459 protein-coding genes, 7 tRNA genes and 3 pseudogenes (1 of these 469 only partly in view) are annotated in these 448,166 nt (G+C 72.0%); 255 read left to right on the top strand and 214 right to left on the bottom strand.

Translation table 11 applies throughout. The annotated features are described in order from the left end of the window. Positions 1-177: 177 nt before the first annotated feature. The 3 genes from ACIP6W_RS06095 to ACIP6W_RS06085 all read right to left on the bottom strand — a co-directional run bounded on the left by ACIP6W_RS06095 (position 178) and on the right by ACIP6W_RS06085 (position 2,515). On the bottom strand, positions 178-798 hold the full coding sequence (locus ACIP6W_RS06095) for a hypothetical protein (RefSeq protein ID WP_251155595.1): 621 nt from the start codon (positions 796-798) through the stop codon (positions 178-180). A gap of 57 nt (positions 799-855) precedes the next feature. Then, on the bottom strand, positions 856-1,734 hold the full coding sequence (locus tag ACIP6W_RS06090) for an aminoglycoside phosphotransferase family protein (protein WP_251160688.1): 879 nt from the start codon (positions 1,732-1,734) through the stop codon (positions 856-858). Between the two features lie 115 nt (positions 1,735-1,849). Beyond that, a complete protein-coding gene (locus tag ACIP6W_RS06085; protein WP_251160689.1) occupies positions 1,850-2,515 on the bottom strand; it encodes a ScbR family autoregulator-binding transcription factor in 666 nt (221 codons plus the stop codon). A 79-nt stretch (positions 2,516-2,594) separates the two neighbouring features. On the opposite strand from ACIP6W_RS06085, the gene ACIP6W_RS06080 reads away from it, so the two are divergent. After that, positions 2,595-3,026: a hypothetical protein gene (locus ACIP6W_RS06080; RefSeq protein ID WP_251155597.1), complete on the top strand. Its 432-nt coding sequence runs from the start codon at positions 2,595-2,597 to the stop codon at positions 3,024-3,026. Positions 3,027-3,075: 49 nt separating this feature from the next. On the opposite strand, the gene ACIP6W_RS06075 is transcribed toward ACIP6W_RS06080, so the two are convergent. Further along, complete coding sequence (locus ACIP6W_RS06075; RefSeq protein ID WP_251160690.1) at positions 3,076-4,227, bottom strand: GAF domain-containing SpoIIE family protein phosphatase; 1,152 nt, start codon at positions 4,225-4,227, stop codon at positions 3,076-3,078. Then, positions 4,224-5,000, bottom strand: coding sequence for a ThuA domain-containing protein (locus ACIP6W_RS06070; protein WP_200884121.1), 777 nt, complete (start codon positions 4,998-5,000; stop codon positions 4,224-4,226). The genes ACIP6W_RS06075 and ACIP6W_RS06070 overlap by 4 nt, the downstream gene beginning before the upstream one ends. A 111-nt stretch (positions 5,001-5,111) precedes the next feature. Between ACIP6W_RS06070 and ACIP6W_RS06065 the strand changes: the two genes are divergently transcribed. After that, positions 5,112-5,564, top strand: coding sequence for a DUF3817 domain-containing protein (locus ACIP6W_RS06065; protein ID WP_251160692.1), 453 nt, complete (start codon positions 5,112-5,114; stop codon positions 5,562-5,564). Positions 5,565-5,756: 192 nt separating this feature from the next. On the opposite strand, the gene ACIP6W_RS06060 is transcribed toward ACIP6W_RS06065, so the two are convergent. Continuing rightward, positions 5,757-7,967, bottom strand: coding sequence for an NADP-dependent isocitrate dehydrogenase (locus tag ACIP6W_RS06060; protein WP_400428677.1), 2,211 nt, complete (start codon positions 7,965-7,967; stop codon positions 5,757-5,759). Positions 7,968-8,080: 113 nt separating this feature from the next. Beyond that, on the bottom strand, positions 8,081-8,569 hold the full coding sequence (locus ACIP6W_RS06055; protein WP_066657341.1) for a hypothetical protein: 489 nt from the start codon (positions 8,567-8,569) through the stop codon (positions 8,081-8,083). 162 nt (positions 8,570-8,731) lie between these two features. On the opposite strand from ACIP6W_RS06055, the gene ACIP6W_RS06050 reads away from it, so the two are divergent. The 3 genes from ACIP6W_RS06050 (at position 8,732) to ACIP6W_RS06040 (ending at position 12,378) form a co-directional block, all read left to right on the top strand. After that, a complete protein-coding gene (locus tag ACIP6W_RS06050) occupies positions 8,732-9,820 on the top strand; it encodes a M23 family metallopeptidase (RefSeq protein WP_285841412.1) in 1,089 nt (362 codons plus the stop codon). A gap of 223 nt (positions 9,821-10,043) precedes the next feature. Then, positions 10,044-11,360: a hemolysin family protein gene (locus ACIP6W_RS06045; RefSeq protein ID WP_209684833.1), complete on the top strand. Its 1,317-nt coding sequence runs from the start codon at positions 10,044-10,046 to the stop codon at positions 11,358-11,360. A 112-nt stretch (positions 11,361-11,472) separates the two neighbouring features. Beyond that, positions 11,473-12,378 (top strand): helix-turn-helix transcriptional regulator, encoded by a 906-nt coding sequence (locus ACIP6W_RS06040; protein WP_400340132.1) that lies wholly within the window; start codon positions 11,473-11,475, stop codon positions 12,376-12,378. Positions 12,379-12,417: 39 nt separating this feature from the next. Here the strand turns inward: ACIP6W_RS06040 and ACIP6W_RS06035 are convergent, their stop codons facing one another. After that, the gene (locus ACIP6W_RS06035) at positions 12,418-12,675 is read right to left on the bottom strand and encodes a hypothetical protein (RefSeq protein ID WP_311205619.1); all 258 of its coding nucleotides are present in this window, start codon (positions 12,673-12,675) and stop codon (positions 12,418-12,420) included. A gap of 47 nt (positions 12,676-12,722) precedes the next feature. Between ACIP6W_RS06035 and ACIP6W_RS06030 the strand changes: the two genes are divergently transcribed. The 4 genes and pseudogenes from ACIP6W_RS06030 (at position 12,723) to uraH (ending at position 15,041) form a co-directional block, all read left to right on the top strand. Then, entirely contained in the window at positions 12,723-13,361 is a 639-nt protein-coding gene (locus ACIP6W_RS06030; protein WP_209684936.1) for an SAM-dependent methyltransferase, read from the top strand. Between the two features lie 264 nt (positions 13,362-13,625). Next, on the top strand, positions 13,626-14,108 hold the full coding sequence (locus ACIP6W_RS06025; protein WP_209684830.1) for an FBP domain-containing protein: 483 nt from the start codon (positions 13,626-13,628) through the stop codon (positions 14,106-14,108). Between the two features lie 126 nt (positions 14,109-14,234). Continuing rightward, positions 14,235-14,702 (top strand): annotated as a pseudogene (uraD, locus tag ACIP6W_RS06020) (2-oxo-4-hydroxy-4-carboxy-5-ureidoimidazoline decarboxylase); the annotation flags it as partial. After that, on the top strand, positions 14,703-15,041 hold the full coding sequence (gene uraH, locus ACIP6W_RS06015) for a hydroxyisourate hydrolase (protein ID WP_066658847.1): 339 nt from the start codon (positions 14,703-14,705) through the stop codon (positions 15,039-15,041). A gap of 216 nt (positions 15,042-15,257) precedes the next feature. Here uraH and ACIP6W_RS06010 read toward each other — a convergent pair whose 3' ends face one another. Further along, complete coding sequence (locus tag ACIP6W_RS06010; RefSeq protein WP_400428674.1) at positions 15,258-16,661, bottom strand: nucleobase:cation symporter-2 family protein; 1,404 nt, start codon at positions 16,659-16,661, stop codon at positions 15,258-15,260. A gap of 197 nt (positions 16,662-16,858) precedes the next feature. Further along, on the bottom strand, positions 16,859-17,845 hold the full coding sequence (locus tag ACIP6W_RS06005; RefSeq protein ID WP_209684829.1) for an aldo/keto reductase: 987 nt from the start codon (positions 17,843-17,845) through the stop codon (positions 16,859-16,861). Positions 17,846-17,940: 95 nt separating this feature from the next. Between ACIP6W_RS06005 and ACIP6W_RS06000 the strand changes: the two genes are divergently transcribed. The 8 genes and pseudogenes from ACIP6W_RS06000 (at position 17,941) to ACIP6W_RS05965 (ending at position 25,543) form a co-directional block, all read left to right on the top strand. Then, positions 17,941-18,174 carry a hypothetical protein gene (locus ACIP6W_RS06000; protein ID WP_066657355.1) on the top strand — a complete coding sequence of 78 codons (234 nt, stop codon included), beginning with the start codon at positions 17,941-17,943 and terminating at the stop codon, positions 18,172-18,174. 119 nt (positions 18,175-18,293) lie between these two features. Continuing rightward, positions 18,294-18,842 carry an acyl-CoA thioesterase gene (locus ACIP6W_RS05995; protein ID WP_400340143.1) on the top strand — a complete coding sequence of 183 codons (549 nt, stop codon included), beginning with the start codon at positions 18,294-18,296 and terminating at the stop codon, positions 18,840-18,842. 42 nt (positions 18,843-18,884) lie between these two features. Next, on the top strand, positions 18,885-19,469 hold the full coding sequence (locus tag ACIP6W_RS05990; RefSeq protein ID WP_209684827.1) for a YdeI family protein: 585 nt from the start codon (positions 18,885-18,887) through the stop codon (positions 19,467-19,469). An 83-nt stretch (positions 19,470-19,552) separates the two neighbouring features. Beyond that, the gene (locus ACIP6W_RS05985; protein WP_251155606.1) at positions 19,553-20,434 is read left to right on the top strand and encodes an aldo/keto reductase; all 882 of its coding nucleotides are present in this window, start codon (positions 19,553-19,555) and stop codon (positions 20,432-20,434) included. A 155-nt stretch (positions 20,435-20,589) separates the two neighbouring features. After that, positions 20,590-21,171 (top strand): PadR family transcriptional regulator, encoded by a 582-nt coding sequence (locus ACIP6W_RS05980; RefSeq protein ID WP_400428671.1) that lies wholly within the window; start codon positions 20,590-20,592, stop codon positions 21,169-21,171. After that, positions 21,168-21,901: pseudogene (locus ACIP6W_RS05975) on the top strand (ABC transporter ATP-binding protein). The gene ACIP6W_RS05980 and the pseudogene ACIP6W_RS05975 overlap by 4 nt, the downstream one beginning before the upstream one ends. Further along, entirely contained in the window at positions 21,898-24,678 is a 2,781-nt protein-coding gene (locus tag ACIP6W_RS05970) for an FtsX-like permease family protein (RefSeq protein ID WP_400428669.1), read from the top strand. Before ACIP6W_RS05975 ends, ACIP6W_RS05970 begins: the two are co-directional and overlap by 4 nt. 100 nt (positions 24,679-24,778) lie before the next feature. Then, a complete protein-coding gene (locus ACIP6W_RS05965; protein ID WP_066657389.1) occupies positions 24,779-25,543 on the top strand; it encodes an SGNH/GDSL hydrolase family protein in 765 nt (254 codons plus the stop codon). 86 nt (positions 25,544-25,629) lie between these two features. On the opposite strand, the gene ACIP6W_RS05960 is transcribed toward ACIP6W_RS05965, so the two are convergent. Next, positions 25,630-26,295 carry an SDR family oxidoreductase gene (locus ACIP6W_RS05960; protein ID WP_066657394.1) on the bottom strand — a complete coding sequence of 222 codons (666 nt, stop codon included), beginning with the start codon at positions 26,293-26,295 and terminating at the stop codon, positions 25,630-25,632. Positions 26,296-26,426: 131 nt separating this feature from the next. Between ACIP6W_RS05960 and ACIP6W_RS05955 the strand changes: the two genes are divergently transcribed. From ACIP6W_RS05955 to ACIP6W_RS05940, 4 genes are all read left to right on the top strand, one after another. Beyond that, on the top strand, positions 26,427-27,578 hold the full coding sequence (locus ACIP6W_RS05955; protein WP_066657396.1) for a sorbosone dehydrogenase family protein: 1,152 nt from the start codon (positions 26,427-26,429) through the stop codon (positions 27,576-27,578). Positions 27,579-27,653: 75 nt separating this feature from the next. Then, positions 27,654-28,559, top strand: a complete 906-nt coding sequence (locus ACIP6W_RS05950; protein ID WP_066657399.1) for a helix-turn-helix transcriptional regulator — start codon at positions 27,654-27,656, stop codon at positions 28,557-28,559. Beyond that, the gene (locus ACIP6W_RS05945) at positions 28,556-28,783 is read left to right on the top strand and encodes a hypothetical protein (RefSeq protein WP_066657403.1); all 228 of its coding nucleotides are present in this window, start codon (positions 28,556-28,558) and stop codon (positions 28,781-28,783) included. Before ACIP6W_RS05950 ends, ACIP6W_RS05945 begins: the two co-directional genes overlap by 4 nt. A 23-nt stretch (positions 28,784-28,806) precedes the next feature. Then, entirely contained in the window at positions 28,807-29,988 is a 1,182-nt protein-coding gene (locus ACIP6W_RS05940; protein WP_400428665.1) for an MFS transporter, read from the top strand. A gap of 9 nt (positions 29,989-29,997) precedes the next feature. On the opposite strand, the gene ACIP6W_RS05935 is transcribed toward ACIP6W_RS05940, so the two are convergent. After that, positions 29,998-30,969, bottom strand: coding sequence for an NAD-dependent epimerase/dehydratase family protein (locus ACIP6W_RS05935; RefSeq protein WP_400428663.1), 972 nt, complete (start codon positions 30,967-30,969; stop codon positions 29,998-30,000). A 144-nt stretch (positions 30,970-31,113) separates the two neighbouring features. Further along, positions 31,114-31,599 (bottom strand): DUF4126 family protein, encoded by a 486-nt coding sequence (locus tag ACIP6W_RS05930; protein WP_400428661.1) that lies wholly within the window; start codon positions 31,597-31,599, stop codon positions 31,114-31,116. A gap of 98 nt (positions 31,600-31,697) precedes the next feature. On the opposite strand from ACIP6W_RS05930, the gene ACIP6W_RS05925 reads away from it, so the two are divergent. The 6 genes from ACIP6W_RS05925 (at position 31,698) to ACIP6W_RS05900 (ending at position 37,767) form a co-directional block, all read left to right on the top strand. Next, positions 31,698-32,339, top strand: a complete 642-nt coding sequence (locus tag ACIP6W_RS05925; RefSeq protein WP_400428659.1) for an SDR family oxidoreductase — start codon at positions 31,698-31,700, stop codon at positions 32,337-32,339. A gap of 154 nt (positions 32,340-32,493) precedes the next feature. Then, complete coding sequence (locus ACIP6W_RS05920) at positions 32,494-33,738, top strand: DUF2254 domain-containing protein (protein ID WP_209684821.1); 1,245 nt, start codon at positions 32,494-32,496, stop codon at positions 33,736-33,738. Positions 33,739-33,771: 33 nt separating this feature from the next. Further along, a complete protein-coding gene (locus tag ACIP6W_RS05915) occupies positions 33,772-35,619 on the top strand; it encodes a BCCT family transporter (protein ID WP_251155614.1) in 1,848 nt (615 codons plus the stop codon). A gap of 142 nt (positions 35,620-35,761) precedes the next feature. Continuing rightward, complete coding sequence (locus ACIP6W_RS05910) at positions 35,762-36,139, top strand: hypothetical protein (RefSeq protein WP_251155615.1); 378 nt, start codon at positions 35,762-35,764, stop codon at positions 36,137-36,139. 98 nt (positions 36,140-36,237) lie between these two features. Beyond that, positions 36,238-36,909 (top strand): hypothetical protein, encoded by a 672-nt coding sequence (locus ACIP6W_RS05905; RefSeq protein WP_400428657.1) that lies wholly within the window; start codon positions 36,238-36,240, stop codon positions 36,907-36,909. Positions 36,910-37,062: 153 nt separating this feature from the next. Then, positions 37,063-37,767, top strand: coding sequence for an alpha/beta fold hydrolase (locus ACIP6W_RS05900; protein ID WP_251155617.1), 705 nt, complete (start codon positions 37,063-37,065; stop codon positions 37,765-37,767). A 9-nt stretch (positions 37,768-37,776) separates the two neighbouring features. Here ACIP6W_RS05900 and ACIP6W_RS05895 read toward each other — a convergent pair whose 3' ends face one another. After that, positions 37,777-38,478 carry an SDR family oxidoreductase gene (locus ACIP6W_RS05895; RefSeq protein WP_209684819.1) on the bottom strand — a complete coding sequence of 234 codons (702 nt, stop codon included), beginning with the start codon at positions 38,476-38,478 and terminating at the stop codon, positions 37,777-37,779. A gap of 69 nt (positions 38,479-38,547) precedes the next feature. Between ACIP6W_RS05895 and ACIP6W_RS05890 the strand changes: the two genes are divergently transcribed. Together ACIP6W_RS05890 and ACIP6W_RS05885 are read left to right on the top strand one after the other, a co-directional pair. After that, entirely contained in the window at positions 38,548-38,958 is a 411-nt protein-coding gene (locus ACIP6W_RS05890) for a MerR family transcriptional regulator (protein WP_400428654.1), read from the top strand. Positions 38,959-38,999: 41 nt separating this feature from the next. Beyond that, the gene (locus ACIP6W_RS05885; protein WP_209684818.1) at positions 39,000-39,824 is read left to right on the top strand and encodes a DNA-formamidopyrimidine glycosylase family protein; all 825 of its coding nucleotides are present in this window, start codon (positions 39,000-39,002) and stop codon (positions 39,822-39,824) included. On the opposite strand, the gene ACIP6W_RS05880 is transcribed toward ACIP6W_RS05885, so the two are convergent. Continuing rightward, entirely contained in the window at positions 39,782-40,333 is a 552-nt protein-coding gene (locus ACIP6W_RS05880) for an AAA family ATPase (RefSeq protein ID WP_209684817.1), read from the bottom strand. The two genes, ACIP6W_RS05885 and ACIP6W_RS05880, sit on opposite strands and share 43 nt — an antisense overlap. A gap of 176 nt (positions 40,334-40,509) precedes the next feature. On the opposite strand from ACIP6W_RS05880, the gene ACIP6W_RS05875 reads away from it, so the two are divergent. After that, complete coding sequence (locus ACIP6W_RS05875) at positions 40,510-40,911, top strand: arsenate reductase ArsC (RefSeq protein WP_209684816.1); 402 nt, start codon at positions 40,510-40,512, stop codon at positions 40,909-40,911. 21 nt (positions 40,912-40,932) lie between these two features. On the opposite strand, the gene ACIP6W_RS05870 is transcribed toward ACIP6W_RS05875, so the two are convergent. The 11 genes from ACIP6W_RS05870 to ACIP6W_RS05820 all read right to left on the bottom strand — a co-directional run bounded on the left by ACIP6W_RS05870 (position 40,933) and on the right by ACIP6W_RS05820 (position 49,284). Continuing rightward, the gene (locus ACIP6W_RS05870) at positions 40,933-41,319 is read right to left on the bottom strand and encodes a DUF1304 domain-containing protein (protein ID WP_209684815.1); all 387 of its coding nucleotides are present in this window, start codon (positions 41,317-41,319) and stop codon (positions 40,933-40,935) included. A gap of 22 nt (positions 41,320-41,341) precedes the next feature. Continuing rightward, positions 41,342-41,599, bottom strand: coding sequence for a VanZ family protein (locus ACIP6W_RS05865; RefSeq protein WP_251155619.1), 258 nt, complete (start codon positions 41,597-41,599; stop codon positions 41,342-41,344). A gap of 27 nt (positions 41,600-41,626) precedes the next feature. After that, positions 41,627-42,343, bottom strand: coding sequence for a CoA pyrophosphatase (locus ACIP6W_RS05860; protein WP_374109593.1), 717 nt, complete (start codon positions 42,341-42,343; stop codon positions 41,627-41,629). Then, on the bottom strand, positions 42,340-43,080 hold the full coding sequence (locus ACIP6W_RS05855; RefSeq protein WP_400428650.1) for a copper resistance protein CopC: 741 nt from the start codon (positions 43,078-43,080) through the stop codon (positions 42,340-42,342). The genes ACIP6W_RS05860 and ACIP6W_RS05855 overlap by 4 nt, the downstream gene beginning before the upstream one ends. 79 nt (positions 43,081-43,159) lie before the next feature. Further along, complete coding sequence (locus tag ACIP6W_RS05850; protein WP_066657448.1) at positions 43,160-43,597, bottom strand: ester cyclase; 438 nt, start codon at positions 43,595-43,597, stop codon at positions 43,160-43,162. A 165-nt stretch (positions 43,598-43,762) separates the two neighbouring features. Then, on the bottom strand, positions 43,763-44,548 hold the full coding sequence (locus ACIP6W_RS05845; RefSeq protein WP_251155621.1) for a DUF4097 family beta strand repeat-containing protein: 786 nt from the start codon (positions 44,546-44,548) through the stop codon (positions 43,763-43,765). Between the two features lie 57 nt (positions 44,549-44,605). Then, positions 44,606-45,268 (bottom strand): response regulator transcription factor, encoded by a 663-nt coding sequence (locus ACIP6W_RS05840; protein WP_209684806.1) that lies wholly within the window; start codon positions 45,266-45,268, stop codon positions 44,606-44,608. Further along, the gene (locus tag ACIP6W_RS05835; protein ID WP_251155622.1) at positions 45,256-46,464 is read right to left on the bottom strand and encodes a sensor histidine kinase; all 1,209 of its coding nucleotides are present in this window, start codon (positions 46,462-46,464) and stop codon (positions 45,256-45,258) included. Before ACIP6W_RS05835 ends, ACIP6W_RS05840 begins: the two co-directional genes overlap by 13 nt. Positions 46,465-46,606: 142 nt before the next feature. Further along, positions 46,607-47,458 carry a LamG domain-containing protein gene (locus ACIP6W_RS05830; protein ID WP_209684803.1) on the bottom strand — a complete coding sequence of 284 codons (852 nt, stop codon included), beginning with the start codon at positions 47,456-47,458 and terminating at the stop codon, positions 46,607-46,609. Further along, positions 47,455-48,336, bottom strand: coding sequence for a S26 family signal peptidase (locus tag ACIP6W_RS05825; RefSeq protein ID WP_209684801.1), 882 nt, complete (start codon positions 48,334-48,336; stop codon positions 47,455-47,457). The genes ACIP6W_RS05830 and ACIP6W_RS05825 overlap by 4 nt, the downstream gene beginning before the upstream one ends. Positions 48,337-48,630: 294 nt before the next feature. Continuing rightward, complete coding sequence (locus tag ACIP6W_RS05820) at positions 48,631-49,284, bottom strand: hypothetical protein (protein ID WP_209684798.1); 654 nt, start codon at positions 49,282-49,284, stop codon at positions 48,631-48,633. 164 nt (positions 49,285-49,448) lie between these two features. Here ACIP6W_RS05820 and ACIP6W_RS05815 point away from each other — a divergent pair, with 164 nt between their 5' ends. Continuing rightward, the gene (locus tag ACIP6W_RS05815) at positions 49,449-49,901 is read left to right on the top strand and encodes a MarR family winged helix-turn-helix transcriptional regulator (RefSeq protein WP_308301856.1); all 453 of its coding nucleotides are present in this window, start codon (positions 49,449-49,451) and stop codon (positions 49,899-49,901) included. Positions 49,902-49,976: 75 nt separating this feature from the next. Further along, positions 49,977-50,960 (top strand): TerC family protein, encoded by a 984-nt coding sequence (locus ACIP6W_RS05810; RefSeq protein WP_209684796.1) that lies wholly within the window; start codon positions 49,977-49,979, stop codon positions 50,958-50,960. 45 nt (positions 50,961-51,005) lie between these two features. Here the strand turns inward: ACIP6W_RS05810 and ACIP6W_RS05805 are convergent, their stop codons facing one another. Genes ACIP6W_RS05805 through ACIP6W_RS05790 form a run of 4 tightly spaced genes read right to left on the bottom strand, consistent with a single transcriptional unit; the run spans position 51,006 to position 55,573 of the window. Further along, entirely contained in the window at positions 51,006-52,106 is a 1,101-nt protein-coding gene (locus ACIP6W_RS05805; protein WP_209684795.1) for an AI-2E family transporter, read from the bottom strand. Next, entirely contained in the window at positions 52,103-53,227 is a 1,125-nt protein-coding gene (locus tag ACIP6W_RS05800) for a Brp/Blh family beta-carotene 15,15'-dioxygenase (protein ID WP_209684794.1), read from the bottom strand. Before ACIP6W_RS05800 ends, ACIP6W_RS05805 begins: the two co-directional genes overlap by 4 nt. Next, the gene (locus tag ACIP6W_RS05795) at positions 53,224-54,666 is read right to left on the bottom strand and encodes a lycopene cyclase family protein (RefSeq protein WP_400428646.1); all 1,443 of its coding nucleotides are present in this window, start codon (positions 54,664-54,666) and stop codon (positions 53,224-53,226) included. The genes ACIP6W_RS05800 and ACIP6W_RS05795 overlap by 4 nt, the downstream gene beginning before the upstream one ends. Beyond that, a complete protein-coding gene (locus ACIP6W_RS05790; protein WP_400428645.1) occupies positions 54,653-55,573 on the bottom strand; it encodes a bacteriorhodopsin in 921 nt (306 codons plus the stop codon). Before ACIP6W_RS05790 ends, ACIP6W_RS05795 begins: the two co-directional genes overlap by 14 nt. Positions 55,574-55,764: 191 nt before the next feature. Here ACIP6W_RS05790 and ACIP6W_RS05785 point away from each other — a divergent pair, with 191 nt between their 5' ends. Genes ACIP6W_RS05785 through ACIP6W_RS05775 form a run of 3 tightly spaced genes read left to right on the top strand, consistent with a single transcriptional unit; the run spans position 55,765 to position 57,485 of the window. Further along, on the top strand, positions 55,765-56,418 hold the full coding sequence (locus ACIP6W_RS05785) for a response regulator transcription factor (protein WP_209684791.1): 654 nt from the start codon (positions 55,765-55,767) through the stop codon (positions 56,416-56,418). A 9-nt stretch (positions 56,419-56,427) separates the two neighbouring features. Continuing rightward, on the top strand, positions 56,428-56,907 hold the full coding sequence (locus ACIP6W_RS05780; protein WP_209684790.1) for a MarR family transcriptional regulator: 480 nt from the start codon (positions 56,428-56,430) through the stop codon (positions 56,905-56,907). A gap of 23 nt (positions 56,908-56,930) precedes the next feature. Continuing rightward, on the top strand, positions 56,931-57,485 hold the full coding sequence (locus tag ACIP6W_RS05775; protein ID WP_209684789.1) for a GNAT family N-acetyltransferase: 555 nt from the start codon (positions 56,931-56,933) through the stop codon (positions 57,483-57,485). A gap of 74 nt (positions 57,486-57,559) precedes the next feature. Here the strand turns inward: ACIP6W_RS05775 and ACIP6W_RS05770 are convergent, their stop codons facing one another. Then, positions 57,560-57,916 carry a hypothetical protein gene (locus ACIP6W_RS05770; protein ID WP_066657492.1) on the bottom strand — a complete coding sequence of 119 codons (357 nt, stop codon included), beginning with the start codon at positions 57,914-57,916 and terminating at the stop codon, positions 57,560-57,562. 245 nt (positions 57,917-58,161) lie between these two features. On the opposite strand from ACIP6W_RS05770, the gene ACIP6W_RS05765 reads away from it, so the two are divergent. Then, positions 58,162-59,826 (top strand): putative Ig domain-containing protein, encoded by a 1,665-nt coding sequence (locus tag ACIP6W_RS05765; protein WP_400428642.1) that lies wholly within the window; start codon positions 58,162-58,164, stop codon positions 59,824-59,826. A gap of 114 nt (positions 59,827-59,940) precedes the next feature. Here ACIP6W_RS05765 and ACIP6W_RS05760 read toward each other — a convergent pair whose 3' ends face one another. Then, entirely contained in the window at positions 59,941-60,675 is a 735-nt protein-coding gene (locus ACIP6W_RS05760; protein WP_144411401.1) for an SDR family NAD(P)-dependent oxidoreductase, read from the bottom strand. Between the two features lie 77 nt (positions 60,676-60,752). Between ACIP6W_RS05760 and ACIP6W_RS05755 the strand changes: the two genes are divergently transcribed. Continuing rightward, complete coding sequence (locus ACIP6W_RS05755) at positions 60,753-61,331, top strand: TetR/AcrR family transcriptional regulator (protein WP_400428640.1); 579 nt, start codon at positions 60,753-60,755, stop codon at positions 61,329-61,331. 36 nt (positions 61,332-61,367) lie between these two features. Here the strand turns inward: ACIP6W_RS05755 and ACIP6W_RS05750 are convergent, their stop codons facing one another. Then, positions 61,368-61,751: a VOC family protein gene (locus tag ACIP6W_RS05750; protein WP_400428638.1), complete on the bottom strand. Its 384-nt coding sequence runs from the start codon at positions 61,749-61,751 to the stop codon at positions 61,368-61,370. 131 nt (positions 61,752-61,882) lie between these two features. After that, entirely contained in the window at positions 61,883-62,575 is a 693-nt protein-coding gene (locus tag ACIP6W_RS05745; protein WP_400428636.1) for a helix-turn-helix transcriptional regulator, read from the bottom strand. A 238-nt stretch (positions 62,576-62,813) separates the two neighbouring features. Here ACIP6W_RS05745 and ACIP6W_RS05740 point away from each other — a divergent pair, with 238 nt between their 5' ends. Next, positions 62,814-63,245 (top strand): hypothetical protein, encoded by a 432-nt coding sequence (locus ACIP6W_RS05740; RefSeq protein ID WP_144411402.1) that lies wholly within the window; start codon positions 62,814-62,816, stop codon positions 63,243-63,245. Positions 63,246-63,416: 171 nt separating this feature from the next. Further along, positions 63,417-63,653 carry a hypothetical protein gene (locus ACIP6W_RS05735; protein ID WP_066657508.1) on the top strand — a complete coding sequence of 79 codons (237 nt, stop codon included), beginning with the start codon at positions 63,417-63,419 and terminating at the stop codon, positions 63,651-63,653. 44 nt (positions 63,654-63,697) lie between these two features. Here the strand turns inward: ACIP6W_RS05735 and ACIP6W_RS05730 are convergent, their stop codons facing one another. Continuing rightward, positions 63,698-63,991: a hypothetical protein gene (locus ACIP6W_RS05730; protein WP_400428633.1), complete on the bottom strand. Its 294-nt coding sequence runs from the start codon at positions 63,989-63,991 to the stop codon at positions 63,698-63,700. Positions 63,992-64,098: 107 nt separating this feature from the next. Between ACIP6W_RS05730 and ACIP6W_RS05725 the strand changes: the two genes are divergently transcribed. Further along, complete coding sequence (locus ACIP6W_RS05725; protein WP_400428631.1) at positions 64,099-64,404, top strand: hypothetical protein; 306 nt, start codon at positions 64,099-64,101, stop codon at positions 64,402-64,404. A 181-nt stretch (positions 64,405-64,585) separates the two neighbouring features. Here ACIP6W_RS05725 and ACIP6W_RS05720 read toward each other — a convergent pair whose 3' ends face one another. Together ACIP6W_RS05720 and ACIP6W_RS05715 are read right to left on the bottom strand one after the other, a co-directional pair. Further along, entirely contained in the window at positions 64,586-64,759 is a 174-nt protein-coding gene (locus tag ACIP6W_RS05720; RefSeq protein ID WP_400428629.1) for a hypothetical protein, read from the bottom strand. A gap of 6 nt (positions 64,760-64,765) precedes the next feature. Next, complete coding sequence (locus ACIP6W_RS05715) at positions 64,766-65,752, bottom strand: hypothetical protein (protein WP_400428627.1); 987 nt, start codon at positions 65,750-65,752, stop codon at positions 64,766-64,768. 467 nt (positions 65,753-66,219) lie between these two features. Here ACIP6W_RS05715 and ACIP6W_RS05710 point away from each other — a divergent pair, with 467 nt between their 5' ends. The 3 genes from ACIP6W_RS05710 to ACIP6W_RS05700 all read left to right on the top strand — a co-directional run bounded on the left by ACIP6W_RS05710 (position 66,220) and on the right by ACIP6W_RS05700 (position 67,362). Next, positions 66,220-66,420, top strand: coding sequence for a hypothetical protein (locus ACIP6W_RS05710; RefSeq protein ID WP_144411404.1), 201 nt, complete (start codon positions 66,220-66,222; stop codon positions 66,418-66,420). Positions 66,421-66,554: 134 nt separating this feature from the next. Further along, entirely contained in the window at positions 66,555-66,770 is a 216-nt protein-coding gene (locus ACIP6W_RS05705) for a hypothetical protein (RefSeq protein ID WP_144411405.1), read from the top strand. An 85-nt stretch (positions 66,771-66,855) separates the two neighbouring features. Next, entirely contained in the window at positions 66,856-67,362 is a 507-nt protein-coding gene (locus ACIP6W_RS05700; RefSeq protein ID WP_144411406.1) for a hypothetical protein, read from the top strand. Between the two features lie 838 nt (positions 67,363-68,200). Here the strand turns inward: ACIP6W_RS05700 and ACIP6W_RS05695 are convergent. Continuing rightward, positions 68,201-68,842, bottom strand: a complete 642-nt coding sequence (locus ACIP6W_RS05695) for a GNAT family N-acetyltransferase (protein ID WP_326998615.1) — start codon at positions 68,840-68,842, stop codon at positions 68,201-68,203. Between the two features lie 65 nt (positions 68,843-68,907). On the opposite strand from ACIP6W_RS05695, the gene ACIP6W_RS05690 reads away from it, so the two are divergent. Then, positions 68,908-69,042, top strand: coding sequence for a hypothetical protein (locus ACIP6W_RS05690; RefSeq protein WP_268746761.1), 135 nt, complete (start codon positions 68,908-68,910; stop codon positions 69,040-69,042). Next, on the top strand, positions 69,012-69,305 hold the full coding sequence (locus tag ACIP6W_RS05685; protein WP_400428883.1) for a GNAT family N-acetyltransferase: 294 nt from the start codon (positions 69,012-69,014) through the stop codon (positions 69,303-69,305). The genes ACIP6W_RS05690 and ACIP6W_RS05685 overlap by 31 nt, the downstream gene beginning before the upstream one ends. 258 nt (positions 69,306-69,563) lie before the next feature. Here ACIP6W_RS05685 and dnaB read toward each other — a convergent pair whose 3' ends face one another. The 6 genes from dnaB to ACIP6W_RS05655 all read right to left on the bottom strand — a co-directional run bounded on the left by dnaB (position 69,564) and on the right by ACIP6W_RS05655 (position 74,789). After that, complete coding sequence (gene dnaB / locus ACIP6W_RS05680; RefSeq protein ID WP_066657525.1) at positions 69,564-70,928, bottom strand: replicative DNA helicase; 1,365 nt, start codon at positions 70,926-70,928, stop codon at positions 69,564-69,566. A gap of 525 nt (positions 70,929-71,453) precedes the next feature. Beyond that, on the bottom strand, positions 71,454-71,906 hold the full coding sequence (rplI, locus tag ACIP6W_RS05675) for a 50S ribosomal protein L9 (protein WP_058728351.1): 453 nt from the start codon (positions 71,904-71,906) through the stop codon (positions 71,454-71,456). Positions 71,907-71,920: 14 nt separating this feature from the next. Next, positions 71,921-72,178 carry a 30S ribosomal protein S18 gene (gene rpsR / locus ACIP6W_RS05670; protein ID WP_017887834.1) on the bottom strand — a complete coding sequence of 86 codons (258 nt, stop codon included), beginning with the start codon at positions 72,176-72,178 and terminating at the stop codon, positions 71,921-71,923. A 50-nt stretch (positions 72,179-72,228) separates the two neighbouring features. Then, positions 72,229-72,804 carry a single-stranded DNA-binding protein gene (locus tag ACIP6W_RS05665; protein ID WP_209684775.1) on the bottom strand — a complete coding sequence of 192 codons (576 nt, stop codon included), beginning with the start codon at positions 72,802-72,804 and terminating at the stop codon, positions 72,229-72,231. A gap of 3 nt (positions 72,805-72,807) precedes the next feature. Next, positions 72,808-73,179, bottom strand: coding sequence for a 30S ribosomal protein S6 (gene rpsF, locus ACIP6W_RS05660; protein ID WP_058728349.1), 372 nt, complete (start codon positions 73,177-73,179; stop codon positions 72,808-72,810). Positions 73,180-73,352: 173 nt separating this feature from the next. Further along, positions 73,353-74,789: a CCA tRNA nucleotidyltransferase gene (locus ACIP6W_RS05655; RefSeq protein WP_400428623.1), complete on the bottom strand. Its 1,437-nt coding sequence runs from the start codon at positions 74,787-74,789 to the stop codon at positions 73,353-73,355. Positions 74,790-74,912: 123 nt separating this feature from the next. On the opposite strand from ACIP6W_RS05655, the gene ACIP6W_RS05650 reads away from it, so the two are divergent. The 6 genes from ACIP6W_RS05650 (at position 74,913) to ACIP6W_RS05625 (ending at position 83,776) form a co-directional block, all read left to right on the top strand. Further along, positions 74,913-79,088 carry a DUF6049 family protein gene (locus ACIP6W_RS05650; protein ID WP_400428621.1) on the top strand — a complete coding sequence of 1,392 codons (4,176 nt, stop codon included), beginning with the start codon at positions 74,913-74,915 and terminating at the stop codon, positions 79,086-79,088. 149 nt (positions 79,089-79,237) lie between these two features. After that, the gene (gene trxB, locus ACIP6W_RS05645; protein WP_066657530.1) at positions 79,238-80,236 is read left to right on the top strand and encodes a thioredoxin-disulfide reductase; all 999 of its coding nucleotides are present in this window, start codon (positions 79,238-79,240) and stop codon (positions 80,234-80,236) included. Between the two features lie 63 nt (positions 80,237-80,299). Beyond that, on the top strand, positions 80,300-80,626 hold the full coding sequence (trxA, locus tag ACIP6W_RS05640; RefSeq protein WP_022832611.1) for a thioredoxin: 327 nt from the start codon (positions 80,300-80,302) through the stop codon (positions 80,624-80,626). 177 nt (positions 80,627-80,803) lie between these two features. Beyond that, on the top strand, positions 80,804-82,108 hold the full coding sequence (locus ACIP6W_RS05635) for a PLP-dependent aminotransferase family protein (protein ID WP_209684773.1): 1,305 nt from the start codon (positions 80,804-80,806) through the stop codon (positions 82,106-82,108). Positions 82,109-82,148: 40 nt separating this feature from the next. Then, entirely contained in the window at positions 82,149-83,111 is a 963-nt protein-coding gene (locus ACIP6W_RS05630; protein WP_066657533.1) for a D-alanine--D-alanine ligase, read from the top strand. Positions 83,112-83,218: 107 nt separating this feature from the next. After that, a complete protein-coding gene (locus ACIP6W_RS05625; RefSeq protein ID WP_400428619.1) occupies positions 83,219-83,776 on the top strand; it encodes a YdcF family protein in 558 nt (185 codons plus the stop codon). Positions 83,777-85,579: 1,803 nt separating this feature from the next. Here ACIP6W_RS05625 and ACIP6W_RS05620 read toward each other — a convergent pair. From ACIP6W_RS05620 to rpmH, 8 genes are all read right to left on the bottom strand, one after another. Beyond that, the gene (locus tag ACIP6W_RS05620; protein WP_251154398.1) at positions 85,580-86,557 is read right to left on the bottom strand and encodes a ParB/RepB/Spo0J family partition protein; all 978 of its coding nucleotides are present in this window, start codon (positions 86,555-86,557) and stop codon (positions 85,580-85,582) included. Further along, positions 86,557-87,450 carry a ParA family protein gene (locus ACIP6W_RS05615; protein WP_066657539.1) on the bottom strand — a complete coding sequence of 298 codons (894 nt, stop codon included), beginning with the start codon at positions 87,448-87,450 and terminating at the stop codon, positions 86,557-86,559. The genes ACIP6W_RS05620 and ACIP6W_RS05615 overlap by 1 nt, the downstream gene beginning before the upstream one ends. An 80-nt stretch (positions 87,451-87,530) precedes the next feature. Continuing rightward, the gene (gene rsmG, locus ACIP6W_RS05610) at positions 87,531-88,175 is read right to left on the bottom strand and encodes a 16S rRNA (guanine(527)-N(7))-methyltransferase RsmG (RefSeq protein ID WP_400428617.1); all 645 of its coding nucleotides are present in this window, start codon (positions 88,173-88,175) and stop codon (positions 87,531-87,533) included. Next, entirely contained in the window at positions 88,172-88,675 is a 504-nt protein-coding gene (locus ACIP6W_RS05605; protein WP_251154396.1) for a R3H domain-containing nucleic acid-binding protein, read from the bottom strand. Before ACIP6W_RS05605 ends, rsmG begins: the two co-directional genes overlap by 4 nt. Then, entirely contained in the window at positions 88,676-89,638 is a 963-nt protein-coding gene (gene yidC, locus ACIP6W_RS05600; RefSeq protein WP_066658860.1) for a membrane protein insertase YidC, read from the bottom strand. An 8-nt stretch (positions 89,639-89,646) separates the two neighbouring features. Next, positions 89,647-90,042, bottom strand: coding sequence for a membrane protein insertion efficiency factor YidD (gene yidD, locus ACIP6W_RS05595; RefSeq protein ID WP_081985178.1), 396 nt, complete (start codon positions 90,040-90,042; stop codon positions 89,647-89,649). Then, entirely contained in the window at positions 90,039-90,401 is a 363-nt protein-coding gene (rnpA, locus tag ACIP6W_RS05590; RefSeq protein WP_066657545.1) for a ribonuclease P protein component, read from the bottom strand. Before rnpA ends, yidD begins: the two co-directional genes overlap by 4 nt. Positions 90,402-90,462: 61 nt before the next feature. Beyond that, entirely contained in the window at positions 90,463-90,600 is a 138-nt protein-coding gene (gene rpmH, locus ACIP6W_RS05585) for a 50S ribosomal protein L34 (protein WP_043595303.1), read from the bottom strand. Between the two features lie 539 nt (positions 90,601-91,139). Between rpmH and dnaA the strand changes: the two genes are divergently transcribed. From dnaA to ACIP6W_RS05535, 10 genes are all read left to right on the top strand, one after another. Beyond that, positions 91,140-92,606 (top strand): chromosomal replication initiator protein DnaA, encoded by a 1,467-nt coding sequence (gene dnaA / locus ACIP6W_RS05580; protein ID WP_066651121.1) that lies wholly within the window; start codon positions 91,140-91,142, stop codon positions 92,604-92,606. Positions 92,607-93,176: 570 nt separating this feature from the next. Next, positions 93,177-94,322: a DNA polymerase III subunit beta gene (gene dnaN / locus ACIP6W_RS05575; RefSeq protein WP_066651122.1), complete on the top strand. Its 1,146-nt coding sequence runs from the start codon at positions 93,177-93,179 to the stop codon at positions 94,320-94,322. 69 nt (positions 94,323-94,391) lie between these two features. Next, positions 94,392-95,279, top strand: a complete 888-nt coding sequence (gene gnd, locus ACIP6W_RS05570; RefSeq protein WP_066651124.1) for a phosphogluconate dehydrogenase (NAD(+)-dependent, decarboxylating) — start codon at positions 94,392-94,394, stop codon at positions 95,277-95,279. A 33-nt stretch (positions 95,280-95,312) separates the two neighbouring features. Further along, positions 95,313-96,491, top strand: a complete 1,179-nt coding sequence (gene recF / locus ACIP6W_RS05565) for a DNA replication/repair protein RecF (RefSeq protein ID WP_400428614.1) — start codon at positions 95,313-95,315, stop codon at positions 96,489-96,491. Beyond that, complete coding sequence (locus ACIP6W_RS05560) at positions 96,491-96,991, top strand: DUF721 domain-containing protein (RefSeq protein WP_066651128.1); 501 nt, start codon at positions 96,491-96,493, stop codon at positions 96,989-96,991. The genes recF and ACIP6W_RS05560 overlap by 1 nt, the downstream gene beginning before the upstream one ends. Before the next feature lie 133 nt (positions 96,992-97,124). After that, complete coding sequence (gyrB, locus tag ACIP6W_RS05555; RefSeq protein ID WP_245172033.1) at positions 97,125-99,134, top strand: DNA topoisomerase (ATP-hydrolyzing) subunit B; 2,010 nt, start codon at positions 97,125-97,127, stop codon at positions 99,132-99,134. A gap of 131 nt (positions 99,135-99,265) precedes the next feature. Then, positions 99,266-101,929, top strand: coding sequence for a DNA gyrase subunit A (gene gyrA, locus ACIP6W_RS05550; protein ID WP_066651131.1), 2,664 nt, complete (start codon positions 99,266-99,268; stop codon positions 101,927-101,929). Beyond that, positions 101,922-102,329, top strand: coding sequence for a DUF3566 domain-containing protein (locus ACIP6W_RS05545; protein WP_066651132.1), 408 nt, complete (start codon positions 101,922-101,924; stop codon positions 102,327-102,329). The genes gyrA and ACIP6W_RS05545 overlap by 8 nt, the downstream gene beginning before the upstream one ends. 76 nt (positions 102,330-102,405) lie before the next feature. Further along, positions 102,406-102,482, top strand: a tRNA-Ile gene (locus ACIP6W_RS05540). 32 nt (positions 102,483-102,514) lie between these two features. After that, positions 102,515-102,587: transfer RNA gene (locus ACIP6W_RS05535), tRNA-Ala, on the top strand. Between the two features lie 751 nt (positions 102,588-103,338). Here ACIP6W_RS05535 and ACIP6W_RS05530 read toward each other — a convergent pair. Further along, positions 103,339-103,914: a hypothetical protein gene (locus tag ACIP6W_RS05530; RefSeq protein ID WP_066651134.1), complete on the bottom strand. Its 576-nt coding sequence runs from the start codon at positions 103,912-103,914 to the stop codon at positions 103,339-103,341. A gap of 116 nt (positions 103,915-104,030) precedes the next feature. Between ACIP6W_RS05530 and ACIP6W_RS05525 the strand changes: the two genes are divergently transcribed. Together ACIP6W_RS05525 and ACIP6W_RS05520 are read left to right on the top strand one after the other, a co-directional pair. Next, on the top strand, positions 104,031-104,570 hold the full coding sequence (locus ACIP6W_RS05525; RefSeq protein ID WP_066651135.1) for a peptidylprolyl isomerase: 540 nt from the start codon (positions 104,031-104,033) through the stop codon (positions 104,568-104,570). A gap of 5 nt (positions 104,571-104,575) precedes the next feature. Beyond that, positions 104,576-105,442 carry a rhomboid family intramembrane serine protease gene (locus ACIP6W_RS05520; protein WP_066651137.1) on the top strand — a complete coding sequence of 289 codons (867 nt, stop codon included), beginning with the start codon at positions 104,576-104,578 and terminating at the stop codon, positions 105,440-105,442. Positions 105,443-105,851: 409 nt separating this feature from the next. Here the strand turns inward: ACIP6W_RS05520 and ACIP6W_RS05515 are convergent, their stop codons facing one another. Continuing rightward, the gene (locus ACIP6W_RS05515; protein ID WP_022907010.1) at positions 105,852-106,106 is read right to left on the bottom strand and encodes a cell division protein CrgA; all 255 of its coding nucleotides are present in this window, start codon (positions 106,104-106,106) and stop codon (positions 105,852-105,854) included. Positions 106,107-106,188: 82 nt separating this feature from the next. Between ACIP6W_RS05515 and ACIP6W_RS05510 the strand changes: the two genes are divergently transcribed. Continuing rightward, positions 106,189-106,833 carry an aminodeoxychorismate/anthranilate synthase component II gene (locus tag ACIP6W_RS05510; protein ID WP_066651138.1) on the top strand — a complete coding sequence of 215 codons (645 nt, stop codon included), beginning with the start codon at positions 106,189-106,191 and terminating at the stop codon, positions 106,831-106,833. 124 nt (positions 106,834-106,957) lie between these two features. On the opposite strand, the gene pknB is transcribed toward ACIP6W_RS05510, so the two are convergent. The 7 genes from pknB to ACIP6W_RS05475 form a co-directional block, all read right to left on the bottom strand. Next, complete coding sequence (gene pknB, locus ACIP6W_RS05505; RefSeq protein ID WP_307810413.1) at positions 106,958-108,790, bottom strand: Stk1 family PASTA domain-containing Ser/Thr kinase; 1,833 nt, start codon at positions 108,788-108,790, stop codon at positions 106,958-106,960. Between the two features lie 121 nt (positions 108,791-108,911). Continuing rightward, positions 108,912-110,642, bottom strand: coding sequence for a protein kinase (locus ACIP6W_RS05500; RefSeq protein WP_400428610.1), 1,731 nt, complete (start codon positions 110,640-110,642; stop codon positions 108,912-108,914). Beyond that, a complete protein-coding gene (locus ACIP6W_RS05495) occupies positions 110,639-112,093 on the bottom strand; it encodes a penicillin-binding protein 2 (protein WP_066651145.1) in 1,455 nt (484 codons plus the stop codon). Before ACIP6W_RS05495 ends, ACIP6W_RS05500 begins: the two co-directional genes overlap by 4 nt. Then, complete coding sequence (locus ACIP6W_RS05490) at positions 112,090-113,538, bottom strand: FtsW/RodA/SpoVE family cell cycle protein (RefSeq protein WP_311205675.1); 1,449 nt, start codon at positions 113,536-113,538, stop codon at positions 112,090-112,092. Before ACIP6W_RS05490 ends, ACIP6W_RS05495 begins: the two co-directional genes overlap by 4 nt. Next, positions 113,535-114,920, bottom strand: coding sequence for a Stp1/IreP family PP2C-type Ser/Thr phosphatase (locus ACIP6W_RS05485; RefSeq protein ID WP_311205676.1), 1,386 nt, complete (start codon positions 114,918-114,920; stop codon positions 113,535-113,537). The genes ACIP6W_RS05490 and ACIP6W_RS05485 overlap by 4 nt, the downstream gene beginning before the upstream one ends. Before the next feature lie 7 nt (positions 114,921-114,927). Next, a complete protein-coding gene (locus ACIP6W_RS05480) occupies positions 114,928-115,497 on the bottom strand; it encodes an FHA domain-containing protein (RefSeq protein WP_066651161.1) in 570 nt (189 codons plus the stop codon). Continuing rightward, positions 115,494-116,174, bottom strand: a complete 681-nt coding sequence (locus ACIP6W_RS05475) for a DUF3662 and FHA domain-containing protein (protein ID WP_066651163.1) — start codon at positions 116,172-116,174, stop codon at positions 115,494-115,496. Before ACIP6W_RS05475 ends, ACIP6W_RS05480 begins: the two co-directional genes overlap by 4 nt. Before the next feature lie 110 nt (positions 116,175-116,284). On the opposite strand from ACIP6W_RS05475, the gene ACIP6W_RS05470 reads away from it, so the two are divergent. The 10 genes from ACIP6W_RS05470 to ACIP6W_RS05425 all read left to right on the top strand — a co-directional run bounded on the left by ACIP6W_RS05470 (position 116,285) and on the right by ACIP6W_RS05425 (position 125,712). Next, positions 116,285-116,371 (top strand) — tRNA-Leu (locus ACIP6W_RS05470). Between the two features lie 287 nt (positions 116,372-116,658). Next, positions 116,659-117,639 (top strand): matrixin family metalloprotease, encoded by a 981-nt coding sequence (locus ACIP6W_RS05465; protein WP_400428607.1) that lies wholly within the window; start codon positions 116,659-116,661, stop codon positions 117,637-117,639. 94 nt (positions 117,640-117,733) lie between these two features. Further along, positions 117,734-118,450 carry a GntR family transcriptional regulator gene (locus ACIP6W_RS05460; RefSeq protein WP_209684753.1) on the top strand — a complete coding sequence of 239 codons (717 nt, stop codon included), beginning with the start codon at positions 117,734-117,736 and terminating at the stop codon, positions 118,448-118,450. Between the two features lie 90 nt (positions 118,451-118,540). After that, positions 118,541-119,539 carry a sugar phosphate isomerase/epimerase family protein gene (locus ACIP6W_RS05455; RefSeq protein WP_400428605.1) on the top strand — a complete coding sequence of 333 codons (999 nt, stop codon included), beginning with the start codon at positions 118,541-118,543 and terminating at the stop codon, positions 119,537-119,539. After that, positions 119,536-120,489, top strand: a complete 954-nt coding sequence (locus ACIP6W_RS05450) for a 3-hydroxyacyl-CoA dehydrogenase family protein (protein WP_066651174.1) — start codon at positions 119,536-119,538, stop codon at positions 120,487-120,489. Before ACIP6W_RS05455 ends, ACIP6W_RS05450 begins: the two co-directional genes overlap by 4 nt. 11 nt (positions 120,490-120,500) lie before the next feature. Beyond that, a complete protein-coding gene (locus ACIP6W_RS05445; RefSeq protein ID WP_209684746.1) occupies positions 120,501-121,262 on the top strand; it encodes an SDR family NAD(P)-dependent oxidoreductase in 762 nt (253 codons plus the stop codon). Between the two features lie 73 nt (positions 121,263-121,335). Next, positions 121,336-122,724 carry an MFS transporter gene (locus ACIP6W_RS05440; RefSeq protein ID WP_311205679.1) on the top strand — a complete coding sequence of 463 codons (1,389 nt, stop codon included), beginning with the start codon at positions 121,336-121,338 and terminating at the stop codon, positions 122,722-122,724. Beyond that, positions 122,721-124,454, top strand: coding sequence for a dihydroxyacetone kinase family protein (locus ACIP6W_RS05435; RefSeq protein ID WP_400428603.1), 1,734 nt, complete (start codon positions 122,721-122,723; stop codon positions 124,452-124,454). Before ACIP6W_RS05440 ends, ACIP6W_RS05435 begins: the two co-directional genes overlap by 4 nt. Continuing rightward, entirely contained in the window at positions 124,451-124,954 is a 504-nt protein-coding gene (locus tag ACIP6W_RS05430; RefSeq protein WP_400428601.1) for a ribose-5-phosphate isomerase, read from the top strand. Before ACIP6W_RS05435 ends, ACIP6W_RS05430 begins: the two co-directional genes overlap by 4 nt. Then, entirely contained in the window at positions 124,951-125,712 is a 762-nt protein-coding gene (locus ACIP6W_RS05425; protein WP_400428599.1) for a triose-phosphate isomerase family protein, read from the top strand. The genes ACIP6W_RS05430 and ACIP6W_RS05425 overlap by 4 nt, the downstream gene beginning before the upstream one ends. A gap of 12 nt (positions 125,713-125,724) precedes the next feature. On the opposite strand, the gene ACIP6W_RS05420 is transcribed toward ACIP6W_RS05425, so the two are convergent. The 3 genes from ACIP6W_RS05420 to ACIP6W_RS05410 form a co-directional block, all read right to left on the bottom strand. Further along, positions 125,725-126,396 carry a response regulator transcription factor gene (locus ACIP6W_RS05420; RefSeq protein WP_066651190.1) on the bottom strand — a complete coding sequence of 224 codons (672 nt, stop codon included), beginning with the start codon at positions 126,394-126,396 and terminating at the stop codon, positions 125,725-125,727. Next, positions 126,393-127,736 carry a sensor histidine kinase gene (locus ACIP6W_RS05415; RefSeq protein ID WP_251161086.1) on the bottom strand — a complete coding sequence of 448 codons (1,344 nt, stop codon included), beginning with the start codon at positions 127,734-127,736 and terminating at the stop codon, positions 126,393-126,395. Before ACIP6W_RS05415 ends, ACIP6W_RS05420 begins: the two co-directional genes overlap by 4 nt. Positions 127,737-127,942: 206 nt before the next feature. Beyond that, positions 127,943-128,626: an SDR family oxidoreductase gene (locus ACIP6W_RS05410; protein WP_209684734.1), complete on the bottom strand. Its 684-nt coding sequence runs from the start codon at positions 128,624-128,626 to the stop codon at positions 127,943-127,945. Positions 128,627-128,873: 247 nt separating this feature from the next. Here ACIP6W_RS05410 and ACIP6W_RS05405 point away from each other — a divergent pair, with 247 nt between their 5' ends. From ACIP6W_RS05405 to ACIP6W_RS05385, 5 genes are all read left to right on the top strand, one after another. After that, the gene (locus ACIP6W_RS05405; protein ID WP_400428596.1) at positions 128,874-129,740 is read left to right on the top strand and encodes a ThiF family adenylyltransferase; all 867 of its coding nucleotides are present in this window, start codon (positions 128,874-128,876) and stop codon (positions 129,738-129,740) included. After that, on the top strand, positions 129,733-130,917 hold the full coding sequence (locus tag ACIP6W_RS05400) for a hypothetical protein (protein ID WP_251161088.1): 1,185 nt from the start codon (positions 129,733-129,735) through the stop codon (positions 130,915-130,917). Before ACIP6W_RS05405 ends, ACIP6W_RS05400 begins: the two co-directional genes overlap by 8 nt. Next, complete coding sequence (locus ACIP6W_RS05395) at positions 130,914-131,639, top strand: 2OG-Fe(II) oxygenase (protein WP_400428594.1); 726 nt, start codon at positions 130,914-130,916, stop codon at positions 131,637-131,639. Before ACIP6W_RS05400 ends, ACIP6W_RS05395 begins: the two co-directional genes overlap by 4 nt. After that, complete coding sequence (locus ACIP6W_RS05390; RefSeq protein ID WP_400428592.1) at positions 131,632-132,975, top strand: MFS transporter; 1,344 nt, start codon at positions 131,632-131,634, stop codon at positions 132,973-132,975. Before ACIP6W_RS05395 ends, ACIP6W_RS05390 begins: the two co-directional genes overlap by 8 nt. A gap of 159 nt (positions 132,976-133,134) precedes the next feature. Continuing rightward, on the top strand, positions 133,135-134,016 hold the full coding sequence (locus ACIP6W_RS05385; RefSeq protein ID WP_209684732.1) for a manganese catalase family protein: 882 nt from the start codon (positions 133,135-133,137) through the stop codon (positions 134,014-134,016). A gap of 105 nt (positions 134,017-134,121) precedes the next feature. On the opposite strand, the gene ACIP6W_RS05380 is transcribed toward ACIP6W_RS05385, so the two are convergent. The 3 genes from ACIP6W_RS05380 to ACIP6W_RS05370 all read right to left on the bottom strand — a co-directional run bounded on the left by ACIP6W_RS05380 (position 134,122) and on the right by ACIP6W_RS05370 (position 135,488). Continuing rightward, positions 134,122-134,436 (bottom strand): hypothetical protein, encoded by a 315-nt coding sequence (locus ACIP6W_RS05380; protein ID WP_400428590.1) that lies wholly within the window; start codon positions 134,434-134,436, stop codon positions 134,122-134,124. Between the two features lie 14 nt (positions 134,437-134,450). Continuing rightward, positions 134,451-134,894, bottom strand: coding sequence for an Hsp20/alpha crystallin family protein (locus tag ACIP6W_RS05375; RefSeq protein ID WP_111228184.1), 444 nt, complete (start codon positions 134,892-134,894; stop codon positions 134,451-134,453). A gap of 123 nt (positions 134,895-135,017) precedes the next feature. Further along, positions 135,018-135,488 carry a MarR family winged helix-turn-helix transcriptional regulator gene (locus tag ACIP6W_RS05370; RefSeq protein ID WP_081984511.1) on the bottom strand — a complete coding sequence of 157 codons (471 nt, stop codon included), beginning with the start codon at positions 135,486-135,488 and terminating at the stop codon, positions 135,018-135,020. Positions 135,489-135,550: 62 nt separating this feature from the next. On the opposite strand from ACIP6W_RS05370, the gene ACIP6W_RS05365 reads away from it, so the two are divergent. Both ACIP6W_RS05365 and ACIP6W_RS05360 read left to right on the top strand, forming a co-directional pair. Then, a complete protein-coding gene (locus ACIP6W_RS05365) occupies positions 135,551-136,078 on the top strand; it encodes a phenolic acid decarboxylase (RefSeq protein WP_209684726.1) in 528 nt (175 codons plus the stop codon). Continuing rightward, the gene (locus tag ACIP6W_RS05360; RefSeq protein WP_066651209.1) at positions 136,078-136,869 is read left to right on the top strand and encodes an alpha/beta hydrolase; all 792 of its coding nucleotides are present in this window, start codon (positions 136,078-136,080) and stop codon (positions 136,867-136,869) included. The genes ACIP6W_RS05365 and ACIP6W_RS05360 overlap by 1 nt, the downstream gene beginning before the upstream one ends. Positions 136,870-137,004: 135 nt before the next feature. On the opposite strand, the gene mgrA is transcribed toward ACIP6W_RS05360, so the two are convergent. Then, positions 137,005-138,048, bottom strand: a complete 1,044-nt coding sequence (mgrA, locus tag ACIP6W_RS05355; protein ID WP_066651210.1) for an L-glyceraldehyde 3-phosphate reductase — start codon at positions 138,046-138,048, stop codon at positions 137,005-137,007. 141 nt (positions 138,049-138,189) lie between these two features. On the opposite strand from mgrA, the gene ACIP6W_RS05350 reads away from it, so the two are divergent. Genes ACIP6W_RS05350 through ACIP6W_RS05340 form a run of 3 tightly spaced genes read left to right on the top strand, consistent with a single transcriptional unit; the run spans position 138,190 to position 139,643 of the window. Beyond that, a complete protein-coding gene (locus ACIP6W_RS05350; protein ID WP_066651213.1) occupies positions 138,190-138,372 on the top strand; it encodes a hypothetical protein in 183 nt (60 codons plus the stop codon). 47 nt (positions 138,373-138,419) lie between these two features. Next, positions 138,420-138,977, top strand: coding sequence for a MarR family winged helix-turn-helix transcriptional regulator (locus tag ACIP6W_RS05345; protein ID WP_066651217.1), 558 nt, complete (start codon positions 138,420-138,422; stop codon positions 138,975-138,977). A 48-nt stretch (positions 138,978-139,025) separates the two neighbouring features. Beyond that, positions 139,026-139,643 carry a TetR/AcrR family transcriptional regulator gene (locus tag ACIP6W_RS05340; protein WP_066651220.1) on the top strand — a complete coding sequence of 206 codons (618 nt, stop codon included), beginning with the start codon at positions 139,026-139,028 and terminating at the stop codon, positions 139,641-139,643. 102 nt (positions 139,644-139,745) lie between these two features. On the opposite strand, the gene ACIP6W_RS05335 is transcribed toward ACIP6W_RS05340, so the two are convergent. The 3 genes from ACIP6W_RS05335 to ACIP6W_RS05325 form a co-directional block, all read right to left on the bottom strand. Next, entirely contained in the window at positions 139,746-141,449 is a 1,704-nt protein-coding gene (locus ACIP6W_RS05335; protein ID WP_251154381.1) for a beta-N-acetylhexosaminidase, read from the bottom strand. A 43-nt stretch (positions 141,450-141,492) separates the two neighbouring features. Then, on the bottom strand, positions 141,493-142,815 hold the full coding sequence (locus ACIP6W_RS05330; protein WP_400428587.1) for a hypothetical protein: 1,323 nt from the start codon (positions 142,813-142,815) through the stop codon (positions 141,493-141,495). Between the two features lie 111 nt (positions 142,816-142,926). Then, entirely contained in the window at positions 142,927-143,832 is a 906-nt protein-coding gene (locus tag ACIP6W_RS05325) for an ROK family protein (RefSeq protein WP_251161094.1), read from the bottom strand. 216 nt (positions 143,833-144,048) lie between these two features. Here ACIP6W_RS05325 and ACIP6W_RS05320 point away from each other — a divergent pair, with 216 nt between their 5' ends. The 4 genes from ACIP6W_RS05320 to ACIP6W_RS05305 all read left to right on the top strand — a co-directional run bounded on the left by ACIP6W_RS05320 (position 144,049) and on the right by ACIP6W_RS05305 (position 148,546). Further along, positions 144,049-145,197 carry an ROK family transcriptional regulator gene (locus tag ACIP6W_RS05320; protein WP_251154378.1) on the top strand — a complete coding sequence of 383 codons (1,149 nt, stop codon included), beginning with the start codon at positions 144,049-144,051 and terminating at the stop codon, positions 145,195-145,197. Positions 145,198-145,231: 34 nt separating this feature from the next. Beyond that, a complete protein-coding gene (locus tag ACIP6W_RS05315; RefSeq protein ID WP_066651228.1) occupies positions 145,232-146,560 on the top strand; it encodes a sugar ABC transporter substrate-binding protein in 1,329 nt (442 codons plus the stop codon). Between the two features lie 79 nt (positions 146,561-146,639). Beyond that, complete coding sequence (locus ACIP6W_RS05310; protein ID WP_066651231.1) at positions 146,640-147,623, top strand: carbohydrate ABC transporter permease; 984 nt, start codon at positions 146,640-146,642, stop codon at positions 147,621-147,623. Next, positions 147,620-148,546 (top strand): carbohydrate ABC transporter permease, encoded by a 927-nt coding sequence (locus ACIP6W_RS05305; protein ID WP_400428584.1) that lies wholly within the window; start codon positions 147,620-147,622, stop codon positions 148,544-148,546. Before ACIP6W_RS05310 ends, ACIP6W_RS05305 begins: the two co-directional genes overlap by 4 nt. A gap of 55 nt (positions 148,547-148,601) precedes the next feature. Here ACIP6W_RS05305 and ACIP6W_RS05300 read toward each other — a convergent pair whose 3' ends face one another. Together ACIP6W_RS05300 and ACIP6W_RS05295 are read right to left on the bottom strand one after the other, a co-directional pair. Continuing rightward, positions 148,602-149,594, bottom strand: coding sequence for an alpha/beta hydrolase (locus ACIP6W_RS05300; RefSeq protein ID WP_400428582.1), 993 nt, complete (start codon positions 149,592-149,594; stop codon positions 148,602-148,604). Then, complete coding sequence (locus tag ACIP6W_RS05295; RefSeq protein WP_400428580.1) at positions 149,587-151,098, bottom strand: MFS transporter; 1,512 nt, start codon at positions 151,096-151,098, stop codon at positions 149,587-149,589. Before ACIP6W_RS05295 ends, ACIP6W_RS05300 begins: the two co-directional genes overlap by 8 nt. Positions 151,099-151,361: 263 nt before the next feature. Between ACIP6W_RS05295 and ACIP6W_RS05290 the strand changes: the two genes are divergently transcribed. Both ACIP6W_RS05290 and ACIP6W_RS05285 read left to right on the top strand, forming a co-directional pair. Then, positions 151,362-152,036: a hypothetical protein gene (locus ACIP6W_RS05290; protein WP_251161092.1), complete on the top strand. Its 675-nt coding sequence runs from the start codon at positions 151,362-151,364 to the stop codon at positions 152,034-152,036. 45 nt (positions 152,037-152,081) lie between these two features. Continuing rightward, positions 152,082-153,029: an SDR family NAD(P)-dependent oxidoreductase gene (locus tag ACIP6W_RS05285; RefSeq protein WP_400428578.1), complete on the top strand. Its 948-nt coding sequence runs from the start codon at positions 152,082-152,084 to the stop codon at positions 153,027-153,029. On the opposite strand, the gene ACIP6W_RS05280 is transcribed toward ACIP6W_RS05285, so the two are convergent. From ACIP6W_RS05280 to ACIP6W_RS05270, 3 genes are all read right to left on the bottom strand, one after another. Beyond that, positions 152,920-153,375 (bottom strand): hypothetical protein, encoded by a 456-nt coding sequence (locus ACIP6W_RS05280; protein ID WP_400428576.1) that lies wholly within the window; start codon positions 153,373-153,375, stop codon positions 152,920-152,922. The two genes, ACIP6W_RS05285 and ACIP6W_RS05280, sit on opposite strands and share 110 nt — an antisense overlap. 348 nt (positions 153,376-153,723) lie before the next feature. Further along, positions 153,724-154,839, bottom strand: coding sequence for a Gfo/Idh/MocA family protein (locus ACIP6W_RS05275; protein WP_251154371.1), 1,116 nt, complete (start codon positions 154,837-154,839; stop codon positions 153,724-153,726). Further along, a complete protein-coding gene (locus tag ACIP6W_RS05270) occupies positions 154,836-155,636 on the bottom strand; it encodes a sugar phosphate isomerase/epimerase (RefSeq protein ID WP_200884124.1) in 801 nt (266 codons plus the stop codon). The genes ACIP6W_RS05275 and ACIP6W_RS05270 overlap by 4 nt, the downstream gene beginning before the upstream one ends. Positions 155,637-155,875: 239 nt before the next feature. On the opposite strand from ACIP6W_RS05270, the gene ACIP6W_RS05265 reads away from it, so the two are divergent. Both ACIP6W_RS05265 and ACIP6W_RS05260 read left to right on the top strand, forming a co-directional pair. After that, entirely contained in the window at positions 155,876-157,171 is a 1,296-nt protein-coding gene (locus ACIP6W_RS05265; RefSeq protein WP_066651247.1) for an MFS transporter, read from the top strand. 110 nt (positions 157,172-157,281) lie between these two features. Beyond that, on the top strand, positions 157,282-158,604 hold the full coding sequence (locus ACIP6W_RS05260; RefSeq protein WP_400428573.1) for a carboxylesterase family protein: 1,323 nt from the start codon (positions 157,282-157,284) through the stop codon (positions 158,602-158,604). Positions 158,605-158,691: 87 nt separating this feature from the next. Here ACIP6W_RS05260 and ACIP6W_RS05255 read toward each other — a convergent pair whose 3' ends face one another. Beyond that, positions 158,692-159,936 carry an acyl-CoA dehydrogenase family protein gene (locus tag ACIP6W_RS05255; protein ID WP_066651251.1) on the bottom strand — a complete coding sequence of 415 codons (1,245 nt, stop codon included), beginning with the start codon at positions 159,934-159,936 and terminating at the stop codon, positions 158,692-158,694. A 37-nt stretch (positions 159,937-159,973) separates the two neighbouring features. Continuing rightward, entirely contained in the window at positions 159,974-160,612 is a 639-nt protein-coding gene (locus tag ACIP6W_RS05250; protein ID WP_400428571.1) for an AmiS/UreI family transporter, read from the bottom strand. Positions 160,613-160,773: 161 nt separating this feature from the next. On the opposite strand from ACIP6W_RS05250, the gene ACIP6W_RS05245 reads away from it, so the two are divergent. Continuing rightward, positions 160,774-161,358, top strand: a complete 585-nt coding sequence (locus ACIP6W_RS05245) for a TetR/AcrR family transcriptional regulator (RefSeq protein ID WP_066651253.1) — start codon at positions 160,774-160,776, stop codon at positions 161,356-161,358. 97 nt (positions 161,359-161,455) lie between these two features. Here ACIP6W_RS05245 and ACIP6W_RS05240 read toward each other — a convergent pair whose 3' ends face one another. Beyond that, a complete protein-coding gene (locus ACIP6W_RS05240) occupies positions 161,456-162,217 on the bottom strand; it encodes a DUF4184 family protein (RefSeq protein WP_158407715.1) in 762 nt (253 codons plus the stop codon). Between the two features lie 13 nt (positions 162,218-162,230). Beyond that, complete coding sequence (locus ACIP6W_RS05235) at positions 162,231-163,532, bottom strand: esterase family protein (RefSeq protein ID WP_066651262.1); 1,302 nt, start codon at positions 163,530-163,532, stop codon at positions 162,231-162,233. Between the two features lie 305 nt (positions 163,533-163,837). Between ACIP6W_RS05235 and ACIP6W_RS05230 the strand changes: the two genes are divergently transcribed. Continuing rightward, complete coding sequence (locus tag ACIP6W_RS05230) at positions 163,838-164,272, top strand: NUDIX hydrolase (RefSeq protein WP_066651264.1); 435 nt, start codon at positions 163,838-163,840, stop codon at positions 164,270-164,272. Then, entirely contained in the window at positions 164,269-164,619 is a 351-nt protein-coding gene (locus ACIP6W_RS05225) for a hypothetical protein (RefSeq protein WP_066651271.1), read from the top strand. Before ACIP6W_RS05230 ends, ACIP6W_RS05225 begins: the two co-directional genes overlap by 4 nt. Here ACIP6W_RS05225 and ACIP6W_RS05220 read toward each other — a convergent pair. Next, complete coding sequence (locus tag ACIP6W_RS05220; RefSeq protein WP_251154363.1) at positions 164,600-164,968, bottom strand: VOC family protein; 369 nt, start codon at positions 164,966-164,968, stop codon at positions 164,600-164,602. The two genes, ACIP6W_RS05225 and ACIP6W_RS05220, sit on opposite strands and share 20 nt — an antisense overlap. Positions 164,969-165,005: 37 nt before the next feature. Between ACIP6W_RS05220 and ACIP6W_RS05215 the strand changes: the two genes are divergently transcribed. Both ACIP6W_RS05215 and ACIP6W_RS05210 read left to right on the top strand, forming a co-directional pair. Then, positions 165,006-165,647 carry a nucleoside/nucleotide kinase family protein gene (locus ACIP6W_RS05215; protein ID WP_081984515.1) on the top strand — a complete coding sequence of 214 codons (642 nt, stop codon included), beginning with the start codon at positions 165,006-165,008 and terminating at the stop codon, positions 165,645-165,647. Positions 165,648-165,717: 70 nt separating this feature from the next. Then, positions 165,718-166,551, top strand: a complete 834-nt coding sequence (locus ACIP6W_RS05210) for an NmrA family NAD(P)-binding protein (protein WP_400428567.1) — start codon at positions 165,718-165,720, stop codon at positions 166,549-166,551. A 202-nt stretch (positions 166,552-166,753) separates the two neighbouring features. Here the strand turns inward: ACIP6W_RS05210 and ACIP6W_RS05205 are convergent, their stop codons facing one another. From ACIP6W_RS05205 to ACIP6W_RS05190, 4 genes are all read right to left on the bottom strand, one after another. Next, positions 166,754-168,001: a CynX/NimT family MFS transporter gene (locus ACIP6W_RS05205; RefSeq protein WP_251154360.1), complete on the bottom strand. Its 1,248-nt coding sequence runs from the start codon at positions 167,999-168,001 to the stop codon at positions 166,754-166,756. 10 nt (positions 168,002-168,011) lie between these two features. Then, the gene (locus ACIP6W_RS05200) at positions 168,012-168,680 is read right to left on the bottom strand and encodes an HAD hydrolase-like protein (protein ID WP_271825926.1); all 669 of its coding nucleotides are present in this window, start codon (positions 168,678-168,680) and stop codon (positions 168,012-168,014) included. A gap of 166 nt (positions 168,681-168,846) precedes the next feature. Further along, positions 168,847-169,542 carry an endonuclease NucS gene (nucS, locus tag ACIP6W_RS05195; protein WP_066651293.1) on the bottom strand — a complete coding sequence of 232 codons (696 nt, stop codon included), beginning with the start codon at positions 169,540-169,542 and terminating at the stop codon, positions 168,847-168,849. A 9-nt stretch (positions 169,543-169,551) separates the two neighbouring features. Continuing rightward, entirely contained in the window at positions 169,552-170,943 is a 1,392-nt protein-coding gene (locus ACIP6W_RS05190) for an MFS transporter (RefSeq protein WP_400428565.1), read from the bottom strand. A gap of 126 nt (positions 170,944-171,069) precedes the next feature. Here ACIP6W_RS05190 and ACIP6W_RS05185 point away from each other — a divergent pair, with 126 nt between their 5' ends. After that, positions 171,070-172,224: a substrate-binding domain-containing protein gene (locus ACIP6W_RS05185; protein WP_400428563.1), complete on the top strand. Its 1,155-nt coding sequence runs from the start codon at positions 171,070-171,072 to the stop codon at positions 172,222-172,224. 46 nt (positions 172,225-172,270) lie between these two features. Here the strand turns inward: ACIP6W_RS05185 and ACIP6W_RS05180 are convergent, their stop codons facing one another. Further along, the gene (locus ACIP6W_RS05180) at positions 172,271-172,639 is read right to left on the bottom strand and encodes a DUF4190 domain-containing protein (protein WP_400428561.1); all 369 of its coding nucleotides are present in this window, start codon (positions 172,637-172,639) and stop codon (positions 172,271-172,273) included. 150 nt (positions 172,640-172,789) lie between these two features. Between ACIP6W_RS05180 and ACIP6W_RS05175 the strand changes: the two genes are divergently transcribed. Beyond that, positions 172,790-173,869: an esterase family protein gene (locus ACIP6W_RS05175; RefSeq protein WP_209684684.1), complete on the top strand. Its 1,080-nt coding sequence runs from the start codon at positions 172,790-172,792 to the stop codon at positions 173,867-173,869. Between the two features lie 39 nt (positions 173,870-173,908). Here the strand turns inward: ACIP6W_RS05175 and ACIP6W_RS05170 are convergent, their stop codons facing one another. Genes ACIP6W_RS05170 through ACIP6W_RS05160 form a run of 3 tightly spaced genes read right to left on the bottom strand, consistent with a single transcriptional unit; the run spans position 173,909 to position 177,676 of the window. Beyond that, positions 173,909-175,057: an ATP-binding protein gene (locus tag ACIP6W_RS05170; RefSeq protein ID WP_081984522.1), complete on the bottom strand. Its 1,149-nt coding sequence runs from the start codon at positions 175,055-175,057 to the stop codon at positions 173,909-173,911. 43 nt (positions 175,058-175,100) lie between these two features. Then, positions 175,101-176,345: a lipopolysaccharide biosynthesis protein gene (locus ACIP6W_RS05165; protein WP_400428558.1), complete on the bottom strand. Its 1,245-nt coding sequence runs from the start codon at positions 176,343-176,345 to the stop codon at positions 175,101-175,103. Next, complete coding sequence (locus ACIP6W_RS05160) at positions 176,342-177,676, bottom strand: MATE family efflux transporter (RefSeq protein ID WP_251160062.1); 1,335 nt, start codon at positions 177,674-177,676, stop codon at positions 176,342-176,344. Before ACIP6W_RS05160 ends, ACIP6W_RS05165 begins: the two co-directional genes overlap by 4 nt. A 61-nt stretch (positions 177,677-177,737) precedes the next feature. On the opposite strand from ACIP6W_RS05160, the gene ACIP6W_RS05155 reads away from it, so the two are divergent. Further along, positions 177,738-178,400, top strand: a complete 663-nt coding sequence (locus tag ACIP6W_RS05155) for a GAP family protein (RefSeq protein ID WP_400428556.1) — start codon at positions 177,738-177,740, stop codon at positions 178,398-178,400. 103 nt (positions 178,401-178,503) lie between these two features. Here the strand turns inward: ACIP6W_RS05155 and ACIP6W_RS05150 are convergent, their stop codons facing one another. Continuing rightward, a complete protein-coding gene (locus ACIP6W_RS05150; protein WP_311205708.1) occupies positions 178,504-179,841 on the bottom strand; it encodes a solute carrier family 23 protein in 1,338 nt (445 codons plus the stop codon). Positions 179,842-179,897: 56 nt separating this feature from the next. Beyond that, the gene (locus tag ACIP6W_RS05145; protein WP_400428554.1) at positions 179,898-180,464 is read right to left on the bottom strand and encodes a hypothetical protein; all 567 of its coding nucleotides are present in this window, start codon (positions 180,462-180,464) and stop codon (positions 179,898-179,900) included. A 110-nt stretch (positions 180,465-180,574) separates the two neighbouring features. On the opposite strand from ACIP6W_RS05145, the gene ACIP6W_RS05140 reads away from it, so the two are divergent. Further along, the gene (locus ACIP6W_RS05140) at positions 180,575-182,539 is read left to right on the top strand and encodes a M13 family metallopeptidase (protein ID WP_209684674.1); all 1,965 of its coding nucleotides are present in this window, start codon (positions 180,575-180,577) and stop codon (positions 182,537-182,539) included. Next, entirely contained in the window at positions 182,539-183,558 is a 1,020-nt protein-coding gene (locus tag ACIP6W_RS05135; protein WP_081984526.1) for a serine hydrolase, read from the top strand. Before ACIP6W_RS05140 ends, ACIP6W_RS05135 begins: the two co-directional genes overlap by 1 nt. 76 nt (positions 183,559-183,634) lie before the next feature. Here the strand turns inward: ACIP6W_RS05135 and ACIP6W_RS05130 are convergent, their stop codons facing one another. Then, the gene (locus ACIP6W_RS05130; protein ID WP_209684670.1) at positions 183,635-184,309 is read right to left on the bottom strand and encodes a DUF4232 domain-containing protein; all 675 of its coding nucleotides are present in this window, start codon (positions 184,307-184,309) and stop codon (positions 183,635-183,637) included. A gap of 104 nt (positions 184,310-184,413) precedes the next feature. Here ACIP6W_RS05130 and ACIP6W_RS05125 point away from each other — a divergent pair, with 104 nt between their 5' ends. Continuing rightward, positions 184,414-184,692 (top strand): hypothetical protein, encoded by a 279-nt coding sequence (locus ACIP6W_RS05125; RefSeq protein WP_209684668.1) that lies wholly within the window; start codon positions 184,414-184,416, stop codon positions 184,690-184,692. Positions 184,693-184,743: 51 nt separating this feature from the next. Here ACIP6W_RS05125 and ACIP6W_RS05120 read toward each other — a convergent pair whose 3' ends face one another. Continuing rightward, entirely contained in the window at positions 184,744-185,148 is a 405-nt protein-coding gene (locus ACIP6W_RS05120; RefSeq protein ID WP_400428551.1) for an NUDIX domain-containing protein, read from the bottom strand. A 23-nt stretch (positions 185,149-185,171) separates the two neighbouring features. After that, entirely contained in the window at positions 185,172-186,494 is a 1,323-nt protein-coding gene (locus tag ACIP6W_RS05115) for a glutamyl-tRNA reductase (protein ID WP_400428549.1), read from the bottom strand. Between the two features lie 122 nt (positions 186,495-186,616). On the opposite strand from ACIP6W_RS05115, the gene hemE reads away from it, so the two are divergent. The 13 genes from hemE to ACIP6W_RS05050 all read left to right on the top strand — a co-directional run bounded on the left by hemE (position 186,617) and on the right by ACIP6W_RS05050 (position 198,549). Beyond that, complete coding sequence (gene hemE / locus ACIP6W_RS05110; RefSeq protein WP_251160058.1) at positions 186,617-187,747, top strand: uroporphyrinogen decarboxylase; 1,131 nt, start codon at positions 186,617-186,619, stop codon at positions 187,745-187,747. Continuing rightward, a complete protein-coding gene (locus ACIP6W_RS05105) occupies positions 187,744-189,072 on the top strand; it encodes a protoporphyrinogen/coproporphyrinogen oxidase (RefSeq protein WP_400428547.1) in 1,329 nt (442 codons plus the stop codon). The genes hemE and ACIP6W_RS05105 overlap by 4 nt, the downstream gene beginning before the upstream one ends. 98 nt (positions 189,073-189,170) lie before the next feature. Next, the gene (locus ACIP6W_RS05100; protein WP_066651317.1) at positions 189,171-189,425 is read left to right on the top strand and encodes a hypothetical protein; all 255 of its coding nucleotides are present in this window, start codon (positions 189,171-189,173) and stop codon (positions 189,423-189,425) included. Continuing rightward, complete coding sequence (locus ACIP6W_RS05095; RefSeq protein ID WP_066651323.1) at positions 189,422-189,856, top strand: phage holin family protein; 435 nt, start codon at positions 189,422-189,424, stop codon at positions 189,854-189,856. Before ACIP6W_RS05100 ends, ACIP6W_RS05095 begins: the two co-directional genes overlap by 4 nt. A gap of 34 nt (positions 189,857-189,890) precedes the next feature. Further along, positions 189,891-190,121, top strand: a complete 231-nt coding sequence (locus ACIP6W_RS05090; protein ID WP_400428545.1) for a DUF3618 domain-containing protein — start codon at positions 189,891-189,893, stop codon at positions 190,119-190,121. A 72-nt stretch (positions 190,122-190,193) separates the two neighbouring features. Beyond that, a complete protein-coding gene (hemQ, locus tag ACIP6W_RS05085; RefSeq protein ID WP_400428543.1) occupies positions 190,194-190,967 on the top strand; it encodes a hydrogen peroxide-dependent heme synthase in 774 nt (257 codons plus the stop codon). Next, complete coding sequence (locus ACIP6W_RS05080) at positions 190,964-192,196, top strand: ferrochelatase (RefSeq protein WP_400428541.1); 1,233 nt, start codon at positions 190,964-190,966, stop codon at positions 192,194-192,196. The genes hemQ and ACIP6W_RS05080 overlap by 4 nt, the downstream gene beginning before the upstream one ends. After that, on the top strand, positions 192,193-193,269 hold the full coding sequence (gene hemC, locus ACIP6W_RS05075; protein WP_400428539.1) for a hydroxymethylbilane synthase: 1,077 nt from the start codon (positions 192,193-192,195) through the stop codon (positions 193,267-193,269). Before ACIP6W_RS05080 ends, hemC begins: the two co-directional genes overlap by 4 nt. A 120-nt stretch (positions 193,270-193,389) precedes the next feature. After that, on the top strand, positions 193,390-194,160 hold the full coding sequence (locus ACIP6W_RS05070; protein WP_400428538.1) for a uroporphyrinogen-III synthase: 771 nt from the start codon (positions 193,390-193,392) through the stop codon (positions 194,158-194,160). Beyond that, on the top strand, positions 194,157-195,212 hold the full coding sequence (gene hemB / locus ACIP6W_RS05065) for a porphobilinogen synthase (protein WP_271825934.1): 1,056 nt from the start codon (positions 194,157-194,159) through the stop codon (positions 195,210-195,212). Before ACIP6W_RS05070 ends, hemB begins: the two co-directional genes overlap by 4 nt. Then, positions 195,209-196,573: a glutamate-1-semialdehyde 2,1-aminomutase gene (gene hemL / locus ACIP6W_RS05060; protein WP_400428536.1), complete on the top strand. Its 1,365-nt coding sequence runs from the start codon at positions 195,209-195,211 to the stop codon at positions 196,571-196,573. The genes hemB and hemL overlap by 4 nt, the downstream gene beginning before the upstream one ends. Before the next feature lie 141 nt (positions 196,574-196,714). Beyond that, a complete protein-coding gene (locus ACIP6W_RS05055; protein ID WP_251160054.1) occupies positions 196,715-197,893 on the top strand; it encodes a histidine kinase in 1,179 nt (392 codons plus the stop codon). After that, positions 197,890-198,549, top strand: coding sequence for a response regulator transcription factor (locus tag ACIP6W_RS05050; RefSeq protein WP_251154341.1), 660 nt, complete (start codon positions 197,890-197,892; stop codon positions 198,547-198,549). Before ACIP6W_RS05055 ends, ACIP6W_RS05050 begins: the two co-directional genes overlap by 4 nt. A 3-nt stretch (positions 198,550-198,552) precedes the next feature. Here the strand turns inward: ACIP6W_RS05050 and ACIP6W_RS05045 are convergent, their stop codons facing one another. The 6 genes from ACIP6W_RS05045 to ACIP6W_RS05020 all read right to left on the bottom strand — a co-directional run bounded on the left by ACIP6W_RS05045 (position 198,553) and on the right by ACIP6W_RS05020 (position 204,017). Further along, positions 198,553-199,443 carry a L,D-transpeptidase gene (locus ACIP6W_RS05045; RefSeq protein WP_400428533.1) on the bottom strand — a complete coding sequence of 297 codons (891 nt, stop codon included), beginning with the start codon at positions 199,441-199,443 and terminating at the stop codon, positions 198,553-198,555. 84 nt (positions 199,444-199,527) lie between these two features. Further along, positions 199,528-200,106, bottom strand: coding sequence for a hypothetical protein (locus ACIP6W_RS05040; RefSeq protein ID WP_066651342.1), 579 nt, complete (start codon positions 200,104-200,106; stop codon positions 199,528-199,530). 170 nt (positions 200,107-200,276) lie between these two features. After that, complete coding sequence (locus ACIP6W_RS05035) at positions 200,277-201,062, bottom strand: ABC transporter ATP-binding protein (RefSeq protein ID WP_400428531.1); 786 nt, start codon at positions 201,060-201,062, stop codon at positions 200,277-200,279. 40 nt (positions 201,063-201,102) lie between these two features. Next, positions 201,103-201,795: a GntR family transcriptional regulator gene (locus tag ACIP6W_RS05030; protein ID WP_400428530.1), complete on the bottom strand. Its 693-nt coding sequence runs from the start codon at positions 201,793-201,795 to the stop codon at positions 201,103-201,105. Positions 201,796-201,885: 90 nt separating this feature from the next. Further along, positions 201,886-202,863, bottom strand: a complete 978-nt coding sequence (locus ACIP6W_RS05025) for an acryloyl-CoA reductase (protein ID WP_209684646.1) — start codon at positions 202,861-202,863, stop codon at positions 201,886-201,888. A gap of 125 nt (positions 202,864-202,988) precedes the next feature. After that, entirely contained in the window at positions 202,989-204,017 is a 1,029-nt protein-coding gene (locus ACIP6W_RS05020; RefSeq protein WP_066651350.1) for a 6-phosphofructokinase, read from the bottom strand. Positions 204,018-204,211: 194 nt separating this feature from the next. Between ACIP6W_RS05020 and ACIP6W_RS05015 the strand changes: the two genes are divergently transcribed. The 4 genes from ACIP6W_RS05015 to ACIP6W_RS05000 all read left to right on the top strand — a co-directional run bounded on the left by ACIP6W_RS05015 (position 204,212) and on the right by ACIP6W_RS05000 (position 206,635). After that, positions 204,212-205,111: a DNA-3-methyladenine glycosylase 2 family protein gene (locus ACIP6W_RS05015; RefSeq protein ID WP_209684925.1), complete on the top strand. Its 900-nt coding sequence runs from the start codon at positions 204,212-204,214 to the stop codon at positions 205,109-205,111. A gap of 69 nt (positions 205,112-205,180) precedes the next feature. Continuing rightward, positions 205,181-205,783: a GNAT family N-acetyltransferase gene (locus tag ACIP6W_RS05010; RefSeq protein ID WP_400428528.1), complete on the top strand. Its 603-nt coding sequence runs from the start codon at positions 205,181-205,183 to the stop codon at positions 205,781-205,783. A 36-nt stretch (positions 205,784-205,819) separates the two neighbouring features. Further along, complete coding sequence (locus ACIP6W_RS05005; protein ID WP_058750533.1) at positions 205,820-206,008, top strand: hypothetical protein; 189 nt, start codon at positions 205,820-205,822, stop codon at positions 206,006-206,008. Between the two features lie 102 nt (positions 206,009-206,110). Further along, positions 206,111-206,635 (top strand): GNAT family N-acetyltransferase, encoded by a 525-nt coding sequence (locus ACIP6W_RS05000; RefSeq protein ID WP_400428526.1) that lies wholly within the window; start codon positions 206,111-206,113, stop codon positions 206,633-206,635. 23 nt (positions 206,636-206,658) lie between these two features. On the opposite strand, the gene ACIP6W_RS04995 is transcribed toward ACIP6W_RS05000, so the two are convergent. Together ACIP6W_RS04995 and ACIP6W_RS04990 are read right to left on the bottom strand one after the other, a co-directional pair. After that, positions 206,659-207,516, bottom strand: coding sequence for an NAD-dependent epimerase/dehydratase family protein (locus tag ACIP6W_RS04995; protein WP_400428524.1), 858 nt, complete (start codon positions 207,514-207,516; stop codon positions 206,659-206,661). A gap of 62 nt (positions 207,517-207,578) precedes the next feature. Next, on the bottom strand, positions 207,579-207,764 hold the full coding sequence (locus ACIP6W_RS04990; protein ID WP_400428523.1) for a hypothetical protein: 186 nt from the start codon (positions 207,762-207,764) through the stop codon (positions 207,579-207,581). A gap of 304 nt (positions 207,765-208,068) precedes the next feature. Here ACIP6W_RS04990 and ACIP6W_RS04985 point away from each other — a divergent pair, with 304 nt between their 5' ends. The 5 genes from ACIP6W_RS04985 (at position 208,069) to ACIP6W_RS04965 (ending at position 211,699) form a co-directional block, all read left to right on the top strand. Then, positions 208,069-208,755, top strand: coding sequence for a hypothetical protein (locus tag ACIP6W_RS04985; protein WP_400428521.1), 687 nt, complete (start codon positions 208,069-208,071; stop codon positions 208,753-208,755). 119 nt (positions 208,756-208,874) lie between these two features. Beyond that, the gene (locus tag ACIP6W_RS04980) at positions 208,875-209,573 is read left to right on the top strand and encodes a YceI family protein (protein ID WP_400428519.1); all 699 of its coding nucleotides are present in this window, start codon (positions 208,875-208,877) and stop codon (positions 209,571-209,573) included. Then, positions 209,570-210,085 carry a sigma-70 family RNA polymerase sigma factor gene (locus ACIP6W_RS04975; RefSeq protein WP_400428517.1) on the top strand — a complete coding sequence of 172 codons (516 nt, stop codon included), beginning with the start codon at positions 209,570-209,572 and terminating at the stop codon, positions 210,083-210,085. Before ACIP6W_RS04980 ends, ACIP6W_RS04975 begins: the two co-directional genes overlap by 4 nt. Next, complete coding sequence (locus tag ACIP6W_RS04970; RefSeq protein WP_400428515.1) at positions 210,082-210,816, top strand: anti-sigma factor family protein; 735 nt, start codon at positions 210,082-210,084, stop codon at positions 210,814-210,816. Before ACIP6W_RS04975 ends, ACIP6W_RS04970 begins: the two co-directional genes overlap by 4 nt. A gap of 7 nt (positions 210,817-210,823) precedes the next feature. Further along, positions 210,824-211,699, top strand: a complete 876-nt coding sequence (locus tag ACIP6W_RS04965; RefSeq protein WP_400428513.1) for a serine hydrolase domain-containing protein — start codon at positions 210,824-210,826, stop codon at positions 211,697-211,699. Positions 211,700-211,723: 24 nt separating this feature from the next. Here the strand turns inward: ACIP6W_RS04965 and ACIP6W_RS04960 are convergent, their stop codons facing one another. Further along, a complete protein-coding gene (locus ACIP6W_RS04960; protein ID WP_158407717.1) occupies positions 211,724-212,188 on the bottom strand; it encodes a MarR family winged helix-turn-helix transcriptional regulator in 465 nt (154 codons plus the stop codon). A gap of 118 nt (positions 212,189-212,306) precedes the next feature. On the opposite strand from ACIP6W_RS04960, the gene ACIP6W_RS04955 reads away from it, so the two are divergent. Then, positions 212,307-215,885: a proline dehydrogenase family protein gene (locus ACIP6W_RS04955; protein ID WP_400428511.1), complete on the top strand. Its 3,579-nt coding sequence runs from the start codon at positions 212,307-212,309 to the stop codon at positions 215,883-215,885. A gap of 35 nt (positions 215,886-215,920) precedes the next feature. Next, positions 215,921-216,133 (top strand): hypothetical protein, encoded by a 213-nt coding sequence (locus ACIP6W_RS04950; RefSeq protein ID WP_066651373.1) that lies wholly within the window; start codon positions 215,921-215,923, stop codon positions 216,131-216,133. A gap of 10 nt (positions 216,134-216,143) precedes the next feature. On the opposite strand, the gene ACIP6W_RS04945 is transcribed toward ACIP6W_RS04950, so the two are convergent. Further along, positions 216,144-216,509, bottom strand: coding sequence for a hypothetical protein (locus ACIP6W_RS04945; RefSeq protein WP_400428509.1), 366 nt, complete (start codon positions 216,507-216,509; stop codon positions 216,144-216,146). After that, positions 216,506-217,501 carry an SDR family oxidoreductase gene (locus tag ACIP6W_RS04940; protein ID WP_209684630.1) on the bottom strand — a complete coding sequence of 332 codons (996 nt, stop codon included), beginning with the start codon at positions 217,499-217,501 and terminating at the stop codon, positions 216,506-216,508. Before ACIP6W_RS04940 ends, ACIP6W_RS04945 begins: the two co-directional genes overlap by 4 nt. Before the next feature lie 84 nt (positions 217,502-217,585). Between ACIP6W_RS04940 and ACIP6W_RS04935 the strand changes: the two genes are divergently transcribed. Then, a complete protein-coding gene (locus tag ACIP6W_RS04935) occupies positions 217,586-218,209 on the top strand; it encodes a hypothetical protein (protein ID WP_251154329.1) in 624 nt (207 codons plus the stop codon). Positions 218,210-218,257: 48 nt separating this feature from the next. On the opposite strand, the gene ACIP6W_RS04930 is transcribed toward ACIP6W_RS04935, so the two are convergent. The 6 genes from ACIP6W_RS04930 to ACIP6W_RS04905 form a co-directional block, all read right to left on the bottom strand. Further along, positions 218,258-219,529, bottom strand: a complete 1,272-nt coding sequence (locus tag ACIP6W_RS04930) for a phosphatidylserine decarboxylase family protein (protein WP_251160043.1) — start codon at positions 219,527-219,529, stop codon at positions 218,258-218,260. Positions 219,530-219,631: 102 nt separating this feature from the next. Further along, positions 219,632-221,353: a hypothetical protein gene (locus tag ACIP6W_RS04925; protein ID WP_400428506.1), complete on the bottom strand. Its 1,722-nt coding sequence runs from the start codon at positions 221,351-221,353 to the stop codon at positions 219,632-219,634. A gap of 84 nt (positions 221,354-221,437) precedes the next feature. After that, complete coding sequence (locus ACIP6W_RS04920) at positions 221,438-222,220, bottom strand: DUF2071 domain-containing protein (protein ID WP_251160041.1); 783 nt, start codon at positions 222,218-222,220, stop codon at positions 221,438-221,440. After that, positions 222,217-223,047, bottom strand: coding sequence for a nitroreductase family protein (locus ACIP6W_RS04915; RefSeq protein ID WP_066651387.1), 831 nt, complete (start codon positions 223,045-223,047; stop codon positions 222,217-222,219). Before ACIP6W_RS04915 ends, ACIP6W_RS04920 begins: the two co-directional genes overlap by 4 nt. A 27-nt stretch (positions 223,048-223,074) precedes the next feature. Further along, a complete protein-coding gene (locus ACIP6W_RS04910) occupies positions 223,075-223,446 on the bottom strand; it encodes a hypothetical protein (RefSeq protein ID WP_251154325.1) in 372 nt (123 codons plus the stop codon). A gap of 111 nt (positions 223,447-223,557) precedes the next feature. Next, the gene (locus ACIP6W_RS04905) at positions 223,558-223,995 is read right to left on the bottom strand and encodes an Lrp/AsnC family transcriptional regulator (protein WP_058729711.1); all 438 of its coding nucleotides are present in this window, start codon (positions 223,993-223,995) and stop codon (positions 223,558-223,560) included. 235 nt (positions 223,996-224,230) lie between these two features. Here ACIP6W_RS04905 and ddaH point away from each other — a divergent pair, with 235 nt between their 5' ends. Beyond that, a complete protein-coding gene (gene ddaH, locus ACIP6W_RS04900; protein ID WP_209684620.1) occupies positions 224,231-225,118 on the top strand; it encodes a dimethylargininase in 888 nt (295 codons plus the stop codon). Positions 225,119-225,120: 2 nt separating this feature from the next. Then, positions 225,121-226,392, top strand: a complete 1,272-nt coding sequence (gene rocD / locus ACIP6W_RS04895; RefSeq protein WP_271827067.1) for an ornithine--oxo-acid transaminase — start codon at positions 225,121-225,123, stop codon at positions 226,390-226,392. 290 nt (positions 226,393-226,682) lie between these two features. Here the strand turns inward: rocD and ACIP6W_RS04890 are convergent, their stop codons facing one another. Continuing rightward, positions 226,683-227,678 carry an SDR family oxidoreductase gene (locus tag ACIP6W_RS04890; protein WP_251160039.1) on the bottom strand — a complete coding sequence of 332 codons (996 nt, stop codon included), beginning with the start codon at positions 227,676-227,678 and terminating at the stop codon, positions 226,683-226,685. Between the two features lie 58 nt (positions 227,679-227,736). Next, a complete protein-coding gene (locus tag ACIP6W_RS04885) occupies positions 227,737-227,889 on the bottom strand; it encodes a hypothetical protein (RefSeq protein WP_251160038.1) in 153 nt (50 codons plus the stop codon). A 518-nt stretch (positions 227,890-228,407) separates the two neighbouring features. Here ACIP6W_RS04885 and ACIP6W_RS04880 point away from each other — a divergent pair. Then, the gene (locus ACIP6W_RS04880) at positions 228,408-229,418 is read left to right on the top strand and encodes an aldo/keto reductase family protein (RefSeq protein WP_251160037.1); all 1,011 of its coding nucleotides are present in this window, start codon (positions 228,408-228,410) and stop codon (positions 229,416-229,418) included. A 218-nt stretch (positions 229,419-229,636) separates the two neighbouring features. On the opposite strand, the gene ACIP6W_RS04875 is transcribed toward ACIP6W_RS04880, so the two are convergent. From ACIP6W_RS04875 to ACIP6W_RS04865, 3 genes are all read right to left on the bottom strand, one after another. Further along, positions 229,637-229,709 (bottom strand) — tRNA-Phe (locus ACIP6W_RS04875). Position 229,710: 1 nt separating this feature from the next. Further along, positions 229,711-229,787: transfer RNA gene (locus tag ACIP6W_RS04870), tRNA-Asp, on the bottom strand. A 50-nt stretch (positions 229,788-229,837) separates the two neighbouring features. Next, positions 229,838-229,910, bottom strand: a tRNA-Glu gene (locus tag ACIP6W_RS04865). A 255-nt stretch (positions 229,911-230,165) separates the two neighbouring features. On the opposite strand from ACIP6W_RS04865, the gene ACIP6W_RS04860 reads away from it, so the two are divergent. Then, positions 230,166-231,449 (top strand): M23 family metallopeptidase, encoded by a 1,284-nt coding sequence (locus ACIP6W_RS04860; protein ID WP_066651398.1) that lies wholly within the window; start codon positions 230,166-230,168, stop codon positions 231,447-231,449. A 33-nt stretch (positions 231,450-231,482) separates the two neighbouring features. Then, positions 231,483-232,928, top strand: a complete 1,446-nt coding sequence (locus tag ACIP6W_RS04855; RefSeq protein ID WP_400428502.1) for an NlpC/P60 family protein — start codon at positions 231,483-231,485, stop codon at positions 232,926-232,928. A 153-nt stretch (positions 232,929-233,081) separates the two neighbouring features. Here ACIP6W_RS04855 and ACIP6W_RS04850 read toward each other — a convergent pair whose 3' ends face one another. Next, entirely contained in the window at positions 233,082-233,573 is a 492-nt protein-coding gene (locus tag ACIP6W_RS04850) for an inorganic diphosphatase (protein ID WP_066651400.1), read from the bottom strand. A 51-nt stretch (positions 233,574-233,624) separates the two neighbouring features. Here ACIP6W_RS04850 and tilS point away from each other — a divergent pair, with 51 nt between their 5' ends. The 15 genes from tilS to ACIP6W_RS04775 all read left to right on the top strand — a co-directional run bounded on the left by tilS (position 233,625) and on the right by ACIP6W_RS04775 (position 246,574). Next, the gene (gene tilS, locus ACIP6W_RS04845) at positions 233,625-234,644 is read left to right on the top strand and encodes a tRNA lysidine(34) synthetase TilS (RefSeq protein ID WP_066651402.1); all 1,020 of its coding nucleotides are present in this window, start codon (positions 233,625-233,627) and stop codon (positions 234,642-234,644) included. 9 nt (positions 234,645-234,653) lie between these two features. Next, positions 234,654-235,205 (top strand): hypoxanthine phosphoribosyltransferase, encoded by a 552-nt coding sequence (gene hpt / locus ACIP6W_RS04840; RefSeq protein WP_031272831.1) that lies wholly within the window; start codon positions 234,654-234,656, stop codon positions 235,203-235,205. Between the two features lie 165 nt (positions 235,206-235,370). Then, positions 235,371-237,359 (top strand): ATP-dependent zinc metalloprotease FtsH, encoded by a 1,989-nt coding sequence (ftsH, locus tag ACIP6W_RS04835; RefSeq protein WP_066651404.1) that lies wholly within the window; start codon positions 235,371-235,373, stop codon positions 237,357-237,359. Positions 237,360-237,365: 6 nt separating this feature from the next. Next, the gene (gene folP, locus ACIP6W_RS04830; protein WP_235426409.1) at positions 237,366-238,370 is read left to right on the top strand and encodes a dihydropteroate synthase; all 1,005 of its coding nucleotides are present in this window, start codon (positions 237,366-237,368) and stop codon (positions 238,368-238,370) included. Next, positions 238,367-238,756, top strand: coding sequence for a dihydroneopterin aldolase (gene folB, locus ACIP6W_RS04825; RefSeq protein ID WP_066651406.1), 390 nt, complete (start codon positions 238,367-238,369; stop codon positions 238,754-238,756). Before folP ends, folB begins: the two co-directional genes overlap by 4 nt. Then, complete coding sequence (gene folK, locus ACIP6W_RS04820) at positions 238,753-239,286, top strand: 2-amino-4-hydroxy-6-hydroxymethyldihydropteridine diphosphokinase (RefSeq protein ID WP_235426411.1); 534 nt, start codon at positions 238,753-238,755, stop codon at positions 239,284-239,286. Before folB ends, folK begins: the two co-directional genes overlap by 4 nt. Further along, on the top strand, positions 239,283-239,771 hold the full coding sequence (locus ACIP6W_RS04815; RefSeq protein WP_066651410.1) for a DUF3180 domain-containing protein: 489 nt from the start codon (positions 239,283-239,285) through the stop codon (positions 239,769-239,771). The genes folK and ACIP6W_RS04815 overlap by 4 nt, the downstream gene beginning before the upstream one ends. 22 nt (positions 239,772-239,793) lie before the next feature. After that, entirely contained in the window at positions 239,794-240,315 is a 522-nt protein-coding gene (locus ACIP6W_RS04810; RefSeq protein ID WP_066651411.1) for a PH domain-containing protein, read from the top strand. Positions 240,316-240,324: 9 nt separating this feature from the next. Then, the gene (locus tag ACIP6W_RS04805) at positions 240,325-242,088 is read left to right on the top strand and encodes a PH domain-containing protein (protein ID WP_081984531.1); all 1,764 of its coding nucleotides are present in this window, start codon (positions 240,325-240,327) and stop codon (positions 242,086-242,088) included. Further along, positions 242,085-242,777 carry a Rossmann-like and DUF2520 domain-containing protein gene (locus ACIP6W_RS04800; RefSeq protein WP_235426412.1) on the top strand — a complete coding sequence of 231 codons (693 nt, stop codon included), beginning with the start codon at positions 242,085-242,087 and terminating at the stop codon, positions 242,775-242,777. Before ACIP6W_RS04805 ends, ACIP6W_RS04800 begins: the two co-directional genes overlap by 4 nt. Positions 242,778-242,897: 120 nt before the next feature. After that, a complete protein-coding gene (gene lysS, locus ACIP6W_RS04795; protein ID WP_400428498.1) occupies positions 242,898-244,433 on the top strand; it encodes a lysine--tRNA ligase in 1,536 nt (511 codons plus the stop codon). A gap of 113 nt (positions 244,434-244,546) precedes the next feature. Beyond that, positions 244,547-244,750 (top strand): hypothetical protein, encoded by a 204-nt coding sequence (locus tag ACIP6W_RS04790; protein ID WP_066651415.1) that lies wholly within the window; start codon positions 244,547-244,549, stop codon positions 244,748-244,750. A gap of 54 nt (positions 244,751-244,804) precedes the next feature. Next, positions 244,805-244,948, top strand: a complete 144-nt coding sequence (locus tag ACIP6W_RS04785; protein ID WP_271826630.1) for a hypothetical protein — start codon at positions 244,805-244,807, stop codon at positions 244,946-244,948. A gap of 74 nt (positions 244,949-245,022) precedes the next feature. Next, a complete protein-coding gene (locus tag ACIP6W_RS04780; protein WP_268746767.1) occupies positions 245,023-245,154 on the top strand; it encodes a hypothetical protein in 132 nt (43 codons plus the stop codon). A gap of 346 nt (positions 245,155-245,500) precedes the next feature. Next, a complete protein-coding gene (locus ACIP6W_RS04775) occupies positions 245,501-246,574 on the top strand; it encodes a sigma-70 family RNA polymerase sigma factor (protein WP_209684601.1) in 1,074 nt (357 codons plus the stop codon). A 161-nt stretch (positions 246,575-246,735) separates the two neighbouring features. On the opposite strand, the gene ACIP6W_RS04770 is transcribed toward ACIP6W_RS04775, so the two are convergent. Further along, entirely contained in the window at positions 246,736-247,668 is a 933-nt protein-coding gene (locus ACIP6W_RS04770; protein WP_066651419.1) for an NAD(+)/NADH kinase, read from the bottom strand. A gap of 167 nt (positions 247,669-247,835) precedes the next feature. On the opposite strand from ACIP6W_RS04770, the gene ACIP6W_RS04765 reads away from it, so the two are divergent. Further along, positions 247,836-250,352 (top strand): ATP-dependent Clp protease ATP-binding subunit, encoded by a 2,517-nt coding sequence (locus tag ACIP6W_RS04765; protein WP_066651428.1) that lies wholly within the window; start codon positions 247,836-247,838, stop codon positions 250,350-250,352. Positions 250,353-250,666: 314 nt separating this feature from the next. On the opposite strand, the gene ACIP6W_RS04760 is transcribed toward ACIP6W_RS04765, so the two are convergent. Both ACIP6W_RS04760 and ACIP6W_RS04755 read right to left on the bottom strand, forming a co-directional pair. Then, positions 250,667-251,485, bottom strand: coding sequence for a hypothetical protein (locus ACIP6W_RS04760; RefSeq protein WP_400428495.1), 819 nt, complete (start codon positions 251,483-251,485; stop codon positions 250,667-250,669). 97 nt (positions 251,486-251,582) lie between these two features. Next, a complete protein-coding gene (locus tag ACIP6W_RS04755; RefSeq protein ID WP_400428493.1) occupies positions 251,583-252,035 on the bottom strand; it encodes an SRPBCC family protein in 453 nt (150 codons plus the stop codon). Between the two features lie 110 nt (positions 252,036-252,145). Between ACIP6W_RS04755 and ACIP6W_RS04750 the strand changes: the two genes are divergently transcribed. Beyond that, positions 252,146-252,688 (top strand): amino-acid N-acetyltransferase, encoded by a 543-nt coding sequence (locus ACIP6W_RS04750; protein ID WP_209684599.1) that lies wholly within the window; start codon positions 252,146-252,148, stop codon positions 252,686-252,688. Between the two features lie 139 nt (positions 252,689-252,827). Beyond that, a complete protein-coding gene (locus ACIP6W_RS04745; protein ID WP_209684598.1) occupies positions 252,828-253,520 on the top strand; it encodes a hypothetical protein in 693 nt (230 codons plus the stop codon). Positions 253,521-253,633: 113 nt separating this feature from the next. Here ACIP6W_RS04745 and ACIP6W_RS04740 read toward each other — a convergent pair whose 3' ends face one another. After that, on the bottom strand, positions 253,634-254,365 hold the full coding sequence (locus ACIP6W_RS04740) for a DUF3800 domain-containing protein (RefSeq protein ID WP_066651435.1): 732 nt from the start codon (positions 254,363-254,365) through the stop codon (positions 253,634-253,636). 158 nt (positions 254,366-254,523) lie between these two features. Between ACIP6W_RS04740 and ACIP6W_RS04735 the strand changes: the two genes are divergently transcribed. Then, positions 254,524-254,673: a hypothetical protein gene (locus tag ACIP6W_RS04735; protein ID WP_158407719.1), complete on the top strand. Its 150-nt coding sequence runs from the start codon at positions 254,524-254,526 to the stop codon at positions 254,671-254,673. Positions 254,674-255,006: 333 nt separating this feature from the next. On the opposite strand, the gene ACIP6W_RS04730 is transcribed toward ACIP6W_RS04735, so the two are convergent. Beyond that, positions 255,007-255,213: a cold-shock protein gene (locus ACIP6W_RS04730; RefSeq protein WP_022904520.1), complete on the bottom strand. Its 207-nt coding sequence runs from the start codon at positions 255,211-255,213 to the stop codon at positions 255,007-255,009. Between the two features lie 343 nt (positions 255,214-255,556). On the opposite strand from ACIP6W_RS04730, the gene ACIP6W_RS04725 reads away from it, so the two are divergent. After that, entirely contained in the window at positions 255,557-255,940 is a 384-nt protein-coding gene (locus ACIP6W_RS04725; RefSeq protein WP_066651438.1) for an SseB family protein, read from the top strand. A gap of 151 nt (positions 255,941-256,091) precedes the next feature. Here ACIP6W_RS04725 and radA read toward each other — a convergent pair whose 3' ends face one another. Together radA and ACIP6W_RS04715 are read right to left on the bottom strand one after the other, a co-directional pair. Continuing rightward, positions 256,092-257,453, bottom strand: a complete 1,362-nt coding sequence (gene radA, locus ACIP6W_RS04720) for a DNA repair protein RadA (RefSeq protein ID WP_066651439.1) — start codon at positions 257,451-257,453, stop codon at positions 256,092-256,094. Between the two features lie 9 nt (positions 257,454-257,462). After that, entirely contained in the window at positions 257,463-258,518 is a 1,056-nt protein-coding gene (locus tag ACIP6W_RS04715; protein ID WP_144411191.1) for an SGNH/GDSL hydrolase family protein, read from the bottom strand. A 140-nt stretch (positions 258,519-258,658) separates the two neighbouring features. Here ACIP6W_RS04715 and ACIP6W_RS04710 point away from each other — a divergent pair. From ACIP6W_RS04710 to ACIP6W_RS04700, 3 genes are all read left to right on the top strand, one after another. Next, positions 258,659-258,748 (top strand) — tRNA-Ser (locus ACIP6W_RS04710). A 624-nt stretch (positions 258,749-259,372) separates the two neighbouring features. Continuing rightward, positions 259,373-259,894, top strand: a complete 522-nt coding sequence (locus ACIP6W_RS04705; protein ID WP_066651486.1) for a hypothetical protein — start codon at positions 259,373-259,375, stop codon at positions 259,892-259,894. Positions 259,895-259,914: 20 nt separating this feature from the next. Further along, on the top strand, positions 259,915-260,301 hold the full coding sequence (locus ACIP6W_RS04700; protein WP_144411198.1) for a hypothetical protein: 387 nt from the start codon (positions 259,915-259,917) through the stop codon (positions 260,299-260,301). Between the two features lie 38 nt (positions 260,302-260,339). Here ACIP6W_RS04700 and ACIP6W_RS04695 read toward each other — a convergent pair whose 3' ends face one another. The 3 genes from ACIP6W_RS04695 to ACIP6W_RS04685 all read right to left on the bottom strand — a co-directional run bounded on the left by ACIP6W_RS04695 (position 260,340) and on the right by ACIP6W_RS04685 (position 262,693). Then, positions 260,340-260,528: a hypothetical protein gene (locus ACIP6W_RS04695; RefSeq protein ID WP_066651491.1), complete on the bottom strand. Its 189-nt coding sequence runs from the start codon at positions 260,526-260,528 to the stop codon at positions 260,340-260,342. A 329-nt stretch (positions 260,529-260,857) separates the two neighbouring features. After that, positions 260,858-261,187 carry a hypothetical protein gene (locus ACIP6W_RS04690; protein ID WP_066651492.1) on the bottom strand — a complete coding sequence of 110 codons (330 nt, stop codon included), beginning with the start codon at positions 261,185-261,187 and terminating at the stop codon, positions 260,858-260,860. Between the two features lie 993 nt (positions 261,188-262,180). Beyond that, on the bottom strand, positions 262,181-262,693 hold the full coding sequence (locus ACIP6W_RS04685) for a MarR family winged helix-turn-helix transcriptional regulator (protein ID WP_066651500.1): 513 nt from the start codon (positions 262,691-262,693) through the stop codon (positions 262,181-262,183). A 105-nt stretch (positions 262,694-262,798) separates the two neighbouring features. Here ACIP6W_RS04685 and ACIP6W_RS04680 point away from each other — a divergent pair, with 105 nt between their 5' ends. Further along, positions 262,799-263,728: an NADP-dependent oxidoreductase gene (locus ACIP6W_RS04680; RefSeq protein WP_400428881.1), complete on the top strand. Its 930-nt coding sequence runs from the start codon at positions 262,799-262,801 to the stop codon at positions 263,726-263,728. Positions 263,729-263,749: 21 nt separating this feature from the next. On the opposite strand, the gene ACIP6W_RS04675 is transcribed toward ACIP6W_RS04680, so the two are convergent. From ACIP6W_RS04675 to ACIP6W_RS04660, 4 genes are read right to left on the bottom strand one after another with little or no spacing between them, the layout of a single operon-like run. After that, positions 263,750-265,255, bottom strand: coding sequence for a glycoside hydrolase family 36 protein (locus ACIP6W_RS04675; protein WP_400428488.1), 1,506 nt, complete (start codon positions 265,253-265,255; stop codon positions 263,750-263,752). 58 nt (positions 265,256-265,313) lie between these two features. After that, positions 265,314-266,297, bottom strand: a complete 984-nt coding sequence (locus ACIP6W_RS04670) for an N-acetylglucosamine kinase (protein WP_066651504.1) — start codon at positions 266,295-266,297, stop codon at positions 265,314-265,316. After that, entirely contained in the window at positions 266,294-267,427 is a 1,134-nt protein-coding gene (locus ACIP6W_RS04665; RefSeq protein ID WP_209684547.1) for an SIS domain-containing protein, read from the bottom strand. Before ACIP6W_RS04665 ends, ACIP6W_RS04670 begins: the two co-directional genes overlap by 4 nt. Further along, positions 267,424-268,755, bottom strand: a complete 1,332-nt coding sequence (locus ACIP6W_RS04660) for a D-tagatose-bisphosphate aldolase, class II, non-catalytic subunit (RefSeq protein WP_326497265.1) — start codon at positions 268,753-268,755, stop codon at positions 267,424-267,426. The genes ACIP6W_RS04665 and ACIP6W_RS04660 overlap by 4 nt, the downstream gene beginning before the upstream one ends. Positions 268,756-268,913: 158 nt before the next feature. Here ACIP6W_RS04660 and ACIP6W_RS04655 point away from each other — a divergent pair, with 158 nt between their 5' ends. The 5 genes from ACIP6W_RS04655 (at position 268,914) to ACIP6W_RS04635 (ending at position 274,509) form a co-directional block, all read left to right on the top strand. Then, positions 268,914-269,702: a DeoR/GlpR family DNA-binding transcription regulator gene (locus ACIP6W_RS04655; RefSeq protein ID WP_066651508.1), complete on the top strand. Its 789-nt coding sequence runs from the start codon at positions 268,914-268,916 to the stop codon at positions 269,700-269,702. Between the two features lie 234 nt (positions 269,703-269,936). Further along, on the top strand, positions 269,937-271,253 hold the full coding sequence (gene melA, locus ACIP6W_RS04650) for an alpha-galactosidase (protein WP_066651509.1): 1,317 nt from the start codon (positions 269,937-269,939) through the stop codon (positions 271,251-271,253). A gap of 41 nt (positions 271,254-271,294) precedes the next feature. Continuing rightward, entirely contained in the window at positions 271,295-272,650 is a 1,356-nt protein-coding gene (locus ACIP6W_RS04645; protein ID WP_400428485.1) for an ABC transporter substrate-binding protein, read from the top strand. Between the two features lie 9 nt (positions 272,651-272,659). Then, the gene (locus tag ACIP6W_RS04640) at positions 272,660-273,610 is read left to right on the top strand and encodes a carbohydrate ABC transporter permease (protein ID WP_251154272.1); all 951 of its coding nucleotides are present in this window, start codon (positions 272,660-272,662) and stop codon (positions 273,608-273,610) included. Continuing rightward, a complete protein-coding gene (locus ACIP6W_RS04635; protein WP_081984540.1) occupies positions 273,607-274,509 on the top strand; it encodes a carbohydrate ABC transporter permease in 903 nt (300 codons plus the stop codon). Before ACIP6W_RS04640 ends, ACIP6W_RS04635 begins: the two co-directional genes overlap by 4 nt. Positions 274,510-274,837: 328 nt before the next feature. Here ACIP6W_RS04635 and ACIP6W_RS04630 read toward each other — a convergent pair whose 3' ends face one another. From ACIP6W_RS04630 to ACIP6W_RS04610, 5 genes are all read right to left on the bottom strand, one after another. After that, a complete protein-coding gene (locus ACIP6W_RS04630) occupies positions 274,838-275,746 on the bottom strand; it encodes a carbohydrate ABC transporter permease (RefSeq protein WP_245172021.1) in 909 nt (302 codons plus the stop codon). Next, positions 275,743-276,702 carry a carbohydrate ABC transporter permease gene (locus ACIP6W_RS04625; protein ID WP_245172020.1) on the bottom strand — a complete coding sequence of 320 codons (960 nt, stop codon included), beginning with the start codon at positions 276,700-276,702 and terminating at the stop codon, positions 275,743-275,745. The genes ACIP6W_RS04630 and ACIP6W_RS04625 overlap by 4 nt, the downstream gene beginning before the upstream one ends. Before the next feature lie 109 nt (positions 276,703-276,811). Beyond that, positions 276,812-278,125 (bottom strand): sugar ABC transporter substrate-binding protein, encoded by a 1,314-nt coding sequence (locus ACIP6W_RS04620; RefSeq protein ID WP_209684545.1) that lies wholly within the window; start codon positions 278,123-278,125, stop codon positions 276,812-276,814. After that, complete coding sequence (locus tag ACIP6W_RS04615) at positions 278,122-279,360, bottom strand: Gfo/Idh/MocA family protein (protein WP_271826654.1); 1,239 nt, start codon at positions 279,358-279,360, stop codon at positions 278,122-278,124. Before ACIP6W_RS04615 ends, ACIP6W_RS04620 begins: the two co-directional genes overlap by 4 nt. 233 nt (positions 279,361-279,593) lie before the next feature. Continuing rightward, the gene (locus tag ACIP6W_RS04610; protein ID WP_400428482.1) at positions 279,594-280,382 is read right to left on the bottom strand and encodes a DeoR/GlpR family DNA-binding transcription regulator; all 789 of its coding nucleotides are present in this window, start codon (positions 280,380-280,382) and stop codon (positions 279,594-279,596) included. 131 nt (positions 280,383-280,513) lie between these two features. On the opposite strand from ACIP6W_RS04610, the gene ACIP6W_RS04605 reads away from it, so the two are divergent. Together ACIP6W_RS04605 and ACIP6W_RS04600 are read left to right on the top strand one after the other, a co-directional pair. Continuing rightward, positions 280,514-281,581 (top strand): ROK family protein, encoded by a 1,068-nt coding sequence (locus ACIP6W_RS04605; protein ID WP_400428480.1) that lies wholly within the window; start codon positions 280,514-280,516, stop codon positions 281,579-281,581. Next, complete coding sequence (locus ACIP6W_RS04600) at positions 281,578-282,693, top strand: N-acetylglucosamine-6-phosphate deacetylase (protein WP_400428478.1); 1,116 nt, start codon at positions 281,578-281,580, stop codon at positions 282,691-282,693. The genes ACIP6W_RS04605 and ACIP6W_RS04600 overlap by 4 nt, the downstream gene beginning before the upstream one ends. A gap of 96 nt (positions 282,694-282,789) precedes the next feature. Here ACIP6W_RS04600 and ACIP6W_RS04595 read toward each other — a convergent pair whose 3' ends face one another. Together ACIP6W_RS04595 and ACIP6W_RS04590 are read right to left on the bottom strand one after the other, a co-directional pair. After that, positions 282,790-283,833 (bottom strand): hypothetical protein, encoded by a 1,044-nt coding sequence (locus tag ACIP6W_RS04595; protein ID WP_400428476.1) that lies wholly within the window; start codon positions 283,831-283,833, stop codon positions 282,790-282,792. Positions 283,834-283,915: 82 nt separating this feature from the next. After that, positions 283,916-284,335, bottom strand: a complete 420-nt coding sequence (locus tag ACIP6W_RS04590) for a BLUF domain-containing protein (protein ID WP_066651524.1) — start codon at positions 284,333-284,335, stop codon at positions 283,916-283,918. A gap of 129 nt (positions 284,336-284,464) precedes the next feature. Between ACIP6W_RS04590 and ACIP6W_RS04585 the strand changes: the two genes are divergently transcribed. Next, entirely contained in the window at positions 284,465-285,370 is a 906-nt protein-coding gene (locus ACIP6W_RS04585) for a carbohydrate kinase (protein ID WP_400340375.1), read from the top strand. Between the two features lie 323 nt (positions 285,371-285,693). Here ACIP6W_RS04585 and ACIP6W_RS04580 read toward each other — a convergent pair whose 3' ends face one another. The 7 genes from ACIP6W_RS04580 to ACIP6W_RS04550 form a co-directional block, all read right to left on the bottom strand. Then, positions 285,694-286,617, bottom strand: a complete 924-nt coding sequence (locus ACIP6W_RS04580) for a PfkB family carbohydrate kinase (RefSeq protein ID WP_209684538.1) — start codon at positions 286,615-286,617, stop codon at positions 285,694-285,696. Next, the gene (locus tag ACIP6W_RS04575; RefSeq protein ID WP_251154264.1) at positions 286,614-288,098 is read right to left on the bottom strand and encodes a cytosine permease; all 1,485 of its coding nucleotides are present in this window, start codon (positions 288,096-288,098) and stop codon (positions 286,614-286,616) included. The genes ACIP6W_RS04580 and ACIP6W_RS04575 overlap by 4 nt, the downstream gene beginning before the upstream one ends. A gap of 163 nt (positions 288,099-288,261) precedes the next feature. After that, complete coding sequence (locus ACIP6W_RS04570) at positions 288,262-289,278, bottom strand: ADP-ribosylglycohydrolase family protein (RefSeq protein WP_400428474.1); 1,017 nt, start codon at positions 289,276-289,278, stop codon at positions 288,262-288,264. Next, on the bottom strand, positions 289,275-289,985 hold the full coding sequence (locus ACIP6W_RS04565) for a GntR family transcriptional regulator (RefSeq protein ID WP_400428472.1): 711 nt from the start codon (positions 289,983-289,985) through the stop codon (positions 289,275-289,277). Before ACIP6W_RS04565 ends, ACIP6W_RS04570 begins: the two co-directional genes overlap by 4 nt. 117 nt (positions 289,986-290,102) lie before the next feature. Next, positions 290,103-292,121, bottom strand: a complete 2,019-nt coding sequence (gene glgX / locus ACIP6W_RS04560) for a glycogen debranching protein GlgX (RefSeq protein ID WP_326497196.1) — start codon at positions 292,119-292,121, stop codon at positions 290,103-290,105. Positions 292,122-292,265: 144 nt separating this feature from the next. Continuing rightward, on the bottom strand, positions 292,266-292,787 hold the full coding sequence (gene msrA, locus ACIP6W_RS04555; RefSeq protein ID WP_400428470.1) for a peptide-methionine (S)-S-oxide reductase MsrA: 522 nt from the start codon (positions 292,785-292,787) through the stop codon (positions 292,266-292,268). Between the two features lie 154 nt (positions 292,788-292,941). Next, positions 292,942-293,724 carry an SDR family NAD(P)-dependent oxidoreductase gene (locus tag ACIP6W_RS04550; RefSeq protein ID WP_400428468.1) on the bottom strand — a complete coding sequence of 261 codons (783 nt, stop codon included), beginning with the start codon at positions 293,722-293,724 and terminating at the stop codon, positions 292,942-292,944. A gap of 86 nt (positions 293,725-293,810) precedes the next feature. Here ACIP6W_RS04550 and ACIP6W_RS04545 point away from each other — a divergent pair, with 86 nt between their 5' ends. Further along, a complete protein-coding gene (locus ACIP6W_RS04545; RefSeq protein ID WP_400340902.1) occupies positions 293,811-294,665 on the top strand; it encodes a helix-turn-helix transcriptional regulator in 855 nt (284 codons plus the stop codon). 120 nt (positions 294,666-294,785) lie between these two features. After that, positions 294,786-295,046 (top strand): hypothetical protein, encoded by a 261-nt coding sequence (locus ACIP6W_RS04540; RefSeq protein WP_066651540.1) that lies wholly within the window; start codon positions 294,786-294,788, stop codon positions 295,044-295,046. A gap of 35 nt (positions 295,047-295,081) precedes the next feature. On the opposite strand, the gene ACIP6W_RS04535 is transcribed toward ACIP6W_RS04540, so the two are convergent. Beyond that, positions 295,082-295,690: a TetR/AcrR family transcriptional regulator gene (locus ACIP6W_RS04535; RefSeq protein ID WP_066651542.1), complete on the bottom strand. Its 609-nt coding sequence runs from the start codon at positions 295,688-295,690 to the stop codon at positions 295,082-295,084. A gap of 78 nt (positions 295,691-295,768) precedes the next feature. Between ACIP6W_RS04535 and ACIP6W_RS04530 the strand changes: the two genes are divergently transcribed. After that, complete coding sequence (locus ACIP6W_RS04530; RefSeq protein WP_400428466.1) at positions 295,769-296,383, top strand: GNAT family N-acetyltransferase; 615 nt, start codon at positions 295,769-295,771, stop codon at positions 296,381-296,383. Between the two features lie 79 nt (positions 296,384-296,462). On the opposite strand, the gene ACIP6W_RS04525 is transcribed toward ACIP6W_RS04530, so the two are convergent. From ACIP6W_RS04525 to aztB, 4 genes are read right to left on the bottom strand one after another with little or no spacing between them, the layout of a single operon-like run. After that, on the bottom strand, positions 296,463-297,647 hold the full coding sequence (locus ACIP6W_RS04525) for a hypothetical protein (RefSeq protein ID WP_245172018.1): 1,185 nt from the start codon (positions 297,645-297,647) through the stop codon (positions 296,463-296,465). Between the two features lie 26 nt (positions 297,648-297,673). Next, a complete protein-coding gene (locus ACIP6W_RS04520) occupies positions 297,674-298,579 on the bottom strand; it encodes a metal ABC transporter solute-binding protein, Zn/Mn family (RefSeq protein WP_400428464.1) in 906 nt (301 codons plus the stop codon). Next, positions 298,576-299,772 carry an ABC transporter gene (locus ACIP6W_RS04515; RefSeq protein WP_400428462.1) on the bottom strand — a complete coding sequence of 399 codons (1,197 nt, stop codon included), beginning with the start codon at positions 299,770-299,772 and terminating at the stop codon, positions 298,576-298,578. The genes ACIP6W_RS04520 and ACIP6W_RS04515 overlap by 4 nt, the downstream gene beginning before the upstream one ends. Continuing rightward, on the bottom strand, positions 299,769-300,632 hold the full coding sequence (gene aztB, locus ACIP6W_RS04510; protein ID WP_400428460.1) for a zinc ABC transporter permease AztB: 864 nt from the start codon (positions 300,630-300,632) through the stop codon (positions 299,769-299,771). Before aztB ends, ACIP6W_RS04515 begins: the two co-directional genes overlap by 4 nt. Positions 300,633-300,682: 50 nt before the next feature. On the opposite strand from aztB, the gene ACIP6W_RS04505 reads away from it, so the two are divergent. After that, positions 300,683-301,309 carry a metal ABC transporter ATP-binding protein gene (locus ACIP6W_RS04505; RefSeq protein ID WP_209684508.1) on the top strand — a complete coding sequence of 209 codons (627 nt, stop codon included), beginning with the start codon at positions 300,683-300,685 and terminating at the stop codon, positions 301,307-301,309. Between the two features lie 20 nt (positions 301,310-301,329). Here the strand turns inward: ACIP6W_RS04505 and ACIP6W_RS04500 are convergent, their stop codons facing one another. Both ACIP6W_RS04500 and ACIP6W_RS04495 read right to left on the bottom strand, forming a co-directional pair. Continuing rightward, on the bottom strand, positions 301,330-302,064 hold the full coding sequence (locus ACIP6W_RS04500) for a copper homeostasis protein CutC (RefSeq protein ID WP_066651553.1): 735 nt from the start codon (positions 302,062-302,064) through the stop codon (positions 301,330-301,332). Further along, complete coding sequence (locus tag ACIP6W_RS04495) at positions 302,064-303,602, bottom strand: M81 family metallopeptidase (RefSeq protein WP_066651555.1); 1,539 nt, start codon at positions 303,600-303,602, stop codon at positions 302,064-302,066. The genes ACIP6W_RS04500 and ACIP6W_RS04495 overlap by 1 nt, the downstream gene beginning before the upstream one ends. Positions 303,603-303,736: 134 nt before the next feature. Between ACIP6W_RS04495 and ACIP6W_RS04490 the strand changes: the two genes are divergently transcribed. Then, on the top strand, positions 303,737-304,468 hold the full coding sequence (locus tag ACIP6W_RS04490) for a trypsin-like serine protease (RefSeq protein WP_251154252.1): 732 nt from the start codon (positions 303,737-303,739) through the stop codon (positions 304,466-304,468). 90 nt (positions 304,469-304,558) lie between these two features. Here ACIP6W_RS04490 and ACIP6W_RS04485 read toward each other — a convergent pair whose 3' ends face one another. After that, positions 304,559-305,377, bottom strand: coding sequence for an SDR family oxidoreductase (locus ACIP6W_RS04485; protein ID WP_251160003.1), 819 nt, complete (start codon positions 305,375-305,377; stop codon positions 304,559-304,561). Positions 305,378-305,559: 182 nt separating this feature from the next. Here ACIP6W_RS04485 and ACIP6W_RS04480 point away from each other — a divergent pair, with 182 nt between their 5' ends. Continuing rightward, entirely contained in the window at positions 305,560-306,288 is a 729-nt protein-coding gene (locus ACIP6W_RS04480; RefSeq protein WP_251160002.1) for an NYN domain-containing protein, read from the top strand. Between the two features lie 160 nt (positions 306,289-306,448). Further along, positions 306,449-307,336 carry an SDR family oxidoreductase gene (locus ACIP6W_RS04475; protein ID WP_209684395.1) on the top strand — a complete coding sequence of 296 codons (888 nt, stop codon included), beginning with the start codon at positions 306,449-306,451 and terminating at the stop codon, positions 307,334-307,336. 69 nt (positions 307,337-307,405) lie between these two features. Here the strand turns inward: ACIP6W_RS04475 and ACIP6W_RS04470 are convergent, their stop codons facing one another. Then, a complete protein-coding gene (locus ACIP6W_RS04470; protein ID WP_400428457.1) occupies positions 307,406-307,762 on the bottom strand; it encodes a VOC family protein in 357 nt (118 codons plus the stop codon). A 126-nt stretch (positions 307,763-307,888) separates the two neighbouring features. Between ACIP6W_RS04470 and ACIP6W_RS04465 the strand changes: the two genes are divergently transcribed. Next, on the top strand, positions 307,889-308,197 hold the full coding sequence (locus tag ACIP6W_RS04465; protein WP_081984546.1) for a Dabb family protein: 309 nt from the start codon (positions 307,889-307,891) through the stop codon (positions 308,195-308,197). Positions 308,198-308,312: 115 nt separating this feature from the next. Here the strand turns inward: ACIP6W_RS04465 and ACIP6W_RS04460 are convergent, their stop codons facing one another. After that, positions 308,313-309,065, bottom strand: a complete 753-nt coding sequence (locus ACIP6W_RS04460) for a DUF3800 domain-containing protein (protein ID WP_251160000.1) — start codon at positions 309,063-309,065, stop codon at positions 308,313-308,315. Positions 309,066-309,209: 144 nt separating this feature from the next. Between ACIP6W_RS04460 and ACIP6W_RS04455 the strand changes: the two genes are divergently transcribed. Further along, positions 309,210-309,935, top strand: a complete 726-nt coding sequence (locus ACIP6W_RS04455; RefSeq protein ID WP_251159999.1) for a phosphatase PAP2 family protein — start codon at positions 309,210-309,212, stop codon at positions 309,933-309,935. 128 nt (positions 309,936-310,063) lie between these two features. Here the strand turns inward: ACIP6W_RS04455 and ACIP6W_RS04450 are convergent, their stop codons facing one another. Continuing rightward, a complete protein-coding gene (locus ACIP6W_RS04450; protein ID WP_400428454.1) occupies positions 310,064-311,299 on the bottom strand; it encodes a multidrug effflux MFS transporter in 1,236 nt (411 codons plus the stop codon). A 46-nt stretch (positions 311,300-311,345) separates the two neighbouring features. Between ACIP6W_RS04450 and ACIP6W_RS04445 the strand changes: the two genes are divergently transcribed. The 3 genes from ACIP6W_RS04445 to ACIP6W_RS04435 all read left to right on the top strand — a co-directional run bounded on the left by ACIP6W_RS04445 (position 311,346) and on the right by ACIP6W_RS04435 (position 314,266). After that, positions 311,346-311,786, top strand: a complete 441-nt coding sequence (locus tag ACIP6W_RS04445) for a MarR family winged helix-turn-helix transcriptional regulator (protein WP_251159998.1) — start codon at positions 311,346-311,348, stop codon at positions 311,784-311,786. A gap of 221 nt (positions 311,787-312,007) precedes the next feature. Continuing rightward, the gene (locus ACIP6W_RS04440; RefSeq protein WP_251159997.1) at positions 312,008-313,246 is read left to right on the top strand and encodes an MFS transporter; all 1,239 of its coding nucleotides are present in this window, start codon (positions 312,008-312,010) and stop codon (positions 313,244-313,246) included. 48 nt (positions 313,247-313,294) lie between these two features. Then, positions 313,295-314,266, top strand: coding sequence for an NAD-dependent epimerase/dehydratase family protein (locus ACIP6W_RS04435; RefSeq protein WP_400428452.1), 972 nt, complete (start codon positions 313,295-313,297; stop codon positions 314,264-314,266). A gap of 1 nt (position 314,267) precedes the next feature. Here ACIP6W_RS04435 and ACIP6W_RS04430 read toward each other — a convergent pair whose 3' ends face one another. The 7 genes from ACIP6W_RS04430 to ACIP6W_RS04400 all read right to left on the bottom strand — a co-directional run bounded on the left by ACIP6W_RS04430 (position 314,268) and on the right by ACIP6W_RS04400 (position 321,471). Continuing rightward, on the bottom strand, positions 314,268-314,624 hold the full coding sequence (locus tag ACIP6W_RS04430; protein WP_081984549.1) for a monovalent cation/H(+) antiporter subunit G: 357 nt from the start codon (positions 314,622-314,624) through the stop codon (positions 314,268-314,270). After that, positions 314,621-314,962 carry a sodium:proton antiporter gene (locus ACIP6W_RS04425; protein WP_209684378.1) on the bottom strand — a complete coding sequence of 114 codons (342 nt, stop codon included), beginning with the start codon at positions 314,960-314,962 and terminating at the stop codon, positions 314,621-314,623. The genes ACIP6W_RS04430 and ACIP6W_RS04425 overlap by 4 nt, the downstream gene beginning before the upstream one ends. After that, positions 314,959-315,540 carry a Na+/H+ antiporter subunit E gene (locus ACIP6W_RS04420; RefSeq protein ID WP_066651579.1) on the bottom strand — a complete coding sequence of 194 codons (582 nt, stop codon included), beginning with the start codon at positions 315,538-315,540 and terminating at the stop codon, positions 314,959-314,961. Before ACIP6W_RS04420 ends, ACIP6W_RS04425 begins: the two co-directional genes overlap by 4 nt. After that, positions 315,533-317,236 carry a Na+/H+ antiporter subunit D gene (locus ACIP6W_RS04415; protein ID WP_251159995.1) on the bottom strand — a complete coding sequence of 568 codons (1,704 nt, stop codon included), beginning with the start codon at positions 317,234-317,236 and terminating at the stop codon, positions 315,533-315,535. Before ACIP6W_RS04415 ends, ACIP6W_RS04420 begins: the two co-directional genes overlap by 8 nt. Next, positions 317,233-317,658 carry a Na(+)/H(+) antiporter subunit C gene (locus ACIP6W_RS04410; RefSeq protein ID WP_209684376.1) on the bottom strand — a complete coding sequence of 142 codons (426 nt, stop codon included), beginning with the start codon at positions 317,656-317,658 and terminating at the stop codon, positions 317,233-317,235. The genes ACIP6W_RS04415 and ACIP6W_RS04410 overlap by 4 nt, the downstream gene beginning before the upstream one ends. Continuing rightward, positions 317,655-320,582, bottom strand: a complete 2,928-nt coding sequence (locus ACIP6W_RS04405) for a Na+/H+ antiporter subunit A (protein ID WP_066651585.1) — start codon at positions 320,580-320,582, stop codon at positions 317,655-317,657. Before ACIP6W_RS04405 ends, ACIP6W_RS04410 begins: the two co-directional genes overlap by 4 nt. A 133-nt stretch (positions 320,583-320,715) precedes the next feature. Further along, positions 320,716-321,471: an SDR family NAD(P)-dependent oxidoreductase gene (locus tag ACIP6W_RS04400; RefSeq protein ID WP_251159994.1), complete on the bottom strand. Its 756-nt coding sequence runs from the start codon at positions 321,469-321,471 to the stop codon at positions 320,716-320,718. Between the two features lie 71 nt (positions 321,472-321,542). On the opposite strand from ACIP6W_RS04400, the gene ACIP6W_RS04395 reads away from it, so the two are divergent. The 6 genes from ACIP6W_RS04395 to ACIP6W_RS04370 all read left to right on the top strand — a co-directional run bounded on the left by ACIP6W_RS04395 (position 321,543) and on the right by ACIP6W_RS04370 (position 326,720). Beyond that, positions 321,543-322,262: an SDR family oxidoreductase gene (locus tag ACIP6W_RS04395; protein WP_251159993.1), complete on the top strand. Its 720-nt coding sequence runs from the start codon at positions 321,543-321,545 to the stop codon at positions 322,260-322,262. Continuing rightward, positions 322,259-322,945 carry a FadR/GntR family transcriptional regulator gene (locus tag ACIP6W_RS04390; RefSeq protein WP_066651590.1) on the top strand — a complete coding sequence of 229 codons (687 nt, stop codon included), beginning with the start codon at positions 322,259-322,261 and terminating at the stop codon, positions 322,943-322,945. Before ACIP6W_RS04395 ends, ACIP6W_RS04390 begins: the two co-directional genes overlap by 4 nt. A 37-nt stretch (positions 322,946-322,982) precedes the next feature. Beyond that, entirely contained in the window at positions 322,983-323,603 is a 621-nt protein-coding gene (locus ACIP6W_RS04385) for a DedA family protein (RefSeq protein WP_209684368.1), read from the top strand. A gap of 37 nt (positions 323,604-323,640) precedes the next feature. After that, positions 323,641-324,516 carry an SMP-30/gluconolactonase/LRE family protein gene (locus tag ACIP6W_RS04380; RefSeq protein WP_209684366.1) on the top strand — a complete coding sequence of 292 codons (876 nt, stop codon included), beginning with the start codon at positions 323,641-323,643 and terminating at the stop codon, positions 324,514-324,516. Between the two features lie 7 nt (positions 324,517-324,523). Then, on the top strand, positions 324,524-325,675 hold the full coding sequence (gene rlmC / locus ACIP6W_RS04375) for a 23S rRNA (uracil(747)-C(5))-methyltransferase RlmC (RefSeq protein WP_400428447.1): 1,152 nt from the start codon (positions 324,524-324,526) through the stop codon (positions 325,673-325,675). A gap of 361 nt (positions 325,676-326,036) precedes the next feature. Beyond that, positions 326,037-326,720: a transglycosylase family protein gene (locus ACIP6W_RS04370; protein ID WP_066651599.1), complete on the top strand. Its 684-nt coding sequence runs from the start codon at positions 326,037-326,039 to the stop codon at positions 326,718-326,720. An 81-nt stretch (positions 326,721-326,801) separates the two neighbouring features. On the opposite strand, the gene ACIP6W_RS04365 is transcribed toward ACIP6W_RS04370, so the two are convergent. Both ACIP6W_RS04365 and ACIP6W_RS04360 read right to left on the bottom strand, forming a co-directional pair. Next, positions 326,802-327,836, bottom strand: a complete 1,035-nt coding sequence (locus ACIP6W_RS04365) for an LCP family protein (protein ID WP_400428445.1) — start codon at positions 327,834-327,836, stop codon at positions 326,802-326,804. Positions 327,837-327,903: 67 nt separating this feature from the next. Continuing rightward, positions 327,904-328,302, bottom strand: a complete 399-nt coding sequence (locus tag ACIP6W_RS04360; RefSeq protein ID WP_271826904.1) for a MarR family winged helix-turn-helix transcriptional regulator — start codon at positions 328,300-328,302, stop codon at positions 327,904-327,906. Positions 328,303-328,385: 83 nt separating this feature from the next. On the opposite strand from ACIP6W_RS04360, the gene ACIP6W_RS04355 reads away from it, so the two are divergent. From ACIP6W_RS04355 to ACIP6W_RS04340, 4 genes are all read left to right on the top strand, one after another. Further along, entirely contained in the window at positions 328,386-330,515 is a 2,130-nt protein-coding gene (locus tag ACIP6W_RS04355; protein ID WP_400428443.1) for an MMPL family transporter, read from the top strand. A gap of 12 nt (positions 330,516-330,527) precedes the next feature. Then, a complete protein-coding gene (locus tag ACIP6W_RS04350; RefSeq protein ID WP_066651607.1) occupies positions 330,528-331,178 on the top strand; it encodes a GntR family transcriptional regulator in 651 nt (216 codons plus the stop codon). 82 nt (positions 331,179-331,260) lie between these two features. Beyond that, positions 331,261-332,754, top strand: coding sequence for an LCP family protein (locus tag ACIP6W_RS04345; RefSeq protein ID WP_066651609.1), 1,494 nt, complete (start codon positions 331,261-331,263; stop codon positions 332,752-332,754). A 55-nt stretch (positions 332,755-332,809) separates the two neighbouring features. Then, positions 332,810-333,595 (top strand): endonuclease/exonuclease/phosphatase family protein, encoded by a 786-nt coding sequence (locus ACIP6W_RS04340; RefSeq protein ID WP_251159988.1) that lies wholly within the window; start codon positions 332,810-332,812, stop codon positions 333,593-333,595. 60 nt (positions 333,596-333,655) lie between these two features. On the opposite strand, the gene ACIP6W_RS04335 is transcribed toward ACIP6W_RS04340, so the two are convergent. Continuing rightward, the gene (locus ACIP6W_RS04335) at positions 333,656-334,483 is read right to left on the bottom strand and encodes a hypothetical protein (protein ID WP_400428440.1); all 828 of its coding nucleotides are present in this window, start codon (positions 334,481-334,483) and stop codon (positions 333,656-333,658) included. Positions 334,484-334,641: 158 nt separating this feature from the next. On the opposite strand from ACIP6W_RS04335, the gene ACIP6W_RS04330 reads away from it, so the two are divergent. Further along, a complete protein-coding gene (locus tag ACIP6W_RS04330; RefSeq protein ID WP_066651615.1) occupies positions 334,642-335,568 on the top strand; it encodes an SDR family oxidoreductase in 927 nt (308 codons plus the stop codon). A gap of 175 nt (positions 335,569-335,743) precedes the next feature. Here ACIP6W_RS04330 and ACIP6W_RS04325 read toward each other — a convergent pair whose 3' ends face one another. Beyond that, positions 335,744-336,061, bottom strand: a complete 318-nt coding sequence (locus tag ACIP6W_RS04325; RefSeq protein WP_400340395.1) for a hypothetical protein — start codon at positions 336,059-336,061, stop codon at positions 335,744-335,746. 152 nt (positions 336,062-336,213) lie between these two features. Here ACIP6W_RS04325 and ACIP6W_RS04320 point away from each other — a divergent pair, with 152 nt between their 5' ends. Beyond that, positions 336,214-336,891 (top strand): TetR/AcrR family transcriptional regulator, encoded by a 678-nt coding sequence (locus ACIP6W_RS04320; protein ID WP_066651619.1) that lies wholly within the window; start codon positions 336,214-336,216, stop codon positions 336,889-336,891. Between the two features lie 82 nt (positions 336,892-336,973). Further along, positions 336,974-337,168, top strand: coding sequence for a DUF2795 domain-containing protein (locus ACIP6W_RS04315; RefSeq protein WP_066651621.1), 195 nt, complete (start codon positions 336,974-336,976; stop codon positions 337,166-337,168). A 98-nt stretch (positions 337,169-337,266) separates the two neighbouring features. Here ACIP6W_RS04315 and ACIP6W_RS04310 read toward each other — a convergent pair whose 3' ends face one another. The 3 genes from ACIP6W_RS04310 to ACIP6W_RS04300 all read right to left on the bottom strand — a co-directional run bounded on the left by ACIP6W_RS04310 (position 337,267) and on the right by ACIP6W_RS04300 (position 339,983). After that, complete coding sequence (locus tag ACIP6W_RS04310) at positions 337,267-338,775, bottom strand: threonine/serine exporter ThrE family protein (RefSeq protein ID WP_400428438.1); 1,509 nt, start codon at positions 338,773-338,775, stop codon at positions 337,267-337,269. 64 nt (positions 338,776-338,839) lie between these two features. Then, positions 338,840-339,316: a hypothetical protein gene (locus tag ACIP6W_RS04305; RefSeq protein WP_400428436.1), complete on the bottom strand. Its 477-nt coding sequence runs from the start codon at positions 339,314-339,316 to the stop codon at positions 338,840-338,842. 226 nt (positions 339,317-339,542) lie between these two features. Continuing rightward, entirely contained in the window at positions 339,543-339,983 is a 441-nt protein-coding gene (locus ACIP6W_RS04300) for an OsmC family peroxiredoxin (protein WP_209684341.1), read from the bottom strand. A gap of 155 nt (positions 339,984-340,138) precedes the next feature. Between ACIP6W_RS04300 and ACIP6W_RS04295 the strand changes: the two genes are divergently transcribed. Continuing rightward, the gene (locus tag ACIP6W_RS04295) at positions 340,139-341,182 is read left to right on the top strand and encodes an NAD(P)-dependent alcohol dehydrogenase (protein ID WP_066651629.1); all 1,044 of its coding nucleotides are present in this window, start codon (positions 340,139-340,141) and stop codon (positions 341,180-341,182) included. A 176-nt stretch (positions 341,183-341,358) separates the two neighbouring features. On the opposite strand, the gene ACIP6W_RS04290 is transcribed toward ACIP6W_RS04295, so the two are convergent. Genes ACIP6W_RS04290 through ACIP6W_RS04265 form a run of 6 tightly spaced genes read right to left on the bottom strand, consistent with a single transcriptional unit; the run spans position 341,359 to position 349,120 of the window. Beyond that, on the bottom strand, positions 341,359-342,060 hold the full coding sequence (locus ACIP6W_RS04290; RefSeq protein WP_251154236.1) for a GntR family transcriptional regulator: 702 nt from the start codon (positions 342,058-342,060) through the stop codon (positions 341,359-341,361). Positions 342,061-342,106: 46 nt separating this feature from the next. Continuing rightward, entirely contained in the window at positions 342,107-343,765 is a 1,659-nt protein-coding gene (locus ACIP6W_RS04285; protein ID WP_209684337.1) for an ABC transporter ATP-binding protein, read from the bottom strand. Between the two features lie 10 nt (positions 343,766-343,775). Then, a complete protein-coding gene (locus ACIP6W_RS04280) occupies positions 343,776-345,671 on the bottom strand; it encodes a gamma-glutamyltransferase family protein (RefSeq protein ID WP_400428433.1) in 1,896 nt (631 codons plus the stop codon). 10 nt (positions 345,672-345,681) lie between these two features. Further along, on the bottom strand, positions 345,682-346,557 hold the full coding sequence (locus ACIP6W_RS04275) for an ABC transporter permease (protein ID WP_066651633.1): 876 nt from the start codon (positions 346,555-346,557) through the stop codon (positions 345,682-345,684). Beyond that, a complete protein-coding gene (locus ACIP6W_RS04270) occupies positions 346,554-347,507 on the bottom strand; it encodes an ABC transporter permease (protein ID WP_066651635.1) in 954 nt (317 codons plus the stop codon). Before ACIP6W_RS04270 ends, ACIP6W_RS04275 begins: the two co-directional genes overlap by 4 nt. After that, positions 347,504-349,120, bottom strand: a complete 1,617-nt coding sequence (locus ACIP6W_RS04265) for an ABC transporter substrate-binding protein (protein WP_400428431.1) — start codon at positions 349,118-349,120, stop codon at positions 347,504-347,506. The genes ACIP6W_RS04270 and ACIP6W_RS04265 overlap by 4 nt, the downstream gene beginning before the upstream one ends. A gap of 354 nt (positions 349,121-349,474) precedes the next feature. Here ACIP6W_RS04265 and ACIP6W_RS04260 point away from each other — a divergent pair, with 354 nt between their 5' ends. Together ACIP6W_RS04260 and ACIP6W_RS04255 are read left to right on the top strand one after the other, a co-directional pair. Beyond that, on the top strand, positions 349,475-350,632 hold the full coding sequence (locus ACIP6W_RS04260; protein ID WP_400428429.1) for a peptidoglycan DD-metalloendopeptidase family protein: 1,158 nt from the start codon (positions 349,475-349,477) through the stop codon (positions 350,630-350,632). A 31-nt stretch (positions 350,633-350,663) separates the two neighbouring features. After that, the gene (locus tag ACIP6W_RS04255; RefSeq protein WP_209684331.1) at positions 350,664-351,287 is read left to right on the top strand and encodes a DNA alkylation repair protein; all 624 of its coding nucleotides are present in this window, start codon (positions 350,664-350,666) and stop codon (positions 351,285-351,287) included. A 123-nt stretch (positions 351,288-351,410) separates the two neighbouring features. On the opposite strand, the gene ACIP6W_RS04250 is transcribed toward ACIP6W_RS04255, so the two are convergent. Next, positions 351,411-352,229 (bottom strand): polysaccharide deacetylase family protein, encoded by an 819-nt coding sequence (locus ACIP6W_RS04250; protein WP_400428427.1) that lies wholly within the window; start codon positions 352,227-352,229, stop codon positions 351,411-351,413. A 221-nt stretch (positions 352,230-352,450) separates the two neighbouring features. Here ACIP6W_RS04250 and ACIP6W_RS04245 point away from each other — a divergent pair, with 221 nt between their 5' ends. The 5 genes from ACIP6W_RS04245 to ACIP6W_RS04225 all read left to right on the top strand — a co-directional run bounded on the left by ACIP6W_RS04245 (position 352,451) and on the right by ACIP6W_RS04225 (position 356,390). Continuing rightward, on the top strand, positions 352,451-353,641 hold the full coding sequence (locus ACIP6W_RS04245; RefSeq protein ID WP_251154230.1) for a zinc-dependent alcohol dehydrogenase: 1,191 nt from the start codon (positions 352,451-352,453) through the stop codon (positions 353,639-353,641). Between the two features lie 28 nt (positions 353,642-353,669). After that, positions 353,670-354,728 (top strand): NAD-dependent epimerase/dehydratase family protein, encoded by a 1,059-nt coding sequence (locus tag ACIP6W_RS04240; RefSeq protein ID WP_209684328.1) that lies wholly within the window; start codon positions 353,670-353,672, stop codon positions 354,726-354,728. A 197-nt stretch (positions 354,729-354,925) separates the two neighbouring features. Beyond that, positions 354,926-355,273: a hypothetical protein gene (locus ACIP6W_RS04235; protein WP_400428425.1), complete on the top strand. Its 348-nt coding sequence runs from the start codon at positions 354,926-354,928 to the stop codon at positions 355,271-355,273. A gap of 9 nt (positions 355,274-355,282) precedes the next feature. Beyond that, on the top strand, positions 355,283-355,717 hold the full coding sequence (locus tag ACIP6W_RS04230) for a DUF6314 family protein (protein ID WP_400428423.1): 435 nt from the start codon (positions 355,283-355,285) through the stop codon (positions 355,715-355,717). 4 nt (positions 355,718-355,721) lie between these two features. Continuing rightward, positions 355,722-356,390 (top strand): pentapeptide repeat-containing protein, encoded by a 669-nt coding sequence (locus ACIP6W_RS04225; RefSeq protein WP_400428421.1) that lies wholly within the window; start codon positions 355,722-355,724, stop codon positions 356,388-356,390. Here the strand turns inward: ACIP6W_RS04225 and ACIP6W_RS04220 are convergent. After that, entirely contained in the window at positions 356,375-357,364 is a 990-nt protein-coding gene (locus tag ACIP6W_RS04220) for an NAD(P)/FAD-dependent oxidoreductase (RefSeq protein ID WP_400428419.1), read from the bottom strand. The two genes, ACIP6W_RS04225 and ACIP6W_RS04220, sit on opposite strands and share 16 nt — an antisense overlap. Positions 357,365-357,430: 66 nt before the next feature. On the opposite strand from ACIP6W_RS04220, the gene ACIP6W_RS04215 reads away from it, so the two are divergent. Further along, entirely contained in the window at positions 357,431-358,039 is a 609-nt protein-coding gene (locus ACIP6W_RS04215) for a helix-turn-helix domain-containing protein (protein WP_066651653.1), read from the top strand. Here ACIP6W_RS04215 and ACIP6W_RS04210 read toward each other — a convergent pair. Together ACIP6W_RS04210 and ACIP6W_RS04205 are read right to left on the bottom strand one after the other, a co-directional pair. Further along, a complete protein-coding gene (locus tag ACIP6W_RS04210; protein ID WP_400428417.1) occupies positions 358,022-358,726 on the bottom strand; it encodes a hypothetical protein in 705 nt (234 codons plus the stop codon). The two genes, ACIP6W_RS04215 and ACIP6W_RS04210, sit on opposite strands and share 18 nt — an antisense overlap. Positions 358,727-358,809: 83 nt before the next feature. Then, positions 358,810-359,574 (bottom strand): glycosyltransferase family 2 protein, encoded by a 765-nt coding sequence (locus ACIP6W_RS04205; RefSeq protein ID WP_400428415.1) that lies wholly within the window; start codon positions 359,572-359,574, stop codon positions 358,810-358,812. Between the two features lie 199 nt (positions 359,575-359,773). On the opposite strand from ACIP6W_RS04205, the gene ACIP6W_RS04200 reads away from it, so the two are divergent. From ACIP6W_RS04200 to ACIP6W_RS04160, 9 genes are all read left to right on the top strand, one after another. Further along, the gene (locus ACIP6W_RS04200) at positions 359,774-360,664 is read left to right on the top strand and encodes a hypothetical protein (protein ID WP_311205781.1); all 891 of its coding nucleotides are present in this window, start codon (positions 359,774-359,776) and stop codon (positions 360,662-360,664) included. After that, the gene (locus ACIP6W_RS04195; protein ID WP_066651661.1) at positions 360,661-361,104 is read left to right on the top strand and encodes a phage holin family protein; all 444 of its coding nucleotides are present in this window, start codon (positions 360,661-360,663) and stop codon (positions 361,102-361,104) included. Before ACIP6W_RS04200 ends, ACIP6W_RS04195 begins: the two co-directional genes overlap by 4 nt. Beyond that, on the top strand, positions 361,101-361,673 hold the full coding sequence (locus ACIP6W_RS04190; protein WP_400428412.1) for a DUF3618 domain-containing protein: 573 nt from the start codon (positions 361,101-361,103) through the stop codon (positions 361,671-361,673). Before ACIP6W_RS04195 ends, ACIP6W_RS04190 begins: the two co-directional genes overlap by 4 nt. 79 nt (positions 361,674-361,752) lie before the next feature. Continuing rightward, positions 361,753-362,178, top strand: a complete 426-nt coding sequence (locus ACIP6W_RS04185; RefSeq protein WP_209684316.1) for a MarR family winged helix-turn-helix transcriptional regulator — start codon at positions 361,753-361,755, stop codon at positions 362,176-362,178. A gap of 54 nt (positions 362,179-362,232) precedes the next feature. Beyond that, positions 362,233-362,874: an MBL fold metallo-hydrolase gene (locus ACIP6W_RS04180; protein WP_400428410.1), complete on the top strand. Its 642-nt coding sequence runs from the start codon at positions 362,233-362,235 to the stop codon at positions 362,872-362,874. A 48-nt stretch (positions 362,875-362,922) separates the two neighbouring features. After that, the gene (locus ACIP6W_RS04175) at positions 362,923-363,603 is read left to right on the top strand and encodes an HAD family hydrolase (protein WP_066651668.1); all 681 of its coding nucleotides are present in this window, start codon (positions 362,923-362,925) and stop codon (positions 363,601-363,603) included. A gap of 33 nt (positions 363,604-363,636) precedes the next feature. After that, positions 363,637-364,119, top strand: a complete 483-nt coding sequence (locus tag ACIP6W_RS04170) for a GNAT family N-acetyltransferase (protein ID WP_235426426.1) — start codon at positions 363,637-363,639, stop codon at positions 364,117-364,119. Positions 364,120-364,166: 47 nt separating this feature from the next. Continuing rightward, the gene (locus tag ACIP6W_RS04165) at positions 364,167-364,790 is read left to right on the top strand and encodes a TetR/AcrR family transcriptional regulator (protein ID WP_235426427.1); all 624 of its coding nucleotides are present in this window, start codon (positions 364,167-364,169) and stop codon (positions 364,788-364,790) included. Beyond that, positions 364,787-366,496: an MDR family MFS transporter gene (locus tag ACIP6W_RS04160; protein ID WP_400428408.1), complete on the top strand. Its 1,710-nt coding sequence runs from the start codon at positions 364,787-364,789 to the stop codon at positions 366,494-366,496. The genes ACIP6W_RS04165 and ACIP6W_RS04160 overlap by 4 nt, the downstream gene beginning before the upstream one ends. Before the next feature lie 357 nt (positions 366,497-366,853). On the opposite strand, the gene ACIP6W_RS04155 is transcribed toward ACIP6W_RS04160, so the two are convergent. Continuing rightward, a complete protein-coding gene (locus tag ACIP6W_RS04155) occupies positions 366,854-367,861 on the bottom strand; it encodes a LacI family DNA-binding transcriptional regulator (protein WP_326497040.1) in 1,008 nt (335 codons plus the stop codon). A 232-nt stretch (positions 367,862-368,093) separates the two neighbouring features. Here ACIP6W_RS04155 and ACIP6W_RS04150 point away from each other — a divergent pair, with 232 nt between their 5' ends. From ACIP6W_RS04150 to ACIP6W_RS04135, 4 genes are all read left to right on the top strand, one after another. Beyond that, the gene (locus tag ACIP6W_RS04150; RefSeq protein WP_066651673.1) at positions 368,094-369,122 is read left to right on the top strand and encodes a nucleoside hydrolase; all 1,029 of its coding nucleotides are present in this window, start codon (positions 368,094-368,096) and stop codon (positions 369,120-369,122) included. After that, positions 369,119-370,537, top strand: a complete 1,419-nt coding sequence (locus ACIP6W_RS04145) for an MFS transporter (RefSeq protein WP_400428879.1) — start codon at positions 369,119-369,121, stop codon at positions 370,535-370,537. Before ACIP6W_RS04150 ends, ACIP6W_RS04145 begins: the two co-directional genes overlap by 4 nt. Next, positions 370,534-371,391 (top strand): ribokinase, encoded by an 858-nt coding sequence (locus ACIP6W_RS04140; protein WP_271826985.1) that lies wholly within the window; start codon positions 370,534-370,536, stop codon positions 371,389-371,391. The genes ACIP6W_RS04145 and ACIP6W_RS04140 overlap by 4 nt, the downstream gene beginning before the upstream one ends. A gap of 137 nt (positions 371,392-371,528) precedes the next feature. Then, positions 371,529-372,464, top strand: coding sequence for a Ppx/GppA phosphatase family protein (locus tag ACIP6W_RS04135; protein WP_066651676.1), 936 nt, complete (start codon positions 371,529-371,531; stop codon positions 372,462-372,464). Between the two features lie 37 nt (positions 372,465-372,501). On the opposite strand, the gene ACIP6W_RS04130 is transcribed toward ACIP6W_RS04135, so the two are convergent. Then, complete coding sequence (locus ACIP6W_RS04130; RefSeq protein WP_066651677.1) at positions 372,502-373,116, bottom strand: antibiotic biosynthesis monooxygenase; 615 nt, start codon at positions 373,114-373,116, stop codon at positions 372,502-372,504. 71 nt (positions 373,117-373,187) lie between these two features. Here ACIP6W_RS04130 and ACIP6W_RS04125 point away from each other — a divergent pair, with 71 nt between their 5' ends. Next, positions 373,188-373,688, top strand: a complete 501-nt coding sequence (locus tag ACIP6W_RS04125; RefSeq protein ID WP_400428405.1) for a DUF6328 family protein — start codon at positions 373,188-373,190, stop codon at positions 373,686-373,688. Here ACIP6W_RS04125 and ACIP6W_RS04120 read toward each other — a convergent pair. After that, positions 373,685-374,770: a Ku protein gene (locus ACIP6W_RS04120; protein ID WP_400428403.1), complete on the bottom strand. Its 1,086-nt coding sequence runs from the start codon at positions 374,768-374,770 to the stop codon at positions 373,685-373,687. The two genes, ACIP6W_RS04125 and ACIP6W_RS04120, sit on opposite strands and share 4 nt — an antisense overlap. Before the next feature lie 92 nt (positions 374,771-374,862). On the opposite strand from ACIP6W_RS04120, the gene ACIP6W_RS04115 reads away from it, so the two are divergent. The 3 genes from ACIP6W_RS04115 to ACIP6W_RS04105 all read left to right on the top strand — a co-directional run bounded on the left by ACIP6W_RS04115 (position 374,863) and on the right by ACIP6W_RS04105 (position 378,926). Continuing rightward, complete coding sequence (locus tag ACIP6W_RS04115; RefSeq protein WP_066651688.1) at positions 374,863-375,417, top strand: hypothetical protein; 555 nt, start codon at positions 374,863-374,865, stop codon at positions 375,415-375,417. 99 nt (positions 375,418-375,516) lie between these two features. Beyond that, positions 375,517-376,407, top strand: a complete 891-nt coding sequence (locus ACIP6W_RS04110; protein ID WP_400428401.1) for an SDR family oxidoreductase — start codon at positions 375,517-375,519, stop codon at positions 376,405-376,407. Continuing rightward, positions 376,404-378,926 (top strand): ATP-dependent DNA ligase, encoded by a 2,523-nt coding sequence (locus ACIP6W_RS04105; protein WP_400428399.1) that lies wholly within the window; start codon positions 376,404-376,406, stop codon positions 378,924-378,926. Before ACIP6W_RS04110 ends, ACIP6W_RS04105 begins: the two co-directional genes overlap by 4 nt. A gap of 307 nt (positions 378,927-379,233) precedes the next feature. On the opposite strand, the gene ACIP6W_RS04100 is transcribed toward ACIP6W_RS04105, so the two are convergent. The 4 genes from ACIP6W_RS04100 to ACIP6W_RS04085 form a co-directional block, all read right to left on the bottom strand. Further along, positions 379,234-379,407, bottom strand: coding sequence for a hypothetical protein (locus tag ACIP6W_RS04100; RefSeq protein WP_158407720.1), 174 nt, complete (start codon positions 379,405-379,407; stop codon positions 379,234-379,236). A 10-nt stretch (positions 379,408-379,417) separates the two neighbouring features. After that, positions 379,418-380,383, bottom strand: coding sequence for a sugar phosphate isomerase/epimerase family protein (locus ACIP6W_RS04095; RefSeq protein WP_400428397.1), 966 nt, complete (start codon positions 380,381-380,383; stop codon positions 379,418-379,420). 178 nt (positions 380,384-380,561) lie between these two features. After that, positions 380,562-381,245, bottom strand: coding sequence for a fumarylacetoacetate hydrolase family protein (locus ACIP6W_RS04090; RefSeq protein ID WP_311205791.1), 684 nt, complete (start codon positions 381,243-381,245; stop codon positions 380,562-380,564). 376 nt (positions 381,246-381,621) lie between these two features. Next, positions 381,622-384,093, bottom strand: a complete 2,472-nt coding sequence (locus ACIP6W_RS04085) for a phosphoketolase (protein WP_400428395.1) — start codon at positions 384,091-384,093, stop codon at positions 381,622-381,624. A gap of 206 nt (positions 384,094-384,299) precedes the next feature. Between ACIP6W_RS04085 and ACIP6W_RS04080 the strand changes: the two genes are divergently transcribed. Next, positions 384,300-384,986 carry a hypothetical protein gene (locus tag ACIP6W_RS04080; RefSeq protein ID WP_066651700.1) on the top strand — a complete coding sequence of 229 codons (687 nt, stop codon included), beginning with the start codon at positions 384,300-384,302 and terminating at the stop codon, positions 384,984-384,986. 205 nt (positions 384,987-385,191) lie between these two features. Here ACIP6W_RS04080 and ACIP6W_RS04075 read toward each other — a convergent pair whose 3' ends face one another. Continuing rightward, the gene (locus tag ACIP6W_RS04075; protein WP_066651702.1) at positions 385,192-385,794 is read right to left on the bottom strand and encodes a DUF1992 domain-containing protein; all 603 of its coding nucleotides are present in this window, start codon (positions 385,792-385,794) and stop codon (positions 385,192-385,194) included. Between the two features lie 126 nt (positions 385,795-385,920). On the opposite strand from ACIP6W_RS04075, the gene ACIP6W_RS04070 reads away from it, so the two are divergent. After that, on the top strand, positions 385,921-386,982 hold the full coding sequence (locus ACIP6W_RS04070) for a sodium:calcium antiporter (protein ID WP_400428392.1): 1,062 nt from the start codon (positions 385,921-385,923) through the stop codon (positions 386,980-386,982). Positions 386,983-387,046: 64 nt separating this feature from the next. On the opposite strand, the gene ACIP6W_RS04065 is transcribed toward ACIP6W_RS04070, so the two are convergent. Beyond that, on the bottom strand, positions 387,047-388,864 hold the full coding sequence (locus ACIP6W_RS04065) for a glycoside hydrolase family 15 protein (protein WP_066651704.1): 1,818 nt from the start codon (positions 388,862-388,864) through the stop codon (positions 387,047-387,049). 507 nt (positions 388,865-389,371) lie between these two features. Between ACIP6W_RS04065 and ACIP6W_RS04060 the strand changes: the two are divergent. The 4 genes and pseudogenes from ACIP6W_RS04060 (at position 389,372) to ACIP6W_RS04045 (ending at position 393,758) form a co-directional block, all read left to right on the top strand. Next, positions 389,372-390,540: pseudogene (locus ACIP6W_RS04060) on the top strand (RtcB family protein). Positions 390,541-390,655: 115 nt separating this feature from the next. Further along, complete coding sequence (locus ACIP6W_RS04055) at positions 390,656-391,489, top strand: DUF1206 domain-containing protein (RefSeq protein ID WP_209684283.1); 834 nt, start codon at positions 390,656-390,658, stop codon at positions 391,487-391,489. Positions 391,490-391,743: 254 nt separating this feature from the next. Beyond that, positions 391,744-392,619 carry an SMP-30/gluconolactonase/LRE family protein gene (locus ACIP6W_RS04050; RefSeq protein WP_400428390.1) on the top strand — a complete coding sequence of 292 codons (876 nt, stop codon included), beginning with the start codon at positions 391,744-391,746 and terminating at the stop codon, positions 392,617-392,619. A gap of 41 nt (positions 392,620-392,660) precedes the next feature. Continuing rightward, entirely contained in the window at positions 392,661-393,758 is a 1,098-nt protein-coding gene (locus ACIP6W_RS04045) for an alpha/beta fold hydrolase (RefSeq protein ID WP_251154204.1), read from the top strand. Between the two features lie 95 nt (positions 393,759-393,853). Here the strand turns inward: ACIP6W_RS04045 and ACIP6W_RS04040 are convergent, their stop codons facing one another. From ACIP6W_RS04040 to ACIP6W_RS04020, 5 genes are all read right to left on the bottom strand, one after another. Further along, entirely contained in the window at positions 393,854-395,047 is a 1,194-nt protein-coding gene (locus ACIP6W_RS04040; RefSeq protein ID WP_251154203.1) for an NAD(P)/FAD-dependent oxidoreductase, read from the bottom strand. A 7-nt stretch (positions 395,048-395,054) separates the two neighbouring features. After that, on the bottom strand, positions 395,055-395,855 hold the full coding sequence (locus ACIP6W_RS04035) for an SDR family oxidoreductase (RefSeq protein ID WP_251154202.1): 801 nt from the start codon (positions 395,853-395,855) through the stop codon (positions 395,055-395,057). 10 nt (positions 395,856-395,865) lie between these two features. Next, positions 395,866-396,372 carry a Dps family protein gene (locus ACIP6W_RS04030; protein WP_126891959.1) on the bottom strand — a complete coding sequence of 169 codons (507 nt, stop codon included), beginning with the start codon at positions 396,370-396,372 and terminating at the stop codon, positions 395,866-395,868. A 121-nt stretch (positions 396,373-396,493) separates the two neighbouring features. Beyond that, positions 396,494-397,006 (bottom strand): MarR family winged helix-turn-helix transcriptional regulator, encoded by a 513-nt coding sequence (locus tag ACIP6W_RS04025; RefSeq protein ID WP_400428387.1) that lies wholly within the window; start codon positions 397,004-397,006, stop codon positions 396,494-396,496. A 156-nt stretch (positions 397,007-397,162) separates the two neighbouring features. Continuing rightward, complete coding sequence (locus tag ACIP6W_RS04020) at positions 397,163-397,720, bottom strand: NADPH-dependent FMN reductase (RefSeq protein ID WP_209684271.1); 558 nt, start codon at positions 397,718-397,720, stop codon at positions 397,163-397,165. Between the two features lie 123 nt (positions 397,721-397,843). Here ACIP6W_RS04020 and ACIP6W_RS04015 point away from each other — a divergent pair, with 123 nt between their 5' ends. From ACIP6W_RS04015 to ACIP6W_RS03990, 6 genes are all read left to right on the top strand, one after another. Beyond that, positions 397,844-399,487: a glycoside hydrolase family 13 protein gene (locus ACIP6W_RS04015; protein WP_066651729.1), complete on the top strand. Its 1,644-nt coding sequence runs from the start codon at positions 397,844-397,846 to the stop codon at positions 399,485-399,487. 118 nt (positions 399,488-399,605) lie between these two features. Beyond that, positions 399,606-401,573 carry a hypothetical protein gene (locus tag ACIP6W_RS04010; RefSeq protein ID WP_400428385.1) on the top strand — a complete coding sequence of 656 codons (1,968 nt, stop codon included), beginning with the start codon at positions 399,606-399,608 and terminating at the stop codon, positions 401,571-401,573. A gap of 138 nt (positions 401,574-401,711) precedes the next feature. Beyond that, positions 401,712-402,353: a DUF308 domain-containing protein gene (locus ACIP6W_RS04005; RefSeq protein WP_235426437.1), complete on the top strand. Its 642-nt coding sequence runs from the start codon at positions 401,712-401,714 to the stop codon at positions 402,351-402,353. Further along, positions 402,350-402,616: a hypothetical protein gene (locus tag ACIP6W_RS04000; RefSeq protein ID WP_066651735.1), complete on the top strand. Its 267-nt coding sequence runs from the start codon at positions 402,350-402,352 to the stop codon at positions 402,614-402,616. Before ACIP6W_RS04005 ends, ACIP6W_RS04000 begins: the two co-directional genes overlap by 4 nt. A gap of 110 nt (positions 402,617-402,726) precedes the next feature. After that, entirely contained in the window at positions 402,727-403,266 is a 540-nt protein-coding gene (locus tag ACIP6W_RS03995) for an RNA polymerase sigma factor (RefSeq protein ID WP_066651737.1), read from the top strand. A gap of 7 nt (positions 403,267-403,273) precedes the next feature. Next, positions 403,274-404,002 (top strand): hypothetical protein, encoded by a 729-nt coding sequence (locus ACIP6W_RS03990; protein WP_400428382.1) that lies wholly within the window; start codon positions 403,274-403,276, stop codon positions 404,000-404,002. A 77-nt stretch (positions 404,003-404,079) separates the two neighbouring features. On the opposite strand, the gene ACIP6W_RS03985 is transcribed toward ACIP6W_RS03990, so the two are convergent. Continuing rightward, positions 404,080-404,991: a LysR family transcriptional regulator gene (locus tag ACIP6W_RS03985; RefSeq protein ID WP_400428380.1), complete on the bottom strand. Its 912-nt coding sequence runs from the start codon at positions 404,989-404,991 to the stop codon at positions 404,080-404,082. Positions 404,992-405,039: 48 nt separating this feature from the next. On the opposite strand from ACIP6W_RS03985, the gene ACIP6W_RS03980 reads away from it, so the two are divergent. Beyond that, positions 405,040-406,308, top strand: coding sequence for an MFS transporter (locus tag ACIP6W_RS03980; RefSeq protein ID WP_311205800.1), 1,269 nt, complete (start codon positions 405,040-405,042; stop codon positions 406,306-406,308). Positions 406,309-406,374: 66 nt separating this feature from the next. Then, the gene (locus ACIP6W_RS03975; protein WP_271826754.1) at positions 406,375-406,986 is read left to right on the top strand and encodes a hypothetical protein; all 612 of its coding nucleotides are present in this window, start codon (positions 406,375-406,377) and stop codon (positions 406,984-406,986) included. Positions 406,987-407,048: 62 nt separating this feature from the next. Here ACIP6W_RS03975 and ACIP6W_RS03970 read toward each other — a convergent pair whose 3' ends face one another. Beyond that, positions 407,049-407,963, bottom strand: coding sequence for a cation diffusion facilitator family transporter (locus tag ACIP6W_RS03970; RefSeq protein ID WP_251154196.1), 915 nt, complete (start codon positions 407,961-407,963; stop codon positions 407,049-407,051). Between the two features lie 238 nt (positions 407,964-408,201). Between ACIP6W_RS03970 and ACIP6W_RS03965 the strand changes: the two genes are divergently transcribed. Next, positions 408,202-408,543, top strand: coding sequence for a DUF4166 domain-containing protein (locus ACIP6W_RS03965; RefSeq protein ID WP_400428378.1), 342 nt, complete (start codon positions 408,202-408,204; stop codon positions 408,541-408,543). Then, positions 408,540-409,532, top strand: a complete 993-nt coding sequence (locus tag ACIP6W_RS03960) for an epimerase (RefSeq protein WP_209684251.1) — start codon at positions 408,540-408,542, stop codon at positions 409,530-409,532. The genes ACIP6W_RS03965 and ACIP6W_RS03960 overlap by 4 nt, the downstream gene beginning before the upstream one ends. Here the strand turns inward: ACIP6W_RS03960 and ACIP6W_RS03955 are convergent. Next, positions 409,501-410,436 (bottom strand): EamA family transporter, encoded by a 936-nt coding sequence (locus tag ACIP6W_RS03955; RefSeq protein ID WP_066657639.1) that lies wholly within the window; start codon positions 410,434-410,436, stop codon positions 409,501-409,503. The two genes, ACIP6W_RS03960 and ACIP6W_RS03955, sit on opposite strands and share 32 nt — an antisense overlap. Positions 410,437-410,507: 71 nt before the next feature. Between ACIP6W_RS03955 and ACIP6W_RS03950 the strand changes: the two genes are divergently transcribed. Continuing rightward, positions 410,508-411,419, top strand: coding sequence for a LysR family transcriptional regulator (locus ACIP6W_RS03950; RefSeq protein ID WP_251159945.1), 912 nt, complete (start codon positions 410,508-410,510; stop codon positions 411,417-411,419). 146 nt (positions 411,420-411,565) lie between these two features. Here the strand turns inward: ACIP6W_RS03950 and purB are convergent, their stop codons facing one another. The 3 genes from purB to ACIP6W_RS03935 all read right to left on the bottom strand — a co-directional run bounded on the left by purB (position 411,566) and on the right by ACIP6W_RS03935 (position 413,975). Beyond that, positions 411,566-412,951: an adenylosuccinate lyase gene (gene purB / locus ACIP6W_RS03945; RefSeq protein ID WP_209684247.1), complete on the bottom strand. Its 1,386-nt coding sequence runs from the start codon at positions 412,949-412,951 to the stop codon at positions 411,566-411,568. Next, positions 412,948-413,460, bottom strand: coding sequence for a low molecular weight protein-tyrosine-phosphatase (locus tag ACIP6W_RS03940; protein ID WP_066657642.1), 513 nt, complete (start codon positions 413,458-413,460; stop codon positions 412,948-412,950). Before ACIP6W_RS03940 ends, purB begins: the two co-directional genes overlap by 4 nt. A 116-nt stretch (positions 413,461-413,576) precedes the next feature. Then, the gene (locus ACIP6W_RS03935) at positions 413,577-413,975 is read right to left on the bottom strand and encodes a phage holin family protein (protein ID WP_066651768.1); all 399 of its coding nucleotides are present in this window, start codon (positions 413,973-413,975) and stop codon (positions 413,577-413,579) included. A 50-nt stretch (positions 413,976-414,025) separates the two neighbouring features. On the opposite strand from ACIP6W_RS03935, the gene ACIP6W_RS03930 reads away from it, so the two are divergent. From ACIP6W_RS03930 to ACIP6W_RS03915, 4 genes are all read left to right on the top strand, one after another. After that, a complete protein-coding gene (locus tag ACIP6W_RS03930; RefSeq protein ID WP_400340459.1) occupies positions 414,026-415,105 on the top strand; it encodes a histidinol-phosphate transaminase in 1,080 nt (359 codons plus the stop codon). 23 nt (positions 415,106-415,128) lie between these two features. Beyond that, positions 415,129-416,262, top strand: a complete 1,134-nt coding sequence (locus ACIP6W_RS03925; RefSeq protein WP_400428376.1) for a thiamine pyrophosphate-dependent enzyme — start codon at positions 415,129-415,131, stop codon at positions 416,260-416,262. Between the two features lie 89 nt (positions 416,263-416,351). Beyond that, positions 416,352-417,311, top strand: a complete 960-nt coding sequence (locus ACIP6W_RS03920) for an alpha-ketoacid dehydrogenase subunit beta (RefSeq protein ID WP_066657646.1) — start codon at positions 416,352-416,354, stop codon at positions 417,309-417,311. Between the two features lie 32 nt (positions 417,312-417,343). Continuing rightward, positions 417,344-418,978, top strand: coding sequence for a dihydrolipoamide acetyltransferase family protein (locus ACIP6W_RS03915; RefSeq protein ID WP_400428374.1), 1,635 nt, complete (start codon positions 417,344-417,346; stop codon positions 418,976-418,978). A gap of 52 nt (positions 418,979-419,030) precedes the next feature. On the opposite strand, the gene ACIP6W_RS03910 is transcribed toward ACIP6W_RS03915, so the two are convergent. After that, positions 419,031-419,870, bottom strand: a complete 840-nt coding sequence (locus ACIP6W_RS03910) for a hypothetical protein (protein WP_066651774.1) — start codon at positions 419,868-419,870, stop codon at positions 419,031-419,033. Further along, entirely contained in the window at positions 419,867-420,919 is a 1,053-nt protein-coding gene (locus tag ACIP6W_RS03905) for a hypothetical protein (protein WP_066651776.1), read from the bottom strand. Before ACIP6W_RS03905 ends, ACIP6W_RS03910 begins: the two co-directional genes overlap by 4 nt. Positions 420,920-421,079: 160 nt before the next feature. Between ACIP6W_RS03905 and ACIP6W_RS03900 the strand changes: the two genes are divergently transcribed. Next, entirely contained in the window at positions 421,080-421,652 is a 573-nt protein-coding gene (locus ACIP6W_RS03900; protein ID WP_251154188.1) for a GNAT family N-acetyltransferase, read from the top strand. A 30-nt stretch (positions 421,653-421,682) separates the two neighbouring features. On the opposite strand, the gene ACIP6W_RS03895 is transcribed toward ACIP6W_RS03900, so the two are convergent. The 7 genes from ACIP6W_RS03895 to ACIP6W_RS03865 all read right to left on the bottom strand — a co-directional run bounded on the left by ACIP6W_RS03895 (position 421,683) and on the right by ACIP6W_RS03865 (position 430,151). Beyond that, positions 421,683-422,333: an ATP-binding cassette domain-containing protein gene (locus ACIP6W_RS03895; protein WP_251159941.1), complete on the bottom strand. Its 651-nt coding sequence runs from the start codon at positions 422,331-422,333 to the stop codon at positions 421,683-421,685. Further along, positions 422,330-424,354: a hypothetical protein gene (locus ACIP6W_RS03890; RefSeq protein ID WP_400428371.1), complete on the bottom strand. Its 2,025-nt coding sequence runs from the start codon at positions 424,352-424,354 to the stop codon at positions 422,330-422,332. Before ACIP6W_RS03890 ends, ACIP6W_RS03895 begins: the two co-directional genes overlap by 4 nt. Positions 424,355-424,378: 24 nt before the next feature. Next, positions 424,379-424,792, bottom strand: coding sequence for a lactococcin 972 family bacteriocin (locus ACIP6W_RS03885; protein ID WP_271826750.1), 414 nt, complete (start codon positions 424,790-424,792; stop codon positions 424,379-424,381). Positions 424,793-424,875: 83 nt separating this feature from the next. After that, positions 424,876-426,168 carry an esterase family protein gene (locus tag ACIP6W_RS03880; protein WP_251159938.1) on the bottom strand — a complete coding sequence of 431 codons (1,293 nt, stop codon included), beginning with the start codon at positions 426,166-426,168 and terminating at the stop codon, positions 424,876-424,878. Continuing rightward, positions 426,165-428,198: a DUF2156 domain-containing protein gene (locus tag ACIP6W_RS03875; protein ID WP_251159937.1), complete on the bottom strand. Its 2,034-nt coding sequence runs from the start codon at positions 428,196-428,198 to the stop codon at positions 426,165-426,167. Before ACIP6W_RS03875 ends, ACIP6W_RS03880 begins: the two co-directional genes overlap by 4 nt. Positions 428,199-428,326: 128 nt before the next feature. Beyond that, on the bottom strand, positions 428,327-429,532 hold the full coding sequence (locus ACIP6W_RS03870; protein ID WP_066651791.1) for a histidine kinase: 1,206 nt from the start codon (positions 429,530-429,532) through the stop codon (positions 428,327-428,329). After that, a complete protein-coding gene (locus ACIP6W_RS03865) occupies positions 429,525-430,151 on the bottom strand; it encodes a response regulator transcription factor (protein ID WP_200884149.1) in 627 nt (208 codons plus the stop codon). The genes ACIP6W_RS03870 and ACIP6W_RS03865 overlap by 8 nt, the downstream gene beginning before the upstream one ends. Positions 430,152-430,282: 131 nt before the next feature. Between ACIP6W_RS03865 and ACIP6W_RS03860 the strand changes: the two genes are divergently transcribed. Beyond that, positions 430,283-431,017 (top strand): GntR family transcriptional regulator, encoded by a 735-nt coding sequence (locus tag ACIP6W_RS03860; RefSeq protein ID WP_066651794.1) that lies wholly within the window; start codon positions 430,283-430,285, stop codon positions 431,015-431,017. Positions 431,018-431,138: 121 nt separating this feature from the next. On the opposite strand, the gene ACIP6W_RS03855 is transcribed toward ACIP6W_RS03860, so the two are convergent. Together ACIP6W_RS03855 and ACIP6W_RS03850 are read right to left on the bottom strand one after the other, a co-directional pair. Next, complete coding sequence (locus tag ACIP6W_RS03855) at positions 431,139-431,591, bottom strand: PTS glucose transporter subunit IIA (protein WP_066651796.1); 453 nt, start codon at positions 431,589-431,591, stop codon at positions 431,139-431,141. Then, on the bottom strand, positions 431,588-431,845 hold the full coding sequence (locus ACIP6W_RS03850; protein ID WP_268746776.1) for a PTS transporter subunit EIIB: 258 nt from the start codon (positions 431,843-431,845) through the stop codon (positions 431,588-431,590). Before ACIP6W_RS03850 ends, ACIP6W_RS03855 begins: the two co-directional genes overlap by 4 nt. A gap of 161 nt (positions 431,846-432,006) precedes the next feature. Between ACIP6W_RS03850 and ACIP6W_RS03845 the strand changes: the two genes are divergently transcribed. From ACIP6W_RS03845 to ACIP6W_RS03790, 12 genes are all read left to right on the top strand, one after another. Then, positions 432,007-433,272, top strand: a complete 1,266-nt coding sequence (locus tag ACIP6W_RS03845) for a PTS transporter subunit EIIC (RefSeq protein ID WP_400428368.1) — start codon at positions 432,007-432,009, stop codon at positions 433,270-433,272. Positions 433,273-433,385: 113 nt separating this feature from the next. Continuing rightward, on the top strand, positions 433,386-434,300 hold the full coding sequence (locus ACIP6W_RS03840; RefSeq protein WP_400428367.1) for a metal ABC transporter solute-binding protein, Zn/Mn family: 915 nt from the start codon (positions 433,386-433,388) through the stop codon (positions 434,298-434,300). 56 nt (positions 434,301-434,356) lie between these two features. Then, positions 434,357-435,187 (top strand): metal ABC transporter ATP-binding protein, encoded by an 831-nt coding sequence (locus ACIP6W_RS03835; RefSeq protein ID WP_400428365.1) that lies wholly within the window; start codon positions 434,357-434,359, stop codon positions 435,185-435,187. Next, complete coding sequence (locus ACIP6W_RS03830) at positions 435,187-436,131, top strand: metal ABC transporter permease (protein WP_066651805.1); 945 nt, start codon at positions 435,187-435,189, stop codon at positions 436,129-436,131. The genes ACIP6W_RS03835 and ACIP6W_RS03830 overlap by 1 nt, the downstream gene beginning before the upstream one ends. Next, positions 436,128-436,541 (top strand): Fur family transcriptional regulator, encoded by a 414-nt coding sequence (locus ACIP6W_RS03825; protein ID WP_081984565.1) that lies wholly within the window; start codon positions 436,128-436,130, stop codon positions 436,539-436,541. Before ACIP6W_RS03830 ends, ACIP6W_RS03825 begins: the two co-directional genes overlap by 4 nt. 10 nt (positions 436,542-436,551) lie before the next feature. After that, positions 436,552-437,247 (top strand): alpha/beta fold hydrolase, encoded by a 696-nt coding sequence (locus tag ACIP6W_RS03820; RefSeq protein WP_400428363.1) that lies wholly within the window; start codon positions 436,552-436,554, stop codon positions 437,245-437,247. Between the two features lie 487 nt (positions 437,248-437,734). Continuing rightward, on the top strand, positions 437,735-437,971 hold the full coding sequence (rpmB, locus tag ACIP6W_RS03815; RefSeq protein WP_022903747.1) for a 50S ribosomal protein L28: 237 nt from the start codon (positions 437,735-437,737) through the stop codon (positions 437,969-437,971). Then, a complete protein-coding gene (gene rpmG, locus ACIP6W_RS03810; RefSeq protein WP_022908193.1) occupies positions 437,971-438,141 on the top strand; it encodes a 50S ribosomal protein L33 in 171 nt (56 codons plus the stop codon). Before rpmB ends, rpmG begins: the two co-directional genes overlap by 1 nt. A gap of 2 nt (positions 438,142-438,143) precedes the next feature. Then, the gene (gene rpsN / locus ACIP6W_RS03805) at positions 438,144-438,449 is read left to right on the top strand and encodes a 30S ribosomal protein S14 (RefSeq protein ID WP_022903745.1); all 306 of its coding nucleotides are present in this window, start codon (positions 438,144-438,146) and stop codon (positions 438,447-438,449) included. A 291-nt stretch (positions 438,450-438,740) separates the two neighbouring features. Next, entirely contained in the window at positions 438,741-439,028 is a 288-nt protein-coding gene (locus ACIP6W_RS03800; protein WP_058727660.1) for an HU family DNA-binding protein, read from the top strand. Positions 439,029-439,205: 177 nt separating this feature from the next. Continuing rightward, on the top strand, positions 439,206-441,170 hold the full coding sequence (locus ACIP6W_RS03795) for a cytochrome c oxidase assembly protein (protein ID WP_400428361.1): 1,965 nt from the start codon (positions 439,206-439,208) through the stop codon (positions 441,168-441,170). After that, the gene (locus tag ACIP6W_RS03790; RefSeq protein ID WP_400428359.1) at positions 441,167-442,474 is read left to right on the top strand and encodes an ATP-dependent RecD-like DNA helicase; all 1,308 of its coding nucleotides are present in this window, start codon (positions 441,167-441,169) and stop codon (positions 442,472-442,474) included. The genes ACIP6W_RS03795 and ACIP6W_RS03790 overlap by 4 nt, the downstream gene beginning before the upstream one ends. A gap of 279 nt (positions 442,475-442,753) precedes the next feature. Here the strand turns inward: ACIP6W_RS03790 and ACIP6W_RS03785 are convergent, their stop codons facing one another. Next, positions 442,754-443,203, bottom strand: a complete 450-nt coding sequence (locus tag ACIP6W_RS03785; RefSeq protein WP_158407721.1) for a DUF4383 domain-containing protein — start codon at positions 443,201-443,203, stop codon at positions 442,754-442,756. 238 nt (positions 443,204-443,441) lie between these two features. Between ACIP6W_RS03785 and ACIP6W_RS03780 the strand changes: the two genes are divergently transcribed. Further along, the gene (locus ACIP6W_RS03780; RefSeq protein WP_066651815.1) at positions 443,442-444,338 is read left to right on the top strand and encodes a phosphatase PAP2 family protein; all 897 of its coding nucleotides are present in this window, start codon (positions 443,442-443,444) and stop codon (positions 444,336-444,338) included. Between the two features lie 244 nt (positions 444,339-444,582). Continuing rightward, a complete protein-coding gene (locus ACIP6W_RS03775) occupies positions 444,583-445,722 on the top strand; it encodes a CE1758 family FMN-dependent luciferase-like monooxygenase (protein WP_066651817.1) in 1,140 nt (379 codons plus the stop codon). A gap of 94 nt (positions 445,723-445,816) precedes the next feature. Here the strand turns inward: ACIP6W_RS03775 and ACIP6W_RS03770 are convergent, their stop codons facing one another. After that, positions 445,817-446,197 (bottom strand): multidrug efflux SMR transporter, encoded by a 381-nt coding sequence (locus ACIP6W_RS03770; RefSeq protein ID WP_066651819.1) that lies wholly within the window; start codon positions 446,195-446,197, stop codon positions 445,817-445,819. Position 446,198: 1 nt separating this feature from the next. Further along, on the bottom strand, positions 446,199-446,513 hold the full coding sequence (locus ACIP6W_RS03765; RefSeq protein ID WP_066651821.1) for a multidrug efflux SMR transporter: 315 nt from the start codon (positions 446,511-446,513) through the stop codon (positions 446,199-446,201). A 94-nt stretch (positions 446,514-446,607) separates the two neighbouring features. On the opposite strand from ACIP6W_RS03765, the gene ACIP6W_RS03760 reads away from it, so the two are divergent. Continuing rightward, the gene (locus tag ACIP6W_RS03760) at positions 446,608-447,186 is read left to right on the top strand and encodes a TetR/AcrR family transcriptional regulator (RefSeq protein ID WP_400428355.1); all 579 of its coding nucleotides are present in this window, start codon (positions 446,608-446,610) and stop codon (positions 447,184-447,186) included. A gap of 57 nt (positions 447,187-447,243) precedes the next feature. Continuing rightward, positions 447,244-448,166: the 5' portion of a permease gene (locus ACIP6W_RS03755; protein ID WP_066651825.1), read on the top strand. It continues 91 nt past the right edge of the window; 923 of the gene's 1,014 nt are visible here — the first part of the coding sequence; the start codon lies at positions 447,244-447,246; its stop codon lies beyond the right edge, outside the window.

Below are 448,166 nucleotides of genomic sequence, written 5' to 3'. Positions count from 1 at the left end.
AATTTCGCGCAGGAAGAAACCCCAGTTCAGCGGGCGAGGGAGCGGTGTCACCTGGGAGAACGGTAACGATGTCGAGCAGCGGTCGGCTACTGCGGGATCCTGCCCGCAGCGAGGACGACCCGCCGCACGGGGTACGACGGGTCGTCCGGTGGGACCCGGGACGGTCCGGCTCCCCGATCAGGCCGGCAGGGGGACGCGTCGGGCGGCGACCCGCTCGGCCTCGTGCACGGCGACCCGCTCCGCGGTGAGGAGCAGCGACGCGACCTCGGCAGCGCTCCGCCCGGGCCGGTCGTTCCAGGTGGTGAGGTCGCGGACCCGGGCCATCCGGACGTCCGGCGCCGGGCACCAGACCACCGGTCGCCCCTCGTCGGCGGCCAGGGCGTGCCACACCAGGTCGAGGGCCCGCTGCACCGGCTGCGAGTGCACGACCTGCGGGCCACCCGCCGCCGAGACGACGGCCCCCACCAGGCAGGCGGCGACGAGCGGTCGGCCCTGGGCGGCGAGCGCCGCAGCACTCGACGCCTTGCGCAGGCGTCCGTGCTCGTCGAGGTAGGCGAACCAGGAGTGTTGGATCCACCCCTGCTCGACGACGCCCCGTGCGCCGCTGAGCAGCCGTTGCAGGTCGTCGAGCTCGTGCAGGTGGGCGACCAGCCGTCGGTCGCGGGCTGCCGCGCGCCGGACGGCCAGGCGGTCGAGCAGACCGCGGAGACCGGTGCGACGGACGGCGTCGGGTCGGGCGGACGGGGCGGGAGAGGCGTCGGTGTCGACGTCGTGCGGGACGCGGAACTCGAGGGTCATCAGGCCCCTCCGATCTCCAGTGCACGGACAGGTGAGGGAACGGTAACCCCTGCGGGCTCAGCCGTCCAGCACCGCGTCGATCGCCCGGGCCGCGACCGTCCGGAACGCGTCGTCGTCCGTCACGGCGAGCGCCGACGCGATCGACACGGCCCACCCGCGCGCCCGGGTCCAGGTGGCGGGGTCCGCGTCGACGAGCGACGCGAACGTCCGCCCGCCGGCGTCGTCGAGCGTCAACCACCGGGTGGCGAGGTCGACCGCCGGGTCGCCCGCGGTCAGGTCACCGAAGTCGACCACGGCCGACAGGCGTCGGTCACCGAGCGGCGTCGGCTCGACGAGCAGGTTGAACGGGTGCAGGTCGCCGTGCACCCAGACGGGAGGCCCGACGTGCGTCGGCGCACCGGCAGCGGTCCGCCAGAGCGTGGCCAGCTCCACGGCGCGGGGCACGTCGTCCGTCGCCAGTCGCGTCGTCACGGCCCCGCTCCGCGTCGCGAGCGGGACGGCGCGGACCGGGTTCGCGGGGGCGTCCGCCGGTGCCGGCACGTGCAGGCGGGTCACGACGGCGGCGAGGTCCCGTGCCACCCGGACGCCCTGGGCCTGCTCACCCGCCGGTCGCCCGGGCAACCACGGCACGATGCTCCACGCCCAGGGGTAGCCGAGCGCGGGACGGCCGGTGCGGACGGGCTCCGGGACGGGTGCGGCGTCCCCCACCAGCGCAGCGATCGTCGGCAGCCACCGCTGCTCGTGCTCGACGAGGGTGGCGGCCGCGGCGCGGCGGGGCAGCCGCACGGCCAGGGCGTCACCGGCACGGACCACGACGTTGTCCCACCCGCTCGCCACGACCCGCAGGGGCAGGTCGGCGAGGTCCGGGTGCTGGTCACGGAGCAGTGCGACGACCAGCTCGACGTCGACGTGGAACTCGGCCGCCGGGGTGCCCATCGGGCCAGGGTACGACGTCGTCGTCATCCCCGCGAAGTGGGGCTGCTGCGGAAACGTACTCCTTGGTATCCTCCAAGAGAAGCGACGTGGGTGTCCCTGGGGGGACCCGCGTCGCTCAGACCTCCCCGGGGCACTCCGGCCGGATGATCGCCACGAGTCGAGGCACCTCGGCCCGGGTCCGTTCGGTCGCCATCGCCGACAGCAGCATCGTCCAGAGCTCCTGCAGCCGGTCGTACAGGTCCGCCCGGTCGTGCAGCATGTCCGACACCATCTGCACACCGGCGACGGCGGGGCTCACGACGTGCCCGACGAGCTCCGGGTCCCACGACGGGTCGACCTCGCCGACCTCGATCGCCCGACGGATGATGTCGGCCGTGTGGTCCACCCAGCGGCCGAACGGGTGCTCGCGCGGGATCTCCCGGGCGTTCGGGTCCGCGGCGAGCCGGAGCCCGGCACGGACCACGACCTCCCGCGTCATCTGCGTCGCCACGCCCTGCGACATCCACATCAGGGACTCCAGCGGCGATGCCGAACGCGTGGCGGCGACCTCCGCGTAGTGCCGGGAGATCTCGTCCTGCCGAGCGATCACCGCGCTGGCGATGTCGGCCTTCGACCGGAAGTGGAAGTACAGCGCCCCCTTGGTCATGCCGGCACGCTCGGCGACGCCGTCCATCGACGCCCCGAGGTAGCCGCGCTCGTCGAACTCGGCCGCCGCGGCCTCGATGAGGGCCGCGCGCGTCGCCACCGCCCGCTCCTGCCTGATCCGGCCGTCCTGCGCCATGTGCTCGATGGTAACCAGCCGGCCCTGCCCGGAGGAGGCCCTCAGGGGACCCCCCGAGCGCTGCCGTACCGTGACCGGCATGGACGGATGGCGGGACCCGCGGCGCTGGGTACGGGTGGGACGGTGGCTGCTGCTGCCGATCGCCGTGCTCGACTGGGTGGCCCTCACCCCGCAACCGGTCGTCGTCATCGCCTTCCTGCTCGCCGTGGCCGGCATGGCCGGCATGGCGGCAGCCCTCGTCGTGCGGATGCTGCACCGGTCCCGTGGCGCGATGGCGGGCCTCGGCGTGGTGCTGCTCCTCGGGGGACTCGTGGTCCTCGGGCTCGACCCCTTCCCCGGCACGGTGCCGTTCCTCGACCCGTGGTGGCCGGACGCGATCACGCAGCCGCAGGTCGTCGGCAGCGCCTACTGGAAGACCGCCGGCCTCGGGGTCGAGCTCGCCGGCTTCGCGCTCCTGGCCACGCTGCTCGTCGCGGCCGCCACCGGACGACCGGCGCCCCGCGGCCACTGACGCCGCAGCACGTCCACCCGGAGGGGCACCCGTCCCCGACTCCGCGCGGTCAGGTGCGGGTGAGCACCACGACGGCGACGTCCGCGCCGTCGCCACCGACGGGGACGAGCGATCGGACGTGCGCGACGAGGTCCTCGGGGTGCGCCACCGCCAGCGCTCCGAGCCCCTGCACGTCCCCGACACCGTCGAGCGCCAGCGCGCCGTCGGTCGCCAGCACCACGCGGTCCCCCGGCCCGAGGTCCAGCGCGCCGACCGTGCGCGGCACGGTGTCCGGCTGCAGGCCGATCGGCAGGTCCGACGACCGCAGCGCGGCCACCGTCCCGTCGGCCCGCACGAGCAGCGCCGGACCGTGCCCGGCGTCGACCCACTCGGTGTGACCCGTCGTCGGGTCGAGGCGCACGTGCAGGAGCGACCCGACGGCACCGCCGGCCGACAGGTCGGGGGCGAGCTGCGCCTCCAGGCCGGCGAGCGCGTCGTGCAGCGGCAGGTCCGTGCGGGCGACGACGGCGGCACGGACCGACGCCGCGAGGAGCGCCGAGGCCCGACCGCCCGCGGTGACCGTGCCGATCGTGGCCTGGACGGACCCGTCCGCGGCGGTGCGCCAGTCGACCAGGTCGCCCCCGTCCTCGTCCGGCTCGAGGAACCCGTCGACCGCGGCTCCCCCGGTCGTGACCGGGTCGGGCACGAGCCCGGTGAGGACACGTCGTACCCGGCCCCGCTCGATCGAGTGGCCGAGCTCGCGCTCCGCCCACCGGGCGAGGTCCCCGAGGAGCGCGAGGTCCTCGTCGGAGAACACCCGCGGCTGCGCGTCCATCACACACAGCGTCCCGACCCGCGTGCCGTCGGACATCGTCAGCGGTGCGCCGGCGTAGAACCGGACCCCGTACTCGGTCACGGCGGGCGTGTCGGCGAAGCGGAGGTCGAGGAGCGTGTCCGGGACGACCATCGGCTCGGGGGTGAGCACCGTCGTCGCGCAGAACTGCCCGGTCGCCGGCACGCTCGTGCCCTGCTGGAACCCGAACGTCGACTGCGTGGTGACGAGGTCGTGGTGGACGAGGTTGAGGAAGGTCAGCGGGACGCCGAACGCCTCGTGCGTCATGCGGGTGATGCGGTCGAAGCGCTCCTCGGGCCCTGATCCGAGTACCTCGAGCGCCTCGATCACCGCAGTGCGGCGGGCCGCACCGTCGAGATGGTTGGTCACCCCTCCTGTGTACCCGCACCACCGGCGAGGAACCAGTCCCGCGGGTGGGGGTCAGCCGTCAGCTCGCGTCGCTCGGACACCGGGGCCGCCCAGGCCGCCGCGTTCGCGAGCACCCGCTGGATGTCCGGGTGGTGGTAGACGGGGTACTCCTGGTCGCCCGGCGAGAAGTAGAAGACCCGGCCGAGACCCCGGCGGTAGGCGACACCGGAGCGGAAGACCTCGCCGCCGGCGAAGGTCGACAGGAAGACCTCCTCGTCGGGGCGCGGGATGTCGAAGTACTCGCCGTACATCTCCTGGCGGTCGATGACGATCGGGTGCGGGACGCCGGCGGCGATCGGGTGCTCGGGTGCGATCGTCCAGACGAGCTCACGCTCACCGTCGTTCCGCCACTTCAGCGAGCACGTCGTGCCCATCAGGCGCGTGAACGGCTTCGAGTAGTGCCCCGAGTGCAGGACGACCAGGCCCATCCCGGCGTGCACGGCCTCGACCACGCGGGTGACGACCTCGTCCGACACGTCCTGGTGCGCGACGTGTCCCCACCAGAACAGCACGTCCGTCTCCGCCAGGCGCTCGGCGGTCAGACCGTGCTCGGGCTCCTGCAGCGTGGCGGTGCCCACCGATGCCTCGGGGTGGTGCTCCCGGAGCGCGGCGGCGATCACGGTGTGCATGCCGTCGGGGTAGTGCCCGAGCACGGTCGCGTCACCGCGGCTCTCGTGCACGTTCTCGTTCCAGACGACGATGTTCAGGGGACGGCTCTCGGTCGGCGCTGACATGCCCCCGACGCTACCCGCTCCCCTGGTCGAATCGATACGACCGGCGGTGTGTCGGGGGTGTCGGGGGGGGGTGTCGGGGGTTCTCCCGGACGGGTGCGCGACCATGTCGGCATGACCCCTCGCTCCCTGTTCCGTGCCGCCGCGGTGGCCGAACTCGTGACCTGGACACTGCTGATCGCCGGGATGGTGCTGAAGTACGGGCTGGACGCCGGCGACCTGGGCGTGCGCATCGGCGGGAGCATCCACGGGTTCGTGTTCCTGGCGTACCTCGTGGTGACGACGGTCGTCGCGGTGAACCAGCGCTGGTCGGTCGGGGCGCTCGTGCTCGGGTGGGCGAGCGCCGTCGTGCCGTACGCGACCGTGCCGTTCGAGGTCGCGGTCGCCCGGCGCGGCATGCTCGCGGGCCCCTGGCGACGGACCGCCGACGAGCGGTCCGGGGTCTGGGACCGCCTGCTCTTCTTCGTGGTGCGTCGGCCCGGGGTGTCGGTGGCGATCGGGGTCGTGGCGGTCGCGCTGGTGTTCTCGGCGCTGCTGGTCGTCGGTCCCCCGGTCCCCAAGGGCTGACGCGGCGCCGCCCTCGGCCGACCCGGTCGCACGACTTGCCGCCCGCGATCGTCCTGGTCGCACGACTTGCCGCTCACATCCGGCGGCGACGGCATGTCCTGCGACCAAGACAGGGTCTGAGCGCGACCGCGTGACGGACGGGAGGCGCGGTGCCAGCCGGCACCGCGCCTCCCGTCCGTCGTCGGTGCGCGCCTAGAGCGCGGCCAGCGCCTCGTTGAGGGTGGCCGACGGACGCATCACGGCGTTCGTCTTCGCCGCGTCCGGGCGGTAGTAGCCGCCGATGTCGGCCGGCTTGCCCTGGACCGCCACCAGCTCGTCGACGATCGTCTGCTCGTGCTCGTCGAGCTGCGCCGCCAGGCCCTGGAACGCCGCTGCGAGCTCGGTGTCCTCGGTCTGCCGGGCGAGCTCGTCGGCCCAGTACTTCGCCAGGTAGAAGTGGCTGCCGCGGTTGTCGATCGACCCGAGCTTGCGGCCGGGCGACTTGTCCTCGTCGAGGAACGTCCCCGTGGCACGGTCGAGCGTGTCCGCCAGCACCTTCGCCCGTGCGTTGCCCGTCACACCCGCGAGGTGCTCGAGCGACACCGCGAGCGCGAGGAACTCACCCAGGGAGTCCCAGCGCAGGTAGTCCTGCTCGACCAGCTGCTGCACGTGCTTCGGGGCCGAGCCGCCGGCACCGGTCTCGAACAGCCCGCCGCCGCCCAGGAGCGGGACGACGGAGAGCATCTTCGCCGAGGTGCCGAGCTCCATGATCGGGAACAGGTCGGTGAGGTAGTCGCGGAGCACGTTGCCCGTGACCGAGATGGTGTCCTCGCCGCGACGGATGCGCTCGAGCGAGAAGCGCATGGCGTCCTCGGGCGCCATGACCTCGATCTGCAGCCCGTCGGTGTCGTGCTCGCCGAGGTACTGCCGGACCAGCCCGATCAGGTTCGCGTCGTGCGCACGCGTCTCGTCCAGCCAGAACACGGCGGGCGACCCGGTGGCACGGGCGCGCGTGACGGCGAGCTTCACCCAGTCGCGGATCGCCACGTCCTTCGTCTGGCAGGCACGCCAGATGTCGCCCTGCTCGACCTCGTGCTCGATGACCGTCTCACCGGAGCTCGTGACGACGCGGACCTTCCCGTCATCGGGGAGCTCGAAGGTCTTGTCGTGCGAGCCGTACTCCTCGGCCTTCTGCGCCATGAGCCCGACGTTCGGCACGGAGCCCATGGTCGACGGGTCGAAGGCGCCGTTCGCGCGGCAGTCCTCGATGACGGCCTGGTAGATGCCGGCGTAGCTCGAGTCGGGGATGACCGCGAGGGTGTCGTGCTCCTCGCCGTCCGGGCCCCACATGTGGCCGGAGGTGCGGATCATCGCGGGCATCGAGGCGTCGACGATGACGTCGCTCGGCACGTGCAGGTTGGTGATGCCCTTGTCCGAGTCGACCATCGCGAGCTCGGGGCCGGCGTCGATCCCGTCGGCGAACGCCTGCGTGATCTCCGCGCCGTTCGGCACGCTGTCGAGCCCGGCGAGGATCGAGCCGAGGCCGTCGTTCGGGTTGAGTCCGGCGGCGGCGAGGTCGGCCCCGAAGCGCTCGAACACGCTCGGGAAGAACGCGCGGATGACGTGGCCGAAGATGATCGGGTCCGAGACCTTCATCATCGTGGCCTTGAGGTGCACCGAGAACAGGACGCCCTGGTCCTGCGCGGCACGGATCTGGTCCTGCAGGAACGCCTCGAGCGCGCGGACGTGCAGGACGGTGCCGTCGACGACCTCGCCCGCGAGGACGGGGATCGACTGCTTGAGCACGGTGGTGTCGCCGTCGGCGGCCACGAACTCGATCGTCAGGGTGTCGTCGGCGGGGGCGATCCACGACTGCTCGTTCGAGCGGAAGTCGTCCTTGCCCATCGTCACGACGTTGGTCCGCGACTCGTGGCTCCAGGCGCCCATGCGGTGCGGGTGCTTGCGGGCGTAGTTCTTCACCGACAGCGGCGCGCGGCGGTCGGAGTTGCCCTCGCGCAGGACCGGGTTGACGGCGCTGCCCTTGACGCGGTCGTAGCGGGCCCGGACGTCGCGCTCCTCGTCGGTGGTGGGCTCGTCGGGGTAGGCGGGCAGGTCGTAGCCCTGCGCCTGGAGTTCCTTGACCGCCGCCTTGAGCTGCGGGATCGACGCCGAGATGTTCGGCAGCTTGATGATGTTCGCCTCGGGCGTCCCCGCGAGCTCACCGAGCTCGGCCAGGGCGTCGTCCAGGCGCTGCTCGTCGGTGAGCCGCTCCGGGAACTGGGCGATGATCCGACCGGAGAGCGAGATGTCGCGGGTCTCGACGTCGACCCCCGCGGTGCGCGCGAACGCCTCGACGACCGGCAGGAACGAGTGGGTGGCGAGGAACGGTGCCTCGTCCGTGAGCGTGTAGATGATCTTGGCCATGCTGGCGGGTACTCCCTTGTTCGACCGTGCCGGACCTCGGTCCGTCCACGGTACTCGCGGCGCGGTTTCTCTCGACGTCAAGATACCCGGTCGGGCCCTGCCGTGGGGTCGGGTCAGATCGTGATCCGGAACACCCGCACCCCGGCGGCCCGCAGTCCGGCGGTCCCGAGGCGGGTCCGCATGCTCCGGAAGGGGCGCTTGAAGCCCGAGCGGGCCGAGGCCACGCCGATCTGGTGGAGCACCTCGGACGTCAGCGTCCGCTCGACCTTCGGGGCGAGCCGGGTCACCCCCGAGACCGTGATGACGATGCGCACGGCGTTCGGCGCGAGCAGCGGCGCGATGAGCTCCGCGGCCTCCTGCGCCCGGTGGAACGCGGGATCGTCGCCCGGTCGGCGGATGGCGATCACCGCGAGGTCGGCGTCGGCGTGCTCGTGGGGATCGGGGAGGTCGTCCACCCCGACGACCCGCATCCTGGCGGCGTCGACGCCCGCACGGACGGCCGACGCCCGGAGGACGGGGAGCAGCTCCTGGGTGCCGGCGAGCACGACCTCGGCGGTCGCGAGGTCGATGGGTTCGTGGCGTTCCCGCGGCGTTCGGGCCATGGCGCAGGTCCTTCCGGTCGCTGGTCTCGGACACTACCGACGCGACGTCCAGCGGGCACGCAACCGCGGTGACACGTCAGCGGACTGTCAGCCGTTCGGTAACGGGAAGATCACGATCGCCCCTGTACAAAGCGACAGACTCGTGCAGAATGGTCTGCGGCCATGACGACGACACACGACACCGACCAGCAGCAGCCGGAGACCCCGGTCGTGCACCTGTCCCGTCGCGCTGCCCTCGAGGCCGAGCGCGCAGCGGCCGGCAAGGCAGCGCGTCGCACCCGCGCTCCCCGCCCGTCCCGCTCGGACGCGGCCCCGGCGGTCGCGACCGTCTCCCCCGCACCAGCGCCCGGACGAGCACCCGAGTCGTCGGCCGCTCCGGCTCCGGCTCCGGCTCCGCACACCGTCCCGGTCGCTGCGCGGTCGGGACGTCGCACGACCGAGGCCCGGGCCACCACCGAGCACGTCGACGCGCGGATCACCCGGGTCGTCCGTCGACGGAGTGCCGCGCTGCCGGTCGCCGCGACGCCCGCGGCACGTGCAACGCGCCCGTCCCGCTCGCACCGCGCGAGCCGCATCACGCTGACCAGCGCCGCTGCCGCACTCGCGATGTTCGCCGCGTCCGCGATGCCCGCCCACGCCAGCGCCGGCACCTCGTCAGCGACGTCCACGCTCGCGCCGCAGGTCCGCACCCAGGACTACGCGGTCACCCAGGCGGTCACGGCGGCCGCCCTCGACCGCGACGACTTCACGGTCGGCGGCGGGCAGCAGGTCGTCGTCGCCGGTGACGGCGGCGCCGAGGGCGCGGTGTCGTACGGTGGCGAGGTCCGCTCGCCGTTCCCCGGCCCGGTGCGCATGAGCTCCGGGTTCGGGTACCGCTCCGCTCCGTGCGCCGCGTGCTCTTCGCTCCACCAGGGTCTCGACTTCAACCCGGGCATGGGCGCCCCGATCGGCGCCGTCGCCGCCGGCACCGTCCGCGTCTCGGGCACGTACTTCTCGTACGGCACGACGGTGATCATCGACCACGTGATCGAGGGCCGCCGGGTCTCGACCCTGTACGGGCACATGATCCCCGGGTCGTCGCCGCTGCGGGCCGGCGACACCGTCGAGGCCGGCCAGTTCATCGGCAGCGTCGGCTCCTCCGGCGTCTCGACGGGCGCACACCTCCACCTCGAGGTCCTGATGGACGGTGTCACGCCGATCGACCCCGAGGCCTGGCTCGAGGCCCGCATCGGCCGCTCGCTCACGATCTGACCCGAGCACGACCCGGCCCGAGCACGATCCGACCCGAGCTCGATCCGACCCGGGCGACCCGGCGGATCGTCGGGACCGCTGACGTCCCGGTCCGTGCACCCCGGACCCACAGCACTCGTGCAGCACCGGCGCGGCGGCGTCCCAGCATGGCTGTACAGGATCACAGCATGGACGATCACCACAGACCGCCCGCCCGTCGCCGACCCACGGTGGTGTCCCGCTGATGGACGCCGACACCTGGATCGCCTTCGGGCTCGTCATCCTCTTCGTGCTCGTCGGCGGTGTCTTCGCCGCGGCGGAGATCGCCCTCGTCTCGCTCCGCGAGTCACAGCTGCAGCAGCTCGAGCGACGTGGCTCCCGCGGAGCCCGGGTCGCCGCGCTCGGGCGTGACCCGAACCGCTTCCTGTCCGCCGTGCAGATCGGCGTGACCGTCGCCGGGTTCTTCTCGGCCGCGTACGGTGCGTCGTCGATCGCGCCGGACGTCGCGCCGCTGCTGTCCGGCCTCGGACTCGACCAGGGGGCGGCCGAGGCCGTCGCCCTCGTCCTGATGACCCTGGTCATCGCCTACCTGTCGCTCGTGTTCGGCGAGCTCGTGCCGAAGCGCCTCGCCCTGCAGCGCGCCGAGGGCTTCTCGATGGCCGTCGCGCCGACGCTCGACCGGTTCGCGACCGCGATGCGCCCGGTGATCTGGGTGCTGTCGAAGACCACGAACGGCGTGGTCCGGCTGCTCGGTGGCGACCCGGACGCCCGCAGCGAGTCGATGAGCACGGAGGAGCTCCGCGGTCTGGTCGAGGACCACGACGCCATCGACGCGCAGGGCCGTCGCATCGCCCGCAGCGCCCTCGACGCCGGTGACCGGATCCTCCGCGAGTCGATGCGCCCCTGGTACGACGTCTCGACCATCGACGCCTCGCTCAGCATCGCGGACGCGACCGACCACGCCATCGAGGTCGGCCACACCCGGTACCTGGTCACCGAGGGCTCGCGGGACGACGTCGCGGGCTTCGTGCACCTCCGCGACCTGCTCCGCCCGACCGACCCGACGGCACCCGTCTCGACGCTCGTGCGCCCCGTGCTCGCGCTGCCGGAGACGAAGTCGCTGTCGAGTGCCATCGCGGACATGCGCACCGAGGGACACCAGATCGCGCTCGTGGTGGACGAGTACGGCGGCAGTGCGGGCATGGTCACGCTCGAGGCGCTGCTCGAGGACCTCGTCGGCCGCATCAGGGACGAGTACGACCCGCCGGCCGCCGAGTCCGACGGGATCGACGGTGCGACCGTGCTCGAGGACCTCGCGGCCGACGGCGGTCCGCTGCTGCCGGACGGCGACTACGAGACCGTCGGCGGGCTCGTGCAGGTGCACCTCGACCGCGTGCCCGAGGTCGGTGACGTGGTCGAGACCGGCGAGCACCGCCTCGAGGTCACCGAGATGGACGGGCACCGGGTGGCGCGTGTGCGCGTGACTCCCCGAGCGGCGGACGCCGCCACGGCGGCGCCGGCGGCCACCGAGCCGGTGCACGCGGTCCCGCCCGTCTCCTAGCCGGGCCACCACCGGACGGGAGGCGCGGTGCCGACCCGCACCGCGCCTCCCGTCCGTCACGGGTACCGCCGGTGCCTGTCGTCGCGACGGTGCCGCCACGTACGCTCGTGCCATGGGTATCGACGTGCGCAACGAGATCCGTGACTTCCTGTCCTCGCGGCGGGCGCGGCTCACCCCCGACGAGGTCGGCATGCCGTCGTTCGGCGGCGGCGTCCGCCGGGTGCCCGGCCTGCGTCGGCACGAGGTCGCGATGCTCGCCGGAGTGAGCGTCGACTACTACACGCGGCTCGAGCGCGGCTCGCTCAAGGGCGTCTCGGACAGCGTGCTCGAGGGACTCGCGGGCGCGCTGCAGCTCGACGAGGACGAACGGACGCACCTGTTCGACCTCGCCCGTCTGGCCAACGCCGGCGTCAAGGTGATGCACCGGAACGTGCCGACGCGTGTCCGGCCGGGCGTGCAGCGCCTGCTCGACGCGATCACCGGCGCGCCCGCGTGGGTGCGGAACGAGCGCGGCGACGTCGTCGCGACGAACGAACTCGGCCGGGCCCTGTACGCGCCGATGTTCGCGGGCCCCGGGCGCCCCGTGAACACCGCACGGTTCACGTTCCTCGACCCGGCCGCGCGCGAGTTCTTCCCCGACTGGTCGGCCACCGCGCGCGAGGCCGTCGCCGTCCTCCGCGCCGCGGCCGTCGCGAACCCCTGCGAGCCCGGTCTCGTGACGCTCGTCGGCGAGCTCTCCACACGGAGCGAGGAGTTCCGCGGCTGGTGGGCTGCCCACGACGTCCGGGTGCACCGACGGGGCGGCAAGCGCATCGCGCACCCCGTCGTCGGGGAGCTGCAGCTGGACTTCGAGGCGCTCGAGCTCGTCGCCGACCCGGGCCTGACGATGTTCACCTACTCGGCGGAGCCGGGCAGCGAGTCCGAGCGGTCGCTCGCGCTGCTCGGGACCTGGGCCGCGACGGAGCGGTCCGAGCGGCTCGCCGCCGTGCGTGCGGGCGAGGCCGAGCTGGACGACTGACGGGCCGACCGGACGACCGCCGTGGTCAGCGGTCGGTCGTCACGGAGCGGACGGTCCTGCGGGTCCCTCGGGGCGAGGGGCGCCGTCGGTGCCGTCGGTGCCGTCGTCGCTCCCGAGCGTGTCGACGAGCGAGTCCACGCGGAGCCGGTCGATGCGCAGTTCCTTCTCGGTCGCGGTCAACCGCAGCACGCGGATCGCGGCGAACACGAGCACGATGAGTGCGACGACGAGCACGAGCAACAGCAGCACGACCGCCAGGTAGACGATGCTGACGACGGCGAATCCCCCGGAGACCATGCGACGACGCTAGCAGGGAGCGTTCGTAGGGTGGGGCCGTGACGAGGATGCCGGTGGACGAGGACACAGCGGCGCTCCTGCGACGACACCGCCGCCCGGAGCCGACGTTCGTCCGTGCGGTCGCGGGGTCCCTGGCCGATGCCCGCACCGTGCGCGAGGAACGGCCTGGTCCGGTCTCGTACGTGCCCGCGGACCGGCGGGTCGTCTCCGACGGGGACGCCGACGCGGTGCTGCTCACCTTCCCGAGCGTGGACACCGTCGCCGGGCTCGCACGGCCCGAGGACGGCCGGGTCGTCGTCCTCGCGCGCGACCCGGACCGGCTCCGCACCGGTTGGCTCGCCGAGTACGCGTCCGCGGTGGTCGCCGCCGAGGCGGACACGCTGCCGACGGTCGACCGGCTGGCGACGCTCGTCGGACCGTCCGTCGAGGTCGTGCGCCTCCCGGTGCCGTTCACCTGCGTGGACGGCTTCGGCGAGGGCTACTACGCGCGACCCGAACGGCTCCTCGACGCCGAGGTCCGCGCCGCCGACCCGGCGTGGAGCCTGGTCGACGACCTCACCGCTCGCCGATCGGTCGCCGCCCTGCGGAGCGCGCTCGCGTCGGGCGAGTGGGACAGCCGGTACGGGGCACTCCGCCGGCGGCCCGCGCTCGACGGGTCGGTCGTCCTGCTGCGGCCCGCTCCGTGACTCCCTGACCGGGTCGACGACGACTCCCCGACCGGAGCGACGACGACTCCCCGACCGGGTCGACGACGCGACACGCCCGGCTTGACACGCCGTCGTAGGCTGGGACCGTGAGTCAGCAGGAGGTGGTCGGCGCGCAGAGCGCCGGCATCAGGGCGTGACGCCCCCGGCTGTGCCGTCCGGCACGGCCGCGTCCGTCGAACCCTGACCACACCTCCGCCCGTGCGGCGCGCACCCGCGCCCGGGCCCGTCGAGAGCGACCACACCGTGCTGCCCATCAGCGAGAAGACCATCCGTTCGTCCTTCGTCAACGCCTCCCGCAAGGAGGTCACCGACCTGACCCTGCCGACCGACCTCGAGACGCTGGACTGGGAGTCGCTCGACTTCCTCGGCTGGCGCGACCCGAAGACCGCGCGCCGCGCCTACGCCGTCGTCCCGACGCTCGAGGGCGACCTCGTCGGCATCCTGTTCCGGCAGGCCGAGGCGTCGCCGCGTGCACGGGCGCAGTGCTCGTGGTGCCAGGACGTCAAGCTGCCCAACGACGTCGTCTTCTACGCCGCCAAGCGCTCGGGGAAGGCCGGTCGGAACGGCAACACCGTCGGTACCCTCGTCTGCCAGGACTTCCAGTGCTCCCGCAACGTCCGACGCCCGGTGCCCCCGGCGTACGAGGGCTACGACGTCGAGGCCGCCCGGGTCCGCCGGATCGAGGACCTGCAGCTCCGGATCGCGTCCTTCGCCGCCGACCTCTGAGCCCGCCGAAGCCGCGGGACGCAATCTTGGCGGATGCTCGCAGCGCTGTACCGCTGCGAGCCTCCGCCGACGTTGCGTGCCGCGGAGGAGCCCCGGGAAACGCCGGCGTAACGCGCGGTCCCTAGGGTGTGGCGGGTGGACCTCCGCGACTTCGACTCCGCCCCCGCCGACGACGCCCGACGGACCGCCCTGCACTGGGCAGCGGTGCCGGCGTGGGCGGACGCCCTGGTGGCCGCTCGACCGTTCCGCACCGTGCCGGCCCTGGTCGCAGCGGCCACCGAGGCGGCGGCGCAGTGGACCGCGGCGGACCTCGACACCGCCCTCGCCGAGCACCCCCGCATCGGCGAGCGCACCACCGAGGCGTCGTCGGCCCGCGAGCAGGGCGCGATGGCGACGGCGGCGGACGACGTCGCAGCGGCCATCGCCCGCGGGAACGCCGCGTACGAGGACCGGTTCGGCCGGGTGTTCCTCGTGCGTGCCGCCGGGCGGACGCCGGAGGAACTCCTCGCCGAGCTCGAGCGGCGCCTCGCGGGGGAGCCGGACGCCGAGGTGACCGAGGCCACCGCTGCCCTGGCCGACATCGCCGTGCACCGGATCCGAGCGACCTTCGGCGTCCCGCACCTGACCACGCACGTGCTCGACGCCCGCACCGGCACCCCGGCCGTCGGTGTCGCGCTGACACTGCGCACCCCCGAGGGCGAGGTCCTGGCCACGGGGGAGACGGACGCGGACGGGCGCGCGGGGCTCGGGCCGGACGTGCTGCCCCGTGGGGACCTGGAGCTGCGGTTCGACACCGGCGCCCACCACCGCGTCGCCGGGGTCCCGACGTTCCACCCGTACGTCGTCGTCGCGTTCACGGTGACCGGGACCGACCACCTGCACGTGCCGCTGCTGCTCAGCCCCTTCGCCCACAGCACCTACCGCGGCAGCTGACCACGCGGTCGCCCGGCGCCCGGCGCCGAGTCTCGCCCAGGCGGACACGTTCGTGGTCCCACGACCGCGAACGTGTCCGCGGAGCCGAGTCTCGCGGGAGCCGCGGCGGCGCGGCGCGGCGGCGGCGCGCCCGGCGCGGCGGCGGCGCGCCCGGCGCGGCGGCGGCGCGCCCGGCGCGGCGCGCCCGGCCCGGCGCGGCCCGGCGCGCGCGCCGCGTCAGGACCGGCCGTCGCCGACCGTCGCGACCGGCGCCGTCGAGCGCACCGCGTCGTACGACCCCACGGCGGGGTCGGCGCCGTAGCGCTCCCGCAGCCCGCGCGACCCGAGCAGCAGGTTGAGCAGGATCGCGGCGATCGCTCCGGCCGAGATGCCCGAGTCGAACACGAGCGTGAACCACGTCGGGAACGCCCCGTAGATCTCCGGCGCGACGGTCGGCAGCAGCGCGATCGCGAGCGGCAGCGCCACGACGAGCACGTTCCGGTTGTCGAACCGCACCTCGGAGAGCGTCCGGATGCCGCTCGCCGCCACCATGCCGAACAGGGCGACCCCGGCACCGCCGAGCACCGCGTGCGGCACCGCCTCGACGACCGCTGCGACCTTCGGCACGAGCCCGAGCACGACGAGCATGCCGCCGGCGGCCGTCGCAACGTACCGCGAGCGCACCCCGGTCAGGGCCACCAGCCCGACGTTCTGCGCGAACGCCGTGTACGGGAACGTGTTGCAGACCCCGCCGAGCACGGTACCGAGGCCGTCGGCCCGCAGTCCGTCGGCCAGCGTGCGACGCGACACCGGACGGTCGACGACCTCGCCGACGGCCACCATGTCCCCCGTGGTCTCGGTCATGATGACGAGCCCGACGACGAGCATCGACACGATCGACGCGAGGTCGAACGTCGGCAGCCCGAAGTGGAACGGCGTGACGACGGCGAACCAGGCGGCGTCGCCGATCCCCGAACCGTCGACCATGCCGGGGACGAACAGCGCCGCGACGGTGCCGAGGACGAGCCCGAACAGCACCGAGACCCGCGCGAGCCCGCGCGGAGCGAAGCGCTCGACGAGCACGACGGCCAGCAGCACGCCGGCCGCGAAGGCCACGTCGAGCGGATCGGCAGCACCGTCCTCCCCACCGTCGGTGATCCACCCGGCGGCGACGCTCGTGAGCGAGACGCCGATGATCAGGATCACGGTGCCGGTGACGATCGGCGGGAACAGCCGCACGAGCTGCGAGAACCACGGCGCCACGAGCACCATGAACACCCCGCAGGCGATCGTCGCCCCGTAGACCGCGGTGATGCCGTGCGCACTGCCGATCGCGATCATCGGACCGACTGCGGCGAAGGTCACGCCCTGCACGAGCGGCAGGCGGACCCCGAAGCGCCAGAAGCCGACGGACTGCACGATCGTCGCCAGCCCGGCGACGAACAGGTCGGCGCTGATCAGGAAGGCCAGGTCGGCCCGGTCGAACCCGAGCGCCCCACCGACGATGAGCGGGACGGCGACCGCCCCGGCGTACATCGCCAGGACGTGCTGCAGGCCCAGCGGCAGGAGCCGACCGAGCGGCGGGACCGTGTCCACCCCGTCCGGTCCGGTGGTCGTGCGTGGTGGTGTCGTGCTGGTCATGGTGCCCCCGTCGCGGTGCCGGTCACGTGTCACCTCGACGCTAGGGAGCCCCTGTTTCCGCCCCGTGACGAGCACGGGTCGCGCGCATCACGCACCGCGGCCCCGGAACGCGCGTTCCGGAGCGACCGCCGACACCGTGACGGACGGGAGGCGCGGTGTCGGCCGACACCGCGCCTCCCGTCCGTCTCCTGGTCGCGTCAGCGACCGATGGACGACATGTCGGGGTACCGGTCACCGGTCGGCACGGGCAGCGCCGACAGGCGCGCGAGCTGGTCGGCGGAGAGCGTCACGTCGGCGGCGCCCACGTTCTCCTCGAGCCGCGAGACCCGCTTGGTGCCGGGGATCGGCACGACGTCGTCGCCCTGCGCGAGCAGCCAGGCGAGCGCCACCTGCCCGGGCTTCGCGCCGACCTCGTCGGCGATCGCCGTGACGGCGTCGACGATCCGCATGTTCTCGGCGAACGCCTGCTCCGCGAAGCGGGGGTTCTGGCGGCGGAAGTCGTCCTCGTCCAGGTCGGACGGCTTGGTGATCGCGCCGGTCAGGAAGCCGCGGCCGAGGGGCGAGTACGGCACCAGGCCGATGCCGAGCTCGCGGAGGGTGTCGAGCACGTCGCCCTCCGGGTCGCGCGTCCACAGCGAGTACTCGCTCTGGAGCGCGGTGATCGGGTGCACGGCGTGCGCCCTGCGGATCGTGGCGGCGCTCGCCTCGGAGAGCCCGATGTGGCGGATCTTGCCCTCCTGCACGAAGCCGGCGAGCTGTCCGACCACGTCCTCGATCGGGACGGCCGGGTCGACGCGGTGCTGGTAGTAGAGGTCGATGTGGTCGGTGCCGAGGCGGCGGAGCGAGCCCTCGAGCGCCTCGCGGACGGACTCGGGTGCGCTGGAGATGCCGCGCTGCTGCGTGGGGGTCTGCTCGCCGGCCTCGTGCCGGTAGAGGCCGAACTTGGTGGCGATCACGACCTGGTCGCGGCGGTCGCCGAGGGCACGACGGAGGAGCTCCTCGTTCGTGTACGGGCCGTAGGCCTCGGCGGTGTCGAAGAGCGTGACGCCGAGGTCGATCGCGCGGTGGATCGTGCGGATCGACTCGTCGTCGTCAGTGCCGGCGCCCGTGTAGAAGGCGCTCATGCCCATGGTGCCGAGGCCGACGGAGCCGACCTCGAGGTCTGCGAGCTTGCGTGTCTGCATGGGTGCAGGTCTACTCCTGCCGGCACCTCGTCAGGGAGGTACCGGCACGGCTACGCTGAGGGCACGGACAGTGTCCGCGACGGAAGGGGAACGTCATGACCGTGGTCTGGATCGTCATCGGCCTCGTGGTGGTCGTCGCCGCCCTGCTCGTCGTGCTCGAGGTGCAGAACGCCCGGCGTCGGAAGGCCCTGGCGCACCTGGAGCCCGTCGACCCGCGCGTCGGGGAGCGCGCGATGTCCGAGGCATCCGGGGAGCACGCGATCATCGAAGGCGTGGCGAAGTCGGCACACCCGGGGATCAGCGGCGCCGGGGGCGGCCCGCTCGGCTGAACCGCCCCGACCAGGCGGTTGCAGGTTCCGCTGCACGGTGTTGCACTCGACACCGGACGCGCTCGTGCGGTTCCTCCAACGGGATCGGACGCTCAGCCCGGCACTGGTGTGATCGACCCGTGAACCTGTACCTCCGGCTCTTCCTCCTCGGCCTGCGCCTCCGGCTGGCCGCCCTGCGACCGGGGCGGCGCCCCTCGCTGTGGGACGAGGCCCGCACGCCCTTCCGCGTGCTGCCGACGGACCTGGACACGCTGCGGCACGTGAACAACGGCCGGTACCTGACGCTGATGGACCTCGGCCGCTACGACCTGCTGTACGGGTCCGGCTTCTGGCAGGAGTCCGCCCGCCGCGGCTGGTACGCCGTCGTCGCTGCGCAGACGATCACGTACAAGCGCTCCCTGACGCTCGGGGAACGCTTCACCCTGCACACCCGGGTGCTCGGCGTCGACGAGCGCGCCGTGTACATGGAGCAGACCTTCGTCCGGCAGGGCGCGGTCGTCGCTCGGGCGGTCGTCCAGGCACGGTTCCTGCGGCGCGAGGGCGGCCAGGTGACGCCCGACGACGTGGTGGCCGCGGCGGGCGGCGCGGCGCGGGACCTCACGCTGCCCGGCTGGGTGCACGAGTGGGCCGACGCCGTGCGGATCAGCAGCGGCGGCGGCGTTCGCTGACCGGTCCGCCCGCGGCCGCGGTGCCCGTCCTACGATGACGGCGTGGACGACGACGACCTGGTGCTCCCCGACGCAGCCGCCTGGCGTGCCTGGCTCGACGAGCACGAGGACGATCCCGACGGCGTCTGGCTGGTGCTCGCCAAGAAGGGCACGACGGAGCCGACGTCGCTGACGTACGACCAGGCGCTCGACGAGGCCCTGTGCTCGGGGTGGATCGACGGGCAGAAGCGCGGCCGGGACACGGCGACCTTCCGGCAGCGCTTCACCCCGCGCCGCCGGGCGTCGCTCTGGTCCCAGCGCAACATCGGGCTCGTCGCGGCACTCGAGGACGCCGGCCGCATGCGCCCACGCGGTCGCGCCGAGGTCGACCGCGCGAAGGGCGACGGACGGTGGGACCGCGCCTACGCCGGAGCGGCGACCGCCACCGTGCCCGACGACCTGCGGGCCGCGCTCGACGCCGCACCCGCTGCGGCCGCGCTGTTCGCCGAGCTCGACGCGACGAACCGGTACGCCGTGCTGCACCGGGTCGTCACGGCACCGAGCGTCTCCGCACGAGCGAACCGGATCGCGAAGCTCGTCGCCGGGCTCGCGACCGGCGAGACGCCGCACCCACGCCCGGGTCGCTGACCAGGGCGCCCGCGCTGCCCGTCGCACGCGCCAGGGGGACACCGATCCAGCAACGGGTCACTCCACGGGCGTAGACCGGGGTCATGACCACTGGTACCGACACCACGAACCGTCCTGCCGCCGCCTCGGGCACGTTCCGCATCGGCGGTGACCTCGAGGTCCACCGCCTGGGCTACGGCACCATGCAGCTCACCGGCCCGGGCGTCTGGGGGCCGCCGAAGGACCACGACGAGGCCGTCCGTGTCCTCAAGCGCGCGGTCGACCTCGGCGTCGACTTCTTCGACACGGCCGACTCCTACGGCCCGTACGTCGCCGAGGAGCTGCTCCGTGAAGCCCTGCACCCCTACGGCGACGACATCGTCATCGCGACCAAGGCCGGCCTGACCCGCACCGGCCCGAACGAGTGGCCGCCGGTCGGCCGCCCGGAGTACCTCCGCCAGGAGGCCGAGATGAGCCTCCGCCGCCTCGGCCTCGAGCGCATCGACCTGTTCCAGCTGCACCGCATCGACCCGAAGGTCCCGCTCGAGGACCAGATCGGCGAGCTGAAGAAGCTGCAGGACGAGGGCAAGATCCGCCACATCGGCCTGTCCGAGGTCTCCGTCGACGACGTGAAGGCCGCGCAGGAGCACGCCGAGATCGTCACCGTCCAGAACCTCTACAACCTGCAGAAGCGCGACGCCGAGGAGCTCCTCGACTGGTCCGAGGAGCAGGGCATCGGCTTCATCCCGTGGTTCCCGCTCGCGACCGGTGGACTGACCGGCGAGGACTCGCCGCTCACCGAGATCGCGCAGCGCAAGGGCGCCACGCCGGCACAACTCGCGCTCGCGTGGCTGCTGAAGCGCTCGCCCGTGATGCTGCCGATCCCGGGCACCTCGAGCGTCGACCACCTCGAGGACAACATGCAGGGCGCGACGATCGAGCTCACGGACGAGGAGTTCGCGGAGCTGTCGAAGCTGGGGGAGTGACCCCACCAGGCACCGGACGGGAGGCCCGTGGCGACACCGCCACGGGCCTCCCGTCACGTCTCGTGACCACTTCGTGACCCGTCTGGGCTTGTCGGGGGCTACCCGGTATGTGCATACTCGGTATGTCCGAGAGGGACCGAGGCGGGGGAGTCACGATGAGCGTCAAGATGGGCGTACTCGCGCTGCTGGTGGGAGGACCCGGGTACGGGTACCAGCTCCGGGGGGAGTTCGAGCACCGCACCGGGGGGAGCTGGCCGCTCAACATCGGCCAGGTCTACACGACGCTCGACCGTCTCGAACGGGACGGACTCGTGGCCCGCGGCGACGCCGACGACGACGGACACGTCGTCTACACGGCGACCGACGCGGGCCGCGAGGAGGTCGCACGCTGGTTCAGCGAGCCGGTGCCCGCGAAGCGCGGTCGCGACGAGCTCGCGATCAAGTTCGCGCTCGCCGTCACGGTCCCCGGCATCGACGTCCCTCGACTGGTGCAGGTGCAGCGCGCCTCGGCGATGCGTGCACTGCAGGACCTGACGCGGCTGAAGCGCTCCGCCGACCCGTCGGAGGACCTGGCGTGGTCCCTCGTCCTCGAGTCGATGGTCTTCCAGGCCGAGGCCGAGGTCCGGTGGCTCGACCACGTGGAGAGCTCCGTCGCGCGGTACATGCCGCCGGCGGCACATGTACCGAAGGCACCGGTCGATTCCCTCGCCGACACGGCACACGAGGGCGTCCGATGAGCGCCGCCGACTCCGAGGCGCTCCTCGCCCTCGATGCCGTCAGCGTCCAGTACGGCTCCGGTGAGCGGTCCGTAACCGCACTGGCGGGTGTCGACCTGACGATCCGACGAGGAGAGATGGTCGCGGTGATGGGGACCTCCGGGTCCGGCAAGTCGACCCTCCTCGCGTGTGCGGAACGCTGCTGCCGCCCACCAGCGGCGAGGTGCGCATCGGCGGCGAGTGGGTCTCCGACCGCCCGGCGCGGGAGCTCGCGGCGCTGCGTCGACGTCTCGTGGGGTTCGTGTTCCAGGACTTCAACCTCATCCCGTCCCTCACGGCGGTCGAGAACGTCGCCCTCCCGCTGGAGCTCGACGGGTGGAAGGCGAGCAAGGCCCGCCGCGCGGCCGAACTCGCGCTCGAGAACGTCGAACTCGGTGACCGGGCTGACGCCTTCCCCGACGACCTGTCCGGCGGGCAGCAGCAACGCGTCGCCATCGCCCGTGGCGTCGTCGGTGACCGGCGACTGGTGCTGGCGGACGAGCCGACCGGTGCGCTCGACTCGCAGACCGGCGAGGTGGTGCTCCGGATGCTCCGTCGGCACGTCGACAACGGAGCGGGCGCCCTGCTCGTGACGCACGACGCACGGCACGCCGCCTGGGCGGACCGGGTCGTCTTCCTGCGCGACGGACGGGTCGTCGACGAGACGGTCTACGCCGGCGTCGAGTCGCTCGTCGGCCGAGCGGCCTCGTGAGGCTCTGGCCGGCGCTCCGACTCGGTCGCCGCCTGGCCTTCGCGAAGATCGGCCGCGCGGTGCTGATCGTGTCGCTCATCGGCATCCCCACCGCGGGGTTCGCGGCGGCGGCCGTGGTCATCCAGTCCACACTGCCCACCGTGCAGGAGCAACTCCGGTACGACCTCGGCCACGCAGCCGCCCAGATGCGCCTGTCCGGCCCGGACCTGCCCGGGATGCGGCAGGATCCCCTGCAGTGGCAGCTGACCGACTCCGCGCCGGACAGCCCGGTGACGAGGGCGGACGAGAACTCCCCCTGGGCCGACCTGCTCGACCACGTGCCGGCGGGAGCCGAGGCGATCCCGGTCCGGACCACGCAGGTCGTCGTCGCCGGCCCGGGGGTGCCCGTCGCCGTCTCCGCGGACGAGGGAGCGACGTGGTCGCCCGACCTCGACGGACACTGGCACGTGCTGTCCGGCCGTGCACCGACCTCCCCCGACCAGGCGATGGTGACCCCCGCGACGCTCGAGCGCCTCCACCTGTCCGTCGGCGACACACTGACGGTGACCGATCCGGTCCGCGAGCGGTTCACCGTCACGGGCACCATGCGCGACGCCGCCTCAGGCCCGGGTGCCCAGGGGGTGTTCCTGCCGCCCGGGTCCCTGCCGGCCGAGCTCCCGTACTCCGTGCAGCGGGGTGGGTCGGACACGACCGTGTTCCTGCCCGAGGTCGCCCCGACGTGGTCGGAGATCCGCGCGCTCAACGCGCACGGGATCGTCGTCGAGTCCCGTCCGGTCGTGCTCGACCCGCCGGCGGACCGACTCGAGGGCGTCCCGACCGAGACGACCGTGAACGCGTACCTCGGTGCCCTGGCGCTGGTCGGGGTGTTCGCCGCCTTCGAGGTCGCACTGCTCGCCGGTGCCGCGTTCCTGGTCGGCACCCGGGCGGACACCCGCACGTACGCGATCGTCACGAGCCTCGGCGGTGAGCGCGGCTTCGTGCGGGCGGTCGTCGCCGGCTCCGGGCTGGTGCTCGGTCTCGTCGGCGCCGTGCTCGGGACGGCCCTGGGCACCGGGATCGGTGTGCTGGCGTTCCACCTGCTCGACGACGGCAACGTCGGGACCTGGCCGGGGCTGCACGTGCCGGCACTCGCCCTCATCACGATCGCGGCGGTCGCCGTCGTCGCCGGGCTCGTGGCGGCCCTGGTCGCGGCACGTGCAGCGACCAGGATCGACGTCCTCGCGGCCCTCCGCGGGTCCCTGCGCCCCGCTGCACCCCGTCCCCGAGCGGAACGGCGGCGGCGGACCTGGGTCCCCGTGCTGGTCGTCAGCGGGACGGCGATGACACTGGCGTGCGGCGTCGGCGTGCTCCTGCTCAACGACCGACCCGTGCAGCAGGACCGGTGGGCCGTGCTCGCCGGCGTCGGGGTCGCGCTCGGGCCGTGCCTGGTGCAGCTCGGTGTGGCCCTCGCGTCGCCGTGGGTCCTGGCCGGCGTCGCACGGCTCTCGGCGCGCCTCGGTCTGTCCGCCCGGATCGCCGCGCGGGACGCTCGACGCAACCCGGTCCGCACGGTCCCGGTGCTCGCGAGCGTGATGAGCGTCGTGTTCGTCGCCTCGGTCGTGATCACGTGGAGCGCCTCGGAGCACGCCCGCTTCGTCCGGGGGTACGAGTACACGACCGCCGTCGGGGTCGCGACCGCGAACGTCTCGCTGACCGACCGCGACGGGTACAGCGACGGGTACGACGCCGCGGTCACCGACCGGGCCGCGCGCGTGCTCTCCGGAGCGTTGGACGGCGTCCGGCTGCACGTGCTCGCCGTGAACCGCGAGGACGCCGGCAAGGAGCCGACCACGATCACCACGCCGCACGACTTCGTGCAGCGGGACTGCCAGACGTACGACACGACCGGTTGCGCGGGCTTCCTGCAGAGCGTCGGGAGCGGCGAGCCGCACATCGCGGCGGGGACGGTCGACGACTACGCCCTGCTCACCGGGCACCGTCCGTCCGCCGAGGTCCGACGGGCGCTCGAGGACGGCGAGGCCGTGTCGCTCTGGCCCGAGTACGTCCGCGACGGAGCGGTCCGCATCGACACCTTCCGGAACCGCACGATCGACGACACCGCGCAGCTCGAGGACACCCGCCCCGATGCCTCGACGACGATCCCGGCCGTCGTCGACGTGCAGACGCCACGGATCAAGGTCGGGGTCTTCATGACCCGGGACACGGCAGCGGCCCACGGGGTCCCGCTGGTCGACGGCCTGCTCGCCATGCACCTGCCGCAGGACCTGACCCCGTCGCAGTACGACGCGCTGTCGTCCGCGTGGCAGAGCGGTGGCGGCGCTGACCGGGAACGGTGGGGTGGTCCGGGCTTCGCCTACGAGCGCGGTCCGGTCGACGACCAGGCCGCCGTGCAGGCCCTCGTCCTCGCACTGGCCGCCGCCGTCACGATCGGCGCCACCGCCGTCGCGGTCGGGCTCGCCCGCTCCGACGGACGCCGGGACGACGAGGTGCTCGACGCGATCGGGGCGGAACCGGTGCTGCGGCGCCGGGTGTCGGCGTGGCAGGCGGCGATCCTCACCACTGTCGGCGCGGTCGTCGGCACGCTGCTGGGGTTGCTGCCGATCCGGGCGCTCACCCTGCGGTTCGACGGCGGCCCGACGGGGACCACGCACCTGCCGTTCGTGGCGGACTGGCCGGTGCTGGCGCTGCTCGCCCTCGGCCTCCCGCTCGTCGTGACGGCGGGCACCTGGGCGACCGCCGGACGCAGCTCCCGCCCGGTGGTGCGCCGTGCCCCGTGAGCCCGAACCTGGGAACGGCCGCGAGGACCCTCAGCGACGCTGCGCGTTCCCCAGGTCTGGGGCCTGGTCCCGGCGGGCGATCCGGAGGATACCTGTACCCGTGACCCGCACCACCCGTCTCGCCGTCGTCGCGAGCATCGTCTCCGCAGCCTGCCTCGTCGGGGCCGGCGTCTTCGTCGTCGCCGCACCCCACACGGCGAGCGCCGAGGACCGCCCCGTCGCCGCAGCAGCCGACACCCGCGTCGAACGCGGCACCACGGACCTCGCTCGTCCGAGCACGCCGGACCAGGTGGTCTCCGGAGCGCTCAGCACCCCGGCGCTGCCGGACGCCGTGCCGTTCGCGTACGCCGGCGACTCGATCACCGCCCGACCCGACTCGTGGCTGCACCAGCTGGAGTCCGACGACCGGCTGCGCGCCGTCGGCGGCTACGCGCACAGCGGGTACCGTGCCGACCAGGTCCTCGCGGAGATCGGTCCGGTCCCGCAGGCGCGCGTGCTCGTGGTCGAGGTCGGCACGAACGACGTCAACCAGGCCGTCCCGCTCGACCGGACGATCGCCGGTGTGGACGCGATCGTCCGCAAGGTCGGTGCGGCGCGGGTCCTCGTCGTCGCCGGTCCGCCGTCCGACTGGACGTGGAGCCGGTGGGGTGCCGACCGTCGCTCGGGTCAGATCGTCCTGACCGATGCGCTGCACGCTGATGCCGACGCCCACGGGTGGGCGTTCGTCGACCCGTTCCGCTCGCTCCGGGCGGCCGACGGGGCCTACGTGGCGGGGACGACGCCGGACGGCATCCACCCGACGGCCGAGGCGAACCGTTCGGTCGCCGCGGCGATGGCCGACGCGATCGAGCGCACCGCGCGCTGACGCTGCCGGCTCGGGCGTAACGAAGCACCGTGCGACGGACGGGAGGCCCGTGGCGATCCCGCCACGAGCCCGGCGTCCGTCGTCGCTCACTCCGGCAGCGGCTCGGCGTGGGTCCGGAAGTCCCCGCGCTCGGTGTGGATGCTCCAGAGCCGCTCGGCGACCGCAGCCGACGAGTGGTCGTCCTGTCCGTCGTCGATGCCGAACGGGATGATCAGCTGACCGACGTGCACGTGCTCGTCGGCCACCGCGTCGTGGAGGAGCTGCGCGTAGGCGCTCTCGCCCGCGAACGCGACCGACGTGCCCGTCACCCGGGCGCCGGGTCGGACCGCGCTGCCGCCGTTGACGAAGAGGATCGTGCCCGTCCCGATCGCCCGCATGCCCGGGAGCACCTGGCGCACGGCGTTCACCGAGCCGTAGACCGAGAACTCGATCGGGCCGACCAGGTCCTCGGCGGTGGTCTCGAGCACCGGGCGCATGTACTCCTTCGCGGGCAGCGGGCTGTACTGCAGCACCTCGATCGGGCCGAGCTGTTCGGTGGCGGCCTCGAGCGCGGCGCGGAGCGAGTCCCCGTCGCGGACGTTCGCGGCGAAGCCCTGCGCGCGGTACCCCGACGACCGGAGCTCGGCGGCGAGCGCGTCGAGCCGGTCCTGGTTGCGGGAGATCAGGGCGACGTCGAAGCCCTCGCGGCCGAAGCGGTCCGCGACGGCGAGCCCGAGGCCCTTGCCGGCGCCGACGATGGCGATGGTGGTCATGCGGTGGTCCTTCCGTGGGTGTGGCGCCGACGGTAGGCCGCCCCGCGCAGCGGTGAGGGGTTCCGCCGGGAACCCCCAGCCGTTTCCCGACGGGGCCGTGTGGACTCGGGGCACGACCCGGGAGGATCACCGTGGACACCACCCGCACACGCCGCAGCCGCCGCACCTGGTCCGCCCTCGGGTTGGCCGCCGTGGCAGCCCTCGGCCTGGCCGCCTGTTCGGACGACCGCGCGACGACCGGTCCGGGCGACCCCGCCGGGCAGGGCAGCACCGCGAGCCCGCCCGCCGACCTCGCTGCCGGCCAGCTGGCGCCGGACGGCCGGACCACGGACGTCGTCTCGGGCCTCGAGGCGCCGTGGTCGGTGGTCCCCGTCGGCGACGACGGCGACGCGTTCGTCAGCGAGCGGGACTCGGCGCGCGTGCTCGAACTCCGGGCGGACGGGTCGACGCGGGAGGTCGGGACCGTCGACGGGGTCCGGCACGGCGGCGAGGGCGGACTCCTCGGCCTCGCCCTGCACGACGGAGACCTGTTCGTCTACTCGACCGCCGACGACGGCAACCGGATCCAGCGGTACGACCTGACCGGGGACACCGGCTCGTACCGGCTCGGTGCGGCGACGACGGTGATCGACGGGCTGCCCGCGAACACCTTCCACGACGGCGGGCGCATCGCGTTCGGCCCCGACGACATGCTCTACGCGAGCGTCGGCGACGCGGGGCAGCGGTCCGAGGCGCAGGACCGCGGCTCCCTGGCGGGCAAGATCCTGCGGCTGACCCCGGACGGCCAGGTACCCGACGACAACCCGTTCGACGGTTCGCCCGTGTGGTCGCTCGGGCACCGGAACGTGCAGGGCATGGGTTGGGCCGAGGACGGCACGATGTTCGCCGCGGAGTTCGGGGAGGACCGCTGGGACGAGCTCAACGTCATCGAGCCAGGGGGGAACCACGGGTGGCCCGAGGTCGAGGGCACCGGCGGCGAGGACCGCGGGTTCGTCGACCCGGTGCAGCAGTGGTCGACGGACGAGGCCTCGCCGAGCGGGCTGACCGTGATCGGCGAGACCGTGTTCGTCGCGAACCTCAAGGGGGAGTCCGTCCGCGCCGTCCCGGTCTCCGACCCGTCGAGCTCGACGGTGTACTTCCAGGGCGAGCACGGGCGCATCCGCACGGTGCTGCCCGGCCCCGACGACACCCTCTGGTTCGTGACGAACAACACCGACGGCCGCGGCGACCCACGCGACGGCGACGACCGGATCCTGTCCGTGCCGCTCACCAACGTGCGCTGACGGGAGACACCGTGCGCTGACGGGGGTTCCGGCAGCACCTCGTTGCGGATCCCGCACGGCCGTACCGTGGGGCGCATGGATCACCGTGACGAAGCCCGCGACTTCCTGTCCAGCCGTCGCGCACGCATCAGCCCGGAGCAGGTCGGCCTCCTGACTTCCGGCACCCGTCGGCGCGTCCCCGGACTGCGGCGCGAGGAGGTCTCCCGCCTGGCCGGCGTGAGCATCGACTACTACACGCGGCTGGAGCGCGGGAACCTGCAGGGCGTCTCCGACAGCGTGCTGGACGCCGTCGCCACGGCGCTGCAGCTCGACGCCGCCGAGCACGAGCACCTGCGCGACCTCGCCCGGCACCAGAACACCAGCCCCCGCCGGGCGGCCCGGTCCGTCCCGGTCGCCGCCGTGCGCCCGGAGCTGCAGTACCTGCTCGACGTCGTGACCGAGGCGCCCGCCATGATCGTGAACAACCGGCAGGACATCGTCGCCGCGAACACGCTGGGGTGGGCGTTGCACGCCGAGATCGTCACGGGCGACCGACCGATGAACTTCGCGCGGTACATCTTCCTCGACTCCAGGGCGCGCGACTTCTACCGTGACTGGGACCGCGCGGCGCACACGAACGTCGCGATCCTCCGGCGCGAGGCCGGTCGGGCCCCCGGAGACCGGGAGCTCGCGGCGCTCATCGGTGAGCTGGCGATGCGCAGCGAGGACTTCCGGGAACTCTGGGCGTCCCACGACGTGCGGCGGCACTACGCCGGCGTGAAGTCCTTCGACCACGGCGTGGTCGGACCGATCGAGCTGCACTTCCAGTCGTTGGAACTCACCGAGGACCCCGGCCTGTCGCTGACGATCTACCCAACGACCCCGGGCAGCGCGACCGCCGACGCGCTGCGGGTACTCGCGTCGTGGGCCGCAACGGAGCGGATCGCCGAGCGTGCCACAGGTCCGACGACGGCCGACGCGACGGGACAGGAGCTCGCGTGACCGACACCTCCGCCGTCGCCACACCACTGTCCGGGCGACCGGGGCCGTGGGCACGCCTGCGCTTCCGGTGGCAGGCCGAGCAGGAGGTCCACGAGCTCACCCGCGACCGGGAACACGAGCGACGGGTCCTCGCCGAGGCGGCCGTCCGCCTGCAGCCCGGCCCGTGGGCCGTCGGCCTGCTCCTCCGCCGTGATGCGGACACCGACCAGGGCACGTCCCGGTGAGCAGAGAGCAGGCTCCGGCGACCATGACCCGCGGCCGCACGCTGCTCTTCGCCGTCGCGGGCGGTGCGGCGGTGGGCAACCTGTACTGGGCGCAACCGCTGCTCGACGACATCGCCGCCGACCTCGGCACCTCGCCCGCGTCCGCGGGGTTCCTCGTCACGCTGACGCAGGTCGGCTACGCCCTCGGGATCCTGCTGCTCGTGCCGCTCGGCGACGTGGTCGACCGTCGTCGGCTGGTGCCGGGCGTGCTCGCAGCCTCCGCCGTGGCCCTGCTCGCGGCCGCACTCGCCCCGGGGTTCAGCGCCCTGCTCGTCGCACTCGCGCTGGTCGGCGCCACGACGGTCGCCGGACAGCTCCTCATCCCGCTCGCGGGCGACCTGGCCGACCCGGCGTCACGTGGTCGGGTGGTCGGGACGATCGCGTCCGGCGTGCTCACCGGCATCCTGCTGTCCCGGACCGTCAGCGGCGTGATCGCAGAGGTCGCCGGGTGGCGGAGCGTGTACGTCCTGGCCGCGGTGGTCGCGGTCGTGCTGGCGTTCCTGCTCGCGCGGGCGGTCCCGCGCCTGCCACGGCGCGAGCGGGTGCGGTACCCGCAGCTCATCGCGTCGGTGGTCGGAGTCGTCCGGGCACACCTGGCGGTCCGCGTGACGCTGGTCGTCAGCGCGTCGGTGTTCGCCGTGTTCACGATGTTCTGGACGGCGCTGACGTTCCTGCTCAGCAGCGCACCCTTCGGGTACTCGACCACCGCGATCGGCGCCGTCGGTCTGGTCGGGCTCGCCGGGGCGGTGGCGGCGCAGCGCGTCGGGCGGCTGCACGACCGCGGCTGGTCGGTCCCGGTCACCGGTGCCGCGCTCGTGCTGGTGCTCGTCTCGCTGGTGGTCGCGGGGCTGGGGGCGCGGTCGATCGTGGTCGTGCTCGTCGCGGTGCTGCTGCTCGACGTCGGGGTGCAGGCCACGAACGTGCTGAACCAGACACGGCTGTTCCCGATCGACCCCGCGGCTCGCAGCCGGTTGAACACGGCGTTCGTCACCGGGAACTTCGCCGGCGGCGCGGTCGGGTCGGCGATCGCCGGCGTGCTCTGGAACGCCGGCGGGTGGACCGCCGTGACGGTCGGCGCTGCCGTGCTGGTCGGCTTCGCGACGACGGTCTGGGCGGTGCACCGACGCGGGGCACTCGCGCTCCCGGGGCGCACCGCGTCGAGCTGACGGTCGGGATCAGGGCCGGAACGACTCCGGCACGTCGAGGTCGCCGTGCTCCGCCTGCCACCGCAGCGCATCGCGCACCGTCGCCGACGCCGTGTACGCCGGTGCGTACCCGAGGACCCGCCGCGGCTTCTCGGTGCTGAACACCTGGCTGCGGGACAGGTGCTCCCAGCTCGCGTCGGCGTGCTCCGGAGCCGTGGTCTGCCGGAACCGGTCCCAGTCGACGGACTCGAGCCGTGCCTCCCGGCCGGCCCACGACGCGACCAGGTGGGCGTACCCGCGCACCGTGAGCGCCGTCGGGGCGGTCGCGAAGAAGTCCTGCCCGGCGGCGGCGTCCCGCTGCTCGACCGCGAGCTGGAACAGCTGCGCGACGTCGTCGGCGTGCACGTGGGCCATCGACTCCGCGCCGAGGCCCGGGACCTCGACGACCTCGCCCGCGGCGAGCCGTTCGACCACCGTGGGGTCGAGGTTGCCGAGCGGACCGATCGGCATCCAGCCCGGACCGCTGATGTGCCCGGGGTGGATCGACGTCGTGACGACCCCGCCGTCGGCGGTCTCCTGCAGGAGCATCCGGGCGATGGCGTCCTTCTGCGTGCCGTACTCGCCGAAGGGCGGCGTGGCGGTCTCCTCGGTGATCGGCAGGACGTGCGAGACGCCGGCGCGCCAGATCGACCCGCAGTGGACCAGGTGGGTCCGGCTGCCGCGGAGCGCCCGGACGAGCTGCTCGGCCGACCCGAGCGTGAAGCAGACGAGGTCGACCACGGCGTCGGCGCCGAGAGCGGCGATCCGGTCGCCGAACGTGCCGTCCCGGTCCTCCTGCTCGCGGTCGGCGGTGATCCGCTCGACCTGCTCCCACTCGGGAGCCTCCGCGTACGGGCTGCTGGTGCCGCGCGTCACGACCCTGACGTGGTGCCCGGCGCGCACGAGGCGGGGGACCAGGAAGGTGCCGATGTGGCCGGTGGCTCCGATGACGACGATGTCCATGCGGGCCACGCTAGGCGCGCGTCCCCGTGTGCGGCAGGCCCTGCCGGTGCTCCCCGGCGGGCGGGACGGCGACGGACCGGACGCCGGACGGACGGGAGGCACGTGGCGGGTCCGCCAGGTGCCTCCCGTCCGGTGTCGGTCCGGTCAGGACCAGCTGACCACCTTGACGGAGCCGGCGATGACCGCCGCGTCCTCGGCGAGCGCGCCGACCGGGTCGGGCAGGCCGGAGCTGCTGAGGAGCTTGCGGGCGGCCCACCCGGCGAAGCTGCCGACGATCGCGCCGACGCCACCGAGGATCGCGCCCTCGAGTCGGAGGTCGCGCCGACCGGTCGTCCCGAGCGCCGCACCCGCGAACGCACCGGCACCGATGCGGCCGACCAGGCCGAGCGGCGAGATGCGGGCGGGGGCCTTCGGGGACTTGTCGCCGACGAGCTCGCCGATGGCGGACGCGACGAGCAGGCCGCGGCCGAGCGGCGAGCTGAAGGCCTTCCACTGCTGCCAGTCGCCCTTGACGGCCTTGTTGTCGTGGTTCAGCGCGAGGACGGCCAGCGGGGTGCTGCTCCGTCCACCGCTGAGGAACCCGAGTGCCAGGGTGCGGACCAGGGTGTGCTGCTCGTCGTGCTTGCTCATCGGTTCTCCCGTCGTGTCGCACCGGACGGTACTCGCCGGGCGCTGGGGGACGGACCCGCTCCCGCCGCTTCCGAGCCGCACCGCGTACCGTCCGGGCCATGAGCAACGTCATCCTGTTCGGCGGCCACGGCAAGGTCGCACTCCTCGCCACCCGGATCCTCACCGAGCGCGGACACCGCGTGACCTCCGTGATCCGCGACCCCGACCAGCAGGACGAGGTGCGCGCCCACGGCGGCGAGCCCCGGGTCGCCGACGTGCAGGAGCAGTCGCTCACCGACTTCGCCGACCTGGTCCGCGGGCACGACGCCGTCGTCTGGTCGGCCGGTGCCGGCGGCGGTTCCGCGGACCGCACCTGGGCGATCGACCGCGACGCCGCCGTCCTGTCAATGCAGGGCGCCGCGCAGGCCGGGGTCGACCGCTACGTGATGGTCTCGTGGTCCGGGTCGAAGCTCGACCACGGGATCCCCCAGGACCAGGACTTCTTCGCGTACGCGCAGTCCAAGATGATCGCCGACGCCGTGCTCCGGGACTCCGGGCTGCAGTGGACGGTCGTCGCGCCGAGCACCCTGACCGACGACGAGCCGACCGGCTCGGTCGACTGGGACGGCTCGGCGTCGCAGGTCCCGCGCGGTGACGTGGCCCACGTGGTCGCGGACGTGCTCGAGGACCCGTCGACGGCCGGTCGGACCATCCGCTTCAACGGCGGCGACACGGCGATCGCCGACTTCCTCCGGGGCTGACCGCGTGGCGGACGCCCCCCGGTCGCTCACGCTGGAGATCGGGGACCACGAGCTGGTGATCCGGCTCGTGCGGCGCGTCCACCTCCGACGGATCGGGGGCCCCGTCACCGAAACGTCGCGAGACTTCTGACCACCGGGACGAACGGACCAGTCCATGCACGCTCTCCTCGTCCGCATCCGGGAGTCCTTCTGGTTCCTGCCGGCCGTGCTCGGTGTGGTGGCGATCGTCGCCGCGCAGCTGCTCGTCACCCTCGACCGCGAGGTCCTCGACGGGCGGGTCCCCGCGGTGCCGTTCCTCGACGCGCTGAGCGCCGGGGGCGGTCGGTCGATCCTGACGACGATCGGCACGGCGATGCTCACGGTCGCCGGGACGTCGTTCTCGATCACGATCTCGGTCCTCGCCACCACGTCCTCGACGTACGGCCCGCGGCTCGTGCGGAACTTCACGGCCGACCGGGCGAACCAGCTCGTGCTCGCGGCGTTCACGTCGACGTTCCTCTACGCGATGGTCGTGCTGCGGACGGTGCACACCGACGTCGACGACGGCGACCCGTTCGTCCCCGTCGTCGCGATCCACGTCGCGGTCCTGCTCGCCGTGCTCGACGTGGGCGTGCTCGTCTTCTTCATCCACCACATCGCGTCGAGCACGCAGATCACGTCGCTGCAGCGGCAGGTGCAGACCGACCTGCGTGCAGCGGTCGACGAGGCCTACCGGGACGGCGACGACGATCGACGGACGATCGCCCCCGTCGTCGTGCCCGAGGACGGGTGGTCCGCGGTCCGGGCTGCGGCCGACGGCTACGTGCAGTCGGTGGAGTGGCGCGCCCTGACGGCCTGGGCGGGCCGCAACGACCGTCTGGTCGACGTCGTCGCGACCCCGGGCCGGTACGTGATCCAGGGCGACGTCGTCGTCCGGGTCCGCGCGGACGGGGGCAGCAGGCCGACGGTCGACGCCGCCACCGCTCGGACGCTGCGCGCCGCGGTGGTCCTCGGCACCGCCAGGACGCCCGTGCAGGACGTCGAGTTCGCCCTGCAGCAGCTGGTCGAGATCGCCGTCCGCGGGCTCGCTTCCGGCTCGAACGACCCGTACACCGCGGTCAGCGCCCTGGACATGGCGACGCCGGTCCTGGTGCCGCTCTGGCGGGACCGGGCGGCCGTCACGGCGCTGCTCGGCCCGGAGGGAGCGCCGCGCGTCCTGCAGCACTGGCCGGCACCGGAGGACCTCGTGGCGGGCCTCTTCGCGACCGTCGGCCACTACGGCGCCGGGCAGCCGCTCGTCGAGCGTGCCGCCGACCGGCTGGCCGGTCGGCTCGAGCAGCAGGCGTCCCAGCGGCGGCGCGGACTCGTCGCGACGATGCGTGCGCGGACCGTCGACCCCGGCCAGGACAGCCCCGCCTGAACGGTTCCACAGCACATCAGGCACCATGGACGGATGGCCACCACCAGACCACCCGCAACCGCATCCGATCAACTCCGGCCCGGTGAGCCGGTCCGCACCACCCCCCAGCTCGCTCGTTGGGTCTTCTGGCCGGCCGCCGTGATCGTGCTCGGCTTCGTCGCCTGGACCCTCATCGCGCCGTCGTCCGCCGAGGCCGTGTTCACCGCACTGCAGAGCGGGATCGTCCGCAACTTCAGCTGGTACTACGTGCTCATCGCGGCGTTCTTCGTCGGGTTCTCCCTGTTCGTCGGCTTCTCGAGGTACGGCGACATCAAGCTCGGCAAGGACCAGGACGAACCCGAGTTCTCCACCGGCTCGTGGTTCGCCCTGCTCTTCGCTGCGGGCATGGGCATCGGCCTCGTCTTCTACGGTGTCTCCGAGCCGCTCAGTCACTTCGCCTCGCCCCGGCCCGGTGTCACGGGCACCGAGAACCAGCTCGCCCAGCAGGCGATGACCCAGACCTTCCTGCACTGGGGCCTGCACGCCTGGGCCATCTACGTCGTCCTCGGCCTCGCCCTGGCGTACGCGATCCACCGCAGGGGCCGCCCGGTCTCGATCCGCTGGGCACTCGAACCGCTGCTCGGCAACCGCGTCCGCGGCGGGTGGGGCAACCTCATCGACGTGATCGCCCTGATCGGCACGCTGTTCGGTGTCGCGACCTCGCTCGGCCTCGGTGTCATCCAGATCGGTGCCGGCCTCGAGAGCGCGGGCCTCGCCGAGAGCAGCACCGTCAGCCAGATCGCGATCATCGCGGTCATCACCGCCGTGACGATCGTCTCCCTGGTCACCGGTGTGACCAAGGGCATGAAGATCCTCTCGAACTTCAACCTCATCCTCGCGGCGGCACTGCTGCTCTTCATCCTGATCGTCGGCCCCACGCAGTTCCTGCTCCGCGACTTCGTCCAGTCGATCGGCGCCTACCTGCAGAACGTGGTCGGCCTGTCCTTCAACGTCACCGCGCAGCAGGGCGCCGCGGGCGAGGAGTGGCAGGGCGCCTGGACCACGTTCTACTGGGGCTGGTGGATGTCGTGGGCCCCCTTCGTGGGCATCTTCATCGCCCGGATCTCGCGCGGTCGCACCGTCCGTGAGTTCGTCTTCGGCGTGCTGCTCGTGCCGACCGCCCTCACCTTCCTCTGGTTCGCCGTCCTCGGCGGTGCCGCGATCCACCAGGAGACCGACGGTGCCGGCGGCCTCGTCGGCGCGGACGGCTCCGTCGACGTCGAGGGATCGCTCTTCACGCTGCTCGCCGACCTGCCCGCGGGCGTCGTGCTGACGTTCGGCGCGATCCTGCTCATCGGTGTGTTCTTCGTGACGTCCTCGGACTCGGGGTCGCTCGTCATGGCGATGATCGCCTCGGGCGGTGACATCGAGCCGAAGAACTGGCTCCGCGTCTTCTTCGCGGTCGTCGCCGCCCTGCTCGCCGTCGCGCTGCTGCTGACCGGCGGGCTGAACGCGTTGAAGACCGCGGCGATCACCACGGCACTCCCGTTCAGCGTCGTGCTGCTCATGGTCTGCTGGTCCACCGTGATCGCCTTCAACCGGGAACGCCGGGCGTACGACAAGGCGGAGCGCGAGGTCCTGCTCGAGCACGTCGGCGCGTACTACGGTCTCGAGGTCGACGCACCGGAGCAGCGGCAGTCCGGTCGCCCCTGGGACCTGGTGCGCCGGATCCGCGGCGGCCGTGGGCGTTCCGCGTCGGCCGTCGGCGAGGTCAGCACCTCGCCGGACGCCTTCCCGGTGCACACGCAGACCGTCTCGCCGGACCCCGGCATCGACGCGACCCTCGACCCGGCGCCGGCGGACACGTCCGCCGACCGCCCGGAGGAGCGCCCCGGCTCCTGACGCGACCCGGTGACGGACGGGAGGCGCGGTGCCGGCTGGCACCGCGCCTCCCGTCCGTCCGTGCGCCGTACGCCGCACGGCCCGGGCAGCTCGTCGCACTGTCTGCTGGTGGCACGGGGGACCGGGGTGTAAAACTGGGGGCATGACAGTTGCAGCAGGGATGCACCACGCGCGGTCGACGCGGCTCGACCTGCGGGAACTCGTGCAGGAACTGAACGCGGCTCTCGGCCCGACACTCGTAGCTGCCGCCACCGGGAGCAAGGACCGCAAGCTCCCGCTGAAGTGGGCCAAGTCCGACGGTCCTCGCCCGGGGAACGACTTCGAGCGGCGACTCCGGCTGCTCTCTCGCACGTGGAACGCGATCGCGGAGCACGAGGGTGCGCACGTCGCCCGCGCTTGGTTCATCGGCGCCAATCCGTTCCTCGAGGAGCGCACTCCACTGACCGCCGTCCGTGAGGACGACGCTGCGCAGCTCGGGCGAGCAGTGCAGTCGTTCATGGAGGGCACCGCGGACACGTGACGAGCCGAGGGCCACGCACCTGCACGACGACGGGGCTCCGACTCCTTCCTGCTCGGAGCGACACCGGGTACCGCATCGCGAAGAGCAACTACCCGCCGGTGTCCGCACCGACTCGAGGTCGGCACGGCGACCACGCTGCAACGGAACGCTCGAGCTGGGGTCGCTACGACGCCGCCGGTACGGAGACCTACTACACGGCCGAACTCCGCACCGGTGCATTCGCCGAGGTGCTCGCGGCGTTCAAGATCCCCCTCGGGACGGGCAGCGCGCTCGAGGTGGATGCTGCTGCTGTCGGGCTGACCCTCGAGGAGTTCCTCGCCGATGTCGCCGCCGACTGGGACGAACGGTCGTTCATGCAGACCGGAACCCTCCCACGATCGTGGCGCGATGACCGGACGGTCCTCTCGCTGGAGCACCCGAGCACCGGTTGGTTCGTCGACGTCGAGCACCCCGACACCCTGAGCGCCGTCGAACCCAGTCTCCGGTCGCACCTGCTCGTCGGCGGTTGGGCGTCGTTCACCACAGCCACCCTCCGATCGGACGACCGATCGGTGACCACCGCCGTCGCCGACCTCGTGCACGACGCCGTGCTCGACGATCAGACCCGTCCGCTCGGCATCCACTTCGGGAGCAAGCACGGCGAATCCTGGTGCCGGGCGACCTGGCTCGACAGGACTCGGGAACTGTCCGTGGTGTCCAGCCAGGCCATCGGACTCGGCGACCCCGACTTCCGTACGGCGACGCACCGATTCGGCCTTCGAGCCTTCTGACGTCAGGAGTTCCCCGGAGACCGTCCCGGTCCGGCGGCGACCAGGTGACGGACGGGAGGCGCGGTGCCGGCTGGCACCGCGCCTCCCGTCCGTCTGCGGTCGCCCTCGGCGAACACGGCGGACATGTCCGCGGGCGCTGCCTAGGTTCAGGGCATGACCGGTGCACCCGTCCTCGTCTTCGTCCACGGCGCCCTCGTGAGCGACGGCGCCTGGTGGTGGCGCCCCACCGCTGACCTGCTCCGCGAACGGACCGGCGTCCCCAGCACGGCCGTCGCCCTGCCGTCGTGCGGGGAGACGGACGCCGCCGGGGGTGACCTGCAGGCCGACGCCGCCGCACTCCGTGCCGTGCTCGACCAGCACGACGACGTCGTGCTGGTCGGGCACTCGTACGGCGGCACGGTGATCGCCGAGGCCGGCTCCCACCCCTCGATCCGCCACCTGGTGCTCGTGTCGAGCTACACACCGCCGGTCGGAGCGTCGCAGGGATCGATCATGTCCGAGGAGCCGGACCCGGTGACGGTGCGGGTCGAGGACGGCCGGGTCGCACTCGACGGGTACGACCCGGCGTCCTTCGGCGCCCGCTTCCTGCAGGACGCCGACGAGGCGACCCAGCGCGCGGCCTTCGACCGGACGACGAGCCAGGCCGCCGAGGCGTTCGGCTCCCCGACCACACGGCGCGGGTGGGCCGACGTCGACTCCACTGCGCTGGTCTGCCTCGACGACCGCAGCACCACGGCGGCCCTGCAGCGCGATCACGCATCCAGGGCGACGCGTGCCGTCGAGCTGCCGACAGGCCACCACCCGTTCGTCACTCGTCCGGACCTGGTGGTCGACGTGCTGGAACCGCTCCTGACCTGAGCGGTCCTGTCAGCCCAGCTGCGCCGCGAGCACGTCCGGCGTCTGCTGGAGCGACGCCTTGACCATCGCGCTCCACTCGTCGACGACGACCTCCGCGAGCCCCTGCTCGACCCCGTCGAGCGACGCGCGTGCGACGTCGGCCGGGTCGGTCATGTGGCCGTCGTACCCGGCCATCATGTCGGTGTCGGCCGCGCCGAGGTGCAGCCCCTGGACCGTGATCCCGGCGTCGCGCAGCTCGAGCCGGACCGCGTTCGTCATGTTCCACTCCGCGGCCTTCGCCACCCCGTAGGCACCTGACCCCGGGTACGCGAACCAGGAGAGCGCGGAGAGCACGTTGACCACCGCGCCACCACCGTTGCGCTCGATGACCGGTGCGAAGGCCCGCAGCATCGACAGGGTGCCCCAGAGGTGGGTGTCGAGCAGCCGGTGCGCGTCGGCGAGGTCGTCGCGCAGGAGCGAGCCGGTCCCGGCGATCCCGGCGTTGTTGACGAGCAGCGTGACGTCCTGCGCGGCGGCAGCCGCAGCGGCGACCGACGTCTCGTCGGTGATGTCGAGCGGCAGCACCTCGACGCCGTCGATGTCGACGAGCTCGGGGCGGCGAGCGGTCGCGTAGACCTTCGACGCGCCGCGCTCGAGCAGCTGGGTGACGAAGCGGCGGCCGATGCCCCGGTTCGACCCGGTGACGAGTGCGACGGATCCGGCGATGTCCATGGTGTCCTCCTGCCTGGCGGGTCCTTCCCGCTGCGGCTCGGCTACGGTAGGACCTCACATCGGTGTCAGGTGCAAGTGTGGATCGGAGACGACGTGCGGATCGGTGACCTCGCTGCGGCGACGGGTGCGAGCGTGCGCTCGCTGCGGTACTACGAGGAGCAGGGGTTGCTCAGCGCGGAGCGGACCGCGGGTGGCCAGCGGTCCTACGCGGCGGCGTCCGTCGAACGGGTGCAGCTCGTGCAGCAGCTCTTCGCCGCCGGACCCCCGAGCCGGACCATCGTGCAGCTGCTGCCGTGCGTCGACGCGGGGGTGGCGACGCCGGAGTCCTTCGCGCTGCTGGTCGCCGAGCGCGACCGGATCACCGCACAGCTCGCGGAGCTCGAGGCCGCCCGCGACCGGCTCGACGAGGTCATCGCGATCACCGAGCACCCGACGCCCGAGCACTGCCCGGCGCTCCGGGAGCACGCCGCCGCGGCCTGAGGGACGCCGACGCTGTCGGTGGCCCCGCCTAGCGTGAGGGCATGCCCGAGGGTGACTCCGTCCACCGCTTGGCAGCTCGACTCCGTGCCGTCGACGGGGCCCTGGTCGCCCGCGGCGAGCTCCGCGGCGGCGCCGACGCCGGCACCCCGCTCGGCGGCCGGCGCATCGTCGCCCACGCCACGCACGGCAAGCACCTGCTCACCCGGTTCGACGACGGCACGACGCTCCACACCCACATGCGGATGACCGGTTCGTGGACCACGACGGGTGCGGGGAAGCGGCTGCCGGTCCGCGCCGCGCAGGACGCCCGGGTGCGCATGGCCCTCGACGACGGACGGACGGTGTGGGGGATCGCGCTGCCCGTGGTCGAGCTGCTCCCCACCCGCGACGAGCACCTGGCGGTCGGGTACCTCGGCCCGGACCTGCTCCACGACGACTTCGACCGCGACGAGGCCGTCCGACGCTGCACGGCCGACCCGGACCTGCCCGTGCGCACGGTCCTGCTCGACCAGCGGCGCGTGGCCGGGCTCGGCAACCTCTGGGCGAACGAGCTCGGCTTCGTCCGCGGGCTGCACCCGGACCGGCCGATCGGCACGGTCGACGTCGGGACCCTGCTCGACACCGCGCAGCGGATGCTCCGCCACTCGGCGACGACACCGGACGCCCACCAGGTGACGACGGGGGTGCTCCGTCGTGGGGAGCGCCACTGGGTCGTCGGGCGGGCCGGTCGGCCGTGCCTGCGCTGCGGCACGCGGGTGCGCGCCCGCGACGACGTCGAGGTGGTCGGCTCCGCGCCCCGACGCGTCTGGTGGTGTCCCCGCTGTCAGCCCGCGGCGATCGGGCTCGCCGGGACCGCCGCGGGCTGACCGTCAGCGATGCCCCGGGCGACCTGCTCGGGCGTGCGTCCGACGGTCGACACGACCTCGGCGGCGTCGTGCAGCCAGCCGTCCGCCGCCTCGGCGTACGGGGCGAGGCGGCTCATCCGGAAGGTCGAGTAGCCGACGACGGCGTCGTCCTCGATCCGTCGGCGCAGGGTGTCCTGGTCGGCGTGCAGGACGACGTGCCGCACCGGGATCCCGTGCTGCGCGAACCCGTCGGCGATCTCCCGCCAGTAGGCCTCGACCAGCACGGTCTGCGGCATGACGAGGGTGCCGCCGACCTGGTCGAGCACCCGCCGCGCGGTCTCGACGACGAGGGGGCGCCACGGGGCCCAGTGCTGGAAGTCCCCGTGGTCGGGCAGCGCCGGTCGGACGTCCATCAGGACCTCGCCGATCTTCTCCGGGTCGAGCACGTGGGCGTCGGGCAGCATCGGCTGCAGCAGGCGGGCCGTCGTCGTCTTGCCGGCCCCGTGGGTGCCGTTGATCCACACGATCACCCCGCGGACGCTACCGCACCGACCCGCTCGGGTGGGTCACGATCTGGACGCGCCACGGGACGGACGGGAGGCACGGTGCCGGCCCGCCACGGGCCTCCCGTCCGCCGCCGGGCCCGTCCGTTCACCTCGGTGCGGCAGGATGACCCCACCCCGTCCCGACGACCCCCGGAGTCACCGTGCCCGACCAGAAGCCCGCCGTCCTGTTCGTCTGCGTCCACAACGCCGGCCGCTCGCAGATGGCAGCCGGGTGGCTCCGGCACCTCGGCGGCGACCGTGTCGACGTCTTCTCCGCCGGGTCGGAGCCCGCCGACCGCATCAACGCCGTCGCGGTGCAGGCGATGGCCGAGGAGGGCATCGACATCGCGGGGGAGCAGCCCGCCGTCCTGACCACCGACGCGGTGCGCCAGGCGGACGTCGTCGTGACGATGGGCTGTGGGGACGCGTGCCCGGTCTTCCCGGGCAAGCGCTACGAGGACTGGGCGCTCACCGACCCGGCCGGCCTGCCGATCGACCAGGTGCGCCCGGTGCGCGACGACGTCCGCCGCCGGGTCGAGGCCCTGCTCGCCGAGCTGCTCTGAACCAGCGCCGCGACCGCTCGGTCAGACCAGCGCGGCGATCCCGAGCAGGAGCAGCGCGAGGAGCGGCAGCGCGCCCTGCGTGGTGGCGGCACGGCGCTTCGTCGCGTCGCTCGTGAACAGCACCAGCGCGGCGGCCAGCATGCTCCCGGTGCCGGCGACGACGAGCGTCAGGCCGACGGCGGTGCCGCCCGACGCGACGACGACGATGCCGACCAGGACGAGCACGGCGAGGAACAGGTTGTAGAAGCCCTGGTTGAACGCGAGCGAGCGTGTGGCGGCGGCCTCCTGCTCGGAGGTGCCGAAGGTGTTCCGCGCACGCGGGGTGGTCCAGAGGACGGACTCGAGCACGAAGATCCAGACGTGCAGGAGCGCGGCGAGGGCGGCGAGCACCAGGGCGACGACGGTCATGCCCAGACCCTACGACGTCCGGTCAGCGACGTCGCGTGGCCCGGCGTCGCACGAGCCCGAGCGCCGCTGCCGCGAGCAGGCCGCCGATCACCGCGCCGATGCCGTTCGTGACCAGGTCGCTCGTGTCGCAGGCCCGGCCGATGCCGAGCACGAACGCCTGCACCGCCTCGATGCCGGCGGACAGGCCGATGCCGGCAGCCGCCGTCAGCAGTGGCCGGCTGGTGCGCAGCCCGGCCAGGAACACCACCGGGACGAGGACGCCGGAGGCGAGCCACGGCACCTCGACGAGCAGGGTGGAGAGCAGGGGTCAGGTCCTTCGGTGCGCAGGGAGCGGGAGCTCGTGCGCCGCGTCCCAGGGCTCCGTCCAGCCGAGCCGGTCGAAGAGCGCGTCGAGCAGCATCGCCGTGAACCCCCAGAGCGTGTGCACGCCGTGGTCCGACCGTACCGTGAAGGCCGGCCCCCGCCACTCCCGGCCGCCGCGGCGGAGGACGGTCACCCCGCGGTTCGCCGGGTCGAGCAGGTCGGCCACGGGCGTCCGGAAGACGGCGGCGGACTCCCGTTCGTCGACGACCCGCACGGGCGTCGGTTCGCGCCACCACCCGAGCACGGGCCGCACCAGGTGGTTCGAGTGCGCGAGCGGTACGGCGGGCAGTGCGCCGAGGACCTCGACACCGGACGGGTCGAGCCCGGTCTCCTCGCGGGCCTCCCGCAGAGCCGCAGCGGGCGCGTCGACGTCGTCCGGGTCGATGCGCCCGCCGGGGAACGCGATCTCGCCCGGGTGCGAGCGGAGGGTCGAGGCGCGGGCGAGCAGCAGGACGTCGAGGTCACGGTGCACGGCGTCGGCGACGGCGGGGCGCGTGCTCGGGGTGCGGTCGAGCACTCCGAAGAGCATGAGCACGGCCGCCGCCCGGGGGTCCGGCGTGCTCGGCATCGCGGGCACGAGCGGGACGGCGTCGGGACCGGCGACGGCGGCGAGCGCCGCGCGGGCAGCGTCGGCCGGCGGGACCTGCGCCGCCCGGGTCACCGCCGTGTGCCGTCCTCGTCCGTGCCGTGCCCGACCGTGCCGTGCTCGCCCGAGTCGTGCCCGGCGGTGTCGTCCTCGACGTCCGGTCCCGCGGCGGGGACACCGTTCCGACGGGCCAGCAGGGCGCGGACGCCGACGACGCCGGCGAACACGACGACGACCAGCGCGACGATCAGCAGCAGGATCGTGTGGTGTCGGTGGTCGACCGGGGCGGCGGCCGCCTGGGTCGCCGACACCTCGTCGGAGGTGCCGGACGCGGCGTCCGCCGTCGCCGTCGCGGTCGGCGCTGCGGAGGACGCAGCAGCGGTCGGGGTCGGCGTCTCCGCGATGCCCGAGGTCGTCGAGGAGTCGAGCGCTGCCGGGCCGCTCGACGCGAACCGGTACTCGCCGGAGATCGGGTGCCCGTCGACGGAGACGCTCCGCCACCGCACCGAGTACGACCCCGCTTCGGAGATGTCGAGGTCCTTGCCGATGGTGTTGCCCTCGACCGTGACCTCGCCGGACGTGTGCTCGGCGTCCTGGGCGTCGGTGACGCTGATCACGATGCCGGTCTGCAGGCCGTTGAGCGGCGGCTCGGAGAGGGTCAGGGTGATGCGGTCCAGGTCACCCGCGACCGTCGCGTCGGCCACCGGGTCGGACGCGACCAGCACGTCGTGGGCCGATGCCGGCCCGGCGACGAACAGGACGGGCGCGAGCGCTGCGACGAGGACGGTGGCGAGGAGGGGTCGGAGACGCACGGGTGCCTTTCGACGAGGGCGGACCCGGCTGGTACCGGACGCCCCGAGCGTACCCGGGGCGTCCGGCAGAGCGGCCCGGTCAGCCCTTGCTGACGAACTGCACGTCGGACGAGCCGAGCTGCAGCTGCTCCTCGATGCCCTGCTGGTCCGTCGAGCCCCAGCGCTCCGCGATCCTGCCGTCGACGAACTTCGACACCTGGATGCCACGGACGGTGAACGAGCGTCCGGTCGGCTCGTGCCCCTGGAACGGACCCGTGTGCGTGCCGTGGATCGTGAACACCGCGGTGACGAAGTCGTCGGTGACGATCAGCGGGTCGGCCTCGAGCGTGACGTCGGGGAACGCCGTCGTGAACTCCGTCCAGAAGTCGACGATGCCGGCGAGTCCGGGCGCCTGCCCGGGTGCGGGGTCGTGGTCGACGACGTCCTCGTGCCAGGCCTCGTGCATGCGACCCCAGTCGCGGGCCTCGAGGATCCCGCCGAGCTTCTCCTGCGTGGCGGCGTTCGCGTCCTTGGTCATGTGGGTTCCTCCCGTGGTCGGACGGTGAGGGTCATGGCTACGCCGGAGACCCCGGAACGACCCGAGTGTCCGAGGGACACGCTGTCCGATCGGCGAACGACGGTGGCGACGGACGGGAGGAACGTGGCGACCCCGCCACGCTCCTCCCGTCCGTCCGCCGACCGGTCAGCGGTCGGTCCCGCGCTGGATCTCGACGTCGCCCGCCACCGCCGTGAACCGGTACTGCTGCGCGGCACCGGGATCGGTACCGAGCTCGTTGTCGACGTCGCCGACGGTGGCCTCGGCGGTGATCCGGTAGTCGCCGTCCGGCAGGCTGACCACCTGGTCGCCCGACGTCGTCTCGACCGTGATGCTCCGCGGCGCCGCAGCGAGGGTGAGCTGCACGTCGCCCGAGGTCGCCTCGACGGCGAGGGCGTCCGCCCGCCCGTCGAGCGTGACGTCACCGGCGGTGCTCGTCAGTGCGACGTCACCCCAGCTGCCAGCGAGCAGCACGTCGCCGGCGGTGGCGTCGACCTCGACCGGGACGTCCGCGGCGTCCTCAGGCACCCGCACGGTCAGGTGGGCGCCCTGTCGGACCCCGACGGAGAGGTCGACGATGCTCCACGCCGGACCGGACACCGTGAGGTCGAGCACCCCGTCGCGGACCGCGTGCCGTTCACGGAGTCGGGTGTCACCGGCGACGAAGACGACCTCCGTGCGGTCCACGTCGACCCGCTCGACGCGGACGTCGGTGGCTCCGGTCTCGATCCGGATGCGGTCGAAGGACTCGTCGACGGCACTCGTCCGTGAGTGGTCCTGCCGGTCGCTGGCGGCGACGGACTGCACCACGACGACGGCGAGCAGTGCGACGAGCAGCACGGAGCCGACCACGAGCAGGACGGTCCGCAGGGTGCGGGGACGTCGGGGAGCCGGCGGGGGCGTGGAGCTGGTGGGCGGGGCGATGGTCGTCACGGGGATCTCGTTCCTTCGGGTGCTGGTGCGGGGTGGGCGGGCGGGGCGGGTGCGCGGTCAGCGTCCCCGGCCGGCGGCCTCGGACAGGTAGCGGAGCACGGCGAGCACGCGGCGGTTGCCGGTGCCCTCGGCCGGGACGCCGAGCTTCGTGAACACGGCGGAGACGTGCTTCTCGACCGAGCTCTCGGTGATGTGCATCGCAGCGGCGACCGCGCTGTTCGACCGACCCTCGGCCATGAGCTGCAAGACCTGGAGCTCCCGCGGGGACAGGGTGTCGATGCCGTCCGTGCGGCGCGAGCGGGCGAGGATCTGCGCGACCACCTCGGGGTCGAACACGGTGCCACCCGAACCGACCCGCGCGACGTCACCGAGGAACTCGTCGACCTCGACCACGCGGTCCTTGAGCAGGTACCCGAGTCCTGCGGTGTCGCTCGTGATGAGGTCGGCCGCGTAGCGCTCCTCGACGTACTGGGAGAGCACGAGCACCGCGACCCCGGGGTGCTGCGCGCGGATGAGGACCGCGGCGCGCACCCCCTCGTCGGTGGAGGTCGGGGGCATCCGCACGTCGACGATCGCCAGGTCGGGGCGGTCGGCGGCGACGGCGTCGAGGAGGGCGGGAGCGGTGTCGACGGCCGCCGTCACCTCGTGCCCGGCGTCGGTCAGCAGGCGGACGAGTCCGGCCCGCAGGAGGACGGCGTCCTCGGCGATCACGATGCGCACGGGAGCTCCACGGTCACTCGGGTCGGGCCGCCGACGGGGCTCTCGGTCAGCAGGGTGCCGCCGGCGGCGCGGACGCGGTCGCGCATCCCGCTCAGTCCGCCGCCGGGGTGACCGTCGGTGCCGGCGCCACCGACCCCGTCGTCCCACACGACGGTCCGGACACCGCCGGGCACCTGGTCGACGGTGACGGCGCACCGCGTGGCACCGGAGTGCTTCGCGACGTTCGTCAACGCCTCGGCGACGGCGAAGTAGAGGACCGCCTCGACCTCGGGCCGCGGTCGACCGGTGAGCACCACGTCGACGGTCGTCGGGACGGCGTTGCGTGCGGCCACGGCGGACAGCGCGGCGTCGAGCCCCCGGTCGGTGAGGATCGCCGGGTGGATGCCTCGGGCGAGCTGTCGGAGCTCGGTGATCGAGTCCTTCGCGTCGCGGTGCGCCTGGTCGAGGAGCTCCCGGGTGGCCGCGGGGTCGCTGTCGAAGCGCGACCGGGCCATGCCGAGGGTCATCGCGAGCGCCACGAGCCGGGGCTGGACGCCGTCGTGCAGGTCGCGCTCGATGCGGAGTCGTTCGGTGGTCGCGGCGTCGACCGCACCCTGCCGGGCGTCGGCGAGGGCGTGGATGCGGTCCTGCAGCGCCGCGGTCCGGCTGGAGCCGAGGAGCAGCGGTGCGAGCGCCCGGTCGAGACTGCCGGCGCCCCACACGTAGAGCACGGTCACCACGAGGAGCACCACGCTCGCCGTGACACCACCGGCCGTGCCACCGGGGAGCAGTCCCGGCAGGGGACCGGATCGAGCCGTCGTCACGATGAACGGAGCGAGCGTCACGAGCGAGAGGAACCCCCACCCGAGGACGGTGGACACCAGGTGGTGCGCCAGCGCCCGCCAGGTCACCGGGTCGGCGAGGTCGACGAACGCCTGCACCACGGGACGCCAGAGCCCGGTCGTGCGGGTCGTCCGGCGGATCGGCCGTGGGATCTCGACGTCGCGGAGGGCCGCGGCGCGGCGGCGCTCGAGCTCGGCGGCCCACCGGGCCGTCAGGGTCGTGGCCACCAGCAGGAGCACCCCGACCCCGGCGGCGGGGATGCTGCCGATCGAGGTGGCGAGGAACGTGACGAGGAGGACGGTCCAGACGAGGCCGAGGAACGCGTCGAGGAGGAGGTCCACGGCGGAGCTCCAGAGGGCGATCGCTTTCTGCACGGCTTCACAGTAGGGGCGGACGCGAGCACCGCTCGACGGTGGTGACCGCACGATCGGGTGGGGGTTTCCCCCACCCGCCCACGGACGGACGGGAGGCGCGCGGCGACCCCGTCACGCGCCTCCCGTCCGCCGTGTCGGTGGGTCAGCGACCGGCGGCGTTGTGGTTCGCGACCTGCGTCGCGGACAGCTCCGTCGAGTAGACCGCGGCGTACCGCATCGACCCGGTGAAGTACTCCCTGGACGGCGCCCCCGGCCACCCGCTGATGGTGTCGTACCCGATGCGGAAGTACCCGGTGTAGTTCTCCGGGGCCTTGAACGCGGTGTTCGACGCGACGAGGGTGCCGTCCAGGTACAGGCGCATCCCGTTCGTCGGCGACATCGTCGACACGACGTGGTGCCACGCACCGTCGGTGACGGCCTTCGGGGACGTGATCACCTGCGTGGTGCCGTTGTACGAGCCGAACACGAGCTGCCCCGAGGTGTTGACGTAGATCTGCCGGTCGTGCTGCCCCGAGGTGGCGACCTGGTTGCTGCCGAAGCCGATGAGCAGTCCACCGGCCACCGTGGTGCGGAACCAGACCTCCTCGCTGAAGGTCGTCGGGTTCGCGTAGGCCCGCGGCGTCGAGACGAAGCTCGTCGACCCGTTCAGCGTGTACGCCGGACCACCGTCGCGGGAGCACGCTGCCGGGTTCGCGGTCGTGGTCATCGACCCCTGGTAGGTGCCGGCGTTGCCCTTGCCCGACGAGTCCGCCGCGGTCTTCGCGCCGGCAGCCTCGTCGAGGTCGTAGGCGAACAGCGCGCCGGAGGCGTCGGCCAGCGCTGCGGCACCGCAGGTGAAGTACGGCGCGGTCGCCGCGGTGTTGCCGGTGTTCGCGACGGTCGCGCTGTACGCGGACCGCGTCGGAGCGAACTGGTTGAGCAGCACGACCACGGCGAGGGCGACGACGAGCAGTGCGGCGACGACCCGGCCGTCGCGGAGGCGACCGGCCCTCACGAGGCACGCACCGGTTCGACACGGCCGACGGCCAGGCAGAGCACGAGCGGCACGAGGCACACCAGGACGAGCGCAGCCCAGCCGACCGGGTCGAGGTGGATGTTCGAGGTCAGCTGGTAGTGCCCGTTCGCCGTGAGCTCGTGGATGACGACGCGTCCGACCTGGCCGTCGACCAGGTGCACGGTGGTGCCGCCGTGGGCCTCGACGCGGACGGGGAACATCCCGGAGGAGACGATGGTCGCCTCGACCCCCTCGGGGCTCGAGGTGTTCGTGATCGTGGTCACGTTCACGAACGGCTTGAGGACGAAGGCTGCGTACGAGGTCGTGAGGGCACCACCGGCGATGCGCAGGCAGGTGCGGGTCACGCGGTCGGTGAAGGCGCTGGTGAGCGTCCAGATCAGCAGGGTGCCGACGAGCAGGATCGGTGCGGCGCGGAACAGCCAGCCGAGGTGGGGCACGAGGAGCACCGGTGCGCCGATGACGTCGTGCTGCGTGAGCGTCCACGGGTCGGTGGCACCGTTGATGTCCCCGCGGGTGTGCAGGCCCTGCGCGTCGATGCCGATGATGCGGTGCGTGTAGACGACGCCGGGGTTCGCATCGGTCGCGAACGAGACGACGTCGCCGACCGCGAGCGTGTCCACGTCGACCGGCATGTCGAGCACGAGGGTGCCGACCGGGGCGGCCACGCCCATCGAGGGCGTCTCGACGACGAACCAGCGACCACCGGCGGACAGGAACAGCACCGCGGCGGTCAGCAGCACGGCGGCGACCGCGGCGACCGTCCAGGCGAGGACGGTCTCGGAGCGGCTGACGGCACGGCCGCGCAGGACCGGACGGTCGAGCGTGCCGCTGAGCGGGATCGCTGCGGTCTGGCTCATCTGCTGCTCCGGTGGGGTCGGCCGCCCCGGAGGGACGGCGGGTGGTGCGGGTGCGGGGAGTGCGTGGGGAAGGGGGGCGGCGCTCGGGCGTGGGGGGACGTCCGAGCGCCGCCGGGGTGGACGCGTCCGACCGGACGGGGGGATGACGGTCGGACTGCGCCGGGGGTGACGTCACCCGGCCGGAAGGGGGGAGGCCGGTCGGGGGGCGTCGGTCTGTGGAGTTCGGTCTGGGAGCGGGGGGTACCGTGCCGGCGGGACGGGATCAGGGCGTCACGCCGGCTCGCTCCCTGCGGGTCAGGCGGTGAAGGTCCAGGTCATCGGGACGGACGCTGCGAGGCCCTGGTACGTGTTGCCGGCCGACGGGTCGAGGGTGACCGCGAAGTTGAACGGCACGGTGGCGCCGGCGGCGGGGGCCTGGGGCATCGTGAAGGACGAGGCCGGCGCACCCTTGAAGCTGGCGAGGGTGCCGCTGAAGACGGTGGTCGAGCCCGAGGTGATGACGAGGTTCATCTTCGCGCACAGGTCGGTCGCGGTGCCGTTCTGCGTGCCGTTGGCCGACTGCGTGCAGGTCGCACCCGGGGTCAGCGTGAAGGTCGCGGCGTTCGCGGTACCGGTGTTCTTGATCGAGATCGCGGTGTTGACGGTGTTGCCGGGCGTCATCGTCGTGCTGCCACCGAACTTGTTGATGGTGGAGCAGGTCGCCGCGTTCGTGGAGACCGAACCACCGTCGGTGCTGAGGCAGGTGACGGTCGCGCCGGCGTTCTGCTCCTGCATGACCAGCGTGCCGGTCGCGGCGGTGTTGCTCGAGTTGGTGATGCTCGCGGCGAACCCGGAGAGGGTGCCGGTGAGCGAGAGCGACAGCAGGACGGCGGCGAAGATGCCGGCGAGGAGTGCCACGGGGGCGAAACGGATCCGCTTCATCGCGGAGGTGCGGAGCTTGGTGGACACGGTGTACCTCATCGTTCGGTGGTGGTGCGGGCAGTCGGAGCAAGTGGTTCGGGCTCACTTGCTTCAATGATCAAGATAGTCAGTTGTTCACCAATTTGACCACTCGTATACTTACCCCAGAGCGGGGGACGCCCCGTGTCCCCCCTTCGACGGAAGCAGGTCCCGTGGCCCCCTCCACCGACGACGCCGACCTGATGGCGGCGTTCGCCGCGGTCGTCCGCGCGAACACGAGCCTGGTCGGCCAGCTCAGCGCGCAAGCCGGCATCCACGAGAACGCCCTGCGTGCGCTCGTGCTCGTCAGCGACACCGGGTACTCGACCCCCACCGAGGTGGCCGGCTACCTCGGGCTGACCTCGGGTGCGGTGACGAACATGATCGACCGCATGACGGCCGCCGGACTGATCGAGCGCGCACCCAACCCCGCGGACCGACGGGGGTCCCTGCTGCGCCTGCTCCCGGCTGGCGACGCCGTCGTCGAGGACTACCGCACGCGCTACGGCGCGATGCTGCGCGCCGTCGACGGCGCGCACGGCGGCGAGCTCCACGAGGTGCTGAACTCCCTGGCGACCAGCCTGTACGAGCAGGCGGCCGACGCGATCGGCGTCCGCGGGGACTGAACCGGGACGCGGCGGACGGAAGGGACGTCGCGGGCCCGCCGCGCGCCTCCCGTCCGCATGCCCCAGACTGGAACGATGCCCCAGCTCCCCGTCGTCTTCGAGGTCGGCTCCATCATCGCGCTCGTCGCGATCCTGCTCGTCGACCTGCTCATCGTCGCCCGCCGACCGCACGTCCCGAGCCTGCGCGAATCGGGCACGTGGGTCGGTGTCTACGTGGGGCTCGCGCTCGTCTTCGCGGTGCTCATGCTCGTCTTCGCCGGCGGGGACGCCGCGGGGCAGTTCGTCGCCGGCTGGCTGACCGAGTACAGCCTGAGCATCGACAACCTGTTCGTCTTCGTCATCATCATGGCGCGGTTCAGCGTGCCGAAGGCGATCCAGCAGGAGGTGCTGATGCTCGGCATCATCATCGCCCTGGTCCTGCGCGGGGTGTTCATCCTGGTCGGCGCGCAACTCATCGAGGACTTCACCTGGATCTTCTACCTGTTCGGCGCGTGGCTCATCTGGACCGCGATCCAGCAGCTCCGTGAGGACGACGACGAGGAGCAGCAGGACAGCGCCCTCGTCCGCCTGCTGCGCCGTCGGGTGCGCATCACGGACGAGTTCGACGGCATGAAGTTCCGCGTCTCCCAGGACGGGGCGAAGCACTTCACACCGCTGCTCATCGTGCTCATCGCGATCGGCACGACGGACCTGCTGTTCGCGCTCGACTCGATCCCCGCGATCTTCGGCATCACCGAGAGCGCGTTCATCGTCTTCACCGCGAACGTGTTCGCCCTGATGGGTCTGCGGCAGCTGTACTTCCTGCTCGGCGGGCTGCTCGAGCGCCTGGTCTACCTGAAGTACGGGATCGCGCTCATCCTGGCGTTCATCGGGGTGAAGCTCGTGCTGCACGCCCTGCACGAGAACGAGCTGCCGTTCCTCAACGGGGGCGAGGGGTTCTCGTGGGCACCGGAGATCCCGACCTGGGTGTCCCTCGTGGTGATCCTCGTCGCGATGGCGGGCGCGACGGGGGCGAGCCTCGTCCGGATGCGACGGGACGCGGTGGTCAGCGGGCGCTGACCGTCCGGGCCGCGGTGGTCGGCCGGCGCTGACCCTGCGGCCGCGTCAGGCGGCGGGCTCGGCGCTCTGCGGGATCGGCAGGGCGATCTCGACGTCGGGGTCGTCCTGCCGGGCCGCCCGGATCATCGAGTTCGCGGTCGCGGCGAGCGGTACGGCGAAGAACCCGCCGGCGATCCCGCCGATCGTCGTGCCGGCGATCACCGCGAGCAGCACCGCGAGCGGGTGCACGGCGACGACGGACCCGGTCAGGAACGGGTGCAGCACCTGGCCCTCGAGCTGCTGCACGAGCACGACGACCCCGAGCATGACCAGGGCGACCACCCAGCCCTTGAACAGCAGTGCCAGGAGCACCGCGACGGCCCCGGCGGCGAAGGCCCCGACGACCGGGATGAACGCCCCGACGAACACCACGACACCGATCGGCCCGGCGAGCGGCACCCCGAGCAGGAACGCGCCGAGTGCGATGCCGATCGCGTCCGTCGCCGCGATGACGACCTGCACGCGGATGAAGTGCGTCAGGGTCGTCCACCCCGCCTCGCCGGCGACGCCGATCCGGTGCTGCGCGGCCCGGGGGAAGAGCGAGACGACCCACTCCCACATCCTCCGTCCGCCGGTGAGCGCGAAGATCGTCACGAAGGTCACGATGAAGAGCCCTTCGCCGAGGTGCACGAGGGTGGCGCCCGCGACGACGACGCCCTGCTGCAGTTCGGCGGCGTGCTGCTCGACGAAGGTCCTGGCGTCCGTCGAGAGCGTGTCGAGGTCGACCGACGGCAGGCCGAACGGCGGGTGCCGCAGCAGGTCCTGCACGGTGCCGATGAGCGCCACCGTGCGGTCCTCGAGGCTCGGGAGCTGCTCGCTGACGCGCCAGACGACCAGGAAGACGAGCAGGGCGATCCCGACGACGAGCGACAGCAGCGCGAGGACGATCGCGAGCCACCCCGGGACACCGTGACGCTGCAGCAGGGCACTGAAGGGCACGAGCAGCGCGGCGACGACCAGCCCGATGAGCAGGGGCACCACGACGTTCGACAGGGTGAAGGCGATCCACCCGACCAGGCCGACGGCCGCCGCGATGACGAGGATGCGACCGGCGAACACCGCGCCCGTGCGCAGGCCGGACGGGCGGGGAGCGGGTGTGGTGGTCACGGGGTGTCCTTCGTTCGGGGTGCTGGTGCCGGGCGCTCGGTCGAGCGCTCGGCACGGGGGTGCGTCACGTGGTCCGGTGTGCGTCGGGACCAGGTGCGCTGCACGTGGTCCATCCACGTGACGACGACGGTGTGCGGGGTGGTGAGTGCCGCGATGAGCACCAGGTAGACGCCGAGGTCGGCTCGGCGGACCACGACGGCGAGTGCCACGAGCATCGCCACCGCGATCGCGGTGATCGGCCACGCCTGACGGGCGAAGCGGAGGAACGGCGCGAGCAGCCGCCCGCGGTGCAGCTGTCCCGCGCTCGTCGGCTCGGTCAGCTCGAGGCGCAGGATGTGCCGGACCGCGTGCCACAGCGTGAAGTAGAGGCCGACCGCGAGCACCGGCGGCACGACGGCGAAGAACGCGACGAGCACGAGGTCCTCGGAGACCTGCCGCCAGCGCGGTCCGCCGGCACGGGCGACGATCACGACGTGCAGCACGACGAGCGCGGCGACCAGGACGGCGCCGGCGAGCCGGACCGCGCCGGGCACCTCGAGCACGGCGCCGTCGAGCCCGCCGTCGACCACCGCCGCCGACTCGACGACCACGTGCGCGGCGGCACCCGGCTGCGCGACGAACGGCACGGTCATCGGCAGGGCTCCGCGCACCGCCACGGTCAGGGTGGACCCGAGCGCACCCGGCACGCCGTCGCCGAGCAGCCGGTCGACGAACAGGTCGCCCTGCCCCCAGTGGAACCAGGTGATCCCGACGAACACCGCGAAGCCGAGCAGCGGTGCGGTGGTCCAGAGCGCGACCGTCGCCGCGCCGACGACGAGGTAGAGCGCCACGACCGTGTCGACCGACCGCGCGGTGCTCGTCCCCGGACGCAGGCGCGCGGGGACCAGGTGGTCGAGGGCGCCGTGGGGGAGCCCGAAGACCAGCACGCTCACCGCGAAGGGCACGAGCTGCACCGCCACGGGGACGGCAGCGCCGCTGAGCGTCGTGACGGCGCAGGCGAGTGCGACGAGCGCGAGCACCGCGGTCACCGGCGCGAGCACGCGGTCGGCGACCCAGGTGCGGAGGGCGGGCGGCGCTACGAGCCCGCGGTCGGGCAGGACGCCCGCCGGCACCGCGGTCACGATCGGCCCCCGGACCGGGCGGCCGTGTCCCGGTCCGTCCGGGTCCGGGTCCGGGTCCGGGTCTGGGTCCGGGTCTGGGCGATCGTGTCCCGGTCCGTCCGGGTCCGGACGACCGCGTCACGGACGGTCCGCGCCAGTGCCGCCAGGAACGGGCGCTTCTGCAGCGCCAGGACGATGCGCAGCTCGTCGATCGGGCCCGACCGCTCCGACAGGAACCGGACGACGAGGGGACCGGGCAGCGCGAAGAGCCGCCGGAACGCCTCCGCTGCCTGCTCCGGCCGGTCCCGCAGGAACCGCAGGAACACCGCGTCGAGGAAGCGCGTCCGCCACCCGTCGACGAACGGCGGCACCGCGGTCCCGGCGGGGAGGTGCTGCGCGACGAGGGCGCTGTGCCGGTTGCTCCGGGCGAACCCGTAGCCGCTGCTCGGACGGGTCGTCCCCACGACGGCGGTCGCTGCCGACCACCGGGCGTCGGGCCGTGCCGGTGCGTCGGTCATCGGGATGCACCCGCGTTCCTCGTCGACCACGCGCCACTCGTCCGGACGGAGCCCCCACCGTCGCCCGACGTAGCCGGCGACGTGGCCCTCGTGGTCGAACGGGTCGGCGGCGTCCGGGGTGAAGACCGTGCTCTCGACGAGCGCCTCGGTGGGGGAGACCGGCAGGACGTAGACGAACCGGACGGGTCCGGCGGCGTCCTGTCCGGTGAAGTCCATGAGCGTCGCGGACGACGTGTCGAACACGGGTCGGTCGGCGGTGACCCAGTGTCCGACGAACCGCTGGTGCAGGAGCACGCGGCCTGCGCCGATGTGGTCCGGGCACCGGGGTCCACGGGCGTCGAGCACCTGCCGTGCGCGCACCGTCCCGAGTCGGGAGGTCACGACGCACCCGTCGTCGGTGCGCACGACCGTCGAGACGGGGGCACCGCCGACGACGCGGACGGTCCCGGCGGTGTCGTGGCCACCCGCGGCGATCCGTCGCTCGGCTGCCTCCCGACGATCGGCGGCCCGGACGAGCACGTAGGGGTGTGCGGGGTCGGTCCCGGTGCTCGTTCCGTGGTCCGTGCGGACCTCCCACCGGTCCCAGCTCGCCGACCGCGCCTCCGGCAGGGGATCGCTGCCGTCGTCCCACGAGCACCACGAGCGCGGGTCGGGCGTCGAGCGCCCCTCGAGCACGAGGACGGTCGGTGCGCCCGCGGAACCGGCCTCGGCACCAGCACCGACACCGACACCGGCACCGGCCCCGGCCCCGGCCCCGGTCTCGGCCTCGGCCTCGGCCTCGGCCTCGGCGAGCCGGATCGCGGTGGCCAGGCCGGAGCAGCCGGCCCCGACGATCGCGACGTCGACGGTGCCGGGCAGTGCCGGACGGACGGGGCCGGGGGCCGGAACGCCGTGCGCTCCGACCCCCTGGCTGGTCGCGACTGTCGAGTCAGCGACGAGCACGCTGCGCACCGGGGGCGGCGGTGGCGTGCTGCGAGTGGTGCGCCGTGGCGGTGTTCGGGAGCGTGCCGTCGGAGAGCTTCTCGGACGAGATCCAGAGCGCCTCGGGGAGGGTGTCGACGCCGGTGCGGACGTCCTCGGCGGAGCGGAGCTTGGCGATCTTGTGGATCATCGACCCGAAGCCGACCTTCGCGACGATGTCGGCTGCCGACAGGACGATCTGCATCCACGTGATGACCGCGCCCCCGTGCCCCCAGCCCTGCAGGCCGAAGATGATCGGGTACGCCATCCACGTGACGATGAGCAGGATCCCGGCGTTGCGGAGCGTCCCGGCGGCCTCGGTCCCCTTGAGGTCACGGCCGCCCTTGACGACGACGTAGATGACGAGGACGTACAGGACCACCATGAAGACGCCGGAGATGACGCCCCAGGTCCAGAGCGCGCCCGTGTTCGTGCCGGAGTCGATGACGACACCGCCGACGAAGCCGGTGCTGATCATCAGGAACGCGGCGGCGATGCCCACCGCACGCAGTCGACGGGCCGCGGCACCGGCGAGGGTGGCGACGGCGATGAGCTCGATCACCAGCAGCGGCACGGTGACGGTCCAGTCGAAGTAGCGCGGCGCCCAGGACAGGATCGCGTTCGCGTTCGGCACCCAGGACGCACCCTTGCGGTCGTAGCCGATCGCGAACTCGAGCACGAGCAGGACGTACGACAGGAACGCGATGCCGGTGATGCACAACCCCGCGTACACGCCGCTGCGGTACCGGCCGGTGACCTCGCTGACCGAGACCCACGACTTCACGAAGAACGCGAAGAGCGCGAGTCCCGCGACCGAGAGTGCGTAGACGATGAGCGTGTGCTCCGCGAGCGTCAGCGTCGCGTTCCACGGAGCGAGTGCATCCGACATGGGGGTCCTTCCGGGGGATCGAGGGCCGACGGGAGACCGCCGACCAGGAGAACTTGCTCCTGGGCAACCGTCGCGGTTCCCAGGCCCGGCTGCGGACGGGGTACAGCACCGTCCGTAGCGTGGTGATCCCGAACGAACCAGGGCACGATCGCGCCCGTCTCACCCCCAGGGGTGGTCCTGAGAGGATCCAGATGTCCGAGCGCATCCGCGTCGCACTCGTCAACGACTACGAACTCGTCCTCCGCGGCCTCGCCGACCTGCTCGCCCCGTTCTCGGACCGACTCGAGGTCGTGCAGCTCGACGCCCGTCACCGGGTGACCGTGGACGTCGACGTGGCGCTCTACGACACGTTCGCCCAGCCGCAGCCCGACGACGAGGACGTGACCCGGCTGGCCGCGAACCCCCGCATCCGGACCGTCGCCGTCTTCACGTGGAAGATGGACCAGGACCTCATCGACGCCGCCGTGTCCCGTGGCGCGACGGGCTACTTCGCGAAGAGCTCGACCGCCGAGCAGCTCGCCGGCGGGCTCCTCCGCGTCGCGGCGGGCGAGCGGGTGCTGGACGAGCCGCGACGTCGGGTGGCGAGCGGGCCGGGTGTCGACTGGCCCGGCCGCGAGCTCGGGATCTCGGACCGGCAGTCCGAGATCCTCGCCCTGATCACCCAGGGGAAACGCAACGACGAGATCGCCGAACTGACGCACCTCAGCCCGAACACGGTGAAGACCCACATCCGCACGCTCTACAGCAAGATCGGCGCCCGGACCAGGGTCGACGCGGTGCTGTGGGGGACCGACCACGGGTTCCGGCCCGACCACCGCAGCGTCGACCGGGCCACGTCGCCGTAGGCTGGCCCGGTGGGCGACGACGATGAGCAGCAGTCACGAACGGAGTCGTCCGTCGTGGACGCGTCGGTCGTCGGGCTCGGCATCGTGCTCCGCTCCCTCGCGCCCGCGCTCGAGCAGGTGACGCTGCAGCAGTACCGGATCCTCGTCCTCCTGGCCACCCGCGGGCCGCTGCGGGCCGGGGACCTGGCCGTCGAGCTCGGGCTGCTCCCGTCCGGCATCACGCGGATGGTCGACCGTCTGGTCCGCGACGGGTGGGTGACCCGGAGGACCTCCGGTCGCGAGGTCCTGGTCACCGCCGGTGAGGACGCCCTCGCGCTCGTCGAGCGCGTGCTCGCGCGTCGGGCCGTCGAGTTCCGGGCGGCGCTGCGCCGGATGACCCCCGAGGAGCGGTCCGCCGTGCGCACGGCGGCGGACGCGCTGGCGCGCACCGCGGTCGCGGACCCGGTGCTGGACGCACAGCTCCTGCTCGCGACCCCACCCGAACGGTGATCCCCGGGTCGTACCGTGGGGGCGTGACGATCACGCTGACCAGGACCGACCCGCAGGGCGCCGACCGGGAGGCCATGGTCACCTTCCACACGTCTGCCCGCTTCCCCTTCCACGTCCGTCCGCAGCCCACCCGCGTCGACCTGGAGCGCGCGATCGACCGCGGTGCGTTCCGCGACGACGAGCACGACTCGTGGTGGCTCGACGACGAGCGGCTCGGACGCGTCGGGCTGGTCGTCCTCGAGGACCTGCAGGACCCGGCACCACTGCTCGACCTGCGGCTCGCCCCGGCGATCCGTGGGCAGGGACTCGGGGTGCCGGCGCTCCGAGCGGTGACCGACCACGTGTTCCGCACCATGCCCGACGTGACGCGCTTCGAGGGGCAGACGCGCGAGGACAACACCGCGATGCGACGCGTGTTCCTGCGCGCCGGGTGGGTGCAGGAGGCGCACTACCGGGAGTCGTGGCCGGTCGAGGGCGGAGCACCGCTGGCGTCGGTGGCGTACGGCGTCCTCCGGCGGGACTGGGAGACGGGTCGGGTGACGACGTTCGCGTGGGACGCCGTCACGCTCGACGACTGACCGAGGAGTCGTCGCGATCAGCCCGACTCGTCGCGATCAGCCCGACTCGTCGCGATCAGCCCGACTCGTCACGATCAGGACGGCTCGTCGACCAGGGCGGTGAACCGACTGCCGACGCCGTACACGAGGTGCCGCGTCGTCCCGGCCGCGGGCGGCGGCACCTCGTCGTGGTCGTCGCACACGAGCAGCGTCCAGTCCGGCCACCACTTCTTCGGCCGCTCCTGCTCGGAGAACCCGCAGACGGCGCACTCCAGGTGCGTCCAGACCTTCTTCGTCCCCGTGCGGTTGCCCCGGGACTGCACCAGCCAGGCGGGCGGGTCCTGCTCGATGCGCTCGAGTTCGGCCTCGCCGATGTGCGACGGGATGCCGTGGCGAGCGGCCATCTCGAGGGGGATGTCGAGCCGGATCGCGGCGTCACGGCGGGAGAGCATCCGTCCAGGGTAGGTCGTCCCGAGGTGTGCGGATGCGCCGGTTCCCGCGTCGCCACCCGGCCACCCGAGTCATCCGCGCGGCGGATCTTGCCTGAGCCCCCGTTCAGCCCACGGTGGAACGACCGGTGCTGACCGGGACTTTCCCGTCTGCCCCTCGGGCGGGGGACCAGCCGCGCGCCCAGGATCCTCCTACTCTGCGCGAACCGACAGATTCCCGTTCTGTCACCTGACCCCTGGGGGAACCCGTGCGCCGTAGCACCTCCACCGCCCGACGCGCCTGCGCCGTCGGCACGACCATCGCCCTCGTCGGCCTCACGACCGGCCTCGGCATCATGACCGCGACGTCGGCCTCCGCCCTCGAGCCGACGACGAGCACCGCCGTCGCGGACGGCGGGACCACGTCGACGGTCGCCCCGAGCACCGACAGCCCGAGTACCGACACGCCGGGCACGGAGGCACCCGCGACGGGGACCCCGACCTCGGACGCCCCCGCCACCGAAGCACCGTCGACGGCTGCTCCCACGACCGACGCCCCCGCCACCGAGACACCCGCCACCGACGCGCCGACCCCGTCCGAGGGCGACGAGCCGACCGGCTCCTCCACGACGACCGCCGACCGCCCCGCGGCCGCCGGCACCGTGACGATCGACGGCGTCGCCGCGGTCGGGTCGAAGCTCACGGCCGAGCCCTCGGGCTTCACCGCCCCGGCGAACCTCAGCTACTCGTGGACCATCGACGGCACGTCCGTCAGCCAGGGCCAGAGCTACGTGGTGAAGCCCACCGACGCCGGCAAGGTCGTCATGGTCGCCGTCACGAACACGCAGGGCGGGATCGCCGTCGAGTCCGAGTCGGCCCAGACCGACCCGATCACGCAGGCCCCGGTCTTCGTCGACGAGGACGGCGAGCCGGTCACCGACGGCATCACGACCGAGGGCGACCTGACCCTCACCGCGACCGCGGGCGAGGCGTTCTCGTACACCTTCCGCGCGATCGGCTCACCGAAGCCCGTGCTGGCCCTCGACTACTACAACTCCGAGGACGGCGAGGACGCGGACGGCTGGACCCCGGCCGACCAGCTGCCCGAGGGGATCTCGTTCGACCCGGCGACCGGCGTGCTCAGCGGGACGACCGTCGATGCCTCGTACTGGGACTTCGCCGTCACCGCGACGAGCGGGACCGAGACCGTGACGCAGACCGTCGAGCTCGACGTGCAGGCCGCCGCACCGGTCGGGCTCGAGGCGACCGCGGTCGACCGCGCCGACTTCATCGACTACGCGAAGGCCGGCTTCCCGGTCGGCTGGTTCGACGACGAGGCGACGAAGAAGTCCGGCTCGCTCCGGTCCTGGATCATCAAGGCCGACGGGTCGGTCGTCACCGAGCACACCGACTGGGAGCAGACGCCCTTCGGCGGGTCGGAGTTCATCGACGAGGTCCCCGGCGGCACCCCGACCGTCCCGCAGGGCGGCACGCTGCTGCTGTCCGGCACCCTGGTCGACGAGTTCGGCAACGCGGTCGAGGACGAGGAGGACGACCTCGGCGTGACCACCATCGACGTCCGCTCGAACGTCGCGTCCGACGTCGTGGAACAGGACTCCCTGCTCGGTGACTCGGGCTTCGTCGGGGTCACCTTCCCGCACGCCTCGGTGCACCGCCTGACGGTCAGCGCGTCCGACTTCAGCACCGCGTTCGACGTGCAGGTGACGCCGACGCCGGTCGCGGCCGTCCCGGGCGGCACCACGACCCCCGCTGCGGTGCAGCACGGCACCGCGTCGGCGCCGAAGGGCCACGGCCGGCTCGCCTACACCGGCGCCGACGAGACCTCGCCGGTCGCATGGGCACTCGGGCTGCTCGTCGCCGGTGCCGGCCTGATCGGCGCACGCACGCTGCGTCGTCGACGCGCCCGTTCCTGACCCGGTCCCTCCCGTCCGTCAGGTGCCCACCTGACGGACGGGAGGTTCCTCCCGCGGCCCCGCCACGTCCCTCCCGGACGCAGCGGGGCCGTCGCGCGTCCGTGGACGGGTGGGTCAGACGGCGATGCGGCCGCCGTCGACGGGCAGGACCGCGCCGTGCACGAAGGACGCCGCGTCGGCCGCGAGGAACGCGATCGCCTCGGCGACCTCCTGCGCGGAGCCCGGGCGACCCGCCGGACCGGCCGCGGCCAACTGGTCGAGTGCCTCACCCATGGCCGCGGTGCCCTCGGTACGGGTCGGTCCGGGGCTGACCGCGTTCACGCGGACGCCGGAGGGACCGAACTCGGCCGCCCACGACTTCGTCAACAGGACCAGCGCCGCCTTGGTCGAGCCGTACAGGCCCATGCCGGCGGCGCCGAACTCGGCGACCATCGTGGTCACGTTGACGATCGCGCCCGTGCCACGCTCCGCCATGCCCGGCGCGAGCGCTGCGACGAGGAAGTACGGCGCCTTGACGTTGAGGTCGTAGACCTCGTCGAACCCCTCGGGCGTGGTGTCGGCGGTCGGGCCGAACGGGAAGATGCCCGCGCTGTTCACGAGCACGTCGACCCGACCGTCACCGATGCGCAGCGCCGCAGCGGCGAGGGCCCTGGCGCTCTCCGCGTCGCCGAGCTCGGCGCGCACGAAGTCTGCGGTACCGCCGGCCGCGCGGATGCCGCGGACGACCTCCTCGCCGCGCTCGGCGCTGCGGCCGGACACGACGACGTGCACGCCGCGCGAGGCGAGGAGCTCGGCGGTCGCGCGGCCGATGCCGCTGGTGGAACCGGTGATGAGGGCGGTGGTGCTCATGGGACAGTCCTAACTGAACAGATCTGTTTGGTTTGTGGTGCTGGTAACTGTACAGATCGGTGCAGTAAAGTCAAACCATGGCCGAGCCCACCAAGACACGCCGCCGTCCCGCGTACGAACGCGCCGTCGCGACCGCCGACCGGCTGTTCTACGAGCAGGGCATCCACGCCGTCGGGGTCGACCAGGTCGCGGCAGCAGCGGACATCTCGAAGGCGAGCCTCTACACGCACTTCCGCACGAAGGACGACCTCGTGCTCGGCTACCTGCGCGGCCGGAGCACCGCCTGGCAGGACCACGTCGCGACCGAGCTCCCGCAGCGCGGGGCGACACCGCACGAGCGGATCGTCGCCGTGTTCGCGCTGCTCGGCGAGTGGTTCGACGAGCCCGGTTACCGCGGGTGCCCGTTCATCAACGTCGAGGCCGAGTACGGCGCCGGACACCCCACGCACGAGGTGACGCTCGAACATCGCGACTGGGTGCGCGGACTGTTCAGCGGCCTCCTGGCAGAAGCCGGCTCCGCGGACGTCGACGGCACCGCGCTCCAGCTCTGCCTGCTCTACGACGGCGCCATGGCCAGTGCGCAGGCCGACCCGTCCCGACCGTGGGCCCGGGCGGCAGCGGCAGCCGCACGGGCACTGCTCGGACCGGCGCAGTAGCCGGTCCACCGGGAGGGGCGCGGCCCGACCTCGTGGTCACCGGGCGCGGTCGGGCACCGGCCTGCTGAACAGGTTGACGACGTTGCCGTCGGGGTCACGGACCAGCGCCGAGCGGTTGCCCCAGGGCATCGTGGTCGGCTCGAGGACGACGTCCTCCGGTCCGAGCCGGAGCCCCGCGAAGGCGCCGTCGACGTCGGCCACCGCGAACTCGATGAACACCGACCGGTTCGTGGCGGGCGTCAGGGCCCCGCCGAGCATCGCGACGGTGGCGGTACCGGCGATCGCGAGGGTCGCGCCGGGTCCGGTGAACTGCGCGAAGACGGGCGCGGGGCGTTCGGCGCGCTGGCCGGTGACCCGCTCGTAGAAGGCGACGAGGCGGTCGAGGTCGTCGGTGACGATGCGGATGGATGCGAACGACAAGGGTTCCTCCGGTGGTGCTGGTGCTGACGTGGTCGGCGCCCAGCCTCACCGGGGGTCGCGACACCGTCCTGTCGGTGTTCGCGGGATCCCGTCCGTGTCCGCGGGATCCCGTCGTGAGAGCGCGGACGCGGTCAGTCGACGACCGGGCGCAGTCGCCCGTACTCGACGCCCAGGTCCTCGGTCCGGAGCACGCGCCTCGGTGGTCGTTCGTCGGTGACCTCGATCGCCACCATCCGGTCGGCGCGGAACGCACGGACGCCGTCACGCAGTCGGCACCACGCCACCAGGTACCACTGCCCGTCCTTCTCGATCGATCCCAGCGGTTCGACGTCCCGGATCGAGACCGCGCCGTCCGCAGCTCGGTACCGCAGGCGCACCACCCGGTCCGCACCCAGCGCCTCCGCGAAGGCGACCTGCGTGACGGGGTCCTCGTCGGCCTCCAGGAAGTGCACCCGGGACGCAGCGGCACCGGCGCGAGCCGCGTCGCGGTCCGGCATGACCGCGAGCACCTTGCGTGCCGCGGTCCGGGCGGCCTGCCGGAACGGGCTGTTGCCGAGGGCGCCGAGGCCGATCAGCACCGCGAGGGCCTCGTCCGGCGTGAAGCCGGCGGGGCCGAGCGTGGCAGATGCGTCGATGACGTACCCGCCGGTGCGGCCGCGCTCGGCCCAGATCGGCAGACCCGACTGCTGCAACGCCGCCAGGTCCCGCTCGACGGTCCGCACGGACACCTCGAACCGCTCCGCGAGACGGCGTGCGCTCCGCGGCCGGGGTGCGGCGGCCCGGAGCTCCTCCACGATGCCGTAGAGGCGGTCGGTGCGGTTCACGGACCCATCATCCGGCAGGGCGGACCGGTCCGCGGACGTCGGGTCCCCGAGCGCCCTTCGGTGCGACGGTGCTCACACGTTCGCGAGCCGACCAGGCGGGAGTCGAGCCAGCACGCCCCCCGGGCAGCGCCCCCTGCGCGACGCAGCATCTCGATCCGGCGTTCGGAGCGGCGCGAGCGGATGCTTCTCGTTGACTCAGACGACCGTCAGGCCGTCAGACCGCTGTTACCTTCAGCCCATGAGTACCGGGCATGGCAATGCACCGCTTCGCTTGACTCCGGCGGTACGGATCGCAGCGGTGCTCGCCGCCGCGTACGGCTTCTCGCTCGTCGCGCTGGCAATCGTGCTCGCCACGGATCAGGCCCTCCATCGAGGAAACGTCGGCCACCTCCACAGCCTCGCTGCGTCTCGCGGGGTCGTGTACTTCATCGTTGCGTGTATCGCCGGCGCTGCTCTGCTGATGACGGGCAGCGTCCGAGCATGGCGCGGCGCGAGGGGGCTTCCAGCGCTCATCCCCCTCGGACTCATCGTTGCCATCGGTTGCATCGGCGAGCCGATCGACATCTTGACCGGTCAGAGCTTGAGCTCCGACATCACCGGTGTGGCGATCATCTGCGCCGCCGCCCTCCCGGCAGTACTCCTGATCCTGCCCCGAAAGGACACCGCGTAGCGATCGGCTGATGAAACGGCGGCCGTCTGGCCGTCAGCCGATGCCGAGCAGCGGTCTCGCTGACCGATCGGCTGTCGAGATGCGAGCCGTAGTTTTCATCGCCGACTGGTTTGATGAGCTGTGCGACGACAACGCGGAGAACCGGACACGCGCAAGCTAAACCTGGCACTCGTGCTGGCGCTCGTCGCCGGATTCTTCTGGCTCCTCGCGCTTGCGCTGCCGATCTACCTGCTCGCCCTCATCGGCAACCTCCCCGGGGAGGACCCCGAGCGCGCCGAGCGGTCCCTTGTCATCGCTTCCGGCGCTTCCTTGAGTTCCGTGCTCCTCGCAGTCCCGGCAACGATCGGCTCTTTCGTTGTGCGCCGCGCAGGAGTCCGCAGAACCAGCGCCGGAGCGGAATCGACCTGAGATCCGTGTCCGACAGCCGGTTCTTGACCGGACGGCTCTAGGGTCTACATCCCCTTGCGCTTATTGGTCTCCCAGTAGCCGAGCACCACGTCGTCTCCCTCCGGCAGCTCTCGTTCGACGAGCAGCAGCAGACGACGTCCTTGGCGTTCGTGGGAGCGCGCAGCCGCCTCAGTCGGCCAGCCAGTTTCGATGCCGTAGTTCTCGTTGAAGTCGCGAGCCCATTCGAGAATCTCGTGCTCAAGTCGGGGCGTGAAGGACGGCGTGCCAGCGTCGCAAGGACCGTCGTCGTGCAACAGCGGCCAGTCGCGGCTGTACTCATTCATCAGCCGGTAGCGCACACCAGCAGGATCGCACAGGTAGCGAGACCCTGTCCGAGCCCGATCTCCCGGAGGATGTCGTCGAGCTGCCGCTGCCGCCCTTCGACCAACTCTCCGACCAGGCCAGCATGGACGGTCTGAGCGACACGGACCTCGAGCAGTTCCGCATGCAGGCCGTGTCGCAGCCCGCCTCCGTCCTGCGCGATCCGGTCGTGTTGCACGATCAGGGAGGCACGCGTGTGCCGACCACGCTGGTGTGTTGTTCCTTCCCGAGCGCGCAGGTCCTCGAGCTTGCCCGCGCGGGGCATCCGATGTTCGCGCCGATCGCAAAGCTCGAGCGAGTCGACGTCGTCGATCTCCCGACCGGGCACTGGCCGATGTGGAGTCGTCCAGAAGAGCTGGGACGGCTGATCGCCCAGGAGTCCGCGCGGTAGTGGCGCCTTCGACGACGACGTCCGGAAGCTCAGCGGTTACCGGACGCTCGGCGATGAGAACCGATGCTTCACTTTGGTCTCCGCCCTGAGCGCGGGATCCAGATCGCGACTCCCGCGTGGGTCGACACCTCGACGAGCGACGACCGCCCCAGCATCGAAGGCTGCTGGGGCGGTCGTCGCCTCACCGCGGTCCTGGCCTCTGCCGCTTCCGTCGGGCGATCACGGCATCTCCAGCGATGAGGGCGAGTGCTGAGGCGGCTCCGATGATGGCGAGCAACCACCAGCCTATGTCGGTGAGGAAGCCGATCAAGCCGAGGACGACGATGGGAATCGGAATGTATTTCAGCAAGTTCATTGCACCTCAACTGCAGTTGCTTCGAGCGGTCTTCACGAAGGGTCGAGACTCGCCGCCGATCTTCGTCTGGTAGCAGGAGTTGCCCGCGTACTTCTTGTTCGAGTAGATCTTCGCGATGCTCGTGAAGACCTGCTTCACCGTCACTCCTCCAACGGCGGTGCAGAGGATCGCGGCCGCTTTCGCGGGTCCCGCCGGGAGTTTGGTCGCGCCCCCGCAGATGGCGGCAGCGCTGAGTCCCGTAACGGCTGCCACTGCCGTAGCGATCGCCTTCATCTCCGCTCCGGTCAGGTTGATGTACGCGCCGGGCCCGTAAGGAGTGCCGGTGATACCCGCAGTGATCTTCGGATCTGCGACCACTGGGTACGTGGTTCCTGCATTCCTGTGTTCGACCACCTGGACGAGGCGTCCGCTGTCCACCTCGTAGTGGGTCGGGACAGTGACACCAGCCGCGTCCTTTGCCCAGGGAGCGTCGATGATGCCTGCGACGGACGGCACGGTGTCGTCCGTCTCCGGGCTGTCGAAGAGCACGACTGAACCGTCCTCGTTCAGAACTGGGACGACCGAGTCCGGCAGTGCGTACGTGAAGCGCGACGGCGCGGCGTTGTCCTGCAAGACTGCCTGGACGCGCACTCCATCGCTGAGCGCCTGTGCTGCCACGTCAGTCGACGTCGCGGCGTTGGCGTAGACGACCGTACCGTCCGCCGCAGCTTGCCCGACCGCGTTCCGTGCAGCCCCCGGCAGGCCGAAGCGCAATGTGCCGTCCGCAGTTGCGAGCTCGATCGCACCGGCGGTGTCTTCTGGGAGCGTCGTCACCGACGAACCACCGTCCTGCACATCCAATTCAGGAGCAACGCGCGCGATGTCCTGAGCAACTGCGTCCGCGTCCGAGGTGCCGTCGGCGTGCGCCACTCCAGCGCCTGCCAGAACCAGTGCTCCAGCAGCAACGGTGGCCAAGAGTGCGTGTGTCCTCACCTGCATGTTCGATCCCCTCATCGTCCAGTGGGCAGTGCGCCGGTCGGAGCTTGACAGCTACGCGAGGGCCCGCGCATCCAGCCGAGGAGGGAGGCGCTCTGGCCAGACGGCCAGCACGTGACCCCAGGCGGACGTCTGAAGTGCACCTCAGCTGAACGTAAGGATCCGTGACCGGCTCGGTTCGACAAAGGCGGGCTCTCTGACCTCCTCGTGGATCTGAGGCTTCCAGCTGACCGTGATGGCGGGTCAGCTGGTCGGGGTGTGGGGGCGAGCAGCACTGGGGTGCGGCGCGTCAGCCGACGGCGTCGCATTGGGGAGTGTCGAGTTCAGGGCACCGAAAAGGACGCGGATTGCCCGCAGTTCGAGGCGATGGTCGGGTCGTACGAGGACGGGGACATGCCCTCCCCCTCCACAGAGTCCCGATAGCCGATCAACTACCGGACAGCTGAGATCAAGCCTCGCCGTCTGCTGCTCGCTACCTTCGATTCATGAGCAAGTCATCGTTCTGGCGTCGGGCGAGCATTGCTACCGCCTCCCTTGTGCTGGGCCTGGCGTGCCTACTGACGCCAGCGCGGACCGCGATCACGACACACGGCTTCCCGACGTGGGTCCTCGCCGTCGTTCTTCTGATTGGCGGCGCGGGCTTGTGGGTTGATGCGCTGATCGGCCGAGCTCGAGATCGCGATTGAGTCGAAGGGGTTGGAAATTTCCGGCTGCTCTTCTCAGTGCTCGTCAGCTGTGCTCTCGACGTCACATCGGCGTATCAGATGACAAGCCCCATCGGGCGTTACGGCTGCCTTTCTGCACGGTGCAAGATGGGGTCGTGAGCAAAGAACCCGAGAAGAAGCGAACGTGGTCGCGTGGCACCATGATTCTCGTCGGATCCTTGGTCGTCCTGTCCCAAGTGCTCACGATCACGTCCCGAATTCTTGACGGCGACAGCTTCTTCAGCCCGTGGGTCATCTTCAGCGCGGCCCTCGCCGTAATCGGTGCAATCTTCGCCGGGATCGCGCTCACCAGGACGAAGCGGTCTCGCTGACGCCTCTCGCGTCCGGTAGCCGATCGGCTATCGAGACGGCATGGTGGGCTGTTCCTCTGGTTTGGGCGCGGCCTAGGCTGAACGGATGTCTCGCGTCTCTGACAATTTCGGTTCTATGACGGTGACTGAGTCCGGCGGGACGCCCGGGCGTCGGACGTTGCTGTCTGTCTTGCCGTTGACGACGGCGTGGGCGGGGGCCGCAGCTGTTGTCGCCGTCCCGATCGCGGGCGTTGTCGTCGGTGCCGTTGTCGAGCGTTCGACCAGTGGTTTGTCGTTCATCCCGATCATGGTTCCGGTGCTCGTGGGAGCGGCGGCGGCCACATTCGTGTTCGGGCTCGCTGCTGGAGCGTTGGCGGGTCTACCGGATTGGTTCCTGCGTCGACGTCCACTCGGCACGGTCGGCGCCGTTGCGGCCGTCGTGATCCTGACTCTGGTCGTGGCGGGCGCATCGAGCGCCGCGTTTCTGGTGGCGCCCTACTTGATCCCATGGCCGGTACTGACGCAGGTGTGCGTCGTGGCAGCAACGACAGCGATCGCGACGCTGGTGGTCGTCGCCTTGCACCGCCGACGCGAACGTCAACGACACCAGTAGACGAGCGGCGTCGCTGCTGCCCCTATTCGGCGGAACGGTGTCCGGAGGACCATCGGCTAGCGAGACAAACCCTCAAGCGACTACTGGCCCGAACCAGAGCAACACGGGTCCCAGGGCAAGCAGGACCGCACTCGCGGCCATGACTGCCTCGCTGCGCTTAGCCCCTGCTTCCTTTCGGGACCGTGCCGCTAGCGCGAGGGCGGTCCAGGTTCCGCCCCACGGTCCTACGGCCAGTAAGAAGACAATCGGGTAGAGGAAGAGGGTGCCCTCGCTGCCGGTTAGGAGCACGGGGAGCCACATGATCGCCCAAAGGATCGCGAAGCCCGCCGCAGAGCAGATCAGCAGCGCCAGCGCTGTGCTGTAACGCCCGTTGGTCGGCGACTCAGGCTGAACAAGCGTCCACATAGCATGATGCTAGCCAGACTGTCGCTGCCGCGTCGGCTATCAGACGCAGGGGGACGGGGCACAGTAGTGCCATGTCTTGGCTCGCGGCGCAAATCTTCCAGCGGAACCAAGACCGTCGCGCGCGTCAGCATGCAGCTCACAGGCTGGCTGCACCCCCGGCGCTTCACCCGATTCTGGGAGTTGGAGGTCGGTCGATTCAACTCTCGATCGCCTCGGACGTCCCTCCCGACCCTGGCGCGTTTGAACTTGCAGCCGAGCACATACACACTCTCGTGATGCGGCAAGACACTGAACGTAGCGACCTCTTACAGGCGGCGCGGTGGCTTCGTGGTCTCTGGTCCCCCGAGGCCCCCGCGTCAGTCCTCGCTCGACTCGACGACGACCTCGAGGAGCTTGACCGCCGTCAGACGAAGGGGTATTAGTAGCCGATCGGCTACCGGGCAGGCGCGTCGGGTAATGACACGGTGAACTTGAAGCCCACGTGCGAGTCGATGAAACCGAGACGACGGTAGAAGCGGTGCGCATCGGTACGCGCAGCGTCGGAGGTCAGCTGCACCAGCGGAGTCCTGAGTTCGATCGCGGCCTGCGCGACAACCCATCGCATCAGACTCGTTCCGACGCCCGAAGACCGCTCTGTGCCGGCGACGCGGACTGCCTCGACCAGCAGCCGGGCACTGCCTCGTCGAGCCATTCCGGGGATGACCGTCAGCTGCAGCGTGCCGATGACGGCTGCGAGCTCGTCTTCCAGGACGAGCACATCATTGCTCGGGTCGCCGATGATGCGTTGCAAGGCTTCCGCATAGGCCGCCTCGTCCGCGGTGCTCCCCACGTCGCCACGCCCGGCGCTGATCGGATCGTCCGACAGGAGCCGGATGATCGGATGCAGGTCCGCGGCTGTGGCCCGTCGGAGCAGCAGCTCACGGTCGCGGGAGGGGATGGTGGCGGGGAGAGTCAATCCAGAGATCACACCGCATTGTCTCTGACGTACAAGAGTCAGGAAGCAGACCGCCACCGCAGTGAAGCGGACACGGATGAAGGATGCAGATGCGGTGCGGCGAGCAATCAACTGACGCACCTACAGCTCATCGTGACCGTCCCGATAGCCGATCGGCCACCGGACGCCGCTGGAACGATGAACGTGTGACGTTCCACACCATGACCGAGCATGACGTCGAACCCATTCGTGCTTTCCTGCGCGACGCCGACCTGACCCTTGCCGGTCTCGACGAGCCGACCGTTCACCTCTGGATCGAACAGGAGAAGCGGGGACAGTAATCGGTAGCACCGGCTTCGAGCTGAGCCGGGACGGCACCGACGCGCTGATCCGGAGCGTCGCCGTGGCACCCGACCGTCGTGCGGCCGGTGCCGGCTCGCGCCTCGCCATGTTCGCACTCGAACAAGCGGCACAGGCCGGGGCATCGTGCGCCTGGCTGTTCTCTCGACGATCGGGGCCGTTCTGGCAGAAGCTCGGCTTCACCAACGCCGACCGAGAACGCCTGGCGGCCGTGTTGCCCGAGACGCAACAGGTTTGCCTCTGACTCGGCGACACCGAACGCGGAGCCATCCAGCGCGGGCGAGGTCGGCGCGTCGCTGAGGCGTCTGCTAGCGCTGGCTGTCGGGAACTCTTGTCTCAGATGGGTGGACCGCGATCCTTCTCGGTGAAGGTGCGTCATGCGGACTCTTCGCGCGCGCTCCCCGGACCCGGGGTGGGCGACGGACCGGCGCCCCCGCGCCCACGGGAACGGCGACGAGTTGTGCGCGAAGGAAACGGGTCATGGGCGCGGCGACAGGTCGCCCTACTGCGGCATGTCGACGAACCGCGAGAACATCCCGTGGAACGCCACCGTGATGGTGTCCGTCGGGCCGTTGCGGTGCTTGGCCACGATGAGGTCCGCCTCACCCTGACGCGGGTTGTCCTTCTCGTACGCCGACTCACGGTGCAGCAGGATGACCATGTCGGCGTCCTGCTCGATGGAGCCCGACTCACGCAGGTCCGAGATCATGGGCTTCTTGTCGGCACGCTGCTCCGGACCACGGTTCAGCTGCGACAGCGCGATGACCGGCACGCCGAGCTCCTTCGCCATGAGCTTCAGCGCACGCGAGAACTCCGAGACCTCCTGCTGACGGCTCTCGACCTTCTTGCCCGAGGTCATCAGCTGCAGGTAGTCGATGACCACGAGCTTGAGGTTGTGCTGCTGCTTGAGCCGGCGGCACTTCGCCCGGATCTCCACCAGGGTCATGTTGGGGGAGTCGTCGATGAAGAACGGGGCGTCGTTGATGCGCCCGCGGGTCTGCGCGATGGTCGTCCAGTCACGGGAGTCGACGGTGCCCTTGCGCATGTTCTGCAGCGGCACGCTCGACTCGGCGGAGAGCAGGCGCATCGCGATCTCGGCGCGACCCATCTCGAGCGAGAAGAACGCGGCGGTCTGGTCGTGCTTGAGCGCTGCGGCGCGGCACAGGTCGAGGGCCAGGGTCGACTTGCCGAGCGCGGGTCGGGCGGCGACGATGATGAGCTGCCCGGGGTGGAAGCCGTTCGTCAGGGCGTCGAGGCCGCTGAACCCCGTCGGGACGCCGGTCATCTGCCCGTCGCGCCCCTTGGCGGCCTCGATCTCGTCGATCGCGGCGCCGATGGCGTCGGTGAGGGGCACGTAGTCCTCGGTCTGCACGCCGCCGGCGACGTTGTAGACCTCGGCCTGCGCGCTGTTCACGAGGTCGGTGACCTCACCCTCGGACGCGTAGCCCATCTGCACGATGCGGGTGCCCGCGTCGACCAGACGGCGGAGCACGGCCTTCTCGGCGACGATCGCTGCGTAGTACCCGGCGTTCGCCGCGGTCGGCACCATGCTCGTGACGCTGTGCAGGTACTCGGCGCCGCCGGCGCGGGAGAGCAGTCCGGTCTTGGTCAGCTCGTCGGTGACGGCGATCACGTCGGTGGGCTCACCGTGCGAGTACAGCGACAGGATCGCGTCGAAGATGACCTCGTGCTTCGGGATGTAGAAGTCCACCCCGCGCGCGGTCTCGATGACGTCGGCGACGGCGTCCTTCGACAGCAGCATGCCGCCGATGGTGGACTGCTCCGCGAGCAGGTCGTGCGGCGGCGTCCGCTCCGAACCCCGTTCGGACAGGTCCTGCGGGGACGGATCGAGATGCGCGATCGACACACGGACTCCCTCTTGTCGTGACGGTGCGGGCCTCGGCCCACACCGGCTTTCCTACCCCGGACGACCGACATCCCCAGCCCTCCGCCGAGTCGCTGGGCCAAGCTACGGGGACAGAGTTATCCCCAGCAAACGGCCCTGTGGATAACTCTGTGGAGAGGATGCGGAACACGCCGGACACGCATGTGCACAACTGTGGATGGACGTGTGGGCAAGTCGGCGTTCGAACACGTGTTCTTGCCCTGGACCTGGGCTTTTCCGTTCCACACCGTGTGTGGAGAACCGCGGTTCAAGTACACCTTGAAGGTTCCGATTCGGGGCGTTTCGACTGTGTAAAACGACTTGACAACAGGCCCTCCTGTGGGGAGCGTTCTCGGTTCGTTCCCAGCAAGCCCGGACGGGAGCGAGGGGTAACCGGCCAACGCAGCAACACCTGTCCCACAGCAACACCCGCGCGCGGCGAGCCGCGCGCACGACGAAGGGCGGGCCTCCCGGAGGAGACCCGCCCTTCGACGGTGGTGACGCTGCTTACTTCGCGGCGACGACCTGCAGGGAGATCACCGCGGTGATGTCCTCGCGCAGACGCACGGTGGCCTCGTGGTCACCGACGGTCTTGATGGTCGCGGGGACCTCGACCTTGCGCTTGTCCAGCGAACCGACGCCCTGCGCCTGGACCGCGTCGGCGACGTCCGCCGGGCGGACCGAGCCGAACAGGCGGCCGTCCTTGCCGGCCTTGACGGTCAGCTTGATGGTCGCGTTCTCGAGCTTCATCTTGAGGTCCTGGGCCTCTTCGATGGTGGCGAGCTCGCGAGCGGCACGGGCCGCACGGATCGACTCGACCTGCTTCTCGCCGCCCTTGGACCACGCGACGGCGAAGCCCTGGGGGATGAGGTAGTTGCGGGCGTAGCCGTTCTTGACGTCGACGACGTCACCGGCGGAACCGAGGCCGGAGACCTCGTGGGTGAGGATGAGCTTCGACATGGTGATCCTCCTGATCAGCGGCCGGAGCCGGCGTAGGGGAGGAGCGCCATCTCACGGGCGTTCTTCACGGCACGGGCGATGAGGCGCTGCTCCTGGACGGAGACGCCGGTGATGCGACGGGCGCGGATCTTGCCACGCTCCGAGATGAACTTGCGCAGGGTCGCGACGTCCTTGTAGTCGATGACGCCGACCTTGATCGACTTCGCGGGAGCGGCGTTCTTGCCACCCTTGCCGCGAGGCTTCCGGCGGTCGCCGGTGCTCTTTCCAGCCATTGTTTGTCCTTAGAGAAGAAGAAGTTGTGTGTCCGTCAGACCGCTGAGGATCAGAACGGGGTCTCGTCGTCGTACGAGCCGCCGGGCTGGCTCCACACGTCGTTCGACTGTGCGTTGCCGCCCTGCTGGCCGCCCTGGGGCGACCACGGTGCGTCCGACTGACCGCCGCCGCTGTTGTTGTTCCAGCCGCCGCCGTTCCCGCCCTGGCCACCGCCGGAGGCGTTGCCGCCGCCGACCTGGCCACGACCGCCACCGGAGCCACCCGCAGCGCGGGTGATCTGGGCGGTCGCGTAGCGGAGCGACGGGCCGATCTCGTCGACCTCGAGCTCGATGCTCGTGCGCTGCTGGCCCTCACGGTCCTGGTAGGAGCGCTGACGGAGACGACCCTGCGCGATGACGCGCGAGCCCTTCGTCAGCGAGCCCGCCACGTGCTCGGCGAACTCGCGCCACACGCTCGCACGGAGGAACAGCGCGTCGCCGTCCTTCCACTCGTTCGCCTGACGGTCGAACGTGCGAGGGGTGGAGGCGATGGTGAAGTTCGCCACCGCGAGCCCGTTCTGCGTGTACCGCAGCTCCGGGTCTGCGGTGAGGTTGCCCACCACCGTGATGACGGTTTCGCCGGCCATGAGCTACTCGGCGCTCGCGGTCGCGTTCGCGGCCTTGCGGGCCGCGCGGGCCTCGTCGCGCTGCTTCTGCGCGGCGACCTGGGCGATCGCCTCTTCGGCGCGGAGGACCTTCGTGCGGAGCACGGCCTCGGAGAGACCGAGCTGACGGTCGAGCTCCTTGGCGGCCTCGGGCGTCGAGGTGAAGTCGACGACGGCGTAGATGCCCTCGGACTTCTTCGCGATCTCGTAGGCCAGGCGACGACGGCCCCAGACGTCCACGTTGTCGACGGTGCCACCGTCGTTGCGGATGACCGCGAGGAACTTGTCCAGGCTGGGAGCGACGGTGCGCTCGTCGATCTCGGGGTCGAGGATCGCCATCAGTTCGTACTGGTGCATGCGGAACCCACCTCCTTTGGTCTCGGCGGCTCCGGGCGGTTCCCGGAGCAGGAGGGTTGATGCATGTGTCCGGACGCGCAGGAGCGCGTGGACAACTCGAGTAGCTTAGCCCACGGCCTGGAGGCGCGCCACCGGTCGTGCAGAGCGGCCGGCGTCGTCAGGCGGTCGCGCCGTCAGGTGGTCGCGTCGCGCTCGGCCCACCAGGCGCGCAGGCGCTGCTCGGCCTCGTCGGTGCCGAGGGGACCCTCGTCCATGCGGACCTCGAGCAGGTGGCGGTACGCCTCGCCCACGGCACGCCCCGGCGGGATGTCGAGGATCCGCATGATGTCGTCGCCCGTCAGGTCCGGACGGATCGAGTCGAGTTCCTCCTGGTCGGCCAGCGCCGTGATGCGGTCCTCGAGGTCGTCGTACGCGAAGCCGAGCCGGTCGGCCTTGCGGCGGTTCCGCGTCGTGACGTCCGAGCGGGTGAGCTCGTGCAGGCGCTCGAGCAGCGGGCCGGCGTCCCGGACGTAGCGGCGGACGGCGGAGTCGGTCCAGGCACCCTCGGTGTAGCCGAAGAACCGCAGGTGCAGCTCGATCAGTCGGGAGACGGCGGCGATGGTGTCGTTGTCGAACCGCAGCGCCCGCAGTCGCTTCTTCGCGAGCTTCGCGCCGACCAGGTCGTGGTGGTGGAAGCTGACGGCACCGCCGGGCTCGAGCTTGCGGGTGGCCGGCTTGCCGATGTCGTGCAGCAGGGCCGCGAGCCGGAGCACGGTGTCGGGGGCCTCGCCCGGGTGCCGCTCGGCCTCGTACCCGATGGCCTGGGACAGCACCGTCAGCGAGTGCTCGTACACGTCCTTGTGGTGGTGGTGCTCGTCGATCTCCAGCCGCATCGCGGGGAGCTCGGGCAGGAAGCGCTCGGCGAGCCCGGTGTCCACGAGCAGGCGGATGCCGGGGACCGGCTCGGACGTGTTCAGCAGCTTCACGAGCTCGTCACGCACCCGCTCGGCCGACACGATGTCGATCGAGTCGGCGAGGTCCGTCATCGCGGCACGCACCTCGTCGGACACCGTGAAGCCCAGCTGCGCGGTGAATCGTGCGGCGCGCATCATGCGCAGGGGGTCGTCGCGGAACGAGACGGGCGCCGCCTGCGGGGTGTGCAGGCGCCCGGCGAGCAGGTCCTCGACCCCGCCGTGCACGTCGACGAGCTCACGCTGGGGGAGGCGGAGCGCCATGGCGTTCACCGTGAAGTCACGGCGGAGCAGGTCGTCCTCGATGGTGTCACCGAACGCCACCTCGGGCTTGCGGGTCTCGCCGTCGTACACGTCGCTGCGGTAGGTCGTGATCTCGACCTGCTCGCTGGCGACCCGGGCGGCGATGGTGCCGAACTGCCGACCGACGTCCCACGTCGCGCTCGCGATCGGCTCGACGATGCGCAGGACGTCGTCGGGGCGGGCGTCGGTCGTGAAGTCGAGGTCGGTGACGGCACGGCCGAGGAAGGCGTCGCGGACGGGGCCGCCGACCAGCGCCAGCTCGTGTCCGGCGTCGGCGAACGCCCGAGCGAGGACGGCGACGGGCTCGGTGGCTGCGAGTGCGTCGAGTCGTTCGACGGCCTGGGCAACGGACTGCATGACGGACCTCATCCTCCCAGATCGGTGCGCCGAGTTCTCCACACGGCCCGCGTGCACGGGATCGTCCCCGTCCGCCCCTCGTACACTCGTGCTCGGCCGGAACCGACCCTCGGGCCCTCCTGTATGCACATCCTCCGCTCCACGCTCGCCGCCGCTGCCACGGCCCTCGTCGCCGTCGGCCTCGTCGCCACGCCCGCAGGTCCGGACCCGGCGCACGCCGCCTCCGTCGACCGCACCACGACGCGCACCGCGGCTCCGGCCGCCGCCGACCAGGGGAAGACCACCGTGTCGATCGCCCCGGCCGACCGCGGGATCGTCCGACGGGACGAGGACCTCCAGGTCACGGTCACGGTGACCAACGACACGGACACGGACGTCCCCGCCGGGTCGGTCGAGCTCGACATCTTCCGCTCCGAGAGCACGCGCGACGTCCTCTCCGACTGGCTCTCCGACACCACCACGACCGGTTACCTCGGCGCCCCGATGGACTCGGCGGACGTCCCGGTCGTCCCGGCGCACCGCTCGGTGACCCAGACGGTGACCATCGTGCCGGGCAACGTCGCACTCGGCGGCTACTCGTCCTTCGGCGCCCGACGCATCGCGGCCGAGTACACCGCGGGCGACACCTTCGCCGTCGCCCGGTCCGCGATCACCTGGTACCCGGACTTCCAGCAGACCCCGGTCGGTGTCTCGGTCGCGATGCCGATCACCCTGCCGAGCACGGCCGACGGCGTGATCGGTGCCAACGACCTCGCGGCGGCGACCGCGGTGGACGGCACCCTCACCCAGCAGCTCGACGCCGCCGTGGACCACAACGTGGCCGTCGGTGTCGACCCGAGGATCATCGCCTCGATCCGGCTGCTCGGCGAGAACGCCCCGTCGAGTGCGCGCAACTGGCTCGACCGGCTCGAGGGGCTCCGGAACGAGACCTTCGCGCTGTCGTACGCCGACGCCGACGTCACCGGGCTGCGCCAGGCCGGCGCGGACGGGATCCCGGGCGTGATCTCGCTCGACCAGGCGGTCAAGGAGCAGAACTTCCCCGGTGCCAGCACGCCGACCCCGACCCCGACGGCCACCGGGACGCCGACGGCCTCGGCCAGCGCGGGTGCCCCCGTCGACGAGACCCCGGACGCGACACCGACCCCCTCGGACGACGTGACCGCCGGCACCCAGGACGGCGCAGGTCAGGACGGCTCGGGGCAGGACGACACCGACGGCACGACCACGACGCTGCCGACCACCGCCAGCCTGCTGGACTTCCCGTACGCACTCGACGACGTCGCGTGGCCGGTCGAGAACACCGTGGCCACCGACGACCTGCCCGCACTCGCGAAGGCCGGCACCGAGACGACGATCATCGCGAGCGGCAACACCTCCGCCGGCCCGGACACCACCGTCTCCGCCGCCGAGCGCATCGGCGACCAGAAGGTCCTCGTCGCCGACCAGGGCATGTCTGCCCTGCTGCGGGACGCCGCCGACGCCACCGACCAGCGCGCCTACGACGCGGCCGTGGCGGAGCTCACCGCGACCCTGGCGACGGCGGCGCGTGCCGGTACCGCGCAGAGCCCCGTGCTCCTGACCCTCGGCCGTAGCTGGCCGACCGAGACCGGTCGGCTGAGCGCCGTGCTCGACGCGCTCGAGGACACCCCGTGGGTGTCGCCCTCGGACCTGTCGACCGCGGCGAAGGCGACCGCCGGCTCGCTCACCCTGGCGCCGGCCGACGACGGCGACGCCCGCCTCGACCGCCTGCGGACCCTGGTGGACAGCGAGCGCGAGCTCGTCGCCTTCGCATCGGCCGTCGACGACCCCGCGACCGTCACCGCCCCTGCGCGGCTCCAGCTGCTCGCCCTGGCGTCGAACGCCTGGCGGGACGAACCCGACGCCCTCACCACCGCCGTCGACCGGCAGGCCCGGTCCTGGACGCAGACCACCGACCAGGTGAGCATCCCCGACTCCAGCTCGCTGACGCTGCTCGGGGACCGATCGTCGCTGCCCGTGTCGGTCCGCAACCGGACGGACTACCCGGTCACCGTGCGCCTCAACGTCCAGCCGTCGAGCTCGGCGCTGCAGGTCGTGCGGAACGACATCGAGGTGAAGCTCCAGCCGCAGTCCTCCGCCCGCACGACCATCCCGGTCCGGTCGGTCGCGAACGGCACGGTCAACCTGACGATGTCCCTGACCACGCCGACCGGGGTCACCGTGTCGCAGCCCACCACGGTCGAGCTCAACGTGCAGGCGCAGTGGGAGACCGTGATCACCGCGGTGGCCGCGATCGGCCTCGTCGCGATCTTCGGCTTCGGGATCTTCCGCAGCATCCGGAAGCGCATCCGCCGCCGCAACGGCGAGCTCGACGACGAGGACGACGACGACCCGAACCGTCCGCTCGCGGTCCAGCCCGATGCCCCCGGCGCCCCTGCCCGATCGGGAGGCCCGTCCCACGTCGCACAGGCGGCGCCCGCCGCCGCCGTGGTCGGCACCACTGCCGCGTCCGGTCCCGCGCGCGTCGCACCGCAGCAGGCCGGTGCGCGCCCTGCGGACGCGACGGTGCGCGACGGCGGCGAGCCGCGCCTCCAGGCCGGCCGTCCGGACCAGGACGACACCCCGCCAGATCCCGAGGAGCCGACCATCAGCACGCAGCAGCAACCCGCCGTCGACGCGGAGCCCGCGGCCGAACGGAACCTCGGTCGGGCGAGCGCGATGCTCGCGGCGGGCACGATGCTCTCGCGGGTCCTCGGCTTCGGCAAGACGTTCGTGCTCGCCTACGCGATCGGTCAGGCGAAGTCTCCCGGCGCCGACGCGTTCGCGCTCGCGAACCAGCTGCCGAACAACATCTACGCGCTCATCGCCGGTGGTCTGCTCTCCGCGGTGCTCATCCCGCAGATCGTCCGGTCGATGCGGGAGAGCAGCGACGGCGGTACGGCCTACGTCAACAAGATCGTCACGCTCGGCGCGACGGTGTTCGTGGTGATCACCATCGTCGCGACGGTCCTCGCACCGTTCCTCGTGTTCGTCTACAGCCAGCAGGCGACCGGGGACGGCAAGGGCTTCACGCCGGCACAGACCGACCTGGCCGTGGCGTTCGCCTTCTGGTGCCTTCCGCAGATCCTCTTCTACGCGCTGTACTCGCTCCTCGGTGAGGTCCTCAACGCCAAGCAGGTCTTCGGCCCCTTCACGTGGGCACCGCTCATCAACAACGTCATCGCCATCGCCGGTCTCGTCGTCTTCATCGCGATGTTCGGCGGTCAGGACGTCAACTCCTCGGTCGACGGCTGGACACCGCTGAAGATCGCGGTGCTCGCGGGGAGTGCCTCGCTCGGCGTCTTCGCGCAGGCCGCGTTCCTGCCGTTCTTCTGGCGGCGCGCCGGCCTGTCGTTCCGCCCGGACTTCCGCTGGCGCGGTGTGGGCCTGAAGGCGACGGGCACGGCGGCCGGCTGGCTGTTCGCGATGATCCTCGTGACGCAGCTGGCGGGCATCGTGCAGTCGCGCGTCGCGTCGCTCGGTACGGGCGCCGCAGGCAACGCGGTGCTGCAGAACGCGTGGCTGCTGTTCATGCTGCCGCACTCGATCTTCGCGGTGTCGATCGCGACGGCGTACTTCACGCGGATGAGCCACGACGCCGGCCGCGGCGACCTCGACGCCGTCCGGCGCAACCTGTCGCTGTCCCTGCGGATCGTCGGACTGTTCACGGTGTTCGCGTCGGTGGCGCTGATCGTCGTCTCCGTGCCGTTCGGTCGCATGTTCGCCGGCACCTTCGAGCAGGCGCTCTCCATCGGCGCGGTGCTCCTCGCCTACATGCCCGGCCTGGTGCTGTTCAGCATGCTGTTCATCATCCAGCGCGTCTTCTGGGCGATGCACGACCACCGCACGCCGTTCCTCATGCAGTGCGTACAGTCGGTGCTGTTCGTCATCGGAGCCCTGGCCGTCGCGACGTTCCCGCAGAGCATCGTCGGCGTCTCCATCGCGGCGTGCACGACGCTCGCCGGCACGGCGCAGACGATCATCGCGCTCGTGCTCGTCCGTCGTCGCCTGAACGGCATCGAGGGCCCCGTGGTCACCCGCTCCCACGTGCAGTTCGTCATCGCGGCACTCATCGCCGGCGTCGCCGGGGCGGCCGTCGTCACCGCCCTCGGGACCTTCTCGCCCGACGGCTTCGCCATGTCCGACCGGACGGGCGCGCTCGTCACCATCGCGCTGACCGGAGCCGTCATGGCGCTCGTGTACTTCGGCGCCCTGGTCGTGTCGAAGAACGGCGAGATCGCGAACGCGGTCGCGCTGCTCCGCAAGCGGCTCGGACGCTGACCGCCGATCGTCCGCACACCGGCTGTCCGCACACCGGCTGTCCGATCATCGGCTGTTCGCTCACCGGCTGTCCGCTCACCGGTGGGCCGGAATGTCCCGCCGCTACCATGTGTTCACCCGGTCAGCACTCAACGGAAGGGCAGCGAGGCATGCGCCAGCTCATCATCATCGGTTCCGGTCCCGCCGGGTTCACCGCCGGCATCTACGCCGCGCGCGCGGAGCTCAAGCCCCTGATCGTCGCGTCCAGCGTCGAGACCGGCGGCGAGCTCACCAAGACCACCGAGGTCGAGAACTTCCCGGGCTTCCCCGAGGGGATCCAGGGCCCGGACCTCATGATCAAGATGCAGGAACAGGCCGAGAAGTTCGGCGCCGAGGTCCTGTACGACGACGCGGTCTCGGTCGACCTGACCGGTGAGGTCAAGAAGGTCACCGTCGGGTCCGGAGAGACGTACGAGGCCCTCGCGGTCATCTACGCGACCGGATCGGCGTACCGCCACCTCGGTCTCGCCGACGAAGAGCGTCTGTCCGGCCACGGCGTCAGCTGGTGCGCCACGTGCGACGGGTTCTTCTTCCGGCAGAAGAACATCGCCGTCGTCGGCGGCGGCGACTCCGCGATGGAAGAAGCCACGTTCCTCACCCGGTTCGCCGACAAGGTGACGGTCATCCACCGCAAGGACAGCCTGCGCGCGTCGAAGATCATGCAGGACCGTGCGATGAACGACCCGAAGATCGAGTTCGCGTGGAACAAGGAGGTCACCGGGATCACGGGTGACTCCTCGGTCGAGGGCGTCACCCTCCGCGACACCGTCACCGGGGAGGAGTCCTCGCTCCAGCTCGACGGCCTGTTCATCGCGATCGGCAACGACCCGCGGACGCACCTCATCCACGGGCAGATCGACCTCGCTCCCGAGGGCACGATCGCGGTCCAGGGTCGTTCGTCGAAGACCAACCTGCCCGGGGTCTTCGCCGCGGGTGACGTCATCGACCCGACCTACCGTCAGGCGATCACGGCAGCCGGTTCCGGTACCGTCGCCGCCCTCGACGCGGAGAAGTACCTCGCCGAACTCGACGACGCGCTGGTCGACCAGGCCGAGGGCGTCACGCCCGCGGGGCCGGCGATCATCGACGTCGAGGCCGCACGGGCCTGACCCAGACCGGAATACCGCAGCGGCCCAGCCGTTGCACCAACTGAACTTCTCGAAGGAGCACACATGTCCAACGCAAAGGCCGTCACCGACGCCACCTTCTCGGACGAGGTCCTCAAGTCCGACAAGACCATCCTCGTCGACTTCTGGGCCGAGTGGTGCGGCCCGTGTCGCGCCGTGTCCCCGATCCTCGACCAGATCGCCGCGGAACACGCCGACAAGATCGAGATCGTCAAGCTCAACGTCGACGACAACCCGCAGTCGGCCATGAACTACCAGATCACGTCGATCCCGGCGATGAAGGTGTTCAAGGGCGGCGAGGTCGTCAAGACCGTCATCGGCGCCAAGCCGAAGCCGGCGCTCGAGGCCGACCTCGCCGAGTTCCTGGCGTAGTCCGACCGACAGACCGCGAACGGCCCCGCTCTCCTCGGAGGGCGGGGCCGTCGCCGTTCCCGGATGCCGGCTGCGCGTGCGAGGGCCACAGCTTCAGGATCGGCCCCCGCCTCCCACCGCGGATCCGGCAACGCATGTCGTAGTGTGGCGGGAATGTCCCACTGAACGGAGCACACGATGACGAACGGCAACAGCCTCGACCCCTGGTACGACTCCTACGCCCAGCGCACCGCCGGGCTGAGCGCCTCCGAGGTCCGAGCCCTGTTCGCCGTGGCATCGCGGCCCGAGGTGGTCTCGCTCGCCGGCGGCATGCCGTACGTCTCGGCGCTCCCGCGGGAGCTCGTCACGGGGTCCATCGACCGCGTGATGACCGAGGACGCCGCGATGGCGCTGCAGTACGGCGGTGGGCAGGGCCTGCGCTCCCTCCGTGAGCACATCGTCGACGTGATGAGCCTCGAGGGCATCCGTGCCAGCGCCGAGGACGTCGTGGTCACCACCGGCTCGCAGCACGCGCTCGACCTCGTCACGCGGCTCTTCATCGATCCGGGCGACGTCGTGCTCGCCGAGTCGCCGTCGTACGTCGGCGCCATCGGGGTCTTCCGCTCGTACCAGGCGGAGACCGTCCACGTGACCACCGACGAGCACGGCCTGGTCCCCGAAGCGCTGCGCGAGGCGATCGCGAACCTGCGCACGCAGGGCAAGCGGATCAAGTTCCTCTACACGATCCCGAACTTCCACAACCCGGCGGGTGTCACGATGAGCCGTGAGCGCCGCATCGAGGTCCTCGACATCTGCCGCTCGAACGGCATCCTCGTGCTCGAGGACAACCCGTACGGACTGCTCTGGTTCGACGAGCCCGCTCCGCAGGCGATCCGGTCGATCGACGACGAGGGCGTCGTGTACCTCGGGTCCTTCTCGAAGACCCTGGCTCCCGGCTTCCGTGTCGGTTGGGCCCTCGCCCCGCACGCCATCCGCGAGAAGCTCGTGCTCGCCAACGAGTCGGCCGTCCTCGCGCCGAACTCCTTCGGTCAGTACGTCGTCAACGCCTACCTGGACGCCGCAGACTGGAAGGGGCAGGTCGACACCTTCCGGGGCCTCTACGCGGAGCGCAGGGACGCGATGATGGCCGCCCTGGGGGAGTTCCTGCCGGACCTCACCTGGACGAAGCCGAACGGTGGGTTCTTCGTCTGGCTGACGCTGCCCGACGCCCTCGACTCGAAGGGCATGCTGCCCCGTGCCGTGAAGGAACTCGTCGCGTACACACCGGGGACCGCCTTCTACGCCGACGGCCGTGGCGGCGGCAACATCCGCCTGTCCTTCTGCTACCCGACCCCCGATCAGATCCGGGTCGGCGTCAAGCGCCTGGCCACCGTCATCAACGACGAGCTCGAGCTCCTCGAGACCTTCGGACACACAACCCGTCCGAGCGCGGTGTCCGAGTCGCGCTCCACCGTCGTCGCGCCGCCGCCGAACGTGTCCTGATCAGCACTTCCATCGTTCGCTCTTCCCGGAGGACCCTCGCATGGCCGAGCTCACCCGTCGTCACGTCGTCGTCGTCGCGGGAGGGATCTCGCACGAACGAGACGTCTCCCTGCGGTCAGGGCGACGCGTCGCCGACTCACTGACCGGCTACGGCTGGACGGTCGACCTGCGCGATGCCGACGCGTCGCTCCTGCCCGCGCTGCGCGAGTCACGCCCGGACGTCGTCTGGCCGGCCCTGCACGGCGCGTCCGGCGAGGACGGCGCGCTGCGGGGCATCCTGGAGGCTCTGGACATCCCGTTCGTCGGCTCCCGTTCCACGTCAGCCCGGCTGGCATGGGACAAGCCCACCTCGTCCGCGCTCGTCGCGCGGGCCGGTGTGCGGACCCCTCGGTCGGTCACGTTGTCGCACGACGTCTTCCGCGAGCTCGGTGCCGTGGGCGTCCTCGACGCCATCGCCGCGGAACACCCGGTGCCGCTCGCCGTGAAGCCGGCACGAGGCGGGAGCGCACAGGGGGTCACGCTCGTCGAGGACGCACACGATCTCCCGCGTGCGATGGTCAGCGCGTACACCTACTGCGACGACGTCGTGGTGGAACAGCTCATCCGCGGCACCGAGGTCGCCGTCGGGATCATCGACACGGGTGACGGCCCGGTGGCGCTCTCGGCGGTCGAGATCGTCCCGAAGAGCGGGACGTACGGGTTCGAGGCGCGCTACAACGCGGGGGAGACGACCTTCTTCACGCCCGCCCGACTGTCGGGCGACTTCGCCTCCGCCGCCGCAGACGCAGCCGTGTCAGCGCACACGGCGCTCGGTCTCCGCCACATCTCGCGCGTCGACCTGATCATCGATGCGGCAGGGACGCCGTGGTTCCTCGAAGCCAACGTCCTCCCGGGTCTGACCGAGACCTCCCTCGTTCCGCAGGCTCTGAGTGCCTCCGGCTTCGACCTCGGTTGGACCTACGCGGAGCTCGCGGAACAGGCCATCCGGGACCACCGCAGCTGACCATGTCAGTACGACGCAGGGGCAGTGTTCCACGTGGAACACTGCCCCTTCTCGTTGTGGCCGTCCCGTTGGGCGCTGCCGCGATCGTCGGCGAGGTTGCTCATGCTGTGGCATCGGTGACCGCGCGGCGCGCGCTCGGCACGATTCCGACTCGCAGCGCAGGGAGGACCGCGGGTACCGGAGCGGTGACGGCCATCGTCGTCCTCGGTTTCGCGAATGCAGGCCCCGAACCGAACGCGGTGAACCGGTGGCGCGCCCGTATCGCGGTGCGCACGGCGCGGCGGTACGAAGCGGCGGGTGACACTGCCACCGTCGTGTGCTGCGGCGGAGCGGTGCGCGGTGCGTTCCCTGAGGCTGATCTACTCGAGGATGCGGTGCGCAGGCTCGAATGGACCGGTGCGATCAGGAAGGATCGCGACAGCGTCTCCACATGGGAGAACATCGCGAACGCGAGGCCGATGATCGCCGCCGCCGACCGCGTCGTCATCTGCTCGAACGGACTCCACGCCGCGAAGGGGCGAGCGTACCTCCGCCGCCAGGACCCGCACCTGGCGTCGAAACTGGCCCCAGCGCTGGACTATCGCGTCGGAGAGATGCTCTGGGCCAAGCCGGTCTTCGCCGCCGTCGGTATCTGGAAGCTCCTCCGGACGCGCCGTTCCACGTGAAACACTCCGACGAGTGGTCCCCGGATGCACTGTCGCCCGTCGTGGGACGGTTGACGAGGACGTCTCCGGGGAGGGCGCTGAACCACGTGATCCGGACGCGGTGAACAGAGCCGGCGTGCGTTCGTCATCTCCATCGGGAGAGGGGCGCGGAGGCCGATCATGCTCGCCAGCGCGGTAGAGGTACTGCATCGCCGGTTCCCAAGCGGAGATTGCGCCGATCAGTCCCTCGGCTGCTGACCGGGTGCGGACAGCTCTCGCACGACGGTCGTCGTCGAGGTGCACCGCGCCGCCGATTCTCCAACCTCGACCCTTCGTGCAGCCCCGAGCCTCGCATTGGTGCAGGAGCGGACTCAGGGCGCCTCGTGCACCACGGGCAAGCCGGTCGTGAATTGGTGCATCCGGCGCACAGGTGCCGCACATCGCTCCGGTCCTGGTCGACCCCGACGGTGGCCTACGGGCGTCGCAGGATGCATCGGGTTCGCGCTCGCACCGCCGAACGGCTCGGCTCGAGCCTCACCTGAGCCGATGCCGTCGGTCGCAGCGATCCTCGTCCTCCTCGATGAACCCCCGCCAGCCCAGAGACCGTATCCCGCGGCCCGGTTCACTTCGCGCGCGTCGCGGGCCGAGCGGGGGAGGGCGGCGCTGCAGAACGACCAGTGCGGACGAGTTCGAGTAGAGCGAGACCCTTCCGACCCTGATGCAGCGCAGCCACGGGATGCGGGCCATCCGCACGACACCCTTCGCAGGTCGCCTCCCGTGGATGGTGCGGGCATCTGCATCCTCATCCCGGACGTCCCGCTACCGTCACCAGGCGGCGAGGTAGGCATCACCTGGCGCCGTCGAGGTCGTCGCACCACCGCCGTCCGTCCGCGGCGCCCGACGGTACTGCCGACGGCCAGGGAGCCGTGCCGCCCGTAGCCGCAGACGGACCGCTCGGTGTCACACCTTCCGCACATCCGGGTTGGGCCGACCTACTCAGTTCGAAGTCCCCAGCGCCCGCTCGCTCGTGCCGCCAGCGTGAGGACGAACGATGCGCTGCCCGCTTACGGTGTGAGGTCGGGTCTCAGCACCAAGCCACGCGGCCGTCGTCCGCCCGAGGTCCGGCGCCGCACCCGTCCCGGGTTGTTCTGATCGAACGCCGTCACAAGCATCGTTGCGCCGTCGCCGTCGCCGTTGCCAGGGAGGCCGAGCACCAAGCCGTTTCTGTCGCGCACGACCGCTCGTTTGACGGGCGCACTGCCGGTACCGCGAACACGAGGATCGTGGTCGAGGTCGAGGTCGACGACCGACGCACTCGGAGGACAAGAGGGAGAGAGACCATGGAGCAGTGATGGTGCCAGCACGTCCGGTGGCCCGTCATCGCGTAGCGGCCATGCGATCCGCGTACTGCCGCAGGCTCACCCCAGCTGCACTCCGCGAGCCGTACGCCGGCACAGGCTCCGATCGGTAGCACCGGAAGAACTCGGTGGCGTACGCAGCCTTCTCCAGCTCGCAGGGACCACCGGCAGGCACGCACATCGCCACATCGTCGAGATGTGCGGGCCGCGAGCGCCCGAGCAGCCTCGCGAGACGAGACGGCTGACCCGAACAACCGGATTCAGACGTTTCACGTGGAACACTGCCTCAACGGCCTTGGCGTACGCGCGAGCGCAGCTGTCGCCCTCGGCGCCTCGTCAACGCCGCCGTACGCCCCGCAGGCGGCCGAACAGGTCCGACCGGGGACTGGATGACGGGGACGCACAGTACGCTCCGCACACGGCCACAGGGCGCCGTCCCTGCACCAACGACGGCCTCCGAGCGCGTCTAGCCAGCGATGTCGCTGATGCCCAGCTCGCCGAGGATGCGGTTGAGATCATCGCCGTTCGCGAAGTCGATCGTCACCGAGCTCTTGCGAGCACCAACCGCGATCTTCACGCGTGTGTTCAACCGATCACCGATGCGCTCGGCGAGGTCGTTGAAGTGCGCCTGTCGCTTCGTCGGCTCCGCCTTCGGCTTCACCGGCGTCTTGGCCGACAACTGCTGCGCGATCGCCTCTGCGGCCCGGACGGAGAGGTCCTCGTTGACGATCTTCTCGGCGAGGTACTCCATCGCCTCGGCGTCCGGTGCCGCGAGGACGGCACGTGCGTGTCCCGCGGACAGCACACCGGCAGCGACGCGGCGCTGGACGGGGGAGGGCAACCGGAGCAGACGGATCGTGTTCGTGATCTGCGGACGCGACCGGCCGATGCGCTGCGCGAGCTGCTCCTGCGTGATCCCGAAGTCCGCGAGCAGCTGCTGGTACGCCGACGCCTCTTCCAACGGATTGAGCTGTGCACGATGCAGGTTCTCGAGCAGCGCGTCCCGAAGCATCGCGTCATCAGGGGTGTCCTTGACGATCGCGGGGATGGTCGCGAGCCCGAGCTCCTTCGTGGCACGCAGACGACGCTCACCCATGATGAGCTCGTACTGCGCCTCGGTGCCTGATGCGCCGGCGATCGGACGGACGACGATGGGCTGGAGCACACCGATCTCGCGGATCGAGTGGACGAGCTCCTGGAGCTCCTCCTCGCGGAACTCCTTGCGCGGCTGCTGTCCGTTCGGCACGACGTCGAGCGGATTGAGGTTCGCCAGACGTGCGCCGGGAACGGCGACGAGGTCCTCAGCGGTCGCACCGGCGGAGGGTGCCGAGGCCGGGGAGCCGCCCGTCGGGAAGAACACGTCGACGGGCCGGTCCTGCTGGTCCGACGCCGTCGGGATCAGGGCGCCGATGCCTCGTCCGAGTCCAGTTCGCTTGGGTGCCATCAGTCCTGCGCTCCTCGTGCTGCGATCTCGGCGGCTGCCTCGAGGTACGAGAGCGAGCCCGACGAGTTGACGTCGTACGACACGACGCTCTGTCCGTAACTCGGTGCTTCGCTGACGCGCACCGACCGGGGGATCACGGCCTTCAGCACCTGCTCGCCGAAGTGCTCACGGACATCCGCTGCAACCTGGTTGGACAGGTTCGTGCGTCCGTCGAACATCGTGAGCAGGATCGTCGACACCCGGAGGTTCGGGTTGAGGTGCCGTTCGATCAGCTCGATGTTCCGCAGGAGTTGGCTGAGGCCCTCGAGCGCGTAGTACTCGGTCTGGATCGGGATCAGCACCTCCTGCGCGGCGACGAATGCGTTGATCGTCAGGAGGCCGAGCGAAGGCGGGCAGTCGATGAAGACGTAGTGGTACGGCTCCTCGAGCGACGACAGGTACTGGTCGAGCGCCGTGCGCAACCGCTGCTCGCGCGCCACGAGGGAGACGAGTTCGATCTCCGCGCCCGCCAGGTGGATGGTCGCCGGGACACACCAGAGCGTCTCGGACTCTGGCGATCGTTGAACAGCATCGGCGATCGGCGCCTCGTCCACGATCACGTCGTAGACGCTGGTCACTTCGGCCTGGTGCTCGACCCCGAGCGCGGTCGAAGCATTGCCCTGCGGATCGAGGTCGATCACCAGGACACGGGCACCACCGTGCGCGAGGGCAGCCGCGAGGTTCACCGTGGTGGTCGTCTTCCCGACGCCACCCTTCTGGTTCGACACGGTGAACACGCGAGTCTTCGCGGGGAGCGGGAACTGCTGCGTGGCGATCGCTCGCCGCCGCCGGTTGAGGTCAGCGATCTCGCGAGCCAGGGGCGTCGACGAGTCGTAGTCGGTCGATGAACTCAACGAAGACCTCTTCCCCGGGTCAGTGTTCCACGTGGAACGTCGGGCTCTCTGGTCCAGCACAGCCGGACCCAGCCGCGGCGTCAGTCAACTGTAGCCCGGAAGACTCGCGTGGTCTCCTCGACCACACCGTCTCCGAGCTCGAGCACCTCGACATCGGCCAGGCGCTTCCGGAGGATCACCTTCCGAGCCTTCTCGATCTCTTCGTCGACCCGCGCACCCTTCATCAGGATGAGCTGACCGCCCGACCGCACCAGCGGGACCGTGAGCGGGATGAGCTTCGACAGCGCACTCACCGCACGAGCCGTGACCTGGTCGACGACGACCGAGTCTGCGACGTCCTCGGCCCGCCCGCGGAGGACGGTGACGTTCCCCAGCCCGAGTCGCTCGGATTCGGCGTTCAGCCAGTCGCAGCGACGCTCCATCGGTTCGATGAGCGTGAAGGAGACGTCGGGACGGGCGATCGCGAGCACCAGGCCAGGCAGCCCTGCTCCGGAACCGACGTCCGCGACGCGACCTTCGACCTCCAGGAGCGGCGCGAGCAAGGCAGAGTTGAGGATGTGTCGCGTCCACAGGCGGGGGAGTTCGAGGGGGCCGATGAGGCCCAGTTCCTCGCCGCGACGAGCAAGCTCGGCCGTGAAGGACCGCGCGACCTCGATGCGGTCGCCGAACAGCTGCGCAGCGGCAGCCGGCTCCCGCTCGAGGACCGGCGTGACCTCGTCGGTCATCGCGTGACGACCGTGTGGCGGTCTCGTCCCTCGCCCTCGGACTCCGAGTGGAAGCCCTTCTCGGCAACCAGGTCGTGCACGAGCTTGCGCTCGTAGGACGACATCGGGGGGAGCGCCGCCGACGTCGAACCGCTCTCGATGCGCTCGACAGCGGTGTCGACCAGACGCTGGAGCTCCGTCGCTCGGGCGTCACGCGAGCCACCGACGTCCAGGATGAGGCGGCTGAACTCGCCGGTCTCGGCCTGCACGGCGATGCGGGTCAGCTCCTGCAGGGCCGACACCGTGTCCGGCTTCGAGAGCACCCGCAGCGCGCCGCCCTCGTCGCTCACGGACAGGTACACCCGTCCGCCACGCTCCTCGATCTCGATGTCCCCGTCGAGGTCGCAGATGTCGAGGAGTTCCTCGATGTAGTCCGCCGCGATGTCCGCTTCGTCGCGGACCTCGTCGGTCTCGGTCTCCGCCGCGGCGTCGACGGTGGGTGCGGTGTCCTGCTCGGTCACTTACTTCTTCCCGTTCTTCTTGGAGCGGTTCTTGCCGACGGGCTGCTGACGCTGCGTGGTCACGCGGACGGGCTCGACCTCGACCGCGGTGGAGCCAGCGCCGGCCTCGGCGAGCACCGGGGTGCCGCGACGCTGGGCCTTCTTGGCCAGGCGGGCCTCACGGGCGAGTGCGGCCTCGGAACCCGGGGTCGGCATGCTGCGGATGACGAAGTACTGCTGCGCCATCGTCCAGATGTTGGAGGCCAGCCAGTAGAACATGACGCCGAGGGGGAAGCTCAGACCCGAGATCACGAACACCAGCGGGAGGATGTACAGCATCATCTTCTGCTGGCGGTACATCGGCGACGCCTTGGTCTCCGGCGACATGTTCTTCGCCACGAGCTGCAGCTGGGTGACGAACTGCGATGCGGTCATCACGACGATCATGAAGCCCGCGATGACCCGGACCTCCCACCCGGAGGCGTTCGTGAAGGTCTCGTGCAGGGGAGCGCCGAACAGGGCCGCGTTGCCGAAGTCCTGCGCCAGGGTGTTCGTGAGCAGACCGATGCCGGTCTTGTTGATCTGCGCCTCGTGCAGCACCGAGTACAGCGAGAAGAAGATCGGCATCTGGATGAGCAGCGGCAGGCAGGAGCTCAGCGGGTTCGTCCCGGTCTCCTTGTAGAGGGCCATGGTCTCGCGGCTCATGGCCTCACGCGAGAACTGGTCCTTCTTGCCCTTGTACTTGTCCTGGATCTTCTTCAGCTGCGGCGCCACCTCGAGCATGCGTCGCTGCGACTTGATCTGCCGGACGAAGATCGGGATGAGCGCGGCCCGCACCACGAAGGTGAGGAAGATGATCGACAGCACCCAGGTGATGCCGGCCGACGGGTCCATGCCGATCGACTCGAAGATCCAGTGGAAGGCCACGAGGATCGCCGAGACCACCCACTTCAGTGGCCAGAGGATCGTTCCGATGAAGTCCATGAGGACGGTCACGCCTTTCGAGTGCGCTGGGGGAGCAGGACCGGACGACGGGCATCGCCGGACGGCTGGGGGTGCAGCTGGGACGGGGGGAGCACGAACCCGAACCGGGTCAGGCGGTAGGGACGGCGGCGGTCCCGCACGTCGTCGATCCCGCCTGCGGCCCACGGGTTGCACCGCGCGATCCGCCAGGCCCCCATCGCCGACCCGCGCACGACGCCGTACTGCTGGATGGCCTCGAGCGCGTACCGTGAGCACGACGGGTGGTAGCGGCAGACGTTCCCGTACAGGGGAGAGATGACCGCGCGGTAGGCGCGCAGCACGACGACGCACACGTTGCGCGGGAGCAACGCGACGACCCAGGCCAGTCGGTTCAACGCCAGCCGGGTCCACTGGATGCGGTTCATGCTGCCTTCTCCACCCCGCGCGCGAAGGAGCGCGAGACGTCTCCGAGCAGGCTAGGCCATCCGGCCTGCGCCGCGGCTGGCAAGGCCCTGATGACCACGTCGTGGCCGGTCGGCACCTCGGTCAGCAGATCGTGGGCGATCGCCTTGAACCGACGTCGCACCGTGTTGCGGGTGACGGCGTTGCCGACCGTCTTCGCGACGATGAACCCGAAGCGGGTCGGGTCGTCCGGACCGGGCTCGGCCCCGACGGGTCGACGGACCACGGATACGACGACGTGCGCCGTGGCGCTCCTGCGACCACGACGCACGACGGACCGGTAGTCCTCACCGCGGACGATGCGGTTGGCGCGAGCCAACACGATCGCTACCGGGTTCCGATTCGGGACCGGATCAGGCGCTGCCCCGAGGGGCGCAGCCCGATCAGGCGCTGAGCTCGGTGCGGCCCTTGCCGCGGCGCGCGGCCAGGATGGCGCGGCCGGCACGGGTGCGCATGCGGGCGCGGAAGCCGTGCTTCTTGGCGCGACGACGGTTGTTCGGCTGGAAGGTGCGCTTGCTCATGATGATCTCCACACGGCTGCGCTCGAGGACGGGCTCAGCGCGAGCCGACACGTATGTCTGGACAGCCGCTCGACGAGGCCGAACGACACGATGGGCGCGACCAGGTGGCCGCAGTCAACTGGTTAACGGTACGTGACAGCGGCGGTGAGGTCAAACGGCGACGACGGCCGCCCTCGTCCGAGGTGAGCGCACGATCATCATCCACATTGGGGAAAACGTGCGTTCGGTACGACTCGGTCGGACCCTTTACAGTGGTGTGATCGATCGGCCCGTTCCGCGGAGCGACGGGGGAGTCACCTCACCGTCCGCAGCCGGGCCACCGTGGACAGGACTGTGGACAACCCTGTGGATCACCGCCACGGCGTGACGGCGGTCCGGCCCGTGGATCGGCCGCGCCGGACACCACTCGCGGAGCGGCACCGACCCGGCGCGCCGGAGTCCCGCCGTTCCGGGCACCGAGCACCGAGCACCGAGCACCACGGCACGGGACCGGCGCCACGACACCAGCACACCGACACCAGACCAGGAGACCAGCGCGAATGACGATGCCGGCCGACCCCGTCGAGGACCTCTGGTCCTCCGTCCTGGGCCTCCTCTCCGAGGACGACCGCATCACCCCGCAGCTGCACGGCTTCCTCAACCTGGTCGAACCGAAGGGCGTGCTCGCCGGCACCCTCTACCTCGAGGTCCCCAACGACCTGACACGGGGCATGCTCGAGCAGCGGATCCGGGTCCCGATCACCGAGGCCGTGTCGCGGGTCGGTGACGACTCGGTCGCGAACTTCGCCATCACGGTGAACCCGGACATGGCGTCGGAACCGCGGGTCGAGGCGGTCGTCCCGAGCCACGTCCCCGAGTACGCCGAGCCGGTGCAGGCGCCGGTGGAGCAGAGCGCGGCACCCCGCCAGTACATCGAGGCACCGTTCGTCCCGAGCCAGATCGACTCCCCGGGCACCGGCGGTCGCCCCGAGTCGCGACTCAACCCGAAGTACAACTTCGACAACTTCGTCATCGGCTCGTCGAACCGCTTCGCCCACGCCGCCGCGGTCGCGGTCGCCGAAGCTCCGGCCAAGGCGTACAACCCGCTCTTCATCTACGGCGACTCCGGTCTCGGCAAGACGCACCTCCTCCACGCGATCGGCCACTACGCCGAGAGCCTCTACCCGGGCATCCGTGTCCGGTACGTGTCGAGCGAGGAGTTCACCAACGACTTCATCAACTCGATCGCGAACAACCGGTCGAACCAGTTCCAGCAGCGCTACCGCGACATCGACATCCTGCTGATCGACGACATCCAGTTCCTGCAGGGGAAGGACTCCACGCAGGAGGCCTTCTTCCACACGTTCAACACGCTGCACGACCACAACAAGCAGGTCGTGATCACGTCGGACGTCGCGCCGAAGCACCTGACCGGCTTCGAGGACCGGATGCGCTCGCGGTTCGAGTGGGGCCTCATCACGGACGTGCAGGCGCCGGACCTCGAGACGCGCATCGCGATCCTGCGCAAGAAGGCGCAGTCCGACCACCTGCAGGTCCCCGACGACATCCTCGAGTTCATGGCGTCGAAGGTCTCGAGCAACATCCGTGAGCTCGAGGGGACGCTCATCCGCGTCACGGCGTTCGCGAGCCTGAACCGGACGGCCGTCGACATGGCCCTGGTGCAGACGGTCCTCAAGGACCTGATCACCCTCGACGACGACAACGTGATCGCGCCGACGGACATCATCAACCACACCGCGGAGTACTTCAAGCTCTCGGTCGACGACCTGTACGGCTCGTCCCGGTCGCAGGCGATCGCGACCGCGCGGCAGATCGCCATGTACCTGTGCCGTGAGATGACGAGCCTGTCGCTGCCGAAGATCGGGCAGCTGTTCGGCAACCGCGACCACACCACGGTCATGTACGCGAACAAGAAGATCACCGAGCTGATGAAGGAACGACGGTCGATCTACAACCAGGTCACCGAGCTGACGAGCCGCATCAAGCAGGACCGCCGCTACCGCTGACGCGGACGCGAGCAGGACGCGGACGCGAGCAGGACGCGGACGCGACCAGCTGACGGACGGGAGGCACGGTGCGACACGGCACCGTGCCTCCCGTCCGTCGTCTCCCCTCGACCCGACATCCGTCGCACCGGTGTCCGACCGGGAGGCCCGCCCCACGGCCCCGGATCGGCCCGCCTCGGCGCGCATCCACCATCTGAGACGGTTCCATGCGCCGAGTTTCCCCCAGTGTGGAAAGCCTGTGGATAACTGTGGAGGACACGCGGTCCGGTTGTTCACAGTTCTGTACCCACCTGTGGAGACTGGGGATGGAAGCGGATAGATGAGATTTGTTCATCCAGACGCTGCCAACACGGGACTCACAACTCACACGTGTGTAGTTCCCTGTGGAGAAGCGGGATGCACAGAGTTATCCACACTGTGCACAGGCGTTAACACCATTGATCCTGGTTAACGATGAAGTTCCGCGGGCCAACCTTGTGGACGGCGGGATGACAAGAAATCCGGGCCCTGCTCCGCTGTGCCACAATGGGGCGGCCGGACAGTCCGCACCGATCGACAGGGGTCCCAGCTGTGAAGTTCGAGGTCAACCGGGACGTCTTCTCCGAAGCCGTCTCCTTCGCGGTGAAGCTCCTCCCACAGCGCACGACCCTCCCGATCCTGTCCGGAGTCCTCATCCACGCCGAGGGCGATCGGCTCACGCTGTCGTCGTTCGACTACGAGGTCTCGGCGCAGACCTCGATCACGGCGCAGATCGACGAACCGGGCACCGTGCTCGTCTCCGGCCGTCTGCTCAACGACATCTCGAGCCGACTGCCGAACGCCCCGGTGACCTTCACCACCGAGGACACGAAGATCTCCGTCACCTGCGGATCGGCGCACTTCACGCTGCTGTCCATGCCGGTCGAGGAGTACCCGACGCTGCCGGAGATCGGTGAGCAGACCGGGGTCGTCCCCGGCGACGCCTTCTCCGAGGCCGTGTCCCAGGTGGCCGTCGCCGCGAGCCGCGACGACGTCACCCCGGTCATCACCGGTGTGCAGCTCGAGGTCGGCGACAACGACCTGTCGCTCATCGCGACCGACCGCTACCGCGTCGCGGTCCGCACGATCGCGTGGGACTCCGGTCGTGTCGGATCCGACCCGCTGCACGCGCTCGTCCCCGCCCGCACCTTGCAGGAGGTCGGCCGCACGTTCGGGTCGGCGTCCACGGTGTCGGTCTCGATCAGCGGGTCGTCGGACCGCGAGCTCATCGCGTTCCACGCCGACGACAAGACCGTGACCTCGCTGCTCATCAAGGGCAACTACCCGCCGGTCCGCCGGCTCTTCCCCGAGACGGTGAACGACCACGCGGTGATCAACACCGCCGAACTCGTCGAGGCCGTCCGACGGGTCTCCCTCGTCCTGGAGCGCGAAGCGGCGCTCCGGTTCTCCTTCTCGGTCGACGGGCTCACGCTCGAGGCGATCGGATCCGAACAAGCGCAGGCGTCAGAGTCGATCAGTGCGTTGCTGACCGGGGAGGAAACGGTGGTCTCGCTGAAGCCCGCCTTCCTCCTGGACGGGTTGAACGCGGTGCACTCCGAGTTCGTCCGCATCTCCTTCACCAAGACGGAGAACCCCAACAAGCCGGGTCCGGTGCTCATCACCGGGCAGACCTCGCAAGAGGCCGCGGCGACGGACGGATACCGGTACCTGCTGCAGCCCAATCTCCTGCTGCGATAGCGCAACAGCCGTACCACTGCGCTGACGCGCCTCTGGCCACCAGCGCGACGACGAACAGAAGAGGAAATCATGCACATCGGTCTTGTCGGCCTCGGTCGCATGGGCAACAACATGCGTGCCCGTCTCCGCAACGCAGGCATCGAGGTCACCGGGTACGACGCGAACCCCGCCGTCTCCGACGTCGCGGACCTCGGCGCCCTGGCAGCCGCACTGCCCGAGGGCAAGAAGCTCGTGTGGGTCATGGTCCCGCACGGCAAGATCACCGACGACGTGATCACGGACCTCGCCGGCGTCCTGGGTGAGGGCGACCTCGTCATCGACGGTGGCAACTCGAAGTGGCTGGACGACACGATCCACGCCGAGCAGCTCGACGCCAAGGGCATCCGGTACATGGACGCCGGTGTCTCCGGCGGTGTCTGGGGCAAGGACAACGGCTACGGCCTGATGGTCGGTGGCGCCCCCGAGGACGTCGAGTTCGCCATGCCGGTCTTCGACGCACTCCGCCCCGAGGGCCCCCGCGAGGAGGGCTTCTCGCACGCCGGCCCCGTCGGCGCAGGTCACTACGCCAAGATGGTCCACAACGGCATCGAGTACGCGATCATGCAGGCGTACGGCGAGGGCTACGAGCTCCTCGAGGCCAAGGACATCATCAAGGACGTCCCCGCGGTCTTCGCCGGGTGGCAGCGCGGCACCGTCGTGCGCTCCTGGCTGCTCGACCTGATGGTCCTCGCGCTGAACGAGGACCCGAAGCTCGACGCCATCGAGGGTTACGTCGACGACTCCGGCGAGGGCCGTTGGACGGTGGAGGAGGCCATCGAGCACGCCGTGCCGATGCCGACCATCTCCGCGTCGATCTTCGCGCGCTTCGTCTCGCGTCAGGGCAGCGCGTCCCCGACGATGAAGGCCGTCGCGGCCCTGCGCAACCAGTTCGGCGGTCACGCCGTGAAGAAGGCGTAGTTCAGGTCACCACCTGAGCTCGTCCCGGCCCGCGTGCACGTCGACCACCTGCAACTCACCGACTTCCGGAACTACCGGGAGGCGGACGTCGACCTCGCACGCGGGCCGAACCTGTTCGTCGGGCGGAACGGACAGGGCAAGACCAACCTGGTCGAGGCGATCGGCTACCTGTCGACCCTCGGGTCGCACCGGGTCCCGACCGACGCAGCCCTCGTCCGCCAGGGCTGCGACGCGGCGATCGTGCGCGCTCGACTGGCGCACGAGGACCGCAGCATCCTGGCCGAGGTGCAGATCAACCGCACGGGGTCGAACCGCGCCCAGGTCAACCGGGCCGCGATCAAGCCCCGCGAACTGCCGCGGTACTGCACCAGCGTGCTCTTCGCTCCCGAGGACCTGGCCCTCGTCCGCGGTGAGCCCTCGGGCCGTCGGCGCATGCTGGACGAGCTGCTCGGCCAGATCGCACCCCGGATGCAGGGCGTGCTCGCCGACTACGACCGGACGCTCAAGCAGCGGAACACCCTGCTGAAGTCGGCACGGGCGACCGGTGCGCGGTCCGGGTCGCTCGTGACGCTGGACGTCTGGGACGACCGGCTCGTCGCGTTCGGTTCCGAGATCATCGCGGCCCGCGACCACCTCACCCGTCGGCTCGCGCCGTTCGTCACCGAGGCCTACGCCACGGTCGCCGGCGAACGGCACGAGGCGACCATCTCGGGTGTGCTCAGCGTGCGCGGCGGTGACCCCGAGGACGCTGCCGCGACCGACCCGGTGCTCGGGACGCCGGACAAACCGGTGTCCGTCGCCGCTGCGGCCGAGGCCTTCCGTGGTGCGCTCGAGCGTCGGCGTCGGGACGAACTCGACCGCGGACTGACCCTCGTCGGACCGCACCGCGACGACGTGCTCTTCCAGCTGAACGGGTTACCTGCGCGCGGATACGCCAGCCACGGCGAGTCGTGGTCGTTCGCCCTCGCGATCAAGCTCGCCGGCGCCGCGGTGCTCCGGGCGGAGTCGACGCTCGGCGACCCGATCATCATCCTCGACGACGTGTTCGCCGAGCTCGACGAGTCACGGCGTGAACGGTTGGCGGGGGCGGTCGCCGACTACGAGCAGGTGCTCATCACCGCCGCGGTGTTCGGGGACGTGCCCGACCAGCTCGCCGCCCACACCGTCCGGATCGAGGCGGGCACGATCGTGACGGACGAGGCTCGCGCCTGATGCCCAAGCCGTGGAAGCCCTCCGAGCCCTCGCGGGTGTACCGGCACCTGCGCGCCGTGTTCGGCGACCCGTCCCTCCGCACCGTCGACGCCCGACGTCGCCGGTCCCGCGAGCTCGACGCCGACACGGTCCCGTACGGCAAGGGTCGCGAACCCCGGGGGCTCGGCGACGTGGTCGGCGCGCTGGCCCAGGAACTCGGGTGGTCGGAGCCGTTGGCGCGCTCGGAGCTCTTCGTCGACTGGCCCGCCGTGGTGGGCGACGAACTCGCGAAGCACTCGCGCCCGATGACGATCGACGACGGCACGCTCGTCATCCGCTGCGACTCGACGGCGTGGGCGACGCAGCTCCGTCTGATGCGCGCGACCGTGACGACGACGATCGCCGAGCGGCACCCGGGAGCGGGCGTGCAGTCGATCCGGGTTTCCGGCCCGGACGTCCCCACCTGGAAACGTGGTCCCAGGACCGTCCAGGGGCGTGGTCCTCGCGACACCTACGGTTGACGCGACGAAATCGTCCTCGGGGATGAAGAACACCCGTCCAGCGGGCGGATGAGCCCCGTGGAGAGGGGCTCCTGCGGTAGACTGGCGAGTGCAGTGTGCGGGCGTTCCGCGCGCAGGCAGGAGCAATCCCGACATGGCATCAGAATCTGACGACGACCGGACGATCCCGCAGGACGAGACCGAGCAGGCTCCACCGACGGAACCATCGTACGGCGCAGACCAGATTCAGGTGCTGGAGGGGCTCGAGGCGGTCCGCAAGCGCCCGGGCATGTACATCGGCTCGACGGGTCCGCGCGGTCTCCACCACCTGGTGCAGGAGATCGTCGACAACTCCGTCGACGAAGCACTGGCCGGCTACTGCGACACGATCGACGTCACCATCCGCGAGGACGGCGGCGTCCGCGTGGTCGACAACGGCCGTGGCATCCCGGTCGACACCCACGCGGCCGAGGGCGTCTCGACGCTCCAGGTCGTCCTCACCGTCCTGCACGCCGGCGGCAAGTTCGGTGGCGGCGGGTACGCGGTGTCCGGTGGTCTGCACGGCGTGGGCTCCTCCGTCGTGAACGCCCTGAGCTCCGAGCTCGACGTGGAGGTCCGCCGCCAGGGCCACGTCTGGCGCCAGAGCTACACCGACGGCGTCCCGGTCGCCCCCGTCTCGAAGGACGAGGAGACCGACGTGACCGGCACCACGATCACGTTCTGGCCGAACGCCGACATCTTCGAGACCGTCGAGTTCGACTACGAGACGCTGCGCACGCGCTTCCAGCAGATGGCCTTCCTCAACAAGGGCCTCCGCATCAACCTCACCGACGAGCGCACCCCGGACGAGGGCGAGGAGTCGCGCCGTGACTCCTTCCGCTACGAGCGCGGGCTGCCCGACTACGTCGAGTACCTCAACGCGCAGAAGAAGGCCGACCTCGTCCACCCCGACGTCATCGCGATCGAGGCCGAGGACACCGAGCGCAAGATCGCGCTCGAGATCGCCATGCAGTGGAACACCTCCTACCAGGAGAGCGTCCACACCTTCGCGAACACGATCAACACGCACGAGGGCGGCACCCACGAAGAGGGCTTCCGTGCGGCCCTGACGAGCCTGGTCAACCGGTACGCCCGCGAGACCAAGATCATCAAGGAGAAGGACGACAACCTCACGGGTGACGACATCCGCGAAGGGCTGACCGCCGTCATCTCCGTGAAGCTCGGCGAGCCGCAGTTCGAGGGCCAGACGAAGACCAAGCTCGGCAACACCGAGGCGAAGTCGTTCGTGCAGCGCGTCGTCGGCACCGAGCTCACCCACTGGTTCGAGAGCAACCCGTCCCAGGCGCGCGACGTCGTGCGGAAGGCGATCCAGGCGTCGCAAGCCCGGCTCGCCGCCCGCAAGGCCCGCGAGACCACCCGGCGCAAGGGGCTGCTCGAGTCGGGCGGCATGCCCGGCAAGCTCAAGGACTGCCAGTCGAAGGACCCGACGCTGTCGGAGATCTTCATGGTCGAGGGTGACTCCGCCGGTGGTTCCGCCGTGCAGGGTCGCAACCCCATGACCCAGGCGATCCTGCCGCTGCGCGGCAAGATCCTCAACGTCGAGAAGGCCCGTCTCGACCGCGCCCTGGCCAACCAGGAGATCCAGTCGATGATCACGGCGTTCGGCGCCGGCATCGGCGAGGACTTCGACCCGGACAAGGCCCGGTACCACAAGATCGTGCTGATGGCCGATGCCGACGTGGACGGTCAGCACATCACGACGCTGCTGCTCACGCTGCTCTTCCGCTACATGCGTCCGCTCATCGAGCGCGGGTACGTGTACCTCGCACAGCCGCCGCTGTACCGCCTGAAGTGGTCGAACGCGGCACACGAGTACGTGTTCAGCGACCGGGAGCGCGACGCCCTGATGCAGGCGGGCATCGCCGCCGGCAAGCGCATCCCGAAGGACAACGGGATCCAGCGCTACAAGGGTCTGGGCGAGATGGACTACAAGGAGCTCTGGGACACCACGATGAACCCGGACACCCGCACGCTCCTGCAGGTCACGCTCGAGGACGCCGCCGCGGTCGACAGCGTCTTCGCGACGCTGATGGGTGAGGACGTCGAGTCGCGACGCCAGTTCATCCAGCAGAACGCCAAGGACGTCCGCTTCCTCGACATCTAGTACCGGCCTGGAGGCGCGGTGCCAGCCGCGTCGACCAGTCCCGACCCCCTGTGGTCGCGCCCGGCGCGACCGACGGAACCAGTGCCTCCCGGCCGACGACCGGAGGGCCACCAGAAAGGTGACCAAGCCACATGGCTGACGACAACGAGAACGGCGCCGACGAGCAGCCCGAGATCGTGCACGGCGAGGTAGGCGACATCGTGGTCTCCGGCGACCGCATCTCGCAGGTCGACCTGCAGCTCGAGATGCAGCGGTCGTACCTCGACTACGCGATGTCCGTCATCGTCGGACGTGCGCTGCCGGAGGTCCGTGACGGTCTGAAGCCGGTCCACCGCCGCGTCATCTACGCGATGTTCGACGGCGGCTACCGGCCGGACCGGGCGTTCTCGAAGTGCTCCCGCGTCGTCGGTGACGTCATGGGCCAGTTCCACCCGCACGGCGACAGCGCGATCTACGACGCGCTCGTCCGCCTCGTGCAGCCGTGGTCGCTCCGGTACCCGCTCGCGCTCGGCCAGGGCAACTTCGGGTCCCCGGGCAACGACGGCGCCGCGGCCCCGCGGTACACCGAGACCAAGATGGCACCGCTCGCCATGGAGATGGTCCGGGACATCGACGAGGACACCGTCGACTTCCAGGACAACTACGACGGCCGCACGCAGGAGCCGTCGATCCTGCCGGCGCGCTTCCCGAACCTGCTGGTCAACGGATCGGTGGGCATCGCGGTCGGCATGGCCACGAACATCCCCCCGCACAACCTGCGCGAGGTCGCCGAGGGCGCCCAGTGGGCGCTCGCACACCCGGACGCGACGCGTGAGGAGCTCCTCGGCGCGCTCATGCAGCGGATCAAGGGCCCGGACTTCCCGACCGGCGCGCAGATCCTCGGCACGAAGGGCATCCAGGACGCCTACCGCACCGGTCGTGGCTCGATCACGATGCGCGCGGTCGTCAACGTCGAGGAGATCCAGGGTCGCACGTGCCTGGTCGTCACCGAGCTGCCGTACCAGGTGAACCCGGACAACCTGGCGATCCGCATCGCCGAGGGCGTGAAGGACGGCAAGCTCGCCGGCATCGCGGACATCCGCGACGAGACCTCCGGCCGCACCGGTCAGCGCCTGGTCATCGTGCTGAAGCGCGACGCGGTGGCGAAGGTCGTGCTCAACAACCTGTACAAGCACACGCAGCTGCAGGAGAACTTCGGCGCGAACATGCTCGCCATCGTCGACGGGGTGCCGCGCACGCTGTCGCTCGACGGCTTCATCTCGGCGTGGGTCGACCACCAGATCGACGTCATCGTCCGCCGTACCCAGTACCGGCTCCGCGAGGCCGAGAAGCGCGCGCACATCCTGCGCGGCTACCTCGCGGCGCTCGACGCCCTCGACGAGGTCATCGCGCTCATCCGTCGGTCGCCCGACGTCGAGGAGGCGCGGACCGGCCTGATGGACCTGCTGTCCGTCGACGAGATCCAGGCACGCGCGATCCTCGAGCTGCAGCTCCGCCGCCTGGCCGCCCTCGAGCGCCAGAAGATCCACGACGAGGCCGAGGAACTCGAGCGCAAGATCGCCGACTTCCAGGACATCCTGGCGTCGGAGACCCGGCAGCGCACGATCATCGGCGACGAGCTCGCCGAGATCGTCGACCGCTTCGGGGACGACCGTCGCAGCGAGATCATGCTCGGCTACGACGGTGACATGTCCATCGAGGACCTCATCCCGGAAGAGGAGATGGTCGTCACCATCACCCGCGGCGGGTACGTCAAGCGCACGCGGAGCGACAACTACCGGTCGCAGCACCGCGGCGGTCGCGGCGTCAAGGGTGCGCAGCTCCGCGCGGACGACATCGTCGAGCACTTCTTCGTCACGACGACCCACCACTGGCTGCTCTTCCTCACCGACCAGGGTCGCGTGTACCGCGCCAAGGCGTACGAGCTGCAGGAGGCGAGCCGTGACGCCAAGGGGCAGCACGTCGCCAACCTGCTCGCCATGCAGCCCGACGAGCAGATCCAGCAGGTGCTCGACATCCGCGACTACGAGGCGGCGCAGTACCTCGTGCTCGCGACCGAGCAGGGTCTGGTCAAGAAGACCGCGCTGACCGAGTACGACACCAACCGCACCGGCGGCATCATCGCGATCAACCTCCGCGAGGGCGACAAGCTCCGCCAGGCGCTGCTCGTCGACGAGACCGACGACCTGCTGCTCGTGTCGAAGCACGGCATGTCGCTCCGCTTCACCGCGACCAACGACACCCTCCGTCCGATGGGCCGGTCGACCTCCGGCGTGAAGGGCATGTCCTTCCGCGGCGACGACGCACTGCTCGCCGCACGTGTGGTGTCGGACGACGGCTACGTGTGGGTGATGACCGAGGGCGGCTACGCCAAGCGCACCTCGGTCGACCAGTACCGGGTGCAGGGCCGCGGTGGTCTCGGCATCAAGGTGGCCAAGCTGGCCGCCGATCGGGGCGACCTCGTGGGGGCGCTCATCGTCGGCGAGGACGACGAGGTGCTCGTCGTGCTGCAATCGGGCAAGGTGGTAAGGTCTGCCGTGTCCGAGGTGCCCGCCAAGGGTCGCGACACGATGGGTGTGGTCTTCGCGAGGTTCGCGGAGAACGACCGGATCATCGCGGTGGCCCGGAACAGCGAGCGGAACCTGGATGACCAGGACGACGCCGACCCCGAGATCGAGCCTGCGGGCCCGGTGGAGACGGTGAGCCCTGACGAAGCGGCCCCCGAACCCGCCGACCCCGCCGACACCGAGCCTGTCGAGGACGAGGCCGGAGAGGACCAGTCGAACAATGAGTAGTGTCGCCGAGAAGCTCCAGAAGAAGGCGAAACGTCCCAGCGGTACCCGGCAGGTCCGCCTGCGTCTGGTGTACCTCGACTTCTGGTCGATGGTGAAGCTGAGCTTCCTCATCGCGCTCGCCGGTTCGATCGTGATCATCGTCGCGACCGCGCTGGTCTGGGTCATCCTCAACCAGACCGGCGTGTTCACCCAGATCGACGCCCTGCTCAAGGACGTCACCGGGCAGAACAGCTACTCGATCATGGACCAGTTCTCGCTCGGGCAGGTCCTCGGGTTCTCGGTCGTGGTGGGCATCCTCAACGTGGTCGTCGGCACCGTGCTCGGCGCGATCGTGAGCGTCCTCTACAACCTCAGTGTGCGGATCACGGGCGGCCTGCTCGTGGGCTTCACGAACAACTGACACACCCGGGCCGGACGGCAGTCGCCCCTCGATTTCGTTCTCCGAGATCGGTACGGTAGGCTTTCTTCTGGTCTGAGGGGCTATAGCTCAGGCGGTTAGAGCGCTTCGCTGATAACGAAGAGGTCCAAGGTTCAAGTCCTTGTAGCCCCACCACTTCCCACCGGGACCAGTACGCTGGTCCTCACGGGGCCTTAGCTCAGTTGGTAGAGCGCCTGCTTTGCAAGCAGGATGTCGGGAGTTCGATTCTCCCAGGCTCCACTCGAGAAGCCCCTGCTCGCGACTTCGTCGCTTCGCAGGGGCTTCGTTCTGTGCTGGCCAGCGCCTCCGGCGCGCCGCTCCGCGATGGTCGCCTTCTTCCGGGCGTTGCCGCTGCGGGATGGTCGTCTCGGTCGTCTCGGTCGTCTCGGTCGTCTTCGGGCGTGAGGTGCTGCCGCTGGCGGGTGGTCGTCTCGGTTGTCTTCGGGCGTGAGGTGCTGCCGGCGCGGGGTGGTCGCCTCGGTTGTCTTCGGGCGTGAGGTGCTGCCGCTGCGGGATGGTCGCCTCCGTTGTCTTCGGGCGAGAGGTGCTGCCGCTGCGGGCGTTCGCCCCGGCGCTGGCGCACGACATGCCGTCAGTGGTGCTTCGACGCGGCATGTCGTGGCACCTGTGCGAGCGACGGCGGCATGTTGCGCGACGGCGCATCAGCGGCTGACGGAATGAGGGCGTGCCTCCAGTCTGTGGCTGTGGCTGGGGCTGAGGCCGGGCCTGTGCCTGAGGCTGGGGCCGGTGCTGTGCCTGAGCCTGAGGCTGAGGCTGTCGAGCGGGCAGGACGTGCCGCGTGCGGGGCGTCGACAGGGTTCTTCTCGTCGATTCTCAGCGGTGAGCGGGCCGTATGTCGCCCGTTCGGGGCTCGGGGCTCGGGGCAGGTGGCACGGGGCCGGGGCCGGGGCAGGTTCTGCGGCGTGCGGGACGGCCGGGGACGACGAAGGGCCCCGGCGCGGTGCCGGGGCCCTTCGTACGAACCGGGAGGTCAGGCGGCGGGCTTCTCCGCCGTGTCGGCGTCGTCGGCGACCCACAGGTCGTCGTCGGCGCGGAGCGTCTGGTAGGCGGCGTACGCGGCACCGGCAACGGCGACCACACCGACGACGATGAGGGCGACCCCACCGAACCCGAGGCCCTTCTTCTGCTGCCCCGGCGTGTACTTCGCCGCGGCCTTCTTCGCCTTCTTGCCCTTCTTCTGGGCGTCCTTCACGATCTTCTTGACGCGCGGGTCCTTCGCGAGGTCCTTCACGCTCATCACCGAACCAGCGGTCGCCACGAGGCCGGGGACGACCTCGGTCTGGAAGCGGTGCGACGCGCTGTGCGCGGCCGAGGTCGCTGCGTGCACGCCCGTCGCGACGGCGGGACGGATCCCGTTGTCGATCGCGTTCTGCACGCGGGGGGCGATGTCCTTGCGGGCTGCGTCAGCAGCGTGCGAGCGGGCCTCGGCGAGGATCGCGTTCGCGTGCTCGAGGACCTTGCGCTGCTCGCCGAGGAGCGAGGCCGTCTTGCCCTTGAGCTTCTTGATCTGCTTCCGACGCTTGCGCGGGATCTCGATCGTCGTCATCTGGTACCTCCATCGGATCGGCGTGACCCCATCCTGCCACCGAGCACCCTGACAGGTCACGGATCGTCGGCTGTGTGATCCGTGTCACCGTCAGGAGTGCATGCGAGAATCGACACATGTCTCTGCACACCGCTGTCGCAACGATCCACACGAACAAGGGCGACATCCGCGTCAACCTGTTCGGCAACCACGCCCCGAAGACCGTCAAGAACTTCGTCGACCTCGCGACCGGCAAGCAGGAGTGGACGCACCCCGGCACGGGCAAGGTCTCGACCGACAAGCTCTACGACGGTGTCGTCTTCCACCGCATCATCAAGGACTTCATGATCCAGGGCGGCGACCCGCTCGGTCAGGGCATCGGCGGTCCGGGCTACCGCTTCGACGACGAGATCCACCCGGAGCTCACCTTCCAGGAGCCGTACATCTTCGCGATGGCGAACGCCGGCATCCAGGGCGGGCGCGGCACGAACGGCTCGCAGTTCTTCATCACGACCGTGGCGACCCCCTGGCTGCAGGGCAAGCACACCATCTTCGGTGAGGTCGCCGACGACGAGTCGCGCGCGGTCGTCGACGCGATCGAGGGCGTGCCGACCGACGGTCGCGACAAGCCCGTCGAGGACGTCGTCATCGAGAGCATCGACGTCGAGGACGTCTGAACCCGGTGACCGACCAGGCCCCGGGGCGGGACAACTACTGCTACCGGCACCCGGACCGGCAGAGCTTCATCCTGTGCCAGCGGTGCGGGCGGACGATCTGCACCGAGTGCCAGACGCCGGCGGCCGTCGGCGTGCACTGCCCGGAGTGCGTGCGTGAACAGCGCGCGCAGTTCCAGGCGAACCGTCGTGCCTCCGGGGCCCCGGGCGGCCTGACCGTCGCCCGTCGTCGGTTCGCGATGATGGACCAGAAGGCGACCACGGTGATCATCGCCGTGTCGGTCGTGATCTGGCTGCTGAACCTGCTGTCCGGCAACGTCGTCAACCAGTGGCTCAGCTACTGGACGCCGTTGGTCGGGACCCAGCCGTGGCGCCTCGTCACGGGGCTGTTCGTCCACTCGTCGATCTTCCACATCGGGTTCAACATGCTCGCGGTGTTCATCTTCGGGCGGATCCTCGAGAACCTCCTCGGCACGTGGCGTTTCGTCGCGCTGTACTTCCTGGCGGGCCTCGGCGGTGACCTCGCGGTGTCCCTGCTGACCCCCGGTACGCCGGTGGTCGGTGCCTCGGGTGCGATCTTCGGGCTGTTCGCGGCGTTCTTCGTGATCCAGCGCAGCCTCGGCTACAACGCCGTCCAGCTGCTCGTCATCATGGGGCTCAACCTCGTCGTCGGCTTCCTGCCCGGGACCAACATCTCGTGGCAGGCCCACGTCGGTGGCATCGTGCTCGGGTTCGTCACGGGCTTCGTCTTCTCGAAGACCCGGAACGTCCGGCAGCGTGGCCTGCAGGTCGGGCTCCTCGTCGCCGAAGCGGTCCTGCTCGTGGCCGGGATCGGCGCCGCGTACATCAGCATCGGTGGCTACGCGATCGGCTGACGAGTCCGCCGCCGCTCAGGACGCCCCGTCCCACCACAGTGTGGGGCGGGGCGTTCTGCCTCTCTGGAGGCCGCTTTCCACAGCCGTCCGGTGAGTTCTCCACAGTTGGGGACAACTCGGTGAGTTACACGGGTGTGATTATCCCCACTGTGGACGGGCCTGTGGACAACTCGGGGGCCATGGTGTGGATGGTCGTGTGGAAAGTGTGGACAACTGTGGAGAACGTGGTCCCGGGTGTGGACGGATGCGTCGGGGTGGTGTCGGGCTTGTGGACAGCGAGCAGGAACCCGGGCCGAGACGGGCCGGGACAGGACGGGCCGAGACGGGCCGGGAGGGGACGGGCCGGGGCGAACGACGACGCCCGCCGTACCGGGCGGTACGACGGGCGTCGGGAGATGCTGGGCGGCGGTCAGCGCCACCGCGTGGTCATGAGGAACCCGATGAACATGATCCCGAAGCCGATCAGGATGTTCCACGACCCGAGCGACGGTACGGGCAGCGTCGTGTTCGAGATGTAGAAGACGATGACCCAGGCCAGCCCGATGAGCATGAAGCCGAACATGACCGGCTTGAACCACACGGGGTTGGGCTGGTCGCCCGCCGTGTCGACCGAGTCGGCTCGGGTCCTCCGGGCGGGCTTGGTGCGGTCCTTGTCCTTGGCCATGGCCGGTATCCTACCGTGACCACGTCTGTGGGAAGACCCTCAGCAGCCCGCGCACATCCCCCACGAGTACGGTGATCCGACCATGACCAAGATCCTCGTCGTCGACAACTACGACAGCTTCGTCTACACGCTCAACGGCTACCTGCAGCAGCTCGGTGCGGACACCGACGTCGTCCGGAACGACGCGTTCCCCGAGGACGAGATCGCCGAGCGCATCGCCGACTACGACGGTGTGCTGCTCTCGCCCGGGCCGGGCACCCCCGCGGACGCCGGTGTCTCGATCCCCACCGTGCGTGCGGCCGTCGACGCCGAGACCCCGCTGCTCGGCGTGTGCCTCGGGCACCAGGCGATCGCTGAAGCCATGGGCGCCACGGTGACCCACGCCGAGGAACTCATGCACGGGAAGACCTCGCAGGTCGACCACGACGACAGCGTGCTCTTCGCCGGTGTCCCGCACCCGTTCACCGCCACGCGGTACCACTCGCTCGCGATCGTCGACGGGACGGTGCCCGACGAGCTCACCGTCACGGCGCGGACCGCAGGTGGGGTGATCATGGGCGTGCAGCATCGTGACCACCCGGTGTACGGCGTGCAGTTCCACCCGGAGTCCGTCCTCACCGAGGGCGGGTACCGGATGGTCGGCAACTGGCTCGAGACCACCGGTCTGACCGGTGCTGCCGAGCGGGCCGCAGCGCTCAACCCGCTGATCGCCGAACACCGGTCCTGACGCCGGAGCGGTACGACCGCCGACGCGTCCGGTGACCACCGGCGCAGGCGACGTCCGCGGGGATGCTGCCGCGTGCCTCCAGGCCGACGGACGGACGCCCGCCGCAGCCGACGTGACGGACGGACTACTGTCCGGCGCCGCCGCCCTGGACGGTCCCGCTGCCGCCGCCACCGTCGCTGCCGCTGTCGTCGCCACCCCGGTCGGGGACGGACGGCGCCTGCGACGGCCGCTGTGCCGAGGCTGCGCAGTACGTCAGCGTGATGGTGCTGCCCTGCGCGACGTCGCCCTGCGGCACGCTCTGCTGCACCACGGTGCTGCCCGTGCAGGTGTACGTCGGGGACGCCACGACCTTCAGCCCGAGGTTCGCGAGTGCCTCGTTGGCGGCGCTGATCGGCTGCTGCGTGACGTCCGGCATCTGCACCTTGCCGTTGGAGACCGTCAGGTTGACGACGGAACCCTTCGTCAGCTGCGTGCTGCTGCCCGGGTCGCTGCTCATCACGGTGCCCTCGGGCACGTCGCTCGAGTAGTCGCTGTTGATCGCTCCGACCGCGAACCCGGCGTCCTTCAGGGCCTGTTCCGCCGCGTCCTGCGTCTGGTTGGCGACGTCCGGGACGGCGACCTGCTCCGGTCCCAGGGAGACGACGACGCGGATGCTCTGCTTGCGGGCGACGTTCGTGCCCTCCCCGGGCTCGGTGCGGATGACCGTGTCCTTGGCGACGTCGTCGGAGTTCTCGCCGACCTCGACGGCGCTGAGGTCTCGCTTCTCGAGTTCGGTCCGCGCCGAGTCCCACGTGGCGCCGACGACGTTCGGTACGGACACCGACGACGACACCGGTGCCTTGCCGGGCTGCAGGTTCGCGACGAAGAACACCACGCCCGCGATGACGGCGGCGGTGAGGATGATGCCGAGCCAGATCCAGGCGACCGGAGGGCGGTTCTGCGTGCGCTGGGGTCGGTGGTCAGCGGCGTCGTCGTCGAGCTCGCGGAACGCCACGGCAGGGTTCGAGGTCGTGCGGGGGTTCACGCCGAAGAGCATCGTGGACGCGTCGTGTGCCGCGTTCTGCTGGAGCGTGCGCGTGGACACCGGGACCTTGCCGGCGGCGGCCTGCTGCAGGTCGGTCCGGAAGTCCGCGGCGGTCTGGAACCGACGGGTGCGGTCCTTCACCAGGGCGTGCAGCGTCACCGCGTCGAGCGCCGGGGACACCTCGGGCACGAGCGTGGAGGGCGCGACCGGCTGCTCGCTCACGTGCTGGTAGGCCACGGCCACCGGGGAGTCGCCGACGAAGGGCGGGCGGCCGGTGAGCAGCTCGAAGAGCAGCACGCCGGTCGAGTACAGGTCGGTCCGGGCGTCGACGGTCTCACCGCGGGCCTGCTCCGGCGAGAAGTACGAGGCCGTCCCGAGGATCGAGGTCGTCTGCGCGACCGTCGCGGACGTGTCGGTGATGGCACGGGCGATGCCGAAGTCCATCACCTTGACCTGGCCGCTGTGCGTCACCATGACGTTCGCGGGCTTGATGTCGCGGTGCACCACGCCGGCGCGGTGCGAGTACTCGAGGGCGGTGAGGATCCCCTCGGTGATGCGGACCGCCTCGGCCGGGTCGAGCGGGCCGTCGTCGAGCACGTCGGAGAGTGCGCGACCGTCGACGTGCTCCATGACGATGTAGGGCACCTGGACCTGGGCGCCGGAGGGCTCGGTGACCGTCTCCTCGCCCGCGTCGTAGACGCGCACGATCGTCGGGTGCGCCATGCGGGCCGCCGCCTGGGCCTCCTGCCGGAAGCGGATCCGGAAGGTCGGGTCCGTGGCGAGGCTCGGCTTGAGGAGCTTCACCGCCACCTTGCGACCGAGTCGCGTGTCGGTGCCCACGTGCACCGTCGCCATGCCCCCACGACCGATGACGTCACCGATCTCGTAGCGGTCGGCGAGGAGCGTGATCCCCGCGGTCACACCTTCTGGCACGTACTCCTCCGAATGTTCGTCCGGGCAAGTGTACGGCAGGGGTTCCTGCCCGAACGCTGACGACGGGGGCTGCCGACGAACCGTTACACAACGGTGTCGACAGCCCCCGTTCGGGTGACGATCAGTTGGCGTCCTGCGGGCCCGTCGGGGTCGGGGTCGGGGTGCCCGAGGGCGTCGGGTCCTCGGCCTGTTCCCACGTCGCCGTCGCGGCGTCCGAGGACTCGGAGGCAGCGAGCGAGCCGCACGTGACCGTGTAGGTGAAGGACACCTCGTCGTTCACGGCGTCCGCCTGGATGGTGACGGCCGTCGAGCTGGTGTCCCCGGAGGTGGCTCCCGAGGCGTCCTTGCCGCCCGTGACCGTCCACGTGTACTTCGACACGTCGTAGCCGTCGGGGCACGTCGCGCCCGACCAGCTGAAGGTGACCTGGCCGGACTCGGACACCGTCCCCGCGGTCGGGGTGTTCGGCTTGTTGGCCGTCGGCGGGGTCGTGTACTGGGTGAGCGTGACGAGGGTGCCCTCGACGACGCTGCCCGTCGGGGTGAGGTCTGCGACGGTGCCGGCCTGCTCTGCCGTCGGCGCGGGGCTGCCGTCCTGCACGGTGACCTCGAAGCCGCGGCCCTGGAGCTCGTTCCGGACCTCGTCGGCGCTGCGGCCGACGTAGTCGCTCTTGTTCAGGAACACCCGTGCCGTGGTCGGTGTCGGTGTCGGCGTCGACCTGGTCGGCGCGGCCGAGGCCGACGTCGGTGCGGGGTCCGGGTCGTCGGAGCCGCCGAGCGCGAAGGCCGCGATGACCCCACCGATGACGAGCACCGCGAGGACCCCGACGAGCCACCAGATCCAGGCGCGCTTCTTGGTCGGCTCCTCGTCCTCCGGCGCTGCCGGTGACCGCGGCGTGCCGGGAGGGCCGGCGACGGCTCCGGCCTGCGTGCCGATGAGCGCGGTCGCCGCGTCGCTGCCCGGACGCTGCGGCGGGTTGAACGCGACGGTGCCCGCGCCGCCGACTGCAGGCACGGCGACGGTCGCTGCGGCGACGTCCCCGCGCCGCAGCGCCTGGGACGCGCGGGCCAGGTTCGCCGCGGTCGCCGGACGGTCCGCCGGCTTCTTGGCGATGCAGGACAGCACGAGTGCCGAGACCGGCTCGGGCACGTCACCGGGCAGCGCGGGCGGCTGCTCGTTGATGTGCGCCATCGCGATCGCGACCTGGGACTCGCCGGTGAACGGACGACGCCCGGCCAGGCACTCGTACGCGACGATGCCCAGCGAGTAGATGTCGGTCGACGGCGATGCCGGGTGGCCGCTCGCCTGTTCCGGGGACAGGTACTGGACGGTGCCCATCACCTGGCCGGTCGCGGTGAGCGGGACCTGGTCGGCGATGCGCGCGATGCCGAAGTCGGTGATCTTCACACGGCCGTCGGGCGTGATGAGCAGGTTCCCGGGCTTGATGTCACGGTGCACCAGGCCGACGGCGTGGGCGGCCTGCAGGGCGTTCGCCGTCTGGGCGACGATGTCGAGCACCTTGTCGACCGGCAGCGTGTGCTCCCGCTCGATCATGGTGGACAGGGCCTCGCCCGGGACGAGCTCCATCACCAGGTAGGCGCTGCCGTCCTCCTCGCCGTAGTCGAAGACGTTGGCGATCCCCTCGTGGTTGACGAGGGCAGCGTGGCGCGCCTCTGCGCGGAAGCGCTCGAGGAAGCCCGGGTCGCCGAGGTACTCGTCCTTGAGGATCTTGAGTGCGACGGTCCGGCCGATGACGAGGTCGGTCGCCTGCCACACCTCACCCATGCCGCCGATCGCGACCCGCGAGGAGAGCTGGTACCGCCCACCGAAGGTGAGTCCGCTGGTGGGTCTCATTTGTTCAGCACCGCCTCCATGACCTTCTTCGCGACCGGGGCCGCGACCGTGTTGCCGACGCCGGACTGCCCGAGTCCGCCGCCGTTCCCGACGACGACCGCGACGGCCACCTCCGGGTTCTTCGCCGGGGCGAACCCCGTGAACCACAGCGTGTACGGATCACCCGTACCGCCTTCCGCCGTACCCGTCTTGCCGGCGACGTCGACTCCGTCGATCTTGGCATTGGTGCCGGTCCCGCCGCTCACGACGCTCTGCATCGCCTCGGTCAGGTCGGCGGCCTCGGAGCCGGACAGCGGGTCGCTGTACTGCTTCGGCGAGAACGACTCGACGGTCTTCAGGTCGCTCGTGGTGATCGAGTCGACGAGCGAGGGCTGCATGACCTTGCCGCCGTTCGCGATGCCGGCCGACACCATCGCCATCTGCAGCGGCGAGACGCGCACGCTGGCCTGCCCGAACGCGCTCAGCATGAGCTGGGCGGTCGAGTCGACGTCGGGGTACTGGCTCGCGGTGGCGCGCATCGGGACCTCGATCGCGTCACCGAAGCCGTACTCGTCCGCGACGGACTTGATCGTGTCGTACCCGAGCTTCTGGCCGAGCTCGGCGAACGGGATGTTGCACGAGAACTGGATCGCCGTCCGGAGCTTCACCGTGTCGCCGCCGCCGCAGGAGCCGCCCTCGGCGTTGTTGATGTACGAGCTGGTGCCCGGCAGCTGCAGGCGCGACGGGTTCGGGAACTCGGAGTCGAGCGAGTACTTGCCGTCCTTGAGCGCGGCGGAGGCCACGACGAGCTTGAAGACGGAGCCCGGCGTGTACAGGTCGCCGCCGATCGCCCGGTTCTGCAGCGGGGTCGGGGTCTGCTGCAGCAGGGCGTCGTACTGCTGCTTGACCTGCGCGGTGTCGTGCGAGGTCAGGGCGTTCGGGTCGTACGCCGGCTTCGACACCATCGCCAGGATCTTGCCCGTGCTGGGCTGGATCGCGACGACCGCACCGCTGTTCTCGCCGAGTGCGTCGTACGCGGCCTGCTGCACGTCCGGGTCGATGGTGAGGTTGACGTTGTCGCCCTGGACGTCCTGACCGGTGAGGATCGCGTTGAGGTTCTGGAAGAACGACGCGTCGGAGTTGCCGGAGAGCACGGCGTTCTCGGCGCTCTCGATGCCCGTGTTGCCCTGGCCGATCGTGAAGTAGCCGGTCACGGCGGAGTACAGCGCACCGTTCGTGTACTTGCGCTGGTACTGGTACTGGTCGTCCGAGGGGGTCGACTCGGCGATCGGGCTGCCGTCGACCAGGATCGCGCCGCGCTTGGTCGAGTAGCTGTCCAGGATCGTGCGGGAGTTCCGCGAGTCGGCACGCAGGGTGTCGGCGGCGAAGAACTGGATCGAGGTCGTCGACACGAAGAGCGCGACGAACATGAGCACGATGACGGTCGAGACGCCGCGGAGCTGTCGGTTCACCGGGTGCGCTCCTTCCTGGTCGTCGCACCGCGTCCGGAACGGCCACGGGCGGCGGGGACCGCGCCCTGCTGGACGCGCTGTTCTGCGGGGATCGAGTCGGTCAGTCGCAGCAGCATCGCCGCGATGATCCAGTTCGCGATGAGCGACGAGCCACCCGCGGCCATGAAGGGTGTGGTCAGACCGGTCACCGGGATGATCCGGGTGATGCCGCCGACGACGACGAAGACCTGCAGGGCGATGATGAAGCCGAAGCCGACACCGAGCAGCTTGCCGAAGTCGTCCTGCGCCATGAAGGCCACGCGGAGGCCCCGCGACGCCAGCACGATGAACAGGGCGAGGATCGCGAAGACACCGATCAGCCCGAGTTCCTCGCCGAGCGACGCGACGATGTAGTCCGCGTTGGCGACGGGCGTGATGTACGGACGGCCCTGACCGAGGCCGGTGCCGGTGATCCCGCCGTTCGCGAAGCCGAACAGGCCCTGGACGAGCTGGTAGCTGCCCTGGGTCTGTCGGTCGAAGATCGCCTGGTCGAACGGGTCGAGCCACTGCTCGAAGCGTCCACGGACGTAGACCAGGACCGACTGCGCGACGAGGGCACCGCCGACGAACAGCCCGAGCCCGATGACGACCCAGCCGAGCCGGGCGGTCGCGACGTAGATCATCACGAGGAACAGGCCGAAGTAGAGCAGCGCCGTGCCGAGGTCGCGCTGGAACACCAGGACGGCCATGGCCGACGCCCACATCACCAGGATCGGGCCGAGGTCACGAGCGCGCGGGAACGTCATGCCGGCGAACTTCTTGCCGACGATCGACAGCGAGTCCCGGGCGGTGACGAGGTACCCGGCGAAGAACAGCGCCATCGTGATCTTCGCGAGCTCGCCGGGCTGGAACGAGAACGGGCCGACGCGGATCCACACACGGGCGCCCCCGACGTTCTCCCCGATGCCGGGGAGCATCGGGAGGAGCAGCAGCGCGATCGTCGCGAACATGAAGATGTAGCGGTAGCGCTGCAGGAAGCGGTGGTTGCGGACCGCGACGACGGTGATCGTCGCCAGGACCATCGCGAGCATCGTCCAGACGATCTGCTTCACGCCGATCGCGTCCCAGCCGGTCAGGCCGTTGTGGACGTCGATGCGGTAGATCTCGGCGATGCCGATGCCGTTGAGCACCAGGGCGATGGGCAGCACGAACGGGTCCGCGTGCTTCGCGACGACGCGGAGCACCACGTGCATGACGAGCGCGAGGCCGAGGATCCCGCCGCCGACCCAGAGCACACCGGTGTCGAAGATCCGGCCCTTGGTGCCGAGCTGGACGAGCACCATCGCGCCGGCGCAGATGCCGCACGCGATGACGAGCAGCACGAGCTCGAGGTTCCGGGCGCGGGCCGGCTCGCGCAGCTTGATGGTGATCGCCTGCGTGAAGGACTGCGCGGTCGCGGCGCTCATCGGCCGTCCCCCGGGCTCTCGGACGGCGAGGCGCTGCCGGACGGCGAGGCGCTGTCCGACGGTGACCCCGTCCGGGTCGGGCTGGGCGACGGCGACGAGTCCGCATCGCCGCCCGTGCCGGCCTGGTCCTGGCCGGTCTCGGCGGCCTTCCGCAGCCGGTCCACGATGTCGCGCGCGTCGGAGAGCGAGGTCGCGTTGATCGTCGACCGCACGTTCTCGCGCGTGTAGTCCGGGAGCGACGTGACCGAGATGTCGGTGTCCTCGTAGACGTCCGACAGCGCGATCGGCCCGATCGACTGCTGCACGCCCTGGTAGATGGCGACCGTGCCGCGGTCGGTGCCGACGTAGTAGTGCGCCTGCGTGATCCGCCAGCCCAGGAACACCGCCCCCACGAGGGCCGCGACGGCGACGACGAGCGCGATCGACCAGGCCACGCGGCGCCGGATGCGGCGACGGCGGTCCTCGGCGATGAGTTCGGCGAAGTACTGGTCGGACTCGGGCTCGAAGTGGGAGTCCTCCGGCACGGCGCTCACCTTGAGCGGGTGGAGCAGGATCGTGGGGAGGCGGATCGGCTTGCGACCGGTCGACGCCTCGAAGGTCAGGGGTGCCGCGGCGGAACCGACCGTGGTGGCGGCGGCGTCGTCGTCCTCGGGTTCCGTGTCGGTGACGTCCATCACGACGACGGTCACGTTGTCCGGGGCACCGTGGTCGAGCGTCTCCTTGACCAGGCGCTGCGTCACCTGGTTCGCGTCCATGGTCGACGCGAGCGCGTGCCGGATCCGCTCCTCGGCCAGGTACGACGACAGACCGTCCGAGCAGAGCAGCCAGCGGTCGCCGGTCTGGATGTCCATGACGGCGGTGTCGACCTCGGGGGCGGCGTCGACGTCGCCGAGCACGCGCATGAGCACCGAGCGCCGGGGGTGGACGGCGGCTTCCTCCGGCGTGATGCGACCGCTGTCGACGAGGCGCTGCACGAAGGTGTGGTCGGAGGTGATCTGCTGCAGCTCGCCGTCGCGCAGGCGGTAGATGCGGGAGTCGCCGATGTGCGCGATGGCGATCTGCTCGCCGACCCGGATGAGTGCGGACACGGTGGTGCCCATGCCGGTGAGTTCCTGGTGCTCGAACACCGTCTCGGTGATGAGCTGGTTCGCGGCGATGAGCGCGGACTGCAGGGCGAACTCGGCATCGTGCGCGGACGGGAACTCGCGGTCGACCTCGCGGATGCGGCGGATGGCGATCGCGGACGCGACGTCGCCGCCGGCGTGGCCGCCCATGCCGTCCGCGACGGCGAAGAGGTGCGTGCCGGCGTAGCCGGAGTCCTGGTTGTTGGCGCGGATGCGCCCCACGTGGGACACAGCGGCGCTCAGCGTGCGAGCCGTCATGTCCCGGTTACCGCCGCAGCTCGAACGTCGTCGTCCCGATCGTGATCGGCGTCCGTTCCGCGATGGTCACGGGGCCGGTCACCTTCTGACCGTTGACGAACGTGCCGTTCGTGGACTCGAGGTCGGACAGGACCCAACCCTCGCCGCGGAGGTCGAGGCGGGCGTGGTTGGTCGACGTGTAGTCGTCGCGGATGACGACGTTCGACTCGCTGGAGCGTCCGATGGTGATCGGACCGCCGCCGAGGGGCATCTCCATGCCCTCGCGGGAGCCCTCGGTGATGACGAGGCGCGTCGCGACGCCGGTCGACGGTGCGGAGCCGGACTGCTGCTGTGTCGGGCCCGCGGGTTGGCCGATCAGCTCCGTGAACGCGCCGGGCGCTGCGGCTGCAGGCGCTGCGGCGGCGGGCACGGTCGGCGTCGTCGGTGCGGACGCTCCGGCCTTCGGGTCGGTCGGGATGGTGCGGACGCGTTGGCCGAACAGGTCGCTCCGCAGGGCGAAGACGATGACGAACACGAACAGCCACAGCACCGCGAGGAAGGCGAAGCGCAGGACGAGCAGGGTCAGGCCCGTGGTCATCGCGCACCTCCGTCGTTCTCCGGGATCACCCGGAACACCATACGGGTACGACCGATCTCGATGGTGGAGTCCGGCTCGACGATGGCCTGCTGGAAGCGTTCGCCGTTCAGCTTCGACCCGTTCGTGGACCCGAGGTCGTTGGCCTGCGCGTGCTTGCCGTCCCAGATGATCTCGACGTGCTTCCGACTCGTCCCGGTGTCGGCGACGGTGATGTCCGCGTCGGTGCCGCGCCCGATCACGGTGCGGCCGCGGTGCAGCCGGTGGCGCTGCGACCCGATGTCGAGCACGGCGACCCACGCCACGTCACGCTGCACCGTCGACGAGTCGACCTGCAGGATGCCGGTGGACAGCGTGCCGTCCTGCTGCAGCGTGATCGAGACCGGTCCGGAGAAGGAGTAGTTCTGGGCCACCGCGTGCTGCTGCACCATCTGCGACAGCTCGTCGATGAGCGGGCGCCCGATGTCGTTCATCCGCGTGTGGTCCGGCGGCGCGAGGCGCACCGTGAACTCGTTCGGGACGAGGATCCGCTCGCGGGAGACCACGGCGGCCTTCGTGTCGAGCTCCCGCCGCAGCGCGCTGGAGATCTCGACGGGCTGCACGCCGGAGCGGAAGGTCTTCGCGAAGGTGCCGTTGACGGCGCGCTCCAACCCTCGCTCGAAGCTGTCCAAGAGGCCCATGTGTCTCCGTGTTCGTCGGTCAGGGACCACTGCATGGTAGTGGGTGGCGCTCGTGCCCGTCTGTGCGTGGTCACGGGCACCCTCCGTCGCGTGCTAGTGTTGCCGGGCTGGCGCGAGTGGCGGAATTGGTAGACGCGCACGGTTCAGGTCCGTGTGCTGGAAACGGCGTGGGGGTTCAAGTCCCCCCTCGCGCACCAGGTGAGGAACGGCCCCCGGAGGAATCCGGGGGCCGTTCCGCGTTCCGGCGCCGACGCTCCCCACGACCGGCCTGGAGGCTCGTCCCACCTCCGTCCGTCGGCCGCAGCCGTGCACGGATCGGGTCCGCCTCGGCGCGCCGACCGGGTCGGCCCACCGACCCCGTGGTGACCGCCGGCCTGCCCGTTCTGGGGGTTGCCCCGCCGCTGCCGCTCTCCGCACACTGATCGGCGTCGTACCGGGTCGTGCCGGTGCGCCTGCTCCTGGAGGACCCATGCGGACGTCGTCCGTGACCGCTGCCGTGGTCGCACTCGGGACCGCGCTCGTCGCGGTCGTCACCACCAGCGTCGGGGTCGCCCCCGCGCACGCCGCGCCGTCGTGCCGCGGTGACCGGATCACGGTCGCCGAGCTGTCCGGTGGCTGCGTCGTCGCGTCCGGCTCGGTCGTGCTCCCCGACGGTCGCGTCTTCGCGGTGCCCGACGCCGGCACGACGGTGACGGCGCTGCCCGTGGCGACGACGACCGGTGGTGACCCCGGGGACGCCTCGGTGACGAACACCGGCGCGGCAGGCATCGCCGTGGCGATCGACGGCCGCTGGTCCGGCGCCCCTGCTGCCGTCCGGCGGGTGCTCGCACTGCGCGAGGGCCGCGTCGCCGCCGGGCACGACGCCGGTGCGGGTGCGGCCACGACCGGCACCGGATCGGCGGCCTCGAGCTGCACGGACCGGTCCTACACGCTCCTGGCGTACCGCTGGACGAGGGACGTCCGGTGGTGGTCGAACCCGACGGGAGCGAAGGCGGCGGACCGCGTGGCGATCCGCGCGGGTGCGACGGCGTGGAGCGGACGGCTCGGGACCTGCGGGCGCTCGATCACGTCGAGTGCCGCGAACACCTGGGTCAGCACGACGGCGAGGACCCCCGCGGTCTCGAGCACCGGGGGCTGCGGCGACCCCGACCGTCGGAGCGTCACCGGCTGGGGCTCCCTGCCCGCGGGCACGCTCGCGACCACGTGCGTGTGGTCGCAGGACGGCATCGCGGTCGAGGCGGACCAGCGCTACTCGACCCGGTACGCGTGGTCGTCGACGGCGACGTGCTCCGGGAACCGGTACGACCTGCGCGGCGTCGCGACGCACGAGTGGGGGCACGCGTACGGCCTCGGGCACACCGCAGCCTCGTCGGCCCTCGTCATGAAGCCCGCGGCCGCGCCGTGCGACGTCGCCCAGCGCAGCCTCGGGCTCGGGGACGCCCTGGGCATCGACGCCCGGTACTGACGATCGCCACCGGTGCCGGGCGCCGGCGCACACCGGCCACCGCCGCCGCGGGACGCGCAGGTCGCGGGACCCTGCACTCTCTAGGATCGACCGCATGACGAGCACGATGCCGGGCTTCGGCTCCGCGCGGATCACCCAGATCGGGTTGCGCGACCGCGTGTACGACCGGGTGCTCGAGGTGCTCATGGGGCACGACGTCGAGCCCGGGATGCGCCTGTCGATCGACGGTCTCGCCCGGACGCTCGGCGTCTCCCCGACCCCGGTGCGCGAGGCCCTCGTGCAGCTCGAGCGGACCGGCCTGGTCACGCGCGAGGCCAACAAGGGGTACCGCGTCGCGCCGCCGCTCGCCGGCGACCAGCTCGAGGCGCTGTTCGACGCGCGGCTCATCGTCGAGAGCGGGGCGGTCGAGCTCGCGGCACGCGGGGACGTGGCCGTGCTGCGGGAGCGGCTCGCTGCGGCGCTCGCCGAGCAGGAGGCCGTGGCCGCCGAGGTCGCCCGGGTCGGCGCCCGCCGTGCGTCCGAGGAGCTGATGGCCCGGTTCTTCCGCTCCGACTGGCGGTTCCACCAGCTCGTGTTCGACGCGACGAGGAACCCCTTCCTCGAGGAGATGTCCGCGATCATCACGACGCGGGTGCACCGCATGCGGCAGATCGTCGAGGGCGGGGACGACGACACCGAGCGGGCGGTCGCCGAGCACCGTGCGGTCCTCGATGCCCTCGCCGTGGACGCGCCCACGGCCGTGGCGGCGATGCGGCACCACATCGACGCGGTGCGGGTGCGCTCCCGGGCCGACGCGTCACACTCCGCCTGACGGAGCGGGGTTGCGCTCTGGCTCAGCGCGAGTATCTTTCCTATAGGAAAGAGGTTCAAGGACGAACCGCGTGATGCAAGGGAGCACTCCGTGAGCACACCGCAGGACTGGGTCGAGCAGGACTGGGACCCGGACAGCTGGACCGACCGGACGTGGCCGATCGCCGTCTGCCTGCACGGCTTCGACCGGGTCACCCGGGACGGCACCGCCTTCCACGACGCCCCCGTCGAGGTGTGGGACGACGTGTTCGCCCAGATCGCCGCAGCGGGCTTCTCGCTCGCCGAGCTGGCCGACAGCCACATCCGCCCCGCGGACCTCGAACGGTCCCGGCGCGACGAGCTCTTCGCGGTCGCGGCGGCCCACGGCGTGGGGATCCCGTCGGTGCACCTGCAGCGTCGGAGCGTGATCCAGCCCGGGCACGAGGAGGAGAACCTCGCCTACGCCCACCGCACGATCGACGCGGCGGCCGAGTGGGGCATGCAGGTGTTCTCGACCGGACTGCACCAGCCGTTCTCGGAGGCCCAGCAGCGCGCGCTCTGGTTCTGGACGGCTCCCGGGCCGGAGGACCCCGAGGACCCCGACGTGTGGGACGCGGCCGTCCGACGCCTCCGCGAACTCGGGGAGCACGCGGCGAGCGTCGGCCTGCCGATGGCCCTCGAACTGTACGAGGACACCTACCTCGGCACCGCGGACAGCGCGGTCCGGCTCGTCGAGGAGATCGGGCTCGACACCGTGGGTCTCAACGCCGACGTGGCGAACCTCGTCCGCCTGCACCGTCCGGTCGAGGACTGGCGGGAGCTCTTCGCGAAGACGATGCCCCACACGAACTACCTGCACGTGAAGAACTACACGCGCGACGAGGCGGGCGACGGCAGCTGGGCGACGAGTGCGCCGAGCACGATGGAGACCGGGCTCATCAACTACCGCCAGGTCCTCCGGGACGCGGTCGCCGACGGCTTCCGCGGGATCGTCATGACCGAGCAGTACGGCGGGGACAGCCTCGGCGTCTGCGCCACCAACCAGCAGTACATCCGGTCGGTGCTCGCCACGACGAGCATCGGCACGAAGCACGGAGGAGCAGTCCGATGAGCACCCTCGACATCGCCGTCGTCGGGTCCGGGTACATGGGCGGCGGGATCGCCCAGGTCCTCGCCCTCGCCGGTCACACCGTCCGCATCGCCGACGTCTCGGCCGAGATCGCGCAGCAGAACCTCGAGCGGCTGATCCGGGAGACGGGCCAGTTCGTCGCCGACGGCCTGTTCCCGGAGGACGCCGTCGCGCGGGTCACCGCGCACCTCAGCGCCGCCGAGTCGATCGAGGCCGCCGTCGCGGACGCCGACTTCATCGAGGAGGCGGTCCCCGAGAAGCTCGCGATCAAGCACGAGACCCTGCGTCGGATCAGCGCCGCCGCCCGACCCGACGCCGTCATCGGCTCGAACACGTCGACGATCCTCATCGAGAGCCTCGCCGAGGCCGTCACCGGTCCGGAGCGCTTCCTCGGCGTGCACTTCTCGAACCCGGCGCCGTTCATCCCCGGTGTCGAGCTCATCCCGCACCCCACCACCGGCGAGCACGCCGTCACCGTCGGCGAAGCAGTCGTCGCGGCGACCGGCAAGCAGTCCGCACGGGTGCAGGACTCGACCGGGTTCGTGCTGAACCGCCTGCAGTACGCCCTGTTCGAGGAAGCATCGAAGATCGCGGACGAGGGCATCGCCAGCCCCGACGACATCGACACGATCGTCCGGACGACCTTCGGGTTCCGCCTGCCCTTCTTCGGCCCGTTCGCGATCGCGGACATGGCGGGACTCGACGTCTACGCGTTCTGCTTCGAGTCGCTGCAGACCCGCTGGCCCGAGCGTTTCGCCACCCCGCCGACGCTGCAGCAGCACGTCGACGCCGGCGAGCTCGGCACGAAGACCGGATCGGGCTACCTCGACGTGCCCGCCGACCGCACGCCGGAGCTCGTCGCCTACCGGAACAGGGCCTACGTCGCCATGCAGGAGCTCCTCGACGAGCTCGGCCCGGCCCCGATCCACTGAAGGAGCACGCGATGCGCAACGAGCAGCAGACCGTCGTCCTCACCGGCGCGGCGTCCCCGCGCGGCATCGGCCGTGCGACCGCCCACCACCTGGCCGAGCAGGGCTGGAACGTGGGGATCGTCGACCTCGACCAGGCGGCGAGCGAGGCCGTCGCCGCCGAACTCCGCGAGCAGCACGGCGTGCAGGCCGTCGGCGCGGGCGCGGACGTCGCCGACGAGGCCGCCGTCCGGGCCGCCTTCGACACCATCGAGGCTGGGCTCCCGCCGATCGCGGCACTCGTGAACCTCGCGGGTGTCTCGTCGGCGCACGCCTACCTCGACCTGCCCGAGGGGGAGTGGCACCGGGTGCTGAGCATCAACCTCGACGGGGTGCACTTCGCCGGTCTCCGGGCAGCCGAGTCGATGGTGCGGAACGGGTACGGCCGCATCGTCAACCTGTCGTCGGTCTCCGCGCAGCGCGGCGGCGGGACGTTCAGCAAGACGCCGTACTCGGTCGCGAAGGCCGGCGTGATCGGCCTCACCCGCGGGATGGCCCGCGAGCTCGGGCAGCACGGCGTGACGGTGAACGCCATCGCGCCCGGCCCGATCGACACCGACATCATGGGCGGCACCCTCTCCGAGGAGCGCAAGGCCGAGATGGCTGCCGACGGTGTCCTGCCGCGCATCGGCACGCCGCGGGACGTCGCCGCCGCGGTCGCCTACCTCGTCAGCGCCGACGCCGGGTTCGTGACGGGTCAGACCCTGAACGTCGACGGCGGCCTCTACATGCACTGAACCCGACGGCACGCACCGGAGCCGACGGCTCCGACCACCAGAACGACCACTCATGATCGCGAAGGAGCGATTCGTGTCCGCAAGCAGCCCCGCCCTGGGGTCCACCCACGACCCGGCACTGAGGTCCGCGATCGCCAAGGCGACCAAGCACCTCATGCCGATGCTGGTCATCCTGTACTTCGTCGCCTTCCTCGACCGCACCAACGTCGGCTTCGCCGAGGAGGCCCTGAGCGTCGACCGGAACATCTCCGACGCGGCCTTCGCCCTCGGCGCCGGCATCTTCTTCATCGGCTACGCGATCTTCGAGATCCCGTCCAACCTGCTGCTCAAGCGCTTCGGGGCGCGCTTCTGGCTCGCCCGGATCGCCGTCACGTGGGGCATCGTCGCCGCACTGTTCTCGTTCACGACGAACGACACGATGTTCATCGTCCTGCGCTTCCTGCTCGGTGTGACCGAGGCGGGACTGTTCCCGGGCGTGATCATGTACCTGTCCGAGTGGTTCCCGAACAAGGTCCGCGTGCGGATGTTCGCGATCTTCTACCTCGCGCAGCCGTTCTCGCAGATGATCGGCGCACCGCTGTCCGGCGGGCTCATCAGCGTCGGTGACCAGGTCACCCCGTTCCACGGCTGGCAGGTCATGTTCTTCGGCGAGGGCATCCTCGCGGTGCTGGCCGGTGTCGCGGCGCTGTTCTTCCTGACGAACAGCCCGCAGCAGGCGAAGTGGCTGGAACCGGGGGAGAAGCAGTCGCTCACCGCGGCGATGGACCGTGAGGACACCGCCCGCAACGAGGACGGCCCGAAGGGCATCTGGAAGGCGATGGCGAGCGGCCGCGTCTGGTACTTCACGATCATCTACTTCTGCCTGCAGGTCGCCGTGTACGGCACGACGTTCTACCTGCCGCAGCAGGTGTCGTCGCTGCTCGGGCAGGACGTCGGCTGGCAGGTCGGCCTCGTCGCGGCGATCCCGTGGCTCGTCGGCCTGGTCGCCTGCTACCTCGTCGGGTCGAAGGCCGACACCGTGGGTCGTCGCCGCCGCTGGGGGACGATGTTCTACATCACGACCGGGCTGTCCATCCTCGGGTCGGCGTGGGCGGGTGCGAACGGCCAGCCGGTCCTCGGCATCCTGTTCATCACCCTCGCCGTCGCGAGCTTCCTGGCGGTCGGCCCGATCACCTGGGCCTACCCGACGGCGTTCCTCACCGGTGCGGCGGCGGCCGCGGGCATCGGCCTGATCAACTCGCTCGGCAACCTCGGTGGCTTCGTCGCCCCGATCATGCGCACCGCGATCAACGAGGCGGTCCCGACCGACAGCGGGGCCTTCGGCATCGTGTCGCTCGGTGTCCTGGCGTTCGTCGCCGCCGTGATGATCTCCTGCACCAGGTTCTTCCGGGGCGCGAAGGCCGACGAGCTGCTCGACACCTCGCACGTGGCCACCACCTCGACGAAGGGGACGACGCGATGACCCGGTTGTACAACGACCCGGCGGCCTTCGCCGACGAGGCCACCGACGGCTTCGTCGCGGCGAACGAGCGGTGGGTCCGCAGGGTGCACGGCGGTGTCGCCCGCGCGACCACCAGTCCGGACGGCACGGTCGCCGTCGTGATCGGCGGTGGTTCGGGCCACTACCCGGCGTTCGGCGGTCTCGTCGGGCACGGGCTGGCCGCCGGCGCGGCGATGGGGAACCTGTTCGCCAGCCCGTCCGCGCAGCAGGTCGCCGCGGTCTGCCGTGCCGCCGAGCACGGTGGCGGCGTGCTGCTCAGCTACGGCAACTACGCCGGCGACGTGCTGAACTTCGACGCCGCGGCCCGCACGCTCGAGGACGAGGGCATCCCCGTCCGCACGGTCCGGGTGACCGACGACGTCGTGTCCGCCCCGGCCGGTGCCGAGGCCGACCGGCGCGGGATCGCGGGCGACCTCTGCGTGTTCAAGGTCGCCGGGGCCGCGGCCGAGCAGGGACGCCCGCTCGACGACGTCACCGCCGTGGCGGCCCGCGCGAACGATCGGACACGGAGCTTCGGCGTCGCGTTCTCGGGCTGCTCGCTGCCCGGTGCCGAGGAGCCCCTGTTCGAGGTGCCCGAGGGACGGATGGCGATCGGCATGGGCATCCACGGCGAACGCGGCATCGACGAGACCGACGTGCCGAGCGCCGACGGTCTGGCGGCGCTGCTCGTCGAACGGCTGCTCGACGAGGTGCCCGCGGGCGTCACGGTCGAGGGCGCCCGGGTGGTCCCGGTGCTCAACGGGCTCGGCAGCGTGAAGTACGAGGAGCTCTTCGTCGTCTACGGCTCGGTGCAGCGACGGCTCCGGGACGCCGGTGTCGTGATCGTGGAGCCGGAGGTGGGCGAGCTCGTCACGAGCTTCGACATGGCCGGGGTCTCGCTGACGCTGTTCTGGCTCGACGACGAGCTCGAGGAGCTGTGGTCGGCACCCGCGGACACGCCCGCCTTCCGCAAGGGCGGGGCGGTCCCGCAGGAGCGGGTCGCCGACGACGTGGTCGCGGACGACGAGGAGGGCATCGTGATCGGTCCGGCGGGCGACGACTCGCGTGCCGCGGCCGGTCGCATCGCAGCGGGCATCAGCGCCGTGCGCGCGGTGCTCGACGACCACGCGGACGAACTGGGCCGCATCGACCAGGTCGCGGGGGACGGCGACCACGGCATCGGGATGCAGCGCGGGTCGCACGCGGCGGACACCGCCGCCGCGGACGCGCTCGCCCGGGGTGCGGGGGCGGGGACGCTCCTGCGGGTGGCGGGTGACGCCTGGTCCGACCGGGCAGGCGGGACGTCCGGTGCGATCTGGGGTGCCGCCCTGGAGGCGCTGGGTCGCGTCGTCGGGGACGACGCGCGTCCGACGTCGGCGACGGTCGCGGACGCGGTGCGGGCCGCCACCGAGGCGGTCCTGGCCTTCGGCGCGGTGCCCGGCGACAAGACGATGGTGGACGCCCTCGTCCCCTTCGACGAGGAACTGCGGCGCCGGCTCGAGGCCGGCGATGCCCTGGACACCGCGTGGCGGACGGCGGTGGACGCCGCCCGCCGGGCAGCGGACGCCAGCGCGGACCTGCTGCCGCGGAAGGGCCGCGTGCGGACGCACGCGGAACAGGCCGTCGGGACCCCCGACCCGGGCGCGGTGTCCTTCGCGCTCGTCGTCGAGACCCTGACGGCGACGATCGACGAGGAAGGAACGGGAGCATGACGCTACGACTGGTGGTGGGCTCGGACGACGCGGGCTTCGACTACAAGGAGGTCATCAAGCGGGACCTCGAGGCCGACGACCGCGTGGCCAGCGTGGTCGACGTGGGCGTGGACGCGGACGGCCACACGGCGTACCCGCACGTCGCCGTCGATGCCGCCCGGATGGTCGCGGACGGCGAGGCCGACCGGGCGATCCTGGTCTGCGGCACCGGGCTCGGCGTCGCGATCAGCGCGAACAAGGTGCCCGGCATCCGGGCCGTCACGGCGCACGACTCGTTCAGCGTCGAGCGTTCGGTGCTGTCGAACGACGCCCAGGTGCTCTGCATGGGCCAGCGGGTCGTCGGCATCGAGGTCGCCCGGCGCATGGCGAAGGAGTGGCTCGGGTACACGTTCGACCCGTCGAGCGCGAGCGCGGAGAAGGTCGCCGCGATCTGCGAGTACGACGGCTCCGCGCCGGTCGGCACCGACGCCCCTGGGGACGGGACGGACCCGGGCGCATGACGATCGTCGGGGTGTCGCTGAAGATGTACTTCTCGCACGCGCAGACGCTCTCGTGGGCGAGCGCGGTGGCGGACATCGCCCGGCGGCACCCCGCGGTCGCCGCCGGCGCGGTGGAGCTCTTCGTCGCGCCGACCTTCCCCGCGCTCGTCCCGGTGCGCGAGCTGCTCGCCGGGTCGGGCATCCGGCTCGCCGCGCAGGACCTGTCGGCGTCGGACGAGGGCGCGTCCACCGGCGAGGTGTCCGGCGCCGAGCTCCGCGAGATCGGCGTCGACCTCGTCGAGATCGGGCACGCCGAGCGGCGCTCCCGGTTCCACGAGACGGACGAGGTCGTCGCGCGCAAGGTGCACGCGGCCTTCCGGCACCACCTCGAACCGCTGGTGTGCGTCGGCGAAGCTGTCCGCGCCTCCCGTGCGGAGGCCGTGGCGGAGGTCACCGGGCAGCTCGACCGGGCGCTGGCGGTGGCCGCGGAGGCCGGGACGACCGGACGGGTCACCGTGGCGTACGAGCCCGTGTGGGCGATCGGCGCCGCCGAGCCGGCGCCGCACGAGCACGTCGTCGGGGTCCTCGAGGGGATCGAGCAGTCCCTGGCGGCCCGGCCGGCGTTCGTGGGGTCGCGGGTGGTCTACGGCGGCAGCGCCGGACCGGGGCTGCTCACCCGGGGACGCGGACGGATCGGCGGAGTGTTCCTCGGGCGCTTCGCGCACGAACCCGCGGCGGTCGGTGCGGTGCTCGACGAGGCGGCGGCCCTGGCCTCCTGACCGGGTCGCCGGTCACCCCTCCCGGGCGCCCGCCAGGCCGTGGTCGTGCGCGTAGACCACGAGCTGCACCCGGTCGCGGAGCTCGAGCTTGCCGAGGATGCTCGAGATCTGCGACTTGACGGTCGACTCGGTGACGAACTCCTTCGCCGCGATCTCGGCGTTCGAGAGCCCTCGGGACGCCCACCCGAAGACGATGCGCTCCCGGTCCGTCAGGGTCTGGAACGCCTCGGGCTGGGGAGCAGGGGCTCGGTCGACGTCGGCGCCGAACAGCTGCGACAGGTCGTTCGGGGCGATCACCGAGCTGCCCTCGTGCACGGCCCGCACCGCGGCGAACAGGAACGGCGGTGTCGTGTCCTTGAGCAGGAACCCGCTCGCACCGAGCCGGATCGCGGTGGCGGCAGCGGGGTCGAGGCCGAACGTCGTGAGCACCACGACGCGGGGGAGCGGCCCCGGGACGGCGCCGGAGAACAGCTGGCGCACCGTCTCGACGCCGTCCATCCCGGCCATGCGCATGTCGAGCAGGACGACGTCGGGCCGCAGCTCCCGGACGCGGTCGAGGGCCTCGGCGCCGTCCGAGGCCTCGCCCACCACCTGCATGTCGGGCTGCGCGTCGAGCACCACGCGCAGGCCCGCCCGGAAGAGCGCCTGGTCGTCGGTGAGCAGGATGCGGATCGGGTCGGTCATCGGGTCGTCCCCCCTCGGACGTCGAACGGGATGCGGGCGCGCGCGACGAACACGGCGTCCAGCACGGCGGCGTCGAACGACCCGCCGATCGTGGTCAGTCGGGTCTGCATGCCGGTCAGGCCCCGGCCGGAGCCACGGGTCGACGTGACCGTCGGCTGCTCGGCGGTCGCGGTCGGCTGTCCTGCGGTCGCGGTCGCGGTCGCGCGGACGGGGACGCCGCCGGTGGCCGCCGCGGCGAGTTCCTCGAGCCCGAGCCCGGGCCCGACCGGCAGCGCGTCCGACGGGACGGCGTTCTCCACCTCGAGCACGAGGTCGGCGGACCGCCAGGTCTCCCGGACCTCGACGGCACCGCCCGGTGCCCCGTGCCGGAGGGCGTTCGTGAGCATCTCCTGCAGGACCCGGCGGGCAGCCGTGCCGTGCACCGCGCCGAGCGGTCGGGCGACACCGCGCACGGCGTGCTCGACGTCCACCCCGGCGTCGCGGATGCCGCGGACGATCTCCTCGAAGGACGTCGGGTCGCTCGCGGTGTCCGACCCGTCGATGTGCCCGAGGACCTGTCGCACCTCGACCAGGGAGCTCCGGGCGGTGCTGGCGATGGTGGCGCTGACCTCGCGGATCCGCGCCTCGTCGTCGAGGAAGGGCACCGAGTCCGCCTGCGCGATGATGACCGCGAGCGAGTGGCCGACGACGTCGTGCACGTCGCGGGCGATGTCCGCACGGATGCGTTCCGCCTCGGCCTCGTCGACCGCGCGCGTGGCCACGGCCTCGGCACGGTTGGCCACCGCCTCCGCCCGGCTGGCGGCAGCCTCGGCGTCGGCGCGCCGGACGGCCTCGGCGTTCTGCGACCGGATCGCCCGACCGGCGAGACCAGCCGCCCAGAAGGAGAGCAGGACGAGTGCCGGGGCGGCCAGGACGAGGACGACCTGGTCACGCGGCCCGTTCAGCAGCAGTGCGTAGCGGTAACCGGTCGTGGAGAGGTACATCGACGCCGAAGCCCCGGCGACCACGGCGAGCAGACCGGCCAGCACGGCCTCGAACCGCGTCCCGACGACGGCGACGGTGCCGATGACGACGGCGATGGCGAGGTCGACCAACGACGGTCGCTCGCCGCCGGCCACCTGCACCGCGCCCAGAGCGACGGTCGCGGTCATCGCCGCGCTCGGCGAGAGGCGGCGGACGGCGATGGCGACGGTGGCGATCGCGACCGCGAGGGGGCTGGCGTGCTCGAGCTCGACGTCGATCGGGGCGGCGGACACCAGCGCGGCGAGGCCCGCCCAGAGGAGGTCGACGACGACCGACCGGGTCCGCATCGGCCGGAGGAACGTGCGCCGGTCCGTCACGGCTCGATCATCGCACGACGCGGGCTCACGGCACGGGGGACATCGCGACGAGGGCCACCGCGGTGACGACGATGATCGCCGCGCAGGTGGCGAGGGTGGCGATCACGTGCTTGGTCGAGCTCTCCATGCCACCGAGCCTGTCGGTCGACCAGGTCGTCGGGCATCGTGCGGAGGGACGAACGGGGTCGTCCTGCAGGACGAACCCGTCAGATCGTCAGTTGTCCCAGCACGCGGTGCCCGATCGACACCGACTCCCCGCTGACGACCGAGCGCGGGGACGACAGGAACGCGACGAGGTCGGCGATCTGCTGCGGGCTGGACTCGCCACCGGCCCCGGGCTGCACCGTCCTGGCGGGATCGTCCGTCACCGCACCGGGGTTCACCACGTTCACGGTGACCCCCGTGCCGACGGACTGGTCGGCCAGGTTCCCCGCGATGATGCTCGTCGCCGCGTTCCGGAGCGAGGTCGTGACGTTGCCGGACAGGTAGGCGTTCTGCCCGCTCACCACCACGACGCGGCCGAAGCCCGCCTCGCGCTGCACGGGCAGCACGGCGTTCGCGACCCGGAGGAAGCCCAGTGCCTTGCCGTCGATCGCCGCGGCGACCTGATCGGGGTCCGACGCACGCTCCGGGTCGAGGGTCCCGGCCGCCGGCGCGGCGGTGACGACGAGGACGTCGATGCGTCCGTGCTGGTCGAGGACGCGGGCGACCCCGGCGTCCACCGACTCCTGCGACGCGGTGTCCATCGCCACGGCGTCGTCCCCGTCGGCGTTCCGCGACGCGACGACGACCCGGGCGCCCTCGCGACGCAGGGTCTCGGCGACGACGGAGCCGATGTACCCCCGTCCGCCGACGACGAGGGCGACACGGCCGGTGAGTTCGAGGTCCATGCGCCACACGCCAGGCCGATCACCCGCGCTCGGACCGGGTTGCGTACTCAATGTGAAACACAATACGTTGGATCGACTTCAGCGGGAGGAGGTGACCATGAACGACGACAAGCAGCCGATTACCGACGACGTCTTCTACATCGAAGAGCTCGACAACGCAACGCACCTGATCACGGTCCGCACGTAGGACGATTCCGGTGCTGGGAGGGTCGTTTCGTCCTCCCAGCACCTTGAACCGAGAGAACTGATGAACTCGTACAAGGTCCGGCCTGGCTGGTCGATCATCCACACCCAGGCGGACGAACTCCGATTCGCTGGTGAGGCCCGGCAGTTCACCGTTCGTATGCCCGGCGGCGTCGAACTCCTGCTCGACGCGCTCCGGCTTGCCGAGGAGCCGTCTCATCGGGTTGAGCGTGTGATCCGCGAACTCGAACGACTCGGCGTTGTCATGCGATCGCCCGGTGACCGCGACATTGCTGGGCGATGTGCCCGGCAGCTCGAGTACTTTGACGCGTTCGGCGACGATTCCGCTGCGATCCAAGCGCGGCTCGAACGGGCCCGGTTGCTGCTCCTCGGCCTTGGTGGCACCGGATCCGAGTTCCTCAGGCACATGGTCGGGGTCGGGGTGCGGGACTACCTCCTCGTTGACCAGGACGCCGTCGAGGAGAGCAACTTCAACCGACAGAGCTTGTACACCTACAGTGATGTCGGATTGCCGAAGGTCGTCGCTGCGCAACGCTACGTCGAGAGCCGACTCACCCGAGCACGCTGCGACACGCTGCACACACGCGTGCGAGCAGACGACCAGCTCCGCCAGCTGATCCGCTCGTTCGACCCGACACTCCTGATCGTGGCGATCGATGACCCCGTGGACATCTCCAGAGACGTTGCGGCTGCGGCGGCCGGACTCGGAGTGCCCTTCCTCATCGCTGGGGTCGGAGTACGGCAGGGGCGGATCTACCCCGTCTCGCACGCGCCGGGGCCGGAGACGTCGTTCTGCGGAACGGATGCTTCCCTGGCCACGACCAATGCTGTGGTCGCTGCGCTTGCTGCCCATCGCGCGGTCGAGTTCCTGAGCGGCACGAATCTGCCCTTCGAGGTGCTCGATGCGTGAAACGCTCGATCTCGTTCTCGATCGTCGCCCTGACGGGGTCGGCCTGCAGGCGCGCGATTGGGCGGGTATGCAGGTGAGCAGGCTGTGGAGCGTGCCGCTCTTCGAATCGGTGACGCAGACCAACGAGTACCGCAACGTGGGCGCGTCGCTCATCACTCGACTCGACGCGCACGACTGGCGGATCGAGGTCGACATCGCGCGGGTCGGCTCCGCGGCACAGGTCCTCGAAGCCTGGCGCACCAGCGCGAGCATCCGCGGAGCTGCTGCCTTCCACTTCCTGACGTCAGTGCAGGCAGAAGGGGAGGGCACCATGCGGATCACGACTCGTGCACCCTACGCCGACATCCGGCCCTTCTTCGATGCCTACGACCTCTGGATCGGGCTCGGATCCGCGAGTGAGGCCGCGCGTGCTCGAGAACGATCGTCGGCGGCAGACCTGTACCCGATCACCTCGAACTCGGAGGTTCGTGTCACGGTGGACTCCGACGGTCGGAGCATGGTTCCGGATCGACGCTGGACCGCCTCGGGTCTGCCAGCGACCTCGGAGCTGAGCGCGCAGGTCTCCACCACCTTGCTGACGTTCGTGACCTTCGCGGAGGGCCCCCGAGGACATCTCGCAACGGTGGACCCCGGTCTCCTTCGAGGCCGACTCGCTCATCGACTCTCCTCCGCGCCAGGATGCGAACCCCTTCACGAACCAACCGTCGCCATCGATTCGACATGGCGGAGAGCAACTCTTCGTTTCGCGGATTTCTCGCCGAACCGGCACGTTGCTCGAGCAATCTGTGATGCCGCCGATGCCACGCTCGGCAAGCCGCGGCTGGCCAGCCGTGCAACGACCTACCGCGAGGATCCCCGTCCCAGATCCGAGCCCGGACTGTTCATGACGATCATCGTGCCGATGAACTCCGCAGGTACCGGATTGCAGCGAACGCTCGCGGCGAGTCCCTGGGCAGCGGTCGGTGACGAAGACCGACGCGCGCGCTTGCATGCCTTGCTCGACCGGGACGATCTCGGCAGGAACTCGGAACCGATCACGAGTCCGAGCGTCCTGGCCGAATGCTCGGGCATCGGTTCGGTAGGCAACTACATCGCTGGCCGATCCAACAACCACGGGTGGAAGCCCCCCGTCTCGAAGATGGGCATCCTGCCCCTTGATGAACTGGAGATCGCATGAGTACCCCGTCGTCTGACACATCTCGCGGACCTCGCCGGGAAGCGGGACTCGCAATCCGTGACGAGGCGATCGCCTTCCTCAGCAGCGACACGTTCGTTCGGAGTCTCGAGGAGGTGTTGCGAGGTGATTCTCTCGCCAGGACGGTCGCGCTCCGGTCGTCCTTTGACTGGCAGGCGGTCCTTCAAGACATGAGATCCGACCCGAAGTGGGCCGAGGAGCGGTGGCGATTGGACGCTGGCGGCGATGTCGAGATCGTGTCAGGCTCGCGATTCGACGCGCTTCCGGCTGCGGAGCGATTCTCATGGTCAGACTCACTCCGGAAACCCGCCCCGGATGCGTACGCGCTTCGAGGGTTGTTGTCCGCGCTGCACAGTGACACGGTCCTCCGTCGCTTCAGTCAGGCCGACGGGCGAAGGTTGCAGTACCGATCCGCTGACATCGCGCGGTATCGACCCGGTCACTACCTTCGGAGACACGACGACCTCTACGACGGACGCGTCTTCGGACTGGTGTTCTTCTTGCACGACCACTGGCCCGACGGGGCCGGAACCCACCTGGTGGCGGAGAAGCCGGACGGGCGATGCGCTGTCGTCGAGCCACGGCCCGGCACGGTCGCGATGATGCGTCTGGCGGGTGAGCACTTCCACCAGGTCGAGCCGAACACGTCAACGGACTGGACCCGGTACTCGATCGCGGTCCACTTCGGGGAAGAACGTGCGTGAACACCACCGACGTCTCCTCGCCACCCTGACGGCATCCGAGATCGGGGGTGCGCTCGGCTTACAGATCACGTACTTCCTCGTCCCCCTGACGGCCGTGCAACTCTTCGAAGCCGGGCCGCTCGCGATCGGAGCCCTGAACCTGGCTGATTCAGTCGCTGCTCTGGCTGTCGGGATCGTCCTCGGCCGGTGGATCGATCGAGCGGGCAGTGTGCGAGCCATGACCGCCGCGAATCTGCTGCGCTTCACGGTCCTGGCGCTGCTCGGTCTGAGCTTGAGCACGGCTCCGCAGATGTGGTTGCTCTACGTCGCCATGCTCTGCATCGGGGTCGCTTCGATCGCCCATGACGCGGGCCTCACCGCGGCCGTCCTGCACCTCGAGGTTCGGTCCGATCACGGTCTCAACCGCATCAATGCTGTGCTGCGCACTGCTTCCACCCTCTCCGAACTCGCTGGTCCAGGCGTCGGGGGACTACTCGTGACATCACTCGGATTCGCGACGGGCGCCGGTCTGGGCTCGCTCACCTTCGGAGTCGCGGCATTCGCGGGGGTGCTCTTCCTCCGGCGTCGATCGGACAGGGCTCGGGACGCCGTTCTGGAGGATCAGGCTCCGCCGCAGCCGCAGCCGCAGCCGCAGCCGCAGCCGCAGCCGCAGCCGCAGCCGCAGCCGCAGCCGCTCCCGAAGCGGACGAACGGTCCGATGAGCGGTGTGCGATTCATCTGGAGCGATGTCGTGTTGCGCAGGCTGTCTATGTCGTCACTGCAGTTCAACCTGTTCAGTGCCGTGTTCCAGGCGGTCTTCCTGATCTACTGCGTGCGTGAGCTCGAGTTCGACGCGGCCGCGATTGCCGTCGTTGCTGTCTCTGCTGGAGGGGGAGCTCTTCTCGGGGCGGTGGCTGCTGCGTCAGCCGCGGTGGCGGCATCTCCCAAGGCCTTCTACTGCTGCGCCTTGGCACTACCGGCCTTCTGTGTTGCCGCTCTGATCTTCGCGGATCGTGTCGAGGACGCCGCTGCACTCGTGATCGTGGCGGGTTCCCAGGCGCTGTTCTCGTTGTGCATGGTCGTCTGCATCGTGCTCTTCAACACCATCCGTCAGGTCAAGAGTCCGGGACACATGGCCGGGCAGATCGCTGCCGCTGAACGCGTTCTCGCGCTCATCGGCGAGATCCCAGGGGCTGTGCTCGGCGGCATCCTCGGTACGGTCTTCCTTCTTGCGCTCCCACTGGCCGTGGCCTCGGTCGGCATGCTCAGCGCTTGTCTCTGGGTCCTCGCGGTCCCCGACTGGTCGTCCAAAGCGTCTACCGACCGGACGGAGACGCAACGCCCCTCGGTGAACTGACCGGGACGTCGTCCGCGCGATCCGGCCAACGGACCCGCGCGATCCGTCCACCCCGAACGCCCGCCCAGTCATCCGAGCGGAGCGTCGGCCACGACGACGGACCCCGCCGCGCCGCCGTGCACCACGACGACGTGACGACCATCGAGACAGGAGAACGAGTTGTACTTCCACAAGCAGGAGCTCCAGTTCAAGGCCACCCCCGACAAGCCCGACGCGGTGTACGCGCGCAAGCTGCAGGAGGTGCTCGGGGGTCAGTACGGCGAGATCTCCGTCGCCCTGCAGTACCAGTTCCAGGCGTGGAACATGCACATCCCGGGCAAGTACCGCGACATGGTGTTCGGCATCGGGGCCGAGGAGATGGGCCACGTCGAGATGCTCGCGACGATGATCGCGCAGCTGCTCGAGAAGAGCCCGCTCGGCATCACCGAGGACGCGCTGCAGGACGACCCGACCGTGGCCGCGATCGTCGGCGGGACCGACGTGCAGCACGCCATCGTCGCGGGTGCAGGCGCCCGTCCGGTCGACAGCAACGGCAACCCCTGGCAGGGTTCCTACATCACCGCGTCGGGCAACCTGCTCGCGGACTTCACGGCCAACGAGAACGCCGAGATGCAGGGCCGTGTCCAGGCTGCCCGGCTCTACCACATGACCGACGACCACGGCGTGCGGGACCTGCTCTCGTTCCTCATCGCCCGCGACACCATGCACCAGAACATGTGGGCGACCGCCGCGGCCGAGCTCCGCGAGCAGGGCGTCGAGGGCTTCCCGGTGCCGAGCAACTTCCCGCAGTCGAAGGAGCACACCGAGTTCAGCTACCAGTACCTCAACTTCTCGGACGGCAAGGAGGCCGGCGACGGCCCCTGGGCGAGCGGCCCGTCGTTCGACGGCAAGGGCGAGTACTCCTACCACGACGGCCCCACGTCGTCGGTGCCGATGCCGCCGCCCACGCACCCGGACGTGCGGTTCTACGGCACGACGGAGCTGCCGAACGTCGTCGAGAAGACCGCGGGGCTCGTGCAGGACAAGCTCAACAAGGAGTGACGGTCCGCCGGTCGCGCGGCCTCACCACCCGACGCGGCCGGGAGACGGACGGGAGGCCCGGTGCCAGCCGGCACCGGGCCTCCCGTGCGTCACGTGGTCACGCCGTCACGACTCCACGCCCACCGTCGCCAGCGCGGCGGTGTCGTCGTCGCGCGGTGCGCGCGCTGGCTCGAAGATGCCGGACCAGAGGCGCGTCGCGCTCCAGAGTGCGATGAGCGCGACCGTGCCGGCAACCGCGGCGAGCCAGGGGAGGAGCGGGACCTGTGCCCACGCGCCGGGCGCGACCAGCCAGGTGAGGAAGTTCCCCGCCGTGCTGCCGGCCGCGCCGAGGAGCACGGCCACCCGACGGTCCAGGCTCGTCGCGACCAGCGCTCCCGTCACGACCGCGACGGCGAGGAAGGCGTTGATGATCGTCGTCACCGCACGCCCCCGGACTACTCGGCGGAACCGCTGCCGACCGCGAGCTGCTGCGCCCCGCCACCGGTGGTGACGTCGATCTTCCGGGGCTTCGCGGACTCCTTGACCGGGATCGTGACGCTCAGCACGCCGTTGTCGTAGGCGGCACTGATGCGCGCGGTGTCGAGGTGGTCGCCGAGCGTCAGCTGCCGGACGAACGTGCCCGGCTGGCGCTCGCGGGTCAGCCACTGCGAACCCTCGGGGGCACCGAGCGTGCGCTCGGCGCGGATGGTGAGCACCGAGCCGTCGACGTCCACGTCCACCGATCCGGGGTCGATGCCCGGCAGGTCGACGTCGAGGACGTAGTGGTCGCCGGTCCGGTACAGGTCCATCGGCATCGAGCGGGGAGCACCGGCGCCGGCACCGAGCAGGGAGCCGGCGAGTCGGTCGAGCTCGCGGAACGGGTCGAACTGCATCGTCATCGAGATCAACTCCTTCGTCCTTGTTGAGTCCCTTCGACTCAACTGCGTCATGTTCTAGCACTCTCCCCTCAGGAGTGCCAAGAGAACGCTCGGAGGGCGCTGGGAGCACCGGGTCGCCGACGATCAGTGGTCGCCGCGGTGCGCGATCTCGCGGTGGAGGTGCTCGAGTGCGGGGAGCGCTGCGGCCAGCGCGGCTCGGTCCTCGGGGGGCAGCCGGTCGAGCGCCTCGACGAGCACGGTGGTCGAGGCGTCGTCGTAGGCGGCGAGTCGTTCCTCGGCGAGGGGTGTCAGGCGGAGTTCGGTCCGGCGTCCGTCACCCGCTGCCAGTCGTCGCTCGAGGAGCCCGGCGGTCTCCATCGCCGACACGAGGTTGCTCACCGTCGAGCGAGCCAGTCCGAGCCGGCCGGCCAGGGCCGAGGGCGTGGTCGTGGTCCCCGTCAGGGCCCGCATCACCTCGACCTGGGCGTCGGGCAGGTCCGGCAGGTCGGCGACCTCGCGCGAGGTGCGGAGGAGGGCGCGTCGGAACGGGCCGATGCGGTCGCTCAGCCTGCGCGCGACCTGCGTCGTGCCGCCCGGTCCGTCCGTACCCTGCACACACGGCAACCTAGCAGCGAGGTCTGTTTGCAACAAAACCAGTTCGGGAGCAAACTCGATGCATGACCACGCAGACCTCCGTCGAGCACCCCGAACCGCCCCAGGACCTCACCGGCATCGTCGGCCACCGGTTCGTCTACACGTACGCCAACGGCTGGCAGTACGAGATGTACGTCAAGAACGCGACGACCATCGACTACCGCATCCACACCGGCCACGTCGGCGGTCGCTGGGTGAAGGACCAGACCGTCGACCTCGTCGCCCTCGCCCCCGGCGTCTACAAGGTGTCCTGGAACGAGCCGACCGGCACCAGCGTCGTCGTCAACGTCGTCCCGGAGCAGCGCGTCCTGCACGGCACGATCTTCTTCCCGCGCTGGATCGAGCTCGACGGGCAGAAGACCGTGCTGTTCCAGAACGACCACCTGGACGACATGCAGCGCTTCCGCGACGAGGGTCCGACCTACCCGATCTACGTCGTGCCGGAGTTCGCGCACATCACGCTGTTCGAGCACGTCGGCGCGGACGACGAGACCGTGATCGACACCGCTCCCGGTGACCTGCCGGCCGGCTGGGCGGACCGGACGAACTGATGTCCGTCGTGCCGCTGCGGGGCGCCGATCCCCGCACCACCCCGACCACGCTCGACCACCACGGTCGGACGGTCCGCGGATGGCAGTGGGAGCCGCAGGACGGTGCGGCCGCGGATGCGCCCGTCGTGCTGCTCGTGCACGGCTTCAGCGACAGTGCGCTCGGCGGGCACCAGCTCTTCGTGCAGACCGCACGACACCTGGTCGCCCGAGGCGCGGTCGTCCGCAGTCACGACCGACTCGGACAGGGCGCCAGTGACGGGGAGTTCGCGGACATCACCATCCGTGACGAGGTGGAGCAGGTCGTCACGATGATCCGCGCCGCCGACCGTGGGCAGGGCGTGCACGTCGTCGCGCACAGCCTGGGGGCCGTCGAGTCGGCGCTCGCCGCGGCGCAGGAGCCCTCGCTCGTCCGGACGCTCACGCTGTGGTCACCCGCCGGCGTCGTCGTGGACGACATCACGGAGCACGACGTGATCCAGGGGCAGCCGCTCGCCCCGGTGCGCGAGCACGGATGGTTCGACTTCGGCGGGATGCCCCTCGGTGGCGCGTTCATCGCCGACGTGCAGGACGACCTCGACGTGTACGGGCCGGTGTCGGGCTACGGCGGACCGGCCGACGTGGTGCACGGCAGCGAGGACGCGATCGTGCCGGTGTCGTACGGTCGCCGGTACGCCGACCTCCTGCCGGGTGCGCGACTCACGGTCGTCGACGGTGCGGACCACGGCTGGTCCTCGGTGCCCTTCCGCGAGCGGCTCCTGGCGCTGCTGGACGAGCGGCTCGGCCTGCGCTGACGCCACCGTCCCGCACGACGCAACGTCGGCGGCAGCTCGCAGCGGTACAGCGCTGCGAGCGACCGCCGACGTTGCGTTCCGCGATCTGCGCCAGGCCGGGCCGGGCCGGGCCGGGCGGACGGAGCCGGTCCGGGGTCAGCTCACCTGACCGGAACGGGCTCCCGACCACAGGTCGACGTCGAGCACGCCGACCGAGTGCTCGTCGATGCGGCGCAGCTCGTCGTCCGTGAAGGACAGGTTGCCGAGCGCCGCGACGTTCTGCTCGAGCTGCTCGACGCGCGACGCCCCGATGACGAGCGAGGTCACCCGCTCGTCGCGCAGTGCCCACGCGAGTGCGAGCTGCGCGAGGCTCTGCCCGCGGTCGGACGCGATGTCGTTCAACGCCCGCAGGTGTCCGACGACCTCGTCCGTCAGGGACCCGGCGTCGAGGGACTTCCCGGCGGCGGCGCGCGAGTCCTCCGGCACGCCGTCGAGGTACCGCCCGGTGAGCAGGCCCTGCGCGAGCGCGGTGAAGCCGATGACGCCGAAGCCCAGGTCGCCCGCGGCGTCGAGCAGGCCCTCGTCCTCGATCCAGCGGTTGAGCATCGAGTACGAGGGCTGGTGGATGAGGAGCGGCGTGCCCAGGTCGCGGAGGATCTCGGCGGCCTGTCGGGAGCGCTCCGCGTCGTAGGACGAGATCCCGACGTAGAGCGCCTTGCCCTGCTGGACCGCGGTGTGGAGTGCGCCCATGGTCTCCTCGAGCGGGGTCGAGGCGTCGAGGCGGTGCGAGTAGAAGACGTCGACGTAGTCCAGGCCCATCCGCTCGAGCGACTGGTCGAGCGAGGCGAGCACGTACTTCCGCGAGCCGCCGCCCTGCCCGTACGGCCCGGGCCACATGTCCCAGCCCGCCTTCGTCGAGATCACCATCTCGTCGCGGTAGGGACGGAAGTCCTCCCGCATGAGCCGGCCGAAGTTCACCTCGGCGGCGCCGTAGGGCGGGCCGTAGTTGTTCGCGAGGTCGTGGTGCGTGATGCCGAGGTCGAACGCCCGGCGGCTGATCGCCCGCTGCGTCTCGAAGGGCTTGTCGTCGCCGAAGTTGTGCCAGTAGCCCAGCGAGAGCAGTGGCAGGTCGAGGCCGGAGCGGCCGGTCCGGCGGTAGGGCATGGAGTCGTAGCGGTCGTCCGCGGCGATGTAGGACATGGGACCCATCCTGGCCCCGCCCTGTCGAGTGCCGCGCGAACCGTACAGAACGCGAAAGGTTCGTTGCACTGATCGTTCGCGTCGTGAAACAGTTCACTCGTCCGACCAGGACGGCAACGACGCAGGAAGGCGGGATCAGTCATGCACAGCACGTACTCCGGGATGCCGCGCACCACACGGATGTCCGCGACCCACACGCGGGTCGGCCTGACCGACCCCGCCGTGATCGACGCCTGGGTGTCCCGGCGCATCCAGGACCCGTCGCTCCTGTCGACGCGCAGCGAACCGTCGTACGCTGACTTCTTCACGGCGCCCACCGCGTAGCCACCCGCTCCGACCGGATCCGCCCGACAGAGAGACCCCACCAGCCGATGCCCCTGACCGTCGTCCGCCGTGAGCACGTCCACCTCTACGCCAGGGAGCCGCGGTCGAAGGCCGCGAAGGTCGCCGTCGACGCGCTCCTGCGTCTGCAGCACGTCGAGGAGCAGCAGCTCGAGCAGGCCCGCACCGAGAGCGGCCTGACGAAGAACGAGTTCCTGACGGTGCGGTACATGCTGCAGGCGCACCGGGACGGTCGGGCGATGGGCCCGAAGGACCTCGCCGTCATGCTCAACGTCTCGAACGCGTCGGTCACGAAGATCGTCGACGGGCTCGCGGCGAAGGGCGACATCGTCCGCGTGCCGCACCCCACCGACCGACGGGCGCAGGTGCTCGAGCCGACAGTGCAGGCCGCCGAGAAGATCGACTCGTCGTACGCCCGGTTCCACGAGGCCGTGGTCGGCGTGATGGACCACCTGTCGAGCGAGGACAACGAGGTGCTCGCGCGCTGCCTGTCGCAGATCACCGACGCCCTCGCCGTCGGGACCCCGACACCCGTCGACGAGTACACGGTCGACCCCGACGGCGCTGCGGAGCCGAACGACTCCTAGCGGCGACCGCAGGGTGGCGCGAAAACCTTCCAGCGGTAAGTTGGGGGGATGACGCACGAGGTCGACGACGACGGCGCGACCCCGCCCCGACGCGGTGGGTACCGCAAGGGCGCCGAACGCCGTGCGCAGATCCTCGACGAGATGATCCGCATGGTCGCGGCGCAGGGCGTCGACGCGTCGTCGCTCCGCTCGGTCGCCGACGCGCTCGGGATCACCCACGCGGCGCTCCGGCACTACTTCCCGAGCCGTGACGAACTGCTGCTCGCCGTCTACCGCGAGCACGAGGTGCGTGAGCAGGACGCCCCGGACCGCCTGCGGTCCGCGATCGGCGACATGCGGGAGAGCGCGTCGCGGAACCGCGCGGTCCCCGGGCTCGTGCAGCTCTACACGACGCTCGCGGCCGACGCCGTGCAGGAGGGGCACCCCGCCACGCGCGACTTCATGCGCGAGCGCTTCACGCGGCTCCGCGCCGACCTCGCCGAGCTGATCGCCGCGGACCAGGCCGCCGGACGGATCCGGGCCGACCTGGACCCGGTCGACCTGGCCAGCCTCGGCATCGCCGCGTCCGACGGCCTGCAGGTGCAGTGGCTGCTCGACCCGGAGGCGGTCGACGGCGAGCGGGTGCTCCGCCTGCTCGAGTCGATCATCCCCGCCGCGGACGACTGAGGCGGCTCCGCGCGGCCGGACCCGTCGCCGGTGCGCCACCAGCGACGGACGGGAGGCGCGTGGCGGTGCCGCCACGCGCCTCCCGTCCGTCGGTCGCCCCGTTCAGGACGCCGGCGCACCGTCCGCGATGTTCGCCGTGATCGCGTCGACGTACGCCGCGCGTTCCTCGCGGCTGTGGGGGCGACCCGGCACACCGGGCCGTTCCTCCCACGGGCGCGGGCCGGACTCGTGCCGGTACGCGACGCCGAGCGCGTCGAGCCGGGCGAGGTGGTGCGTCAACCGCTGCCGGAACTCCTCGACGTCGCGCGGGCGGGCGACGTCCGCCGACCAGAGCGCCTCGGACAGGGCGACCACGCGCGGGAACAGCTGGTAGTCGAGTCGGCCGACGGTGTCGACGTGCTCGGTCCACATGTTCGCCTGCCCGCCGATGACGTGTGCCCGCTCCGCCTCGGTGAGCTCCGCGGGCACCGGGTCGAAGGCGTACACGTCGTCGACGGTGAGCACGATCGACACCGGGATCGGCTCGTTCGGCAGGTCGCTCTGCCGGTAGTCGAGGTAGACCTGGTCGTCCGGTGTCGAGATGACGTCGTGCCCACGCCGTGCGGCGGTGATCGCTCCCTGCAACCCGCGCCACGAGACGACGGTCGCCGACGGGGACAGCGTGCCGCCCTCGAGGATCTCGTCCCACCCGAACGCCCGGCGTCCGTGCGACTCGAGGTGCGCCGCGAGCTGTCCGACGATCCAGGCCTGCAGCTGCTCCTCGTCCGCGAGGCCGAGCTCCCGGATGCGCTCCTGGGTGCGGGGATCGTCCTCCCACTGGTCCTTCGGGCACTCGTCGCCGCCGAGGCCGATGTACTCGGAGGGGAAGAGCGCGACGACCTCGTCGAGCACGTCCGTGAAGAACCGCACCGTGCTGTCCTCGGCGTTCATCACGTCGTGCGCGATGCCCCACTCGGTCCACACGTCGAGCTGCCGCTCCGGGTGCACGCCGAGCTCCGGGTACGCGGCCAGCGCGGCGCGGACGTGTCCGGGGGTCTCGATCTCCGGCACGACCGTGACGAACCGGTCGGCCGCGTAGGCCACGATCTCGCGGATGTCGTCCTGGGTGTAGGAGCCGCCGTGCGGGCGTCCGTCCTTCCCCGCGACCCGGAGCGTGCCGTCCGCGTCCGGCACGTGTGCGCCGACCTGCGACTCGGTGCGCCACGACCCGACCTCGGTGAGCCGCGGGTACTTCGTGATCTCGATGCGCCAACCCTGGTCCTCGGTCAGGTGGAAGTGCAGGCGGTTGAGCCGGTGCACGGCGAGCTGGTCGACGAGGCGCAGGACCTCGGCCTTCGTGCGGAAGTGCCGGGCGACGTCGAGCATCACGCCGCGCCAGGCGAAGGCCGGGGCGTCCTCGACGACCGTCACCGGGAGCGTCCACCCCTCGGTGCGCACCTGGCCGCGGCGGTACACGTCGGCGGGGAGCAGCTGGAGCAGTGCCTGGACGCCGTAGAAGACGCCGGCAGGGCCACCGCCGGTGACGACGACGCCCTCGGCGGTGACCTCCAGCCGGAAGGCCTCCGAGCGGTCACCGCCGGGGCCCTCCGGCAGGTCGCTCGGGTCGGCGGCGACCCGGAGGGCGACCAGGGGGACGTCGGTCGCGCCGGCGGCGCCGAACAGGGGGAGACGGGTGGAGGCGCGCAGGACCTGCTGCAGGTACTGCGCGACCGGCTCGGCCGCGGGGTCGGCGGTGACGCGGGTCCGCTCGTCGAGGGTGAACGAGCCGGCGCCGTCGACGCGGGAGCGGGGGCGGGGGATGAGCATGCGGTGCTGTCCTTCCGGGGTGGTCGGGGACGGATCGGGATGGTCAGAGGCGGAACGGGTTCGTGCGGGTGACGGCGAGCAGGTACCAGGCCGTCGCACCGGTGTGCAGGCTCGAGTGGTAGAGGTCGCCGAACCCGGTGTCGAGTCCGTCGGACGACGCCGAGACGATGCCCTTCCCGTCGCCGTTCGCCTGCGTGCGCTGCGCGAGCTGGACGCTGTCGAGGACCGAGGCGGACCGGGTGCGGTCCGTTCGCGTGCCCCGTGCCTCCAGGGCGAGCGCCAGCTGACCGGACCCCTCGAACCAGACCTTGCTGACGTCCGTGTCCGAGAAGGACGGGCCGGTGTACGGACCGTCGTGGGCGATGAGGTGGTCGAGCACCCAGGTGACCGATGCGGAGTACCGGCGATCGAGCGTGGCGAGGTACGCCCAGACCTGCACGTCCTCGGGGATCGGCGTGCGGTTGATCGTCGTGCCGTCCGGGTCGGTGCCGGTCCACAGGTGCCCGTCGGTCCGGTCCTGCATCGCGCGGACGAAGGACTCCGCCAGGGTCGCTCGTCGGGACCAGGTGCGGTCGCCGGTGAGCCGGGCGAGCTGGGTGAAGAACGCCGTCACGTCGATGTTGTGCTCGGTCGACTTGTAGGTGATCGGCTGGTCGTCGGCGTTCCGTCCGCCCGTGTACCCGGCGGGCTGTCGTACGTCGTCGCGGGCGTTCGTCTCGATCCAGGTGCCGAGCCGGAGCGCGCCGTCGAGGAACCGACGTTCCCGGGTGACCACGAACAGGCGGCAGAACGCCATGCCGACCCACGACTGGTTCCCCGTGTAGGCGGCGGGGGAACCGATGTCGATCGGACGCGGGGGCGTCGCGACGGGGAAGGTGTCGGGTTGGTACGAGGCCCGGGTCCGACCGTCGCCGATCGGGTCCGCAGCCTGCAGCGCCAGCAGGGTGTCCCCGAGCACCGTGGCCCGCTGGACGTCGCGGTGCCGGCCCCGGCCGAGCCAGGCCAGCACCATGAGGGCATCGTCGTAGGCGAACGACGACACGAACTCGGTGGGCAGCGACGCGAAGTACCCGCCGAAGTAGCTGCGGGGGAGGCGGAGCTCCGTGCCGGAGCCGTACTCGTCCATGCGGAGGTCGAGGTACTCGTAGGCGAGGTCGCGGGAACGGGCGCGCGACACCGGACCGGTCGGGGGTCGAGCACCCCCGCGCGGTACGGTCGGCGGCGTCGCGGCGGCGATGCCCGGGGCGCCGAGCGTGACCGCGGCGGACGCGACGGTCGCCGCGGCGCCGAGCACGATCCCTCGGCGCGTCAGCGTGCCGCTCGCTCGGGGGCTGTCGTGGTCGGAGGGACGGGATGTTCCGGTCATGGCGTGCTCACTTCCGCTGCGTCGGGACGCGATCGGTGGGTTCGAGGCTTCGGTGGTGCGGGCGGCCGGTCGACCGCGGTCAGGCGGTCGAGACGGCTGGCTCGACCGCGGTCAGGCGGTCGAGACGGCCGGCGCGGGCGCGAGGAACGCGGCCCCGAGTGCGGCGAGCGGACGGTCGACGGGGGCGATGTGGACCCTGGACGACAGGTCGAGCGAGGCGGCGAAGGGGGACGTGCGCGCGGCGCCGTCGAAGCCGGCGCGGACGCGGGCGAGCAGGCGTTCGCCGAGGGTGGCGAGCCCACCGCCGACGACGACCGACTCGACGTCGGCCGTGACGACGAGGATGCGCACGGCCGATGCGAGGCCCGAGACGAAGCGGTCGCGGACGGCGACGGCAGCGGGATCACCCGCGTCGGCCGAGTCGAACAGGGCCGTCGCTGCGGAGCTGCCGTGGCCCGGCCACGCGACTGCCAGGGCGGACCCCGATGCGAGGGTCTCGAGGCAGCCGCGCTGACCGCACACGCAGGGCTGCCCGTCCGGCACGACCGGGATGTGCCCGACCTCGCCGGCGTTGCCCCGTGCTCCGCGCCACAGGCGCCGGTCGACGACGAGTCCGGCGGCGAGTCCCGTCCCGATGTTCAGGTACGCGTGCGGCCCGTCGAGCTGCATCGCCTGCGCGGCACCGAGCGCGGCGACGTTCACGTCGTTCTCGACCTGGACCGCCGCGCCCGTCGCAGCGGCCACCAGCGGACCGAGTGCGACCTCCGAGAGCCCGAGGTTGACAGCGTGTCGCACCCAGCCGGTCTCGTGGTCGACCAGACCGGGGACACCGATGCCGATCGTGTCCGCGGTCGAGCGCGTCCGGACCTCGAGCGATCGGACGACGGCGAGCGTCTCGGCCACCACCGCGTCGGGCCCGAAGCCGGTCGGGACCCGGACCCGATCGACCACGTCGCCCGCCGGTGAGACGGCGACGGCGTCGATCTTCGTCCCGCCGATGTCGAGGCCGATCCTCATGGTGCTCCCGTCCTGGGGGTGCGCGGCCTCGTCAGCGAGGACGCGGCGTCAAGGCTGCGCATGCGGGTTAGTAAACACGCCTAACTCGACGCTGGCAAGAGCGTGTCGAGCAGTGTTTCCGCGAGATCACGGGGCTGTTACGGCTTCAGATCGGTGCTTGACATCGGATTAGGAACGGTCCTTTACTAAGGCAACCACTCGGAGGGAGGAACCCCATTGGCGAACGACACGGATGCTCCGGCACCCTTCGCGGCGCAGGTACGGCGTCAACGGAGCAAGGCCCTGCCGCAGCACAGCCGGGCGCTCAACCGCTCCCTGATCCTGCAGACGCTCTTCACCGACGGCGCGATGAGCCGAGCGGACCTCTCCCGGCACTCGGGGCTCACCCGGCCGACCGTCTCCGGTCTGGTCGCCGAACTCGAGGCCGATGCCCTCGTCACCGAACTCGGGCCCCGCGAGGACCTGCGCGTCGGGAAGCCCGCGACCCTGATCAACCTGAACGTCGACGCCTTCCACATCGTCGTCGTGGACCTCTCCGTCCCCGACCACTTCGTCGGGGCGGTCACGAACCTGCGTGGCGACGTCGTCGACAGCGCGAAGATCGAGGTCGACGGTGCCGTCGGGGACCAGGCCCTCAACCGCATCATCCGACTCGTCGAGCGCCTGGCGGCGACGACGTCGCGTCGCCTGCTCGGGATCGCCGTCGGGTGCCCCGGCGTCATCGACGAGACGGGCACGGTCCTCGACTCGGTCGCACTCGGGGGCGGCTTGCCCCTGCAGCGGCAGCTCGCCGAGCACTTCCGGCTCCCGGTGCACGTCCTCAACGACGCGAACGTCGCGGCGCTCGGCGTCCACGCCTTCGAGGTCGACCCGACCCGGGACGTGCTCGTCGTCGCGCTCGAGCACGGCGTGGGGACGGGGATGGTGCTCGGCGGACGACTCGTGCTCGGTGAGCGCTACGCGGCAGGTGAGATCGGCCACCTGACGATCGACGAGGACGGCGAGCCGTGCCCCTGCGGGCGCCGTGGGTGCCTCGAGGTGATCATCGGGGCCGACCACCTGGCTCGGCGGCTCGACGCTGCCCCCGTCGCCGACCGTGCCGGCCTCCTCCGGTCTGCGGGGGACACCCTCGGCCGGGTGCTCGCTCCGATCGTCAGTGCTGTGAACATCACCGAGATCGTCGTCACCGGGCCCGCCGACCTCGTCGAGGGTCCCCTCGTGCAAGCCGTGCACGACACCGTCTCGGCCCGCACGCTCGCGAGCGTGGGTGACGACCTCGCCGTGACGGCCACGTCCACCAACAGCGACCTGATCCTCCGGGGCGGGGCAGCGTTCCTGCTCGCCGCGGAGCTCGGGGTCAGCTGATCCGACACAGCAGAACGACCACCAAGGAGAAGCAATGCGTACGAAGAAGTTCGCGGCAGCAGCTGCCGTGGCCCTGACCGTCGCCCTCGGGGTGACCGCGTGCTCCAGCGCCGGCAACACCGGTGCTGGTGGCAGCGGTGGCACCAAGGAGATCGGGGACGTCAAGGGGGACGGCAAGACGCTGACCGTGTGGGCGATGACCGGGGACTACTCCGACAAGACCATCGCCGCGATCAACGACCAGTTCGAGAAGGAGACCGGCGCGAAGGTCAAGGTGCAGATCCAGCAGTGGGACGGCATCACGACCAAGGTCTCGACCGCGCTGGCCACGAACACGCCGCCGGACGTCCTCGACCTCGGCAACACGCAGGTCGCGAGCTACGCAGCGAACGGCGCGTTGCTGGACCTCACCCCGTACGAGTCGGACCTGGCACAGGGGCAGACCTGGCTCGACGGCCTGTCCGACCCGGCCACGGTGGAGGGCTCGCTCTACGGCGTCCCCGGTTTCGCCGGCGCCCGATCGGTCATCTACAACAAGCAGATGTGGAAGGACGCCGGCATCACGGAGGTCCCGACCACCTACGAGGAACTGACGGCCGACCTCGACAAGGTCAAGGCAGCGAACACCGCGAAGGACTTCTCCGCCTTCTACATGCCCGGTCAGTACTGGTACGCCGGGATGCAGTTCGTCTGGGACGCGGGCGGTGACATCGCGACCGAGGACGGCGGGACGTGGAAGGCCGGGTTCGGCGACGCGAAGGCGCAGCAGGGCCTCGAGGACTTCCGGGCGTTCGCGAACGCGTACTCGACGAAGGCCTCGGCCACCCTCAACACCGACAGCCCGGACATGAACCAGGTCTTCGCGGACGGCAAGACATCGGCCATCCTCAGCACCAGCGGCACGCTCGGGCTCATCGAGCAGGCGAACCCGGAGATGACGGCGGACACGATGGGCACCTTCCCGTTCCCGGGGAAGTCCGGGAAGACACAGCCGGTCATGCTCGGTGGATCGGACTGGGGCATCGCAGCGAAGTCCGGCAACACCGACCTGGCGCTCAAGTGGGTCGAGATCGCGTCGAGCCCGGACGTCCAGAGCAAGTACGTCTACGGCGACAACGGCTGGATCCCGAACAGCACCGAGGGCATCAAGGCCGCCGACTCCAGCCTGAGCGAGATCAACAAGGCCTTCTTCACCGCGGCGTTGAACTCGAAGGCGACCCCGGCCAACGCCCGGTGGGCCGACCTCGAGGGTGACCAGAGCATCAACACCCTCTTCTCGAGCATCGTCTCCGGTTCGAAGACGCCGGAGGAAGCCGCGGCGACCTTCGACAAGGCCGCCGACGACGTCCTGAACAAGCAGTAGGACGACCCACCAGGACGGTGCGGGCGCCGTCGTCACGCGACGGCTCCCGCACCGCCCGCCCCGACCGGAAAGGCCAGACGTGACCGTCTCAGCCACCCGCCCGAGCACGGAGCGCCGCAGCCGCCCCGACCGCTCGCCCGGGGATCGTCCCGGCGGCGCTCCGCAGCGCCGGGCAACCCGCTCGTTCGCCCCCCTCTGGCTCCTGACCCCAGCAGGGCTCGTGCTCGTCTTCGTGACGGTCGCCCCCATCGTCTTCCTGGTCTTCACGTCGTTCACCGACTACGACCAGCGCTCGCTCTTCACCGGTGCGTACGACGCCGTCGGGCTGGCGCAGTACGGGCAGATCCTCTCCGACCCGGCCTTCTGGGCATCGCTCGTCCGCACCGTGCTGTTCACGGCGGCGATGGTCCTCGGGAGCATCCTGATCGGCGCGGGCGTCTCGCACCTGATGACCCGGCTGGGCGTGGTGCTCCGCTACGCCGTCACGATCGTCCTGATCTGTGCGTGGGGCATGCCGAACGTGGCGTCCTCGCTCGTGTGGAACTGGCTCTTCCAGCCGGGCTACGGGGTCGTGAACTGGGCGCTCACGCAGCTCCGGGTCTTCGGTGACATGACCGACACCGACTGGGGCAACAGCGCCGGCCTGGCGTACACGTCCATCTGGATGCTCGTCGTCTGGCAGGCGGTGCCCTTCATCGCGCTCACCCTGTACGCCGCCGAGACGCAGATCCCGATCGAGGTGAAGGAGGCCGTCCGGCTCGACGGCGGCTCCGAGTGGACGGTGTACCGCGTCGTCACGATCGAGTACCTCCGACCGACCCTGCTCCTCGTCACGATGCTCTCGATCATCTGGGACTTCAACGTCTTCAACCAGATCTGGCTCGTCTCGCAGGGCGGTCCGGACGGTGCGACGTCCACCCTCGGTGTCTTCACCTACGTCACCGCATTCGTCGGGCACGACATCGGGACCGGCTCGGCGGTCGCCGTGATCGCGGCGCTGATCCTCATGGCGCTCAGTGCCCTCTACATCCGGAACCTCGTCCGATCGGGAGAAGAGCTGTGACCACCGCGATGCCGACGGGCGTCCCCGTCCGAGCCGACGTCCCCGCAGCCGTCCCCACCCCCGAGGGCGTCGCGGCGACGAGACGCATCCGCCGTCGCCGACGCCCCGTGCGCTGGATCAGCAGCTCCATCGCGATCGTGTTCTGCGTCGTCTGGATCTTCCCGGTCTACTGGATGATCAACACGGCTTTCAAGCCCCGCTCCGAGGCCCTGACCAGCACCCCGCTCTTCGCTCCGGCTCACCCCACGCTCGACAACTTCGTGACGGCCTTCACCCGAGCGGACTTCCTGGTCTACCTGGGCAACTCGACCATCGTCGTGGCAGGGGCCGTCGTGCTCTCGCTGGCCCTGGGCATCCTGGCGTCGGCGGCACTCTCGCGGTTCCGGTTCCGTGGCCGTCGCGCGATCCTCGTCACGATCCTGCTCGTCCAGATGCTGCCGGGGACCGCACTGCTCATCCCGCAGTTCCTCATCTTCAACCAGGTCGGCCTCACCGGTACCTACGCGGGGCTGATCCTGGCCTACGTGGCTGCGGTGCTGCCGTTCTCGATCTGGGTCATGCGCGGCTTCTTCCTCGCGATCCCGATGGAGGTCGAAGAGGCAGCGCGCATCGACGGTGCCAGTACGTGGCAGGTCCTGACGAAGGTGCTCTTCCCCCTGGTGATGCCGGGCATGATCGCGACGAGCGTCTTCGCGTTCATCGCCGCGTGGAACGACTACATCGTCGCGTACACGTTCATGCAGGACCAGGCGCACTACACGCTGCCCGTGTGGCTCGCGTCGTTCACCACCCAGACGACCGGCACCGACTTCACCGGTCAGATGGCCGCGTCCGTGCTGTTCTCGCTGCCGGTCGTGGTGTTCTTCATGATCATCCAGCGCAACCTGGTCTCGGGGATGTCGGCGGGAGCGGTGAAGGGCTGACTCGACGGACGGGAGGCACGGTGCGGGCCCGCACCGTGCCTCCCGTCCGTGCGCGTCAGGTGCGCGGCGCCGGGTCGGGTTCCCCGAGCAGCCGGGTCGTCCAGTCGGCGAGGGCCGCGACCGCCGACCGCGAGACCGCCGCTCCCGGCACCATGCTCGTGAAGCCGTGGAACGCACCCGGCCACACGTGCAGCTCGGCGTCGACCCCGGCGGCCCACAGCGCGCTCGCGAACGCCACGGTCTCGTCGCGGAAGACCTCGGCGCTGCCGCAGTCGACGTAGGTGCGGGGGAGTCCGGACAGGTCCTCGGCGCGCGCCGGTGCCGCGTACGGGGAGACGTCGTCGGTGCCCCGGCGCTCGCCGAGGTACGCGCCCCAGCTGAAGTGCATCGCCTGGCGGTCGGCCACGCCGACGCCGTCGATCTGCCGGGTCGACACGGAGGCATCGCGGTCGTCGAGCATCGGGGAGACCAGGACCTGCGCGAGGACCTCGGGGCCGCTGCGGTCCCGGGCAAGCAGGACGGTCCCCGCGGCGAGGCCCCCGCCGGCGCTCTGGCCGGCGACGACGATGCGCGCCGGGTCGATGCCGAGCTCGTCGGCGTGCTCCGCGACCCAGACGAGTCCGGCGTAGCAGTCCTCGACCGGGGTCGGGTCGGGGTGCTCCGGGGCGAGACGGTAGTCCGCGCTGACCAGCACGACGTCGTGGTCGAGCAGCCAGTCGTCGTACGATTCGAGGTTGCCGAGGTGGTGGCCCATCACCATGCCCCCGCCGTGGATCGTGTAGACGCCCGTGGTCGGACCGGTCCGGCCGGCGCGCTGGATGACCGCGAGGTCGATCGGGTCACCGCCGTGTCCGGGGACGGTGATGCGCCGCCGCTCGAGCCCGCGGGCGCGCAGGCGGTCGTCGAGCTCCTGCTCGGTGATCTCGAGCGCACGCATGCGGGGGAGGGCTGCGGCGTCGATCGTGAAGGGACCGCGGGCCTCGAGTGCGGTGAGGAAGACGCCGAGTTCGGGGTCGAAGGGCGGTCGGGGCGTGGTGGTCTCAGGCACGGGAGGACTCCTGGTGGTGGTCGGCGGAAGTGGACGAGGAAGAGGAAGAGGAAGAGGTCGGCATCGGCGGGGTCGGGGTCGGTTCCGGCGTGCCGACGGCGCGTCGCGCGCGGAGCACCCCGACGGCGACGAGCAGCGCCGCGATCACGGTGATCACGGCCCCGGCGACCTGCAGCGCACCGACGACGGCGGCAGCGTGCGCAGCCGTGGTCCGGGCGACGGTCACGCTGCCGGGGACGAGCGCGGCGAGCACCGTCCCGGTCGCAGCGATCCCCACCGCCGTGGCGAGTTCGCTCGCGGTGTCGACGAGTGCCGCCCCGATCGACGTGCGGTCCGTCGGGAGCCCGGACAGGACACTCGCGCCGGCGACCGCTCCGACGACACGCATCCCGGCCGCGACGAGCACGAGGGCGACCGCGACCGCCGGGTACCCGGTGCGCCCGGACAGGGTGAACACGGCGAGCCCGACGACGACGGCCGTCGCGCTCGTCCACGCGGCCCGATCGAGCCCGACCCGCCGGACGACGGGCCCGACGAAGCGGCCGCTCGCGAGGAGCACCACGACCTGGGGCAGGGTGCCGAGCGCGGCGAGGGCCGGCGGCCACCCCCACGCAGCCTGCAGCTGCAGGGTCACCGCGTAGGACAGCCCGGCGGTGGCGAGCCCGGCGGCGGCCTTGTACGCCAGCCCGCTCGCGACGAGGGGCCGCGCCACCAGAGTGAGGTCGAGCAGCGGGTGCGGGGCCGTCCGCTCCCGCACGACGAAGCCCGCGACGGCGGCGACAGTGGCGGTCGCCGCGGCCCAGGTCGGCCAGCCGGTGGTGGACACGGCGAGCGTCGGGGTCACCAGGACGCCGACGACGGCGGCCGTGCCGAGCACGGCGCCGACGAGGTCGAGCGGGTGCCGGTGCAGGTCCGCCGGCCGATCGGCCACGATCCCGGAGCGGATGCCGACGAGCGCGACGAGGGCGATCGGCACGTTCGCCACCAGGAGCACCTGCCACGGCGCCACCGCGAGCACGAACCCGCCGATCGTCGGGCCGACCGCCAGCCCGACGAGCCCGGCGGTCGACACCACGGTCAGCGCCCGGACGCGCAGGTCGTCGGCGGAGAAGAGCCGGAAGGTCAGGGCCATCGAGCCGGGCGTGGTCATCGCGGCGGCGAGGCCCGTGAGGACCCGGACGACGACGAGCTGCTCCACGCTGGTCACCAGGACGGTCGCGGCGCTCGCCGCGGCGAGCAGCACCAGCCCGACGAGCATCGTGCGGCGGCGGCCGAACCGGTCGGCGACCGCCCCGAACAGGAGCATGAGCCCGCCGAACGCGACCGAGTACGCGCTCGAGACCCACTGGAGCGAGGCAGTGGACGCGGCGAGGTCCCGACCGATCGTCGGCAGGGCGACGGTGAGGACCGAGTTGTCGAGCATCTCGAACAGGAACACGGCGGACAGCCCGGACAGGGCGATCCACGTGTCACGGAGACGGGCGGGTGGGGTGTGTGCAGACACGGGTGCACTCCTTCGATGAAGAAGTGGCGACTCCCGTGAGACGCGTGCACGCTCCCGGCCGGTGAGCGGCGCGGGATTTTTCCCTCTGCGAGGAACAGTAGCCGATCAGCGGCACGTGCAGAAGAGCGGCTGGGGACCTGCCGGGCGTGATGACTTCCGCGCCCTGCTACAAAAGCAGAACCCCGGCCGTCTGATCTGGCCGATGAGGGCCTACAGGGACGGTTCCGGGGTGTTGACATCGATCTTACGTCAGTGGGGGGATCTTGAGCAACGAGACGTGGGACTCCGTCGAGCACCACATCGGTCGCGAGCGGTTGCAGCACTACCTCGCCGCCGCGTCCGGCGACACGTCCGTCGCGAGAGCGTTGTACGACTGGAACGTCGAGGCATCGGCTGCGTTCTGGGGCTCCTTGGGGCACCTCGAAGTCGCCCTGCGCAACACTGTCGATGCGCGGATGACCGCTCGGCACGAGCGACTCGGGCGCGAAGGCCACTGGATCTTCGACGACCAGTACGAGTTCGGCCGGCGCGAGCCGCCGGCTGCGCACCAGTACCCCTACGTGGACGTCGTCAGGGCGAAGCGCCGCGTCATGAAGAACGGGAAGCCGGTGACGCCAGGGCAGTTGATCTCAGAGGTCTCGTTCGGGTTCTGGCACCAGATGGTCTCCCGGGCGCAGATGCGGTTCTGGCCCGACGTCGCAACGGGGTTCCCCGGCGCTCCCGATCGAGCGCAGACGACCGTTCGTGCACCGGTCAGCCGCCTCCGCGACCTCCGGAACCGCATCGGCCACCACCACCGCATCTGGAACCAGGACCTCCGAGGACGGTACGACGACGTCCTGTTGGTCACCGGGTACATCGATCCGGTGCTCAGTGCCTGGGTCGATGCTCGGTCAGCAGTCCCCGCGGTCCTGCGTCGTCGTCCCCAGCTCTCCTGACGCCGTCCGGGTCGATCCCGCCACCACCGGGTGTACGCAGGACCCATGAGCCGTCCCCGCAGCCCCTTCCGTGGCCTCCGCGCCCTCGTCACCGGCGCCAGCGGGGGGATCGGTGAGGCGCTCGCCCTCGGGCTCGCCGCAGCCGGCGCCGACGTCGTGCTGGTCGCCCGGTCCGAGGGCCGGCTCGACGCGCTCGCCGAGCGCATCCGCCGCGACCACGGCGTGACGGCGACGGTGCTCCCCGCGGACCTCGCCACGGCGGACGGCGTCGACGGGGTCATCGAACGTCTCGGGGGCACCCGGGTGGACATCCTCGTCGCGAACGCCGGCGTCGGCGACCACGGGCCGTTCGCCGCCGCGACGGACGAGCGGCTCCGGACCCAGGTCGACCTCAACTGCACCGCGGTCGTGCGGCTCGTGCACGCGTTCCTGCCCGGGATGCTCGAGCGCCGGCTCGGTGGTGTGATGACCGTCGCGTCGACCGCCGCGTTCCAGCCGACGCCGCAGATGGCCGTCTACGGCGCGACGAAGGCGTTCGTGCTGTCGTTCACCGAAGCGGTCTGGCAGGAGAACCGGGGGAGCGGGGTGCGGTTCCTCGCCCTCTGCCCCGGCCCCACCGCGACGGGCTTCTTCGACGAGGCCGCCCGGGGAGCGGGGTCGGCGGGCGTCATGGAACGCGGGCGGCAGTCGGCTGAGCAGGTCGCGGCCGTGGGGCTCCGGGCGTTCGCGCGGCAGGGCGGCCCGACGGTGGTGTCCGGCCTCGGCAACGCGGTGACGGCGAACGCCCACCGGTTCGTCCCGCGCGGACTGATGGCACGGATGTCGGCGCTCGTCACCGGCGGAGAGTGGTCGCCGAGGTCGGCCGCTCAGTGCAACGAGTCGCTCACCCGTAGCCCTCGTCGTACAGTCGCCACCCGTCCTCGGTGTGGCGGAAGCAGAACTGCCACCCCTCGAGGGTCCCGGGGTCGGCGCCGCTCGTGTTCGTCTCGGTGACGTCGACGGGGATGCACTCCTCGGCGACCCCGCTGCGCTCGTCGGCCGGGATCCGCTCGACGGCGCCGACGTTCCGGTGGGCGAGCAGGTCCGGGTGCTCGTCGAACCAGGACGACGGCTGCCGCTGCCCGCACCACGCCTGGTCGGGTGACGACGGCGCGTGCGCAGCCGTGAGGGCTTCGGTCACCGCGCAGTCGTGGGCCTCGGCGGCGCGGAGGTACACCCGCAGGACCTGCTCCGACGAGGCGCTCGCCGGAGGGAGGCGTCGCGCGGTCTCGGCAGCGTGCTCGAGGTGCACGCCGATGCCGACCCCGATGGCGACGACGGCCAGCGCGGCAGCGGACATGAGGACCGGCAGGACCCGTCGTCGTGGCGCTCGGTCGTGCGTCGTGTCCGTGGCGCCTCCTTCGACAGCGGTCGGATCCCCCTCGCTCGACCCTGACACTGCAGCGCTCCCGTCGGCATCCCCCTGCGGGACGAAGCCGACCGGCCGGTCGGCCGGTCGGCTCGTCCTGTCACCCACGAGCGGGCAGGACACGCCGCTCGTCGTCCGCCCGGGGGGCGGAGGACGTCGGTGTGCGGCTCCGGACGTGACGGATCTGGCCCGCTCGGTGGGCCGGACGCACCCACGACGCTGACGGACGGGAGGCGCGGTGCCAGCTGGCACCGCGCCTCCCGTCCGTCACGTGGCTGGCTAGGCGTTCGCGCCCTCCGCCAGCACCGCAGCAGCCGGGTCGAAGTCCTCCGGCAGCGGCTCCGGCTTCGTGATGCGCGAGGTGATCTCGACGGCCTGGCCGGAATCGGCGGCGTCCCGGATGCCGAGCATGACGTCGAGCGCGTGGGACGCGACGGCACCGGAGGCGCGCTCCGGGCGGCCCTCGGCGATCGCACGTGCCATCTCGACGACGCCCGTGCCGCGACCCCAGGTCGAGCCCTTGTGCTCGAGGGTCGTCGGTTCGTCCTTGCCGAGCGTCCACAGCGTGCTGTCGCCGTCGAAGACGTTCGGGTCCGGCAGCACGATCGTGCCCTCGGAACCGTTGATCTCGACGAAGCCGTTGCGGGGCAGGGCGTGCTGGAACGACAGGGTCGTCTGCGCGGACTGCCCGTCGGCGAACGAGATGAGCGCGGCGTGGTGCGTGGGCACCTCGACCGCGAACTCGGTGCCGGCACGGGGGCCGGAGCCGATCACGCGGGTCTCGCGGGACTTCGACGACACGGCCTGCACGCGCGAGGCCGAGCCGAACGCGTGGAGCAGGGTCGTCACGTAGTACGGGCCGATGTCGAACAGCGGACCGGCGCCCTCGGCGTAGAGGAACTCGGGGTCCGGGTGCCACTGGTCCGGGCCGGGCACGTGGAACATCGTCGTCGCGGTGAGCGGCGTGCCGATGTCACCGCGGGCGATGGCGCGGATCGCGGTCTGGATGCCGGCACCGAGCACGGTGTCGGGGGCGGTCGCGTACCGCACGCCGGCGGCCGACGCGGCGGCCAGGAGCGCCTGGGCGTCCTCGGCGGTGGTGGCGACCGGCTTCTCGCTCCAGGTGTGCTTGCCGGCGGCGATGATCTGCTGGCCGACCTTCGCGTGCTCGGCCGGGATCGTGATGTTGACGACGATCGAGATGTCGTCGCGGGCGAGGAGCTCCTCGACCGTGCCCGACGACGGCACGCCGTACTTCTCGGCCTGCGATGCCGCGCGCTCGAGGATGAGGTCGGCGACCATCAGGACCTCGACGTCGGCGAACTGCGTCAGGTTGGTCAGGTACTGGTCCGAGATGTTGCCGGCACCGATGATGCCGACTCCGACGCGGCTCACTTGTCGTTGCCCTTCAGCCACTCGAGCGACTCGGTGATGCCCTGGAAGACGTCGCCCGAGTACGCGTCGAACTCGACGACGCGGATGGCCTGCGGTGCGGCGGCGAGGATGCCCCGCACGTCGACGTCGCCCTGGCCGGCCGGGGTCTGGTTCTCGAAGGCGCGCTGCAGTGCCTCCGGCACGACGAGGGCGCTCTCGGACGAGGGCAGCGCGGTGAGGATGTCACCGTCGACCTTGCCGTCCTTGACGTGGATGGCGACGACGCGGTCGCCGAGCGACTGCAGGACGGCCGGGGCGTCGGCGCCGCCGACGGTCGCCCAGAAGGTGTCGACCTCGAGGACGGTCTCCGGCGAGAGCTGCGACACGAAGAGCTCGTAGACGGTCTTGCCGTCGACCTTGTTCGTGAACTCCCACTGGTGGTTGTGGTACCCGAACTTCAGGCCGCGTGCGGTGGCCTCGGCGGTGAGCTCGTTGACGCGCTCGGCGATCTTCGCGACGTCGTCAGCGGTCTGCCAGCGGTCGGTCGGGATGAACGGGTCGATGACGGTCTGGATGCCGAGGCGCTGGGCGGCGTCCCAGATAGGCGCGGTGTCCTCGGCGTCGATCACGGCGACGTGGCCGGACGGGGCCTTCAGGCCCGTGGCGGCGAAGGCCTTCTCGAGGTCGGCGGCGCGCTCGACGAACGCGTACGGCTCGACGTTCTCGTAGCCGATCTCGCGCACCCGGGCGATGGCCTTGTCGAGGTCTTCGGCGATGGCGTCGCGCAGCGAGTACAGCTGCACAGAGGTGGTGGGCATGGCAGAGGGCTCCTTCGGTCCTGTCAGGTTGTCGGGGCCCGTCGAGGATCGATGCTCCCCGGCGAGATCGAGACCGACGCTACCCCAAAAACCACCCGCTGTGTAGTTTTTGTCGCGCGTCGTCGGTTGCGCACTCGCGCGCCGTCTGGACGACACGTGTCGATCACGCCTCGGGCGATGTATGCTCGCCGACGGAAAACCTTGCAGTACAAGGTTTCCGATCGACTCAAGGAGGCGTCATGAGCACACCCGAACCCGGCAGCCCCGCACTGCTGGACCCGGAAGCGGGCATCACCCAGCCCGTCAGCACCGTCAAGGTGGGGATCGGCTACCAGGTCGCCCTGTTCCTCGGACAGTTCGGCCTGTTCGTGGCGCTCATGGCCCCGGTCTACGTCAGCATGCAGATCAAGGCACAGGCCCTGGTCGGCGACGACGCGGCGAACGTCATCGGCTCCGTGCTGCCGATCGGCGCGTTCGGTGCGCTCATCATGAACCCGCTGGCCGGCGCGCTGTCCGACCGGACCCGCACGCGCTGGGGCCGCCGACGCCCGTGGCTGCTCGGCGGTGTCGTCGTCTTCGCGATCGCGCTCGCCTGGATCGCCTACGCGCCCGACGTCCTCAACCTGACGCTCGGCTGGCTGCTCGCGCAGCTCGCCGCGAACGCCACGCTCGCCACCCTGCTCGCGAGCTTCGCCGACAACGTGCCGCAGCTCCAACGCGGCCGGGCGTCGAGCATCATCGCCCTGGCGCAGAACATCGCCGTGCTCGCCGGCACCTACCTGTCGGTGTTCTTCGTCGCGAACCTGCCGGTGCTGTTCATCGCTCCCGGCATCCTGGCGATCGTCCTGGTCGTCGTGTACGCCCTGGTCGCCCGTGACGACCTGCCCACCTACAAGCTCAAGCCGTTCACCTGGATCAACCTCATCTCGTCGTTCTGGACGAACCCGATCAAGAACCCCGACTTCGCGTTCGCGTGGTGGTCGCGCTTCCTGATCATCCTGGCGACGTTCATGTTCACGACGTACCGCCTGCTCTACATGCAGGAGCACCTCGGGATCGCGGACCTGAAGGAGGCCACCGAGGCCGTCGCGTTCGGCGTGCTCCTCTACACGCTCGCCCTGCTCGTCAGCGCGGCACTCTCCGGCTGGGCGTCGGACCGGATCGGCCGCCGCAAGGTCTTCGTCGGCGGATCGACGGCGCTGTTCGCGGTCGGCCTGGTGATCCTCGCCCACGCCGACACCGTGACGGGCTTCTACGTCGCCGAGGTCGTCATGGGCTTCGCCTACGGCATCTACTCGGCCATCGACACCGCGCTCGTCGTGGACGTGCTGCCGAACGCCGACCGTCCGGGCAAGGACCTCGGTGTGATCAACATCGCGAACGCGCTGCCGCAGTCGCTCGCACCCGCGATCTCGCTCTTCTTCCTCAAGATCGGCAGCAGCCACCCGGACAACTACGAGCTCATGTGCTGGGCCGCCGGCATCGTCGCCCTGCTCGGTGCGCTGGTGGTCATCCCGATCAAGCGGGTCCGCTGACGCCCGTCGCACTGACGGACTGAAGGCGCGGTGCCAGCTGGCACCGCGCCTCCGGTCCGTTCGTCTGGCGTCCGCCGTCCGTCCGCAGGTCGCGTCGTTACCGTGGGTCGGTGCGCTCCACCGAAACCCGTTCCTTCGACTCCCCGGCCGGCACGATCGAGGCGGTCGTCGACGGCGACGTGACCCGCGCCCTCGGGATCCCCTACGCGCAGGCCGAGCGCTTCGCGCCGCCGTCGCCGCAACCGCCGTTCAGCGGGCCGTTCCGCGCGGACACCCCGGCGCCCGTCCCACCGCAGCCGAGCGCGCAGTTCGTCGACCAGCTCCTGCCGTCGATGGACCACCTGCAGGTCGACGAGCACTGCCAGCGACTCAGCATCACGGTGCCCTCGGACGTCCGACCCGACGAGCGCCTGCCCGTGGTGGTCTGGGTGCACGGCGGGTCCTACGTGCTCGGCGGCGGTGACCTGCCGATCCACGACGCCCACGACCTGGTGACCGAGCAGCGCGTGGTCGTCGTCACGGTGACCTACCGGCTCGGGGTGCTCGGGTTCCTCGGTGACGGCGAGACGGTGCCGGCCAACCTCGGACTGCTCGACCTGGTCGAGGCGTTCCGGTGGGTGCAGCGGAACATCGCGGCGTTCGGCGGGGACCCCGACTCCGTCACCGCGTCCGGGCAGTCCGCCGGAGCCGACGCGATCGCGCACCTCATGATCAGCGAGGGCGCCCGCGGCCTGTTCCGCCGCGCGATCGTGCAGAGCGCGCCGCTCGGGCTCTCGCGCGGGCGGGCGCGGATGAACCGGGCGATGGTCCGGGCCGTCGGGTCGGTCGCGGCGGACACGTCGCTCGACGAGGTCCTCGAGCGGCAGGCCCTCGCGGCGAAGGCCGGTGGCCGGTACGGCCTGACCGGCGGCATGCCGTTCGGCACGCAGTACGGGTTCGCACCGTTGCCCGCCGAGCGCGACACCGACCGGGCCTGGCGGTCGGTCGCACCGGAGGTCGACGTGCTCATCGGGTCCGGCTCGGACGAGGCGGGCATGTACGTGCCGCTCGTCCCGGGGCTCCGGACGGCCGCGCGGTCCCGCCTGGTCCGACCCCTGCTGCGCTGGCTGCTCGTGCGGCCCCTGTCCGAGGTGATCTACGGCCGCGATGCGCGGCGCTTCGCCGATCGTCACCGGGCCGCCGGTGGACGGGCGACGGTCTACCGGTTGCTGCGGCACCCGTCCGTGGCGCCGGTCGGTGCGGTGCACATGAGCGACCTGCCGTTGCTGCTCGGCGGTCGGTCGGCGTGGGTGGGCAGTCGCTTCGTGCCGGAGCGGGACTGGCCGGAGGTCGAACGGCGCGGGCGGGCGTTCCGGGCGGTCTGGGCGGAGTTCGCGCGGACCGGACGGGTGACGGCGGCGGACGACGAGACGCTGGTGTTCGACCGGGGGTGACCTCCACCGGGCCCGTACCGGCTGCACCGCGAGGGGCCGGGCACTCGGCCCCGACCCCTGCGACGGTGTGCTGCGGTGTCGCGGTGCTCAGCCGCGACGCGTCGCCCCGATCGCCCAGACCCGGGGCGGTTCGACCCCGTTGACGGCGTGGTCGCCGACGATCCGGGCCTTGAACACCCACGGGTTGTGGCTCCCCGCGGTGCGGGCGTTCCGCCAGTGCCGGTCGAGGTTCTTCGTCGTGCTCACACCCGAGGCCGCGAGGGCGTCGAACAGGTGTGACGTCGCCGTGGTCGCGAGGGACGTGAGCGAGACCTGCGCCTGTGCGGTCGCGAGCTCGGCGCGGTCGTTGCGGCGCTCGTCCTCTGCCTCGTCGAGGGCAGCACCCTCGTACGCGGCCTGCAGCGCCTCGGCTGCCCGGTCGACGATCGCGGTCGCCGCGAATCCGGCCGCGGACACCTCGCCGACGACCTGCAGGATCTGCGGGTCCGCGGCGAAGGTGTCGGCGTTGCCGTGCGAGAACACCCGGTTGCGGTTCCTGACCTGCAGCGCGATCTCCCGCTCGGCGGCCAGGACGGAGCCGGCGAGCACGGTGAGGAGCACCGCCTGGTAGAACGCGGTCTGGTACTTGAACCGGTCGTCGAACAGCACGACCGCGTCGGCCTGCACGACGGCGTCGGTGAACGTGCTCGTCCCCGAGCCCGTGGTCCGCTGGCCGAAGCCGTCCCAGTCGTCCGAGTGGGCGACCCCCGGCTGGTGTGCGTCGACGATCGCGATGACCCGCTCGCCGGTGTCGGTGCGCTCCGCGTACGTGTCGATCCAGTCCGCGAAGATGCTGCCCGTCGAGTAGTACTTCTGCCCGCTGACGCGGAAGGTGCCGTCGTCCTGCGGCGTGACCTTCGTGACGACGTCGCCGACCTGCACGGCCCCGACCTCGGTCCAGGAGTTGCCGGCGATCTCGCCCCGACCGAAGCGTCCGAGCCAGGCATCGCGTTCGCCGGAGCGCCCGACGAGCCGGTCCTCCACGAGGGCGAAGTGCCCGCGCAGGGCCTGCGGGATGTTGCTGTCCGCGGCGGCGAGCTCGGTGAGCAGGCGGAAGAGCTGCGGGAGGGTCGCGCCCGCGCCACCGAACGCGACGGGGACGCGGACCGCGCCGAACCCGGCGGCTGCGAGTTCGCGGATCTCGTCGAAGGGGAGCCGATGGTCCTGCTCCCGCTCGGAGGCGCCGGCGGCGATGCGGTCGAAGATCGGCCGGAAGCGACCGGCAAGGGTCTCGTAGTCGACCGGTGCGGTGGTCTGGGCGGTGCCGAGCTGGTCGGCCGTGGTGTCGGTCATGGTGTCGTGCCTTCCGGGTTGCGTGTGCGGGTGCTGTTCAGGCGGTGGCCGTCGGTGTGACGACCTGGGGCTGGGCGGGGGTCGACGGTGCTCTGCGACCCCCGCGTCGGGAGAGCACGGCCGCGCCGACGAAGACGACGAGCGCGACCAGGGCGGCGCCGACGGTCCACGCGGCCCCGGCCGGCCACCGACCGGAGAGCCCGAGGAGCGCCGGCGCGGTCGTGGTGGTCTGGCTGGCGAGGACGAGGGCCCAGGCGGTGTACCGGCCGAGGTCACGACCCAGGGCGAGCAGGAGGAAGAAGAGCGTCCAGAGCCCGGCCCAGGTCGCCCACAGCACGGCGAGGACCGGGTCGACGGTGACGTTCGTGACCGCGAAGACGACGGCGATCGCGGCGACGAGGCCGCAGAACCAGCCGAGCCCCGTCGAGCCGAGCCCCGCGAGCGCGTCGATCCCCACGTACAGGTAGGTGAGGCCGAAGAGGAACGTCCCCGCGATCGAGAGCAGGACGGGCAGTGACCCGTCGGCCGTGACGGAGACGGCCGTGCACAGCACGAGCTGCAGCCCGCCGATCAGGACTTTGAACACACCGCTGTCACGGCCGGGGACCCGACCGAGCAGGGTGAGCCCGTTGATGAGCAGTGCCGCTCCGGAGAGCACCAAGCAGATGTACGCCATGGCGACGACCGTGGCAGCGAGGGGACCGCCGCGGAAGGGTTGTGTCGCACTGTGTCCGACGGTGACGATCCGTGAGGTCGAGCGCTCACTGCTGCTCCCGACGTCGCTCGCCCCCGGACGGGAGGTCGCGCGCACACCGCTCCGTGGGCAGGATCGACCACATGCCCGACGCCGACCTCCGCGCCCGCATCGTCTCCGGTGCTGCCGATGCCTTCCGTGACGGCGACTTCCACACGGTCGGCCCGGACGACGTCGCCCGGGCCGCCGACGTCACGGTGGCCGAGGTGCACCGCGTGTTCCCGTCGTGGGACCTGCTCGTCGTGGCCGTCGTCGACCGGTGGACCAAGGACGGCCGCGATGCGCTCCGCGGGGTCGCCGAGCAGGAGGGGGCCGTCGCGTACCTCCGAGCCCGGCTCGACCGCGGGCACCGGCACCCCGCGGTCGTGCGGGTCCGCGTCGCGCTGCTCAGCGCGACCTCGACCCCGGGCCACCCGGCGTCGGGGTGGTTCCGGCAGCAGTACACGATGCTCTTCGAGGACGTGACCCTCGCCCTCGTGCGGGACGTCGTCGCCGGTCGTGAGTCCCGCGGGGCTGCTCCGCGGCACGCCGCCGAGCAGCTCGTCGCGCTCTTCGAGGGGCTGCAGCTGCAGGCGATGCTCCGCGACGACGCCGACCTGCTCGCCGGGTGGGACCGGGCGGTCGCACGCATGCGGGCCGGCTGGGCCGCCGCCGCCGTCGCGGCCTGAGGGGAGCCGGCCGCGCGGGTACCGGACGTTCACGCAGCGCCCTGCCGGGGCCCGCGGGTACCCGGACGTTCGCGCAGCGCCCTGCCGGTGCCGGGTCCTAGGACCCGCGTGTCCCGTGCCCGCGGAGTCCACGGCCGACGAGCAGCACGACGGCACCCACGACCAGGGCGACCGCGACGAGTGCCGGCACCCGGAACGCCAGCGCGGTGACCACGCCACCGATCCCGCCGCCGGCGAGGAACGACCGCACCCCGACGGCCAGCGCCAGGACGACGACCACGGCCAGGGCTGCGACCGGGACGAACCGCTCGACGGGGCGCAGGGGCCCGACCGGCCGGACGTCGGCGCGTCGCCACCACACCGCGGCGACGACGAGCAGGGCGAGCAGCCCGAGCACGCTCGACAGGTCCTGCAGCAGGAAGGGCAGCGGGTACCCGCCGACGGCGCCGTCCCGCAGTGCGGGCCAGGCCCGGACCACGAAGCCGTGCTCGTGGGTGAAGCCGTCCCACACGACGTGCGTGACGCTGCCGAGCAGGCAGCCCACGACCACCGGCAGCACGTCGCCCGCACCGAGTGCCGGCCGGCGACCCCAGCCCCGCGGCAGACGCCGACGCAGCCCCGGGACGACCGGTGACCATGCCGGCCGCACGAGGAACCACCACGTGGCGAGCACCACGAGGGAGACGGCGAGGTCGATGGTCGGGACGCCCCACCACGAGTGCGCGTCCTCGTAGGGCGGCAGGAACGGCGCGAACAGCACCGTGTCCGGCGCCATCGAACCGATCGCGACGGCGGCGACCGGCACGGGCAGGCGACGTGCTGCCAGGGCGACGACCGCGTGGCTGACGGTGAAGGGCACGGTCACGTCCTCGTCATCGGGCCAGGTGCGTGCGGTGCACGAACCACTCGACGCCCTCGGCCAGGGCGACACCGGCGGTGTGCCAGTCGTGGCCACCGTCCTCGATGATGCGCTCCGTCACCGTGACGCCGGCTGCACGTGCGGCCGCCACGACCCGCGGGACGACCGGTCCGTACCGGCTGTCGTCCGCACCGGCCGCGACGAACGCGGCGGAGTCGCGGTACGGCGCCCGTTCGGCGAGCACTCGGAGCGGCTGCGCGGCCTCGTACGCCGCCCGGTCACCGCGGAAACCCCTCGAGACGGTGTCGTCGCGACCCTGCAGGACCGGCCCGATCTGTCCCGAGACGTCGATCCACGAACCGAACCGGTCGGGTCGGCCGGCCCCGAGCTGCAGGGCGCAGGTACCTCCCTGCGAGAAACCCGCGATGGCCCAGTCCGCCCCGCCGGCAGCGGCGTGCAGGTGCTCGCGCACCCAGGTCGGGACGTCGTGCGTCAGGTAGGTGGCGCTGTTCCCGAGCGGACCGTCGACGCACATCGGGTTGTTCGATGCCCGGGCGAGCTGGTCTGGCATCACGACGATCGGCGCGAGTCCGCGGTGCCGGTGGGCGATCGCGTCGAGCCGGGTCGCCATGCGGCCGGCCTCGACGATGTTCGCCGGAGCGGCGCCGGGTCCCTGCCCGGAGAGCATCACGACGACGGGCAGCTCCGGGGCGTGCTCGACGAGGGCGGCCGGGGGGAGCCAGACGATCGCGGGTCGGGCGTGGAAGTGCGACACGGTGCCCGGGATCCGCACCGAACCGTAGCGGCCGTGGGCCGGCATGTCGCGCGGGGGTCGCCAGCTCGCGGCGTCGACCGGGGCCGATCCCGGGGCCGGGTCGTCCGGCAGGCGGAGGGGCGGCACGTGCGACTGCCCCAGGGCGTCGGCGATCGTGGGGAAGAGCCCGGCGTCCCGGTTCACCGCCAGTCCGCCGGACACCAGGGCGAGGGGGACCAGCAGCGCGGCGACCACCCGGGTCAGCACCCGGCCCCGCCGTGCCCGGCCACCGCGGACGAGTCCGACGACCGCGACCCCGAGCAGTGCGCACACCACACCCGTCCAGACCCGGTCGACCCAGGTCGGCGGGACGCCGAGCACGTCGAGGACGTCGCCGAGGAACCAGGAGAGCAGGGTCCCGACCAGCGCTCCCGCGACGATCGCGACGGCTGCCCAGCGCCAGGAGCGGCGGACGGCGGTGAGGACGAGGACGGCGGCGACCAGGGTCAGGGCGTAGAGGGGCAGCAGCACGTGGGCGGACAGGAGCGGCAGGGTGGTCACGGGCGGGTCCGACGGTCGGGACGCTCTCGGACACCCGGCGGGTGACGGGACAGGAGCGGCGTGGTCCAGCGACGGTAGCGAGCCGAGGTGTCCGGACCGGCAGCGGGGAGCCCGTCCCCGGCGGTCTCCCGGCTGATCCTGAGCGATCCTGCACGGGGGGTGGCCGGCCGACGGTCCGGAGCTGTCCGAGCGGCCAGGCCCGGGTGGTCCGTCGACCGTGCGGAGGACCGCACCGTCCCCGCACCGGACGGTGGCGGGCGGCGCGTCTGGGTGTGCCCTCCAGGGGATCCTGGCAAGGTCGGCGGATGGAGTACACGGACTACGACACCCGGCTCGCCGCCTACGGCGTGATCACCGAGGGCGACCGTGTGCTCCTGGCCCGACTGCGGGTCCCCGAGGCCGGCACGTGGACGCTGCCGGGCGGCGGGGTCGAGTTCGACGAGACCGTCGAGCAGGCCGTCGTGCGCGAGGTCCTCGAGGAGACCGGGTACGAGGCGACGTGCGGTCCGCTCCTCGGCGTCCGGCACCACATCGTGCCGAAGGAGCGCCGGATGCACGACAACGGGCGGCCGATGAAGGCGGTGCAGGTCGTGTTCCGCGTGACCGTCACCGGCGGCGAGCTGCGCAGCGAGACGGACGGCTCGACCGACGAGGCCGCGTGGGTCCCGGTCGCCGAGCTGCCCCACCGACGGCACGGGCTGCTCGTGCCGATCGCCCTCGGCTGGGCTCGACGACCGTGAGCGGCGAGGCCACCGACCTGTCCGCCCGGCTCTGGGACGAGCGGGCGCTGCTCGGCGACCTGGTCACCGCTGCGGCCGACCCCGACCGCGTCCGCCGGCTCCTCGACCGGTTGCGCGAGCTGCGCCTGGAGCAGGACGTCCTCGTGCACGCCCTCGCCGAGCAGTGGGGCACCGGTCCCGACACCGCCACGCTCCGGTCGCTCGAGCGTGTCGCACCCCCGCCGTGGGACCTGCTCCTGCCCGAGCACCTGACAGCCCTGGCGAGCCTGACCGCCGAGGTCGCCGCGGTGCTGCCACCCGGCCCCGTGCGCGACGCGTGGGACCGGATCAGCCCTCGAGCACGCTGAGCACGTTGCCCGACGGGTCGGTGAACCACGCGATGAGCGGACCGCCGTGCCGGTTCACCCCGCGCTCGTCGGTCACGCCCTCGTAGCGCAGGAACGTGACGCCCTTCGACGACAGCTCGTCCACGGCGGCGTCGACGTCCGGCACCGGGAAGTTCAGCACCGTGAACGACGCCGGCTCGTGCGCGGGCCCCTTCGGGTAGACGAGCACCCCGGCGCCGGAGCCGACGTGCAGCACGAGCATGCCGTGGTCCTCGCTCACCGGCAGCCCGAGGACGCCCTCGTAGAACGCCCGCGCCCCGGGGACGTCATGCACCGAGAACCCGCTGAACGCCGTCGTCGCATCGACCATGCGGCCAGTGAACCACCGCTCCTGTCAGGATGGGACGGTGACCCCGACCGAGCTGTCCGTCGACGCCGCCGTCGAGCGGGCGGTGGCGCTCGCCGCGGGTCCCGGCCGCGCGGTGCTCGGCATCGCGGGGGCGCCCGGGGCGGGCAAGTCGACGCTGGCACGCCGGATCGTCGTCGCCGTCGACGCTGCGCACGGGCCCGGCACCGCGGTGCAGGTCCCGATGGACGGCTTCCACCTGGCGAACGCGGCACTCGACGCCCTCGGCCGGCACGACCGCAAGGGCGCGATCGACACCTTCGACGCGGCCGGCTACGTCGCCCTCGTCCGTCGTCTGGTCGTCGCGGACGACGACGTCGTCTGGGCGCCGGACTTCGACCGCCGCGTCGACGAGCCCGTCGCCGGCAGCATCGCCGTGCCGCGGAGCACCCGGCTCGTCGTCTCCGAGGGCAACTACCTGCTCGACACCGACGCGCCGTGGTCCGCGCTGCCCGACCTCTTCACCGAGACGTGGGCGTGCGTCGTGGACGATCGTGTCCGCGTCGACCGTCTGGTGGGCCGGCACGTGCGGCACGGACGCGACCACGAGGCGGCCCGGACCTGGGCGCTCGAGGTCGACGGCGTGAACGCGGCGAGGGTCGCGACCACGGTGACCCGTGCCTCCCGGACGGTCCGGACCTGACCGGAGCCGGACGACCAGGGCGACCCGACCCGAGCCACCCGACCAGCAGCACCGAAGGACAGGAGCGACCATGACCATCGCCATCACCGGAGCCACCGGCAACATCGGCGGGGCCGTCGCCCGCGCGCTCGCCCGGGCGGGCACGCCGATCCGCATGCTCGTCCGTGACGCGGCCCGGGCACCCGAGCTGCCGGGAGCGGAGGTCGCGGTCGCCTCGTACGCCGACGCGACCGCGTCCCGCGCCGCGCTCGAGGGCGTCGACATGCTGCTCATGGTCTCCGGCGCCGAGGCGCAGGACCGCCTCGACCAGCACCGCGCCTTCGTGGCAGCGGCCGCGGACGCGGGCGTCGCCCACGTCGTCTACACGTCGTTCGTGGGTGCGGCACCGGACGCCACCTTCACCCTCGGTCGCGACCACTGGGCGACCGAGCAGGCGATCGAGGAGACCTCGATGCGGCACACGTTCCTGCGGGACTCGTTCTACCTGGACTTCGTCGAGGACCTGGTCGGCGAGGACGGCGTGATCCGCGGACCGGCCGGTGTCGGCGCGATGGCCGCGGTCGCGCGGGCGGACGTCGCGCGGGTCGCGACCGAGGTGCTCCTGCACCCGTCGGACCACGCCGACCGGACGTACGAGCTCACCGGACCGGAGGCGATCACCCTCGCCCAGGCGGCCGCCACCGTGTCCGAGGTGCGCGGCCGCGCCGTGACGTACCAGCCGGAGACGGTGGCGGAGGCGTACGCCTCGCGTGCGCGTTGGAACCCGGAACCGTGGCAGGCGGACGCGTGGGTGAGCACCTACACGGCGATCGCCGAGGGTGCGCTGGCGCACGTCTCGACGGACGTCGAGCGGGTGACCGGCCGTCGGCCGCTGTCGCTGCGCGAGGTGCTGCAGGCGGACTGACCCGGCCGGGAGGCGCGGGGCGCGTCCGCCGTGTCGGCCGCGGGTACTGCTGCACGACGGGAGGCACGTCGCACCACGTCCTTCCGTGGTGCGACGTGCCGTCGGTTGTTCGCAAGCGCGTCGAACCACGTCCTCGAGTACGGGCCGATCGCCGCGCTTCGCCGCCGCGGCGCGCCGCGCCGCTGCGCCGCGCGCCGCCGCGTCAGCGCACGCGTCGGGCCGCGAGCGTCCCCGCGACGCCGAGCGTCAGCACCGCGACGAGCACGACGAGCAGCGGGGCCGTCCAGCTCCCGGTCGCGCCGTGCAGGGCCCCGGCGACGAGGGGTCCCGCCGAGCCGATCAGGTACCCGCCGCCCTGCACGAACGCGGACATCCGCCGGGCGTCGTCGTCGCTCGTGACGATCCGCACGACGATGATGAAGACGACCGTGATCCCGCCGCCCTGCGCCGCTCCGCCGAGCACCGACCAGAGCAGCCAGAGCTGCGGCGCGAACAGCAGCCCGAGGGGCATCGCGAGCCAGAGGAAGGCGACGAGGGCGATGATCGCGCGGGGCGCCCAGCGGGTCGCGAGCACCGGGACGCCGAGCGCGCCGACCACCGCCAGGATCTGGAACACGGACGAACTCGCGCCCGAGGACTCCGCCGAGAAGCCGATCTCGTCGTGCAGCAGCGTCGGGATCCACGCGGTCAGGGCGTAGTACGAGAACGCCTGCCCGCCGAAGGCCAGCGTCAGCCCCCACGTGATGAGCCGGCGCGCGGGTCGGACGGGCTCCGACGCTGCCGACACCGTGCGGATCGACCCGGTCTCGGTCAGGAGCTCGACCGGACCCGTCGCGACCACGGGCTCGACCCGGGCCGGCCGGAGCCACGCCGCGCGCGCCCCGACCGCGTACGTCCACGCGGCCCCGGCGACGACGGCGAACACCGCCCACACGGCGATGGCGACCGGCCACCCCCACGCGGCAGCGATCGGGGCGGTGCCGAGCGAGGTGATCATCGACCCGACGTTGAGCGCCGACGTGTACACGCCGGTCACCAGCCCGACGCGCTCGGGCGAGGTGTCCCGTCGGATGACCACCGGGATCACGACGTTGCCGATCGTGATGCCGATGCCGATGATCGCGGTGCCGACCAGGAGCGCCGCCGCCGACGGGGTCGACCGGACGACCGTGCCCGCGAGCACGATCACGAGCGCCAGTGACACCGCACGCTCCGGGTCGGCCTTCGCGATCACCCAGCTGGCGAACGGTGTCGCCAGCGAGAAGCACAGGACCGGGATCGTCGTCAGGAGCCCGGCGATCGTCGCGGTCAGCCCGAGGTCCACGCGCAGGTCGCCGATGACCGGCGCCGGGGCCACGATCGGCCCGCGCAGGTTGAGGGCGATGAGGACGATCGCCGCCGGCAGCAGCCAGGCCGCGCCGCGGAGTCCGCGACGGGCGACCGTGTTCACCGGTCCCTGCTCACGCCGCCGCGTCCGGCAGCAGGATCGGCAGCAGGTCGAGCGGGGTGGCGGCACGGGCGACGGTGCCCTCGGCCTCGGCGGGGGAGCCGTAGCCCCACTCGGCGAAGACGACCGGCACGCCGTGCACGTGGGCGCCCTCGACGTCGTGCAGCCGGTCGCCGACGAGCACCGGGCGGCTGACGTCGTGGCCGGCCGCCTCGAGTCGTCGCAGGGCCTCGGCGACGACGTCGGCCTTGGCGCTCCGGACCTCGTCGTCGCTCGCGCCGGTGACGAAGTCGAAGTACCCGGTCAGGCCGTAGTGGTCGAGGATCACCGTGGCCGGTGTCTCGGGCTTGCTCGTCGCGGTGGACAGCGGCAGTCCGGCCTCGTGCAGGGTGCGGAGCACGACGTCCATGCCCGTGAACATCGCCGAGTCGAGGGCCCCGTGCGACAGGTAGTGCTCGCGGTACACGGCGAGCGTCTGCTCCGCACCGGCGTCGTCCATGCCCATCGCCGTCCGGAAGGTGTCCATGATCGGCGGGCCGACGAACGACATCAGCGTCGCGTGGTCCGGCACGGGCACGCCGACCGTGCGGAAGGTGTGCGTCATGCTCTCGAGGATCCCCGGGGCGGAGTCGCTGATGGTCCCGTCGAGGTCGAACAGGATGGCGGAGTAGGGGCGCGTCATGTCCTGACCAGCCTAGTCGCGGCGGTGGGGCCGGCCACGGGGCGGGCCGGTGGGCGCGCAGGGCGGTGGGGCGAGCCTCCCGGCTCGGTGCCGGTCCTGCGACATCGCACGCGTCGATCGACGGGTGCGGTGTCGCAGAACGCGTGCCGAGCGCGCCACGCGACCGTCAGAACAGGCGGGTGTGCCCGCCCTCGATGCCGCGCATCGCGTCGTAGTCGAGCACGAGGACGCGGATGCCGCGGTCCTCGGCGAGCGTGCGTGCCTGCGGTGCGACCGTCTGCGCGGCCAGGACGCCCTGCACCGGCCGCAGGTGCGGGTCGCGGTTCATGAGCTCGAGGTACCGCGTGAGCTGCTCGACGGCGTCGATGTTGGCGTTGCGCTTCATCTCGACCGCGACGCTCGCCCCCGCGTCGTCGCGCGCCAGGATGTCGACCGGACCGATCGCCGTCATGTACTCACGTCGGACGAGCGTGTGCCCGTCGCCGAGGAGCTCGATCTGCTCGGCGAGCAGCTGCTGCAGGTGCGCCTCGACGCCGTCCTTCACCAGACCGGGGTCGACGCCGAGGTCGTGGCTCTCGTCCGCGACGACCTCGTACAGGCTGACGATGAGCTTGTCCTGCGTCTTCTTCTGCGTGACGGTCCAGACCTGGGTGATGCCGGCGCTCGCCTGCTCCTCGTCGGGCTCGGTCATCTCGATCGAGCACGGCGGGCTCATCCAGTTCAGCGGCTTGTAGCTGCCGCCGTCCGAGTGGACGAGCAGCGAGCCGTCCGCCTTGAGCATGAGCAGACGGGTCGCGAGCGGCAGGTGGGCCGACAGGCGTCCGGCGTAGTCGACGGAGCAGCGGGCGATGACGAGACGCACCCGGCGATCCTAACGGTCGGCGCGCGTCCCACCGGACGCGGCGGGGTCCGCCACCGTGTCGTCCGTCCCGTGGTGCGGGCGGTCGGTCTGGAGGCGCGGCTCGCCCCCGCCGGGCTGCGCGGCGTCCGGCTGCTGGTCGCGAGCCGCCCCGTGGTCACCGTCGTCGCGTCCGCGCCGCTTCCGCAGCGTCTCGGCCGCCGCGCCGGTCTCGCGCGCCGCTCCCGATGCCAGGCCGGCGGCGATGATGAACACGAACACCACGAGCAGCGCGCCGAGCAGGCCGATGTGCTCGCCGAGGAACCCGATCAGCGGCGGACCGGCGAGGAACGCCACGTAGCCGATCGTCGCCACGGCGCTGACCTTGAGCGCTGCCGAGCGGGGGTCGTCGGCGGCGGCGGACATGCCCATCGGGAAGCCGAGGCTCGCACCGAGGCCCCAGAGGACGACACCGACGATCGCGATCGGGATCACGTCCACGAAGATGAGCAGCCCGAGGCCGACCACGGCGACGGCGGCGCTCACGCGGAGCACGGGCACCCGGCCGAACCGGTCGATGAGCGGGCTGCCCGCGATGCGTCCGGCGGTCATCGCGGCGAGGAACACCGTGAGCACGGCGGAGCCGGCGGCGTTGTCGAGTCCGTGCCCGTCGATCATGGCGAGGGGCAGCCAGTCGTTGGCGGAGCCCTCGGCCAGCGCCATGCCGAGCACGATCACACCGATGAGCAGCGTCGACGGTTGTGCCCAGACCTGCCAGCGTGTGAGCTGCACCGGGGTCGGGCTGGTCGCGGTGGACTCGTGCTCCTCGTACCGGTGCTCGTCCCCGAAGCGCGACGCCGCCGCGAGCATGACCAGGCAGACCACGACGCCGAGCACCGCGAAGTGCAGCACGACGGGGACGTCGAGCGCCTCGGTCAGGGCGCCGAGCCCGGCACCGGCGAGCGTGCCGACGCTGAACGCAGCGTGGAAGAGCGGCATGATCGTGCGACCACCGGCCTTCTCGGCGGCGGCGCCGGAGACGTTCATCGACACGTCGACCAGGCCGTTGCCGAAGCCGAACGCGATGAGACCGATCCAGATCGCGGCGAAGCCCCAGCCGGCGGTGACGGCGACGCCCGCGAAGACGAGGCCGACCGCCAGGCAAGCCGAGGCCACCTGCACGCCCCGGCGGGCGCCGACCTTCGCGACGATGTGGCCGGCGAAGGTCAGGCCGCCGATCGAGCCGACCGCCATGCCGAGCACCAGCAGACCCATCTCGAAGGTGGTGGCACCGAGGGAGTCGCGCACGCTGGGGATGCGTCCGAGCCAGGTGGCGATGGCCAGACCGGACAGCGTGAAGGCCACGAAGACCGCGATGATCCAGGTGCGGGTCGTCGGGGCGGTTCGGGTGGACGTCGTCGTCATGCGGAGCTTCCGGTCTCGTGCTGGTCGTGTCGTGGGCCGCCGGCGAGGCCGTCCCTGGTCGGGTTCCTGCCTGCGGCTGTCCGGTCGAATCGATTCGACCGGTTCGTGTGACTACGCTAACGGGCGATGGACCACCCGGCAACAGCACCCGGCGCGTCCGGGGCGACGAACCCCCGCGACCACGCCGACGGTCCCGTGCGCCGAGGGCCGAGGCCGACCCTCGCCGCGGTCGCACGGGCAGCGGGGGTCGCACCGTCGACCGCCTCCCTCGCCTTCAGCGGTGCCGGCCCGGTGTCCGAGGACGCGAGGGCCCGGGTGCTCGCCGCCGCTGCCGACCTCGGCTACGGGGGCCCGGACCCGCGGGCGCGCTCGCTCCGCCGGGGGCGGTCCGGGGTGATCGGCGTCGTGATGGACGAGCGGCTGAGCGATGCGTTCCGCGACCCGGTCAACGTCCTGACGCTCGACGGCATCGCCGAGGTCGCGGGCGAGGCGGGCGCCTCCCTGCTCCTCGTGCGCAGCCCCCTCGACGACGAGCACGGCGCCGGGCCGATCGTCGACGCCCCGATGGACGCCGTCGTCCTGGTCGGGTGCAACGTGCGGATCGACCCTGCGGTCGCCGTGCTCCGCCGACGACAGATCCCCGTCGTCGCGATCGAGGCCGACGACATCGAGGGCGCGGTCCCCGTCCAGCTCGACAACCGCGAGGCCTCCGGTCGTGCCGCCGACTACCTGCGCGAGCTCGGCCACACCGCGGTCACCGTCGTCACCCTCCCGCTCGACGCCGAGCGCCGCCGCGGCCCCGTCGACGCAGCGCGCGAGGCGGAGGGGGTCGCCCACACCACCCTGGAGCGTCTCCGTGGTGTGCGCGGTGTCTACCCCGACGCCGTCGCGGTCGAGGCCGCCGCCAGCTCCGTCGAGGAGGGCCGGATCGCCGGACAGTCGCTGTTCACCGGCGACGGATCGGTCCCGAGCGCGGTGATCGCGCAGAGCGACCTGCTCGCCGTCGGGGTGGTCTCGGCAGCGCTCGACGCGGGACTCCGGGTGCCCGAGGACGTCAGCGTCGTCGGCTTCGACGGCATCACGGTCGACGACAGCCTGCTCCACCGCTCGCCGATCCGGCAGCTCACGACGCTGGTGCAGCCGTTCGAGCAGAAGGGTCGGGCCGCCGCACGCGCCGCGCTCGCGATGCTCGAGGGCGACGAGCCGCAGCCGGCGGCCTTCCGGTCGGAGCTGCGCGTCGGCGACACGACGGGGCCGGTGCGCCGGGCGGTCGGCGACTGAGCGCCCGGGTCCGCGACCCGCGCGCCTCCTGCCGGAGTGATGGGGGCTAGGCGCCCGAGGTGCCGCTGGTGGCGATGCCCGCTGCGCCGATGCCGATCACGAAGATGACGAGCAGCGCCCAGCCCACGACGAAGAGCCCGTTCAGGATCAGACCGGTGACCGCCATCCCGCGACCGGCAGGTTCCTTCCGGAGGCCGACGATGCCGAGGACGAACCCGACCAGCGGCACGAGGAAGGTGAACCCCAGGACGATCGACACCAGGCCGAGCACCATGCTGGCGATGCTCAGACCACGGGGCGGAGCGGGCTGGTAGCCGACCGTCACGTGCGTCGGCTGCCCGTACTGCGGCGCCGGCGCGTACTGCGGCTGGTGGTGGCCCTGGTTCCCCTGGCCCGGGTACTGGTCGTCACTCATCGGTTCCCCCTCGTCGAGTCCGCTGTCGCGTGCCCCAACGGTAGCGGATGGCGGGGCGCGGCCCCGGCTGGGTGCCGGTTGGGGGTTTCCTCAGCGCCGCAGGCCCCTGCCACCGACTGCTCACGAGGAGCGCTCCCTACGCTCCGTCACGTGCAGCCGATCGATCGTTCCCGGGACCTGGTGTGGCTCGTCGTGGTCCTGGTGGTCGCGTTCGTCTCGGTCGCGCTCACCGTCGTCGTCGTGCGATCGGTGGGGTCGTCCGACCAGGCGACTGCTGCTCCGGCACCGAGCGCGACGCTGATCGCGCCGCAGCGCACCCGCAGTGTGCCGACGAGTTCCCGCGGCATCCCCGCCACCGAGCGCCCGACGTCGCGCGAACCGTCGAGCGTCGACCTCGCGACGACGTGGACCCCGCCCGCCGACCTCCCGCAGCAGGGGCGCCTGCTGCACGTCGCCATCCCGGGCACCCGGTCGCACTTCGTCGCGCGGGACGCCCTGCTCTGGCTCCCACCGGCGGCACTGGTCGCCGATCCGCCACCACTCCCCGTCACCGTCCTCATGTCGGGGCAGTCACGGGGCGCGGGCCCCGACGACGTCGAGACCGGCGGGCACATCGCACACACCATGGATGCGATCGCCGGCCTGCACCGCGGCCTCGCGCCGATCGTCGTCGTGCCCGATCAGCTCGGTCCACGATCGGGCAACCCGATGTGCGTCGACGGGCCGCTCGGCAACAGCCGGACGTACCTCGAGCAGGACGTCCCCGCGTGGATCACGAGTCACCTGCGCGTGCAGACCGGTGCCACGGCGTGGACCGTCGGCGGGTTCTCGCAGGGCGGCACCTGCGCGATCCAGCTCGGGGCGGGCGATCCACAGCGCTTCGGCAACGTGATCGACGTCTCCGGTGAGCTCGGCCCGACCGAGCTGACCCGCGCCGAGACCCTGCACGGGTTCGGCGGCAGCGTCGCGGCCTGGCGTGCGGCGCAACCGATCGCGGTGATGGCCCAGCACGGCCCCTACACGGGTACGTCCGCGTTCTTCACCGCTGCGCAGCTGGACCGGCACTACGGTCCGGCGATGCCCGTGGTCGCCGCGCACGCTGCTGCGGCGGGCATGCACGTGACGCGGTGGGTCGTGCCGGGAGGCGGGCACGACTGGGCGATGGCACGCGCGGCCATCGCTGCCGGGATGGCGTGGCTGGAGCCGCACGTGGGACTCGCGGCGTCCTGACGGCTCGCTCGCCACTCGAGGGCTCCGGCCGCCGGTCCCTCAGGAGTACTCGGAACGGATGAAGGCGGCGAACCCGGGGATCGTGAACTGGAGCATCCCCCGGTCGGCTGGTTGCACGAGTCCCTTGTCGATGAGCCGCGCCCGCGGCGTGGAGAGCTGGTTCGTCCCGGTCCCCAGCGCCTCCGCGATCGACGCCCGCGAAGTCGGACCGTCGCCGAGCCGTGCCATCGCCGTCAGCAGACGCCGTTCCGAGGTCGAGCACGCCGACCACCTCGCCCGGAAGAGCGCCTCCAGGTCGGCCTGCATGGAACGGTGTCCGGTCTCGACCGAACCGACGTCGATCACCGCTCCCGGATCGGGCCGCCCTGCAGCCGCCCACGCGGAGTCGGCGATGAGCTGGACGGAGTACGGGTAGCCCTGCGCGATCGACAACGCGCGGTCGACGGCTTCCGGCGTCCACTGCACTCCGAGGAGGCGAGCCGGTCCGACCAGCGCGATCTCCTCGGCATCACGATGCAGGGGGCCGAGCGGTCGGTACGCGAGGCGTTCGCTGAAGGTGACGATCTCGGCGATGGTCTCCGGCGCGTTCGGCAGTCCAGCGGCGAAGACCGCGGCGGGGACGTCCGTGCCCTCCGCCTGGAGGTGTTGCCAGGCGTAGACCAGCGTGCGGAGGCCTGCCGCGTCCGCTGACTGGATCTCGTCGACGAAGATGACGAGCGGCCGCTCCGTCGTGGCGGCGCGGATGACGTCCTCGAGGCCGCGGGCGCCCGCACGAGCGCGCTCGTCGTCCGGAGCCGTCGAGCGGAAGGTCCCCGTCGCGGTGGCGATGCCCGGCACCCCGAGCGAGAGCCGGAGTGACTCGACCTTCTCGCGGAGAGCCCTGCCGTGCGGGGCGCCGGCAGCCCCGACGGTCCGCCGCAACTCGTCGAGGATCTGCTCGACGAGCCCTTGCGGTTCACCTGCCGTCACCCACACGGTGGCCGCGCCGCGCGCAGAAGCCCGGCGTTGGTACTCGCGGAGCAGTGATGTCTTCCCGAAGCCTCGCGCGGCGTGGTCCACCCGGATCCGACCCACCAGACGGTGGAGGTCGACCAGGACTGACAGGCGCTCGTCCAGATCGGCGAGTTGGAGGGCGCGCCCGGGAACGGCGCGGGCGATCTCACCCGGTGTGTAGGGGCTCGGCTGCATGGGCCTCCGATGATCTGTTATGAAAGACGTCTTTCATAACAATCTATCGCACTCCTCCCGCCCGCGGCCCGCGCAGCCCGAGCACCACCACGGCGACGAGGTTCACCGCGCTCCCGACCAGGAACCCCGTGCTGCCCCCGGCCACGCCCCACGTCGGAGCGAGCACCGCCATGAGCACCACCCCGACGACGAACCCGGCGACCGACGCCAGCGCCACCTGCCGCGACCGCCCGGACGCGAGCAGCAGCGCCGCGGGCACGAGCCCGACCGTGAACACCCACACGCCGACCATCAGGTACCGCAGGTCCGACACGGCCTCGGCCCCCTCGGCGGGGTAGATGAGCGGCAGGAACCACCCGGCGAGCCACGCCACGAGCCCGAACACCACGGCGGTCCCGCCGGTGAAGCCGCCGACGAGCAGGAGCACCCCGCGTGAGCGCAGCGACCCGCCGTCCGAGCGGTGGGCGAACGCCGGCACGAGGACCTGGCCCAGCGCCTGGCCGACCATCGACGCCGGGGTCGCCAGGGTGAACGCCGCCGCGTAGACACCGGCCTCGTGCGCCGAGACGGAGACCTGCGCCGAGATCATCGTCAGCTGCAGCAGCCCGTTCGAGGTCACGACCGCGAGCACGTTCCAGGCCGCGAAGGCGAGCACCCCTGCGGTCGGTTCCGGTGCGCCGAGAGCACGGTTCCCTCGCGGCCAGCAGGCGACGGCGAACACGGTGTACCCGACCGCCAGCGGCAGCAGTACGAGGGGCTCGAGCCGGGCGACGCACGCTGCGACGAGCAATCCGAGGGCGAGCAGGCTCGTGACCGTGTCCCACAGTGCGACGCGTGGCGCCCGGTCGTACCCGAGTTGCGCTCCGCGGGCGTAGCAGTACAGGCCGTACCCGACGACGACCCCGACCCCGCCGACGACCATGCCCGGGCTCGTTCCCCAGGCGAGCGCGACCGGCACGGTCACGGCGGCGAGCACGGCGCTCGACACCGCCATCGAGGCCCCGAGCAGCCGGTTCACCGCGGCGTCCGAGCGACGGCCGCGCAGTGCGATCGCCAGCACCCTCGACGCGGTGTTCCCCGCGGCGTTCGGCCAGAGCAGCGCGGTGAAGACCGACAGGGAGAGCAGGGCGGTGGTCTGCCCGAGGGTCTCGGTGCCGAACACCCGGCCGACGACGACGGTGACGAGCAGCTTCGCGAGCCCCTGCACGCCGATGCCGACGGTGGCGAGCAGCGCCGACGACGCGACGCGCCCGTGCCCGTCCGCGCGCCCGCCCGTGTGCCCGCTCACCGCGCCAGCGCCTGTTCGACCCAGCCCCGACGGTGCGCCCGCACCCCGAGGGTCACCGCCCGGACGCCGATGTAGCCGAGCGCGAAGGCCGCCCAGAGCCCGGCGAGCGTCCCGCCGACCCACCAGAGCAGCGGCAGGTACACGACCAGGTTCACGAGCCCGGCGACGGCGAGGTAGCGCGCGTCCCCGGCACCGATGAGCACGCCGTCGAGCACGAACACGTAGCCGGCGACGGGCATCCCGACGGCGATGAGGACGAGCACGAGCGGCAGGGCCGAGCGCACCGCTGCGGAGTCGGAGAAGACCGGTCCGAGCAGTCCGCTCACCGCGAGGGTCAGCACCCCGAGCAGTGCCCCGCCGACGATGCCGAGCAGCACGAGCCGGCGCGTGACCAGCCGCACCCGGTCGGGATCGCGCGCGCCGAGCCCGTGACCGACGAGCGCCTGCCCGGCGATCGCCAGGGCATCGAGTGCGAAGGCCAGGGTCGAGAACACCGTGAGACCGACCTGGGTCGTCGCCAGGCCGGTCGTGCCCAGGCCCGAGGCGGTCGCCACGGTCGCGAGCATCGCCACGCGCAACGACGCCGTGCGCAGGAACAGCCACGCCCCGGACCGGAGCGCCCGCACGACGCCGGACGCCCCCGGTCGCAGCGGTGCACCCGATGCCCGGGCCGCACGCACGGCGATCACGACGTACACGGCGGCCATCGCCCACTGCACGATCACGGTGCCGGCGGCAGACCCCTCGACGCCCCAGCCGGCGCCGTAGATGAGCACGGCGTTGAGCAGCCCGTTCGCCACGAAGCCGATCGTCGCCACGACGAGGGGTGTCCGCGTGTCCTGCAGGCCCCGCAGCAGTCCGGTCGACGCCGTCACGACCAGGATCCCGGGGAGCCCGATCAGCGACACCGTCAGGTACGCGGTCGCCGCGGTCGAGACCGCCGCCGAGGCGCCGAACAGCTCGACGAGCGGTCCGGCGAGCGGCCAGCCGACGAGTGCGAGCACGACACCGAGCCCGAGCGCGAGCCACATGCCGTCGATGCCGGCGTGCACCGCTCCGCGACGGTCGCCGCCGCCCAGCGCCCGGGCCACCGCGGGGGTCGTCGAGTACGCCAGGAAGACGAGCAGTCCGGTCACCGTCTGCAGCACGACGCTCGCGAGGCCCACGGCAGCCAGCGCCGTCGCCCCGAGGTGTCCGACGAGCGCCGTGTCGGTCAGCAGGAAGAGCGGCTCGACGACGAGCGCGCCGAGAGCCGGCAGCGCGAGCCGGACGATGTCCCGGTCGACCGACCGACGCTCGGTCGTCGCGGCGGGCGAGGTCGGTCGTGGCACCGGACCATCCTGCCGGAGTCGGAGCAGCACCGGTCCGTCCCGCCGTCGGTACGCTGCGCGCGTGGACCTCCTCGCGCTCGCGCCCGGCGCCGTCGGCATCGCCCTGAGCCCGCTGCCCGTCGCGTCCGTGGTCGTCCTGCTCGGGCACCGTCGCGGCTCCGCCCCCGCCGTCGCCTGCACCGCCGGGTGGACCGTGGCCGTCGCCGCGGCGCTCGTCCTGGCGGTCGCGGTGGGGGAGCGGCTCCCCGTGCAGACGGCCGGTGGCTCGTCCGTCCAGGCGATCGTCGCCGTGGTCGCCGGGGTGGTGCTCGCCGCGCTCGCGGTCTGGCAGTGGACGGTCCGCCGGCTGCCGGACGGCTCCCCGTCGAGCACCCGCTGGGCGGACGTGGTCGAGCGGGTCGGTCCGGTGCACGGCTTCGGGCTCGGGATGCTGCTGTTCTGCAACCCGAAGGCGGTCGTGCTCGCCCTGACCGCGGGGCTCGCGTTCGGGGACGCCGAGCCCGAGCTCGGCGAGGCACTGCTCGCCGGCGCGGCCTTCGTCGTGGTCGCCGCGTCGACGACGGTGCTGCCCGTGGTCCTCGTGCTCGCGGCCGGTCGTCGCGCTCGCCGTCCCCTCGCTGCGATGCGCGCGGGCATCGCCCGGTGGGGCTCTGTCGGACTGGTCGCGGTGCTCGCCGTCCTGGCGGTGGTCCAGCTCACCGTCGGCGTGGTCGGTCTCCGCTGACGCTGGCCGACAGGGCGGGTGCGCGCACGACCGGACCGCGGACGGAACGGACGGGAGGCCCGTGGCGGGGTCGCCACGGGCCTCCCGTCCGGTGGTCCCGGCGTCAGTCCGCGCGCGGCTCCGCCGGGGTCGCCCCGGTGGCGGCGCGCGCCTCGTCCGACGCGCGGGGCGTCGCCGGGTCCGTCCCGCGGGCCCGTCCGACCAGGTCCATCAGGTGGTAGACGACGATCGCGGCGACCGTGCCGACGATGATGCCGCCGAAGGTCGCGCCGCCGAACGAGAACGTGAAGTCGGCGATGCCCATGATCAGCGCGATGCCGGCGGTCAGCTGGTTCTTCGGCTTGGCGAAGTCGACGCGGTTCTCGACCCAGATGCGGATGCCGATGACGCCGATCAGTCCGTACAGGGCGGTGGTCGCACCGCCGAGCACCCCGGCCGGCACCGAGGAGATGACCATGCCGACCTTCGGCGACAGCCCCAGCAGGATCGCGACGATCGCGGCGACCCAGTACGCGGCCGTCGAGAAGACGCGGGTCGCGGCCATCACGCCGATGTTCTCGCCGTAGGTCGTGGTGGCGGAACCGCCGCCGGCACCGGCGAGCACGGTCGAGACGCCGTCGGCGAAGAGCGCGCGACCCGTCAGCGGGGTGAGGTCACGGCCGGTCAGCTGTCCGACGCCCTTGACGTGACCGACGTTCTCGGCGACCAGGGCGAGCACGACCGGCACGAAGCCGAGGTAGATCGCGAGCTGGCCCGGGTCGAAGGCCGGGGCGGTGAAGGTCGGCAGGCCGATCCACGGGGCCGCGCTGACCGTCGACAGGTCGACCTGGCCGGAGAGCAGGGCGGCGACGTAGCCGACGAGGACGCCGATGACGATGGACAGGCGACCGAGCAGTCCCTTGAACAGCACCGTGACCAGGATGATCGCCGCGAGGGTGATCAGCGCGACGACCGGGGCCTTCGCGAAGTTGTCGCGGGCGGCCGGCGCGAGGTTGAAGCCGATCAGGGCGACGATCGCTCCCGACACCACCGGGGGCATGAGGCGGTCGATCCACCCGGCCCCGGCGAGGTGCACGATCGCGCCGACCAGGGCGAGCAGCACGCCGACCACGATGATCCCGGACAGCGCGAGCGGGATGCCGCCGATCTTCGTCGCGGCGCCGATCGGGGCGAGGAAGGCGAACGACGAGCCGAGGTAGCTCGGTAGCCGGTTGCCGGTGATCAGCAGGAAGAGGATCGTGCCGACGCCGCTGAAGAGCAGGGTCGTCGAGGGCGGGAAGCCCGTGATGAGCGGCACGAGGAAGGTGGCACCGAACATCGCGACGACGTGCTGGACGCCGAGCCCGATGGTGCGACCCCAGGAGAGGCGCTCGTCCGGCGCCACGATGGTCGAGGAGGAGACGGTCGCGCCGTCACCGTGCAGCTTCCAGCCGAGTCCCATGGCAGCACCGTAGCGGCTGCGCGGCTCACGGTGCGGGCTCGCGGGTCCCGCTGGTGCTAGTGCCCGCCGGTGTCCCCGCCCCGCGACTCCTCGCGACGCCGGACGACGAGGGTCCCGATGCCCTGCACCACGAAGAACACGGCGGAGGCGGCGAGGAGGACCGCCACGGCGACCGCGCCGGCGGACAGCCCCCTCGCGACGAGCTGCACGACCGCGACCGTGAGGAAGACGCCACCCATCACGATGACGACGACGGGGTTCTGCGCGACGAGGAAGCGTCGTCCGCCGTTCGCGTCGGCGACCGCCCGGGAGCGGGCCTGCGCCACCGCGTCGGGAGACCGGCCGTCGCGACGATCAGCGGCTCGGCGACGTGCACGCACACCGAACCAGACGACGGCACCGATCACGACCGCAGCTCCGTACGCGATCGGGCTCGGAGCCTGGAGCAACCCCGACACGAACAGCACCACGATGCCCGTGACGATGCCGGCGACCGACGCGGTCGTCCAGGTGTCGGTGCGGCCGTCGACCCCGGTGACGTAGCCCGGGCGCTTCGCGTACGGGTCGTGCGGCTGCTGCTCGTCGTCGCGCGACGGTGCGTTCGCTTTCGGTCGGGATCCCACCGAGCAGAACGTACGCGCGCGTCCTGGGGCTCGCAGGAGCCGGCACGCGCGTCCTGACGTGACACTGCTGGCTCCGTCCCGACGCGGACCCGGTGGCTATCGTGGAGCGCATGACCGACGTCGCACGCACCTCAGGGATCCACACCGACGAGCTCGACCCGGCCGTCCGCCCGCAGGACGACCTCTACCGGCACGTGAACGGGACGTGGATCGCGCAGACGCCGATCCCCGACGACAAGGCGCGGTACGGCTCGTTCACCGTGCTCGCCGAGGACGCCGAGGTCGCCGTGCGCGAGATCGTCGAGCGCTCCCAGCAGGCCGCACCCGGCACCGAGGAGCGCAAGGTCGGTGACCTGTACACGTCCTTCACCGACGAGGAGCGGCTCGAGGCCCTCGGCACCGGACCGATCGACCCGCTGCTCGGCGAGATCGACGCCGTCGAGACCACCGACGACGTCATCGCGATGGTCGGACGCTTCGAGCGCCTGGGCCTGCCCGGCTTCGTCCAGCTCTTCGTCGACAACGACCCGGGTGACCCGGAGTCGTACGTCGTCTTCCTCGAGCAGTCCGGCCTGGGCCTGCCCGACGAGTCGTACTACCGCGAGGAGCGCTTCGCCGACATCCGGTCGAAGTACCGCGAGTTCGTCGCGTCGATGTTCCCGCTCGCGGGCTTCGCCGACGCCGGACGGAGCACCGAGGCCGTCATCGCGCTGGAGACGGCGCTCGCCGCGGCGCACTGGGACAACGTGACGACCCGCGACAGCCAGAAGACCTACAACAAGATGACCTGGGACGAGGTCGCCGCGCTCGCGAACGGCGCCGACCTGCACCTGTGGTGGCAGGCGATCGGTGCCCCGGCGGGCGCCTTCGAGACCGTGGTCGTGCGCGAGCCGTCGTTCATCACCGGCCTGGCCGAGCTCCTGCGCTCCCAGCCGCTCGACGCGTGGAAGGACTGGCTGCGCTGGCAGGTCATCCGCGGCTCCGCGGCGTACCTGACGAGCGCGATGTCCGCCACGAACTTCTCGTTCTACGGCACGGCGCTCACCGGTGCGCCGAAGCAGCGCGAGCGCTGGAAGCGCGGCGTCTCGCTGGTCGAGGGCGCGATGGGCGAGGCCGTCGGTCGCATCTACGTGCAGGAGCACTTCGACGAGACGTCCAAGGCCGAGATGGACGACCTCGTCGCCAACCTGGTCGAGGCGTACCGGCAGAGCATCACCGCGCTCGACTGGATGACCGACGAGACCCGCGCCCGTGCCCTCGACAAGCTCGACAAGTTCACGCCGAAGATCGGCTACCCGGTGACGTGGCGCGACTACTCGGCCCTGTCGGTCAGCCCCGACGACCTGATCGGCAACGTCCGGGCCGTCGCGAGCTTCGCGGTCGACCGCGAGCTGGGCAAGATCGGGAAGCCGATCGACCGCGACGAGTGGTTCATGACCCCGCAGACGATCAACGCGTACTACAACCCGGGGTTCAACGAGATCGTCTTCCCGGCGGCGATCCTGCAGTTCCCGTTCTTCGAGGCGTCGCGCGACGCCGCCGCGAACTACGGCGCGATCGGTGCCGTCATCGGGCACGAGATCGGACACGGCTTCGACGACCAGGGCTCGCAGTACGACGGGGACGGCCGACTGCAGAACTGGTGGACCGAGGCCGACCGCACGGCGTTCGAGGAGCGCACGAAGGCCCTCATCGCCCAGTACGACGCGCTCGTACCGACCGAGGTGCCGGACGGCCACGTCAACGGCGCGCTGACCATCGGCGAGAACATCGGTGACCTCGGCGGGCTGTCGATCGCGTGGAAGGCGTACCTGCTGTCCCTCGACGGCCAGGAGCCCCCGGTCGTGGACGGGCTGTCCGGCGCCGAGCGCTTCTTCCTCAGCTGGGCACAGGCCTGGCGGATGGCGATCCGTCCGGAGGAGGCAGCGCGTCTGCTGAGCATCGACCCGCACTCGCCGAACGAGTTCCGCTGCAACCAGATCGTGCGGAACATCGACGGCTTCTACGAGGCCTTCGGCGTCACCGAGTCGGACACGATGTACCTCGACCCGGCCGAGCGCGTCGCGATCTGGTGATGACCGAGCCGGACGCGGCTCCGTCGTCCGAGCCGAGCGCTGACCACAGCGGGACACCCAGCGCTGCGCCGGGCGAGACGCCGGGCGCCGACACCGGTGCCTCCCGCCGTCCCCGCCGCCGACACCAGGTCGGCGGCGGGAACGGCGCTCGTGCGCGCGGACGTCACCGTGGCGGGGCCGACGAGCGGTTCGGCGCGACGGTCGACGCCCTCGGTTCGATCGCCCGTGACGGTGCCGCCGTCAGCGCGTCGATCATCGACACGTCGACCGGCAAGGCCCTGCTCGCCGTCGACGACACCCTGGTGCAGCCGGTCGCGAGCCTCGGTCGCGTGCTCCTGCTCATCGAGGTCGCGGCGCAGCTCGAGGACGGCCGGCTGCACGGCGACCGGCTCCAGCGGATGGCACGGGACACCGCCACCGGCGCCGGGCTGTGGCAGTTCCTGCAGGAACCGACGATGCAGGTGCCGGACCTGGCGACCCTGGTCGGGGCGACGGCGGACGCGTGGGCGATGAACGCACTGCTGTCGACCGTCGGCATCGACGCGGTGCGGCAGCGGGCCGAGGCGCTCGGCATCGACCGCACGGCACTCATCGACCGCGTGCGGGACCGGCGCGGTCCCGACGACGCCCCCGACGCCTCCGTGGCGCCGGCAGGCGAGCTCGCCTGGCTGATGCGCGGCCTGGCCCTCGGCGAGGTCGTCGACGAGGCGGTGTCGAACCGGGTGCTCGGTTGGCTGAGCCTGGCGAGCGACACCACGCTCGTGGCGGGCTCGTTCGGCCTCGACCCCCTGGCGCACCGTGCGCTGGACCACGGGTTGCAGGCCGTGGTCGTCACCGGCTCGTCGACCGGCGTCCGCGCCGAGGCCGGCATCCTCCGGGGACCCGGCTCGTCGGTGAGCTACGCGGTCACGGTGACCTTCGACGACGCGACACTGCAGCGGCGGCTCGCGGTCGTCGAGGCCCTGCGCACGATGGGCACCGAGGTGCTCGAGGCCGTGCACACCCCCGCCCGCCGCTGACCAGCACGGACGAGCACGGACGGGCGGGCGCAGACGGGCGCCGGCGGGCGCGACGGGCGCCGGCGGGCGCGACGGCTCAGTCGGCCGCCTGCCCCTCGGGCACCAGGCCCTGCACGCTGAGCAGCCCCGCGTCGGTCGACCGGCACGCCGTGATGCCGGAGTCCCGCACGAACAGTGACTCGGTCGACCCGGGCGGGTACACGCGGAACCCGTCCGCGGACACCGGGTCGCACGTCGCCGTCGGGTAGTTCTCCGCCTGGGTGATCTTCAGCGGTGCGACGGCCACCGCGCCGGGCGCCAGCGTCACGGTCGGGTGCGCCGATGCCTCGTCACGGGTGGCCGGGGCGCCGATCTGCTCACCCGAGCCGCCGCCGACGAAGGAGACCCCGGGCCACCCCTGCAGCGTGCAGGTCGTGGAGCCGGTGTTGCGGAGCGCGAGGTGCACGTACGTGCTGCCGGCGGCCCCACCGCTGCCGGACTCGACGCTGCCCGACAGCGATCCGGTGGTGCACCGGCCACCGTCGCCGCCGGACCCGCCACCCGCCGAGCCGCCCGACGACGACGACGCCGCCGACGACGAGGACGGAGCCGACGTCGCGGTGGAGGGTGACGAGCCCCCGGCCGACGCGGTCACGGTCTCGGTGGCCGTCGGCGCCGTGTCCGTACCGCCCGACGAACAGCCGGTGAGCGCGAGGGCGAGTACCACCCCGGTGCTCGCGAGGACGATGGGTGTGCGGGTGCTGCGGTGCATGCCTCGACGCAACACCGGCCCCCACCCACGGGACTCGGTGAGCGTCCAGTCGTCACGGGCACACTCGCGTCACAGCCAGGAACACGAGCGACGGAGGTCGGAACATGGCAGGCAAGCACGAGCAGGCACGCGGCGAGGACGGTCGGGCGGACGGCGTCGACACCCGCGCCGGCGCCTTCACCGACAGCGAGATCCCGGGCGAGCAGCACGTCGAGTCGCACGAGCCCGCGGGAGAGTTCGTCTCCAGCGACATCCCCGGCGAGACGCGGCCCCAGGGCGCGGGCGGCGCGGACGAGGGTGAGTACGTCGAGTCGGACATCCCCGGCGAGGCCGAGCCCACGCCGGACGGCGAGGCCGGGCACTACGTCGACAAGGACGAGTGAGGCGCCGAGGGGCACCGGTCGGAGCTGACCGGATCCTCAGGCGTCAGGACCTCAGTCGACCAGATCGGCGGCGACCAGCCGGCGGAGCGTCTCGACGCCCGCCGGCGGGCACCGGTCCGCGTCCGACGAGGTGACCCACTCCACCTCGTCCACCTCTGCGGAGGCGACGGGCGAGGCGGCGTCGCCGGTGCCTCCCGGCCGGACCCGGAACAGGGCCATGGCGACCATCGTCCCCTCGCCCTGGCCGTGCGCGGCCTCGGTCACCGTGCCGAACGGCTTGAGGTCCGCCTCGGTCAGGTGCAGCCCGGTCTCCTCGCGCGCCTCGCGGATCGCGGCTTCGACGTCGGTCTCGTGCGGCTCCGCCTTGCCGCCGGGCAGGTAGAGCACGTCGCGTCCGCGGGCGCGCACCATCAGGACCTGCCGGTCACGGACCAGCAGCAGCGCGCTGACGCGCAACGTGCGGGGGACTGCCGGGAGGCTCAGCTCGCGTCCGCCTCGCCGGTGCGGTCCGTCGAGACGGGGCACTCGGGCGCGGTGCGCTCCGCGAGCGGCACGATCGGCGACGGCAGCTCCGCCTCGGGCTCCGGGTGCACGCCGAACAGGGCGTCGAGCGCCCCGACGAACTCCTCGCCGCGACCGGCGCGACCGAGCTCGCGCGCGCGCACCGAGGGGCGGTGCAGCAGGACCCCGACCAGGTGCCGGAGGGCCCGTTCGGTCTGCTCGAAGGACTCCGGGTCGCCGTCGCGACGCTTCGCGCGGTCGATCTCGTCGTCGAGGATGTCGAAGACGTGCTTGCGGAAGGCCACGAGCGCCGGCGTGGTCGACTGCTCGAGCGCCTGCGCACGGAAGCGCGACACGGCGTCGTCGACCATCTGACGCGCCTCGGACTCGGCGTTCAGCTCGGCGATCGGCGCGTGGATGCTGATCGTCTCGAGGTCGAGCAGCTCGACGCCCTCGACGTGGGCCGCGTCGGGGTCGACGTTGCGGGGCAGCCCGAGGTCGATGACGATGCGGCGCTGGCCGTCGGCGAGGTCGGCCGGTTCGACGACCGGGACCTCGCTCGAGGTGCAGGTGATGACGACGTCGCTCGTGCCGATCGCCTGGCGCAGGTCGGTCGCGGCGACCAGGTCGTGCTTCGCGGCGAACCAGGGCGCGCGGCCGGACGGCGAGAAGACCTGGATGTTCGCGGCACCGCGGTCGCGCAGCGCGGCGATGGTGGTGGCCGCGTAGCTGCCGGTGCCGACGAGCAGCACGCGGGTCCGGGCCCAGTCGGTGATCCGCGACGAGGCGAGCTCGAGCCCGAGACGGACGAGCGACCGGCCGGCGGCACCGATGCGGGTGCGGGTCTTGACGCCGCGGGAGGTGTGCGCTGCCTCCTGGAACAGGCGCTCGAGGTCGGACGTCGTGGTGCCGTTGGCGCGGGCGTCCTCGAGTGCCCGGCGGACCTGGCCGGAGATCTCGGTCTCGCCGACGACGACGGACTCGAGTCCGCTGGACACGGCGAACAGGTGCTGCACGACGTCCCCGCCGCCGAGCACGCTGACGGAGTCGAGGACCTCGGCGGGCACGAGGTCGCTGGCGGTGGCGACGGCGTCGACGGTGGCCGACACGGCGGAGTCACGATCGTCGCCCGCGATGTCGAGGTAGGCCTCGAAGCGGTTGCAGGTGGCGAGGACGACGGCTCCGTCGAGCACGTCGGAGTCCGTCACCAGACGGCTCGCGGCGGTCGGTGCGCCGATGCTCAGTCGCTCCAGGAGGTCGAAGCTGGCGTTGCGGTGCGACGCCGTGAGACAGATGAGCACGTCTTCCATCGTAACTCGCGCTCGGGCCACCGGCTGTTCGCCCTCCGCGTGCACAGCAGACTGTGCGGTGGCGCCCGTGTCCGGGGCGGGTCGTGCCCGGCCGCGGATGGGACAATCGGTGGGTGACCTCCGCCGCACCCGCCGCCCTGCCCGACAGCCACCCGCTCGTGACCGGCAGGACCTCGGGGTCGCCGCTCGTCCGGGCGCTCCGTGGGGACCGTCCGGAGACGCTGCCCGTGTGGTTCATGCGGCAGGCCGGCCGGTCGCTGCCGGAGTACCGGGAGCTGCGGGTCGGCACGGCGATGCTCGACGCCTGCCTCGACCCGGCGCTGGCGTCCGAGATCACCCTGCAGCCGGTCCGTCGGCACGGGGTCGATGCCGGCATCTTCTTCAGCGACATCGTCGTGCCGATCAAGCTCGCGGGGGTGGACGTCGAGATCGTCCCCGGTCGTGGCCCGGTGCTCGGGTCCCCGATCCGCACGGCGGCCGACGTGGACGCGCTCGCCCCGCTCGACCCGGGTGCCCTGGCGCCGATCACCGAGGCCGTGCAGCGCACCGTCGCCGAGCTCGGGGACACCCCGCTCATCGGCTTCGCGGGCGCACCGTTCACGCTCGCCGCCTACCTGGTCGAGGGCGGCCCCTCGAAGGACCACATCCGCGCGCGCACGCTCATGCACAGCGACCCGGAGACCTGGGCACGGCTGCTCGACTGGGCCGCCGGCGTCTCGGGCGCCTTCCTCCGTGCGCAGGTGACGGCCGGTGCCTCGGCCGCGCAGCTCTTCGACTCGTGGGTCGGCTCGCTCTCCCGCCGGGACTACGTCGCCTCGGTGGCCCCGCACTCGGCGACGGCGCTGTCGCACGTGGCGGACCTCGGTGTCCCGCGCATCCACTTCGGCGTCGGCAGCGGCGAGGTCCTGCACGAGATGACGACGCTCGGCGACCCGTCGGACGCCGTCGCGGTCGACGCCGTGGGTGTCGACTGGCGTGTCCCGCTCGACGATGCCGTCCGTCGCGTCGGCACCGGCGTCACCGTGCAGGGCAACATCGACCCCGCGATGCTCGCCGCCCCGTGGGAGGTGCTCGAGGCCCACGTGCGCGACGTCGTCCGCCGTGGCGGCGCTGCCCGTGCGCACGTGGTCAACCTGGGCCACGGTGTCCCGCCGGAGACCGACCCGACCGTGCTCACCCGCGTGGTCGAACTGGTCCACGGGCTGGGCGACGGCCGGGGCGACGGGACCGGAGCCGCGGCGTGACCGACGTCGTCGTGGTCGGCGGTGGGGTCGCCGGCCTGGTCGCCGCCCGTGACCTGGCCGAGGGCGGCGCGCACGTCGTGCTCGTCGAGGCCGGGGAGCGCCTGGGCGGGATGATCCGCCGGCACACCGTCGCCGGGCTCGACCTCGACATGGGCGCGGAGTCCTTCGCGACCCGCACCGACGCCGTCGAGCGGCTCGCGACCGAGCTCGGCCTCGGGAACGACGTCGTGTCGCCCGACCCCCGCGGTGCGTGGCTGATGACCCGCGACGGCCGGACGGCCCCGATCCCGCAGACCGGCTTCCTCGGGATCCCGGGCAGCCCGATGGCCGCCGACGTCCTCGCGGTGGTCGGCCAGGGCGGTGGCCTCCGCGCACAGATGGACTCGCTGCTGCCCTCGCCCGTCGGTGCCCGGGCACAGTCGCTCGGTGTCCTCGTGCGGAAGCGCATGGGGGAGCGCGTGCTCGACGACCTGGTCGTCCCGGTCGCGGGCGGCGTGTACTCCACGCACCCCGACCAGCTCGACCCCGACCGCGTGGCCCCGGGGCTCCGTGCGGCCCTGCAGCGTGAGGGCTCCCTCGCCCGCGCCGTGCTCGCCCTGCGCTCCCGATCCGCCGCGGGCTCGGCGGTGCAGGGCATCCGCGGTGGCATCGCCCGGCTCGTGGACGAGCTCGTGGCCGACCTCGAGACCCACCGCGTCGACGTCCGGACCGGCACCCGCGCCACCGCGGTCGAGCGCTTCGCCGTCGAGACCGTGGCAGCGGACGGCACCCGCGAGCGCCTGCCCGCACAGCACGTCCTCGCGTCGACGGCCGACCCGGGCCGGACCGCGGCGGCCGACCGCACCGGCATCGAGCTCGTCACCCTGGTCGTCGACCAGCCCGAGCTCGACGCCGGGCCGCGCGGGACCGGGATGCTCGTGCACCCGGAGGCCGTCGGGGTCGGGGCGAAGGCCCTGACGCACGCGACGGTGAAGTGGCCCTGGCTGGCCGAGGCGGCCGCGGGCCGCCACGTCCTGCGGCTCAGCTACGCGACCGCACCCGACGATCCGGTGACCGGTGACGACGGGGTGGGGACGAGCCTCCCGGTCGACCCCGAGGACACCGTCGGCGCGCGCGCCGTCCGGGACGCGACCGCGCTCCTGGGCGTCCCCGTGACCGCGGACCGTGTGCAGGGCGCCGCCCGCGTCCGCTGGTACGGGCCGGACCTGACCGCAGCCGGCTTGGCCGAGGGGGTCGTCGGCATCGGCGAGACCTCGTCCGGCCGCGGTCTGGCGGGCATCGTCGCCGCGGCCCGGGCGTCCGCTGCACGCATCCTGGAATCCTGAGCGGACCGAGGAGCACCCGAGGGCTACTGTGGACCAACGCCGGACGTATTCCGTTCGGCGCATGACCACCGCACACCCTCAACAACGGAGGATCGCACATGCGAGGCAAGCTCCTGTTCGTCGCCGGCGCCGCACTCGGGTACGTCCTGGGATCGCGAGCCGGACGGGCGCGGTACGAGCAGATCAAGACCGTCAGCGGCAAGATCTGGAACAACGGCAACGTCCAGAAGGGCGTGCACCAGGCCGAGGAGTTCATCCAGGACAAGGGCCCGGACGTCGCCGAGTTCGTCGGTGAGCAGACCAAGAAGGTCGTCCGCAAGGTCAGCCAGAAGAAGGACTCGACCACCTCATGACCGACACCCGCGACCGCAAGTCGCGATCGTTGTTCGGTCTGGTCGGGGACATCCCGAAGCTGGTCAAGAACCTCGTCAAGGGCGAGATCGACCTGCTGAAGGCCGAGATGATCGCCAAGGCGAAGGTGTTCGGCCTCGCCGCCGGGCTCCTCATCGGCGCGCTCGTCATCGTGCTGTACGCGATCGGCGTGCTGCTGACCGCTGCCGTCATGGGCCTCGCGACCGTGATGCCGGCGTGGCTCGCAGCCCTGCTGCTCGCCGTCGTCATGCTCATCGTGGCCGGCATCCTCGGCTTCGTCGGCTGGAAGCGCTTCAAGAAGGGCCTGCCCCTCACCCCGAAGCGCACGATCGACAGCGTCAAGGACGACATCAACGCCGTGAAGGGCATGGGCAACAAGCCCGGCCAGCACGACCGGATCACCCGCTCCTGAGCGGGACGACCGACACCCCCACCGGAGGACCCCTGTGACCGATCAGCACGACGACCTGGCGAACCGCGTCGCGGCGACCCGCACGCAGCTGTTCGAGACCCTCGACGCCATCGAGGACAAGCTCAACGTCCCGAAGCAGCTCGGCATCGCGGCGGCCAGGGTCAAGCAGGGGATCGACGAGAAGCCGGTGCCGTACCTGGCCGGCCTCGCAGCCGGTGTGGCGGTGGTCGGGAGTATCGTCGTAGCGGTGCTCCGACGGCGGTAGACCGCCTCTGATCGGTGGTCTCCCGGACGCGGCGCGCAGCCACGACCCAGGCAACCGACAAGACGAGGAACCATGAGCTCCGACGTGCACGCAGCCACGCACGAGAACGTCCCCGACAACGCCGCCGCGCCCGGCGGCAGCCCGGCGCACGAGACCGACCCGGCGAGCGGGATCGACCCGAACCTCCTCACGGCGTACGCGCTGTGGGCGGTGTTCCGGCGTCCGCTCGGGCCGATCCACCGCGTCGGTGACGACGCCGTCGCCGAGCTCGACGCCGCGGTCGCCCGCGCCGCCGACCAGGGCGTGACGATCCGCGGTTTCTACGACGTCTCCGGCTTCCGGGCCGACGCCGACGTCATGATCTGGCTGCACGGCGACGACGCACAGGCGATCCAGGCCGCGCTCCGCGACCTCCGTCGCACGGCGTTGTTCCAGGACGCCGAGCCGGTCTGGCACGCGATGGCCATGCACCGCGAGGCCGAGTTCAACAAGCGCCACACCCCGGCGTTCCTGCGCGGCAAGGACCCCGAGGCCTGGATCACGGTGTACCCGTTCGTCCGGTCCTTCGAGTGGTACCTGCTGCCGGAGGAGGAGCGCTCGAAGATGCTCCGCGACCACGGCATCGCCGGCGCGAAGTACCGCCGCGTGCTCACCAACACGATCGCGACCTTCGCCCTCAGCGACTACGAGTGGATCCTGCCGCTCGAGAGCCCCGAGCTGGTCGACCTCGTCGACCTCATGCGCGACCTGCGCTACACCGAGGCGCGCCTGCACGTGCGCGAGGAGGTCCCCTTCTTCACCGGTCGTCGGGTGACGACCGCCGAACTGCCGGAGGTGCTGTCGTGACCGACACCAGCCAGATCACCAACGGGAAGGTCCTCGCCGCGACCCCCGCCGCGGTGGACGGCCCCGAGCACGTCGAGGTCCCGACCGCGTACGACGCGATCCTGCTCGCCGGCTTCGGCGGCCCCGAGGGCCAGGACGACGTCATCCCCTTCCTCCGCAACGTCACCCGCGGCCGCGGGATCCCGGACGAGCGTCTGGAGGAGGTGGCGCACCACTACCGCCACTTCGGCGGCGTGAGTCCGATCAACGCGCAGAACCGCGCGCTCAAGGCGGCGCTCGAGGGCGAACTCGCGAAGCGCGGCATCGACATGCCCGTGCTCTGGGGCAACCGGAACTGGGCGCCCTACCTCGAGGAGGCCTTCACCGAGGCCGCCGACAAGGGCTACACCAAGCTCATCGCCATCGCGACGAGCGCCTACTCGTCGTTCTCGAGCTGCCGCCAGTACCGCGAGGACTACGCCCGCGTGCTCACCGAGACCGGCCTGATCGACACGATCCAGGTCGACAAGGTCCGCCAGTTCTTCGACCACCCGGGCTTCGTGCGCCCGTTCGTCGACGGCGTGCGCGACGGCATGGCCCGCGCGATCCGCGAGAACGAGGGCCTCGACGTCGCGACCGAGCTGCACATCCTCTTCTCGACGCACTCGATCCCGTCCACCGACGCGGCGAAGTCGGGCCCCGACTACCGGGGCTTCGACGAGCACGGCGCGTACGAGGCCCAGCACCTCGCCGTCGGCGAGGTCGTCCTCGAGCAGGCCTGGAACGAGCTGCTCGAGCAGCCGGAGTTCGCGCACCTGCAGGGCACGTCGAAGCCCGCGTGGAAGCTCGTCTACCAGTCGCGGTCGGGCCCCCCGACGCAGCCGTGGCTCGAGCCCGACATCAACGACTACATGAACGAGGAGCTGAAGGGCGGCCCGACCCGCGCGGTGCTCATCGTCCCGCTCGGCTTCGTGAGCGACCACATGGAGGTCATGTGGGACCTCGACGAAGAGGCCACCGAGACCGCGGGTGAGCTCGGCTTCTGGTCGCTCCGCACGCAGACGCCCGGCGTGGACCCGGCGTACGTCGCCGGCCTCGTCGACCTGGTGCTCGAGCGCGTCAACGGCACGCCGACGACCGAGCGTCCGCACCTGACCGACATCGGCCCCTGGTACGACGTGTGCCGTCCGGGCTGCTGCGAGAACGTGCGCGCCGGGTTCAAGCCGGCCGCGGCCGGGGTCGCCCCGTGACGGACGCCGACAGCGCGACGCCTTCCGACGGCCCGGCCCCGATCCGGCTCGGCACCCGTGGCAGCCGACTCGCGGTCGCGCAGTCGCAGGACGTCGCCGACCGTCTGGCCAGGGCGGCGGGGCGTCCGGTCGAGCTCGTCACGGTGACGAGCGAGGGCGACACGAACCGCGCCTCGCTGGCGAGCCTCGGCGGCACGGGCGTCTTCGCCAGCGCCCTGCGCGAGGCCCTGGTCGCGGGCGAGGTCGACGTGCTCGTCCACTCGCTGAAGGACCTGCCGACCGCTCCGTACGAGGGGCTCACGATCGCGTCGGTCCCGAAGCGCGCGGACGCCCGTGACGTCCTGGTCGCCCGGAACGGCGCAACGGTGGAGACCCTGCCCGAGGGCGCGAAGGTCGGCACGGGCTCACCCCGCCGCGTCGCGCAGCTCAGGGCGAAGCGTCCCGACCTCGACGTCATCGACATCCGCGGGAACATCGACACCCGGCTCGGCCGCGTTGACGACGACCTCGACGCCGTGGTGCTGGCCGCCGCCGGCCTCGGCCGGATCGACCGGCTGGACGCGGCGACCGAGCTCCTCGACCTCGGCTTCTGGCCGAGCGCTCCCGGCCAGGGAGCACTCGCGGTCGAGATCCGGGCGGACGAGACCGACAAGGGCCTGCTCGCTGCGCTCCGCAAGCTCGACCACGCCCCGACGCGCCTCACGGTGACGGCCGAGCGCGAGGTCCTCGCGAAGCTCGAGGCCGGCTGCTCCGCCCCGATCGGTGCCACGGCGGTCGTCGATGCCGAGCTGCTGCTCGTGTCCGCGACGGTCTACCGCCCGGACGGTTCCGAGTACCGCACGGCGTCGCACGCGGCACACCTCGACGGGTCCGCGCAGGACCGTCTCGACGAGGCGCTCGAGGTCGCCGGTCGCGTGGCCGCCGAGCTCCTCGAGAACGGTGCCGCCGAGCTGGCGGACCTGGCGTCGACGGTGACCGGTGCCCCTGCCGAGGGCGACCACTCCGCCGGGCCCGGTCTCGCCACCCTCGCCGCCGAGCAGCCGGCGGACGACAGCTCCACGACGACGGCCTAGGCGGTCACCACGGACGACACCGCTCGCGTCGCGGACGAGGCACGGCCCCCGGTCGTCCTCGTCCCGCGCGGCGGTGCGTGGGGGGACGCGGTCGCCGCCGCGGCACGGGAGCGCGGGCTCGTGCCCGTCGTCGTCCCGCTCATCACGGACGCTCCGCCCGCCGACCCGGCGGACCTCGACGCGGCGCTCGTCCGGTTCGCAGATGCCGCGCTCGCCCCGTCCGTCGACCGCGCGTCGGGACCGTCCGTCGTCGACGCCCCGGCCGGGAGGCACGACACACCACCCGCGGTCGGCACGCGTCCCGGGGGAGTCGGCTCCGGAGCCCCCTGGCTCGTCGTGACCAGTGCGACGGCCGTGCGCGTGGTCGCCGGGCGCGTGCCGCGCCTCCCGGCCGGCGTCCGCGTGGCCTGCGTCGGCGACGCGACCGCGCGTGCTGCCCGGCATGCCGGGTGGCCGGTCGACCTGGTGCCGGACGAGGAGTCCGCCGCCGGGCTCGCCGCGGCCCTGCCGACGGACGCCGGACCCGTGCTGTTCCCCCGATCCGAGATCGCCGCGACCACCCTGGTCGACGCACTGCGCGCCCGCGGCATCGCCGTGTCGGAGGTGGTGGCGTACCGTACCGTGGGGACGGGCCTCGATCCGATCGTCCTCGACCCCCCACCGGACGCCGTGCTCGTGACGAGCGGGAGCGTCGCCCGACAGGTCGCAGCGCGGATGACCCCGCTCGACCCGAGCACGCACGTCGCGTGCATCGGACCGTCCACCGCCGACGCCGCCCGTGCCGCGGGACTCCCCGTGCACGTGGTCGCCGCCGCTCGGTCCGCCGAAGCCCTGCTCGACGCCGTCGTCGAGACCCTCCACCCGAACCCCAGAACAGGAAGGTCATCGTGACCGGACGCTTCCCCCAGGTCCGCCCCCGTCGACTGCGGGCCACCCCCGCCATGCGACGACTCGTCGCCGAGACGCGGATCCACCCCGCCGAGCTCGTGCTGCCGATGTTCATCCGCGAGGGCGCCACCGATGCGATCGACATCTCGAGCATGCCGGGCGTGCAGCAGCACTCGCTCGATTCGTTCCGCCGGGCGCTGAACGAGGCCGCGGCGCAGGGCGTCGGCGGTGTGAACCTGTTCGGCGTGCCGACGTCGAAGGACGCCGAGGGCTCCGGTGCGACCGACCCCGACGGCATCCTGAACGTCGCGATCCGCGTGGCGAAGGAGGAGGTCGGTGACGCACTCGTCGTGCAGTCCGACCTGTGCCTCGACGAGTTCACCGACCACGGCCACTGCGGCGTGCTGGCCGCGGACGGCTCGGTCGACAACGACGCGACGCTCCTGCGGTACCGCGACATGGCGGTGGCCCAGGCCGAGGCGGGCGCGGAGCTCGTCTGCATGAGCGGCATGATGGACGGCCAGATCGCCGCCGCGCGCGACGCGCTCGACACCGCCGGCCACAGCGGCACGGCGCTGCTCGCGTACTCGGCGAAGTACGCGTCCGCGTTCTACGGTCCCTTCCGCGAGGCCGTCGCGTCGACCCTGCAGGGCGACCGACGGACGTACCAGATCGACGCCGCCGACGGCCGGCAGGGCCTGCGCGAGGTCCTGCTCGACATCGAGGAGGGCGCCGACATCGTCATGGTGAAGCCCGCGATGAGCTACCTCGACGTCCTCGCCCGCACCGCCGACGTCTCCGAGGTCCCCGTCTGGGCGTACCAGATCTCCGGCGAGTACGCGATGATCACGGCCGCCGCCCAGAACGGGTGGATCGACCGTGACGCCGCCGCGATGGAGGCCCTCGTCGGCATCAAGCGCGCCGGTGCCGACGCGATCCTGACGTACTTCGCCGTGGACATCGCACGGAAGCTCAACCAGGAGGCCGGCCTGCGCACGTCCGGCAGCACCGCGGCGGTGTCCGGCGTCGCCTCGACCGGGAAGGCCCCCGAATGACCACCACCACCGCTTCCACCGGCACCGCTCCGGTGTCGAACGACGAGCTGTTCGGCCGCGCGAAGGACAGCATCCCCGGCGGGGTGAACTCGCCCGTCCGCGCGTACGGCTCGGTCGGCGGCACGCCCCGGTTCCTGACCGCGGCGAACGGCCCCTACGTCACCGACGCCGAGGGGCGGCAGTACGTCGACCTCGTCGCGTCCTGGGGCCCCGCGATCCTCGGGCACGCGCACCCCGGCACGGTCGAGGCCGTGCAGCAGGCGGCATCCCGCGGCCTGTCCTTCGGGGCGTCGACCCCGGGGGAGACCGAGCTCGCCGAGCTCGTGAAGCAGCGCGTGCAGGTCGACGGCGACGGACCGATCGAGAAGCTCCGCATGGTGTCGACCGGCACCGAGGCGACGATGACCGCCATCCGCCTGGCCCGCGGGTACACCGGCCGCGACCTCCTCGTGAAGTTCGCCGGGCACTACCACGGCCACTCGGACTCGCTGCTGGCCGAGGCCGGATCGGGTGTCGCGACGCTCGCGCTCCCGGGCAGCGCGGGCATCACCGCCGAGACCGCCGCACAGACCCTCGTGCTGCCGTACAACGACCTGGACGCCGTGCGGGCCGCCTTCGACGAGCACTCCGAGCGCATCGCCGCCGTGATCGTCGAGTCCGCCGCCGCCAACATGGGCGTCCTCGCGCCGGAGCCCGGGTTCAACCGGGCGCTCGCGGAGATCACGCGGGCGCAGGGTGCGCTGCTCATCGTCGACGAGGTCCTGACCGGCTTCCGCGTCGGCCCGGCCGGCTGGTGGGGCCTCGAGGCCGACGGCACCGTCCCGGAGGGCACCGGGTGGAAGCCCGACCTCGTCACGTTCGGCAAGGTCATCGGCGGCGGCATGCCCCTCGCCGCGCTCGGTGGTCGTCGTGAGGTCATGGACTTCCTCGCACCGCTCGGGCCGGTCTACCAGGCGGGCACGCTGTCCGGGAACCCGCTCGCGGTCGCGGCCGGCACCGCCACGCTCCGGGCCGCGACGCCCGACGTGTACGCGCACCTGGACCGCACCGCGGCGACGATCGCCGACGCCACGAGCGCCGCGCTCTCGGCCGAGGGGGTCGCGCACACCGTGCAGCACGCCGGCAACCTGTTCTCGTTCGCGTTCGTGGAGCAGGCACCGCGGAACTACGACGACGTCCGCGCGCAGGAGGCCTTCCGCTACGCACCGTTCTTCCACAGCATGCTCGACCAGGGCGTGACCCTGCCGCCGAGCTTGTTCGAGGCGTGGTTCGTCACGGCGGCGCACGACGACGAGGCCGTCGGCCGCGTGCTCGACGCGCTCCCCGCGGCCGCTCGCGCGGCTGCTGCCGCGACCGCGTAGGAGTCCCCTCGCAAGACGCCACGTCGGCGGTTCCGCGCAGCGACATCCCGCTGCGCGGAACCGCCGACGTTGCGTTGTGAAGGTCGGGGTGCGGTCGAGCTCGCGCTGGTGCGGAAACCGAGTGACATGTAGTGTTCCAGTGTGCTGAACACGACGCTGTCTTCGTACTTCCGCTCCGCGCGCGCTCGCCGACTCCTCGTCGACCTGGCCGTGACCGTCGCCTTCGCGTGCGTCATCTGGACGTACTCGCTCACGTACGACGGGTCGGTCGACAAGGGGGACCGGGTCGTCCAGACCTGGACCGGTTGGCACCTGGCGATCCCCGCCGTGACCGTCGCCCTGGTCGGGATCCGTCGGTTCGTGCCGTGGGTCGTGCTCCCCGCGCTGCTCGCAGTGGACTGGTACGACCGCTGGAAGTCCATCGGGAGCGAGCCCTTCGGTGTCGCGATGGGGCTGTTCGCCATCGCCAGCGAGCGTCCCTGGCGCCACACCCTCGTCGCGGGCGGTGTGGCGCTCACCGTGCTCGTGGCGTCGACACAGCTCATCGGCCGGACGACACGAGGGTTCTGGACGTGCCTGATCGTCTACACGTTCGGCATCGTCGCGGGATTGGCGGTGCGCCGTGCACAGGCCGCCCGATGGCGGGTGCTCCGGCTCCTCGCACAGTCGCGCATCGAGCGCAGGACGACCCAGCGCGCCGAGGAGCGAGCGGCGCTGGCCCTCGAGGTCCACGACGTCTGCTCCAACTCGCTCGCCGTCGTCAGTCGACTCAGCGAGGTCGCGCGCAGCCGTGTCACGACCGAGCCCGCCGAGGCGATGCGCCTCCTGGACGACGTCGCGCGCGTCGCACGGGACGGCATGACCGAGGTCCGACGGTTCGTCCGACTCGCCGAGAGCGACCCGGTCGACGGCGATGTCCACGCCATGATCGCGCGCGTCCGGGCGGTCGGCGTCCCGTTGAGGGCGACGATCTCGGGGGAGCCGCGGGACCAGCGGGTCGCAGCGACGGTGTACCGGGTGGTGCAGGAGGCCCTGACGAACGTGCTGCGCCACGCACGTCCCGCACGGGTCGACCTCGAGGTCCACCACGACCAGGACGGCGGGGTCTCCCTGCGGGTCCTGAACGACGGTGTGGTCGCCACCGTGCCCGGGTCCGGCCGCGGGACGCGTGGGATGGCCGAGCGCGTGGCGACGCTCGGGGGGACCCTCCGAGTCGGGCCCGGGCATGAGGACGGCACCTGGTGCGTGGAGGCGGTCGTCCCTCCGCCGGGCGGCGACCTCGCGACCGCCCAGCGTCGTTCGACGGCGGTGGCACGGTGATCCGCGTCCTCGTCGTCGACGACCAGCACCTGCTCCGCACCGGGACCGCGATGGTGATCGGGACGGCGGACGACCTCGTCGTCGTGGGGGAGGCGCAGGACGGTCTCCAGGCCCTGGAACGGGTCGGTGTCCTCCGGCCGGACGTCGTCGTGACGGACGTCCGGATGCCGGGGATCGACGGCATCGAGACCACCAGGCGGATCACGGAGCGCTTCCCGGCCGTCAAGGTCCTCGTGCTCACGCAGTTCGACCTCGACGAGCACGTGTTCGGCGCCCTCGCCGCCGGCGCGAGCGGCTACCTGCTCAAGGAGAGTTCCGCCGCGGAGCTCTGCACTGCGGTCCGGACGGTGGCCGCGGGCGATGCGATCGTGGCGCCTCGAGCGTGCCGACGCCTGGTCGAGACGGTGAAGCCGGCGTTGCTCACGGCCCGCCCGCAGCAGGCTCCGGCCTCGCCCTTCGACGCCCTCAGTGCTCGGGAGCTCGACGTCGTCCGGGCCCTGGCGGACGGGTCGTCGAACGCCGAGGTGGCCCGGTCCCTCTTCATCTCCGAGGCGACCGTGAAGAGCCACGTCGCGAGCATCCTGCGGAAGCTCGGGGTCCGTGACCGCGTGCACATCGTCATCGAGGCGTTCCGCTGCGGGGTCGTCCGGGACTGATCGTCAGGGCAGGACGACGATCGGCGTCCCCAGCGGCAGTGCGTCGAGCTGCGCGACGGCATCCGGTCGGACCCGGATGCACCCGTGCGACGCGCGGCCGCGGGGGTCCGGGTTGGCGTGGATCGCGATGAGCCCGCCGTCGGTGCCGGTGTACGGCTCGTCGGCTGCGGTCGCGTGCAGCGAGGTGAGCTGGATCGCCCCGGGCGCCAGCGCCTGCGCGGGGTCCACGTAGCGGGCCTGGAGGTAGCCGCTCACACCCGTCGGCGTCGGGGTGGAGTCCTGTCCGACTCCGACCTCGTGCCGGTGCGATCCCTGCGCTGTCGTGATCGTCATCGACTGCTCCGCCACGCGGACCGTGACCGAGGCGGTGGCTGGCTGCATCGCGGGCAGCTCGTCGGTCCGCGCCCACGCCGCCGTCTGCGCGGGTGCCCCCGACGCACCCGCCGTCGAGGGCAGCATCTGCCGGGCGGGCGTCAGGACGAGCGTCCAGTCGCCGGTCGTGGTCACCGCGGCGACGACGGTCGGTCCCCGCAGGAAGTTGCGCCCGGGGAGCACGGCGACCGGTTCTCCGTCGCGGGCCGCGTACAGCACGAGGTCGTGCTCGAGGAGCCCGGCGTGTGATGCCACAGCGTCGGTTCCGGGCAGGAGTGCGCCGATGACGGCGTCGTGCACGGCGACCGGCAGGTCCTCGGTGGGCGGACCGGCCGGTGCGGTGCTCGCCTCCGGGGAAGGGCTCGGTGTGGGGCTCGGCGGGGACTGGCCCTGCGCGGGTGACGTCGGGTGTGACGGACGCGGGTCCGTGGAGGTGGTGCTGCACGCCGACGCACCGGCCACGAGGGCAGCACCCACCGTGAGTCCGAGGCAGCGGAGCGCCGCACGGCGGTCGAGGGTCATGGATCGGTCCTTTCGACGGTCCGGGGATCAGCGGTGGGGGGACGGCGGGGCCGCAGCGACGTGGCGCCGCGGCCCCGAGCCGGATCACCCCGCGACGCGCGGGAGCTTGGTCGGGGGCTGGGTGACGCCCTGCTTCCCGACCGGGGCCTTCGGCTTCGAGCTGCCAGATCCGGGGGTGCTCTTCCCCGAGTGACGGTCAGGGTTCGCCGCCTCCTCCAGCTCGGATCCGTCGTTCGCGCTGCACCCGGCCGCGAGGAGCTGCCGAGCGCTCTCCGGCGTGATGTGTCCGTCCTTCCCGTACACCGGTGTCGGCTTCGTGCCCTTCGTGCAGGTGAAGCGGTCACCCGCCGGCTGCTGCTGGCGCTGCTGCTCGGACTGCGGCTGCTTCTTCTTCTCCGCGGGCGTCGTCGATCCGTCGTTCCCGCCCGACCCCCGCGCGCCGGACCCGGTCGAGCCCGACTTCCCGCCGGACCCCTTCGTGTCCGGCGTCCGAGGGTCCTTCCGGTCCTGTCCCTGGTTGCCGGTCTGCTGCTGCGAGGTGGTCGGCCGACCGGTCTCCGACCGGTCCGGTTCCCCGTGCGCCGTGAGCGGCGCGAGGACGACCCCACCCACGAGGGCGAGCCCGGCCGACGTGGCGAGGATGGTCTTCTTGATGGTGTTCACGATGTGCTCCGTTCGGTCGTGTCGGCGGTCTCTCCGTCGACATGAACAGTGAAGCGCTGGAACACCACATGTCACACCGTCCGGACGGACGGTTGCGCGCCCCGCCGTCCGGACGACGCGGCGCACGGTTCCCCGACCAGAGGTGGTTCCGGACGGGAGGCGCGGTGCGGCTACTCCGCGCGGCGCGCGTGCCAGCGGCCAGCGGTCCGCTCGATGGCCAGCGGGAAGGCGAAGGCGTGCGACACCGCCTCGGACGTGACGACCTCGTCGGCCGGGCCCTGGGCCACCACGGCGCCGTCGCGCAGCAGCATCGCGTGCGTGGTCGACGCGGGCAGGTCCTCGAGGTGGTGGGTCACCATCACGCTGCCGAGGCCCGGCTGGCGCTGGCGCAGGGCGTCGACCGTCTCGAGCAGGTGCTCGCGCGCGGCGACGTCGAGTCCGGTGGCCGGCTCGTCGAGCAACAGCAGGCGCGGTTCGCTCATCAACGCCCGGGCGATGAGGGTCCGCCCGCGTTCGCCCTGCGACAGCACCGGCCACCGGGCGTCGGCCCGTGCCGCGAGGCCGACGTCCGCGACGTGCCGTCGGGCGGTCTCGAGCTGGTCCGGCGTCGGCTCCCACCGCATCATGAGGTCCGTCGTGCCGGTCAGCCCGGTCAGGACGGTCTCGGTGACCGTCAGCGGCGACAGCATGCGGTGTCGCGGGTCGACGTGCCCGATGTGCTCACGGAGCTCCCGCACGTCGACGCGGCCGAGCCGACGCCCGAGCAGCTCGACGGTGCCCGCGGTCGGGTGCCCGTTCGCACCGAGGACGGCGAGCAGGGTCGACTTGCCCGCGCCGTTCGGACCCAGCAGCGCCCAGTGCTCGCCGCTGCGGACGGTCAGCGCCACGTCGTGCAGCAGGTCCCGCCCGGAGCGGGTGACACGGAGGGCTTCGGTTCTGAGCAGGACGTCGGTCACCCGGGCAGTCTGCCCGGTCGGGTAGCCCGCCCCGCCCGTCTCAGGCGGTCGCGTCGGCGTCGGCCTTCGCGTTCGCGGCGCGGATCTCCGCCATGTGCTCGGCCATCGCGCGGGACATGCCGCGGATGACGGCACCGGCGGCCTCGCCGTCGCGGGCCTTCGCCGCTGCACGGAACGAGTCGAGCCCGTGCTTGACGTCCCAGAACACGAACTCCGGCTGCCCGATGCGCACGAACTTCGCGCGGTTGACGATGCCCTCGGCGGTCTTGACGAGCAGCTCGTTGCCCGAGTGCGCGACGAGGAACGCGATGAGCGCGTCGACGTCGTCGTTCAGGGCGCGGTCCTCGGCGTCGGCGTGCTTGCGGGCCTGGTCGAGGAGCTTGCCGAGCTGCTTCACGGCGGCGTCGTCGAGCTTCGGCACGGCCCAGCGTGCGGCGAGCTCGGCGAACCCGAAGAGCAGCTGGAACGCGTCGTCGTACTGCTCGCGGGTCGGGGACGCGACGCGCGTGTACCGGTTCGCCTCCATCTCGACGAGCCCGAAGTCGACGAGCTTCGCGATGGCCTCGCGGATCGGGGTCCGACTGACGCCGAGCCACGCGACGAGCTCGTCGTCGTTGAGGCGTTCACCGGCCTGCAGCGTGCCGTCCTGGATCGCGGCGAGCATCTTCTCGAGCACGACGTCGCGCAGGAGCTTCCGGGGGGACGACTCCACCGACGACTTGGGTACCGGCATGGCTGCTCCTCACAGGTTCGGGTGTTCCGTGTGCCAAACCTAGCGTGTCAGTTGGCAAGCGTTCGGGAAATCACCTGTAAGGGAAACGCATCAGCGTCGCAGGTCGACCACCGTCCGGCCGTGCACCCGTCCGGCGACCACCTCGGCGCCGACCGCGACGGCGTGCTCGAGGTCGACCGTGCGGGTGACGTCGGCGAGCAGTGCCGGGTCGAGGTCGGTCGCGAGCCGCTCCCACGCCCGCTGTCGCAGGGGCAGGGGCGCCTCGACCGAGTTGATGCCGAGCAACGAGACCGCGCGCAGGATGAACGGCATCACCGACGTCGGCAACGCGGAGTCCTGCGCCAGGCCGCACGCCGTCACCGCGCCACCCCACCTCGTCGCGGCGAGGACGTTCGCGAGCGTGGCGCCGCCGACGCTGTCCACGGCGCCGGCCCAGGTCGCGCGCTGCAGCGGCTTGCCGAGCTCGGCGATCGCTGCGCGGTCGACCACGTCCGACGCGCCGAGGGCACGGAGCGAGGCCTCGTTCGCCCGCCGCCCGGTCGAGGCGGTCACGCGGTACCCGCGGGCGGCGAGCAGGGCGATCGCCACCGTGCCGACGCCGCCGGACGCCCCCGTCACGAGCACCGGCCCGTCCTCGGGCGAGACCGTCCGCTCGAGGGCGAGGACGGAGAGCATCGCGGTGAAGCCGGCGGTGCCGATCGCCGCCGCGAACGAGTCCTCGACCGTGTCCGGCAGCACGACGAGGGACCCGCTGGGCACGATGGCGTGCTCCGCCCACCCGCCGTACCGCGTCTCGCCCAGGCCGGCGCCGTTGCACACCACGCGGTCACCGATCGCGACGTCGTGGACCCCGGGGCCGAGCGCCGACACGGTGCCGACGACGTCGATGCCCGGGACCAGCGGGTCGATCCGGGCGACGCCGGGGTTGCCCGCCAGGGCGAGCCCGTCCTTGTAGTTCACGCTCGAGTACGTGACGTCGACGCACGCCTCGCCCTCGGTGGGGTCGGGGAGGTCGACCTGCGTGATCGCGGGTGGGGTGGAACGGGAGACGAGGACTGCGCGCGTCATGGACCGGACGCTACCCCGTGCCTCCCGGCCGTCGTTCCGACCCATCGCACGGAGGATGGAAGGACGATCCGCGCATGGTGAGCAGGAAGGAACGGCCTCCTCCGCGCGGAACGGCGCCGCGCCGCTCAGCCGAACATGATGGCGGCCTCGTCGTACCGCGCCTGCGGGACCGTCTTGAGCTCACCCAGGGCGTCCTCGAACGACACGTGCACGATCTCCGTGCCCTGGAGCGCGACCATCCGGCCCCACCGCCCCTCGACCACGGAGTCGATCGCCGCGAGCCCGAGCCGTGTCGACAGCACCCGGTCGTACGCGGTCGGGGTCCCACCGCGCTGGATGTGCCCGAGCGTCGTGGCGCGGGTCTCGATGCCCGTCATCTCCTCGATCATCGGCGCGAGACGCTCGCCGATCCCGCCCAGCCGCGGCCGCCCGAACGCGTCGAGGCCGCGCTCCGTGTGCGCGTTGTCCTCGTGGTCCGGCACGAAGCCCTCGGCGACGACCACGAGCGGCGCGCGCCCTCGGTCGTAGGCGGCACGCACCCACGCCGCGATCTGCTCCATGCTCGTCTTCTGCTCCGGGATGAGGATCGCGTGCGCACCCGCGGCCATGCCGGAGTGCAGCGCGATCCAGCCCACGTGCCGGCCCATGACCTCGGCGACCATGCAGCGCGAGTGGGACTCGCCCGTGGTGCGGAGGCGGTCCATGGCCTCGGTCGCGATGGCGACGGCGGTGTCGAAGCCGAACGTGTAGTCGGTGGCACCGAGGTCGTTGTCGACGGTCTTCGGGACGCCGACGATCCGCAGGCCGGCGTCGGTGAGGCGCTTCGCCGCGGCCAGGGTGCCCTCGCCGCCGATCGCCACGATGGCGTCGATGCCGTGCCGTCCGAGGGTCTTCGTGATGTTCTCGACGCCGCCGTTCGGCCCCTCGAAGGGGTTCGTGCGGCTGGTTCCGAGGATCGTGCCGCCCTGCTTGGCGATGCCCTGGATGTCCTTGCGACCGAGGGGCACGATGTCCCCGTCGACGACGCCCCGCCAGCCGTCGCGGAACCCGACGAACTCGTGGCCGTGGATCGCGATGCCCTTGAGCACGATGGCGCGGATGACCGCGTTGAGGCCGGGGCAGTCGCCTCCGGAGGTGAGGATGCCGATGCGCACGGAGACTCCAACGTCGTCGGGTTGCGGGGACCTCCCCATCATGTCTGACGGTGGTGTGGCATTACCATCCCCGTGTGTCCCTGCCGTCCTCCGTCGCCTCCGGTCCGTCCGGAGCGCCCGGTCGGCGGCCGGGTGGGTCCGGCCGGGGCGTCGGGTCCGGCCAGACCTCCGCTGCGGCCGTCCGGGTCGACACCGTGTACCGGCCTGGAGGCGCGGTGGACGTCCGCGCGACCCTCCGGCCCCTGCAGCGCGGTTCCGGTGACCCCGCCTTCCAGGTGGTCGGGTCCGACACGTGGCTCGCGCTGCGCACGCCGGCGGGGGCTGCCTCGGTGCTCGTGCGCCGTGCGGGCAGCGATGCCGTCGCGGTCTCCGCGTGGGGTGCCGGTGCCGCCTGGGCGGTCGAGCACGCACCGGACCTGCTCGGGCGCGGGGACGACTGGTCCGACCTCGACGTCAGCGCGCACGCCTTCCTGGCCGAGGCGCGACACCGTCAGCCGGGGTTACGGCTGCTCCGGACGAACACCGTCGTGGCGATGCTGGTGCCGGCGATCATGGAGCAGAAGGTGACCTCGCGACAGGCCTGGCGCGCGTGGCGGTACCTGCTCCGGCGCTTCGGCGAGCCGGCACCCGGTCCGGCGCCCGCGGAGATGTTCGTCCCGCCGGCCCCCGAGCAGTGGGCGCGGATCCCGAGCTGGGAGTGGCACAGGGCGGGCATCGAGCCCGGTCGCTCGGCGACGGTGATGCGGGCGGTCAAGGTCGCGCCCGCGCTCGAGCGGACGCTGGGGCTCGGTCGTGGTGGCGCGGTCGTGTCGCAGCGGCTGCAGTCGGTCCCGGGCATCGGGCAGTGGACCGCTGCCGAGACGGCGCAGCGGGCGCACGGGGACCCGGACTCGCCGAGCGTGGGCGACTACCACGTGCCGGCCCTCGTCGGGTGGGCACTGACGGGCGGCCCCGTCGACGACGACGGGATGCTCGAGCTCCTCGAGCCCTGGCGCGGGCACCGCGAGCGCATCGTCCGACTGATCGGGGGCTCCGGCTTCCGGAAGCCGACGTTCGGCCCGCGGATGACGATCCAGGACCACCGCTGGCACTGAGCCGGATCGCTCGCTCGCGGACCGGCGCCACCGGTGCGGTCCTGCCGGGCTCCGTGTCATGATCGGGGCGTGGGGAACGTCGTCGTCGTGCAGGTGGGAGACCCGCGCCGTGCGCGCCTCGAACGCGAGGGGTGGTCGGTCACCGCTCGGTCGTTCGGCGCGCAGCTCGACGCCGATCGGATGGACCTCGATCGCATGACGGCGCTCGTGTCCCGAGCTGGCGCGGGAGTCGCGTTCCGGTCGATCGGCCCGGACGACGTCGACGACGTGCTCGCCCTGGATCGCCTGACGGCGGACGACTACCCGGGCAGTGTGGCGACGCGGCACGAACAGATGGACCGGCGCGCCGCGACACCGACCGCGGAGCGCTGCGCTGCCGGGGCGTTCCTCGAGGACGGGTCCCTCGTCGCCGTGACCTACGTCGAACTCGACGGGGCCGTCGCCGAGACCGACTTCACGGTGGTGCACCCGTCACACCGCGGCCGAGGGATCGGCACGGCGCTCAAGGCGTGGTCGGTCGTGGCGCTCCGACGCGAGGGTGTCCGGCGTTTCCGTACCGGTGGCTCGGCCGAGAACGCTGCGATCCTCCGCGCGAACGCCGCTCTCGGCTACGAGCGGGACGAAGAGTGGGTGACGCTGACCGCCCCGGACAGGGCCGGAGCAGCGACGTAGGCTCCATGTGAGAACCGATCTCACGAAGGAGGAACCATGTCGGACCCGAACACCACCCCCGCCGCCGAGGCCGAGGAGCACCGCGTCGCCGAGCACGACGTCGCCGACCACGACCACGAGCAGGACGGCGGCGAGCACGAGACCGTCGAGCACGGCGACCACGTCGACTTCGTGCACGACGGCCACCGGCACGCCCGTCACGAGGACCACTACGACGAGCACTGAGCGGCACTGACGTGACCGGCGGCGGCCGGGAGGGGCGTGGTGGAGCCGCCACGTGCCTCCCGGCCGTCGTCGGTGCGGCCTCGGGCCTCCTACGCTGGCCCGATGACGACCTCCATCCGCTCCGCTCGGCCGAGTGACGCGGACGCCGTCGAGCGGATCGAGAACGACGCCGACCTGCTGTTGGTCGACCGCCTCCGCGCCGACGTCTGGGCTCCGGCTCCACACGGCGAAGCGCGGCTCGCAGAGCCCGGCTTCCTGCTCGTCGCCGAGGTCGACGGCGAGGTCGACGGCGAGGTCGCCGGGTTCGCGCACGTCCTCGAGGTGGACGGTGTCTGCCATCTCGAACAGCTGTCGGTCCACCCGCTGCTGTCGCGGCGGGGCCTCGGCCGAGCGCTCGTGGAGGCCGCGAAGGACGGAGCCCGCGAGCGTGGGTACGCACGCATCTCCCTCCGCACCTACGCGGACGTGCCGTGGAACGCTCCCTTCTACGCGACGGTCGGCTTCCTCGAGGAGGAGCCCACCACGTCCTTCCACGGGTCGCTGCTCGAGGTCGAGGCGCAGCACGGTCTCGATCGGTACGGGCGACGGGTGCAGATGAGCGCGCCCCTCGGAGACCCACGTCCGTAGGAGCGGTGTCGGCGTCGGCGGGCCTACGGGTGCCGGGTGCCCTCGCCGGCGAGCACGGCCCGGTAGCCCTCGCGGAACGTCGGGTACCGCGGCTCCCAGCCGGTCGAGCGCAGCAGGGCGTTCGCGAGCCGCTTGTCGCCGCCTGCCTGCCGCCCTTCGGGCTCGGCGCTCGGCAGCTGCTCGACGCCGAGCTCGTGCGCCAGGAACGTCAGGACGTCGTCGAGTCGGGCCGGTTCGTCGTCGGTACCGAGGTAGGTCGGTGCGGGGTCGTCCACCCCCGCCAGGTGGACGAGTGCCGCGGCGGCGTCGTCCCGGTGGATGCGGTTCGTGTGGGGCGACGTGCCGAGCGACAGCCGGGCCTGCCCGGACCGCACCTGGTCGATCAGTCGCTCGCGGCCGGGCCCGTAGATGCCCGACAGCCGGACGAGCACGGCTTCGGGTGCCCGCTCCCGCAGCAGCGCCTCGGCCTCGAGCAGGACGCCGGCGGTCGGGGTGCTCGCCCGCGCCGGGGTCTCCTCGGTCACCTCGCTGCCGTCGTCGACGTCGTACACCGCGGTCGAGGACACGACGAGCAGCCGGGGTGAGGCGCCGGACGCGTCGATGCCGTCGAGCACGTTGCGCAGGCCGTCGACGTAGGTCGCGCGGTACTCGTCCACGGCACGGGAGCCGGCGGCGAAGGCGACGACGACCACGCCCGTCTCCGGGGCGATCGTCGGGACCTCGTGTCGGAGGTCGACGCTGCGGCCGGTGATCGGGGCGGGGATGCGCTCTGCGCGACGGCGGAGCCCGGTGACCGGGTGGCCGAGCGCCGCGAAGCGCAGGGCGACCTCGGTACCGAGGTCGCCGCAGCCGGCGATGACGACGGGGGAGCGGTGCTGCATGCCCTGAGCTTGTCAGGTGCGCGTCGGAGCGGCCCGAGCGCGAGGGCCCGGGCCGTCGGTCATCAGATCTGCTCGTTGTCCGGCGACTCGGGCTCGCCGCCCGAGTCGACGTCGCTGTCCTGCTGCGGGTCCTCGGTCGCGTTGCCGGTGGATGAACCGTCGGGCAGGTCCTCGGTGCGCTGGAACTCGCTCTCGGGGGCGTCCGTGGAGCCGTCGGTCGGGGTGTTCTCGTGCTGCTGGTCGCTCATGCGGCGCACGCTACGCGGGAGCGCCTCCACCGCTGTCCGGGCAGGAGTGTCACCCGGGAGGCGACTCGGGCGCGGTGCTCGTGCGACCCGTACAGGCGCTGCGTCCCCCGGGTTTGTAACGGAGAGATAACGACTCAGAACTCGTCCAAACCCTTCGGCGGAGGGTCCCGAATCACCTGCATCAACCGGGAAACACCCGGAGCGCTCACCAGCCGCAGGTAGCTGGTTCTCCACCCCTTTCCGGGGTGTGTTCGGCGCACACACAGTGTCCGCGCCGAGCGCGACGACGAAAGGAACGCATCTCATGCGCAAGTCCCTCAAGACCTCGATCACCCTCGCCACCACCGGCGCCCTCGTCCTCGGTGGTGCCGCGTTCGGCATCAGCACGGCGAACGCCGCGACCCCGAACGTGCAGACGGTCTCCTCCTCGTCCGAGGCCTCGAAGATCCCCGCCCCGGTCGCATCCGTGCCGGACGTCCTCGGCGGCGACACCTCCGTCGCGCTCGACAGCAGCTTCACCGACGCGCTGACCTCGCTGGGTCTGACCCCGGGCGTCTCGGGCGACGCGAAGCTCGAGAACGGCGCCGTGTCGTTCCCGATCACCGCCGGCTCGGTCACCTACTGGAGCCCGGACGGCAACTACCGCCCCTACGTGCAGGGCCTGCTGAACCACAACGGTTCGGGTCTGACCCTGAAGGCCGGCGACACCACGGTCACGCTCGAGAACTTCGTCGTGAACCCGGGCTCGTCCAAGCTCTACGGTGACGTCCTCGTCAACGGCGAGGTCGCCGCGTCGAACGCCTACCTGTTCGAGCTCTGGGGTGGTTCGCTCAAGCCGCTGCAGCTCGAGGGTGACAACGCGGTCCTGACCGGCACCACCGTCCACATCTCCGAGGACGCTGCTGGCCTGCTGAACAAGACCTTCAGCACCGACGCCGTCAAGCGCGGCATGCTCGTCGGCACCGCCACGATCACCGCGCAGATCAAGTAACACCCCGCGGCACACCACCGCACCGGCACCACCACGAGAAGGCGCCGCTCCCCACCACGGGAGCGGCGCCTTCCGCACGTCCGGGTGAACGATCCGGCCGGCTGTCTCGTCGTCAGGGCATGGGACTCCGCACACGTACGAAGGTCGTCATCGGCATCGCCACCGGTGTCGTCGTCATCGGCGCCGCAGCCGTCATCGCCGGCCCGGTCATCTACGCGAACACCGTCAACGGCCAGGCCGCCGCCGCCCCCTCGCTGAGCGCCGCTCCGTCCGGCTCCGGTGCGACGCTCGATGCCCAGCAGGCCGACGGCACCTGGACGAGCACGAGCAGTTCGTACGCCGGGTACCGCGTGCACGAGGTCCTGCAGGGGAATGATGTGGACGTGGTCGGTCGGACGAAGGACGTGCAGGGCACGGCGACGGTCGACGGCGGCTCGCTCACGAAGGCGACCGTCACGGTGCAGGTCGCGACGATCTCCACACCCGAGGCCGCGCGCGACGAGTACTTCCGGAGCAAGGCCCTGCAGACCGACCGGTACCCGACGGCGACGTTCGCGCTGACGGAGCCGGTCGACGTCTCGAAGGCGCTCGACGGCAGCACCCAGGACGTCACGCTCACCGGCACGATGGACCTGCACGGCGTCGAGAAGCCGGTCACGGGCGACGCGCAGGTCGCGGTGACGAAGAACGGGTCCGTCCAGGTCGTCGGCTCGGTCCCGATCACCTTCGCCGACTACGGGGTCGAGGCCCCGTCGCTCGGCTTCGTCACCGTGGACGGGAAGGGCTCGGTCGAGTTCTCCCTCGACCTGGCGAAGTGACCGTGACGAGCCGTTCCGCCGACGAGCTGCTGGCGACGCTGTACCGCGAGCACGGCGACGCGCTCACCCGGTACGTCCGGCACCTGACGCGGGACGGCTCGACCGTCGAGGACGTCGTGCAGGAGACCATGGTCCGCGCCTGGCAGCGTCCGGCGGTGCTCGAGCGGGCGCCCGACACCGCCCGGGCCTGGCTGTTCACGGTCGCTCGGAACCTGGTCGTCGACGACGCCCGCTCCGCACGCAACCGGCGTGAGCAGGGCTCCGAGCACCCGGTCGACCGTGCCGAGGCCGACCGGACGGACGCGGTGCTCGACCGCATCGTCGTGGCGGACGCACTCGCGTCGCTCAGCCCGGACCACCGCCGCGTGGTGGTCGACGCCTACTGGCTCGGCCACACCGTGCCGGAGATCGCACGACGACACGACATCCCCGAGGGCACCGCGAAGTCGCGGTTGCACTACGGGCTCCGGGCCCTCCGGCTCGCACTGCAGGAACGAGGAGTGACCCGATGAGCGAGGACCGGTACGCGGAGTGGGACGCGGCGTACGTCCTCGGCTCGCTCACGCCCGACGAGCGGCTCGAGTACGAGCGGCACCTCGAGACGTGCGACCGCTGCACGGCGGCCGTCGCCGAGCTCGTCGGCCTGCCCGGTCTGCTCGCGAAGCTCCCGGCCGACCAGGCGGTCGAGATCGCGGCACCGGACGGGAGGCCCGACACGCGTCCCGAGAGCACCCTCGCCGCCGTCGCGCACCGCGTCCGACACCGTCGTCGCCGCCGTCGGGCATGGGTGGCCGTGACCGCGGGGCTGGCGGTCGTCGCCGCCGTGCTCGGCGGGCTCGCCGTCGGCACGGCCGGTGGACGAGGTGCGACGGTGCAGGCCGGTGGCGCGCCCACGACGTCCGCACCGACGACCGCGGGCGACCGCTACACGATGACCGGGTCGCAGGGTCTCGACGTCGACCTGGCCGTGAGCGGCGAGCAGTGGGGCACGCGCTTCGACTGGGGGTGCTCGTACGGCGGCAGGGAGTGGTCGGCGGACGGCTCGGTGATGTACGACCTCGTGGTGGTCCGGAAGGACGGCTCCGTGCAGACCGTGGCCTCGTGGTCGGCAGCCGGGGCCGAGGCCCACGGGCTGTCGGCGTCGACGGACGTCCCGCGCGACGACATCGCCGAGGTGCAGGTCCGACTGCGCGGCGAACGCGGGTCCCTGGTGAGCACCGACCTCGCTCGACACACGGGATGATGGCGGGGTGGACCGCGCCGCACCAGTGCTCGACGACGTCGTCCGCGCGGTCGCGCGGACGGGCTTCCGCGCCCACGGCCTGCACGTGCTGGTCGGCGACGACACCGCCGAGCACCACTGGTCCGCCGACGTCCGCCGTGACGTGCACTCCGTCGCGAAGGGCGTGGTCGTCCTGGCCGTCGGGACCGCCGCGGACGACGGGCTGCTCGCGCTCGACGAGTCCGTCGGCACGCTGCTGCCCGACGTCGTGCTCGGAGCGGGTGTGCGGGACGTCACGCTCCGACACCTGCTGACCATGACGAGCGGCATCGACATGCCGTGGTCGCCGACGCAGACCACCGACTGGCCGGACCTGGCACGGGAGTTCCTGGGACGCCCGACCGTCGGACGGTCGTTCCGGTACGCGAACGCCAGCACCTACACGGCCGCGAGGGCCCTGGCCGCACGGGTCGGCGACGTCGGCGCGTACGCGCAGGACCGCATCTTCACCCCGCTCGGCATCGACGACGTCCGCTGGGACCGCTGCCCGCTCGGTCACGTCGTCGCGGGCGGCGGCCTGTGGCTCCGCACCGCCGAGGTCGCGCGCATCGGCCGGTTGCGGCGGGACCGCGGCGCGGCGGACGGGCGTCAGCTCGTGCCCGCGGCGGTCGTCGACGCGATGCACACCGACTGGGTCGCGGCGGGGTCGTCACCGTCGTACGACCGCTACGCCCTCGCGGGCTGGGGCGGCCCGGGACGGACCTGGCGACTGCACGGGGCGTACGGGCAGCTCGTGCTCCTGGACCCGGTCGCCGACGCCGTCGTCACCCTCACCGCGGACGACCACGAGCGTGCCGACGTGACGGCCGCGGCCGTCGCGGAGGTGCTCGCAGGCTCCAGCTGAGCCGGTCCCGCGAGCGGGCTCTCCTCAGGCCTCCGGCTCGACCGGACCGAGTGCGTCGAGGACGCGGTGGGAGACGGAGCGCAGGGTGTCCGCATCCGCAGCCACGGGCCTCCAGAACAGCTCCTCGAGTGCCGCGGTGTGCGCGCGGATGCCGGCGAGCACCGCGCGCCGACCCTCGGTCGTCATCGTCACCCAGCTGCCACGTCCGTCCGCCGGGCAGTCCGCGCGGGCGACGAGCCCGCGCCCGACCATCCGCGTGACCTGGTGGCTCACGCGCGACTTCTCCCACCCGATGCCCGCGGCGACGTCACGGACCCGCAACCGGTGGTCGGGAGCGCGGTGCAGGCCGATCAGGATCTCGAACTCGGGGATCGAGATGCCGGCACCCTGCTGGACGGCCTGGTCGAGCGCCCGGTCGAGCCGACGCCAGACGTCGTGGAACGCGTCCCAGGTCGCCCAGTCGTGCCCCTCGCCGCCCTGCTCCGCCATGACCGCCAGCGTAACCAGCGGGCGTGCCGCGGGACCGAGGATCATCCGTTCGGCTGACTCCGGGGCGGCACTCGGCGCGCTCAGAGGTCACGTCGGACGCCCGGAATACGATCACTCCATGCCGACCCCGCACCTCCGAGACTGCACCGACGACGCGGTCATGCGGGCACAGGGGTGGATCGAGGCCGCCCGCGGGGTGAAGCCGGAGCCCGCGGCCGCACGTCTGGCCGAGCTGCTCGCCGACCCCCGTGGCGCCGAGTTCGCCCGCGCGTTCGTCGACGTCGTGGTCCGGCCGGAGGACCCGAAGGTCGTCGCCCGGAACCTCGAGCGTGCGAGCCGGGCGGTACCGGACGACCTCGCCTGGTACCTCCGCGGCGCGGTGACGGTGGGCGGTGGCTTCGCGACCATGGCGCCGTGGGCGGTCGTCCCCTCCGCGCGGAAGGTGCTCCGGCGACTCGCAGGACACCTCGTCGTCGACGCCACGCCCGCCCGGACCCCCGCGGCACTCGCGAAGGTCGGCGGACCGGACACCCGACTCGACGTCGACCTGCTCGGCCCAGCCGTGCTCGGACCGGCCGGCCGCGACCGACGGCTCGCGGCACTCGACGACCTGCTGCACCAGGACGTCGCCGCCGTCACCGTCGACCTCGACGCTGTGCTGCCGCCGGTGTCCCCGTGGGACCTCGACGCCGCCATCGCCGACGCGGTCCGGCACCTCACACCGCTCCTGCACACCGCGGCGAGCCGGCCGACACCGCCCGTGGTCACCCTGCAGTCCGGCCGCGCCCGAGGTGTCGAACGGGCCGTCGCGGTCCTGAGCGCGCTGCTCGAGCACGACGGCACGCGGGAGCTCACCCTCGGGGTGACCCTGCCCGCCGAACTCCCCGAGTCGCTCGACCTGCTCGACCGGGTGACGACCGCAGCACGGGAGCGTCGGGCATCCGGCGGGGCACCCGTGCGCGTCCGCTTCACCAAGGGCACGCTCCTCGCCACCGAAGGGGTCGACGCCGTGCTCGAGAGCCGGCCGCTCGCCGTGACCGCGGACACCCGCACGACGGACACCGCGTTCCTGCGCCTGCTCGACACGGCGATCGACCCCGAGCGGACCGACGCCGTGCACGTCGGTGTCGCCACCGACGACCCGTTCGCCCTCGCGACCGCGCACGTGCTCGCCGAGCGCCGCGGCGTGCTCGACGTCGTCGGACCCGAGCTGCTCCTCGGCACGACGCGGTACGCCGAGGTGCTGCGCACGGCGTTCGGCCACGTGGTCCTCGGTGTGCCACTGGTGCGGCCCGACGAGTTCGACGCTGCCGTCCCGTACCTCGCTCGTCGACTGCGCGAGGTCGCCGGCCACCGCCCGGTGGGCGGCTCGACCACGGCCGGGTCGACGGCGGCGGACACGACCGGCTCGACCGACGACACCGCTGCCGTCGAGCGTGCCACCGCCGAGCACGTCGACGCCGTGGCCGCGCTCCTCCGTCCCGCGCCGCCCACGCGCCGCACCCAGGACCGCCGACGGCCGCCGGGTGACCCGGTGCTGCGCTCGGCTGCCGAGAACACGCAGGACACCGACCCCTCCACGCCGGGCAACCGCGCGTGGGCCGCCGAGGTGCTCGCCCGGGTACCGGAGTCGCAGCGCGGCACCAGGACGATCCGTGCCGCCCGCATCACCGACCGCGGACGCCTCGAGCGTCTCGTCGCCCGCACCGCCCAGGCCGGTGTGAACTGGGGCCGCCAGGACCCGGAGGACCGTGCCGAGCTGTTCGACCTGATCGGCCACGCGCTCGAGACCCACCGCGGGGCACTCGTCGAGACGATGATCGCCGAGCTCGGGCTCACCCTGACCGACGCCGACGGCGAGGTCAGCCGGGCCGTCGACGCCGCCACGCACGCCGCGGACCGCACGCGACACCTCGAGGACATCAACGGGGCGGTCCCGGTCCCGCCACGCCTGACGGTCGTCGTGCCCTCGTGGAACGCCCCGCTCCTCGATGCCGCCGACGGTGTGCTCACCGCGCTCGCCGCGGGCAGCGGGGTCGTGCTCCAGCCCGCCACCGCCGCCCGACGCACCGGTGCCGTCTTCGCCGACGTGCTCTGGGACGCCGGGGTCCCGCACTCCCTGCTCCAGCTCGTCGACCTCGACGGCAGCGACCTCGCACGCGACCTCGTGGCGCACCCCGCCGTCGACCGCGTCGTCCTGACCGGCACCCCGGAGACCGCTCGGTCCTACCGCTGGTGGCGCGCGGACCTGCCCCTCGTGGCGGAGCTCACCGGGGTCGTCACCGCGGTCGTCACCCCCTCGGCCGACCTCGACCAGGCGGTGCGCGACGTCGTCGCCTCCGCCTTCGCCCGCTCCGGACAGGCGTCGTCGGCGGTGTCGCTGCTCGTGCTCGTCGGGTCCGTGGGGGAGAGCCCGCGCTTCCGCGAGCAGCTCGCCGATGCCGTCCGTGGCCTTCGCACCGCGTGGCCGACGGACGCGACCGCCCAGGTCGGGCCGCTCGTCGCCGAGCCGACCGGCGCCGTCCGGACCGCACTCACCGAGCTGCGCCCGGGGGAGACCTGGCTCGTCGAACCGGTCGCGCTGGACGACACCGGCCGGCTCTGGTCGCCGGGTGTGCGCGAGGGCGTCCGCGCCACGGGCGACCTCGCGCGGACGGCCGTGCCGGCACCCGTCCTCGACGTCGTCCGCGTGGAGACCCTCGACGAGGCGATCGCCCTGCAGCACTCCGTCGACGGCGGCTCCGTCGCGGCGCTCCACACTCTCGACCCCGACGAGGTCGCGACCTGGTCCGACCGGACACGGGCCGGCGTGCTCGTGGTCGACCGCCCGACCACCGGGGCCCGGCCGGGACGCCAGCCCGTCGGCGGGTGGCGCGGGACCGCGGTCGGTCCGACCGTGCACCGCGGCGGGCCGCTGGCCGTGATCGGGGCGGACCGGTGGGACCCGACCCGACGTCAGCCGCACCGGAACATCCAGCTGCAGGGACTGGGCAACCGCGTCACCGCCGTCATCGAGGCGGCCCGGGCCGGACTGTCCTTCGAGGAGTTCGACCGCGTCCGTGCCGGGGCCGAGAGCGATGCCGCTGCCCGGGCATCGTTGTACGGACGATCGCGGGACACGGCCGACCTGGTCGTCGAGCGGAACGTCATCCGGTTCCGCCCGCAGTCGGTCGTGGTCCGGCAGTCCTCGGGGGTCGGCGCCGGCGACCTCGTCCGCGTGCTCGTCGCCGCGACCGCAGCGCGCGCGCACGTGCTCCTCAGCACCGCCCGTCCGCTGCCCGCCGAGCTCCTGCCGCTGTTCTCGACGGCGCGCTCGCCCCTCGACGTGGTCGACCAGGTCGTCGAGGACGACGCCACGTTCCTGGGACGGGCTGCGGCGGGCACCCTGCTGCAGGACGGGTGGTCGGACGGCGCTGAGCCGGAGGTCGACCCGATCGACCTGGTGCTCGCGCAGGAAGCGGAGCCCCGACGGCACGCGGCCTTCGGCGGCCCCGGGTCACGCGTCCGGCTGCTCGGCGGTGACGCCCGTGCCCTCGAGGAGGCCCTGGGCGCCGGCACCGAGACGACCATCCACGACGACCCCGTGGTGGAGTCCGGCATCGTCGAGATGCTGCACTTCCTGCGGGAGCAGACGGTGTCCGTCACCGCGCACCGTCACGGTGACGTCTCCCGGGTCTTCAGCCGCCTCCGCCTCTGAGGTACCGGACCGGATGCGGGCGTAGCGTCCGGACCATGAACGCACGAGCGAACGACGACGAGGTCCAGACCGCCCCCGTGATGGACGGTGCCACCGAGGCCACCAACGAGGAGAAGCTCGCCGGCCTGGTCGAGCAGGTCGATCACGACCACGGACACGAGGGTGCCGGGGCCATGGCCGACCACCTGCGCGACCGGATGGACGAGACGGGTGTCGAGGAGGAGCAGCCGAACGACGAGGTCGAGTAGGCAGCGGCGGTCAGCGTCGGCCGGGGCGACCGTGTCCCGTGCCGACGAGGCCGACCTCGAGCACGGTGAGGACCACGGCGACGACGAGCTGTCGTGCCGCGAACCCCCGTGTCTGCCGGTCGAGGGCGATGAGCGGCACCATCGAGACGCCGTGCGTGGCGTCGACCGCTGCGCCGAGGACGTGCGCTTCCGGTGACGCTGCGCGCGTGAGCAGTGCGGCCTGCACGAGTTGCCGGGCGCCGAGCACCCGACCGAACACGGCCACCCGGCCCGTCGACCCACGCGAGGCGAGCAGGTGTGCGACGCCGATGCCGGCGCGGAGCCCCTCGACCCACGGCGCCCGCTGCCGGCGGTCCCTGCGGGAGCGGCGGCTCATCGGCGCTTCCCCGCGGCCAGGGCGATCGCGCCCGCGACGCCGACTGCGGCTCCGATGATCCCGTTGCCGAGCCTGCGGTGCTCGACCCACCACGTCTGCGGCGACCAGGCGTGCGCGGAGTCGTCGAAGACCCCGTGCGCACCGTGGTCGCCCGGGACGGGCTCGTGCAGGTTCGTCGGCAGCGACTGTCCGTCCTTCTGCTCGGCCTGCTGTCCGCTGACCAGGGTCTTCGCGGCGTACCAGTCGGCGAAGCGTCCACTGATCCGGTTGCCCAGGATCGTGTAGACCGTCGATTCGCCCACCCACGTGCGGCGGCGCGGCCGCTCTGCAGTGACGGCGATTGCGCGGGCGCCGACCTCGGGCTGGTAGATCGGTGCGACGGGCTGCGGGTGGTGCGGCAGGAGCGACTTCACCCAGTTGAACTGCACCGTGTTGAGCGCCGGCATGTCGACGCGGCTCACGGCCACCCTGCTGCCCTGTTCCGTGAGCTCGGACACCACCGACTCGGTGAACCCGACGATGGCGTGCTTCGCGCTGCAGTAGGCGGCCTGCAGGGGGATGCCCCGGAAGCCCAGTGCGGAACCGACCTGGATGACGTGCCCACGGTCACGGGGGACCATCCGGGCCAGCGCCGCGCGGGTGCCGTTGACGAAGCCGAGGAAGTTGACGTCGACAGCGCGCTCGAAGTCGTCGGGGCCGGTGTCCGTGAAGCGCCCGAAGACCCCGACCATCACGCAGTTCACCCAGAGGTCGATCGGTCCGAGCTCCTGCTCGGTGCGCTCGGCGGCGGCCTCGACGGCCTGTCGGTCGGCCACGTCGGCGATCAGCGCGAGGCCTCGGCGTCCCGCGGCCTCGACCTCGGCGACCGCGGCGTCGACACCGTCGCGTCCACGGGCCAGGACGGCGACGTCCCACCCCCGGGCCGCGAGTTCGCGGACGGTCGCCCGTCCGAGTCCTGCCGAACCACCGGTCACCACTGCCACGCGCGTCATGCTGTCCGTTGTACGCGGGCTCGTGTCCGCACCGGTCCAGCCGCTGTCCCCCGGCCGCCGGACGGCGTGGGGCAGGATGGCGCGGTGGAGACGGACGACCAGGAGCAGACCGAGGAGGCACCTCCCGGCTGGGTGTTGCGGACCCCGACCCGGTACCGGGAGGTCCTGGGGTCACCGGTCCTCGCACTCGTGCTGGCGGTCGTCGCCGTCCTGGTCGGGAGGACGTTCGGCGATGCACTCGCCCTCGTCACCGGGACCGTCGCCGGTGTGCTCGGGATCGCGTGCGCGGTGGTGCTCCTCGTCGCGGCGCTGCGGGCGTACCGGGAGCAGACGCGTGGCGCGTCGTGGGACCTGCACCGCGTGCGCGTCGTGGTCGGTGTCACCGCCGGAGCGGCGGTGATGGTCGCGAGTCTCGTCGTCGGGTTCCCGATCGCGGCGACGATCGGGGTCGTCGGTGGCTTCTCGCAGCTCAGTCGGTACGCCCGATCCGTGCCACGTTTCGACCTCTCGGCCGTGGCCTGGGCGTTCCTCGGCGTGGTCCTGAGCTGCGCGGTCCTCGTCGTCCTGGGACTCGTGCTCCCCGAGGGCCCGGTGCTCCCCGCCTGGCGCGCGGCGGTCTGGGTCGGTGGCGGCATCGCGGCAGCCGTGTTCGCCGCGGTGCTCGCCCTCGTGCACGCACAGCGGGCAGGCCGAGCCCCGTCGCGGTGACGGGCGGCGGCAGCCGACCGTCCGCGGAGCCGACGTCGACCGGTTCCGTCAGTCGGACGACCGCCGCAGTGCCGTCGCCAGGTGCGACCGCACCGGCAGGACCGCCGATTCCTCCTCCGGCGCCTGCGGCAGCGCTCCCAGCGAGAACGACTCGACGACGTCCGGCCCGAACAGCACGCACACCGACGACCCGCCGAACTGGAAGTACCCGAGCTCGTCGCCCTTGCCGACGTGCGCACCGTCCGAGATCCCCTCGCCGATCACGCACGAGGAGACGTCGGACATCCCGATGAACACGACCGCGATCGTCCCGATCGCGGGGTCGTCGGCGTCGATGAGCACGATCGCGCGGGTGGCGACGTGTGCCAGGTAGCCCTGTGACAGCTGCGGCTCGGCGGCGTCGGTGCCCTGCGACGAGGCCTCGGAGTAGTAGGTCCCCGGTTCGACCCAGGCGCGCAGGACCGTCCCGGCGACCGGGCTGTGCCAGCGGTGGTACTCGAGCGCGCTGAGGAACGCCTGCCACACGGTGCCGTCGACGAACAGGTCGGCGGTCTCGTCGCCGGCGAGCAGCTCCTCGACCGAGTACGGCTCCGCCTTCGCCCAGAACGCGTCGAGCCGGTGGACGCGACTGGCGATCCGGTACGGGGTGGCTTCGCAGGGGCTCACCACGACCGCGTCGTCGTCGGGCGCGGCGACCGGGCGCTCGCCGTCCCGGAAGCGCCGCGTGAAGAAGTCGTTCCACGACCCGAAGCCCCAGTGCTCGGCGTCGGCATCGTGCTCGAACCGGTCCATGCCGACCGCCCGACGAGCGGCATCGCTGCACCACCCCGAGGGTGCGTCCACGAGCACCTCGAGGGACTTGTCGCTCGACAGGAAGTCGCACCACCCCTGCAGGATCGCCCGGAGCGCGTCGTTCACGCGCGGGTCCCGGTAGAAGGCGAAGCCCGCCGGCGTGGCCTTCGTCCAGTCGAGCACCCCGTCGAGCGGCGTCATCACCATCTGCTCGTCGCTGAACTCGGGCGCGGTCGTGATGACCTCGTCGACGAGCTCGAGCAGCTCCCCGAACGACTCGAGGTGCCGGTCCTGGTACTCGCGACCAGCGGGGACCTGCTCGATCATCTGGTGCGCGTGCATCCGTAGCACGGGGTCGCCCTCGACGAGGTCGCGGAGGGCCGAGACCGCCGGGTGCAGGGCCCGGTCGGGGTCGCGCTCCTGGTGGCGTTCGCGACGCCCGCGGAGCCAGGCCTCGAGCCCGCTCTGGTCCTGCGGGAGCCATCCCGCGCGGCGTCGGACGTCCTGCTGCTGCGCTCCACCGGTCACGTCCCCGACGGTACTCACGCACCGAGGGAGCGGTCGCAGTTCCGAGGATGACGGACCCCGCCGATCCGTGGATCGGCGGGGTCTCGTCAGGTCGCGACCCGGTCAGCGTTCGACGGTGACCTCGGTGGTCGTGAGGTGGTCCCACGCGCTGGTGTGCGGGTTCGTCTTGGCGAGGAAGGTCAGCTTGTACCGGCCCGGCGCCTGGTAGACCTTCGCGGCGAAGCGGCCGTCGCGGACACGGTACTCACCGGCTCGCTTCCCGTTGACGAGGACCAGCACGGTTTCACCGGGGGCCGTGCCCGTGTAGGTGACGAAGCCCTCCGAGTCGAGCTGCACCGACCCCGACTGGTCGACCGCGAGCTCGGCGGGCGACTGCTCGCCACCGCCGGAGCCGCCAGCGTTGCCGTCACCGGGCGTCTCGCCGCCACCGTTGCCGTTGCCGGGCTGTTCGCCGCCGCCGGAGCCTGCGTCGATGACGTTGTAGTGGAGGAGTTCGTGGGCGACGGTCTCGCCGTGCTCGGTGGCGGAGAGCGCGATGAACGCGATCTGGGCGCCGGCGACCGCGGGGATGTCGACGGACCAGCGGCCGTCCTCGACCCGGGTGGTCGCGAGGACCTGTTCGCCGCTGCCGTAGACGGTGATCCAGCCGGCGGAGGCGCGACCGGAGAGGGTGACCTTGCCGTCCTTCGGGGTCAGATCGGCCTGCTGCTGCTGGTCGAGACGCAGCGATCCGGGATCGACCTGCCCGCCACCGTTGCCGTTGCCGGGCTGTTCGCCGGTCTCGCGGACGAGGTAGCTCAGTCGTTCGTTGGCGACGGGTGCGCCGTGTTCGGTGGCGGAGAGCGCGATGAACGCGATCTGGGCGCCGGCGACCGCGGGGATGTCGACGGACCAGCGGCTGTCCTCGACCTGGGTGGTCGCGAGGACCTGTTCGCCGCTGCCGTACACGGTGATCCAGCCGGCGGAGGCGCGGCCGGAGAGGGTGATCTTGCCGTCCTTCGGGGTGAGCTCGGCGCCCTGCTGCTGGTCGAGACGCAGCGACCGGGGGTCGACCTGCTCGCCGCCGTTGCCGTCGCCGGGCTGTTCGCCGCCGCCGGAGCCGCCGCCGTTGCCGTCGCCGGGCTGCTCGCCGCCGCCGCTCGACCCGCCGCCGAACGTGTAGTGGTCGTCGGACTCGAGCGACTCCTTCTCCCCGAGCACCTGCTTCGCCCGCACCTGGTTGTCACCCGCGCGGAACTCGACGGGGACCGTCGCGACCCCGTCACCCGAGGCCGTGACGACCTCCGAGCGGCCGTTGGCCACGACCGTCACCTCGGCGCCCGGGAGCGCGTCGTACCGCATCTCGTGGACGAACTGGCCGTGTGCGACCGCACGGGCGATCTCCTCCAGGCGGCGCTCCGAGCTGAGGTCGAGCGGCGCGGACAGGGGGAGGCCGCGGAAGTCGAGGTCGACGACGCGGACGGCCGAGGACTGCCCGGTGTCCACCGCGTAGCGCGCAGTGTCCTGACCGGTGGGCTTCACCTGGAACACGACCTGCTTCCGAGGATCGCCGCTCTTCGCGGCGACGGGCTCACCCGACGGGTCGAGGAGGCGCACGACCGTCGGTGCGTCGACGGTGACGCGCACCTCGACCCACTGCTGGTCGCCGACCCGCTGCGGGGTCTGCTGGACGTCGGTGATGGCGGATCGGGCCGTCGTCGCGGACGATGCCGCCGACCGAGCGTGCTGCTCGGGCGCGGCGAACGCGCCGGAGCTCGCAGCGCCGACGGCGATGCAGCTCGCGAGGACCACGGCGGATCCGACGGTGAGTGGGCGGAGGTTCATGCTGTTCCCTTTCGGAGACTCAACGGACTCCGAAAGGCTATGTATGTGGAATACGGGATGCTGTCATCATGCCGAGTGTGATGCTCAGCGTCCCCGCCCGAACCGCGTGGTCACCCCCGGCGAGTACAGCACCGAGTCCGGCTCCAGTCCGGACAGTCCGAAGGGCAGCCCCGCAGCCGCCACCAGGTCGTCCCGCAGCGACACGAGGGACGCCCGGTGCAGCGGCCACGCCTCGTGCTCGTTCGGCCAGTAGCGTGTCGCGCCGACCCGCCGCACGTGCATGCCCCACCGTGCCGTCAGGAACGTCTCGAGGGGCGTCGGCTCGTCGACCGCGTCGCCCACCCGGACGTCGAAGGTCGACCGCAGGTGCGTCCCGTGCCGACGCATCGCGTAGCCCACCCGGCCGTCGGTCTTCCGGATCGCCGCGTGCGCCCACCAGTACGGCAGGCCCGTCGCGACCCGTGCGCCGATCGTCGGCAGGAGCTTCCCGGCGTCCAGTGACAGGAACGCGACGCCCCGACGGCCCTGGTCGTCGCGCGTGTAGACGCGCACGTTGACCTCGACGAAGTCGCCGACGCTGCCGGCCCGTCCGAGCCCGCCGAGCGGCGGGAATCGCGTGTCCGTGAAGCGGAACCCGATGAGGCCCACCCAGGTGGTCGCGCCGTCGTCCGTCCCGTCCGGCGCCATCGTGTCCGGGTGCGCTCCGGCGGGCAGCAGCGGTGCCACCGCCGACACGTCGACGCGCCAGTGCACGAAGACCACGTCGAGCCAGTCCTGCGAGATCCACGGCGTCCCGCGCAGGGGCGGTGCCTCCGGCGAGACGGCCGGGAGGCCCGGCTCGCCCCCGCCCCGCTGTCCGGCGGTCACGAGACGGTCCCGTCGGTCGCGCGGGCAGCGTCCGGCGCGTCGTCCCACCCCTGCTGCGGGGTCGCGCAGGTCCCGCGGAACACGTACTGCGACGGGCGCTTCCGCTCGTTCGACACCCAGTCGATGGCGGGACGTCGACGCTCCGGCGGCAGGTAGCCGATCCGGTAGACGGCCATCAGCTCGAGCTCCGGCGGCACCGCGAGGAGCCGCTCGACCTCGGCCCAGGCCTCCTCGACCTCCATCGGGAAGGACACGAACTGGATCCCGAGGCCGAGCTCGGTCGTCGCGAGCCAGACGTTCTCCATCGCCGCGCCCATGCTGAACACGGAGTAGAAGGCGTTGCGCGCCTCCTTCCGGTACTCGTCGCGGTCGAGCATCACCCCGAGCAGGAGCGGCGACCCGGCGACGAGCTTCCGGTTCTCCTCGCCGAGGGTCTGCGGTACCCGGAGCGTGTTCATGAGGAGCTGCCCGCGCTTGGTGAACACCTGCTTCGTGAAGGGCTTGAGCGGTCCCGGCAGCTTGTCGAACAGCATCCCGTCCCGACGTTCGTCCATCTCGGCCTGCGAGAACCGGAAGTACGGACGGTAGCGCGTGAAGAACGAGCCCTCGGCCATCGTCTGCGTCATCGACCGGCCGCTGATGTCGGCGATGCGGTCGATGGTGTCGCGCTCCTCGACGATGACGAAGCGCCACGGTTGGCTGTTCAACTGCGAGGGTGCACGTCCTGCGAGCTCCATCAGCAGCCGCTGGTGCTCCTCGGACACCGGGTCGGGCAGGAACGCGCCGTTGGTCGTGCGCCGGCGTCGGATGGCCTCGAAGAGCTCCACTGCATCCCTCGTGTCTCGTCGTCGCGGTCAGCGCCGTGCGAGCAACGCCCCCAGGTAGGACGGTGCGGCGGCGACCGCGACTCTCCAGTGTGCTCCGGAGCGGGGGTTCGTGCGTGGAGCGAGGGCGAGGGGGACGAGCGCCGGCAGCAGGAACAGTGCGGAGCGGTCCCGTGTCCAGGCCGGGGTGGTCGCGGCGACCCCGGTCAGGGTCGCGGTCACGACGAAGAGGCCGTGGTGCACGACGCGGAGCTTCTCCGTGCGGATGACCCGGACCGCGACCGCGGTGCCCCAGAGGCAGTTCGTGACGTACGCGGCGGCGGCTGCGGCAACCAGGCGGCGGGCCGCCGGCGGACGCGTGGGAGTGGCGCCGCGCCTCCCGGCCGTCCTCCCGATTCCCACGACCGCGACCCTACGCGCGGGACGCTCGCAAGACGCAACGAGGGCGCTCCCTCGGACCGCTGTGCCGCTGCGCACCGTCGCCGACGTTGCGTTCCGCGGAGGAGACGGGGGCTACGCGGACTCGCGGGAGACGAGCTTCGACAGGACGATGGCGCTGCGGGTGTGGTCGACCTGCGGGGCCAGGCGCACCCGGTCGAGTGCGAGCTCGAGCGCCGGCAGGTCACGGGAGCGCATGTGCACGACGGCGTCGGCGCTGCCGGTGACGGTCCCGGCGTCCACGACCTCGGGCACGGTGTCGAGCAGCGTGCGGAGCTCGTCGGGGGAGACGGTGCCGCGGCAGTACAGCTCGACCCAGGCCTCGGTCCCGCGGTCCTCGACCGCGGGGTCGACCTTGATCGTGAAGCCCTGGATGACCCCGTCGGCGACCAGGCGATCGACCCGACGCTTGACCGCCGACGCGGAGAGGCCGACCACCGATCCGATGTCGCCGTAGCCGGCTCGGGCGTTCTCCCGGAGCTGGTCCAGGATGCGGTGGTCGAGCGTGTCCATGTTCGTCGATCGTACGCGGGGTTCTTGCGAGCCAGGTGCGTCCGACGCAGGAATCGTGCGTCACCCGAACGGGTGCCATGCGCTCGTGGACGGGGTACTGCACCGATCGGACCGTTCGTGTCAGACTGCTGCTGGCGTCGACCTGGTCCGCTGCGGTGAGTGAGCCTGCATCTCATCGGAGTGCTTCACCCGTGGTGGTTCCTGGCAGGCTCGGGCCCCGGTCCCAGGAGGACTGATGTCGAACACCGCAACCGAACCGCAGGCCGCACCGGCCCGTGTCGCCACGAAGCGCACGATCCTGATGTGCAAGCCGACGCACTACACGGTGAGCTACCGGATCAACCCGTGGATGCACCCCGAGGAGCCGACCGACACGTCGAAGGCCGTCGAGCAGTGGCAGTCGCTCGTCGACGTCTACGAGCAGCTCGGCTTCGACATCTCGTACATCGAGCCGATCGAGGGCCTGCCCGACATGGTCTACGCGGCCAACGGCGGCTTCGTGCTCGACGGCGTCGCGTACGGCGCGAAGTTCCAGTACCCCGAGCGCCAGCCCGAGGGACCCGCGTACATGGACTGGTTCCGCAGCGCCGGCCTCACCGTCGCCGAGCCCGAGGAGACCAACGAGGGCGAGGGTGACTTCCTGCTCATCGGCGACACGATCTTCGCCGGCACGGGCTTCCGCTCCGACAGCACCTCGCACGAGGAGCTCGCCCGCATCTACGGCCGCGAGGTCGTCACCCTCAAGCTCATCAACCCGAGCTTCTACCACCTCGACACCGCCATCGCCGTGCTCGACCCGGAGCCCGACGCGACCGGCCGTTCGAACATCGCCTACCTGGAGAGCGCCTTCGACGAGCCCTCGCTGGCGATCCTGCGCGAGCGCTTCCCCGACGCGGTCATCGCGACCGAGGAGGACGCCGCGATCCTCGGCCTCAACTCGTACTCCGACGGCTACAACGTCGTGATCGCATCGCGTGCGACGACCTTCGCCGAGCAGCTGCGTGAGAAGGGCTACAACCCGATCGGTGTCGACCTGTCCGAGCTGCTGCTCGGCGGCGGCGGCGTGAAGTGCTGCACGCTCGACCTGCACCCCGTCGGCACCGGCACCTCGGTCGCGCGGTAACCGTGAGCACCGCGACCGGAGCCGGCACCCACGCGGGTGCCGGCGCGTCCGGCGACGCCACCGTAGCCGGTGGTGCCACCGTCGCCGCGCTCGCCGTCGAGGACCGCTCCCTCGCCCACAACTACAGCCCGCTGCCGGTCGTCATCGCGTCCGGCCAGGGTGCGTGGGTGACCGACGTCGACGGCAAGCGCTACCTGGACGGACTCGCCGCGTACTCCGCGGTGAACTTCGGCCACGGCAACCCCCGGCTGCTCGACGCCGCCCGGGCCCAGCTCGACCGGGTGACCCTGACGAGCCGCGCGTTCGTGAACGACCGGCTCGGACCCTTCGCCGCCGCTCTGGCATCGCTGACCGACACCGAACTCGTGCTCCCGATGAACACCGGGGCCGAGGCCGTCGAGTCCGCGATCAAGGTGTCGCGCGCATGGGGCTACCGCGTCAAGGGCGTGCCGGCCGGGCAGGCCACGATCATCGTCGCGTCCGGGAACTTCCACGGGCGCACCACCACGATCGTGTCGTTCTCGGACGACCCCTCGGCCCGCGAGGACTTCGGCCCGTACACGCCGGGCTTCCGCACGGTGCCGTACGGCGATGCAGCGGCCCTGCGGGAGGCGATGGACGAGACCGTCGTCGCCGTCCTGCTCGAGCCGATCCAGGGCGAGGGCGGCGTGGTCATCCCGCCCGAGTCCTACCTGCCCGAGGTCCGCGCGGTCTGCGACGAGTTCGGTGCGCTGTTCGTCGCCGACGAGATCCAGTCCGGGCTCGGGCGCACCGGGCACACCCTGGCCGTCTCGCGTGTCGGTGTCCGACCCGACCTGATCACGCTCGGCAAGGCCCTGGGCGGCGGCATCGTCCCGGTGTCGGCCGTCGTCGGCTCCCGCGAGGTGCTCGGCGTCCTGCGTCCGGGCGAGCACGGTTCGACGTTCGGCGGCAACCCGCTCGCGGCCGCCGTCGGGTCCGAGGTCGTCGCGATGCTCGGCGAGGGCACGTTCCAGCAGCGGGCGCTCGACGGCGAACCGCTGCTCCGTGGGCTGCTCGACGAGCTCGTCGGGCACGGGGTCGTCTCGCACCGGGTCGCCGGACTCTGGGCGGGGATCGACATCGACCCCGCGCTCGGCACCGGCAAGGAGATCGCGCACGACCTGGCCGACCGCGGCGTGCTCGTGAAGGACACGCACGGGTCGACGATCCGCTTCGCGCCGCCGCTCGTCGTCACCGACGACGAGGTGCGTCTGGCGATCGGGACCCTCGGCGAGGTGCTGGCCGCGCGCTAGACGCGACCAGCCGACGGACGGGAGGCGCGGTGCCAGCGGGTGCCGCGCCTCCCGTCCGTCGCGCTCGGCCGCGCCCGCGTCGCCCACCGCGCCCGCGCCCGCGTCGCCCACCGCGCCCGCGCCCGCGTCGCTCACCGCGCGCATCAGCACCCGTCCGCACAACCGGAGGCACGTCGCGCCACGCGATTCCGTTGCGCGACGTGCCTCCGGTTGTGCACCGGCGCCTCGCGCTGTGCGCCGTGCGCCGCGCACGTCGCACCTTGCGCCGCGCGCGCCGCACCCGCCCCGCGTCAGCGCACCTGCCAGCGCTCGACGAGCTGGTCCATCAGCCCGTCGAGGTGCTCGTCCGTCACCTGGCGCGACGGGTCGGCGTCGAACCACGCGACGATCTCCCGCGCCCCCTGCCGGATCGACGTCGTCTGCGCGAACTCGGGCACGAGCGTCTGCACCTTCGTGTTGTCGAAGACCGAGGTGTTCGCCTTGTCCCCGAGCAGGCTCGCGCCCCAGTCGGCGTCGAGCGCGTCGATCGCGTCGGCCGGGACGTGCACGAGCTGGAGGTCCTCGACCCCCGCGGCCGCCGCCAGCTCGTGGGCGATGCGGTCCCAGGTCGGGGCCTCGTCGCCGGTGATGTGGAACGCCTCGCCGATCGCCTCGGCACGGTCGAGCAGCCCGACGAACCCGACCGCGAAGTCCCGCGCGTGCGTGATCGTCCACAGCGAGCTACCGTCGCCGGTCACGACGATCGGCTTGCCCGCACGCATCCGTCCGAGCACCGTCCACCCGCCCGAGAACGGCACGAGGGTCTCGTCGTAGGTGTGCGACGGCCGGATGATCGTCATCGGGAAGTCGTCCTCGCGGTACGCCTTCGTGAGCAGGTCCTCGCACGCGATCTTGTCGCGGGAGTACTGCCAGAACGGGTTCTTCAGCGGCGTCGACTCGGTGATCGGCAGGTGCGTCGCGGGCGTCTGGTACGCCGAGGCCGACGAGATGAAGACGTACTGGTTCGTGCGACCCGTGAACACCTCGATGTCCCGCTGCACCTGGTCGGGCGTGAACGCCACGAAGTCGATGACGACGTCCCAGTGCTGGTCGCCGATCGCGGCTTCCAGCGCGGTGCGGTCGGACACGTCGGCCTGGAGGCGCGTCACGGCATCCGGGATCGGCCGCTTGTCGGTCGTGCCCCGGTTGAGCACGGTGACGTCGTACCCCTGCTCGACGGCTTCGCGGACGCACGCGGCGCTGATGATGCCGCTGCCGCCGATGAACAGCACGCTCGGTCCCGACATGGATGCTCCCTTGCTCCCGGCGGTGCCGCTGTGCACCGCGCCCCTGCGATCCTGCCCCTCATCCGCTGGGTCGGGCGTCGAGGACCGCGCTGAGCGACGTCACGTCCGCCGCCCACTCGGCGGCGGCGGGGTGGATCCAGCCGAGCAGCTCGAGCGCATCGTCGAGGTCGCGGTGGAGGTCCCGCCCCGTGCACTTCCGGGCGCCGCTCACCGCGCGTCGCTCTGGCCCGTGCCTTCGCCAGGTCGCGGCGTCCCGGTCCGTCCAACGGCGCGACGTCGAACCACGTCGCCTCTCGACGCCGAGATCTTGCCCAGCGCCGCAGTTCGGTGTCCATGGCGTTCCTTGCCACGACGTCGACGACACCGGTCAACTCCGTCACGGCGGCAGCAGCCCGCATGTTCCACTCGTAGAGCCGGAGCGCTCCCGCCACCCGCCCCGCAGATCGCTCGTAGGACGCCAGCCGCTCCCTGGTGAGCACCTCGACGAGCGCGTCGTCGCGTGTGACCTGCCGTCCTTCCACCGACGATCCCCCTCCGTGTAGCATCGTTCCCGAAGACCCCGGAACGATCACTGGCCTCGGCCACATCGCCGGGGTTTCGTCTTGCCCCGAGCAACTGATACTTCACGGTAGCGGCTCCGGAGTGAACGGTGGAGGCGGCACGGTCGACGCGGACTACCGTCACGGGTCGGGGCGCACCGACGCGCTCCACGACAGGAGTGACACGCACATGGAGTACCGCTACCTCGGCAACTCGGGCCTCAAGGTCTCCGAGATCACCTACGGCAACTGGCTCACCCACGCATCCCAGGTCGAGAACGACGCGGCGATCGCCTGCGTCCGGGCCGCGCTCGACGTCGGCATCTCGACGTTCGACACCGCCGACGTCTACGCGAACACCGGGGCCGAGACCGTCCTCGGCGAGGCGCTCAAGGGGGAGCGGCGCCAGTCCCTCGAGATCGCCACGAAGGTCTTCGGTCCGACCGGCCCGAAGGGGCACAACGACACCGGGCTGAGCCGGAAGCACATCCTCGAGTCGATCGACGGCTCGCTCGAGCGGCTGCAGACCGACTACGTCGACCTGTACCAGGCGCACCGCTTCGACCACGAGACCCCGCTCGAGGAGACGATGCAGGCGTTCGCCGACGTCGTGCGACAGGGCAAGGTGCTGTACGTGGGCGTCTCGGAGTGGACCGCGGACCAGCTCCGGGCCGGGGCCGAGCTCGCGAAGGACCTCGGGTTCCAGCTCATCTCGAACCAGCCGCAGTACTCGGCGCTCTGGCGGGTCATCGAGGGCGAGGTCGTCCCCGCGTCGAAGGAGCTCGGGATCTCGCAGATCGTCTGGTCCCCGATCGCGCAGGGCGTCCTGACGGGCAAGTACCAGCCCGGTCAGCCCCTGCCGGAGGGCTCGCGCGCCACCGACGACAAGGGTGGCGCGAAGATGATCGAGCGGTTCATGAACGACGAGACGCTCTCGGCGGTGCAGGAGCTCAAGCCGATCGCGGACGAGCTGAGCCTGTCGATGGCGCAGCTCGCGGTGGCCTGGGTGCTGCAGAACGAGAACGTGGCGTCGGCGATCATCGGTGCCTCGCGTCCGGAGCAGGTGCACGACAACGCCGGCGCTGCCGGGGTGCAGATCCCCGCGGAGCTGATGTCCCGCATCGACGACGCCCTCGGGTCGGTCGTCGAGCTCGACCCGGCGAAGACGAACGACAGCAGCCCGAAGACCCGCGAGGCCTGAGGCTGCGAAGCCGCAGCGGTCCCGCTGCACAACCGGAAGCACGTCGCGCCAGGGAAGTCCGTGGCGCGATGTGCTTCTCGTTGTGCGCGAGCAGGTCGAGCCGCCGAAGTGCGACGAGCGACGGATGACGAGCGCGGCCGAGCACCGGGCGCGGGAGCCCCGCAGCCCGCGCCGGGAACGCAAAAGAGCCCCTCACTCTCGTGAGGGGCTCTTCACCGTGGCTGGACACGGCATCGATCCGTGGACCTTTCGATTTTCAGTCGAACGCTCTACCAACTGAGCTATCCAGCCGTGGCGACCCTGACGGGACTTGAACCCGCGACCTCCGCCGTGACAGGGCGGCACGCTAACCAACTGCGCTACAGGGCCATATTGTGTTGTGTTCGGTGTCGTACTGCTGCTTGCTCACTCACGTGGAGTGACCCCAACGGGATTCGAACCCGTGCTGCCGCCGTGAAAGGGCGGTGTCCTAGGCCACTAAACGATAGGGCCGCAAGCTGCGCCGTGCGCTACCGGGAGTCAAGCATACGGACGCTCTGCGTGATGCACAAATCGAGTGCCCCCGAGCGTGCATCCCCGGCGTGTCGCGCCGTCCCCGTGGGCATCGGTCGGGCGCTCGGTGCGACCATCATGGGCGGCCGAGGCCCTCGCTCGGGGGTGTCCCTGCCGTGACCCGTGTTGTTACTGTTGCGTCTGTTGACAGTGTGGCGTGCCCGAGCCTCGCCGCACCGTTACGAAACCGAGACCATGTCGCCTGCACCCCACCGCATCCCCCGCCCCCGCTCCCGCCGCCGCGTGATCGCCGCCGCGGTCGCCGTCGTGCTCTCCGCCGGGGCACTCGCCGCGGTCGGCCCGGTCTCCGCGGCATCGGCTGCCGGGTACCCCAGCTGGTCGGACGTCGAGCAGGCCAAGGCATCGAAGGACGCCCAGCAGGCCAAGGTCACCGAGATCAAGGCGCTCCTGCAGGACCTGACCGCGAAGGCATCGGCCGCGCAGCAGGAGTCCGAGGCAGCCGGCACGGCCTACCAGACGGCGCAGACGAAGTACGACGCGGCGACGCTCGAGCAGCAGACGCTGCAGCACCAGGCGGACGACGCCGACCGCACCGCGAAGCGTTCCGAGGAGCAGGCCGGCCAGCTCGCCGCGCAGCTCGGTCGCGCGAGTGCGAACGACGTGACGACCGACATCCTCACGCACCCGTCCGACTCGGGTGACCTGCTCTACGAGCTCGGCGCGATGTCGAAGCTCACGGAGCAGGCCGACGGCATCTACTCGCAGGCCTCGCAGGACCGCGGTGTCGCCCAGGGCCTCGCCGACCGCGCCGAGCAGGCGAAGGAGGCCCTCGGCACCCTCGCCGACGCGGCCCAGGCGAAGATGCAGGCGGCCCAGGACGCCGCCGACCGGGCACAGACCGCGGTCGACGCGCAGGCGGACAACAAGGCCCGCCTCGAGGCGCAGCTCACCCTGCTGACCACGAACGCGAAGGACGTCGAGGCCGAGTACGACAAGGGCGTCGCTGCCGAGAAGGCCCGTGAGGCGGCCCGGGCTGCGGCGGCCGCGAAGGCTGCCGAGCAGGCGGCCGCGACGGGCCAGGGCGGCTCCGGCGGCGGGGCCCCGAACTCCTCCGGGTGGGTCCGTCCCGCCGGCGGGTACCAGACGAGCCCGTACGGCTACCGCGTCGACCCGTACACCCACTACCGGGCACTGCACGCCGGCGTCGACCTCGCGCCCGCCTGCTACGCCCCGATCTACGCCGCCCACGCCGGCACGGTGACGTTCGCGGCCAACGGCGGCGGCTACGGCAACGAGGTCGTCCTCGACAACGGCGGCGGCATCTCCACCGCCTACGGGCACATCGTCGACGGCGGCATCCTCGTCTCCGTCGGGCAGCACGTCGAGGCCGGACAGCAGATCGCGAAGATCGGCTCGACCGGTTGGTCGACCGGATGCCACCTCCACTTCGAGACCCGGGTGAACGGCTCCGCCGTCGACCCGGTCCCCTTCATGGCAGCGCGGGGGATCTCGGTATGAGCAACAGCGCCGTCGAGAGGCCCTGAGCGAGACATGAAGCCCTCCACCCTGTCCGGCTGCACCGCGGTCGTCGCCGTCCTCGGCATCGGTCTGTCGGTCGTCCTCGCCGGTCCCGCCCAGGCAGCTCCCTCGGCCCCGAGCTGGGACGACGTGCGCCAGGCGAAGGCCGACACGGCGCAGGCCCAGACGACGGCGGACGAGCTGAGTGCCCGGCTGCAGACGCTGCAGGACGCCGCGGACAGCGCCGAGGTCTCCGAGCTCCAGGCGGCGCAGGACTACGCGATGGCGGTGTCGCAGCAGCAGGAGGCGCAGGCGTCCCTCGACGACCTGACGGCGCAGGCGAAGCGTGCCGAGCGGCGGGCGGACGAGTCGGCGGCCCAGGTCGCCGGGCTCGTGGTCGAGCTCTCCCGCACGGGCGGCGGTGACCTGTCGACCTCGATGCTCGTCGACGCCTCGGACGCGAAGGACCTGCTCTACCGCGTGGGAACGGTCTCGCACCTGTCCGAGCGTTCGGCCCGTGTGCTCGCACAGGCACAGACCGACCAGAACACCGTCGAGTCGATCGCCGCGCAGCAGTCGGCGGCGACGAAGGCCCTCGCCGCAGCGACCACGAAGTCCGAGCGTGCCCTCGACGACGCCAACGACGCGTCCGCCTCGGCTCGTGCCCGGGTGCAGCAGCAGCAGGACGAGCAGTCCGAGGTGCTCGACCAGCTGGCGTTCCTCAAGGGGACGAGCAAGGCGACCGAGACGGCGTACTGGAACGAGCAGCAGGCGAAGCGGGCCGAGCAGCAGCTCGCTGCCAGGACCGCCGCCGCCTCCCGTGACACGGCACCCAGCGCCGGCGACCCCGGTGGCAGCAGCGACCCCGCGTCGCCGTCCGTGCCGTCGCGCCCGAGCACGAACCAGCCGAGCACGACGCAGCCGAACACGAGCCCCTCGCGCCCGAGCACGAGCCCGTCGCGCCCGAGCACGACGCAGCCGAACACGACCCCGTCACGTCCGGCTCCCGCGCCCGCGCCCGCGCCGGCCCCTGCGCCGGCGCCGGCCCCCGCTCCGGCCCCCGCACCGGCACCGGTCTCGAGCCCGTCGAAGGCCGCCGGCGCCATCGCGTTCGCCCGTGCCCAGCTCGGCAAGCCGTACGTGCTGACCGGCGCGGGTCCGAACACCTGGGACTGCTCCGGCCTGGTGATGATGGCGTACAACTCGCAGGGCATCGCGACCGGCGGGCACAACGTCGTCTGGCAGTACAACCACTTCGCGTCGATCGGCCGGCTCGTCCCGCTGTCGCAGCGCCAGCCGGGCGACATCCTCTTCTACTCGTCGAACGGCAGCGTCTCCGGCGCCTACCACGACAGCATCGTCACGAGCTACGGCACGATGGTCGAGGCCGCCCGCCCCGGTGTCGGCGTGGTCGAGCGCGGCATCTGGTTGCCGAACCAGCTCCTGCCGTACGTCGCCCGCCCGAGCGGCTCGCTCTAGCCCGAGCGACCGGCCGGCGACCGGCGACCGGCACCGGCACCGGCGACCGGTGACCGACGACCGACGACCGGAGTCCGAGCGACCGGCGACCAGCACGAACGACAGCGCCCGCGCTCCCCTCGGGGAGCGCGGGCGCCGTCGTTCGTGCGAGCGTCAGTGACCGGCGGGCACGTACGCGGCCTGGCCGGCCTGCACGATCGCCTCGGCCTCCGCGGCGTCGCCCCAGCCGTCGGCCTTGACCCACTTGTTCGGCTCGAGGTCCTTGTAGCGCTCGAAGAAGTGCGCGATCTCGGCCTTGGTCTGCTCGTCGACGTCCGAGATGTCCTGGATGTGCTGCCAGCGCGGGTCCTTCGCGGGGACCACGAGGACCTTCGCGTCGTTGCCGGCCTCGTCGCTCATCTTGAAGACACCGACGGGGCGGACCTTCACGCCGACGCCCGGGAACACCGGGTACTCGAGCAGCAGGAGCGCGTCCACGGGGTCGCCGTCGTCGGCCAGCGTGTTCTCGAAGAACCCGTAGTCGGTCGGGTAGACGAAGGACGTGAACAGCACGCGGTCGAGGTACACACGACCGGTCTCGTGGTCGACCTCGTACTTGTTGCGGCTGCCCTTGGGGATCTCGACGACGACGTCGTACGCGGTCATGGTGCGCTCCTGGTCTCATGTGCGGGAAGAAAGCGCGGCTAACGTTACCGGGTGAACACTCCGCGTCCCCGGTTGGACCCGGCCGTCGCCGCGACCCGGCTGGCGGTCCGGACGCTCCTCGCCCAGGCTCGTGACGAGGGGCTGCTGCACCGCGGCGACCTGGTCACGGTCGCGCTGAGCGGGGGAGCGGACTCGCTCGCGCTCGCCGCGGCCACCGCGTTCGAGGCACCGAAGCAGGACCTGCGGGCCGGCGCGGTCGTGGTCGACCACGCGCTCCAGGCGGGCAGCGAGGCGGTGGCGAGCCGTGCCTCCCGGACGGCCGCGTCGGTGGGTCTCGACCCGGTGACGGTCCGCAGGGTCGCGGTCGGCACGGACGGTGGTCCGGAGGGCGCCGCCCGGGAGGCACGGCACGCCGCCGTCGCGGAGGTCGCCGCCGACACCGGGTCACCCCTGGTGCTGTTCGGCCACACGCTCGACGACCAGGCCGAGACCGTGCTGCTGGGCCTGCTGCGGGGCAGCGGGCCGGACGCGCTGTCCGGCATGCCGCCGCTCGCGCGACGCGCGACCGGGCCGGCGTACGGCCGGCCGCTCCTCGGTGTCCGCCGGCACACGACCCGGCAGGCGGCGGTCGCCGCGGGCCTCGTGCCGTGGGACGACCCGCAGAACGACGACCCCGCGTACGCACGGGTGCGCGTCCGGAGCACGCTGATGCCGGCGCTCGAGCGGGAGCTCGGCGCGGGGGTGCCCGAGGCGCTCGCCCGCACCGCCGAGCAGCTCCGCGAGGACGCCGCGGCACTCGACCACTTCGCCGAGGAGATGGCGGAGGACCTCGCCGAGCACTCCGAGGCAGGCATCTCGCTCTCCGTGCCGGAGCTGCTGGCGAACCCGCCGGCGCTCCGGCAGCGACTCGTCCGCCTGGCGGTCGAGGGGGAGTTCGGCGTGACGCTGTCCCGCACGCAGACGCTCGAGGTCTGCCGGCTCGTGACCGACTGGCGCGGGCAGGGCCCGGTCGACCTGCCGGGGGTCCGGGCGTCGCGCGAGGGCGAGCGCATCGCGTTCGCCGCCCGTTAGAGTGCTCTGGTGGAACTCTCCGACGTCCAGGCAGACCTGTCCGAAGTGCTCTTCACCCCCGAGCAGATCGACGAGAAGCTCGCCGAACTCGCCGCGGTGGTCGACCGTGACTACGCGGGGAAGGACCCGCTGCTCGTCGGCGTGCTGAAGGGCGCCGTCATGGTCATGGCGGACTTCTCGCGGCACCTCAAGATGCAGGCGCGCATGGACTGGATGGCGGTCTCGTCGTACGGCTCCGGCACGAAGTCGTCCGGCGTCGTGCGGATCCTCAAGGACCTCGACACCGACCTGCACGGCCGCGACGTCATCATCGTCGAGGACATCATCGACTCCGGCCTGACGCTGTCCTGGCTGAAGCAGAACCTCGAGTCCCGCGGTGCCGCGAGCGTCGAGATCGTCGCGCTGCTCCGCAAGCCCGAGGCCGCCAAGGTCGAGGTCGACGTGAAGTACGCCGGCTTCGAGATCCCCGACGCGTTCGTGGTCGGCTACGGCCTGGACTTCGACGAGCGCTACCGCAACCTGCGCGGCATCGGCGTCCTCGCGCCGCACGTCTACTCCTGAGGCCCGCCGGGCCGTCCGGACCACGGGCGGCCCGTACGGCTCCCTCCGGGCACGGGTGGAGTTCGCCCGCAGAGGACACCCATTCTCGCCACAGAGTCACCGCCGTATGCTGACCTCCACGCAACTCCGGCAGAGAAAGGTGTCGGGCCATCGCGCCCGGATCACATGAACTTCAAGCGCATCTTCCGCGGCCCGTACCTCTACGTGCTCATCGCGCTGGTCGGCATCTTCATCGGCTGGAGCGTGATCGCACAGTCCGGCACGCAGCAGATCGACACCCAGAAGGGTCTCGAGCAGCTCGCCGACGGCAAGGTCTCGTCCGTGGTCGTCAACTCGACCGAGCAGCGCGTCGACCTGACCCTCAAGGACGGCAACGCGAAGGAGCAGTTCTACTACTCCACGCCGCGTGGCGAAGAGGTCGTCTCGGCCGTCAACGACGCGAACCTGCCCGACGGGTACAACGACGTGGTGAACCAGGGCAACTGGTTCCTGTCGCTCCTCGGGATCATCCTGCCGTTCCTCATCATCGGCGCCCTGTTCTGGTTCCTGCTCTCGAGTGCCCAGGGCGGCGGCTCGAAGGTCATGCAGTTCGGCAAGTCGCGCGCGAAGATGAACAACAAGGAGAACCCGCAGGTCACCTTCGCCGACGTCGCCGGTTCGGACGAGGCGATCGAGGAGCTCCACGAGATCAAGGAGTTCCTGCAGGAGCCCGCGAAGTTCCAGGCGGTCGGCGCGAAGATCCCGAAGGGCGTGCTGCTGTACGGCCCTCCCGGCACCGGCAAGACCCTGCTCGCACGCGCCGTCGCGGGCGAGGCCGGCGTGCCGTTCTACTCGATCTCCGGTTCGGACTTCGTCGAGATGTTCGTCGGTGTCGGTGCGAGCCGCGTCCGTGACCTGTTCGAGCAGGCCAAGCAGAACGCCCCCGCGATCGTCTTCATCGACGAGATCGACGCCGTGGGCCGCCACCGTGGCGCCGGCATCGGCGGTGGCAACGACGAGCGCGAGCAGACGCTGAACCAGCTCCTCGTCGAGATGGACGGCTTCGACGGCAAGACGAACGTCATCCTCATCGCGGCGACGAACCGCCCCGACGTCCTCGACCCCGCGCTCCTGCGTCCGGGCCGCTTCGACCGCCAGATCGGCGTCGACGCCCCGAGCCTGCAGGGCCGCAAGCAGATCCTCGAGGTGCACGCGAAGGGCAAGCCGCTCGCTGCGAGCGTCGACCTCGAGCTCCTCGCCCGCAAGACGCCGGGCTTCACCGGTGCCGACCTGGCGAACGTCCTCAACGAGGCCGCCCTGCTCACCGCCCGGTCGAACGCGCAGCTCATCGACAACCGCGCCCTGGACGAGGCCGTCGACCGCGTCATGGCGGGTCCGCAGCGCCGCACGCGCATCATGTCCGACCAGGAGAAGCTGATCACGGCGTACCACGAGGGTGGTCACGCCCTGGCCGCCGCCGCGATGCGCCACACCGACCCGGTGACGAAGATCACGATCCTGCCGCGTGGTCGCGCCCTCGGCTACACGATGGTGCTCCCGCTCGAGGACAAGTACTCCGTGACCCGCAACGAGCTCCTCGACCAGCTCACCTACGCCATGGGTGGCCGCGTCGCCGAGGAGATCGTGTTCCACGACCCGACCACGGGTGCGTCGAACGACATCGAGAAGGCCACGTCGACCGCACGCAAGATGGTCACCGAGTACGGCATGAGTCGTGCCGTCGGTTCCGTCAAGCTCGGGTCGGGCTCGAGCGAGCCGTTCGTCGGCCGCGAGATGGGCGGCAGCAGCGGACGCGACTACTCGGAGAACATCGCCGAGACGGTCGACGCCGAGACCCGTGCCCTGCTCGAGGCGGCGCACGACGAGGCCTACCAGGTGCTCAACGACAACCGCGACATCCTCGACCGCCTGGCCGGCGAGCTCCTCGACAAGGAGACGCTGGACGCGCCGGAGCTCGTCGAGATCTTCAAGGACGTCCGCAAGCTCCCGGAGCGCCCGCAGTGGCTCTCGAGCGACCGTCGTCCGGTCTCGAACCTGCCCGCGATCGAGTTCCCGGGCAAGGCTGCGTCGACCGCGGCGGAGCAGGGCGACACCGAGTCGTCGTCGAAGCCTCGTCGTCGCCCGTTCGGCAACCCCGGTATCGCCCCCGCGTAGGCCGGCATGACCGACCTGCCGACGAGACGCTCCCGTCGCCTCGCCGAGGCGGACCGCGCCCGTGCCGCCGAGCACGAGGCGCGGACCGCCGCGGCGGAACTGCCGACGGTCGCGATCGACCTCCGTGCGCCGGCACCGGTGCCCGAGATCGTGACCGGCCGGCGGCGTGACCGCGCGTCGAGCGGCAGCGCCGGCGGACCGGACGACCGCACGCGGGTGATGGGCATCCTCAACGTCACGCCGGACTCGTTCAGCGACGGCGGCCTGCACCTGGCGGTCGACGCCGCGATCGCGCACGCCCGCGACCTCGTCCGCGCAGGAGCGGACCTGGTCGACGTCGGCGGCGAGTCGACCCGACCCGGTGCCGAGCGGGTGCCCGTGGCGGTCGAGCAGCAGCGCGTCCTGCCGGTCGTCCGGCAGCTCGTGTCCGAGGGCATCGCGGTGAGCGTCGACACCATGAACGCGTCGACCGCCGAGCGCGCGGTCGAGGCCGGCGCCGCGATCGTCAACGACGTCTCGGGCGGCCTCGCCGATGACGACATGGCGAGGGTCGTGCGCGACACCGGTGCCGGCTTCGTCGTGATGCACTGGCGTGGGCACAGCGACCGGATGCACCGGAACGCCGAGTACGCGCACGCGGTCGAGGAGGTCCGGCGCGAGGTCGAGCTCCGCGTCGCCGAACTGATCGTCCTCGGAATCCGCGAGGAGCAGGTGGTCATCGACCCCGGCCTCGGCTTCGCCAAGCACGGCGCCCAGAACTGGGAGATCCTGGCCGGGTACGAGCGCTTCGCCTCGATCGGCCTGCCGGTGCTCGTCGCCGCCTCTCGCAAGCGGTTCCTCGACGGTGTCGGCAGTGCTGCCGGCGCACCGCCGCGCGACCGCGACCTCGCCACCGCCGCCATCAGCCTGCTCGCCGCCGAACGCGGCGCGTGGGGGGTGCGCGTACACGACCCCGCACCGACCCGTGCGGTGCTCGACGTCTGGGATGCCTGGAGGGCAGCACGATCGTGAGGGACACCATCCGACTGACCGGGGTCCGTGCCCGGGGGAACCACGGCGTGTTCGACCACGAGCGCGCCGACGGCCAGGACTTCGTCGTCGACGTCGCGGTCGAGGTCGACGCCCGTGTGTCGTCGGGGTCCGACGACCTGGCCGACACCGTGCACTACGGGGTCGTCGCCGAGCAGGTCGTGGCCGAGATCGAGGGCGGGCCCGTCGACCTCATCGAGACCCTCGCCGAGCGCATCGCGTCCGCGGTCCTCACCCACCGGGCGGCGCTCGCGGTCGAGGTCACCGTGCACAAGCCCCAGGCGCCGATCACGGTGCCGTTCTCCGACGTCTCGATCACGATCCGCCGCACCCGCGGTGGATCGGTGTCCCACGAGGAAGAAGAGTGAGCCGGGCAGTCATCGCCCTCGGTGCGAACCTCGGGGACCGCGGGAGCACCCTGCGGGCCGCGGCGCAGGCGATCGCGGCCGTGCCGGGCATCCGGCCGGTGGCGTCGAGCCACGAGGTCGAGTCCGTCGCCCTGACGCTCGACGGGCTCGACGACAGCAAGCCCCGGTACCGCAACGGCGTCGTCGTGGTGGAGACCGACCTGGCGCCGCACGACCTGCTCGACGCCCTGCACCGCATCGAGGACGACCACGGACGCACCCGCGAGGTCCGCTGGGGCGACCGCACCCTCGACCTCGACGTGATCGCCGTCGACGACCTGCTGATCGACTCCGGGACGCTCACCGTCCCGCACCCGCGGGCGGGGGAGCGCGCGTTCGTGCTCGCACCGTGGCTCGACGCCGACCCGGACGCGGTCCTGCCCGGCGCCGGACGCGTCGCGGACCTGCTCGACGGACTCGGCGACGACACCGAGCGCGTCGACGAGCCCCGGCTCTTCGACGCCGTGCCCGGGTCGGGGTCCGCCGCGTGAACCCCACCCGCGCCTCCACCCTGATCAGCGTCGCGGTCGTCGCCGTCGTCGCCGGGTTCGCGCTCGACGCCGTCCTGGCCTCGCGCCAGGCGCCCACCCTGCTGCTCTCGACGCCCCTCGGCGTGACGCTCGCGCTGATCGGCGTCGCGGTCGTCGCGATGGCTCGACCCGTGCGCCGCCACGCCCGCGACGGCGCGACCCGGCAGCACCCCGTCGACCCGCTCTACGCCACGCGCGTGGTCGTCCTGGCGAAGGCCTCGAGCCTGGCCGGTGCGCTCTTCGGGGCGTTCGCGGCCGGGCTGTTGCTGTACCTCCTGACCAGGTCGGCCCTGCCGCCGCTAGGCTCGGTCCTGCCGAACGCCGTCGCGGTCGGGGGCGGTCTCGTGCTCGTGGTGTGTGCGCTCGTCGCCGAGCGGATGTGCATGGCGCCGCCACCGGGCGACGACGACGACGACCTGCCGCGGGGTGGGACGACGGCGAACTGACCGACGACCGCAGGAGGCCGTGATGCCGCTGGAACGACTCGACGAGCCGGGCCTCGGCCTGACCGGGACCACGTGGACGCGGGTGTCGCCGAAGCTCGTCTGGACGGAGCTCGTCAGCACGATCGTGGTCGGGGTCGTCGTGACCGCCGGGTGCGTGCTCTTCGCGGTGCTCTTCGGCGGGTTCGGGGGCGCCGCCGGCACGGTGTGGAGCTGCGTCGCGATCGTGGTCGCCCTCGTCGCGCTGGTCACCGCCGTCCTGACGCCCCGTCGGGTCCGAGCGATCGGCTACGCCCTGCGCGACGACGACCTCGTGCTGCGCCGCGGGCTCATGTGGCAGCGCTTCACCGCGGTGCCGTACGGCCGCATGCAGCTCGTCGACGTGAACCGCGGACCGCTCGACCGGATCCTCGGGCTCAGCGAGCTGAAGTTCGTCACCGCGGCCGCCGCGACCAACGTGCGGATCCCGGGCATCCCCGCCGCCGACGCCGACGAGCTGCGCGACCGGCTCGTCGAGCTCGCCGAGTCCCGCCGCGCCGGGCTCTAGGGAGTCGTCGTGACGTTCCGACCCGGACCGCCGCCGCCCGCGCCCCCGCGGCGTGGCGATGCTGCCGCTGCCGCTCCGCTGACCGACGGCGAGTGGCACCGCCTGCACCCGCTGACGCCGCTGCTCAAGGGCGGCATCTTCCTCATCGTGATCCTCGGGTACGTGCTCAACAACCTGCGGGACCAGCTCCTCGAGTTCTTCGTCCCGGGCGGCGCACCGCAGGACGACGGCGACCCGGTCCGCTACGTCTGGGAGCACGGCGCCGTCGGCTGGGTGCTGCTCGGGGTGGTCGTGCTCCTGCTGGTGCTCTTGGGGCTCTTCACCGTCTCCTGGCGGATGCACGAGTTCCGCGTGACCGGCGACGTGGTCGAGGTCCGCTCGGGCGTGCTGTTCCGCAGCCACCGCAAGGCGCGGCTCGACCGGATCCAGGGCATCAACATCTCGCGGCCGGTGGTCCCGCGGATCTTCGGGACGGCGAAGCTCGAGATCGCCCAGGCCGGCAACGACGCCAACGTGCAGCTCGCGTACCTGGGTGCGCGGGCAGCCGACGACCTCCGGCAGCGCATCCTCGTGCTCGCCTCCGGCGCGCAGGACGACGAGGAGACGGCCCGTCGCGACTCGAACGGCGTGCTGCAGGACCGTGTCGGCGAGCTCTTCTCGCCGGAGCTCGACCCCGCCGCCGTGCACGCGACGCGCATCGTCAAGGTGCACCCCGGACGCCTGATCGCGTCGATGCTGCTCTCCGGGACGACGGTGTTCTTCGTCGTGGTGATCGTCGCGATGATCGTCAGCATCGCGATCACGGGTGAGTACGGCATCCTGATCGGTCTGTTCCCGGTGGTGATCGGTGCCGGCGGCTACACCGTCCGGAAGTTCTCGCGCTCGCTGCAGTACACGATCGCCGAGACCCGCGACGGCATCCGGATCGGCTTCGGTCTCGTCTCGACGTCGAACGAGACGCTGCCGCCCGGGCGCATCCACGCGGTGAGCGTCGCGCAGCCGCTGCTCTGGCGTCCGTTCGGTTGGTGGGACGTCCGCATCAACCGTGCGACGAACGCCGGCAACGGGGCGTCGAACAACCAGCAGGTGTCCTCGATCGTGCTGCCGGTCGGTCGCGCCGAGGACGTCCGCGAGGTCCTCGACATCATCCTGCCGGGGCTCGTCGGCACCGCGGTCGCCGGACCGACGGCGTCGCGCGAGGAGCTCCGCGAGGGCTCGTCCGAGGCGGTCAACGTCGTCGACGACAGCCTCACGACGACGGGGGACCGCGGCGGGTTCGTGCACTCCCCGCGTCGCGGCGCCTGGCTCCGCCCGTTCTCGTTCCGCCGCAACGGCTACCGCTTCGTGCAGGGCGCGGTGCTGCTCCGTCTCGGAGCCGTCTGGCGCTCGCTCGTGATCGTGCCGCTGCCGCGCGTGCAGAGCGTCAAGGTCGAGCAGGGGCCGCTCGAGCGGGTGCTCCGGCTCGCGACCGCACACGTCCACACCGTGTCCGGTCCCGTCTCGGCGCGGATCGGCGCGCTGGACGCGCTCGACGCCCAGCGCCTCTGGTCGGAGAGCGCGCACCGCGCCGTCGAGGCCGCGGCGGTCGACACCACGCACCGCTGGCGCGCCCGGGAGGCCCGCCGCACCCCCGCCACACACGCCCCGGACGGACAGGTGGTGGCGACCGCCGCCGACGCAGCTCCCACGGGAACGTGGCGGGCCGACGGGGGGACGCAGGCCGTGCCTCCCGGCCGCTGGTCCGACGTGCCGCCGCCCGGAGCGCTCCGGTGAGGGCCGGACGACTCGGCGTCGGCATCGTCGGCGCGGGCCGGGTCGGACCGGTGCTCGGGGCGGCCCTGGCGAACGCCGAGCACGCCGTCGTCGGTGTGACGGCCGTCTCCGACGCGGGCCGCGACCGCGCCGAGGCGATGCTCCCCGGTGCCCCCGTCCTCGCGACCCCCGACCTGGTCGAGCGCAGCGAGCTCGTGCTGCTCGCCGTCCCGGACGACCAGCTCGCCGGACTCGTGCAGGGCCTGGCGGACGCCGGGATCTGGCAGCCGGGCCAGCTCGTCGTGCACACCAGTCCGGACCACGGTGTCGACGTCCTGCGGCCCGCCCTGTCGGCCGGCGCGATCCCGCTCGCGATCCACCCGGCGATGGCGTTCACCGGCACGAGCGTCGACCTCGCCCGGCTCCGGGACGCCCACTGCGCGGTGACCGCCCCGGCGCCCGTGCTGCCGATCGCCCAGGCGCTCGTGGTCGAGATGGGTGCGGAGCCGTTCGTCGTGTCCGAGCAGGACCGGCCGGCGTACGCGGATGCCGTGCGCGCCGCGGTGTCGTTCTCGACCGCCATCGTGGACCAGTCCGCCGGGACGCTGTCCGGCATCGGCGTCGAGCGCCCCGGACTCGTGCTCGGCGCCCTCGTGCGCTCGGCCGTCGACAACGCGCTGGCCGCGGCCGACGGTCGGGCGGACCACTAGCGCCCGCTCCCCGCCGACACCCGGCGGGCCCTGCACGCCGCTGCGGGCCACGAGGACGGGCGGGAGCGGAGCGGCCGGTACCATCGGTGCATCCCCACGACCCCATCGGAGCCGCACAGCATGACCGACGAGACCGCATCCGCCACCGAGCCCTCGGGCGACGGCCCCTCCGCCGAGGAGCTCGCCGCCGCCGAGACCAGCGAACAGCGACAGGTGCGGCTCGACAAGCGGGCGAAGCTGCTGGACGCCGGCATCGAGGCGTACCCGGCCGAGCTGCCGATCACCACGACGATCCCCGCCGTCCGCGAGCAGTACGCGCACCTCGAGACGGGCGAGGAGACGCAGGACGTCGTCGGGCTCGCCGGGCGCATCGTGTTCTCCCGCAACACCGGCAAGCTCTGCTTCGCGACGCTGCAGTCCGGTGACGGCGCCCGCGTGCAGGCGATGGTCTCGCTGGCCGAGGTCGGCGACGAGGCCCTGGCCCGCTGGAAGGAGTTCGTCGACCTCGGCGACCACGTCTTCGTGCACGGCCGTGTGATCTCCTCGCGTCGTGGCGAGCTGAGCATCATGGTCGACGAGTGGGCGATCGCGGCGAAGGCGATCCTGCCGCTGCCGAACCTGCACAACGAACTGAACGAGGAGACCCGGGTCCGCCAGCGGTACCTCGACCTGATCGTCCGCGACCAGGCCCGCGAGACCGTCCGCGCCCGTGCTGCCGTGATGTCCTCGCTGCGACACACGTTCACTGGGCACGACTACCTCGAGGTCGAGACCCCGATGCTGCAGACCCAGCACGGCGGCGCCTCGGCCCGACCCTTCGTCACGCACTCGAACGCCTTCGACACCGAGCTGTTCCTGCGCATCGCGCCGGAGCTCTTCCTGAAGCGCGCCGTCGTCGGCGGGATCGACCGGGTCTTCGAGATCAACCGGAACTTCCGGAACGAGGGCGCCGACTCGTCGCACTCGCCCGAGTTCGCGATGGTCGAGGCGTACCAGGCGTACGGCAACTACGAGCAGATGGCCGACCTGACCCAGGAGCTCGTGCAGAACGCGGCGAAGGCCGTCACCAGGGGCTCCCTCGTCGTGACGCTCGCCGACGGTTCCGAGTACGACCTCGGCGGCGAGTGGGCCCGCATGGACATGTACGGCTCGCTGTCCGAGGCCGCCGGGCGGGAGATCACCCCGGAGACCCCGCTGTCCGAGCTGGTCGCGCTCGCCGAGGCCGAGGGTGTCGAGGTCGCGCACGCCACCCACGGCAAGTACGTCGAGGAGCTGTGGGAGCACTTCCACGGGGACGACCTGCACGCGCCGACCTTCGTGATGAACTTCCCGGTCGACACCTCGCCGCTCACCCGCGAGCACCGCACCCGCCCCGGCGTGGTCGAGAAGTGGGACCTGTACGTCCGCGGCTTCGAGCTCGCGACGGCGTACTCCGAGCTCGTCGACCCCGTCGTGCAGCGCGAGCGCTTCGTCGAGCAGGCGAAGCTCGCCGCCGGTGGTGACCCCGAGGCGATGCGCGTCGACGAGGACTTCCTGCGCGCACTCGAGCACGCCATGCCGCCGTCGGGTGGCATGGGCATGGGGATCGACCGCCTGCTCATGGCGATCACCGGCCTCGGCATCCGCGAGACGATCCTGTTCCCGCTGGTGAAGTAGGGACGCGACCGGAGACGGACGGGAGGCGCGGTGCCGGCTGGCACCGCGCCTCCCGTCCGTGCGGGCCCCGTCGCGGGCAGGTGGCGGTCACCGGGGCGAGGTACGATGCTCCGGTGCCAGATGGAGTCGTGACCGGGATCATCTTCGCCGTGACGCCGACCGTCGTCGTCGGCCTGATCTTCTGGTTCGTGATGCGCGCGATCATGCGGGCCGACCGCACCGAGCGGTCCGCGTACGCCAAGGTCGAGGCCGAGGAGCGAGCGCGCTTCGAGCGCGAGCACGGCCGTCCGGCCCCCGCGCCGAGCTCGGCGGAGTAGCCCTCCCCGGCAGTCCGTCACCACCCGTTCACCGACGGGTGCTGCAGTGACGTGGTGACCGCACGTCCCTCGCCGTCGTCGACCCCCTCGGACCCGGCTGATCTCGACCCCGAGGACGCCTTCGGGCACTCCGTCCTGCCCGACGCCGCACGTGACGCGGTCTGGCAGGACGATGACGACGACGACGTCGACGTCTGAGCGCCCGGCGTCGGTCACCGACCGTTCACCCGGTCGTCGCCGGGCGGTCGTCCGCGCGGGTGAGCATCGTCCGCATGTCCATCACGCACGTCTTCACCGGCCGCAGCCTCGTCGGCGACATCGAGAGCGAGTACGACGAGTTCGACCTCGACGCCGACCTCGAGGTCGCCGAGCGACGGGACGGGTGGCTCGAACCCTCCTGGTGACACCGAGCCCCTGCGCTCTTCGGGGTACGGCACCCGGATCACGATGATCCGGAACGCCGTACCCCTTTTCCGTGTCCGCTCGGCGCAGCGGTCCGGGGTACACGCCTTCGATCGTCGATGAAACATCCCTGTAACACCGGAAACACGGCGACATCCCCTTGTGCGCGGGCATCTGACGGGGCCATGCTGACACCAGGCCTGTACCCCGCGGGGGACAGTTCTGCGGGTGAAGCACGACGTTCCCTGGGAATCGATCCGATCGGTTTGTGGGGTACACCTCGGGACCGCTTTACTCGTCAACACCCCCCACCGAGGCCATCACCGTCGAACCGCAGGGAGAGTCACCATGACGATCGCGACCGCAGCACCGAAGACGACGACCACTGGCACCACCGCGCGCCGCAGCAAGAAGGCAGCAGCCGCGAAGACCGCCGTCACCGCGGTGGAGACCACCACGCTCGACGCCGTCGAGGTCGAGGCCGACGAGCAGCTCGCGGGTGTCCGCGGCGCCTCGGTCGACCAGGTCGGCGACTACCTGCGCCACATCGGGCGCCTCTCGCTCCTGACCGCCGAGGAAGAGGCGGACATCGCCCGCCGCATCGAGGTCGGTCTGTTCGCCGAGGAGAAGCTCGCCACCGAGGCCGGCATCGACAAGACGCTGCAGCGCGAGCTGCGCTGGCTCGTCCGCGACGGTGAGCGCGCCAAGGAGCGCATGATCACCTCGAACCTCCGACTCGTCGTGAGCATCGCGAAGCGGTACTCGCAGCGCGGTCTGCCGTTCATGGACGTCATCCAGGAGGGCAACCTCGGTCTGGTCCGCGCGGTCGAGAAGTTCGACTTCACGCAGGGCTACAAGTTCTCGACCTACGCCACCTGGTGGATCCGCCAGGCGATCTCGCGTGGTCTCGCCGACAAGGCGCGCACCATCCGCATCCCGGTGCACACCGTCGAGCTCATCAACAAGATCTCGCGCACCGAGCGTGACCTGACCGTCGACCTCGGCCGCGCGCCGATGCCCGACGAGGTCGCCGCCGAGCTCAGCATGACCACCGAGGAGCTCCTCGACCTCAAGGGCCGCTCGCACGAGCCGGTGTCGATCCACACCGTCGTCGGTGACTCCGACGACAGCGAGCTCGGCGACTTCATCGAGGACGAGGACGCCGCGAGCCCGAACGAGCTGACCGAGACGACGCTCCTGCACCGCGACATCCGGTCGATCGTCTCCGAGCTGCCGACCGACGAGGCCAACGTCATCCGCATGCGCTACGGCCTGGACGACGACAAGCCGATGACGCTCGACGAGATCTCGAAGATCGTGCACACCACGCGCCAGGCGGTCAGCCGCGTCGAGTCGCGTGCCAAGCTGCGCCTGTTCGCGAAGGCCGTGAGCCAGGACATGCAGCTGTACCTGACCGACTGAGGTCAGCAGGCTTCGGCCGGCGCGTGAGCGTCGGCACGGGGAACCGGGTCGTCCTGTGGGAAGGCGGGCCGGTGGGGTGATGGGACGGCCCGTCCAGGCACTGCCTGGGCGGGCCACTTCGCTGTCCGGGGCGCTGCGGTCCCGCCCTGTCGTTGCCTGGGCTAGTCCTCGATCTCGCGGCCGAGCTTCTGGCGCAGGTCCTGCGGGATGAGCTCGATGAGCTGGTCCGGGCGGACCGGCAGGTCGAGCAGGCTGAGCTTCACGCGGCCGGTGCGTCCGTGCCGCTCGGCGTCCAGGCGCACCACGCTGCCGGCGTCCTTCCGCAGCCGGATGTCGATCTGCGCGCCGGTGGCGACCTCGCCCACGACGAGGCCGTCGACCTCGAGGGCCGCGCTCCGGGTCCCCTCGGCGATGTCGAAGCGGTAGCGCTCCCGTGCCGCCAGGACGACGGCGCGGTCGATGCCCGCCATCGGGGCGACCGGCGTCACCACGGAGCCGGAGAGCGCCGGGGAGAGCACGGGGCCGCCGGCCGCGTAGTTGTACGCGGTGGACCCGGCGGGGGTCGCGGCGACGATGGCGTCCGCACGGTAGTACCCGTAGCCGAGCCCGTTCACGCTGAGGTCGGCGGACACCTGCCCGGCTCCCGGCCGTCGCACGATCGTCAGGTCGTTGAACGCCAGGTAGTCCGTCCGCGCGCCACCCCACGACAGCCGGGCCTCGAGTGCGTGGTGCGGTTCGAGCTGGTACTCGCCGGCGGACAACCGGTCGAGGGCGGCCTCGAGCTCGGGCGGTTCGATCTCGACCAGGAAGCCGACGTTGCCGTAGTTCACGCCGAGCACGGGCACCGGGCGCTTCGCCACGAGCCGCATCGCACCGAGCATCGTGCCGTCCCCACCGAGCGCGACGACGAGGTCGACCTGGTCGGTGAAGTCGTCGTCGCCGATCACCTCGACGTCGCCGCCGATGCGCTGGGCGTCCGCCCGCCGGGCGACGAGCCGGCCCAGTCCGGAGGCGTTCCACCCCTGCAGGGTCGCGATCGACTCCTGCACGTTCTTGGTGGGGTGGACGACGAGTCCGACGACGGGCTGCTCCATGCCCAGATCGTAACCGTCCGGGCCTGGTCGACGGCAGGTGCGGAGGTCGCGGGCCACCGGGCGAAGAGAGGTCACGCCCACGGCGAACAGGGGCAGCCCTGCGGGGGTCCGCTGGTTAGTCTCGATGTACGTCACCGAGCTCCCACGAGCCCGGCAAGGGAGAGCACATGTTCGAGAGATTCACCGACCGAGCCCGTCGTGTTGTCGTCCTCGCTCAAGAAGAAGCGAAGATGCTCAACCACAACTACATCGGCACCGAGCACATCCTCCTCGGCCTCATCCACGAGGGCGAGGGCGTCGCCGCCAAGGCGCTGGAGTCGCTCGGCATCTCGCTCGATGCCGTCCGCGAGCAGGTCCAGGACATCATCGGGCAGGGCCAGCAGCAGCCGACCGGGCACATCCCGTTCACGCCGCGCGCCAAGAAGGTGCTCGAGCTGTCCCTGCGCGAGGCGCTGCAGCTCGGCCACAACTACATCGGGACCGAGCACATCCTGCTCGGCCTCATCCGCGAGGGCGAGGGCGTCGCCGCCCAGGTCCTCGTCAAGCTCGGTGCGGACCTCAACCGCGTCCGTCAGCAGGTCATCCAGCTCCTGTCCGGGTACCAGGGCAAGGAAGCGGTCGCCGTCGGCGGCGAGCAGCAGCAGAACGCCCAGCAGGGTTCGCAGGTCCTCGACCAGTTCGGTCGGAACCTCACCCAGGCGGCGCGCGACGGCAAGCTCGACCCGGTCATCGGGCGCGAGAAGGAGATGGAGCGGGTCATGCAGATCCTCTCCCGCCGCTCCAAGAACAACCCCGTCCTGATCGGTGAGCCGGGCGTCGGCAAGACCGCGGTCGTCGAGGGCCTCGCCCAGGCGATCGTCAAGGGTGACGTCCCGGAGACGCTGAAGGACAAGCAGCTCTACTCGCTCGACCTCGGGTCACTCATCGCCGGGTCCCGCTACCGCGGTGACTTCGAGGAGCGCCTCAAGAAGGTCACGAAGGAGATCCGCACCCGCGGCGACATCATCGTCTTCATCGACGAGATCCACACGCTCGTCGGTGCCGGTGCTGCCGAGGGCGCGATCGACGCCGCGTCGATCCTCAAGCCGCTCCTCGCCCGCGGTGAGCTGCAGACGGTCGGTGCGACCACGCTCGACGAGTACCGCAAGCACTTCGAGAAGGACGCCGCACTCGAGCGTCGCTTCCAGCCGGTGCAGGTCAACGAGCCGTCGCTGCCGCACGCGATCAACATCCTCAAGGGCCTCCGCGACAAGTACGAGGCGTTCCACAAGGTGTCCATCACCGACGGCGCGATCGTCGCCGCGGCGAACCTGGCGGACCGCTACGTGCAGGACCGCTTCCTGCCGGACAAGGCCATCGACCTGATCGACGAGGCCGGCGCACGCCTCCGCCTGTCGATCCTGTCGGCGCCGCCGGAGCTCCGCGAGTTCGACGAGAAGATCTCGACGGTCCGCGGACAGAAGGAAGCCGCGATCGAGGAGCAGGACTTCGAGAAGGCCGCGAGCCTGCGCGACGAGGAGAAGAAGCTCCTCGGCGAGCGTCTCCGCCTCGAGAAGCAGTGGCGTGCGGGTGACGTCGCCGCGTCCGGCACCGTCGACGAGGGCATCATCGCCGAGGTCCTGGCGCAGGCCACGGGCATCCCGGTGTTCAAGCTCACGGAGGAGGAGACCTCGCGTCTCGTCTTCATGGAGAAGGCCCTGCACGAGCGCGTCATCGGTCAAGAGGAAGCCATCTCGGCCCTCTCGAAGACGATCCGCCGCACCCGTGCCGGTCTGAAGGACCCGAACCGCCCCTCGGGCTCGTTCATCTTCGCCGGCCCCACGGGCGTCGGGAAGACCGAGCTCGCCAAGGCGCTCGCCGAGTTCCTGTTCGACGACGAGGGCGCGCTGATCTCCCTCGACATGTCGGAGTTCGGTGAGAAGCACACGGTCTCGCGACTGTTCGGTGCCCCTCCCGGGTTCGTCGGCTTCGAGGAGGGCGGCCAGCTCACCGAGAAGGTGCGCCGCAAGCCGTTCTCCGTGGTCCTGTTCGACGAGATCGAGAAGGCCCACCCGGACATCTTCAACTCGCTGCTGCAGGTCCTCGAAGAGGGTCGTCTGACCGATGGTCAGGGCCGCGTGGTCGACTTCAAGAACACCGTCATCATCATGACCACGAACCTCGGTTCGCAGGGCATCGCGGGTGGCCCGGTGGGCTTCCAGGTCGAGGGTGACTCGGCCGTCGGCTACGACCGCATGCGCTCGAAGGTGAACGAGGAGCTCAAGAAGCACTTCAAGCCCGAGTTCCTGAACCGTGTCGATGACACGATCGTGTTCCCGCAGCTCTCGCAGTCCGAGCTGCTGCAGATCGTGGACCTCTTCGTGAAGCGCCTGGCGGACCGCCTGCTGGACCGCGACATGACGGTGGAGCTGACGCTCGCCGCCAAGGAGCAGCTCATCAAGGTCGGCTTCGACCCGGCACTCGGTGCTCGTCCGCTGCGTCGCGCGATGCAGCACGAGGTCGAGGACCAGCTGTCCGAGCACATCCTGCAGGGTGAGCTGAACGCGGGCGACCACGTGAAGGTCGACTTCGTGGACGGGAAGTTCGACTTCGAGACCGGGCGTCAGCCGGGTCGCGAGGAGGTCCTCGCCGGGGCTCCCGCAGTCGAGTCCGCGGAGACCCCGCAGGGCGAGATCGAGTCCTAGGACCGGTTCCACTCGGACGGGAGGCGCGGTGCCGGCTGGCACCGCGCCTCCCTCGCAAGCTCGGTCGGCGCACCCCGCGCAACGCTTCGCGTTGCACCAAGCGGGGTGCGCCCGTCCGTTCGTGGTCGCGGATCCGTGTGCGGGTTCCGGCGTGCGCTGCGGACGCGACCCCCGGGCGGGGGGTACCGTTGTTCGTGCGAGGGTTCCCCCCAACACCTCGCGACCGACGTCCGGCTGGTTCCCCCAACAGGTCGGACGTCAGTGGCCCCGGTCTCCCCCCGACCGGGGCCACTTCTCGTTCCGGTGAGTGTCCGTCAGCCGAGCGTCGCGGCGAACTCCCTGACGGCGCGCTCCCAGCGCTCCGGGTCCTCGTTCCACTCGAGCGTGTGCCGGGCGTGCGCGAAGGTCTCGACCCGGGCGCCGCGGGCGCGGTGCGTCTCGACGTCGGCCGCTGCCACCAGGGCATCGGCCGTCGAGTGCAGCAGGAGGGTCGGCGTGCGGTCGTCCTGCCAGCGGGTGACCGTGAGGGGGTAGGGCACCCCGGCGAGGCGGCTGAGACCCGGTGTGGTCGCGATCCGTCCCGCGACCACACCGACGGCCGCCGGGAAGCGCGCGGTCGTCACGGCGCCGCGCAGGGCCGACCGGACGTCGAGGAGCGGTGCGACCCCGACGATGCCGTCGACCGGCGTGCGTGCCGCCGCGGCGGAGGCAGCGAGGGCGCCGGCCGACCAACCCTGCAGCACCACCCGTTCGGCGCCGCGGGCACGCGCGGCGTGCGCGGCGGCGGCGACGCGATCGACCGCGGCGGGATCGAGGGAGCGCAGCGGCAGGTCGGACGTGTCGACCACCTGGTTGGAGGCGCCGAGCTCCCGCCAGACGCGCAGGCCACGCAGGACCTGCTGCGGGCCGAGCGACTGCCCGTGCACGTGAACGACGTGGGTGCGCCCGACGACGCCGTCCGGTTCGGTGCCCGGGACGGACCGCTCGTCGGCGTACACCAGCTCGGACTCCGGGGGCACGAACGGTGCGGGGCGGAGGAGCCGGCGTGCGGCGGCGGCCCCGAGGGCGACGCTGCCGGCGGTGGCGATCACGGTGCCGGTGACGGCGGTGCGGACGAGCTGCATGGTGTCCACCCTGCCAGGGTGACGTGTGCATGCGGTCCCGCCCACAGCGGAACGGGAGGCGCGGTGCCAGCCGGCACCGCGCCTCCCGTCCGTCGTGCTGCGGGTCCTAGGCCTGCACGTCGCCGCGCCAGCCCGGCTCGGTCGGGGCGTTCTCGACGCGCTCCTTGTAGTTCTGCAGGTCCTTCTTGACCGCGTGGCCGCCGACACCGACGGCGGAGCCGAGCTTCTCGAGGAAGCCCGACGGCTCCCAGTCGATCTGCGCGGTGACGCGGGTCTCGTTGTCGGACAGCTTGTGGAACGTGACCACGCCCGCGTGGTCGGTGTCGCCGTCCTTGACGGTCCACGCGACGCGCTCGTCCGGGTGCTGCTCGGTGATGACGGCGCGGAACTCGCGCTCCTGACCGGCGACCTTGACGGTCCAGTCGGTGGTCTTGTCGTCGACCTGGGCGATCTTCTCGACCTCGTCGAGGAAGTGGGGGAACTCCTCGAACCGGGTCCACTGGTCGTAGGCCTGGCGGACGGGGACGTTGACGTCGACGGTCTCGATGATCTGGGGCATGGTCGCTCCTTCGTTTCGTCGTGCTCTTCGGGTTCGTGACCGACGCTATGCCGCTCCGGCTGGAGGGTCCCCAGGGCAGTGTCCCCCTGCTGCGCCGTATGCTCGACGGGATGAGTGGCAACGGGAAGCACGCGTTCGACGAACGGGACGAGCACGGCATCCGGGTGCGCCCGGCCCTGGCCTCGGACGTGCCGCACATCCAGCGGCTCATCGCTCCGTACGTCGACCGGCGCATCCTGCTCGGCAAGGAGAACGTCGCGCTCTACGGCTCGATCCAGCAGTTCCGGATCGCCGAGGGGCCGGACGGCACGCCGATCGGCTGCGGTGCCCTCGCCGTGTTCTGGGACGACATCGCCGAGGTCCGCACGCTCGCGCTCGACGCCGACTGGATCCACAAGCGGGTCGGCCACCGGATGCTCGAGGCGCTCGAGCACGACGCCCGGGAGCTCGGCGTCGCCCGTATCTTCTGCCTGACCTTCGAGGTCGAGTTTTTCGCGAAGCACGGGTACCTGGAGATCGGCGAGCAGGTCGTGTCGCCGGACGTGTACGCCGAGCTCGTGCGCTCGTCGGACGAGGGGGTCGCGGAGTTCCTCGACCTCGCCCGGGTGAAGCCGAACACGCTCGGCAACACCCGCATGTTGAAGATCCTCTGACCGGGATCCGCTGACCGAGATCCTTCGGTTGTTCGGGGGCCACTGATCGGCGATCCGCTGCCTGTGGATTGCTGACGCGTTCGGTGGCGCATCGGCGTCGCGTCGCGGCGGAGAGACCCGTTCGCCCTACCCTGTGCGCATGTCGTCGTTCCGTCACCCTGTCGGACCCGAGTCGTCCGGTGTCTACTGGCGTCGTCGCGCGCTCGTCGCCGGCGTGCTGCTGCTCGTCGTCGTGGTGGTCGTGCTGATCGTGGTCGGGCGGGGGAGTGGGGCCTCGTCCGCGTCGGCGCCGGGGGCCTCGCCGTCGGCTGGCGATGGGGCCTCGCTCGCCCCGTCCGCGTCCGGGGATCCGACTGCTCCGGCCGGCGCCGGGGCGTCACCCGCCCCGTCGGCGTCCGCCACGGCACCCGCTTCGGCCTCCGGTGACGCCACGACGTGCTCCGAGGACCAGATCGAGCTCACGCCGGTCGTCGACAAGGGCACCTACGGGCCGACCGAGGACCCGCAGATCGCGATGTCGATCACGAACACCGGCTCGGACTCGTGCCACATGGACCTCGGCTCGGCGCAGCAGGTCCTGACGATCAGCTCCGGGCAGGAGCAGTACTGGTCGTCGAAGGACTGCCAGACGGGCGGGACGAACCAGGACGTCACGATCAAGGCGGGGCAGGAACTCACCACGCCGGCGATCGCCTGGGACCGCACGCGCTCGTCGACGACCACGTGCGACGGTGCTCGGCCGTCGGTGCCCGGTGGCGGGGCGAGCTACCACCTGCAGGTGTCGGTGGGGGACCTGGAGTCGAAGGAGTCGGCGCAGTTCGTGCTGAACTGAGCTGATACGCCGCGCGTGCTAGCCTGAACGCAAGTGGATTGGGAATGCCCGATCGGCGTCCGACCCCCGGCTCTGCCGGGGGTTTTCGCTTGTCCGGAGCGGGGTCCCGCTGCTCAGGGGTAGACCTTCAGTCCCCACCCAGCGACGGAGCCGCCCGGAGACTTCGGCATCCGTTGCAGGATTCGTTCCCAAGCCCGGTTCGTCCTGTCCGGGTGCAGAAGGTGGGTGCCGATCGGCCTGGCTACGAGATCAGCCAGCTGCAGACCGGTGCTGTTCGCTTGTTTGTGGGCGATGCAGAAGCGGAAGGTCTCGGGCATGCCGCGCATCTTGGTTCGTCGCATGATGCGGTCGAACTCGTCCTCGAGCTCTCGATCCTCCAACCGTCCGCGGCTCTCGAACACGACCGTTGTCTCGCGGCGTGAGACGCCCCGAGCCTGCAGCTGGAGGAAGACCCGCTCAAGACCGTACTCGAGTGCGACGTGGTACGGGCTCGTGTCCAGCCCGACGCGATCCCGGAACTCGGTCTTCCTGATCGCCGTGGCCACGACGCCGAACCGTTCTTCGAAGAGTTGATCGATGCGGCTCATGAAGGCCGCCCTCGTCTCGGCGTTGAGCAGAATGTCGAAAGGCGGCTTCGACTGGCGAATCTCGCGTTCGTGCAACACGACCATGTCGTGGTTGAAGAAGTCGAACTTCAGGCGTTGCACCAGCGGTACGATCCGGTCGACGTAGAGGTCAATGGGGAAGATCGAGAAGGCGAGCACGAACATCGGGTAGTCCGGGTTGATGCTGGTGAGACTGTGATCCCCGCTCTCGTCGACGTAGACCACGAAGCCGCTCCCCATGAAACGGCAGCATATCAGCAGGCGTCCCCTGCGCTCGTGCGCCGATGGTCTGCGTCTCAAGGGGCTGCGGCGCGCCCGGCACGTCATCCAAGTGACGCACTCCGCGCCGGGAGCTGTCCACGCTGCGTCATGCTGACAGAGTGTCGGATCAAGGAATCGTGCGGGAGTCAGCCTCGGCCTACGAGCGTGATCACGGCGTCGAGCCGGTGAAGATCGCGACGCTCAAGGGGCTCCGGAAGCGCGCGAAGCGCGGTCTGTTCGAGCCCGCGGACGACACGATCTGGTCGGACGGCGTCCGGAGCGAGTAGCGGCGCTGCTGCCGAGGGGCTGCTCCCGCACCTCCTCCTAGAGCTGCTCCTCGACTGAACCCGGTTCGAGTCCGGTCATGAAGTCGTCGAGGAACGTCTGCATGTCGAACGGCTGCGCGCTGTCTTCCGGTCCGTGGTGCGTGGAAGTCATGCCACCACGCTACGTCACATTGCTAGGTCGTCTAGCAATTTGTCCGGAAGCGGCGTTGCCCGGAGGCGATGCTTCCTGGCGGCGAGGCTGCTCGGAGGCGTCCCTGCCCGGAGGCGACGCTGCCTGGACATGCGAACGGGCCCGCCGTCCGAAGACGACGAGCCCGTTCCGAGCAGCTGAGGTCAGCCGATGACCGAGATGTTCTCGGCCTGCGGGCCCTTGCGGCCCTCGGTGATCTCGAATTCGACCTTCTGGTTCTCCTCGAGCGACTTGTAGCCGTTGCCAGCGATCGCGGAGAAGTGCGCGAAGACGTCGGCGCTGCCGTCGTCCGGAGCGATGAAGCCGAAGCCCTTTTCGTTGTTGAACCACTTGACGGTGCCAGTTGCCATGATGGCGTTTCCTTAACTTTCTTGCCAGGCCACGTTCGTTGCCTGTCTTGCGAGACGGCTCTTGCTGCCGCCGATCCACCGACGGTTGTCGTCAGATCAGTGCGTCCCGCGGGCATGGGCCGGTGGGACGGGTTCGGGGCCAGGCGACCTGGGAAGATCAGTGACCGATGGCGCTCGAAGGTGCAGAGCACCGGAAGAACGATGGACTCCCGCCGAAGCGGTTGAGACCAACCTACCGTGCTGTGGCCGCAATGGAAGAGGCAGCGCCCACTTCTGTGCAGGATCTCCGCCTCGCAGCCGTTCCTGTTCGCCGTCGGCGTGCAGATCTGGTGGACTAGGGGTGATGGCAGACAAGGAACAGCGCTTCCGGAGCGAGCAGCTCGAGGAGGCCCTCGCGAAGCAGGACGTCGCCGCGGTCGCGTTCGCCCTGCGGAACGACATCGTGATCGTCCCCCGGCTCGTCACCGGCAAGAAGGACATGCAGGTCCGCGTCTTCGGCCGCGAGGGCTCGGACAAGCGCATCCTGCTGCTCTTCTCGTCCGCCGATGCGTACACCGCGATGGTGCCGGACGAGAAGGTCCGCCAGGTCATGGTCTACGACGGGCCGCGGCTCGACGAGTTCCTGGCGGCGCACCTCGACTCGCTCGAGGGCGTGTTCTTCGACATCGCCGGGCCACACACGATGCAGGCGGCACCGGCGGACCTGCTGGCGGCGCTCCGCGCGTAGGCGCGGGCCTGGGCGGCGTCGGTTCGCTCTGGAGGCGCGACGCGCGCCCGTCCTGCGGCTCGCCACGGGCGATCGGTCCGGTCCGGCCTGGTCCGGTTCGGTCAGAGCTGGTCCGGTCCGGTCCGGTCAGGGCCGTCGGTGCCGGTTCCGGTCAGAATGCGCGGTCGAGCTCGCGTTCACGGACCGACTGCGTCAGCGAGAACGCGACGCGCAGCGCCTCGCGCAGGTGCTCGGCGTCCGCGCCGAGCACGGTCGTGAACCCGAGCCGCGAGGCCTCGTTCGCCCGCTGCTTCGCGCCCGTCGCCGGACGGATCTCGCCGGCCAGACTGATCTCGCCCACCGCCGCCAGTGTGTGCGGGTACGGACGGTCCCGCGCAGCGCTCGCCAGGGCCAGCGCGATCGCCAGGTCGGCGCCAGGCTCGGTGAGCTTCATCCCGCCGACCGTCGAGACGTAGACGTCCGCATCGGACAGCTTGAGGCCGGCGCGTCGTTCGAGCACGGCGAGCAGCATCGCCACGCGTGACGCGTCGACGCCGTTCACGACCCGGCGCGGCTGCGGAGCCGAGCTCGGCACGACGAGCGCCTGCACCTCGACCGGGAGCGCACGGCGTCCTTCGAGTGCCACGGTCACGCACGTGCCCGACACCGGGGTGCCGTTCCGCGACATGAAGAGTCCGCTCGGGTCCGGGACCTCGTGGATGCCGTCGCCGGCCATGTCGAAGCAGCCGACCTCGTCTGTCGGGCCGAAGCGGTTCTTGAGCGCCCGGACGAACCGGAGCGCGGTCTGCCGGTCGCCCTCGAAGTGGCAGACGACGTCGACCAGGTGCTCGAGCAGTCGCGGACCCGCGATCGTGCCGTCCTTCGTGACGTGGCCGACGATGAGGACGGGCAGCGACCGCTCCTTCGCCACCCGGATCAGGGTCGAGGCGACCTCGCGCACCTGGGAGGTGCCGCCGGCGATGCCGTCCACGGTGCTCGACGAGATCGTCTGCACGGAGTCGGCGATGACCAGGTCCGGTTGCACCTGGTCGATCTGGCCGAGGATGACGCCGAGGTCGACCTCGCTCGCCAGGTAGAGCTGGTCGTGCATGGCGTTCGTGCGCTCGGCGCGGAGTCGGACCTGGTCCACTGACTCCTCGGCGCTGACGTAGAGGACCCGCTTGCCGGTCGCTGCCGCACGGGAGGCGACCTCGAGCAGCAGTGTCGACTTGCCCACGCCCGGCTCGCCGGACAGCAGTACGGCGGCCCCGGGCACGATGCCGCCGCCGAGCACGCGGTCGAACTCGCCGATCCCGGACGTCCACCGCTGGACCCCCGTTCCGCGGGCCTCGGTGATCGGTCGGGCCACGCGCGCTCCAGCGACGGAGACGGCAGCGGGCCCGCGCGAGCTCGCCGCGGCCGCCGTCGTGTCCTCGACCGTGCCCCACGCCTGGCACTCACCGCAGCGGCCGACCCACTTGATGCTGGTCCACCCGCACTCGGTGCAGCGGTAGAGGGACTGGGTGCGCGCCATGGCTCGAGGCTAGAGCGCCCCGCCGACACCGCGGTGCCGCGGAGCATGCCGGCCGTGACCGGTGTCCTCGCCGTGCTCGTCGTCGGCGCCGCGCTCGTCGTCCTCGTCGTGCGCGGGTGTCCGGTCGTGGCCGCCTGGCTGCTCGGGCAGGGGGATGCCGCCCGTCATCCGCTGCCGCAGCCGCTCCACGCGACCGGGTCGGCCGCCGTGGTCGAGCTCCGTTGCGTGCTCGACGTCCTGCTCGGCCCGGGCGCTCGCGACGGCGCCGGCCTCGCGTCCGAGGTCCTCGGCCTCGCGAGCGGACAGGTAGTGCCGGATCGCGGCGACGGTGTCCACGCGGGCATCGACCGCGGGCTCGAAGGCGCTCGCCCAGATCTCGTACCCGCGGTCGTTCGGGTGGAACAGGTCGCCGTAGCTGTTGAAGAAGGTCCGACGGAGCCCGACGCGCTTCGTGATGACGTGGAGCGGCGCCACGGTCAACCCGAGTTCGGTGGCCACACGGTGCACGATCTCGTTCGCCACGGCGACCTTGCGCTCGCGGTCGGGCACGAACATGCACGGGAGCTCGGCGACGATCGCGTGCGAGGGCACGGCGCTGTAGATCGCACGGATGTTCCGCTCGAACTTGTCCGGGTGGAAGTCCGCGATGTCGTTCGCCCCGATCGACACCGTGCAGATGTCCGGCGAGTACTGACGCAGTTTCGGGAGCTGGTCGTGCTTCGCACCCCACGTCGTCGCGCCCGAGACGCTGAGGTTCACCACCCGCACCGACATGCGCGATCGGTGCCGGATGCGGCGTGCCAGGAGGCCGACGTACCCGCGCCCCGGAGCGGTCGCGCCGACGCCCTGTGCGGCGGAGTCGCCGATCGCGAGGTACGTCAGCTGGCCCTCGTGCTGCAGGCGCTCCCGCCACCAGTCGGCGTGCACGGGCAGCATGTCGACCACGCGCTGGGATGCGGCTCGCTGCCCGCGGATCCCCGCTCGGGCGCCGAACGCGCCACCACCCACGACGGCGAGCCCGCCGATGACGGAGGTGAGCAGGGCGACGAGGGTGCGGGTCTTCATGCCGGAGACCGTACGCGGGCTCGCTCACCCTGGGCTCTGCCGAGGCTGGCCCGTGGATGGACGGCGGGACAGCGCCGGCTGTGAAGGGGAGCGGCCGGTGGTGGTCGTGAGCACCGCCGGAGTCGTGTAAACTCTTTCCCGGTACCGTGTCCGAGCGGCCGAAGGATCATGTCTCGAAAACATGTGTGGGGGCAACTCCACCGTGGGTTCAAATCCCACCGGTACCGCCACAGAAGACCCCCGTTCACGCGGGGGTCTTCTTGTTTCTCACGTGGAATCGGTCGAGCCGCCGAGGTCCTCGATCGCGACGACCTGCTGATCATCGACCGCCTCGAGGTGGAGGTCGGCTTCGAGGACCTGCCGCACCCTGTGCCGGCGATCGTCTCCGCGGTGCAGAACGGGCCCGCGGCGCGGACGGCCGCGTTCGTGCTCGTGACCCGGCGCAGTGGGACGTCGAGCGAGATCCCCGACCGCGCAGCTGAGGAGCCCGCCCGTGCGGTGCCGTTCCCGTTGCCACCGGCGCTGCCGGCGCACATCTGGGTGGGCGCCCCGGCGGGCTCCTGCACGCAGACGCTGATCCGGCCACCGGCACGCTCACGATCCAGACCGGTGAGGGCGAGTTCGAGCTCGTCGGGCTTCCCGGCAACGCGCCAGCTCGTTGGCGCCGCGGTCGGGCGTGCTCCAGGACGAGCTCGACGCTGGCGTGACCGGCGCGATCCAGACCGGCGACGTCGACGGGTACCGAGGGGGTCGCGATCAGGCCGGCCTGAGCTGATGGTCCCGGTCGTGGCCCCTGGGACACATCCACGAGGACCCTCGTGGTCGGCGGTGACCCTGCCGCTTAGGGTGGCCGCGTGGAAGACGTACGCGGTCCGAGCCTGACGCGACTGCTCGTCACGCTCGCGGGCCTGCTGGTCCTGGCCGGAGCGCTCGTCATCGGCGTGCTCGCCGCCGTCGGCACCGCAGCTCAGCGCACGCTCGGGCCCTCGCACACCGCGGACGGCAGCACCTGCAGCCCGCTCGGCGGTGAGTGCAGCCAGCTCTCGCGTTCTGCCGTCGAGCAGATGGTCGGGATCAGCCTCCCGGCAGGAACACGACTCGTCTCCTCCGGGAGCCGGGACATGTTCAAGGCGGACGAATCGTGGGCGGTGGCGTGCGTACCGGAGGCGCAGCGGGTGTTCGACGCGGCCGAGGCCGACGGCTTCGTCCCGCGCACACCCTCCGACCACCCCGAACGCCGCGACTGGTCCGACAAGCAGCCCACGGACCTCGAGGTGCATCGAGCGGCGGCACTCGGAGCCGACCAGTGGCTCCAGCTCGGAGGGGCCTGCTCGGGCGGCTCGTACGTCTACCTCGGCCACTTCCTCGACAAGTGAGCGCCTCGCGGAGCCCGAGCGTGCGCGGTGCCTCGAGGCTGACATGGATCCTGCCGAGTGCAGCCCTCGTCGTCCTCATCGCGCAGATCATGGCCTGCGTCCTCGCCTACCGGTACGTGGCTCCGATCGACGCGGCATGGGAGGCCGACCCTGAGCGTCTCCGCGGCGTCCTGCACGCTCATCCGGCGGGTGTCTGGGCGGCGCGGCGGGCTCTCGCCCTGATCTGGATGGCGACTGTCCCCGTGGCGATGGCCGCGACGATGCTGGCCGTATCGGCCATCGACCGCTTCTGCGCCCAGGGTGCGGTCCACACCTTCGCGCAGACGGTCACAGTAGCTGGGGTCACCACTTCCGTCGCGGGTGTCGTTCTCGCAGTGCTCGCCGTCCTGGAGATCCTGAGCTCATGACGGACCGCTTCGGGGTGCAGGCCCGACCGCCGCGCGTGCTAGGTCAAGAACACCAGTGTGCCGATGCCGATCCAGACGAAGGCGACGCCGGTCAGCGCTGCAAGGCTCACGAGACTGGTCGCGATGATCGCGGACGCCTGTTCCTTCCAGAGCCGGAGTGAACTCGTCGCGATGACCAGGGCGACCACGGCCGCGGGCGGGGTCCCGATCAGCGCGACAGCCTGCACAGTAGCGATGGCGCGATCCTCCGAGGTGGGCGGCGTGTCCTCTGCGTCGTGGTCGAACTGGGAGGGCGGTGTGCGGGCGGCAAGATCGAACGCCGCGGGGGCCAGACCACGCCTCCCGTCACGACGATCAGCGCGATGGCGACGAGCGCTCGGACGTTCAGTGGAGCGCGCTGCGTCTGCCCCAGAAGCCCATGCGCCGACACTGGTGTGGCGCGATGATCGTGCACGAGGAGGGGCGACGACGCAGACACCAGGACCGCCGGCGGATGGCGGGGCTCGACGCGAGCGTCGACGCGGGCCGCGGGACGCCGCAGGCGTCGAACCTCGGTTCAGGACGCCGCCCACAGGTTGAGTGGCCAGGACAGCACCAGCGCCGCAATGACGCAGACGATCGAGATGAGCGGGAGCCACCAGAAGCTCACGCCCTTCCTGCGACGAGAAAGACCTCCCCAGAGCGGGAGCACGATGCTCAGGAGCTCTGCGATGAGGAAGCCGATGTAGATTCCTTGCTGCGCGCCCTCTGAGCACGTTTCCGTTCCCCCGCAGGGCGTGTAGACCATGAGGGCGAACTGGTAGATGAACCAGACGAACGTCGCCGTGACCACCGCTACGACGTTCAGGAGAATGAAGGTCACGTCCCGCCCGAGTGAGGTGGTCATTTCATCCCTTCGCTTGCTCGATCCTGACCGAGCTCCGACTCGTCAGCGAATCGCCGCTGGGGATCCGTGATGACGTTCCGGAGGAAGCTCGACGCATCCGAGCGGATCTTGGTGTCCTCGTTGTAGGAGTCGGAGGGTCCGAAGCTCGCCGTACTCCCGACCTGGCAGACGAAGTCGTTCGAGGAGCAACAGGAGCGAACGAGCGGGATGGCACCGAATGCGATGCTGTTCCCCGTCCAGCTGTCCATGCTGCCAGCTGGTCGGTCACAAGAGATTGCACCGTATGCCGCGATGCGCGCCTTCTCCCCAGCTTCCTCACGAGCAGGTCGCACTCGATCGAGGCGACGATGCCCCACGCCAGGCAGTCGGAGTCGCCCATGGCCGCTTCGCAGATCGCCGCCCACGCGTCCTCCTCGTCGAACTGCGCGATGCGCACGGCCCCGCCCTCGACGGTGAACGGTGCGACGGGGAGACCGCGCGCGCCGCGGGGTGCGCCACCGGTCGGTGTCGACGTCGTGGTCGGTGTGGGCGTCGGCAGGGGTTCGGCGGCCGCGTCCAGGAGGACCGCCTGAGGCCGGTCCGGCTCGGGCGTCGGGGTCACCCAGCTGCCGACCCCGGCCACGAGCGCCAGGATCGAGAGGCTCGCACCGAGCCACAGCGCCCCGTCTGGCGCTGCGCACGTCGGCGACGGAGACGGTCGGGCGCCACCCCGGTGTCCGAGGAGCGGTCGTCCTGCGCACCGATCGCCAGTGCCGTGTCGACGGCGAGGTCCCACCAGCGGACGCGCCGCCTCGAGCGACCCGCCTGTCCGCATCTGCGCCCGCACGACGTGCACGGACGTCCTCATCGGCAGGTGCTCCACGCGGCGAGGCTGCTGAGGCGGCCCGGACCACCGCGGGCCCCTGTTCGGGCCGGACCGGACGCCTGTCGGCTCGCCACTGGCGGACGGGAGGCGCGGGGGCAGCCCGCCCCGCGCCTCCCGTCCGGCCGTCGTCACGTCGAGTCGCCCGCCGTCTTCCGCCGCACCCGCCCCGCCGACCGCGGCGGGTGCTGCCGCAGGTGCCCGCTGATCCGCCCGAGGACGTCCCCCAGCTGCGCGGCGTCGTCGTCGCTGATGTGCGCGAACAGCAGTCCGTGCACCGTCGCGATGTGCCCGGGCAGCACGGTGGCGAGCGCGTCGCGCCCGGCGTCGGTGAGGGAGACCACGGTGCTCCGCTCGTCGTCGGGTGACGGTCCCCGCGTGACGAGCCCGCGCTGCTCGAGCACCTGTGCCTGGTAGGTGAGCCCGCTCCGGCTGTAGACGACCCCGTCCGCCAGGTCGGTCATCCGCAGCCGCCCGTCCGGCGCATCGCCCAGCCGGGCGAGCAGCTGGAACTGCACGTAGCTGAGTTCGCCGGCGTCGCGGAGCTGCTGCTCGACGGCTGGGCGCAGCAGGGCCGCGACCTCGGTGAACGACAGGTACGCGCCGAGCTGGGTCGGGGTGAGCGCCGACGGGGGAGAGTCCATGCCCCGATCCTACCTGTTGCTTCGAACTCGAAGCAGGTGTACGGTCGACCCATCGCTTCGAATTCGAAGCAAACAATGAAGGGGAACATCATGAACGAGGACACCATGCAGGCAGTGCGGTTCCACGAGGTCGGCGGTCCGGAGGTCCTGCGGATCGAGGACGTCGAGCGCCCGGTTCCGGGCACGGGCGAGGTGCTTGTGCAGGTCACCGCCTCCGCCTACAACGCCGCCGACAACGGCATGCGCGGCGGGTTCCTGCCGATCCCGGTCCAGCTGCCGCACGTTCCCGGCTACGACGTGTCCGGCACGGTCGCCGCGCTGGGCGAGGGCGTCGACGGCCTCGCCGTGGGCGACGCGGTGGTCGGGTTCCTGCCGATGGAACGCGACGGCGGTGCCGCCGAGTACGTCGTCACACCCGCGGAGGCACTGGTCGCCGCCCCGACGAGCGTCCCGCTGGTGGACGCCGCGGCACTCCCGTCGGTGGCGCTGACGGCATGGCAGGCACTGTTCGACGAGGGTCGCCTCGAGGCGGGCCAGCGCGTGCTGATCAACGGCGCCGGTGGCGTGGTCGGGAAGTACGCGATCCAGCTCGCCGTCCGTGCCGGCGTGCACGTGGTCGCCACCGCGAGCCCGCGGAGCGCCGACGCGGTCCGCGCCGCGGGGGCCCAGCAGGTGATCGACCACACCACGACCGACGTCCTGGCGGCGGTCGACGAGCCGGTCGACGTGCTGCTGAACCTCGCGCCGATCGAGCCGGAGCAGTTCCGGGCGCTCGTCGCCGCCGTGCGTGACGGCGGGGTCGTGGTGAGCACCACGGCGTTCATGGCGACGCCGGACGACGAGTCCCGGGGCGTCCGCGCCGCGACGGTGTTCGTCCTGCCGGACCGCGGGCGCCTGGCCGAGCTCGTCGCGCTCGTCGACGCCGGGCAGCTGACGGTCGAGGTCACCCGGCGCATCCGGCTCGAGGACCTCCCGGCGCTGCACGCCGAGGGCGCGGCCGGGCGGATCGCCGGCAAGGTCGTCGTCACCGTCTGAGGGAGGACGACCGCCGGCCGGTCAGCCGATGAAGGACGCCGCGTCGACCGCGTACTCGCCCGTGACGTACGGGGTGAGGTCGACCACCCGGTCGTCGAGGCGGAAGACGTACCGGCCGACCTGCTCGACCACGGCGCTCCGGCCGAGCCAGTCCGCGGCCTCGGAGCGCTCCTCCGGTCGGAGCCAGTCGACGGGGTCGGACGTCGACCGGAACCCGAGGACCGCCGCGGTGTCCTGCAGCGCCCGACGCTCGTCCGGACCGAGCAGGTTCCGCGCACTGCGGAAGTAGACCGAGTCGGGGTCCACCTCGTACAGCCGCCGCATCCACACCCGGTTGACCGAGGACACCAGCGCGTTGCGGGCGCCCTCGCCGGAGGGGTCGCCCACCCGCTCGGCGTTGTCCCAGAACGGCGCGACGTCCGGTCCGACACGGGCTCCGTCGAACACCCCGACCGAGGGGATCATCGGGACCCCGCACCCGAGCAGGTAGACGTCGTCGCCGACGGTGGCTCGGATGTGCTCGATCGCCTGCCGGTAGGCCTGTTCGCGGGGCAGGTCGACGTGTCGGTGCCCGGCGATCGCCCCGGCGTACATGAAGTCGAGCTTCAGGTAGCTGTAGCCGTCCGCGGTGATCCGGTCGAACACCCCGCGGAGGTGGTCGGTCACCTCCGGGTTCGTCGTGTCGAGCGAGTGGTAGTGCGACCCCCAGTTGTGCCCGGTGACGAGCGGACGGCCGTCGTCACCCGCGACGAGCAGGTCGGGGCGCTCGGTGGCGATCGTCGAGCCGGGCAGGGCGATCAGCGGCGCGAGCCAGATGCCCGGACGGAAGCCGTGGCGCGCGATGGTCCGTGCGGTCGCCGCCATCCCGCTCGGGAAGTCGGGCCCCGCCGTCCAGTCGCCGACGATGGGCTCCCACCCGTCGTCCATCTGGAAGACGTCGACCGGGTAGCCCTCGAGGTCGGCGGCCGCCCGCGCGATCCGGTCCTCGGTGATGTCCTCGTAGTACGAGTACCAGCTGCTCCACACGGTGCCGGCGCGGGCCGTCCGGCGACCGAGCCGCTCGGTGACCCGGTCGGCGTACGCGGCGAAGACGTCCTGCTCGGCGCCGTACGCGACGAACCACTCCGCGTCGTCCTGCTCGCTCGACGCCCACAGGACGTTGCCGTCGGCGCCGACCCGCGGGGTGCCGAGCCCGAGCGCCCCGACGAGGAGGGTGCCGCCGTCCGGACCGGTCACCGCACCCACCGCGCTGCCGGAGTGCGCGTGCGGTGTCTCGTTCGCGGCGTCGTCGGCGGTCAGCAGGCGTTCGGGGCTGTCCTTGATCCCGATGGTGTCGCCGTCGACCCGCGTCCACCCGCTCGGGCTCCACGAGTTCCAGCCGTGCCGGTAGAACTCGGCGCGGTGCCCGAAGGGGTGGAGCAGCGCGACGGGGCCAGCCGGGACGAGCCACCCGTCCGCCGTCCGGCGGGGTGGTCCGGAGACGTTCGCGGGCACCCGGAGGCCGTCGAACTCGAACGTGTACTGCACGGGTGGTCTCCTCGTGGTGTCGGTGCGTGGTGTCGATGCCTGGTGTCGGTGCGTGGTGTCAGCGGGCGGCGCTGGAGGTGGCCGGGACCGTCTCCGCGGTGAACCGCTCGGGGATCGGTGCCCCGGCCCGGCGCATCGCGACCAGGACGCTGCCGACGGTCGGATCGTGTCGGGGTTCGACGAGCTCGAGGGTCGTGTCCTCGGCGAGCAGTGCGATGGCGAACGCCTCGCGGAACCGCGGCGCCCGGAAGAGCCCGCCGGAGTACGACACGGGGACCGGCTCGTCGGCGGGGAAGCCGAGCGCGCGGACCGTCGTGCCGACCAGGGTCGTGAGCTCCGCGGCGGCGCGGCGCAGGACGTCGGCAGCAGCGTCGTCGCCGGCGTCGGCGGCTGCGACGACCACCTTCGCCAGGTCGGCGACGGTGCCGCGGTCCGCGCCCCACTCGTCCATGACGACGCCGATCAGGTCGAGGTCCTCGGTCACCCCGACCCGCTCGCGCACGAGTGCGTGCAGCGGACCCCGGGGGAGTCGGCCGTCCGCCATCCGCGAGAAGGCGTTGAGCCCCTGGACTGCGACCCAGTACGCGGACCCCTCGTCGCCGAACACCTCGCTCCAGCCGCCGACGCGGTGCGCGGTGCCGCCGCGCTCGCCGTAGGCCATCGACCCGGTGCCGGCGATCACGTTGACGCCGTCGCGGCCGGCCAGTGATCCGGCCCAGCCGCCGACCATGTCGTTGCCGCAGGAGTACCGGTCGTGTCCGAGCACGTCGGCGGGGAGGGCGTCGAGCACGGGGGTGTCACGACTCGACTCCCCGTGACCGGGGATGCCGAAGTGCGCGAACGTGATGTCCGCCGGGGCGATGCCGGCCGCCGACGTCACCGCGTCGACGCCCGCACGGACGACGTCGCCGACGAGACCGGTCCCCGCGTCGAACCAGGAGGAGGCCGGCTGCCGCGACTCGGCGAGCGTGGTGCCCTCGCCGTCGGTGAGCAGGAACGCGGTCTTGGTGCCGCCGCCGTCCATGCCGAGGAAGACGGTCATGCCCGTGCAGCTCCCGCGCGGTGGTCGTGGATGGTCACGCCCTGGACGACGCGGTTGACCGTGCCGCCCGGGAACGGGTTGTCCGGGGTGCACCCGTGCGCGACGGACGTGGCGAGCGCGAGGAGCTGGGCGAAGCCGACCAGGGCGACGCTGCGGAACGCGTCGTCGAGGCCCGCCAGGTCGTCGAGCGGGAAGGAACGCTCGTCGTCCGCGTCCCCGCCGACCGAGACGACCCGGACGGCTCCGTCCGCGCGGAGCTCCCGGAGGATGTCCGCGTCGTACCGCGCCGTGTACGGGTCCGACGAGCCGTAGACGACCACCAGGGTGTGCGCACCCGCGACGGCCTTCGGGCCGTGCCGGAAGCCGAGCGGGGTGTCGAAGAACGACACGACCCCGCCGGCGGTGAGCTCGAGCAGCTTCAGCGCCGACTCGCGTGCCAGGCCCTGCAGCGCTCCGCTGCCCAGGTACACGACGCGTTCGGTGCCCTCCGCGAGCGAGGCGATCCGTGCCTCCAGGCCGGCGATCGTCCGTGCCGCCGCGACCAGCGCGCCGGTGCCGGCCACGAGCTCCGGCCGGAAGGCCAGGAGGACGGCGAGGAGCATCGTGGAGAAGCTGGACGTCATCGCGAAGCCGGTGTCGTTCGTCTCGGCCGGCATGTCGAGGACGAAGGACCGGTCCTGCCCGCGGTGCTCGCGGGCGAGGGCGCCCGTGGGGTCGCAGGTGACGACCAGGTGGTGCGCACCGGGCGCGACGTCGTCGACGACGCGGGTCGCTGCGACGCTCTCCGGACTGTTGCCCGAGCGGGCGAACGAGACCAGGAGCACCCGGCCGGGGTCGCCGAGCGAGCCGTGCGGGTCGGCGACGATGTCGGTCGTGGCGATCGACTCGACGCGACGGCCGAGGTGGCGGCGCAGGTCGACGCTCGCGATGTCCCCGACGAAGGCCGAGGTGCCGGCCCCGGTGAGCACGATGCGCAGGTCCTCGTCGGCGAGCAGCGGCTGCAGGAAGGCGTCGAGCGCGGCACGGCGGTCGTCGAGCGACGCGACGAGGCGCTGCCAGCTGTCGGGCTGCTGCAGGATCTCGCGGTGGGTCGCGGTCTCGTCGGCGCGGACGGGGGCGGTGGTGGTCACAGGGACTCCTTGCTGGTGGTGGTGGTGACCGTACCGGTGGCCTGCGCGCGCGGGGCGACGGCGGCGGCGTACGGACGCAGGACGTCGCGGACGCGGTCGAGCACGATGTCCTCGGCACGGTTCGGCAGCAGGCCCTCGCGGACCCGCTCGTACTGCACGGGCAGGTACTGGCTCAGCAGCGGGAGCGGGATGCCGACCTCGTCGAGGCTGCGGACGAGCGCCTCGGTCGCGGCGGTGATCTCCGGGTCCGGCCAGTAGTAGCGCATGCGGTCGCTGTAGCTGTAGGTGCGGGCGATGCGCTGCTCGTGCGCGTCGCCCTCGTAGTAGCGCTCCCAGCGGTCCGGCTCCGCGAGCATCCGACGCTCGACGACGCTGCGCAGGTCGACCGCGCTGCCGTCCGGGACGAGTTCCGCCTCGACGGCGTCGAGGGCGAACAGCGCCTCGCGGAGCCCGAAGGTCAGGCCGGGGCCGACCTTGAGCACCGCCCAGTGATCGTCGACCAGGGCACGGAGCGCCTCGGGCGTCTGGTAGTCGGTCGAGTGGGCCTCGTACACGAGTCCGGGCGTCGCCTCGATGACCTCCTGCAGCGCGGTCGTGGCCTCGGGCACGTAGTCGATGACCTGCAGGTGGTCGAACTCCACCGCGGGCTGCACGACGAGCGCGACGACGCGCGGCCACACGTCGGCGAGGCCGGCGCGCTCGAACGCTGCGCGGTGCACGTCGAGCGTCCCGACCGCGGCCGTGGCCGGGGTCGGCTCGAGGTCGTGCAGCGTCTCCTTCGCCCCGCCGGGGGTCGGGACCTCGGTGCCGATGACGTAGACGATGCCGTCGCGGTCGATCCCGGCGTCGGTGGCGGCGGACTCCGCGGCGGCGAGCAGCACGGCGGCCCGCTCGGCGACGACCGCGTCGGTCAGCGGGGCGACCTCGCCCTGCAGCGGCATGCTGCAGTCGAGGTGGATCTTCGTGTAGCCGGCGGTGACGTAGGCACGGACGAGGTCGACGGCGAGCGGCATCGCCTCGGCGGCCGGGCGGTCCTGCCACGTGTTCGGGCCGAGGTGGTCGCCGCCGAGGACGAGCCGGTCGGCCGGGAAGCCCTCGGCCTCGGCGAGGTCGAGCACCGCGGCCCGGAAGTCCGCGGGGGTCATGCCGGTGTACCCGCCGAACTGGTCGACCTGGTTGGAGGTCGCCTCGACGAGCAGGGGCGCGTCGTCCTCGAGCGCCTGGCGCATCGAGGCCCGCAGGACGTAGGGGTTCGCCGAGCAGACCGAGTACATGCCCTCACCGGATCCGGCACGGTGGCGAGCGACGAGCGCAGTGATGGGGTTCACGTGGTTCTCCTGGTGCGTGCGCCGCGGTCGGCGGCGCTGCCGACGCGGCACCGTCCGGCGCCGCGTCCGGACCCAGTGTCGGCAACGACCGATCAGTTCCGCTGCCAGAACGATCACTCCGGTCATTCGCAGTGATCGTTCTGGCGCATGATGGGTCCATGGACAACGACTCGCCGGACGTCGGCCGCAAGCGGCGGGACCGGATGCGGGACATCCTCGAGCGGGTGCGCGAGCAGGGCTCGACGAGCACCGACGAGCTGATCCGGGCCTGCGGCGTCTCGGCGGCCACGGTCCGACGCGACCTCGGCGAGCTCGAGGCGCGCGGTCTCGTCGTGCGCAGCTACGGCCGGGTCGAGTCGGTCGGCGCGCTCCCGGAGCTGCCCGTCGTGATGCGGGCCTCGGAAGCCGACGCCGCCAAGCGCGCGGTCGGTCGGCTCGCCGCACGGCTCCTGCCCCCGGGGCGACAGGCCGTCGCGGTCAGCGGGGGGACCACCACGAAGGAGGTCGTGCGGGCGCTCGGCGACCGGAACGGTCTGACGGTGATCACGAACGCCGTGACCATCGCGCTCGAGGTCTCGCGCAGCCCGCGGGTGAAGACGATCCTGACCGGCGGCACGCTCCGCGCCACCTCGCTCGAGGCCGTCGGTCCCCTGGCCGAGGCCGCGTTCGCGGCGTTCAAGGTGACGACGGCGTTCCTCGGCACGGACGGCATCAGCGCGGCCGGCGGCGTCACCACGCACGACGACACCGAGGCGCGGACGAACGGCGTGATGGTGACGCACGCCGACCGCGTGGTCGTGGTGTGCGACGGCTCGAAGGTCGGGCGGCAGACGATGGCGCGGATGGCCGACATCGGCGACGTGTCGGTCCTGGTGACCGACGAGCACGCCCCGGCGGAGGCGCTCGAGCAGATCGCCGCGGCCGGGGTCGAGGTCCTCATCGCCTGAGCGCTCCACGCCCGAACGCGCACTCGTCCTGCGCGTTTCGCGAGGCTGCGTGGTGGTCGTGCCCACCGCGCCCTACCGTGGGGCCCGGCCGGCGAACCCCGTCGAGGCCGCGCACCCGGACGCCGCAGGAGCCCGCGTCGGGACGCGTGACCTCCCACCCCTCCGTGCCCTCTGCCACCCGCCGGGTGGCCCCGACCGTCGTCCCTCGGCGGTACCCCGAACGAAGGGCTTCCCATGACCCGCATCGTGTTCGTCGGCGCCGGGAGCGTCGTCTTCACGCGACAGCTGCTCGCCGACCTCCTCCGGTACGACGACCTCCCCGAGCTGGACCTCCGGCTGTTCGACGTCGACGAGCGTCGCCTCGCCGTCGCCGAGGCCACCGCCCGCCAGGTGAGCGAGCGCCTCGGCCGGCCGGTCACCCTCACGGCGACGACCGACCGACGCCGCGCCCTCGCCGACGCGGACTTCGTCGTCGACATGGTGCAGATCGGCGGGATCGCCGCGACCCGGACCGACCTCGAGATCCCGGAGCGGTACGGCCTGCACCAGACCATCGGTGACACCACGGGGGTCGGCGGCGTCTTCCGTGCCCTCCGCACCTTCCCGTTCCTCACCGAGCTGACCGCGGACATGCGCGAGGTCGCCCCGGACGCGGTCCTGCTCAACTACACGAACCCGATGGCGATGAACATCTGGTGGGCGGACACCGTCGCGCCGGACATCACGGCGCTCGGGCTCTGCCACAGCGTCTACTGGACCGCGCACGACCTCGCCGGACTCCTCGACCTCGACGTCGAGCAGACCCGGTTCCGCGCAGCAGGCGTCAACCACCAGTCGTGGTTGCTCGAGTGGACGCACGAGGGCGAGGACCTGTACCCGCGGCTCCGCGAGCGCATCCGGCAGGACCCGGAGCTCGAGCGGCGGGTACGGGTCGAGGTGTTCAAGCGGATCGGCTCCTACCCGACCGAGACGAGCGAGCACTCCTCCGAGTACCTGTCGTGGTTCCTCCGCTCGCCGGAGCAGGTCGACCGGTTCCGCCTGCGTCCGCTCGAGTACGTCGGCATCTCCGAGGACAACGTCGCCGAGTTCGAGGCCGCCGAGCGCGACCTGGCGGCCGGCCGACCCGTGCAGCTCGAGGAGGGCGCCTCGGAGTACGCCCCGCAGGTCATCCACTCGCTGGTCACCGGCACCGAGCGCGAGATCCACGCGAACGTGCCGAACAGGGGCCTGATCGACAACCTGCCGGACGGGTGCGTCGTCGAGGTCCCGACCACGGTCGGCGCTGGCGGCATCGCACCGATCCCGATGGGGGCGCTCCCCGTGCAGGCAGCGGCGCTGAACCGGCCGTACGTCTCCGTGAACGAGCTCACCGTGCACGCCGCGCGGACGGGTGACCCGGTCGCGATCCGGCAGGCGGTGCTCATGGACCCGAACGCGTCCTCGACGCTCACGCCCGAGCAGATCTGGGAGCTGTGCAACGACCTCGTCGTCGCCCACGGGGACCTGCTGCCGGAACCGCTGCGCGCGACGATCCCCGCACGCGGGATCTGAGCTCGCCGGCCGACGCACCACTGACGACGAAGGAGTCCGCAGTGACACGCACCACCAGCAGCAGCACACGCACCAGCAGCAGCACACGCACCGCCCGCCGCCGCACCGGACGCGGCGCGCTCGCCGTCGCGATCGCGGTCGCCGCGACGGTCCTCACCGGCTGCGCACCGCAGGGTGCCACCGAGCTCGACACCACGGCACCGGTCCACCTGACCATGTGGTCGGGCCAGAGCGACGAGGCGGCGAAGCTCCTGCAGGTGCTCGTCGACGAGTACGAGGACGAGCACCCGAACGTGACGATCGACATGTCCTCCGGGGCCTCGTCGACCGACGAACTGCTCCAGAAGCTCGCGGCGTCGTTCGCCGGGAACGACTCACCCGACATCTCGTACACCTTCGGGTCGTGGGCGAGCCAGCTCGAGCGATCCGGGCGGACGCTCGACCTGCGCGCCGAGGCGGAGGACCCGGACACGCACTGGGACGAGTTCTCCCCGGCGGCTCGCGGCACCGCGCAGCCGACCGGGCGGAAGGTGATCGGCTTCCCCGCGGTCGTGGACAACATCTCGCTCTTCTACAACAAGACCGTCTTCGACGCCGCCGGCGAGCCGTACCCGACGGCGGACTGGGACTGGTCGGACTTCCGTCGCGCCGCGAAGGCGTTGACGGACCGGGACAGCCAGACCTTCGGCTACGGCTACTCGGTCTCGGGCAGCGAGGAGACCACGTGGCAGATGTGGCCGCACCTCTGGCAGAACGGCGGTTCGATCCTGTCCGAGGACGGCGAGCACGCGGCGTTCGACTCGAAGGCCGGCGTCGAGGCCCTGGAGTTCATGCGGTCCATGGCCGTGACCGACCGCAGCGTGTACCTCGACCAGACGGACACGAAGTTCGCCCAGCTGTTCGAGAGCGACCGCGTCGGCATGATCACCTCCGGTCCGTGGGAGCTCTCCGCCCTGCAGACGGCCGGCACCTCGTACGGCGTGGTGCGGCTCCCCGGCACCGACGGTGACCACCAGACGGTGTCCGGGCCGGACCTCTGGACCCTCTTCGACAACCACGACGTGAACCGCGCGTACTGGGCGAAGGACTTCACGAAGTGGCTGACCTCGCCCGAGCAGGACGAGCGGTTCAACGTCGCGGTCGGCAACCTGCCGCTGCGGTCGAGCGAGGCCGACAGCGAAGCGTTCCGCAAGCAGGTCGACGCCCTGCCCGGACTCGACGTGATCCAGGCGAACTCCGCCAACGCGAAGCAGGTCCGCCCGACCCTGCCCGGCTACAACGGCCTGTCCGAGGCGTTCGGCAACGCGGTGTCCCGCGTGCTGCAGGGCGAGGGCGAACCGGCCGAGGCACTCCGGCAGGCGACCGTCGCCGCCGACAAGGCACTCCGTCAGGGCTAGGAGGCCCCCGTGACCACTCCCGCACTCCGCACCCGTCCGACCACCGACACCGCGCCGCCGCGGCCACCGCGCCGACGTCGATCGGCCGCCGCCCGCGAGGGCCTCGCCGGCTGGGGCTTCGTCGCCCCGGCCCTGGCGGTCGTCCTCGGCCTCACGATCTTCCCAGGGGTCTGGGCGCTCGTCCTCTCCTTCCAGCGCTGGGACGGCTTCAGCCCGCCGTCCTTCGCCGGCATCGAGAACTACCAGGACCTGGCCACCGACGCGAGCGCGCTCGCGGCCGCCGTGCACACCCTGCTGTACACGGTCCTGTTCGTCCCCGCGTCCCTGCTGCTCGGACTCGCCCTGGCCGTCGCGCTGAACCGGCGCATCCGGTTCATCGGGCTGTACCGCACGGCGATCTTCGTGCCGTTCGTGGCCTCGGCCGCGGCGACGGGCATCCTGACCACCTACCTGTTCAGCCCGCAGTTCGGCATCGTCAACAACGTGCTCCGCGTGCTGCACGTCCCGCCCCAGGGCTGGCTCGAGGACCGCGCCGAGGCGATGGTCGTGATCGTCGTCATGTCCCTGTGGGGGCAGGCGGCCTTCACGACCGTCATCTACCTCGCCGCCCTGCAGGACGTCCCCGGCGACGTGCTCGAAGCGGCCCGGATCGACGGCGCGAACAACTGGCAGACCTTCTGGCGCGTGGTGTGGCCGCAGCTGGCGCCCGTCACCGCGTTCGTCGGGATCTACCAGACCCTGCAGGCCGTGCAGCTCTTCGACCTCGTCTACGCAACCACCCGAGGCGGACCGCTCGACGCGACCCAGACGATCGTCTACTACCTGTGGAAGACGGCCTTCCAGAACCTGCAGTTCGGCTACGGGTCCGCCATCGCCTACGGCATGTTCTTCGTCACCCTCACCGCGACCGTGATCGTCACGCTCGTGCAGCGCCGAGCCGGAAGGAACGCGTCACGATGACCGTCGAGACCCGAGTACTCGAGACCCCGAACCGGCCGGACGCCGTCGCGACACCGGCGGAGCGCACCACACCCCGTCGTCGACGTCGCCTCCCGTTCAGCCCGTGGCACCTCCTGCTCGCACCGGTGGCGCTCCTCTTCCTGCTGCCGTTCGTCGAGATGTTCATGACGTCGCTCGAACCGGCCTCGGAGATCAACAAGTTCCCGCCGTCGTTCCTCCCGACGCAGTTCACGCTGTCGGGCTACACGCGCCTGTTCGCCGAGTCGGACATCCTGCACTGGCTCCTCAACACGGTCATCGTGTCGGCGTCGGCGATCGTCTCGCACCTCGTCCTGTGCTCGCTGGCCGGGTACGGGTTCGCGCGCCTGCGGTTCCCGGGGCGGACGTTCGGGTTCCTGGCGATCCTCGCGACGATCATGATCCCGTCGCAGCTGCTCATGATCCCGACGTACGTCATGTTCGCCCGGTTGCACCTCGTGGACAGCCTCGGTGCCGCGATCGTGCCCTGGCTCGCCTCGGCGTTCGGCATCTTCCTGATGCGGCAGTTCTTCCTGTCCCTGCCCGCCGAGCTCGAGGAGGCCGGCCAGATCGACGGGTGCACCCGCCTGCAGGTGTTCTTCCGGATCGTGCTGCCGCTCGCCCGTCCCGCGTTGGCGACGCTCGCGATCTTCACGCTGCTCGGGTCGTGGAACGACCTGGTCTGGCCGCTCGTGGCGATCAACGACGCCGACTCGTTCACGCTGCAGCTCGGTCTGACGAACTTCCAGGGGGCGCGGCGGACCGACTGGTCGCTGCTGATGGCGGGGAACGTGGTCGCCACGCTGCCGCTGATCCTGCTCTTCCTGGTGGCGCAGAAGCAGTTCGTCGCGACGATGGCCTCGGCCGGTCTGAAGGGCTGAGCAGCACGGACGACGGGAGGCACGGTGCTCACGGGCACCGTGCCTCCCGTCGTCCGTGCGGGCGGTCCGCAGGCACGGCTGCCGGCCGGGAGGCGCGGGTCCGCCCGGAACCGAGCCGCTGGCTGGGCGCGGACTGCCGGCCGGGAGGCGCGGGTCGGCTCGGTACCACGCCTCCCGTCCTGCGCACGGACGGACCGGAGCCGCGGGGCGGGCCGGTACCGTGCCTCCCGTCCGGGCGCATCGGCCGTCCACGCGGCCGCAGCGACCACGACGGAGCGCCCCTCGGATCCCGAGGGGCGCTCCGTCCGGTGGCCGTGTCGGCCACCGCTCACTTCAGGCCGGAGGACGCGAGACCGTCGATCACCCGCCGCTGCAGCACGATGAACAGGATCAGCACCGGGGCCATCGCCATCAGGCTCGCCGCCATGAGCAGGGGGTAGTCGATGGTCCGGTCGCTGGACAGGGTCGCGAGCCCGGCGGCGAGCGGCATGTCCTCGGCGCGGGTGGAGACCACCAGCGGCCAGAGCAGCTCGTTCCACGACCAGAGCACGGTCGTGATCGCGAGCACGCTGATCGACGGGCGCGCGAGCGGCAGCATGATCCGCCAGAAGGTCTGGAACGGGTTGGCTCCGTCCATGCGTGCCGCCTCCTCGAGCTCCGCGGGCATGTTGAGGAACGCGGTCCGCATCAGGAAGGTGCCGAAGGCGCTGAACAGGCCCGGTGCGACGATGCCGGCCAGGCTGTCCAGCCACCCGAGGCCCTGGACGATCTGGTACTGCGAGATCAGGTAGACCTGCGACGGCACCAGCAGGATCGACAGCACGATCCCGAGGATGACCGCGCGGCCGCGGAACCGCATGCGGGCGAACGCGTACCCGGCCAGGGTGCACAGCACGATCTGCGCCAGGGTGCGGATCAGGGTCACCCAGATCGAGGTCGCGAGCTGGTCGAGGAAGGGGAGCCGTTCGAACACCCGGGCGAAGTTGCTCCACTGCAGCTCACCGGGCCAGAAGGTCGGCGTCGGCGAGGTCACCTGCGCGTTCGTGGACAGCGCCATGACGATCTGCCACAGGAACGGGAACGCCATGACGAACCCACCGATGCCGAGCACCACGTGGATCCACCAGTGGCTGCCCCCGCGGCGCCCCGGACGCGTCGTCGTCTGCGCCCGGCTGCGGCTCGCCGCCCTCGTGGCCGCCGCGACCTTGCTGCCGCGCGCTTCGATGATGCCGGTCATGACTGGACCCACTTCCGCTGGACCCGGAACTGCACGACGGTGATGATGCCGATGAGCACGAAGATCACCATCGCGATGGCAGCCGCGAAGCCCTTGTCGTTGTCGATGAACCCGGCGTTGTAGAAGTAGAAGACGAGGGACATCGTCTTCGGGATGACCGGGTTGGTGGAGCCGAGGATCGCGTAGAGCAGATCGAACAGCTGGAAGCTCGAGATCGTGGTGACGACGAGCACGAAGAAGATGCTCGGGGTCAGCAGCGGCACGGTGAGCGCGTGGAACTGGCGCCAGCGACTCGCGCCGTCCAGCTCTGCGGCCTCGTACAGCTCGGGTGGGATGTCCTTGAGCCCGGCACCGAGGATGATCATCGAGAAGCCGAGCGACGACCACAGGCCGACGAGGGACACCGCGACGAGCGCGAAGCCCGGGGTGGAGATCCAGTACGGGCCGTCGATGCCGACCAGTCCGAGGAACCAGTTCACGATGCCGAAGTCGCCGTTGTACATGATGCGCCACACCAGGGCGATCGCGGCGGGCATCGCGACGTAGGGCAGGAAGAACAGCACGCGGTAGAACTGTGCGAAGCGCAGGCCCGGCGTGTTCAGCAGGCTCGCGAGCCAGACCGCGATCGGGATGCCGAGCAGGACGATCACCGTGTAGACGATCGTGTTGACCAGCGACTGGTACAGCTGCGGGTCGGTCAGCAGGCGCCCGTAGTTCGCGAGGCCCGTGAAGGTGGCGCCGCCGAACACGCCCCAGCTCGTGAACGAGTACCAGAACGTCTGCAGGATCGGCCAGATGAAGAACGTCCCGACGCCGATGAGCAGCGGGAGCACGAACAACCACGGCCAGATGCCGTCGGTGCGTGGTGCCCGCGACGGTCGCGAGGGGCCGTCGGGACTGGTGTCGGGCGGTGCGGACACCTGTGTGGCGTCCGGTTGCTGGGTGTTGATCGTCATCAGGTCGCTCCTCGGCCAGGGCGGTCGGATCGGGTGGTCCGTGCGGTGCGGATGGGCGGACGGGACGGAGCCGGCCGGCCGGGCGCGGGCCCGACCGACCGGCTCGTCGTCACTCCTTCGCGAGTGCTGCGTCCATCTCCTGGGCGAGCTTCTCCGTCACCTGGTCGACCGGCTCGGAGCCGTCGAAGGCGCTCGGCAGCAGGTTCGTCTCGAGGGTGTTCCACGCGGCGGTGTTCTTCGACACCGGCAGCGGCTTCGCGTAGTCGACCGCGTCGAGGAAGACCTGCAGGTCCGCGTCGGGCATGGTCTTCGTGAAGGCGTCCTGCGTGCCCTCGTACGCCGGGATGACCGCGCCCATGTCGCCCTGCTGCTGCTGTGCCGGCTTGCTCGCCAGGTACGCCTGCAGTGCCTGGGCGGCGGCCTTGTCCTTCGACCCCTCGGCGACGACGTTCGAGACGCCGTGGATGACGGTCGCCTGCTCCTTGCCCTTCGGCAGCGGGTAGACGACGACGTCCTGCTCCATGTCGGTGCCGATCAGCGCCGACCGGAACCAGCTGCCGCCCTGGTACATCGCGAGCTTGCCCGAGGTGAACCACTGGTCCGCCGTGGTGTCGGTCAGTTGCTTGATCGTCGGCGAGGCGCCCGAGTCGATCAGGTCGGTCCAGAAGCGGATGCCCTCCTGCGCGGCCTTCGTGTCGTACTCCGACTTCCCGTCGTCGACGACGGATCCGCCGGCCTGGAAGATCGTGTCGTAGTAGGTGGTCTGTCCGTCCATGCCGCCGGCGGCGCCGTACGCGCCGTCGCCCTGCAGCTTCTGCGACAGTTCGGCGGCGGTGTCCTGGAAGTCCTGCCACGTCCAGTCCTTCGACGGCATCGCGACGCCGGCCTGCTCGAACAGGGCCTTGTTCACCCAGACGCCGATCGTGTCGAAGTCCTTCGGCACGCCGTACTGCTCCCCGTCGTAGGTGTACAGGTCGTCGAGCGCCTTCGAGTACTTCGACGGGTCGATCGCGCCCGACTCCACCGCGCCGGTGATCGGCGCGAGCTTGCCGTTGCCCGCGTAGAGCTGGAAGTTCGGGCCGTTCATCCAGAACAGGTCGGGCAGCGTGTTGCTGGAGCCCTGCGTCTGCAGCTTCGTGAAGTAGTTGGCGTACGGCGTGACGTCGACGTTGACGGTGATGTCCGGGTACTCCTCGTTGAAGCCCTTGATGTTCGCCTTGATCGCGTCGACCTGGTTCTGGTCCCACACGGCGTACGTCAGGTCGGCCTTCGTGTCCTTCGCGACGGTGCCCTTCCCGGAGTCGGAGCCGGCGGACGAGGCGCTGCTGCACCCGGCGAGGAGCGCGACGGCGCTGACCGCGGCAGCGAGACCGAGCAGGGCGCGGCGGCGACCGCGGCCGTGACGGGGGGAGGGGAGGGTCATCGGGTGTTCCTTCCGGAGAGGTCGTCGCGGCCGGCGGCCGAGAAGTGACGGATCGTGGCATCGGGGAGGGGCGGCACGTCGAGCGGGACGGAGCCGTTGCGGAGCGAGCGGGTGGCGAGTGCGCCGGCGGCGACCGCCATGCGCGCCGCGATCGGGGACAGCGTCGTCGGCTCGCCGAGGGCCACCGAGCGGAGGAACTCGGTCATCGTGAGGAGGTCGGCGTCGGCGTGACCGTCCTCGACGCCGTCGACGGGGTACTCGACGTCACCGGTGACGTCCCAGTTGCGGCGGTGGGTCCACACCTTGACGACACCACCGCCGGTGTCGCCGACGTTCTCGAGCCGTCCGTGGGTGCCGATCACCGTGTAGTTGCGCCAGTAGTCGGGCGTGAAGTGGCACTGCTCGTAGCTCGCCTGCACGCCGTTGTCGAGCGTCATCATCACCATCGAGACGTCCTCCACGTCGACGACGGGGTTCAGGCCGGTCTGCTCGGCGGGCGGCCAGTTGTCGAACGAGAACCAGTCGGTCATGAGCTCGTCGCTGCGATCCCGCCGGTCGGTGACGTCGCCGTACACGGAGAGCGACCCCATCCCGACGACCCGGCTCGTGTACGCACCGGCGAGGGCGTGCACGACGTCGAGGTCGTGGCTCGCCTTCTGCAGCAGGAGGGAGTTCACGCGGCTGCGGTCGGCGTGCCAGTCCTTGAAGTAGTAGTCGCCGCCGTTGCCGACGAAGTGGCGGACCCACACCGCCTTGACCTCGCCGATCTCACCGCGGGCGATCACCTCGCGCATGAGTCGGACGACGGCGGCGTGCCGGAAGTTGTGGCCGACGTACAGGGGCGTCCCGGTCTCGGCGGCGGTGTTCAGGACGGCGTCGGCGTCCTCGACCGTGATCGCCAGGGGCTTCTCGAGGTAGACGGCGATGCCGGCACGGAGCAGGTCGATCGCGATCTCGGCGTGGGTCCAGTCCGGGGTGGTGACGATCGCCGCGTCCACGAGGTTCGGCACGCCGTCCGAGCCGATCAGTGCCCGGTGGTCGGCGACCACCTCGGCCTCCGGCCAGTGTGCGGCGGCACGTGTCCGGCCGTTCTCCGTGGTGTCGGCGGCGGCCGTGATCCGGGCGTCCACGCCGTCGGCGTCCAGCCCCGCAGCGGCCACGTGGTCGGCGATGGCCGACCGCTGTCCGATGCCGACGACGCCGACCCGGAGCAGGCGTGTGCTCGTGATGGTCATCTCGCTCCCTTGCGTGATTGTGACGGCAATGATGCCAAATCGATCATGAGTGCACAATAAGCACGCATGGCTCGATCACGGAAGCGTGCATCCGAGGTTGTTACATGTCGGCAACGTCACGACGACGGCACGCGACGGCACACGACGGCACACGACGGCACGGGACGGCGCCGGCCGACTTCGGCTGCGCAGCCGGTGACGGGCGGATCCGGGGTGATTTGGGCCGCGGGGCGTCAGCTCGCGACGACGAGTTCCACGCCGGCGGACGCCAGCTCTGCGGCGAACGACGCCGGCACCGCCTGGTCCGTGACGAGCACGTCGATGCGGTCGAGCGGGCAGATGCGCGCGAAGGTGGAGCGCTCGATCTTCGTCGAGTCGGCGACCACGATGATCCGCCGTCCGACCGACGCGAAGTGCCGGCTCACCTCGGCCTCGCCCTCGTGCATGGTCGTGGCGCCGTACTGGCCGGACAGCCCGTCGACCCCCAGCACGACGACGTCGAGCGCGAACCCGTCGAGGGTGTCGCGGACCGTCGGGCCGATGAGCTCGTACGACTGCCGCCGTGCCACACCGCCCGTCACGACGATCTTGACGTTGGCGCGGATCGACAGCTCGTAGCCGATGTTCAGGGCGTTGGTGACGATGGTGATGCCGCACTCGCCGTCGGCGCGGATGAAGCGCTCGGACTTGCCGAGCTCCCGCGCGACCTCGGTCGTCGTCGTCCCGCCGTTCAGGCCGACGGTGTCCCCCGGGGAGACGAGCGCGGCGGTCGCCCGGGCGATGGCGGTCTTCGCCTCGGCCTGCCGGGCGATCTTGTACTGCAGCGGCAGCTCGTACCCCGCGCCCAGCGCTGCCGCCCCACCGTGGGTGCGCGTGACGAGCCGCTGGTCCGCCAGGGTCGTGAGGTCACGCCGGGCGGTCGCCGCGGAGATGCCGAGCGCCTCGCCGATCTCGGCGATGGAGACGTTCCCGCGGTCGCTCACGAGCTCGAGGAGCGCGTTGAGCCTCTGCTGCGGGGTCATGGCGTCATCCTACGGGCGTGTTCGCTGCGCGATGTGAGCGGAAATGATGCGCGTTGTTTGCACCGATCACGATCGGTCGGCAGGCTGTCGGCGTCCGATCAGTCCCGATCGGCACGACCGGAGGGCTCGCGATGACCGCGAACGGTGCAGCGCTCGGCATCGACGTCGGGGGCACGAGCATCAAGGTGCGCCTGGTCGCCGACGACGGGCGGGTGCTCGAGGAGCAGCGTGTCCCGACGCCCCGGGAGGACCCGCAGGCCACCGCGCTGGCCGAGCTCGTCGCGACGCTGGGACAGCGGGCCCGGACGGTCGCCCGGCGACGGGGGACGGAACTCGGGGCGATCGGTCTGGTCGTCCCCGGGGTCGTCGACGAGGACGCCGGCCGATCGGTGCTCTCCGTGAACCTCGGCTGGCGGGACGTGCCGGTCCGGGCACGGGTCGACGACGCCCTGCGCGCGGCAGGCGTGGACGCCGTCCCGCTCGCCTTCGGCCACGACGTCCGTGCCGGAGCGCTCGCCGAGGTCCGGGCCGCCGGTCCGGGAGCGGCCCCGGGCGGTCCGCTCGCCACCGACATCGACACCGACACCGACACCGACACCGCCACCGCCACCGACACGATCGCCGCGCTCGGCCGTGGCACCGTCGCCTTCGTCCCGGTGGGGACCGGCCTGGCGAGTGCCCTGGTCGTCGACGGCCGGGTCGTGCCGGGCGGCGGGTGGGCCGGGGAGGTCGGCCAGGTCCGGATCCGGGACGGCGCGCACGCGGGCCTCCGGGTCGAGGAGGTCGCCTCGGCCGGCGCCGTCGCACGCCGCAGTGGTGCTCCGAGCGCCCACGACGCGATGCTCCGGGTGCTCGACGGGGACCCGGTCGCCCGACGGGCGTGGGACGACTGCGTCGACGTGCTCGCCGACACCCTGGCCTGGCTGACGGCCGTCGCGGGGTGCCACACCCTGATCGTCGGCGGCGGGCTGGCGCAGTCCGGGCCGCTGCTGTTCGACCCGCTGCGCGCCGCCGTCGCGGACCGCCTCGCCGGGGTCCGACTGCCCGAACTCGTGGGGGCGCGCCACGGCGATGCGGCCGGCGCCATCGGTGCGGTGCTGCTCGCCCGCCAGGCGCGAGCCGGCTCGGCGCAGGCCGGCTCCGCGCGTGCCGCGTCGGTGCGTGCCGGGTCGGTGCCGGACGTGGCGGTGACCGCGTGACCGTCCTCGTCCGCGCCCCACGGATCGTCACCGCCGCGGTCGACCTGTCGGAGGCGTGGCTCGCCGTCGAGGACGGCCGGGTCGCCGCGGTCGGCACCGGTGCGGCACCGGTGCACGACCGTGTGGTCGAGGCTCCGGGCACCGTCCTGCCGGCCTTCGTCGACCTGCACGCGCACGGTGCCCTCGGGCACGACTTCGCCTCGTGCTCGGTCGCCGAGGCCCGGGCGGCCGCCGACCACCACGCCGCGCGGGGGACCACCCGCCTGGTGGCGTCGATCGCGACGGGCACGGTCCCGGACACGGTCGCCGCCCTGCACCGCCTGCGACCGCTCGTCGACGACGGCACGCTCGCCGGACTGCACCTCGAGGGGCCCTGGCTCGCACCCGCCCGCCGGGGTGCGCACGCCGCGCAGCTGCTGCACCCGCCGACCCCCGACGAGGTCGACCTGTTCGTGGACGCCGGCGGTGCGGCGCTCCGGATCGTCACCCTCGCGCCCGAGCTCCCGGGGGCGCTCGACGCGGTGCGGCGGCTGGTCGCGTCGGGCACCGTCGTCGCGATCGGGCACACCGACGCCGACGGCGGCCAGGTCCGGGCGGCGGTGGACGCCGGTGCGACCCTCGTCACGCACCTGTTCAACGGGATGCCGCCGCTGCACCATCGTGCGCCCGGCCCGGTCGGCGTCGCGCTGTCGGACGAGCGTCTCACCGTGGAGTGCATCGTGGACGGCCACCACCTCGACCCGGTCACCGTCGACCTCGTGCGCGGAGCCGCGGGTGACCGCCTCGTGCTCGTCTCGGACGCCATGGCCGCGACCGGCTGCGCCGACGGCAGCTACCGGATCGCCGGCTCGGAGGTCGTCGTTGCCGACGGAGTCGCCCGGCTCGCGGACGGCTCGTCACTGGCGGGGAGCACGATCACGGTGGCGGACGCCGTCACTCGCTTCGTCGACGGTCGCCCGGACCGGCTGCCGGCGGCGGTGCACGCGTCCTCCGCACGGGCGGCGTCGGTGCTCGGTCTGCGTCCGCCGCTCAGCGTCGGATCCGCCGCCGACCTCGTGGTGATCGGACCCGACGGGCGGATCCACCCGCTGCCGCTCGGACCGGCCGCCTGACCGAGCGCGGCCGCCCGCCCGGGCGGCCCGTGTCACGGAGCCGGCGCCGTCGGACGGGAGGCGCGGTGCCGGCCCGCCACGTGCCTCCCGTCCGGATCAGCGACGCGCCGGCGGGCCGCACGCCGCGCCGACGACCGGACACCGGTTGCCGTCGAGCTCGTCGGTGTACTCGTCGCCGTCCCCGAGCAGCACGTGCCGGTACGCCTCGTCGTCGATCGGTTCCGCGGAGCGCACGGCAGCCTCGAGCAAGCTGTCGTCGACCTCCGGCAGGGCGCTGACGGCCACGAGCGTGTCGCCCACGACCGCGGCGACCTCGTGGCCGTGTTCGCTCGTCCGCCGCACGACCCCGCCGTCCTCGTCGCACGACGTCTCCGCCTCGGAACCGCCCCCGGGGGCGACGCCCTCGATCGGTCGGCCGCACGGCGGGGTCGTCGCCGCGAGCGTGACGACCGTCAGGTCCGATCCCGACGCGTCGCCGGGCGCGTGCGCCTCCTCGGCAGGCGAGGAGAACACCTGCAGGAACCCCGGCAGCCGCTGCTCGATGTTCGCCTCGTACACGGAGCCGTACCCGTCGGGGGAGATCGTGACGGGCCGGAAGTCCGCGCCGATGGCGACCTGCGCCCGCGCGATGGCCTGCTCGTCCCGTTGCACGTCGCTCCCGGGGACGCGGACGCCGACCGCGACGACCACCGCGACGACCGCGACCGCGGCGCCCGTCCCCAGGACGACGCCGAGCTTCCGCAGGACCCCGCGGTGCACGAGCATCGCCGGGACCGCGGCGACGACTGCGCCCACCAGGTACGGCGTGGGCGTGGACGCGAGGAGCGGGAACGTCGGCTCCGGCCCGGCGAGGGCAGCGGGCAGCAGCGCCGCGACGAGGACCGCGGGGACGAGGACGAGGCCCGCAGCACCGAGCCACGCCGTCCGGCGACGCCGGGTGGCGAGGACCGCCAGACCACCGAGTGCTCCGCACGCCACGACCGTGTGGACCAGCAGCGCCACGAGGCCGGGTACGCCGACGAAGAACGTGAGGAGGGCGGCCGCGCGCGCGAGGTGTGCGGCGCCGACGCCGATCGCCGCCGCGCCGAGCACGTGCACCCAGGGGTGCGTCCTGGTCTGCTCGCTGGTCGCGTCGCCCACGCTGTGCCCCCGTCCGTCGGACCCCCTGTCCGACCGAGCCGATCCTCGCACGCCGCGCGTCGGTCACGGTGGGGACGGGTCGTCAGCGGGGCGAGGGTCGGAACCAGCGGATGAGCTCGCGGAGCGCCGGCAGCGAGCTGATCTGCGTGCCGTCCGCGGCGTCGAGGTCGTCGAAGGTCGTCCGGTAGCCCGGGGCCTGCTCGACGTCGGTGTCCTCGGCCGGGTAGCCCATCGTCCACTCCGGGAACTGCCGCTCCTCGATGAGCTCCTCGGTGAGCACCGTGACCTTGGTGTGCCGGTCGTCGTGCTTGATCGTCGCCATCTTCGCGCGGACCGCCTGGTCCGGACCCTCGAGCAGCTGCAGGAAGTAGCCGTTCCGGAAGAGCAGGACGCCGGTGATGTCGTTCTCCGCGTTCGCCCGCCGACTCTGCGCGAGCAGGCCGGCGAGGTCGTCGTCGTCGAGGGATCGGGTGGCGACACTCGAGTAGATGAGGGACAGCATCGGGGCTCCTTGGTGGCGGTCGTGCCGGGTCCGTCAGTCAACTCCGCGGCACCCGTGCGTCCACGGACCACCGGGGGACGAGCGGACAGGCCGACGTCGCACGGCCGTCGGCTCTGGGAGGCTGGTGCCATGGACCCCGTCATCGTCATCGGAGAAGCCCTGGTCGACGTGGTCGACCGCCCCGATGGGCGCGTCGAGCACCCGGGCGGGAGCCCGATGAACGTCGCCGTCGGCCTCGCTCGCCTCGGCCGGGCCGCACGGCTCGTGTGCGCGCTCGGCGACGACGACCACGGCGGTTCGATCCGGGCGCACGTCGGCGCGAGCGACGTCGAGGTCGACGCGACCGCGATCGAACGCACCTCCACCGCCGTCGCGACGATCGGCGACGACGGCGGTGCGTCCTACGAGTTCGACCTCGACTGGCGCCTCGACCCGGTGCAGGTGCCGGTCGGCACGCCGCTCGTGCACGTCGGCTCCATCGGTGCTGTGCTGGAGCCGGGAGCACGGACCGTGCTCGAGGCGCTCCGCACCCGCCCGACGGACGCCCTCGTCTCCCTCGACCCGAACGTCCGTCCGTCGATCACGCCCGACCGGGATACCGTGCTCGCCACCCTCGAACCGCTGTTCGCCGAGGCCGACGTGATCAAGCTCAGCGACGAGGACGCCGCGTGGCTCTGGCCGGACCGCAGCGTCGACCAGGTCCTCGACGGGCTGCTGGCGCACGGGGCGGCGCTCGCCGCGGTGACGCTCGGCGGCTCGGGCTGCGCGATGGCGTCCGCCCGCGCGCGGACCACCGTGCCGGCGCCGCGCGTCGAGGTCGCGGACACGATCGGCGCGGGTGACTCGTTCATGGCGGGGCTGCTCGCCGGCGTGCTCGCACGGGGATCCGCGCCCACCGGCCTCGACACCGACGAGCTCGGACGCCTGGCGTCGCTCGCGCTGGCCTGTGCCGCCGTCACGGTGTCCCGCCCGGGCGCGGACCCGCCCGTCCGGGCCGAGCTCGACACGGACGCCGCCGGGGTCCTGGGCGCCTGACCGCTCGTCGCCCGGCCGCACGCCCGGACCGAACGTGCGGGGCAGCGACGGGTGCTCGCCACGGATGAGCCTCGCGTCGCCCGCACAACGGGGAGCACGTGGCGCCGCGGATCGACCTGGCGCGAGGTGCTCCCGGTTGTGCGCGAGCACATCGCACCGGCGGCCGACCGCGTGCCCGCTGACCGCCCGACCACCGACCGCGTGACCGCTGACCGCCCGACCACCGACCACCGACCGCGCGACCGCTGACCGATCGACCACCGACCGCCGACCGCTGCGGCCCGCGCGGGCGCACGGCCGCGCACCGGCCGGGCCCCCCGCCGTCAGGCGTGCGCGGCGAGGAACGCGTCGGTCTCCGCGGCCGTCGGAGCCGTCGCCGGCCCCCGCCGTGTCACCGCGAGTGCCGCCGCGGCATTGGCACGCCGGACCGCGTCGACCAGCGAGAGCCCGCGCGCCAGGGCAGCGACGAGCACGCCGCCGTGGGCGTCACCCGCGCCGTTCGAGTCCACCGCGTCGACGGGGAACCCGGGCACCAGGACCGGGGCGCGCCCCGGCTCGGCGACCCAGCAGCCCGCTGCGCCGTCACGGGCCAGCGCGGTGCCGCGGGCGGACGCGGCGATCGCCGCGACCGCCTCGGGGAGTCCCGCGGCGGTCGGTGCCATGAGCCGTGCCTCCCGGCCGTTGGCGCTGACCACGTCCGCGCGCGCCGTGACGGGGCCGAGCACCGCCGGGGGCAGCGTGTCGACCAGCGGTGACGGGTCGAGCACGACACGGACGGAGTCGGGCACCGTCGTCAGCCAGTCGGCGATGGCCGGACCGTTGACGGCGTGCGCGAGGCCGTAGCCGGAGACGACGACCGTGTCGTCCGGCCGGAGCGCGACGCGGTCGAGGTCCGCGCGGCCGAGCCGGCCCTCGGCGCCGACGCTCGTCACGAAGGTGCGCTCGGTGGAGGCGTCGACGAGTGCGACGCAGTACCCGCTGTCGACGTCGTCGAGCCCGGGCTGCAGGACCTCGACGCCCGAGTCGACGAGCGCCGCCCGGACGACGTCGCCGAACGGCCCGGTGCCGTACTGCCCGGCGAACACCACGGGCAGGCCGTCGCGGACGGCGGCGACCATCGTGTTGAGCCCGCCGCCCGCGGTGATCTCCGACGCCGAGGCGATGACGTCACCGCCGGGCTCGGGGATCGCGTCCACGCGCATGACGATGTCGACGACGACGTTGCCGACCGAGACGAGGCGGCTCACGCGCGCTCCTCGGGAGCGTGCAGCTGGCCGCGGGCACCGCCGGTGAGCAGGTACACGAGGGCGGCGACGACGAACGTCACGATCCACCCGAGGCCGTTCGCGCCGATCCAGCTGTCCGAGAGTGCTCCGACGAACACGGGGTCCGCGTCGCCGACCTGCACCGAGGTGAAGAGGAAGCCGACGACGATCGCGACGACCCAGGCGGCGAGGGCGCCCCAGGCGACGCCGCCGCGGTACCAGTAGCGGCCTCCGGCGCGGAGGTCGAGCAGCGCGGCCGGGTCGTACCAGCGTCGCTTCGCCATGTCGGCGATGAACACCCCGAGCCAGGCGGTGATCGGCACCGCGAGCACCGAGATGAACGTGATGAAGGGCGCGTAGAAGCCGTCGGCGACGAGCATGAAGTACATCGCGCCGAGGGTCGTGACGACCACGTCGACGGCGACCGCCCACACGCGGGGCACCTTGATGCCGAGGGTCAGCGTGGTGAGGCTCGCCGAGTACACCGACAGGTGGTTCGACAGCAGCAGTCCGCCGAAGGCCGCGACCAGGTACGGGATCGCCATCCAGCTCGGCAGCAGGTCGCGGATCGCCGCGACCGGGTCACCGGCCTGCGCGAGGGTGGGGTCGCCGGCGGAGACGAGGGCGCCGAGACCGACCAGGACCACGAGGGGGATGCCCGCGCCGGCGGCGCTGGCGCTGATCAGGGCGCCCGCCTTCACCGAGGTGCGCGTGTACCGGGCGATGTCCGCACCGGCGGTCGCCCACCCGATGCCGGTGCCCGCGGCGATGGTGCCGATGCCGATGACCATCGCGGCGACCGGGCCCGCGGGCTGCGACCCGACGACGTCCCAGTCGACACGGAGCACCAGGAACACGGCGACGAAGACGTTGAGGGCGCCGAACACCCACGTCGCCCACTTCTGCACGGCGACGATGAACGCGTGGCCGAGCCCGGAGACGAGCACGGTCGCGACGACGAACACGAGGATGGCGACGATCGTCAGCACCGGGTTCGCCTTCGCGTCGCCGTCGGTACCGAACAGGATCGTGAAGAGCGACAGCAGCACGAAGGCCGCGGTCGTCGTGTTCACGGTCTCCCAGCCGAGGCGGGAGAGCAGTGACACCGCGGTCGGTCCGATGTTCCCGCGCACGCCGAACACCGCGCGGCTCAGGGTCAGACCGGGAGCCCCGCCGCGGCGTCCGGCGATGGAGATCACCCCGACGACCGCGAAGGACCCGGCGGCGCCGATCACCGCGACGACGAGCGCCTGCCAGATCGTCAGCCCCTGGAACGCCACGAGGGTCGCACCGAGGGGGAGTCCGAGGATCGAGATGTTCGCGGCGAACCAGACCCAGAAGAGGGCCCCGGGGGCGCCGTTCCGCTCGTCGTGGGGCACGGGCTCGATGCCGCGCTGTTCGACGCTCGTCAGCGTGCCGCTGGAGAGCGTGCCGCCGGAGCGCGTGGTGGTGTCCTGGGCCATGGGGTCCTCTTACGTCATCGGAAGGGTGCTGCGGGGGAGGTGGGGTGCTGCGGGGGAGGTGAGGGTGCCGCGGGGAGCGGGTGCTGCGGGAGAGCGGGGTGCTGCGGGGAGGGGTGGTGACCGGGCGGCGGCGGAGGGGGGACCGCCGCCGTCCGGCGTCGGGTCAGGCCCGGTGACGGAGCGCGAGCAGTCCGTCGACCAGCGGGCCGAGCTCGAGGTGGTTCACGGTCGTCACGGTGGTGACCGCGTCGACGGGCCAGGCGTCCGGACCGTGCACGGCACCGAGCACGGCACCGGCCATCGCGGCGATGGTGTCCGTGTCGCCGCCGATCGACGCGGCCGTGCAGAGCGTCTCCCAGGGGTCGAGGTCGAGCGCCACGAGGGCGAGCGCTGCGACGACCGACTCCTGGCTGGCGACGCTCGTGCCGACGAGCTGCGACACGGTGTCGATCCGGTCGTCGGCGGGGACGGTCGGCAGGAAGCCGCGCGCCCAGGTCGTCCTCGCAGCGATGTCCGCGCCCGCGACCCAGTGGCCGCGGCCCGCACCGATCGTGGCGGCCGCGACCGCGGCGTCGAGCGCCTCGGTCCGGGAGGCGCCGCCGACGCCCGCGCTCACGGCGGCGGCGACGGCGCTCGCCCCGGCGATGCCGATCCCCGTGTCGTGGGTGACGCGCGACGCGTCCTGCACGGCGTCGACCAGACGGACGAGGTCACCGGAGGGCACGGCGATCCCGACCGGCGCGATCCGCATCGCGGCGCCGTTCGTCGTCCCCGTCGACCCGGCTTCGGACGCCGGGACGCCGTCGAGGATGCGCTGCACGGCCGTCTTCGTGCTGGGGCCGAGCAGGTCGAGCGAGCCCTTGGCCTGCATCGCGCGTTCCCAGGCGATGAGCGCCTCGGCGAAGCGGGTGGGGTCGATGTGCCCCTCGCCCTCGACGAGGAGCTCGGCGACCATGACCGCCTGCTCGGTGTCGTCGGTGATCGTGCCCGCGGGCATGCCGGCGGCGATCCGCTGGTGCGGTCCGGCGTCGACGAACCCGGAGATCGTGCCGTGGTCGGCTCGGATCTGCGCGAGCGACATCGACTGCGTGGGCATGCCGAGGGCGTCGCCGATCGCGAGGCCGGTCAGGGCGGCGAGGGCGTGGGTCTGGTCGTTCACGGTGTCCTGTCCGGTCGTCATCGTGCGGTCCCGAAGCGCATGTGCAGGCGGAAGCGGTCCGGGTCGAGGAGGCTGTCGACGCGCTCGACGAACGCGCCCTGGGCGGTGCGCGAGTCACGTCGGCTCCGGAGGAACGGGGTCCCCTCGGCGCGGTCGAGCAGGCGGGCGTCCTCGGCGTCGAGGGGCACGACGTCGACCCACTGCTCGGCGCTCGCCGGCACGAGGCCGGCCTCGGCGATGGTCGCCGTGAGCGAGTCCTCGACCAGTCCGTCGGTCGGTGCAGCGGCCAGGCGGCCGACGGCGGGCAGGATGCTCCGCTCGAGCGACACCGGCCGCCCGCCCACGACGGTGCGCAGCCGGTCGACCGCGACGAACGCCGCGTCCGCAGCGTCGACCTCGACCTGGAGGCCCGGGTCGTCCACGCGGGCGAGTCGCAGGATGCGGGTGGTCACCTCGGTGCCCGAGGTGGCGATCGACCGCGCCCAGCCACCCCGCGGGTCGAGGGCGGCGCCGTCGAACGTGACGACCGAGCCGACGCCCCCGTGGGTCGAGATGTACTCGTCGTCGGCCAGGTCGGCGAGGGCGGCGCGGACGGTGCCGCGGCTCACCGCGAAGCGGGCGGCGAGGTCGTGCTCGCCGGGCAGGCGCTCACCGGCGCGGTACCGGCCCGTCGCGATCGCGTCGCGGAGGGCGTCGGCGACGAGACGTCGCTTCGATGAGACGGGCATGGACAGGAGTGTACATGTACAACGCCTGTCCAGTCGCCGAGGCGATCACACGACGGACGGGAGGCGCGGTGCCAGCTGGCACCGCGCCTCCCGTCCTCGTGTCCGTGCGTCCGGGGACTAGACCAGTGCGGTGAACGACGCGTCGCGCACGAGCAGCGTCGCCGCGTCGCCCTCGACGGCCTGGTCGTGGTCGCTCGACAGGCCGAGCGACCACGTGCCGCCGCCCGGCTTCTCGGGCAGCGTGAACTCGACGGTCGTCCCCGAGGCGTTCAGCAGCACCGCGACGGTGTCGTCGCCCTGCTGCAGCACCAGGATCACCGCGCGGTTGCCCGCGTCGGCCCAGTCGCCGTCCTCGAAGCCCTGCGCGTCCGCCCGGAGCACCTGCACCGTCGACTCCGAGTCGCCGGGGGCCGTGCGGTACCAGAGCGGGCGGAGCGCCTCGTGCTGCTTGCGGAACGCGATCGCCGCGGTCGTGAAGGCGAGCAGGTCCTGGTCGGCGGCCTCCCAGTCGAACCACGAGATCTCGTCGTCCTGGCAGTACGCGTTGTTGTTGCCGCCCTGCGAACGGGCGATCTCGTCGCCACCGAGCATCATCGGGATGCCCGCGGAGAGCATGAGCGTGCCGAGGAAGTTCCGGCGCTGGCGGTCGCGGTAGTCGTTCACCGCGCCGTCGTCGGTCGGGCCCTCGATGCCGCCGTTGAACGACGTGTTGTTGCTCTCGCCGTCGTTGTTGTCCTCGCCGTTGGCCTCGTTGTGCTTCTCGGCGTACATCGTCAGGTCGGCCAGCGTGAAGCCGTCGTGCGCGGTGACGAAGTTCACCGAGCAGAGCGGGGAGCGACGGGAGCCCTCGTACACGTCGGGGGAGCCGAGCGTGCGCTGCACGGCGTCGCCGAGCGTGCCCTCGTCGCCGCGCCAGAACGCGCGGAGGTCGTCGCGGTACTTGCCGTTCCACTCCGACCAGTCGGCCGGGAAGCCGCCCACCTGGTAGCCGGCAGTGTCCCACGGCTCGGCGATCATCTTGACCTCGCGGAGCACCGGGTCCTGGTGGATGATGTCGAGGAACGCGGAGTGCTTCTCGGCCTCGCCGTCCTGGCGGGTGAGCGTCGTCGCGAGGTCGAAGCGGAAGCCGTCGACGTGCATCTCCTCGACCCAGTAGCGGAGCGAGTCCGTGATGAGCCCGAGCGCGGACGGGTGCGACACGTTGAGCGAGTTCCCCGTGCCGGTCGTGTCGAAGTAGTTCGCCTCGTCACCCTCGACCAGGCGGTAGTACGACTGGTTGTCGATGCCCTTGAAGGACAGCGTCGGGCCCATGTGGTTGCCCTCGGCGGTGTGGTTGTAGACGACGTCCATGATGACCTCGAGCCCCGCGGCGTGCAGGGCCTTGACCATCTCCTTGAACTCGGTGACCTGCTGGCCCGCCGTGCCCGAGGACGAGTACTCGTCGTGCGGTGCGAAGAAGCCGATGCTGTTGTAGCCCCAGTAGTTGCGGAGGCCCTTGTCGGCCAGGGTCGAGTCCTGCACGAACTGGTGCGTCGGCAGCAGTTCGACGGCCGTGACGCCCAGGTCGGTCAGGTGCTTGATCGCGGCCGGGTGCGCCAGGCCCGCGTACGTGCCGCGGATCTCCTCGGGCACGTCCGGGTGCTGCTTCGTGAAGCCCTTGACGTGCACCTCGTAGACGACGGTGTCGCGGTACGGGGTGTGGAGCAGCGTGTCGCCGTCCCAGTCGAACTCGCGGTCCGCGACGACGGACTTCGGCATGGCGCTCGCCGAGTCGGTCTCGTCGATCTGCTCGGGGTCCTCCATGTCGTGGCCGAAGAGGGCCTGGCCCCACTCGTACGAGCCGTCGACGGCGGTCGCGTAGGGGTCGAGCAGGAGCTTCGCGGCGTTGTGGCGCAGGCCGTTCGCCGGGTCCCAGGCGCCGTGCACGCGGAAGCCGTAGCGGGTGCCGACGGTCACGTCCGGCACGACGTCGTGGAACGTGTAGCCGGTGCGGTTGCGGAGCTCGGTGCGGTGCTCGGTGCCGTCCTCGTCGAAGCGGCAGAACTCGACCCGCTCGGCGGTGCTGGAGAAGAGCGCGACGTTGGCGCCCCCGTCGACGAGCGTGACGCCGAGCGGGGTGCGGGAGGAAGTGGTCATGCTCCCACTTGTAGTGGTCGGCGACTGTGTCCTCGGGTCGGTGACGTACCCCGGACATGCCGGACCGACGACGGACGGGAGGCGCGGTGCCAGCTGGCACCGCGCCTCCAGACCGTCACGTCGTCACGTCGTCACGTCGCCACGTCAGACCGTGGCGGTCGCCTCGTCGCGGTGCGGGAGCTTCCAGCCCGGGCGCACGAAGTGGCAGGTGTACCCGGCGGGGTACTTCTCGAGGTAGTCCTGGTGCTCCTCCTCGGCCTCCCAGAAGTCGCCAGCGGGCTCGACCTCGGTGACGACCTTGCCCGGCCAGATGCCGGAGGCGTCGACGTCCGCGATGGTGTCGAGTGCGACCTGGCGCTGCTCGTCGTTCGTGAAGTAGATCGCCGAACGGTAGCTGCGACCCACGTCGTTGCCCTGCCGGTCCTTCGTGGACGGGTCGTGGATCTGGAAGAAGAACTCGAGCAGGTCGCGGTACGAGATCTGCGACGGGTCGAAGACGATCTCGACGGCCTCGGCGTGGTCGCCGTGGTTCCGGTACGTGGCGTTCGGGAAGTCGCCGCCGGAGTAGCCGACGCGCGTGCTGATGACGCCGGGTCGGCGGCGGAGGAGCTGCTGCGCTCCCCAGAAACACCCGCCGGCGAGGATGGCGGTCTCGGTCGTGGTCATGCTGGCCTCCTGGGCGTCGTCGTTGCCGCTGGCTGCGGCATCACCGGGTGCAACCGGCGACCCCGGGCGCGTGTTCCCGGGTCGTGGTCCATCGTGCGCCCCGGTCGTCGGTGCACGGACGGCCCACGTCCAGCCGAGCGCCACCGCGGGTGCGTCAGGCCCCGGCGCCGCCGTCCACCGGGATGCTCGCTCCGGTCACCATCGAGGCCCGGTCGCTGAGCAGCCAGGCCGCCACCTCGGCGACCTCCTCGGGGCGGGCCATCCTGCCGAGCGGTACCGAGGCGTCGATCTGCTCCGTGATCCCCGGGGTCGCCGCCTCCCACGCGGCGATCATGTCCGTCGCGGTGCCGCCCGGGGTGATGCCGTTGACCCGGATGCCCTCGGGCGCCCACGTCACGGCTGCCGTCTCGGTGATGCTGTTCAGGGCGCGCTTCATCGCCCCGTAGGCCGGCAGTGCGGGGTTGGCCCGGCGGCTGCCGATGCTCGACGTGTTCACGATCGCCCCGCCGCCGGAGCGGCGCAACAGGGCGGCCTCGGCGGTCATCGCGACCCAGTGGCCCCGGAAGTTGACCGCGAACTGGGTGTCGATGTCCTCGTCGCTCGTGGCGTCCAGCGGGCCGGGCTGCTGGATCGCGGCTCCGTTGTTGAAGGCGCCGTCGAGTCGCCCGTGCAGCTCGTCGACCCGGTCGACGGCGGCCCGGATGCTCGCCGGGTCGGCGAGGTCGAGCACGACGGCGTCCGCGGTGCCGCCGGCGTCGCGGATGCCGGAGACGACGGCGTCGAGTGACCCGGTGCTCCGCGCCGCGAGCACGACGGCGGCGCCCTCGTCGGCGAAGAGCCGGGCGGCGGCGGCACCGATGCCGCGGCTGGCGCCGGAGACGAACACGACCTTGCCGGTGAGCAGGCCGTTCGGACGGGTGGTGGTGTGATCGTTCATGCCGTCAGCGTCCGTCCCGCGGTGGCCGCGCAGCCAGGTACACCCGGTACCAGGACGCGACGTGCCCGCGGGGGGAGGATCGGGACATGGACAAGCAGGAGCTGGCCGCGTTCCTCCGCGCACGGCGCGAGCGGTTGCGGCCGGAGGACGTCGGGCTCCCGTCGGGGACCCGCCGGCGCACACCCGGGCTGCGCCGCGAGGAGGTCGCCGTCCTCGCCCACATCTCCACCGAGTACTACGTCCGGCTCGAGCAGGCACGAGCCCCTCGGCCCTCCGCCGAGGTGCTGGCCGGCATCGCGGGGACGCTGCGCCTCACCGACGCCGAGTCCGACCACCTCCACCTGCTCGCCGGGACCGCCCGGACACGGACCGCGAGCATCCGGCGTCAGGTGCGGCCGAGCATCCTGGCGGTCGTCGACCGTCTGCCGCTGACCGCTGCGATCGTGCTCGCCGCCGACTTCGAGGTCCTCGCGTGGAACCCCCTGGCCGCCGCGCTCCTGGAGGACTTCGCCCTGCGGGACCGTCGGGGCCGCAACCTCGCCCGGCAGGCCTTCCCCGTCGGCGGGACGGGCGGGGCGTCCGAGCCGCCGTACGGCATCTCCGACGGCGCCGAGTTCCGGCACCAGGTGGTGATGCAGCTGCGGACGACGCTCGCGCAGCACCCGACGGACGTGGAGGTGATCACGCTCGTCGACGAGCTCCGGACGGGGAACGCGGAGTTCGCGCGGCTCTGGTCACGACACGACGTGCAGCCGGCTCCGGTGCTCACGAAGACCTTCCACCACCCGTCGGTCGGGCCGGTCACGGTCGACTGCGACAGCCTCGCGCTCGTCGACGGCGACCAGTTCCTCGTGCTCTACACCGCGGCGCCGGGATCCGCCGACGCCGATGCCCTCGCGCTCCTCGGGATGCTCGCCACGCAGACTGCCGAGCGCGGCTGAGCCACGACGGGCCGGCGGTGACGACGTCGGTGGACGCGGTGCGCACCCGTCGACCCCGCACGTGCGTGTCGTCCTGCGATCGCCTACCATTCGAACACACGTTCGAATCGGGAGGTCGGGATGATGTTGACGCACGAGGTCGCCACGGTGTGGTGGGAGCGCGGGGTGCCGGACCGGATGGTGTGGCGGGACCGACGCTGGCGGGTGAGCGACAGTCCGACGCGACTGACCGCGACGGCGGAGTTCTTGCCGTCGGCGATGACCCACGCGCCGGAGCGCACGGTGGGGTGGCGCTTCCAGGTCAGCGCCGAGGGGGACGCCGTCGTCGTCGACATCGTCCCCGAGGGCGACGGCTGGGTGGTCGCGCGGACCTGGCGCTGATCGCGAGCGAGTTCGTCCACCCGGCCCGCCGGTGCTCAGCGGGTGAGCGCGTGCGCCAGGCCGCGGACGAGCACCGCGCGTGCGCGATCGGTCGACGTGCCGTCCGGGTCGCCCCACGCCGCGCGCCCGAGGCCGTCGACCAGGGCGAGCACCGCCTCCGCCGCCACCGCGGTCGGTTCGGCGAGCTCGACTCCGTGCCGCGCGGTCCAGCGGGTGATGCCGGCCGCCACCCCGTCGCGCCAGAGGGCTCGCTCGGCGGCGACGAGTGCGTCGTCACCGTCGAGGGCGGTGCCGCTGACGGCCTCGAGGAGGCGGAAGCGTTCGGGCTCCCGGCGCACCAGGTCCAGGTACGCGGCCACTCCGGCATCGATCGCGTCGGCGAGGTCGTGCCGCGCATCGGCAGCGGCGAGCACGCGGGGGAGGACGTCCCGTGCCTGGCGTTCGAGGAGCGCGACCACCAGGTTCCACCGCGCGCCGAAGACGTAGTGCACCACTCCGTGCGCCACGCCGGCGCGCTCGGCGACCGCCCGCGTGGTGAGGCCGGTCACCCCGTGGTCGCGCACGACGAGGGCAGCCGCGTCGAGGAGCTCGTCACGCCGTTCCCCTCGGGGGCGGTACGACCGCGTCTGCTGGTCCTGTGTCATCACAGGAAGCGTACGGGGCGTCCGCAGGAGTGGTCGGCAAGCTGATCTGGCCAGCTGGCCGAAAGTGGAGGAGTCCCCGTGTCGATCACCGTCCGTCCCGCATCCCCGTCCGAGGTGCCCGCCGCCGCGACCGTGCTCGCCGAGGCCTTCGCCGCCGACCCCGTCCTCGGTGAGGTCCGACCGCCGCGTCCGGGCGAGGACCGGGTCGTCGTGCTCGGCGCCCTCTTCGCCGCGCTCGTCCGGGCCGTCCCCGATCGCGCCCGGGCGCTCGACGTCGCGGTCGACGAGGGCCGGCTGCTCGGCGCCGCGTTCTGGCAGGCGCCTCGGCCGCACGTCGGCGGCACGCTGGCGTTCGTCCGGCAGGTCCCGGCACTCCTCCGGGTCCTCGGGACCGGCGGTGCCCTCCGCGCGCTGCGGCACCTCCGACGGATGGACCGCGCCCGCCCCGATGCGCCGCACTGGTACCTCGCCGAGATCGGTGTCGCTGCCGCGGCCCGAGGTCAGGGGGTCGGCGGGCTCCTGCTCGACCACGCGCTGCGCCGGGTCGACGCCCTCGCGCAGCACGCGTACCTCGAGTCCTCGACGCCGCAGAACCGCCGGCTCTACCGTCGCCACGGCTTCGGGGACGGTGCGCCGATCACCGGCTTCCGGGCGGCCGCTCCGGTCTCGATGTGGCGACCGGCGGTCGGTTGAGCCGCGACCGACGGACGGACGGGAGGCGCGGTGCCAGCCGGTACCGCGCCTCCCGTCCGTCGGGTGGTGACGTCGGCCGTCAGGCGACCGCGATCTCGTTGGGGACGCCCGGCAGCTCGTCGCTCGACGCGACGACCTCCCCGGTGGTGAGGTCCACCGCGTGGATCTTCCGCTCGGTCGGGTCGGTCACGTACGCGACGTCACCCGCGACCTTCAGTGCGGGGTGGGCGTCCTGCCACTCGGTCGGACCCTCCCAGGCGTCGAGGACGTCGAACGTGTCGATCGGCTCGCCCGTCTGCTCGTCGAAGGTGTGCAGGGCGCCGTCGGAGCCGAGGATCACGGCTTCGTCACCGGGACCACGCGCGATGTCGCGGAAGGTGAAGCCCACACCCTCGGGCATGTCGGCCACGCGGTACTCGCCCGACGCGGCGTCGATGAGTGCGACCTGGTCGAGCAGGTAGCCCTCGCTGTCCGGGTCGTCGTTGTAGTCACCGACGGCCACGGACGAGTCCTCGGTGGTGAACAGGTTGCCGGTGCGGCCGTACTCGGTCGGGGCGTCGATCTTCGCGAAGGCGCCGTCCTGGTAGACGAGGGCGCCGTCGGTGCAGCCGAAGACCGCGACCTCGCCCTGCACCGCTCCCTCGCCGTGCACGTTCGGGCACTCCTCCGAGCGGGCGAGCTCGGTGCCGTCCTCGTCGAGGGCGCGGACGCCGGTGCGCTCCTCCTCGGTGCCGATCGTGCTGAGGAGCGTGCCGTCCTCGAGCACGATCGCGACGCCGTGGTGTGCCGCCTCGGACTCCGTGGTCTCCACCTCGGGCAGCGTGGCGCCGTCGAGGTCGTCGTGCTCGAACACCGTGACGTCACCGCTGCCGTCCGCGAAGAGCGCGGTCTTCTCGCCGTGCACGACCGCGTGGCCGCCGGTGTCGGCCGGGAAGACGGCGTCGGTCAGGGCCGGGTCTGCGGCGGTGTCGAGGACCCGGAAGCCCTCGGGCACCGTGACGAGCACGTGGCGGCCGTCCCCGGCGGGGTTCACGCGGGTGAAGCCGTCGATGCTGTCGTCGGCGACGACCCGCAGGTCCTGGTCGAGGGTGAGCAGGCCGCCGTCGTACGTGAGGACGATGCGGTCGCCCTCGGCGGATGCGGCCTCCGTGGTGCGGGTGCCCTCGGCCTCCGCGTCGGCGGGGCCCGTCGAGCAGCCGGTGAGGACGAGGGCCGCGGCGCCGAGCAGGGCTGCGGGCGCGAGCGTGGTGCGCAGAGTTGTCATGCCGTTCACTGTACTGATTCTCATTCTCAATTAGAAATCGACAGGCCGTCGACGATCGCCGCCGTGTTCGACCGCATCATCCCGAGGTAGGTCGAGGCGACACCGTCCTCGGTCAGCGCCTCGGTGGCGAGCGGACGGATCGCCACGTGCACGTCCACCTCGTCCGCCAGCACCTCGGCCAGCCGTGCGGGCTGCGAGAGGTCGGCGAAGATCGTCGGGACGCCCGCCTCGTCGATCGCCGACGCGAGGTCGCGCAGGTCCGCCGCGCTCGGCGATGCCAGGGTGGTCCCGCTCGGGATGACGGCGCCGACGACCCGGAAGTCGTACCGGTCCGCCAGGTACCCGAACACGTGGTGGTTCGTCACGAGTGCCCGTCGGTCCTCCGGGATGCCCGCGAACGCGTCGGACATGTCCGTGTCGAGCGTGGCCAGCTCGTCGAGGTACGCGTCGGTCCCGCTCGGCTCGACGCCCGCGTCCCGCAGGGCGTCGTCGAGGGCCTCGACGACGTCGACCATGCGTGCGGGGTCGGTCCAGAGGTGCGGATCGGGGCCGCTGTCGTCCTCCGTCGTCCACTCGAGCGCGTCGACGTGCTCGCCGGCCGTGAACACCGGGACACCGTCGGAGGCGGCGGCCTCCACGTGGCGGGCGATGCCCTCCTCGAGCCCGAGCCCGTTCTCGACGACGAGGTCGGCGCTCCGGAGCCGGGCGGCCTCCTGCGCGGAGACCTCGAACGAGTGCGGGTCGGCGCCCGCCGGCATGAGGACCATCACCTCGGCCGCGTCCCCGACCACCTCGGTGACGACGTCGCCGAGGATGTTCGTCGTCACCGCGACGACCGGGCGGTCCGACCCGGCGGACGAGCACCCCGCCGCCGCCGCGACGAGTCCGGCGGCCACGGCCAGCGCGGCGGTGGCGCGGAACCGGCGGGTCACAGTCCGACCTCGGCGAACGCGACGGGCGCCGCGGCCAGGTCGATCGACCGCGCGAGGCGTGCACCGTCCGCGAAGTCGATCTCGTGCACCTGCTGCCCGGAGGCGTCGGCGACGTAGGCGCGCTGGGCGTCCAGCTGCAGGAGCGGCTGCTCGCCCGGGTCGAGCAGCGGTTCGGTGGTGGCGACCGTGCCCGTCGTCGCCGCGATCACCACGACTCGACCCTGGTCGTCCACGCCGACGACGTGCTCGTCCTCGTCGTCGACGGCCGTCACGGCGCGCAGGGGCCGTTCGGTCTCGACGAGTCGCCAGGTGCCCTCGCGGCTGTCGAGCAGCCACGCGCCCCGGTCGCCGGCGAGCCCGGCCACCGTCGGTCTACCCGCGCGGGCGGAGAACTCCGTCGGGCGTGCGGCCCCGTCGGGCAGCGCGACGGTGGTGGTCCCGCCGTCCTCGCCGAGGACGACCGCCCCGTCCGAGCAGCCGACCACGGCGCCGGCCCGGGTGACGATGCCGCCCGCGGGGTCGGTGCACGCGGCCTCGGCGCCGGTCGGCTCGCCGTCGGCGTCGAGCACCCGGACGCCGTCGTCGGTGCCCGCGACCAGCTGCTCGCCGAACGGCAGCAGGACGGTCGCGTCGATCCGGACGGTCTCCTCGACGTCGCCCTGTCCGAGTGCGGCCCGGTCGAGGACGACGCCCTCGCCATGCTCCGGCCAGGTGATGGTCGTCATCGTCTCCGACGAGTGCACCTCGACGGGCCCGCCGCCGTCGATCGAGCCCACCACGCGCGGTTCGGCCGCGTAGTAGTGCGTGTGGTCGCCGTGGTCGACGGTCCACGAACCGCCGTCGACGATCGTGGTGCGGTCCTCGGTGCTGCTGACGAGGAACCGCCCGTCGGTCGCGGAGTGCTCCGGTGCCTCGACGTCGTCGAGCGCCGTGGTCTCGCCGCTCAGCAGGTCGTGCACCGCCGTCTCGCCGGCGGCGGACACGGCCAGGAGGCGCACCTGCGGCTCCTGCGCCTCGCTCGCGCCCTCGACGTAGCCGTGGGGCTTCGCCGTGCCGGTCGCGTCGTCGGCAGCTGGTCCGGTGGTGCCCGTGGTCGAGCAGGCGGTCAGGCCGAGCGCGAGTCCGGCGGCCACCGCTGCGGTGGTCATGCGTCGCGCCGCGACGCGACGGGTGGTGGTGGTGGGGTTCGTCATGCTCCCTCTCGTGGTGCTGGTGTGGTCGTGGTCGTCCGCCGCCCCCGGTGCGGCAGCAGGGCGGCGAGGGCGCGGGAGACGGCGACGCCCGCGACGGCGACCGCCGCGATGCTCGCACCGGCGGCGGTCCCCGCGTGCCAGGAGACGAGCAGGCCGGTGGTGACGGCGGCGCTGCCGATCACCGCGGCGAGGAGCATGGTCGACCCCACCTGCCGGGTCCAGGCCCGGGCCGCGGCGGCGGGCGCGAGCAGGAGCCCGACGACCAGGAGCGTCCCGACCGCGCGGTAGGACGCGACGACCGCGAGCGTGACGAGCCCGACGAGCACGACCTCGGCCAGTCGGGGACGGAGGCCGAGCGTCGCCGCCTTCCGGACGTCGAAGGCGGCCGCGGTGAAGGGCCGGTGGAACGCCGCGGCGAGGACGAGTGCGACGGCGACCGCGACGGCGAGCCCACCGATGTCGGTCCGGGTCACGGCGAGGACGTCGCCGAACAGGATCGCGGTGACGTCGGTGGCGAAGGACCGGGACGAGGACACGATGATGACCCCGAGGGCGAGCATGCCGACGAACAGCAGCCCGATCGAGGTGTCGTACGACAGCCGGGCGCGACGACGGAGTGCGCCGACGCCGACCACCATCACGCCCGCGCTCACGGCCGCTCCGAGCACGGCGGGGATCCCGGTGAGGGTGGCGACCGCGACGCCCGGGAGCATGCCGTGTGCGAGTGCCTCGCCGAGGAACGCCATGCCCCGCACGAGCACCCACGTGCCGACGACCGCGCAGAGGACCGCCGCCAGGGTGCCGCCGACGAGGGCGCGCAGCATGAAGTCGACGGAGAACGGGTCGGTCAGCCAGGTCATGCTGGGAGACGCTACATGAAAACGACTATCGATACTGATAGCGTGCTCAGGTGCTCACCACCGCGGTTCCCCCTGCCCTCGAGGTCACGCACCTCGTCGTCCGACGCGGTGACCGGACGGTGCTCGACGGTCTCGACGCGACGTTCCCCGCCGGGGTCGTCACGGCGCTCACCGGACCCAACGGATCCGGCAAGTCGACGCTGCTCGACGCGCTCGCCGGAGTGGTGACGCCCGTCGGCGGGGCCGTGTCGGGCCTCCCGTCCGGCGGAGTGGCGTACGTGACCCAGGCGGTCCCGCCGTCCGCGCTCCCGCTGACCGTGCGGTCGACCGTCGCGATGGGGCGCTGGCGGGCACGGCCCTGGTGGCGACCGCTCGGACGGGCGGACCACGCGGTCGTCGACGCGCAGCTGGACCGGATGGGCATCACCGACCTCGCCGACCGGCCGCTCGACGAGCTGTCCGGCGGGCAGCGGCAGCGCACGCTCGTCGCCCTCGGTCTCGCGCAGCGCGCGCCGGTCCTGCTCGTCGACGAGCCGACGGCGGGCGTCGACGCCGGGTCGGCGGCCCTCGTGACGGCGGCGCTCGCCGCGGAGGCCGCCGCGGGTGTCGTCGTCGTCCACGCGGCGCACGACCCGGTCGCGATCGCCGCTGCGGACCGGGTCGTGGCCCTGGGCTGACGGCTCCGCCGGGACCGCCGTCAGGCCGACTGATCGAGGGCAGTCCGCGCTGCTGCCACCACCGCCGCGTCCGTGACGGTGTGGCCGGAACCGTCGTCGCCGCTGCCCATCGGGACGCCGTCGTGACCGCCCACGACCGACCGCTTGGCGGAGAGGTGCACCGCGGCGACCCCGGTCGCGACCAGTGCTCCGATGTCCCGCGCGTGGACCCCGGCCCCCGCCATCACCTGCACGGGCCCGGCGGCGTCGACCATGCGCGCGATCGTCGTCGCTCCCGCCGGAGCGCTCGCGGCGCCGCCGGAGGTCAGCACCCGCGTGACGCCGAGGTCGGCGAGCCGCGCGACCGTCGCGACCGGGTCGGCGGCGTGGTCGACCGCGCGGTGCAGGGTGACCTCGGCGTGTGCGGAGACCGAGCGGGTGGCGGCCACGAAGCGGCGGAGGGCGTCCTCGTCGAGGGTCCGGTCCGGGCGCAGGGCACCGACCACCACCCCGGCCGCTCCCGAGCGCAGGACCGTGCGGACCTCCCGCTCCATGAGCGCGAGCTCGTCGTCGTCGTACGTGAAGCCCCCGGGGCGGCAGCGCACCAGGGCGTGCGCCGGGATCCCGGTCTCGTGCGTGGCCTCGACCAGGGCCTGCGAGGGCGTCAGGCCGCCCAGCTCCAGGCCGATGCAGAGCTCGACCCGGTCGGCGCCCCCGTCACGGGCGACCAGGGCCCCGGCGGGCGACGTCACGGCGATCTCGAGGGCGACGGTCATCAGGCGGCTCCGAGGGGTTCGTTCGACGGCGGCACGATGCGCGCGGACAGGTCCGGCGGCGTCGCGAACTCCCGATCGTAGGGGAACAGCGGCCGCTCGATCCGGTGGTGCCCGAGGCGGAGCAGGTCCTGGTCGACCCCTCCCGGAGTGAGCGCCAGCATCCAGTCGGCCGCCATGTCGAAGAGTTCCGGCTCGAGGTAGCCGATCTTCACGACGACGACGTCGGCCCGACGCGGGTCGAGGTCGAGATCGGTGAAGTCGTGCTCGTGGTGGTACGGCTTGCGGAGCGTCGTCAGGATCGCGAAGACGCTGCCGACCTGCAGCACGACCTCGGTCTCGGCGTCCCGGTCGCCGTGCTTGACCGCGTGCACCCGGCCGGTCATCGTGATCGGCCCCGCGTGCACGTCGTCGACCTCGGCGCCCGCCGTCACCGTCACGGTCGCACCGACCCCGGCCGCGACCGCCTCGGCGACGGCGGCCGGGCCGGGGACGCTCGCGTAGATGACGGTGGGGCCGTCAGGGGTGGCGAAGGCCGGGTGTGCGAGCACCTGCGTGAGACCCCAGGTCATGTCACCGGAACCGCCGGCGGTCGGGTTGTCACCGGAGTCCGACACGAAGAACGGACGCGCGGTCCCGGGTGCGAGGGCGGCGGCGAGGCACTCGTCGAAGGAGCCCGTCGGTGCCACGAACACGAAGTCCTCGCGGGCGTCCCAGAACGCTCGGGCCAGGCGCTCGGCGCCCGCGGCCACGACGTCGCGGTCCCACCCGGTGACGACGGTGACGGCACGGTCGCGGGGCTGGTCGGCCCAGGCGTACCCGACCCAGATCGCGGCGTCGAGGACGCCGTCCTCCTGCTCGACCTCCGGTACCTGCCCGTAGATCGACGCCGCGGGCTCGATGCGGGTCGACGTCTGCTCGCCGGGCAGCAGCACCGGGATCGGGATCCACGCCTTCACCGGGCGCTGTCCTCCGACCGGCCTGGTGGCGAGCACGTCGACCAGGTTCCGGACCGCGCGCTCCTTCGTCTCGAGGGCGTCCTCGTGCGGGGCCATGCGGTAGCAGGTGACGAGGTCCACCTGGTGCGCGAGTTCCCGCGTGACGTTGCCGTGCAGGTCCATCGATGCCGACACGATGACGTCCGGCCCGACGACCGCGCGGATGCGGCCGAGCAGGTCGGTCTCGGCGTCGTCGAGCCCCTCGACCACCATCGCGCCGTGGATGTCGTACCAGAGGCCGTCGACCGGCCCGATCGCCGTCAGGCGCGCGACGATCTCGTCGGCGAGTTCCTCGTAGGCCTGCCGGGCGACGACCCCGCCGGGCAGTGCGTGGCCGATGAGCGCCCCGCGGAAGTCGGCTGAGTCCGCGTACGACGCCAGGAACGGGTACCGCGCCACGACCTCGTCACCGCGGTCCGGGTGGAAGGCGGGCGCGAGGGTCCGGGTGGGCGTGAAGGTCGAGGTCTCGATCGCGAGTCCGGCGATCGCGATCACCGGGCGACGTGCGTCCGGAGCGGCGGCGGTGACGGCGGGGTCGGGCACTGGATCAGCATAGGGAGCGGTCACGGAGCCCCGGTGTCGGTGGAAGTGCGGACTGGCGCGGCCCCCGGACGAGGGTCAGGATGACCGCAGTTGCATCCTGCAACGGTGCAGGAGCCAGGAACAGAGGAGTCCCCGTGAAGCACACCCTCGCAGCGGCGTTCGCCGCCGTGGCCGTCGTCGCCGGCGGCGTGTTCGCCGCCACCCCCGCCTCCGCGCTGCCCGCGGGCACCGAGGTCGTCGGCGGTGAGAAGGCACCCACCACCACCTGGGCCGTCCAGCTCGAGGCGTCCGGCGGCACCATCCCGTCCGGGTACGTCAGCAACTGCACCGGCGAGCAGATCAACGCCTCGTGGATCGTCACCGCCCGCCACTGCATCGACGGCATCGGCGCGATGAACGTCTACCACTCGAACTCCACCACGAACCGCGGCACCGCCGTCGCGATCGACCGCGTCAGCGCCGCGCCGGCCGGGGACATCGCGCTCGTGCACCTGCGCAGCACCTACGCGCTGTCGACCTACGCCCCCCTCGATCTGACCGCCGCGGCGAAGTCGAGCGGGACCGGCGTCATCCAGGGTTACGGCCTCCGCGCGAACGCGCAGCAGTCGGACGCGCTGTACCAGGCGACCGTGTCGCTCACGGGTGCGACGCGCGACGCCTACAGCGGCAAGGCGCAGCACGTCACCGGCGTCACCGGAGCGTCGAACCACGGCGACTCCGGCGGCCCGCTCCTGGTCAACGGCAAGGTCGTCGCGGTGTGCTCCACCGGCGACAGCGCCGACCCCGGTGCGGACACGACGGCCGGGTCGAACTACGCACTGCTGTCGCAGTCGTCCTCGTGGATCCGGTCGACGGCGGGCGTCTGACCGACCCGACCCACCGATGGACGGGAGGCTCCCCACCAGCTGGTGGGGAGCCTCCCGTCCGACACGTGGTGACGTCGGCGGCGTGGGTGCTCAGGCGCCGTGTGCCTCCTCGGCGACCGGCTGCCACTCGCGCCACGTCGCGAGCCGCGACTCGTAGTCCTGCTCGGCGATGCCGAGCGGCGCCTTGCCGAAGAAGACGCGCAGCGGCGGCTGCTCGGCGTCGACGACCTTGAGGATCGCCGAGCGGGTCGCCTCGGGCTTGCCCGGGTCCGATGCGGACGGACGCTTCGAGGCGGCCTCGCGGACGTCCGCGTAGGCGTCGAGCTCCTCGCTGTGCTTCGAGGACGGACCGGACCAGTCGGTCGAGAAGCCGCCCGGCTCGACGAGGGTGACGGAGACGCCGAACCCCGAGACCTCCTGCGACAGGGACTGGGACAGGCCCTCGAGCGCCCACTTCGACGCGTGGTACGCGCCGACCGTCGGGAACGCGCTGATGCCGCCGATGCTCGAGACCTGCACGATGTGGCCCGAGCCCTGCTCGCGCATGATCGGCAGTGCCGCCTGCGTGACCCAGAGCGCACCGAAGAAGTTCGTCTCGAGCTGCGCGCGGACCTCGTCCTCGGTGAGCTCCTCGACCATGCCGAAGTGGCCGAAACCCGCGTTGTTCACGACGACGTCGAGCCGTCCGAAGTGCTCCGCGGCCTGCTGCACCGCAGCGGTGTCGGCGGCCTTGTCGGTGACGTCGAGCCGGATCGCCAGGAAGGTGTCCGGGTACTGCTCGACGAGTGCCTGCACGTCGTCGGTGTCCCGGGCAGTGCCCGCGACGGAGTCCCCGCGCTCCAAGGCGGCCTCCGCCCACTCGCGGCCGAAGCCCTTCGATGCTCCGGTGATGAACCAGGTCTTGGCCATTCGCTGCCTCCAGTTGCTGATCGGGTGACCGCGAGCAGGCAACGCCCGTCGCCCGGGTGCGACCTGGGTGCCCGGGTGACAGCGGGGCACAGGAGGGGCGCAGCGGTGTGGACGACCGCCCTCGACCGTGCAGCTGGGGATGACCATCGGGCACGTCCGCCTTCGCACTACCGTCACCCGACATGCGCGTGGGTGTGTACGTCGACGGCTTCAACCTCTACTACGGAGCTCGGGCGCTGAGCGGTGCTGCCCCGGGTTGGCGGTGGCTGGACCCTCGAGCGCTGGCGCAGCGTCTGGTCGACGGACCCGGGGCGGCATGGTCCGGTGAGGTCGAGCGTGTCGTCTACTGCACCGCCCGCATCAGCGGAGCGGGGAACGAGGACGACCAGCGGGACCAGGACACGTACCTGCGCGCGCTCCGCCTGGCCGGGGCCTTGGACGAGCTCACCCTCGGACAGTACGTCACCCGCGTGGCAACGGCGCCGCTCGCCGTGGCGGACCGCCGCGGGCGACCTCGGCTGGTCCGCGCAGACTGGCCGCTGCAGGTGCGGGACACGTCGGACCGGGACGTGCCGTCCGCGTCGTTCATGGTGTCCGTGGCGAGGCGCGAGGAGAAGGGTTCCGACGTCAACGTGGCGTCACATTTGCTGATCGACGTCCTCACCGATCGGGTCGATGCCGTGGTCGTCGTCACCAACGACAGCGACCTCGCCTTCCCGCTCGCGCACGCGCGGACGCTGGTGCCGGTGGGCACCGTCAACCCGACGCCGGGCTTCACGGCGGGCAAGCTCCGGGGCGAACCGGCCGAAGGTGCGGGGGGCCACTGGTGGTGTCGCTTGACAGCGACGGACGTCGCAGCGGTGGTCCTGCCGGAACGGATCGCTCACCTCCGACGCCCTGATGGATGGTGACGGGACTGTGTATCTGGTACATTAGCAGGACACCACCCGGCTCCTCAGGGGCCGGGTCTTCTCTTCCTCGTCCAGGTTCCTTCCTCGAGGGTCTCGAGCCCACCGAACCCACCCGGTGCTGCTGGACCGGCACGGAGCAGCTCGCGAGCACCATGGCCCCATGAGCCAGTACGAGAAGCGCGACCCGAACTCCCTCTACCCGAAGCCGCCGTTCCCGAAGCAGGAGCAGTCGCTGCCGGGTGCCGCGTGGAAGATGGACCCGGAGCCCGACCACGGCGAGCAGAGCTACGTCGGCAAGGAACGGCTGACCGGCTTCCGCGGCATCGTGACCGGTGCGGACTCGGGCATCGGCCGCGCCGCCGCCATCGCGATGTCCCGTGAGGGTGCCGACCTCGTCCTCTCCTACCTGCCCGACGAGCAGGAGGACGCCGAGCAGGTCCGCGACCTCCTGGAGTCCGAGGGCCGCAAGGCCGTCCTCGTCCCCGGGGACATCTCCGACGAGCAGTACTGCAAGGACCTCGTGCAGAAGGCGGTCGACGAGCTCGGCGGGCTCGACACCCTCGTCATGGTCGCCGGTCGCATGGACAGCAACGACGACATCCTGTCGCTGACCACCGAGCACTTCGACTCGACGTTCAAGACGAACATCTACTCGCTGTTCTGGCTGACGCAGGCCGCAGTGCCGCACCTCGAGCCCGGCTCGACGATCGTCACCACCGGCTCGATCCAGGCCGCGACGCCGTCACCGGACAAGATCGACTACGCGATCTCGAAGAGCGCGGTCAAGACCTTCACCGAGGCCGTCGCGCAGCAGCTCGCCCCGAAGGGCATCCGCGTGAACTCGGTCGCGCCGGGTCCGGTGTGGACGCCGCTGCAGCCCGGCTCTGACGACGCGGAGACCGTCGCGCACTTCGGTGAGCAGTCGCCGTTCGGTCGCCCGGGCCAGCCCGCCGAGCTCGGTGCCGCGTACGTGCACCTCGTCAGCCCGGAGTCGAGCTACCAGTCCGGTTCGACCGTCACGATCGCCGGTGGGACGCCCGCGTTCTAGACAGGACCAGCAACGGACGGGAGGCGCGGTGCCAGCTGGCACCGCGCCTCCCGTCTGCAGGTCGTCGCCTCAGCCCTGCGGCGGCGAGTACAGCTGCAGGTCGTTGCCCTCACTGTCCTTGAACGGGATGATCTTGCCCCACGGGTGCTCGCTGACGTCACCCGCGAAGTCGACGCCCTTGGCCTTGAGATCGGCGACCTCGTCCTCGATGCTGCCGTCCGGCTGGAACGAGACGACCGCGCCGCCGTCGCTCGACGGGCTCGCCGACTCCCGACCGTTCAGGCCGATGAGCAGCCCGTTCGCGTCGATCTCGCTCCAGTCGTCGTCCTCGCTCTTCACCGTCAGGCCGAGCGCGTCGCGGTAGAACGCGACCGCGCGCTGCATGTCACTGACCGGTACCCAGACCGCTGCCACTCCGCTTGCCATGGTGTTCCTCTCGTCGTGCCGTCTCGTACCCGGCCGACGGTAGGTCGCGTGGTTGCGTGCGGGCACAGGCGGGGTGGTGTCCCAGTGCTCGGGTGGCAGTGTGGGCGGTGACGACGGGAGCAGCGCATGGCTGGTGTGACGCACGTGGTGCTGGTGCAGTGGGACGCAGCGCGGGACGGGGTCGGCGAGCACGCCGTGCAGGCGGATGCGCTCTGCCGTGACCACCTGCCCCGCATCGACGGAGTGGAGTCGGTGCACTCCGGACCGAGCATCAGCACCGAGGGCCTCGAGGGCGGGTTCGACTGGATGCTCACCGTGCGCTTCCGTGACCGCGAGGCGCTCGCCGGGTACCTGCCGCATCCGGAGCACCGTCCGGTCGCCGACCACATCGGCGCCGGCAGCAGCCGTGTCGTCGTGTTCGACGTCGAGGACTGAGCCGGGCTGCTCGTGAGCGTCGAGCTGCAGGGTGAGGGTCGCGACGAAGGTTGTCCTGAGCTACCGTGGAAGCACGACGGGCCGGTTCTCGGGACGTCGCCAGCCGAAGGCCCCGTCACCGGGGCCTTCGTTCTTCCTCGACGGAGTCGTCGGCATCTCCGTCGGGCGTCCACGTCTCCCGGTGGATGACTGCCGGTGCGATCGCGGCCCACTGCTGTGCAAGCGTCCTGCGAGCTGCCGGGTGCGGATTGTGGACGCGCTCTCGGCGGTAGTGCACGTAGACGGCGAGGTCCACGACCTGCAACCCGTCGGCGAACCGGGAGCACGCGAAGTTGATCGGGGACGAGATGTTCCGGAGCCTGGACGACTGCGAACCCGGCGTGCCGAACTCCTGGTAACCGGCGAACGCGCGCTGGTGTTCTGCCTGCGTCGCGATCTCGTCGGCGACGACGATCGCCTGCTCCCCGTCGCCGCTCGCACCCGTGTAGCGATCGACCTCCTCGAGGACGTGCCCGAAGGCGACTGAGTGCGGAGTACGGGCATCGTGGGACCGGGCGCCGAGCTGTGCAGTGTCCACTCCGCACAGGACGTACCGGACTCCGCAGTCGAGTGCAGCTCGGAGGACCGCCAGGGAGATGCCCGCAGCCTCACGATGCCTGCCTCGCAACGATCGCCACGAGCCGGCGCCGCCCATGAGTTCGTGGCCGTGGAACTCGATCGCCGGATCGGTCCCGTGTTCGAGAGCGGTTCGCCTGCGGACTTCCGACAGCCGCTCCGCGACGAGGTCCCACTGGTCGAGCGTGGCGATCGCCGCAGCGACGTAGTACCGATCTCGGTCGTACGACTCGTCCACGTAGGCCACCAGCATCGGACGAGCCTGACACGTGGCACGCGTCCGCGTTCAGCCCTGTGGATGCGGCATGCGGAGCGGGATCACGCAGGCTGAGCGGTCTCTGATCTGCGCGGGCCGCGTGTGCCGGGCACGGGCGGCTCTCCCTGGGACGATGGGTGGATGAGCACCGAGCCCGAGCGCCGCCGCAGGAGGGCCGACGTCGTCGGCATCCTCGAGCCGAACCCCCACCCGCTGGCGACCGTCACGATCGGCATCGGGGCCGTGGTCGTGCTGACGGTGATCGGGTTCTTCCTCGGTTCGGTGGACGCGGGGCTCGCGAAGGCGTTCAACACGCTGCACACCGGTGCGCTCGGTGCGTTCACGACGGCGGTCTACCACGTCATCAGCCCGGTGCCGGCGATCGCGATCACGTTCGTCGTCGCTGGCGTCATCTGGTGGCGGGCACGGGACCTCCGACCGGCCCTCGGATTCGGCATGACGATCGCGATCACGTGGCTGCCGTCCGCCGTCGTCAAGGAGATCGTCCACCGCGCCCGGCCCGACGTGGCGCTGCTGCCGCACCCGTTCCCCGTCCAGCCCGACCCCGGGTACCCGAGCGGGCACACGGTCTACATCACGGCGTTCGTGATCGCGCTCGTGTGGGTCGTCCGCGAGACGCGGTGGCACCAGGTCGCCCGGGTCGCCGGTGTCGTGGCGATCGTGGTCGTGTTCCTCTCGGTCTCGATCGACGCCGTGCACTACCCGACGGACGCGGCGGCCTCGATCCTCTGGGCGCTGGCGGTCGCGCCGGCGGCCCGGGTGGTGTGGGTTGACTGGGCGATGCCCCGCATCCCGTTCCTCCGCCCGCGCGAGGGTGCCGCGGTACCGCTCGGGCGCCGCCACTGAGCGGCGCACGGCCCCGCGACCCCACGCCGCTACGCCCGGCTGCGCTGCGCTGCTACGCCCGGCTGCGCTGCGCTGCGCTGCGCTGCGCTGCTACGCCCGGCTGCGCCGCGCCGCGCTGCGCTGCGCTGCTACGCCCGGCTGCGCCGCGCCGCCACGAGCGCGACGACGGCGACCACGGCGGCCGCGAGCATGACGACCGCGAGCGGCGCCGCCGTGTCCTCGCCCCCGATGCTCACGAGCGGCGACACGAGCGCCGCGAGCCCGAACTGCAGGGCGCCGAGCACGGCCGAGGCGCTGCCCGCGACCCCGGGGACCGCGCCGAGCGCCAGCGCCGTCGCGTTCCCGAGCACGAGGCCGAGCGACCCGACCGCCGTGAAGAGCGGCACCGCGAGCCAGAGGACGGGCGCCCCGGTCACGACGAGCAGCGCGAACGCCACGGTGGACGCCACCACGAGGGCGATGCCGAGCGTCAGGACGCCCTCGACCGAGCGGGTCGCGGTGAGCTTCGCCGACAGGATGCTCACGCCCATCAGCGCGAGTGCGTTCAGACCGAAGGCGAGCCCGTAGCCGACGGTGTCGAGCCCGAGCATGCCCTGGTACAGGAACGGTGACGCCGAGATGTACGCCATCATCACCGCGAACGCGAAGCCGAAGACCGCGGTGTAGCCGACGAAGGTCCGCGACCGCAGAGCCCGCAGCGGGGAACCGGACGCCACGCGCTCGGCCCGGAGCGCGTCACGCCGCGAGCGCAGGTGCGTCTCCCGCACGACGGCGAGCACGGCGACGAGCATCAGCACCGACAGGCCGAGCACGATCGTCAGCAGTCCGCGCCACCCGATCGGTCCGGTGAGCAGACCGCCGAGGAGCGGTGCCACCACGGGCGCGACCCCGCCGACGATCATCATGAGCGAGAAGGCGCGGGCGGCGGGCCTGCCGGTCGCCAGGTCGGAGATCACGGCGCGGCCGATCACCATGCCGGCCGCCCCGCCGAGGCCCTGCAGCAGCCGGGCGACGACGAGCACCGCCACGTTCGGCGCGAGCACCGCTGCGGCGCTCGCGAGGACGCAGAGCGCGGCGCCGGCGAGGAGCGGGGGCACGCGGCCGAAACGGTCCGACAGCGGCCCGAACACGAGCTGCCCCGCGGTCACGCCGACCAGGAACGCCGTCAGGGTGAGCTGCACGGTCGTCGCCGAGGCGGACAGCTCCGTGGTCATCCGCGGGAACGCCGGCAGGTAGAGGTCGGTCGCGAAGGGGGCGACCGCGCTGAGCAGGCCGAGAACGAGCAGCAGGGGAGTCGTGATGCCCGTGGGGCGGGTGGAGGGCGTCGCCGTGGTGGCGCGGATGGATCCGGTGTCCGTCGTCATGGTTATGAAACCATAACTCACTGTCGCTGGACGGTACAGTGACGACATGGCACCAGCGGTCTCCGATGACGCCCTCGCCGAGTTCGCCGACGTCGTCCTGCGCATCGGTCGCGAGGTCGACCCGCACGGCCCGCATGCGCTCGACATCGTCCCGCTGACCGGCACCGAGGCGCTCGTGATGCGCTGGGTGCACCGGAACCCCGGCGCCTCGCCGAGTGCCGTCGCCGAGGCCACCGCCCTGCAGCGCAGCAACTGCAGCGTCGCGCTCCGCGCCCTCGTCGCGAAGGGCATGGTCGAGCGCCGTACCGACCCGGACGACGCCCGGACCGTGCAGCTGCACCCCACCGCCCTCGCCCACGACAGCATCGCGCGGTTGCACGCGCACTGGGCCGAGCGGCTCCGAGCCGCCCTCGGCGGCGACGAGGACGGCATCGACGTCGCCGCCGACCTGCTGGCGCGCATCGACGACGGCCTGCGCCGCGGCTGACGTCGGTCTGGAGGCGCGTGGCGGGCCCGCCACGCGCCTCCAGACCGTCACCAGCTGCGTCCCGACGGGTCCCGCGTGCCGTCCGGACGGGCTTGGTACCCTGGGGGGACACAACAGCAAGCAGTGTGTATCTACCGGCCGTCGGCCCCACCGACGGACAGCGGCGGCACCCGATGGGCCCGCCGCCGGACCAGGCCGGGCCCCAGAAGGCACACCCCCTCATGCTCCAAGCCCGACGCTCCGACGCGTCCCTCGTCTCCTTCGCCGGTCGGTGGTACTTCCCGATCGCGTTCATCGCCCGTCTGCCCTTCGCGATGATGGTCGTCGGTGTCCTCACCCTCGTCGTCGCGTCCCGTGACTCCGTCGCCCTCGGTGGCATCAACTCCGCCTTCGTCGGGATCGGCTCGGCGATCTTCGGACCCCTCGTCGGTGCGGCCGCCGACCGCTTCGGCCAGCGGGCCGTCCTCGTCCCGGTCGGACTCGCGAACGCCGTCCTGCTCGGCGTCCTGCCGATCGTGGTCGCGAGCACCGCGCCCGACCTCGCGGTCCTGGCGATGTCGTTCCTGATCGGCGCGACCGCACCGCAGGTCGCCCCGATGTCCCGCACGCGACTCGTGGCGATCATCCGCCAGCGCATGTCCCCGGCACGCCGCGACAAGGTCTTCAGCGGCACGATGGCGTACGAGTCGGCCGCGGACGAGACCGTCTTCATCGTCGGACCGTTCCTGGTCGGCCTGCTCGCGAGCACGATCGCGCCGTGGGTGGCCGTCGCCGGTGCGTCGGCACTGACCTTCGTCTTCGTCACCGCCTTCGCGCTGCACCCGACCGGCGCCCTCGTCGTCGGTGGGCCGGCACAGGAGACGCGCGCACCGGCCCGGCAGCTGCTCCGTCCGCGACTCCTCGTGGTCGTCGTCGGGATCCTCGGCATCGGACTCTTCTTCGGGTCGACGCTGACCTCGCTGACGGCCTTCACGGAACAGCACGGCGAGGCGTCCCAGGCCGGCCTGCTGTACGGCGTGATGGGGATCGGGTCCGCCGCACTCGCACTCGGATCGGCGGCGTTCCCGCAGCGGTTCGGTGTCACCTGGCGCTGGCTCGTGTTCGGGGTCGTGCTGCTGGGCGGCGCGATCGCCTTCAGCCGAGCGGACTCCGTCGTGGCGGTCGTCCTCGTGCTCGGTGTCATGGGCATCGGTATCGGCCCGACGCTCGTCGCGCAGTACAGCCTGGGATCGGACCGGTCGCCCGTCGGCCGTTCGGCGACCACGATGACGATCCTCGGCTCGGCGGTCATCGTCGGACAGTCGGTCGCGTCGGCCGTAGTCGGCGAGGTCGCCGAGCGTGCGGGCACCGGTGCCGCGATGGCGTTCCCCGCGTACGCTGCCGCGCTGGTCGTCGTCGCCGCCGTGGCGGACCTGCTGCTCGCCCGCCGCGAGGACGCTCCGGCGGCCGCGACCGCCTGAGCCGGTCGCCGCGCGCCGTCGGTCGCCGCTCGGTGCAGGCTGGACTGCATGCGCATCCTCGTCCTCGGCGGCACCGCCTGGCTCGGCCGGACCGTCGTGCAGCACGCTTTCGACACCGGCCACGACGTCACGTGCGTCGCGCGCGGCTCGGACGTCCCCACCGGCGCTCGACTCGTGCGGGCCGACCGGGACCGCGACGACGCCCTGACCGGGGTCGCCAGCGAGCGATGGGACGCGGTCGTCGACGTCTCCCGCACCCCGGAGCACGTCCGTCGCGCAGCCCGTGACCTCGAGCCCGTCGCCGACCGGTACGTCTTCGTGTCGACCGTGAGCGTCTACGCCTCGCAGGCCGAGCGCGGTGCCGACGAGCACGCCGCCGTGCTCGAGCCGTCGGACGACCCCGCCGACTACGGCGCCGCGAAGGTGGCGTGCGAGCGTGCGGTCCTCGACGCCTTCGGCCCCGAGCGTGCCTCGGTCGCGCGGGCCGGACTCGTCGGCGGACCGGGCGACCACACCGGACGTTCCGGCTACTGGCCGTGGCGGTTCGCCCGTGCAGCCGAGAGCGGCCGCGCGGTGGTGGTCCCGGCGCGCACGGATCGACCCACCTCGGTGATCGACGTCCGCGACCTGGCGGGATGGCTCGTCGGAGCGGCCGAGGGCCGACGAGCGGGTGTCCACGACGTCCCCGGCGAGGTCGTCACGCTGGGGCAGCACCTCGAGGAAGCACGGGCCGCAGCGGGCGTGGACGTCCCGGTCGTGGCGCTCGCGGACGAGGTGCTCCTCGCGCGCGGGGTGGCGCCCTGGGTGGGGGAGCGGTCCCTGCCGCTGTGGATCCCCGACGACGACCACCAGGGCATGAACGACCGACCGGCAGACCGCGCGCGTGCGGCAGGCCTGACACGGAGGCCACTCGCCGAGACGCTGGCGGACGTGCTCGCGTGGGAGCAGCTGCAACCGGTCCACCCCCACGGCGCGGGCCTCTCGGACGACGACGAGGTTGCGGTCCGCGCCGCCGGGTGACTCAGTCCTCGGTGTCGTCGACCAGCAGGTCCTCGTGCCGGTAGTCGTTCGACCGCAGCCCGGCACGCGCGATCATGTGCGTCGACACCGGCACCAGGAAGAGCTGGAACACGAGCACCGGCAGCACGACCCAGAACGCCGTCCAGGTCCACACCGCCACGACGATCGCGGCCAGGGCGAGCGCCAACCCGAGCACCTGCGGCTTCGCCATCGCGTGCAGCCGGACGAGGGGGTCCCGGAACCGGACGATGCCCACGGCGGCGCCGAACGACAGCCCCGCGGCGAGGAGCATCAGCACGAGGGCGATCCACGCACGGACGCCGGCCCCGTCGACGAAGGACTGCAGGATCTCGATCACTTCGACTCCTCCTCGGCGGCGTGCTCCGGCGTGGTCACGTCGATCCCCTCGTCGGACGGGTCCGACGAGGGCGTGACGATCCGTGCGACGGCGATGGTCGCGAAGACGCTCGTCGCCGCGATGACGACCAGCACCGGGACGCCGGTCAGGTCGCGCCGGACCACCATCGCCGCGGCGATCACCACGAGCGCGGTGGTGAGCACCATGTCGGAGCCGATCATCCGGTCGAGGATCGTCGGTCCGCGGACGATCCGCCCGACGGCCAGCGCGAGCGTGGCGCCGAGCAGGACGAGCACGAGCGCGATCCCGACGGCCATGACGACGACCGCGGCGCTCACCGGGTCACCTCCGGCAGCGGCTCGGCGAGTTCGGAGACGTCCTGCTTCGACCCGATGGCGCGGATGACGAGCTCCTCGATGCGTGCGACGGTCCGCCGCTCCTGGTCGACCTGCTCACGGCGCTCGGTGTCGAGCACGTGGATGAGCAGGCGACGGCGGGGGAGGTCGACGTCGGCGACGTACGACCCGGGCACGAGGGAGATCGCCAGGGTGGCGAGCGTGAAGGTCATCTCCGACGTGGTGTGCAGCTGCACGAGCACGATCGAGCTCTGCCGGACGCCGCGCGGTCGGACGGCCGCCCAGGCCACCCGGAACGAGGCGACGACGACGTGCCCGGCCCACACCACCAGGAACCACAGTGCGCGCGGCAGCGAGAACCGCTTCGACAGGGGGACGGGCGGCAGCGGGAGCAGCTGCGTGACGAGGAGCGCGACGACCACGCCGCACAGCAGCGTCAGGACGCTCCAGGATCCCCACAGCAGCGCCCAGAGCACGGTCAGTCCGGCGACGAGCGGCACGTCGTAGCGCCAGGCGAGGGCGATCCGTCGGGCGTTCGAGATGCGGCGGGTGTCACTCATCAGCGCCTCCGTCCGTGCTGCCCAGGACGGCCTGCACGTATCGGTCCGGCGACTCGAGTGACTCCGCTGCGCGGGTCGCGTAACCGTAGAGCGGACCGGCGACGACGGTGAGCGCGACCGACCCGAGGACCGCCACCGTCGTGACGGCGACGAGCATCCGGGGCAGCGGCGTGTGCACCGACGGCTCGACCGCGGGGGTCTGGCCGGTGGCCGGACCGGAGGCACTGCTCGCGTGCGCCGCTTCGGTGACGGTGGTCGAGCCTCCCGGGTGGTACGCCTCGCCCGTCTCCTCGGAGACGGTCAGCGGCGCCGGTTCCGGCGACCGCAGGTGCGCGTGCGGCTCGGCCGTGCTGGCGTGCGGTGCCGCCGCCTCGGCGGCCGGCTTGGGCCGCCAGAAGGCGGCGTCCCAGACGCGCATCAGTGCGTACAGGGTGAGGAGGCTCGTCACCACGCCGGCGCCGACCGTCACCCAGGCCATCGGGGAGCCGTCCTCGGCCGCGGCGCGGAACAGGCCGAGCTTGCCGATGAACCCGGAGAACGGCGGGATGCCCCCGAGGTTGAACGCCGGGACCAGGTAGAGCGCGGCGAGGAGCGGTGCGGCCTTGAGCAGCCCGCCGAGCGACCGGGTCGAGGTCGTGCCGCCCACGCGTTCCATCACCCCCGACACCAGGAACAGCGTGGTCTGCACGACGATGTGGTGCACCGTGTAGAACACGGCCGCGGCGGTGCCGACGACGGAACCGAGCCCGACGCCCATCACCATGAAGCCGATGTGGCTGATGAGCGTGAAGGACAGCAGTCGTTTCACGTCGGTCTGCGACACGGCCCCCAGCACGCCGACGATCATCGTGAGCACCGCGACCACGAGCAGCACCGTGTTGAGCTGTGGTCTCGGGAAGATGATCGTCTCGAGCCGGATGATCGCGTAGATGCCGACCTTCGTGAGGAGTCCGGCGAACACCGCGGTGACCGGGGCCGGTGCGGTCGGGTACGAGTCCGGCAGCCAGAAGGCGAGCGGGAACACCGCGGCCTTGATGCCGAAGGCGATGAGCAGCATCGTGTGGAGCAGGAGCTGCACGTGCTCGGGGAGCCCGGCGACGCGCTCCGAGATCTGCGCGATGTTCACGGTGCCGGTCGCGCCGTAGACCAGGCCGATGGATGCGAGGAACAGCGCCGAGGCGATGAGGCTCGTGATGATGTACGTCGTGCCGGCGCGCACGCGCTGCTCGCTGCCGCCCAGGGTGATGAGCACGTAGCTCGCCACCAGGAGCATCTCGAACGCGACGTAGAGGTTGAACAGGTCGCCCGCCAGGAACGCGTCGAGCACTCCGGCGGCCAGCACCAGGTAGGTCGGGTAGTAGATCGTGACGGGGGCGTCCTCGTCGTCGGCCGCGAGTCCCTGGCCGATCGAGAAGAGCAGCACGAGCAGGAGCACGCTCGCGCTCACGGTGAGGAGCAGGGCGCTCAGCCGGTCGACGACGAGCGAGATGCCGTACGGTGCCTGCCACCCGCCGACCTGCACGACGATGGTGCCGTGCTGGTCGACGAGCACCATGAGCGTGGCGGCCACGACCACGGCCACCGCGAGCACCGCGACCGTGATGGCCCGCTGGAGCTTCTGGTGCCGCAGGAGGCCGAGCGCGATGGCGGCGCCGAGCAGCGGGACGAGGACGAGCAGGGGGACGAGCCAGGTCATCGCGAGGCCTCCTCGTTCTGGACCGCTTCGGGGTCGGTGTCGATCTCGGGGTCGTCGTCCGCGGGATCGTCGTCGCGGTCCTTGCCGATCGCGACGTCGGCCTCGTCGACCTCGACCTCGTCGGCGCGGGACAGCTTCCACGAGCGGTGGATGAGGGCGAGCAGGAACGCGCTCACCGCGAAGGTGATGACGATCGCGGTCAGGGCGAACGCCTGGGGGAGCGGGTCGGTGATGCCCTCGGACGAGCCGCCGATCGGGGGCTTGCCCGCCGCGCCGGACATGATGAGCAACAGCAGGTTCAGGGAGTTGCCGAGCAGCAGGAACCCGAGCAGCATCCGGGTCAGCGACCGCTCCAGCAGCAGGTACACGCCGCACGAGAACAGCACCGCCATCGCGATGACGAGGACCAGGGTGATGGTCATACGGCACTCCCCTCCGGGGTCGCGGCGGCGGCGTTGTCGTCGACGTCGCCCTCCGTGGTGTCGGTGATGCGCGCCCGCGAGTCCTCGAGCCGTTGCCGGTCGACCTCGGCACCGAGGCTCCGGAGCACGTCGAGGACGAGCCCGACGACCACCAGGTAGACCCCGATGTCGAAGAACGTCGCGGTGACGAACTCGACGTGCCCGAGCACGGGGACGGTCGCCTCGAAGAACGCGGAGTACAGGGCCTCCTTCCCGAAGAACAGCGGGACGATCGCGGTCGTGGCCGCGGTGGCGACGCCGAGGCCGAGCAGGCGACCGGCGCGGACGGGCGCGGCGGCGCCGAGCTCCGCGGGACCGCCCGCCAGGTACCGACCGGCCAGCGCGATGCCGGCGACGAGTCCGCCGGCGAAGCCGCCGCCGGCCGTGTTGTGCCCGGCGAAGAGCAGGTAGAGCGAGAGCACGACGAGGCCGTGGAAGAGCAGGCGGACGACCACGTCGAGCAGGGCCGAGCGACCGGTCGGGATCGCCGCGCTCGTCGGCAGCCAGGCGCGGGGCTCGCCGTCCGGGCGGTGCTTGTCGCTCGTCACGGTCGCCGGCAGGTCGCGCAGCCGCGGCAGGGTGTCCTCGCGCGAATCGAGGAAGATCAGGCTCGCGACACCCGTGGCCGCGGCGACGACGACGGTCAGCTCACCGAGCGTGTCCCAGCCGCGCAGGTCGACGAGGGCGACGTTCACGACGTTCAGGCCGTGACCGAAGGACTTCGTGAGCGCCGGGATGTCCGGCCAGATCGGGGTGCTGTTCCGTGCCGAGGCCGCGACGACCACGACGACGGCCAGGGTGGCTCCCGCGAGGCCGGCGAACAGGGCCCGCACGATCCGGAAGCGCGACGGGTTGGCCGTGGCGATCCGCGGGGGGAGCCGGCGGAGCACCAGCACGAACGCGATCAGCGTGACGGTTTCGACCACGAGCTGGGTGAGCGCGAGGTCGACCGCACCGTGCAGGACGAAGAGCACGGACATCCCGTAGCCGGTGACGCCGACGAGCACGGCGGCGGCGAACCGGGTCTTCGCGGTCAGCACCGCGATCGCGGCGACGGCCATCACGGCGACGACCGGCACCTGGCCCCACGAGTCGGCGAAGCGCACGCGGAACGCCCACGGGCCGCCGAGCACCAGGTTCGCCAGGGCGCCGGCGACGAACACCGACAGGATCACGGTCAGGTAGTAGGGGAGCGACCCGCGCTGGACGCCGGCCGTGAGCCCGGTCGCCAGGCGGTCGAGCCCACGCATGGTCTTCCGGTAGGTGTCGGCCGCGCTCGGTGACCCGGAGAGTCGGTGCTGCAGGGCCTCGACCCGGCGTCGTGCCAGGAACAGGAGGACGCCACCGACGAGCGTGATCGCGGAGAGGCCGAGCGCGGGCTCCAGGCCGTGCCAGAGCGCCAGGTGCGGGACCTCGCCCTCGGGCAGCGCCGCGGCGGTGGCAGCGGGTTCGAGGCCGTGCGCGACGACGGGCGTGAGCAGGCCGAACGCGAGTCCGGCGACGGCGAGGACGGACGGCACGACACCGAGTCCGTGCAGGCCGTGCGGCTCGGTGTCGGCCACGCCGGACTTCCGGGCGAACGTGCCCCAGAGGAAGCGGAGCGAGTACGCGACGGTGAGGAGCGAGCCGAGGGTCACCCCGACGAGTGCGATCCACGCCCAGGCCGCCTGCGGTCCGTGGAGCTCCTCGACGAAGCCGGTCAGGACGGCCTCCTTCGCGACGAAGCCGATCGTCGGCGGGATGCCCGCCATCGACGCGAGCGCGAGGACGCTGACCACGACGAGCCACGGCAGCTTCCGCCCGAGACCGCTGAGCTTCCGGAGGTCGCGGGTGCCGGTCGCGTGGTCGACGGCTCCGACGACCAGGAACAGCGTCGACTTGAATGTGGCGTGCGCGACGAGCAGGGCGACCCCGCCCAGGGCGACGGCCGGAGCGCCCCACCCGGCGGCGAGCACGAGGAAGCCGAGCTGCGCGACCGTCCCGTAGGCGAGCAGCAGCTTCACGTCGGTCTGGCGCAGCGCGCGGTAGCCGCCGATGAGCATGCCGAGCACACCGAGCACGGTGATCGTCTCGCGCCAGCCGGTCAGCAGCGCGAACGCCGGGGCCAGGCGGGCGACCAGGTAGATGCCGGCCTTCACCATCGCCGCGGCGTGCAGGTACGCGCTGACCGGGGTCGGCGCCGCCATCGCTGCCGGGAGCCAGAAGTGGAAGGGGACGATCGCCGACTTCGTCAGGGCGCCCAGGAGCACGAGGACCACCGCGACCGGCACGAGCGGCCCCGGACGCTCGACGAGCTCCGGTGCCTGCGCGATGATGCCCGACAGGCTCGTGGTCCCCGCGGTCACGGACAGGGCGACGAGTCCGGCGAGCATCGCCAGCCCGCCGGCGGTCGTGACGACGAGGGCCTGCATCGCGGCGGCACGGCTCGCGCGCTTGTCGGCGTCCTGCCCGATGAGCAGGTACGAGAAGACCGTCGTGGCCTCCCAGAGCACGAAGAGCACGATCACGTCGTCGGCGACGACGAGGCCGTACATCGACCCGGCGAAGGCGGTCAGGACGGACGCGAACCGGCCCAGTCCGGGCTCGTCCCGCTCGAAGTACGACGCGCAGTAGACGAGCACGAGCGCACCGACGACGGAGACCACCAGGGCGAGGACCCACGACAGGGCGTCCATCCGCAACGACAGCGCCAGGTCGAGCTCCGGGATCCACTGCCACCGGCTCGTGACCCCGCCGTGGAGTGCGGCGTCGCTCTGGGCGATCGTCAGCACCGCGGCGGCGGCGGGGGCGAGGGCGGCGACGTAGAACACGCGGCGCCCCATCAGCGGGGTCAGGGCGGGGACGATCAGGGCGACGATCGCGAACGCGACGAGGACGGAGACCATCGGGCACCTCCTCGGGGTCGGGCTGCAGTCCGGCTCACTGGGCCCTCACAGCCTACGGAGAGGCGGATGGCAACTTCCTGAGCGACCGGACAGCCGGAGCGAGCGTTCCCTCCACTCTGCTCCGCGTCCGGCCTCAGCGACCGTGCGCCCGTGCCGGGATCTGCGTCGCGAGCTTGCCGCCGGAGACGTCCAGCAGTGTGCCCGTGACGTAGGCGGACGCGTCGCTCGCCAGGAAGACCAGGAGGTCGGCGACGTCGTCGGGCGTCTCCCACCGCCGGAGCGACAGGGTGTCGAGCAGCCGGTCCTGCTCGGCCTGCGGCATCTCGGCGAACCCGTTCATCGCGGTCGGCACCATGCCGGGCGCGTAGGCGTTCACGGTGATGCCCCACGGGCCGAGCTCCGACGCCAGCACGCGGGTGAACGAGACCACCGCGGCCTTCGACGCCGCGTAGGCCGCGCTGCCGACGCTCGGCACGATCGCCGCGAACGACGCGGCGTTGACGATCCGCCCGCGCCCGGCCGCCTGCATCACCGGCGCGACCGCCTGGCTGACCAGGAAGGTGCCCCCGAGGTTCACGTCCATGCACCGTCGCCACTCGTCCCAGCCGAGCTCGGCGACGGTCCCGGTGACGTTGATGCCCGCGTTGTTGACGAGCACGTCGACGGTGCCGTGCCGGCGGACGACCTCGTCGACGGCCGCACGCACGGAGGCCGGGTCGGCGACGTCGCAGACGACACGGTCGACGCCGTCGTCACCGGCGTCGTCGAAGGCGAGGTCGAACGCGACGACGCGGCACCCCTCGGTGGCGAACCGCGCCGCGAGTGTCCGGCCGATCCCCCGGCCGGCTCCGGTGACGACCACCACGCGGTCGGTCAGGTCGAGGTGCATCGTCGCTCCCGTCGTCGGTCTGTCCCGGCAACGGTGGGCGCCCGTGCCTTGAATCGTCATACTATTCGAGCATGACGGCGAAGGTGCTCTGGATCACGGGTGGCGGCAGCGGGATGGGGGCGGCGAGCGCGGTGGCCGCAGCCCGTGACGGGTGGACGGTGGTGCTCAGCGGGCGTCGCCGGGACCTACTCGAGCAGGTCGCGGACGAGGTCCGCGCGGTCGGCGGGACGGCGGACGTCGTGCCGCTCGACGTGACGGACGGCGACGCGGTGCCCGCAGCACGCGACGCCGTGCTCGGACGGCACGGCCGGATCGACGGCCTGGTGCTGGCAGCCGGGCTGAACTCGCCGGCGCGACGGTGGGACGACCAGTCGCTCGCCGACGTCCGCGCCGTCATCGACACGAACACGACCGCCGTGGTGGCGGTGGTCGACGCTGCACTGCCGGCGCTCCGGGACGCGGGCGGTGTCGTCGTGGTGGTGTCGTCCTACGCGGGCTGGTCCTTCCAACCCGGTGCCGGTGTCGCGTACTCGGCGAGCAAGACCGCCCTCGGCTCGATCGTCCGGACGCTCAACCAGCAGGAGGCCGAGCACGGCGTGCGGGCCACCCACCTGTGCCCGGGCGACGTCGCGACGGACTTCCTGGACCAGCGTCCCGAGGTCCCCGACGCGGCGGCGCGCGCTCGGATGCTGCAGCCCGACGACGTCGGCCGCACGGTGGCCTTCGTGCTCGCGGCGCCGGCCCACGTCCGCATCGACGAGCTCGTCCTGTCGCCCGTCGCGCAGCGGTGACGAGCGCCTTCGACCGGGTGCTCGACGGGATCGGGACCGCCGTCGTCACCGGCACCTTCGCGCCGGGGAGCCGTCGGAGCACCGACGACCTGGTGGCCTGGTCGGGCGCGAGCCGCAGCATCGTCCGTGAGGCGGTCCGCGTCCTCGTCGCGCTCGGCATGCTCAGTGCGCGCCCCCGCGTCGGCGTGGTCGTCGCCCACCCCACGGACTGGGACGTCCTCGATCCGCTGGTCGTCCGCTGGCGGCTCCGGGGGCCCGACGCGGCGCAGGTCTCCGTCGAGCTCCGCGAGCTGCGGGTCGCCGTGGAACCGGCAGCGGCCGCCGCGGCGGCCCGACGAGCACCGCTCGAGGACTGCGCGGCCGGACGGGAGGCGCTCCTCGCCACCGCGGACGAGCTCGCGTCCGCCGCGGCCGAGGACCGCCGGGTCGACTTCACGATCGCGGACGTCCGGCTGCACTCCCTCGTGCTGGAGCTGTCCGGCAACGCGCTGTACCGACGGCTGCACCGCGTCGTGGGGGAGGCGCTCCGTGAGCGCGGGAGCATCCGGCCGGACCGCCACGACGTCGGGCTGCACGTCGCGCTCGTGCAGGCGGTCGTCGGGGGTCGGTCGGACGAGGCCGCCGACGTGATGCGCGAGATCGTGCGGCGCACCGAGCACCGGCCGGGCCCGGACCTGGGATGATCGTGGTCGGCGCACCCGGCGTCGACGGAGGTGAACGGTGGACGCAGCGCAGGAGATGGTGCTCCAGCTCGTCGGGACGCCCTGGGCCTTCCTCGTGGTCGGGCTCGTGCTGGCCGCCGGCAGCGTTGCGGTGTTCCTGCCGAGCCAGGCGCTCGTCGTCGCGATCGGCACGCTGCTCGTCGGTGGTGACGGTGGGTTCCTGCCCGTGCTCGTCCTGGTGGTCGCGGCGACGATCGGGATGGTGCTCGGCGACGTCGCGCTCTGGCACCTGGCGCGGACGGTCGACCTCGGCTCGCGGTCGTGGTTCAGCCGGCCGAAGGTCAGGAAGGCGCGGGAGTCGATCGACGCCAGGTACCGGAAGGCCCCCGGACGCATCGCCGTCCTCGGCCGCTTCATCCCGATGGGGCGCCTCACGACGAACCTGGTCGGTGCGGACAGCGGGCTCGACCTCCGGCGCTTCCTGGTCAGCTGCCTCGTCGCCGACGTGGTGTGGGCGGCCTACTGCGTGGGGATCGCGGCGGCCACCGGGCACTGGAGCCGGGAGCAGCCGTTCCTCGTGACGACCCTCGCGGTGGTCGCGTCGATCCTGCTCGGCCTCGCGATCTCCGCGGTCGAGAAGGCCGTGCGGCGCCGCGCCGAGGCCGCTGCGACCGCCTGACGCCGTAGCGTGGAGGGCACCGTCCGAAGGAGGACCCGTGTCGAGCCTCACCGAACTCGTCCCCGACCCCGACGCCGTCGAGCGCCTCGCGACCGGCAGCACCTGGGCCGAGGGACCGTGCTGGATCCCGTCCGACCGGACGGTCCGCTGGTCGGACATCCCGGGCGACCGGATCCTCGAGTGGCACCAGGAGACCGGCGGTACGACCGTGTACGCGTCGGACGTCGAGTTCACGAACGGCCGCACGCTGGACCGCGACGGCTCCGTCGTGCAGTGCTCGCACGGGCGGCGACGCGTCGAGCGCGACCGGGGCGGCGTCGTCACCGCGGTCGTCGACGGCTGGGCGGACGGTCGGTTGAACTCGCCGAACGACGTCGTCGTCACGCGGGACGGCTCGATCTGGTTCACTGACCCGGCCTACGGCATCACCCAGCCGCGTGAGGGACACCCGGGCGAGCGGGAGTACGGCGACCACTGGGTGTTCCGGTGCGGACCGGACGGCGAGGACCTGCGCCCCGTGGTGCTCGACGTCGACGAACCGAACGGTCTCGCGTTCTCGCCCGACGAGCGCGTGCTCCACGTCGCCAGCTCGTCCGCCCACGAGCCGGTCATCCGTGCCTACGACGTCGACGGCCACCGCGTGAAGAACGGCCGGGTGTTCGCCCGGCTCGGCGAGGGCGAGGGCGTGCCGGACGGCATCCGGGTCGACGTCCACGGCAACGTGTGGTCCTCGACCCACCGGGGCGTGACGGTCTTCGCACCCGACGGCGCCCGCATCGGCGACGTCGCCGTGCCCGAGGTCGTGTCGAACCTGTGCTTCGGAGGCGACGACGGCACGACGCTCTTCGTGACCGCGACGACCTCGCTGTACCGCATCGCGACGACGACGCGGGACGCCGCTGCCGTATCCTGACCCGGCCATGCAGTGCGACTACTTCGACCGGGGGGTGTGCCGCTCGTGCACACTCATGGGACAGCCCTACGGCGACCAGGTGCTCGACAAGGAGATCCGCACGCGGGAACTCCTGCGGGACGCCGTCGAGGCCGCAGGGGGCCCGGGGGCGGTCGAGTGGTTGCCCGCGATCACGAGCCCGGAGTCCGGGTACCGCAACAAGGCGAAGATGGTCGTCGGCGGCACGGTCCAGCGCCCCACGGTGGGGATCCTGGACCACCGGCAGCGCGGCGTGGACCTGCGGCACTGCGGCATCTGCACGCCGGGCATCCGACGGGCGCTCCCGGTCCTGGCGGACTTCGTCGCCGACACGGGGCTGATCCCGTACGACGTGGCCGCACGTCGGGGCGAGCTCAAGTTCGTGCTCGTGACCGAGTCCCCGGACGGCGAGCTCATGGTGCGCTTCGTGCTGCGCTCCGAAGGGCAGCTGCCACGACTGCGTGAGCGCCTCGACGACCTGCGGCGGGTCCTGCCCGAGGCGGTCGTGGTCACCGCGAACCTGCTCCCGGAGCACAAGGCCGTCACCGAGGGGGAGCGCGAGGTCGTACTGACCGAGCAGGAGACGCTGCCGATGCGGATCGGCTCGATCACGATGCACCTGCGACCGCAGAGCTTCTTCCAGACGAACACGAGCGTCGCGAGCCAGCTGTACGACCAGGCGTCGGCGTGGATCGACGAGGTCGGGCCGGCCTCGATGTGGGACCTGTACTGCGGTGTCGGCGGGTTCGCCCTGCACGCAGCGCGCCCGGGTCGTGCCGTCACGGGGATCGAGACGAGCCGGGAGGCGATCCGCTCCGCGAAGCAGTCCGCGCGCGAGGCGGGGCTGACCGACGTCCGCTTCGCCGCCGACGACGCGACGGAGCACGCCCTCCGGGCCCGACCGGACGCGCTGCCCGAGCTGGTGGTGGTGAACCCGCCGCGCCGGGGCATCGGCGAGACGCTCGCGACCTGGCTCGAGGAGTCCGAGGTCGAGCACGTCGTCTACTCGAGCTGCAACCCGGTCACCCTCGCGAAGGACCTCGCGCGCATGCCGTCGCTCCGCCTGCGACGGGCGCGCGTGCTCGACATGTTCCCGCAGACCGGCCACCTCGAGGCCGTGACGCTGCTGTCCAGGCGCTGACCAGGACGCGACCAGCCAGCGGTCGGGAGGCTCGCTGCCAGGCCGCCACGGGCCTCCCGTCCGCAGCATTGCCAGGAAACTGCCAAAGTCACGTACCCGGGTACAGACCGATCTGCATGCCCATGGTGATCGGGGCACTCAGGAAGACCGGTGGGGGACGTAGCACTCACGGGTAGAACTCATTGTCTCGGTTTGATAACAGTCACGAATTTCCTATGGTTGCCGACCAGCGCCACCGGCACGAGACCACTGCCCCCGGCGGCGCACCCCACGACATGACCGCGATCGGTCGGGACGGGCAGTGGCGACCGGGTCCGCTCAGGCGGGCGCCAGGTCCGTGGTCCCGGTGGAGCGATCAACCATGAAGAAGCTTTCCCGTACCCGCACCATCGTCGGTGGCCTGGCCTTCGCCGGCATCGCCGCGACCGGTGTCGGCCTGGCGGCAGCGCCCGCGAATGCCGCATCCGGTTCGACCTGGGACGCCCTCGCACAGTGCGAGTCCGGTGGCAACTGGGCCATCAACACCGGCAACGGCTACTACGGTGGCCTGCAGTTCAACCTCGGCACCTGGCAGGCGAACGGCGGCGCCGGCAACCCGGCCTCCGCGAGCCGCGAGGCCCAGATCGCCGTCGCCGAGCGCGTCCTCGCGTCCCAGGGCTGGGGTGCATGGCCGGCCTGCTCCGCGAAGCTCGGCCTGAGCGGGACCACGGGTGCCGCTCCGCAGGCCGCCGCTCCGGCCCCCGCCGCGCCGCAGCAGGCTGCACCGCAGCAGGCCGCGCCGCAGCAGGCTGCACCGAAGGCGACCACGCCGGCCGCACCGAAGGCGACCACGCAGGCCGCTCCGAAGGCGGCCGTGTCGAGCAAGCCGGCCGCGGTCGCGACGAGCGGCAAGACGTACACGATCGAGTCGGGCGACACGCTCGACAAGATCGCGACGAAGCTGAACATCGACGGTGGCTACATGAAGCTGTGGGCCGCGAACACGTCCACGATCGACGACGCGAACCTGATCTACGCCGGCCAGGAGCTCCAGCTCCCCGCCTGATCGACCTCCCGATCCGACACGAGACCCCCGTGGCACCTGCCGCGGGGGTCTCGTGCTGTCCGGGATTCGCCGGCGCGACCGTCAGCTCGGGCGGTCCTCGAGCCACCGCTGCAGGTCGTCGGACCGCAGGGCGCTCGAGATCGCGGCGCGGTCGTGGTCGTCCAACCGGACGAACGACTGGCCGTCGGGGGTCGTCCCGCTGCCCGCGGTCGGCATCGTGAACGTGACCAGGTCGTCCGGTCGGACCCCGCGCAGGGACCACCCGAGACGGACGATCGTCGCCGCGTCGAGCCCGGGGTCCACCGCCAGGTGCTCGCTCGTCGCGGTGACGAACTCCTGCAGTCGCCCCGGGTGCGTCAGGGTGCCGCGCGACAGGGCCTGGTCGAACACCCCGCGCAGGAACGCCTGCTGGTTCCGGACGCGTGTGTGGTCGGCGTCGGCGAACGCGTACCGCTCCCGCACGAAGGCCAGGGCCTGTTCGCCGTCGAGCCGGTTCGCGCCGCTGACGAAGTGGTGGCCCCGCGCCGTGAAGTCCCGCGGCGACTGCACCGTCACACCGCCCAGTGCGTCCGTCATGTCGGCGAACCCGGCGAGGTCGACCTCGGCGACGTGGTCGATCCGGACGTCGAGCAGCTGCTCGACCGTCTGCACCGTGAGCGGGATGCCGCCCCAGGAGTACGCGGCGTTGATCTTGGCCCGGCCGTGGCCGGGGACCTCGACCCACGAGTCGCGCATGATCGACATGAGGTACACGTGGCGGCGGTCGGCGGGCACGTGGGCGAGCATCAGCGTGTCCGACCGCCCGCCGGCGGTCTGGTCGCCGTCGGCCAGTCCGGCCCGCGAGTCGGAGCCGATGAGCAGGATGTCCTCGGCGCCGCCGGAAGGTGCGGGCCGGTCGCCGGCGGGGAAGGGGTCCGCGATCGCCTCGGTGTGGTCGTCGAAGCTCCGGGTCAGACTGCCGACGAAGACCGCTGCGACGACCGCGAGCACGGTGGCGATGCCGACCAGGGTGCCGGTGGTGGCGACCAGCGCGACGAGCGCGGGGTGCCTGCGCCGCCTCCGGGCCGTTCTTGCTGTTGCTGCTGCCGCGGCTCGGGCGGCGCGACGCTCGGACATCGGGACTCCTCGGGTCGGGTCGGCCCTGCGCCGACCCGGAGAGTCTACAGCATGTGGTATTTCAGTGTCACGAGCGGTGCAGCACGCCGGTCAGCCGCCGGCGGAGCTCCGCGTCCTCGGGGAGGACCTCCCGCTCGATGTGCTGTGCGGTCTCCCATGCGCGGCGACCCTCGTCGGTGACGGACACCACGCGACGCCGGCGGTCCTCCGGGTGGGCGGTCCGCTCGACCAGACCGTCCCGTTCGGCCCGCTCGAGGGTCCGCGACATGGTCTGGGGCTGCACGCGAGCGGTCCTGGCGATGGTGTCCGCGCCCGTCGGGCCGGTCCGCAGCAGGATGTCGATCGCGACGAGGGCGGCGTGGGTCAGCCCGATCGCCCGGAGTCGCTCGTCCCACTCCCGTTCGACGGCACGTGCCGCGGCGGAGAGCAGGCGTCCGAGCGGCCACTGCTCCGCGGGTTCGTGCATGATCGGAGTCTACGGGCGGGTCCTCCCGGCGGCGTCGGCGCGGAGATAGTCAGCATGCTGACGATCGGTGTACGCTCACCGACGTGTCCCGGTTCCTCCGCATCGTCCTGCCCGCACTCGTCATCCTCGTCTGGCTCGTCGTGGCCGGCGTCGGCGGTCCCGTCTTCGGGAAGATCTCCGAGGTCGCCACGAACGACCAGACGTCGTTCCTGCCGGCATCGGCCGACGCGACGAAGGTGCAGGAGCGTGCCGCCGACTTCCGACAGGCCTCGGGGGCACCCGCCATCGTCGTCCTCGACCGCGACGGCGGCCTGACGCCCGACGACCTCGCTGCGGCCCGTCGGATCGCCGACACCATCGGCGAGCGCGACGACGTGCAGGGCACGAGTCCGGTGATCCCGAGCGAGGACGGCGACGCCGCCGAGATCGTCGCGACACTGACCGAGGACGCGGAGACCGGGGACGCCGTCTCGGCCATCCGGACCACGGTGGACGAGGCGCTGCCCGCTGGCGTCTCCGGGTACGTCACCGGTCCGGCGGGCTTCACGGCCGACCTGACCGAGGCGTTCGCGGGCATCGACGGCCTGCTGCTCGGGGTGGCACTCGCCGCCGTGTTCGTCATCCTGATCGTGGTCTACCGGTCGCCGCTGCTGCCGTTCCTGGTGCTCGGGACGGCGACCTTCGCCCTGTGCGCCTCGATCCTCGTGGTGTACGCCCTGGCGAAGGCGGGGGTCGTGACGGTCAACGGGCAGGTGCAGGGCATCCTGTCGATCCTCGTGATCGGCGCCGCGACGGACTACGCGCTCCTCTACACGGCGCGCTACCGCGAGGCACTGCGCGAGCACCGCACCGGCTGGGAGGCGACCCGGGCCGCTCTCCGCGGCGCGTTCGAGCCGATCGTCGCCTCGGGCGGGACCGTCATCGTCGGGGTGCTCTGCCTGCTCCTGTCGGACCTCAACTCGAACAAGGCGCTCGGGCCGGTCGCCGCGATCGGGATCGCCTTCAGCCTGCTCGCCGCCCTCACCCTGCTGCCCGCCCTGCTGCTGGCGTTCCGTCGGGCGGCGTTCTGGCCCCTGCGCCCGGCCTTCGGCTCCGGTGGCCGCCCGACCACCGGTCCGGACGCGACCGGACTGTGGGCGCGGGTGGGGCGCCTCGTCGCGCGTCGGTCCCGCACGGTCTGGATCGTCTGCACCGTGGCGCTCCTGGCGATGGGCAGCGGCCTCGTCGGGCTCCGTGCCGACGGCGTCCCGCAGAGCGACCTGGTGATCGGGTCGTCCCAGGCGCGGGACGGCCAGCGGGTCCTCGCCGACCACTTCCCCGGGGGTTCCGGCAGCCCGGCCCAGGTCATCGGCGCCGAGCGTGACCTGGACGCCCTCGTCGACGCCGTCCGCTCGGTCCGCGGGGTCGACGGGGTGGTGGCCGCCTCCACCGACTCGCCCTCGGGGACCGTCCCCGTGGGGTCGGACGCCGCCGCCCGGACCGCCACGGGCGCGGCGGAGCCGACGGTGTCGCGCGGGGACGTCCTGCTCGAGGCCACGCTCGCCGACCCCGCCGACTCGAGCGCCGCCGAACGGACCGTCCGCGACCTCCGCGTCGCCGTCGAGCGGGTGGACCCCGACGCGGTCGTGGGTGGCGTCACGGCGACCGCCGTCGACACGAACGACACCGGCATCCGCGACCGCTCGGTCATCATCCCCGTGGTGCTCGCGGTCATCCTGCTGATCCTCGTGCTGCTGCTCCGCAGCGTGGTCGCCCCGCTGGTCCTCGTCGGCAGTGTCGTGGTGTCCTTCGCGGCCGCACTCGGCGTCGGCGCACTGGTGTTCGACCACGTGTTCCACTTCCCCGGGGCCGACCCGTCCGTCCCGCTGTACGCGTTCGTGTTCCTCGTGGCGCTCGGCGTCGACTACAACATCTTCCTCATGACCCGGGTGCGCGAGGAGTCCCTGCGGCACGGCCCGCGTGAGGGTGTCCTGCGCGGGCTCGCGGCCACCGGGGGAGTCATCACCTCGGCGGGCATCGTGCTGGCCGCGACCTTCGCGGCGCTCGGCGTCATCCCGATCCTGTTCCTGGCGCAGATCGCCTTCGTGGTGGCGTTCGGCGTCCTGCTCGACACCGTCGTGGTCCGGTCGCTGCTCGTCCCCGCGCTCGTGATCGACCTGGGGCGCCGGGCGTGGTGGCCGTCGCGCCTCTCGCGCGCAGCGCGTCACATGTGACACGCTGGTGGCATGCCAGTTCCCTCCACGCAGCCGGCCGCAGAGCGCAAGCTGCTCCGTGACACCGTGCAGGACAAGATCCGCGACGCGATCATGGACGGCACGCTCGAACCGGGCGAACGACTGAACGACGACGACCTCATCGCGTGGCTCGGCGTCTCCAGGACCCCGATCCGTGAAGCACTGGCGGAACTCGCACGGGCCGGACTCATCGAGATGGCGCCGAACCGCTACACCCGCGTCGCCGCACCGACCGAGGCCGAGCTGCTCGACGCCTACCGCACGCTCGGCGTCATCTACGGCGGGGTCGTCCGCCTGGCCGTCCCGCGGTTCTCGGACGCCGAGCGGGAGCGGGTCACCGCCGTGCTCGACGACGTCCTGGCGCGGCTCGACGCCGACCAGCAGGCCGAGGTCGCGCGCGAGGGTGCGGACATCTACTCGATGTGGGTGGAGGCCTGCGGCAACGCCTCGCTCGCGCAGCTGTGCCGCTCGACCACCGATGGTCTGGCCTTCCGGCTCCGCGTGCCCGAGCTCACCGAGCTCGTCCCGACCGACGTCATACGACCCGAGATCGTGAAGCTCCGTGACGCCGTCGCCGCGGGCGAGCCGATCGACGCGGAACTCGCGATGGAGGCGATCCACCTCCTGCCCACGCGCGACTGACCGAGCGCCGGGCGTACAGCGTCGGGCACGGACCCTCAGGGATCTCCCTGTCCGTTCCACGCTGTGCCGTTATGGTTTCCGGGTGAGCATCGAACCCGAGCAGACGACGCGCCGTGCCCGCCGCGGCCACGTGCCGCCGCGCCACGGGCGCCAGAAGCGTGGGAGCGGCGTGGTCCTCCCCGCGGTCGCCGGCGTCCTGGCGATGGGCCTCGTGCTGACCGGCGGCTACGCCGCGTTCGCCTTCACGAGCCTCAACAGCGGCGTCACGAAGATCGACGCGATCAGTCCGCGGTCGGACGACGACGACGACGTGGACGGTCAGGCGCAGAACATCCTGCTCGTCGGTGACGACCACCGTCCGGACAACGCGACGCCCGAGCAGATGGCCGAGCTGAGCACCGAGGACGACGGCGGTGCGACGAACACCGACACGATGATCGTGCTGCACATCAACGCCGACGGGTCCCAGGCGACGATGATCTCGTTCCCGCGCGACTCGTACGTCCCGATCCCCGGCGTCGGCAAGGGCAAGCTCAACAGCGCGTTCTACTACGGCACGCTCAACGGCGGCGGCGACACCGGTGGTGCGAAGCTGCTCATCCAGACGATCCAGGACCTCAGCGGCCTGACGATCGACCACTACGTCCGGGTGTCGTTGCTCGGCTTCTACCAGGTGGTCAAGGAGCTCGGGCCGGTCGAGGTGTGCCTGAACAACGCGGTGAACGACCCGTACTCGGGTGTCGACCTGCCGGCCGGCACCTCGGAGCTCGACGCCAAGCAGGCGCTGTCGTTCGTCCGTCAGCGGCACGGGCTGCCGAACGGTGACCTCGACCGGAACGTGCGCCAGCAGTACTTCCTGTCGCAGGAGGCCCGCAAGGTGCTCTCCGCGGGCACCCTGCTCAACCCCATCAAGATGAACAACATCCTCAGCGCCGTCGGGAGCTCCATCCAGACGGACACCGACCTGGTGTCGCTGGCGAGCCAGATGCGGAACCTGCGCCCGGGCAACATCCAGTCCGCCACGATCCCGACGCTCGGCACCCCGACCATCACGGTGGGTGGCCGGCCGCTGTCCATCGTCGAGGTCGACACCGTCGGGTTGCCCGCGTTCGTGCAGGGACTCGTCGGCGAGCCGGAGGAGTACACGAAGGCCACGGCCGCCGAGCCCGCCGCGACGACGGTCACCGTGCTGAACGGCAGCGGGACGACCGGCGCCGCCGCGACGGCGACCGCGAACCTGACGGCCCGCGGCTTCCAGGTCGGGACGCCGGGGTCCTCGGACACGACGCAGAAGACCCAGGTGCAGTACCCCGCCGGGCAGGAGGCGCAGGCCAAGGCCGTCGCCGCGGTGGTGCCCGGTGCGGTCGCCGTGCGGTCGACGACGGTGTCGGGCGTCACGCTCGTCCTCGGGTCCGACGGCATCACCGTCACCGCCCCGGCCGCCCCCGGCGACGCCTCCTCCACCCCGGCGGACGAGGCGCCCGAGGCCGAGGCGTCGAAGCCGGCGGAGTCCGAGCCGACGCCGAGCTCCACCGACGTGAAGACCTACGGCGAGGAAGGCGTCTGCATCAACTGACGCACCCTTCACCACCCTGGGGTCGCCCGTGGGAGCGTGTCGGTAGGGTCGACCGGTGAGCCACGTCGCGCGTCCGATCACCCTGATGACCTACAACGTGAAGAACCCGGATCCGCGGCACGACTGGCCAGCGCGCCTGCCGCTGGTGCTCGAGGTCATCCGACGGCACGACCCCGACGTCCTCTGCGTGCAGGAGGCGTTCGACCACCAGATGGACGCCCTCCGACAGGGGCTGCCCGACCACGACGCCGTCGGGCAGGGCCGCGAGGGGGGATCCGCGGGGGAGCACGCCGCGGTGTTCTTCCGCCGCGACCGCCTGCGCCCCGTCGACGTCGGGACCTTCTGGTTCTCCGACACCCCGGACGAGCCGGTGTCGAACACCTGGGGGAGCCTGTACCCACGGGTCGCCAACCACGCGCGCTTCCTCGACGCCGAGGGGGCCGCCTTCACGCTCCTCACCGCGCACTTCGACCACGAGGAGAACGACCACGGGGACGAGGTCCGTCGGCGCAGCGCCGCCCTCGTCGTCGAGCGGCTCGCCCCGGTCGACGGCCCCGTCGTCTTCGCCGGTGACTGCAACGAACCGTGGGGCGCGGGTCCGGCGTCCCGGGTCTTCACCGATGCCGGGTACCGGGACGCCTGGTCCGACGCCGGTGACCCCGGTGACCGCACCGCGTCCTTCAACGGGTGGCAGGAACCGGTCGACTCCGGCGAGCGGATCGACTGGGTGCTGACCCGCGGCGACGTCACCGCCGAGCGCGTCGTGATGGACCACGACGGCCCGGAGACGTGGGCCGCGAGTGATCACTTCCCGGTGGTGGCGTCCCTGCGCGTGGCCTGAGCCGCGTGACCTGAGCCGCGCGGGCCGTGACCGCGCGGCCGTCGTGCAGTGCGGGACGCGTCAGCAGGACCGGCGCGCGTGCACCGGCATCGGGGAGCCGATGACCGTCACCTCGGTGTCGTTCGTCAGCGCCGAGACGCCGTTCGTGCCCCGCGCGTCCTCGCCCGTGTCGTGGGTCGGACCGTCGGTCGCGTCGTCGTGCTCCGCGCGGGGGTCGTCCCCGGTCGGGTCGTCGCCGGTCGCGTCGTCACCGGTCGAACGCTCGTCGGGAGCCCAACCGGCCTCGAGCAGCAGCTGCCACGCCCGGGAGTCGCCGGACCCGAACGACACCTTGTCGGAGCGTGGAGCCGTCGCGATCTCGTCCGCGACGTCGTCGCCGACCTGGACCCCGTCAGGACCGGTCAGCTCGACCCGGTCGCCGGTCCGGCCCCGTACCGAGTCCTTGAGGACACGGATCTCGACCGCGTTGCCGACGGCAGACGGTGTGCGGAGCGCCGCGACGCGGACCGCGCCGCCCCAGGTGTAGGTCGTCCCCGCCGGGAAGCACGCGCCGCCGTCGCCGACCGCGGTCTGCGTGCGCGACGGGGTCCCGAGCAGCCGGTTGAGCAGCGAGACGGTCGACCTCGCGTCGCGCATGGGGACGTCCGCGACGGTGTCGTCGGCGTGCCGGAGGACCAGGGACTCGGCGTCGAGCTCGACCGTGTCGACCCGGCGCAGTTCGCGGTCGGTGACCCGGATCAGTGGCTGGACCGGGTCCGCGACGTCGCTGCGGTCCTCCGCTGCCGCGGCCGGTGCCACGCCCCCCGTCGCGAGGGCATCGGACCCGACCGTGCCGGCCGCGAAGGCGAGCACGGCAGCGCCGAGCGCGAGCAGAGTGCGGGAAGTCACCAGTCGACCGTACGGCCCGGAGCCGGACAGGACGACAGGTGTTACCGAATCGCAGCCCGGTCGTCACGTGTTCGTGATCTTGGGGATGTGTCACGGACGCGTCGCGGGGGACACCCGGCTGGACGGACAGCGGTACCCCGGTGCGTACCGTCCAGGCCATGACGGAGCAGCAGAACGACCAGGCGGGTCTCGACCAGTACGCGATGCAGGACCCCACGAAGATGTACGCCGACAAGAAGCCGGACGAGCAGTACCTGCAGGGTGCCGGCACCGACGAGGAGATGGCGCAGAACGTGCCCGCCGACCACGGTGAGGACACCTACCGCGGCTCCGGCCGCCTGCAGGGCCGCAAGGCGCTCGTCACGGGTGGCGACTCGGGCATCGGCGCCGCCGTCGCCATCGCCTACGCCCGCGAGGGTGCCGACGTCGCCATCGTGTACCTGCCCGAGGAGCAGGAGGACGCCGACCGCATCGTCGGCCTCATCGAGGCAGCGGGCCGCAAGGCCGTCGCGATCCCCGGTGACATCAAGGACCTGGCGTTCTGCGAGGAACTCGTCCAGAAGACCGTCGACGGCCTCGGTGGGCTCGACATCCTCGTGAACAACGCCGGCAAGCAGCAGAACGTCGACGACATCACGAAGATCTCGGACGAGGAGTTCGACGAGACCTTCAAGACGAACGCCTACGCGACCTTCCGCATCACGAAGGCGGCCGTGCCGCACATGCAGCCCGGTTCCACGATCATCAACACGACGTCGATCCAGGCGTACGCGCCGTCGCCGCACCTCGTGCACTACGCCGCCACGAAGGCGACCGTGAACAACATGGCCAAGGGGCTCGCGGCACAGCTCGCGCCGAAGGGCATCCGCGTCAACGCCGTCGCTCCCGGCCCGATCTGGACCCCGCTGCAGCCGGCCGGTGGCCAGCCGCCGGAGGCGCTCCCGTCCGCCGGTGAGCAGACCTACCTGGGCCGCTGGGGCCAGCCCGCCGAGCTCGCGCCGGCGTTCGTGTTCCTGGCGAGCGGCGAGTCGTCCTACGTGGTCGGCGAGACGCTCCACGTCGACGGCGGCATGCCGACCCCGTGAGACGGGTCGCCTGACGCGCGCACACCGCAGACGGACGGGAGGCGCGGTGCCGGCTGGCACCGCGCCTCCCTCACAGGCTCGGTGCCGGCTGGCACCGCGCCTCTCTCACAGGCTCGGTCGGGGCGCCCCGCAACGCTTCGCGTCGCCGTTCAGCGGGGCGCGCCCGTCCGTCGTCTCAGCAGGCGACGGAGCGCGCCATCCGCTCCAGCAGCTCCCGTGCGGACATCGCCGCGGTCAGTTCGACCTCGACCGGGTTGATCCCGATCGCGCGCTCGAACGCGCGGCGGCGGGCCTGGTCGGCGATCGGGACCTCGGGGCGTTGCGGCAGCCGGGCGATCGCGCGTGCTGCGGCGTCGAACGCGCCCTCCGGGGAGCCGAGCTGCTCCCACATGGTCCGCACGTCGTGCGCGACCTGCTCGTCGTCGCCGCCGAACTCGTAGCCTGCGGAGGCCATGGTGGCCAGGCCCTGTGCGACGGGGTCTTCGGGGGTCATCCCGGCATGGTCGCACGGCAGCCCGCGTGCGTGCTCCGGGGTCGTCGCCTGTCCCCCGACATGCTGACACCCGTACCGGGGATGCTGTGTCCCCCGCCACTGCGCTTGGATGGAGGTGCGGACAGGACGTCCGCCGCACGACGGAGGGCACGATGCTCGAACACACCAGCGCCGACACGCAGGCGGCAGCCGCCGCGGCCGCCACCCTGCACCTGCGCATCACGATCGTCGGCGCCACGGTCGACGTCCTCCGCGACGTGCCCTTCCACGAGGCCCACGTCGGCATGGTCGCCGAGCGGATGGGCATCACGACGGAGGAGCTCCGCCAGCACTTCCCGTCCTGGGACGGCCTCGTGCTCGCCGCCGTCGACCGCTGGAACGGCGCACGACTGGAGGCGGTGGCGCACGAGGTCGGGGACGGCCCCACGGTCGACCTGCTGCGTGCGATCGTCGCCTCGAACGCCGAGGACCCCGCGCTCATGCGGCTGCTCGTCGCACTGCTCTCCGTCGCCGGCAACCCTGCGCACCCCATGGCGACGTACCTGCGGTCGCGCTACCAGCTCTTCTTCTCGCAGGTCCGGCGCGGCCTGGAGCACGACATCGCCGTCGGCCGCGCGCCCCACACGATGGACCCCCGTCGCGGTGCCGAGCAGCTCATCGCGCTGTACGAGGGGCTCCAGCTGCAGGCGATGCTCCGCGCGGAGCTCGACCTGGTGCCGGCGTTCGACCGTGCGGTCGCCCGACTCGAGCGCGGCTGGATGGAGCGGTACGAGCCACAGGCCGCGCAGCGCTTCTCGACGTGGAGCGACAGCGGGAGCTGGGAGATCTGACCCCTGGCCGCGAGGCGCGTCACCCGGGTCGACCCAGAGCCGCACGGGCGTAGTCGTGGAGGCTCCGACGGAAGGAACCGACATGGCAGCACCGAACCCGATCCAGGTCCAGAAGTACCTCAGCGGCATCGACTACCCCGCCTCGAAGGAGGACATCGTCGCGACCGCCGAGAAGGAGGACGCCCCCGGTGACGTCCTGGACGCCCTGAAGGGGATCCCGGACGGCGACTACGACGCCCCCACTGCGGTGACGAAGGCCGTCTCCGACAAGGGCTGAGGCGCTCGCACCACCCGGGACCCGGGCTGGGCGACGTTCCTCGTGCTCCCGGGCACGAGAGCGGTCGCCCAGCCCGGGTCTCGCGTCCGGGTGGTCCCTCAGCGCGGGCGGTGGCCCCGCGGCACGGAGCCGTTGCCCGGGTCGTACCCGGTGTCCCGCAGCACGGGGATCGCCGTCGTGTCGTTGTGGACCGAGTGCACCGTCACCCGACGCGCTCGCCGCAGGGCCCGTCGCGCGCCCGGGGTCGCCACGAGGCCACCGAGCACGAGCCCCGCGCCGATGCCGAGTGCCACCGAGACGGCCGCCACGAAGTCGAGCGCGGCGCCGGACGCCCCCGACATGAAGTGCAGCAGGGCATCGGACACCGCGACACCGGGCAGCAGTGCACCGCAGAACGCCGGCACCGAGATCGCCGCCACGGCCGTGCGCATCCGGGCTGCTGCGATGGTCGACAGCACGCCGAGCAGCACCGACGCGATGAACGTCGCTCCCAGCAGCGGCATGCCGAGGTGCCGGAGCTCCCAGAGGAACGCGCCGGCGGTGACCGAGAACACCACCGCGACGGGGATGACCCGGGCACTGGCCTGCTGCACGAAGCAGTTCGCCGCCGCGGACACGACCGTCAGCGACAACGAGGCCCACAGCGGCAGCGGTTGCAGCACGATGCCGGACGGGTCGACCTCGATGCTGAGCCACTGCAGGACCGCGATGCCGGCCGGGACCCCCACGACGATCGCGGCGATCACGAGCACGATGTAGAACGCCCGGGCGACGGCCATGGCCCGGAAGCCGGAGATCGCGTCCTGGGCCCAGGTGACGAGCGACACGTGGGGCAGCAGCAGGACGACGAGTGCGGCGACCATCGTGGCCGCACCCGTCGCGGTCAGGACGTCGGCCCAGATCGCCAGGGTGCCGATGGCCGAGGCGACGGCTGCCTGCGCACCGGAGACGAAGAACTGCGGGAAGCCCCTGCCGGTCAGCCAGCGGCCGGACAGGATGATCCCGAACATGAGCACGAAGGCGCCGACACCGGCGCGCCAGCCACCACCGGCCTGCATCGCGATCGAGGTGCCGAGCACCGAGAGGCCCACGTCGGCGAGCCAGGTCGGCCACCGGGTGGGCAGCCGCAGGACGGCGACCAGGGCGCTCACCGCGCTCGTCATGTCGCGCTCGCCGTGCACCAGGTCGTCGACGATCTGGTTCGCGCGGGCGAGCCGGTCGAGGTCGGAGCCGTCGGACTGCACCGTGCGGACCTTGACGAGCGGCGGGTGGTCGGCCGGGGCGTACTGGAGCGTGACCGAGCTGCCGGAGAAGTCGAGGTCGAGGGGCGCGAGGTTCCACTTCGTGGACACCGCGACGACGGCGGTCTCGACACTGCGGGTGTCCGCACCGGAGGCGAGCATGACCTCGGCCAGGTCGAGGCAGAAGTCGACGATCTGCACCGGCGAGTACTGCTCGCGCGAGCGGGTGTCCGGGGTGACGTCCTCGTAGATCGTGCCGCGCAGGCGGGCACGGGCGTCGCGGATGTCGTGCTGTGCGAGGTTGCGGACGCGCGGCCGGGGTGGGCGCCCGGGCCGCGGGACGCCGGGGAGGAACTGCTCGGCCATCAGACCATGGTGCCAGCCGCTCGTGCCCGAGTCCGGACGTCCGCTGGACGTTGCCGATGACGGGTCAGTGACGGGCCTGCGTGCTGAGTCGTCCGGCTGCGAAGGCGGTGATGGCCGCGCCGACCAGCACGACGACCTGCCCGGTCAGCTGCAGTCGGGTGGTCCGGATCGGCAGCATCGTCTCGCCGGCGAGGGGCGCGGAGGCGAACCACCCGAACGACGGGTTCGGTGCTGCGAGGAGGAGGACCACGCCGGCGACGAGCAGGATGATCCCGACCAGCAGCCCCCGGAGCGTCCAGGTGCGGGCGAGGCGAGCGGCGCACACGGCCGCGACGATCCCACCGAGCAGGGCGAGGACCGCCCCCACGACGAGCTGCCCGGGTCGGTCCCCGCTGACGAACGCGAAGTCACCGCCCGATGCACCCGCGATCCAGCCGGACGAGTCGAGTCGCCGCACCGCCAGGAACACCACGCCGACGAGGGCGACGAGTGCGCCCACCCACGTGACGACGTGCGTGCGGGTGCGGAAGAGGCGGCGCATGCGCCCCACCGTACTGACGGACGGACGGGAGGCGCGGGGGCCCCCGGGCCCCCCCCCCCCCCCCCCCCCGCGGGGTCGGCAAAATGGAGCACGGCGCCCTTGGCGACAAAAAGACGCCCCGGGGGGCGCCCCCCCCCCCCCCCGCGGGCCCGCCCCGGCGGGCGGGGGGGGGGGGGGGGGGGGCCCCCCCCCCCCCCCCCCCCCCCCGCCCGTCCGTCGGTGACGACTACTGCTCGAAGGTCGCCTTGAGCTCGATCTCGACGCCCGTGAGCGCCTTGGAGACCGGGCAGGTCGCCTTGGCCTCGTCGGCCGCCTTCAGGAAGGCGGCCTCGTCGATGCCGGAGACCTCACCGTTGACGGTGAGGGTGATGCCGGTGAGCTTGAAGCCGCCGGCGCTGTCCGGGCCGAGCGAGACGTCGGCCTTGACGTCGAGGGCCTCGACGGTGCCGCCGGCCTCGCCGAGGATCGCGGAGAACTGCATCGCGTAGCAGGCCGAGTGGGCCGCGGCGATGAGCTCCTCGGGGCTGGTGGTGCCACCGGCCTCGTCCGCGGCGCGCTTCGGGAAGGAGACGTCGTAGGTGCCGACCTTCGAGCTCGACAGCTCGACCTGGCCGGAACCGTCGTTGAGGCCGCCCTGCCAGGCGGTGCGTGCGGTGCGCGTGGGCATAGCCGCTCCTTTCGTTGGGGGAGGCCCCGTTCGGAGCCGACGCCAGTCAATCGGAGAACGACCGTTCTCGCAACCGGCTCTCGGGGAAGACGCAGGATGTCCGGCGACCGAGATGCGCGACAGGTGTAGTTTTGACGGAGATCGAAGGAGAACCCGTGCACGCCGTCGTGTTCGAACAGTTCCGGACGTTCCCCGTCCTGACCGAGGTCGAGAAGCCCGTCCCGGGACCCGGGGAGGTGCTCCTCGAGGTCGCCGGTGCCGGGGCGTGCCACTCCGACGTCGCCGTCTACCGCGAGTTCCAGGAGGGGCAGCCGGGCGCGCAGGCCCCCGGCTTCGTCCTCGGGCACGAGACCTCCGGGTGGGTCGAGGCCGTCGGTGACGGGGTGAGCGGCTTCACCGAGGGCGACGCCTACCTCGTCTACGGGCCGGTCGGGTGCGGGCACTGCGCGTCCTGTTCGAAGGGCCAGGACACCTACTGCGAGAACGCCGCCACCAACCCGTACGCGGCCATCGGTCTCGGTCGGGACGGCGGCATGGCGGAGTACGTGACCGTCCCGGCGCGCAACCTCGTGTCGCTCGGTGACGCCGACCCGATCGCGGCGGCACCGCTCAGCGACGCCGCGCTCACGCCGTACCACGCGATCAAGGCAGCGATGCCGAACCTGGCTGGCGGCGGCAGGTACGCGCTCGTGGTGGGGCTCGGCGGTCTCGGGCAGATCGCCGTGCAGATCCTCACGGCGCTCACCGGCGCCACGGTCATCGCGACCGACACGAAGCAGGACGCGATGGACCGTGCCGCGGCCCGCGGTGCGGTCACCGTCCCCGCCGGGCCGGACCAGGCCACCGCGATCCGCGAGCTCACCGGCGGCAAGGGCGTCGATGCCGCGTTCGACTTCGTCGGTGCGACGCCGACGATCGCGACCGCGAAGGCCTCGATGGCGATCGGCGGACGGCTGACCGTCGTCGGGATCGCCGGCGGGACCGTCGAGTGGGACTTCTTCACGACGCCGTACGAGTCGACGATCACGAACACCTACTGGGGCACGATCGAGGACCTGCACGAGGTCGTCGCGATGTACCGAGCGGGGCAGATCGAGCCCGACGTCGAGCGGTTCGCGTTGTCCGACGCGCTCGAGGCCTACCGCAAGCTCGAGGCCGGCGAGCTGTCCGGCCGCGCGGTGGTCGTCCCGACGCTGTAGCGGCGGCCGCGGCCGCGGCCGCCGCGGCCGCGGCTGCGGCGGAGCGGCTGCCCGAGGCTCGGCTGGGCGGACGGTTTCGCGGCCACTGGGCCACGAACGTGTCCGCATGCGCGAGCCTCGGCCGCGCGGCCCGTGCGGCCCGTGCGGGCCGGGCCGGGCCGGGCCGGCGCGGGCGGTCAGACCGCGGGGCCCGCGGTCCGCAGGGCGTCGGCCTGCTCCGGGGAGGAGCGCGCCGCGTACCCGATGCGGCTCTCGCGGACGTGCCAGGCCATCCGCTCGGCGGCCTGCTCGACGTCCCCCGCGTCGATCGCGGCCAGGATGCGCCGGTGGTCGGGCCACAGCCGCTTGCCGCGCGACGAGGTGTCGAGCGCGTAGAGCCACTCGATCTTCCGCGAGAGCTGCCGGAGCAGGGTCGCGAGCGTCGTGCTGCCGGAGAGCTCGGCGACCAGCAGGTGGAAGCGCTCGTTCAGGTCGACGAGCAGGTCGAGCTCGCCCCGCTCGACGGCCGCGTCACCCTCGTCGAGGACGGCCCCGAGTTCGCGGCGCACGCGCCACCAGTCCTCCGGCGGGGCCTCCGCGTCGAAGAGCGTGCGCGCCCGGGTCGCGGCGCGGCGGGCGGTGGCGGTCTCGAGCGACTCGCGGACCGCGAACAGGTCGTCGGCCTCGTCGAACGGGATGTCGGCGATGCGCGAGCCCACGTTCGGGCGCGACACCACGAAGCCCTCGCCCTCGAGCCCGCGGAGTGCCTCGCGGACCGGCACGCGGGAGACCCCGTGCCGCTCCGCGAGGAACGCCTCGGTCACCCGGGTGCCCGGTTGCAGGGCGCCGGTCACGATGTCGTGGCGGATGGCGTCGATGACGCTCGTCCCGTTCAGCACGGTGCCGATCGTGCCACACCGCGCCGGTCGCCCACCCGGGACGCCGTCACGCAGCCGCCTCGGCGAGGGCTCTCCCCGGGATGGCGTCGAGCAGGTCCTTCGTGTACTGCTCCTGCGGGTCGTCGAACACCGCTGCGACGCTGCCCCGCTCGACGACCTCACCCCGGCGCATCACCACGACGTCGTCGGCGATCCGCCGGACCACCCCGAGGTCGTGCGTGATGAAGAGGTAGCTCAGCCCGAGCCGGTCCTGGAGCTCCTCGAGCAGCGCCAGGATCTGCTCCTGCACCAGGACGTCGAGCGCCGAGACCGCCTCGTCGAGGATGATCAGCTCGGGTTCGAGCGCCAGCGCCCGGGCGATCGCGACGCGCTGCCGCTGCCCGCCGGACAGCTCGTTCGGCCGGAGCTGCGCGACCTCGCGGGGGAGCGCCACCTGGTCGAGGAGCGTCGCGACCCGCTCGGTGCGCGACGCCCGGTCACCGATGCCGAAGACGCGCAGGGGCTCGTCGATGATCCGCTCGATCGTCGAGGTCGGGTCGAGCGACCCGTACGGGTCCTGGAACACCGGTTGCACCCGGCGTCGGATCTCCCGCCGCTCGGCGCCACGGGCGGTCCCGATGGACTTCCCGTCGACCAGGGCGGTGCCCGACGTCGGCGTCTCGAGTCCGAGCACGATCCGCGCGACCGTCGTCTTGCCCGAGCCGGACTCACCGACGACCGCGGTGGTCGTGCCGCGACGCACCGCGAACGACACCCCGTCGGCAGCCTTCAGCGTTCCGGCACCACGACCGCGGAGCCGGTACTCCTTCACCAGGTCGGACACGACGAGGATCGGCTCGCCCGCGGCCACGGGCTCCGGCGCGACCCCGGACAGCGCGGGCGCCGCCGCGATGAGCCGCTTCGTGTACTCGTGCTGCGGGTCGCGGAGGATCGCCTCGGGCGCACCCTGCTCGACGATCTCGCCGTCGAGCATCACGACGACGCGGTCGGTCCGGTCCGCCGCGACCCCGAGGTCGTGCGTCACGAACAGCAGCGTCGTGCCGTGCTGGTCGACGAGGGTCTGCAGGTGGTCGAGGATCTGCCGCTGCACGGTCACGTCGAGCGCGCTGGTCGGCTCGTCGGCGATGAGCAGCTCGGGCTGGCGGGCGAGTGCGACGGCGATGAGGATGCGCTGCCGCATCCCGCCGGAGAACTCGTGCGGGAACTGGTCCGCCCGCCGCGACGCCTCGGGGATCCCGGCCTCGGTCATCAGCGCCACCACCCGCTGCCGGATCGCCGCGCGTCCCCGCAGCCCGCCGGCCCGCAGCGCGTCGGCGATCTGCGCGCCGACCCGCATCGACGGGTTGAGGTTCGTCGACGGGTCCTGCGGCACGAGCCCGATCCGTGCGCCACGGACGCGTCGCATGAGCGCCTCGTCGGCGTGGGCGATGTCGTCGTCGCCGAGGCGGATCCCACCACCGGTGATGTGCCCGGCCCCCGGCAGGAGCCGGAGCAGGGCCGCGATGAGCGTCGACTTGCCCGAGCCGGACTGGCCGACGATCGCGACGCGCTCGCCGCGGCGGACGTCGAGGTCGACGCCGTGCAGGACCTCGCGGTCACCGAAGGCGACCCGCAGGTCGCGGACGGACAGCAGGGTGTCGGTCCGGTCGGTCTGGTCGGTCTGGAGGCGCGGTGCGGCCCCGGTGGTCGTGTCGCCGTCGTGCATGGTCCGGTCCTCAGCGTCCTGCGGCATAGCCCTGTGCTCCTCGCGGGTTGGCGGCGGCGCCCATGACGCCGGTGTCGGGGTCGCGCGTCACGCACGACAGACGGCCGAGCGACCAGTCGCCGGCGCGGGTGACGACGTGGCCGAGCTCCTCGAGCCCGGCGATGACGTCGTCACCGAGGCGGTCCTCGACGACGAGGCCGCCCGGGGTCCAGGTGCGGGGCCAGAACGACCCCGGGAACGACGTCGTGTGCAGTGCGGGTGCGTCGATCGCCTGCTGCGGGGACCACCCGCCGACGATCGTGCGGAGCAGGAAGAGCAGCTGCCACTGGTCCTGCTGGTCGCCGCCCGGGCTGCCCATCGCGACCACCGGCTCGCCGTCCCGGAGCACGAGCGTCGGGGTGAGCGTCGTGCGGGGTCGGGCGCCCGGGGTGAGCGTGGACGCCGTGCCCTCCTCGAGCCAGGTCATCTGCATGCGGGTGCCGAGGCAGAACCCGAGCTCCGGGATCGTCGGCGACGACTGCAGCCACCCGCCGGAGGGCGTCGCGCTGACGATGTTGCCCCAGCGGTCGACGACGTCGATGTGGCACGTGTCGCCGCGGGTCTCGCCCGTCTCCATCACGATCGGCTCACCGCGGTCCTCGTGCACGGGGGCATCCTCGGCCGGTGCGGCCATCGCGTTGCCGCGGGCGCCGGGGACGGTGGGCTCGCCGACACCGGCGATCGACTCGCCGCGCGGTGTGTACGTCTCACGCAGCGGGGGCATCGCACCCGCGGGCACCGAGACCGACCCCGGTCGCAGCTCGTGCGACGCACGGTCACCGATCAGGGCGCGACGCGCGTCGGAGTACGCGTCGGAGAGCAGCTCGGCCATCGGGACGTCGCCGTCGCCGTAGTACGCCTCGCGGTCGGCGAGCGCGAGCTTCTGCGCCTCGGCGATCGTGTGCGCGCCGAGGACGGTCGACGGGTCGAGCCGCTCGTCGTCCAGTGGGTCGAGCAGGCGGAGGGTCTGCAGGAGCGCCGGACCCTGGCCCCACGGCCCGGTCTTCGCGATCGTGTGGCCCCGGAACTCCGCGGTCGTCGCGGGCTCGGTCGACGCGCGGAACGCCGCGAGGTCGCTCGCGCGGACCACCCCGGCGTGGTCGGTGCCGGACGCGTGGCGGTGCGGGGCGCGGACGAAGGCGTCGACTGCCTGCGCGACGAAGCCCTCGGCCCACTCGGTGCGGGCGGCCTCGATGCGCGCGACGCGCGCGCCCTCGCCCTCCACGGTGCCGGACCCTGCCTGCACGAGCCGTTCCAGGACCGAGGCCCAGGTCTCGTTGCGCACCATCGACCCGGCGGCCGGCACCGAGCCTCCCGGCAGCCACCGCTCGGCGGAGGACGGCCAGTGGTCGCGGAACAGGTCCTGCACGGTCGCGATGGTTGCGACCACGCGGGGCGCGACCGGGTGGCCGTCACGGGCGTACCCGATCGCGGGGGCGAGGACGTCGGCGAGCTCCCACGTGCCGTGCTCGGCGAGGAGCAGCAGCCACGCGTCGACGGCACCGGGGACGGCGGCCGCCAGCGCGCCCGCCCCCGGGACCAGGTCCAGGCCCTCGGACCGGAAGTGCTCCGGCGTCGCGCCGGCCGGGGCCGGTCCCTGGCCCACGAGGACGGTCGGTGCCCTGTCGGACGCCGTCGCGAAGATCGCGGTCACGTCGCCACCGGGTCCGTTCAGGTGCGGTTCGACGACGTGCAGGACGAAGGCGCCGGCGACGGCGGCGTCGAAGGCGTTGCCGCCGCGCTCGAGGACCGACTGCGCCGTCGCGGTCGCGATCCAGTGCGTCGACGCGGCCATCCCGAAGGTGCCCTGCAGGTCCGGACGGGTGGTCTCCGTCGGCGGGGTGGTGAAGGCGGGGTTGGTGCTCATGGTGCTGGTGCTACTTCCGGTCCGAGGCGGTGGGGTCGAGGGCGTCGCGCAGGGCGTCCCCGAACAGGTTGAAGCCGAGGCAGATGACGGCGATCGCGACCCCCGGCACGACGGCGGCCCACGGCGCCTGGCCGAGGTACTGCTGCGCGTCCGAGAGCATGATGCCGAGGCTCGGCGTGGGCGGCTGGATGCCGAGCCCGAGGAAGGACAGCAGTGCCTCGCCGATCACCGCGACCGGCATGATCACGGTGGCCTGCACGATGATCGCCGAGACGCAGTTCGGCAGGACGTGCTGCGCGATGATGCGCGCGCCGCCGGCGTCCAGCGTCCTCGCGCTCGTCACGAAGTCGGCGCTCGTGATCCGCAGGGTCTCACCGCGGACGATGCGGATCATCGCCGGCACGTGCGAGATGCCGATCGCGATCACGGCGTTCGACAGGCTCGGCCCGCTGATCGCCGCGAGCCCGACCGCGATGATGAGGAACGGGAACGCGAGGGCGACGTCGGTCAGGCGGGAGATGATCGCGTCGAGCCAGCGCCAGTACCCGGCGAGCAGACCGAGCGGGGTGCCGACCACGACGGCGAGCAGCACCGACAGCACGCCGACGACGAGCGAGACCTGGATCCCGTACAGCGTGCGGGACAGGATGTCGCGGCCGAGGTCGTCGGTGCCGAACCCGAAGCCCACGGTGAAGGGCACCTGGAACGGCAGGTCGAAGTGCGTCGCGGTCGGGTCGTGCGGTGCGACGAGCGGTGCGGTGATCCCGGCGAGCACGACGACGGCGAGCATGATGCCGCCCGTCATGCCGAGCCGGTTCGTCCGGACCTGCTTCCAGATGCGACCGCGGCTCGAGCCCAGGTCGAAGGGAGCGGTGATGGTGGTCATGCGGTGCCTCCGACGCGGATCTTCGGGTTGATGACGGAGTACAGGACGTCCACGGCGAAGTTGATGAGGACGTAGCCCAGGGTGATCACGAGCACGACGGCCTGGATGACCGGGTAGTCGCGGGTGAACACGGCGTCGAGCGTGAGCTTGCCGAACCCGGGCAGGGCGAAGATGCGCTCCGTGACGACCGCGCCCGAGATGAGGCCACCGAGCTGCAGGCCGACGATCGTGACGACGACGATCATCGAGTTGCGCAGGCCGTAGCGGAAGAGCACCCGCGGGCGGCTGAGCCCCTTCGCGCGGGCGGTCCGGACGAAGTCGGTCTTCATCGTCTCGATCATCGACGCGCGGGTCTGGCGCATGATGACGGCCGCGAGCGACGTGCCGAGGATGAGCGCCGGGAGCGTCAGGTGGTGCAGCGCGCCGAGCGGGTCCCGCGTCACCGGGACGTAGCCCGAGGCGGGGAACCAGCCGAGGCCCGCCGCGAGCCAGACGATCGCGAGGATGCCGAGCCAGAAGTTCGGCACGCTCAGGCCGACGAGCGCGGCGGCGTTCGCCATCCACTCGGGCCACCGGCCGCGGTAGCGCTCGGCGAGGGTGCCGAGGGCGACCCCCACGACGACCGCGACCACGATCGCGTAGAGCGCGAGCCACAGCGTGACGGGGAGCGTCGAGCCGAGCAGGTCCGTGACCGGAGTGCCGGTGCGGGTGGACTGTCCGAGGTCGCCCTGCAGTGCGTTGACGACGAAGCGCCAGTACTGCACGAGCAGGGAGTCGTCGAGGCCGAGGTCGGCGCGGACGGCGGCGAGCCGCTCGGGGCTCGCCTCCTCGCCGGCCAGGGCCAGGGCCGGGTCGCCCGGCAGCTGCCGGACCCCGAAGAAGACCACGATCGAGGCGAGGACGAGCGTGAGCGCCGCCTGCCAGAGCCGTGTCAGGACGTACCGGGTCACTTGTCGCTGCCTTCCACGAACGCCGCCTGGCTGAGCCGGACCACGCCGTCGGCGAAGGTGGACACCCCGGCGACGTCGGAGCTGACGCCGGTGATGCTGCGGGTCCGGTAGAGGTAGATGATCGGGTCGTCCTGCTGCACCTTCGTGACCAGCTGGCCGTACAGGTCGGCGCGTTCCTGCTGGTCGGTGGCCTGCGCCGCCCGGGCGATGAGGTCGTCGACCTCGGGGTCGCTGTAGCCCGGGTAGTTGTTGCCGCCGCCGGTGCCGAGGAACGAGCCGATGTTGCCGTGCGGGTCGACACGGCCCGACCAGCCCAGCTGCAGCGCCTGGAAGTCGCCGCGGGTCTGGTCGTCGAGCAGCGTCGTGTACTCGACCGGGGTGATCGTGATCGCGAAGCCCCCGGCGCGGGCCTGGGCCTGGAGCGCCTGGGCGAACCGGACGGTGTCGGGGGTGTTCGTCACCTCCATCTCGATCGGGAACGGTTGCTCGACCCCCGCTTCCTCGAGGAGCTCCTTCGCGTGGTCGGGGTCGTACTCGGGGCACGCCGTGCTCGCGTCGGTCGCGAAGGCGCTCGTGTCCGGGATCGGGGAGCACGCGACGTCCGCCCACCCGCGGAACACGCTCTGCACGAGCTCGCCGCGGTTGATCGACATGGACAGGGCCTGCCGGACCTTCCGCTCGGTGGCGAGCGGGGTGTCGAGTGGCTCCGGGTCGGTGCCGACGCCGTCCTGGTTGGCGAGGTTGATCGTGATGCCCTGGTAGCCGAGGGAGCCGGTGCGCAGGACCTCCAGGTCCTTCCGCTCCATCAGGTCGTCGACGTCCTGCGTGGAGATCGTGTCGGCGACCTGGACGTCCCCGGACTTCAGGTTCTGTGCGCGGATGCTGGCGTCGGTGATGATCCGGTAGGTGATCCGGTCGAAGTGGGCGCTCGCCGGGTCGTGGTACATCGGGTCGCGCTCGACGGTGATCGAGGTCTGCGGCACGCGCTCGACGAACTTGTAGGGGCCGATGCAGACCGGGGCGTCCCCGAACCCGTCGCCCTCCTGCTCCAGTGCCGTCGGCGACATGACCATGCCCGCACGGTCGGCGAGCGCCGCGGTGATCGGGGCGAACGGGGTCGAGTAGCGGATGCGGACGGTGTGGTCGTCCACCGCGTCGATGCTCGAGACCGGACCCATCTCGCTCTTCCGGCTCGAGTCGTCCTTCGTCAGGTTCCGCTCGAGCGTCGTCACGACGGCGTCCGCGTCGAACGGGGTGCCGTCGGCGAAGCGGTAGCCGGTGTGCACCGGGAACGTGACGGTCTTCCCGCCGTCCGACACCGTCGGCAGCTCGGTCGCGAGCATCGGGATGATCGCACCCTCGGCGTCGATGTCGAAGAGCTTCTGGCACATCGTCTCCATGACGTACCGGGTGTACAGCGACGACGAGGTGGTCGGGTCGAGCCGGTCCGGTTCGGCGGAGAGCGCCATGACGAGGTCACCGCCTTCGCGGACCTGCTGGTCGCCGATCGCGACGGTCGTGACGGTACCGGCGGTGGCGCCACCGGCCTTCGAGCGTTGGACCGGCACGCACGCGGTGAGCGCGAGCGAGGCGGCCAGGGCGACTGCGGGCACGGCGAGGAGTGTCCGGCGGCGTCGAGCGGGAGTCTGGGACATCGTGTTCCTGGAGCTGCTGGTGTGCGTGGTGACTCTTGTGGGGTCACGCTCAGGAGTGCGGTGATTGCATACAATCACGACTGACAGCGCTCGTTTGTACACAGTGTGTTTCCGGTGTGTAACAGTTCCGCCGACCGCCGGCGCTCGTCTGCACGATTCCCGCCCGGTGTCATGCCCCCGGTCCGGGGGCTGTCCCGACCGAGGGCCTCCTGCGAACATCGACCCTCGGTGGGTTTCAGGGGCCCGCCGTTCCGAGACACGCACCGCGCCGGCATCCGACGCCCGCGGCACCACGAGCAGGGGTTCCACCACATGATCAGGGCACGGGCGAAGTTCGCTGCGGCCGTCACCGCCGTCGTCATCGCGGCCGCGGGACTCGTCGCCACCGCGTCGCCGGCGCAGGCCGCGACCACCTACAAGGGGACGGTCAAGGCCGGCACCACGCTGCAGCCGGGCGATGCTGTGACGTCCGCGAACGGGCAGTTCCGGCTCGTCATGCAGGGCGACGGCAACCTCGTCGAGTACGGCATCGGGAACGTCGTGCTCTGGGCGTCGAACACCGCGAACCAGCCCGGGGCCGCTGCCGTCGTGCAGAAGGACGGGTACCTCGCGCTCGTCCGGAGCGGTCGGCTCGTCGCCAGGTGGGGCACCGCCGGGACGGCGAAGGACTTCGGTGTCCGGCTGGACGGCGAGCTGCGGATGCGGACGCCGACGAACGGTCCGCTCTGGCGCACCAAGGTCGCACAGTCGCGGGTCGTCTCGGGCAACGTCCTCCTGCCGGGGACGGTCCTGCGCGCGGGCGCGGGCTCGACCACGACCTTCACCATGCAGGCGGACGGCAACCTCGTCCAGTACGTCAGCAGCAAGCCCGTCTGGTCGTCGCAGACCTTCGGCAACCCCGGGGCGACCGCAGCGGTGCAGACGGACGGCAACCTCGTGGTCTACAGCCCCGACGGCGGCCGCGCACTGTGGTCGTCCGGGACGTTCGGCCGCGGCGCCGGTCAGCTGCTCGTGCAGGTGGACCAGAACGTCGTGCTCTACGGCAGCTCCGGCACCCGCACCTGGTCGTCACGACCGGTGACCGGGCTGCTCTGGCCCGTGACCGGCACGACCATCTCCGGACGGTACGGCGACGACCGCGGGGCCGGGCACGTGCCGCGCTACCACCAGGGCACCGACGCACCGGTGAAGGTGGGGACACCCGTGTACTCGTCCGGCCCGGGAACGGTGACGACGGTCGTCCGGGACAACGCCAGCTACGGCAACTACGTCGTGGTCACCTACGGGCTGACCACCGTCCTGACGGCGCACCTCAGCGAGATCTCGGTCACCAAGGGGCAGGTGGTCGGGAACGGCAAGCAGATCGGGAAGTCCGGCAACACCGGCCAGTCGACCGGTCCGCACGTGCACGTCGAGACCCGCGTGAACGGCACGCTGAAGGACCCGCTGTCGTTGCTGTCGTTCCGCTGAGCCCCGCTCTGCGCGGACCTAGGCTGGGCGGATGCAGCGCCACGACGCCGAGTCGGTCCTCGCCGCCCTCGCCAGGACCCCGGGCGACGTCGCGGGTGCCCGGCGCGTCGCCCGACGGTTCGCCGACGTCGACGCCGGGGAGCGCTCGGCGCTGCTGTGGAGCGAGGACGCGGGAGCGCGGCTGGTCGCCGTGCTGCTGCTGGTGCAGGCGATGCGCGCGCACCCCGACCCCGAGCTGACCGACGAGTACCTCGCCGCGGCGAAGGCCGAGCGGTTCGAGGACACGGTCCTGGTGGACGTCGCGGCCGAGGAGCTCGTCGGTGTCCCGCTCGTCGGCACCTCGACCGGCCCGCTGTTCGCGCTCGCGAAGTCAGACGTGGCGACGGTCCGCCGGATCGCCGTCGTCGCGACGCTCGCCTTCGTCAAGCAGGGGGACGCCGAGGTGCCGCTCGCGATCGCCGGTCGGCTGGTCCGGGAGCGCAGCGACGCCGTGCAGTCCGCGCTCGGGTGGGTCCTCCGCGAGACGGGGAAGCGCGCCTCGGAGTCGGCGCTCGTGGCCTTCCTCGAGCGGAACGGCCGCTTCCTGTCGACGGCGGCCCGGGCGACCGCGACCGAGCACCTGCCGCCGGCCGAACGGGACCGCCTGCGCGGCTGACGACGCACCCTCGCGAGACGCAACGACGGCGACTGCTCGCAGCGCTGTACCGTTGCGAGCAGCCGCCGACGTTGCGTCTTGCGGAACCGGCGGAACCCGGCCGGACGGCCGGGTCGCCGGGCGTCAGTGCGAGAAGACGTCGTCCAGCGTCCAGGTCGCCAGACCGCGCTCCTCGAGCAGGGCGTGCAGCCTCGGGAGCGCCCCGATCGTGCCGGGGAAGTTCGCGTGTCCGATGACGATGTGTGCCGGCTGGAACCACTGCTCCGCGAAGCCGACGATCTGCTCCGCCGTGATGTCGCCCGAGTCCGCGAGCGTCCCGTACCAGAGCAGCGGGGTCGAGTAGCCGACGGCCGCCGCGGCACGGTCCACCCGGGCGTCGTGGTAGCCGAAGGGCGGTCGGAAGTGCGGGCGGGCGTCGACCCCGAACGTCCGCTCGAGGAACGCGTGGTTCCGCATCAGTTCGTCCTGGATCGCCTGGTCGCCGAGCTTCGTCAGCGCGGGGTGGCTCCACGTGTGGTTGCCGAGCTGCACCTGCCCGGAGTCGACGAGCGGCCGCAGCAGGTCGGCGTGCTCGGTCCACGACGGTCGGTCCCCGTTCACGAAGAACGTCAGGCGCGTCCCGGTCTCGGCGGCGAAGCGGGCGTAGGCCTCGACGACCTCGGGTGATGCCCCGTCGTCCACGGTCCACGCGATCCCCGGCGTGCCCTCCGGCAGGCCCGTGACCGTGCCGCCGGGCAGGGGGACCCGCGTCAGTGCCGGCCTCGTCGGGGTCGGGGTCGGGATCGGGGTCGGCGTGGGTGTCGGCGTTGCCGTCGAGCGCGTGGGGGCGGAGGGCGTCGGCGCCGCGGGCCGGTCACCACCGGAACAGGCAGCGAGGACCGCGGCCGCCAGGGTGCCGGTCGCCCCGGCGAGGATCGTCCGGCGGGTGGTGCTGTGGTCCATCGGCTCCAGCCTGCCGACCGGGCGGGCGCCGGCGCATCCGCACGCCGGAGGAGTCGCGGTGGCCGACCGGCCACCGGTGCGGACGACAGGCCCGCCCACCGCCGCCCGCAGCGCGCGTGGAGGACGGGGCTGGGAGGGCACCACGGGGCGGGCGCGTACCGAGGAGGTCACGTGAGCCGTGCCTCCCGGCCGGCCCGAAGCAACGACGAGAGGAACGCGACGTGCGCGCACTCACCTGGCAGGGCACCGAGAAGGTGTCCGTCGAGACCGTCCCCGACCCGACGATCCAGGAGCCGACCGACGCGATCGTGCGGATCACCTCGACGGCGATCTGCGGCTCCGACCTGCACCTGTACCGGGTCCTCGGCCCGTACATCGACAAGGGCGACGTCCTCGGCCACGAGCCCATGGGCATCGTCGAGGAGGTCGGCTCCGCCGTCACGAACCTCAAGGTCGGCGACCGCGTCGTCGTGCCGTTCAACATCTCCTGCGGCCACTGCTGGATGTGCCAGCACGGCTTCCAGTCGCAGTGCGAGACCACCCAGGTCAAGGAGTACGGCACCGGCGCCTCGCTCTTCGGGTACACGAAGATGTACGGCCAGGTCCCCGGCGGCCAGGCCGAGTACCTCCGCGTGCCGCACGCCGACTACGGGCCCATCAAGGTGCCGGACACCGGCGCCGACGACCAGTGGCTCTTCATGAGCGACATCATCCCGACCGCGTGGCAGGCCGTGCAGTACGCCGAGGTCCCCGAGGGCGGCACGCTCGCGGTGCTCGGTCTCGGTCCGGTCGGCCAGTTCGCCGCACGCATCGGCAAGCACCTCGGGTACCGGGTCCTCGCCGTCGACCCCGAGCAGGTCCGCCGCGACCTCGGGGCGAAGCACGGCATCGAGGTGTTCGACCTCGACGACGACATGGTGTCGAAGCTGATCGACCTCACCGACGGGCGCGGCCCGGACGGCGTCGTCGACGCGGTCGGCATGGAGGCGCACGGCAACCCCGTCGCCGGGTTCGCCCAGCGCGCGGCCGGGCTGCTGCCCGACAAGCTCGCGCAGAAGGCCATCGAGACCGCGGGCGTCGATCGTCTGGCGGCGGTGCACGCGGCGATCGACCTCGTCCGCCGCGGTGGCACGGTGTCGCTGTCCGGTGTCTACGGCGGCATGGCCGACCCGATGCCGATGATGACCCTCTTCGACAAGCAGATCACGATCCGCGAGGGACAGTGCAACGTCCGCCGCTGGGTCGACGACCTCATGCCGCTCGTGTCCGACCCCTCGGACCCGCTCGGCACGCTCGACCTCACCACGCACCGGGTCTCGCTCGAGGACGCCCCTCAGATGTACTCGGTCTTCCAGAAGAAGGAGGACGGCTGCATCAAGGTCGTGCTCGACCCGTCGATGGCCGCGGCCTGATGACCGCCCGTCCGCTGCGGGTGCGCTGATGCGCGTCGTCGTGGTCGGGGCGACCGGCAACGTCGGGACCGCGGTGCTCCGACGGCTCGCGGCTGCGCGGCTCACCGGTGACGGCCGCGCGGGCGACGAGGACGGCCTGCAGGTCGTCGGCGTCGCCCGCCGGGTGCCGGACGCCCGGGTCGCGCCGTACGACGTCGCCGTGTGGCACGCGGTCGACGTCGGTGGTCCGCGCGCCGTGGACGAGCTGACGGCGGTGTTCCAGGGCGCCGACGCCGTGGTGCACCTGGCGTGGGCACTCCAGCCGACGCACGACATCCCGGCGCAGCACCGGACGAACGTCACCGGGACGGCGAACGTGCTCGCGGCGGTCGCCCGGGCCGGCGTCGGGCAGGTCGTCGTGTCCTCGTCGGTCGGCGCTTACCGCGGCGTCGACGTCGAGGGCAAGCGGACCCCGGTGGACGAGTCGTTCCCCGCCACCGGCATCCAGACCGCCACCTACTCGATCCACAAGGCCGAGAACGAAGCCGCTCTCGACGTGTTCGCGTCGCAGCACCCCGGGGTCGTCGTCACGCGGCTCCGACCCGGACTGGTGTTCCAGCGCGGGGTCGCGGCCGAGCTCCGGGGGCTGTTCCTCGGGCACCTCGTGCCGATGTCGATCGTCCGGGCGGCTCGGTTCGCGGTGCTGCCGCTGCCGCTGCCGTTCGTGTTCCAGGCCGTGCACGCCGACGACCTGGCGGACGCGTTCTGGCGGACGATCGACCGACGTGCGGCCGGGGCGTTCAACATCGCGGCGACGCCGGTGCTCACCCCGCCACGCATGGCCCGGGCAGCGGGGATGCTCGGGGCGGTGCGGGTACCGCTCCGGCTGCTGCGCGGGATCGTCACGCTGACCTGGCGGCTCCGGCTCCAACCGACGGACGCCGGATGGCTCGACATCGCCGCCGGCGTGCCGATCATGCGGACCGACCGGGCTCGGCGCGAGCTCGGGTGGGTGCCGCAGCACACGGCGGAGGACGCGCTGCGCGAGCTCGTCGGCGGGTTCGCGGACGGGGCGAACGTCGAGGCGTCCGGGCCCCTGCGCGGCTGAGGGACGCGGGCCCGGCCCGTGGCGGGACCCGGGGTACCTGGTGGGACCGGGCGTCCCTGGTGGAATCGGGCGTCCCTGGTGGGACGGTTCCACCAGGTACGCCCGGAAAACCCTGCCATGGCACCTGTTCTGGGAAGCACCGGGCGCGCTACGCTCCAGCCCAGGGCGCGACCGTGCCCGACGGGGGAGGAGCTGACATGGCGATCGACGACTTCGGGGTCCCGGGCGGGGAGACCCACAACCCGCTGATCCCGCCCGTGTACGACCTGGTCTGGACCCTCGTGGCCGTCGGCGGCATCGTCACGCTCCTCGGCGTCGTCGCGGTGATCGTCCTCGTCGTGCACCGGTCCCGACGGATGGCCGCTCGTGGACAGGACCCCCTGACCCTGCAGGAGGACCTGGCGTACCGGGCGATGCAGAGCGCAGCGTTCGCTCCGGCGGTCTCCCGAGAGCACCGGCTCGCCGAGCTCGACGACCTGCACCGCCGCGGCCTCATCACCGACGACGAGCGCCGGGACGCCCGGGCCGAGGCGCTCCGCGCGTAACCTGGCCGGGTGCTGCCGAGGAGCCCGCTGCTGCCGACGGACCTGCTGGGCGACTGGACGCTCCGCCGGACGGTCGACGACCGCCTCGCGGGTGTGACCGGCACCGTCACCGGGTCGACGACCCTGACGCTGACGACCCCGGACGAGGTGCGCTGGGACGAGTCCGGCACCATGACGTTCAACGGCCGCGTGGTGCCGGTCTCCCGGACCCTCGTCGTGCGCCGGGGCCCGGACGACCACTGGACGGTGCACTTCGCCGACGGCCGGGTCTTCCACGACTGGGTGTGGGGCACCACGGTCGAGCACGCGTGCGCGCCCGACGACTACACGGGCGTGCTCGACGGGGACGCCGAGCGCTGGACCGTCCGGTGGCGGGCACGCGGCCCGGCGAAGGACCACCGGCTCGACAGCGTCCTGCAGCGTCGGTCCACCACGGCAGACTGAGCGCATGGCACGCTCCTCGACCGGTACCGCCGCCCCACGGATCACCCCGACCGACCCGCGGGATCTCGACGACTGGGCACCGGCGCCCGGTGACGTCCTGACCGGGGACCGGATCGACGGCAGGCGCATCGACGTGCTCGACCTCGCGGGCGAGCGCCTGCCCGACCTCGAGCTCGAGGAGTGCGTGGTCGACACGCTCCGGGCGGACGGCACCGACCTGCGCGGACTGCGCATCCGCGACTCGGTGGTCGAGACGCTCGACGCGCCGGTGTTCCGCGCCTCGAGCAGCGCCTGGCGCGAGGTCCGGGTCGCCGGTGGCCGGGTCGGCTCCGCCGAGCTCTACGACGCGACGCTGAACGGGGTCGAGTTCGTCGGCATGAAGCTCGGGTTCGTCAACCTGCGCGGCTCGACGCTCACCGACGTCGTGTTCCGCGACTGCGTGGTCGACGAGCTCGACGTCGCCGACGCCCGGCTGCTGCGCGTGGCCTTCCCCGGCACCCGGATCCGCTCCGTGGAGGGCTCGGGCACCCGCATCGAGCACGTGGACCTGCGCGACGCCGACCTCGACCGGGTGGAGCGGCTCGAGGGCCTCCGCGGGGCGACGATCGGCACCGACCAGCTGTTCGCCCTCGCGCCGCTCCTGGCAGCGCAGGCCGGCTACCGCGTGGAGTGACCGGCGGGCTCCGCGTCGGCGGCCAGCGCCGCCGCGATGTCGGCCTGGACGAGGTCGCCGTGCACCGCGGCACCGGCCTGGGTCCCCGCAGCCGAAGACGCGATGACGGTGGCCATCGGTGACGTGACGTTGCCCGCGGCGTACAGCCCGCGGACGCCCGTCTGGCCGACCGCGTCGACGGTGAGCCCACCGCCGAACCGGAAGCCGTTCACGACGACGTCCTCCGCGTGCAGCCCGAGCCCCTCGAGGAACCCGACGCGTGGCTCCGCCGTGCTCGACGCCGCGAGCGCGTCGAGCGCGACGACCTCCCCGGAGTCGAGCTCGACACCGGTCAGGACGCCGTCCGAGGAGCGGACCCGCGTGATCGACGCCTCGACCACCTCGACGCCGCGGGCCCGGAGACCGGCGAGCGCGGTGTCGTCGACCAGTGCGGGGTCCGTGACGAACGCCGTGACCCGGTCGCTCAGCGCGCGGAACATCTGGGCGTGGTGCGCACCGTTCGGTGTGGTGACGAGGACACCGATGCGGCCGTCGCGGACCTCCCACCCGTGGCAGAACGGGCAGTGCACGACGCCGCGTCCCCACTGCTCGGCGAGGCCGGGGACGTCCGGCAGCACGTCGACGGCGCCGGAGGCGACGACCAGCCGGCGCGACGTGACGACCGCTCCGGAGTCGAGGGTGACCGAGAAGCCGACGGGGTCGACACCGGTGCCCTCGGTGGCGGACGTGGCCACGACCCTCCCGGCCGCGACCTCGACGCCGTACGCGGCGACCTCCTCACGGCCGATCCGGGTCAGCTCCGCGGGTGCGACGCCCTCGCGCCCGAGGTAGTTGTGGGCGCCCTCGGTGGGCGCGTTCCGGGGCTCACCCGCGTCGACGACGAGGACGGAACGGCGCGACCGCCCCGTGATGAGTGCGGCGGACAGGCCGGCGGCCGAGCCGCCGATGACGATGACGTCGTAGTGATCACGCATGACCGCATCATGGACAGTGGTCGGCGACAACGGCAACGAATCTTGCCGGTGTGGCAACATGGCCGCATGGTGCACGGCCGGGAGGAACGGATCACCCCACCGACGACGGCGCAGGTCGTCGACGCGGTCGGCCCGCGGCTGCGGTCGCTGCGGGAGCGACGACAGGTCACGCTCGCGGCGCTCGCCGCGGAGACCGGCATCTCGGTGTCGACGCTCTCGCGGCTCGAGTCGGGGCAGCGTCGACCGACCCTCGAGCTGCTGCTGCCCCTCGCCCGGGCGTACCAGGTGCCGCTCGACGACCTCGTCGGCGCACCGCAGACCGGCGACCCACGCGTCCACCTGCAGCCCGAGCGGCACGGCGGTCGCGTGGTGATCCCGCTGACGAAGCGCACCGGGGGCGTGCGGTCGTTCAAGCAGCTCATCCCGCCGATGCCGGCGAACGGCGACCGGAGCCTGAAGACGCACGAGGGCTACGAGTGGCTCTACGTGCTGTCGGGACGTCTGCGCCTGCTGCTCGGCGACCGCGACTTCGACCTCGGGCCGGGCGAGGTCGTCGAGTTCGACACGCACACCCCGCACTGGGTCGGCAACACCACGGACGAGGTCACCGAGGTGCTCTGCCTGTACGGGCCGCAGGGGGAGCGGGCCCACGTGCGGTCACGGCCGGCGGGCTGAGGCGCAGCCGAACACGTGCCCGACGACGTCCTCGAGGAGCCCGTCCGTCGGCACGTTCGACTGGGCGATGCGGATGCCGATGTCGCCGCGGGTGAAGTAGGTGTCGCCGTCGGTCACGGGGTACTGCGGGTTCTGCGTGACCTTCTGGCACCGGAGCCCGTCGTCGACGGACGCGCAGTCGAAGCCGGACAGTCCGCGGAGCGCCTCCGTGGCACGCGACGGGACGACGTTCTCGACCTGGATGGTGAGGTTCGTGAGGTCGGCCTCGGGGTCACGCCAGACGCAGTACAACCGTTGCCCGCTCGACTGCCGTGCCGGGGTCAGTGCGGTGCGGGGGACCTCGAGGTCACCGACGACGGCGGGGTCGTTCAGAGCTGCCTCGTCGGTGTACTCGAACGCGCCCGGTGTCACGAGGTCGTCGCACGTCTCCGGCACCGTGCCCGTCGCGGAGGCCGGTGCGGTGCTCGACGGCGGTGACGACGTGTGCGTCGCCCCGGTGCCGGGCGTCCGTGCCGGGGCGGCGCCGTCGGTCGGGGTCGGCGCACCCGACGTCGTCGACGACGAGGACGTGCTCGCGGTCGGGGTGGCGCCGTCACCGCCGTCGCCGGTGCACCCCGACAGGGTGAGCGCGAGGCCCACCCCGAGTCCGATCGTGGCGAGCAGCGTCGTGGTGCGTGTGTGCCGCATCGTTCCGCCCCCGGGTGCGTCGTCAGGTGTCCACCCGACCTCGTGCTGCCGACGGTAGTCGTCGACGCCGCTCGGTGCGCCGGTCAGCGCCGGAGGGTCCAGCGAGCGGGGACGCGGGCCCGGAGCGCCACGCGGCCCCGTCGCGCCCACCGCCGCACCGGGTTCGCCCGCCGGCCGTTGACCCGGAAGGTGTGGAACGCGCGCCGGGTCCGCCGCGCGACGGAGGCCGCACCGGACAACGGCCGCGCCGACACCTCGACGGTCAGCGCACGATCGACCAGGACGCGCCAGGCGGGGTCGAGCTGCATCGAGAGGTCGACGTCGTCGTGCACCTCGGGGTCGTCGCGGTGCACGCGGCCGCGCACCGCCGTCCAGGTGTCGCGCCACATCGCCGTCGCCGACCCGAAGAGCGGCGGCCGTCCGAGCGCGGACCACATCAGCACGAAGTACGGCCGCATGTAGAGCGCGTCCCACAGGCGGCGGAGGGCCCGGCCACCCTGACTCGGCCGGCCCGGGCCGGTCACGGCCACGACGCCCGGCGTCCCGAGCAGGCGAACGGACTCGGCGATCCACCCGGGCGGCGGGACCGAGTCGGCATCCAGGCGCGCGATGACGTCGCCCGCGGCGCGGTCGTACCCACGAGCCGAGGCCGAGGCGATGCCGCGCACGGGTTCGTGCAGCACGGTCGCGCCCGCGGCCCGGGCGACCTCGACGCTGTCGTCGGTGCTGCCGTTGTCGACGACGAGGACCTCGTGCACGGGGTGCGTCTGCGCGGCAAGTGCGTCCAGGCAGCGTGCGAGGTGCTCGGCATCGTCGAGCACGGGGACGACGACGGAGACCTGCTGCACCCTGCCGATCCTGCCGGAGGCGCGCTGGGCGGACCGTCGGCCCCGCTGCCGCGGTCGACCACGGCAGCCCCTCCGCGTTCCGTGGACGGACCGACCGCGCAGATCGACGTTCCTGTGCTGCAACGCAGCGCCGGTCGCGCACGGTCGGGGCCAGCGCGACGGGTGCCGTACCCGCCGCGACCGAACCGGAAGGCCGACCATGACCACGAACCCACCCGGGAACGACTCCGGGACGCCCATCCACGACCGCACCGCGGCTGCCGAGGGACACGAGGTGCACCCGGGCGTGACGGTGCCCTCCTTCGGCACCGGCGTCCCCGCGCCGCGCGACACCGACCGCGACTTCGACGACGTCCTCCGGCCCGACGGCTTCGACGACGTCGAGCCGCTCGACGCGCTGCCCGCCGACGAGCAGCTCCCGGCGACGCCGTCCGCCGCCGGCGCGTCGGCACCGCTGCACGACTCCACGACGACGAGCACGGGCGCGGGCACCGGCACCTCCACCGGCTTCGTCCCGCCCGTCGGCGGGGCCGCGGCTTCGAGCACCGGTGCCGGTGCCGGCGGCGGCAGCAGTGACGGCGGCAAGGCCGACGCGGCCAAGGGTGCCGCGCAGGACGTCGCCGGCGACGCGAAGGACAAGGCCGCGGACGTGGCCGGCACCGCGAAGGAGCAGGCGTCGAACGTCGCCTCCGAGGCGACCGACCACGCCAAGCAGCTCTACTCCCAGGCCTCCGACACGCTCAAGGAGCAGGCGGCCGGGCAGCAGGAGCGCGCCGCCGGAGGGCTCCGCAGCCTCGGCGAGCAGCTCGGCCGCATGGCCGACAAGGACGACGAGCAGGGCATCGCCGCGAAGGTCGTCCGCGACCTGTCGAACCGCGCGGGCTCCGCAGCCGGGTACCTCGAGAACCGCGACCCCGGCTCGCTCCTCGACGAGGCGAAGTCCTTCGCCGCGAAGCGTCCCGGCACGTTCATCGCGCTCGCCGCGGGCGCCGGCATCCTCGCCGGACGCCTGACGAAGGCCCTCGCCACCGAGGTCAAGCACGAGAAGGAGGCCGGCGAGACCTCGACCGGCACGGGGAGCGGCGTATGAGCCACACGGTCCCGGGCGCGACCCCGCTCGGTGAGCCGACGCCCGAGGAACGCGCCGCCACGACGCCCCTGGGCGAACTGCTGACCGACGTGTCGAAGGACCTGTCGTCGCTGTTCCGCCAGGAGGTCGCCCTCGCCAAGGCGGAGCTCACCGAGTCCGCCAAGAAGGCGGGCAAGGCCGGCGGCATGTTCGGCGGCGCCGGGCTCACCGCCCTGTTCGCCCTGTTGTTCCTGTCGATCGCCGCGTGGTGGGGTCTCGGGTACCTCATCGGCAACGCGTGGTCCGCCGTCGTGATCGCCGTGGTCTACGCGATCGTCGCCGCGATCCTCGCCGTCCGGGGGCGCAAGGAGATCAAGGAGATCCAGGGCGCCCCGCAGACGGTCGAGACCGTCAAGGAAGTCCCCGAAGCACTGAAGCCGAACACCGGGAGGAAGCCATGAGCACCCCAGAAGAGATCCGTGCCGACATCGAGCGCACCCGCGGTGCCCTCGGGTCCGACGTCGACGCCCTGGCCGACAAGGTCAACCCGTCGTCGATCGCGCACCGCCAGACCGACCGGGTGAAGAACCGTTTCCAGGGCGTCCGCGACTCGGTGATGGGCTCGGCGCACTCCGCCGGTTCGAGCGTCTCGGGGTCGGCGTCCGGGACGGCCGACCAGGCGAAGGACGTTGCGCACAAGGGTGTCGAGAAGGCCAAGGGCAACCCGCTCGCGGTCGGGCTCATCGCGTTCGGCGCCGGGTGGCTCGCCTCGTCGCTCATCCCGACGTCCGACAAGGAGGAGCAGCTCGCCGGTGAGCTCAAGGACAAGGCGGCGCCCCTCGTCGAGGACGTCAAGTCCCAGGCGAAGGACGTCGGTTCGCAGCTGGGCGACGTGGCGAAGGAGCACGCGCAGGACCTCAAGGGGACCGCGCAGGATGCCGCGCAGACCGTCAAGGACGAGGCGCAGGGCGCCGCGTCCGACGTCCAGGAGCACGCGAAGGGTGCTGCGGACGACGTGCGCAGCAGCTGACGTCACCCCGTGACGGACGGGAGGCCCGTGGCGACGCCGCCACGGGCCTCCCGTCCGTTCCGCGGTAGCGTCGGGGCCCATGGACCCGATCGACGAACTCGCCGCCGAGTTGCGCCAGTCGATCGGCCGCGTCGTGCGGGCGGCCCGGCGCGAGGGCGACAGCCTGCCGCCGGCGCACTCGACGACGCTGGGGTTCCTCGGACGCGAGGGGCCGATGACGATCGCGGAGCTCGCCCGGCGACGCGGCGTGAAGCACCAGGGGCAGTCCCGGACCGTTGCGGAGCTGACGAGCCAGGAGTACGTCGAGCGGACCGTGTCCGAGACGGACCGACGGGCGTCGGTGATCCGCATCACCGATGCCGGCCGCGCCGCGCTGCAGCGGGACATGGACGGGCGCGCGGACTGGCTCGCGACGGCCGTGCGTGCGGAGCTCGACGACGACGAGCGCGCGCTCCTCGCCCGGTTGCCCGACATCCTCGAGCGTCTGGCGCGCCGGGCTGACTGAGGGTCCCTCCGACAACCGGTCCCATTTGTACAACAGTGTTGTACAGTTGACGACATGCAGCTGACGAAGTACAACCACGCCACCGTCGTCCTCGAGCAGGACGGCGCCTCGCTCGTCATCGACCCGGGCTCGTTCACGCCCGAGTCCGCCGACCTCGTCGCCCGGGCCACGGTCGTCCTCGTCACCCACGAGCACGCCGACCACTTCGCCGTCGACGCGATCCGTGCGGGTCTGGAGCGCAGCGCCGACGTCGTCGTCCACGGTCCGGCGTCGGTCGTCGAGCAGCTCGGCGACCACGACGGCCGCGTCCGCGCGGTCGCCGCGGGCGACACGGTCGAGGTCGGGCCCTTCCGTGCCCGGGTCTTCGGGGAGGAGCACGCGGTCATCCACCGCGACATCCCCACCATCGCGAACGTGGGCTACCTGGTGAACGACGCCGTCTTCCACCCGGGCGACGCCTACCTCGTGCCGGACGTCCCGGTCCGGACCCTGCTCGTCCCGACGAGCGGGCCGTGGGCGAAGACCGGCGAAGGTGTCGACTACGTCCGCGCGGTCGCACCGGAGCACGTGGTGCAGATCCACGAGCTGCTCCTCAGCGAGGGTGGTCAGGAGATGAACGTCCGGATGTTCGGCACCGAGGGCCTCGGTGGCGTCCCGGCGTCGATCCTGCCCGTCGGTTCGTCGATCGAGGTCTGATCGCGCGACCCTGGGTCGAACCGGTGGTCGTGGGAGCAGGCTGGGTGGATGCCTGATGCTCCCTCGACCGCCGTCCTCTTCGACATCGACGGCACCCTCGCCGACTCGAACTACGCGCACGTCGACGCATGGTGGCGAGCGTTCCGCGCCGCCGGCGAGTCCGTCGACGCGTGGCGGATCCACCGCGCGATCGGCATGGACTCCGGGCGCCTGCTCGAGGAGCTGCTGCCCGACGCCTCCGACGAGGTCCGTGACACCGCGAAGCAGTTCCACACCGCCTACTACTCGGAGCACATGCCGCAGCTGCGGCTGCTGCCCGGGGCGCGGGAACTGCTCGAGGCGGTCGCCGACGCCGGCCACGCGGTCGTGCTGGCGACGAGTGCGCCCGAGTCGGAGCTGTCGGTGCTGCGCGAGCTGCTCGACGCGTCCGCGTGGGTGACGGCCGAGACGAGCTCGGAGGACGTCGAGCAGGCGAAGCCGGACCCCGGGATCATCCAGGTCGCGCTCGACAAGGTCGGCGTCGCTGCGGATCGCGCGGTGATGGTCGGTGACGCCATGTGGGACGTCGAGTCGTCGGGGAAGGTCGGGCTGCCCTGCGTCGGTGTCATGACCGGCGGGATCGGCGGCGACGAACTCCGTGGAGCGGGAGCCGCGGCCGTGTACGACGACGCAGCCGCCGTGCTCGCCGCGTTCCGGGCGGGCGAGGGGCCGATCGCCGCGCTGGCCTGAGTCCCGCCCCGGTGCGTGCGAGGATGGACGATCGTGATCACGATCGAGCGCGTTGCCTGGGACGACCCTCGTGGAGTTGCCCTCCGCGCCACCATGGACGACGAGATGCACGAGCGCTACGGTGACGGGCACGCGGACGAGGACCCGGCCGTCACTGCCGAGCGGAACCGTGTGCTGGCCGTCGACCCGGCGACCGTGATCACCTCGTTGCTCGCGATCGACGAGGACGGTTCCGCCCTCGGGCACATCGCCGTCCGGCACCTCGGCGACGAGGTCGAGCTGAAGCGCCTGATCGTCCTCGCCGCCGCCCGCGGCAAGGGCGCCGCCACCGCGCTGCTCACCGAGGGCGAGCAGGTCGCACGCGAGCAGGGCGTGTCCCGCGTGATCCTGCAGACCGGCGACAAGCAGCCCGAGGCCGTCGCGCTGTACCGCAAGACGGGGTGGCAGCAGATCGACGTCTACGAGCCGTACGCCGCGACCATGCCCTGGTCGTTCTGCTTCGCGAAGGCGCTGTAACCCGTCCTCCTGTTGCACTCTCAGCATCAGAGTGCAATTCTTGCTCGGTGAGCCCCACCGAACGCACCCGCACGCTGCGCCGACGCATGGTCGTCGAGGCACGCCGGGCCACGATCGAGCACGGTCTGCACGGCTTCACCATCGAGCAGCTCTGCGAGACGGTCGGCGTCTCGCGGCGCACGTTCTTCAACCACTTCGCGTCGAAGGACGACGCCGTGCTCGGCATCGAGCAGGGCGCCATGTCGGAACTGCTCGCGGCGTACGCAGACGGCTCGCTCGTGCCGACGGACCTCGACCCGCTCGGGTCGATCGTCGCGCTCGCGATCGAGCAGATGCACGTCGTCGGGCTCGACCGCGCCGACGAGGCCCTGGTCCGTCGGGTGTTCGACGCCGAGCCGCTGATGGTCGCGAAGTTCCTGGCGGCCGCGGACGTCCAGCTCGCCGCGGTCGGACAGGCCGTGCGGGAGCGCTTCGGGTGGACCGACCCGGACGATCGACGGGCCCAGCTGGTCGCCGAGGCGGCCGCGGGCCTGCTCAAGGTCACCGCCGGCACCTACTTCGACGACGCCTTCGACGAGTCGACCGGGCCGTCGTTCGACGCGCTGCTCACCGACAACCTCCGCCAGCTCAGGGCGGCCATCACCACCACCGGACAGGACCACACCGCATGAGCGCCACCGCGCAGGGCACGAAGCGTGCCCGACCCGGATCCGACGGACCGCTGCTGCTGACGCAGCGACGCATCTGGATCATCTTCTCCGCCCTCATCGCCGGGATGCTCCTGTCGAGCCTCGACCAGACGATCGTGTCGACGGCGATGCCCACCATCGTGGGCGAACTCGGCGGCGTCGCGCACCAGGCCTGGCTCACGACCGGGTACCTGCTCGCATCGACCATCGTGATGCCGATCTACGGCAAGTTCGGCGACGTCCTCGGGCGCCGCAACCTGTTCCTCGTCGCGATCGCCCTGTTCACGATCGCGTCCGCCGGCTGCGCCTTCGCCGGCGACTTCACGCAGCTCGTCGTCTTCCGCGCGATGCAGGGCCTGGGCGGCGGTGGCCTGATGATCCTGTCGCAGGCGATCATCGCCGACATCGTCCCCGCCTCGGAGCGCGGCAAGTACCTCGGCCCGCTCGGCGCGATCTTCGGCCTGTCGGCGATCGGCGGCCCGCTGCTCGGCGGGTTCTTCGTCGACCACCTCACCTGGAACTGGGCGTTCTACATCAACATCCCGGTCGGCATCGCGGCGTTCTTCGTCGCCTGGTTCGCGCTGACCCTGCCGACGAAGAAGGCCGAGAAGCGGATCGACGTGCTCGGCGTCGTGCTCATGTCCGCCGCGACCACCTGCCTCGTGTTCTTCTCCGAGTTCGGCGGCAGCAGGGACCACGGCTGGGACGCCCCCGAGACGTGGGCCTGGTTCGCCGGACTCGTCGTCTCGGCCGCGCTGCTCGTGCTCGTCGAGTCGCGCGTCGAGGACCCGGTGCTGCCGATGTCCTTCTTCCGCAACCGCACGTTCCTGCTCGCGACGGGCATCGGCCTCGTGCTCGGCATCGGCATGTTCGCCGCGATCGGGTTCGTCCCGACGTTCCTGCAGATGGCGTCGGGCACCTCGGCCGCGGTGTCCGGCCTGCTCATGCTGCCGATGATGGTCGGCCTCATCGGTACGTCGATCGCGTCCGGCAACCTCATCACCAAGACCGGCCGTTACCGGGCGTTCCCGATCGTCGGCACGGTGCTCGTCGCGCTGGCCATGCTCGCCATGACGCAGCTCGCCGCGGACACCCCGATCTGGCTCATCTGCGCCTACCTGTTCGTGTTCGGCGCGGGGCTCGGGCTCATCATGCAGGTGGTCGTCCTCGTCGCACAGAACGCCGTGCCCGCGGAGCAGGTGGGTACCGCCACGTCGACGAACAACTACTTCCGCGAGGTCGGCGCATCACTGGGCACCGCCGTCTTCGGCGCGCTGTTCACGGCACGGCTGACGAGCGCGCTGACCGACGTCTTCACCTCGGCCGGCGGGTCCGCCACCGACGCGGCGTCCTCCGCGGGCAGCATCGACCCGGCGACCGTCGCGAAGCTGCCCGAGGCGGTGCAGGACGGCATCGTCAACGCGTACGCCGATTCCCTCGCGCCGGTGTTCTGGTACCTGCTGCCGTTCATCGCGATCGCGTTCCTGCTCGCACTGTTCCTGCCGCAGATCCGCCTGTCGGACACGGCCGGCATGGTCGCCCGTGGCGAGGCGGTCGGCGGCGCCGAGGCGGACGAGCTCGAGCGTGCGCAGCGGGCCGGGACGGCCGGGTCGGCCGCGGCCCCGTCGCCCGGCCGGGCGTCGGAGCGCGGCGAGACGCCGGTGTCGGGGCGGGACACCTCCGCCTGACGCGGGCGCTCCGTGCGCCGAGACGCCGGCGTCTGCGCGAGACGCCCCGTCCGTGACAGGGGTTCCGTGCGCCGAGACGCCGGCGTCGGGGCGGGACACCTCCGCCTGCCGCTGGCGCTCCCCGCGCCGAGACGCCGGCGTCGGTCTGAGACGCCCCCGCGCGGGCGAGACGCCTCCGGAACCGGGGGCGTCTCGCGTGTTCCGGTGCGTCTCGGGCAGACGCCGGCGTATCGCGGTCCGACACCGCGTCTGGCCGCCGGAACGGGGCCGCGTCGTCGGACGTGCGCCGTGTCGGACGGGAGGCGCGGTGCCGGCCGGTCCCGCGCCTCCCGTCCGGTGGATCGTGCGGAGGCGCCGTCAGGCGCCGGTGCTGGCGCGGGGGACCAGGCGGGCCGGCAGGTCGACGGGCTCCACCGCGGTGCCGTCGATCGTCGCGAGCAGGCGCAGGGCGGCGGTGCGGCCGAGCTCGGCTCCCGGCAGGGCGACGCTCGTCAGGGCCGGCGCCGTGACCGACGACGAGGGCAGGTCGTCGAAGCCCGCGACCGCCAGGTCCTCGGGGACCCGGAGCCCCATCGCGCCCGCCACCCGGAGCACGCCGTACGCCAGGGTGTCCGCCGCCGCCACGACCGCGGTGACGCCGTCCTCGTGCCACGCCTCGACCACGTGCTCGGTCGCCAGTGCGGCGGCGTCCACCGTCAGGTCCGCGCGGGCACCGATCTCCGAGACCGTGATCCCGGCGGCGGCGCAGGCCTCGTCGAACATCCGGTGGCGGATGCCGAACGTGGCGACCCGAGCGGTGCCGTCGAGGTACGCCACGTGGTCGTGTCCGCGGTCCCGCAGGTGGGCGACGAGCGCGTCGATGCCCGGAGCGAGGTCGTAGTCGACGGCGGTGGTGCCCTCGGCGGCGTCGGGGGCGTCGAGCAGCACGACGGGCACGCTCGCGTCCATCGACTCGCCGGCTGCCGGGGCGTCGACCAGGATCCCCGCCGGCCGCAGCCGCTCGAAGCGCCGGAGGTCGGCGGCGGTGGGCTGTGCGCCGCGCTCGGTGACCGAGAGCACGAGCTGGTACCGGTCGCCGAGCGTGTCGCGCACGCCGCGGATCACCTCGGCGAAGAACGGGTTCGACAGGTCGGGTGCGATGAGCACGACCAGGTCGCCGGTGCCGCGGGCGAGGGTGCTCGCCGCGTGGTCGACGACGTACCCGAGGGCCTCCACCGCGTCGCGCACCCGCTCCGCGATCGGCGGGGACACCCGCCCGCGCTCCTTGCCGTTGACGACCAGGGAGACCGTCGCGATGCTCGTCCCCGCGCGTTCGGCCACCATCGCCGCGGTCACGCGACGGCCGTGAGCGGCGGGGGAGGGCACCCGACGAGCCTACCGACCGGCGAGGGCACGCGGTCGGACGAGGATCGCTCGGAGTTGACGTCAAGCGTTTGACGTGTTCGAATGTCAAACGCTTGACGCGCCGCGCTGGAGTTGGTTCCTCCACAGTGCGGACCCCACCGCGTCGAGCACATACCTCCGTCCGGCGCTGCCGGACACGACGGGCTGCGAGCGGCCCGCCGACGCCGATCCCCGACGAAGTGGAGCGCCCAAGGTGCCCGATGCAACGACGCAGAAGATCATCCTCGACTGCGACCCCGGCCACGACGACGCCGTCGCCATCCTGCTGGCACACGGCAACCCGACGATCGAGCTCCTCGCCGTCACCACCGTCGTCGGCAACCAGACCCTGCCGAAGGTCACCCGCAACGCCCTCGCCGTGGCGCGCATCGCCGGCATCACGGGCGTGCCGTTCGCTGCGGGCGCCGACCGGCCGCTGCTGCGCGAGATCGAGGTCGCCCCGGAGATCCACGGCGAGAGCGGCCTGGACGGGCCGATGCTCCCCGAGCCGTCGTTCGGCCTGGACGAGCGGCACGCGGTCGACCTCATCATCGACACCGTGATGGCGCACGAGCCCGGCACCGTGACGATCGTGCCGACCGCGGGCCTGACGAACATCGCCCTCGCCGTCCGCAAGGAACCGCGCATCGTCGAGCGCGTCAAGCAGGTCGTCCTGATGGGCGGCGGCGTGCACGTGGGCAACTGGAGCCCGGTCGCCGAGTTCAACATCGTCATCGACCCCGAGGCAGCGGACATCGTGTTCCGCGCCGGGTGGGACGTCGTCATGGTCGGGCTCGACCTGACCCACCAGGCACTCGCCACCCCCGAGGTGGCCGCGCGCATCGCCGCCGTCGGCACCGGGCCCGCAGCGTTCGTCGGCGAGCTGCTCGAGTTCTTCGGCAAGGCCTACGAGGACGCCCAGGGGTTCGACGCCCCGCCCGTGCACGACCCCTGCGCCGTCGCGTACGTCATCGACCCGACGATCGTCCGCGCGGTGCGGATGCCGATCGCGATCGAGACGACGGGCACCCACACGCTCGGCATGACCGTCGCGGACCTCCGCGGTCCCGCGCCCGAGGACTGCCGCACGTCCGCGGCGATGGAGCTCGACCACGGGCGCTTCTGGGACCTGGTCGTCGACGCCCTCGAGCGGATCGGCGAGACGCCCGACACCGGGTGGTCCCCGCGCGCCGCAGCCCGGGCCGTCGAGTCCGCCGACACCACCGTCACCCCGGAGGCCTGAGCACCGTGACCACCACCTCGACGACGAAGTCGATCGGCGCCCTCACCGCCGCCCTGCTCGCCGCGTGCGTCGCGTTCCAGCTCAACGCGAGCATGCTCAGCCCGGCGCTCGCGACGATGGCGGACGAACTCCGCACCGACGACGCGACCATCGGGCTCTCGCAGACGCTGTTCTTCACGATCGCCGCCCTGTTCTCACTGTTCCTGCCCCGGCTGTCCGACATCGTCGGCCGCAAGCGGGTCCTGCTCGGCATGCTCCTCGTGATGCTCGTCGGCAGCGTGGTCGCCGCCCTCGCCGTGAACGTGCCGATGCTCTTCGCCGGCCGCATGATCCAGGGCGTCACCGGGCCGGTCGTCCCGATCGGCCTGCTCATCCTGCGCAACGAGATCGCCGACCCCAAGCGCTACGGCGCAGCCCTCGGCCTGCTCACCGCCGTGAACGGTGGCATCGCCGGTGTCGACGCGCTGGCCGGAGGCTGGATCGCCACCCACTTCGGCTTCCGCGGCATCTTCTGGGTGATCGCGGTCGTCACGGTCCTCGCCGCGCTCATGGTGGCGGTGTGGGGCGTCGAGTCGAAGCCGTCCGCCGGCACCCGGATGGACTGGTGGGGCGTGCTCCCGCTCGTCGTCAGCGTCGGCGCACTGCTCACGGCGTTCAACGAGGCCGGCAAGCTCGCCCAGGCCGACTGGGCGCTCGTCGTCGGCGGGATCGTCGTCGCCCTGGTCGCGTTCGCGGTCTTCTGGGCGGTCGAGTCGCGGGTCCGCGAGCCGCTCGTCGAGACCCGGTACCTGCGGCGTCGCGGGACCTGGGCGCTCCTCGTGACGACGCTGCTCACCATGACGGGGGTCTTCGCCGTCGTGAACGGGCTGGTCACGAGCCTGGCCCAGAACGACGAGGTCGGCTTCGGCATGGAGGCGGACGTCGCATCGCTCGCGTTCCTCGTGCCGTACGCGCTGGTGGGCTGGGTCGTCGGACCCTTCTCCGGCCGCCTCGCGCCGACGCTCGGCTACCGCGCCGTGCTCCGCGTCGGCCTCGTCGGCAGCATCGTCGCGACGCTCGTCATGGCGTTCGTCGGCGTCCACTCGCTGCCCGTGCTCGTCGCCGCCACCGTGCTCATCGGCATCACCTACGCGGGCATCGCGAACATCGTGCTGAACGGGCTCGGCATCGTGCTCTCGCCGGACTCGAACCCGGGTTTCCTGCCGGGCCTCAACGCGGGCGCGTTCAACCTCGGTGCGGGCATCAGCTTCGCGGTCCTCCCGGCGCTGCAGATCGCACTCGGCACCGGCGGGTCAGCGGGCACCGCCGGCTACTCCGGTGGCATGCTCCTCGGTGCCGCGATCACCTGCGCGGCACTCGCCACGTCCTTCCTCATCCCGCGCCCGGCCTCGGCCGAGACAGGAGCCACCGCATGAGCGGCATCGTCGTCGTGGGCAGCCTCAACGCGGACCTGGTGGTCCGCACCGAGCGTTTCCCGAAGCCCGGGGAGACCCTGCAGGGGTCCGACCTCGCGATCCTGCCCGGTGGCAAGTCCGCCAACCAGGCGGTGGCAGCCGGGAGGCTCGGGGGCACCGTCCGCATGATCGGTGCGGTCGGCGACGACGGGAACGGCACACTGCTGCGCGAGTCCGTCGCATCGGCCGGCGTGGACACCACGCACGTGGCGGTCCGGCAGGGCGTCGCCACCGGGACGGCCGTCATCACGGTCGACGCCGCGGGGGAGAACACCATCGTGATCTCGGGCGGCGCGAACGCCACGCTGACCCCGGACGACGTACCCGCCGACGCCCTCGACGGCGCCGGGGTGCTCGGTCTCTGCCTCGAGGTCTCGATCGACGTCGTGCTCGCCGCCGCGCGGGCCGGTCGTGCCGCCGGAGCGACGGTGCTCACGAACCTGTCGCCGTTCGGCGCCGTGCCGCAGGAGCTCCTCGACCTGACCGACGTGCTGCTGGTCAACGAGCACGAGGCCGCCGAGCTCGGGGACCACGGCGTCGCACGCTCGATCGTGACCCGGGGCGGCGCGGGCTGCACGGTGCACGACGGGGATGCCGCGCCTGTCGACGTCGACGCCGTCCGGGTCGAGCCCGTCGACACCACGGGCTGCGGCGACGCGTTCATGGGGGCGGTGGCGCTCCGACTCGACGCCGGGGACACCCTGCTCGAGGCCGCGCGCTTCGCCGTCGGCGTCGGCGCGTACGCCGCGACGAAGCCGGGCGCGCAGGCCTCCTACCCGACCACGTCGGACCTGGAGTCGTTCCTGCGGCCGTAGCCCGGGCCTCCCGTCCGCCCGTCCCGTCCCGACCGTTCCGCGAATCGCAACCCTGGCGGCTGCTCGCAGCGCTGTACCGTTGCGAGGTGTCGCCGGGGTTGCGTCCTACGGGGGACATCGGCCGCTAGCGTTGGTGCATGCGCGTCGGAGTCCTCGACATCGGGTCCAACACCGGCCACCTGCTCGTGGTGGACGCCCACGGCGGAGCCGCGCCCCTGCCGGCGTCGTCGTTCAAGCAGGCCCTCCGGCTCGCCGAGCACCTCGACGAGTCGGGCGCGGTGACCGCGGTCGGGGTCGACGCGCTGACGACCTTCGTCGCCGACGCCGTCCGCGTCGCCGAGGAGCGCGGCTGCGAGGACATGCTCGGCTTCGCGACCTCGGCCGTCCGCGACGCCGTGAACTCCGACGAGGTGCTCGCGCACGTCGAGCGGGAGACCGGTGTCGAGCTCGCGGTGCTGTCCGGCGAGGACGAGGCGCGGCTGACCTTCCTGGCCGTCCGACGCTGGTTCGGGTGGTCCGCCGGACGCCTCGCGGTGTTCGACATCGGCGGTGGCTCCCTGGAGATCGCCGGTGGTGCCGACGAGGCCCCCGACGTCGCGTGGTCGATGCCGATCGGAGCAGCCCGACTCGCGCGCCGGTACTTCGCTGCGGGCACGCCCTCGGAGGACGACGTCCGCCGCATCCGCCACGAGATCCGCGTCGCGATCGCCCGCGACGCCGGACTGCTGCTGCGCGCCGGGCGGCCCGACCGGGCGGTGGCGACCTCGAAGACCTTCCGGTCGATCGCCCGGATCTGCGGCGCCGCGCCCTCGGCCGCGGGACCGCTCGTGCCGCGGTCCCTCGACGGTACGGTGCTCCGCGAGCGGCTGCCGTCACTCCTGACGATGTCGCTCGACCAGCTGGCCGAGCTGCCGGGCGTCTCGCCGAGCCGGGCGCACCAGGTCGTCCCGGGAGCGCTCGTCGCCGAGGCCTGCCTGGACATCTTCGACCTGCCGGCGCTCGAGATCTGCCCGTGGGCGCTGCGCGAGGGCGTGATCCTCGAGCGGCTCGACCAGCTCTCCGTGCTCGGATGAGACCCGGCCCAGCCAGGTGGTCGGGCTCGGACGGGGCCTAGCGCTGCCGGGCGGGTCGCGGGGGAGCGAGCAGCCACGGGCGGATCAGCCCCGTGACGACGGGCAGCACCCAGAACGTCATGATCGGCGTGAGCACGAGCGTCGTGACGAGCACGCGGGGCAGCACGGCCAGGTGCCCGAACGCCGGGACGAGCCAGCCGACCAGGTAGGTGAAGGCGAGGTTGACCGGGAAGAACCCGAGCCAGATGCTCACGGCCTGCTTCCAGCGGGGCGGGGCGCTCGACGCGGGGGCGTCCTGCGGGGCGTCGAACCAGCCCTCGATGCCGGTGCGCTTCTCCACCCGGGACTCCACCACGAGGTCACGCCCCTGGTCGAGCCAGCGGAGCCGGTCGTCGGAGTTCTCCCACGTGGCGAGCTGCTCGTGGTCGGCGAACCGGTAGAGCATGTGCCACTCCCGACTGGTGGCGTGCGACCGGACCCACCCGGAGCCGAGGAAGCCCGGGTAGCGGTTCGCGAGGTTGACGCCGGACTGCACCCACGCGGTGGCGTCGGGGATGCGGTCGGGTTCGACCAGTCGGGTGATGGACACGGTGACGGGCGGGCCTGCGGTCACGGATGACGACTGCAGGCTCCCTGGCTCTTGTGGAGTCATGCGGACAGTCTCGCGGAGTCGTGTTTCCGGCTCGTGACGGCACCGTGGGTCCGGCGCAGTAGGTTCGGCGCATGAGCGACGTCAGCGGTGCAGCACAGGACACCGAACGCGGGCGGCACGAGACCCCGACCGAGCGGTGGGACCGGAACTGGTCGGACATCCAGCAGGAGCTCCGGATCGTGCAGACCGGGACGCAGATCCTGGCCGGGTTCCTGCTGACGTTGCCGTTCCAGCAGCGGTTCACGATGCTCAGCACCAGCGAGGAGGTCGTCTACCTCGTGCTCGTCGCGCTCGCCGTGGTGATCACGGTCGTCGCGCTGTCCGCTGTCTCCGCGCACCGTCTGGTGTTCCGGCAGCGCCAGAAGCACGATCTGGTGCGTGCCGGCAACGCGCTGCTCATCGCGGCGCTCGCGGCGAGCGCGCTGCTCTTCTCGGGCACCGTGCTGTTCGTGTTCGACGTCGTGATCGGGGACGTCGGCGGGATCATCGGCGGGGTGGTCGTGTTCCTCGGCACGGCTGTGCTCTGGGTCTCGATCCCGCTCGCGCTCCGCCGGACCCGACGCGACGGCTAGCTGGCCTGCTTCCTCGCGGGGGCCTTCTTCGCCGGAGCCTTCTTCGTGGAGGTCTCCTTCGCGGGGGCCTTCTTCGTGGAGGTCTCCTTTGCGGAGGCCTTCTTCGCGGGGGTCTTCTTCGCCGGTGCCTTCCCGGCCGGTGCCTCCTCGGTGGGGGCCTTCTCCGCCTCCGCGTCCCGGTCCGCACCAGCGGAACCGGACGACGACCGTGCGCCGGACGACGAGCGCGACCCAGAGCCTCCGGACCGTGACGATGACCGTGACGAGGACCGCGACGACCCCGACGGGCCGGACCGCTTCTTGTCCACCGAGGCCCGCAGGGCCGCCATCAGGTCGATGACGTCCCCGCCGTCGCCGTCCTTCTCGTCCTCGGAGCGCTCGCCGAACGTCTCCGCGGTGTCGACGTCGTCGCCGGCCTCGAGCTTCGCGTCGATGAGCTGCTGCAGTTCCTCCTGGTAGGAGTCCGTGTAGCGGTCCGGGTCGAAGTCGGCGGACATGCTCTCGACGAGCGAGGACGACATCTTCAGCTCGTTCGCGCTGACCTTCACCGACGCGTCGAGGGCCGCGAAGTCAGCAGCCCGGACCTCGTCGCCCCAGAGCAGCCCCTGCAGCAGGATGACGTCCTCGTTCACCCGCAGCACGCCGAGCCGGGTCTTCTGCCGCAGGGTGAACTGCACGATCGCGAGCCGGTCGGTCTTCGACAGCGTCTCGCGGAGCAGCACGTAGGCCTTCGGCGAGCGGGAGTCCGGCTCGAGGTAGTACGACTTCTCGAACATCATCGGGTCGACCTGGTCGACGGGCACGAACTCGAGCACCTCGATCTCGTGCGACTGCTCCTCGGGGAGCTGCTTGAAGTCGTCGGACGTCAGCACGACGGTCTTGTCGCCGTCGTCGTAGGCGCGCTGGATGTCGGCGTACTCGACCTCGTGGCCGAACTCGCACACGCGCTTGTACCGGATGCGGCCCTTGTCCTCGTCGTGCACCTGGTGCAGGGAGACGTCGTGGGTCTCGGTCGCCGCGTACACCTTGATGGGCACGTTGACGAGCCCGAACGCGATGGAGCCCTTCCAGATCGACCTCATGGGCACATGATGCCCGCGAGTGCGGCGACGGGCCCTCAGTTCCGGGCGGATCGCCAGCCGCGCACGACACCGGAGGGCGTATCGTGCCGCACATGACGGGGGACCACGAGACGACGACGGCCAGCGAGGCGACGGCGACGGCGACGACGGACGACGATCGGATCGGCGCGTCGGGGTGGTGGCAGCTCGTCGCCCTGACGGTCGGCGGGGCGGTCGCACCGGCGGTGTTCTTCGCGCTGCAACCGCGACCGGTCCCCTGGGTCGCGGTCGTCGTGCTCGGCCTCGCGCTGGCGGTCGTGCTCCCCGCGCTGCAGGTCTGGTCCTGGGCGCGACGGGGCGGTCGTGCCGCCGTCGTCGCGACGCGACGGTGGGTGGACGACGGACGCGTCCCCGCCGAGGTCCCGGACGCGGTCTGGCGTCCGCGGGTGCAACGGTGGCTGGCGGACGCCCGGCAGCGACGCACCAGCGGGTGCGTGTTCGTCGGGCTGGCCGCGCTGTGGGCGATCCTCGCGGCGTCCGGGACCGCGGGCGACTGGGGTGTCGCGGTCGTCTGGGCCGTACTCGGGGTCGGCACCCTCGTGCAAGGACGCGGCGACCGGGTCGGCGCGGAGCAGCTGCTCGCCGCCCCGGTGCGGACGACGGCCTGACGGCCGCCGGTCCCTGCACAGCTCCTGTGTCAGGACGACCCGTCCACGGAACAGCCCGGTCCTGAACCGTCGTGCCGCCACGGCGAGCACCATGGGCCCATGAGCCAGCTCGACAAGCAGGACCCGCGTTCGCAGTACGCCCGGCCGCCGTTCCCGCCGCAGACCCAGCAGGGGTCCGGGCTGGCCAGCGCGATGGACCCGGCGCCCGACCACGGCGAGACGGCCTACCTCGGGACGGGGCGGATGCCCGGGTACCGGGTGCTCGTGACCGGAGCCGACTCCGGCATCGGGCGAGCTGCCGCGATCGCGATGGCGAAGGAAGGGGCCGACGTCGCGATGAACGCCCTGCCCGAGGAACGCGAGGACCTGGAACAGGTGCGCGACGTCGTCGGCGACCTCGGGCGCAGGGCCGTGCTGCTGCCGGGCGACCTGACCGACGAGGCGTTCTGCGACACCCTCGTGCGCGACGCCGTCAGCGAGCTCGGCGGCCTCGACGCGCTCGTGCTCGTCGCCGGACACCAGCAGGTGCACGAGGACGTGACCGAGCAGTCGACCGAGGACTTCGACCGCACCATCAAGGTCAACCTCTACTCGATGTTCTGGTTGGTGCGAGCGGCCGTCCCGCACATGGCGCCCGGCAGCGCGATCGTCACCACGAGCTCCGTCTCGGCGTACCAACCGCAGGACCGGATGATCGACTACGCCGCCACGAAGTCCGCCATCATCACCTACACGAACGGTCTCGCCCGCCAGCTCGCGGCGAAGGGCATCCGGGCGAACTGCGTCGTGCCGGGGCCGGTGTGGACGCCGCTGCAGCCGATCAGCTACCCCGGTGACGAGATCGCCGCCTACGGTCAGGACACCCCCTTCGGCCGTCCGGCGCAGCCCGTCGAGCTCGGCAGCGCCTACGTCCACCTCGCCGGCCCGGAGTCCTCGTACACGTCCGGCAGCACCCTGACCGTGGCGGGAGCGACCGGGGTCGCGCTGTGAGCCCCGTCGCCCGGAAGACCACCGTCACGGTCGGCGACCGTCGGATCGCCCTGACGAACACCGACAAGGTGCTCTACCCGGCGACCGGGACGACCAAGGGCCAGGTCATCGCCTACTACGAGCGGGTGGCGCCGTGGATGATCCCGCACGTCAAGGACCGCCCCGTGACGCGGAAGCGCTGGGCGAACGGCGTGGACGGCGGGGTCTTCTTCGAGAAGAACCTGCCCGAATCGGCGCCCGACTGGGTCCGTCACCACACGATCGCGCACAAGGAGCACGACACCGAGTACCCGATCGTCGACGACCTGCCGACGCTCGTCTGGACGGCGCAGCAGGCGGCGCTCGAACTGCACGTCCCGCAGTGGCGGTTCGGTCCCCGCGGCGCGCAGCAACGTCCGGACCGGCTCGTGCTCGACCTCGACCCCGGCGAGGGTGTCGGGCTGCCGGAGTGCGTCGAGGTGGCGCTCGCCGCACGCGAGATCCTGCACGGCATGGGGCTCGACCCGTACCCGGTGACGAGCGGCTCGAAGGGCATCCACCTGTACGCGGCGCTCGACGGGCGCGCCACGACCGCACAGGTGTCCGACGTCGCGCACGAGCTCGCCCGGGCGTTGGAGCAGGACCTGCCCGACCTGGTGCTGTCCTCGATGAGCCGCGCCGAGCGACGGGGCAAGGTCTTCGTCGACTGGTCGCAGAACAACGGCAACAAGACGACGATCGCGCCGTACTCCCTGCGCGGCCGTGACCGGCCGACCGTCGCCGCGCCGCGGACCTGGCGGGAGCTCGAGGAGCGCGGGTTCGCCCAGCTGGAGTTCGAGGAGGTCCTCGACCGCCTGGAGGCCCACGGCGACCTCCTGCACCCGGTCGTCTCCGCCTCGCTGGCGGTGGGCAGGACCGACCACGGCCACTGGGACGGCGACCGGACCCAGCGTGCGAACGAGGCAGAGCAACCGGCTCGCGACCGCCTCGCGGCCTACCGCGCGAAGCGCGATGCGTCGCGGACGCCGGAGCCGGTGCCCGAGGGCGCACCGACCGTGCGGAAGGACGGCACGCCGACGTTCGTCATCCAGGAGCACCACGCGACCCGGGACCACTACGACTTCCGGCTCGAGCACGAGGGTGTGCTCGTGAGCTGGGCGCTGCCGAAGGGCGAGCCGACCGACCCCGGGAAGAACCACCTGGCGGTGCAGACCGAGGACCACCCGCTCGAGTACGGCTCGTTCGAGGGGACGATCCCGCAGGCCGAGTACGGCGGGGGGACCGTCACGATCTGGGACGACGGCACCTACGAGCTCGAGAAGTGGCGCGACGGCGAAGAGGTGATCGTCACGCTGCACGGCCGCACGAACGGCGTCCGTCGGCTGGCGCTCCTGCACACCCGAGGGCGGGGCCGCGGGAAGGACGGCGACGAGCAGAACTGGCTCATCCACCGCACGAAGGACCAACCGGACCGTCTCGCCGACGGGGGTGGCGAGGCGGATGCGGCTCGAGCCTCCCGGACACCGACGCCGAGCGCTGCGGAGCGGCAGCGGATCGGACGTGCCGCGCCCGCGAGGACGTCGCCCGCCGAGCGTCGGGCCATGCTCGCGAGCCCCGTGCAGGGGGAGCCGCGTCTCGACCCGGCGGCCTGGGCGTTCGAGATGAAGTGGGACGGCGTCCGTGCCCTGGCGACCGTGCGCGACGGACGGGTCACCCTGCGCAGCCGCAACGACAACGACCTGACCGCGCAGTACCCGGAGCTGCAGGAGCTGGGCGAGCGGGCCGGGGTCGACGGGGTCTTCGACGGCGAGGTCGTGGCGCTGGACGAGCGCGGGCGTCCGTCGTTCGGCCTGCTGCAGGACCGCATGGGGCTGACTCGGCCGCGCGAGGTCGAGGCCGCACGGCGCCGGGCCCCCGTGCGCCTGCTGCTCTTCGACGTGCTCGAGGCCGACGGACACGACCTGACCCGGCTCGGCTACGACGCCCGGCGCGAGGCGCTCCTGACCGTCGTCGAAGCGGGCGGTGTGATCGAGGTGCCCCAGGCGGGCGACGGTGACCTGGACCACGCCGTGGCGGAGTCGCGCGAGCGGGGGCTCGAGGGCGTCGTCGCGAAGAAACGGTCGTCGCGGTACGCCGAGGGCCGCCGCTCCGAGGCCTGGGTGAAGATCAAGCACCACGCCACGCAGGAGGTCGTCGTCGGTGGGTGGCGGCCCGGCAGGGGGCGCCGGGCCGGTGGCGTCGGATCGCTGCTGTTGGGCGTACCCGGCCCGGACGGACTCGAGTACGTGGGCAGGGTCGGGACGGGGTTCAGCGACCGCGACCTGGACGAGATCGGGGAGGCCCTCGGGAAGACGGAGCGGAAGACCTCGCCGTTCGTCGAGGTCCCTCGCCCGGATGCCCGCGACGCCCACTGGGTCACACCTCGTCGGGTCGGTGAGGTCGAGTTCGCCGAGTGGACGGCGGACGGTCGGCTCCGGCAGCCGTCGTGGCGCGGGTGGCGGCCCGACAAGGGGCCCGAGGACGTCGTCCGCGAGTCCTGACCTGGTCGGCCTCGGCGATCACGGGCAGAGGCGGTCCGTGCGCCGGATCAGGGGACGCACGGACCGCCGCCGGTGCACCGCGGTCGGCGATCAGGGGTGGCCGACCACGGCGCGTCCACGGCCCGGGATCACCAGAGCCCGGGCGTCCGGAACCCCCACGGTTCCGGGGCCCACTGGTGTGACGGGTCGACTCCGGGGTTCGTCACGCTGTTCGTCGGATTTCTTCCTGCAGAGCCGCTGCGGACACGAGGAGACCGTCCGGGAGCTCGGCTCCCGGACGGTCTCCGGTGGTCCTCGGTCGGCCCGTTCAGGCGGCCGGCGCGGGACCGTCGGCGGGCTTCGCGGTGTCCGCGGCGGGCAGGTCCTCGTCGATCAGGTCCTCCTGCTCGGGCAGGTCGACCTCGGCGGCTGCCGCCTTGGCCTCGTCGATGGACTCCTGCGAGCGCCGGAGGAGGTCGTCGTCTGCTGCGTGATCCGTCATGCGCCCGACGCTACGCGGGTGCGCCTGTACCCGCGTCGGTCCGGGGTGCCGGTCGATCGAGCGGAGGTGCGGCGACGTCGAAGTCGACGGCGGAGGTCGGGGCAGGCGTGGTCGGCATCGCCGGGGCAGCGGGCTCGTCCGCGGCGTCCGCGGCGTCGAGCACGGCCCGGGTCGCGGCCACTGCGGTCCGGAGCGCGTCGGCCAGGGGCATCGCCCGGTGCGCGGCCGTCCGGACCTCGACACCCCAGGGCTCCTCGTGTCCGAGCCCCCGGAGCACGCGGACGAGCCCGGGCAGGTCCCATGCGCCCGATCCCGGCAGGTGTCGGGCACTGCGGGACTCCTCGGCGAGGGTGAGTCCGGACGGGGTGTGCAGCAGGCCGTCGCTGAGCTCCACCGCGGCGAGCACCTCCGGCGCGACGCCCTGGGCGATCGAGGCGAGTGTGGAGCCGCCGCGGAGCGTGTGCATGGCGTCCAGGAGCAGCCCGGCGTTCGGGTGGCCGGCCGCGGCGACGAAGCGCGATGCCCGCTCGACGGTGGGCAGGTTCGACCAGGGCTCCGGTTCGAGGACCAGGCGGGCCCCGACCTTCTCGGCCTGCGCGGCGAGGTCGACGAAGTCCGCGGTCATCGCCGCTGGCGTGACCGGGTGGACACCGGTGTCGGCACGGACGACGACCTGCCAGGCGCCGAGGGTCGCTGCCGCTTCGAGCACGACCCCACGGTCGGCCTCGTCGTCCGTCGAGCGTCCGCCGTGGCTCCACCAGCGGTCGAGGGGGCCGAGCTGCACCCAGACGATCCCGGCTCGGTCGAGGGCACGTCGCAGTGCCGTGAACCCGGTCGTCGCCCGCACCTCGTGGAGGTCGTCCAGCGACAGTGACAGGCCGGAGAACCCGGCATCCCCGACGGCTCGGACCCGGTCGGCGATCGGCTCGTCGCCCGCCCAGGTCCAGGACGTCGCGAGCAGGTCGTGTTCCTGCACGGCGCACCTCCTCGGTCGGGACACGCACCCGTCCCCGGCGCGCTCGGCGTCGAGCACGCTCGCGGTGTCCCGTGGTCTGGCGCCGATGGTCCCCCGGCGTCACCGACCGGTGTACGCCTCGGGCCTGCGGACGTTCCCAGCGGTGCGTGGTCGCGCACCGTCCGACCGCGCCCGGAGGTCAGACGATACGGGTCGTCACCGTTCCGACCTCGGCGACGAAGCCGGTGACGACCTGGCCGCGCTGCAGCGGCCCGACGCCGTCCGGGGTCCCGGTGAACAGCAGGTCACCCGGGGCGAGGGTCACCCACCGCGAGAGCTCGGCGATCGTCTCGGCTACCGACCAGACCTGGTCGGCCAGGTCGCCCGACTGTCGCAGTGCTTCGTCCACGCGGAGGCCGATCGCACCGGTGGTCGGGTCGACCCCGGCGGCCGGGACGAGCGTCCCGACCGGGGCCGAGGCGTCGAAGCCCTTCGCCAGGTCCCACGGCCGACCGAGCCGCTTGGCCTCGGCCTGCACGTCGCGACGCGTCAGGTCGATGCCCACGCCGTAGCCCCACACCAGGTCGAGGGCGTCCGTCACGGCGACGTCCGACCCGCCACGACCGAGCGCGACGACGAGTTCGACCTCGTGCTCGAGACGGTCCGTACCCGGCGGGTAGGGGGTGTCGGCGCCGTCTGTGACCAGGGCGCTGGCCGGCTTCGTGAAGAAGAACGGCGGCTCGCGGTCAGGGTCGTGGCCCATCTCCCGGGCGTGGGCTGCGTAGTTGCGACCGACGCAGTACACCCGACGGACGGGGAACCGACCGCCGGCCGTGGTCGGCAGCGTGGGCTGGTCCGGAGCGGAGATGACGAGGTCCTGCACGTGCCCAGCCTGGCACGTCGACTCCCGGCGAGCGAGGCGTCCTCGTGGAGATCGTGCCGCTCCCGCGCGCGTGCCCGCTCCTGGCGCTCCCGCGACTCCTGCCGGAGGTCCTCGAGCAACTCCAGCCGCCCCTCCGGCTCCACGAGGGGGCCGTAGTGCGGGTCCGCGAGCAGGATCTCGACAGCGCGCTCGACCCTGGCGAGCCGTCGCTTGACCAGGTCGTCGGGTTCGTCGGTGACACCGCGCTCACCCATCCGACGTCCGTGCCCCGAGCCTCACGGCACAGGACCGGCCACGCGACGGGCGTGACCGGTCCTGTGGACGGTTCGCAGCGCCTCCAGGCTGTGCAGGAGGAGCGTGCAGGAGACGCGGGACGTCAGTTGCCGGGTGCCGCGCCCTCCGTCTCGCCGGCGCCCGGGTCGCCCCCGGTCCCGCCGTCGGTCGGCTCGTCCTGCGGCCACCCTCGGAACTCCCAGCCCGACAGCGACGGGTGGTCCTCGCCCTTCGAGTAGGCGAAGGTCCGCGCGGCGTCCCGCGCCTCGGTGAGCTTCGCGAGCAGGTCAGCGTGCGCGTCGGCGTCGACCCGCGACAGTGCGTCGTGCGCCAGCGAGAAGCGGTCCATCTCGTTCAGCATGAGCATGTCGAACGGCGACGTGGTGGTGCCCTGCTCGAGGAAGCCGTGCACGTGCAGGTCGTCGTGGCCGTTCCGGCGGTACGTCAGCTGGTGCACGAGCGACGGGTAGCCGTGGAAGGCGAACACCGTCGGCGTGCCGGGCAGGAAGACCTCGTCGTAGCGCTCGTCGCTGACCGGGTGCTCGTGCTTCCGCGGGTCGCCGAGGGACAGCAGGTCCACGACGTTCACGAAGCGGACCCCGACCTCGGGCGCGTGCTTCCGGATGATGTCCGCGGCGGCGACGGCCTCGACCGTCGGCACGTCACCGGCGCTCGCGAGGAGCACATCGGCGCGTCCGACCGTCTGCTCGGTGCCGGCCCAGTCCCAGACGCCGAGCCCGGCAGCCGCGTGCGCGACGGCGTCCTCGAGGGTCAGGAAGACCGGCTCGGGGTGCTTCCCGGCGACGATCACCTCGATGCGGTCCGTGGTCTCGAACGCGTGCGCTGCCACGGCGAGCAGGGTGTTCGCGTCCGCCGGGAGCTTGATGCGCACGAGGTCCTGCTGCTTCGAGGCGACGACGTCGAGGAAGCCCGGGTCCTGGTGCGAGAAGCCGTTGTGGTCCTGCCGCCACACGTGCGACGACAGCAGGATCGACAGGTTCGACACGGGCGCGCGCCAGTCGATGTCGGTCGACGACTCGAGCCACTTCGCGTACTGCCCGACCATCGAGTCGATGATGTGCGCGAACGCCTCGTAGGTGTTGAGCAGTCCGTGGCGGCCGGTGAGCACGTAGCCCTCGAGCATCCCCTCGAGCAGGTGCTCCGACAGGACCTCGATGACCCGGCCACGAGCGCCGAGGTGCTCGTCACCGGCCGCGCGACGGGCACGCCACACCCGGGAGGTCACGTCGAACACGGCGTCGAGCTTGTTCGACACCGTCTCGTCGGGCCCGAACAGGCGGAAGGACGAGCCGTTCCGCGAGGTCAGCTCCGCGAGCCACGCCCCGAGGGTCGCGGTCGAGCTGGCGTCCTCGCCGACGGGGACCGCGTACGGCTCGAGCGGCGGACGGTCGAGCGCGGTGCGGATGCGCCCGCCGTTGGCGTGCGGCGTGGCGCTCATGCGGAGGTCGCCCTGCGGCCGGATGGTCGTGAGGATCCCGGTCGGCTGGCCGTCGGCGTCGAACAGCTCGTCCGGGCGGTAGCTCCGCATCCACTCCTCGAGCTGCTCGCGGTGTCCGGCGTCCTCGCGCACGGCCGGCAGCGGGACCTGGTGGGCGCGGAAGGTGCCCTCGACGCGCTCGCCGTCGACCTCCTGCGGGCCGGTCCAGCCCTTCGGGGTACGGAGCACGATCATCGGCCAGCGCGGACGCAGGTCGGCTGCGCCTGCCGGCTGTCCGGCTGCGGCCCGTTCGGCCTGGGCCCGAGCGGCGGCCTGGATGTCGTCGATGCTCGCGAGCGCGCGGCGGAGGGCACCGTCGAACAGCGCGTGCACCGCGAACGGGTCGTGGTCCACGCGTGCGGAGTCGACGACGATCGGCTCGTACCCGAGGCCACGGAAGTACGCGGTGAGGTCCTCGTCGGGGATGCGCGCGAGGACGGTCGGGTTCGCGATCTTCCAGCCGTTGAGGTTGAGGATCGGCAGCACGGCCCCGTCGGACACCGGGTCGAGGAAGGTGTGCGCCTGCCAGGAGCCGGACAGGGGACCGGTCTCGGCCTCGCCGTCACCGACGACGCACGCCACGACGAGGTCCGGGTTGTCGAGCGCCGCGCCGTACGCGTGCGCGAGCGAGTAGCCGAGCTCGCCGCCCTCGTGGATGGATCCGGGCGTCTCCGGGGCGGCGTGGGACGGGATGCCGCCCGGGAACGAGAACTGCTTGAAGAACTTCCGGAGCCCCTCGGGGTCCGGCGTGATGTCCGGGTACAGCTCGCCCCAGGTCCCCTCGAGCCAGGCGTTCGCGTTCATCGCGGGGCCACCGTGCCCGGGCCCGCACACGTAGAGGAGGTCGCGGTCGGTCTCGGCGATGAGCGCGTTGCAGTGCGCGTAGACGAGGTTCAGCGCGGGGGAGGTGCCCCAGTGCCCGAGCAGGCGCGGCTTCACGTCGTCCGGGTCGATGGGACGGGTGAGCAGTGGGTTGTCGAGGAGGTAGATCTGCCCGACGGTGAGGTAGTTCGCGGCGCGCCACCAGGCGTCGATCGCCCGGATCCGGTCGGTGCTCGGGATGTGTACGGGGGCCATGTCTCCACGCTACGGAGCAGGGGGCCGGAGTTCCCCAGGAACTTCGTCCAATCCGATCGGGCGAGGGCCCCGAATCCCTTGCATCAGCCGGGAAACACCCGGAGCGCTCACCAGCCGCAAGTAGCTGGTTCTCCACCCCTCTTCGGGGTGTGTTCGGCGCGCACACAGGGAATCGCGCCGAGCGCGACAACGGAAGGAACCCACTCATGCGCAAGTCCATGAAGACCTCGATCACCCTCGCCACCACCGGCGCCCTCGTCCTCGGTGGTGCCGCGTTCGGCATCAGCACGGCGAACGCCGCGACTCCGAACGTGCAGACGGTCTCGTCCTCGTCCGAGGCCTCGAAGATCCCGGCCCCGGTCGCATCGGTCCCCGAGGTCAAGGGTGGCAACACCGCCGTCGCACTCGACAAGGGCTTCACCGACGCCCTCACCTCCCTCGGGCTGACCCCGGGCGTCTCCGGCGACGCGAAGCTCGAGGACGGCTCCGTGTCGTTCCCGATCACCGCTGGCTCGGTCACCTACTGGAGCCCGGACGGCAACTACCGCCCCTACGTGCAGGGCCTGCTGGACCACAACGGTTCCGGTCTGACCCTCAAGGCCGGCGACACCACGGTCACGCTCGAGAACTTCGTCGTGAACCCGGGCTCGTCGAAGCTCTACGGTGACGTCCTCGTCAACGGCGAGGTCGCCGCGTCGAACGCCTACCTGTTCTCGCTGCACGGTGGCACGCTCAAGCCGCTGCAGCTCGAGGGTGACAACGCCATCCTGACCGGCACCACCGTCCACGTCTCCGACGACGCCGCGAAGCTGCTCAACAGCACCTTCAAGACCGACGCCGTCAAGGGCGGGCTGCTCGTCGGCACCGCGACCATCACCGCGCAGATCAAGTAACACCCCGCGGCACACCACCGCACCGGCACCACCACGAGAAGGCGCCGCTCCCCACCACGGGAGCGGCGCCTTCTGCACGTCCGGGCCGGCAGCGCAGGCGGGTGCGGTCGATCGGGTCGGCCTGGAGGCACGGCCCAGCGCCGCGACACCGGCCGCGGTCCGGCACGGCGGACGAGGACACGGTGCGCGCCTCGTGCTGCCCAGGTCACGCCCGACGCCACCACCGACGCGGCCGTGCCGCCTGCTCCGCAGCCGCACGGTCGGCGGTCGCCCGCTCGTCCGCGGCGCGGCGGGCGTCCCGCCGCTCGCGCCACCGCTCCACCTCGACGTCGACGTCGCGCATCGGCGTGACGACCGGCGGTCCGCCGAGCAGCTGCCGTCGGGCCTCCTTGACGCGGGCGTTGAAGTCGACGAGGACCGCGCGGACGTCGTCCTCGGTCGTGAGCGCGTCAAGGTGGTCGTCGAGCTCGGCGTCCTCGGTCCGCAGCGCCAGCGCCGGCGGGGCGATGCCGCGGATGTCCTCACGCTCGATCTTCGCCTTGATCCACCAGTCGGGGTCGTGCCGTCCGTCGTTCCCCGGCAGCGGTTTGCCGTGGTACGGGTTCCCCTCGAAGACCCCGCGGCGCTCGGCCTCCTCGATGCGGGCACGAGCGTGCCGTTCGACGTCCTGCAGCCGGAGCAGGCGTCGTTCCTCGCGGACCTCGTCCGGGTCGAGGGAGCCGCGTTCGATCTCGCTGTCCACGAGCTGCTGGTACCGGTACCGGGCGGCTCGCCGCAGCCGGTCCATCCGTGCATCGACGTCGTTCATCGCCCGTCCATCATGCGCCGCACCGCCGACGGTGTGCTCAGCGGCCGTCCACGCTGGCCGGTCGCCGTCGAGCCGTTCGGCGCACACCTCGGAGCGGTCGCGGCCGCCGGGGGCCACGGTGAGGGCATGGGATCCCTGCCGCTCTGGATGCTCGTCGTGATCTTCGTGGCCGGTGCCGCGGTGATCTGGGTCGCAGGCATCCAGCTCTCGAAGACCACCGACGTCCTCGACGACCGGCTGCACCTCGGGAGCGCGCTCGGCGGGCTCATCGTCCTGGCCGTCGCGACGAACCTGCCCGAGATCGCCATCACGGTCAGCGCGGGCCTGTCCGGCAACATCGAGGTCGCTGCCGGCAACATCCTCGGTGGCATCGCCCTGCAGACCGTCGTGATCGCGATCCTCGACGCCTTCGGCCGACGGGGCAAGGGGGTGCGGCCGCTCACCTACCGTGCTGCGTCGCTGACCCTCGTGCTCGAGGCGGTCGTCGTCGTCGCGGTGCTCGCCGTGGTCGTGGCCGGCAGTCAGCTCCCGCCCGACCTCGTGGTCGCACGACTCACACCGGACGTGGTGCTCATCGCAGCCATCTGGGTCGTCGGGCTCCTGCTCGTGCAGCGCGCCGGCAAGGGGTTGCCGTGGCACCAGGACGGCCGGGCGCCCGACGCGTCACCGCACGCGTCGGGGCACCGGACACGGAAGCAGGACCCACCGCGGATGAGCACCCGGAAGGCGGCGGTCGTCTTCACGGTGTCGGCCCTCGCGACGCTGGTCGCCGGTGTCGTCCTCGAACGTGCGGGTGATGCGGCGTCGGAGCAGATCGGGCTGTCCGGGGTGCTCTTCGGCGCCACGGTGCTGGCCCTCGCCACGAGCCTGCCGGAGATCTCCACCGGCATCCAGGCCGTCCGGCAAGGCGACGACAACCTCGCGATGTCGGACATCTTCGGCGGCAACGCGTTCCTGCCGGTGCTGTTCCTGGTCGCCACGGTGCTGTCCGGCAAGGCGGTGCTGCCGCAGGCGAACGCGAGTGACGTGTACCTGACGGCCCTCGCCGCGCTGCTGACGCTGGTCTACGCGGTCGGCCTGGTGTTCCGGCCGGCGCGGCGGATCATCGGCATGGGCGTCGACTCGTTCGTCGTGGTCGTGCTCTACCTGGTCGGGGTCGCCGGCCTCGTGGCGATCACCCTCGGCTGAGCAGCGCACGACCGTCGCGGTCGGGCGGGCACCACCGACCCGCCCGTCCGGGTCCGCGCCCGGTTCACGACTCGGCGGCGACCTCCTCGATCGTCAGCGCCGCCTGGATGAGCGCGAGGTGGGACAGCCCCTGCGGGATGTTGCCCATGAACGCCCCGTCCTCGGCGCTGAGCATCTCGCTGAACAGGCCGACGTCGTTCGCCTGCGCCACCATGTCGTCCATCAGGGAACGGGCATCGTCCACCCGACCGGTGCACGCCATGGCGGCCGCGAGCCAGAACGAGCACGCGACGAACGGCGACTCCTCCTGGTCCATGCCGGAGTACCGGTAGACCAGGGGGCCGTGCTGCAGCTGTTCCTCGATCGCGCGGATGGTCGACGCCATGCGCGGGCCGCGGTCGAACGACGACATCGCGTGCAGCAGGATCGAGGTGTCGATCGCGTCGGACCCCGGGTACATCACGTAGTACCCGCGCTCCTCGTCCCACCCGTGTTCGGCGACCCACTGCTCGATGAGCTCGCGGTTCTCGATCCACTTCTCGCGCGGTCCGTCGATCATGCCGGCGTCGTGGAGCTCCACCGCAGCGTCGAGCGCCTGCCAGCACCCGACCTTGCTCGACACGTAGTGCTGCGCCTCCTGGAGCTCCCACATACCGGAGTCCTGCTCGGGCCATCGGTGGCAGGCGTCGTCCGCGAGCCGCTCGAGCACGCTCGCGGTCTGGCGGTCGAGCACGTTGCCCGCCTTGACGTACTGACGGAGGATCTCGAAGACGTCACCCCAGACACCGAGCTGCAGCTGGTCGCCCGCACGGTTGCCGATCGTCACCGGACCGATGCCGTTCCACCCGGGGACGTCGCGCTCCTCGACGCCGTCGGTCTTCTCGCCGTTCAGGTCGTAGAAGATCGGCATGGTCTCGTCGTGCTCGGCGATGGTCCGCATCACCCAGGACACCGCCGCGTGCGTCTCCTCGCGGAGCCCGAAGCGGGTGAGGGCGTGCACGGTGTACGACAGGTCGCGGACCCAGGCGAACCGGTAGTCCCAGTTCTTGCCGCCCGTGCGGTCCTCGGGCAGGCTCGTCGTCGGCGCCGCCGCGATCGCACCCGTGGGCGAGTAGATGAGCAGCTTCAGCGCGAGCGCACTGCGCTGCACGGCGTCGGCCCACGGGCCGTCGTACGAGAAGGTCTCCGACCAGGTCGACCAGTTCTCGATCGTCCGGTCGACCGCGTCGAGCGTGCGCTCCGGCTCGGGCATGAAGATCGGCTCGTTCTCAGTACCGACGATCGTCAGGATCGACTTCGACCCCTCGTTGGTGGTGAAGCGTCCGGAGAACCGAGGCCCGTCGTCGTGCACGGGCTCGAAGCCGTGCTGCACGATGCCGATGGTCACGCCGTCGATACCGATCACCGTGCCGTTGGCCGTGTCGATGCGTCGCGGCTCCGCCGTGTTCAGCAGGGTGCCGGGGACGACCGCCCACTCCATCTCGACGGTGCCGGAGACACCCTGCACGCAGCGGCCGATCTCGGCCCACGGCAGCCGACCGGCGACGCCGGTGACCATCGCGTCCGTGACCGTGCAGGACCCGCTGTCGGTCGTCCACGTCGTGACGAGCACGTTCGTGCCCGGCAGGTACTCGCGCTCGACGCTGGCGTCGCCGGTGGGACGGAGTGCGATGTGCCCCCCGTGCTCGGCGTCGAGGATGCTCGCGAAGACCGGTGGGGAGTCCATCGAGGGGATCGGCAGCCAGTCGATCCGGCCGTCGCGTGCGACGAGCGCGACCGTGCGGCCGTCACCGATGGCTCCGTAGGAGCGGAGCGGCACGTAGCCGTCGGTGCGCTCCTCGTTGTCGTTCGCGTCGGGGGTGTCGCGGGTCCGTTCGGTCATACCACCAGCCTGCCCGGCCCGGCGGGGCGACCATCAGCCGGGCGTACCCCGCTGTGGACGGTCGTGGTGTGCCTCCCGACCGTGCAGGAACGGCCGGGAGAACCGCGACACGCCCGGGTGAGTTGTGCGGCCCGGGCGTGTCGCACTACTGTCGGTCCTCCTGCCCGTCGGGCAGGACCGCCCGCCCCGGGCACCCACGGAGGGACCGCGATGCACGCCCAGCAGCACAGCAGCCGCCTCGAGCGCCAGCTCGATGCGCTCGTCGTGCTGCCCGCGGTGCAGTACGCGAACCCGTCCCTCCGCGAACCCGCGTAGGCACGCGCCGTCCCCCGACGTCCCGTGCCCACCCGGCCCGGGGCGTCCCTCCCGTCGTTCCTCCACAGGTGCACTGCACCGAGCCGGAGGCGCAGGATCCGTCCGCCCCGGACCGTCACCACGACGGCCGCCCGGCCGTCACCACGACGGCCGCCCGGCCGTCGATGACCGTCACGACGAAGGACGAACACCGTGGAGAAGATCAACGACCGTTTGCTCAGCTGGGCCTCGATGCTCGAGGAGAACACCGAGCAGCAGGCCCGCACGACGGCCCGGATGCCGTTCGTGTTCCCGCACCTCGCGCTGATGCCCGACGCGCACCTCGGTCTCGGCGCCACCGTCGGCTCCGTGATCCCGACCCTCGGCGCCGTCATGCCGGCGGCCGTCGGCGTCGACATCGGCTGCGGCATGATCGCGGTGCGCACGCAGTTCGCTGCCGCGGACCTGCCCGCCGACCTGCAGCCCCTCCGCGAGCAGATCGAGCGCGCGGTCCCGCTGTCCGCCGGGGCGTCGAACCGGAAGGTCGTCGCCACCGCCGAGCCGCGGATCGCCGAGCTCGAGGCGATGGCCGCGGCCGCCGGGTTCGACCCGGCCGGAGCACACGGCGGCTGGCGGAACCAGCTCGGCACGCTCGGCTCGGGCAACCACTTCATCGAGGTCTCGCTCGACGAGCAGGACCGGGTCTGGCTCTTCCTGCACTCCGGGTCGCGCGGCGTCGGCAACAAGATCGCCCAGCGGCACATCGCCGTCGCCAAGCGGATGATGCAGCGCTGGTGGATCGAGCTGCCGGACCCCGACCTGGCCTACCTCGTCGAGGGCACCCCGGAGTTCGACCGCTACATCGCCGAGCTCCGGTGGGCGCAGCACTTCGCGCTCCTCAACCGCGAGGAGATGATGGACCGGGTCGTCCGGCAGCTGTCCGAGGTGCTCGGCCAGCCGGTGGACGAGCAGGAGCGGATCAACTGCCACCACAACTTCACCCAGCGTGAGACGCACTGGGGCAAGAGCGTGTGGGTGTCCCGGAAGGGTGCCATCCAGGCGAAGGCAGGGCAGCCCGGTCTCATCCCGGGATCGATGGGGACCGCTTCCTACGTCGTCGAGGGGCTCGGTGACAAGCCGTCGCTCGAGTCCTCGCCGCACGGCGCCGGTCGGCTGTTCTCGCGGTCCGCTGCCCGGCGGACCTTCACCCACGAGCAGCTGCGCGAGGCGATGGCGGGGATCGAGTACCGCGACACGGACGCGTTCCTCGACGAGATCCCCGCGCGGCCTACAAGCCCATCGACCAGGTCATGGCGGATGCCGTCGACCTGGTGACGGTCCGGCACACGCTGCGGCAGGTCGTCAACGTCAAGGGTGACTGACACCGGACGGGGAGGCGCGTGGCCGTCCGCCACGTGCCTCCCGTCCGGCGCTCGTCCCGACACGCGGTGCGCCCCGCTGCGGACAGCGGTCCGTGCGTCGGGCACGCTCGAAGGGATGAGCGACCAGGCGGAACGAGCAGCACGCGAGACCGGACGACAGGCGAAGCGTGTCGCCGACAGCAGGTGGTTCGAGCTGACGGCGCGGGCCGGGTACGTCGGCAGCGGTGTGGTCCACCTGCTGATCGGGTACCTCGTCGTGCTCCTCGGGATCGGGAACGCGTCCGGGGGCAGCGAGACGGACCAGTCGGGAGCGCTGCGGCAGCTCGCCGAGGTCCCCGGAGGCGTGGCCCTGCTCTGGGTCGTCGCCGTCGGCACCGCAGCGCTGGCCCTGCGGCTCCTGCTCGAGGCGGTCGTCGGCGGCCGGTCCGACAGCGCCCGCGGGTGGGCGGCACGGGCGAAGGACGTCGGCAAGGCGGTCGTCTACGGCGTCGTCTCGTACTCGGCCGGGTCGTTCGCGCTCGGGGCCGGCACGAACTCCAGCGGGTCGACCCGGAGCGCGGCGGCAGAGGCCCTCGCGACGCCCGGCGGGGTGTTCCTGCTGATCGCCGTCGGTGCCGTGGCGATCGCGATCGGTGCGGCCCTGGTCGTGCAGGGGTGCCGTCGCTCCTTCTGGAAGCAGCTCGTCCGGCCGCGGCAGCCCCTCGACCGTGCCGTGACCGTGCTCGGGACCGTCGGGTACGTCGGCAAGGGGATCGCCGTCGCGGTCGTCGGGGTGCTGATCGTCGTCGCCGGCGTCCGGAGCGACCCGGACCAGGCGACGGGGCTCGACGGGGCGTTCGACGCGCTGCGCGACCTGCCCGCCGGATCGGTGGTGCTCGTCGCGGTCGGCATCGGGTTCCTGGCGTACGGCGTCTACAGCTTCTTCCGCGCCCGGTTCGCGCGCCTCTGACCCGAGCCCGCGTCGGTCGGTGCGGTTCGCGCGAGACGCCGGCGTCGGTCCGTGTGGACCGCTGTGAGACGCCGGCGTCGGTACCGGACGCACCCGAGTCGTCGAGGCGCCGCCGGATCCGACGGCGTCTCGCCGGGATGAAGGCGTCTCCGTCCGACGCCGGTGTCTCGGGCGGTCTCCGGCCCCCGCGGTCCGACCGAGTCCGCCGCATCTCGCTGGCAGGTCGTGCACGCCGGCCCCGGTAGACGGGACGCATGCACACCGACGCCGTGACCGGGCCCGTGACCGTCTTCTGCGACGAGCAGGCGGTCCTCGCCGAGAGCATCGTCTGGGACCCGACCAACGAGCGGCTCCGCTGGACCGACATCACCCTGGGCCTGCTCACCACCGCCCGCGCGGACGGCACGGTCGAGTCGAGCGTCGCACTGCCGCCGCCCCTGGCGAGCTTCCAGCCACGCGCCGCCGGCGGGTTCGTCGCGGCGTTGGGCGACACGGTCGTGCTCACCGACGAGCGCGGCGTCGTCGAGCGCGAGCTGGTGCGGGTGCAGCACGCGACCACCGAGATGCGGTTCAACGAGGGCAAGTGCGACCCCTTCGGTCGGTTCCTCGTCGGCAGCATGGACCTCTCCGACCAGGACCCGGCGGGAGCGCTGTACTCGGTCGAGCCCGACGGTACGACGCGCGTGCTCCGCGGGGGCTTCGGCGTGACCAACGGCATCGAGTGGTCGGCGGACGGCAGCGTGATGTACGTCACGGACACGAGCACCTCGACGATCTACCGCGGCTCGTACGGCCCCGACGGCGTGCTCGGCGAACTCGAGCCCTTCGTCAGCGGCGCCGCACACGACGGGCTGGTCCGCGACGACGAGGGCTGCTTCTGGACGGCGGTCTACGGCGCCGGCCGGGTGGAGCGCTGGGACGCCGAGGGCCGACACCTCGAGACCGTCGAGGTGCCCGCGCCGAACGTGACCTCCGTGGCCTTCGGCGGACCGGACGCGTCGACGCTCTTCGTCGCCACGGCGCGCGAGAACAGCACCGAGGAACAGCTCGAGCAGTACCCGCACTCCGGGGCGGTGTTCGCGGTCCCCACCCGGGTGCACGGCGCGCCCGCTTCCGCGTTCGGCGGCTGAACGGCGGGTACGGTGGGAGGTCGCCGATCCCAGGAGGCCCCGTGACCGAACAGGACGACCAGGACGACCGGACCCCGCCGCCCGCACCCGACCCCGCCGGTGCGCTCGCGCGTGCCGAGGACGCCGACGTGCAGGTCGAGGTCGACCGGATCGCCGTCGACGGCACCTACGTCCGGGTGAGCTCGATCGGGCAGCCGGGCGACCGTGCGTTCGTCCTCGTCGCCGGTCTGGGCATCGCCGCCACCTACTACGAGCGGCTCGCGCCGCACCTCAACGAGAACGGCCCGGTGCACGCCCTCGACCTGCCGGGCTTCGCCGGGGTCCCGCGCTTCCGTGGTGCCGTGTCGATCGAGCGCTACGCCGACGCGGTCGAGCAGGTCATCCGCGAGCTGCGGCTCGAGGACCCGGTGCTCGTCGGGCACTCGATGGGCACCCAGGTCGTCACCGAGGTCGCCGCGCGCAACCCGCACATCCGCGACCTCGTGCTCATCAGTCCGGTCGTCGACAGCCGCGCCCGGAGCATCCCGATCTCGGCGCTCCGCTTCCTGCGGTCGGCGCTGCACGAGCCCGCGGCCGTCCGCTGGCACGGGGTCACCGCCTACGCGCTCTGCGGCTGGCACTGGTTCCGGAAGGTGCTGCCGGAGATGATCGCGTTCCCGATCGAGGACCGCGCCGCCGAGGTGCGGGCGCGCACCCTGATCGTCCGCGGTGAGCACGACGCGATGGTGCCCCGTGACTGGGTGCGGTCCCTCGCCCGGGTGTTCCCGCACGCGGTCCTGCGCGAGGTGGTCGGCGGCGCCCACTCGGTCATGCACGCGCAGGCGGACGCGGTGGCCCGCCTCGCGGTGGCCCTCGTCGACGGGCAGATCACCGACCGTGGCGTCGGCTCGCTGCAGCGGGTGCGCGACGACACGACCTCGTCCGACCTGGCCCGGCTGGGTCCGAAGGATGCCTGGCTGGTCGTGAAGTCGCGCTTCATCGAGCTCTTCGGCATGGCGAAGGGCGACGACGAGCAGCTGGAGCGGGCGAAGTCCGCGCACGCGGTCGCGATGGCCGACGGCGACGGCATCCCCGTGGACCCGGACGACCGCCGCGAGGTGGTCGACGACGTCGCACCCGAGGTGCGCGACCGGTCCTGACCCGGGCACCGCGAACACGGCGACGGCCTGGAGGCGCGACCCGACCCCGTCAGGTCGGGCCGCGCCTCCAGGCCGCCGGCGTCAGGATCCGCGGGTCACGGCGTGATGCGGCCCGGCAGCATGTCCCGGGTGAGCCCGTTGGCGTCGGCGAGCACCCCGCGGGCCTCGTCCGTCTTGTCGGAGACGTTCCAGAGCAGGACCCCGCGGACCGTGTCGTCGTCGTCCAGGTAGTAGACGACGCCGGTGGTGAGCGGCTCCTGCCAGTCCTCGACGGTCTGCAGCTCGGTGGACACCTGGCCGACGGCCTCGTACCCCGTGTCGAAGACGTTCGAGTAGAACATCGGCGTGTGGTCGTACGTCTCGTCCGCGTCCGCGAGGTTCCGGCCTGCCTGCCGGCCCTGCTGCTTCGCGTTGTCGACGTGCTCGACCCGGCGCGTGCCGAGGATGCGGTCCGGGTACTCGGCGACGTCGCCGGCGGCGAACACCGACTCGTCGTCCGTCACCAGCGTCGACGACACCACGATGCCGTCGCGCACGGTCAGACCCGCGTCGGCGGCGAGCTGCGTCTGCGGTTCGATGCCGAGTCCGGCCACGACCGCGTCGGCCTCGAGGACCGACCCGTCGTCGAGGGTGAGGCTGACGCCGCCCTCCGACTCCGTGCCCTGGTCGACCCGTCGTCCGGTGCGGAGCTCGACGCCGTGGTCGACGAAGCGCTGCTGGAAGGCCCGGGCGAGGTCGTCCGGGAACATGTGCCCGCCGAGGACCTCGTCGGGCGTCACCAGGGTCACCCTGGCGCCGTTCTGCACGATGCCCGCGGCGATCTCGGTGCCGATGTAGCTGCCGCCGACGACGGCGACGTGCGCTCCGGCGTCCGCGAGGGCGCGGAGTCGGCGGTAGTCGTCCGCGCTGCGGAAGTCGAGGACCCGCGACGAGGGCGACAGGCCGGGCAGGCTGCGCGGTTTCCCACCGGTCGCGAGCAGCAGGCGCTCGTAGCCGTGGGTCTGGCCGTCGTCCGTCGTGACGGTCCCCGCCTCGCGGTCGATCGCCGTCACGACGGTCCCGAGCACGAACGTCGCCCCGGTCTCCTCGGTGTGCAGGTCGACCTTCTCGTCCCAGCTGAAGTCCGGGTCGGTCCAGAGCTTCTTCGACAGGGCCGGACGGGCGTACGGACGGTCGGTCTCCTCGCTGACGATGCCGATCGAGCCGTCGGCGTCGATCTCGCGGATCCCGCGGGCGGCAGCGTCGGCGACCATCCCGCCTCCGACGATCAGGTAGCGGAAGTCGCTCATGGTCCTCCTAGATGGTGGCGACCGAGCCGGAGTCGACCCGGTAGTTCGACCCGTTGACGAAGCTCGCCAGGTCGGAGCAGAGGAAGGCGACGACGTTCGCGACCTCCTCGGGCTCCCCGCGGCGGCCGAGCTCCATGTACGGACGCTGCTCGTCGAGGAAGTTCGAGATCGCCTCGTCGAACGAGGTCCCCTGCTCCTTCGCGCGCTTGTCCATCATGGCGTCGGTCATCGGGGTGTGGATGAAGGCCGGGCTCACGGTGTTCACGAGCAGGCCCTCGGACGCGTACGACCGCGACAGGCCCTTCGCGAACGACAGGACACCGGCCTTCGCGGCGCAGTAGGGGAGCTCGTCGTCGTAGGGCTGCGAGGCGTCCTCGGACACGAGGTAGACGATGCGACCCCAGCCGCCCTTGCGCAGGTCGCCGATGAACTCGCGCGTGATCCGCACCGGGCCCATCAGGTCGACGTCGATGGTGTCGAGCCAGCCCTGCTCGTCGATCTCGTGGAACATGCCCTGCGCACCGGTGATGCCCGAGGACTGCACGAGGATGTCGATCTCGCCGACGGCGTCGCGCACCTTGCCGTGCAGCGCGGCGAGGGACTCGGCCTCCGTCACGTCCGCGGCGAAGGCGAAGAGCTTGCCGTGCGGCGCCTCGAGCTGGTCGGCGCTCGTGTCGAGTCGTCCCTGGTCGAGGTCGGTGACGACCACGGTCGCACCCTCCGCCAGGAGGATGCGAGCCGTGTTCCAGCCGATGCCGGAGTCGCCACCGAAGACGAGCGCGACCTTGCCGGTGATGCCGAGGTCCACGTCGCGTCCCCTACTCGTGCTCGGAGGCCTCGGCGACGGCCGGGGTCGTGGCGGCGGCGAGCGGCGTGCGCGGCTCGCGGTTCTCGGCCGAGACCATCCAGGCGAGCTGCTCGAGGCGCTCGATGAAGCCGTGGAGCAGGTCCGCGGTCGTCGGGTCCTCGTCGTCGACCTCGTCGTGCACGTCGCGCATGGTGCCGGTGGCCTGGTAGAGCCGGAGCGTGATCGCGTCGATGGCGTCGTGCGTGTCGATCTCCCCGTCCGGGAAGGCGTCGAGGTGCGTCCCCGCGGCGACCGTGGCCGAGCGGCCGTCCGGGATCGCGTAGAGGGCGCGCATGCGCTCCGCGGTGTCGTCGGCGAACTCACGCGCGGCGTCGACGATCTCGTCGAGCTGCAGGTGCAGGTCGCGGAAGTTGTGTCCGAGGATGTTCCAGTGGGCCTGCTTGCCCTGCAGGTGCAGGTCGACGAGGTCCACCAGGACGGCCTGGAGGTTGGCGGCGAGCTTGTCCGATGCGTGCATGATCGGCTCCTTTCGCGGTCGGTGACCCTTCTGGTCTACGCGGTCGCGTGCTCGGCGTTCCCAGTGCGCGTGCACCCTGGCGTCCCCCGCGGGGTGGTCGGACGCGCGGACGGCACCGGGGTCAGTGCTCGAGCGCGGGGTCCACCTGGTCGACGGCGTCGCGCATCCGCTCGAGGAACGTCGCGACGACACGCGCGTCGGAGGTGGACAGCCCCTCGGCGATCGACATCATCCGCCGGTGCATGGTCCCGAGGGTGGCGCGGACCTCGTCGTCGGTCTCGGTCGTGGGGGTGATCACCAGTGCGCGACGGTCGGTGGGGTGCGGCTCGCGGCGGACGTGGTCCGACTTCACCAGGCGGTCGATCAGGATCGTCGTCGAGGCCGACGAGATCTTCAGGTAGGCGGCCAGGTCCTTCGGCTTGACCATCCGACCCGCACGCTGTGCCTGCAGCAGGTAGCGGACGGCGAGCAGGTCGGTCTCGCCCATGCCCATCGAGTCGCGGGTCCGTCGCCGCATCGCGGTCTCGGCGGCGCGGTAGCGACGCAGGGCGTTCAGCACGGCGACGCCGCGCTGTGTGGCGTCGTCGTCGGGGAACCAGTACCCCGACGCCTCCGTGATCTCCTGCGTCGACATGCCGTTCAGGGTAACCCGTCTGGTATCTCGCCTGCCTAGCGGATCCGCGTGCTGTGGACGAGTCCTCGGCGCTGCCCCGGACGGAGGGGAGGCGCGGTGCCAGCCGGCACCGCGCCTCCAGACCGTCTCCTGGTCGCCCGACGGCGACCGGGCGGATCAGGCGGCGACGCGCTCGTCCGCCGCACCGGCCAGGGCGCGGAGCGCGCCCTGCACGAGCTCGACGACCTCGGCGTCCTCGCGCGGGTGGGTCTCCGCGAACCGGACCACCGACTGCGGGATGGCGACCTTGACGTCCTCCAGGACCTTCGCACCCGCGATCCCCGCCGACTTGCGGGCGTCGTCGTGTGCCCACACACCGCCGTACTGGCCGAACGCCGAGCCGATCACCGCGAGCGGCTTGCCGGACAGCGGCGACGAGCCGAAGGGCCGCGAGCCCCAGTCGAGCGCGTTCTTCAGCACGGCCGGCATCGTGCCGTTGTACTCGGGGGTGACGAGCAGGACCGCGTCCGCTGCGGCGACGGCGTCGCGGAAGGCGACGGCGGCGGCCGGCGGGGTGTCGCCGTCGATGTCCTCGTTGTAGAAGGGCAGGTCGACGATGCCGTCGAACGTCGTGAGGGTGATCCCCTCGGGGGCGTGCTGCTCGGCAGCCTCGGCGAGCTTCCGGTTGATCGAGCCGGCGCGCAGGCTGCCGACGAGGGCGAGGACGTTCGTCATGGTGGATCCCTTCTGTCCGTGACCGTTCGGTCACGGAATGGTGTCAGGGACAACCAATGTGCTCGCTGAGTGCGCCATTCCCGATCGGACCACCACTCGGGTCCCGCTGGGTACGGTGGCCGGGTGAGCAGCCACCGGACGCCCGCCAGCAGCCCGCGCACCACCGACCCGGACTGGTGGCGTCAGGCCGTCGTCTACCAGGTGTACCCGCGGAGCTTCGCCGACACCGACGCGGACGGCCTGGGGGACATCGCGGGCATCACGAGCCGTGTGCCGTACCTGGCGTCGCTCGGCGTCGACGCGGTGTGGTTGTCGCCCTTCACCCCCTCGCCGCTCGCCGACGGCGGGTACGACGTGGCGGACTACCGCGACGTCGACCCGCGCCTCGGCACGCTCGACGACCTCGACGCGTTCGTCCGCGCCGCACACGAGCACGACGTGCGCGTCATCGTCGACGTCGTGCCGAACCACACCTCCGACCAGCACGAGTGGTTCCGCCAGGCGCTCGCCGCAGAGCCGGGGTCACCCGAGCGGGCGCGCTACGTGTTCCGTGACGGAGCGGGGGAGTCGGGCGAGCTCCCGCCGAGCGACTGGGTGTCGAACTTCGGCGGCAGCGCGTGGACGCGGGTGCCGGACGGCCAGTGGTACCTGCACCTGTTCGCGCCCGAACAGCCCGACCTCGACTGGTCGAACCCCGAGGTGCGCGCCGACTTCGAGCACACTCTGCGGTTCTGGTCCGACCGCGGCGTGGACGGCTTCCGGGTCGACGTCGCGCACGGGCTCGCGAAGGACCTGTCGACGCCGTACCGTCCTTCGAACGAGAAGGCGCTGCCGCTGGACGGCTCCGACCCGCTGTACGACCGCGACGAGGTGCACGAGATCTTCGCGACGTGGCGCTCCGTGCTCGACGAGTACGACCCGCCCCGTGCCGCGATCGCCGAGGCCTGGGCGCCGGCCCCGCGTCGCGTGCTCTACGCCCGGCCCACCGAGCTCGGGCAGGCGTTCAACTTCGACCTGCTCGAGGCACCGTACGACGCACGGGCCTTCCACGAGATCATCGAGCGGAACCTCGCCATGTCGGCCGAGTCCGGCGCTTCCTCGACCTGGGTGCTGTCGAACCACGACGTCGTGCGGCACGCCACCCGCTACGGCCTGCCCGACGGCACCGACACGGATGCCTGGCTGCTCACCGACGGCACCGAGCCCGAGCTCGACCGTGGGCGCGGTGGACGTCGGGCGCGTGCGGCGACGCTGCTGATCCTGGCGTTGCCCGGGTCCACCTACCTGTACCAGGGCGAGGAGCTCGGCCTGCACGAGGCGCCCGCGATCCCCCACGAGCTCCTGCAGGACCCGAAGTGGATCCGCAGCGGGCACACGGTGAAGGGGCGGGACGGCTGCCGGGTCCCGATCCCCTGGACCCGGACGGGGCCGTCGTTCGGCTTCGGCGACGTCGCACCGCACCTGCCGCAGCCGGAGGACTTCGGCGACTCGTCGGTCGAGGCCGAGGACGGCGACCCAGCTTCGACGCTGTCGCTCTACCGGCAGGCGACGGCGGCCCGACGACGGCTGCAGCAGGGCGAGGAACTGACGTGGCTCGACGCCGGTGACGACGTCGTGGCGTTCGCCCGGCACGAGGGCTGGCGGTCCGTGACGAACCTCGGGACGTCCCCGGTGCCGATGCCGTCGGGCACGGTGGTGCTGGCGTCCGGGCCGCTCGACGCGGGCGAGGGGATGCTCCCGGGCGAGACCACGGTGTGGCTCGGGTGAGTTCGGTACGGCCGGGGTGGCTGCGCACATCCCTGCACAGCGGCTGGTCTCGGGACTGTTCTCCCCAGAAGGGCTCGACGGCCGCTGACGGGGTGGTCCCGCTCGCGACGATCGGGGCATGACAGACACCTCGATCCCGACAACCACCCACCGCGTCGCACACCCCCGACGGTGTCGACGCCCGCGGGGTGCGATCACGGCCGGACTCGTGGCCCTTGCCGTCCTGGCGGCGCCGGCGCTCCTGCCCTCCAGCTCCTCGGCGGACGACCTCGCGTTCCCCTACCGCAACGGCTTCGACTCCGCCGCGGGCGGCACCCTGAGCGGCGACGCGCAGGTCGTCGACGGGCGGCTGCGGCTCACGGACCAGACGAAGGACCAGGCCGGAGCGTGGTCGACGGACGACACGTTCCGCTCGGACCTCGGACTCGACATCGAGTTCTCGTACGCCATGTACAACACGGTGGGCGACCAGGGTGCCGACGGGCTGCTGCTCTTCCTGGCGGACGGCAGCGCACCACAGGGCGTCGGAGCGTACGGCGCAGCGCTCGGGTACGCCTGCCGGTCGAGCGAGACCCAGGGCGGCGGGCGGCCCTGCGACCTGCCCGGCGTGCCGGGTGGCTTCGCGGCGGTGGCGGTCGACCACTACGGCAACTTCTCGCAGGAGATCAACCTGTCCGGGCTCGGGCGCCGACCGGACTCGGTCGTGGTCCGGGGATCGGGTGACGGCACCACCGGCTACCGGTACGTCGACGGGGTCCAGGCTCCCGGCGGCACCCTGACCGACGGGCCGACGAAGCGGAAGGTCCGGGTCAGTCTCGTGCCGGGGGCGTCGGGGGAACTCTTCATGACCGTGCGCCTCGAGGACGGGGGGCTGCTCCGCACCGTCCTCGACCGCGTGCCGCTGCACGGCGACGCCCAGGCTCCGCTCCCGGACACGCTCCGGCTCGGCTTCTCCGCCGCGACCGGCAGTTTCGCCGACGTCCACGAGGTCGACGACCTCCGGGTCTCCCAGCCCGTCGACCTCGGCGTCACCCAGGAGCTCCCCGCGTCCGGTCGGCCCGGGCAGCCGTTCTCGTACACCGTGACCGCGTCCGACGCCGGCCCGAACCGGTCCGACCCCAGCGCGCTGCACGTCGACGTCCCCGACGGTCTGCGGGACGTGACGTGGACCTGCACCGCGACCGACGGATCCTCCTGCGGAACGGCCAGCGGGACCGGCGACGTGGACGCCGGGCTCGACCTGATCCCGGGCGGCGCCGCGACGGTCACCGTGTCCGGGACCGTCGCGGACGACGCCTCGGGGGCGCTCGAGAGCACCGCCACCATCGCGCCTCCGGCGTCGCTGTCCGACGTCGACGAGTCCGACAACCGGTCCGTCGAGACGAGTCCGATCGAGGCGGCGCCGGCGCTCGAGGCGCAGCTCGAGACCGACAAGTCGGTGTCCCCGTCCGTCGACGTGGCACCGGGGGACGAGGTCGAGTACCTGGTGACGGCGAAGAACCGCGGTCCGGACCCCGCGCACGACGTGGGCGTGGTCGACGACCTGCCGGCGGCGATGCGCTTCACGGGGTCCGAGGACGACTGTTCGGCCGAGGGACAGCACGTGACGTGCCGGTCCGAGGGGGACCTGGCGGTGGGTGGGACGCGCTCCTTCCGCATCAGGGCGGTGCTCGACCCCGGCTACACCGGCGACGGGTCCGACGTCGTCAACGTGGCGACCGCGACGTCGCCCACCGATCCGGACGGGGGCGACCCGTCCCCGGAGGTCACGATCGGCGTCACGGTGCCCGGCGACGGCGACGGCGACGGCGACGGCGACGGTGAGGGTGACGGCGGTGACGAGGGCGACGGCGACACGGGCGGCCCGACGCCGGCCGGCTCCGCGAGCGCTTCGCCGACGCCGGACGCTCCGATGGCTGCGCGCGGCGGGCGGACGGGCGGCGGAGGGGCCGGCGCCGGGGCCCTCGCGTACACCGGCGCCGAGGGGCTCGGGCTCCTCGCCGCCCTGGCTGCTGCCGCCGTCGGGCTCGGGGCCGGCGGCTGGTGGGTCGCACGACGCCGGCGCGCGGCCGACGACCCCGACTGACGGGGAGCGCGCCACCGCCGGTCGGGGCGCTCGGACCCCGGTCGGCGGTGGTGGCTCCCGTCGGCACGGGCTCCGGTCCGACGCCCGGGGCGCCGGCGGTAGACTCGGACCACGATCCGCATGCCCGAAAGAGGTCCCGTGTCCGACTCCGTGGACGACGCCGGCCAGCGCGCGCGGTACTGGCCGATCCCCGTCCTCCGGGCCGTCCCAGCCGCGGTCGTGGCCCTCGTCATCACCTTCTCGTCCAACCACGCCGCCGGCTACGGCCTGCTGCTCTTCGGCGGGTTCGTGATCGTCGACGCCCTCGTGCTCGGGTGGGCCGCCCTGCGCCGCATGCCCTCCGACGAGCGCTCGCGTCCGACCACGTTCGTGCAGGCGGTCGTCTCCCTCGTCGCCGGTGTCGCCGCCCTGGCGACCAACGGCGTCGGGCTCGGCGCGTTCATCACGGTGGTCGTCGGGTGGGCCGTGCTGACGGGAGCCCTCGAACTCGCACAGGGACTCCGAGCGCGCGGCCGGTCGCCGTTCGCCCGTGACTGGACCACGATCGGTGGACTCACCCTGCTGCTCGCCGTCGCGTTCCTGCTGACACCGCCGGACTACTCCCAGCAGCTCGGGGGCGTGGAGCAGGTCACCGGCACCCTGGACGCCGCCGTCGTCCTGGTCGGACTGCTCGGCGCCTACCTCGCCATCGCGGCGGTCTTCCACGTGATCGCCGGACTCTCGCACAAGTGGGGCACCACGGCGCCTGCCGCAGCCCCGGACGGAGCACCACACGCATGAGCACCCCCAGCCGTCGCGACCGTCTGCGCCCCGCCGAGCTCCTCGTGATCTCGGCGGTCGTCGCGGTGTTCACCGGAGCGGTCGTGCTCTTCTCGACGCGTGAGTTCGAACTCGCCCTGGTGTTCCTCGGTGTCGCGTTCATCGTCGTCGTGGTGGTCCTCGCGATGCTCCAGCTCGCGGCGTCGAGCGACCAGGACGACAACGACATGCTCGGCGGCCACAGGACGCCGGGCGAGCGGTCCGAGGGCGACGACTTCCACTGACCCCGCTCCGGCGACCGTCGTGCCCGGCGACACGCCCGGGCGGAGCGGTCCGCGGCCGCGTCGTCAGGATCGGCACCCCGTCCGACACCGCTGGGTGAAGGGGGTGAGCGATGGACGCGACCACGACGACGGACGAGACGATCGTCCGCGCACTGGCGGCCGGTGACCAGGCCGCGTTGGCGCAGGTCTTCGACCGCTACGCCGCGACGATGACCCGGTACGTGTGGGCGATCGTCGACGATCGACACGACGTCGAGGAGGTCGTCCAGGACGCGTTCCTGGTGCTGTGGCAGCGGGCGGAGACGCTGGAGCTGCCGGCGGAGAGCCTGCTGCCCTGGCTGCTCGTCGTGTGCCGGAACCTGGCGCGCAACGCCGGCCGGAAGCGCACGCGGCACCGTGCCGACGAGCTGCCGGAGACGCTCACGGCACCGGTCGACCACACCGAGGCCGCCGAGACGCTGCGCTGGGTCCGTGCCGAGATCGCGGCCCTGCCCGAACTCGACCGGCGCATCTGCGAGCTCTGCCTGCTCGAGGGGCGCTCCTACACCGAGGCAGCCGAGGCGCTCGGGCTGACGGTGGGCGCCGTGACCCAACGGGTCTCCCGCAACCGTCGACGACTCAAGAAGGTGGTGATGCACGATGGACACTGAGCCTCCCGTGGGCGACGAGCTGCAGCGCATGCTCGTCACGATGAAGCAGGGCGTGCTCGAGCGCGCCACCCCGCGTCCGAAGCGGCGTCGCGGGCACACCGGCATCGTCGTCGGTGTGGTCGCCCTGCTCGCGCTGGGCACCGCGTCGGGGGCGGTGGCGCTCACGCTGTCGCAGCAGGACCGTCCCGTGGCGGCCCCGGTGCAGACGCAGGAGCCAGCGCCGGCGCCGTCCGTCACCACCCCGACCTCCGCGCCGATCACGGCGACGCCGACGCCGGCCGCGACACCCGCGCGCGACGCGACCATCCCGGCGTCCTGCCTCGAGACGGTGCCCGCCAGCGAACGGGACCGTCTCCTCCAGGGGACACCCCCCGTCGAGCAGGGACGTGTCGGCGACGTCAGCATGCACCCGGATGCGCTCGGCAACTCCTGGGCGGACGGATGGCCGACGTTGCGGTGCGGATGGATGGACCCCCGGGCCGACGTCACGAGCCTCGAGATCCAGATCGGGACACCCGCTCCCGGTGCCGAGCAGCGCCTGGCGTCGGCACCGATGCGCTGCGAGGACCGCGACGGCGGACGGATGTGCCAGCAGACGACCCGCCTCGCCGACTACCCGGTGGACCGCACGGACACCTTCTTCCTCCGTGGTGACACGTACATCGTCATCACGCAGGTCAACTTCCCGACCGACGGCCTGCTGGACGCCGTCGTCGGGGAGATCTGGGGGGACTGACGGCCGGGAGGCGCGGTGCGGGACCGTCCCGCGCCTCCCGTCCGCCGTTGGGACACGTCCCACACGGCCCCCGGACCTCACCCCACCCGTGCGGCCACGACGTCGCGAGCGAGCGTGCGCGTGGCGCGGTTCGGTTCGGTGTCCGACCGCATCGCGAGCCCGATGCGGAGCGGCTCGACCTCGTCCTCGAGCTCGAGCACGGCGCCGTCGTACCGGACGCCCGGGTCCGGGACGACACCGACGCCGAGCCCGGCCGAGGCGAACCGGATCACCGCCGGCATGTCGTTCATCTCCGCCACGACCCGGCGTCGGAGGCCGAGGCGCTCGAACGCGGCGTCGAGGATCAGGCGGTTGCCGAAGCCGTGCGCGGTGTCGACGAAGGGCTCCCCGGCGAGTTCGGCCAGGGACACCGACGGGCGAGCAGCGAGCGGGTGGTCCGCGGCGGTGTAGACGCGGAAGGGCAGCTCGCGCAGCGGTTCGACGACGACCCCGGGCGGGACGGACGGCAGGCCCGTGTACGCCAGGTCGAGCCGCCCGGCGACCAGGTCCTGCACCAGGCCCGTGGTGCCCGAGGGTGAGGTCATCAGCTCGACGGCCACGAGCGGGTGCCGCCGCCGGAACCGCCGCAGCACCCCCGTCAGGTCGACGACGTCCATGCTCGTGAAGATGCCCAGCCGTACCCGGCCGCGGAGGTCGGCGTCGTCGACGGTCGCCAGGTCCCGCATCCGCTCCAGGGAACCGAGCACCGCGCGGGCGTGCGGGAGGAGGTCCTCGCCCGCTGCGGTCAGCACGAGTCGCCGACCGGTGCGGTCGAACAACCGAACCCCGAGCGAGCGTTCGAGGGAGGCGATCCCGGCGGAGACGGTCGACTGGGCGGCCCACAGGCGTTCCGCGGCGCGTGTCACGGTCCCCTCGGCGGCGACGGCCACGAACTGTTCGAGCAGGCGGGTCTCCATCATCCGAGTATCGATCAGGTCGATGACACTCATCAAGACCACCCGTTGGACTCGATGACGGCGCCAGGGCACCATCGGAGCATGACCTCGACCACCGACGCGGCTCCGGCCCCGACGACCGGCTCCCGTCCCGTCCCCGCTCCGCGTGGGCGGCGCACGCACTCCCGTCGCCGGCACGGTTTCGGCTTCTGGGCCGTGGCCTTCGCGTTCCTGGCGGTGATGGCGTTCGCGACCGTCCCGGCACCCCTCTACGTGATCTACCAGGCGCGCGACGGCTTCCCGACGTTCACGACCACGGTCGTCTTCGCCGCCTACGGTGTCGGGGTCGTCGCCTCGCTCTTCCTGGCGGGACACCTCAGCGACGTGCACGGACGACGCCCGTTGATCCTGGTGTCGATCGCCCTCGAGCTCGTCGCGGCCGTGCTGTTCCTGCTGTGGTCCGACGTCGCAGGTCTCGTCGTGGCGCGGTTCGTCACCGGGCTCGGCGTCGGGCTCCTCACCGCGACGGCGACCGCGCACCTCGGTGAACTGCGGGTCCGGGCGACCGGCTCGTCCGCGTCCGCCCAGGGTGCGAGCGTCGCGGCCGGCGCCGTGAACCTCGGCGGTCTGTCGCTCGGCGCCCTGGTCGGGGGCGCGCTCGCGGAGTTCGTCGGGCAGCCGCTCGTCGTGCCGTACGTCGTCTTCGTCGTCGCCCTGGCGGTCGCGTTCGTCGTCGTCCTCGCCGCGCCGGAGACCGTCGACCGTCCCGAGCAGCCGGTGCCGTACCGACCGCAGCGGATGGCCGCTCCCGAGGGGCAGGCCGGCGTGTTCTGGGCCGCCGGTGCCGCGGCCTTCGCCGCCCTGGCCGTGCAGGGACTCTTCACCTCGGTGGCCCCGACCTTCCTCGGCACCACGTTCCACGTCACCGACCGTCTCGCCGCGGGCGCCACGACGTTCGGGGTCTTCGCCGCGAGTGCGGTGTCGCAGATCGTCTTCGCAAGGCTGTCCCAGCGTCGGCAGATCCGGCTCGGCCTGGTGCTGCTCGTCGGTGGTCTCGTCGTGCTCGCGGTCGCCGCCGTGCTCCTGCAGGTCGCGGGCTTCATCGGCGGCGGGGTCGTGGCGGGTGCCGGTGTCGGGCTGCTCTTCCGGGCCGCGATCGCCCGCGCGGGGTCGCTCGTCGGGCCGGAGCAGCGCGGCGGGGTGCTCGCGGCGACGTTCCTCGTCGCGTACGCGGGACTGACCGTGCCCGTCGTGGCGGTCGGCGCCGCGCTCCTCGTCGTGCCGACGCTCCCGGTGCTGCTCGCGTACGTGGCCTTCGTCGTCGCACTCGCACTGGTCGCCGGCCTGCGCCTGGCCGCCCGCGCGGCGTAGTCCGCCGCGACCAGCCGACCACCCGGCCAGCCGTTCGGCAGGTCGTCTCCCGGCATACTGGAGCGCATGCCCCAGCAGCGCCGACGTCCGGCCGTCACCGTCGTCGCCGCGGTCATCGCGGCCGGCCTGGTCGCCGGCGGTTTCGCCCTGACGGCGCAGCGCAGCGGCGAGGACCCGGTGATCGGCGGCGGAGCGTCCACCGTCACGCCCAGCGCGACCGCCGCCGACGGAGCGACGCGCGACGGCACCGTCACCATCGAGCGGTCGGGCCCCGACCTGCCCGGCGGCGACGTGCTCGACCGCTGCGACGCTGACCGCCGGGCCGTGGTCGCCCGGTACGAGACCGCCGCGCTCGGACGGGTCGAGCTGCAGTGCGGCACGTCCGGCCAGGGCTACGAGCACATCCGCGTCCGGCACACCGCCGACTGGCAGGACGTCGTCCGGGGCCACGGCTCACGGGACTGGGACGACGCGATGCTCACCGCCGTCCGGTCCGTGCTCGAGGCACCGCCCGCCGGCTACCCGCAGGACGCCGGGGACGGCAAGGTCTGCTACGCCGCGCCGGTCCGCTTCGACGACGGCTCGCGTCCGTCGGCGGAGCCGAACGTGCGGGTGATCGTGTCGGAGACGACCGACCGGGTGATCACGGCGTTCCCCACCGACGACGGCGGCTGCTGACCGCACCGGACCGGTGCGCAGGCCGGGCCGACCCGACCCGTCCCGACGCGTGCACCTCGTGCCTACGCGTGCACCTCGTGCTCGTGCCGCCGGTGCGAGACCGGTTCGAGCTGGAAGGTCGAGTGCTCGACGGGGACGTCGAAGTGCTCCGCGACGCACTGCTGCAGCGCGTCGAGGATCCGGGGCGCGTGCGCGGTCGAGAAGCAGTGGTCGTCGACGACGACGTGCGCCGTCAGGTTCGGCACGCCGGTGGCGACGAGCGTCGCGTGCAGGTCGTGCACCTCGATCACGTGGTCGAGCTCGAGGATGTGCGCGCGCACGTCGTCGAGGTCGAGCCCGGGCGGTGTGGACTCGAGCAGCACGTTCGCGGTCTCGCGGAGCAGCCGGACGGCCCGCGGCAGGATGAGCAGCCCGATCAGGATCGCGGCGATCGAGTCGGCCCGCTCCCACCCGGTGAGCGCGAGGACGACGGCGGCGGCGATCACCGCGACGGACCCGAGGGTGTCGTTCAGCACCTCGAGCCGGGCCGCGCGTGACGTGAAGCCGCCGCCCGAGGCCCGCGCGAGCACCGCGTAGGCGACGAGGTTGCCGACGAGCCCGACCACACCGAACACGAGCAGCGGGCCGGCGTGGATCTCGGCGGGCACGAACAGTCGTTGGACCGCCGAGACGACGACGAAGACCCCCACGGCGAGCAGGATCGCCGCCTGCGCCGTGGCGCCCAGCACCTCAGCGCGCTGGTAGCCCCACGTCCGCTGGGCCGTCGGTGAGCGGCGCGCGAGCCGGGTGGCGACGAGGCCGATGCCGAGGCCACCGGTGTCGACGACCATGTGCCCGGCGTCGACGAGCAGCGCGAGGGAGCCGGTGACGACCGCCCCGACGACCTCGGCGAGCAGGATGCCCGCCGAGATGCAGAACGCGACGAGCAGCGCGCGCTCCGAGGCGCCGGCATGCCCGTGCGCGTGGTCGTGTCCCATGCCTCGATCGTAGGGAACGAGGCCGACACCGTGCCAGGATCGGCGTCGTGACCCGGTCGCCCTACGAGCTGACGACACCGTCGGCCGTGCTCGCACGGTTGCACCCACGACTGCGCACGTACTTCGGTGCGGTCCCGGTGGGTCACGTCGGCCGCGGCGCCGCGGACGGTCGGGAGGCACGGGTCGCCGTCCGCGCGCACCGCACCTTCCGCTTCCGGACCGGACCGGACCCCGCACGATGGTGGACGCGATCACCGCCGAGCCGCACGGGCTCGTCGACCACCTCGGTCGCGGTGGGCGCGTCAGCGCCCTGCTCCGGGCGGAGGTCGACGCGGACGGGCCGGACGCGGGCGCCCTGCGCCTGGTCTCCACCCGGGTGACGGTCCGTGTGCTGGGACGTGCCCGGAGCCTCCCGGCCGTCGCCGCTCCGCGCGTCACGCTCGTGGAACGATTCGATGACGATGCCGACGTGCAGCGCGTGTCCCTGCGGCTCTCGGCGCCGCTGATCGGCACGCTGTACCGGTACGAGGGCGCCTTCCGCTACCGGATCGAGCCCGACACCGGACAGGGGACACCATGAGCGACGACACCACCCGCGCGCCGAGGGGCCGCGCCGTGATCGCGGGAGCGGGCGGCTTCGTCGGACGGTACCTGCAGCGTGCCTTCCGCGACGAGGGGTACGAGGTCGTCACGGTCGGTCGCACGGGCGACGCGGTGTGGGGCAACACGCTCCGGATCCGTGAGCTCGTCGACGGTGCGGCGATCGTGGTGAACATGGCGGGCAAGAGCGTGAACTGCCGCTACGGCCGTCGGAACCGGGCGGAGATCATGCGCTCCCGCGTGGACACGACGCTCGAGCTGGCCGAGGCGATCCGGACCGCCGAGCACCCGCCGCCGCTGTGGGTGAACGCCTCCACCGCGACGATCTACCGGCACGCGGACGACCGACCCCAGGACGAGGCCACGGGTGAGCTCGGCGAGGGCTTCTCGGTCTCGGTCGCGAAGGCGTGGGAGGACGCCCTGTTCAGCGCGGACCTGCCGCACACCCGCCGGGTCGCGCTCCGGATGGCGATCGTGTTCGGCGACGGGAGCGCCCTCGTCCCGCTGCTCCGACTGGCCCAGGCCGGTCTCGGCGGGCCGCAGTTCGACGGGGCGTGGTTCCCGACGCGTGCCCGGCTCCGAGCGGGCACGTACCACCACGACCGGCACACGCACGGGCGGCAGCGGTTCAGCTGGGTGCACATCGACGACGTCCTCGGGGTGATCCGGTTCGTGCGCGACCACGAGGACATCGACGGCCCGGTCAACGTCTCGAGCCCGGAGCCGTCGGACAACCGGACCGTGATGGCCACCATCCGCGACGCGGTCGGACGGCGCTTCGGGCTGCCGACCTGGCGGTGGATGCTCGAGATCGGATCGTTCGCGATCCGCACGGAGACCGAGCTCGTGCTGAAGAGTCGGTGGGTCGTGCCGACGCGACTGCTCGAGGCGGGCTACGAGTTCCGGTACCCGCACCTGCGCGGCGCGCTCGCCGGCATCATCGCCGAGCGCCGGCAGCACCGGGGCTGACCGGCACCGCCACCGCCGGCACCGCCGCGGCCGGCACCACCCTCGCGGTGCGCGACGACCACAGCACGGCGACCACCACCACGGCACCGGCCACGACCTCGACCACGTCCGGCACCTCGCCGAACGCCGCCCACGAGGCGAGCACCCCGATCACGGGGACGAGCATCGAGAACGGTGCGACGGTGCTCGACGGGTACTTCCCCATCAGGCGCGACCAGATCCCGTACCCGACCAGGCTCCCCGCGACGACGATGTAGAGCAGGCCGAGGTCGGCCGGCAACGCCGACGCGGTGAACGCCGTGCCGAACGCCCGACCGACCCGTTCCGGCCCCTCGACGAGCAGCGACAGTGCGAACATCGGCACCGGCGGCACGACGGCCCACCACAGGGTCAGGTGCAGCGGGTTCACCGGACCGGTCCGCCGCGTCGCGACGTTGCCGAGCGCCCAGCCCAGCGCCCCGCACAGCACCAGCACGACCGGCAGCAGCGCCGCGGTCTGCGCCCGGTGCACCGCGATGACGCCGAGGGCCGCGACCGCGACGGACACCCCGACGACCTGACGGGCGGTGAGCTTCTCACGCAGCAGGACCCCGGCGAGCACGACCGTGAACGGCGCGGATGCCTGGATCACCAGCGACGCGAGCCCGGTCGGCATCCCGGCCGCCATGCCGAGGTACAGGAACGCGAACTGCAGGACGCCGAGCGTCGCACCGACGAGCACGATCCACCGGAACGGGACCCTCGGCCGCGGGACGAACAGGATCGTCGGGACGGCCAGCAGGCTGAACCGGACGGCGGCGAGCAGGAACGGGGGCCAGTGGTCGAGGGCGATCGCGGTCGCCGGGAAGTTCAGACCCCACGCCACGGCGACGACGAGGGCCAGGATGCGGTCGCGGAAGAGCACGGATCGATCGTCCCGCACGAGAAGCGGTAGCACCAGCGCACGGTGCGACAGCATCGTTGTAGGGTCCCTGCATGGTCGGCTTCGACATCGCCCTGCTGCCGGTCCTCCGCGAGCTCGCGGAACGGGGGAGCGTCACCGCGGTCGCAGCAGCCACGCACCGCACCCCGAGCGCGGTGTCGCAACAGCTCCGCACGCTGCAGCGCCAGGCCGGCGTACCCCTGGTCGAGCGCGTCGGGCGCGGCGTGCGCCTCACCGCGGACGGCCGGGCACTCGCCGACATGGCCACCGGTGTCGCGACCGCGCTCGCCACGGTGGAGTCGGCGTGGTCGGAGCACCTCGCGGGGGTGAGCGGGACGGTCGACCTCGCGGTGTTCCCCTCGGCGGCCGAGCTGCTGCTGCCGGGGCTCCTCACGCGCATGCGCGAGCACCCGGGCATCGTCCTCGAGCTCTCGGACGTCGACGTCAGCGAGGGGGAGTTCGCGCCGCTCACCGCCGACCACGACGTCGTCATCGGGCACCGCCCGGACGGTGCCCGCCGCCCCGACGGCGCCGTCGAGACGGTCGCGCTGCTCCGGGAACCGCTCGACGTCGCCCTGCCGCTCGACCACCCGCTCGCCGACCGGGAGCGCGTCGGCATCGAGGACGTCGTCGACGAGACCTGGATCGGCGTGCCCGAGGACTACCCGATCGACCGCGTGCTGATCGCGATGGCCGCGGCGTCCGACACCCCGCCGTCGGTGGCGTTCCGCACGATCCACCTGCCCGTCATCGAGAACCTGGTGGCCGCGGGGCACGGCATCGCGCTCGTGCCCCGGTACACGTCGGGCACGCGTGCGGCGGGACGGTTCCGGTTGGCGACGCTCGCCGACGTGCGGGCGGGCCGGAGGATCGAGGCGCTCACCCGTCCGGACCGCGCGGTCCGTCCCGCGGTCCGCACCGTCCTGGAGGCGTTGGTCGCCGAGGCACGGGCCGTCACCACCTGAGGTGGTGACGCGCGCGGCGGGGCCGCCCCGCGCCTCCCGTCCGCTGCGCCCGCTCGCGGTCTCGCGGAACGCAACGACGGCGGCTGCTCGCAGGGGTGTACCGCTGCGAGGAGCCGCCGTCGTTGCGTGTTGCGGAAGGGGTCGGACTAGACGTCCAGGCGGTCGACGAGCTCGTCGGCCAGGCCCGTGTAGGTGCCGGGCGTGAGGTTCGTCAGTCGTGCCTTGGCGCCCGACGAGATGTCGAGGCCGTTCACGAACGCGACGAGCTCGTCCTGGCCGATGCGCTTGCCCCGCGTGAGCTCCTTGAGCATCGCGTAGGGGTCCTCGATGTTCGACTGCCCGGCGGTGACCTCGGCGCGGATCACCGTCTGGATCGCCTCGCCGAGCACCTCCCAGTTGTGGTCGAGGTCCTCGGCCAGCCGGGTCTCGTTCACCGCGATCTCGCCGAGCCCGCGACGCAGGTTGTCGAGCGCGAGCAGCGAGTGCCCGAACGCGACGCCGATGTTCCGCTGCGTGGTCGAGTCGGTCAGGTCGCGCTGCAGGCGGCTCGTCACGAGGGTCTCGGACAGCGTCGAGAACAGCGCCGACGAGATCTCGAGGTTCGCCTCGGCGTTCTCGAACCGGATCGGGTTGATCTTGTGCGGCATCGTCGACGACCCCGTGGCACCGGCCACCGGGATCTGCGTGAAGTAACCCATCGAGATGTAGGTCCACACGTCGGTCGCCAGGTTGTGCAGGATCCGGTTCGCGTGGCGCACCCGGTCGTACAGCTCGGCCTGCCAGTCGTGCGACTCGATCTGCGTCGTCAGGGGGTTCCACGTCAGGCCGAGGCCCTCGACGAACTCCTTCGACAGCGCGGGCCAGTCGGCCTCGGGGTCGGCGGCGAGGTGCGCCGAGAAGGTCCCGGTGGCGCCGGAGAACTTGCCGAGGTACTCGCCGTGCTCGATCTGCGTCAGGACGCGCTCGAGGCGGTAGACGACCACCGCGAGCTCCTTGCCGAGGGTCGTCGGCGTCGCGGGCTGCCCGTGCGTGTGCGAGAGCATCGGCACGGCGCGGAGCTGCTCCGCCGTGGTGCGGAGCGTCGCCAGGACCGAGCGGTAGGCGGGCAGCCACACCTGGTCGACGGTGTCCCGCACCGTCAGTGCGTACGACAGGTTGTTGACGTCCTCGCTGGTGCAGGCGAAGTGCGTCAGCTCGGCGATGGCGTCGAGCCCGAGCTCGGACAGGCGGCGACGGACGAAGTACTCGACGGCCTTGACGTCGTGCCGCGTCGTGGCCTCGATCTCGGCGAGCTCCGCGATCTGGTCGTGGCCGAAGGTCTCGACGACCCGGCGCAGCGCTGCCTTGTCGTCGATGCTCAGCGGCGAGGTGGTGAACATCGCGTGGTCGGTCAGGAAGATGAGCCACTCGACCTCGACCACGATGCGTGCGCGGTTGAGGCCGGCCTCGGAGAGGTGCTCGCCCACCGTGTGCACGACCGGGTAGTACCGCCCGTCGAGCGGGCTGATCGGCTGCGGGGGAAGGGGGGTCATGGGGCTCCCTGACGGACTGCCGGTTCGAGTTGGCGGAAGAGCGCCCGGCAGGCACGCTCGACGGTCGAGAGCACTCGGTCGAACTCGTGCCGGTCCGCGTAGTACGGGTCCGGCACGTCGGCCTGCTGGGGCCAGGCGTCGTCGTACCGCAGCAGGAGCGTCACCTTGGCGGCGTCGTCCATGGTCGGTGCCCACGAGCGCAGGACGCGTTCGTGGGAGCGGTCGAGTGCGACCACCAGGTCGAGGTCCGGGAACCGGTCCGGGTCGAACTGGCGGGCGCGATGCCTGCTGCCATCGTATCCGCGCGCTGCGAGTGCCGCGATCGTGCGCTCGTCCGCGGGCTCGCCGACGTGCCAGTCACCGGTGCCCGCCGACTCGACGACGAAGCGGTCGGCCATGCCGGCGTCGGCGGCGACCTGTGCGAAGACGATGCCGGCCATGGGGGAGCGGCAGATGTTGCCGCTGCAGACGAACGAGACGCGGAACGGGGCGTCGGCGTCCGGGCTCATGTGCACATCATGGCGCACGGACGTGACGTCCGCGACGGCGGTCCGACCGGGAGGCACGGCGCGGCCCTCGCCGTCGGCACGCGTCGCGCGGGCGGCCGGCTCGGTGCGGCCCGCGGTCACGGACGCGGGCGGTTCAGCACCGGCCGCACGAACAGCCCGATCAGCCACGAGAACACGGCGAGCACGAAGGCACCGACGATGCCCCAGCCGAAGGACTCGACCTCGAGCCCGAAGCCGATCGCGTCCGAGATCCCGGCGACGATGAGCAGCAGCACGGCGTTCACGATCAGTGAGATCAGGCCGAGCGTCAGGACGTAGAGCGGGAACGCGACGATCCGGATGATCGTGCCGATGACCGCGTTCACGAGCCCGAACACGAACGCCACGAGCAGGAACGTGAGCACCACGGCGGTGGTGTCCCCGTCGCCGAACGGGGTGACGGTGACGCCGCTCACGATGAGCGTGGTGAGCCAGAGCGCGACGGCGTTGACGACGAGGCGGACGAGGAATCGCATGCCCTCATGATGCCCGTCGCGCCCCGGACGGTCCCCGGTAGCCTGAGCGCGTGACTGACGAGCGCGTGCACATCCGGCCCGAGGTGGCCGTCCTCCCCGCGTACAAGCAGGGGCGTCAGGCAGCGCCCGACGCCTTCAAACTGTCGAGCAACGAGAACCCGTTCCCGCCGCTGCCGGGCGTCGTCGAGGCCGTGCAGGCGCAGACGGCCTACAACCGCTACCCGGACGCCACCGCCCTGGCCGTCCGCGCCGTGCTCGCGAACCGCGCCGGACTCACCGTCGACGAGGTCCACGTCGCGCCCGGCAGCGTCGCGATCCTGCACGAGCTGGCCCGGGCGACGAGCGGCCCCGGCGACGAGGTCGTCTACGCGTGGCGCTCCTTCGAGGCCTACCCGGGTGTCGTGACGGTCGCCGGTGCCACGAGCGTGCAGGTGCCGAACCGCCCGGACGGCGGCCACGACCTCGACGCCATGGCCGACGCCGTGACCGACCGCACCCGCATGGTCATCGTCTGCTCGCCCAACAACCCGACCGGTCCCGTCGTCACGGGCGCTGAGTTCGAGACGTTCATGGCGCGCGTGCCGTCGACCGTGCTCGTCGTGCTCGACGAGGCCTACGCCGAGTTCGTCACCGAGCCCACGGCGGTCCGTGGCACGCCGCTGCTCGAGCGGTACCCGAACCTCGTCGTCCTCCGCACGTTCTCCAAGGCGTACGGACTCGCGGGCCTGCGCGTCGGGTACGCGTTCGGTCCGGCGTACGTGCTCGACGCCGTCCGTGCCTGCGCGATCCCGTTGTCGGTGACGGCACAGGGCCAGGCGGCGGCGCTCGCGAGCCTGGAGCGCGAGACGGAGCTGCTCGACCGCGTCGCCGAGCTCGCGGCGAGCCGTGACCGCATCGTCGCCGCGCTGCGCGGCCAGGGCTGGGACGTCCCGAACGCCCAGGGCAACTTCGTGTGGCTGCCGACCGGGGAGCTGACGGCCCACGCGGCCGAGCGCTTCGAGGCCGCCGGCATCATCGTGCGGGCCTTCGGGAACGAGGGCATCCGGGTGTCGATCGGGGAGCACGAGGCTGTGGAAACGCTCCTCGAAACGGCGGGGTCGCTTGTGGGGGACCTCCAGGCGGCCCGGTAGGCCCTGGCGTTACGCTGACCGACATGTCATTCCACGCCGCGGCCCCCGCGACGGCCACCGTCCGGATCCTCGACCCCGAGGGCCGGTTCGTGGAGACCGACGAGAACGCCGAGTACGCCGCCGTCGCGCGGACGATCCCGGACGAGACCCTGCTGGCGATGCACCGCCGCATGGTGCTCACGCGTCGGTTCGACCACGCGGGCCACAACCTCCAGCGCACCGGTCAGCTCGGCCTCTGGGTCCCGAGCCACGGACAGGAGGCCGCGCAGGTCGGCTCCGTCTTCGCCCTCCGCGCACAGGACCACGTCTTCCCGTCGTACCGCGAGCACGCCGTCACGATGCACCGCGGTGTCGAGCCGATGGAGATCATCGCGATGTACCGCGGCCAGACGCACGGCGGCTGGGACCCGGACGAGCGCGGCAACACGCACATCTCGACGCTGGTGATCGGGTCGCAGACGCTGCACGCGACGGGCTACGCGCTCGGTCAGCAGCTCGACGGCGACGTGGGCACCGGTGACCCCGACCGCGACGCCTGCACCATCGTCTACTTCGGCGACGGCGCGACCAGCCAGGGCGACGTGAACGAGGCGTACGTCTTCGCCGCGTCGACGAAGGCCCCCGTCGTCTTCTTCCTGCAGAACAACCACTGGGCGATCTCGGTGCCGGTGTCGGTGCAGTCGCCGACCCCGCTCGTCGACCGCCCGCGCGGCTTCGGGATCCCGAGCGTCCGCGTCGACGGCAACGACGTCCTGGCGTCGTACACGGCGTCCCTCGTCGCGACCGACCACGCCCGCTCCGGGCAGGGGCCGGCGTTCGTCGAGGCCGAGACCTACCGCATCGGTGCGCACACGAGCTCCGACGACCCGACCCGCTACCGCCTCGACGACGAGCTCACCTCGTGGGTGGAGCGCGACCCGATCGCCCGTTCGGCCGCGTACCTGCGCAGCCGCGGGGTCACCGACCAGCAGCTCGCGCGCTTCGACGAGGAGGGCGAGGACATCGCCGCCGACGTCCGACGGGCGACCGTGGCCCTGACCCCGCCGTCGGTGGACGTCATGTTCGACAACGTGTACCGCGAGCCGCACCCGGTCACCACCGCGCAGAAGGCCTGGCTCGAGCAGTACGAGGCCGGGTACGAAGGGGGCTCCCACTGATGAGCACGACCGAGCAGCTCTTCGACTACACGCTCCGCGCCCACCCCGGTGCGGGCGAGGTCCCCAGCGAGCCCGTGCAGACCCTGCCGATGGCCAAGGCGCTCAACGCCGGCCTCGCCGCCGCGATGGCCGCGGACGACAAGGTCCTGCTCATGGGCGAGGACATCGGCCAGCTGGGCGGCGTCTTCCGCATCACCGAGGGCCTGCAGGAGCGGTTCGGTGCCGAGCGCGTCCGTGACACCCCGCTCGCCGAGGCCGGCATCATCGGCACCGCGATCGGCCTGGCACTGCGCGGCTACCGTCCGGTGGTCGAGATCCAGTTCGACGGCTTCGTCTGGCCGGGCTTCGACCAGATCACCTCGCAGCTCGCCAAGATGCAGAACCGCCTGCCGCAGCACATGTCGCTGCCGGTCGTCATCCGCATCCCCTACGGCGGGCACATCGGCGCCGTGGAGCACCACCAGGAGTCCCCGGAGGCGTACTTCGCGCACACCCCGGGCCTGCGCGTGGTGAGCCCGAGCACGCCGAACGACGCGTACTGGATGATCCAGGAGGCGATCGCGTCGAAGGACCCGGTCGTGTTCCTCGAGCCGAAGTCGCGCTACTGGCCGAAGGGCGAGGTCGACCTCGTCGACGGCCACGTCCCGATGCACACCACGCGCGTCGCCCGGACCGGCACCGAGGTCACCCTCGTCGGCCACGGTGCGATGGTGGCGACCCTCATGCAGGCTGCGGACATCGCCGAGGCCGAGGGCACCAGCTGCGAGGTCATCGACCTCCGCTCCATCTCGCCGATCGACTGGGAGCCGCTGCTGACCTCGGTCCGCAAGACCGGCCGGGTGGTCATCGCGCAGGAGGCCTCCGGCTTCGTCAGCGTCGGCAGCGAGATCGCCGCGACCGTCGCGGAGCAGTGCTTCTACACGATGCAGGCGCCGCCGATCCGGGTCTCCGGGTTCGACGTCCCCTTCCCGGTGTCGAAGCTCGAACACCTCCACCTGCCGGACGCGGACCGTGTCCTCGAGGCCGTCGACCGCGCCCTCGCATACTGACCGAGCCGACCAGAACGTTCGAAGGAGCCGCAGTGCCCGCCGCCGAATTCCCCCTGCCCGACGTGGGCGAAGGCCTGACCGAGGCCGAGATCGTGCAGTGGCGCGTCGCGATCGGGGACGAGGTCGCCGTCGACCAGGTCCTGGTCGAGATCGAGACCGCGAAGTCGCTCGTCGAGCTGCCGTCGCCGTTCGCCGGGACCGTCACCGGGCTGCTCGTCTCCGAGGGTGACACCGTCGAGGTCGGCAAGCCGATCATCCGGGTCGACTCGGACGTGCAGGTCGCGTCGACGTCCGCCCAGCCGGGAGGCCCGTCCACCGTCGCCGACAGCGTCCCGGCCTCGCCGGACGTCGCCGTCACCCCGCCTGCCGCAGCGGCCGCTCCGGCTCCCGTCGCGCCGACGCCGCCGGCGCCCGTGCAGCAGACCTCCGCGCAGCAGACCCCGCCGGCACCGGCCGCCGCCCCGGCCGCACCCGCAGCGGCCGCACCCGCAGCGGCCGCACCGGCAGCTGCTGCTCCGCAGCAACCGCGGCACGCGGCTCCGTCGCAGCCGGTCGCTGACCACGCGACCGTCGTCGGCTCCGACGAGTCGTCCGGCGCCGTCCTGGTCGGGTACGGCTCCGCGACCACGTCCCCGTCCCGCCGGAAGCCGGGCGCCCGCCGGGCCGCAGCGCTCGCCGCCGAGGCGAGCCGTGCCTCCAGTGCGGACGCCGTCGCCGCGGCCGAGGCCGCCTCGGACCCGGGCGAGGACAGCATCTCGCAGGCCGTCGGCGAGCAGGGCTCCCGACCGCGCAAGGCCGTCGTGTCGGGCATCGTCCTGGCGAAGCCGCCGATCCGGAAGCTCGCGAAGGACCTGGACGTCGACCTGACCGAGGTCGTGCCGACGGGTCTCGCCGGCGAGGTCACGCGCGACGACGTCATCCGGCACGCGAAGCAGGCCGGCGTCTTCCGCAACATCGAGACGCCCGAGTGGGGCGACGTCCGCCGCGAGACCATCCCGGTCAAGGGCGTGCGGAAGGCCATCGCGAAGGCGATGACCACGTCGAAGTTCACGGCGCCGCACGTGTCCCTGTTCGTCGACGTCGACGCGACCCGCACCATGGAGTTCGTCAAGCGCCTGAAGTCCTCGCCGACGTTCGCCGGCGTCAAGGTCTCGCCGCTGCTCGTCTTCGCCAAGGCGGTCATCTGGGCCGTCCGTCGGAACCGGTCGGTGAACTCGACCTGGACCGACCAGGAGATCATCGTCCACCACTTCGTGAACCTCGGCATCGCCGCGGCGACCCCGCGTGGGCTCATCGTGCCGAACATCAAGGACGCGCAGGACATGTCCCTGTTCGAGCTCGCGAAGGCGCTCGAGGACCTGACGCTCACCGCCCGCGACGGCAAGACCACGCCGCAGCAGATGGCGGACGGCACCGTGACGATCACGAACATCGGTGTCTTCGGCATGGACACCGGCACCCCGATCCTCAACCCGGGCGAGGTCGCCATCGTCGCGATGGGCACGATCAAGCCCAAGCCGTGGGTCGTCGACGGCGAGGTCCGCTCGCGCATGGTGACCACGATCGGTGCCTCGTTCGACCACCGGGTCGTCGACGGCGACGTGGCCTCGCGCTTCGTGCACGACATCGCCTCGGTGCTCGAGGAGCCGGCGCTGCTGCTCGACTGACGCCTGGGTCCCGGCGGTGCTGTGGGGTTCCGCAGCGCCGGGCCGGCGTCACTCAGGCGCGCGAGCGCAGCTCGTCGATGCGCCCTGCGACCGCAGCGCGGAAGGCGGAGACCGCGACGACGGCGTCGAGTGCGTGGCTCTCCGGAGGCTCCGCGCTGCCCGCGGCCGTGGAGAGTTCCGAGTACGCACGCGCGCCGGTCGCATCCGCGCTCGTGAAGAGGTCACAGACGGCGACGACCGCGTCGGCCCGGTCGCGCTCGGAGACCGGCTCGAGGACGGTGAGCACGGCGTCGGCGGCACGGGGTCTCCCGGAGCGGAGATCGGCCACGAGGACCCAGGCGAAGTCGTAGAGATCCTTGTCCGCGCGACGCCAGTAGGCGCTCGCGCCCTTCGCGGCGACGTACCCGCCGAGTCCGGTGATGGGCGCCTGTTCCCCGTTGATCTGCGTCGCGTGGACGTCGTGGAGCGCCGGCCCCGGTCCCCGGAGGTTCTTGGCGCCGAGCACCGAGCAGCCCGGCAGCGCGATCTCCTGGTCGATGTTGTCCGGGACGTCCACCAGGAACTCGACCAGGACGGGGAAGCCCCCGACGTCGAGCAGCCACCGCCAACCGGTGTTCGGGGTGGCCGTGACGAACCCGGCGGCCAGGAGTGCGTGCTCCAGCCACGCGAAGTCGAGGTCGTCCCGGTCGTACACGAGGCCGATGTCGATCAGGACGTCGACGTCGTTCGTGCCTTGGTGGGGCTCGTCCGACTCCACGAGGTGCTCCGGCACGAGGCCCCCGATGAGCAGCAGATCGCGTCGGCGGTCGCCCACCGCGCGCAGCAACGACGCGTACGCCGTCTCGGCGAGCGCTCGGGCACCCCGGCTCCGCGTCGATGGGTCCGAGCTCACGAGACCACCTGGAGCATCGTGGCGCGGAAGGACTCTGCTGCCTCACGCTCGCGGTCCGTGCCCGCGGCGAGGTCAGCGTAGACACGAGCGGGCGCGGCGACTCGGCGACCATCGACGATGCTGGCGGTCCTCTCGATGACGGGCGTGGTCGGTGCGAGTCTGATCCGCGGCACGGAAGCGGGGATCAGTCGGGCGCGTCGGGTCGCTTCGTCGATCCCGCGCCAGGCGTCCGGACTCGCGACGTAGGCGGTCACGACCCATCCGCCGGTCAGCGTGGGGCGGGACAGCTCGCTCGCTGCGGCTCCGGTCAGGACGAGCTCGTCGCCGAACGCCTCGACGAGTTGCTCCACGATGCGAGCGGGGTCCCGGTGGACCGAGTGAAAGCCGTCGAAGCGTCGGCGTTGCTCACCCGTCCACCGTGACCAGGAGTCGAACATCGCCGGCCCGTTCGCGACGACCCGGCTCCGGGGTCGAAGGCCCGGTGCCGTCCACTGCTGCGCATCGAGGAGCGCGTAGGTGCCGGCGACGGTCCCGAGGGATCGACCGCTCATACGGGCAACCGTCTCGACATCCGGTACGTCGCTCGCTCCCGCCGTGGCGGGGTCCTGCTTCGTCAGGACGGCGAGCAGCGCTTCCGTGACGTCAGCCCGGGCAGGGCTCCATGTCAGCGGACGATCAGCAGGGCGGGACGGCGAAGCGCCGTCCCGGTCGACCCACACGGTACCGAGACGGAGCTCCGCGGATCCATCGCGCCCGACCCACGACGCGCCCTCGGAGCGGAGCAGCTGTCGTGCTCCTGGTGACACGGTGTGGGCAGCGATCACGATGAGGTCGCCGTGCTCTCGTGCTGCGCGCACTTCCGGGTCGATCAGTGCTCGTTGCACGTCCCTCGGGTAGCCGTAGCCGGCCCAGGAGACGACGAGGCGGCGACGGGATCCGTCGGGCAGTGTTGCCGTCCAGCTCCCGTCGCGTCTCGGTGAGAGGACGACCGAGCCGTTCGGGAGCGCTTCCGCCAGTGCGGTGATCGCGAACTCTTCAGTGTTCGGCACGTTTTCACTGTACAGTGAAAACGTCCTTCATGCTGAAAAATCGGTGATTGTGTACTCGTTGGGCGGCCCCGGGCTGCGCGAAGCCGCAGTCCGGGGCCGGATCGCGCGGACGTCGCGTGGTGTCCACCCAGTTGTCGGGGGTCGGGGTGATGATCGGACCATGGCCCACCAGCTCCTGACCCCACAGCAGGAGATCCGGACGGATCGCCTGGTGCTGACACCGCTCACGCCCGCCGACATCGACGACGTGCACACGGTGTTCTCCGACGCGCGGACCTGGGAGCACCTGCCCTCCGGGCGGCACGCCGACCGTGCGACGACGATCGACATGGTGCAGCGCAAGATCGGCGGTCGGGCCCGGTACGGCCTCGGCTCGTGGACGGTCCGCACGACGGACGGAGCGTTCGTCGGGGTCGGCGGCGTCGACATGACGACGGCGGGGGTCTGGAACCTCGGCTACCGGTTGGCTCCCGCAGCCTGGGGGAACGGGTACGCCGGCGAGCTCGCGCGCGCAGCCGTGGCCGAAGCGCACCGCGCAGCTCCCTGCGCGCCGGTGACGGGCCGGGTGCTGACCAACAACCCGGCGTCGGCCGCTGTGCTGCGGAAGGTGGGGCTGTCGCTCGTCTGGCAGGGGCCGGCGTCGGTCGCTGCTCCGGACGGCGTGCTCGGTCAGGTGTGGACCGACCGCGAACTCACCGACGACCAGTTCGCCTGGCTCGTCCGCAACGCCTGAGGGGCGGACGACGCCGAGGAGCGGGCCTGCTCAGGGGCCGCCTCGATGGTCCCGTGCATCCCGGAGGGCGATCACGCGTGCCGCGCGCCGTGTGACCGACGGAGCGTGCGTCGCGATGAGGACCGCGGCGCCTGCGGCCGCGAACGACTCGAGCCGGTCGAGCACCAGCGCAGCGTTGTCGGCATCCAGCGCGCTGGTCGGCTCGTCGGCGAGGATGACGGACGGCTGCTTGACGAGGAGCCTCGCGAGCGCGACGCGCTGTTGCTCGCCGCCGCTCAACTCATGGGCGCGCGCCGTCGAGCGGCCGCCGAGTCCGACCTGTTCGAGCGCCGCGGCGGTCGAGAGGCCCCGACGACGGCCGCGTCCGGTCGGTCGGGCGAGGTCGACGTTCGCCCCCACGGTTGCATCGTGGACCAGCCCGAAGTCCTGGAACAGGTAGCCGATGTGGTCCCGTCGGAGCAGGCGCGCGCGGCGTGCACTCCGTCCCGCGTCCACACCGCCGATGCTGATCGTCCCGGAGTCGACCCGGTCGATGTGGCCGACGCAGTCGAGCAGCGTCGACTTGCCGCAGCCGCTGGGGCCCGTGAGCGCCACGACCTCGCCGGCGGCGACCGAGAAGGTGAGGTCCTCCCAGAGCGTGTGACCGCCCCGCTGCTTGCTGACCCCTCGTGCCTCGATCATCGCGCCTCGTCTCCTCGTGATCGGTCGGTCTCGCGCGCCGTGCCGAGGACGATGGACGTGCTCAGGATCGACACGACCACCGCGGCCGTGACCGCGAGCAGGGCCGACGGGCTCGCGGCCTGCGTCAGTGGGTCCAGCACCGAGATCTGCCCCGCATCGCCCAGCCGGAGCCGGGACCACGCCACTCCGGCTGCCAGTGCTGCGAGGACGACCGACACGACCTCGACGGTCAGCAGGTCGCCGTCGGCACGGACGGGGTGGACGCCCGCGACGGTCTTGGCGAACCGGGCACGGCCGTGCCGTCGACGATGGGCCGACGTGGCGAGCGCGGCGAGTACGACCGCCACGACGGCAGCGCTGACGACCGCAGCAGCCTGGGCGACGACCGTCCGTCGGGCACCGCGTGCGGTCTCCGCTGCCGCCTGTCCGACGTCCACCACGGCACTGATCTCCGAGCCGACCCCGGCAGCGTGGATCGCCCGCTCCGTGCGCGCACGGTCGCGGAACGCGACGTCGCCGGTCGACAGCCACGAGCCGAGCTGGTCCGCCGAGAACATCGTGGCCGGCGTCGGGACGACCACCAGGACGGCGTCGTCGAGCCAGCCCCGCACCGAGCCGCCGTCCGGGTAGGTCCAGAGCTCCGGCGTACCGAGGCGCCCGACGGTGATGTCCCTGCGGGCCGCATCGGGCGCATCGCGGAGGTCCCAGTCGGTGAGCGACCGGACCAGTGCGTCCGGATCGAGCCAGCTGTGCTCGGGGATCCAGGCGGTCGGTCTCGACCCGGCGCGGATGCGGGTGCCGTCTGCCGCGCGGACGTCCTGGAGCCGGAGGTACTCGGCGTCGACGAAGAGCGCGGGCACCCCGGCGTTGCCCGAACCGGTCGAGACCTCCTTGACCGCGCTGAGCAGAGCGTCGTGGTCCTGCAGCGCCCCACCGGCGAACCGGCCGAGCCGGTCCCAGTACGCCTGCGACTCGATCGGTCGGGGGTCCGGCGTGATCCACAGCTGCACGGCCGTCCCCGCCGCTCGGAGGTCCCGTTCGGTGCCGGACGTCCTCGCCACGATCTCGGCGCCGACGAGACCGCTCACTGCGGAGACGAGCAGCAGGGTCGCCACGAGACGGGCGGCGTGGGCGAGGCCGACGACACCGCCCGGCGGCCGTGCCCCACGCAGCGCGTCGACCAGGGGCCGTCGGCAGGCGAGGAGGACGCCCGTCGCGTGCGCGAGCACCACCGGCGTGAGCAGCGCGGCGCCGAGCACCGCGGTCGCAGCGACGAGTGCCGGCCACTGCGCTGCGCCGTTCATGATCCAGATGCCGACGCCGGCGAGTGGCGCGCCGACGAGCGCGACCGTCGCGCTCGTCCGCAGTGCACCGAGCTCCTGCCGCAGGATCCGCGCCGTGCTGTGTCCGTGCAGTCGCCGGACCGCGCAGCGCCGTGGGGAGCCGACCGTCGCGACCAGGCACGCGGTCGTCGCTCCGAGCACCAGGACGCCGACCAGGCCCGGGACGCCGTCGACCGTCGCACCGATCCCGAGCCGGCCCAGGAGCGGGGTCGACTCGGTCCGGGCTCCGTACCCGGCCGAGGCGAAGGCGCGGACCAGGTCGCGCCGGGCGGCCTCGTCCCCGAACAGTTCGTACGTCCCTGCCGGGTCCACGCGATCGAGGTCGGACATCGGCCGGACCCGGGACGACATCGTGCGGGAGAAGTCCGGGTAGCCGTCACGGAGCCACTGCTCGCCGATCGTCCCCGGAGCATCGGTCACGAGTGCTGTCCTGCGTCCGATCGGGTCAGCGCGGTCGGCGACCATCCGGACGACGGTCGCGTGGTGTTCTCGGACGACGCGGGCGATCGCTCCGGCGATGACCCGGTTCGACTGCGCCGCGCCGTCCAGGGAGACGGTGACCGACGACGTCGAGCCGACCACGCCGGACTCGTCCGTCACGGCCAGTCCGACGAAGGCGAGCACGAAGGCGAGCACCGGCGGGATCGCGTAGGCGAGCCGCAGCACGCGGGATCGCATGCCGTCCTCTCGAGCCTGACCGGATCAGCAGTTGTGGTAGTACGCCTGGTTCCCGCTGGGCTTCTTCGGCGTCGCCGCGTAGGCGTACCGACCACCTGCGACACCGGTGACGCGCTTCGTCTTCTTGCCGACCGCCGTGGCGCCGTGGCACCGCTTCTCACGGAAGTAGTTCGACCACACGTCCCCGCCGCTGACGCCCCACTGCCAGAAGCTCCCGCCCCCGCCGTCACTCCGCTGCTGGCCCGAGGTCCGGTGCTCGCCCGTCGTCCCGATGCCGGAGTCCGGGAGGACGACCCCACCCGCCTCGGGACCGTGCCCCAGGACCTCGGTCGGGCTGGCGACCGCCGCTGTCGCCGTCCCGCCGAGGACCAGACCGATCGTCACGGCGAGCCCGAGCAGGACCTGCTTCCCCGTGTCCCGTGTCGTCCCGTGTTCCATGTCGTCGTCCTTCCGTTCGTCTGACGTGTCCCCACAGCGTTGCGCGGGGGTGGTACTGACGTCAAACATCGGATGTACGATATTCAGTTTTGTGATCGAAGTTCCGCCACGGACAACGCATCCGCGAACGGCCCGACGTACGTCCGGAACGACCACTGCACAGTGTTCCAGTCGTGACCGCTGCCCGGCGCTGATCCGACCTCGACCCGGGCCCCTGCCTCCCGCGCGGCCGCACCGAGCTCCCGTGCGTTCTCGCTGAACTTCCGGTCGGACGACCCGGCGGTCAGCCAGAGGGCGTGGCCGTCCAGCCCGTGCTCCCGCATCTGTGCGATCGGTGCCGCCGCCTGCCAGGCCGCCACGGATCCGCCGAACGCCTGGTCGGCGCTGTGCTGCGGGCCCTGGTCGATCGGCTGGAGCTCGCTCGACACCGCCAGCGCCGCACCGAAGGCGGACGGGTGCCCGGTGAGGAACTGCATCGTGCACGTGCCGCCCTGCGAGAACCCGGTCAGCCCCCAGGCCTTCCGGTCGGTCGTCGCCGGTAGGTTCGCGTGGATCCAGGTCGGCACGTCCTGCGTCACGTAGGTCGCGACGTTCCCGAGCCGGGAGTCGACGCACATCGTGTTCCTCCCCGGCGCGGAGAGCTGGTCGACGCTCACGACGATGGGCGCCCGACCGTCGTGCGCGCGGGCGTAGGCGTCCAGGGACTCCGCCAGACGACCGGCGGTGAACAGGTCCCCGGGCGCACCCGGCTGCCCCGAGAAGGCGATGACGACGGGCAGTGGTCGCGGGTCCCGCACCAGGGCCGCCGGCGGCAGCCAGACGACGGCCGGCCGCGCGTCGAAGTGCGAGCGCGTGCCGGGGATGGTCGCGGTCCGGACGATCCCGGCGGTGGGCATCGTGTCGAGGGGAGCGGCGTCACGGTCGTAGGCGGGCCACGGGTCGCTCTGCACGACGGTGCCGAGCGTCGGGTACTTGGCGAACTCGACGTTGATGCCGAGCGCGGGCACGACGAGCGCCGCCGGTACCAGGACGATCGCGAGCGCGCGACGCCATCCGCCGCCCTGCACCAGACCGGTGACCGCGAGGGCGAGTGCCGCGCCGGCGAAGGCGCTCCACATCTGCGTGATCGGGCTCAGCGCGACGCCGAACAGGTCGACGACCTGCGTGGTGAACCAGCAGGCGGCGAGCACGACGAGCGCGGCAGCGGCAGCGATGCCGGCGCGGAGGGCCGCTCGGCGCCAGGCCTGCCGCGACCGCCACTGCCGCACGGCGGGCAGCAGGACGGCGGTCGCGAGCACGGCGAACGCCAGGTCGGCCGGCACGAGCTTGTTCGGTGCCTGCAGCTGCGTCGCGAGCAGCCACTCGACGGGGCTCACGAGCGGGCGGCCGGCTGCTCAGCCGCCGGGGCGACGTGCGCCTGGCGGAGCGCCCACAGGTGCTTGGGACGGAGCCCGGGCACGTACGCGCTGGTGAGCGCTCGCGCCACCCGGGGCGCCTGCAGCGCGCTCGGGACGACGAGCCAGAGCGGCTCGTGGCGCGCGCCGAACTTCTCCTTGAAGCGCTGCAGCGACCGGAAGCCGTAGACGGGCTCGAGCGCCCGGGCGAGGAGCGCCGACCCGCGGGCCACCCAGGACCCGGCGTCGGTGTGCGGTGCGAGCGGCGTGCCGGAGAGGCTGATCGTGGTGAGGCCGGCCTCGCGGGCGCGCAGGGCGGTCCGGGCGATCAGGAACTCCATCACCCCGGGCATCCCGTCCTCGCCGCGCCGCATGACGTCGAGCGTGTACCCGGTCAGGGCACCGTGCTCGTACACGGGCAGCCAGCTCGTCACCGCGGTCACCCGACCCTCGGCGGTCACGGCGAGCAGCAGTCGGACGTCCGGGTCCTCGAGCTCGCGGAACCCACCGAGCGTGAAGCCCATCTCCGGCAGCCGACGGTCGGCTGCCCAGCGGGTGCAGATCGTCTCGACCTGCGCGCGCTGGTCGGCGTCGAGGGCGGCGAGCGTGGTCCACTCGTCGCGGAGCCCTTCGCGGTCGGCACGGTTGGACGCGGTGCGCAGGTCCTGGCGCTTCTTGCCGCGCAGGTCGAACGTCGTCACGTCGAGCACGGACTCCACGCCCACGGGGAAGGACGCCCACCCCTCGGCCGCGAGGATCGCCCGCACCGGCTCGTGCACGCTCGTGAACGCGGGGGTCCAGCCGTTCCGCTCGCAGGCGCGGGCGAACGCGGCGACCACCTCGGCCCGGTCCGCAGCGGCGCACGCCGGGTCCGACACGGTCAGGGCGACGTCGCCGTGCACGCGGTAGGCGACGGCACCGAGTCCGTCCGGGTGCGTCCAGGTCGCGTTGCCCCGCCAGGTGCCCATGTGCCCGAGCGTGCCCGCGTCCCCCTCGCGGAGCATGCCGAGGTAGTCCTCGCCGCAGGTCGGCGTCGCACGGAAGCGAGCGCGCACCAGCTGGCCGCGGAGCACCACGATCGCCAGGAGCACGGCGGCGGGGACGGCCCAGGCCCCGAGCAGCGTGACCTGCCACTCGACCTCGTCGGTCGTCAGACCCTGCCACTGCACGAAGCCGTCCTGCAGTGGTTCGATGAGGAACACGTCGGCGAGCACGGCGGACAGCGTCACCAGCAGGCCCGCCGCCAGGACGAGCCCGGTGCGACGGCCGCGCTGGACGAGCCAGGCGGCCCCGACCAGGAGCACCCCGACGAGCACGGTCGCCCGGTCGCTCATGGCATCGGCGAACGGCGACAGGACGCCGTCCGGCTCCGGCACGACGAGCGTCACCAGGGTGCCCGCGCCGAGGGCGACGAGCGTCGCGACGACGACCGAGCGCGGGTGGGTGACGACGGTCCGGTCGGTGCGCGGCGCGGTCGGTGCCGGCCGGGAGGCGCGGCGCACCACGAGCGCTCCGGCGGCGGTCCCGAACAGGGTCGCCAGGGCACGCGCGGTGTCGGAGCCGTGGCCGGCGAACAGCACCAGGGTGAGCACGACCGTCCACAGGACGGCCCGGACACGACGTCGGCGGGCCGGCGGCATCGTGGCGGAGGCCGCGGCGAGCAGGGCGGTCGCGACGGCGGACGGGGCGAACAGCGGCTCACCCGCGGCGGCCTCCGCGTGGGCCTCGCCCATCGCCGACCCGACCGTCACCGCCAGGAAGGTGACGCCGACGGCCGCGAGCGGGGCGCCCACGCCGACGAGGACGGTGCGCAGCGACCCGAGCGTGCGTTCCGCGAGCACCGTGACGGCCACGACGACCGCGAGGGCTGCCCAGGCGACCGGCGGGTGGTGCGGGAAGTCCGGCTCGGCGTGCGCGACGCGTGCCGTGACGGCGAGCAGGACGGAGGCGACGCCGACGCCCACGGAGACGGGGTGTCGACGGATGCTGACGACGAGCGCTGACTGGACCACGCTGCCATCACAGCCGACCCTGCCGGGTCGGTGCATCGGGCGGTGGCGTGAACACGGGTGGCCGATCGGCCACCGACCGTCCCTCGGAGGGCTGGTCACCCGTCGTCCGCCGCTCGCTCGCCCGGCCGTCAGGGGGTGGGGACGCTCGGTCGGTGCTCGACGGGCAGGCGCAGGTGCAGCGCGAACCCGTCGCCGGGCTGCGGTCCCGAGTCGAGGCGGCCGCCGAGGAGCGACGCGCGTTCGCCGAGCCCGATGAGCCCCAGGCCGGACCCGGGCAGTTCGAGCCGGTCGGCACGTGCGGGCCCGTTCACGAGGTCGACGAGCACCTGGTCGCCGTGCAGCCGACCGCTGATCCGGACCACGGCGCCGGGGGCGTGCTTCCGGACGTTCGTCAGGCCCTCCTGCACGAAGCGGTAGACCGCGCGCTGCACGGGCAGGGGCAGGGTCTCGGGCAGGTCGACGGCCGCGTCGGTCTCGAGCCCGCTCGCGGCGACGAGCCGGGGCAGGTCGGCGAGCACGGGCTGCGGGGCGATCTCCCGGTCGGTGCCGCCGGACGCCCGGAGCACCTGGACCATCTCGCGCAGCTCCTGCAGGGTCACGACGCACAGCTGCCGGATCGTCCGCGCGAACGCCCGCTCCTGCTCGTCGCGCCCGGCCATCTGCACGCCGCCGGCCTGCACCGCGATGAGGGTCACCTGGTGCGAGACGACGTCGTGCATCTCGCGCGCGAGCAGGGCGCGTTCGCGGGAGAGGGCGACCTCGGCGGCGCGACGCCGTTCCTCGGCACGGGAGGCCCCGAGCTCGGCGATGCGGTCGACCAGGTCCGCGCGGGTCCGCACGAGCAGGCCGATCGAGAGCGGGCCGAGCGCGAAGATGAGCGCGTACACGATCGACACCACGATCTCGTCGAGCTGCTGCGGCGGGCCGACGACGAAGCCGCTGAACCCGACGAACTGCACGACGGCGGCGAGCAGCATGAGCCACCGGCGGTCCGTCCGCTCACCGAGCGTGAAGAGGGCGATGCTCGCCGCGACGACACCGGAGCCGATGAAGAGCCCGGGCATCGTGAGCGCGAAGGCCAGGACGGGGAGCCGCCGACGGAGGACGAGTGCACCCGCCGCGACGAGCGACAGGGTGATCTCGGTCGTCGTGGCGCCCGCGATGTCGAGCACGGCGTCGACGACGGCGGCCGCGAGGAAGAGCGCGTCGACCAGCCACCACGGGGCCGGGTGGGCACGCGCACGACGGAGGCCGACGTCGACGAGTGCGTCGAGCCTCCCGTCCGTCCGCGCCAGCAGCCGTCGGACGCGACCGGACGGAGCGGGCTCAGCCATCGAGCAGCCCGGCCTCCGCCGCGCGCAGCGCGAGCTGGACGCGCGTGGTGACGCCGAACGCGGCGAGGAGGGCGCGGACGTCCTCCTTCACGGTGCCGGTGCTGACGCCGATGCGCTGGCCGATCTCGGGGTTGCTGGCACCCTCGGCGACGAGCCGCACCACGGCGTGCTCGCGGTCGGAGAGCTCCGGCGCCGGCGTCGACGGCCGGTGCGCGAACAGGCGGGTGCGGTCCACGCCCGGTGCCAGGACGATGCCGCCGCGGGCGAGCGCCCGGACGTACTCGGCGAGCGACTCCGGGTCGGTGTCCTTGAGCAGGAACCCGGCGGCGCCGGACTCCATCGCCCGGGTGACCACCTGCGTGTCGGTGTCGAACGTGGTGAGCATCGCCACGGCGGGCGGCTCGGGCAGCTGCCGGAGTGCAGCGAGCACCTCGAGCCCGTTCACCCGGGGCATGCGCACGTCGAGCAGGACCACGTCGGGGGCGTGCCGGCGCACGGTCTCGACCGCGTCGACGTCACCGCTCGTGGCGACGACGTCGATGTCCGCCGCTGCGCCGAGGATGAGTTCGAAGCCGTACCGGACGAGCGTCTCGTCGTCCACGATCACCACCGAGGTCACGGGCGTCATCTTGTCACGGCGTTGGCTTCTCGCATCCTGATCGCTACTGTGAGGACAACTGGTCATGTCCGCACAGGACCAGCTGGGCGAGGACCGCCCGGAGTCGACGAGCACCGGAGCACGAGGACCGCATGACGAGCCGCATCACCGAGGGGGCCGAGCCGAAGCACCAGCAGCTGCGGCGGATCCTGCTCGACCTCGCGACCGCCCGACTCGCGCCCGGCGCGGCGATCCCCTCGGAGCGGCAGCTCATCGCCGAGTACGGGGTGTCCCGGATCACGGTGCGCGAGGCCCTCGGACAGCTCGTCAACGAGGGCTACCTGGAGCGCGTGCGCGGCAAGGGCACCTTCGTGGCGCACCGTCCCGTGCAGTCGACACTGCACCTGGCGTCCTTCACCGAGGAGATGCGTGCGCTCGGCCACGTCCCGACGACCGTCGTGCTGGTGCGCGAGGAGCGGGTCCCGCCGGCCGACACCGCGGCCGCGCTGCGCCTCGACGAGGGCGACACGGCCCACCACCTGAAGCGCCTGCGGATGGCGGACGGCGCACCGGTGTCCGTCGACGACGCCTGGCTCTCGGCGACGGCGTACCCGGGCCTGCTCGACCAGGACCTGTCCGGGTCGGTGTACTCGCTCGCGGCGGACACGTACGGCGTGCCGATCGACCGGGCGCAGCAGACGGTGGCGGCGAAGCCCGCGGCCGACGACGTCGCGACGCTGCTCGGGACCAGGACCGGGGCGCCCCTGCTCGAGTTCGACCGGGTGTCGTACTCGGGGGACCGGCCCGTCGAGCACGCCCGGTCCTGGTACCGGTCCGACCGCTACCGGGTGCAGATGGAGGTCACCGCCCGACGGCCGGGGGCGTAGCGCGCGCTGCCACGCCCCCGCCCCCGCGGCCGGAGCCGAGTCTCGGCTCCGCGGACAGGTTTGCGTTCGTGCGCCCGCGAAGACGTCCGCTGGGCCGAGACTCGGCAGGGTTCCCCCGCGGTCAGACCGTGTAGAGCGTGGCGCCCTCGGGCACCGTGGTGCCGACCGAGCGCTGCTCGACCGAGTCCGGCGCACTGCCGAGCACCACGACCGGGCAGACCGGGGAGTAGCCGGCGGCCTCGATCACGCTCGGGGTGAACCGCACGACCGGGTCGCCGGCGTGCACGGTGTCACCCTCGGCCGCGAGCAGCTCGAAGCCCTCGCCCCGCAGCTTCACGGTGTCGATGCCGACGTGCACCAGGACGTCCGTCCCGGCGGAGCCCTGCAGGGCGAAGGCGTGCGGGTGGAGCTTGACGATCGTGCCGTCCACCGGGGCGACCGCGGTCACCGGACCCGCGACACCCGTCGGGTCGACGGCGACCCCCGCGCCGACCAGCTGCCCGGCGAACACCGGGTCGGGCACGTCGGCGAGTGCGACGACCGGGCCCGCGAACGGGGTCCGGACCGCGGTCACAGTTCGTCCTGGATGTCCTGCGCGAGGTTGTCCGCGATCGGACCGACGATGACCTGCCACCCGGTGCCGCCGCCGACGACGGCCTGCGCGCCCGCTGCCTGCAGGGCGGCCTTGTCCACGAGGTCGCCGTCCTCGACCTCGACGCGGAGGCGCGTGATGCAGCCCTCGACCTCGTCGATGTTGTCTGCGCCACCCAGTGCGGCGATGATGTCGGCTGCCTTGATGTCGGCCATCGTTTCCTCCTCGTTGCGGATTCCGTGCCGGGTTGACACGCATCTGGTCACCGGTTCAGACTACGGAACTGGTCATGACCGGACAGGACCGGACCCGGCGGTACCGCCGAGGCTACCCGGGGTCCTCGCATGACTCAACTCACCCCTGCGCCCAGCTCCACCCGATGACGAGAGGAACGCCGATGAGCACCGCTGCTGCAACGGACGTGCCGGACAAGAAGACCCCGAAGAAGCAGTCCAGGCTGTTCGCGAACGCCCAGCGCCTCGGTCGGAGCCTGCTCCTGCCGATCGCGGTCATGCCGGCCGCGGGCATCCTGCTCCGCCTGGGGCAGTCCGACATGCTCGGCGCCATCCCCGGCTTCGAGCAGGGAGCCTCGATCGTCGCTGCGGCCGGCAACGGCGTCTTCACCTGGCTGCCGCTGCTCTTCGCGGTGGGCATCGCCATCGGCTGGGCGAAGAAGTCGGACGGGACCACGGCGCTCGCCGCGGTCGTCGGCTACATGGTCATGTACGAGGTCTGGAAGGCCATGTCGCCGATCGTCCTCGCGGGGGTGAAGGACGCGAACGGCGAGCAGGCCACCATCAACTTCGGTGTCCTCGGCGGCATCGTGATGGGACTCGTCGCGGCCGTGCTCTGGCAGCGGTTCCACCGCACGAAGATGCCGGACTTCCTCGGCTTCTTCTCCGGTCGCCGTCTCGTCCCGATCCTGACGGCCGTCGCCGGTCTCGTCATCGCGGTGCTCATGTCGTTCGTGTACCGCTACTTCGACATCGCGCTGACCGCAGCGGGCCAGGCCGTCGCGGACAACGCGGTCATCGGTGGTGGCGTCTTCGGCTTCGTCAACCGCATGCTCATCCCGATCGGCCTGCACCAGCTGCTCAACTTCTTCCCGTGGTTCCAGCTCGGCAGCTTCACGGCGGACGGCGTGACCTACCACGGCGACATCGCGCGGTTCCTGGCCGGCGACCCGACCGCGGGCATCTTCCAGACCGGCTTCTTCCCGATCATGATGTTCGCGCTGCCCGCCGGTGCGCTCGCGATCTGGCGGAACGCCAAGCCGCAGAACCGCAAGGTCGTCGGCGGCATCATGATCTCGGCCGCACTCACGTCGTTCGTGACGGGCATCACCGAGCCGCTCGAGTACTCGTTCATGTTCGTGGCGTTCCCGCTCTACGTCATCCACGCGGTCCTCACCGGGACCTCGCTGGCGCTGGTCAACGCGCTCGGGATCCGGGACGGCTTCTCGTTCTCGGCCGGCGCGATCGACTACGTGCTGAACTTCGGCAAGGCCGACGGGGCGATCTGGCTCATCCCGATCGGCCTGGCGTACGCGGTCGTCTACTACTTCCTGTTCTCGTTCGTGATCAGGAAGTGGAACCTGCGGACACCGGGCCGCGAGGACGACACGATCGCCGAGAACACGATCGACGCGGCCACCAAGCCCTGATCGCTCGCTGATCCTGCTCCGGACGGGAGGCGCGGTACCGGCTGGCACCGCGCCTTCCGTCCGTCGGTCGGCTGATTTTGACAACCGTTATCAGCAAGCCGTACGCTCGCACCATGCAGAACCGTCGCCTCCTCGCCCTGCCGCTCGTCGCCGGCGCCGCAGCCCTCGCGCTGAGCGGCTGCGCCACGTCCTCCGCCTCCGGTGACGCCTCGGGTGACGGCACCGTCCGGATCGTCGCCTCGACGAACGTCTACGGCTCGATCGCGCAGGAGATCGGCGGCGACGACGTCGAGGTCACGAGCATCCTCGACGACCCGTCGCAGGACCCGCACTCGTTCGAGTCGAGCGCGAAGACGCAGCTCGCCGTGTCGAAGGCCGACCTGCTCATCGAGAACGGCGGCGGGTACGACGACTTCATGACCACCCTGGCGAAGGCCTCGAACACGAAGGCCGACACGATCAACGTCGTGGGGCTCTCCGGGCTCGACCAGGGCGGCGACGCGGAGTTCAACGAGCACGTGTTCTACGACTACCCGACGATGGTGAAGCTCGTGGCCGACCTCGAACAGCGTCTGACGAAGCTCGACTCCGCGCACGCCGACACCTTCGAGCGCAACGCGAAGACCCTCACCACGAAGCTCGACGACCTCGAGTCGCAGACCGCAGCGGCCAAGGAGGAGGTCGACGGCGAGAAGGTGTCGTACACCGAGCCCGTCCCCGGGTACCTCTTCGACGCGATGGGGCTCGACAACGTGACGCCCGAGGCCTTCGCCGAGGCCATCGAGGAGGGCGACGACGTCCCGCCGGCCGCGCTCAACGACACCCTCAAGCTGTTCACCGGCAAGCAGGTGCGGCTCCTCGCCGTGAACGAGCAGACCTCCAGCCCCGAGACCGAGCAGGTCCAGAAGGCCGCCGAGCAGGCGGACATCCCGGTCGTCGGTGTCACGGAGACGCTCCCGAAGGGGGAGGATTACGTCTCGTGGCAGCAGGCGAACATCGACGAGATCACGGGGGCGCTCGCGAAGTGACCGCGGTCCAGACCCCCTCGCGAACCGCTGCGGCCCCCGGCCGCGGCGGTTCCGCCGTGCTCGCCCTCCGTGACGCGGCGCTCTCGTACGGGTCGCGGACCCTCTGGTCGCACCTCGACCTCGACCTGGCGCCGGGCGAGTTCGTCGCCGTGCTCGGGCCGAACGGCGCCGGCAAGACCTCGCTCCTGCGCACCGTGCTCGGCCAGCAGCGCCTGACGGGCGGGACGATGTCGTTCCTCGGGCAGCCCGTCCGTCGCGGGCACCGGAGGATCGGGTACATCCCGCAGCAGCGCCTCATGGAGTCCGGCACGCCCCTGCGCGCACGGGACATGATCGCCCAGGGGGTGACCGGCTCCCGGTGGGGTGTCCTACCCGCCAGCCGGGCCGAGCGCGCTCGGGTCGACCGCATCCTCGACGAGGTCGGTGCGACCGCGTTCGCCGACGCCCCGGTGGCCGAGCTGTCCGGCGGTGAGCAGCAGCGCACCCGCGTCGGGCAGGCCATCGCCGCGGACCCCGCACTGCTCCTCTGCGACGAGCCGCTCATCTCGCTCGACCTCCGCCACCAGCGGGGCGTCACCGAGCTCATCGACCGGCAGCGTCGGCAGCAGGACTCTGCCGTGCTCTTCGTCACCCACGACGTCAACCCGATCCTCGACGTCGTCGACCGGGTCCTCTACATCGCCGGCGGGCGCTTCCGCATCGGCGCCCCCGACGAGGTCCTGCGTGCCGACGTGCTGAGCGACCTCTACGGCACCCCGGTCGACGTCGTCCGCACCATGGGACGGATCGTCATCGTCGGCGCGAACGAGGCCCACGACCAGACCGGGGCGCACCACCACTGCGATGCCGACCCGCACACCACCACCCCGGACGAAGGACGCATCTGATGGACGTGCTGTCGACCGTCTTCTCGTTCCAGGACTACGGCGAGCTCCTGGTCCTCGTCCAGAACTCGATCTGGGCCGGCGCCGTGCTCGGCATCGTCGGCGGGCTCATCGGCCCGTTCGTCGTCGCGCGGAACATGCCGTTCGCGGTGCACGGCATCTCGGAACTGTCCTTCGCCGGGGCCAGCGCCGCCCTGCTGTTCGGCGTCAACGTGGTCACCGGGTCGCTCGTCGGCTCCGTCGTCGCGGCGCTGCTCATCGGGCTGCTCGGCTCGCGGGCCCGCGACCGCAACTCGATCATCGCCGTGCTCATGCCGTTCGGTCTCGGGCTCGGCATCCTCTGCCTCGCGCTGTACAAGGGCCGGGCGGCGAACAAGTTCGGGCTGCTGACCGGGCAGATCGTCTCGGTCGACAACCCGCAGCTGACCTCGCTGGTCGTCGTCTCCGCGATCGTCGTCGTGACGCTCCTGGTGATCTGGCGCCCGCTGATGTTCTCGTCGGTCGATCCCGATGTCGCGGCCGCTGCCGGGGTGCCCGTGCGGACCCTCGCGATCGTGTTCATGCTCGCGCTCGGGCTCGCGACCGCGGTGTCGGTGCAGATCGTCGGCGCGCTGCTGGTGCTCTCGCTGCTCGTCACCCCCGCTGCCGCCGCGCTCCGCCTGACCTCGCACCCCGTGGTCGTCCCGGTGCTCTCGACGGTGTTCGCGGTCGTGTCGGTCGTCGGTGGCATCCTGCTCGCACTCGGCGGCGGACTGCCGATCAGCCCCTACGTCACGACGATCTCGTTCGTGATCTGGGTCGTCTGCCGGATCGTCGGCAGCCGCAGGGACAGACGCGGACGCGACCGCATCGCGGACCGTGAGCAGACCGACGGAGGCGTGCCGCGCCTCCCGACCGGGACCGACGCGTCGACCGACGCGACCCGCAGGGAAGGAGTCACCGCGTGAACGCCGTGCAGAAGCCGAAGCGGAACACCTGGCAGCGGGAGGCCGTGCGCAGCGCGCTCTCCGGCACCGAGGGGTTCGTCAGTGCGCAGGCACTCCACCAGCACCTCCGGGACGGTGGTTCCACGATCGGGCTGGCGACCGTGTACCGGGCGCTCGCCGACCTGGCGACCGAGGGCGACGCCGACTCGCTGCAGCAGGACGGCGAGTCGCTGTACCGCGCGTGCACGACCGACGCGCACCACCACCACCTGATCTGCCGGAACTGCGGCCGCACGGTCGAGATCGAGGCGGACCCGGTCGAACGGTGGGCGCAGGAGGTCGCGGCGGCGAACGGGTTCACGAACGCCAGCCACGTCGTCGACATCTTCGGCGAGTGCGCGGTCTGCACCGCGGCGCGCACCGGCGAGTAACCTCCCGCGCATGCACGTCATCCTGGTGCCCGGGTTCTGGCTCGACGCGAGCGCCTGGGACGAGGTGGCGCCCGTGCTGCAGGAGGCCGGGCACTCCGTCCAGGCGATCACGCGGACGGGCGACACGCTCGACGAGCAGGTCGCCGGGATCGTGGCGGTCCTCGACGCCGTGGCCACGCCGGACGAGCCCGTCGCGCTCGCCGGGCACTCGGGTGCGGGTCCGATGGTGCTCATGGCCGCCGATCGACGACCGTCGCTCGTGGCGCACCTGCTCTACGTCGACACGTTCCCCGGGCCGGACGGCGCCGTCGTCAACGACGAACTGCCCGTGGTCGACGGGGTCGTACCGCTGCCGTCGTGGGACGTCTGGGAGCCCACGACCGTGCGTGACGTGACGCCCGCGGTGCGGGAGGACCTCGAGCGCCGGGCGGTCCCGGAGCCCGCGGCCGTGGCGTCCGACCCCTTCCACTACACCGACCCCGCGCGGCACGCGATCCCGGCGACGGTGGTGTCGTGCGAGGTCCCGGCGACGGACCTCGCGGCGATGGTGGCGGAGCACCATGCGCGGACGACGGAGCTCGTCGCCGTCGAGGACCTGACGATCGTGGGGCTCGAGACCGGGCACTGGCCGATGGTCACGGCTCCGCGGGAGCTCGGCGCGCTGCTGGTGCAGGCGCTGGCGCCGCGGCCGACCGCGGGACCGTAGGCCGCGGGCGCGTCCGGGCTCGTCCGGGCGCGTCCGGGCCTCCTGGCCGTCCTCGTCGCACGACTTGCCGCGCGCATCCGTCCTGGTCGCACGACATGCCGTCTACCGAGCCGCCCGACGGCACGTCATGCGACCGGGAGTGCCGAGACAGGCCGGACCGGAACCGGCGTGACGGGGCCGAGCCGCGCCTCCAGGCCGGTACCGGTGCGACCCGGACGGGAGGCCCGGCTTGCGACACGCGCGGCCGTCCCGTAACGTTGACCCCTGGTCCGCCGCGTCCGCGTGGCAGACCCAGTTGTTCCAAGCCCTCCGACCGTCGCGTACGCCGCGGTCGCGCGGTGTCTGCGGGTCCTTCGACAGGGTCAGCGGGCCTGGGCGGCGCGCACAACCCCCTCGCTGCGGTCACCTCACGGTGACGAGCGCGTGCGTGCCAGGCAAGTGACCTTGGGAGCGGCCGTCCGGTCGCTCGGTACCTCAGGAGGAAACCATGGCAGCAGTGTGCCAGGTGACCGGAGCCACCCCCGGCTTCGGACACAACATCTCGCACTCGCACCGCCGGACGAAGCGTCGCTTCGACCCGAACGTGCAGAAGAAGACGTACTACGTGCCCTCGCTTCGTCGTAACGTCACGCTCACGCTCAGCGCTAAGGGCATCAAGGTGATCGACGCACGCGGCATCGAGTCCGTCGTCAAGGATCTCCTCGCCCGTGGGGAGAAGATCTGATGGCCAAGAAGGGTCAGGACGTCCGTCCGATCATCAAGCTCCGCTCCACCGCGGGGACCGGGTTCACCTACGTGACCAAGAAGAACCGTCGCAACAACCCGGACCGCCTCGTGCTCAAGAAGTACGACCCGGTGATCCGCAAGCACGTCGACTTCCGTGAGGAGCGCTAAGCATGGCGAAGAAGAGCAAGATCGCGAAGAACAACCAGCGCGCCGAGGTCATCGCGCGCTACGCCGAGCGTCGTCTCGAGCTGAAGAAGGCCCTCGTGGACCCGAACGGCACCGACGAGTCGCGTGAGGCCGCCCGCGTCGGCCTGCAGAAGCTCCCGCGCGACGCGTCGCCGGTCCGCTACCGCAACCGCGACGCCATCGACGGTCGCCCCCGTGGCCACCTCGGTGAGTACGGCATCAGCCGTGTCCGCTTCCGCGACATGGCCCACCGTGGCGAGCTGCCGGGCATCACGAAGAGCTCCTGGTAAGCACCAGCACCACCGAACGCCCCGTCCCTGCAGAGGGACGGGGCGTTCGTCGTTCCCGGCCTGTGCGGGGTACACGGTCGCCACATCCGTCACTCGGACCCCTCCAGACCCTCCACAACCCCGGAAATCCGGGCGAGTCGGTCGTCCGGACCCCGCTCGGCTGGTAGGTTCGCTGACGGTTCCGCCGGGCGTGCTCGTCCGCGGGGCCACCACGTCCAGGGCACCCCGCTCCGGGCGGGCGGGCGTCCCGGACGTCCCACCGACACTGCAAGAAGTCCGAGGAGGACATCCATGGCTGACAAGTCACTGAACCGCACCGAGCTCGTCGCTGCCGTCGCGCAGGAGTCCGGCCAGAGCCAGGCCACCGTCAACGGCGTCGTCGACGCGCTGTTCAGCGTCGTCTCGTCGTCGGTCGCCGACGGCACCAAGGTCACGATCCCGGGCTGGATCGCCTTCGAGAAGACCCACCGCGCCGCGCGCACCGGCCGCAACCCGCAGACGGGTGACGCCATCGAGATCGCCGCGAGCGACTCGGTCAAGGTCAGCGCCGGCTCGAAGCTCAAGGCTGCCGTCAAGTAGGACCGCTCAGCACCACCGGGAAGGGACGGCTCCGGCCGTCCCTTCCGTCGTTCCCGGGCGGCTCCCGTGTCCGCGGTGCCCCGGCCTGTCCTGCACGGCCTGGAGGCGCGGCGCACCGCCCACAGGTCGACCCACCCGGCGTGCCGTGGTAGGTCGGGCACCGCCTAGGCTTGTCGGGTGGACCGGATCGCACGCATCGCCGGCCCCGCCGTGCTGCTGCTCGTCGGGTTCGTCTCCCTCCTCGTCGCCCTCGTGATCGGCGGCGGGGCGGATCGCGCACTCATCGCCGACCCGGGCGCGGTCGTGCGCTTCGGGCTGCCGATCGCTCGGCTCGTCGTCGACCTGTCCGCGGCAGCGACCATCGGCGGGCTCGCGCTCACCGTCGTCGGACTCTCCCGCACCCGCCCCGAGTGGAACCGCGCGATCGACGTCGCCGCCGGTGCCGCCGGGGTCTGGACCGTCGCCGCCGCCGCCACGACCTTCTTCACGTTCCTGTCCGTCGCCGGGTCGGCCCTCAGCCTCGACGAGCAGTTCGGCCAGTCGATGGGGGTCTTCCTCACCGGCACCGACCTCGGCACCGCGTGGCTGGTCTCCGTGCTCATCGCCGCCGCCGTGACGGTGCTCTGCTTCGCCGTCCGCGGGCGGGGCATGGTCGCGCTCACCGCCGGCGTCGCGATGGTCGGGCTCGTGCCGCTCGCGCAGCAGGGGCACGCCGCGGGCACCGCGAGCCACGACTCGGCGGTGACCGCGCTCGGGCTGCACCTGGTCGGCGCAGCCCTGTGGGTCGGTGGCCTGCTGCTCGTCGTGCTCCTGCGGAACGTGCTGCCCGGTGACCGGTTGCCGCTCGTCGTCGCGCGGTACTCGAGCATCGCGCTCGGCTGCTTCGTGCTCGTCGCCGTGTCCGGCACGGCGTCGGCGATCATCCGCATCGGCGCCCCGGCGAACCTGGCCAGCCCGTACGGCGTGCTCGTGCTCGTGAAGACCGCCGCGCTCGTCGGCATCGGCGTGCTCGGCGCGGTGCAACGTCGTCGTGCGATCCGGTCGCTCACCGACGCCCCGGAGCGCCGCGGTGCGTTCTGGACCCTCGTGCTCGTCGAACTCGCCGTGATGGGCATCGCGAGCGGGTTCGCCGCAGCGCTCGGACGGACCGCGACACCGGCCGGCGAGGTCGCCCTCAGCAAGACGACGAACCCGACCCCGGCCGAGCTGCTGACCGACGACCCGCTCCCCGCGGCGCCGGGGTCGTGGGGTTGGCTCACCGCCTGGAACATCGACCTGTTCTGGCTGCTGGCCGCCGTGCTCGCCGCTGCCGCGTACACCGCCGGCGTGGTCCGACTGCGGCGTCGTGGTGTCTCCTGGCCGGTGCGCCGCTCCGTCGCCGCCGCGATCGCGGTCGTCACGCTGGTCCTGGCGACGTCGGGATCGCTGCACACCTACGACCGCTTCCTGGTGTCCGCCAACGTCGGCGCGCACGTGCTGCTCGGCCTGGTCGTCCCCGCACTCCTCTGGGCGGCCGCTCCCGTGCAGCTCATCCGGTCCGCCGTGCACCCGCGCGACGACGGCTCGACGGGCGTCCGCGAGTGGACGGGCCTGCTCGTCGACAACGGCGTGGTGCGGTACCTGGCGCAGCCGTTCCCGTCCTTCGTGCTCCTGGCCGCGGTCTGGTGGGGGCTCTACGCCACCCAGGTCCTGCGCTGGTCGGTGAGCGACCCGTCCGGCCGCACCCTGGTCGACGTCGGGCTGCTGCTCGTCGGGCTGTCCGCCGTGCCAACGCTCCTCACCCCGGTGGCCGCTGGTGCCCGGGCGGCGAGCACCGGCGCGGCGCTCGTGCGGATCGCGGGCGCGGTCGTCGTGGCGGCGGGCACCGTCTCGCTCGGCATCGCGATGCAGGGGCCCCTCGGCCTGCTCCAGGCGTCGTGGTTCGGCGCGATGGGCCGCGAGTGGGGACCGACCCCGATCGACGACCAGGCCCGGGCCGGAGTCGTGCTCGTCGTCGCGGGGATCGCGCTGCTCGTGACGGTCGTCGTCGTCACGGTGCTCCGACTGCGCGGCGACCGATCCGCGCCCGACCGTGCGCCCGCCACCGGGTCGGCGAGCACGGCACCGGACCCGGCACCGGCGTCCGGGACGGCCGAGCGGTGAGCGTCGAGCTCAGCGCCGAACAGCGGGCGGTGTTCGAGTACATCGAGCACACCCGCGACCACGTCTTCATCACCGGACGCGCGGGCACGGGCAAGTCGACGCTCCTCAACCACCTGTCGTGGAACACCGAGAAGCAGGTCGTCATCTGTGCTCCGACCGGCGTCGCCGCGCTCAACGTCGGCGGGCAGACGATCCACTCGCTGTTCCGGCTGCCGATCGGGCTCATCGCCGACGCCGAGCTCCGTCAGGGGCCGGAGACCCGGAAGCTCCTCAACACGATCGACACCCTCGTCATCGACGAGGTCTCGATGGTGAACGCCGACCTGCTCGACGCGATGGACCGGTCGCTCCGCAAGGCCCGCGGACGGCAGTTCGAGGCGTTCGGCGGCGTGCAGGTCGTCATGTTCGGCGACCCGTACCAGCTGCCGCCGGTCCCGGGCGACGGCGACGAGCGGGCGTACTTCACGGACCACTACCGGTCGATGTGGTTCTTCGACGCGAAGGTCTGGCTCGAGGCCGACCTGCACATCGTCGAGCTCGCGACCGTGCACCGGCAGCGTGACGACGCCTTCGCTGCGATGCTCACCGCGGTGCGGCACGGTCGCGTCACGGCCGACATCGCCGGACAGCTCAACACGGCCGGAGCCCGGCCGGCGCCCGACGACGCCATCACCCTGGCGACCCGGAACGACACGGTCGCGCGGATCAACAAGGCGGCCCTCGACCGGCTGCCGGGCACGGTGAAGACCGCCAGGGCCGACGTCAACGGCGACTTCGGCGGGCGGAACTTCCCGGCGGACGAGGCGCTCGAGCTGAAGCCCGGCGCGCACGTCATGTTCCTCCGCAACGACCCCGACCAGCGCTGGGTGAACGGCACGCTCGGCGTCGTGACCACCATCCGGGACACCGTGTGGGTCGACGTCGACGGGGAGTCCTTCGAGGTCCAGCCGTCCGTGTGGGAGAAGTTCAAGTACTCCTACGACCCGGACAAGAAGGAACTGAAGAAGGACACCGTGGGGGAGTTCCAGCAGTTCCCCCTGCGCCTGGCCTGGGCCGTGACGATCCACAAGTCCCAGGGCTCGACGTACGACCGCGCGGTGGTCGACCTCGGCAACCGGGTCTTCAGCGCCGGGCAGACGTACGTGGCGCTGTCGCGGCTGACGTCGCTCGAGGGGCTCTACCTGACCCGTCCGCTGCGGCCGCAGGACATCATCGTGGACCTCGACGTCCGACGCTTCATGTCGGAGGCGCCGCGGGTCGTGGCGACCGAGCTCGAGGCAGCGCCCGGCCCCGACGGCGACTGACGCACCGGCCCCTCCCTCCCCCCCCCCGGTGTCGGATGCCCGCCGATCGGGCCAGATCCGTCACGGTCGTCACCCGCCGATCGGGCCGGATCCGTCACGGTCGGCGGGAGTCGTCGACGAGTCCTGCCCGCTCGGCGGACGACCCTGGCGTGTCCTGCCCACTCGGTGGAGCACCCGTGGTGGGTCCTGCCCGCTCGACGAGCCCGGCCGAGCCCCGACGACGACGACGCCCCGCCCACCAGCCGGTGGACGGGGCGTCGAGGACGTACGACGGACGCGTCAGGCGCGCTGAGCCGCCCGGATCGCACGGACGTTCTCGCGGTCCGCACCGAAGGCGGTGAGGAGCAGGACGACGCCGATGATCGCGTGGAACAGGTTGTCCGCGAAGGTCAGCGCGAAGACGTTCGCCGAGGTGCCACCGAGCGCGAAGCCGTACACCGCCATGACGACGAGCACGACGCCGACCAGACGGTTGCCGTTCCGCGCACCGATGGTGGTGCCGAGGCTCGTGATGAGCAGCACGACGGCGAGCAGGATCCAGAGCAGGCACATCGCCGGGTTGACGCCGAAGGCATTCCAGAGCATCCCGCCCTCGCGGCTGAAGAAGCCCGGGTCGCCGTCGGCGGCGAAGAAGAAGCCGAGGAAGCCCCAGAGCGCCAGGAGCGATCCCACCGTCAGGGCGAGGCCCCGGTTCGGCGACGCCGTGATGCTGGGTTCCTTGATGGCCACTTCGGTCTCCTCCTGGTACAGGGTGGTCGCACCGGACGGACCGGCGGCGGGAGCCGGAGCACCTGCCCGCGGTGCACGGGTGGTGCGGCCGTCGGATCCTGAGGCGGCTGACCCCTGGTTCACAGGCGCGGACCGGCGGACCAACGGTATCGTGTCGGACCCCGACCGTCCGAATCGCACGCGCGGCACCAGCCGGACGAGGAGACCGATGATCGCCACACCGAGGAGGACCACGCCGGTGACCCGCACGCCCGAACGCACCGCGCCCGAGTCGCGCGGACCGTTGGTCTCGCGGCGCTTGCGGTGGGGGCTGCTGGCGGCTCTGGGGTTCGTGATCGTGCCTCTCGTCTACGCCGTCGCCGTGCTGACGCCGGTCGGGCAGCGGGTCGAGGACGCCGCGCTCGGCGGGGTCCGGGAGTCCGACCTGTTCGGGTCGGACACTGCACTGAACGTCATCTCGGTGCCGGTCATCCTGTTGCTGGTGGTCGTGATCGCCGCCGTCGCGTTCGCCCGACGCCGGCTCGCGGTCGGACTCGGAGCGGGCGTCGTGGTGCTCGCGTCGGCAGCCACCTCGACTCTCGTGAAGCGTATCGCCGAGCGCCCGGAGATCGCCCAGTCGGAGACGCCCAACTCGTACCCTTCCGGACACGCGACGATCGCGCTCGCGGCACTGTTCGCCGTGCTCCTCGTGACGCCTCGGCGCTGGCGACCGGTGGTGACGATCGTGGGGGCTGCCTACGCCGTGTTCGTGGCGAACCAGACGGTCGTGTACGGCTGGCACCGGGTGAGCGACATCGTCGGGGCCTGCGCGATCGCCCTGTTCTGGCTCGGGCTCGTCCGTGCCGTCGGACCGCGGGTCGACCGCGGGGAGCGCGGTGACCGGGACGGGCGTCGGGGCCCCCGTCGCCTGGTGACCGCGTTGCTCCTGGTCGCGACGGGCGTCGGTCTGCTCGTCGGGGTGGTCGCCGTGGTCGCGGGCCTGGCCGGGATCGCCGACCTGCACGATGCGGTCCTGGTCGCGGGCCGCATGGCGTCGAGCGTGAGCGTGCTGGCCGTCGTCACGGTCGTGTGGCTCGCGGACGGGCTCCACCACGCCGCACAGACGGACGAACGCGCCCTGCCGCCCCGCCGCTGAGCTGCAGTCCAGGCGGACTGCCCCCCCCGAACGAGCGGACGCCTCGACGACCGGGAGGCGTCGCCGCTGAACGCCTCCAGGCACACCCGGCGCTGAGCGCCTCCGGGTCCACCTTGCGCTGTGTGCCTCCGGACGCACTCGGCGCTGGCGGGAATGCCCGGGGCTGCGGTACGTTGTACCCGGCAAGTCGATGCAAACGCATCGAACCAGTAGTACCAGCAGCCAGCACCAGGAGGCGGGCACCATGCAGTTCGGGATCTTCACCGTCAGCGACGTCACGACGGACCCCACGACCGGCACCACGCCGGACGACACCCAGCGCGTCCGGGACATCCTGACGATCGCCGAGCACGCGGACCAGGCCGGCCTCGACGTCTTCGCCACCGGCGAGCACCACAACCCGCCGTTCGTCGCCTCGAGCCCGACGACGATGCTCGGCTACCTGGCCGGTCGGACGGAACACATCACCCTGTCCACGAGCACGACCCTCGTCACCACGAACGACCCGGTCCGCATCGCCGAGGAGTACGCGATGCTCCAGGTCATCAGCGACGGCCGCATGGACCTCATGATGGGCCGCGGCAACACCGGTCCGGTCTACCCGTGGTTCGGGCAGGACATCCGTCAGGGCGTGAACCTGGCCATCGAGAACTACGCGCTCATCCGCCAGCTGTGGGAGAACGACGTCGTGAACTGGCAGGGGAAGTTCCGCACCCCGCTGCAGGGCTTCACCTCGACCCCGCGTCCGCTCGACGGGGTCGCGCCCTTCGTGTGGCACGGCTCGATCCGCACGCCGGAGATCGCCGAGCAGGCCGCGTACTACGGCGACGGCTTCCTGCACAACAACATCTTCTGGCCGATCCAGCACACCGAGCAGATGGTCGGTCTGTACCGCCAGCGCTTCGAGCACTACGGGCACGGCACGGCCGACCAGGCGATCGTCGGCCTCGGCGGGCAGTTCTTCGCCCGGAAGAACTCGCAGGACGCCTGGGACGAGTTCCGCCCCTACTTCGACAACGCCCCGGTGTACGGCCACGGCCCGTCGATGGAGGACTTCACCGCCCAGACCCCGCTCACCGTCGGCTCGCCGCAGCAGGTCATCGACCGCTACGCCACGATGAAGGACCACGTCGGGCACTACCAGCGCCAGATGTTCCTCATCGACCACGCCGGGCTGCCGCTCAAGACGGTGCTCGAGCAGATCGACATCCTGGCCGAGGACATCGTCCCCGAGCTCCGGAGGATCAACGAGGCGGACCGTCCGGCGCACGTGCCGTCCGACCCGCCCTCGCACGCCGACCGTGTGGCCGCCGCGCTCGCCGCGGGGACCGCGGCGAGCGACCACGTCGCGGCCGAGGACGAGTGGACGGGTGCGTCCGTCTGATCACGTGACCCCCTGACGGCCGGGAGGCGCGGTGCCGGCTGGCACCGCGCCTCCCGTCCGTCGCCACGCGCGTTCCGACCCATCGCACTCTCTCTTACGCGCGGGGCGACTGCTGCGGAGCGGTGCTGGCCCCGGGCTCCGGGGCCGGCGCCACCGGGCGGGCCGGCACCAGCTTGAGGCCGACGACGCACCCGACGATGCCGGCGATGAAGAGCAGGCGCAGGAACGTGACGGGCTCGGCGCCGGTCGCCATGCCCCACAGGACGGTGAGGGCCGCGCCGGTGCCCGTCCACACCGCGTAGGCGGTGCTGATCGGGATGTGCTGCAGCACGTACCCGAACGCGACCAGGCTCACGACGATCGTGACCGCGAAGAGGGCGGTCGGGCCGGGGACGGTGAAGCCGTCGCTGGCGCCGAGGGCCGTGGCCCAGACGGTCTCGAGCGCCGCGCTGACGAACAGGACGAGCCACGCCACGTCAGCTCACCACCTTGAGGCCGACCACGCAGGCGACCAGGCCGAGGACGAGGGCGACACGGGCGACGGAAGCGGCCTCCTGGCGGCGGAGGATCGCGACCACGACCGTCAGCGACGCCCCGATGCCGACCCACACGGCGTAGGCCGTGCCGACCGGGATCGCCTTCATGGCGAACGCGAGGCCCACCATGCTGAGCACCATGCCGGCGACGAACACGACCGTCGGCACCACCTTCTTGAACCCGTTCGACGCGCTCAGCGCGGTGGCCCACACCGCTTCGAGCACGCCGGACAGGACGAGCACGACCCATGCCATGGCGGTCTTCCTTCCTCGTCGCGAGTCGCACGGCTGTGCGACTCCTGCCGGACCGACGCTAGCACGAGTCGTACGAGCGTGCGACGATGTGCTGGTGACCACCCGCGAGGACCTCGAACAGCGCCGTCTCGACGTGTCCGACGCCGCGTGCCGCGTCCTCGCCCGCGACGGACTGGGCGCCCTGAGCGTCCGCGGCGTCGCCGCCGAGGCCGGGTTGCCACCGAGCACCGTGCGCTACGTGTTCCCGACGCAGGCCGCGATGCGCGAGCACACCATCACGCTCGTGTTCGACCGGACCCGGGAACGGATCGACGCGGTCCCCGAGGGGCTGCCCGATCGCGAGACCGCGCGCCGGATCCTGCTCGAGCTGCTGCCGCTGGACGACGAGCGGGTGGTCGAGCTCGACGTGTACCTGGCGCTCGGCAACGCCGCGCTCACCGACGCTGCGCTCCGACCGGCCCTGGACCGGGTGGTCGCCGAGATGCGCACGTGGTGCGACCGGATCGTCGCACTCGTCGGGGTACCGGAGGGCCAGCGGGTCGACGAGGCGTGCCGACTCCACGCGCTCGTCGACGGTCTCGCGGTGCACGTCACACGCCTCGCCCCGGGGGAGTCCGCCGAGTGGGCGGTCGACCTGCTCGACCGACACCTGGCCGGCCTGCCCTCCGACTGACACCCGTCCCCGCGCGGCTCGGAGGGAGCCGGCGCGCTCCTCGCCTATCCTGTCCCGGTGACGAGCGCTCCCACTCGCCCCGCCCCCACCCGCACGCTCACCGGCCCCGGCCTGGTGCTCGGCGCCGTCGTGGTGCTGCTCGGCGTGCGCGTGGTGTCGCCGAGCGTGGGCACGGCCGGGCTGCCCGACGTCGTGCAGGACTTCCTGACGCTCGCCATCAGCGTCGTCGTCGAGTCGCTGCCGTTCGTCGTGCTCGGCATCGTGCTCTCGATCGTCGTCGAGGTCTGGGTGCCGGCGGGCGTGCTCGAGCGGATCCTGCCCGAGCGGCCGCTGCCCCGACGGGCGGTCATCTCGCTCATCGGGATGCTCTTCCCGGTGTGCGAGTGCGGGAACGTGCCGCTCGCCCGGGGGCTCATGATGCGCGGGTTCACCCCCGCCGAGGCCGTCACGTTCCTGGTCGCCGCGCCCATCCTCAACCCGCTCGTGATCATCAGCACCGCGCAGGCGTTCGGGTGGTCCGGGTGGATCCTCGTCGTCCGCATCGTCGGGGGGTTCGTGCTGGCGAACCTGGTCGGGTGGATCGTCGCCGCGCACCGTCGCCCGGCCGAGCTGCTCCTGCCCGCGTTCGAGGCCCGGTGCCGTGCCGCCGTCGGGGCGCCGCGCTCCCGCAACCGCTGGCGTGAGAGCGCGTCGCAGTTCGGCGGCGAGACCGCGACGATGATGCCCGCGCTCTTCGTCGGTGCCGGGCTCGCGGCCGCGATCCAGGTCGCGGTACCCCGGTCGACGCTCGTCGCGGTGGGGGCGAACCCGGTGCTGTCGGTCGCCGCGATGATGCTCCTGGCGATGACGATCTCGCTCTGCTCGAACGTCGACGCGTTCTTCGCGCTGTCGTTCGCCTCGACGTTCCTGCCGGGGTCGATCACGGCGTTCCTGCTCATCGGGCCGATCATCGACGTCAAGATGATCGCCCTGCTCCGGAC

It is taken from the genome of Curtobacterium sp. NPDC088465 (assembly GCF_044753165.1).
GTDB lineage: Bacteria > Actinomycetota > Actinomycetes > Actinomycetales > Microbacteriaceae > Curtobacterium.
Note: the sequence above shows the minus strand (reverse complement) of the source record. Positions and strands in the feature narration are given on the sequence as shown.

Coding starts and splice junctions, on each gene's coding strand:
- ACIP6W_RS05280 (WP_400428576.1), bottom strand. CDS start 153,375: ATGTCCGCTGCCGCGCTGGCCGTCGTCGCCATCGGGGTCGGCATCGGC.
- ACIP6W_RS04020 (WP_209684271.1), bottom strand. CDS start 397,720: ATGACGAACGTCCTCGCCCTCGTCGGCAGCCTGCGCGCCGGCTCGATC.
- ACIP6W_RS05005 (WP_058750533.1), top strand. CDS start 205,820: ATGTCGGACCCGAACACCACCCCCGCCGCCGAGGCCGAGGAGCACCGC.
- ACIP6W_RS06055 (WP_066657341.1), bottom strand. CDS start 8,569: ATGGCCCGAACGCCGCGGGAACGCCACGAACCCATCGACCTCGCGACC.
- ACIP6W_RS05785 (WP_209684791.1), top strand. CDS start 55,765: ATGTCCGAGCGCATCCGCGTCGCACTCGTCAACGACTACGAACTCGTC.
- ACIP6W_RS04085 (WP_400428395.1), bottom strand. CDS start 384,093: ATGGCCCCCGTACACATCCCGAGCACCGACCGGATCCGGGCGATCGAC.
- ACIP6W_RS04135 (WP_066651676.1), top strand. CDS start 371,529: ATGCGCGTCGGAGTCCTCGACATCGGGTCCAACACCGGCCACCTGCTC.
- hemQ (WP_400428543.1), top strand. CDS start 190,194: ATGAGCTCCGACGTGCACGCAGCCACGCACGAGAACGTCCCCGACAAC.
- ACIP6W_RS05365 (WP_209684726.1), top strand. CDS start 135,551: ATGACCACGCAGACCTCCGTCGAGCACCCCGAACCGCCCCAGGACCTC.
- ACIP6W_RS05850 (WP_066657448.1), bottom strand. CDS start 43,597: ATGACCAAGGACGCGAACGCCGCCACGCAGGAGAAGCTCGGCGGGATC.
- ACIP6W_RS05910 (WP_251155615.1), top strand. CDS start 35,762: ATGACAGTTGCAGCAGGGATGCACCACGCGCGGTCGACGCGGCTCGAC.
- ACIP6W_RS05920 (WP_209684821.1), top strand. CDS start 32,494: ATGCACGCTCTCCTCGTCCGCATCCGGGAGTCCTTCTGGTTCCTGCCG.
- ACIP6W_RS04285 (WP_209684337.1), bottom strand. CDS start 343,765: ATGCACGACGGCGACACGACCACCGGGGCCGCACCGCGCCTCCAGACC.
- trxA (WP_022832611.1), top strand. CDS start 80,300: ATGTCCAACGCAAAGGCCGTCACCGACGCCACCTTCTCGGACGAGGTC.
- ACIP6W_RS04535 (WP_066651542.1), bottom strand. CDS start 295,690: ATGACACAGGACCAGCAGACGCGGTCGTACCGCCCCCGAGGGGAACGG.
- ACIP6W_RS05270 (WP_200884124.1), bottom strand. CDS start 155,636: ATGCCCACCACCTCTGTGCAGCTGTACTCGCTGCGCGACGCCATCGCC.
- ACIP6W_RS06095 (WP_251155595.1), bottom strand. CDS start 798: ATGACCCTCGAGTTCCGCGTCCCGCACGACGTCGACACCGACGCCTCT.
- ACIP6W_RS03890 (WP_400428371.1), bottom strand. CDS start 424,354: ATGCGATCCCGCGTGCTGCGGCTCGCCTACGCGATCCCGCCGGTGCTC.
- ACIP6W_RS06030 (WP_209684936.1), top strand. CDS start 12,723: ATGCCGGTGGACGAGGACACAGCGGCGCTCCTGCGACGACACCGCCGC.
- ACIP6W_RS04400 (WP_251159994.1), bottom strand. CDS start 321,471: ATGCACCTCGACCTGACCGACCGCGTGGTGGTCGTCACCGGAGCCGGC.
- ACIP6W_RS04240 (WP_209684328.1), top strand. CDS start 353,670: ATGCGCGTCGTCGTGGTCGGGGCGACCGGCAACGTCGGGACCGCGGTG.
- ACIP6W_RS04190 (WP_400428412.1), top strand. CDS start 361,101: ATGAGCACCCCAGAAGAGATCCGTGCCGACATCGAGCGCACCCGCGGT.
- ACIP6W_RS04260 (WP_400428429.1), top strand. CDS start 349,475: ATGATCAGGGCACGGGCGAAGTTCGCTGCGGCCGTCACCGCCGTCGTC.
- ACIP6W_RS05980 (WP_400428671.1), top strand. CDS start 20,590: ATGAGCGTCAAGATGGGCGTACTCGCGCTGCTGGTGGGAGGACCCGGG.
- ACIP6W_RS04315 (WP_066651621.1), top strand. CDS start 336,974: ATGGCAGCACCGAACCCGATCCAGGTCCAGAAGTACCTCAGCGGCATC.
- ACIP6W_RS06000 (WP_066657355.1), top strand. CDS start 17,941: ATGACCGTGGTCTGGATCGTCATCGGCCTCGTGGTGGTCGTCGCCGCC.
- ACIP6W_RS05410 (WP_209684734.1), bottom strand. CDS start 128,626: ATGGACCTCGAACTCACCGGCCGTGTCGCCCTCGTCGTCGGCGGACGG.
- ACIP6W_RS04050 (WP_400428390.1), top strand. CDS start 391,744: ATGCACACCGACGCCGTGACCGGGCCCGTGACCGTCTTCTGCGACGAG.
- ACIP6W_RS06085 (WP_251160689.1), bottom strand. CDS start 2,515: ATGGCGCAGGACGGCCGGATCAGGCAGGAGCGGGCGGTGGCGACGCGC.
- ACIP6W_RS04160 (WP_400428408.1), top strand. CDS start 364,787: ATGAGCGCCACCGCGCAGGGCACGAAGCGTGCCCGACCCGGATCCGAC.
- ACIP6W_RS05425 (WP_400428599.1), top strand. CDS start 124,951: ATGACGATCGTCGGGGTGTCGCTGAAGATGTACTTCTCGCACGCGCAG.
- ACIP6W_RS05915 (WP_251155614.1), top strand. CDS start 33,772: ATGGCCACCACCAGACCACCCGCAACCGCATCCGATCAACTCCGGCCC.
- ACIP6W_RS04200 (WP_311205781.1), top strand. CDS start 359,774: ATGACCACGAACCCACCCGGGAACGACTCCGGGACGCCCATCCACGAC.
- ACIP6W_RS04925 (WP_400428506.1), bottom strand. CDS start 221,353: ATGAACCTCCGCCCACTCACCGTCGGATCCGCCGTGGTCCTCGCGAGC.
- ACIP6W_RS05755 (WP_400428640.1), top strand. CDS start 60,753: ATGGCCGAGCCCACCAAGACACGCCGCCGTCCCGCGTACGAACGCGCC.
- trxB (WP_066657530.1), top strand. CDS start 79,238: ATGCGCCAGCTCATCATCATCGGTTCCGGTCCCGCCGGGTTCACCGCC.
- ACIP6W_RS04075 (WP_066651702.1), bottom strand. CDS start 385,794: ATGAACGACGTCGATGCACGGATGGACCGGCTGCGGCGAGCCGCCCGG.
- ACIP6W_RS04860 (WP_066651398.1), top strand. CDS start 230,166: ATGTCGCCTGCACCCCACCGCATCCCCCGCCCCCGCTCCCGCCGCCGC.
- gyrB (WP_245172033.1), top strand. CDS start 97,125: ATGGCATCAGAATCTGACGACGACCGGACGATCCCGCAGGACGAGACC.
- ACIP6W_RS04745 (WP_209684598.1), top strand. CDS start 252,828: ATGTCGTCGTTCCGTCACCCTGTCGGACCCGAGTCGTCCGGTGTCTAC.
- ACIP6W_RS04955 (WP_400428511.1), top strand. CDS start 212,307: ATGCCGACCCCGCACCTCCGAGACTGCACCGACGACGCGGTCATGCGG.
- ACIP6W_RS04950 (WP_066651373.1), top strand. CDS start 215,921: ATGAACGCACGAGCGAACGACGACGAGGTCCAGACCGCCCCCGTGATG.
- ACIP6W_RS05930 (WP_400428661.1), bottom strand. CDS start 31,599: ATGAGCAAGCACGACGAGCAGCACACCCTGGTCCGCACCCTGGCACTC.
- ACIP6W_RS04485 (WP_251160003.1), bottom strand. CDS start 305,377: ATGGCCAAGACCTGGTTCATCACCGGAGCATCGAAGGGCTTCGGCCGC.
- ACIP6W_RS04410 (WP_209684376.1), bottom strand. CDS start 317,658: ATGACCATCACCCTGGTCCTCGTCATCGCGATGGCGGTGCTGTTCTCG.
- ACIP6W_RS05665 (WP_209684775.1), bottom strand. CDS start 72,804: ATGGCCGGCGAAACCGTCATCACGGTGGTGGGCAACCTCACCGCAGAC.
- ACIP6W_RS05620 (WP_251154398.1), bottom strand. CDS start 86,557: ATGGCACCCAAGCGAACTGGACTCGGACGAGGCATCGGCGCCCTGATC.
- ACIP6W_RS04030 (WP_126891959.1), bottom strand. CDS start 396,372: ATGCACGCATCGGACAAGCTCGCCGCCAACCTCCAGGCCGTCCTGGTG.
- ACIP6W_RS04305 (WP_400428436.1), bottom strand. CDS start 339,316: ATGCGCCGCCTCTTCCGCACCCGCACGCACGTCGTCACGTGGGTGGGC.
- ACIP6W_RS05360 (WP_066651209.1), top strand. CDS start 136,078: ATGTCCGTCGTGCCGCTGCGGGGCGCCGATCCCCGCACCACCCCGACC.
- ACIP6W_RS05940 (WP_400428665.1), top strand. CDS start 28,807: ATGACCCGCGGCCGCACGCTGCTCTTCGCCGTCGCGGGCGGTGCGGCG.
- ACIP6W_RS05445 (WP_209684746.1), top strand. CDS start 120,501: ATGCGCAACGAGCAGCAGACCGTCGTCCTCACCGGCGCGGCGTCCCCG.
- hemL (WP_400428536.1), top strand. CDS start 195,209: ATGACCACCACCACCGCTTCCACCGGCACCGCTCCGGTGTCGAACGAC.
- ACIP6W_RS03925 (WP_400428376.1), top strand. CDS start 415,129: ATGTCATTCCACGCCGCGGCCCCCGCGACGGCCACCGTCCGGATCCTC.
- ACIP6W_RS05140 (WP_209684674.1), top strand. CDS start 180,575: ATGACCGACGTCGCACGCACCTCAGGGATCCACACCGACGAGCTCGAC.
- ACIP6W_RS04215 (WP_066651653.1), top strand. CDS start 357,431: ATGGTGCACGGCCGGGAGGAACGGATCACCCCACCGACGACGGCGCAG.
- ACIP6W_RS04125 (WP_400428405.1), top strand. CDS start 373,188: ATGAGCGACGTCAGCGGTGCAGCACAGGACACCGAACGCGGGCGGCAC.
- ACIP6W_RS05885 (WP_209684818.1), top strand. CDS start 39,000: ATGCCCGAGGGTGACTCCGTCCACCGCTTGGCAGCTCGACTCCGTGCC.
- ACIP6W_RS05025 (WP_209684646.1), bottom strand. CDS start 202,863: ATGACGCGCGCAGTCCTCGTCTCCCGTTCCACCCCACCCGCGATCACG.
- ACIP6W_RS04450 (WP_400428454.1), bottom strand. CDS start 311,299: ATGACGACGGACACCGGATCCATCCGCGCCACCACGGCGACGCCCTCC.
- ACIP6W_RS04310 (WP_400428438.1), bottom strand. CDS start 338,775: ATGGCCGAGCAGTTCCTCCCCGGCGTCCCGCGGCCCGGGCGCCCACCC.
- ACIP6W_RS04480 (WP_251160002.1), top strand. CDS start 305,560: ATGCGCGTGGGTGTGTACGTCGACGGCTTCAACCTCTACTACGGAGCT.
- ACIP6W_RS05200 (WP_271825926.1), bottom strand. CDS start 168,680: ATGACGCGCCCCTACTCCGCCATCCTGTTCGACCTCGACGGGACCATC.
- rsmG (WP_400428617.1), bottom strand. CDS start 88,175: ATGACCGACGAGGTCACGCCGGTCCTCGAGCGGGAGCCGGCTGCCGCT.
- ACIP6W_RS05760 (WP_144411401.1), bottom strand. CDS start 60,675: ATGAGCACCACCGCCCTCATCACCGGTTCCACCAGCGGCATCGGCCGC.
- ACIP6W_RS05895 (WP_209684819.1), bottom strand. CDS start 38,478: ATGGACATCGCCGGATCCGTCGCACTCGTCACCGGGTCGAACCGGGGC.
- ACIP6W_RS04225 (WP_400428421.1), top strand. CDS start 355,722: ATGGCACGCTCCTCGACCGGTACCGCCGCCCCACGGATCACCCCGACC.
- rpmH (WP_043595303.1), bottom strand. CDS start 90,600: ATGAGCAAGCGCACCTTCCAGCCGAACAACCGTCGTCGCGCCAAGAAG.
- ACIP6W_RS04880 (WP_251160037.1), top strand. CDS start 228,408: ATGGAGTACCGCTACCTCGGCAACTCGGGCCTCAAGGTCTCCGAGATC.
- ACIP6W_RS05420 (WP_066651190.1), bottom strand. CDS start 126,396: ATGACCGACCCGATCCGCATCCTGCTCACCGACGACCAGGCGCTCTTC.
- ACIP6W_RS05000 (WP_400428526.1), top strand. CDS start 206,111: ATGACGACCTCCATCCGCTCCGCTCGGCCGAGTGACGCGGACGCCGTC.
- ACIP6W_RS05715 (WP_400428627.1), bottom strand. CDS start 65,752: ATGAGGGGATCGAACATGCAGGTGAGGACACACGCACTCTTGGCCACC.
- ACIP6W_RS04320 (WP_066651619.1), top strand. CDS start 336,214: ATGCTCGAACACACCAGCGCCGACACGCAGGCGGCAGCCGCCGCGGCC.
- ACIP6W_RS05210 (WP_400428567.1), top strand. CDS start 165,718: ATGACCATCGCCATCACCGGAGCCACCGGCAACATCGGCGGGGCCGTC.
- ACIP6W_RS05190 (WP_400428565.1), bottom strand. CDS start 170,943: ATGACGACGACGTCCACCCGAACCGCCCCGACGACCCGCACCTGGATC.
- ACIP6W_RS03765 (WP_066651821.1), bottom strand. CDS start 446,513: ATGGCATGGGTCGTGCTCGTCCTGTCCGGCGTGCTCGAAGCGGTGTGG.
- ACIP6W_RS04855 (WP_400428502.1), top strand. CDS start 231,483: ATGAAGCCCTCCACCCTGTCCGGCTGCACCGCGGTCGTCGCCGTCCTC.
- ACIP6W_RS05825 (WP_209684801.1), bottom strand. CDS start 48,336: ATGAGCCAGACCGCAGCGATCCCGCTCAGCGGCACGCTCGACCGTCCG.
- ACIP6W_RS04130 (WP_066651677.1), bottom strand. CDS start 373,116: ATGACTCCACAAGAGCCAGGGAGCCTGCAGTCGTCATCCGTGACCGCA.
- ACIP6W_RS04970 (WP_400428515.1), top strand. CDS start 210,082: ATGAGCGAGGACCGGTACGCGGAGTGGGACGCGGCGTACGTCCTCGGC.
- ACIP6W_RS05950 (WP_066657399.1), top strand. CDS start 27,654: ATGGATCACCGTGACGAAGCCCGCGACTTCCTGTCCAGCCGTCGCGCA.
- ACIP6W_RS04435 (WP_400428452.1), top strand. CDS start 313,295: ATGCGCATCCTCGTCCTCGGCGGCACCGCCTGGCTCGGCCGGACCGTC.
- ACIP6W_RS04940 (WP_209684630.1), bottom strand. CDS start 217,501: ATGACGCGCGTGGCAGTGGTGACCGGTGGTTCGGCAGGACTCGGACGG.
- ACIP6W_RS03965 (WP_400428378.1), top strand. CDS start 408,202: ATGGTGGACGCGATCACCGCCGAGCCGCACGGGCTCGTCGACCACCTC.
- ACIP6W_RS03870 (WP_066651791.1), bottom strand. CDS start 429,532: ATGGCTGAGCCCGCTCCGTCCGGTCGCGTCCGACGGCTGCTGGCGCGG.
- ACIP6W_RS04995 (WP_400428524.1), bottom strand. CDS start 207,516: ATGCAGCACCGCTCCCCCGTCGTCATCGCCGGCTGCGGCGACCTCGGT.
- ACIP6W_RS03975 (WP_271826754.1), top strand. CDS start 406,375: ATGCCCCAGCAGCGCCGACGTCCGGCCGTCACCGTCGTCGCCGCGGTC.
- ACIP6W_RS05720 (WP_400428629.1), bottom strand. CDS start 64,759: ATGAACTTGCTGAAATACATTCCGATTCCCATCGTCGTCCTCGGCTTG.
- rpmG (WP_022908193.1), top strand. CDS start 437,971: ATGGCCAAGAAGGGTCAGGACGTCCGTCCGATCATCAAGCTCCGCTCC.
- ACIP6W_RS05230 (WP_066651264.1), top strand. CDS start 163,838: ATGGAGTACACGGACTACGACACCCGGCTCGCCGCCTACGGCGTGATC.
- ACIP6W_RS05700 (WP_144411406.1), top strand. CDS start 66,856: ATGTCTCGCGTCTCTGACAATTTCGGTTCTATGACGGTGACTGAGTCC.
- ACIP6W_RS04780 (WP_268746767.1), top strand. CDS start 245,023: ATGTCCATCACGCACGTCTTCACCGGCCGCAGCCTCGTCGGCGACATC.
- ACIP6W_RS03800 (WP_058727660.1), top strand. CDS start 438,741: ATGGCTGACAAGTCACTGAACCGCACCGAGCTCGTCGCTGCCGTCGCG.
- ACIP6W_RS05345 (WP_066651217.1), top strand. CDS start 138,420: ATGCCCCTGACCGTCGTCCGCCGTGAGCACGTCCACCTCTACGCCAGG.
- ACIP6W_RS05095 (WP_066651323.1), top strand. CDS start 189,422: ATGACCGACACCCGCGACCGCAAGTCGCGATCGTTGTTCGGTCTGGTC.
- ACIP6W_RS05960 (WP_066657394.1), bottom strand. CDS start 26,295: ATGACCACCATCGCCATCGTCGGCGCCGGCAAGGGCCTCGGGCTCGCC.
- ACIP6W_RS04250 (WP_400428427.1), bottom strand. CDS start 352,229: ATGGACCACAGCACCACCCGCCGGACGATCCTCGCCGGGGCGACCGGC.
- ACIP6W_RS04175 (WP_066651668.1), top strand. CDS start 362,923: ATGCCTGATGCTCCCTCGACCGCCGTCCTCTTCGACATCGACGGCACC.
- ACIP6W_RS05460 (WP_209684753.1), top strand. CDS start 117,734: ATGACGAGCACGATGCCGGGCTTCGGCTCCGCGCGGATCACCCAGATC.
- ACIP6W_RS04195 (WP_066651661.1), top strand. CDS start 360,661: ATGAGCCACACGGTCCCGGGCGCGACCCCGCTCGGTGAGCCGACGCCC.
- ACIP6W_RS04525 (WP_245172018.1), bottom strand. CDS start 297,647: ATGACAACTCTGCGCACCACGCTCGCGCCCGCAGCCCTGCTCGGCGCC.
- ACIP6W_RS04635 (WP_081984540.1), top strand. CDS start 273,607: ATGACCGTCGAGACCCGAGTACTCGAGACCCCGAACCGGCCGGACGCC.
- ACIP6W_RS04000 (WP_066651735.1), top strand. CDS start 402,350: ATGAGCACCCCCAGCCGTCGCGACCGTCTGCGCCCCGCCGAGCTCCTC.
- ACIP6W_RS05490 (WP_311205675.1), bottom strand. CDS start 113,538: ATGAGCGCCGCGACCGCGCAGTCCTTCACGCAGGCGATCACCATCAAG.
- ACIP6W_RS04905 (WP_058729711.1), bottom strand. CDS start 223,995: ATGGACACGCTCGACCACCGCATCCTGGACCAGCTCCGGGAGAACGCC.
- ACIP6W_RS05375 (WP_111228184.1), bottom strand. CDS start 134,894: ATGACGATGCAGTTCGACCCGTTCCGCGAGCTCGACCGACTCGCCGGC.
- ACIP6W_RS06050 (WP_285841412.1), top strand. CDS start 8,732: ATGACGACGACACACGACACCGACCAGCAGCAGCCGGAGACCCCGGTC.
- ACIP6W_RS03895 (WP_251159941.1), bottom strand. CDS start 422,333: ATGATCGAGGCACGAGGGGTCAGCAAGCAGCGGGGCGGTCACACGCTC.
- ACIP6W_RS05450 (WP_066651174.1), top strand. CDS start 119,536: ATGAGCACCCTCGACATCGCCGTCGTCGGGTCCGGGTACATGGGCGGC.
- ACIP6W_RS05480 (WP_066651161.1), bottom strand. CDS start 115,497: ATGACCACGGGCCTGACCCTGCTCGTCCTGCGCTTCGCCTTCCTCGCG.
- ACIP6W_RS03960 (WP_209684251.1), top strand. CDS start 408,540: ATGAGCGACGACACCACCCGCGCGCCGAGGGGCCGCGCCGTGATCGCG.
- ACIP6W_RS04115 (WP_066651688.1), top strand. CDS start 374,863: ATGACGGGGGACCACGAGACGACGACGGCCAGCGAGGCGACGGCGACG.
- ACIP6W_RS03980 (WP_311205800.1), top strand. CDS start 405,040: ATGACCTCGACCACCGACGCGGCTCCGGCCCCGACGACCGGCTCCCGT.
- ACIP6W_RS04185 (WP_209684316.1), top strand. CDS start 361,753: ATGGACCCGATCGACGAACTCGCCGCCGAGTTGCGCCAGTCGATCGGC.
- rpsN (WP_022903745.1), top strand. CDS start 438,144: ATGGCGAAGAAGAGCAAGATCGCGAAGAACAACCAGCGCGCCGAGGTC.
- ACIP6W_RS03830 (WP_066651805.1), top strand. CDS start 435,187: ATGGACGTGCTGTCGACCGTCTTCTCGTTCCAGGACTACGGCGAGCTC.
- ACIP6W_RS04140 (WP_271826985.1), top strand. CDS start 370,534: ATGAGCGGCATCGTCGTCGTGGGCAGCCTCAACGCGGACCTGGTGGTC.
- ACIP6W_RS05330 (WP_400428587.1), bottom strand. CDS start 142,815: ATGACCGGAACATCCCGTCCCTCCGACCACGACAGCCCCCGAGCGAGC.
- ACIP6W_RS04475 (WP_209684395.1), top strand. CDS start 306,449: ATGAGCCAGTACGAGAAGCGCGACCCGAACTCCCTCTACCCGAAGCCG.
- ACIP6W_RS05100 (WP_066651317.1), top strand. CDS start 189,171: ATGCGAGGCAAGCTCCTGTTCGTCGCCGGCGCCGCACTCGGGTACGTC.
- ACIP6W_RS04960 (WP_158407717.1), bottom strand. CDS start 212,188: ATGGCGGAGCAGGGCGGCGAGGGGCACGACTGGGCGACCTGGGACGCG.
- ACIP6W_RS04730 (WP_022904520.1), bottom strand. CDS start 255,213: ATGGCAACTGGCACCGTCAAGTGGTTCAACAACGAAAAGGGCTTCGGC.
- ACIP6W_RS04585 (WP_400340375.1), top strand. CDS start 284,465: ATGGACCCCGTCATCGTCATCGGAGAAGCCCTGGTCGACGTGGTCGAC.
- ACIP6W_RS04445 (WP_251159998.1), top strand. CDS start 311,346: ATGGCACCAGCGGTCTCCGATGACGCCCTCGCCGAGTTCGCCGACGTC.
- ACIP6W_RS03885 (WP_271826750.1), bottom strand. CDS start 424,792: ATGGAACACGGGACGACACGGGACACGGGGAAGCAGGTCCTGCTCGGG.
- ACIP6W_RS04395 (WP_251159993.1), top strand. CDS start 321,543: ATGACGGCGAAGGTGCTCTGGATCACGGGTGGCGGCAGCGGGATGGGG.
- msrA (WP_400428470.1), bottom strand. CDS start 292,787: ATGACCACGACCGAGACCGCCATCCTCGCCGGCGGGTGTTTCTGGGGA.
- ACIP6W_RS04210 (WP_400428417.1), bottom strand. CDS start 358,726: ATGCGGCACACACGCACCACGACGCTGCTCGCCACGATCGGACTCGGG.
- ACIP6W_RS04235 (WP_400428425.1), top strand. CDS start 354,926: ATGGCGATCGACGACTTCGGGGTCCCGGGCGGGGAGACCCACAACCCG.
- ACIP6W_RS04455 (WP_251159999.1), top strand. CDS start 309,210: ATGAGCACCGAGCCCGAGCGCCGCCGCAGGAGGGCCGACGTCGTCGGC.
- ACIP6W_RS04715 (WP_144411191.1), bottom strand. CDS start 258,518: ATGAAGACCCGCACCCTCGTCGCCCTGCTCACCTCCGTCATCGGCGGG.
- gnd (WP_066651124.1), top strand. CDS start 94,392: ATGCACATCGGTCTTGTCGGCCTCGGTCGCATGGGCAACAACATGCGT.
- ACIP6W_RS05400 (WP_251161088.1), top strand. CDS start 129,733: ATGCGTGAAACGCTCGATCTCGTTCTCGATCGTCGCCCTGACGGGGTC.
- ACIP6W_RS04565 (WP_400428472.1), bottom strand. CDS start 289,985: ATGCCCGTCTCATCGAAGCGACGTCTCGTCGCCGACGCCCTCCGCGAC.
- ACIP6W_RS05740 (WP_144411402.1), top strand. CDS start 62,814: ATGAGTACCGGGCATGGCAATGCACCGCTTCGCTTGACTCCGGCGGTA.
- ACIP6W_RS05185 (WP_400428563.1), top strand. CDS start 171,070: ATGGACCACCCGGCAACAGCACCCGGCGCGTCCGGGGCGACGAACCCC.
- ACIP6W_RS05530 (WP_066651134.1), bottom strand. CDS start 103,914: ATGACGACGATCGAGATCCCGCGCAAGCGTCGGAAGCAGATCAAGAAG.
- ACIP6W_RS05180 (WP_400428561.1), bottom strand. CDS start 172,639: ATGAGTGACGACCAGTACCCGGGCCAGGGGAACCAGGGCCACCACCAG.
- ACIP6W_RS05725 (WP_400428631.1), top strand. CDS start 64,099: ATGGACGGTCTGAGCGACACGGACCTCGAGCAGTTCCGCATGCAGGCC.
- ACIP6W_RS04465 (WP_081984546.1), top strand. CDS start 307,889: ATGGCTGGTGTGACGCACGTGGTGCTGGTGCAGTGGGACGCAGCGCGG.
- ACIP6W_RS05790 (WP_400428645.1), bottom strand. CDS start 55,573: ATGTCGGATGCACTCGCTCCGTGGAACGCGACGCTGACGCTCGCGGAG.
- ACIP6W_RS04470 (WP_400428457.1), bottom strand. CDS start 307,762: ATGGCAAGCGGAGTGGCAGCGGTCTGGGTACCGGTCAGTGACATGCAG.
- ACIP6W_RS05870 (WP_209684815.1), bottom strand. CDS start 41,319: ATGACCGTCGTCGCCCTGGTGCTCGCCGCCCTCGCCGCGCTCCTGCAC.
- ACIP6W_RS05500 (WP_400428610.1), bottom strand. CDS start 110,642: ATGAGACCCACCAGCGGACTCACCTTCGGTGGGCGGTACCAGCTCTCC.
- ACIP6W_RS03920 (WP_066657646.1), top strand. CDS start 416,352: ATGGCCAAGGCGCTCAACGCCGGCCTCGCCGCCGCGATGGCCGCGGAC.
- ACIP6W_RS04440 (WP_251159997.1), top strand. CDS start 312,008: ATGCTCCAAGCCCGACGCTCCGACGCGTCCCTCGTCTCCTTCGCCGGT.
- ACIP6W_RS04775 (WP_209684601.1), top strand. CDS start 245,501: ATGACGATCGCGACCGCAGCACCGAAGACGACGACCACTGGCACCACC.
- ACIP6W_RS03970 (WP_251154196.1), bottom strand. CDS start 407,963: ATGGGACACGACCACGCGCACGGGCATGCCGGCGCCTCGGAGCGCGCG.
- ACIP6W_RS05395 (WP_400428594.1), top strand. CDS start 130,914: ATGAGTACCCCGTCGTCTGACACATCTCGCGGACCTCGCCGGGAAGCG.
- ACIP6W_RS03820 (WP_400428363.1), top strand. CDS start 436,552: ATGCACGTCATCCTGGTGCCCGGGTTCTGGCTCGACGCGAGCGCCTGG.
- ACIP6W_RS04990 (WP_400428523.1), bottom strand. CDS start 207,764: ATGAGCGACCAGCAGCACGAGAACACCCCGACCGACGGCTCCACGGAC.
- ACIP6W_RS05630 (WP_066657533.1), top strand. CDS start 82,149: ATGGCCGAGCTCACCCGTCGTCACGTCGTCGTCGTCGCGGGAGGGATC.
- ACIP6W_RS05900 (WP_251155617.1), top strand. CDS start 37,063: ATGACCGGTGCACCCGTCCTCGTCTTCGTCCACGGCGCCCTCGTGAGC.
- ACIP6W_RS04325 (WP_400340395.1), bottom strand. CDS start 336,061: ATGACCCCCGAAGACCCCGTCGCACAGGGCCTGGCCACCATGGCCTCC.
- ACIP6W_RS04570 (WP_400428474.1), bottom strand. CDS start 289,278: ATGACGACCGGACAGGACACCGTGAACGACCAGACCCACGCCCTCGCC.
- ftsH (WP_066651404.1), top strand. CDS start 235,371: ATGAACTTCAAGCGCATCTTCCGCGGCCCGTACCTCTACGTGCTCATC.
- ACIP6W_RS03900 (WP_251154188.1), top strand. CDS start 421,080: ATGGCCCACCAGCTCCTGACCCCACAGCAGGAGATCCGGACGGATCGC.
- ACIP6W_RS05405 (WP_400428596.1), top strand. CDS start 128,874: ATGAACTCGTACAAGGTCCGGCCTGGCTGGTCGATCATCCACACCCAG.
- melA (WP_066651509.1), top strand. CDS start 269,937: ATGACCCGCATCGTGTTCGTCGGCGCCGGGAGCGTCGTCTTCACGCGA.
- ACIP6W_RS05220 (WP_251154363.1), bottom strand. CDS start 164,968: ATGGTCGATGCGACGACGGCGTTCAGCGGGTTCTCGGTGCATGACGTC.
- ACIP6W_RS06045 (WP_209684833.1), top strand. CDS start 10,044: ATGGACGCCGACACCTGGATCGCCTTCGGGCTCGTCATCCTCTTCGTG.
- ACIP6W_RS04065 (WP_066651704.1), bottom strand. CDS start 388,864: ATGACCGAACGGACCCGCGACACCCCCGACGCGAACGACAACGAGGAG.
- ACIP6W_RS05770 (WP_066657492.1), bottom strand. CDS start 57,916: ATGCTCTCCCGCCGTGACGCCGCGATCCGGCTCGACATCCCCCTCGAG.
- ACIP6W_RS03995 (WP_066651737.1), top strand. CDS start 402,727: ATGGACGCGACCACGACGACGGACGAGACGATCGTCCGCGCACTGGCG.
- ACIP6W_RS05135 (WP_081984526.1), top strand. CDS start 182,539: ATGACCGAGCCGGACGCGGCTCCGTCGTCCGAGCCGAGCGCTGACCAC.
- ACIP6W_RS04985 (WP_400428521.1), top strand. CDS start 208,069: ATGCGCAAGTCCCTCAAGACCTCGATCACCCTCGCCACCACCGGCGCC.
- ACIP6W_RS04625 (WP_245172020.1), bottom strand. CDS start 276,702: ATGACGATCAACACCCAGCAACCGGACGCCACACAGGTGTCCGCACCG.
- ACIP6W_RS06090 (WP_251160688.1), bottom strand. CDS start 1,734: ATGGGCACCCCGGCGGCCGAGTTCCACGTCGACGTCGAGCTGGTCGTC.
- ACIP6W_RS03940 (WP_066657642.1), bottom strand. CDS start 413,460: ATGAGCCCGGACGCCGACGCCCCGTTCCGCGTCTCGTTCGTCTGCAGC.
- ACIP6W_RS04575 (WP_251154264.1), bottom strand. CDS start 288,098: ATGGCCCAGGACACCACCACGCGCTCCGGCGGCACGCTCTCCAGCGGC.
- ACIP6W_RS04755 (WP_400428493.1), bottom strand. CDS start 252,035: ATGCCCCAGATCATCGAGACCGTCGACGTCAACGTCCCCGTCCGCCAG.
- ACIP6W_RS05430 (WP_400428601.1), top strand. CDS start 124,451: ATGACGCTACGACTGGTGGTGGGCTCGGACGACGCGGGCTTCGACTAC.
- ACIP6W_RS05285 (WP_400428578.1), top strand. CDS start 152,082: ATGAGCCGTCCCCGCAGCCCCTTCCGTGGCCTCCGCGCCCTCGTCACC.
- ACIP6W_RS05255 (WP_066651251.1), bottom strand. CDS start 159,936: ATGACCGACACCACGGCCGACCAGCTCGGCACCGCCCAGACCACCGCA.
- ddaH (WP_209684620.1), top strand. CDS start 224,231: ATGTCGAACACCGCAACCGAACCGCAGGCCGCACCGGCCCGTGTCGCC.
- ACIP6W_RS04590 (WP_066651524.1), bottom strand. CDS start 284,335: ATGCTGTCCCTCATCTACTCGAGTGTCGCCACCCGATCCCTCGACGAC.
- ACIP6W_RS04070 (WP_400428392.1), top strand. CDS start 385,921: ATGGGATCCCTGCCGCTCTGGATGCTCGTCGTGATCTTCGTGGCCGGT.
- ACIP6W_RS04890 (WP_251160039.1), bottom strand. CDS start 227,678: ATGTCGGGACCGAGCGTGCTGTTCATCGGCGGCAGCGGCATCATCAGC.
- ACIP6W_RS04415 (WP_251159995.1), bottom strand. CDS start 317,236: ATGACCTGGCTCGTCCCCCTGCTCGTCCTCGTCCCGCTGCTCGGCGCC.
- ACIP6W_RS04360 (WP_271826904.1), bottom strand. CDS start 328,302: ATGCACGAACCCGCGGAGCAGTGGCCGCTCGGACGCCTGCTCTCCGCC.
- ACIP6W_RS06070 (WP_200884121.1), bottom strand. CDS start 5,000: ATGTCAGCGCCGACCGAGAGCCGTCCCCTGAACATCGTCGTCTGGAAC.
- ACIP6W_RS04365 (WP_400428445.1), bottom strand. CDS start 327,836: ATGTCCGAGCGTCGCGCCGCCCGAGCCGCGGCAGCAGCAACAGCAAGA.
- ACIP6W_RS04350 (WP_066651607.1), top strand. CDS start 330,528: ATGCCAGTTCCCTCCACGCAGCCGGCCGCAGAGCGCAAGCTGCTCCGT.
- ACIP6W_RS04770 (WP_066651419.1), bottom strand. CDS start 247,668: ATGGAGCAGCCCGTCGTCGGACTCGTCGTCCACCCCACCAAGAACGTG.
- ACIP6W_RS06010 (WP_400428674.1), bottom strand. CDS start 16,661: ATGACCAGCACGACACCACCACGCACGACCACCGGACCGGACGGGGTG.
- glgX (WP_326497196.1), bottom strand. CDS start 292,121: ATGACCACTTCCTCCCGCACCCCGCTCGGCGTCACGCTCGTCGACGGG.
- ACIP6W_RS05150 (WP_311205708.1), bottom strand. CDS start 179,841: ATGGGACTCGGCTGGAAGCTGCACGGTGACGGCGCGACCGTCTCCTCC.
- ACIP6W_RS04100 (WP_158407720.1), bottom strand. CDS start 379,407: ATGACGGATCACGCAGCAGACGACGACCTCCTCCGGCGCTCGCAGGAG.
- ACIP6W_RS05245 (WP_066651253.1), top strand. CDS start 160,774: ATGCCCGACGCCGACCTCCGCGCCCGCATCGTCTCCGGTGCTGCCGAT.
- ACIP6W_RS04605 (WP_400428480.1), top strand. CDS start 280,514: ATGACCGCGAACGGTGCAGCGCTCGGCATCGACGTCGGGGGCACGAGC.
- ACIP6W_RS04180 (WP_400428410.1), top strand. CDS start 362,233: ATGCAGCTGACGAAGTACAACCACGCCACCGTCGTCCTCGAGCAGGAC.
- ACIP6W_RS04765 (WP_066651428.1), top strand. CDS start 247,836: ATGTTCGAGAGATTCACCGACCGAGCCCGTCGTGTTGTCGTCCTCGCT.
- ACIP6W_RS05710 (WP_144411404.1), top strand. CDS start 66,220: ATGAGCAAGTCATCGTTCTGGCGTCGGGCGAGCATTGCTACCGCCTCC.
- rplI (WP_058728351.1), bottom strand. CDS start 71,906: ATGTCGAAGCTCATCCTCACCCACGAGGTCTCCGGCCTCGGTTCCGCC.
- folP (WP_235426409.1), top strand. CDS start 237,366: ATGACCGACCTGCCGACGAGACGCTCCCGTCGCCTCGCCGAGGCGGAC.
- lysS (WP_400428498.1), top strand. CDS start 242,898: ATGACCGACGAGACCGCATCCGCCACCGAGCCCTCGGGCGACGGCCCC.
- ACIP6W_RS04980 (WP_400428519.1), top strand. CDS start 208,875: ATGGGACTCCGCACACGTACGAAGGTCGTCATCGGCATCGCCACCGGT.
- ACIP6W_RS05350 (WP_066651213.1), top strand. CDS start 138,190: ATGCACAGCACGTACTCCGGGATGCCGCGCACCACACGGATGTCCGCG.
- ACIP6W_RS05335 (WP_251154381.1), bottom strand. CDS start 141,449: ATGCTCATCCCCCGCCCCCGCTCCCGCGTCGACGGCGCCGGCTCGTTC.
- ACIP6W_RS04420 (WP_066651579.1), bottom strand. CDS start 315,540: ATGAGTGACACCCGCCGCATCTCGAACGCCCGACGGATCGCCCTCGCC.
- ACIP6W_RS05325 (WP_251161094.1), bottom strand. CDS start 143,832: ATGAGGATCGGCCTCGACATCGGCGGGACGAAGATCGACGCCGTCGCC.
- ACIP6W_RS03860 (WP_066651794.1), top strand. CDS start 430,283: ATGACGAGCCGCATCACCGAGGGGGCCGAGCCGAAGCACCAGCAGCTG.
- ACIP6W_RS05485 (WP_311205676.1), bottom strand. CDS start 114,920: ATGACGGCTCGCACGCTGAGCGCCGCTGTGTCCCACGTGGGGCGCATC.
- ACIP6W_RS04550 (WP_400428468.1), bottom strand. CDS start 293,724: ATGAACGATCACACCACCACCCGTCCGAACGGCCTGCTCACCGGCAAG.
- ACIP6W_RS05935 (WP_400428663.1), bottom strand. CDS start 30,969: ATGGACATCGTCGTCATCGGAGCCACCGGCCACATCGGCACCTTCCTG.
- ACIP6W_RS04610 (WP_400428482.1), bottom strand. CDS start 280,382: ATGACCCCGCAGCAGAGGCTCAACGCGCTCCTCGAGCTCGTGAGCGAC.
- ACIP6W_RS05925 (WP_400428659.1), top strand. CDS start 31,698: ATGAGCAACGTCATCCTGTTCGGCGGCCACGGCAAGGTCGCACTCCTC.
- ACIP6W_RS05655 (WP_400428623.1), bottom strand. CDS start 74,789: ATGCAGTCCGTTGCCCAGGCCGTCGAACGACTCGACGCACTCGCAGCC.
- ACIP6W_RS03985 (WP_400428380.1), bottom strand. CDS start 404,991: ATGAGTGTCATCGACCTGATCGATACTCGGATGATGGAGACCCGCCTG.
- ACIP6W_RS06005 (WP_209684829.1), bottom strand. CDS start 17,845: ATGCAGACACGCAAGCTCGCAGACCTCGAGGTCGGCTCCGTCGGCCTC.
- ACIP6W_RS05030 (WP_400428530.1), bottom strand. CDS start 201,795: ATGCCGGTACCCAAGTCGTCGGTGGAGTCGTCCCCCCGGAAGCTCCTG.
- ACIP6W_RS04685 (WP_066651500.1), bottom strand. CDS start 262,693: ATGGACTCTCCCCCGTCGGCGCTCACCCCGACCCAGCTCGGCGCGTAC.
- ACIP6W_RS06040 (WP_400340132.1), top strand. CDS start 11,473: ATGGGTATCGACGTGCGCAACGAGATCCGTGACTTCCTGTCCTCGCGG.
- ACIP6W_RS04615 (WP_271826654.1), bottom strand. CDS start 279,360: ATGACCATCACGAGCACACGCCTGCTCCGGGTCGGCGTCGTCGGCATC.
- ACIP6W_RS05545 (WP_066651132.1), top strand. CDS start 101,922: ATGAGTAGTGTCGCCGAGAAGCTCCAGAAGAAGGCGAAACGTCCCAGC.
- ACIP6W_RS04120 (WP_400428403.1), bottom strand. CDS start 374,770: ATGAGGTCGATCTGGAAGGGCTCCATCGCGTTCGGGCTCGTCAACGTG.
- ACIP6W_RS05340 (WP_066651220.1), top strand. CDS start 139,026: ATGACGCACGAGGTCGACGACGACGGCGCGACCCCGCCCCGACGCGGT.
- ACIP6W_RS04540 (WP_066651540.1), top strand. CDS start 294,786: ATGATGTTGACGCACGAGGTCGCCACGGTGTGGTGGGAGCGCGGGGTG.
- ACIP6W_RS04680 (WP_400428881.1), top strand. CDS start 262,799: ATGCAGGCAGTGCGGTTCCACGAGGTCGGCGGTCCGGAGGTCCTGCGG.
- ACIP6W_RS05250 (WP_400428571.1), bottom strand. CDS start 160,612: ATGGCGTACATCTGCTTGGTGCTCTCCGGAGCGGCACTGCTCATCAAC.
- ACIP6W_RS04025 (WP_400428387.1), bottom strand. CDS start 397,006: ATGTCGACGCAGGAGATCACGGAGGCGTCGGGGTACTGGTTCCCCGAC.
- ACIP6W_RS04405 (WP_066651585.1), bottom strand. CDS start 320,582: ATGGTCTCCGTCCTCGTCGCGTTCGCGATCGTCGCCCTGATCGTCCCC.
- ACIP6W_RS03775 (WP_066651817.1), top strand. CDS start 444,583: ATGCAGTTCGGGATCTTCACCGTCAGCGACGTCACGACGGACCCCACG.
- ACIP6W_RS04670 (WP_066651504.1), bottom strand. CDS start 266,297: ATGACCGTCTTCCTCGGCATGGACGGCGGCGGCACCAAGACCGCGTTC.
- ACIP6W_RS05435 (WP_400428603.1), top strand. CDS start 122,721: ATGACCCGGTTGTACAACGACCCGGCGGCCTTCGCCGACGAGGCCACC.
- ACIP6W_RS04055 (WP_209684283.1), top strand. CDS start 390,656: ATGAGCGACCAGGCGGAACGAGCAGCACGCGAGACCGGACGACAGGCG.
- ACIP6W_RS03845 (WP_400428368.1), top strand. CDS start 432,007: ATGAGCACCGCTGCTGCAACGGACGTGCCGGACAAGAAGACCCCGAAG.
- ACIP6W_RS03840 (WP_400428367.1), top strand. CDS start 433,386: ATGCAGAACCGTCGCCTCCTCGCCCTGCCGCTCGTCGCCGGCGCCGCA.
- ACIP6W_RS04500 (WP_066651553.1), bottom strand. CDS start 302,064: ATGACCGTCGCCCTCGAGATCGCCGTGACGTCGCCCGCCGGGGCCCTG.
- ACIP6W_RS04630 (WP_245172021.1), bottom strand. CDS start 275,746: ATGACCGGCATCATCGAAGCGCGCGGCAGCAAGGTCGCGGCGGCCACG.
- ACIP6W_RS04280 (WP_400428433.1), bottom strand. CDS start 345,671: ATGAGCACCAACCCCGCCTTCACCACCCCGCCGACGGAGACCACCCGT.
- ACIP6W_RS05985 (WP_251155606.1), top strand. CDS start 19,553: ATGACCACTGGTACCGACACCACGAACCGTCCTGCCGCCGCCTCGGGC.
- gyrA (WP_066651131.1), top strand. CDS start 99,266: ATGGCTGACGACAACGAGAACGGCGCCGACGAGCAGCCCGAGATCGTG.
- rpsF (WP_058728349.1), bottom strand. CDS start 73,179: ATGCACCAGTACGAACTGATGGCGATCCTCGACCCCGAGATCGACGAG.
- purB (WP_209684247.1), bottom strand. CDS start 412,951: ATGACCCCCCTTCCCCCGCAGCCGATCAGCCCGCTCGACGGGCGGTAC.
- ACIP6W_RS06060 (WP_400428677.1), bottom strand. CDS start 7,967: ATGGCCAAGATCATCTACACGCTCACGGACGAGGCACCGTTCCTCGCC.
- ACIP6W_RS05475 (WP_066651163.1), bottom strand. CDS start 116,174: ATGGGCCTCTTGGACAGCTTCGAGCGAGGGTTGGAGCGCGCCGTCAAC.
- ACIP6W_RS05560 (WP_066651128.1), top strand. CDS start 96,491: ATGCCCAAGCCGTGGAAGCCCTCCGAGCCCTCGCGGGTGTACCGGCAC.
- radA (WP_066651439.1), bottom strand. CDS start 257,453: ATGGCGCGCACCCAGTCCCTCTACCGCTGCACCGAGTGCGGGTGGACC.
- ACIP6W_RS04275 (WP_066651633.1), bottom strand. CDS start 346,557: ATGACCACCATCACCGCTCCCTTCGACCTGGGCTCGAGCCGCGGTCGC.
- ACIP6W_RS04220 (WP_400428419.1), bottom strand. CDS start 357,364: ATGCGTGATCACTACGACGTCATCGTCATCGGCGGCTCGGCCGCCGGC.
- ACIP6W_RS04545 (WP_400340902.1), top strand. CDS start 293,811: ATGGACAAGCAGGAGCTGGCCGCGTTCCTCCGCGCACGGCGCGAGCGG.
- ACIP6W_RS04300 (WP_209684341.1), bottom strand. CDS start 339,983: ATGCCCACGCGCACCGCACGCACCGCCTGGCAGGGCGGCCTCAACGAC.
- yidC (WP_066658860.1), bottom strand. CDS start 89,638: ATGGACTTCATCGGAACGATCCTCTGGCCACTGAAGTGGGTGGTCTCG.
- ACIP6W_RS04110 (WP_400428401.1), top strand. CDS start 375,517: ATGAGCCAGCTCGACAAGCAGGACCCGCGTTCGCAGTACGCCCGGCCG.
- ACIP6W_RS04945 (WP_400428509.1), bottom strand. CDS start 216,509: ATGAGCCGCCGCTCCCGCAGGGACCGCCGGCAGCGGGCGCCGTGGGTC.
- ACIP6W_RS05130 (WP_209684670.1), bottom strand. CDS start 184,309: ATGCACCGCAGCACCCGCACACCCATCGTCCTCGCGAGCACCGGGGTG.
- ACIP6W_RS05635 (WP_209684773.1), top strand. CDS start 80,804: ATGACGAACGGCAACAGCCTCGACCCCTGGTACGACTCCTACGCCCAG.
- ACIP6W_RS04080 (WP_066651700.1), top strand. CDS start 384,300: ATGCGCAAGTCCATGAAGACCTCGATCACCCTCGCCACCACCGGCGCC.
- ACIP6W_RS05125 (WP_209684668.1), top strand. CDS start 184,414: ATGGCAGGCAAGCACGAGCAGGCACGCGGCGAGGACGGTCGGGCGGAC.
- ACIP6W_RS05525 (WP_066651135.1), top strand. CDS start 104,031: ATGTCTCTGCACACCGCTGTCGCAACGATCCACACGAACAAGGGCGAC.
- ACIP6W_RS04515 (WP_400428462.1), bottom strand. CDS start 299,772: ATGACGAACCCCACCACCACCACCCGTCGCGTCGCGGCGCGACGCATG.
- rlmC (WP_400428447.1), top strand. CDS start 324,524: ATGCAGTGCGACTACTTCGACCGGGGGGTGTGCCGCTCGTGCACACTC.
- ACIP6W_RS05265 (WP_066651247.1), top strand. CDS start 155,876: ATGAGCACACCCGAACCCGGCAGCCCCGCACTGCTGGACCCGGAAGCG.
- ACIP6W_RS06035 (WP_311205619.1), bottom strand. CDS start 12,675: ATGGTCTCCGGGGGATTCGCCGTCGTCAGCATCGTCTACCTGGCGGTC.
- ACIP6W_RS04010 (WP_400428385.1), top strand. CDS start 399,606: ATGACAGACACCTCGATCCCGACAACCACCCACCGCGTCGCACACCCC.
- ACIP6W_RS05515 (WP_022907010.1), bottom strand. CDS start 106,106: ATGGCCAAGGACAAGGACCGCACCAAGCCCGCCCGGAGGACCCGAGCC.
- ACIP6W_RS04810 (WP_066651411.1), top strand. CDS start 239,794: ATGCCGCTGGAACGACTCGACGAGCCGGGCCTCGGCCTGACCGGGACC.
- ACIP6W_RS04850 (WP_066651400.1), bottom strand. CDS start 233,573: ATGACCGCGTACGACGTCGTCGTCGAGATCCCCAAGGGCAGCCGCAAC.
- ACIP6W_RS05810 (WP_209684796.1), top strand. CDS start 49,977: ATGCCCCAGCTCCCCGTCGTCTTCGAGGTCGGCTCCATCATCGCGCTC.
- rpsR (WP_017887834.1), bottom strand. CDS start 72,178: ATGGCTGGAAAGAGCACCGGCGACCGCCGGAAGCCTCGCGGCAAGGGT.
- ACIP6W_RS04620 (WP_209684545.1), bottom strand. CDS start 278,125: ATGACCCTCCCCTCCCCCCGTCACGGCCGCGGTCGCCGCCGCGCCCTG.
- ACIP6W_RS04255 (WP_209684331.1), top strand. CDS start 350,664: ATGCAGCGCCACGACGCCGAGTCGGTCCTCGCCGCCCTCGCCAGGACC.
- ACIP6W_RS06065 (WP_251160692.1), top strand. CDS start 5,112: ATGACCCCTCGCTCCCTGTTCCGTGCCGCCGCGGTGGCCGAACTCGTG.
- ACIP6W_RS04370 (WP_066651599.1), top strand. CDS start 326,037: ATGAAGAAGCTTTCCCGTACCCGCACCATCGTCGGTGGCCTGGCCTTC.
- ACIP6W_RS04690 (WP_066651492.1), bottom strand. CDS start 261,187: ATGACCACCTCACTCGGGCGGGACGTGACCTTCATTCTCCTGAACGTC.
- yidD (WP_081985178.1), bottom strand. CDS start 90,042: ATGAACCGCATCCAGTGGACCCGGCTGGCGTTGAACCGACTGGCCTGG.
- dnaA (WP_066651121.1), top strand. CDS start 91,140: ATGACGATGCCGGCCGACCCCGTCGAGGACCTCTGGTCCTCCGTCCTG.
- ACIP6W_RS05170 (WP_081984522.1), bottom strand. CDS start 175,057: ATGCAGCCGAGCCCCTACACACCGGGTGAGATCGCCCGCGCCGTTCCC.
- mgrA (WP_066651210.1), bottom strand. CDS start 138,048: ATGTCCTACATCGCCGCGGACGACCGCTACGACTCCATGCCCTACCGC.
- ACIP6W_RS04040 (WP_251154203.1), bottom strand. CDS start 395,047: ATGAGCGACTTCCGCTACCTGATCGTCGGAGGCGGGATGGTCGCCGAC.
- ACIP6W_RS05045 (WP_400428533.1), bottom strand. CDS start 199,443: ATGACCCTCGACCGCCGTGCGGCGCTCCGCTGCCTCGGACTCACGGTG.
- ACIP6W_RS04725 (WP_066651438.1), top strand. CDS start 255,557: ATGGCAGACAAGGAACAGCGCTTCCGGAGCGAGCAGCTCGAGGAGGCC.
- ACIP6W_RS04740 (WP_066651435.1), bottom strand. CDS start 254,365: ATGGGGAGCGGCTTCGTGGTCTACGTCGACGAGAGCGGGGATCACAGT.
- ACIP6W_RS04460 (WP_251160000.1), bottom strand. CDS start 309,065: ATGCTGGTGGCCTACGTGGACGAGTCGTACGACCGAGATCGGTACTAC.
- ACIP6W_RS05315 (WP_066651228.1), top strand. CDS start 145,232: ATGCGTACGAAGAAGTTCGCGGCAGCAGCTGCCGTGGCCCTGACCGTC.
- ACIP6W_RS06080 (WP_251155597.1), top strand. CDS start 2,595: ATGGACGGATGGCGGGACCCGCGGCGCTGGGTACGGGTGGGACGGTGG.
- ACIP6W_RS04655 (WP_066651508.1), top strand. CDS start 268,914: ATGGACAACGACTCGCCGGACGTCGGCCGCAAGCGGCGGGACCGGATG.
- ACIP6W_RS04750 (WP_209684599.1), top strand. CDS start 252,146: ATGAGTGGCAACGGGAAGCACGCGTTCGACGAACGGGACGAGCACGGC.
- ACIP6W_RS03935 (WP_066651768.1), bottom strand. CDS start 413,975: ATGCGATTCCTCGTCCGCCTCGTCGTCAACGCCGTCGCGCTCTGGCTC.
- ACIP6W_RS05510 (WP_066651138.1), top strand. CDS start 106,189: ATGACCAAGATCCTCGTCGTCGACAACTACGACAGCTTCGTCTACACG.
- ACIP6W_RS03950 (WP_251159945.1), top strand. CDS start 410,508: ATGGTCGGCTTCGACATCGCCCTGCTGCCGGTCCTCCGCGAGCTCGCG.
- rpmB (WP_022903747.1), top strand. CDS start 437,735: ATGGCAGCAGTGTGCCAGGTGACCGGAGCCACCCCCGGCTTCGGACAC.
- ACIP6W_RS04330 (WP_066651615.1), top strand. CDS start 334,642: ATGACGGAGCAGCAGAACGACCAGGCGGGTCTCGACCAGTACGCGATG.
- aztB (WP_400428460.1), bottom strand. CDS start 300,632: ATGACCTGGCTGACCGACCCGTTCTCCGTCGACTTCATGCTGCGCGCC.
- ACIP6W_RS05650 (WP_400428621.1), top strand. CDS start 74,913: ATGCACATCCTCCGCTCCACGCTCGCCGCCGCTGCCACGGCCCTCGTC.